This window comes from Gillisella terrae (genome assembly GCF_004801395.1).
Classification (GTDB): domain Bacteria; phylum Pseudomonadota; class Alphaproteobacteria; order Rhizobiales; family Rhizobiaceae; genus Allorhizobium; species Allorhizobium terrae.
On sequence record NZ_SSOA01000002.1, the window covers coordinates 287,832 to 743,888 of the forward strand.

At 54.5% G+C, this 456,057-nt stretch carries 423 protein-coding genes, 12 tRNA genes, 3 pseudogenes and 1 riboswitch (1 of these 439 cut by a window edge); of the genes and pseudogenes, 186 read left to right on the top strand and 252 right to left on the bottom strand.

All coding sequences use genetic code 11. The features are described 5' to 3' along the window. Both E6C51_RS05055 and rpsD read right to left on the bottom strand, forming a co-directional pair. Positions 1 to 334, bottom strand: the 5' end (the start) of a protein-coding gene (locus tag E6C51_RS05055; RefSeq protein WP_190235249.1) for a glutaminase. Its footprint begins 593 nt before the window's first position; only the first 334 of its 927 coding nucleotides appear in the window; its start codon is at positions 332 to 334; its stop codon lies off the left edge, out of view. A 105-nt stretch (positions 335 to 439) separates the two neighbouring features. After that, a complete protein-coding gene (gene rpsD / locus E6C51_RS05060; protein ID WP_146929327.1) occupies positions 440 to 1,057 on the bottom strand; it encodes a 30S ribosomal protein S4 in 618 nt (205 codons plus the stop codon). A 443-nt stretch (positions 1,058 to 1,500) separates the two neighbouring features. On the opposite strand from rpsD, the gene E6C51_RS05065 reads away from it, so the two are divergent. Both E6C51_RS05065 and pepT read left to right on the top strand, forming a co-directional pair. Further along, positions 1,501 to 2,487 carry a TerC family protein gene (locus E6C51_RS05065; protein ID WP_190235250.1) on the top strand — a complete coding sequence of 329 codons (987 nt, stop codon included), beginning with the start codon at positions 1,501 to 1,503 and terminating at the stop codon, positions 2,485 to 2,487. An 87-nt stretch (positions 2,488 to 2,574) separates the two neighbouring features. After that, a complete protein-coding gene (pepT, locus tag E6C51_RS05070; RefSeq protein WP_190235251.1) occupies positions 2,575 to 3,810 on the top strand; it encodes a peptidase T in 1,236 nt (411 codons plus the stop codon). On the opposite strand, the gene E6C51_RS05075 is transcribed toward pepT, so the two are convergent. From E6C51_RS05075 to E6C51_RS05095, 5 genes are all read right to left on the bottom strand, one after another. Continuing rightward, positions 3,807 to 4,727, bottom strand: a complete 921-nt coding sequence (locus tag E6C51_RS05075; protein ID WP_230987069.1) for an alpha/beta hydrolase — start codon at positions 4,725 to 4,727, stop codon at positions 3,807 to 3,809. The genes pepT and E6C51_RS05075 overlap by 4 nt on opposite strands. Positions 4,728 to 4,793: 66 nt before the next feature. Continuing rightward, on the bottom strand, positions 4,794 to 6,314 hold the full coding sequence (locus E6C51_RS05080; RefSeq protein ID WP_186827667.1) for an ATP-binding protein: 1,521 nt from the start codon (positions 6,312 to 6,314) through the stop codon (positions 4,794 to 4,796). Positions 6,315 to 6,445: 131 nt separating this feature from the next. Then, positions 6,446 to 7,738: a hemolysin family protein gene (locus tag E6C51_RS05085; protein WP_190235253.1), complete on the bottom strand. Its 1,293-nt coding sequence runs from the start codon at positions 7,736 to 7,738 to the stop codon at positions 6,446 to 6,448. Positions 7,739 to 7,870: 132 nt separating this feature from the next. After that, complete coding sequence (gene murI / locus E6C51_RS05090; RefSeq protein ID WP_190235254.1) at positions 7,871 to 8,710, bottom strand: glutamate racemase; 840 nt, start codon at positions 8,708 to 8,710, stop codon at positions 7,871 to 7,873. Beyond that, positions 8,691 to 9,527 (bottom strand): RNA methyltransferase, encoded by an 837-nt coding sequence (locus E6C51_RS05095; protein ID WP_190235255.1) that lies wholly within the window; start codon positions 9,525 to 9,527, stop codon positions 8,691 to 8,693. Before E6C51_RS05095 ends, murI begins: the two co-directional genes overlap by 20 nt. Before the next feature lie 273 nt (positions 9,528 to 9,800). On the opposite strand from E6C51_RS05095, the gene E6C51_RS05100 reads away from it, so the two are divergent. After that, complete coding sequence (locus E6C51_RS05100) at positions 9,801 to 11,015, top strand: NADP-dependent isocitrate dehydrogenase (RefSeq protein ID WP_146929302.1); 1,215 nt, start codon at positions 9,801 to 9,803, stop codon at positions 11,013 to 11,015. Positions 11,016 to 11,103: 88 nt separating this feature from the next. After that, entirely contained in the window at positions 11,104 to 11,730 is a 627-nt protein-coding gene (locus E6C51_RS05105) for a glutathione S-transferase family protein (protein ID WP_190235256.1), read from the top strand. Positions 11,731 to 11,856: 126 nt separating this feature from the next. Here E6C51_RS05105 and E6C51_RS05110 read toward each other — a convergent pair whose 3' ends face one another. Beyond that, complete coding sequence (locus tag E6C51_RS05110; protein WP_190235257.1) at positions 11,857 to 13,095, bottom strand: GGDEF domain-containing protein; 1,239 nt, start codon at positions 13,093 to 13,095, stop codon at positions 11,857 to 11,859. A 155-nt stretch (positions 13,096 to 13,250) separates the two neighbouring features. Here E6C51_RS05110 and E6C51_RS05115 point away from each other — a divergent pair, with 155 nt between their 5' ends. From E6C51_RS05115 to E6C51_RS05135, 5 genes are all read left to right on the top strand, one after another. Next, positions 13,251 to 13,799, top strand: coding sequence for an RBBP9/YdeN family alpha/beta hydrolase (locus E6C51_RS05115; protein WP_190235258.1), 549 nt, complete (start codon positions 13,251 to 13,253; stop codon positions 13,797 to 13,799). Positions 13,800 to 14,065: 266 nt separating this feature from the next. Then, entirely contained in the window at positions 14,066 to 14,830 is a 765-nt protein-coding gene (purC, locus tag E6C51_RS05120; RefSeq protein ID WP_190235259.1) for a phosphoribosylaminoimidazolesuccinocarboxamide synthase, read from the top strand. Between the two features lie 17 nt (positions 14,831 to 14,847). Next, positions 14,848 to 15,090: a phosphoribosylformylglycinamidine synthase subunit PurS gene (gene purS, locus E6C51_RS05125; RefSeq protein WP_190235260.1), complete on the top strand. Its 243-nt coding sequence runs from the start codon at positions 14,848 to 14,850 to the stop codon at positions 15,088 to 15,090. A 113-nt stretch (positions 15,091 to 15,203) separates the two neighbouring features. After that, positions 15,204 to 15,878: a phosphoribosylformylglycinamidine synthase subunit PurQ gene (gene purQ / locus E6C51_RS05130; RefSeq protein WP_190235261.1), complete on the top strand. Its 675-nt coding sequence runs from the start codon at positions 15,204 to 15,206 to the stop codon at positions 15,876 to 15,878. Positions 15,879 to 16,063: 185 nt separating this feature from the next. After that, positions 16,064 to 16,378, top strand: a complete 315-nt coding sequence (locus E6C51_RS05135; RefSeq protein WP_407920777.1) for a hypothetical protein — start codon at positions 16,064 to 16,066, stop codon at positions 16,376 to 16,378. A gap of 147 nt (positions 16,379 to 16,525) precedes the next feature. On the opposite strand, the gene E6C51_RS05140 is transcribed toward E6C51_RS05135, so the two are convergent. Next, the gene (locus E6C51_RS05140; RefSeq protein WP_190235262.1) at positions 16,526 to 16,771 is read right to left on the bottom strand and encodes a DUF1127 domain-containing protein; all 246 of its coding nucleotides are present in this window, start codon (positions 16,769 to 16,771) and stop codon (positions 16,526 to 16,528) included. Between the two features lie 103 nt (positions 16,772 to 16,874). On the opposite strand from E6C51_RS05140, the gene E6C51_RS05145 reads away from it, so the two are divergent. After that, entirely contained in the window at positions 16,875 to 18,296 is a 1,422-nt protein-coding gene (locus E6C51_RS05145) for an aminotransferase-like domain-containing protein (protein WP_190235487.1), read from the top strand. Positions 18,297 to 18,319: 23 nt separating this feature from the next. On the opposite strand, the gene E6C51_RS05150 is transcribed toward E6C51_RS05145, so the two are convergent. The 5 genes from E6C51_RS05150 to E6C51_RS05170 all read right to left on the bottom strand — a co-directional run bounded on the left by E6C51_RS05150 (position 18,320) and on the right by E6C51_RS05170 (position 23,357). After that, positions 18,320 to 18,940 carry an ABC-type transport auxiliary lipoprotein family protein gene (locus E6C51_RS05150; RefSeq protein WP_146931130.1) on the bottom strand — a complete coding sequence of 207 codons (621 nt, stop codon included), beginning with the start codon at positions 18,938 to 18,940 and terminating at the stop codon, positions 18,320 to 18,322. A gap of 29 nt (positions 18,941 to 18,969) precedes the next feature. Continuing rightward, the gene (locus tag E6C51_RS05155; protein ID WP_190235263.1) at positions 18,970 to 20,337 is read right to left on the bottom strand and encodes an MlaD family protein; all 1,368 of its coding nucleotides are present in this window, start codon (positions 20,335 to 20,337) and stop codon (positions 18,970 to 18,972) included. A gap of 10 nt (positions 20,338 to 20,347) precedes the next feature. Beyond that, complete coding sequence (locus E6C51_RS05160) at positions 20,348 to 21,169, bottom strand: ABC transporter ATP-binding protein (protein WP_146929268.1); 822 nt, start codon at positions 21,167 to 21,169, stop codon at positions 20,348 to 20,350. 8 nt (positions 21,170 to 21,177) lie between these two features. Beyond that, positions 21,178 to 22,308, bottom strand: a complete 1,131-nt coding sequence (locus E6C51_RS05165; protein WP_190235264.1) for an ABC transporter permease — start codon at positions 22,306 to 22,308, stop codon at positions 21,178 to 21,180. 200 nt (positions 22,309 to 22,508) lie between these two features. Further along, positions 22,509 to 23,357 carry a UDP-2,3-diacylglucosamine diphosphatase gene (locus E6C51_RS05170; protein ID WP_190235265.1) on the bottom strand — a complete coding sequence of 283 codons (849 nt, stop codon included), beginning with the start codon at positions 23,355 to 23,357 and terminating at the stop codon, positions 22,509 to 22,511. Between the two features lie 287 nt (positions 23,358 to 23,644). Here E6C51_RS05170 and E6C51_RS05175 point away from each other — a divergent pair, with 287 nt between their 5' ends. From E6C51_RS05175 to E6C51_RS05190, 4 genes are all read left to right on the top strand, one after another. Next, the gene (locus E6C51_RS05175) at positions 23,645 to 25,948 is read left to right on the top strand and encodes an NADP-dependent malic enzyme (RefSeq protein WP_146931127.1); all 2,304 of its coding nucleotides are present in this window, start codon (positions 23,645 to 23,647) and stop codon (positions 25,946 to 25,948) included. 270 nt (positions 25,949 to 26,218) lie between these two features. Further along, positions 26,219 to 26,959 carry a helix-turn-helix transcriptional regulator gene (locus E6C51_RS05180; RefSeq protein WP_190235266.1) on the top strand — a complete coding sequence of 247 codons (741 nt, stop codon included), beginning with the start codon at positions 26,219 to 26,221 and terminating at the stop codon, positions 26,957 to 26,959. Between the two features lie 211 nt (positions 26,960 to 27,170). After that, positions 27,171 to 27,815, top strand: a complete 645-nt coding sequence (locus E6C51_RS05185) for an acyl-homoserine-lactone synthase (protein WP_146929255.1) — start codon at positions 27,171 to 27,173, stop codon at positions 27,813 to 27,815. Between the two features lie 298 nt (positions 27,816 to 28,113). Further along, positions 28,114 to 29,199 (top strand): DUF2865 domain-containing protein, encoded by a 1,086-nt coding sequence (locus E6C51_RS05190; RefSeq protein ID WP_190235267.1) that lies wholly within the window; start codon positions 28,114 to 28,116, stop codon positions 29,197 to 29,199. 147 nt (positions 29,200 to 29,346) lie between these two features. Here E6C51_RS05190 and E6C51_RS05195 read toward each other — a convergent pair whose 3' ends face one another. Continuing rightward, a complete protein-coding gene (locus E6C51_RS05195; protein WP_190235268.1) occupies positions 29,347 to 32,763 on the bottom strand; it encodes a YhdP family protein in 3,417 nt (1,138 codons plus the stop codon). A 123-nt stretch (positions 32,764 to 32,886) separates the two neighbouring features. Here E6C51_RS05195 and bcp point away from each other — a divergent pair, with 123 nt between their 5' ends. The 8 genes from bcp to sseA all read left to right on the top strand — a co-directional run bounded on the left by bcp (position 32,887) and on the right by sseA (position 40,993). Beyond that, entirely contained in the window at positions 32,887 to 33,357 is a 471-nt protein-coding gene (bcp, locus tag E6C51_RS05200; RefSeq protein ID WP_146929245.1) for a thioredoxin-dependent thiol peroxidase, read from the top strand. Between the two features lie 132 nt (positions 33,358 to 33,489). Continuing rightward, positions 33,490 to 34,329 (top strand): ferritin-like domain-containing protein, encoded by an 840-nt coding sequence (locus tag E6C51_RS05205; protein ID WP_190235269.1) that lies wholly within the window; start codon positions 33,490 to 33,492, stop codon positions 34,327 to 34,329. A gap of 131 nt (positions 34,330 to 34,460) precedes the next feature. Further along, positions 34,461 to 35,720, top strand: coding sequence for a M23 family metallopeptidase (locus E6C51_RS05210; protein WP_146931124.1), 1,260 nt, complete (start codon positions 34,461 to 34,463; stop codon positions 35,718 to 35,720). 100 nt (positions 35,721 to 35,820) lie between these two features. Further along, positions 35,821 to 36,054: a hypothetical protein gene (locus tag E6C51_RS05215; RefSeq protein WP_146929239.1), complete on the top strand. Its 234-nt coding sequence runs from the start codon at positions 35,821 to 35,823 to the stop codon at positions 36,052 to 36,054. Between the two features lie 87 nt (positions 36,055 to 36,141). After that, the gene (locus E6C51_RS05220) at positions 36,142 to 37,596 is read left to right on the top strand and encodes a cryptochrome/photolyase family protein (protein WP_190235270.1); all 1,455 of its coding nucleotides are present in this window, start codon (positions 36,142 to 36,144) and stop codon (positions 37,594 to 37,596) included. 162 nt (positions 37,597 to 37,758) lie between these two features. Beyond that, positions 37,759 to 38,796: a cysteine synthase A gene (locus E6C51_RS05225; RefSeq protein ID WP_146929233.1), complete on the top strand. Its 1,038-nt coding sequence runs from the start codon at positions 37,759 to 37,761 to the stop codon at positions 38,794 to 38,796. A gap of 8 nt (positions 38,797 to 38,804) precedes the next feature. Continuing rightward, positions 38,805 to 39,542, top strand: coding sequence for an alanyl-tRNA editing protein (locus E6C51_RS05230; RefSeq protein ID WP_190235271.1), 738 nt, complete (start codon positions 38,805 to 38,807; stop codon positions 39,540 to 39,542). 17 nt (positions 39,543 to 39,559) lie between these two features. Further along, positions 39,560 to 40,993: a 3-mercaptopyruvate sulfurtransferase gene (gene sseA / locus E6C51_RS20245; protein ID WP_190235272.1), complete on the top strand. Its 1,434-nt coding sequence runs from the start codon at positions 39,560 to 39,562 to the stop codon at positions 40,991 to 40,993. 46 nt (positions 40,994 to 41,039) lie between these two features. Here the strand turns inward: sseA and E6C51_RS05240 are convergent, their stop codons facing one another. The 3 genes from E6C51_RS05240 to E6C51_RS05250 all read right to left on the bottom strand — a co-directional run bounded on the left by E6C51_RS05240 (position 41,040) and on the right by E6C51_RS05250 (position 44,302). Continuing rightward, positions 41,040 to 42,248 carry an MFS transporter gene (locus tag E6C51_RS05240; RefSeq protein WP_190235488.1) on the bottom strand — a complete coding sequence of 403 codons (1,209 nt, stop codon included), beginning with the start codon at positions 42,246 to 42,248 and terminating at the stop codon, positions 41,040 to 41,042. Between the two features lie 258 nt (positions 42,249 to 42,506). Then, complete coding sequence (locus tag E6C51_RS05245; RefSeq protein ID WP_190235273.1) at positions 42,507 to 42,953, bottom strand: ribosomal maturation YjgA family protein; 447 nt, start codon at positions 42,951 to 42,953, stop codon at positions 42,507 to 42,509. 137 nt (positions 42,954 to 43,090) lie between these two features. Continuing rightward, a complete protein-coding gene (locus tag E6C51_RS05250) occupies positions 43,091 to 44,302 on the bottom strand; it encodes a serine hydrolase domain-containing protein (RefSeq protein WP_190235274.1) in 1,212 nt (403 codons plus the stop codon). Between the two features lie 36 nt (positions 44,303 to 44,338). On the opposite strand from E6C51_RS05250, the gene E6C51_RS05255 reads away from it, so the two are divergent. Beyond that, a complete protein-coding gene (locus E6C51_RS05255; RefSeq protein WP_190235275.1) occupies positions 44,339 to 45,301 on the top strand; it encodes a helix-turn-helix domain-containing protein in 963 nt (320 codons plus the stop codon). A gap of 51 nt (positions 45,302 to 45,352) precedes the next feature. Next, a complete protein-coding gene (locus tag E6C51_RS05260; RefSeq protein WP_190235276.1) occupies positions 45,353 to 46,234 on the top strand; it encodes a DUF817 domain-containing protein in 882 nt (293 codons plus the stop codon). 59 nt (positions 46,235 to 46,293) lie between these two features. Here E6C51_RS05260 and rplQ read toward each other — a convergent pair whose 3' ends face one another. From rplQ to rpsL, 31 genes are all read right to left on the bottom strand, one after another. Then, positions 46,294 to 46,719, bottom strand: a complete 426-nt coding sequence (rplQ, locus tag E6C51_RS05265) for a 50S ribosomal protein L17 (RefSeq protein ID WP_146929212.1) — start codon at positions 46,717 to 46,719, stop codon at positions 46,294 to 46,296. A 133-nt stretch (positions 46,720 to 46,852) separates the two neighbouring features. Beyond that, a complete protein-coding gene (locus E6C51_RS05270) occupies positions 46,853 to 47,863 on the bottom strand; it encodes a DNA-directed RNA polymerase subunit alpha (protein WP_146929209.1) in 1,011 nt (336 codons plus the stop codon). A gap of 97 nt (positions 47,864 to 47,960) precedes the next feature. After that, a complete protein-coding gene (rpsK, locus tag E6C51_RS05275) occupies positions 47,961 to 48,350 on the bottom strand; it encodes a 30S ribosomal protein S11 (RefSeq protein ID WP_007598338.1) in 390 nt (129 codons plus the stop codon). 133 nt (positions 48,351 to 48,483) lie between these two features. After that, a complete protein-coding gene (gene rpsM, locus E6C51_RS05280) occupies positions 48,484 to 48,852 on the bottom strand; it encodes a 30S ribosomal protein S13 (protein ID WP_146929206.1) in 369 nt (122 codons plus the stop codon). A gap of 228 nt (positions 48,853 to 49,080) precedes the next feature. Further along, complete coding sequence (locus E6C51_RS05285) at positions 49,081 to 49,731, bottom strand: adenylate kinase (protein ID WP_190235277.1); 651 nt, start codon at positions 49,729 to 49,731, stop codon at positions 49,081 to 49,083. After that, entirely contained in the window at positions 49,728 to 51,068 is a 1,341-nt protein-coding gene (gene secY, locus E6C51_RS05290) for a preprotein translocase subunit SecY (protein WP_146929201.1), read from the bottom strand. The genes E6C51_RS05285 and secY overlap by 4 nt, the downstream gene beginning before the upstream one ends. A gap of 237 nt (positions 51,069 to 51,305) precedes the next feature. Next, positions 51,306 to 51,785, bottom strand: a complete 480-nt coding sequence (gene rplO, locus E6C51_RS05295) for a 50S ribosomal protein L15 (RefSeq protein WP_146929198.1) — start codon at positions 51,783 to 51,785, stop codon at positions 51,306 to 51,308. 16 nt (positions 51,786 to 51,801) lie between these two features. Further along, positions 51,802 to 52,002, bottom strand: coding sequence for a 50S ribosomal protein L30 (rpmD, locus tag E6C51_RS05300; protein ID WP_146929195.1), 201 nt, complete (start codon positions 52,000 to 52,002; stop codon positions 51,802 to 51,804). An 11-nt stretch (positions 52,003 to 52,013) separates the two neighbouring features. Then, positions 52,014 to 52,583: a 30S ribosomal protein S5 gene (rpsE, locus tag E6C51_RS05305; RefSeq protein WP_146929192.1), complete on the bottom strand. Its 570-nt coding sequence runs from the start codon at positions 52,581 to 52,583 to the stop codon at positions 52,014 to 52,016. 139 nt (positions 52,584 to 52,722) lie between these two features. Next, positions 52,723 to 53,085, bottom strand: coding sequence for a 50S ribosomal protein L18 (gene rplR / locus E6C51_RS05310; protein ID WP_146929189.1), 363 nt, complete (start codon positions 53,083 to 53,085; stop codon positions 52,723 to 52,725). Between the two features lie 12 nt (positions 53,086 to 53,097). Further along, positions 53,098 to 53,631, bottom strand: coding sequence for a 50S ribosomal protein L6 (rplF, locus tag E6C51_RS05315; protein ID WP_146929186.1), 534 nt, complete (start codon positions 53,629 to 53,631; stop codon positions 53,098 to 53,100). 42 nt (positions 53,632 to 53,673) lie between these two features. Then, positions 53,674 to 54,072: a 30S ribosomal protein S8 gene (gene rpsH / locus E6C51_RS05320; RefSeq protein WP_146929183.1), complete on the bottom strand. Its 399-nt coding sequence runs from the start codon at positions 54,070 to 54,072 to the stop codon at positions 53,674 to 53,676. Positions 54,073 to 54,084: 12 nt separating this feature from the next. Continuing rightward, the gene (gene rpsN / locus E6C51_RS05325; RefSeq protein WP_146929180.1) at positions 54,085 to 54,390 is read right to left on the bottom strand and encodes a 30S ribosomal protein S14; all 306 of its coding nucleotides are present in this window, start codon (positions 54,388 to 54,390) and stop codon (positions 54,085 to 54,087) included. A 33-nt stretch (positions 54,391 to 54,423) separates the two neighbouring features. Then, positions 54,424 to 54,981 (bottom strand): 50S ribosomal protein L5, encoded by a 558-nt coding sequence (gene rplE / locus E6C51_RS05330; protein ID WP_146929177.1) that lies wholly within the window; start codon positions 54,979 to 54,981, stop codon positions 54,424 to 54,426. Continuing rightward, complete coding sequence (gene rplX / locus E6C51_RS05335; protein WP_146929171.1) at positions 54,974 to 55,282, bottom strand: 50S ribosomal protein L24; 309 nt, start codon at positions 55,280 to 55,282, stop codon at positions 54,974 to 54,976. The genes rplE and rplX overlap by 8 nt, the downstream gene beginning before the upstream one ends. A 13-nt stretch (positions 55,283 to 55,295) precedes the next feature. Further along, complete coding sequence (gene rplN / locus E6C51_RS05340; protein ID WP_015915748.1) at positions 55,296 to 55,664, bottom strand: 50S ribosomal protein L14; 369 nt, start codon at positions 55,662 to 55,664, stop codon at positions 55,296 to 55,298. 232 nt (positions 55,665 to 55,896) lie between these two features. Further along, positions 55,897 to 56,133 carry a 30S ribosomal protein S17 gene (gene rpsQ / locus E6C51_RS05345; RefSeq protein ID WP_075640639.1) on the bottom strand — a complete coding sequence of 79 codons (237 nt, stop codon included), beginning with the start codon at positions 56,131 to 56,133 and terminating at the stop codon, positions 55,897 to 55,899. A 13-nt stretch (positions 56,134 to 56,146) separates the two neighbouring features. Beyond that, the gene (gene rpmC, locus E6C51_RS05350) at positions 56,147 to 56,347 is read right to left on the bottom strand and encodes a 50S ribosomal protein L29 (protein ID WP_146929168.1); all 201 of its coding nucleotides are present in this window, start codon (positions 56,345 to 56,347) and stop codon (positions 56,147 to 56,149) included. Positions 56,348 to 56,358: 11 nt separating this feature from the next. Beyond that, a complete protein-coding gene (gene rplP / locus E6C51_RS05355; RefSeq protein ID WP_015915745.1) occupies positions 56,359 to 56,772 on the bottom strand; it encodes a 50S ribosomal protein L16 in 414 nt (137 codons plus the stop codon). Between the two features lie 36 nt (positions 56,773 to 56,808). Continuing rightward, entirely contained in the window at positions 56,809 to 57,522 is a 714-nt protein-coding gene (gene rpsC, locus E6C51_RS05360; RefSeq protein ID WP_146929165.1) for a 30S ribosomal protein S3, read from the bottom strand. After that, the gene (gene rplV, locus E6C51_RS05365) at positions 57,522 to 57,911 is read right to left on the bottom strand and encodes a 50S ribosomal protein L22 (RefSeq protein WP_075640636.1); all 390 of its coding nucleotides are present in this window, start codon (positions 57,909 to 57,911) and stop codon (positions 57,522 to 57,524) included. The genes rpsC and rplV overlap by 1 nt, the downstream gene beginning before the upstream one ends. 2 nt (positions 57,912 to 57,913) lie before the next feature. Then, a complete protein-coding gene (gene rpsS, locus E6C51_RS05370; protein ID WP_015915742.1) occupies positions 57,914 to 58,192 on the bottom strand; it encodes a 30S ribosomal protein S19 in 279 nt (92 codons plus the stop codon). A 15-nt stretch (positions 58,193 to 58,207) separates the two neighbouring features. Beyond that, on the bottom strand, positions 58,208 to 59,044 hold the full coding sequence (gene rplB / locus E6C51_RS05375; protein WP_146929162.1) for a 50S ribosomal protein L2: 837 nt from the start codon (positions 59,042 to 59,044) through the stop codon (positions 58,208 to 58,210). An 11-nt stretch (positions 59,045 to 59,055) separates the two neighbouring features. Next, positions 59,056 to 59,349 carry a 50S ribosomal protein L23 gene (locus E6C51_RS05380; RefSeq protein ID WP_146929159.1) on the bottom strand — a complete coding sequence of 98 codons (294 nt, stop codon included), beginning with the start codon at positions 59,347 to 59,349 and terminating at the stop codon, positions 59,056 to 59,058. Beyond that, positions 59,346 to 59,966, bottom strand: a complete 621-nt coding sequence (gene rplD / locus E6C51_RS05385) for a 50S ribosomal protein L4 (protein WP_146929156.1) — start codon at positions 59,964 to 59,966, stop codon at positions 59,346 to 59,348. Before rplD ends, E6C51_RS05380 begins: the two co-directional genes overlap by 4 nt. A 12-nt stretch (positions 59,967 to 59,978) precedes the next feature. Further along, complete coding sequence (rplC, locus tag E6C51_RS05390) at positions 59,979 to 60,620, bottom strand: 50S ribosomal protein L3 (RefSeq protein ID WP_146929152.1); 642 nt, start codon at positions 60,618 to 60,620, stop codon at positions 59,979 to 59,981. Between the two features lie 170 nt (positions 60,621 to 60,790). Next, a complete protein-coding gene (gene rpsJ / locus E6C51_RS05395; protein WP_075640631.1) occupies positions 60,791 to 61,099 on the bottom strand; it encodes a 30S ribosomal protein S10 in 309 nt (102 codons plus the stop codon). A 312-nt stretch (positions 61,100 to 61,411) separates the two neighbouring features. Beyond that, positions 61,412 to 62,587 (bottom strand): elongation factor Tu, encoded by a 1,176-nt coding sequence (tuf, locus tag E6C51_RS05400; protein WP_146929110.1) that lies wholly within the window; start codon positions 62,585 to 62,587, stop codon positions 61,412 to 61,414. Positions 62,588 to 62,658: 71 nt separating this feature from the next. Continuing rightward, positions 62,659 to 64,758, bottom strand: a complete 2,100-nt coding sequence (fusA, locus tag E6C51_RS05405; protein ID WP_146929149.1) for an elongation factor G — start codon at positions 64,756 to 64,758, stop codon at positions 62,659 to 62,661. A gap of 36 nt (positions 64,759 to 64,794) precedes the next feature. After that, entirely contained in the window at positions 64,795 to 65,265 is a 471-nt protein-coding gene (rpsG, locus tag E6C51_RS05410; protein WP_146929146.1) for a 30S ribosomal protein S7, read from the bottom strand. Between the two features lie 83 nt (positions 65,266 to 65,348). Then, positions 65,349 to 65,720: a 30S ribosomal protein S12 gene (gene rpsL / locus E6C51_RS05415; RefSeq protein WP_042618537.1), complete on the bottom strand. Its 372-nt coding sequence runs from the start codon at positions 65,718 to 65,720 to the stop codon at positions 65,349 to 65,351. Positions 65,721 to 66,372: 652 nt separating this feature from the next. Between rpsL and E6C51_RS05420 the strand changes: the two genes are divergently transcribed. Together E6C51_RS05420 and E6C51_RS05425 are read left to right on the top strand one after the other, a co-directional pair. Then, a complete protein-coding gene (locus E6C51_RS05420; protein ID WP_146929143.1) occupies positions 66,373 to 66,666 on the top strand; it encodes a transcriptional regulator family protein in 294 nt (97 codons plus the stop codon). Then, positions 66,599 to 67,105, top strand: a complete 507-nt coding sequence (locus tag E6C51_RS05425; protein WP_230987071.1) for an NUDIX hydrolase — start codon at positions 66,599 to 66,601, stop codon at positions 67,103 to 67,105. The genes E6C51_RS05420 and E6C51_RS05425 overlap by 68 nt, the downstream gene beginning before the upstream one ends. Before the next feature lie 127 nt (positions 67,106 to 67,232). Here the strand turns inward: E6C51_RS05425 and rpoC are convergent, their stop codons facing one another. From rpoC to E6C51_RS05495, 14 genes are all read right to left on the bottom strand, one after another. Next, positions 67,233 to 71,444, bottom strand: coding sequence for a DNA-directed RNA polymerase subunit beta' (rpoC, locus tag E6C51_RS05430; RefSeq protein ID WP_146929137.1), 4,212 nt, complete (start codon positions 71,442 to 71,444; stop codon positions 67,233 to 67,235). Between the two features lie 184 nt (positions 71,445 to 71,628). Next, on the bottom strand, positions 71,629 to 75,768 hold the full coding sequence (gene rpoB / locus E6C51_RS05435) for a DNA-directed RNA polymerase subunit beta (protein WP_190235278.1): 4,140 nt from the start codon (positions 75,766 to 75,768) through the stop codon (positions 71,629 to 71,631). Positions 75,769 to 76,023: 255 nt separating this feature from the next. Further along, entirely contained in the window at positions 76,024 to 76,398 is a 375-nt protein-coding gene (rplL, locus tag E6C51_RS05440; RefSeq protein ID WP_146929131.1) for a 50S ribosomal protein L7/L12, read from the bottom strand. A 60-nt stretch (positions 76,399 to 76,458) separates the two neighbouring features. Further along, the gene (gene rplJ, locus E6C51_RS05445) at positions 76,459 to 76,977 is read right to left on the bottom strand and encodes a 50S ribosomal protein L10 (protein WP_146929128.1); all 519 of its coding nucleotides are present in this window, start codon (positions 76,975 to 76,977) and stop codon (positions 76,459 to 76,461) included. 334 nt (positions 76,978 to 77,311) lie between these two features. Then, positions 77,312 to 78,007 (bottom strand): 50S ribosomal protein L1, encoded by a 696-nt coding sequence (gene rplA, locus E6C51_RS05450; protein ID WP_146929125.1) that lies wholly within the window; start codon positions 78,005 to 78,007, stop codon positions 77,312 to 77,314. Positions 78,008 to 78,009: 2 nt separating this feature from the next. Beyond that, the gene (gene rplK, locus E6C51_RS05455; protein ID WP_146929122.1) at positions 78,010 to 78,441 is read right to left on the bottom strand and encodes a 50S ribosomal protein L11; all 432 of its coding nucleotides are present in this window, start codon (positions 78,439 to 78,441) and stop codon (positions 78,010 to 78,012) included. Between the two features lie 142 nt (positions 78,442 to 78,583). Beyond that, a complete protein-coding gene (gene nusG / locus E6C51_RS05460) occupies positions 78,584 to 79,114 on the bottom strand; it encodes a transcription termination/antitermination protein NusG (protein ID WP_146929119.1) in 531 nt (176 codons plus the stop codon). Between the two features lie 17 nt (positions 79,115 to 79,131). Then, positions 79,132 to 79,332 carry a preprotein translocase subunit SecE gene (gene secE / locus E6C51_RS05465; protein ID WP_146929116.1) on the bottom strand — a complete coding sequence of 67 codons (201 nt, stop codon included), beginning with the start codon at positions 79,330 to 79,332 and terminating at the stop codon, positions 79,132 to 79,134. 174 nt (positions 79,333 to 79,506) lie between these two features. Then, a tRNA-Trp gene (locus E6C51_RS05470) sits at positions 79,507 to 79,582 on the bottom strand. A gap of 123 nt (positions 79,583 to 79,705) precedes the next feature. Then, entirely contained in the window at positions 79,706 to 80,362 is a 657-nt protein-coding gene (locus E6C51_RS05475; RefSeq protein ID WP_146929113.1) for a hypothetical protein, read from the bottom strand. 165 nt (positions 80,363 to 80,527) lie between these two features. Next, positions 80,528 to 80,821 carry a hypothetical protein gene (locus E6C51_RS05480; RefSeq protein WP_190235279.1) on the bottom strand — a complete coding sequence of 98 codons (294 nt, stop codon included), beginning with the start codon at positions 80,819 to 80,821 and terminating at the stop codon, positions 80,528 to 80,530. A gap of 225 nt (positions 80,822 to 81,046) precedes the next feature. Next, a complete protein-coding gene (gene tuf, locus E6C51_RS05485; RefSeq protein WP_146929110.1) occupies positions 81,047 to 82,222 on the bottom strand; it encodes an elongation factor Tu in 1,176 nt (391 codons plus the stop codon). Between the two features lie 170 nt (positions 82,223 to 82,392). Beyond that, positions 82,393 to 82,466, bottom strand: a tRNA-Gly gene (locus tag E6C51_RS05490). Between the two features lie 23 nt (positions 82,467 to 82,489). Further along, positions 82,490 to 82,574, bottom strand: a tRNA-Tyr gene (locus E6C51_RS05495). 207 nt (positions 82,575 to 82,781) lie between these two features. Here E6C51_RS05495 and rlmB point away from each other — a divergent pair. The 3 genes from rlmB to E6C51_RS05510 all read left to right on the top strand — a co-directional run bounded on the left by rlmB (position 82,782) and on the right by E6C51_RS05510 (position 84,476). After that, positions 82,782 to 83,663, top strand: coding sequence for a 23S rRNA (guanosine(2251)-2'-O)-methyltransferase RlmB (gene rlmB / locus E6C51_RS05500; protein ID WP_146929107.1), 882 nt, complete (start codon positions 82,782 to 82,784; stop codon positions 83,661 to 83,663). A gap of 159 nt (positions 83,664 to 83,822) precedes the next feature. Continuing rightward, a complete protein-coding gene (locus E6C51_RS05505; RefSeq protein ID WP_190235280.1) occupies positions 83,823 to 84,014 on the top strand; it encodes a hypothetical protein in 192 nt (63 codons plus the stop codon). Between the two features lie 315 nt (positions 84,015 to 84,329). Beyond that, positions 84,330 to 84,476, top strand: a complete 147-nt coding sequence (locus E6C51_RS05510; RefSeq protein WP_186827628.1) for a hypothetical protein — start codon at positions 84,330 to 84,332, stop codon at positions 84,474 to 84,476. 56 nt (positions 84,477 to 84,532) lie between these two features. On the opposite strand, the gene E6C51_RS05515 is transcribed toward E6C51_RS05510, so the two are convergent. Together E6C51_RS05515 and E6C51_RS05520 are read right to left on the bottom strand one after the other, a co-directional pair. Further along, positions 84,533 to 84,608, bottom strand: a tRNA-Thr gene (locus E6C51_RS05515). 138 nt (positions 84,609 to 84,746) lie between these two features. Next, positions 84,747 to 84,822 (bottom strand) — tRNA-Thr (locus E6C51_RS05520). A 168-nt stretch (positions 84,823 to 84,990) separates the two neighbouring features. Here E6C51_RS05520 and E6C51_RS05525 point away from each other — a divergent pair. Further along, entirely contained in the window at positions 84,991 to 85,764 is a 774-nt protein-coding gene (locus E6C51_RS05525; protein ID WP_146929101.1) for an NAD kinase, read from the top strand. A gap of 9 nt (positions 85,765 to 85,773) precedes the next feature. After that, on the top strand, positions 85,774 to 86,292 hold the full coding sequence (locus E6C51_RS05530; protein ID WP_146929098.1) for a hypothetical protein: 519 nt from the start codon (positions 85,774 to 85,776) through the stop codon (positions 86,290 to 86,292). A gap of 145 nt (positions 86,293 to 86,437) precedes the next feature. On the opposite strand, the gene pyrF is transcribed toward E6C51_RS05530, so the two are convergent. The 4 genes from pyrF to E6C51_RS05550 all read right to left on the bottom strand — a co-directional run bounded on the left by pyrF (position 86,438) and on the right by E6C51_RS05550 (position 92,565). Then, a complete protein-coding gene (gene pyrF / locus E6C51_RS05535) occupies positions 86,438 to 87,244 on the bottom strand; it encodes an orotidine-5'-phosphate decarboxylase (RefSeq protein ID WP_230987072.1) in 807 nt (268 codons plus the stop codon). A gap of 154 nt (positions 87,245 to 87,398) precedes the next feature. Beyond that, a protein-coding gene (gene prfB / locus E6C51_RS05540; protein ID WP_186827627.1) for a peptide chain release factor 2 occupies positions 87,399 to 88,527 on the bottom strand; the annotation gives its coding sequence in 2 pieces (ribosomal slippage) (positions 87,399 to 88,457 and positions 88,459 to 88,527; 1,128 coding nt in all). A gap of 99 nt (positions 88,528 to 88,626) precedes the next feature. Continuing rightward, positions 88,627 to 91,086, bottom strand: a complete 2,460-nt coding sequence (locus tag E6C51_RS05545; RefSeq protein ID WP_146929093.1) for a penicillin-binding protein 1A — start codon at positions 91,084 to 91,086, stop codon at positions 88,627 to 88,629. 249 nt (positions 91,087 to 91,335) lie between these two features. Continuing rightward, positions 91,336 to 92,565 (bottom strand): N-acetylmuramoyl-L-alanine amidase, encoded by a 1,230-nt coding sequence (locus E6C51_RS05550; RefSeq protein ID WP_146929090.1) that lies wholly within the window; start codon positions 92,563 to 92,565, stop codon positions 91,336 to 91,338. A 696-nt stretch (positions 92,566 to 93,261) separates the two neighbouring features. On the opposite strand from E6C51_RS05550, the gene E6C51_RS05555 reads away from it, so the two are divergent. Then, positions 93,262 to 96,297: a ribonuclease E/G gene (locus E6C51_RS05555; protein ID WP_190235281.1), complete on the top strand. Its 3,036-nt coding sequence runs from the start codon at positions 93,262 to 93,264 to the stop codon at positions 96,295 to 96,297. Between the two features lie 77 nt (positions 96,298 to 96,374). On the opposite strand, the gene E6C51_RS05560 is transcribed toward E6C51_RS05555, so the two are convergent. Next, complete coding sequence (locus E6C51_RS05560; protein ID WP_190235282.1) at positions 96,375 to 96,923, bottom strand: GNAT family N-acetyltransferase; 549 nt, start codon at positions 96,921 to 96,923, stop codon at positions 96,375 to 96,377. A 116-nt stretch (positions 96,924 to 97,039) separates the two neighbouring features. Beyond that, positions 97,040 to 98,203: a pyridoxal phosphate-dependent aminotransferase gene (locus E6C51_RS05565; RefSeq protein ID WP_190235283.1), complete on the bottom strand. Its 1,164-nt coding sequence runs from the start codon at positions 98,201 to 98,203 to the stop codon at positions 97,040 to 97,042. 315 nt (positions 98,204 to 98,518) lie between these two features. On the opposite strand from E6C51_RS05565, the gene E6C51_RS05570 reads away from it, so the two are divergent. The 5 genes from E6C51_RS05570 (at position 98,519) to aat (ending at position 102,349) form a co-directional block, all read left to right on the top strand. Continuing rightward, complete coding sequence (locus tag E6C51_RS05570; RefSeq protein WP_190235284.1) at positions 98,519 to 99,283, top strand: DsbA family protein; 765 nt, start codon at positions 98,519 to 98,521, stop codon at positions 99,281 to 99,283. 123 nt (positions 99,284 to 99,406) lie between these two features. Then, the gene (gene aroQ, locus E6C51_RS05575) at positions 99,407 to 99,844 is read left to right on the top strand and encodes a type II 3-dehydroquinate dehydratase (RefSeq protein WP_190235285.1); all 438 of its coding nucleotides are present in this window, start codon (positions 99,407 to 99,409) and stop codon (positions 99,842 to 99,844) included. 25 nt (positions 99,845 to 99,869) lie between these two features. Next, positions 99,870 to 100,349: an acetyl-CoA carboxylase biotin carboxyl carrier protein gene (accB, locus tag E6C51_RS05580; protein WP_190235286.1), complete on the top strand. Its 480-nt coding sequence runs from the start codon at positions 99,870 to 99,872 to the stop codon at positions 100,347 to 100,349. Between the two features lie 4 nt (positions 100,350 to 100,353). Then, on the top strand, positions 100,354 to 101,703 hold the full coding sequence (gene accC, locus E6C51_RS05585) for an acetyl-CoA carboxylase biotin carboxylase subunit (RefSeq protein ID WP_146929069.1): 1,350 nt from the start codon (positions 100,354 to 100,356) through the stop codon (positions 101,701 to 101,703). Between the two features lie 10 nt (positions 101,704 to 101,713). After that, positions 101,714 to 102,349: a leucyl/phenylalanyl-tRNA--protein transferase gene (gene aat / locus E6C51_RS05590; protein ID WP_190235287.1), complete on the top strand. Its 636-nt coding sequence runs from the start codon at positions 101,714 to 101,716 to the stop codon at positions 102,347 to 102,349. Positions 102,350 to 102,362: 13 nt separating this feature from the next. Here aat and E6C51_RS05595 read toward each other — a convergent pair whose 3' ends face one another. The 5 genes from E6C51_RS05595 to gatB all read right to left on the bottom strand — a co-directional run bounded on the left by E6C51_RS05595 (position 102,363) and on the right by gatB (position 105,955). Further along, positions 102,363 to 102,785: a DUF2155 domain-containing protein gene (locus tag E6C51_RS05595; protein WP_146929064.1), complete on the bottom strand. Its 423-nt coding sequence runs from the start codon at positions 102,783 to 102,785 to the stop codon at positions 102,363 to 102,365. Between the two features lie 190 nt (positions 102,786 to 102,975). Beyond that, positions 102,976 to 103,374 (bottom strand): NADH:ubiquinone oxidoreductase subunit NDUFA12, encoded by a 399-nt coding sequence (locus E6C51_RS05600; protein WP_146929062.1) that lies wholly within the window; start codon positions 103,372 to 103,374, stop codon positions 102,976 to 102,978. A 102-nt stretch (positions 103,375 to 103,476) separates the two neighbouring features. Beyond that, positions 103,477 to 103,953, bottom strand: coding sequence for a GNAT family N-acetyltransferase (locus E6C51_RS05605; RefSeq protein WP_190235288.1), 477 nt, complete (start codon positions 103,951 to 103,953; stop codon positions 103,477 to 103,479). Further along, on the bottom strand, positions 103,950 to 104,447 hold the full coding sequence (locus E6C51_RS05610) for a GNAT family N-acetyltransferase (RefSeq protein WP_190235289.1): 498 nt from the start codon (positions 104,445 to 104,447) through the stop codon (positions 103,950 to 103,952). Before E6C51_RS05610 ends, E6C51_RS05605 begins: the two co-directional genes overlap by 4 nt. A gap of 5 nt (positions 104,448 to 104,452) precedes the next feature. Then, positions 104,453 to 105,955 carry an Asp-tRNA(Asn)/Glu-tRNA(Gln) amidotransferase subunit GatB gene (gene gatB, locus E6C51_RS05615; RefSeq protein ID WP_146931118.1) on the bottom strand — a complete coding sequence of 501 codons (1,503 nt, stop codon included), beginning with the start codon at positions 105,953 to 105,955 and terminating at the stop codon, positions 104,453 to 104,455. A gap of 357 nt (positions 105,956 to 106,312) precedes the next feature. On the opposite strand from gatB, the gene E6C51_RS05620 reads away from it, so the two are divergent. The 3 genes from E6C51_RS05620 to E6C51_RS05630 are packed head-to-tail and all read left to right on the top strand — an operon-like array spanning position 106,313 to position 108,834. Further along, positions 106,313 to 107,059, top strand: coding sequence for a glycosyltransferase family 2 protein (locus E6C51_RS05620; protein ID WP_146929056.1), 747 nt, complete (start codon positions 106,313 to 106,315; stop codon positions 107,057 to 107,059). Continuing rightward, positions 107,056 to 107,373: a lipid-A-disaccharide synthase N-terminal domain-containing protein gene (locus tag E6C51_RS05625; RefSeq protein WP_075640600.1), complete on the top strand. Its 318-nt coding sequence runs from the start codon at positions 107,056 to 107,058 to the stop codon at positions 107,371 to 107,373. Before E6C51_RS05620 ends, E6C51_RS05625 begins: the two co-directional genes overlap by 4 nt. Before the next feature lie 15 nt (positions 107,374 to 107,388). Continuing rightward, positions 107,389 to 108,834, top strand: coding sequence for an ArnT family glycosyltransferase (locus tag E6C51_RS05630; protein ID WP_230987073.1), 1,446 nt, complete (start codon positions 107,389 to 107,391; stop codon positions 108,832 to 108,834). Positions 108,835 to 108,839: 5 nt separating this feature from the next. Here the strand turns inward: E6C51_RS05630 and E6C51_RS05635 are convergent, their stop codons facing one another. The 5 genes from E6C51_RS05635 to E6C51_RS05655 all read right to left on the bottom strand — a co-directional run bounded on the left by E6C51_RS05635 (position 108,840) and on the right by E6C51_RS05655 (position 112,623). After that, positions 108,840 to 109,358, bottom strand: coding sequence for a GNAT family N-acetyltransferase (locus E6C51_RS05635; protein ID WP_190235290.1), 519 nt, complete (start codon positions 109,356 to 109,358; stop codon positions 108,840 to 108,842). A 107-nt stretch (positions 109,359 to 109,465) separates the two neighbouring features. Next, positions 109,466 to 109,930 (bottom strand): GNAT family N-acetyltransferase, encoded by a 465-nt coding sequence (locus E6C51_RS05640; RefSeq protein ID WP_190235291.1) that lies wholly within the window; start codon positions 109,928 to 109,930, stop codon positions 109,466 to 109,468. A gap of 19 nt (positions 109,931 to 109,949) precedes the next feature. Further along, the gene (gene gatA / locus E6C51_RS05645) at positions 109,950 to 111,431 is read right to left on the bottom strand and encodes an Asp-tRNA(Asn)/Glu-tRNA(Gln) amidotransferase subunit GatA (RefSeq protein ID WP_146929048.1); all 1,482 of its coding nucleotides are present in this window, start codon (positions 111,429 to 111,431) and stop codon (positions 109,950 to 109,952) included. Positions 111,432 to 111,500: 69 nt separating this feature from the next. Next, positions 111,501 to 111,788 carry an Asp-tRNA(Asn)/Glu-tRNA(Gln) amidotransferase subunit GatC gene (gene gatC, locus E6C51_RS05650; protein WP_146929045.1) on the bottom strand — a complete coding sequence of 96 codons (288 nt, stop codon included), beginning with the start codon at positions 111,786 to 111,788 and terminating at the stop codon, positions 111,501 to 111,503. Between the two features lie 130 nt (positions 111,789 to 111,918). Continuing rightward, positions 111,919 to 112,623 carry a metal-dependent hydrolase gene (locus tag E6C51_RS05655; RefSeq protein WP_190235292.1) on the bottom strand — a complete coding sequence of 235 codons (705 nt, stop codon included), beginning with the start codon at positions 112,621 to 112,623 and terminating at the stop codon, positions 111,919 to 111,921. A 103-nt stretch (positions 112,624 to 112,726) separates the two neighbouring features. Between E6C51_RS05655 and ruvX the strand changes: the two genes are divergently transcribed. The 3 genes from ruvX (at position 112,727) to E6C51_RS05670 (ending at position 116,452) form a co-directional block, all read left to right on the top strand. Then, a complete protein-coding gene (ruvX, locus tag E6C51_RS05660) occupies positions 112,727 to 113,203 on the top strand; it encodes a Holliday junction resolvase RuvX (RefSeq protein WP_190235293.1) in 477 nt (158 codons plus the stop codon). A 153-nt stretch (positions 113,204 to 113,356) separates the two neighbouring features. Then, positions 113,357 to 115,564, top strand: a complete 2,208-nt coding sequence (locus E6C51_RS05665) for a methyl-accepting chemotaxis protein (RefSeq protein ID WP_190235294.1) — start codon at positions 113,357 to 113,359, stop codon at positions 115,562 to 115,564. A gap of 429 nt (positions 115,565 to 115,993) precedes the next feature. Next, positions 115,994 to 116,452 carry a hypothetical protein gene (locus E6C51_RS05670; protein WP_190235295.1) on the top strand — a complete coding sequence of 153 codons (459 nt, stop codon included), beginning with the start codon at positions 115,994 to 115,996 and terminating at the stop codon, positions 116,450 to 116,452. A 14-nt stretch (positions 116,453 to 116,466) separates the two neighbouring features. On the opposite strand, the gene E6C51_RS05675 is transcribed toward E6C51_RS05670, so the two are convergent. After that, on the bottom strand, positions 116,467 to 116,916 hold the full coding sequence (locus E6C51_RS05675; RefSeq protein WP_230987074.1) for a GNAT family N-acetyltransferase: 450 nt from the start codon (positions 116,914 to 116,916) through the stop codon (positions 116,467 to 116,469). Then, positions 116,913 to 118,556 carry an acyl-CoA dehydrogenase family protein gene (locus tag E6C51_RS05680; RefSeq protein ID WP_146929033.1) on the bottom strand — a complete coding sequence of 548 codons (1,644 nt, stop codon included), beginning with the start codon at positions 118,554 to 118,556 and terminating at the stop codon, positions 116,913 to 116,915. Before E6C51_RS05680 ends, E6C51_RS05675 begins: the two co-directional genes overlap by 4 nt. A 206-nt stretch (positions 118,557 to 118,762) precedes the next feature. Here E6C51_RS05680 and E6C51_RS05685 point away from each other — a divergent pair, with 206 nt between their 5' ends. From E6C51_RS05685 to E6C51_RS05700, 4 genes are read left to right on the top strand one after another with little or no spacing between them, the layout of a single operon-like run. Continuing rightward, on the top strand, positions 118,763 to 119,719 hold the full coding sequence (locus E6C51_RS05685; RefSeq protein ID WP_146929030.1) for an aspartate carbamoyltransferase catalytic subunit: 957 nt from the start codon (positions 118,763 to 118,765) through the stop codon (positions 119,717 to 119,719). Beyond that, the gene (locus tag E6C51_RS05690) at positions 119,716 to 121,005 is read left to right on the top strand and encodes a dihydroorotase (RefSeq protein WP_190235296.1); all 1,290 of its coding nucleotides are present in this window, start codon (positions 119,716 to 119,718) and stop codon (positions 121,003 to 121,005) included. Before E6C51_RS05685 ends, E6C51_RS05690 begins: the two co-directional genes overlap by 4 nt. Before the next feature lie 26 nt (positions 121,006 to 121,031). Further along, positions 121,032 to 121,661 (top strand): glycerol-3-phosphate 1-O-acyltransferase PlsY, encoded by a 630-nt coding sequence (plsY, locus tag E6C51_RS05695; RefSeq protein WP_190235297.1) that lies wholly within the window; start codon positions 121,032 to 121,034, stop codon positions 121,659 to 121,661. Positions 121,662 to 121,679: 18 nt separating this feature from the next. Further along, positions 121,680 to 122,831: a DNA-processing protein DprA gene (locus E6C51_RS05700; RefSeq protein WP_190235298.1), complete on the top strand. Its 1,152-nt coding sequence runs from the start codon at positions 121,680 to 121,682 to the stop codon at positions 122,829 to 122,831. Here E6C51_RS05700 and E6C51_RS05705 read toward each other — a convergent pair. After that, complete coding sequence (locus E6C51_RS05705; protein ID WP_146929017.1) at positions 122,811 to 123,005, bottom strand: hypothetical protein; 195 nt, start codon at positions 123,003 to 123,005, stop codon at positions 122,811 to 122,813. The two genes, E6C51_RS05700 and E6C51_RS05705, sit on opposite strands and share 21 nt — an antisense overlap. A gap of 247 nt (positions 123,006 to 123,252) precedes the next feature. Here E6C51_RS05705 and topA point away from each other — a divergent pair, with 247 nt between their 5' ends. The 5 genes from topA (at position 123,253) to rpmG (ending at position 130,516) form a co-directional block, all read left to right on the top strand. Beyond that, positions 123,253 to 125,973 (top strand): type I DNA topoisomerase, encoded by a 2,721-nt coding sequence (topA, locus tag E6C51_RS05710; RefSeq protein WP_190235299.1) that lies wholly within the window; start codon positions 123,253 to 123,255, stop codon positions 125,971 to 125,973. 50 nt (positions 125,974 to 126,023) lie between these two features. Next, entirely contained in the window at positions 126,024 to 128,342 is a 2,319-nt protein-coding gene (gene rnr, locus E6C51_RS05715; protein WP_230987093.1) for a ribonuclease R, read from the top strand. Between the two features lie 30 nt (positions 128,343 to 128,372). After that, positions 128,373 to 128,828, top strand: a complete 456-nt coding sequence (locus E6C51_RS05720) for a DUF983 domain-containing protein (protein WP_190235301.1) — start codon at positions 128,373 to 128,375, stop codon at positions 128,826 to 128,828. A gap of 242 nt (positions 128,829 to 129,070) precedes the next feature. After that, positions 129,071 to 130,255 carry an MFS transporter gene (locus E6C51_RS05725; RefSeq protein ID WP_190235302.1) on the top strand — a complete coding sequence of 395 codons (1,185 nt, stop codon included), beginning with the start codon at positions 129,071 to 129,073 and terminating at the stop codon, positions 130,253 to 130,255. 93 nt (positions 130,256 to 130,348) lie between these two features. Then, positions 130,349 to 130,516: a 50S ribosomal protein L33 gene (gene rpmG / locus E6C51_RS05730; protein WP_075640582.1), complete on the top strand. Its 168-nt coding sequence runs from the start codon at positions 130,349 to 130,351 to the stop codon at positions 130,514 to 130,516. A gap of 937 nt (positions 130,517 to 131,453) precedes the next feature. Here rpmG and E6C51_RS05735 read toward each other — a convergent pair. Further along, positions 131,454 to 132,824 carry a PleD family two-component system response regulator gene (locus tag E6C51_RS05735; RefSeq protein WP_190235303.1) on the bottom strand — a complete coding sequence of 457 codons (1,371 nt, stop codon included), beginning with the start codon at positions 132,822 to 132,824 and terminating at the stop codon, positions 131,454 to 131,456. Positions 132,825 to 132,837: 13 nt separating this feature from the next. Next, positions 132,838 to 133,209: a response regulator gene (locus E6C51_RS05740; RefSeq protein ID WP_075640580.1), complete on the bottom strand. Its 372-nt coding sequence runs from the start codon at positions 133,207 to 133,209 to the stop codon at positions 132,838 to 132,840. Positions 133,210 to 133,331: 122 nt separating this feature from the next. Between E6C51_RS05740 and E6C51_RS05745 the strand changes: the two genes are divergently transcribed. From E6C51_RS05745 to E6C51_RS05760, 4 genes are all read left to right on the top strand, one after another. After that, on the top strand, positions 133,332 to 133,640 hold the full coding sequence (locus tag E6C51_RS05745) for a DUF3572 domain-containing protein (protein WP_146928999.1): 309 nt from the start codon (positions 133,332 to 133,334) through the stop codon (positions 133,638 to 133,640). Further along, entirely contained in the window at positions 133,640 to 134,299 is a 660-nt protein-coding gene (locus E6C51_RS05750; RefSeq protein ID WP_190235304.1) for a hypothetical protein, read from the top strand. Before E6C51_RS05745 ends, E6C51_RS05750 begins: the two co-directional genes overlap by 1 nt. Positions 134,300 to 134,495: 196 nt before the next feature. Next, positions 134,496 to 135,803 (top strand): DNA polymerase IV, encoded by a 1,308-nt coding sequence (locus E6C51_RS05755; protein ID WP_190235305.1) that lies wholly within the window; start codon positions 134,496 to 134,498, stop codon positions 135,801 to 135,803. Positions 135,804 to 135,883: 80 nt separating this feature from the next. After that, positions 135,884 to 137,134, top strand: coding sequence for a L,D-transpeptidase family protein (locus tag E6C51_RS05760; RefSeq protein ID WP_190235306.1), 1,251 nt, complete (start codon positions 135,884 to 135,886; stop codon positions 137,132 to 137,134). Positions 137,135 to 137,283: 149 nt separating this feature from the next. Here E6C51_RS05760 and dnaE read toward each other — a convergent pair whose 3' ends face one another. Together dnaE and E6C51_RS05770 are read right to left on the bottom strand one after the other, a co-directional pair. After that, complete coding sequence (gene dnaE, locus E6C51_RS05765; RefSeq protein ID WP_190235307.1) at positions 137,284 to 140,775, bottom strand: DNA polymerase III subunit alpha; 3,492 nt, start codon at positions 140,773 to 140,775, stop codon at positions 137,284 to 137,286. A gap of 951 nt (positions 140,776 to 141,726) precedes the next feature. Beyond that, a complete protein-coding gene (locus tag E6C51_RS05770) occupies positions 141,727 to 143,664 on the bottom strand; it encodes a methyl-accepting chemotaxis protein (RefSeq protein WP_190235308.1) in 1,938 nt (645 codons plus the stop codon). A gap of 884 nt (positions 143,665 to 144,548) precedes the next feature. Between E6C51_RS05770 and E6C51_RS05775 the strand changes: the two genes are divergently transcribed. Continuing rightward, positions 144,549 to 145,040 carry a helix-turn-helix domain-containing protein gene (locus tag E6C51_RS05775; RefSeq protein WP_190235309.1) on the top strand — a complete coding sequence of 164 codons (492 nt, stop codon included), beginning with the start codon at positions 144,549 to 144,551 and terminating at the stop codon, positions 145,038 to 145,040. 250 nt (positions 145,041 to 145,290) lie between these two features. Here the strand turns inward: E6C51_RS05775 and E6C51_RS05780 are convergent, their stop codons facing one another. From E6C51_RS05780 to E6C51_RS05900, 25 genes and pseudogenes are all read right to left on the bottom strand, one after another. Continuing rightward, positions 145,291 to 145,980, bottom strand: a complete 690-nt coding sequence (locus tag E6C51_RS05780) for an ABC transporter ATP-binding protein (RefSeq protein WP_146928934.1) — start codon at positions 145,978 to 145,980, stop codon at positions 145,291 to 145,293. A 14-nt stretch (positions 145,981 to 145,994) separates the two neighbouring features. Beyond that, positions 145,995 to 147,302 carry a lipoprotein-releasing ABC transporter permease subunit gene (locus tag E6C51_RS05785; protein WP_146928931.1) on the bottom strand — a complete coding sequence of 436 codons (1,308 nt, stop codon included), beginning with the start codon at positions 147,300 to 147,302 and terminating at the stop codon, positions 145,995 to 145,997. 19 nt (positions 147,303 to 147,321) lie between these two features. Then, complete coding sequence (gene proS / locus E6C51_RS05790) at positions 147,322 to 148,644, bottom strand: proline--tRNA ligase (protein WP_146931109.1); 1,323 nt, start codon at positions 148,642 to 148,644, stop codon at positions 147,322 to 147,324. A 670-nt stretch (positions 148,645 to 149,314) separates the two neighbouring features. Continuing rightward, positions 149,315 to 149,584, bottom strand: a complete 270-nt coding sequence (locus tag E6C51_RS05795; protein ID WP_190235310.1) for a DUF1467 family protein — start codon at positions 149,582 to 149,584, stop codon at positions 149,315 to 149,317. A 19-nt stretch (positions 149,585 to 149,603) separates the two neighbouring features. Further along, a complete protein-coding gene (mce, locus tag E6C51_RS05800) occupies positions 149,604 to 150,008 on the bottom strand; it encodes a methylmalonyl-CoA epimerase (protein ID WP_146928924.1) in 405 nt (134 codons plus the stop codon). A gap of 119 nt (positions 150,009 to 150,127) precedes the next feature. Next, positions 150,128 to 151,795 (bottom strand): ribonuclease J, encoded by a 1,668-nt coding sequence (locus E6C51_RS05805; RefSeq protein WP_190235311.1) that lies wholly within the window; start codon positions 151,793 to 151,795, stop codon positions 150,128 to 150,130. Next, complete coding sequence (locus E6C51_RS05810) at positions 151,792 to 152,580, bottom strand: biotin--[acetyl-CoA-carboxylase] ligase (protein ID WP_190235312.1); 789 nt, start codon at positions 152,578 to 152,580, stop codon at positions 151,792 to 151,794. The genes E6C51_RS05805 and E6C51_RS05810 overlap by 4 nt, the downstream gene beginning before the upstream one ends. Continuing rightward, positions 152,577 to 154,016: an NADH-quinone oxidoreductase subunit NuoN gene (nuoN, locus tag E6C51_RS05815; RefSeq protein ID WP_190235313.1), complete on the bottom strand. Its 1,440-nt coding sequence runs from the start codon at positions 154,014 to 154,016 to the stop codon at positions 152,577 to 152,579. The genes E6C51_RS05810 and nuoN overlap by 4 nt, the downstream gene beginning before the upstream one ends. Before the next feature lie 17 nt (positions 154,017 to 154,033). Next, a complete protein-coding gene (locus E6C51_RS05820; protein WP_190235314.1) occupies positions 154,034 to 155,545 on the bottom strand; it encodes an NADH-quinone oxidoreductase subunit M in 1,512 nt (503 codons plus the stop codon). Further along, on the bottom strand, positions 155,545 to 157,539 hold the full coding sequence (gene nuoL / locus E6C51_RS05825; protein ID WP_190235315.1) for an NADH-quinone oxidoreductase subunit L: 1,995 nt from the start codon (positions 157,537 to 157,539) through the stop codon (positions 155,545 to 155,547). Before nuoL ends, E6C51_RS05820 begins: the two co-directional genes overlap by 1 nt. Before the next feature lie 7 nt (positions 157,540 to 157,546). Next, complete coding sequence (gene nuoK / locus E6C51_RS05830; RefSeq protein ID WP_075640566.1) at positions 157,547 to 157,855, bottom strand: NADH-quinone oxidoreductase subunit NuoK; 309 nt, start codon at positions 157,853 to 157,855, stop codon at positions 157,547 to 157,549. 32 nt (positions 157,856 to 157,887) lie between these two features. Next, positions 157,888 to 158,502: an NADH-quinone oxidoreductase subunit J gene (locus E6C51_RS05835; RefSeq protein ID WP_146928906.1), complete on the bottom strand. Its 615-nt coding sequence runs from the start codon at positions 158,500 to 158,502 to the stop codon at positions 157,888 to 157,890. 173 nt (positions 158,503 to 158,675) lie between these two features. After that, entirely contained in the window at positions 158,676 to 159,167 is a 492-nt protein-coding gene (nuoI, locus tag E6C51_RS05840; RefSeq protein WP_146928903.1) for an NADH-quinone oxidoreductase subunit NuoI, read from the bottom strand. A 40-nt stretch (positions 159,168 to 159,207) separates the two neighbouring features. Then, positions 159,208 to 160,251: an NADH-quinone oxidoreductase subunit NuoH gene (gene nuoH / locus E6C51_RS05845; RefSeq protein ID WP_190235316.1), complete on the bottom strand. Its 1,044-nt coding sequence runs from the start codon at positions 160,249 to 160,251 to the stop codon at positions 159,208 to 159,210. A gap of 12 nt (positions 160,252 to 160,263) precedes the next feature. Beyond that, positions 160,264 to 162,345, bottom strand: coding sequence for an NADH-quinone oxidoreductase subunit NuoG (gene nuoG / locus E6C51_RS05850; RefSeq protein ID WP_190235317.1), 2,082 nt, complete (start codon positions 162,343 to 162,345; stop codon positions 160,264 to 160,266). Between the two features lie 203 nt (positions 162,346 to 162,548). Next, complete coding sequence (locus tag E6C51_RS05855) at positions 162,549 to 163,184, bottom strand: helix-hairpin-helix domain-containing protein (protein WP_190235318.1); 636 nt, start codon at positions 163,182 to 163,184, stop codon at positions 162,549 to 162,551. Between the two features lie 9 nt (positions 163,185 to 163,193). After that, positions 163,194 to 164,498 carry an NADH-quinone oxidoreductase subunit NuoF gene (gene nuoF, locus E6C51_RS05860; protein WP_146928892.1) on the bottom strand — a complete coding sequence of 435 codons (1,305 nt, stop codon included), beginning with the start codon at positions 164,496 to 164,498 and terminating at the stop codon, positions 163,194 to 163,196. A 30-nt stretch (positions 164,499 to 164,528) separates the two neighbouring features. Next, positions 164,529 to 165,179 (bottom strand): annotated as a pseudogene (gene nuoE, locus E6C51_RS05865) (NADH-quinone oxidoreductase subunit NuoE); the annotation flags it as partial. Between the two features lie 257 nt (positions 165,180 to 165,436). Continuing rightward, a complete protein-coding gene (locus E6C51_RS05870; RefSeq protein WP_190235319.1) occupies positions 165,437 to 166,627 on the bottom strand; it encodes an NADH-quinone oxidoreductase subunit D in 1,191 nt (396 codons plus the stop codon). A 19-nt stretch (positions 166,628 to 166,646) separates the two neighbouring features. After that, positions 166,647 to 167,249: an NADH-quinone oxidoreductase subunit C gene (locus E6C51_RS05875; RefSeq protein WP_146928886.1), complete on the bottom strand. Its 603-nt coding sequence runs from the start codon at positions 167,247 to 167,249 to the stop codon at positions 166,647 to 166,649. 18 nt (positions 167,250 to 167,267) lie between these two features. After that, complete coding sequence (locus E6C51_RS05880; RefSeq protein ID WP_146928883.1) at positions 167,268 to 167,855, bottom strand: NuoB/complex I 20 kDa subunit family protein; 588 nt, start codon at positions 167,853 to 167,855, stop codon at positions 167,268 to 167,270. Continuing rightward, positions 167,846 to 168,211 (bottom strand): NADH-quinone oxidoreductase subunit A, encoded by a 366-nt coding sequence (locus tag E6C51_RS05885; protein WP_146928880.1) that lies wholly within the window; start codon positions 168,209 to 168,211, stop codon positions 167,846 to 167,848. The genes E6C51_RS05880 and E6C51_RS05885 overlap by 10 nt, the downstream gene beginning before the upstream one ends. Positions 168,212 to 168,444: 233 nt before the next feature. After that, positions 168,445 to 168,521 (bottom strand) — tRNA-Asp (locus E6C51_RS05890). 58 nt (positions 168,522 to 168,579) lie between these two features. Beyond that, positions 168,580 to 168,656 (bottom strand) — tRNA-Asp (locus tag E6C51_RS05895). A 51-nt stretch (positions 168,657 to 168,707) separates the two neighbouring features. Then, positions 168,708 to 168,784, bottom strand: a tRNA-Asp gene (locus tag E6C51_RS05900). A gap of 340 nt (positions 168,785 to 169,124) precedes the next feature. On the opposite strand from E6C51_RS05900, the gene E6C51_RS05905 reads away from it, so the two are divergent. After that, positions 169,125 to 169,200: transfer RNA gene (locus tag E6C51_RS05905), tRNA-Val, on the top strand. 237 nt (positions 169,201 to 169,437) lie between these two features. Further along, positions 169,438 to 169,513: transfer RNA gene (locus E6C51_RS05910), tRNA-Val, on the top strand. 275 nt (positions 169,514 to 169,788) lie between these two features. Here E6C51_RS05910 and E6C51_RS05915 read toward each other — a convergent pair. The 4 genes from E6C51_RS05915 to E6C51_RS05930 all read right to left on the bottom strand — a co-directional run bounded on the left by E6C51_RS05915 (position 169,789) and on the right by E6C51_RS05930 (position 174,999). Beyond that, entirely contained in the window at positions 169,789 to 170,889 is a 1,101-nt protein-coding gene (locus E6C51_RS05915; protein ID WP_190235320.1) for an NAD(P)-dependent alcohol dehydrogenase, read from the bottom strand. 78 nt (positions 170,890 to 170,967) lie between these two features. Next, complete coding sequence (locus tag E6C51_RS05920; RefSeq protein ID WP_190235321.1) at positions 170,968 to 172,440, bottom strand: benzaldehyde dehydrogenase; 1,473 nt, start codon at positions 172,438 to 172,440, stop codon at positions 170,968 to 170,970. A gap of 129 nt (positions 172,441 to 172,569) precedes the next feature. Further along, positions 172,570 to 173,403, bottom strand: coding sequence for a p-hydroxycinnamoyl CoA hydratase/lyase (locus E6C51_RS05925; protein ID WP_146928871.1), 834 nt, complete (start codon positions 173,401 to 173,403; stop codon positions 172,570 to 172,572). Between the two features lie 42 nt (positions 173,404 to 173,445). Beyond that, positions 173,446 to 174,999, bottom strand: coding sequence for an AMP-binding protein (locus E6C51_RS05930; protein WP_190235322.1), 1,554 nt, complete (start codon positions 174,997 to 174,999; stop codon positions 173,446 to 173,448). Positions 175,000 to 175,136: 137 nt separating this feature from the next. On the opposite strand from E6C51_RS05930, the gene E6C51_RS05935 reads away from it, so the two are divergent. Then, complete coding sequence (locus tag E6C51_RS05935; protein ID WP_190235323.1) at positions 175,137 to 175,652, top strand: MarR family winged helix-turn-helix transcriptional regulator; 516 nt, start codon at positions 175,137 to 175,139, stop codon at positions 175,650 to 175,652. A 47-nt stretch (positions 175,653 to 175,699) separates the two neighbouring features. On the opposite strand, the gene E6C51_RS05940 is transcribed toward E6C51_RS05935, so the two are convergent. From E6C51_RS05940 to clpP, 5 genes are all read right to left on the bottom strand, one after another. Further along, the gene (locus E6C51_RS05940) at positions 175,700 to 176,605 is read right to left on the bottom strand and encodes a DMT family transporter (protein WP_146928862.1); all 906 of its coding nucleotides are present in this window, start codon (positions 176,603 to 176,605) and stop codon (positions 175,700 to 175,702) included. Positions 176,606 to 176,817: 212 nt separating this feature from the next. Beyond that, positions 176,818 to 176,997, bottom strand: a riboswitch (FMN riboswitch). Positions 176,998 to 177,161: 164 nt separating this feature from the next. Continuing rightward, positions 177,162 to 177,437: a DNA-binding protein HupB gene (gene hupB, locus E6C51_RS05945; RefSeq protein WP_075640551.1), complete on the bottom strand. Its 276-nt coding sequence runs from the start codon at positions 177,435 to 177,437 to the stop codon at positions 177,162 to 177,164. Positions 177,438 to 177,644: 207 nt separating this feature from the next. After that, complete coding sequence (gene lon, locus E6C51_RS05950) at positions 177,645 to 180,065, bottom strand: endopeptidase La (RefSeq protein ID WP_190235324.1); 2,421 nt, start codon at positions 180,063 to 180,065, stop codon at positions 177,645 to 177,647. A gap of 584 nt (positions 180,066 to 180,649) precedes the next feature. Continuing rightward, positions 180,650 to 181,930 (bottom strand): ATP-dependent Clp protease ATP-binding subunit ClpX, encoded by a 1,281-nt coding sequence (clpX, locus tag E6C51_RS05955; protein ID WP_190235325.1) that lies wholly within the window; start codon positions 181,928 to 181,930, stop codon positions 180,650 to 180,652. 308 nt (positions 181,931 to 182,238) lie between these two features. After that, entirely contained in the window at positions 182,239 to 182,871 is a 633-nt protein-coding gene (gene clpP / locus E6C51_RS05960; RefSeq protein ID WP_146928850.1) for an ATP-dependent Clp endopeptidase proteolytic subunit ClpP, read from the bottom strand. Positions 182,872 to 183,464: 593 nt separating this feature from the next. On the opposite strand from clpP, the gene E6C51_RS05965 reads away from it, so the two are divergent. Then, positions 183,465 to 184,778, top strand: a complete 1,314-nt coding sequence (locus tag E6C51_RS05965) for a GGDEF domain-containing protein (RefSeq protein WP_146928847.1) — start codon at positions 183,465 to 183,467, stop codon at positions 184,776 to 184,778. 35 nt (positions 184,779 to 184,813) lie between these two features. Continuing rightward, positions 184,814 to 186,058, top strand: coding sequence for a cytochrome P450 (locus tag E6C51_RS05970; RefSeq protein ID WP_190235326.1), 1,245 nt, complete (start codon positions 184,814 to 184,816; stop codon positions 186,056 to 186,058). A gap of 140 nt (positions 186,059 to 186,198) precedes the next feature. Here the strand turns inward: E6C51_RS05970 and E6C51_RS05975 are convergent, their stop codons facing one another. From E6C51_RS05975 to E6C51_RS05985, 3 genes are all read right to left on the bottom strand, one after another. After that, entirely contained in the window at positions 186,199 to 186,543 is a 345-nt protein-coding gene (locus E6C51_RS05975; protein WP_190235327.1) for a cupin domain-containing protein, read from the bottom strand. Between the two features lie 12 nt (positions 186,544 to 186,555). Further along, on the bottom strand, positions 186,556 to 187,839 hold the full coding sequence (locus E6C51_RS05980; RefSeq protein WP_146928838.1) for an O-acetylhomoserine aminocarboxypropyltransferase: 1,284 nt from the start codon (positions 187,837 to 187,839) through the stop codon (positions 186,556 to 186,558). Between the two features lie 226 nt (positions 187,840 to 188,065). After that, positions 188,066 to 188,503, bottom strand: a complete 438-nt coding sequence (locus tag E6C51_RS05985; RefSeq protein WP_190235492.1) for a CoA-binding protein — start codon at positions 188,501 to 188,503, stop codon at positions 188,066 to 188,068. A 160-nt stretch (positions 188,504 to 188,663) separates the two neighbouring features. Here E6C51_RS05985 and E6C51_RS05990 point away from each other — a divergent pair, with 160 nt between their 5' ends. Continuing rightward, positions 188,664 to 189,008: a hypothetical protein gene (locus tag E6C51_RS05990; protein WP_186827665.1), complete on the top strand. Its 345-nt coding sequence runs from the start codon at positions 188,664 to 188,666 to the stop codon at positions 189,006 to 189,008. A 76-nt stretch (positions 189,009 to 189,084) separates the two neighbouring features. Here E6C51_RS05990 and E6C51_RS05995 read toward each other — a convergent pair whose 3' ends face one another. Further along, positions 189,085 to 189,549, bottom strand: a complete 465-nt coding sequence (locus E6C51_RS05995) for a CoA-binding protein (RefSeq protein WP_146928835.1) — start codon at positions 189,547 to 189,549, stop codon at positions 189,085 to 189,087. Between the two features lie 722 nt (positions 189,550 to 190,271). On the opposite strand from E6C51_RS05995, the gene E6C51_RS06000 reads away from it, so the two are divergent. From E6C51_RS06000 to E6C51_RS06035, 8 genes are all read left to right on the top strand, one after another. Continuing rightward, positions 190,272 to 190,703 (top strand): PaaI family thioesterase, encoded by a 432-nt coding sequence (locus E6C51_RS06000; RefSeq protein ID WP_146928832.1) that lies wholly within the window; start codon positions 190,272 to 190,274, stop codon positions 190,701 to 190,703. A 257-nt stretch (positions 190,704 to 190,960) separates the two neighbouring features. Then, on the top strand, positions 190,961 to 191,425 hold the full coding sequence (gene rplM, locus E6C51_RS06005; protein WP_146928829.1) for a 50S ribosomal protein L13: 465 nt from the start codon (positions 190,961 to 190,963) through the stop codon (positions 191,423 to 191,425). Between the two features lie 2 nt (positions 191,426 to 191,427). Beyond that, the gene (gene rpsI, locus E6C51_RS06010) at positions 191,428 to 191,895 is read left to right on the top strand and encodes a 30S ribosomal protein S9 (protein ID WP_146928826.1); all 468 of its coding nucleotides are present in this window, start codon (positions 191,428 to 191,430) and stop codon (positions 191,893 to 191,895) included. A 175-nt stretch (positions 191,896 to 192,070) separates the two neighbouring features. Next, positions 192,071 to 192,409 (top strand): antibiotic biosynthesis monooxygenase family protein, encoded by a 339-nt coding sequence (locus E6C51_RS06015; protein ID WP_190235328.1) that lies wholly within the window; start codon positions 192,071 to 192,073, stop codon positions 192,407 to 192,409. A 4-nt stretch (positions 192,410 to 192,413) separates the two neighbouring features. Beyond that, on the top strand, positions 192,414 to 193,361 hold the full coding sequence (gene speB / locus E6C51_RS06020) for an agmatinase (RefSeq protein ID WP_190235329.1): 948 nt from the start codon (positions 192,414 to 192,416) through the stop codon (positions 193,359 to 193,361). 75 nt (positions 193,362 to 193,436) lie between these two features. Further along, the gene (gene argC / locus E6C51_RS06025; protein ID WP_190235330.1) at positions 193,437 to 194,369 is read left to right on the top strand and encodes an N-acetyl-gamma-glutamyl-phosphate reductase; all 933 of its coding nucleotides are present in this window, start codon (positions 193,437 to 193,439) and stop codon (positions 194,367 to 194,369) included. A gap of 4 nt (positions 194,370 to 194,373) precedes the next feature. Then, positions 194,374 to 195,252 carry an aminoglycoside phosphotransferase family protein gene (locus E6C51_RS06030; RefSeq protein WP_230987075.1) on the top strand — a complete coding sequence of 293 codons (879 nt, stop codon included), beginning with the start codon at positions 194,374 to 194,376 and terminating at the stop codon, positions 195,250 to 195,252. A 64-nt stretch (positions 195,253 to 195,316) separates the two neighbouring features. Continuing rightward, positions 195,317 to 196,147, top strand: coding sequence for a DODA-type extradiol aromatic ring-opening family dioxygenase (locus E6C51_RS06035; RefSeq protein WP_190235331.1), 831 nt, complete (start codon positions 195,317 to 195,319; stop codon positions 196,145 to 196,147). Here E6C51_RS06035 and E6C51_RS06040 read toward each other — a convergent pair. After that, positions 196,127 to 197,218, bottom strand: coding sequence for a COX15/CtaA family protein (locus E6C51_RS06040; protein WP_190235332.1), 1,092 nt, complete (start codon positions 197,216 to 197,218; stop codon positions 196,127 to 196,129). The two genes, E6C51_RS06035 and E6C51_RS06040, sit on opposite strands and share 21 nt — an antisense overlap. A 106-nt stretch (positions 197,219 to 197,324) precedes the next feature. Here E6C51_RS06040 and E6C51_RS06045 point away from each other — a divergent pair, with 106 nt between their 5' ends. Both E6C51_RS06045 and E6C51_RS06050 read left to right on the top strand, forming a co-directional pair. Next, positions 197,325 to 197,543 (top strand): DUF2842 domain-containing protein, encoded by a 219-nt coding sequence (locus E6C51_RS06045; protein WP_146928809.1) that lies wholly within the window; start codon positions 197,325 to 197,327, stop codon positions 197,541 to 197,543. Positions 197,544 to 197,546: 3 nt separating this feature from the next. Beyond that, positions 197,547 to 198,773 carry a GNAT family N-acetyltransferase gene (locus E6C51_RS06050; protein ID WP_230987076.1) on the top strand — a complete coding sequence of 409 codons (1,227 nt, stop codon included), beginning with the start codon at positions 197,547 to 197,549 and terminating at the stop codon, positions 198,771 to 198,773. Positions 198,774 to 198,785: 12 nt separating this feature from the next. Here the strand turns inward: E6C51_RS06050 and E6C51_RS06055 are convergent, their stop codons facing one another. Beyond that, positions 198,786 to 201,011, bottom strand: a complete 2,226-nt coding sequence (locus E6C51_RS06055) for an exopolysaccharide transport family protein (RefSeq protein ID WP_190235333.1) — start codon at positions 201,009 to 201,011, stop codon at positions 198,786 to 198,788. Between the two features lie 338 nt (positions 201,012 to 201,349). Here E6C51_RS06055 and E6C51_RS06060 point away from each other — a divergent pair, with 338 nt between their 5' ends. The 5 genes from E6C51_RS06060 (at position 201,350) to E6C51_RS06080 (ending at position 206,308) form a co-directional block, all read left to right on the top strand. After that, positions 201,350 to 201,919 (top strand): polysaccharide biosynthesis/export family protein, encoded by a 570-nt coding sequence (locus E6C51_RS06060; protein WP_190235334.1) that lies wholly within the window; start codon positions 201,350 to 201,352, stop codon positions 201,917 to 201,919. After that, positions 201,919 to 203,082 carry a glycosyltransferase family 4 protein gene (locus E6C51_RS06065; protein ID WP_190235335.1) on the top strand — a complete coding sequence of 388 codons (1,164 nt, stop codon included), beginning with the start codon at positions 201,919 to 201,921 and terminating at the stop codon, positions 203,080 to 203,082. The genes E6C51_RS06060 and E6C51_RS06065 overlap by 1 nt, the downstream gene beginning before the upstream one ends. A gap of 117 nt (positions 203,083 to 203,199) precedes the next feature. Beyond that, entirely contained in the window at positions 203,200 to 204,753 is a 1,554-nt protein-coding gene (locus E6C51_RS06070) for an undecaprenyl-phosphate glucose phosphotransferase (RefSeq protein ID WP_190235336.1), read from the top strand. Next, positions 204,750 to 206,000: an O-antigen ligase family protein gene (locus E6C51_RS06075; RefSeq protein WP_230987077.1), complete on the top strand. Its 1,251-nt coding sequence runs from the start codon at positions 204,750 to 204,752 to the stop codon at positions 205,998 to 206,000. Before E6C51_RS06070 ends, E6C51_RS06075 begins: the two co-directional genes overlap by 4 nt. A gap of 158 nt (positions 206,001 to 206,158) precedes the next feature. Further along, a complete protein-coding gene (locus E6C51_RS06080) occupies positions 206,159 to 206,308 on the top strand; it encodes a hypothetical protein (RefSeq protein ID WP_186827621.1) in 150 nt (49 codons plus the stop codon). A 190-nt stretch (positions 206,309 to 206,498) separates the two neighbouring features. Here E6C51_RS06080 and E6C51_RS06085 read toward each other — a convergent pair whose 3' ends face one another. The 3 genes from E6C51_RS06085 to E6C51_RS06095 all read right to left on the bottom strand — a co-directional run bounded on the left by E6C51_RS06085 (position 206,499) and on the right by E6C51_RS06095 (position 208,739). Further along, complete coding sequence (locus E6C51_RS06085) at positions 206,499 to 207,512, bottom strand: extracellular catalytic domain type 1 short-chain-length polyhydroxyalkanoate depolymerase (protein ID WP_190235337.1); 1,014 nt, start codon at positions 207,510 to 207,512, stop codon at positions 206,499 to 206,501. A gap of 291 nt (positions 207,513 to 207,803) precedes the next feature. Continuing rightward, a complete protein-coding gene (locus tag E6C51_RS06090) occupies positions 207,804 to 208,559 on the bottom strand; it encodes a LuxR family transcriptional regulator (RefSeq protein ID WP_190235338.1) in 756 nt (251 codons plus the stop codon). A 103-nt stretch (positions 208,560 to 208,662) separates the two neighbouring features. After that, a tRNA-Pro gene (locus tag E6C51_RS06095) sits at positions 208,663 to 208,739 on the bottom strand. A gap of 435 nt (positions 208,740 to 209,174) precedes the next feature. Here E6C51_RS06095 and E6C51_RS06100 point away from each other — a divergent pair. Further along, a complete protein-coding gene (locus tag E6C51_RS06100) occupies positions 209,175 to 209,420 on the top strand; it encodes a DUF982 domain-containing protein (protein ID WP_146928783.1) in 246 nt (81 codons plus the stop codon). A gap of 56 nt (positions 209,421 to 209,476) precedes the next feature. On the opposite strand, the gene E6C51_RS06105 is transcribed toward E6C51_RS06100, so the two are convergent. The 6 genes from E6C51_RS06105 to E6C51_RS06130 form a co-directional block, all read right to left on the bottom strand. Next, positions 209,477 to 210,013, bottom strand: coding sequence for a MerR family transcriptional regulator (locus tag E6C51_RS06105; RefSeq protein WP_146931094.1), 537 nt, complete (start codon positions 210,011 to 210,013; stop codon positions 209,477 to 209,479). 123 nt (positions 210,014 to 210,136) lie between these two features. Continuing rightward, positions 210,137 to 210,475, bottom strand: coding sequence for an integration host factor subunit alpha (locus tag E6C51_RS06110; RefSeq protein WP_190235339.1), 339 nt, complete (start codon positions 210,473 to 210,475; stop codon positions 210,137 to 210,139). A 96-nt stretch (positions 210,476 to 210,571) separates the two neighbouring features. After that, entirely contained in the window at positions 210,572 to 211,543 is a 972-nt protein-coding gene (locus E6C51_RS06115; RefSeq protein ID WP_190235340.1) for a beta-ketoacyl-ACP synthase III, read from the bottom strand. A 19-nt stretch (positions 211,544 to 211,562) separates the two neighbouring features. Continuing rightward, entirely contained in the window at positions 211,563 to 212,609 is a 1,047-nt protein-coding gene (gene plsX / locus E6C51_RS06120) for a phosphate acyltransferase PlsX (RefSeq protein ID WP_146928774.1), read from the bottom strand. Between the two features lie 208 nt (positions 212,610 to 212,817). Further along, positions 212,818 to 213,381, bottom strand: coding sequence for a YceD family protein (locus tag E6C51_RS06125; RefSeq protein WP_407920771.1), 564 nt, complete (start codon positions 213,379 to 213,381; stop codon positions 212,818 to 212,820). After that, the gene (locus E6C51_RS06130; RefSeq protein WP_146928771.1) at positions 213,378 to 213,926 is read right to left on the bottom strand and encodes a ubiquinol-cytochrome C chaperone family protein; all 549 of its coding nucleotides are present in this window, start codon (positions 213,924 to 213,926) and stop codon (positions 213,378 to 213,380) included. Before E6C51_RS06130 ends, E6C51_RS06125 begins: the two co-directional genes overlap by 4 nt. 341 nt (positions 213,927 to 214,267) lie before the next feature. On the opposite strand from E6C51_RS06130, the gene E6C51_RS06135 reads away from it, so the two are divergent. After that, complete coding sequence (locus tag E6C51_RS06135; protein ID WP_230987095.1) at positions 214,268 to 214,717, top strand: outer membrane protein assembly factor BamE; 450 nt, start codon at positions 214,268 to 214,270, stop codon at positions 214,715 to 214,717. Between the two features lie 175 nt (positions 214,718 to 214,892). Here the strand turns inward: E6C51_RS06135 and E6C51_RS06140 are convergent, their stop codons facing one another. The 4 genes from E6C51_RS06140 to ribH form a co-directional block, all read right to left on the bottom strand. Next, positions 214,893 to 217,031 (bottom strand): sodium-translocating pyrophosphatase, encoded by a 2,139-nt coding sequence (locus E6C51_RS06140; RefSeq protein ID WP_190235341.1) that lies wholly within the window; start codon positions 217,029 to 217,031, stop codon positions 214,893 to 214,895. A gap of 120 nt (positions 217,032 to 217,151) precedes the next feature. Continuing rightward, the gene (locus tag E6C51_RS06145) at positions 217,152 to 218,384 is read right to left on the bottom strand and encodes an MFS transporter (protein ID WP_190235342.1); all 1,233 of its coding nucleotides are present in this window, start codon (positions 218,382 to 218,384) and stop codon (positions 217,152 to 217,154) included. Positions 218,385 to 218,427: 43 nt separating this feature from the next. After that, a complete protein-coding gene (gene nusB, locus E6C51_RS06150; protein ID WP_190235343.1) occupies positions 218,428 to 218,910 on the bottom strand; it encodes a transcription antitermination factor NusB in 483 nt (160 codons plus the stop codon). A 4-nt stretch (positions 218,911 to 218,914) separates the two neighbouring features. Then, positions 218,915 to 219,373, bottom strand: a complete 459-nt coding sequence (gene ribH, locus E6C51_RS06155; protein WP_190235344.1) for a 6,7-dimethyl-8-ribityllumazine synthase — start codon at positions 219,371 to 219,373, stop codon at positions 218,915 to 218,917. 490 nt (positions 219,374 to 219,863) lie between these two features. On the opposite strand from ribH, the gene E6C51_RS06160 reads away from it, so the two are divergent. Further along, entirely contained in the window at positions 219,864 to 220,208 is a 345-nt protein-coding gene (locus E6C51_RS06160; RefSeq protein ID WP_146928754.1) for a hypothetical protein, read from the top strand. A gap of 51 nt (positions 220,209 to 220,259) precedes the next feature. Here the strand turns inward: E6C51_RS06160 and E6C51_RS06165 are convergent, their stop codons facing one another. The 7 genes from E6C51_RS06165 to E6C51_RS06195 all read right to left on the bottom strand — a co-directional run bounded on the left by E6C51_RS06165 (position 220,260) and on the right by E6C51_RS06195 (position 226,719). Next, the gene (locus E6C51_RS06165) at positions 220,260 to 220,880 is read right to left on the bottom strand and encodes a riboflavin synthase (protein ID WP_190235345.1); all 621 of its coding nucleotides are present in this window, start codon (positions 220,878 to 220,880) and stop codon (positions 220,260 to 220,262) included. Further along, on the bottom strand, positions 220,880 to 221,977 hold the full coding sequence (ribD, locus tag E6C51_RS06170) for a bifunctional diaminohydroxyphosphoribosylaminopyrimidine deaminase/5-amino-6-(5-phosphoribosylamino)uracil reductase RibD (RefSeq protein WP_190235346.1): 1,098 nt from the start codon (positions 221,975 to 221,977) through the stop codon (positions 220,880 to 220,882). Before ribD ends, E6C51_RS06165 begins: the two co-directional genes overlap by 1 nt. A 4-nt stretch (positions 221,978 to 221,981) precedes the next feature. Then, entirely contained in the window at positions 221,982 to 222,458 is a 477-nt protein-coding gene (nrdR, locus tag E6C51_RS06175) for a transcriptional regulator NrdR (protein WP_146928745.1), read from the bottom strand. Between the two features lie 12 nt (positions 222,459 to 222,470). Continuing rightward, on the bottom strand, positions 222,471 to 223,760 hold the full coding sequence (gene glyA / locus E6C51_RS06180) for a serine hydroxymethyltransferase (RefSeq protein WP_146928742.1): 1,290 nt from the start codon (positions 223,758 to 223,760) through the stop codon (positions 222,471 to 222,473). Between the two features lie 204 nt (positions 223,761 to 223,964). Then, a complete protein-coding gene (locus E6C51_RS06185; RefSeq protein ID WP_146928739.1) occupies positions 223,965 to 225,293 on the bottom strand; it encodes a L,D-transpeptidase family protein in 1,329 nt (442 codons plus the stop codon). A 344-nt stretch (positions 225,294 to 225,637) separates the two neighbouring features. Continuing rightward, positions 225,638 to 226,150, bottom strand: a complete 513-nt coding sequence (gene ldtR / locus E6C51_RS06190) for a transcriptional regulator LdtR (protein WP_146928735.1) — start codon at positions 226,148 to 226,150, stop codon at positions 225,638 to 225,640. 149 nt (positions 226,151 to 226,299) lie between these two features. After that, positions 226,300 to 226,719, bottom strand: coding sequence for a DUF6163 family protein (locus tag E6C51_RS06195; protein ID WP_146931088.1), 420 nt, complete (start codon positions 226,717 to 226,719; stop codon positions 226,300 to 226,302). A gap of 262 nt (positions 226,720 to 226,981) precedes the next feature. Here E6C51_RS06195 and hemB point away from each other — a divergent pair, with 262 nt between their 5' ends. The 3 genes from hemB (at position 226,982) to E6C51_RS06210 (ending at position 229,603) form a co-directional block, all read left to right on the top strand. Then, the gene (gene hemB / locus E6C51_RS06200) at positions 226,982 to 227,995 is read left to right on the top strand and encodes a porphobilinogen synthase (RefSeq protein WP_190235347.1); all 1,014 of its coding nucleotides are present in this window, start codon (positions 226,982 to 226,984) and stop codon (positions 227,993 to 227,995) included. A gap of 81 nt (positions 227,996 to 228,076) precedes the next feature. Further along, positions 228,077 to 228,538, top strand: coding sequence for an RDD family protein (locus E6C51_RS06205; RefSeq protein ID WP_146928729.1), 462 nt, complete (start codon positions 228,077 to 228,079; stop codon positions 228,536 to 228,538). Between the two features lie 309 nt (positions 228,539 to 228,847). After that, on the top strand, positions 228,848 to 229,603 hold the full coding sequence (locus E6C51_RS06210; RefSeq protein WP_146928726.1) for an arginyltransferase: 756 nt from the start codon (positions 228,848 to 228,850) through the stop codon (positions 229,601 to 229,603). Between the two features lie 60 nt (positions 229,604 to 229,663). Here the strand turns inward: E6C51_RS06210 and E6C51_RS06215 are convergent, their stop codons facing one another. After that, a complete protein-coding gene (locus E6C51_RS06215; protein WP_190235348.1) occupies positions 229,664 to 231,448 on the bottom strand; it encodes a sensor domain-containing phosphodiesterase in 1,785 nt (594 codons plus the stop codon). A gap of 462 nt (positions 231,449 to 231,910) precedes the next feature. After that, entirely contained in the window at positions 231,911 to 232,957 is a 1,047-nt protein-coding gene (locus tag E6C51_RS06220) for a class I SAM-dependent methyltransferase (protein ID WP_190235349.1), read from the bottom strand. Positions 232,958 to 233,301: 344 nt separating this feature from the next. Here E6C51_RS06220 and E6C51_RS06225 point away from each other — a divergent pair, with 344 nt between their 5' ends. From E6C51_RS06225 to E6C51_RS20310, 3 genes and pseudogenes are all read left to right on the top strand, one after another. Then, positions 233,302 to 235,266, top strand: a complete 1,965-nt coding sequence (locus E6C51_RS06225) for a putative bifunctional diguanylate cyclase/phosphodiesterase (RefSeq protein ID WP_190235350.1) — start codon at positions 233,302 to 233,304, stop codon at positions 235,264 to 235,266. A gap of 477 nt (positions 235,267 to 235,743) precedes the next feature. Continuing rightward, a pseudogene (locus E6C51_RS20305) lies at positions 235,744 to 236,451 on the top strand (methyl-accepting chemotaxis protein); the annotation flags it as partial. Between the two features lie 87 nt (positions 236,452 to 236,538). Then, a pseudogene (locus E6C51_RS20310) lies at positions 236,539 to 237,217 on the top strand (methyl-accepting chemotaxis protein); the annotation flags it as partial. Positions 237,218 to 237,614: 397 nt separating this feature from the next. Here the strand turns inward: E6C51_RS20310 and parC are convergent. Beyond that, positions 237,615 to 239,891 carry a DNA topoisomerase IV subunit A gene (parC, locus tag E6C51_RS06235; protein WP_146928714.1) on the bottom strand — a complete coding sequence of 759 codons (2,277 nt, stop codon included), beginning with the start codon at positions 239,889 to 239,891 and terminating at the stop codon, positions 237,615 to 237,617. 200 nt (positions 239,892 to 240,091) lie between these two features. Between parC and E6C51_RS06240 the strand changes: the two genes are divergently transcribed. Continuing rightward, positions 240,092 to 241,303 carry a hypothetical protein gene (locus E6C51_RS06240; RefSeq protein ID WP_190235352.1) on the top strand — a complete coding sequence of 404 codons (1,212 nt, stop codon included), beginning with the start codon at positions 240,092 to 240,094 and terminating at the stop codon, positions 241,301 to 241,303. A gap of 311 nt (positions 241,304 to 241,614) precedes the next feature. Here E6C51_RS06240 and aspS read toward each other — a convergent pair whose 3' ends face one another. Further along, entirely contained in the window at positions 241,615 to 243,420 is a 1,806-nt protein-coding gene (aspS, locus tag E6C51_RS06245) for an aspartate--tRNA ligase (protein WP_190235353.1), read from the bottom strand. 242 nt (positions 243,421 to 243,662) lie between these two features. Between aspS and E6C51_RS06250 the strand changes: the two genes are divergently transcribed. The 6 genes from E6C51_RS06250 (at position 243,663) to E6C51_RS06275 (ending at position 250,299) form a co-directional block, all read left to right on the top strand. Next, a complete protein-coding gene (locus E6C51_RS06250) occupies positions 243,663 to 244,910 on the top strand; it encodes an MFS transporter (protein WP_146928705.1) in 1,248 nt (415 codons plus the stop codon). Between the two features lie 95 nt (positions 244,911 to 245,005). Then, a complete protein-coding gene (locus tag E6C51_RS06255) occupies positions 245,006 to 246,403 on the top strand; it encodes a multicopper oxidase family protein (protein WP_190235354.1) in 1,398 nt (465 codons plus the stop codon). A gap of 214 nt (positions 246,404 to 246,617) precedes the next feature. Continuing rightward, positions 246,618 to 247,772: a ribonuclease D gene (rnd, locus tag E6C51_RS06260; protein WP_190235355.1), complete on the top strand. Its 1,155-nt coding sequence runs from the start codon at positions 246,618 to 246,620 to the stop codon at positions 247,770 to 247,772. Between the two features lie 5 nt (positions 247,773 to 247,777). After that, entirely contained in the window at positions 247,778 to 248,281 is a 504-nt protein-coding gene (locus E6C51_RS06265) for a GNAT family N-acetyltransferase (protein WP_190235356.1), read from the top strand. A 36-nt stretch (positions 248,282 to 248,317) separates the two neighbouring features. Then, complete coding sequence (locus E6C51_RS06270; protein WP_190235357.1) at positions 248,318 to 249,298, top strand: small ribosomal subunit Rsm22 family protein; 981 nt, start codon at positions 248,318 to 248,320, stop codon at positions 249,296 to 249,298. Further along, positions 249,298 to 250,299, top strand: a complete 1,002-nt coding sequence (locus tag E6C51_RS06275) for a DUF2891 domain-containing protein (protein WP_210234988.1) — start codon at positions 249,298 to 249,300, stop codon at positions 250,297 to 250,299. Before E6C51_RS06270 ends, E6C51_RS06275 begins: the two co-directional genes overlap by 1 nt. A 4-nt stretch (positions 250,300 to 250,303) precedes the next feature. Here E6C51_RS06275 and E6C51_RS06280 read toward each other — a convergent pair whose 3' ends face one another. Continuing rightward, positions 250,304 to 250,726, bottom strand: coding sequence for a DUF2000 family protein (locus E6C51_RS06280; protein ID WP_190235358.1), 423 nt, complete (start codon positions 250,724 to 250,726; stop codon positions 250,304 to 250,306). Here E6C51_RS06280 and E6C51_RS06285 point away from each other — a divergent pair. Next, on the top strand, positions 250,725 to 251,621 hold the full coding sequence (locus E6C51_RS06285; RefSeq protein WP_190235359.1) for an AraC family transcriptional regulator: 897 nt from the start codon (positions 250,725 to 250,727) through the stop codon (positions 251,619 to 251,621). The two genes, E6C51_RS06280 and E6C51_RS06285, sit on opposite strands and share 2 nt — an antisense overlap. Before the next feature lie 27 nt (positions 251,622 to 251,648). Here the strand turns inward: E6C51_RS06285 and E6C51_RS06290 are convergent, their stop codons facing one another. Next, positions 251,649 to 253,022 carry an Nramp family divalent metal transporter gene (locus E6C51_RS06290; RefSeq protein ID WP_190235360.1) on the bottom strand — a complete coding sequence of 458 codons (1,374 nt, stop codon included), beginning with the start codon at positions 253,020 to 253,022 and terminating at the stop codon, positions 251,649 to 251,651. A gap of 191 nt (positions 253,023 to 253,213) precedes the next feature. On the opposite strand from E6C51_RS06290, the gene mntR reads away from it, so the two are divergent. Continuing rightward, positions 253,214 to 253,687: a manganese-binding transcriptional regulator MntR gene (gene mntR / locus E6C51_RS06295; protein ID WP_146928681.1), complete on the top strand. Its 474-nt coding sequence runs from the start codon at positions 253,214 to 253,216 to the stop codon at positions 253,685 to 253,687. Here mntR and ppx read toward each other — a convergent pair whose 3' ends face one another. The 4 genes from ppx to E6C51_RS06315 form a co-directional block, all read right to left on the bottom strand. Beyond that, positions 253,688 to 255,211 carry an exopolyphosphatase gene (gene ppx / locus E6C51_RS06300; protein ID WP_190235361.1) on the bottom strand — a complete coding sequence of 508 codons (1,524 nt, stop codon included), beginning with the start codon at positions 255,209 to 255,211 and terminating at the stop codon, positions 253,688 to 253,690. A gap of 11 nt (positions 255,212 to 255,222) precedes the next feature. After that, positions 255,223 to 257,415: an RNA degradosome polyphosphate kinase gene (locus E6C51_RS06305; RefSeq protein WP_190235362.1), complete on the bottom strand. Its 2,193-nt coding sequence runs from the start codon at positions 257,413 to 257,415 to the stop codon at positions 255,223 to 255,225. A 126-nt stretch (positions 257,416 to 257,541) separates the two neighbouring features. Next, positions 257,542 to 258,249 carry a DnaA regulatory inactivator HdaA gene (gene hdaA, locus E6C51_RS06310; RefSeq protein ID WP_190235363.1) on the bottom strand — a complete coding sequence of 236 codons (708 nt, stop codon included), beginning with the start codon at positions 258,247 to 258,249 and terminating at the stop codon, positions 257,542 to 257,544. Beyond that, positions 258,250 to 259,413 (bottom strand): AI-2E family transporter, encoded by a 1,164-nt coding sequence (locus E6C51_RS06315; protein ID WP_190235364.1) that lies wholly within the window; start codon positions 259,411 to 259,413, stop codon positions 258,250 to 258,252. It lies immediately after the preceding gene. Between the two features lie 271 nt (positions 259,414 to 259,684). Here E6C51_RS06315 and purM point away from each other — a divergent pair, with 271 nt between their 5' ends. Both purM and purN read left to right on the top strand, forming a co-directional pair. Further along, positions 259,685 to 260,758, top strand: a complete 1,074-nt coding sequence (gene purM, locus E6C51_RS06320) for a phosphoribosylformylglycinamidine cyclo-ligase (protein WP_190235365.1) — start codon at positions 259,685 to 259,687, stop codon at positions 260,756 to 260,758. Further along, a complete protein-coding gene (gene purN / locus E6C51_RS06325) occupies positions 260,755 to 261,411 on the top strand; it encodes a phosphoribosylglycinamide formyltransferase (RefSeq protein ID WP_190235366.1) in 657 nt (218 codons plus the stop codon). The genes purM and purN overlap by 4 nt, the downstream gene beginning before the upstream one ends. Here purN and E6C51_RS06330 read toward each other — a convergent pair. The 7 genes from E6C51_RS06330 to E6C51_RS06360 form a co-directional block, all read right to left on the bottom strand. Continuing rightward, entirely contained in the window at positions 261,401 to 262,180 is a 780-nt protein-coding gene (locus tag E6C51_RS06330) for a sulfite exporter TauE/SafE family protein (protein ID WP_190235367.1), read from the bottom strand. The two genes, purN and E6C51_RS06330, sit on opposite strands and share 11 nt — an antisense overlap. Beyond that, a complete protein-coding gene (locus E6C51_RS06335; protein ID WP_190235368.1) occupies positions 262,180 to 262,611 on the bottom strand; it encodes a YeeE/YedE family protein in 432 nt (143 codons plus the stop codon). The genes E6C51_RS06330 and E6C51_RS06335 overlap by 1 nt, the downstream gene beginning before the upstream one ends. Then, positions 262,608 to 263,015: a YeeE/YedE family protein gene (locus E6C51_RS06340; protein WP_190235369.1), complete on the bottom strand. Its 408-nt coding sequence runs from the start codon at positions 263,013 to 263,015 to the stop codon at positions 262,608 to 262,610. The genes E6C51_RS06335 and E6C51_RS06340 overlap by 4 nt, the downstream gene beginning before the upstream one ends. Beyond that, entirely contained in the window at positions 263,012 to 263,353 is a 342-nt protein-coding gene (bigR, locus tag E6C51_RS06345) for a sulfite-sensing transcriptional repressor BigR (protein WP_190235370.1), read from the bottom strand. Before bigR ends, E6C51_RS06340 begins: the two co-directional genes overlap by 4 nt. Continuing rightward, positions 263,347 to 264,633 (bottom strand): bifunctional sulfur transferase/dioxygenase Blh, encoded by a 1,287-nt coding sequence (gene blh, locus E6C51_RS06350; protein ID WP_190235371.1) that lies wholly within the window; start codon positions 264,631 to 264,633, stop codon positions 263,347 to 263,349. The genes bigR and blh overlap by 7 nt, the downstream gene beginning before the upstream one ends. Before the next feature lie 154 nt (positions 264,634 to 264,787). After that, a complete protein-coding gene (locus E6C51_RS06355) occupies positions 264,788 to 265,378 on the bottom strand; it encodes an NUDIX domain-containing protein (RefSeq protein WP_190235372.1) in 591 nt (196 codons plus the stop codon). Further along, positions 265,375 to 267,495 carry a molybdopterin-containing oxidoreductase family protein gene (locus E6C51_RS06360; RefSeq protein ID WP_190235373.1) on the bottom strand — a complete coding sequence of 707 codons (2,121 nt, stop codon included), beginning with the start codon at positions 267,493 to 267,495 and terminating at the stop codon, positions 265,375 to 265,377. Before E6C51_RS06360 ends, E6C51_RS06355 begins: the two co-directional genes overlap by 4 nt. A gap of 66 nt (positions 267,496 to 267,561) precedes the next feature. Here E6C51_RS06360 and E6C51_RS06365 point away from each other — a divergent pair, with 66 nt between their 5' ends. Both E6C51_RS06365 and E6C51_RS06370 read left to right on the top strand, forming a co-directional pair. After that, on the top strand, positions 267,562 to 268,413 hold the full coding sequence (locus E6C51_RS06365; RefSeq protein WP_146928641.1) for a 23S rRNA (adenine(2030)-N(6))-methyltransferase RlmJ: 852 nt from the start codon (positions 267,562 to 267,564) through the stop codon (positions 268,411 to 268,413). Between the two features lie 29 nt (positions 268,414 to 268,442). Continuing rightward, positions 268,443 to 269,039: a glutathione S-transferase gene (locus tag E6C51_RS06370; RefSeq protein WP_146928638.1), complete on the top strand. Its 597-nt coding sequence runs from the start codon at positions 268,443 to 268,445 to the stop codon at positions 269,037 to 269,039. A 197-nt stretch (positions 269,040 to 269,236) separates the two neighbouring features. Here the strand turns inward: E6C51_RS06370 and E6C51_RS06375 are convergent, their stop codons facing one another. Further along, positions 269,237 to 269,875: an outer membrane protein gene (locus tag E6C51_RS06375; protein ID WP_146928635.1), complete on the bottom strand. Its 639-nt coding sequence runs from the start codon at positions 269,873 to 269,875 to the stop codon at positions 269,237 to 269,239. 365 nt (positions 269,876 to 270,240) lie between these two features. Between E6C51_RS06375 and E6C51_RS06380 the strand changes: the two genes are divergently transcribed. From E6C51_RS06380 to E6C51_RS06400, 5 genes are all read left to right on the top strand, one after another. After that, complete coding sequence (locus E6C51_RS06380) at positions 270,241 to 271,008, top strand: SDR family oxidoreductase (RefSeq protein ID WP_190235374.1); 768 nt, start codon at positions 270,241 to 270,243, stop codon at positions 271,006 to 271,008. After that, positions 271,005 to 273,032 carry an excinuclease ABC subunit UvrC gene (uvrC, locus tag E6C51_RS06385; protein ID WP_146928630.1) on the top strand — a complete coding sequence of 676 codons (2,028 nt, stop codon included), beginning with the start codon at positions 271,005 to 271,007 and terminating at the stop codon, positions 273,030 to 273,032. The genes E6C51_RS06380 and uvrC overlap by 4 nt, the downstream gene beginning before the upstream one ends. Positions 273,033 to 273,315: 283 nt before the next feature. Further along, positions 273,316 to 273,906: a CDP-diacylglycerol--glycerol-3-phosphate 3-phosphatidyltransferase gene (gene pgsA / locus E6C51_RS06390; protein ID WP_146928627.1), complete on the top strand. Its 591-nt coding sequence runs from the start codon at positions 273,316 to 273,318 to the stop codon at positions 273,904 to 273,906. Between the two features lie 2 nt (positions 273,907 to 273,908). Continuing rightward, positions 273,909 to 274,163: a molybdopterin converting factor subunit 1 gene (gene moaD / locus E6C51_RS06395; RefSeq protein WP_146928624.1), complete on the top strand. Its 255-nt coding sequence runs from the start codon at positions 273,909 to 273,911 to the stop codon at positions 274,161 to 274,163. A 2-nt stretch (positions 274,164 to 274,165) separates the two neighbouring features. After that, positions 274,166 to 274,639, top strand: coding sequence for a molybdenum cofactor biosynthesis protein MoaE (locus E6C51_RS06400; RefSeq protein ID WP_190235375.1), 474 nt, complete (start codon positions 274,166 to 274,168; stop codon positions 274,637 to 274,639). Between the two features lie 76 nt (positions 274,640 to 274,715). Here E6C51_RS06400 and ndk read toward each other — a convergent pair whose 3' ends face one another. Together ndk and E6C51_RS06410 are read right to left on the bottom strand one after the other, a co-directional pair. After that, positions 274,716 to 275,138 carry a nucleoside-diphosphate kinase gene (gene ndk / locus E6C51_RS06405; protein WP_146928617.1) on the bottom strand — a complete coding sequence of 141 codons (423 nt, stop codon included), beginning with the start codon at positions 275,136 to 275,138 and terminating at the stop codon, positions 274,716 to 274,718. 106 nt (positions 275,139 to 275,244) lie between these two features. Continuing rightward, positions 275,245 to 275,928 (bottom strand): glutathione S-transferase family protein, encoded by a 684-nt coding sequence (locus tag E6C51_RS06410; protein WP_190235376.1) that lies wholly within the window; start codon positions 275,926 to 275,928, stop codon positions 275,245 to 275,247. Positions 275,929 to 276,118: 190 nt separating this feature from the next. Between E6C51_RS06410 and E6C51_RS06415 the strand changes: the two genes are divergently transcribed. From E6C51_RS06415 to E6C51_RS06425, 3 genes are all read left to right on the top strand, one after another. Beyond that, the gene (locus tag E6C51_RS06415) at positions 276,119 to 278,002 is read left to right on the top strand and encodes an ABC-F family ATP-binding cassette domain-containing protein (protein WP_190235377.1); all 1,884 of its coding nucleotides are present in this window, start codon (positions 276,119 to 276,121) and stop codon (positions 278,000 to 278,002) included. Between the two features lie 634 nt (positions 278,003 to 278,636). Continuing rightward, positions 278,637 to 280,541 (top strand): HAMP domain-containing methyl-accepting chemotaxis protein, encoded by a 1,905-nt coding sequence (locus tag E6C51_RS06420; RefSeq protein ID WP_190235378.1) that lies wholly within the window; start codon positions 278,637 to 278,639, stop codon positions 280,539 to 280,541. A 153-nt stretch (positions 280,542 to 280,694) separates the two neighbouring features. After that, the gene (locus E6C51_RS06425) at positions 280,695 to 281,528 is read left to right on the top strand and encodes a polysaccharide deacetylase family protein (protein WP_330999749.1); all 834 of its coding nucleotides are present in this window, start codon (positions 280,695 to 280,697) and stop codon (positions 281,526 to 281,528) included. A 61-nt stretch (positions 281,529 to 281,589) separates the two neighbouring features. Here the strand turns inward: E6C51_RS06425 and E6C51_RS06430 are convergent, their stop codons facing one another. Both E6C51_RS06430 and E6C51_RS06435 read right to left on the bottom strand, forming a co-directional pair. Then, a complete protein-coding gene (locus E6C51_RS06430; protein ID WP_190235379.1) occupies positions 281,590 to 282,039 on the bottom strand; it encodes a DNA polymerase III subunit chi in 450 nt (149 codons plus the stop codon). A gap of 15 nt (positions 282,040 to 282,054) precedes the next feature. Further along, positions 282,055 to 283,545, bottom strand: a complete 1,491-nt coding sequence (locus E6C51_RS06435) for a leucyl aminopeptidase (protein WP_190235380.1) — start codon at positions 283,543 to 283,545, stop codon at positions 282,055 to 282,057. 246 nt (positions 283,546 to 283,791) lie between these two features. Here E6C51_RS06435 and E6C51_RS06440 point away from each other — a divergent pair, with 246 nt between their 5' ends. The 7 genes from E6C51_RS06440 (at position 283,792) to rsmA (ending at position 292,360) form a co-directional block, all read left to right on the top strand. Continuing rightward, on the top strand, positions 283,792 to 284,646 hold the full coding sequence (locus tag E6C51_RS06440; RefSeq protein WP_190235381.1) for a phosphatase PAP2 family protein: 855 nt from the start codon (positions 283,792 to 283,794) through the stop codon (positions 284,644 to 284,646). A gap of 66 nt (positions 284,647 to 284,712) precedes the next feature. After that, complete coding sequence (lptF, locus tag E6C51_RS06445; protein WP_146928598.1) at positions 284,713 to 285,897, top strand: LPS export ABC transporter permease LptF; 1,185 nt, start codon at positions 284,713 to 284,715, stop codon at positions 285,895 to 285,897. Then, the gene (gene lptG / locus E6C51_RS06450) at positions 285,894 to 286,976 is read left to right on the top strand and encodes an LPS export ABC transporter permease LptG (RefSeq protein ID WP_146928596.1); all 1,083 of its coding nucleotides are present in this window, start codon (positions 285,894 to 285,896) and stop codon (positions 286,974 to 286,976) included. The genes lptF and lptG overlap by 4 nt, the downstream gene beginning before the upstream one ends. Then, entirely contained in the window at positions 286,976 to 289,315 is a 2,340-nt protein-coding gene (locus E6C51_RS06455) for an LPS-assembly protein LptD (RefSeq protein ID WP_190235382.1), read from the top strand. The genes lptG and E6C51_RS06455 overlap by 1 nt, the downstream gene beginning before the upstream one ends. A gap of 224 nt (positions 289,316 to 289,539) precedes the next feature. Beyond that, on the top strand, positions 289,540 to 290,490 hold the full coding sequence (locus tag E6C51_RS06460; protein WP_146931075.1) for a SurA N-terminal domain-containing protein: 951 nt from the start codon (positions 289,540 to 289,542) through the stop codon (positions 290,488 to 290,490). An 11-nt stretch (positions 290,491 to 290,501) separates the two neighbouring features. Beyond that, entirely contained in the window at positions 290,502 to 291,533 is a 1,032-nt protein-coding gene (gene pdxA, locus E6C51_RS06465) for a 4-hydroxythreonine-4-phosphate dehydrogenase PdxA (RefSeq protein ID WP_190235383.1), read from the top strand. Further along, a complete protein-coding gene (gene rsmA / locus E6C51_RS06470) occupies positions 291,533 to 292,360 on the top strand; it encodes a 16S rRNA (adenine(1518)-N(6)/adenine(1519)-N(6))-dimethyltransferase RsmA (protein ID WP_190235384.1) in 828 nt (275 codons plus the stop codon). Before pdxA ends, rsmA begins: the two co-directional genes overlap by 1 nt. Positions 292,361 to 292,427: 67 nt before the next feature. On the opposite strand, the gene gmk is transcribed toward rsmA, so the two are convergent. From gmk to fabD, 7 genes are all read right to left on the bottom strand, one after another. Continuing rightward, complete coding sequence (gmk, locus tag E6C51_RS06475; RefSeq protein WP_146928584.1) at positions 292,428 to 293,090, bottom strand: guanylate kinase; 663 nt, start codon at positions 293,088 to 293,090, stop codon at positions 292,428 to 292,430. 5 nt (positions 293,091 to 293,095) lie between these two features. Next, positions 293,096 to 293,986, bottom strand: coding sequence for a YicC/YloC family endoribonuclease (locus E6C51_RS06480; RefSeq protein WP_146928581.1), 891 nt, complete (start codon positions 293,984 to 293,986; stop codon positions 293,096 to 293,098). A gap of 31 nt (positions 293,987 to 294,017) precedes the next feature. Beyond that, positions 294,018 to 295,172, bottom strand: coding sequence for an endolytic transglycosylase MltG (gene mltG, locus E6C51_RS06485; protein ID WP_230987097.1), 1,155 nt, complete (start codon positions 295,170 to 295,172; stop codon positions 294,018 to 294,020). Positions 295,173 to 295,368: 196 nt separating this feature from the next. Then, positions 295,369 to 296,631 carry a beta-ketoacyl-ACP synthase II gene (gene fabF / locus E6C51_RS06490; RefSeq protein ID WP_146931072.1) on the bottom strand — a complete coding sequence of 421 codons (1,263 nt, stop codon included), beginning with the start codon at positions 296,629 to 296,631 and terminating at the stop codon, positions 295,369 to 295,371. A 197-nt stretch (positions 296,632 to 296,828) separates the two neighbouring features. Beyond that, entirely contained in the window at positions 296,829 to 297,065 is a 237-nt protein-coding gene (locus E6C51_RS06495) for an acyl carrier protein (RefSeq protein WP_075641075.1), read from the bottom strand. 279 nt (positions 297,066 to 297,344) lie between these two features. Continuing rightward, complete coding sequence (gene fabG / locus E6C51_RS06500) at positions 297,345 to 298,082, bottom strand: 3-oxoacyl-[acyl-carrier-protein] reductase (protein ID WP_190235386.1); 738 nt, start codon at positions 298,080 to 298,082, stop codon at positions 297,345 to 297,347. Positions 298,083 to 298,109: 27 nt separating this feature from the next. Further along, positions 298,110 to 299,054, bottom strand: coding sequence for an ACP S-malonyltransferase (fabD, locus tag E6C51_RS06505; RefSeq protein WP_146928573.1), 945 nt, complete (start codon positions 299,052 to 299,054; stop codon positions 298,110 to 298,112). 209 nt (positions 299,055 to 299,263) lie between these two features. Between fabD and E6C51_RS06510 the strand changes: the two genes are divergently transcribed. From E6C51_RS06510 to rplI, 6 genes are all read left to right on the top strand, one after another. Then, positions 299,264 to 300,307, top strand: a complete 1,044-nt coding sequence (locus E6C51_RS06510; RefSeq protein WP_190235387.1) for an aldo/keto reductase — start codon at positions 299,264 to 299,266, stop codon at positions 300,305 to 300,307. Positions 300,308 to 300,496: 189 nt separating this feature from the next. Next, positions 300,497 to 301,420 carry an RTX toxin gene (locus E6C51_RS06515; protein ID WP_190235388.1) on the top strand — a complete coding sequence of 308 codons (924 nt, stop codon included), beginning with the start codon at positions 300,497 to 300,499 and terminating at the stop codon, positions 301,418 to 301,420. 292 nt (positions 301,421 to 301,712) lie between these two features. Further along, complete coding sequence (rpsF, locus tag E6C51_RS06520; RefSeq protein ID WP_146928565.1) at positions 301,713 to 302,153, top strand: 30S ribosomal protein S6; 441 nt, start codon at positions 301,713 to 301,715, stop codon at positions 302,151 to 302,153. Positions 302,154 to 302,166: 13 nt separating this feature from the next. Continuing rightward, a complete protein-coding gene (gene rpsR, locus E6C51_RS06525) occupies positions 302,167 to 302,418 on the top strand; it encodes a 30S ribosomal protein S18 (RefSeq protein WP_146928562.1) in 252 nt (83 codons plus the stop codon). Positions 302,419 to 302,566: 148 nt separating this feature from the next. Then, the gene (locus tag E6C51_RS06530) at positions 302,567 to 303,550 is read left to right on the top strand and encodes a DUF2232 domain-containing protein (protein WP_146928559.1); all 984 of its coding nucleotides are present in this window, start codon (positions 302,567 to 302,569) and stop codon (positions 303,548 to 303,550) included. Positions 303,551 to 303,567: 17 nt separating this feature from the next. Next, the gene (gene rplI, locus E6C51_RS06535) at positions 303,568 to 304,143 is read left to right on the top strand and encodes a 50S ribosomal protein L9 (protein WP_146928556.1); all 576 of its coding nucleotides are present in this window, start codon (positions 303,568 to 303,570) and stop codon (positions 304,141 to 304,143) included. Between the two features lie 712 nt (positions 304,144 to 304,855). On the opposite strand, the gene E6C51_RS06540 is transcribed toward rplI, so the two are convergent. The 3 genes from E6C51_RS06540 to E6C51_RS06550 all read right to left on the bottom strand — a co-directional run bounded on the left by E6C51_RS06540 (position 304,856) and on the right by E6C51_RS06550 (position 308,062). Further along, the gene (locus tag E6C51_RS06540) at positions 304,856 to 305,647 is read right to left on the bottom strand and encodes an ABC transporter ATP-binding protein (protein ID WP_190235389.1); all 792 of its coding nucleotides are present in this window, start codon (positions 305,645 to 305,647) and stop codon (positions 304,856 to 304,858) included. Next, positions 305,644 to 306,732 (bottom strand): FecCD family ABC transporter permease, encoded by a 1,089-nt coding sequence (locus tag E6C51_RS06545; RefSeq protein WP_190235390.1) that lies wholly within the window; start codon positions 306,730 to 306,732, stop codon positions 305,644 to 305,646. Before E6C51_RS06545 ends, E6C51_RS06540 begins: the two co-directional genes overlap by 4 nt. Before the next feature lie 184 nt (positions 306,733 to 306,916). Then, the gene (locus E6C51_RS06550; protein WP_186827616.1) at positions 306,917 to 308,062 is read right to left on the bottom strand and encodes an ABC transporter substrate-binding protein; all 1,146 of its coding nucleotides are present in this window, start codon (positions 308,060 to 308,062) and stop codon (positions 306,917 to 306,919) included. Positions 308,063 to 308,436: 374 nt separating this feature from the next. On the opposite strand from E6C51_RS06550, the gene E6C51_RS06555 reads away from it, so the two are divergent. From E6C51_RS06555 to E6C51_RS06570, 4 genes are all read left to right on the top strand, one after another. Then, entirely contained in the window at positions 308,437 to 309,936 is a 1,500-nt protein-coding gene (locus E6C51_RS06555) for a replicative DNA helicase (RefSeq protein ID WP_146928545.1), read from the top strand. A 135-nt stretch (positions 309,937 to 310,071) separates the two neighbouring features. Then, positions 310,072 to 310,857 (top strand): transporter substrate-binding domain-containing protein, encoded by a 786-nt coding sequence (locus tag E6C51_RS06560; protein WP_190235391.1) that lies wholly within the window; start codon positions 310,072 to 310,074, stop codon positions 310,855 to 310,857. Positions 310,858 to 311,017: 160 nt separating this feature from the next. Then, the gene (locus E6C51_RS06565; protein WP_190235392.1) at positions 311,018 to 311,689 is read left to right on the top strand and encodes an amino acid ABC transporter permease; all 672 of its coding nucleotides are present in this window, start codon (positions 311,018 to 311,020) and stop codon (positions 311,687 to 311,689) included. Continuing rightward, positions 311,686 to 312,345, top strand: coding sequence for an amino acid ABC transporter permease (locus E6C51_RS06570; protein ID WP_190235393.1), 660 nt, complete (start codon positions 311,686 to 311,688; stop codon positions 312,343 to 312,345). Before E6C51_RS06565 ends, E6C51_RS06570 begins: the two co-directional genes overlap by 4 nt. A 21-nt stretch (positions 312,346 to 312,366) precedes the next feature. On the opposite strand, the gene E6C51_RS06575 is transcribed toward E6C51_RS06570, so the two are convergent. Next, on the bottom strand, positions 312,367 to 313,227 hold the full coding sequence (locus E6C51_RS06575) for an AraC family transcriptional regulator (RefSeq protein ID WP_190235394.1): 861 nt from the start codon (positions 313,225 to 313,227) through the stop codon (positions 312,367 to 312,369). Positions 313,228 to 313,423: 196 nt separating this feature from the next. On the opposite strand from E6C51_RS06575, the gene alr reads away from it, so the two are divergent. Beyond that, positions 313,424 to 314,587, top strand: coding sequence for an alanine racemase (gene alr, locus E6C51_RS06580; RefSeq protein ID WP_190235395.1), 1,164 nt, complete (start codon positions 313,424 to 313,426; stop codon positions 314,585 to 314,587). 23 nt (positions 314,588 to 314,610) lie between these two features. Here alr and E6C51_RS06585 read toward each other — a convergent pair whose 3' ends face one another. The 4 genes from E6C51_RS06585 to radA form a co-directional block, all read right to left on the bottom strand. Next, a complete protein-coding gene (locus tag E6C51_RS06585) occupies positions 314,611 to 315,351 on the bottom strand; it encodes an SDR family NAD(P)-dependent oxidoreductase (RefSeq protein WP_190235396.1) in 741 nt (246 codons plus the stop codon). Between the two features lie 21 nt (positions 315,352 to 315,372). Then, on the bottom strand, positions 315,373 to 316,863 hold the full coding sequence (purF, locus tag E6C51_RS06590; RefSeq protein WP_190235397.1) for an amidophosphoribosyltransferase: 1,491 nt from the start codon (positions 316,861 to 316,863) through the stop codon (positions 315,373 to 315,375). 161 nt (positions 316,864 to 317,024) lie between these two features. Next, entirely contained in the window at positions 317,025 to 317,594 is a 570-nt protein-coding gene (locus E6C51_RS06595; RefSeq protein WP_146928522.1) for a CvpA family protein, read from the bottom strand. A gap of 131 nt (positions 317,595 to 317,725) precedes the next feature. Next, entirely contained in the window at positions 317,726 to 319,126 is a 1,401-nt protein-coding gene (radA, locus tag E6C51_RS06600) for a DNA repair protein RadA (RefSeq protein WP_190235398.1), read from the bottom strand. Positions 319,127 to 319,501: 375 nt separating this feature from the next. Between radA and E6C51_RS06605 the strand changes: the two genes are divergently transcribed. After that, positions 319,502 to 320,809, top strand: a complete 1,308-nt coding sequence (locus E6C51_RS06605) for a UDP-glucose dehydrogenase family protein (protein WP_275893027.1) — start codon at positions 319,502 to 319,504, stop codon at positions 320,807 to 320,809. A 167-nt stretch (positions 320,810 to 320,976) separates the two neighbouring features. Here E6C51_RS06605 and rfbA read toward each other — a convergent pair whose 3' ends face one another. From rfbA to E6C51_RS06630, 5 genes are all read right to left on the bottom strand, one after another. Continuing rightward, positions 320,977 to 321,852: a glucose-1-phosphate thymidylyltransferase RfbA gene (gene rfbA / locus E6C51_RS06610; RefSeq protein ID WP_146928514.1), complete on the bottom strand. Its 876-nt coding sequence runs from the start codon at positions 321,850 to 321,852 to the stop codon at positions 320,977 to 320,979. Between the two features lie 23 nt (positions 321,853 to 321,875). Beyond that, positions 321,876 to 322,778, bottom strand: coding sequence for a dTDP-4-dehydrorhamnose reductase (gene rfbD, locus E6C51_RS06615; RefSeq protein WP_190235399.1), 903 nt, complete (start codon positions 322,776 to 322,778; stop codon positions 321,876 to 321,878). Beyond that, positions 322,775 to 323,836, bottom strand: a complete 1,062-nt coding sequence (gene rfbB / locus E6C51_RS06620; protein WP_190235400.1) for a dTDP-glucose 4,6-dehydratase — start codon at positions 323,834 to 323,836, stop codon at positions 322,775 to 322,777. Before rfbB ends, rfbD begins: the two co-directional genes overlap by 4 nt. 140 nt (positions 323,837 to 323,976) lie before the next feature. Further along, positions 323,977 to 324,540 carry a dTDP-4-dehydrorhamnose 3,5-epimerase gene (rfbC, locus tag E6C51_RS06625; RefSeq protein WP_190235401.1) on the bottom strand — a complete coding sequence of 188 codons (564 nt, stop codon included), beginning with the start codon at positions 324,538 to 324,540 and terminating at the stop codon, positions 323,977 to 323,979. Between the two features lie 133 nt (positions 324,541 to 324,673). Beyond that, positions 324,674 to 326,368: a glycoside hydrolase family 28 protein gene (locus E6C51_RS06630; protein WP_230987079.1), complete on the bottom strand. Its 1,695-nt coding sequence runs from the start codon at positions 326,366 to 326,368 to the stop codon at positions 324,674 to 324,676. Between the two features lie 279 nt (positions 326,369 to 326,647). Here E6C51_RS06630 and cysS point away from each other — a divergent pair, with 279 nt between their 5' ends. From cysS to rarD, 7 genes are all read left to right on the top strand, one after another. Next, on the top strand, positions 326,648 to 328,033 hold the full coding sequence (gene cysS / locus E6C51_RS06635; protein WP_190235402.1) for a cysteine--tRNA ligase: 1,386 nt from the start codon (positions 326,648 to 326,650) through the stop codon (positions 328,031 to 328,033). A 287-nt stretch (positions 328,034 to 328,320) separates the two neighbouring features. Further along, the gene (locus E6C51_RS06640; RefSeq protein ID WP_190235403.1) at positions 328,321 to 328,689 is read left to right on the top strand and encodes an endonuclease domain-containing protein; all 369 of its coding nucleotides are present in this window, start codon (positions 328,321 to 328,323) and stop codon (positions 328,687 to 328,689) included. Continuing rightward, positions 328,686 to 329,174, top strand: a complete 489-nt coding sequence (locus tag E6C51_RS06645) for a GFA family protein (RefSeq protein WP_190235404.1) — start codon at positions 328,686 to 328,688, stop codon at positions 329,172 to 329,174. Before E6C51_RS06640 ends, E6C51_RS06645 begins: the two co-directional genes overlap by 4 nt. After that, a complete protein-coding gene (locus E6C51_RS06650; RefSeq protein ID WP_190235405.1) occupies positions 329,171 to 329,632 on the top strand; it encodes a GFA family protein in 462 nt (153 codons plus the stop codon). The genes E6C51_RS06645 and E6C51_RS06650 overlap by 4 nt, the downstream gene beginning before the upstream one ends. A gap of 2 nt (positions 329,633 to 329,634) precedes the next feature. Further along, positions 329,635 to 330,597, top strand: coding sequence for a prolyl aminopeptidase (gene pip / locus E6C51_RS06655; RefSeq protein ID WP_190235406.1), 963 nt, complete (start codon positions 329,635 to 329,637; stop codon positions 330,595 to 330,597). A 241-nt stretch (positions 330,598 to 330,838) separates the two neighbouring features. After that, positions 330,839 to 332,455, top strand: a complete 1,617-nt coding sequence (gene cimA, locus E6C51_RS06660) for a citramalate synthase (RefSeq protein ID WP_190235407.1) — start codon at positions 330,839 to 330,841, stop codon at positions 332,453 to 332,455. 116 nt (positions 332,456 to 332,571) lie between these two features. Beyond that, complete coding sequence (rarD, locus tag E6C51_RS06665; RefSeq protein WP_190235408.1) at positions 332,572 to 333,468, top strand: EamA family transporter RarD; 897 nt, start codon at positions 332,572 to 332,574, stop codon at positions 333,466 to 333,468. Here the strand turns inward: rarD and E6C51_RS06670 are convergent, their stop codons facing one another. Continuing rightward, positions 333,469 to 334,089 (bottom strand): LOG family protein, encoded by a 621-nt coding sequence (locus tag E6C51_RS06670; protein ID WP_146928483.1) that lies wholly within the window; start codon positions 334,087 to 334,089, stop codon positions 333,469 to 333,471. Positions 334,090 to 334,247: 158 nt separating this feature from the next. On the opposite strand from E6C51_RS06670, the gene E6C51_RS06675 reads away from it, so the two are divergent. The 5 genes from E6C51_RS06675 (at position 334,248) to E6C51_RS06695 (ending at position 340,574) form a co-directional block, all read left to right on the top strand. Further along, a complete protein-coding gene (locus E6C51_RS06675) occupies positions 334,248 to 336,242 on the top strand; it encodes an Ig-like domain-containing protein (RefSeq protein ID WP_190235409.1) in 1,995 nt (664 codons plus the stop codon). A 156-nt stretch (positions 336,243 to 336,398) separates the two neighbouring features. Continuing rightward, positions 336,399 to 338,285, top strand: a complete 1,887-nt coding sequence (locus tag E6C51_RS06680; RefSeq protein WP_190235410.1) for an ABCB family ABC transporter ATP-binding protein/permease — start codon at positions 336,399 to 336,401, stop codon at positions 338,283 to 338,285. A gap of 130 nt (positions 338,286 to 338,415) precedes the next feature. Continuing rightward, entirely contained in the window at positions 338,416 to 339,114 is a 699-nt protein-coding gene (locus tag E6C51_RS06685; protein WP_146928474.1) for a phosphatidylserine decarboxylase, read from the top strand. An 83-nt stretch (positions 339,115 to 339,197) separates the two neighbouring features. Continuing rightward, a complete protein-coding gene (locus E6C51_RS06690) occupies positions 339,198 to 340,070 on the top strand; it encodes a CDP-alcohol phosphatidyltransferase family protein (RefSeq protein WP_146928470.1) in 873 nt (290 codons plus the stop codon). A gap of 363 nt (positions 340,071 to 340,433) precedes the next feature. Continuing rightward, a complete protein-coding gene (locus E6C51_RS06695; RefSeq protein WP_186827615.1) occupies positions 340,434 to 340,574 on the top strand; it encodes a hypothetical protein in 141 nt (46 codons plus the stop codon). Between the two features lie 5 nt (positions 340,575 to 340,579). On the opposite strand, the gene E6C51_RS06700 is transcribed toward E6C51_RS06695, so the two are convergent. After that, entirely contained in the window at positions 340,580 to 341,344 is a 765-nt protein-coding gene (locus tag E6C51_RS06700; protein WP_190235411.1) for an SOS response-associated peptidase, read from the bottom strand. Positions 341,345 to 341,432: 88 nt separating this feature from the next. On the opposite strand from E6C51_RS06700, the gene E6C51_RS06705 reads away from it, so the two are divergent. The 7 genes from E6C51_RS06705 to E6C51_RS06735 all read left to right on the top strand — a co-directional run bounded on the left by E6C51_RS06705 (position 341,433) and on the right by E6C51_RS06735 (position 345,633). Further along, on the top strand, positions 341,433 to 341,858 hold the full coding sequence (locus tag E6C51_RS06705) for an NUDIX hydrolase (RefSeq protein ID WP_190235412.1): 426 nt from the start codon (positions 341,433 to 341,435) through the stop codon (positions 341,856 to 341,858). A gap of 57 nt (positions 341,859 to 341,915) precedes the next feature. Beyond that, entirely contained in the window at positions 341,916 to 342,323 is a 408-nt protein-coding gene (locus E6C51_RS06710) for a TIGR02301 family protein (RefSeq protein ID WP_190235413.1), read from the top strand. Between the two features lie 101 nt (positions 342,324 to 342,424). Further along, entirely contained in the window at positions 342,425 to 342,688 is a 264-nt protein-coding gene (locus tag E6C51_RS06715; protein WP_407920772.1) for a hypothetical protein, read from the top strand. Between the two features lie 68 nt (positions 342,689 to 342,756). Then, complete coding sequence (locus E6C51_RS06720; RefSeq protein WP_230987080.1) at positions 342,757 to 343,506, top strand: hypothetical protein; 750 nt, start codon at positions 342,757 to 342,759, stop codon at positions 343,504 to 343,506. 116 nt (positions 343,507 to 343,622) lie between these two features. Next, the gene (ygfZ, locus tag E6C51_RS06725; RefSeq protein ID WP_190235415.1) at positions 343,623 to 344,462 is read left to right on the top strand and encodes a CAF17-like 4Fe-4S cluster assembly/insertion protein YgfZ; all 840 of its coding nucleotides are present in this window, start codon (positions 343,623 to 343,625) and stop codon (positions 344,460 to 344,462) included. Next, positions 344,459 to 345,085 (top strand): HD domain-containing protein, encoded by a 627-nt coding sequence (locus E6C51_RS06730; RefSeq protein ID WP_190235416.1) that lies wholly within the window; start codon positions 344,459 to 344,461, stop codon positions 345,083 to 345,085. Before ygfZ ends, E6C51_RS06730 begins: the two co-directional genes overlap by 4 nt. Next, the gene (locus tag E6C51_RS06735; protein ID WP_190235417.1) at positions 345,082 to 345,633 is read left to right on the top strand and encodes a tyrosine phosphatase family protein; all 552 of its coding nucleotides are present in this window, start codon (positions 345,082 to 345,084) and stop codon (positions 345,631 to 345,633) included. The genes E6C51_RS06730 and E6C51_RS06735 overlap by 4 nt, the downstream gene beginning before the upstream one ends. 344 nt (positions 345,634 to 345,977) lie before the next feature. On the opposite strand, the gene E6C51_RS06740 is transcribed toward E6C51_RS06735, so the two are convergent. After that, the gene (locus E6C51_RS06740) at positions 345,978 to 346,508 is read right to left on the bottom strand and encodes an EF-hand domain-containing protein (protein ID WP_146928444.1); all 531 of its coding nucleotides are present in this window, start codon (positions 346,506 to 346,508) and stop codon (positions 345,978 to 345,980) included. 400 nt (positions 346,509 to 346,908) lie between these two features. Here E6C51_RS06740 and E6C51_RS06745 point away from each other — a divergent pair, with 400 nt between their 5' ends. From E6C51_RS06745 to E6C51_RS06755, 3 genes are all read left to right on the top strand, one after another. Next, complete coding sequence (locus tag E6C51_RS06745; RefSeq protein WP_190235418.1) at positions 346,909 to 347,550, top strand: HD domain-containing protein; 642 nt, start codon at positions 346,909 to 346,911, stop codon at positions 347,548 to 347,550. An 8-nt stretch (positions 347,551 to 347,558) separates the two neighbouring features. After that, positions 347,559 to 348,404 (top strand): MOSC domain-containing protein, encoded by an 846-nt coding sequence (locus E6C51_RS06750; RefSeq protein WP_190235419.1) that lies wholly within the window; start codon positions 347,559 to 347,561, stop codon positions 348,402 to 348,404. A gap of 558 nt (positions 348,405 to 348,962) precedes the next feature. Then, the gene (locus E6C51_RS06755; protein WP_146928435.1) at positions 348,963 to 349,211 is read left to right on the top strand and encodes a hypothetical protein; all 249 of its coding nucleotides are present in this window, start codon (positions 348,963 to 348,965) and stop codon (positions 349,209 to 349,211) included. Here the strand turns inward: E6C51_RS06755 and recO are convergent. Further along, the gene (gene recO, locus E6C51_RS06760) at positions 349,145 to 349,912 is read right to left on the bottom strand and encodes a DNA repair protein RecO (RefSeq protein WP_190235420.1); all 768 of its coding nucleotides are present in this window, start codon (positions 349,910 to 349,912) and stop codon (positions 349,145 to 349,147) included. The genes E6C51_RS06755 and recO overlap by 67 nt on opposite strands. Before the next feature lie 280 nt (positions 349,913 to 350,192). On the opposite strand from recO, the gene E6C51_RS06765 reads away from it, so the two are divergent. Continuing rightward, positions 350,193 to 351,293 carry an AbrB family transcriptional regulator gene (locus E6C51_RS06765; protein ID WP_146928429.1) on the top strand — a complete coding sequence of 367 codons (1,101 nt, stop codon included), beginning with the start codon at positions 350,193 to 350,195 and terminating at the stop codon, positions 351,291 to 351,293. A gap of 62 nt (positions 351,294 to 351,355) precedes the next feature. On the opposite strand, the gene era is transcribed toward E6C51_RS06765, so the two are convergent. From era to rpoZ, 6 genes are all read right to left on the bottom strand, one after another. Next, complete coding sequence (gene era, locus E6C51_RS06770; RefSeq protein WP_186827613.1) at positions 351,356 to 352,303, bottom strand: GTPase Era; 948 nt, start codon at positions 352,301 to 352,303, stop codon at positions 351,356 to 351,358. A gap of 10 nt (positions 352,304 to 352,313) precedes the next feature. Beyond that, complete coding sequence (gene rnc / locus E6C51_RS06775; protein ID WP_190235421.1) at positions 352,314 to 353,033, bottom strand: ribonuclease III; 720 nt, start codon at positions 353,031 to 353,033, stop codon at positions 352,314 to 352,316. Next, positions 353,030 to 353,773 (bottom strand): signal peptidase I, encoded by a 744-nt coding sequence (gene lepB, locus E6C51_RS06780; RefSeq protein WP_146928423.1) that lies wholly within the window; start codon positions 353,771 to 353,773, stop codon positions 353,030 to 353,032. The genes rnc and lepB overlap by 4 nt, the downstream gene beginning before the upstream one ends. Before the next feature lie 532 nt (positions 353,774 to 354,305). Then, a complete protein-coding gene (locus E6C51_RS06785; protein ID WP_075640412.1) occupies positions 354,306 to 354,458 on the bottom strand; it encodes a DUF3563 family protein in 153 nt (50 codons plus the stop codon). Between the two features lie 240 nt (positions 354,459 to 354,698). Continuing rightward, a complete protein-coding gene (locus E6C51_RS06790) occupies positions 354,699 to 356,939 on the bottom strand; it encodes a RelA/SpoT family protein (protein WP_190235422.1) in 2,241 nt (746 codons plus the stop codon). Between the two features lie 295 nt (positions 356,940 to 357,234). Further along, the gene (rpoZ, locus tag E6C51_RS06795) at positions 357,235 to 357,627 is read right to left on the bottom strand and encodes a DNA-directed RNA polymerase subunit omega (protein ID WP_146928417.1); all 393 of its coding nucleotides are present in this window, start codon (positions 357,625 to 357,627) and stop codon (positions 357,235 to 357,237) included. Positions 357,628 to 357,919: 292 nt separating this feature from the next. Here rpoZ and E6C51_RS06800 point away from each other — a divergent pair, with 292 nt between their 5' ends. The 4 genes from E6C51_RS06800 (at position 357,920) to E6C51_RS06815 (ending at position 362,154) form a co-directional block, all read left to right on the top strand. Beyond that, entirely contained in the window at positions 357,920 to 358,498 is a 579-nt protein-coding gene (locus E6C51_RS06800; protein WP_146928414.1) for a LabA-like NYN domain-containing protein, read from the top strand. Between the two features lie 446 nt (positions 358,499 to 358,944). Then, the gene (locus E6C51_RS06805) at positions 358,945 to 360,459 is read left to right on the top strand and encodes a methyl-accepting chemotaxis protein (protein WP_146928411.1); all 1,515 of its coding nucleotides are present in this window, start codon (positions 358,945 to 358,947) and stop codon (positions 360,457 to 360,459) included. A gap of 79 nt (positions 360,460 to 360,538) precedes the next feature. After that, positions 360,539 to 361,609: a bifunctional transcriptional activator/DNA repair enzyme AdaA gene (locus E6C51_RS06810; protein WP_190235423.1), complete on the top strand. Its 1,071-nt coding sequence runs from the start codon at positions 360,539 to 360,541 to the stop codon at positions 361,607 to 361,609. A 272-nt stretch (positions 361,610 to 361,881) separates the two neighbouring features. Further along, entirely contained in the window at positions 361,882 to 362,154 is a 273-nt protein-coding gene (locus E6C51_RS06815; protein ID WP_190235424.1) for a hypothetical protein, read from the top strand. Between the two features lie 78 nt (positions 362,155 to 362,232). On the opposite strand, the gene E6C51_RS06820 is transcribed toward E6C51_RS06815, so the two are convergent. The 3 genes from E6C51_RS06820 to dapA all read right to left on the bottom strand — a co-directional run bounded on the left by E6C51_RS06820 (position 362,233) and on the right by dapA (position 365,593). Continuing rightward, positions 362,233 to 363,678: a methyl-accepting chemotaxis protein gene (locus E6C51_RS06820; RefSeq protein ID WP_146928403.1), complete on the bottom strand. Its 1,446-nt coding sequence runs from the start codon at positions 363,676 to 363,678 to the stop codon at positions 362,233 to 362,235. A gap of 420 nt (positions 363,679 to 364,098) precedes the next feature. Further along, positions 364,099 to 364,575: an SsrA-binding protein SmpB gene (gene smpB, locus E6C51_RS06825; RefSeq protein ID WP_075640405.1), complete on the bottom strand. Its 477-nt coding sequence runs from the start codon at positions 364,573 to 364,575 to the stop codon at positions 364,099 to 364,101. A gap of 133 nt (positions 364,576 to 364,708) precedes the next feature. Next, complete coding sequence (gene dapA, locus E6C51_RS06830) at positions 364,709 to 365,593, bottom strand: 4-hydroxy-tetrahydrodipicolinate synthase (protein WP_146936851.1); 885 nt, start codon at positions 365,591 to 365,593, stop codon at positions 364,709 to 364,711. 220 nt (positions 365,594 to 365,813) lie between these two features. Here dapA and E6C51_RS06835 point away from each other — a divergent pair, with 220 nt between their 5' ends. Continuing rightward, positions 365,814 to 367,877 (top strand): lytic transglycosylase domain-containing protein, encoded by a 2,064-nt coding sequence (locus tag E6C51_RS06835; protein ID WP_190235425.1) that lies wholly within the window; start codon positions 365,814 to 365,816, stop codon positions 367,875 to 367,877. A gap of 220 nt (positions 367,878 to 368,097) precedes the next feature. After that, complete coding sequence (locus E6C51_RS06840; protein ID WP_190235426.1) at positions 368,098 to 368,982, top strand: alpha/beta fold hydrolase; 885 nt, start codon at positions 368,098 to 368,100, stop codon at positions 368,980 to 368,982. A 477-nt stretch (positions 368,983 to 369,459) separates the two neighbouring features. On the opposite strand, the gene E6C51_RS06845 is transcribed toward E6C51_RS06840, so the two are convergent. The 3 genes from E6C51_RS06845 to E6C51_RS06855 all read right to left on the bottom strand — a co-directional run bounded on the left by E6C51_RS06845 (position 369,460) and on the right by E6C51_RS06855 (position 371,921). Beyond that, positions 369,460 to 370,494, bottom strand: coding sequence for a porin (locus E6C51_RS06845; protein WP_146936858.1), 1,035 nt, complete (start codon positions 370,492 to 370,494; stop codon positions 369,460 to 369,462). Between the two features lie 145 nt (positions 370,495 to 370,639). Next, a complete protein-coding gene (locus E6C51_RS06850) occupies positions 370,640 to 371,710 on the bottom strand; it encodes a porin (RefSeq protein WP_190235427.1) in 1,071 nt (356 codons plus the stop codon). A gap of 55 nt (positions 371,711 to 371,765) precedes the next feature. After that, positions 371,766 to 371,921, bottom strand: a complete 156-nt coding sequence (locus E6C51_RS06855; protein ID WP_186827813.1) for a hypothetical protein — start codon at positions 371,919 to 371,921, stop codon at positions 371,766 to 371,768. A gap of 623 nt (positions 371,922 to 372,544) precedes the next feature. On the opposite strand from E6C51_RS06855, the gene E6C51_RS06860 reads away from it, so the two are divergent. Further along, positions 372,545 to 372,634, top strand: a tRNA-Ser gene (locus tag E6C51_RS06860). A gap of 85 nt (positions 372,635 to 372,719) precedes the next feature. Here E6C51_RS06860 and E6C51_RS06865 read toward each other — a convergent pair. Further along, positions 372,720 to 373,937, bottom strand: coding sequence for an NAD(P)/FAD-dependent oxidoreductase (locus tag E6C51_RS06865; RefSeq protein WP_190235428.1), 1,218 nt, complete (start codon positions 373,935 to 373,937; stop codon positions 372,720 to 372,722). 254 nt (positions 373,938 to 374,191) lie between these two features. Here E6C51_RS06865 and E6C51_RS06870 point away from each other — a divergent pair, with 254 nt between their 5' ends. The 3 genes from E6C51_RS06870 (at position 374,192) to E6C51_RS06880 (ending at position 376,594) form a co-directional block, all read left to right on the top strand. Next, on the top strand, positions 374,192 to 374,545 hold the full coding sequence (locus tag E6C51_RS06870) for a hypothetical protein (protein WP_146936864.1): 354 nt from the start codon (positions 374,192 to 374,194) through the stop codon (positions 374,543 to 374,545). A gap of 225 nt (positions 374,546 to 374,770) precedes the next feature. Continuing rightward, positions 374,771 to 375,178 (top strand): PilZ domain-containing protein, encoded by a 408-nt coding sequence (locus tag E6C51_RS06875; protein ID WP_146936866.1) that lies wholly within the window; start codon positions 374,771 to 374,773, stop codon positions 375,176 to 375,178. 303 nt (positions 375,179 to 375,481) lie between these two features. Then, on the top strand, positions 375,482 to 376,594 hold the full coding sequence (locus E6C51_RS06880) for a pyridoxal phosphate-dependent aminotransferase (protein WP_190235429.1): 1,113 nt from the start codon (positions 375,482 to 375,484) through the stop codon (positions 376,592 to 376,594). 99 nt (positions 376,595 to 376,693) lie between these two features. Here the strand turns inward: E6C51_RS06880 and E6C51_RS06885 are convergent, their stop codons facing one another. Next, positions 376,694 to 376,960 carry an SEL1-like repeat protein gene (locus E6C51_RS06885; RefSeq protein ID WP_075637554.1) on the bottom strand — a complete coding sequence of 89 codons (267 nt, stop codon included), beginning with the start codon at positions 376,958 to 376,960 and terminating at the stop codon, positions 376,694 to 376,696. Positions 376,961 to 377,537: 577 nt separating this feature from the next. Between E6C51_RS06885 and E6C51_RS06890 the strand changes: the two genes are divergently transcribed. From E6C51_RS06890 to E6C51_RS06910, 5 genes are all read left to right on the top strand, one after another. Further along, the gene (locus tag E6C51_RS06890; RefSeq protein ID WP_190235430.1) at positions 377,538 to 377,876 is read left to right on the top strand and encodes a DUF2147 domain-containing protein; all 339 of its coding nucleotides are present in this window, start codon (positions 377,538 to 377,540) and stop codon (positions 377,874 to 377,876) included. Between the two features lie 156 nt (positions 377,877 to 378,032). Further along, positions 378,033 to 378,188 (top strand): hypothetical protein, encoded by a 156-nt coding sequence (locus E6C51_RS06895; protein ID WP_186827814.1) that lies wholly within the window; start codon positions 378,033 to 378,035, stop codon positions 378,186 to 378,188. A 67-nt stretch (positions 378,189 to 378,255) separates the two neighbouring features. Continuing rightward, positions 378,256 to 379,758, top strand: coding sequence for an AMP nucleosidase (locus E6C51_RS06900; RefSeq protein ID WP_190235431.1), 1,503 nt, complete (start codon positions 378,256 to 378,258; stop codon positions 379,756 to 379,758). Between the two features lie 261 nt (positions 379,759 to 380,019). Next, complete coding sequence (locus E6C51_RS06905) at positions 380,020 to 380,628, top strand: PadR family transcriptional regulator (protein WP_075637557.1); 609 nt, start codon at positions 380,020 to 380,022, stop codon at positions 380,626 to 380,628. 1 nt (position 380,629) lies between these two features. After that, the gene (locus E6C51_RS06910; protein ID WP_146936874.1) at positions 380,630 to 380,917 is read left to right on the top strand and encodes a DUF2218 domain-containing protein; all 288 of its coding nucleotides are present in this window, start codon (positions 380,630 to 380,632) and stop codon (positions 380,915 to 380,917) included. On the opposite strand, the gene E6C51_RS06915 is transcribed toward E6C51_RS06910, so the two are convergent. Next, the gene (locus E6C51_RS06915) at positions 380,918 to 382,288 is read right to left on the bottom strand and encodes an aspartate aminotransferase family protein (protein WP_190235432.1); all 1,371 of its coding nucleotides are present in this window, start codon (positions 382,286 to 382,288) and stop codon (positions 380,918 to 380,920) included. A 138-nt stretch (positions 382,289 to 382,426) separates the two neighbouring features. On the opposite strand from E6C51_RS06915, the gene E6C51_RS06920 reads away from it, so the two are divergent. The 5 genes from E6C51_RS06920 to E6C51_RS06940 all read left to right on the top strand — a co-directional run bounded on the left by E6C51_RS06920 (position 382,427) and on the right by E6C51_RS06940 (position 389,431). Further along, positions 382,427 to 383,773, top strand: a complete 1,347-nt coding sequence (locus tag E6C51_RS06920; protein WP_190235433.1) for a glutamine synthetase family protein — start codon at positions 382,427 to 382,429, stop codon at positions 383,771 to 383,773. A 351-nt stretch (positions 383,774 to 384,124) separates the two neighbouring features. Further along, positions 384,125 to 385,723 (top strand): peptide ABC transporter substrate-binding protein, encoded by a 1,599-nt coding sequence (locus E6C51_RS06925; RefSeq protein WP_146936880.1) that lies wholly within the window; start codon positions 384,125 to 384,127, stop codon positions 385,721 to 385,723. A gap of 63 nt (positions 385,724 to 385,786) precedes the next feature. Beyond that, positions 385,787 to 386,710, top strand: coding sequence for an oligopeptide ABC transporter permease OppB (oppB, locus tag E6C51_RS06930; protein WP_146936882.1), 924 nt, complete (start codon positions 385,787 to 385,789; stop codon positions 386,708 to 386,710). Beyond that, positions 386,703 to 387,824 (top strand): ABC transporter permease, encoded by a 1,122-nt coding sequence (locus E6C51_RS06935; RefSeq protein WP_146936884.1) that lies wholly within the window; start codon positions 386,703 to 386,705, stop codon positions 387,822 to 387,824. The genes oppB and E6C51_RS06935 overlap by 8 nt, the downstream gene beginning before the upstream one ends. 2 nt (positions 387,825 to 387,826) lie before the next feature. After that, positions 387,827 to 389,431 carry an ABC transporter ATP-binding protein gene (locus tag E6C51_RS06940; protein WP_146936886.1) on the top strand — a complete coding sequence of 535 codons (1,605 nt, stop codon included), beginning with the start codon at positions 387,827 to 387,829 and terminating at the stop codon, positions 389,429 to 389,431. Positions 389,432 to 389,507: 76 nt separating this feature from the next. Here E6C51_RS06940 and E6C51_RS06945 read toward each other — a convergent pair whose 3' ends face one another. Then, positions 389,508 to 390,407, bottom strand: coding sequence for a diacylglycerol/lipid kinase family protein (locus tag E6C51_RS06945; protein ID WP_146936888.1), 900 nt, complete (start codon positions 390,405 to 390,407; stop codon positions 389,508 to 389,510). Positions 390,408 to 390,715: 308 nt separating this feature from the next. On the opposite strand from E6C51_RS06945, the gene E6C51_RS06950 reads away from it, so the two are divergent. Beyond that, the gene (locus E6C51_RS06950; protein WP_230987081.1) at positions 390,716 to 391,912 is read left to right on the top strand and encodes an MFS transporter; all 1,197 of its coding nucleotides are present in this window, start codon (positions 390,716 to 390,718) and stop codon (positions 391,910 to 391,912) included. Between the two features lie 14 nt (positions 391,913 to 391,926). Here E6C51_RS06950 and E6C51_RS06955 read toward each other — a convergent pair whose 3' ends face one another. Beyond that, complete coding sequence (locus E6C51_RS06955; RefSeq protein WP_190235435.1) at positions 391,927 to 392,544, bottom strand: L,D-transpeptidase; 618 nt, start codon at positions 392,542 to 392,544, stop codon at positions 391,927 to 391,929. A gap of 352 nt (positions 392,545 to 392,896) precedes the next feature. On the opposite strand from E6C51_RS06955, the gene mgtE reads away from it, so the two are divergent. Next, the gene (mgtE, locus tag E6C51_RS06960) at positions 392,897 to 394,273 is read left to right on the top strand and encodes a magnesium transporter (protein WP_146936895.1); all 1,377 of its coding nucleotides are present in this window, start codon (positions 392,897 to 392,899) and stop codon (positions 394,271 to 394,273) included. Positions 394,274 to 394,325: 52 nt separating this feature from the next. Here mgtE and E6C51_RS06965 read toward each other — a convergent pair whose 3' ends face one another. The 3 genes from E6C51_RS06965 to E6C51_RS06975 form a co-directional block, all read right to left on the bottom strand. Further along, positions 394,326 to 396,050: a peptidoglycan D,D-transpeptidase FtsI family protein gene (locus E6C51_RS06965; protein ID WP_146936897.1), complete on the bottom strand. Its 1,725-nt coding sequence runs from the start codon at positions 396,048 to 396,050 to the stop codon at positions 394,326 to 394,328. A gap of 452 nt (positions 396,051 to 396,502) precedes the next feature. After that, a complete protein-coding gene (locus E6C51_RS06970) occupies positions 396,503 to 397,606 on the bottom strand; it encodes a branched-chain amino acid aminotransferase (protein WP_190235436.1) in 1,104 nt (367 codons plus the stop codon). Between the two features lie 401 nt (positions 397,607 to 398,007). Continuing rightward, positions 398,008 to 399,669, bottom strand: a complete 1,662-nt coding sequence (locus E6C51_RS06975) for an electron transfer flavoprotein-ubiquinone oxidoreductase (RefSeq protein ID WP_190235437.1) — start codon at positions 399,667 to 399,669, stop codon at positions 398,008 to 398,010. A 239-nt stretch (positions 399,670 to 399,908) separates the two neighbouring features. Here E6C51_RS06975 and E6C51_RS06980 point away from each other — a divergent pair, with 239 nt between their 5' ends. The 8 genes from E6C51_RS06980 to E6C51_RS07015 all read left to right on the top strand — a co-directional run bounded on the left by E6C51_RS06980 (position 399,909) and on the right by E6C51_RS07015 (position 410,287). After that, entirely contained in the window at positions 399,909 to 401,717 is a 1,809-nt protein-coding gene (locus E6C51_RS06980; protein WP_146936903.1) for an SIR2 family protein, read from the top strand. Positions 401,718 to 401,968: 251 nt separating this feature from the next. Beyond that, entirely contained in the window at positions 401,969 to 402,754 is a 786-nt protein-coding gene (locus E6C51_RS06985; RefSeq protein ID WP_190235498.1) for an SDR family oxidoreductase, read from the top strand. 175 nt (positions 402,755 to 402,929) lie between these two features. After that, positions 402,930 to 404,195, top strand: coding sequence for an efflux RND transporter periplasmic adaptor subunit (locus tag E6C51_RS06990; protein WP_190235438.1), 1,266 nt, complete (start codon positions 402,930 to 402,932; stop codon positions 404,193 to 404,195). Beyond that, the gene (locus E6C51_RS06995; RefSeq protein WP_146936907.1) at positions 404,192 to 407,323 is read left to right on the top strand and encodes an efflux RND transporter permease subunit; all 3,132 of its coding nucleotides are present in this window, start codon (positions 404,192 to 404,194) and stop codon (positions 407,321 to 407,323) included. The genes E6C51_RS06990 and E6C51_RS06995 overlap by 4 nt, the downstream gene beginning before the upstream one ends. Before the next feature lie 19 nt (positions 407,324 to 407,342). Beyond that, positions 407,343 to 407,546 (top strand): hypothetical protein, encoded by a 204-nt coding sequence (locus E6C51_RS07000; protein WP_146936909.1) that lies wholly within the window; start codon positions 407,343 to 407,345, stop codon positions 407,544 to 407,546. 222 nt (positions 407,547 to 407,768) lie between these two features. Then, positions 407,769 to 409,061, top strand: coding sequence for an Hsp70 family protein (locus E6C51_RS07005; RefSeq protein ID WP_190235439.1), 1,293 nt, complete (start codon positions 407,769 to 407,771; stop codon positions 409,059 to 409,061). A 58-nt stretch (positions 409,062 to 409,119) separates the two neighbouring features. Further along, the gene (locus tag E6C51_RS07010) at positions 409,120 to 410,004 is read left to right on the top strand and encodes a uracil-DNA glycosylase (RefSeq protein WP_190235440.1); all 885 of its coding nucleotides are present in this window, start codon (positions 409,120 to 409,122) and stop codon (positions 410,002 to 410,004) included. A gap of 121 nt (positions 410,005 to 410,125) precedes the next feature. Next, positions 410,126 to 410,287 (top strand): hypothetical protein, encoded by a 162-nt coding sequence (locus tag E6C51_RS07015; protein ID WP_186827816.1) that lies wholly within the window; start codon positions 410,126 to 410,128, stop codon positions 410,285 to 410,287. Positions 410,288 to 410,508: 221 nt separating this feature from the next. Here E6C51_RS07015 and E6C51_RS07020 read toward each other — a convergent pair whose 3' ends face one another. Beyond that, a complete protein-coding gene (locus tag E6C51_RS07020; RefSeq protein WP_146936915.1) occupies positions 410,509 to 411,333 on the bottom strand; it encodes a hypothetical protein in 825 nt (274 codons plus the stop codon). 602 nt (positions 411,334 to 411,935) lie between these two features. Here E6C51_RS07020 and E6C51_RS07025 point away from each other — a divergent pair. Beyond that, the gene (locus E6C51_RS07025) at positions 411,936 to 413,177 is read left to right on the top strand and encodes an MFS transporter (RefSeq protein ID WP_190235441.1); all 1,242 of its coding nucleotides are present in this window, start codon (positions 411,936 to 411,938) and stop codon (positions 413,175 to 413,177) included. 10 nt (positions 413,178 to 413,187) lie between these two features. Here E6C51_RS07025 and E6C51_RS07030 read toward each other — a convergent pair whose 3' ends face one another. Further along, a complete protein-coding gene (locus tag E6C51_RS07030) occupies positions 413,188 to 414,132 on the bottom strand; it encodes a DMT family transporter (RefSeq protein ID WP_190235442.1) in 945 nt (314 codons plus the stop codon). Between the two features lie 371 nt (positions 414,133 to 414,503). Here E6C51_RS07030 and pepN point away from each other — a divergent pair, with 371 nt between their 5' ends. The 3 genes from pepN (at position 414,504) to E6C51_RS07045 (ending at position 420,226) form a co-directional block, all read left to right on the top strand. Further along, positions 414,504 to 417,152 carry an aminopeptidase N gene (gene pepN, locus E6C51_RS07035; RefSeq protein ID WP_190235443.1) on the top strand — a complete coding sequence of 883 codons (2,649 nt, stop codon included), beginning with the start codon at positions 414,504 to 414,506 and terminating at the stop codon, positions 417,150 to 417,152. A gap of 253 nt (positions 417,153 to 417,405) precedes the next feature. Beyond that, complete coding sequence (locus E6C51_RS07040) at positions 417,406 to 419,760, top strand: PAS domain-containing sensor histidine kinase (RefSeq protein WP_146936923.1); 2,355 nt, start codon at positions 417,406 to 417,408, stop codon at positions 419,758 to 419,760. A gap of 127 nt (positions 419,761 to 419,887) precedes the next feature. Beyond that, the gene (locus tag E6C51_RS07045; RefSeq protein WP_190235444.1) at positions 419,888 to 420,226 is read left to right on the top strand and encodes a hypothetical protein; all 339 of its coding nucleotides are present in this window, start codon (positions 419,888 to 419,890) and stop codon (positions 420,224 to 420,226) included. 177 nt (positions 420,227 to 420,403) lie between these two features. Here the strand turns inward: E6C51_RS07045 and E6C51_RS07050 are convergent, their stop codons facing one another. From E6C51_RS07050 to E6C51_RS07120, 15 genes are all read right to left on the bottom strand, one after another. Beyond that, positions 420,404 to 423,355: a bifunctional [glutamine synthetase] adenylyltransferase/[glutamine synthetase]-adenylyl-L-tyrosine phosphorylase gene (locus tag E6C51_RS07050; RefSeq protein WP_190235445.1), complete on the bottom strand. Its 2,952-nt coding sequence runs from the start codon at positions 423,353 to 423,355 to the stop codon at positions 420,404 to 420,406. 44 nt (positions 423,356 to 423,399) lie between these two features. Further along, positions 423,400 to 424,803 (bottom strand): sensor histidine kinase, encoded by a 1,404-nt coding sequence (locus E6C51_RS07055; protein WP_146936931.1) that lies wholly within the window; start codon positions 424,801 to 424,803, stop codon positions 423,400 to 423,402. Positions 424,804 to 424,908: 105 nt separating this feature from the next. Further along, entirely contained in the window at positions 424,909 to 425,667 is a 759-nt protein-coding gene (locus E6C51_RS07060) for a response regulator transcription factor (protein WP_330999751.1), read from the bottom strand. A gap of 112 nt (positions 425,668 to 425,779) precedes the next feature. Beyond that, positions 425,780 to 427,327, bottom strand: a complete 1,548-nt coding sequence (locus tag E6C51_RS07065) for a Do family serine endopeptidase (RefSeq protein WP_190235446.1) — start codon at positions 427,325 to 427,327, stop codon at positions 425,780 to 425,782. A gap of 261 nt (positions 427,328 to 427,588) precedes the next feature. Continuing rightward, complete coding sequence (locus E6C51_RS07070) at positions 427,589 to 428,044, bottom strand: cytochrome c-type biogenesis protein (RefSeq protein ID WP_190235499.1); 456 nt, start codon at positions 428,042 to 428,044, stop codon at positions 427,589 to 427,591. Next, a complete protein-coding gene (locus tag E6C51_RS07075; RefSeq protein ID WP_146936937.1) occupies positions 428,044 to 430,035 on the bottom strand; it encodes a heme lyase CcmF/NrfE family subunit in 1,992 nt (663 codons plus the stop codon). The genes E6C51_RS07070 and E6C51_RS07075 overlap by 1 nt, the downstream gene beginning before the upstream one ends. After that, positions 430,032 to 430,481 (bottom strand): cytochrome c maturation protein CcmE, encoded by a 450-nt coding sequence (gene ccmE / locus E6C51_RS07080; protein ID WP_146936939.1) that lies wholly within the window; start codon positions 430,479 to 430,481, stop codon positions 430,032 to 430,034. The genes E6C51_RS07075 and ccmE overlap by 4 nt, the downstream gene beginning before the upstream one ends. Then, a complete protein-coding gene (ccmI, locus tag E6C51_RS07085; protein WP_190235447.1) occupies positions 430,478 to 431,635 on the bottom strand; it encodes a c-type cytochrome biogenesis protein CcmI in 1,158 nt (385 codons plus the stop codon). The genes ccmE and ccmI overlap by 4 nt, the downstream gene beginning before the upstream one ends. 285 nt (positions 431,636 to 431,920) lie before the next feature. Then, positions 431,921 to 432,343 carry a hypothetical protein gene (locus tag E6C51_RS07090; protein WP_190235448.1) on the bottom strand — a complete coding sequence of 141 codons (423 nt, stop codon included), beginning with the start codon at positions 432,341 to 432,343 and terminating at the stop codon, positions 431,921 to 431,923. Between the two features lie 399 nt (positions 432,344 to 432,742). Further along, positions 432,743 to 434,146, bottom strand: a complete 1,404-nt coding sequence (locus tag E6C51_RS07095; protein WP_190235449.1) for a sensor histidine kinase — start codon at positions 434,144 to 434,146, stop codon at positions 432,743 to 432,745. 102 nt (positions 434,147 to 434,248) lie between these two features. Continuing rightward, positions 434,249 to 434,923 (bottom strand): response regulator transcription factor, encoded by a 675-nt coding sequence (locus tag E6C51_RS07100; protein WP_146936945.1) that lies wholly within the window; start codon positions 434,921 to 434,923, stop codon positions 434,249 to 434,251. A gap of 66 nt (positions 434,924 to 434,989) precedes the next feature. Further along, the gene (locus E6C51_RS07105) at positions 434,990 to 435,232 is read right to left on the bottom strand and encodes a hypothetical protein (RefSeq protein ID WP_146936947.1); all 243 of its coding nucleotides are present in this window, start codon (positions 435,230 to 435,232) and stop codon (positions 434,990 to 434,992) included. A gap of 219 nt (positions 435,233 to 435,451) precedes the next feature. Beyond that, positions 435,452 to 435,685, bottom strand: a complete 234-nt coding sequence (locus E6C51_RS07110) for a hypothetical protein (RefSeq protein WP_190235450.1) — start codon at positions 435,683 to 435,685, stop codon at positions 435,452 to 435,454. Positions 435,686 to 436,228: 543 nt separating this feature from the next. Beyond that, the gene (locus E6C51_RS07115; protein WP_190235451.1) at positions 436,229 to 440,071 is read right to left on the bottom strand and encodes a baseplate multidomain protein megatron; all 3,843 of its coding nucleotides are present in this window, start codon (positions 440,069 to 440,071) and stop codon (positions 436,229 to 436,231) included. A 2-nt stretch (positions 440,072 to 440,073) separates the two neighbouring features. After that, complete coding sequence (locus tag E6C51_RS07120; protein ID WP_190235452.1) at positions 440,074 to 440,508, bottom strand: NlpC/P60 family protein; 435 nt, start codon at positions 440,506 to 440,508, stop codon at positions 440,074 to 440,076. 261 nt (positions 440,509 to 440,769) lie between these two features. Between E6C51_RS07120 and E6C51_RS07125 the strand changes: the two genes are divergently transcribed. Beyond that, positions 440,770 to 441,579, top strand: coding sequence for an FkbM family methyltransferase (locus E6C51_RS07125; protein ID WP_146936955.1), 810 nt, complete (start codon positions 440,770 to 440,772; stop codon positions 441,577 to 441,579). A gap of 76 nt (positions 441,580 to 441,655) precedes the next feature. Here the strand turns inward: E6C51_RS07125 and E6C51_RS07130 are convergent, their stop codons facing one another. The 15 genes from E6C51_RS07130 to E6C51_RS07200 all read right to left on the bottom strand — a co-directional run bounded on the left by E6C51_RS07130 (position 441,656) and on the right by E6C51_RS07200 (position 450,979). Next, positions 441,656 to 442,546, bottom strand: a complete 891-nt coding sequence (locus E6C51_RS07130; RefSeq protein WP_190235453.1) for a DUF2163 domain-containing protein — start codon at positions 442,544 to 442,546, stop codon at positions 441,656 to 441,658. After that, entirely contained in the window at positions 442,543 to 443,184 is a 642-nt protein-coding gene (locus E6C51_RS07135; RefSeq protein ID WP_190235454.1) for a DUF2460 domain-containing protein, read from the bottom strand. Before E6C51_RS07135 ends, E6C51_RS07130 begins: the two co-directional genes overlap by 4 nt. 9 nt (positions 443,185 to 443,193) lie before the next feature. Then, positions 443,194 to 443,790 carry a phage tail tape measure protein gene (locus tag E6C51_RS07140; protein WP_190235455.1) on the bottom strand — a complete coding sequence of 199 codons (597 nt, stop codon included), beginning with the start codon at positions 443,788 to 443,790 and terminating at the stop codon, positions 443,194 to 443,196. Beyond that, complete coding sequence (locus E6C51_RS07145) at positions 443,783 to 444,022, bottom strand: rcc01693 family protein (protein WP_190235456.1); 240 nt, start codon at positions 444,020 to 444,022, stop codon at positions 443,783 to 443,785. The genes E6C51_RS07140 and E6C51_RS07145 overlap by 8 nt, the downstream gene beginning before the upstream one ends. Beyond that, positions 444,019 to 444,378, bottom strand: a complete 360-nt coding sequence (locus E6C51_RS07150; protein ID WP_407920773.1) for a gene transfer agent family protein — start codon at positions 444,376 to 444,378, stop codon at positions 444,019 to 444,021. The genes E6C51_RS07145 and E6C51_RS07150 overlap by 4 nt, the downstream gene beginning before the upstream one ends. Before the next feature lie 8 nt (positions 444,379 to 444,386). Continuing rightward, complete coding sequence (locus tag E6C51_RS07155) at positions 444,387 to 444,797, bottom strand: phage major tail protein, TP901-1 family (protein ID WP_146936967.1); 411 nt, start codon at positions 444,795 to 444,797, stop codon at positions 444,387 to 444,389. A 67-nt stretch (positions 444,798 to 444,864) separates the two neighbouring features. Next, complete coding sequence (locus E6C51_RS07160) at positions 444,865 to 445,263, bottom strand: DUF3168 domain-containing protein (protein ID WP_190235457.1); 399 nt, start codon at positions 445,261 to 445,263, stop codon at positions 444,865 to 444,867. Next, complete coding sequence (locus E6C51_RS07165; protein ID WP_190235458.1) at positions 445,244 to 445,387, bottom strand: hypothetical protein; 144 nt, start codon at positions 445,385 to 445,387, stop codon at positions 445,244 to 445,246. Before E6C51_RS07165 ends, E6C51_RS07160 begins: the two co-directional genes overlap by 20 nt. Next, positions 445,384 to 445,722: a phage head closure protein gene (locus E6C51_RS07170; RefSeq protein WP_230987083.1), complete on the bottom strand. Its 339-nt coding sequence runs from the start codon at positions 445,720 to 445,722 to the stop codon at positions 445,384 to 445,386. Before E6C51_RS07170 ends, E6C51_RS07165 begins: the two co-directional genes overlap by 4 nt. Next, the gene (locus E6C51_RS07175; protein ID WP_190235459.1) at positions 445,722 to 446,291 is read right to left on the bottom strand and encodes a head-tail connector protein; all 570 of its coding nucleotides are present in this window, start codon (positions 446,289 to 446,291) and stop codon (positions 445,722 to 445,724) included. The genes E6C51_RS07170 and E6C51_RS07175 overlap by 1 nt, the downstream gene beginning before the upstream one ends. 246 nt (positions 446,292 to 446,537) lie before the next feature. Continuing rightward, positions 446,538 to 447,782, bottom strand: a complete 1,245-nt coding sequence (locus E6C51_RS07180) for a phage major capsid protein (protein ID WP_190235460.1) — start codon at positions 447,780 to 447,782, stop codon at positions 446,538 to 446,540. Between the two features lie 4 nt (positions 447,783 to 447,786). Further along, positions 447,787 to 448,362, bottom strand: coding sequence for an HK97 family phage prohead protease (locus E6C51_RS07185; protein WP_146936975.1), 576 nt, complete (start codon positions 448,360 to 448,362; stop codon positions 447,787 to 447,789). Between the two features lie 26 nt (positions 448,363 to 448,388). Beyond that, positions 448,389 to 448,709, bottom strand: a complete 321-nt coding sequence (locus E6C51_RS07190; RefSeq protein WP_146936977.1) for a DUF6107 family protein — start codon at positions 448,707 to 448,709, stop codon at positions 448,389 to 448,391. Positions 448,710 to 449,100: 391 nt separating this feature from the next. After that, a complete protein-coding gene (locus tag E6C51_RS07195; protein ID WP_190235461.1) occupies positions 449,101 to 450,288 on the bottom strand; it encodes a phage portal protein in 1,188 nt (395 codons plus the stop codon). 76 nt (positions 450,289 to 450,364) lie between these two features. After that, entirely contained in the window at positions 450,365 to 450,979 is a 615-nt protein-coding gene (locus E6C51_RS07200) for a hypothetical protein (RefSeq protein WP_146936981.1), read from the bottom strand. Positions 450,980 to 451,200: 221 nt separating this feature from the next. Here E6C51_RS07200 and E6C51_RS07205 point away from each other — a divergent pair, with 221 nt between their 5' ends. After that, positions 451,201 to 451,344, top strand: coding sequence for a hypothetical protein (locus E6C51_RS07205; RefSeq protein ID WP_186827820.1), 144 nt, complete (start codon positions 451,201 to 451,203; stop codon positions 451,342 to 451,344). Positions 451,345 to 451,401: 57 nt separating this feature from the next. Here the strand turns inward: E6C51_RS07205 and E6C51_RS07210 are convergent, their stop codons facing one another. The 6 genes from E6C51_RS07210 to E6C51_RS07235 all read right to left on the bottom strand — a co-directional run bounded on the left by E6C51_RS07210 (position 451,402) and on the right by E6C51_RS07235 (position 455,679). Next, entirely contained in the window at positions 451,402 to 452,637 is a 1,236-nt protein-coding gene (locus E6C51_RS07210) for a DNA-packaging protein (protein ID WP_230987099.1), read from the bottom strand. Positions 452,638 to 452,906: 269 nt separating this feature from the next. Continuing rightward, on the bottom strand, positions 452,907 to 453,401 hold the full coding sequence (locus tag E6C51_RS07215) for a hypothetical protein (RefSeq protein ID WP_190235462.1): 495 nt from the start codon (positions 453,399 to 453,401) through the stop codon (positions 452,907 to 452,909). A gap of 334 nt (positions 453,402 to 453,735) precedes the next feature. Continuing rightward, positions 453,736 to 454,479 (bottom strand): hypothetical protein, encoded by a 744-nt coding sequence (locus E6C51_RS07220; protein WP_190235463.1) that lies wholly within the window; start codon positions 454,477 to 454,479, stop codon positions 453,736 to 453,738. Positions 454,480 to 454,531: 52 nt separating this feature from the next. Continuing rightward, on the bottom strand, positions 454,532 to 454,816 hold the full coding sequence (locus E6C51_RS07225) for a DUF3892 domain-containing protein (protein WP_190235464.1): 285 nt from the start codon (positions 454,814 to 454,816) through the stop codon (positions 454,532 to 454,534). A gap of 243 nt (positions 454,817 to 455,059) precedes the next feature. Further along, positions 455,060 to 455,236, bottom strand: a complete 177-nt coding sequence (locus tag E6C51_RS20270) for a hypothetical protein (protein WP_407920774.1) — start codon at positions 455,234 to 455,236, stop codon at positions 455,060 to 455,062. 92 nt (positions 455,237 to 455,328) lie between these two features. Next, positions 455,329 to 455,679 (bottom strand): carboxymuconolactone decarboxylase family protein, encoded by a 351-nt coding sequence (locus E6C51_RS07235; RefSeq protein WP_146936985.1) that lies wholly within the window; start codon positions 455,677 to 455,679, stop codon positions 455,329 to 455,331. Positions 455,680 to 456,057 lie beyond the last annotated feature (378 nt).

Genomic DNA, 456,057 nt, shown 5'->3' on the forward strand with positions numbered 1-456,057 from the left:
TGAAGGGATTGCGCGGAATGCCGTGCTCATGCTCGAGCTGAACGATGGAGTTAAAAGACGAACCCGACGGCTCACGCCCAACCCGCTTCCATGCACTTTCACCCATTTTGCCCAGAGCCAGCGTCAGCATGAACACTTTGGAGATACTCTGGATCGAAAAAGGAACCGTGGCATCACCGGCCATATAGGTTTGACCATCGACCGTGGTAATGGCGATGCCAAATTGCTTTGGGTCAACCCGCGCCAGCTCAGGAATGTAATCGGCAACCTTGCCCTCACCCAAACGGGGAGACATTTTCGCGACAATTTCATCAACAACGGCCTGCAGATCCATCTGGTTTCCTCACCATCTTGCCGCATCATATGAGAGCAAATTTTGCTGCACTGCAAACAGAAAAAGCCGCCCACTGGGCGGCTTTTCCAAAATTCAAAAGCACTATTAGCGCGAATAGAATTCGACGACCAGCTGTGGTTCCATAACAACAGCGTATGGAACGTCAGACAAGGTTGGTACGCGAACGTAAGTGGCAACCATCTTGTTGTGGTCAACTTCGATGTAGTCAGGAACGTCACGCTCAGCAAGCTGAGTGGATTCCAGAACGATTGCCAACTGCTTGGACTTCTGACGCACTTCAATCACGTCACCAGCCTTACAACGGTAAGAACCGATGTTGACCTTGACACCGTTAACGGTGACGTGGCCGTGGTTGATGAACTGACGCGAAGCGAAAACAGTTGGTACGAACTTTGCGCGGTAGACGATAGCGTCCAGACGCGATTCCAGCAGACCAATCAGGTTTTCAGAAGTATCGCCCTTGCGACGGTTTGCTTCGTCGTAAGTTGCGCGGAACTGCTTTTCGCGCAGATCGCCGTAGTAGCCCTTCAGCTTCTGCTTGGCGCGCAGCTGAACACCGAAGTCAGACAACTTGCCCTTGCGACGCTGGCCGTGCTGGCCAGGACCGTATTCGCGGCGGTTTACTGGGGACTTAGGACGACCCCAGATATTTTCGCCCATACGGCGGTCAATTTTATACTTGGAAGATGCGCGCTTGCTCATCCGTATTTCCTTTGTTTTTATCGGCTGATTTCTCAACCCATTTTTTTGGAAACACGCCCTCCTTTGGATTGCCTTATCAGCGTTCCTGACAGGTTGCTCACGCTAAGCTAGCGGAACAGCCACGGGACATGTCGTGAAAACACCGGGCGTTACCACCCGGCGTTGGGGCGGTCTCTAAGCGGGATGCGAATAAATGTCAAGCACGACTGCCTCGCACATTTGTCAAACGCACAAAAGAGGCTGTAAAGGCTCAAATCTACGGCATAATTTCCGCTTAAGTCGCCACAGATTTATGGAGGAAATTAAACAGCGACACTTGAACTTTGGCAATACCCTTCACATTTACGTGTTTATTGGCAGTTCCGGGCCCCTCTGACGCGAGTGCCGGATACCCGTGATGTCGGAGCTGCAATCAAAAACCCTTCCGGCAAAGGAATCCCTCCATGGATTTTCTTTGGGTCGATTTTATGGGCAAACCACTTTGGATGTGGTTTTTCTTCATCGCAATCGTTCTGTTTCTTCTCGTTCTCGATCTTGGTGTGCTGCATAAAAACAGCAAAGAGATCGGCATGGCGGAAAGCTTTGCTTTCTCCGCCTTTTATATCACCCTCGGCGTATTGTTTGGCGGCTGGATATGGTGGCAATCCGGCCCGCAGGCGGGTGTGGAATATCTCACCGGATTTGTGATTGAAAAAAGCCTGGCGATGGACAATATCTTCGTCATTGCCATGATTTTCGGCTATTTCGCCATTCCGCGGGCCTATCAGCACCGCGTTTTGCTGTTTGGTATCCTTGGCGTTATCATCCTGCGTGGCATCATGATTGCCATGGGTGCGGCGATTGTCGAGAGCTATCACTGGGTTCTCTATCTCTTCGCGGCCTTCCTGGTGTTTACCGGCATCAAAATGCTGTTCTCGTCCGACTCACAATATGATGTGGCATCCAACCCGATTCTGAAAATCGTGAGACGGTATTTCCCGGTCACCGACAAGCTTGAGGGCGACCATTTTGTCGTGCGCAAGCCTGATGAAAAGACCGGCAAGCTCAAGACCTATATCACCCCGCTTTTGCTGGCGCTGATTATGGTGGAATTTGTCGATCTGGTGTTTGCCGTCGATTCGATCCCGGCGATTTTTGCCATCACCACCGACCCATATATCGTCTACACCTCGAATATCTTCGCGATCCTTGGCCTTCGTGCGCTGTATTTTGCCCTCTCGGCGATGATTGAACGCTTTGTCTATCTGAAATATGCGCTGGCTGTGGTGCTAGTATTCATCGGCTCCAAGATCTTTGTGGCTGACATGCTGGACATTGCGAAAATCCCGCCGATGCTCTCGCTCTCGATCACGCTTGGCATTTTGGCCACGGGTATTTTCGGCTCGCTCTGGGCCACCCGCAACCAGACCAAAAAGGTGGATGCAGAATAATTGATGCCATCTTCCGTCGCGGTGAGCATTCACCGCGACGGAAAACCGGTTTATAGGTATTCCACTTCTTCCAATTGGAATGCACCTATGACCGATACCGTTCTCTCCCGCCTGCTGCGCTATGTGGTAATTGACACCCAATCCGACCCGGAAAGTGCTGCCCAGCCCTCCACCGAAAAGCAGAAAGACCTTAGCCGTTTGCTGGCCAAGGAACTTCAGGAGATGGGCCTGGTTGATGCCCATATGGATGAGCACGGCAATGTCTATGCCACCATACCAGCCAATGTAGATAAGCCCGTTCCCGCCATCTGCTTCTGCTCTCACGTGGATACGGCACCGGATTTCACCGGCACGAATGTCAGGCCGCAGGTGGTGAAGAACTATCAGGGCGGCGATATCGTTTTGCCCGGCGATCCCAACCAGATCATCCGTGTCAGCAACAATCCTGAACTGAACAACCAGATCGGCCATGACATTGTCACCACCGATGGCACAACGCTTTTGGGCGCTGATGACAAGGCGGGCGTTGCCGAAATCATGACGGCGGCAAAGTTCATTATCGACAACCCGCAGATCAAGCATGGTGCGATCAAAATTCTCTTCACCACCGATGAAGAGATTGGCCGGGGTGCTGACAAGGTGGATCTGAAAAAGCTGGGTGCCGAATTTGGCTACACCATGGATGGCAGCACGATTGGCGAAATCGAGAACGAAACCTTCTCGGCTGATGGCGTCGACATCACTATCACAGGCGTTGCCATCCACCCCGGCACCGCCAAGGGCCGGATGGAAAACGCCATCAAGATTGCCAGCGCCATCATTGCCCGCCTGCCCAAAGACCAGACACCGGAAACCACCGAGGGCCGTCAGGGCTTCATTCACCCCACCGACATCAGCGGCTCGATGGATGAAGCACACCTGAAATTCATCATCCGCGATTTTGTTGATGAAGGCCTTGCGCAAAAAGAGGCCCTGCTGGAAGAGATCACCCGCGACGTGATGCGCGACTATCCCGGCTCCAGCTACGCGTTCAAGGTCAAACACCAATATCGCAATATGAAAGTGGTGCTGGATCAACACCCGGCAGTGATGGCCAACCTCGAAGAAGCCGTGCGGCGGGTTGGTCTTACGCCGGTGTTGCACAGCATTCGCGGCGGTACCGACGGCTCACGCCTGTCTTTCATGGGCCTGCCCTGCCCGAATATCTACACCGGCGGCCATGCCTATCACTCACCGCTGGAGTGGATCAGCGTGCAGGATATGGAAATGGCCGTGAAGACCATTGTTGAGCTGATCAAGGTGTGGGAAGAGCGCGCCGCTTAAAGCGACAGCAATCCACGTTTACGCAGCCAGTCTTCAAGACCCGGTGTCCAGACCACCGGGTCTTTTTCTGACATTCCCATTTTCGACAGGCCCATGCCAAAACCATGGCCTCCCTTTTCCAGCGCGATCAGCTCAACAGGCACGCCGGCTTTTTCACAGGCTGCTTGCATGATCAGAGCGTTCGGGAATTTTGCCACGGGATCATCCTTGGCATGCACCAAAAGAAACGGCGGATCGCCCGCCTTGACCTGCGCATCCACCGACCATTCCGCCTCAGCCTCCGCTGTCGGGTGCCTGCCCACCAGCATCATGCGGGTCCATGTGTGATCATAGGGCGGCTTGAGGGTGATCACCGGATAGGCCAAAATGGAAAAATCCGGCCTTGAGGATGCCGTATCAATCGTGTCCAACGGCTGATAGCTGTTTTGCTGGAAGCGGGTTGAAAGCATGCCCATCAAATGGCCACCGGCTGAGAAGCCCATGCAGCCGATTTTCTTCTCATCGAGACCAAGACTTGCGGCTTGAAACCGGATCATGCGCAAAGCGCGCTGGGCATCCTGCAAGGGAGCAAGTGGGCCAGCCATCCAGCCTTCGCCCGGCAGGCGATAGGTGAGAATAAAAGCTGTGATGCCCCGAGCAGCCAACCACTTGGCCGCCGCCTCACCCTCGTGTTTTTCGGAAATGAACCGATAGCCGCCACCCGGCGCAATCAGCACAGCAGTGCCATTGGGCTTTTCAGGACGAACCATCCGCAAGGTTGGTATTGCCACGTTGGTGACAGGCTTATTCGGATTAGCCTGTGCATTTCCGGCAGGTCCCCCACCGCCCGGCGGCTCAGCGGGCCAAAGCGGCACTGCATTAACCGAAGACGGATTGGCAAACGCCTTTACAAACGGACTAACGGCCAAAAGTGTCATAAACAAACGCCGCCCGAACATCATCGTACATCACACTCTCAAACACCAGATGTGTGATCATAGCGCTCATTCGGCAGCACTGCGACCATCTGCAAGGTCATCATCGCCACCGTTTGCATCTCCCGGCTGTGTCTCTGCTTCCAGATCCGGGAAGGCAACAATGCGCTTGCCAGAGAAATCAGTGTGAACCACGACCAATCCCTGCTCTTCAAAATAGCCTAGCAAACGACGGGCGCGGCGGGCCGAGTGCGTGCCATAGGCACGGGCAATCCGCAAATCCGAGGGACATGGTTCGTTGCGAAGGGCAGCTTTCGCCATCAGCAAAAACACGCCTTGCAAATCATCAGAAACCCGCATTGATAAGGAAAGGGCCGTTTGCCAGCCTTCAGACGCTGCGGTTTCTTCATCCACGCCCGCGCGCGTCACCGCCACACGGCGGCGAAATTCACCCATGGGCATCGGCGGTCCACCGACACGGCGCATACGCGCACGCACCAGAAACTCCTGATAAAGAACCGCATCGGTGCGATAGGCTGCCTGTGGATCGTCGAGGATTTCGGCCAGCACCGCGGCCATGCGTTCCTCGCGGTCTTCGGCGGACATCTCCGGTGTTGATGAGCGCGACGGCATGGCTTCTTCGCTCATCACCGGCGTTGCCTTTGACAATTCCGCCAGAATATCGGTGGTCGGCCGGGGCGCAGGTGCCACGCGGCGGGTAATTGGCCGATTGAACTCTTCTGGATCTGGCGTGAAAATCAAGTCTTCCACGTCCTGCGGCGCATTGGGAAGCGGCATCAGCTTGGGGCTGGATGAGCGGGCCGATGTCTCAACATCGCCAATCACAATAGGCAGAGGACGGCGCGACAAAGCCGGTCCAAGGGCGACAAAATTACCGCGCTTCAAATCGCGAAACATTTCTGCCTGTCGACGATCCATGCCGAGAAGATCAGCGGCGCGCGCCATATCAATATCAAGAAATGTGCGGCCCATCAGGAAGTTGGAGGCTTCGGCGGCGACATTCTTGGCAAGTTTTGCCAGACGCTGGGTGGCAATCACACCAGCCAGTCCGCGCTTGCGGCCACGGCACATCAGATTGGTCATGGCACCGAGCGATAGCTTGCGCGCGTCTTCCGACACATCACCGCCAACCGAGGGCGCGAACATCTGCGCTTCATCCACCACCACCAGCACCGGATACCAGAACTCACGGTCGGCATCGAACAAGCCGTTAAGGAAAATGCCAGCCGCGCGCATTTGCTGCTCAACATCCAGCCCTTCCAGCGTCAAGACGCAGGAAACGCGATGCTGGCGAATACGGTTGGCAATGCCGATCAGCTCTGCATCGCTGCGCTCACCATCGACAACCAGATGGCCGTATTTATCGGAAAGGGTAACAAAATCGCCTTCGGGATCAATGATGATTTGCTGCACCCATTGGGCCGATTGCTCCAGCAAACGCCGCAACAGGTGCGATTTGCCCGAGCCGGAATTGCCCTGCACCAGCAGGCGCGTTGCCAGCAATTCCTCGATATCGAGCTTGGCGGGTTGGCCACCCGACACCGTTCCCATATCGATTCCGACCTGCAACGTCATAACCCTCGTGATGTTTGGAAAGCGGCCAAAGGCCGAGCAAGACCTTTCCTTTAACAGAAAACAAACAGATTGCGTGGGTCTTGTTGGCAAAACCCACAGGCAATCTCAAAGCGGGTGTCAGCCAATCAGTCGGGTTCAGAAACCGGCACAGGTGAAACGAGGATTTTATCGATGCGGCGACCATCAAGGTCGACCACTTCAAATTTCCAGCCGTTTTTCACAAAGCTTTCGCCCAAAGCCGGAATCCGCTTCAACTCATCCAACACATAGCCCGCAACGGTGGTGAAATCGGGATCCTCATCCACCGGCACACGAATATGCTCAACGAATTCGTCAATCGGTGTCCAACCGGCAACAAGGTAGGATCCATCCTCGCGCATCAACAGCGCAGGCTCCTCTTCACCATCCTCCTGATAGGCCCCGGTGATCGCTTCGAGAATGTCACCGGAGGTGACAATACCTTCAAAATGGCCGTACTCGTCATACACCAGCACCATATGCTGGCTGGTTTTGCGAATAGACTGGATAATATCTATCGCTCCGGCAAGATCAGACACAATCGGCACTTCATGGGTCAGCGCGCGAATATCAATATCAGTGCCACGCGCAAGCGCATCATAGAAGCTCTTGACCGGCATGACGCCAATGATTTCATCGGAATTACCATTGCGCACCGGCATGCGCGAGTGCTGGCTCTCATTGAGCTTTTCGCGGATTTCGTCCACGGTATCGTCAACACCAATGGTGTCCACGTCGCGGCGCGGTGTCATCAGTCCACGCGCGGTGCGGTCAGCAAGACGCATAACGCCCGAGATCATCTGCGATTCTTCAGACTCGATGACACCGGCGCTTTGCGCTTCGGCCAGCACGGTTTTGATTTCCTCGTCGGTCACCATATCCTTGCCGCTGCCTTTTTGCCCCAAAAGCGCCAGAACGGCGCGGCCAGAGCCATCGAGAAGCCACACCAGCGGCGCACAAACCTTGGACAAGATGACCATTGTTCCCGCCATACGGGCGGCGACAAGCTCAGGATTGCGAAGCGCGATCTGCTTTGGCACCAGCTCTCCAACGATCAGCGAAAGATAGGTGATGGCAACGACCACGGTTCCCACGCCAAGGGCGCTTGCCAGATGCTCGCTCATGCCCTGAAGGATGAGCCATTGCGTAAAGCGCGCACCCAAGGTGGCACCCGAAAACGCACCGGACAAAACGCCGACAAGCGTAATACCAATCTGTACTGTTGAAAGAAAGCGACCTGGATTTTCGCCCAGTTTGATAGCGATTATCGCTCCCCGATGCCCGGCCTCCGCGAGGACTTTAAGGCGGGCAGAGCGAGCGGAGACAACCGCAAGCTCAGACATTGACAATACCCCGTTCAACAAGGTGAGCAAGGCGACAATAACAATTTCGGCGATCAAGCTGTTTAAAATCTCATAGGAGCCACGCAAGAGGTGGCGGGGGCCAAGCTTTAGCACAAATCCGCAGCGCAATCCAAATACAGATATCGGCTTTCGGCTCAAGATTTATGCGAAACGACAGCATTTTTTCATTCAGGGGAATAAGACCCCTTGGTTTTGCTGGGAATACACAGGCTCTCCCATGGACAAGCCAAAGCCTTGCATGAGACGGCGGGTGGCAAAACCCGGATCACCGGAGGTAAACACAGCCAAATCTGCCTGGGTGGAACGCCCCTCAACCATGGGCACCATGCGTCTCGCCTGACGGGCAATGGCTTCCGCAGGGTCAATCCAATCCACCGGCCAAGGCGCAAGGCGGCGGAACACATTGGCCAGGAAGGGATAATGCGTACAGGCTAAAACAACGATGTCCGTTCGTGAACCATAGTCTGAGACGAAGCACGGCGCAATTTCTTCCAAAAATTCAGCATCCGGCTTCACATCACCCCGAATATAGCATTCGGCCAATCGCGCCAGATTTTGCGAACCAACCAGTTTGACATGGCACTGACCAGCAAAAGACTGGATAAGATCATGGGTATAGGCCCGCTTCACCGTTCCGGGCGTTGCGAGCACCGAGATATGACCGGAGCGCGTGCGCTCTGCGGCGGGCTTGATGGCTGGAACCGTGCCAATAAACCGCATGTCCGGGAAGGTTGCCCGCAGATCGGCCCCCGCCAAGGTAAAGGCCGTGCTACAGGCAATAATGACCGCTTCGGGATCATATTCTGCAAAAAGGGTGACGAACAGGTCGATGATCCGGCGCTTGAGCGGCTCTTCATCCCAATCACCATAGGGAAAGCCTGCATCGTCGGCCACATAGATAAAACTGCGCTCCGGCATTAACACACGCGCTTCACGCAGCACGGTGAGGCCGCCAATCCCGGAATCAAACACCAGAACGGGCTTTGGATCAGCTTTCAACGCCGTCATCAACATCACTTCCCTCACCCGCCTCATTTAGAGGTGCGCCAGAACCACGCGGATTTTTGCGCGAGAACCGATCAAGCGAGGATATAACCCCACGCATCACCTTGATCTCCTGCGATGAAAATCCGCGTTTCGACAAAACCGCCCGCAGATTGTCCACCATTCGCGCCTTTTTATGGGCAGGCCGGAAATATCCGCGCGAGTCCAGCGCATCTTCCATATGCTCAAACAGTCCAACCACCTCATCCTTGGTGGCGGGCAATTGATCTATTTCCTGAAATGGCGTGGCGGTCACATCGTCCATGCCCGATTTCATCCATTCATAGGACATCAAAAGCACGGCCTGCGCAATATTGAGCGATGCAAAAGCAGGGTTGACCGGGAAGGTCACAATTTCGTCGGCCAGCGCGACATCCTCGTTTTTCAAGCCGGATTTTTCCCGACCAAACAGAATGCCGGTTTTTTGGCCGGCGGAAAAGCGGCTGCGCAGCGTGGAGGCCGCCGTGACGGGCGATGCGACAGGTTTGAAATTATCCCTCTGGCGCGCTGTTGTCGCATAGACAAAGTGGAGATCGGCAATGGCTTCTTCCAATGTGGCAAACACCACGGCACCGTCAATCACGTGGTCGGCCTTGGAAGCCGCAGCACGTGCCTTGTCCGATGGCCAGCCATCGCGTGGACTGACCAGACGCAGTTCCCCAAGGCCAAAATTGGCCATGGCGCGAGCCACCATGCCAATGTTTTCACCCAATTGCGGCTCGACCAGAATGATCGCCGGGCCTTCGGCAATGAGTTCACGTTCTGAGTTGGTGCCTGCCATTCTTTTAGTCCTGACTTTTCCCGCGCATCGGCATTTTTTTGCCTGAATGGGCATAAATTATTCAAAAGGCAAGAGCAGACACCGCGAGACATTCGACAAAACCCGCGGGATTTACGGGGGGTGCAAAAGATTTTAACCCGGCTTGCGCGAAAATCCCAAACGGAACACCGCTTCCTGTTTGCCTTGCGCTTTGAGAATGCTATAGGCAAATCCGGTTTATACAAACACCGACTGCGATGCGTTTCACCGTCGCACTATTCATGAGGAAAACACATGCAAAAGATCAAGGTTGCAAACCCGGTCGTCGATCTCGACGGCGATGAGATGACCCGCATCATCTGGCAGTTCATCAAGGAAAAGCTGATCCTGCCCTACCTTGATCTGGATATCGAATATTACGACCTCTCGGTTGAAAACCGCGACGCCACCAACGACCAGGTGACCGTTGATGCCGCTCACGCCATCAAGAAGCACGGCGTTGGTATCAAGTGCGCAACGATTACGCCTGACGAAGCCCGCGTGAAGGAATTCAACCTTAAGGAAATGTGGAAGAGCCCGAACGGCACCATCCGCAACATCCTCGGCGGCGTTATCTTCCGCGAGCCCATCATCTGCAAGAACGTTCCGCGCCTCGTTCCCGGCTGGACCCAGCCAATCGTTGTTGGCCGTCACGCTTTCGGCGACCAGTACAAGGCAACCGATTTCAAGTTCCCCGGCAAGGGCAAGCTCTCCATCAAGTTCGTTGGTGAAGACGGTCAGGTGATCGAGAAGGACGTGTTCGACGCGCCTTCTTCTGGTGTGGCTATGGCCATGTACAACCTCGACGAATCGATCCGCGATTTCGCCCGCGCCTCGATGAACTATGGCCTGATGCGTAAGTGGCCAGTTTACCTGTCCACCAAGAACACCATCCTCAAGGCTTACGACGGCCGCTTCAAGGACCTGTTCGAAGAAGTCTATCAGGCTGAATTCAAGGCCAAGTTTGAAGAAATCGGCATCACCTATGAGCACCGCCTGATCGACGACATGGTGGCTTCTGCGCTGAAGTGGTCTGGTGGCTACGTTTGGGCTTGCAAAAACTATGACGGCGACGTGCAGTCCGACACGGTTGCACAGGGCTTTGGCTCGCTCGGCCTGATGACCTCTGTTCTGCTGTCGCCCGATGGCCGCACCGTTGAAGCCGAAGCTGCTCACGGCACCGTGACCCGTCACTATCGCCAGCACCAGAAGGGTCAGGAAACCTCGACCAACTCGATCGCATCGATCTTCGCCTGGACCCGTGGCCTTGCCCACCGCGCCAAGCTGGACGACAACTCTGATTTGGCCAAGTTTGCCCTCACCCTTGAAAAGGTTTGCGTGGACACGGTTGAAGCTGGCTTCATGACCAAGGATCTGGCCCTGCTGATCGGACCTGATCAGCCATGGCTCTCCACCACAGCCTTCCTTGATAAGGTTGACGAGAACCTGAAGAAGGCAATGGCTGCTTAAAGCCTCTGATTTTCAACAAACGAAGCCCGGCCTCAGTGCCGGGCTTTTTGTCTCATTCAGCACATATAATTTAACTCTGGAGATCACCATGTCCGATGATGTTATTCTCTACACCAATCCCATGTCGCGCGGCCGCATTGTCCGCTGGATGCTGGAGGAAATTGGCAAGCCCTATCAAACCGAGTGGCTGACCTATGGACCCCAGATGAAATCGCCGGAATTTCTGGCCATCAATCCGCTTGGAAAAATCCCAGCCATTCGCCATGGCAGCACAGTGGTCACCGAAACGCCGGCTATTTTGGCCTATCTGGCCGACGCCTTTCCAGAGGCGGGTCTCGCACCATCGCCAAGCAAGCGCGGAGCCTATTATCGCTGGCTCTTTTTTGTATCTGGCCCAATGGAATCCTCTGTTGTCAACAGCCTGTGCGGTTTCGCGGTGCCCGACGATAAACGCGGCATGATGGGATATGGTGAAGTGAGCGTGATGCACGACACCATTGAAGGTGCCATCAAGGCGGGCCCTTACATTGCCGGTCAATCGTTTACGGCAGCGGATCTCTATCTTGCATCGCACCTTTCCTTCCAGATGAACATGTGTGGCATGGAAAAGCGCCCTGCGTTTACCGATTATGTTGCACGAATGACCGACCGAGATGCATTCCGCCGCGCAGCAGCCATAGACAATGCTGCGATCGAGGCCGCTACCAAAGCCTGACAAATGCCCGCAGGGCAATGCCAGAGCTCAAAACCGGTTTGAGCACAGAGAGTAGCACCGTGCAGAGGTTTTTCCTTGGCACGGTGCTGAAGCGAAGGGATAAAAACATCAAGAGCGGATGATCAATCAGGCTTGCGGGCTGAACATCCCTGTGAAGCGAAATCCGGCATCGGCACGACCTTCTGCTTCAAGGTTTTTTGCAGCAAACCGCGCTCCCAGATCATCGTACAAAATCACGCAATTGCGGCCACTGTGCTTGGCAGCATAAAGCGCGTGATCCACCGCCATCAAGGCGCTTTCCAGATCGCTACACTGCGGCGGTACGCAATGGGCACCAATGCTCACAGTCGTCTTTATTGTTTTGTCGTGCCACTGAAATGCGGAGGCTTCGACCGTCTTTCGCAAATTTTCGCAAAATTCAAATCCGCTCTGGCTCCAATTTCCCGGCAGAAACAGCGCGAATTCCTCACCACCGAAGCGACCGAAAATCATATCACGCGCCAGCGGCTTCTCCACCACCCGCGCAAAGCCAACAAGCACCGCATCGCCACCGCCATGGCCGAATGTGTCGTTGACGCGCTTGAAATAATCTATGTCCGCAAGAATCAGAAGACCACCCTGGGCGATTGTTCCCTTCAACCTGTCCACAAAAGCACGGCGATTGAGAATGCCAGTCAGCATATCGGTTTCCGACGCATGCTTATATTGCAACAAGAGCCGCTCGCGGCTGAGCGAGAATATTCCAAAGCCGCAGAGCAGTGAAATAATGTTCAGCATGAACGTCATCGGGCCGTACCATAAAGACACCGAGACATCGTTGATCTCCTCGACAGGAAAAACAATCGATGACGGTATGCGGCAAAGCGTTGCCAGACAATAAACAGCCAGCAGAACATACAACACCGGCCGTGTCGGTAGAGGCTCGGTGTCATTTCCCTTTTTGACGGTCAGCGCTACCATGCCGAGTTCAAACGACAAAATCAGCGAACTCAGAATGATCCGTGCATTCACGTCTTTTGCAAAAGGCGGGAAGCCAAAATAAGCGACGAACCACGTTCCTGCCAAAGCAAAAACATGAAAATGATGGACACGCTTGGCATCAAACGCCCGAAATCCCTGCCAAATGTAACCGACGCCAATGAAAACAAGGCCATTGCCAACGCCAAGCGACCATGCATTCGGCAAAATACCGCGAAAGCCAAGCAGCAAAACGCCAAATGCACCGATGCCAAGACCAAGGCTCCACAGGCCCAGCTCGTTTCTCTCTGGCTCACGCCGCCAATTGACAAAGGTGAGCAAGCCAATAATGGCCCAGCCCGCCAAAAGGCAAAGCATTAATGTAGGAATACTGAAAAGTGACGCCAAACCTAAGTGACCCCCGAAATTTAGGGATTTTTACCAGACCAGCATCACACACAGAAATACCGGCGCTGTTAAATACCACTAAACGGCTTATTCAACGCATATGTTTTTAGTGCAAATGGGTTGACGTAAGCTTATTCCGATTACAAATAAGCGTTATGAAGGCATCACAAGCAGAAATTCTTATCGTACCCGGATACACCAACTCAGGTCCGGATCATTGGCAATCGCGTTGGGAAAATAAACTTTCCTCGGCAAGACGCGTGGAACAGGCTGAATGGTCAAAACCTGTCAAAGAAGATTGGGTCGCGCGCCTCATTGAAGAGGTCAACCGCGCTGAAAAGCCGGTGGTTCTGGTCGCGCACTCATTGGGCGTTCCAACAGTTGTTCATGCCGCACCGCATTTTATCAAGCCAGTTGCCGGAGCCTTTCTGGTTGCGCCGCCAGACGTTGCCAACGACACGATACGCCCCAAACACCTGATGACCTTTGGTCCCTACCCGCGCATGCCTTTGCCCTTTCCCACTCTGATGGTTGCCAGCCGCAACGATCCGTTTGGCAGCTTCGAGCACGCAGACGAGGTTGCCAAGGACTGGGGAGCAACCTTGATCGATGCCGGAGAAGCGGGACATATCAATGCAGAGTCAGGCCATGGTCCATGGCCTGAAGGCACAATGGTGTTTGCAAAATTTCTCGGCGCGCTCTGATTTTTCAGGCGCGCTTTTCGCATTGGTCTTCAAAAGTTATCCATGCCTTTCTTCGGGTCATCATTTCGCGCTTTTCATGAGCTGTGATACAAGTCTTAAAAGCAGGTATTGCCGAGAATACATTTAAGCCACCCCTCACGGGCGTGCAGAAAATAACGAAAGGGGAACAAGCCGGATTGTGAAAAGCAGCAATTTCCGCTATGGACCGCCCCAAACACTGACACCGAGCGTCCCTCGTGCGACGCCAACAATAGAGACATGCCGTCATGAACCGTCGCCGCCGTATTTACGAAGGCAAGGCCAAGATCCTGTATGAGGGTCCTGAGCCGGGCACGCTGATCCAGTTTTTTAAAGATGACGCGACTGCCTTCAACAAGAAAAAACATGATGTCATTGACGGAAAAGGCGTTCTGAATAATCGCATTTGCGAATATATTTACACGAACCTCAACAAGATCGGCATCCCCACCCATTTCATTCGCCGCCTCAACATGCGCGAGCAATTGATCAAGGAAGTGGAGATCATTCCGCTCCAGGTCGTTGTTCGCAATGTCGCCGCAGGCACGCTGTCAAAGCGCCTTGGCATCGAGGAAGGCGTGGTGTTGCCGCGCTCGATCATTGAATTTTATTATAAGTCCGATGCGCTGGAAGACCCGATTGTGTCAGAAGAGCATATCACGGCATTTGGTTGGGCCAATCCAGCCGAGCTGGATGACATTATGGCGCTAGCCATTCGCATCAATGACTTCCTGAGCGGACTGTTTTTGGGAATTGGCATCCAACTGGTCGATTTCAAGATTGAATGCGGCCGCCTCTACGATGCAGACACGATGCGTATTGTACTGGCCGACGAAATCTCACCCGACAGCTGCCGCCTTTGGGACATAGAGACCAACGAAAAGCTGGATAAGGACCGCTTCCGCGATGATATGGGCGGATTGCTGGAAGCCTATCAGGAAGTGGCTCGTCGCCTCGGAATCATCAATGAAAACGAACCCGTTCGCGGCACTGGTCCGGTTCTGGTCAAGTAAGTTTTGGAGACACACTCGTGATTAAGGCTCGCGTCACCGTCACTTTGAAGAACGGCGTTCTGGACCCACAGGGAAAAGCTATTGAAGGCGCGCTCGGTGCGCTGGGCTTTGATGGCGTCAATCAGGTTCGCCAGGGCAAGGTTTTTGATCTGGTGCTGGATGGCTCCGATAAGGCACAGGCCGAAGAGCAATTGAAAGCCATGTGCGAAAAGCTGCTGACCAACACCGTGATCGAAAATTACGCCATTTCGATCGACTGATCTTTATGGTCAAATGCCATCACCTCTGAATGTGATGGCATTGGATCTTTTTTCAAACGCCCTCACCTCCCTGAGGACAGGCAGACGCAAACAACAAGGTTCGAGCCGCCACCATGAAATCAGCCGTTGTCCAACTCCCCGGCCTTAACCGCGACCGCGATATGATTGCGGCCCTGACCAAGATTTCCGGCGTCGAGCCCGTCACAGTCTGGCAGACAGAAACCGAGATTCCTGACGTTGATCTGATCGTCATTCCCGGTGGCTTCTCCTATGGTGACTATCTGCGCTGTGGTGCGATTGCCGCCCGCATGCCCGTCATGCAGGCCATCAAGGCCAAGGCCGAACAAGGCGTGAAAGTTCTGGGCGTTTGCAATGGCTTTCAAATTTTGGTCGAAGCAGGCTTGCTGCCCGGCGCTTTGATGCGCAATGCGTCGCTGAAATTCGTCTGCCGCGAAGTCAAGCTCGAAGTTGTCAACGACGAGACCGATTTCTCCCGCGCCTATGCCAAGGGCCAGATCATTCGGTGCCCTGTCGCCCATCACGATGGCAATTATTTTGCCGATACGGAAACATTGAAGCGTATTGAAGACAATGGCCAAGTGGTGTTTCGCTATGCTGATGGCACCAATCCAAACGGCTCGGTCAATGATATTGCCGGCATTGTCAACGCCGGTGGCAATGTGCTGGGCATGATGCCGCATCCAGAAAATCTGATTGAAGCAGCCCATGGCGGCAATGACGGACGCGGCCTGTTTGCCTCCGCGCTGGATGTTATTGCAGCCGCCTGACCCCTGCCCTCATCAAATTCTATCGTGACATCATCAAGCCACGATAGAAGCTCAAGGGTAAGAAAATTTCACGCTGCCGAACGCTCGATAAAAAGTTCGCTACAGGATATGTCATGCGCAAAATTCTGACCTTCGCTTGCCTTGCGGGTTTGGCGGCTCTCGCTTCCTGCGCTCCTAAGCCGCCCATGCGCGCAAGCAATAATAGCGCAGATGATGTTATTCATCGCGTCATGAAGGGCGCATCGAGTTGCTGGTTCAAATCCAATGACCCCGCCTTTAAATCCTATAAAATGGATGCCGAGTTGACGTCTTTCTCAGGTCAGCCGCGTATTTTGCTGGTGCGTAAAGGCTCAAGCGACATACGCCCGCTTCTTGTGGTTATGGCAAGCGGCAATCCTGCAAAACTGGAAGCCTTTGGCCCCATGATGAGCGAGCCGGTTTCGTCGCGCATCTCAACTGATGTCAAGCGGTGGTCGACTGGCAGCACGTCCTGCCAATAATCTGTCTTCATGATGGCCAATGGCTTACGGCATAATTGCTTGAAATCGGAATCGATTGAAGCAACTATGCCGTCGATTAAAAGTGTTACAGCGCCCTTTTTTGTGCACCCCATAGGCTGAGACCCGCTGTAGACGCGGCGCGCAAGATTACAGATTGCGAAATAGATAGATTGATTTTTGCAGCTCTTGACGTGCCTCCGCTCGGGTAACGCCAATGTCTTTCAGCAAGGCGTCATCAAGATCAGCAAGATTCGCGCGGGTGGAACGCTTCATCCACCACATCACGACCGCCCCGAAAATTCCCTTGCGCGCAAACCGGCCATGAACGCGGGTTGGTGTCAGTTTGACATGTTCAGACTCTGAATCACATTCAATTGTATCTATTGTCACCATATTCATCACCTTACCGGATCATTTTACGCCAATATCGCTTGATGTCGGCGTAAAAATAGATACAATCCTCACAGATATAATGACAATAAGGATAATTGTCATGGTGACGCATTGGCTTCCCAACCTCGTGGACCGGCAAGGACCGCTCTATATTCGCATTGCGGACAAAGCCGAGGACGACATCAAAAGCGGTGTTCTGCCAGCGGGAACAAAATTGCCCCCACAGCGGGATCTTGCCTATGATTTAAAGGTGACAATAGGGACAATCAGCCGTGCCTACGCCCTTTTGCGTGAGCGCGGGTTGGTGACCGGCGAAGTGGGCCGTGGAACCTATATTCAATCCGGGCTTGAGACCGGAGAAACGCAGACACATCGCGACCCGGTTACGCTCACCTATGGCGGTACCCGCACTCTATCTCCCCCACCGGGAAAATTGCGCTTTGATACCACGGCAGCCGTTGATGTCGGGCAAGCCGATATTGTCGGGCGCTTGATGGTAGATATCGCCCGCGATAAGCCCGGCGAAATTTCGTCTTACACCAGAACCCTCTCGCCCGACTGGCTGGAGGCGGGGCGCAGGTGGTTGTCCAACGGCGACTGGTCGCCGGAGCCCGTCAATATTGTGCCTCAGATGGGTGTTCACGCAGGTGTCAATGCGGTAATTGCAGCCATCAGCGGCACCGGCGACCGGATCATTTGCGAACACCTGACCTATTCGCAGATTGCGCGCAGCGCCTCACTGATGGGGCGGCAGATTGTGCTGGTTGACTCGGATCGTGATGGCATTTTGCCGGAGGATTTTGAGCGCGTTTGTGTGCGCGAACACCCCAAGGCAGCCTTTATCATGTCCTCCGGGCAAAACCCCACCTTGTCATGCCTGCCACTCTCTCGGCGACAGGACATTGTGGCCATCGCCCGAAAATACAATGTGTGGCTGATTGAAGATTATATTTATGGCGGGCTGGTTGGAGATGGCATACCCATGCTGGCACAACTGGCACCCGACAGAACTTTTCTGCTCAACAGCCTGTCCAAATCGGTTGCGGCCGGAGTGCGTGGCGGCTGGGTGGCTTGCCCTGAACATATGAGCCAGCGTGTACGTGTCACGCAAAAAATGGTCTGTGGTGGCCTGCCGTTTCTGCTGGCCGAACTGTCTGCGCGGCTGGTGCTCTCCGGTGCGGCGGACGAGATCAAAGCAAAAGTCATGACGGAATTCGCGGCACGCGAAGAGATTGTCAGGTCGGTATTTTCAGGTCTTGAGCTGCGCTCTCACCCGAGGCTACCCTATTTCTGGCTCAAGCTGCCAGAGCCCTGGCTATCCGGCACGTTCAAGCAGGCCGCGTTTGATGCAGGTATCCTGATTGACGATGAAGATGAATTCAAACCAGCCCGCTCACCCAAAGTCTTCCACCATATCCGCGCTGGCTTCAGCGAAGGCCCTGACCGCAATATCGTCAAGGCTGGTCTTGTCACACTGCGCCAAGTGCTGGATCAACCACCACTGGGAAACAATGCCACACTATGATGTGGCATTGCCGGGCTTTGGCGTTAAATCGTGGCAAGCGTCCAGGTAACAATATCTGATGTCACCTTGCCGAAGGCCTGAGACAGGGCATTGATCATAGCTTGGTTGACATCCCCTCTCACAGGCACCGTGGCCGAGAACACCTTTTGCGACACCACCGTGCCATTGCGATCATTCAGCAATTTCACTGAAATCGAGACATTGGCGCGGCGGCCACCATCCGTGTCGATTTCAAAGGTTCTGATATCGGAAATCAATTGATAATCAATCGCCAAGCCCTGCCCCGGCTTGCCAACGCCTGCAAGCTTGCCTGTGCTATCAAAGGCTTCGACCAGCTTCGATTGCACCATCAGAGGCAGTTTGTCGCCCCATTGCGATTTCGCCAGATATTGCACCTCGGTGCCAGAAACACGCACAACCACCATGTCGCTATCCAGCATCTTCAGGGCGGTTGGATTGGCAATCAACAACTGACGTTTGGCCGCTGCTGCCTTTGCTGGTGGCGTGATCCTGACGCTTGCAAGGTCATAGGTGTCATTGTTGGTTCCGGCACCACAGCCAGCCAGCATAACCCCCATCAGCGACACAGCGCATGCGGTTCGCAAGGCAGCGAATGGACGTTGAAACACTTTCGAATAACTCATCATGAGTTCCCTTTCCCCCACAAGGCCGTTCAACGTCTTGTCCGTCCGTCATACTGTTTCACGGTATCTCCGCCAAACAACAACCGCTGCGGATTCCTGTCGAAATTGGAAATCGTGTCATCCAGATTTCGCACGGTCTGGCGCGTATCATTCACCAAAGACTGAATATTGTTCAGGCCCGTCGACGAGAACCTTGAAAGGTTATCGGCAATCGGCCCGATTTTGGTATTCAAATTATCAGCAACCGCGCGAATGGATTCAAGCGTGCGCTTTGCTTCCGCTGACAGCGAATTGGTATCGTCAGACCCCAGCAGGGCGTCAACCTTGGCCAAAATGCCATCCACGCGCGTCGAAGCATTGTTCAAACGGTTGGAAAGCTGGGTAAAATCGGTGATCGCCTGATCGATATCCGGCTTTCTGTCCTTCACGCTGGCGCTAACCGATTGGAAATCTGCTGCCGCCTTTCGGGCATCGGCCACAGCCACGGACACATCATCCACAATGCGCCCCACTTTCTGACTGTCCACCGAGGCAATCAAAGCGTTGACCTTATCGATCGAAGCATTGGCCTTAGTGCCAACCTCATTATAGGTCTTGACCGTTTGCGATACGTTATCGATTGCAGGGCCGAACTTGCTGGACGCATCGGCCAGATTGCCGCTCACGGTCTGGGCATTGGCCAAAATCTTGTCGATCTTGTTTTTATCAACCGCCTTCAACAGGTCTTCCGCCGCCGCCAAGGTGGAATCCAGCCTGCCCGACAGGCCCGTTACCGTATCAGAAAGTGCGCTCACACTCTTGAGAAAGGTGTCGATGCCATCGGCATTGTTGGCCAGGGCATCCGAAAACTTCTCTGCGTTGCGCAGCGTATTGGTCAAAGGTCCGCGCGCATCGGCAGCAAAGCCCTGAATATCAGAAATCGCCTTATCGGCTTTTTGCATGATCTTGTCGGCTGTGGCCAACAAATTGGTCACACTGGATTGGTCAGCCACCAGCATGGCCGGTTTGCCGGTTTCTTGCGCTTTTTTAAACAGGCTATCTCCGCCCACGCCTCCAGCAAGCTCAACATAGGCGGCTCCCGTCAGACCCTGAATCTCAAGCACCGCCTTGGTATTGGTGCGGATGGGAGAGTCTTCCTGCACTTCGGTTTCAGCAACAGAAAAGGCCGGATCATCGTGATCAATGCTCAAACTCAGCACAGAGCCGATCTGGATGCCATTGAAGCGCACAGGCGAGCCGACGCTCAAGCCATTGGCGGAACCGGGAATGCGAATCGTCAGAGGTGCCATCGGCCCGCCGCGACCATATTCCGCCATCCAGTAGATGAAGCCAAACGTCGCAATGATCACAAGAACCGTGAAAAAGCCGACAATGGAGTAATTTGCTTTGGTTTCCATGAGATCTCAATCAATCGGCCAGTGAGGCGCGAACCTCCTGCTGTTTAGGAATAGAGCGCGCCCTTTTTCCTCTGAAATAGGACTTAACCCAAGCTTCGTCACAGGTCAGCATATCTGCCAGGGTTCCTTCGACCGCCACACGCTTTTGCCCAAGCACCGCAATTCGGTCGCAAACCGAAAACAGGCTATCAAGGTCATGTGTCACCATATAGACGGTCAACCCCAAAGTATCGCGCAGCCGGGCAATCAGTTCATCAAACTCCGCAGCCCCGATTGGGTCAAGCCCAGAGGTTGGCTCATCCAGAAAGACGAGATCAGGGTCCAGCGCCAGCGCACGCGCAAGGGCCGCTCTTTTGATCATACCGCCGGACAACTCGGACGGATATTTGTCACCCGCGTCGGCAGGCAAACCAACCATCTCGATTTTAAGATAGGCCAGTTCATCCATAAGCCACTTGGGCAGCTTCAAATATTCCCGCATCGGCAGCTGAATATTTTCTTTCACCGTCAGTGAGGAAAACAAAGCGCCTTGCTGAAAAAGCACGCCCAGACGTGTATCGAGATTGGCGCGCTCGGACACACTGCAACTATCATAATCGGTATTGAGAATTTCGATCTTGCCAGCGCGCCGCGGCAACAAGCGCAAAACCGTGCGCATCAACACCGACTTGCCGGCACCGGACGCGCCCACGAAGCCGAGAATCTCGCCACGAAACACGTCGAGATCAAGATTGTCCAGCACCAGCTTGTCACCGAAACCAACCGTGAGGCCGCGTACCGAGAGGACTTTCTCGCGGTCTTGATTGCTGCTTTTTGCGCTCTTCTCTTCCACGCCGCCCCCTAAAAATTGATCGCGGCGTAGAACATGGCAAAAAGCCCGTCCATCAGGATGACAACGAAAATCGATTTCACCACCGATGCCGTAACGTGGTGCCCGAGTGACTCGGCGCTGCCGCCCACCTTCATCCCCTCAACGGCGGCCACAATGCTGATGACAATCGCCATGAAAGGAGCCTTGATCAGACCTGCTGCCAGCGTCGTATAATCCACCGCATCATGCAGGCGCGACAAAAACACCTGAAATGTAATGCCAGAATAGGCCCAGGTGACAACAGCGGCACCGTAAAGTGCAGCAAAATTGGCAATCACGGTCAAAAGCGGCAGCGCAATCACCAAGGCAATAATGCGCGGCAAAACCAGCACGCCGATAGGGTTGAGGCCGATCACCTTGAGCGCATCCACCTCTTCGCGCATTTTCATGGAGCCGATTTCTGCGGTGATGGCGCTGCCAGAGCGACCTGCCACCATGATGGCGGTCAGCAAAACGCCGATTTCGCGCAATTGCAGAATGCCGACGAGATCGACCACAAAAACTTCAGCGCCAAAATAGCGCAACTGAAACGCTCCCTGCTGGGCAATAATCGCGCCGATCAGAAAGGACATCAGCAAAATAATCGGCACGGCGCGCACGCCCATGTGGTCCATCTGGTTGACAACAGAGGCAATTGACGCGCTGCGTCCGCGCTTTTCCTTGGATTGCGCGCCCCGCACCGCCGAGCCCAAAACATAGCTCATCGCCACAACATCATGCCAGATATCGATGACAAATCGTCCAATCGGATCAAGAACAAGCTGTACAGGTGAGCGGTTGGAAAGGTTTGGCGGCGGCACTTCAGGCTGTTCGGGCAATGCTGCGATCAGCTCGCGCATCACTTCGCTGCCGCCGACCACTTTCGCATCGCCATGCTCGGCAGCAGCCAACTGCATACGGCGGATAAGCCAGGCCCCGGACGTGTCGAGCTTGGAAACGCCCGAAATATCAATTTCGACACGTGTATGGGAATCACTTCGCAGATCATTCAACTGACCCAGAACAGCATCTATGGTCGTGTTGCGCCAAACACCAGAAAGGCGGAGCCTTTGCGCGGCACCACCTTCAAACTGCTCGACGTCAATCGCTGCATTGTCCATTGAACCGGAACTCAAAATTTACAACTTTTCAGGGTCTTATCTTCTCGACCAACCCCGACCGCCTATCGGTCGTGTTCCGGCGACTATAGCCTGCCTGCCACACAATGCCAGCCATTAGCATCGTGAAAAGTGTTGTCTGAGAGCTCTCAACACTTCAATTCACAGGCTTTTGTAGTCGAAAGCCACCGAACGCCTGTCTATCAGGCGCTTTGCCGCTCAGCGGCAAGCGCTCCATCTGCGGAAAAGCCGCGAATCGGTTCCATCGGCGCGAGCAAGCGCGGCTCCGTTGCGGCTCCATAGCGCTTGCCCCATTCAATCAGCTCGAAACTGCCATCGAAATTCTCAACAACAGCCGTGCAGCTCTCCACCCAATCGCCGGTGTTAATGTAGTGAATACCATCAACGTTCTCCATCACCGCATGGTGAATATGGCCGCAGATGACGCCATCCACATCATTGCGGCGCGCTTCTTCCGCCACAACTTTCTGAAACTCACCAATGAAATTAACTGCGTGCTTGACCTGCAACTTGGCCCAGGCTGAAAAGGACCAGTAGCGCAACCCCAGACGACGACGCACGGCAGAGAGCACGACGTTGATGGCGATTGCCATATCATAGGCCCAATCGCCCAGATAGGCCAAAAGCCGGGCATTGCGCACCACCACATCAAACTGATCGCCATGCAACACGAGATAGCGCTTGTTATCCGCAGTTTCGAAAATCATCCGGTCCGCCACTTCGATGCCGCCGAAGTGCATGCCGGGAAAATCACGCAGAAATTCATCATGATTGCCGGGAATATAGATGATCCGGGTTCCCTTGCGGGCTTTGCGCAACAGCTTTTGCACAACATCATTGCAGCCCTGCGGCCAATACCAGCTACGCTTAAGACGCCAGCCATCAACAATATCGCCGACCAGAATAATTGTTTCGGCTTCATAATAGCGTAAAAAGTCTAGCAGAAAGTCTGTCTTCGCAGCCTTTGAGCCAAGATGCACATCCGAAATGAAGAGGGTTCTCACATGCCGCGTTTCGGTTTCGATGCTCACGAGGATGATCCTTTTACGGTCGACTTCTCTGCCTTTTCAAAAACAGACTCGTGTATCAGGAAGATGACACGCACTTTGGCGGTGTCGTTTTGCACACATAATAGCAGCGAAGAGCGGCAGGGCCATCATATTTTTTTAACGCTAACCCGCGAAATGCCGGGGGCAATATCGCTCTGCGCGCCAAAGAAGCGCACCATTCTGCCACCGCCAGAGAAATATCTTCTGGTCCGCACGCCGTTTTGTTGTATTTAGGGGGTCTATCAATGAACGATGAACCGGCGAACAATATGACTGACGACAAGACAAAGACATCGCCCACCTCTGGTGATCTGGATGAACAGGCCCTGTTTTACCATCTCCACCCGCGTCCGGGTAAGTTGGAAATTCAGGCAACCAAGCCGCTTGGCAACCAGCGCGACCTGGCGCTTGCCTATTCTCCGGGGGTTGCTGCTCCATGTCTGGCGATCAAGGAAAACCCGCAGGCCGCTGATGATTACACAGCCCGCGCCAATCTCGTCGCTGTCATATCCAACGGCACTGCCGTGCTTGGTCTGGGCAATATCGGCCCTCTCGCCTCCAAGCCGGTGATGGAAGGCAAAGCAGTTCTGTTCAAGAAATTTGCCGACATCGATGTGTTCGACATCGAGGTCGATGCGCTGACTGTCGATGGCATGGTGTCTACCGTGGCGGCCCTTGAGCCAACCTTCGGTGGCATCAACCTCGAAGACATCAAAGCACCGGAATGCTTTGAAATTGAACAGCAATTGCGCGAGCGCATGAATATCCCCGTCTTCCACGACGATCAGCACGGCACCGCCATTATTGTTGCTGCCGCGATTTTGAACGGATTGGAGCTGGCCGGAAAATCCGTCGCTGACGTTAAAGTCGTCACCTCAGGTGCCGGTGCGGCCGCCCTTGCCTGTCTTAACCTTCTGGTGTCGCTTGGCGTCAAGCGCGAAAACATCTGGGTGCATGACATCGAAGGTCTGGTTTACAAGGGCCGCAATGAGTTGATGGATCCCTGGAAAGAGATCTACGCGCAGGACAGCGACAAGCGCGTTCTGGCAGAAAGCATTGGCGGTGCCGATGTGTTCCTCGGCCTGTCTGCCGCTGGCGTGCTGAAGCAGGAACTTCTGGTGCAAATGGCACCAAACCCGCTGATCATGGCTCTGGCCAATCCCAAGCCTGAAATCATGCCGGAGGAAGCGCGCTCTGCCCGCCCCGATGCCATGATTTGCACGGGCCGTTCTGATTATCCCAATCAGGTCAATAACGTTCTGTGCTTCCCCTACATCTTCCGTGGCGCGCTGGATTGCGGCGCAACCACCATCAACGAAGAAATGAAAATGGCCGCCGTCAAGGCCATTGCCGCTCTTGCCCGTGAAGAAGTGTCTGAAGTGGCTGCCAAGGCCTATACCGGTGACACGCCAACCTTTGGCGCGGAATATCTCATTCCATCGCCGTTTGATCCGCGCCTTATTCTGCGTATTGCTCCAGCTGTTGCCAAGGCTGCTGAAGAGACCGGTGTTGCCCGTCGTCCGATTGCCGATTACGACGCTTATCTGGAAAAATTGAGCAGGTTCGTCTTCCGCTCCGGCTTTATCATGAAGCCAATTTTTGCCACCGCCAAGACGGCTGCGAAAAAGCGGGTTATCTTTGCCGAAGGCGAAGACGAGCGCGTGCTGCGCGCAGCCCAGGTGTTGCTGGAAGACGGCATTGGCGAACCCATCCTGATTGGCCGTCCCCATATTGTCGAAGCACGCTTGCAGCGTTTCGGACTTCGTATCCGCCCGAACACGGATTTCGCGATTATCAATCCAGAGGACGATCCGCGCTATCGTGACTATGTTGATGAGTATTTCTCCATCGTTGGCCGCGCTGGCATCAACATGGAGGCAGCCCGCACGATCGTCAGAACCAACACAACGGTGATTGGAGCACTCTCTGTTCGCCGTGGCGAAGCAGATGCCCTGATCTGCGGCGTTGAAGGCCGCTTTGACAAGCACGTGCGCGATGTTGGCCATATCCTCGGCAAAAAGCCAGGCATCCGTGATTTTTCCGGTCTCAGCTTGCTGATTTCGCAGCGTGGCACCATTTTCATGACGGACACGTTCGTGACGGAAAATCCACCGGCTGAAGAAATTGCCGAAATGACAATTCTGGCTGCGGAAACCATCCGGCGTTTTGGTATTGTACCGAAAGCCGCCCTGCTGTCGCACTCCAACTTTGGCTCGCGCAATTCGGAAAGTGCACGCAAAATGCGCGCAGCTCTGGAAATTCTGAAACGCGAGGCACCAGAACTCGAAGTGGATGGCGAAATGCAAGGTGGTTCTGCTCTTTCGGAAACACTGCGCCGCCGCGCCATGCCCAACTCGACCTTGACTGGCGAGGCCAACCTGTTGGTGTTCCCGAACCTCGACTCGGCCAATATTTCGTTGGGGATTGTACGTTCCTTCACCGACGCCTTGCATGTTGGGCCAATCCTGCTTGGCGCAGCCTTGCCCGCCCATGTGCTCTCAACGTCCGTAACATCGCGTGGCGTTGTCAACATGGCAGCACTGGCCGTGGTGGAAGCCAACCAGTTCGACTGACCTGTCACTTGATCTTTGAACATGCCCCGGATCCGAAATGCTCCGGGGCATTTTTTTGATTGGGACACGTCAGATTGAATGTGACAATGTTTCACATTTTTTCACGCGTGAATAAATACGCACAAGTATTTGAAAATTTTGAATAAAACTCAAAAATATCCTTGCAGGAACTTGGTTTTTGCCTTCATAATTGCACAGTACAGCTCTGGTTGAGCCATAGACATTTTGACCGAATGGTAGAAAATAACCCCATAAATGAGTGGGGTTTGAATGCTTAACAATGATGTCTATTTCGATTTACTGGATTGGCTCGACACATCCCAGCCCATCACGCCTGTCAATTTTCTAAATCGGCTGCAAGAGAGCTACGGCCTTTCGGGCTGTCTTTATGTTGATGCCGCTTATTCCACATCCGGGCTTTTTGTTCATCGCCACTACCACAGCTTTGGCTCCTCGGCGGAAAACTCTGTCACACTTCTCGGGCAACCGATATTAAGCAATGTTCTGGCGCAGCTCATCCGGGCTATTGAGCCTGTTGATATGGAAGACCTGCCGCAGCGCGATAAGGACTGCATGGTTCTGCGCAATAAATTGCGCGATCTCAATCTGCCCGCCCGCGCAGTCAGCTATCCCCTGCTGTCACACGATGGAAGGGGAGCCATTTTTGCTATTGCCCATGATTTACCCTTGGAGGAATGGCGGGATTTTCGGCGCAATTTTGACCGCGATATTCATAAGCTGGCTGGAAAATATCATGCAGCACTGATCAAAACCCTCGATCATGACGGGCGTGATCCGGCAAGAAAACTGACGCAGCGTGAACAGGAGACCCTTCGCTGGACAGCCGCCGGCAAGAGCTATTGGGAGACATCGATTATCCTCGGCATATCTGAGCGCACAGTGCGCTACTTCATGGCCAATGCCCGCCTGAAGCTCGATGCGGTTTCAAACACGCAAGCCGTGGCAAAGGCCGTGTGGCAGGGATTGATACCACCGGATCTACGTGAGTGATTGAAAAATTACGCTTTTCCTTTAGAGTTTTACTAAAAGACTGACACCCGTTTGAAGCATACAGACCGCCGCACACAGGTTCAAACACAGTAAAAAGCACAACCCAAAACCATTACCCTATAATTGCATAGAAATAAACTGTCTCTACCGTCAGTTTCATTTAATCTGTATTTTTTGCAAGCTCAACTCGTCCCAAGACAAGGAGTTGAGCATGATAAAGATTTTGAATGGTAAGCATAAACAAACCCAACAAGCGGCGCTGGCCGACATGTTTCGGCTGCGCAAAAAGGTGTTTCATGATCTGCTGAAGTGGGATGTGCTCGTGCAGGGCGATTTTGAGATGGATCATTATGACGATGCAAACCCGATCTATGTCATGTCCTATGATGATGCCACCGGTCGCTTGCGGGGTGCCTTGCGGCTTCTGCCGACCCTTGGCCCGAACATGCTGGATGATACATTTCCTGTTTTGCTCGATAGGCAACCTGAGATTCGCAGTGCATCGATTTGGGAATCCAGCCGGTTTTGTATTGATCCCGAAATTTCGCTCGACCGCTCTTCCAATCAGGTCAGCGTTGCCGCGGCAGAGCTGATGTGTGGCGTTGGCGAGCTTGGCCTTGCATCCAATCTCAGCCATATCGTCACGGTGACCGATGTGTTTTTGGAGCGCATGTTCCGGCGCATGGGTTGCCCCGGCGAGCGCATTGGCGCGCCCCATAAAATCGGCAGCGTCCATGCTGTTGCCATCGCCTGGGAGGTCAACCAGGATCTCCTTGATCGCATGAAGCAGGTTGCCACCATTTCCGGCAATCTGCTGCCAGCCCCAATGTCGCTCGAACAGGCAAGGGCTGCGTGAGCGATTGCCGCTGCTCCAAACTGCCTCAGTGCTGTGGGTTGAAAAACCATGGCACTGTGGCCGCGCCTGCATAGAGGATCGGCTTTTTACATATCTGTTTTTTGATATACTAAAGATCATAGAGGGTTCATGGTTGCATCGCCCTGCCCTATGCGGCAAAACAGCTATTGCAACATTGCCTGAATAGGAATCGTTTGCGACCGACAAGAACGCCGTGCATTTTATAGATCCCACAGCGGTGATGGATATTCACCGTAAAACTGCCATTTGGATGTGTATGCGCACTTGGGCCAAATTGATGATCGCATCGAGCATTGGCTCGATGGCAATGAACCTTGGAGCGCTGGCGCAGGCAAACGAGACCTGCGAGGCGCTGAAGGCGGAGCTTGCGCAAACGCCAATCACCATTGGCAGCATGGCAGATGCCCGGCTTTTTGCCGGTGCAGTAACCCGGCAGAGCTTTGAAATTCGCAAAATCCAGCAAAACATGCAAAGTGCCGGTTGTTCGTCCAGTGTCAGCGTGCTGGATGCGTCTGGCCATGATATTTGTCAGGACATGCAGGCGACCCTTGATGCCATGCAGGCAAACAAGCAGCAACTATCGCGACAAAGAGAGGCTGCCAACAGCAAGGGTGGCATTAATCCGCGCAGAAAAGAATTGCAGGCCGCCCTGCAAGCCAATGCCTGCGCCACGGAAAGATCGCAGCCGCCAGAAAGCACAGCCGACGCCGCAGAGGAGCCAAGGCCGTTTGAGGCTCCGGTCTATCCGGAATATTCAGGCCCGGCCACACCCCCTTCCGGGATGTTACGAGGCGAGTTTGTTCAACCCTATGGTCAAAGCGGTTATCGAACACTGTGCGTTCGGACCTGTGACGGTGCTTTTTTCCCCATATCGCCCAGCACGCCACCGGCGGATTTCGGCCGTGACGCTGCGCAATGCCAACGCATGTGCCCCGGTGCCCAAACGGAGCTTTATTATTCTCAGCTGAATCAGGAAGCCGACGACATGGTTTCGACCATCACCGGCCAGCCCTATCGGGACATGCCCAATGCATTTGCCTATCGCAATCGACCGCCGGGAAAACCGGGCCAGTGTGGCTGCAACGACATGGCAACAACACCCATATCCGCGCCGCGCGCTGAATCATCATCGGTGATCAACATCCGAACCATCCCGGCTGAAAAGCCCAAAGACATTGCCTCGCCACCCTTGCAACAGCCGCAAGCGGACAAAGATAAAGCGGACAAGGATAACGCGCCGCTTCGTGTTTATAATCCCGATAGCGCTCATATACGTCAGGTCGGGCCTACGTTTTTCCCCACCGCCAGTAAAAGCCTGGATCTCAAACATCCCGCTCTGGAAGGCCCACAGCCGCAGCAATAGAGTTTACCCGAGAAAACCGGCTTCCACTTTTCGGCCGATGGTTTTTCTCACGCATCGGTTGCCCGAAAACCGGTTCCCACTTTTCGGCCGATGCTTTTTCTTACGCATCGGTTGCCCGAAAACCGGTTCCCACTTTTCGGCCGATGCTTAGAACTCAAATATCTGTCGGAAAACGCCCGGCGCGATAATTGAAAGTGGATTAACGGCGAGATGGGGTGACTCCGTTGCCCCAGTCAGTTTGAAGGTGATTCCGAGCAGGCCGCGATCACGGCCATTGCCAAGAATGAACCCAATGATTGGCACCTCGGCAAACAGGCGGTTCAAGCCATAGGCAGGCATGAAGGTGCCGGTCATTTCCATATTGCCGCGCGCATCCTTGATCACACCCTGAAAAGAAGCCCCAACCTGCTCACCGCGTACAACACCGTTTTCGGTCGACAACACGCCGTTTTTGTAAATCAGGCGGGCAAAAGCGCGCTGAAATTTTTCGCTGCTCACATCAATATTTTGCTTCACGGCGCTATTGAGGCTTCGTCCATCATTCGGCGTTGGTGTGGTGACGATCTTTTGCAGCTTTTCCTCATTCTCCACTCTGAAGTTGCGCAGATCGAGGCTGCCTGTCCAGTTCTTGGGGATATCGCCACGAATGCGCAAATCCAGCATACCGCCGCGCATATGGTTGTAAAGATCCACCAGACGCGCCAAGTCACCCGCATCACTGGTAATGACGGATATCTGATCAGAGCGTCCATCCTTGCCCGATTGCACCACAATAGCCTGACCACTGCTGGTGACACCGCTCATGTTCAGCAGGATCAACCCGCCGTCCCGTGCGCCGTAACGCAGTTTCACCCCGCCGAGACTTTCATTATTGAAGCCCACGACCTTGTCCAGGCCAACACTGAGGTCAAGGTTGAGCTTGTCCGCGCTCTTGTCTGATGATGAAGAATCGCCACCACTGCCGGACTTCAGCTTCTTGAACAATGAGCGCGCATCCAATGCCGCGCCATCCACCTTGACCGAGGTGACGCCCTTGTTGGTGCGCAAACTGACGCTGAAATCATCCTGACTTGCGAGTTTGACACGATCAAAGTCGGCAGAGACAACGCCGGTCTTGGAGACAAGCATTTTGCCCTGCACACCAAAGCCGTCACCGGAGAAATTGAGTTTATCAAGCGTGTTCAAAGAGCCCTTGGTGGTCAGCTCCAGGGATAGTTTTGCCGAAATGCCTGGCCCCTTGCTCCAGCCGAGCCATGGCACGTTCACAGTGGCTTTGCCCAGGTCTGCCTTGACCATCTGCCTCTGCTCATCAAGACGAGACAGTTCAAGATCAATTGGCCCATCGATCAGCCCTTTCAAATCGGGCACCAGTTTATCGCGCTGCGAGTCGCTCAACGTCCCTTCGACACTCCACGACGGCGGTCGTTTGGAATTGCGCTCAATCGGCTGGGTGAGATTGATCTGCATGGGAATGCCATCAATATCCCCCGTGCCATCCAACACTGCATTTTTATCATCAATCGCCAGACCGCCGGTAAAACCGGTTATTTTTCGCTCCTGATAAGGGCGCGTCAAATCAACGTTCTTCAATTGCAGATCAGCGTGCCAAACCGGCGGTGGCGGATCCTGCTCGTCCAGCAGACCGCCGAAGAACTCCACATGCGCCTTGATATCACCTTTGAAATCATCGGGCACAAAATCGGTCCTCTGCAAACCCTCTATGGGCTTGAAGGTCGAAAGTTCTGCCACGGCATCCGCCGCACCACTGAGCGATAGATCAATTTTGGCCATCAGTGGTTTGAGATAGACATCATCAATCGTGAACGTCCCTCGATCCACACTCACCTTGCGTCCGGAGGCGAAATAGGATGTGCCGCTATCAATCGCCACCTGAAGCTTTGGGCCTTCGAGATCAAAATGGCCGACCATATCGCGGATTGGCGGAATATTGCCCGTCGTGCTCATCCGCGCATTGGCAATATCAAACTTTATCCGCAACTCGTCCGGTCCCAGCAGCAATGGGGTGGGAATAAATGTCATTCGGCCAGCCGGAATAAACACATCAATCGACGCATTGCTGATGGTGCCGCCAAACAAATTGGCCAACACCCACACGCGCGGCTTGGCTGCCATCCAGTAAGGCCATAGTTGCTTGACAAAGCCGGTCCTCATTTCCTCCAGCTTGCCGCTAAAACGGATTTCGGGCGATTTATCGCCAAAGCGCACATTCAATGTGGAATGCATCATTCCATTGGGAGTTGAAACCGTCAACTCACTGAAACTAAGATCACGTGTCGATGGAACAAACCGACCAAAAGCCTTAATCGAAAAAGGAAAACTATCTTCGCCTGCGGCAGGGACCGATGCCGTTCCTTGATCAATCAGCAAATCAATGCCAATTCCGGCTGCCGTATCACCCGGATCACGCTTGAGCCGATCAAGATCCACAAACCCGCCATTGAAGGGTACATGCAAAGGGCCAAAATCGAAAGTTGAGCGACGAATTTCCGCCGTCAGCCGATCAAAATCATAGGCAACATTGATATCGGCCTGCGTCAGATGCTGCTCCTCGCCATCCACGTAGATCGTACCATCGGCTGTTCGCATCCGCATTTCCAGTGCGGGTTTGCTGTCTGGCGCTGCTCGGCGCGCAACGAGATCAACATTAACCTTGGTATCTGCACCTTCACGGCGCGAACCGTCGGGCAAAAACTTCATGGTAAAAGGCGTTGCCACAAGGTTGCTCATGGTGGCGGTCAAAGCGACCGCACGGCCCTTGTCAGACTGGGCTTCGGCTGAAATGTGGCTCACCTTGCCATCAATGGAAACCTGGCCTTGAATAGCCAACGCATCGCCTTTGCGCCGGGTCATGACCAGATCATCGATAGAGACGGCGACTGCACGGTCGATATTGTCTCTGGCGGTGAGGGAGATACCACCGATGCGTAGCCGATCCAAACCACCGCGCGCAATGAAGCCGCGCACGTCATCGACATTGAGAAACAGGTTTTCCAAAAGCTCTGGAAATTGATCAATCCGAAAATTGGCAAGGCTGAAATTACCCTTGCCCACAAAGGGGGACCGATCAAAATGAATATTGTCAGCCTCGATCTCCGAAACGGATATACGCCCAATCAGGATTTGCAGCGGGCTTATCACCAGTTTGACCACGCCCGTTTCCGCCACAAGCTCTCCTGATGCCGGGTCGCGGAGCCGCAAATTCTTGGCTGCCACCGCCAACCGCCATCGTTTGGAAAAGCGGATCGATGTTTTGCCAATTTCGGCGTTAAAGCGATCACCAAGAGACGCTTGAAGCTGGGTACGGGCAAGCGTTGACAACGCCTGATCCAGAGTACCGGTTTCGATCGCTGCACTCACCGCGCCAATCGAGAGGGCAGCAATCACAAAGATCCACAAAATGAACCGGTAAAACTTGCGCGTAAAACCAAAACGAGGTGGGCAGTGCACAACAAGGCTGTCTTCAGCCTGCGCGGATGGCATAGACTCCAGGGACACAATATCGCGTTTACGAAAATGGACCTTCTCGCCCCGGATTTCCCCCATGCCTCGTCCGTATCTCCTGAAAATTCCACAGAATCGCATGGACGTCGCTGGACGCCATTGCCATGCCCTCTATATCTTGAAGCAACCTGTATTTCCAGAAACCGACAAAAGAAAGGTATCGGCATGGCCGATTTGGCGATTGGACAGATTGCTCCAGACTTTATGTTACCCCGCGATGGCGGCGGCACTGTGGCGCTCTCATCTTTTCGAGGTAAACCCGTGGTGGTTTATTTCTACCCAAAAGACAACACGAGCGGCTGCACCGTTGAGGCAACGGCCTTTACCGCGCTTGCCGATGCCTTTGAAAAAGCCAATGCCGTGGTGATTGGCATCTCGCCCGACTCTGTCAAGAGCCATGATAAATTTGTGGCAAAGCACAATCTTTCCATCATCCTTGGCTCCGATGAAGAAAAAACCACCCTTGAGGCCTATCAGGTGTGGAAGGAGAAAAGCATGTATGGCAAAACCTATATGGGTGTCGAGCGCACCACCTACCTGATCGACCGCGATGGTAAAATTGCCGCCATCTGGCCAAAGGTGAAAGTGCCCGGCCACGCCGAAGCCGTGCTGAAAGCTGTCGAGGAACTCGGCTGAACAAAGCTCTCCCAAGCATCGGCTGCATTGAAAAGAAACCCGGTTCCCACTTTTCGGCCGATGCTTTTTCTTTCGCATCGGGTTATCCGAAAACCGGTTCCCACTTTTCGGCCGATGCTGTAGAACCACCCCATGCCTGATATATCTTTGCCTGACACATCTTTTCAAACACTCCGCGCCGGCGCGACAATGGCCATTGTCGCGTCAGACCTCGATGACAAGATCCGCCTTGCACAGGAAACGGCAAGGCGGTGGCATAGTCGCAATCTCTCTTTGCGCTCGCCACTTGATCCGCCCTTGCCAGACAGGCCGGGACGCCCTTCAAAACCTGTTCTCGTGCCGCCAAAAGCCACGGAAAAGCGCTCGCTGCACACCCTGCCCGGCCGCATTGCCATGCTGCATGCACTCGCACATATAGAATTGAATGCTGTCGATCTCGCGCTGGATATTGTCGCACGTTTTGCCAGCGAGCCTGTACCACATTCCTTCTTTGATGGCTGGATGCTGGTGGCCTTTGAGGAGGCCAAGCATTTTGGTTTGGTGCGCGATCGCCTGAGAGCATTGGGTGCCGATTATGGCGATATGAGCGCCCATGACGGCCTGTGGCAGGCCGCCCATTCGACCCGCAACGACCTCACGGCCCGGCTTGCCGTCGTGCCGCTGATTTTGGAAGCACGCGGCCTTGATGTGACGCCGTCACTGCAAGTCAAAATGCGAGAAACCGGCGACCATGAAAGCGCTGATGTCTTAAAGACAATCTATGACGATGAGAAAGGCCATGTTGCCGTTGGCGCAAAGTGGTTTCGCTTTTTGTGCGCCCGTGAAAAGCGCGATCCGGCCAAAACATTTCAGGAACTGGTGCGGGCCAATTTCCGTGGCACGCTGAAAGCTCCGTTCAACGACATCGCCCGCGCGGAAGCAGGCCTGACACCCTCTTTTTATCGCAGCCTGTCCTCCATCAGCCACGCATAATCCCTCTAAATTCAGGGAACTTACCACCTTACCCGCACCACATAAGACTTTGTTAACCATGACAGAGTGTAATGGAAGGAGATCGATTCTGCCGTGATGCGCGGCAGACAAGCCAATATCCGGGGTGCGAGATGGGCAAAAGCGGCTTGAACGGCTTCTGGACACGCGCGCAAAAGCAGCATGTCCTGATCCTGGCATCAGGCGACACGATCCGCCATATGAACATACGTCCATGGATGGCGGGCGCTGCCGTTACACTCGCCGCTGTCGGCTGCATTGGCTATCTTGGCGCAACATCCTATCTTGTCATGCGCGATAGCCTGATTGGTGCCTCCATGGCCCGCCAGGCGCGCATGCAGCACGATTATGAAGACCGGATTTCGGCGCTTCGCGCTCAGGTGGACCGCGTCACCTCCCGCCAATTGCTAGACCAGCAAGTGGTGGAAGAAAAATTGCAAAGTCTGCTCGAGCAGCAAATGGCTCTTTCTGCCCGCAGCGGCAAGCTCGGATCCTTGCTGGATCGCGCCGGTGACGTTGGCATTCTGACCTCACCAGATGCATCACAAGCGTCGTCGGAAAAAGCTGACGTTTCTGAGCCCGCGTTGAACACGAGCGCAAAAAGCAATCGTACAAAGCTGTTTGGTGCTGGCCTGCAAACGAGCTCATCCACCGAAACCGTGGCGGACAATGCTGACCGCGTCTTTCAAAATGTAACATTGTCCCTGAAGCAAATTCAGCAAAGCCAGCAAGCACGCATTCAATCCCTTACCGCCCAGGCAACCGAAAAAGCCAATGCGATACAGGCAATTTTGGACCGCAATAAAATCAAGCTCGACAGTCCGGCTGCGGGCGAAGATGCCATGGGCGGCCCCCTCATGCCAGCGGATCCAAAACTCGGCTTTGCACCCACATTGGCAGGGTTGGATGGCGCGCTGAACCGGCTTGAGACCGCCCGCGATACCGTCAAGGACATGCCCTTCGCCAATCCTGCCCCAACCCATGAAATCACCAGTCCATTTGGCAACCGAACCGATCCGCTTCTTGGCCGGCTGGCGCTGCACCCCGGCATCGATTTTCGCGCAGCCACGGGTGCGCCGATCAAAAGCGCAGGCGCTGGCAAGGTGCTGGTGGCAGGCGAGGTGAATGGCTACGGCAATATGGTTGAGATCGACCACGGCCAGGGTGTTACAACCCGCTACGGCCATATGTCGCGCCTCAACGTCAAAACCGGAGATATGGTCGATGAGGGGCAGGTTATTGGCTTTGCGGGATCCACCGGCCGTTCCACCGGCCCCCACCTGCATTATGAAATCCGCCGAAATGGTGTGCCAATCAACCCGATGAGCTTTCTTGTCTCAGGGTTGAAACTGAAGGAACTGGGCTACCAATAACTGCCTTGGCAGCGTCGGCGGAAAATAGCCTATGGCGCAACCCACTCTTCACATTTGTTTGTTATTACGAGCAAATAGATGAAAAAAAACGGAAAATGATATGTGGCTTGAACTTCATGATGGTGACGGACTCCCGATTTACGTGAACATGAACAATGTGATCGACTTTCGGTGGTTTGAGCGGGAGCGCTACACATTTTTGCTGACAAATGCGCCGGTGGCCGAAAAACTACACCGTCTGTACGTGCGAGAAAGTGCCGTTGAAATTATGAGTATGATCAGGCAGGAACAAGAACGCTTGACGACACTGTCACGCGGCACACCCGCCTCGTGACCTCAGCCGTTCTTTTCAAAAGACAAGACTGATCCATGGAATGTGTGACGGCGTATAGAGACCACATCATCCTATGCGAGTTTGCTTATGCCCTCACCGACATCAACAACACTCGTCTGGCTTCGCAAGGATTTGCGACTGGGCGACAACAGGGCCTTGACGGCTGCCATTCAATCGGCGCAGCCGGTTATCGCCGCCTATATCCGTGAGCCGCAGGATGCAGACACAGGCCCCTTGGGCGCTGCGCAAGGCTGGTGGCTGCATCATTCCCTTAAAAGCCTTGCCAATGATTTGGAAAAGCTCGGAAGCCGATTGATTTTGCGAAGCGGGCCTGCCGCCGATGTGCTGGACACATTGATCAAAGAGACCGGTGCAAATACGGTTCATTGGAACCGTCGTTACGATCCGGCTGGAATGGCCATTGACACCCAAATCAAGACCCGTTTGCGACAGGCAGGCTTGACGGCCCACAGCCATAGCGGCTTTCTTTTGCATGAACCATCGCAGGTCAAGACTGGCACTGGCGGCTCTTATCGGGTCTACACGCCCTTTTGGCGCGCCATTGAACGTGCAGGCGATCCGCCGCCACCGCTTGCCGCCCCCGATACGATCAAAACGCCAGAGATCTGGCCAGACAGCGAGCCTCTTGAAAGCTGGAATCTGCTTCCAACCAAACCCAACTGGGCCAAAACCTTTGCGGAAATTTGGTCGCCGGGCGAAAATGGCGCGCAACAAAGACTGCAACACTTCATCAAACACGGCTTGAAAGGCTATCGCCGCCAGAGGGACTTTCCGGCAGCCGATTCCACCTCACAGCTTTCCGCGCATCTGGCATTGGGTGAAATTTCGCCTGCCCAAATCTGGCATGGCACGATTGATCTGCCAGATGCAATTGAGAGCGAAGACATTGTGCATTTTCGAAAAGAGCTGGTCTGGCGCGATTTCTCCTATCATTTGCTGTTTCACTTTCCGGCGTTGCGGAGCGAAAACTGGAACGCCAAGTTTGATAGCTTCCCTTGGGTCAAGAACCAGACTCGACTACAGGCTTGGCAGCAAGGGCGGACGGGCTATCCGATTGTGGATGCTGGAATGCGCCAGCTCTGGCAGCATGGCACGATGCATAATCGCGTGCGGATGATTGCGGCCTCTTTTCTGATCAAGGATTTGATGATCGACTGGCGCGAAGGCGAAGCGTGGTTTCGCGATACCCTGCTTGATGCCGATCCGGCTTCAAACGCTGCCAGCTGGCAATGGGTTGCAGGCTCCGGCGCTGACGCCTCACCGTTTTTTCGCATTTTCAACCCCATCACCCAGGGCGAGAAATTTGACCCGGACGGAGCCTATATTCGCCAATTTGTGCCGGAACTTGCAAAGCTTCCCAACAGCCTGATCCATAGACCCTTTGAGGCTCCCGCGCCGATCCTCGCCAAAGCCGGTATTGTTCTTGGCTCAACCTATCCTGAGCCGATTGTCGATCACAAGCATGCCCGTGAAGAGGCTCTGGCCGCCTATAAGGCCCTGTCTGTGGATGATGGTGATTGAAGCAAGGTTTTTCGTCTTTACCCCTTGCCGCGCAATGACATTTCTTGTCATTCAAGCCCTATAGGTTGAAAACACGCACTGTTTTTATGCATTTCCGCCCGCAAAACCGCTATACACCTTTGCTGGAAATGCTCTATCTTCCGGGAAACAGAAAGCGTGATCATGGCATTTCACCCCTCCGTACTTGAAGCGATTGGCAACACGCCCCTCATCCGGCTGAAGGCGGCATCACAGGCCACCGGCTGCACCATTCTCGGCAAGGCAGAATTTCTCAATCCCGGCCAGTCGGTCAAGGATCGCGCCGCCCTCTACATCATCAAGGATGCCGAGCGCCGCGGTCTGCTGCGGCCCGGTGGTGTTATTGTTGAAGGCACGGCGGGCAATACCGGCATTGGCCTGACGTTGGTGGCCAAGGCGCTTGGCTATCGCACCGTGATTGTCATTCCGGAAACGCAAAGTCAGGAAAAGAAGGACGCCCTGCGTCTGCTGGGAGCAGAGCTGGTGGAAGTGCCTGCCGTTCCCTATAAAAATCCCAATAATTACGTGAAGCTCTCGGGCAGACTGGCCGCGGAGCTGGCCAAGACCGAGCCAAATGGAGCCATTTGGGCCAACCAGTTTGACAATACCGTCAACCGCAACGCCCATATTGAAACCACTGCCCGCGAGATTTTCGAACAAACCGCAGGCACGGTTGATGGCTTCATTTGCGCCGTTGGCTCCGGCGGCACGCTGGCGGGCACAGGCATGGGGCTTCGCAATCTCAAGCCATCTGTCAAAATCGGTCTGGCCGATCCGGAAGGGGCTGCCCTCTATGAATTCTACACCAATGGTGAACTGAAGTCCTCCGGCTCCTCCATCACCGAAGGCATTGGCCAAGGCCGCATCACCGCCAATCTGGAAGGATTCACGCCGGATTTTGCCTATCAGATCCCGGATGCCGAAGCCCTGCCGATTGTATTTGATCTCGTGGAACACGAAGGCCTGTGCCTTGGCGGCTCCTCAGGCATCAACATTGCCGGTGCCATCCGCTTAGCGCGTGATCTTGGCCCCGGCCATACAATCGTGACGATCCTGTGCGATTACGGTAATCGTTATCAGTCCAAGCTTTTCAACGCCGATTTTCTCAAGCAAAAAGGTCTGCCACAGCCCGAGTGGATCAGCACCAAGCCTGATTTTACCATTCCCTTTGAAACACCGTAAGGATGACCATGCCCACATTGCCTCTGTTTCGTGACGATTTCTATCTTTCGACAGCGGAGGCCAATGTGACGGCCGTGCATGAAGATGGCTCGATTGAGCTGGACCAGACATGCTTTTACGCTACCTCCGGCGGACAGCCGGGGGACACCGGCTTTCTGGAGCGCGCTGACGGCTCTAAAATTCAGCTTGGTATGACCGTGCATGGCGCGGACAAGTCCATCATTCTGCATAAGCCTCTCGCTGATCAGCCCGTTGCAGAGATTGGCGAAAAGCTGGTGCTGCATGTGGACTGGCCGCGCCGCTACAAGCTGATGCGCATGCACACGGCCTGCCACCTTCTTTCTGTTGTCTGCCCCTACCCCATCACCGGTGCATCTGTTGGTGAAGACGAAAGCCGGGTGGATTTTGACATGACCGACACCATTGAGCGCGCGGATGTCACCGAGAAGATGATGCAACTGGTGACGGAAAATCATCCGGTCTTTGTGAACTGGATCACCGATGACGAGTTGCGCGCCAATCCGAATATCGTAAAATCCAAAAATGTTAGGCCGCCACTTGGTTTGGGTCGCGTTAGCCTTGTTTGCATTGGAGAGAACTCCGCCGTTGACAGCCAGCCCTGCGGCGGCACACATGTGTCTGAGACGCAGGAAGTTGGTGCGATTCACATCGCCAAAATCGAGAAAAAGGGCAAGGAGAACCGGCGTTTCCGAATTCGCTTCGGATCAATGGATGCTTTGGCCTGATAGCAACGGAGAGAAGCATGTCCGCGGAGAGAAGCCGGTTTATCGTGTCTGCCGAATGGGTGCGCAAGCAATTGGGGGCACCTCAATTTCGCGTTGTCGACGCTTCATGGTATCTGCCCGCTCATAACCGCAATGCTGCGGTGGAATATTCGGAAGGTCATATTCCGGGCGCTGTCTTTTTCGATCAAGATCAGATCGCGGACAATTCCTCTTCACTGCCCCACACCCTTCCTTCGCCCGAAAGCTTTGCCGATGCCGTTGGTAAGCTGGGCATTGCCGACACAGATACCATTGTTGTTTATGACGGGCCGGGCCTTTTTTCCGCACCCCGCGTCTGGTGGATGTTGCGCGTGATGGGCGCGCCGAATGTGTTTGTGCTTGACGGCGGTTTGGACGGCTGGAAGCAGCAGGGCTTGCCTTTGGAAACCGACCTGCCGGAACCGGCACCCGCGACCTTCAACGCGGTCTTCAATGAGGCGCGCGTCACCTCCTTTGCCGATATGCGCAAAATTGTTGACGAAGCCAGCAGCCAAATTGCCGATGCCCGCCCGGCTGGCCGCTTTACCGGCGAGGTTGCCGAGCCGCGTGCTGGCATGCGCTCTGGCCATATGCCGGGCGCGCGCTCCGTGCCTGTGACCTCTCTCAGTGAGAACGGCCATTTGAAGAATCTGGCAACCCTGCGCTCCATCTTCATGGAAGCAGGCATTGATCTCACCAGGCCGGTTGTCACCAGTTGCGGATCGGGTGTGACGGCAGCGGCAATTACTCTTGCACTTGAATCGATCGGCCATCGCAGCAATACGCTTTACGATGGCTCATGGTCTGAATGGAGCTCGAAAAAGGACACGCCAGTTGTGACCGGCCCGGCAGAGCCGCTTGAAACGGCCCTGCCCGCACCGTTGAGCGCCCATGTCACCAAGCTGGAAATGACATCGGCACCCAAGACCAGTCTGCCAGTGCCAATCAATATTCAGACTGCAATTATTCGGGCAACCGAGATGCCACTGGCTTACTACCGGTTTCTCTATCGGCAGGTTGGTGGCCGCTGGCACTGGTATAAACGCCTTAAAATGAGCGATAGCGCGCTCCAAGCGGTTATTCACCACAAGGATGTGTCGATTTCCGTGCTCTATGTGAATGGCGCGCCAGCTGGCTTTTTTGAGCTATGCGAGCAACCCGACAACGTTGTCGAGCTGTCCTATTTCGGCCTGTTTGAGCATGCGCTTGGCCTGGGTATCGGCAAGTGGTTCCTGCTTCAGGCGCTCTACGCTGCATGGCAAAGCGCGCCGTCAAAAGTGGTGGTGATGACCAACACGCTCGACCACCCCCGCGCGTTGCAGCTCTATCAGCAATTTGGTTTTTCGCCTGTGGAGACATGGGAAGAGCTGGTGGTGCCTGTATCGGACGAAGAGCTGACGGCACAGCTCCGTAAGGATTATCATATCGGCTGAGATGCGTTTTGGTCGCCGATGCAAATCGGCGACCATACACGCTGCATTATGCAGTGGCAGCGACCTGATGGTCATCACCGCGGCGGCCAATCAGCACCATGGAAAGAGCTGCCATCAGGCACAAAATGCCTGCGATTAAAAAAGCTGGAAGGTAGCTGTCATATTCTGTGCGACTGAAGCCACCACCCCAAGCGGCAAACGCCGCACCCAATTGATGACCGGTGAAGACCCAGCCAAAAACCATATTGGAACGCTCGCCAAATCGATCCGCTGCCAATTTTACGGTCGGCGGCACAGTTGCCACCCAGTCCAATCCATAGAAAATGCCAAACAATGACAGTTCGTAAAAACTGAAATTGGTGAAGGGCAGATAGATCAATGACAGGCCGCGAAGCCCGTAATAGCTGAACAGCAAGACGCGACTATCAACCCGATCGGACAGCCAGCCTGAGCCGATTGTGCCGAAAAAGTCAAAAATCCCGATCATCGCCAGAATACCGGCTGCCGTGACGGGCACAATGCCGAAATCGCCGCAGAGCGACACGAAATGCGTCTGCACCAGACCATTCGTGCTGGCACCACACACGAAAAACGTGCCAAACAGCACCCAGAACGTGCGTGTCTGCGCGGCGTCCTTCAAGACGATCAACGGCGAAGCAAGCATTCCCTTAAACGATGTTGTTGCTGCGACTGGCACCGTTGCCCCGCTTGCCCCATAAGGCGCGATGCCGATATCCGAGGGACGATCCCGCATGAACCACAAAACACCGATAGCCGCCAAGAGCAGCATCGAGAGCACAAACATCAGCGCCACGCGCCAGCCATAGGCCTCCGTGAGTGCGGCAAGCAGCGGCAGGAAGACCAATTGGCCGGTGGCTGTGCTTGCGGTCAGCAATCCCATCACCAGACCACGCCGCGCCGAAAACCATCGCGTCACCACCGTTGCGCCCAGCACCATGGCTGTCAGCCCGGTGCCTAAACCAACCACCACGCCCCACAGCAAAAAAAGCTGCCAGACCGAGGTCATGAACAATGACCCCAAAACGCCAGCCGCAATCAGTACAAGTGCGGTTGAGGCCACACGGCGAACACCGAAATGGTTCATGAACGCCGCCGCAAACGGGCCCATAAATCCGTAGAGGACGAGACGAACAGCAAGCGCCGTTGAGATCTCCGCCGTGGACCAGCCGAATTCCTTTTCCAGCGGGCCAATCAAAACGCCCGGTGCGCCCACGGCACCCGCTGTCACCAGCATTGTTAAAAAGGTGACCGCAGCAACAATCCAGCCGTAATGAACGCCGCGTTTGGCAAAAAATTTGGGTAGTCTCGATGTCTTGCCATTCTCGACCGCGTTCACATCCGCCACTGCCTTTATATCCCCAACTGCCTTTGCATCCATTGTCATAAGGCCCATCTCTATGATCTGGCGAACAGGAACCGCCGCGAAATCATCTTGCACAAAACATCGCTTATTCTGCTCATAAGCGCCTGCTTGTTTGCGCACAAATGAAATTCATTGATGTTGTGATGAGCCCGGCTGATCCTCGAGACGGCCCCTGCTAACTTTGCCACCCAGCCAATCCGAGATCAGCGCCGCGAGCGTGATACCAAGCGTGTAGGCCAGAATATTCCACAGGGAAAACACCTTGCCCAGCAACAAGGCTCCTGCCGTGGTTTCGCGAAATGCATCCAGCCATGGCGTATGCACAAGACGTAACAGTTCAACCGCAATGGCGAGAGCGGTTGCAAGAGGCCAAACAATCCCGGTTTTCTGTCGCGGCAAGGTGGCGGCTATCAGAAGATAAACCATAGCGCCCCAAAGCAGCGAGCCACCATATTTCACGATCAGGAACGATAGGCCTAAGCGATAACCAAAAGCCCTGAGCGACAAGCCCAAAATGATCACTAAAATTGCCGCAACAACCAGCCCGATCTGGCGAGACCTTTGGTCAACATGCATATGCTCAGCCCTAAACGATTCAAAAGATAACAGGCGCGTTCTATAACGAACCGCAAATGAGGAGAAGCCGACATCCTCCCGAATGTCGGCTCCCTCACTCAAAGGCTCAAAATAACGCTTTCCCAAAGCCCTCGGTGCTATTTCACGGTGAGATTTTCGGAAATCTTTTTGAAGAATGCCAAGTTATCCTTGTCAAATCCCAAAGGACTTGCTGGCGCATCCAGTTTCACAATCACCGTATGGGTCTCAGGATTCACATAAGTGTACTGATTGAACAGACCTATGGCCGAATAGGCCGGTGAGTTGTGAACTGTCCACCATTGGTAAGCATAGCCAACGCCGACATCCGGATCGACCAGCGACGAATCCTCTGGTGCTCGGGTAGAGAGCGCCACCCAATCTTTCGGCACAACTTGATGGCCATTCGCTTTGCCGCCGTTGAGCATCATCAGACCAAAACGGCCATAATCGCGCAAGGTGGCATTGTAGCCAGCGCCATAAAACTCGCGACCGACATCTTCAGGCCCGTCCAGCAAATAATAGGCGCTGGCCTCCATGCCCGCTGGCTTCCATATCTTTTCGCTCATGTAGTTTGCGCCCTTTTGGCCAACAGCGGCTTCGAGGACACATCCCAAAACAGATGTATCAAGGGTGGAATAATTGAATACCTTGCCGGGGGGATTCAACGTCTTTGCCTTATCGCGGGCGTAATCGCACCAACGATATTTGTAGCCCACCAAGGAGTTGTTGTGCACCTCGGTCAACTGCGTATCGCTGCCAAACTTGTAGACCTCCTGCCAGTCAATCCCCGAGCGCATCCGCAGCAGATCAAGAATGCGCACGCCTGCGTAGGCCGTGCCCTTCCAAGACGGCAAATAGTCTTCAACCTTATCGTTGACGCTCTTGATCTTGCCTTCCGAAACCGCAATCCCGATCATGGTGGCCAGCAGCGATTTGGCCATGGAAAATGACATGAAACGTGTCGTGTCATGGCTGCCGTTGCGATAGACCTCCTGAACAATCTTGCCGTCTTTGATCACCAACAGCGCGTTTGTCGCTGTGCTTTCCAAAAAGCTGTTCAAGCTCTCATCTTTGCCGTCAAAGGTGAATTTATCGCCGATGGGACCAATCGCGCGCGGCAAGGGCGCGGCAGCCTTACCCGCCTCTACCGTCCGGGTTGCAAACATGTGATCCAGATTTTGAAAAGTGAGAAAATTCAGGCTTGGGTCCATCATGGCGGCGCGGGCATTGACCATTGTCGGGGTCAGCCATTTCGATTCTTCCGCGTGCACCACCGAAGTCGAAATTGCCAGTGCCAAAAGCACAGAACCGTGTATCTTAAGTGTCATAAACAACTCCTCCAATTGTTGACTGATCAAGGTTAAATGATGGGATTTGATAGAGCTATCCACCGCGCCACTGAGGTCTCGCCTAAAAATCAGGCAGGGATCATGCCCGTGCGGAACAAGCAGACCTATCTCGATGTCAGCGACTATTCGGTTTCGCAGCAGGACTGGAGTGTGCACACCAACCAATTTGGCTCAGGCCGATTCAAAGCAACCCACGAAATGCTGAGGATTGGCCAAATCACAATTGCGCGTGAACGCATCAACATGGCGGTGACGCAGGATACCAGCAGCCCACGCGATCAACTCTGCCTGCTCTTTCCGCGCCAATCGCACCATGGCTGGCGCGTGAACGCCCATTACGAAAGTGAAGCTGTTGTCGCCATGCGCCGCGGCGGAACCGAGCTTCTCATCCAGCAGAGTGGAGAAAGCGAAATTATCAATGTTGAACTGCCTCTCAAGCTCGCGGGCACGGAGAATAGATCACCAAGCGTGGAATCGCGCCCAATCAGTCCTTACGATGTTCAACTTGTGGATTGGTTGAACTGTCTTCTCGCTCAAGACGAACCTATGACAATTGAGATGGCGGAGGCGCTGGAAGACATTCTGTTTATGCGCCTCATGCATTGCCAGCACCTGTTTCACAGCACTGTGAGAATGAACCTTACCCGCCCAGCCCTTGTCGATCTTCTCAAAAAAATAGAACACCATCTCAAGAACGACGATCAGCAGCCTTCAAATCTTGCAGCGCTGGCACAGGCGCTACAAACAACACCCGCAGAAATTACATCTGCATTGCAAAGAGCCTATGGCTACAAGGCCGATTATTGGTTCCGAATAAGGCGACTGAACGGCGCACGGCAAGCCCTCATTCGTGCGAAACATAAAAATGCTGTCACAGGAACAGCGACACAATGGGGATTTTTCCACCTCGGGCGATTTTCGATGGAGTACAAAGCACTTTTCGGCGAAGGTCCAAACGAAACCCTGCGATCGAGATGACCGTGTATGGAACACGCAGATGAACTGACCTGAAACAACCACAGAGACGACATGCCACCTAATTTAAATCAAGCCTACAAAAGCCAGCATTTTTTAAACACGCTCGACACCTTTCTTCTCCATGGTCGCCCTTTTCGACACATCAGCGGCTTCAAACGCTTCATTATCGAGTTTGTTTATTTCGGCATAAAGGAAGCACGCTCTTGCGTTTTTGTTGGTCTGTTCTTTCTGGCAATCTTTCTCGTGCCACGCGCGGGCCTCATTGGCATACCCCGTTATGACCTGCTGCTGATCATCGCACTTGCAATACAGGCAGCCATGATAATCACCCGTCTGGAAACCTGGGATGAAGCAAAGACGATTGCAATGTTCCATGTCCTCGGATTTGCGTTAGAGGTTTTCAAAACCTCAGGCAGCATCCAATCCTGGTCTTATCCCGATTTCGCCTATACCAAACTCTTTGGCGTGCCGCTCTTTGCAGGCTTCATGTACGCCGCCGTGGGCTCTTACATCATTCAAGCCTGGCGCTTGCTGGATGTGCGCATCCGGCACCATCCACCCTATTGGATGTCGACCGCCATCGCCCTGGCAATCTACACCAATTTTTTCACCCACCATTACATCGGTGATTTCCGCTGGTACATCGCCGCCTGCACACTCGGGCTTTACGCCAGATCCACAGTGATCTACGTCCCCTATGATCGGCCGAGACGGATGCCCCTTCTGCTCTCTTTCATCCTCATTGGATTTTTCATCTGGCTTGCTGAAAACATCAGCACGATTTTCGGCATATGGCGCTATCCCAATCAGCAATTTGGCTGGTCTATGGTGCACTTGGGAAAATGGAGTTCCTGGTCCCTGCTGGTCATCATGTCCTTTGTGGTCGTCGCACAGCTAAAACATATCAAAAAGACCATCTACATCCCGGAATAGCAAAAAAAGCCGGATGGTTTCCCATCCGGCTCTCACAAACCCGAAAGTCTGCGCTTCTATTATGCGGCTTCTGCAGCTTCTGCTTCAGCAGCAACGCGAGCCTTGTCAGCTGCGCCCTTCGCATCAACATCGCGCTCAACGAATTCGATAACAGCCAGAGGCGCATTATCGCCCTGACGGTAACCAGCCTTCATAATACGCAGGTAGCCACCGTTACGGGTAGCGTAACGTGTTGCGATCGCGTCAAACAGCTTGCGAACAGCGTCAACGTCGCGGATCTGCGAGACAGCCTGACGGCGTGCATGCAGGTCGCCACGCTTGCCGAGCGTTACCAGCTTTTCAACGATCGGGCGAATTTCCTTCGCCTTTGGCAGTGTTGTTACGATCTGCTCATGCGTGATGAGCGAAGCAGCCATATTGGCAAACATTGCCTTACGATGGCTTGCAGTTCTATTCAGCTTGCGGCCGGCCTTCTGATGGCGCATTGCTCGTCTCCTTTAGTGCAGGTGCTCACATCTTGTGGCGACACTGCCGTTTCCTGACACATACGGGCACCCGGTTTACCATCGGCCCGCTGTTTGACTGGGAAAGGCAGAGTTGAACCTGCCTTATCTGTTATTAATATTGGTCTTCGTAGCGCTTTGCGAGATCTTCGATGTTCTCTGGCGGCCAGGCTGGAACTTCCATGCCCAGATGCAGACCCATGGAAGCCAAGACTTCCTTGATCTCGTTCAACGACTTGCGACCAAAGTTCGGCGTGCGCAGCATTTCTGCTTCGGTTTTCTGGATCAGATCACCGATGTAAACGATGTTATCGTTCTTCAAGCAGTTTGCAGAGCGCACCGAAAGTTCCAGCTCATCAACCTTCTTCAGCAGGGCTGGGTTGAATGCCAGTTCAGTGACCGACTCTTCTTCTGCTTCACGCTGTGGCTCATCGAAGTTGACGAAGACAGACAGCTGATCCTGCAGAATGCGAGCAGCAAAAGCCACCGCGTCTTCAACAGAAATAGAACCATCGGTTTCGACCGTCATGATCAGCTTATCGTAATCGAGAACCTGACCTTCACGGGTATTTTCAACCTTGTAGGACACCTTCTTGACTGGCGAATAGAGGCTGTCGACTGGGATAAGGCCAATCGGAGCATCTTCGGCACGATTACGATCGGCAGGGACGTAACCCTTACCGTTGTTGACCGTGAACTCCATGCGAATTTCCGCACCTTCGTCCAGCGTGCAGATCACGTGGTTGGGGTTCAGAATTTCGATATCGCCGACCGTCTGGATATCACCGGCAGTCACCACACCTGGGCCCTGCTTGCGAACAACCATGCGCTTTGCATCATCGCCGTCCATCTTGATGGCGATTTCCTTGATGTTCAGAACGATGTCAGTCACATCTTCGCGAACACCAGGGATAGAAGAAAACTCGTGCAGAACGCCGTCAATCTGAACAGCCGTTACCGCAGCACCACGCAACGAAGACAACAGAACCCGCCGCAAGGCGTTGCCGAGTGTCAGACCAAAACCACGCTCGAGCGGCTCAGCAACCAGAGTTGCCTTTGTGCGACCGCTTGACGTGAATTCAACCTTATTCGGCTTGATCAATTCCTGCCAATTCTTCTGAATCATATGTTTACCTTCCGTTCGTCGCCACCATTCAATCGTGACGACCGAGCATGAGAAGAACCGGGCGCGCGCAAACACACACCCGGCCGATTAAGAATGATCAGACGCGGCGCTTCTTGCGAGGGCGGCAGCCGTTGTGTGGAATCGGTGTTACGTCACGGATCGACGTAATCATGAAACCAGCAGCCTGCAGCGCGCGCAGAGCAGATTCGCGACCAGAACCTGGGCCACAAACTTCTACTTCCAGCGACTTCATGCCGTGTTCCTGTGCCTTCTTGGCGCAATCTTCAGCAGCGATCTGAGCTGCAAACGGCGTGGACTTGCGAGAACCCTTGAAGCCCTTGGCACCAGCAGAAGACCAGGCAATAGCATTGCCCTGGGCATCCGTAATGGTGATCATTGTATTGTTAAAAGTCGAGTTTACGTGCGCAACGCCCGACGAGATGTTTTTGCGTTCGCGACGGCGAATACGTGTGGCTTCCTTGGCCATTCAATTCCCTTTCATTGATCTCTTCACCGCCGTAACACCAGCGGCTCCACCGGGGCAAACCCGAAAGCCAACCCCTTAACTGCAACAAGGCCGGCACTGACGCGCCAGCCTTCAATTCGCCTGTAAGCGAAAATTACTTCTTCTTACCAGCAATCGCCTTGGCAGGACCCTTACGCGTACGAGCATTCGTATGCGTACGCTGACCGCGCACTGGCAAGCCGCGACGATGACGAAGGCCGCGGTAGCAACCGAGGTCCATCAGACGCTTGATGTTCATTGAAGTTTCGCGACGAAGATCACCTTCTACGCGATAATCGCGGTCGATAGTTTCGCGAATTGCAAGAACTTCAGCATCGGTGAGCTGATGGACGCGACGGTCAGCAGCCAAGCCGACCTTGTCCATGATTTCTTGCGCGAACTTTGGACCAATCCCGTGAATATAGGTCAGCGCAATGATAACGCGCTTTGCTGTTGGGATGTTGACGCCAGCGATACGTGCCACGCCTATTCTCCTTGCGTTCCAGTTGCCATCCGGCAAGTGGTGTCTCGTTTGACAGCCGATATTAGGGCCGCCGATTTATTTGGGTTCTCAACAAGTCAAAAAGACCGACCCCGTCCCCCAAAAGTGGAAGAACGCGCCGACCCATGAACTTTCGCGAGTTGGCGCGCTGTTTAACGGAATCAGGCGCAAAAAGCAACTGCTCCGCAAAAGAAATTCACCCCGATAGAATTAAAGACCGGAGAGAACGCTTTCTATTTCTGCTGTCACGCTGTCGATGTCGGCCATGCCGTCAACAGAGCGCAGTTTGCCCTTTGCGTAATAATAGCCGATCAAAGGAGAGGTCTCCTTGTAATAGGCCTGCAAACGGGTTTTGACAGTGTCCCGATTATCGTCAGGACGACGCTTGAAATGCGTCGATCCACACTTATCACAAACACCAGGAACCTGAGGCTTCAGGTTGTCATCGTGGTAGCCCGTACCGCAATTGGCGCAGGTATAGCGGCCAGCGATTCGGTCGGCAAGAACATCATCCTCAACGCGGATTTCAACAACAGCCGAAAGCTCAATGCCTTTGGCCTGAAGCATCTTTTCCGTCGCATCCGCTTGAACCAACGTCCGGGGGAAGCCATCGAGAATAAAGCCGTTTTCGCAATCAACCTGATCGATTCGTTCTGCAACAATTGCAATCACAATATCATCAGACACGAGTTTACCCGCGTCCATCACGGCTTTCGCACGCTTGCCAACCTCAGTTTGTGCAGCCACAGCCGCACGCAACATGTCACCAGTGGACAGCTGAGGAATGCCGTATTTTTCGACAATCCTGTGCGCCTGAGTGCCCTTCCCGGCCCCGGGCGGCCCTAACAGTATTAATCTCATCTTCCCCTCTTCCCTCCACGCAATTTTGATTTCTTGATCAGCCCCTCGTATTGCTGCGCAATCAAGTGCCCCTGTATCTGTGCTACCGTATCAAGGGTCACGCTGACAACAATCAAAAGCGATGTACCACCAAGGGATAAGGGAACCCCCGTTTGGGAAACCAAAATTTCGGGAAGAATACAGACGAATACAAGGTAAATCGCACCAACCAAGGTTATACGGGTGAGAACATAGTCAATATATTCCGCCGTACGATCACCGGGCCGAATCCCCGGAATAAACCCGCCGTGCTTTTTAAGGTTATCGGCGGTGTCCTTCGGATTGAAGACGATCGCCGTGTAGAAGAATGCGAAAAAGCCGATCAACAACGCATAGAGCACCATGTAAGCTGGCTGACCGTGGCCAAGAGCACTGATGATGCTGGTTGCCCAGGAAGGCAGCGTCGATGTTCCGGTAAAGCCAGCCGCAGTTGCAGGCAGCAGAAGCAGCGAGCTGGCAAAAATCGCGGGGATAACGCCAGATGTGTTGAGCTTCAGTGGCAAATGCGATGTGTCGCCCTGGAACATGCGATTGCCAACCTGGCGCTTCGGATACTGGATCAGCAGACGACGTTGAGCGCGTTCGAAAAACACGATCAAAGCAATCACCAGAATAGCAACAACAATCACTGTCAGGATCGCAGCCGTTGACAGCGCACCCGTACGGCCGAGTTCAAGAGTCCCGGCCAGCGCCGTTGGCAAACCGGCAGCAATACCCGCAAAGATGATCAGCGAGATACCATTGCCAATACCACGCGACGTGATCTGCTCACCAAGCCACATCAGGAACATCGTGCCGCCCAAAAGGGTTACAACGGTGGAAATACGGAAGAAAATGCCAGGATCATTGACCAGTCCAGCGCCATGCTCGAGGCCAACCGCGATGCCATAAGCTTGCAGTGTGCCGAGCAAAACTGTGCCGTAACGGGTATATTGGTTGATGATTTTACGGCCCTGCTCACCCTCTTTCTTGAGGTTTTCGAGCGATGGCACGACGGAGGTCATCAACTGCACGATGATCGATGCAGAAATATAGGGCATGATGCCGAGCGCAAAAATCGCCATGCGCTGCACTGCACCACCCGAAAACATGTTGAACAGCCCCAGAATGCCGCCGGACTGACCTTTAAAGGCCGCCGCATAGGCTTCCGGGTTCAGTCCCGGCAGCGGAATGTGAGTTCCGAGACGATAGACAAGAAGGGCAGCCAACGTGAACCAAATGCGCTTTTTCAGATCCTCTGCTTTTGCAAAGGTAGAAAAATTCAGGTTCGAGGCCAATTGTTCCGCTGCAGAAGCCATCAAATTCTCCGCTTCACCACATCAAGTGCCCTGCTCTCTTGGGACACCGAAGGTAAAAATTCTTATTTTCTTGACGAAAACGGAGCGATGCAGAGTTTGCAAAACCAACTCAAAGCCTCACCCTCAGTTTTCCGAAATCTCCCGGAAGACGGACTTATTCCATCCATGGGTCGCGAGGCACACATATGGGAGAAAAATCGCCCGGTGTGAAGCACCCCGGGCGATTATATTCATCTATTATTCAGCTGCAGCGGCCTTGACGGCCAGCAACTTGATCGATCCGCCAGCCTTTTCGATCTTTTCGACCGCAGGCTTGGAGGCACCAGCCACTTCCAGAGTGACCTTGGCAGTCAATTCGCCGTCAGCGAGAATGCGAACGCCGTCCTTGATGCGACGAATCACACCAGCTGCCTTCAAAGCAGCTGCATCAACTGTAGCAGTTGCGTCGAGCTTGCCAGCATCGATTGCCTGCTGAAGACGACCAACGGACACGGTGGTGAATTCAGAAGCGAAGATGTTGTTAAAGCCGCGCTTTGGCAGGCGACGATAGATAGGCATCTGACCGCCTTCGAAGCCGTTTACGGCAACGCCGGAACGAGCCTTCTGACCCTTCACGCCGCGACCACCGGTCTTGCCCTTGCCGGAACCAATACCGCGACCAACGCGGATACGGTTCTTTGTGGAGCCTTCGTTGTCTTTGATTTCATTCAGTTTCATGACAAATTCCCCCGTCTCACTTCTCTTCGACAACGCGAACGAGATGCTGGACAGCACGGATCATGCCACGAACCGAAGGAGTATCTTCCAACGTGCGGACCCGGTGCATTTTGTTGAGGCCCAGGCCGATGAGCGTCTGGCGCTGTACAGCCGGGCGGCGGATAGGCGAACCGATCTGTTCGACCGTGATCGTCTTGGCTTCAGTGTTCTTGGCCATTGTTCAGCTCCTTATTCTTCAGAACCGTTGCCGGCAGCAGCGCGGCGGGCCTGCAAGGTTGCATACTTCAGGCCACGCTGAGCAGCGACGTCCTTTGGATGAACCTGATGCTTCAGGGCATCAAATGTTGCACGAACCATGTTGTATGGGTTCGAAGAACCGGTCGACTTTGCAACAACGTCGTGCATGCCAAGGGTTTCAAACACAGCGCGCATTGGACCACCAGCGATGATACCGGTACCAGCCTTTGCAGAACGCAAAAGAACCTTACCAGCGCCATGACGACCATTGACGTCGTGATGAAGTGTACGGCCATCACGCAGCGGAACGAAAATCAATTCGCGCTTGGCAGCTTCAGTTGCCTTGCGGATCGCTTCTGGAACTTCACGAGCCTTGCCGTGACCGAAGCCAACGCGGCCCTTCTGGTCGCCAACAACAACGAGAGCAGCAAATCCGAAACGACGGCCGCCCTTAACAACTTTCGCTACACGATTGATCGCGACCAGCTTGTCAACAAACTCGCTGTCACGCTCTTCACGGTTCTGACGGTCATCCCGCGAACCACGCTTTTCTTGTGCCATTGTCCTTTTCCTTTTTTCTTTTCCGGGTGCAATCGGCAGATTACAATAAATGTCCGCCCTGCCCTTTCAGGGTAAGAGCGGTATCCGGGTGGCCAGCTAAAAAGCCGGAAAGCCGCCCGGCGAACCGGGCGGCAATTCATTAGAACGAAAGACCGCCTTCGCGGGCAGCTTCGGCCAATGCCTTGATGCGGCCGTGATAAATGAAGGCTCCGCGGTCGAAGACCACTTCCTTCACACCAGCTTCAACCGCACGCTCAGCAACCAACTTGCCAACAGCGGCAGCTGCCGCAATGTCAGCACCGGTCTTGAGCGAAGAACGCAGACCTGCGTCCAGCGTCGATGCAGCGGCCAAAGTGCGGCCAGCCACGTCGTCGATAACCTGGACGTAGATGTTCTTCGAAGAGCGATGTACCGACAGACGCGGACGGCCATTGGCCACCGCTTTGATCTGACGCCGTACACGGTTCGCACGACGTACAAGTGCTTCTTTTCTGCTTGCCATTTCGCGCGTTCCTTACTTCTTCTTGCCTTCTTTGCGGATAATCCGCTCTTCGGCATACTTGACGCCCTTGCCCTTGTAAGGCTCAGGACCGCGATATTCGCGGATCTCTGCAGCGACCTGACCGACCTGCTGCTTGTTGATCCCCGTGATCACGATTTCCGTCGGCTTAGGAACGGCAATGGTAACACCAACTGGTGGCTCATACACAACGTCGTGGGAGAAACCGAGAGCCAGCTGCAGGTTCTTGCCCTGAAGCGACGCGCGGTAACCAACGCCGTTGATTTCAAGCTTGCGCTCGAAGCCATCCTTAACACCCTTGAAGATGTTTTCGATCATCGTGCGGGACATGCCCCACTTTGAACGAGCATCCTTGGAGTCGTTCACTGGCTTAACAACAACAGCGTTGTTTTCCAGAACAACCGAGATTTCGTCATTTGCGACGAAGAAAAGTTCACCCTTGGGGCCCTTTGCAGTCACTTTCTGGCCATCAACAGTGGCCGTGATTCCTGCAGGAACCTGAACGGGCTTTTTACCGATACGAGACATGTTTATATCCTGTCTGTTCGCCAGGGAGATCTCCGCACTGCCTTAGAAGACAGAGCAGAGAACCTCGCCACCAACATTCTGTTCACGAGCCTGGTGATCGGCCATTACGCCCTTCGGAGTCGAAAGGATGGTAATGCCGAGGCCGTTCGCGACCTGCGGAATGGACTTGACCGAGACATAAACTCGGCGGCCCGGCTTAGACACGCGGCCGATCTCACGGATCACCGACGCACCTTCATAATACTTCAGTTCGATCGTGATTTCGGACTTGCCGTTACCATGATCAACTTCAGAATAGCCACGGATGTAGCCTTCAGCCTGCAAAACATCCAAAACGCGCGCACGCAGCTTGGAAGCCGGAGTGACCACAGAAGCCTTGCGGCGAGCGGCACCATTCCGGATACGGGTGAGCATATCGCCCAACGGATCAGTCATCGTCATTTGCCCGTCTCCTTACCAGCTCGACTTAACAACGCCCGGCACCTTGCCGGTGTTGCCAAGCTCACGAAGCGCGATACGCGACATCTTGAGTTTACGATAGAAAGCACGCGGACGACCGGTGACTTCGCAACGATTGCGAATGCGGGTCTTGGAGCCATCACGTGGCAATTCTGCCAGCTTGAGGGTTGCCTTGAACCGTTCCTCAATCGAAAGGGACTGGTTCATGATAATTGCCTTCAGCTCGGCCCGCTTTCCGGCCTGCTGGGCAACTGTCTTGCGGCGGCGCTTGTTCTTTTCAACTGCGCTTGTCTTCGCCATATCGAAGTTCCTCTTCTACGCTCGTCGTTACGGTTATTGACGGAACGGGAAGTTGAACTCTTTCAAGAGAGCCCGAGCTTCGTCGTCCGTAGTGGCCGTCGTGCAAACGATGATATCCATGCCCCACATCTGATCAACTTTATCGTAGTTGACCTCTGGGAACACAATGTGCTCCTTGATGCCCATGGCGAAGTTGCCACGGCCGTCAAAGCTTTTCGGGTTCAGACCACGAAAGTCGCGAACGCGCGGAAGCGCGATGTTGGTCAAGCGATCCAGAAACTCGTACATGCGTGCGCCACGAAGAGTAACCTTCGCACCGATTGGCATGCCTTCGCGGACCTTGAAGCCAGCGATAGAGTTGCGAGCCTTGGTAATGACAGGCTTCTGACCGGCAATAGCAGCCAAATCAACTGCTGCAACCGAAGGCTTCTTCGAATCAGCCGTCGCTTCACCCACACCCATGTTGATAACAACCTTGGTGATCTTCGGGATCTGCATTTCGTTCGCGTAGGAGAACTGCTCCTGCATGGCCTTGCGAATACGGGAAACGTACTCGACCTTCAGCCGTGGCTCATACTTGCTCTCAGCCATCGATCACTTCTCCCGAACGCTTGGCAACACGAACCTTCTTGCCATCAACAACTGCGAAACCAACGCGGGTTGGCTTGCCGTCCTTGTCAACGATAGCAAGGTTGGAAAGGTGCAGAGACGCTTCCTTGTTAACGATGCCGGCTTCCTGGGTCTGCGTCTGACGCTGATGGCGCTTGACAACATTAATACCCTTGACGACCGCACGGTCTTCCTTTGGCATCACTTGAATAACTTCACCGGAACGACCCTTGTCCTTACCGGTCAATACGACAACCTTGTCGCCTTTACGAATCTTTTGCATCGTCATCGCTCCCTTAAAGAACTTCCGGAGCCAGCGAGATGATCTTCATGTGGTTCTTGGCGCGGAGTTCGCGCGGAACCGGTCCGAAGATACGGCTGCCGATAGGCTCTTTCTTATTGTCGATAAGAACTGCTGCGTTGTTATCGAAGCGGATGACGCTGCCGTCGGCGCGACGGATGTCTTTAGCGGTACGCACTACAACCGCTTTCATCACGTCACCCTTCTTCACGCGGCCACGCGGAATAGCTTCCTTGATGGAAACGACGATAATGTCGCCCACCGAAGCGTATTTACGCTTGGAGCCGCCCAGCACCTTGATGCACATGACACGACGTGCGCCGGAATTGTCGGCAACGTCGAGGTTAGTCTGCATCTGAATCATGTCAGGTCGCCTTTTCGTTATACCGGAACGGTTGGGCAAGCGCCCCCTATTCCGGCTTATGGATTTTTCTCAATTTTCGAGCGAAGGAGGATCTTGCATAGGTGGTTTCCCCTTGGGACCTTCCCTGCGCTCAAAGCAAAAGAACGCTCTCAGTGGAGCGTTCTTGCGCCGTTGGGGTGCTTCATACAGATTTTTGGGAAAGGCGCAAGGGCCTTTCCCGTTTCTCTGTAAATTAAGCCTGGGCGGAGATAACCGTCCAGCACTTATCCTTGGAAATCGGTGCACATTCCTGAATGGAAACCATGTCACCGGTCTTGTATTGGTTGGTCTCGTCGTGAGCCTTGTACTTCTTGGAACGACGAACAGTCTTCTGGAGCAGTGGGTGAGCGAATCGACGCTCAACCCGGACCACAACAGTCTTGTCGTTCTTGTCGCTGACGACGACGCCCTGCAGAATGCGTTTAGGCATATTTTCTGGTCCTTTAGGCCTTGGCTTCTGCCGCCTTCTGGCGGGCAATGGTTTTCACGCGGGCGATGTCCTTGCGAACTTCGTTAACACGCGAGGACTTTTCAAGCTGGCCAGTGGCCTTCTGAAAGCGCAGGTTAAACTGCTCTTTCTTCAGGCTGGCAAGCTCGTCCTTCAATTGATCAGCGCTCATGGCGCGAACATCTGCGGCTTTCATGGCTTGATCCCTCACTCTGCAATGCGCTGTACGAAGCGCGTCTTGACCGAGAGCTTGGCCGAACCGAGACGAAGCGCCTCGCGGGCGATCTCCTCGGAAACACCGTCGATCTCGAACATCATACGGCCGGGCTTGACCTTGCATGCCCAGTACTCAACAGAGCCCTTACCTTTACCCATACGGACTTCGGTAGGCTTTGCCGTTACTGGAACATCGGGGAATACCCGGATCCACACGCGACCTGCGCGCTTCATATAACGTGTGATCGCACGGCGAGCCGCTTCGATTTCACGTGCATTGACGCGGTTAGGCTCAAGAGCCTTCAGGCCGAATTCACCGAACGCCAGGTCGAAACCGCCCTTGGCAACGCCCTTGATGCGCCCCTTGAACTGCTTGCGATACTTGGTACGCTTTGGTTGCAACATTTTCTATTCTCCAAACTTTCTGCCACGCGGCGCCAATTACGCGTTCTCGCGGCGGCGGTTGTTGGTGCTGCTACCCTGGGCGTCACCTTCCAGAGCACGACGCTCGGAAGCCATTGGATCGTGCTCAAGGATTTCGCCCTTGAAGATCCAAACCTTGATGCCGCAAATACCGTATGCGGTAGAGGCTTCAGCCGTACCGTAGTCGATATCCGCACGCAGCGTGTGAAGCGGAACGCGGCCTTCGCGGTACCATTCTGTACGAGCGATTTCGGCACCACCGAGACGGCCTGCACACGTGATCTTGATGCCTTCGGCACCCAGACGCATGGCGGACTGAACGGAGCGCTTCATGGCGCGACGGAAAGCGATACGGCGCTCGAGCTGCTGGGCGATCGACTGAGCGACCAGCGTTGCGTCGATTTCTGGCTTACGAACTTCAACGATATTGAGGTGCGTTTCCGAGTTGGTCATCTCAGACAGCTTCTTGCGAAGCTTTTCGATGTCCGCACCCTTCTTGCCGATGATCAAGCCTGGACGAGCCGAGTGGATCGTAACGCGGCACTTCTTGTGCGGACGCTCGATAACCACCTTGGCGATACCAGCCTGCTTCAATTCAGCCATGATGTAAGCACGGATCTTCAGATCTTCGTGCAACAACTGACCGTATTCAGCATTGTCGGCGAACCAACGGCTATCCCAGGTGCGATTAATGCCCAGACGGAAACCGATTGGATTAATTTTCTGACCCATTATGCAGCCTCCACTTTGGCTTCGACTTCGCGCACGACGATTGTCAAATGTGCGAACGGCTTTTCAATGCGCGATGCGCGGCCGCGGCCACGAGCGTGGAAACGCTTCATGGTGATCGACTTACCAACATAAGCCTCAGCAACGATCAACTGATCGACGTCGAGGTCGTGGTTGTTCTCAGCATTCGCGATAGCAGACTCGAGGGTCTTCTTCACGGTGCCTGCAATACGCTTGCGGGAGAACTCGAGGTCGGCCAGAGCCCGGTCGACCTTCTTGCCACGAATCATAGCTGCAACCAGGTTGAGCTTCTGAGGGCTGACGCGGAGTGTACGCGCAACTGCTTGCGCCTCATTGTCCTGCAACCGGCGTTCGGCTTTTGCCTTGCCCATCGTTACTTCCTCTTCGCTTTCTTGTCCGCACCATGACCGTAGTAGGTCCGGGTAGGAGCGAATTCACCGAACTTGTGGCCAACCATGTCTTCGTTGACGCTGACCGGGATGTGTTTGCTGCCGTTATAGACGCCGAACGTCAAACCGACAAACTGTGGCAAGATTGTCGACCGACGGGTCCACATCTTGATCACTTCGCTACGACCGCTTTCGCGAACCTTCTCAGCCTTCTTAAGAAGGTAGCCGTCAACGAAGGGGCCTTTCCATACTGAACGAGCCATCTCTGACTACCTCTCTTACTTCTTCTTCTGGTGGCGCGAGCGCATGATGAACTTGTCTGTCGACTTGTTCGAACGTGTGCGCTTGCCCTTGGTGGGCTTGCCCCAAGGCGACACTGGATGACGGCCACCCGAGGTGCGGCCTTCACCACCGCCGTGCGGGTGGTCAACCGGGTTCATAACAACGCCGCGAACATGCGGACGCTTGCCGCGCCAGCGCGAACGACCAGCCTTACCGTCATTGGTGTTGGCATGGTCGGAGTTCGACACCGCACCAATCGTTGCAAGGCAAGTGCCGTGCACCAAACGCTGCTCGCCAGAGCTCAAACGCAGGATCGCCATGCCGCTATCGCGACCAACGAGCTGAACGTAGGCACCAGCAGAACGAGCCACCTGACCGCCCTTGCCTGGCTTCAATTCCACATTGTGGATAATCGAGCCAACAGGGATGTACTGCAGAGGCATGGTGTTGCCTGGCTTTACGTCAACGGCCTTTTCAGAGGCAATAACCTTATCGCCAGCAGCAAGACGCTGAGGAGCAATAATGTAAGCCTGCTCACCATCGGTGTAGGTTACCAGAGCAATGAACGCTGTACGGTTAGGGTCGTACTCGAGACGCTCAACCGTGCCTTCAACTTCAAACTTGCGACGCTTGAAGTCTACCAGACGGTAGGTGCGCTTGTGACCGCCGCCCTGAAAGCGAACTGTGATGCGACCGAGGTTGTTACGACCACCCTTGGAGTGGAGGCCTTCGGTCAACGACTTGACTGGCTTGCCCTTGTAGAGGCCGGACCGGTCAACGATAACCAGCTGACGCTGGCTCGGGGTCGTCGGATTGAAATTTTTCAATGCCATTTTTCTGTTCCTCAGAGACCGGTGGACACGTCGATGGACTGACCCTCAGCGAGCGTAACGATCGCCTTCTTCACGTCCTTCTGCTTCCCAGAAAAACCGCGGAAACGCTTGGTCTTGCCCTTGCGGAGCAGCGTGTTCACGGCAGTCACCTTTACACCGAAGAGAGCTTCAACAGCAGCCTTGATTTGCGGCTTGGAAGCAGTCTTGGCAACATTAAAGACCACCTGGCTGTATTCAGATACCATAGTGGACTTTTCAGTGATCGATGGAGATACGATCACGTCGTAGTGGCGAAGATCAGTCATTTGAACCGCTCCTCCAGAGCTTCAACTGCAGCCTTGGAAAGCACCAGCTTGCCGCGACGCAGAATGTCATAAACGTTGATGCCCTGAACTGGCAAAACATCGATATTCGGGATGTTTGCAGCTGCGAGCTTGAAGTTGTTGTCCAGTTCAACACCGCCGATGAACAAAGCATTGTTCAGGCCGAGAGCTTCGAACGAACCAACAAGGCCCTTTGTCTTTGGATCGGCCGAAACCAACTGATCAACAATGATCAGATCTTCAGACTTGAGCTTGGCAGACAAAGCATGACGCAAAGCAAGAGCGCGAACCTTCTTTGGCAGGTCATGCTCGTGGCTGCGAACAACCGGACCATGAGCCTTACCACCGCCACGGAACTGTGGAGCGCGTGCCGAATGGTGACGAGCGCGACCCGTTCCCTTCTGCTTGTACATCTTGGCACCAGTGCGCGAAACTTCTGCACGGGTCTTGGACTTGTGAGTGCCCTGCTGCTTCTTGGCGAGCTGCCAACGCACCATACGAGCGATAATGTCTTCGCGGGGCTCGAGGCCAAAAATGGCGTCGGACAGAGAAACCTTACCGGCTTCTTTCCCATCAATAGTCTTGACGTTGAGTTCCATGATTTGGCTCCCTTACTTCGATGCCGACTTGACGGCGTCGCGCACGATGATCCAGGAACCCTTGGAACCGGGAACTGCGCCCTTCACCAGGATAAGACCACGATCTTCATCGGTCGAAACAACTTCAAGATTCTGAGTTGTCACACGGGTCTGACCCATATGACCTGCCATCCGCTTGCCCTTCCAGACCTTACCTGGGTCCTGGTTGGAACCGGTCGAACCGTGAGAACGGTGCGAAACCGAAACACCGTGAGTCGCGCGAAGACCACCAAAGTTGTGGCGCTTCATCGCACCAGCAAAACCTTTACCAATGGTCGTGCCAGTCACGTCAACCAACTGACCAGACGCAAAGTGGCTGGCCTTAAGCTCTGCACCAACATCAATCAGATTGTCTTCAGAAACGCGGAACTCAAGCAGCTTTGCTTTAGGCTCAACGTTTGCAGCGGCAAAATTGCCACGCATAGCCTTGGATGTATTCTTGACTTTCGCCTGGCCAGCACCGAGCTGAACAGCCGTGTAGCCATGCTTGTCGGCGGTGCGGTGAGCGACCACCTGGCAGTTATCCAAGCGCAGTACTGTTACCGGAATGTGCTCGCCGGCGTCGTTGTAGACCCGGGTCATTCCTACTTTCTGTGCAATCACACCTGAACGCATAGGTTCATTCCTCTTGAGAGTAAAACAAGCACTTTTCAGCGCTTGCCCGCCTCTTGTTTAAGGATTCCATTCAGGCCCTTCCGAACCTTCAGGTTTCCCGTTTCGAGAAGTCGTTGGCAGGTCTTGCCACGTACCTTCCTTGTTATTACGGCTCTCGCCGGAATTCTTTTTTAAAGCTTGATCTCTACATCAACGCCAGCAGCCAGATCGAGCTTCATCAAAGCATCAACTGTCTGGGGTGTAGGATCAACGATGTCGAGCAAACGCTTGTGCGTGCGCATCTCGAACTGTTCGCGGCTCTTTTTATCAACGTGAGGCGAACGGTTGACTGTGAATTTTTCAATACGGGTTGGGAGCGGTACTGGACCACGCACGCTCGCACCGGTACGCTTGGCAGTCGACACAATTTCGCGTGTCGATGCATCGAGGACCCGGTGATCAAACGCCTTGAGGCGGATGCGGATATTCTGGCCGGTCATTGGACTTGTCCTTGTTTCTTTTCTTGCGCCCCGCATACGCGAAGACAACGAATTACCAATTGCTGGCCGGCCCCGTATTGTCAAAAATCACTGCAACGCCAATGAGCGCTACGGTCACTTATCTGCCTTGGGGGCCCTGCCAACACGATCTCAAACAGATCGACAAACTGAGCAGAGCCAAGGGCGACACAGCGAAACACTATGTGCCTTGTTCGTGGCGCGGACATACAACGTCCCCGCCCCTTCGTCAACTGATTCTCTAACGAAATACGCGCGGCACAAGGCCGCGCGCACAACAATTTATTTTATCGCTTAGGCGACGATCGATGCAACGATACCAGCACCAACGGTACGGCCACCTTCGCGGATCGCGAAGCGAAGCTTTTCTTCCATGGCGATTGGGTTGATCAGCGTAACCTTAACAGTCACGTTGTCGCCCGGCATAACCATTTCAGTGCCTTCTGGCAGCTCAACGATACCCGTCACGTCCGTTGTACGGAAGTAGAACTGTGGGCGGTAGTTGGTGAAGAATGGTGTATGACGGCCGCCTTCTTCCTTCGTCAGGATGTAGGCTTCTGCCATGAACGTGGTGTGTGGCTTGACAGAACCTGGCTTGCAGAGAATCTGACCGCGCTCAACGCCGTCACGGGTGATACCGCGGATCAGCGCACCAACGTTGTCGCCAGCCTGACCCTGATCAAGCAGCTTGCGGAACATTTCAACGCCGGTAACAGTCGTCTTCTGCGTCGCACGGATGCCAACGATTTCAACTTCTTCACCAACCTTGATGATACCACGCTCAACGCGACCAGTCACAACAGTACCACGACCAGAGATCGAGAATACGTCTTCGATTGGCAGCAGGAATGGCTGGTCAACTGGACGCTCTGGAGTTGGGATGTAGGCGTCAACCTGAGCCATCAGCTCGCGGATTGCGTCTTCGCCGATCTTCTTGTTGCTGTCTTCCAGAGCAGCAAGAGCAGAGCCCTTTACAACTGGAATGTCGTCGCCTGGGAAGTCGTAAGAAGAAAGCAGTTCGCGAACTTCGAGTTCAACGAGTTCCAGCAGTTCTTCGTCGTCAACCTGGTCAACCTTGTTGAGGAAAACAACGATGGCAGGAACGCCAACCTGACGAGCAAGCAGGATGTGCTCGCGGGTCTGTGGCATTGGGCCGTCAGCAGCCGAGCAAACCAGGATCGCGCCGTCCATCTGCGCTGCACCGGTGATCATGTTCTTGACGTAGTCGGCGTGGCCGGGGCAGTCAACGTGTGCGTAGTGACGGTTGGCTGTTTCATACTCAACGTGAGCCGTCGAGATGGTGATACCACGAGCCTTTTCTTCTGGAGCGGCATCGATTTGGTCGTATGCCTTGAACTCGCCGAAGAACTTGGTGATTGCTGCCGTCAGAGACGTCTTGCCATGGTCAACGTGGCCGATCGTGCCAATGTTAACGTGTGGCTTATTACGCTCAAATTTACTTTTTGCCATTTTCGGCTCTCCATTATCTCATCCCCGTAATGGGGGAAATTCCTGTTATGGTATCTGGCGGGTTACCCCGATCATTTCTGACCGGAGTATTTTGCCTGAATTTCAGCTGCAACGTTGCTCGGAACCGGTGAATAGTGGTCGAACACCATCGAGTACTGCGCACGGCCCTGAGACATGGAGCGCAGGTTATCAACATACTTGAACATGTTGGCCAATGGGACGTGCGCGTTAATCACAACGGCAACACCACGGCTTTCCTGACCCTGGATCTGACCACGGCGAGAGTTCAAGTCACCAATCACGTCACCGACGTAATCTTCTGGGGTTACAACTTCAACCTTCATCATAGGCTCAAGAAGCTGTGCACCGGCCTTCTTGGCTGCTTCACGGAAGCAGGCGCGAGACGCGATTTCGAACGCCAGAACAGACGAGTCAACATCGTGGTAAGCACCATCGACGAGGGTTGCCTTAACGCCCAGCATCGGGAAGCCAGCCAGCGGACCAGAGCTGAGAACGCTTTCGATACCCTTCTGAACGCCTGGGATGTATTCCTTCGGAACAGCACCACCAACGATCTTGGATTCGAACTTGAAGTCTTCGCCTTCTGGGTTTGGTTCGAACACGAGCTTGACGCGCGCGAACTGACCTGTACCACCAGACTGCTTCTTGTGGGTGTAGTCTTCTTCGTGCATTTTCGTGATGGTTTCACGATAAGCAACCTGAGGAGCACCAACAGTGGCTTCAACCTTGAATTCGCGACGCATACGGTCAACGATGATGTCGAGGTGAAGTTCGCCCATGCCTGCGATGATCGTCTGACCAGATTCGTGGTCAGTCTTGACGCGGAACGAAGGATCTTCAGCAGCCAGACGGTTGAGCGCGAGGCCCATCTTTTCCTGGTCGCCCTTGGTCTTTGGCTCGATAGCGATCTGGATAACCGGCTCAGGGAATTCCATGCGCTCGAGAATAACCTGGTTCAGAGGATCGCAGAGCGTGTCGCCCGTGGTGCTTTCCTTGAGGCCAGCGAGAGCAACGATGTCGCCTGCAAAGGCTTCTTCGATGTCTTCACGCGAGTTGGAGTGCATCTGAAGCATACGGCCAACGCGTTCGCGCTTTTCCTTGACCGTGTTCATCACCGACGCGCCCTTTTCGAGCTTGCCAGAGTAGATACGGCAGAAGGTCAACGAACCAACGAAGGGGTCGTTCATGATCTTGAACGCCAGCATCGACAAAGGCTCAGAATCGTCAGCGTGACGCTCGATCTCACCTTCAGTCTTCACGTCGATACCCTTGATAGCAGGGATGTCGAGCGGAGAAGGCAGGTATTCAACAACAGCGTCGAGCAGAGGCTGAACGCCCTTGTTCTTGAAGGCCGTGCCGCAGAACATTGGGTGGAACTTAACGTCGATCGTGCCACGGCGAACCAGAGCGCGGATCTTGTCATTGTCTGGCATTTCGCCGTTCAGGTAAGCTTCCATCGCTTCTTCGTCGATCTCGACAACAGTCTCGATCAGCTTTTCGCGATATTCGGCAGCCTTTTCCTTGAGGTCGTCCGGGATTTCAACAACATCCCAAGCAGCGCCCAGAGATTCATCGCGCCATACCAGCGCGTTCATCTCGATCAGGTCAACAACGCCCTTGAACTCTGTTTCAGCGCCGATTGGCAGCTGCATGACAACAGCGGTGGCGCCGAGACGGGTCTTGATCATTTCTACCGAGCGGTAGAAATCAGCACCAGTCTTGTCCATCTTGTTGCAGAAGATCATGCGCGGAACGTTGTACTTTTCAGCCTGACGCCAAACAGTTTCCGTCTGCGGCTCAACACCAGCGTTAGCATCGAGCAGCGCGATAGCGCCGTCGAGAACGCGAAGCGAACGTTCTACTTCAATGGTGAAGTCAACGTGGCCGGGGGTGTCGATGATGTTGAAGCGGCGCATCTTGCCATCGCGACCCTTCCAGAAGGTCGTGGTAGCAGCAGAAGTGATGGTGATACCACGCTCCTGCTCCTGCTCCATCCAGTCCATCGTGGCTGCGCCATCATGAACTTCGCCGATCTTGTGAGACTTACCTGTGTAGTACAGGATACGCTCGGTGGTCGTGGTCTTGCCGGCGTCGATATGCGCCATGATCCCGAAGTTGCGGTAGTCTTCGATTTTATATTCGCGAGCCATAGTGGACTGCCTTTCGATATTCGATCGTTTTTAAGATTACCAACGGTAGTGCGAGAAGGCGCGGTTTGCGTCGGCCATCTTATGCGTGTCTTCGCGCTTCTTGACGGCGCTGCCGCGATTGTTGGATGCATCCAGCAATTCGCCAGAAAGACGGTCAACCATTGTTGTCTCGTTGCGCTTGCGAGCTGCGTTGATCAACCAGCGGATGGCGAGCGCCTGGCGGCGCTCCGGACGCACATCGACTGGCACCTGATACGTTGCACCACCAACGCGACGCGAACGAACTTCAACATGAGGCGCTACATTTTCGAGAGCCTGATGGAAGATTGCGATCGGTTCCTGCTTGGACTTGCTCTCAACAACATCAAACGCACCGTAAACGATGCTTTCAGCAACGGACTTCTTGCCGTGCAACATGATGGCGTTCATGAACTTGGTGACGACCAGATCGCCGAACTTTGGGTCCGGGTTGATCTCGCGTTTTTCTGCTTTATGGCGACGTGACATATTTTTCGTCTCTCAACGGTTGGAACGCTTTAAAACGCGGAGAACCTCGCGCAGCGTTGGAAATCTAAATGTGGAATGCCGAATTACTTCGGACGCTTCGCACCATACTTGGAGCGGCGCTGCTTACGGTTCTTGACGCCTTGCGTATCAAGAACACCACGGATCACGTGGTAACGAACACCTGGCAAGTCCTTTACGCGGCCGCCACGAATCATGACAACAGAGTGTTCCTGCAGGTTGTGGCCTTCGCCCGGAATGTAGCCGATGACTTCGAAGCCATTGGTCAAACGGATCTTGGCAACCTTACGAAGAGCCGAGTTAGGCTTCTTAGGTGTCGTTGTGTAAACGCGTGTGCAAACGCCACGCTTCTGTGGATTTTCCTGCAAAGCAGGAACCTTATTGCGCTTTACCTGTGCCTGACGCGGCTTGCGGATCAGCTGATTTACGGTAGGCATAGAACCATCCCTTTTATTCTTGTCACTTGAGCCCCTGTGGCCCGCTTTTGCCGTTACGGCGGTGGCCGCACAATTTTCTACATGCGCGAAACATGGCCATACCCATTTTTCTGGATAGACCACAAAAGGCAGAGGACGCATATAGATACGTCGTGCGTGCAGCATTCATGTCTTCAAAGTGCGTTTTGGATCCTTGTTTGAGGGAAACTCCAGAACATGGCGTTCCGAAAAGCATAACCTCACATTGGCTCCGATGCGGGGCGTACTACTGTTTTCGCCCGGTTCCGTCAAGCCTTGGCAGGAAAATATTAGGCTGTGCAGGGCTTTGCAGCCCACAGCGACGCTCTTATGCACGATTATGAGACGAATATTGATTGCGTGCAAGAATTCTATCGCAATTTTTACAGGGAAAGTCCCAGAATCAGTTTGCAGGGCGCATTGCGATCTTGACCGCAAGGGCATGATCTATAACGTGCCCCTCGCCGATTAAACCTATTCCCCGATGTGCGCCGGAAATCGGGTATCCAGCGCCATAATTTCGAGTGTGACCTTTGCCCAGCGCATTGTTTACATTGATTTCATCCACCGGTCCATGACACCAGACAGGACGTGACATCAGACCGAAAGCCTCGCCGTTCGAAAGGACTCTGACATGATTTCCACACCCGACAACGACAATGCTTCCGAAAATCCGATGGTTTTCATTATCATCGCCAAAGCCTATGAAGAGGCTGGCTCGGAAGGCATCGACCTTCATATTCTTCTGTGCGCGCCGGATGATGATTCAGCGGTGCGCGGTGCGCTGAACGCGCTTTCCGAAGAGGGCTTCCTCGAGGCAGACCTCGACCAGATCGGCATGGTCACAGAAGTGCCGGTCGATGAACCCCATGCATCGGCTTATCAAGGCGCACTTGAAGGCGAAGTGGCCATTATTCGCTTCGATTGAGGCTTGGACGGTGCGTACACCACCGATTGATAAGGTTCTCATTTATGCGACATGGAAAGGTCGGCTCCTTGTTTTTGAAGAGCCGGACTTTCCAGAAATTCTGCCACAAGTCCCCGGCGGCACGGTTGAGCCTGGCGAAACCCACAGCGATGCAGCCCAACGTGAGTTTTGCGAAGAAAGCGGCTTGCGCACCGGCTCTGCCCCGCGCTTTCTGACATCCACCATCTATACTGCTGTTCGAGATGGCAAAGCGATCCTGCATAAACGCCATTTCTTCCATATTGTGCTCGAAGGTGAATTTTCTGGGAGCTGGACGGCTCAGGAAATGTCGCCACATGGTTCAGACATACCTATCCTTTTTCGGTTTTTCTGGGTTCCTATAGCCGACGCCTCCGGCATAGTCGGCTACGAGCAGCAGGCCGCCTTGCCCTTTCTATAAAAGCCTCATAGGCACCGAAGAGACATGTAAGGATAGATCTTGCCACATAGCGCCTGTCTGTTTGACGCAATAAAGCCGCCCGGCTTCCACCGGGCGGCTTTACTATGTGCTTAAAGCGTCACTGCCATCATTCAGCGGCAGGCGCATTATCTCCTGCCATGTCACGCAGCATCGGTGTGGCGATATCCGCACCTGTGCCCTTACGGCGCTCTTCGAGGATCAGTTCGTCACGCGACGAGGCAATCCGGCGAATAGCAGTCATGGTGCCACCTGTACCGGCCGGGATCAGACGACCAACAATGACGTTTTCCTTCAGACCCTGAAGGGTATCCATCTTACCGGCAATTGCAGCTTCCGTGAGAACCTTTGTGGTTTCCTGGAAGGATGCCGCCGAGATGAACGAAGGTGTCTGGAGCGAGGCCTTGGTGATACCCAAAAGAACGGGTTCGCCAACAGCCGGCTTCTTGCCTTCTTCAATCAACGCATCATTGATGTCTTCCATTTCGATGCGATCAACGTTGTCACCCACGATGTACTGGCTATCGCCCGCATCGGTGATTTCAACCTTCTGCAACATCTGGCGAACAATCACTTCGATGTGCTTGTCGTTGATGCCCACGCCCTGAAGACGATAGACTTCCTGGATTTCGTTCACGAGGTAAGAAGCCAAGGCTTCCACGCCCTTGATCGCCAGAATGTCGTGCGGTGCAGGGTTACCGTCGAGGATGTAATCACCCTTTTCGATATAGTCGCCATCCTGAAGGTGGAAGGGCTTGCCCTTCGGAATCAGGTATTCGACTGGCTCTACACCATCTTCAGCAGGCTCGATGATCACGCGACGCTTATTCTTGTAGTCGCGACCCAGGCGGATCGTACCATCAATCTCAGCGATGATGGCGTGATCCTTCGGACGACGCGCTTCGAACAATTCGGCAACGCGTGGCAGACCACCGGTGATGTCCTTGGTCTTGGCGCTTTCCATTGGCGAACGGGCCAAAACTTCACCGGGCGATACCTTCTGACCGGGTTCTACCGATAGAATAGCATCCACGGACAGCTGGAAGCGGGCATCGCTACCACGACCCAACTTGGCAACGTTGCCAGATGCGTCCTTGATCACGATCGCAGGCTTCAGATCCGAACCGCGTGGCGTGGAGCGCCAATCGATAACCTGACGCTTGGTGATACCGGTCGACTCGTCGGTGGCTTCCAGAACGGAGATACCGTCGACCAGATCTTCGAAGTGAACAGTCCCTTCCACTTCCGTCATGATTGGACGTGTGTATGGGTCCCACTCTGCGAGACGCTGGCCGCGACGAACCTTGTCGCCATCATCCACGAAGATTTTCGAGCCGTAAGCAACGCGCTGCGAAGACCGCTCAACGCCACGCTCATCGAGAATGGTGATGGCAATGCTGCGGCCCATGGCGACGAACACGCCGTCAGAGTTGCGCAACATGTTGCGGTTCTTGATCAGGATCGTGCCTTCATACGATGCTTCCAGGAACGATTGGTCAACCACGTTGGCCGTACCGCCCAAGTGGAAGGTACGCATGGTCAGCTGCGTGCCTGGCTCACCGATGGACTGAGCCGCGATAACGCCGACGGCCTCACCCATGTTGACCGGTGTACCACGCGCAAGGTCGCGACCGTAGCAAACCGAGCAAACGCCTGTCTGAACTTCGCAGGTCAGAGCCGAGCGAATGCGGATGGACTGAATGCCAGCCTTTTCGATCTCGATCACGTCAGCTTCGAGGATCATGCGGCCTGCTTCAACAATCCGCTCACCCGTAACTGGATGATCGATATCGTCCAGCGCCGTACGGCCCAGAACACGCACACCAATCGAGGCAACCACCTGACCGGCATCGACAATCGCCGTCATGGTCAGGCCCTTATCGGTACCGCAATCGACCATGTTGACAATGCAATCCTGCGCCACGTCAACCAGACGACGGGTCAGGTAACCGGAGTTCGCGGTCTTCAAGGCGGTATCTGCAAGACCCTTACGGGCACCGTGGGTCGAGTTGAAGTACTCGTTCACGGTCAGGCCTTCTTTGAAGTTCGAGATGATTGGCGTCTCGATGATTTCACCTGATGGCTTGGCCATAAGACCACGCATACCACCCAGCTGACGCATCTGGTTCGGAGAACCACGCGCACCGGAGTGAGACATCATGTAAATCGCATTCATCGGCTTCTGGCGGCCGGTTTCCGGGTCAAACTCAACGGCCTTAATGCGGGCCATCATGTCTTCCGCAACCTTTTCAGTCGCCTTACCCCAAGCGTCAACAACCTTGTTGTACTTTTCGCCCTGAGTGATCAGACCGTCGTTGTACTGCTGTTCGTATTCCTTCACCAAAGACTCGGTGTCGCCGACAATCTTTGCCTTGGTTTCAGGAATGACCATGTCATCCTTACCGAAGGAAATACCAGCCTTACAGGCGTGGCTGAAGCCAAGCTGCATGATCCGGTCGCAGAAAATGACCGTGTCCTTCTGACCGCAATGGCGATAAACCGTGTCGATCATCTTGGAGATGTTCTTCTTGGTCATTTCCTGATTGCAGATATCGAATGGCACATTGACATTCTTTGGCAGCAATTCACCAATGAGCATACGGCCCGGTGTGGTCTCATGGATGTGAGACACAGGGTTGCCCTCGGCATCCACAGTCTTGAAACGACCGCGGATCTTGGAGTGCAGTGTCACAACCTTGTTTTCCAAAGCGTGATGCAACTCACCGATATCGGAGAAGACCATGCCTTCGCCCGGCTCATTCTGGTTCATGATCGACAGGTAGTACAGGCCGAGAACCATGTCCTGTGAAGGAACGATGATCGGCTGACCGTTTGCCGGATGCAGAATGTTGTTGGTCGACATCATCAACACGCGCGCTTCCAGCTGGGCTTCCAGCGAAAGCGGCACGTGAACAGCCATCTGGTCGCCGTCGAAGTCGGCGTTGAAGGCCGTGCAGACGAGCGGATGCAGCTGAATGGCCTTGCCTTCAACCAAGATCGGCTCAAATGCCTGAATGCCAAGACGGTGCAGCGTTGGCGCGCGGTTCAAAAGAACAGGATGCTCGCGGATAACCTCGTCGAGGATATCCCAAACTTCCGGCTTTTCCTTTTCAACCAGCTTCTTGGCCTGCTTGACAGTCGAGGAGTAACCCTTGGCGTCCAGACGGGCGTAGATGAATGGCTTGAACAGTTCGAGCGCCATTTTCTTTGGCAGACCGCACTGGTGCAGCTTCAATTCAGGACCGGTCACGATAACCGAACGACCAGAATAGTCGACGCGCTTACCGAGCAAGTTCTGACGGAAGCGGCCCTGCTTGCCCTTGAGCATGTCGGACAGCGACTTCAGCGGACGCTTGTTCGCGCCGGTGATGACGCGGCCACGACGACCGTTGTCGAACAGCGCATCGACAGATTCCTGCAACATGCGCTTTTCGTTACGGATAATGATGCCTGGCGCACGCAGTTCGATCAAACGCTTCAAGCGGTTGTTACGGTTGATCACGCGGCGATAGAGATCGTTCAAGTCAGAGGTCGCAAAACGGCCACCATCCAGCGGCACCAGCGGACGCAGGTCCGGTGGAATCACGGGAACAACCTTCATGATCATCCACTCAGGACGATTGCCGGATTCCATGAAGTTCTCAACGATCTTGAGACGCTTCATCAGCTTCTTCTGCTTCAGATCCGACGTGGTATCGGCCAAATCCTGACGCAGATCGCCAGCAATGCGCTCCAGATTCATCGAAGCGAGCATTTCAAAGATGGCTTCAGCGCCGATCATCGCTGTGAACTGGTCTTCACCATATTCATCCACAGCCATCATATACTCTTCTTCAGAGAGCAACTGATTCTGTTTCAGAGCGGTGAGGCCCGGCTCAGTGACAATGTAGTTTTCGAAGTAGAGAACGCGCTCAACATCCTTCAGCGTCATATCGAGCAGTGTCGAAATACGCGAAGGAAGCGACTTCAGGAACCAAATGTGAGCGACAGGTGCTGCCAGCTCAATATGGCCCATACGTTCACGACGAACGCGCGACAGCGTAACTTCAACGCCGCACTTTTCGCAGATAATGCCCTTATATTTCATACGCTTGTACTTGCCGCACAAGCATTCGTAATCCTTGATTGGGCCAAAGATACGCGCGCAGAAAAGACCATCGCGTTCAGGCTTGAACGTACGATAGTTGATGGTTTCCGGCTTTTTGATTTCGCCATACGACCACGACAGGATCTTCTCCGGCGAAGCAATCGAAATCCGGATGGAATCGAAGTGCTGCGCAGGGACCTGCGGGTTGAAAAGGTTCATGACCTCTTGGTTCATGCCTATCTCCTTGTGGGGGCTTGCGCCCTCGGCTTGGCATCGGATGCGATTATTTACCGCAATAGCGCACCGAACCTTAAAACGACAATAACCGCTGATTGCGGCAACAATCCCTTCGTCAACTTAAAAAATCAAGCTGCGAGAGATGGGGCGCGCGTCACCACGCGCGCACCCTTTGTCACATTTATTCAGCAGCGTCCGGCAACGGTGCAGCACCTTCGGGCAGTTCAAGCTTGGAATTTTCCAGCTCGACCGACAGACCCAGAGAGCGCATTTCCTTGACGAGAACGTTGAAGGATTCCGGAATACCGGCTTCAAACGTGTCATCGCCACGAACAATGGCTTCATAGACCTTGGTACGACCGGCCACGTCATCCGACTTCACCGTCAGCATTTCCTGCAAGGTGTAAGCCGCGCCGTAAGCTTCCAGCGCCCAGACTTCCATTTCCCCGAAGCGCTGACCGCCGAACTGCGCCTTACCACCCAGCGGCTGCTGTGTGACGAGCGAGTATGGACCGATCGAACGGGCGTGGATCTTGTCGTCAACCAAGTGGTTCAGCTTGATCATGTACATGTAGCCAACCGTGACCTTACGGTCGAAAGGCTCGCCTGTACGGCCATCATACAGAACCGACTGACCGGATGGATTGAGGCCCGCACGCTCCAGCATGGCTGATACGTCCGACTCATGCGCACCGTCAAAAACCGGCGTTGCGATGGAAAGACCACGCTTGGACTGATCAGCTAGACGAAGAAGCGATTCATCGTCAAACTTGGCCACTTCGTCATGGGTCTCGCTGGCATAAAGATCGACCAGCTCGGTCCGCAACTCGGTGATATCGTGATGCTTTTGGTAATCCTCCAGCATCTGACCGATCTTCTTGCCCATACCGGCGCATGCCCAGGCAAGATGCGTTTCGAGAATCTGACCGACGTTCATACGCGATGGCACGCCGAGCGGGTTGAGCACGATGTCAACATGCGTACCATCTTCCAGGAACGGCATATCTTCCACCGGCACGATGCGCGATACAACACCCTTGTTGCCGTGACGGCCAGCCATCTTGTCGCCTGGCTGGATCTTGCGCTTCACAGCAACAAAGACCTTCACCATCTTCATGACGCCCGGAGGCATTTCGTCGCCGCGCTGGACCTTCTCGACCTTGTCCATGAAGCGCTGCTCAAGGCGCGACTTGGATTCGTCGTACTGACCGCGAAGGGCTTCCAACTCGCTCTGAGCCTTTTCGTCTTCGACAGCGAACATCCACCATTGCGAACGGGGATATTCAGACACCACAGCGTTGGTGAGCTCGACGCCCTTCTTGAAGCCCTTTGGACCTGCAATGGCGATATGGCCACGCAGCATGTCCATCAGACGGCCGTAGACGTTGCGGTCCAAAATGGCCTGCTCGTCATCACGGTCCTTGGCCAGACGCTCGATTTCTTCCCGCTCGATCGCCATTGCGCGCTCGTCTTTTTCAACGCCGTGGCGGTTGAAAACACGAACTTCAACAATGGTACCAAACGTGCCCGGAGGCATGCGCATGGATGTATCACGAACGTCAGACGCCTTCTCACCAAAGATGGCGCGCAGAAGCTTTTCTTCTGGTGTCATCGGGCTTTCGCCCTTAGGTGTGATCTTGCCAACGAGAATATCGCCCGGCTGCACTTCCGCACCGATGTAGACGATACCGGCTTCATCGAGATTGCGCAGCGCCTCTTCCGATACGTTCGGAATATCGCGAGTGATTTCTTCAGGACCAAGCTTGGTGTCGCGGGCCATGACTTCGAACTCGTCGATATGGATCGACGTGAACACGTCTTCGCTCACGATGCGCTCAGACATCAGGATCGAGTCTTCGTAGTTGTAGCCGTTCCAGGGCATGAACGCGACAAGCGCGTTACGGCCAAGAGCCAAGTCACCCAGATCGGTCGATGGACCGTCAGCGATGATATCACCCTTGTTCAGAACGTCACCAACCGACACCAGCGGACGCTGGTTAACGCAGGTGTTCTGGTTTGAACGCTGGAACTTCTGCAGACGATAGATATCAACACCAGACTTCGACGGATCGAGGTCTTCTGTGGCGCGGATAACGATACGTGTTGCGTCAACCAGGTCGACCACGCCGCCGCGACGGGCACCGATAGCAGCACCGGAGTCACGGGCAACGATTGGCTCCATGCCGGTACCGACAAACGGTGCTTCTGCGCGCAGCAGAGGCACAGCCTGACGCTGCATGTTGGAGCCCATCAGAGCGCGGTTGGCGTCGTCGTTTTCCAGGAACGGAATGAGCGCTGCCGCAACAGACACGAGCTGCTTTGGCGAAACGTCCATCAGGTTGATGGTGTCGCGTGGCGACAGCATAACTTCGCCAGCATGACGGCAAACGACGAACTCTTCGACGAAACGACCGTCTGCATCCAGCTCGGAATTGGCCTGAGCAACGTAATACTTGGCCTCTTCCATAGCGGAGAGGTAGATCACGTCCTTGGTCACGGCACCATCGACGATCTTGCGGTATGGGCTTTCAATGAAGCCATACTTGTTGACGCGTGCAAAGGTTGCCAGCGAGTTGATCAGACCGATGTTCGGACCTTCTGGCGTTTCAATCGGGCAAATACGACCATAGTGGGTCGGATGCACGTCGCGCACTTCGAAGCCAGCGCGTTCGCGGGTCAGACCACCTGGTCCAAGAGCCGAAAGACGGCGCTTGTGGGTGATTTCCGACAACGGGTTGACCTGGTCCATGAACTGGCTGAGCTGAGACGAACCAAAGAATTCGCGCACAGCAGCAGCAGCAGGCTTGGCGTTGATCAGATCCTGCGGCATCACAGTGTCGATTTCAATCGACGACATGCGTTCCTTGATGGCGCGCTCCATACGCAGCAGACCCAGACGATACTGGTTCTCCATCAACTCACCAACAGAACGAACACGACGGTTGCCGAGGTTGTCGATATCGTCGATCTCGCCCTTGCCGTCACGCAGTTCAACAAGCATCTTGACCACAGCCAAAATGTCGTCCTTGCGCAGCACGCGCACGGTATCTTCGGCCTGAAGATCCAGACGCATGTTCATCTTCACGCGGCCCACCGCAGAGAGATCGTAGCGCTCAGCATCAAAGAACAGCGAGTTGAACATGGCTTCTGCCGAATCCATGGTCGGTGGCTCACCCGGACGCATCACACGGTAGATGTCGAACAGAGCGTCCTGACGGTTCTCGTTCTTGTCAACAGCCAAGGTGTTGCGGATGTAAGCACCGACATTGATATGGTCGATACCAAGAACCGGAATCTCGTCAAAACCAGCTTCGAGGATGATCGGCAGAGTCTTTTCGTCGATCTCGTCACCAGCTTCGAGATAAATCTCACCGGTTTCAAAATTGACAATGTCTTCAGCCAGATAGTTGCCATAGAGATCTTCGTCGCTGGCTTGCAGCGCCTTCAAACCCTTGTCCTGCAACTGACGCAGCAAACGTGGGGTAAGCTTCTTGCCGGCTTCAACAACGACTTCGCCGCTGTCTGCATCGATCAGATCGACAATAGCCTTGGAGCCCTTCAATGTTTCCGGATTGAAGGGAACGCGCCACAGCTTACCATCGCGCTTGTAGTTCGACTTGGAATAGAATGTGGAAAGAATTTCTTCCCCATCCATGCCCAAAGCCATCAACAGCGACGTTACTGGAATCTTGCGGCGGCGGTCGATACGGGCGTGGACAACGTCCTTGGCATCAAACTCGATGTCGAGCCACGAACCACGGTAAGGAATGACGCGCGCAGCAAACAGCAACTTGCCAGACGAATGGCTTTTGCCCTTGTCGTGGTCAAAGAACACGCCTGGAGAGCGGTGCATCTGCGATACGATAACGCGCTCAGTACCATTGACAATAAAGGTACCGTTGTTTGTCATCAAAGGCATGTCGCCCATGTAGACAGACTGTTCCTTGATGTCCTTGATCGAGCGAGCGCCCGTATCTTCATCAATATCAAACACGATAAGACGCAGCGTCACCTTCAGTGGAGCTGCGTAGGTCAGATCGCGTTGACGGCATTCATCAACATCAAACTTTGGTGGTTCGAATTCGTACGACACGAACTCGAGCATCGACGCACCGGAAAAATCGGTGATCGGGAAGACTGATTTGAAAACAGTCTGAAGTCCCTCGTCCGGACGACCACCTTGTGGCTCATCCACCATGAGGAACTGATCATAAGATGCCTTCTGAACCTCAATAAGGTTCGGCATCTCAGCAACTTCTGGAATTTTTCCGAAAAACTTGCGTACGCGCCTGCGACCGTTAAAGGTAAGGGTCTGAGCCATCGTCGCTCCTTGTCAGTTTGCACCCGGGCCTGCAACAGACGGAAGCACCTGGCCAGGGGGCTCCGTCAATCATGGATCATCAATCTCGTTCAAAATAAATGCCGCAGGCCGGATTGCCTGGTGCATCTCTTGAGAACCATCCTCTTGAGAACCCATTACCCAAAAGTCGTTTTACGGACTTTTGGGTAATGACTTCCGCGAACATGACGCAAAGGGAGAGAGTATGAAACTCTCTCCCCCACGTAAAGTCCGTTATTACTTAACGTCAACCTTAGCGCCGGCATCTTCCAGCTTCTTCTTAAGGTCAGCAGCTTCAGCCTTGGAAACGCCTTCCTTAACTGGCTTAGGAGCGCCTTCAACCAGGTCCTTGGCTTCCTTGAGGCCGAGACCGGTGATGCCGCGAACTTCCTTGATCACGTTGATCTTGTTAGCGCCGGCATCGGTAAGGATAACGTCAAATTCAGTCTTTTCTTCTTCAGCAGCAGCAGGAGCAGCGCCGCCAGCAGCAGCAACAGCTACAGGAGCAGCTGCAGAAACGCCCCACTTTTCTTCGAGCATCTTGGAAAGCTCAGCAGCTTCCAGAACGGTCAATGCAGAGAGGTCTTCAACGATCTTAGCGAGATCAGCCATTTTACTAGTCCTTTAGTGTTCAGTTCGAACTGGTTTAAATATGAACAGCGAAAAACCGCCTTACGCGGCTTCGTCCTTCTTGGCATAGGCTCCAAACACGCGGGCGAGCTGAGCTGCCGGTGCCTGAACAACCCCTGCGATGCGCGTTGCAGGCGTCTGGATCATGCCCAGCAGCTTTGCACGCAGCTCATCGAGCGAAGGCAGGGTCGCAAGCGACTTGACTGCTTCAGCATTGAGAGGTGTTGCGCCCATGGTACCACCGAGAACAATGAGCTTGTCATTGGTCTTGGCGAAATCCACGACGACCTTTGGAGCCGTAATCGGATCGGCGCTGTATGCAATCAGCGTCTGTCCGGTGAAGAGATTTGACATCTCTTCCGACTCCGTGCCCTGAAGAGCGATCTTGGCCAGACGGTTCTTCGCGACTTTGACGGTGCCGCCAGCAGCACGCATTTTTGAACGGAAGTCGTTCATCTGCGCAACTGTGACACCAGCATAGTGGGCCACGACAACTGAACCAGAAGCCTTGAAGACTTCATTCAGCTCCGTGACGAATTCGCGTTTTTCCGCTCTTTCCACTGTCTGTCTCCAGTAGACAGGATTGGTAAACTTCAATCCTGTCGGGTTTGCCTTTATCCCTACGATATCCTCAAAAAGGATCGTTAGAGACGTTTGAGTTTCCTGCCCCCTCGCACTGAACAATCAGGCGCAAGGCTCACAAGGCTCGAACCGAACTTCCAAAACCGTCTACAGACGCTTTAAAAAATCGAGTCTCACCCGTCTCATGAGGGTCAATATTAAGGCCCGAAGGCCACCCACAATCTCGGACAGGAGTGTCTGGGGTTAAAACCAGACATTTCCGCTCCCGAAGGAGCGGAAATTCTTTCATTCGGGTCAAATGACCCGAAAATCTTTAAGCTGTTACAGTCGAAAGCTCGACGCGAACACCTGGACCCATGGTCGAGGAAATCGCAACGCGCTTGACGTAGTTGCCCTTGGCACCGGCTGGCTTTGCCTTGACAACAGCGTCAGCGAAAGCCTTGATGTTTTCTTCAAGAGCCTTGGCGTCGAACGAAGCCTTGCCAACGCCTGCATGAATGATACCGGCCTTTTCAACGCGGAATTCAACAGCGCCACCCTTGGAAGCCTTAACGGCACCAGCAACATCCATGGTCACAGTGCCAACCTTGGGGTTAGGCATCATGCCGCGTGGGCCGAGAACCTTACCAAGACGACCAACCAATGGCATCATGTCTGGTGTCGCAATGCAGCGATCGAAATCGATCTTGCCGCCCTGAACGATTTCAACCAGATCTTCTGCGCCAACAACTTCAGCACCTGCTGCGCGGGCTTCATCAGCCTTTGCACCACGGGCGAAAACAGCAACGCGAACGTCACGGCCTGTGCCGTTTGGAAGATTGACAACGCCGCGAACCATCTGGTCAGCATGACGTGGGTCAACACCAAGGTTCATTGCAATTTCGATGGTTTCATCGAACTTGGCAACGGCGCGCTCTTTTACCATGCTGATCGCATCAGCAAGAGCAACGAGCTTTGTAGGATCCACACCTTCGCGGACCTTCTGCATACGCTTTGCAACTTTTGCCATGATCAACCTACCACTTCCAGGCCCATGGAGCGGGCAGAGCCCTCAACCATTGCCATTGCGCCTTCGATGTCGGCTGCGTTCAGGTCCTTCATCTTGGCTTCAGCGATCGTGCGAACCTGAGCCTTGGTGATCGAACCAGCCTTAGCGCCCTTGCCCGGAGTCTTCGAGCCAGAGGTCAGCTTAGCTTCCTTCTTCAGCCAATAGGTCATTGGCGGCTGCTTCATGATGAAGGTGAAGGACTTGTCCTGGTAATAGGTAATGACGACCGGAATCGGCATACCCTTTTCCATTTCCTGCGTAGCGGCATTAAACGCCTTGCAGAATTCCATGATATTTACGCCACGCTGACCAAGCGCAGGACCAATTGGCGGGGATGGGTTAGCAGACCCTGCCTTGACCTGAAGCTTGAGCTGGCCTGCAACTTTCTTAGCCATTCTCTCTGCCTTTCATTCCAAACCGGTTACCCGGCTTAACTATGCCGGAACAATCCGGCGGCTGCGGTTGCGTGGTCCGTCTGCACAGCCCGGCTTAGAGACTGCCATCCTCCCACGCGATAGAGGGAAACCCTCTTTTCGATCAGACCTTTTCGACCTGACCGTATTCGAGTTCGACCGGGGTGGCCCGACCGAAAATAGAAACTTCCACCTTGAGGCGCGAGCGCTCTTCATCGACGTCCTGCACAACACCGTTAAACGATGCAAAAGGACCGTCGGAAACACGAACCTGCTCACCAATCTCGAAGGAGACCGACGACTTCGGACGCTCAACACCTTCCTGAACCTGACCGAGAATGCGCTCAGCCTCGTGATCAGGAATCGGAACAGGCTTATTGTCGGATCCAAGAAAGCCCGTAACCTTAGGCGTATTCTTGATCAAGTGATAAGCTTCATCCGTCAGATTTGCGCGAACCAGCACGTAGCCGGGGAAAAATTTGCGCTCAGCATCAACCTTGCGGCCGCGACGAACTTCAACAACCTTCTCGGTCGGCACCAGAATCTTTTCAAAGAGATGCTCAAGACCCTTCTGCCGAGCCTTCTCTTCAATCGATTCCGCTACTTTCTTCTCAAAATTGGAATAAGCGTGAACGATATACCAACGTGCAGCCATGTTCGTCTCCCGCCCTATTACTTGCCAAGATTAAGGACGAGGCTGAGAACCCAGCCAATGACCTGATCTGAAGCAAAGAAAAACAACGAGGCAAAGATCACCATAGCCAAAACCATCGCCGTAGAGATCAGAGTCTCGCGGCGCGAAGGCCAAGTAACTTTCGACGTCTCCGAGCGAACCTGCTGCAAAAACGTAAATGGATTAATCTTGGATGCCATCTATTGCCCACGCATCTACGGCACGTAAAGCTGAACATTCAGCCCCACGCACCGCGTGTCTGTTGAAGTCATACATAAACGGCAACACCCAACTTCACAAGAAGAAAATTGCCGCTCAAACAAATTAACACACGCCCCGAAAGACACAAAATATCTTTCGAAGGCGTTTGAAACTGGCAGGGGCAGTAAGGCTCGAACTTACGACCTGCGGTTTTGGAGACCGCCGCTCTACCAACTGAGCTATACCCCTTCACTCTAGCATCACAACCGTTTTTGAAACCGCCAACTGTTTGTTTGCTACGGGGCACCGTTTAAGAGACTGAACGGATAATGGCAAGTGTTTTTTTGAATTTTTTCAACGTATTTTACTTTCCTACCAATGATGGCTGTAGCCAGCATGAAATGCCGGCTTTGGAGCACTATAAACGTCGCCCAGCGATGCGGAGAGGTTCACGGATTTGAAAATATCCTTATTCAAACCGACTGATCCGGTTGTTTGGCTATTCACAGAATCAATGACCGTCTCACTATAGAGGGATGTCGACCAATCGGGGACAGAAAGATTGATTCTCTGCGTGGCAGAAAGCCCCCGCCCCTCGCCATGCACCTGAGAGGCGCGCAACACCGACGTGGATGCAAGCTCAACATCAGGCGACACATTCCATGAACGACTCGCTCGCAGCGAAACGCCGCCATTGCCCAGGGTTGGATTCACATCGGCATTGACCATGACGGGCGACCCCGGCCCGACATCAAATCCTTCAAGGCGAATGCGCGCCCATAGCTTGATGGGCATCGTATTGGCATCAACCTCACCTGACTTTCTGGGAATCAGTGAAGTGTCTATGCCCACTTTGGGCTCATAGCTGTTTCTCAACTGCACGCCGGTCCGCAGCATCACACCATTTTGGCCTGAGCGCGACACATTCCATATCAGCGGGCGATCACCATCGCTTGCATGTGCAACAGCGGTGGCGGTAACTTGGGACAACGATAGTGCGATAAAGGCTACGCACGTCCACTTCTTCATCGGACGTCCTCAAAGGTTTGAGCTTGTCTCTATCTCGACGCAAGGGTCGAAACGAACGGCAATTGTCTCCATCTTTGATGGCAACATGAACCTAACCTGAAAATGTGTCCCGCAAGCGGCAGAATTCATCACTTTTTTGCGACTACTAACAAATTCTGCGTCTTTTTATTCGGCATCATGTTCATCGCTGTCGCTCTTGCCAAGCACGCAATCGCGATTTACCCCGGTGCCCTGTGCATTTTCAAACACACAACGCATTTCCGGCGGCGTGCCGCTCAGTTTGGCAAGGTTCTTAAAGCCAACGCATTTGCCATTTGGTGCCCGATACCCCGGACCGCCCTCGCAGCCGCAGCCTTCACAATGGTCACCCTGTTTGCACTCAGCAGCAAGGACGTCGGACGGGCTGGTAACCGTGGCTGCGACGCAGATCAGCAAAGGCCCCTGCCGCTCGTCGCACAACGACTATTGTCCCTTTGCATAAAGATTTTGGCCGGAATCGATACGATACTCTCGTTTTTCGCACCAACGCTATAAAAAGTCCCATTGCGTGCGCCACGGCCTGAAACCCTCTGCCCGATGTTAACGCAAGAAGCTCCATCGTTGCAGGTTTGATCCACGTCAGCCAAGAAACGAAAAAAGCCCCGCCGTTGCCAGCGGGGCTTTCAAATCCATTACGGATTAAACTTAGGCTACGATCGATGCAACGATACCAGCACCAACGGTACGGCCACCTTCGCGGATCGCGAAGCGAAGCTTTTCTTCCATGGCGATTGGGTTGATCAGCGTAACCTTAACAGTCACGTTGTCGCCTGGCATAACCATTTCTGTGCCTTCTGGCAGCTCAACAATACCCGTTACGTCCGTTGTACGGAAGTAGAACTGTGGGCGGTAGTTGGTGAAGAATGGTGTATGACGGCCGCCTTCTTCCTTCGTCAGGATGTAGGCTTCTGCCATGAACGTGGTGTGTGGCTTGACAGAACCTGGCTTGCAGAGAATCTGACCACGCTCAACGCCATCACGGGTAATACCGCGGATCAGCGCACCAACGTTGTCGCCAGCCTGACCCTGATCGAGCAGCTTGCGGAACATTTCAACGCCGGTAACAGTCGTCTTCTGCGTCGCACGGATGCCGACGATTTCAACTTCTTCACCAACCTTGATGATACCACGCTCAACGCGGCCAGTCACAACCGTACCGCGACCAGAGATCGAGAATACGTCTTCGATTGGCAGCAGGAATGGCTGGTCAACTGGACGCTCTGGTGTTGGGATGTAGGCGTCAACCTGAGCCATCAGCTCGCGGATTGCGTCTTCGCCGATCTTCTTGTTGCTGTCTTCCAAAGCAGCAAGAGCAGAGCCCTTTACAACTGGAATGTCGTCGCCTGGGAAGTCGTAAGAAGAAAGCAGTTCGCGAACTTCGAGTTCAACGAGTTCCAGCAGTTCTTCGTCGTCAACCTGGTCAACCTTGTTGAGGAAAACAACGATGGCAGGAACGCCAACCTGACGAGCAAGCAGAATGTGCTCGCGGGTCTGTGGCATTGGGCCGTCAGCAGCGGAGCAAACCAGGATCGCGCCGTCCATCTGCGCTGCACCGGTGATCATGTTCTTGACGTAGTCGGCGTGGCCGGGGCAGTCAACGTGTGCGTAGTGACGGTTGGCTGTTTCATACTCAACGTGTGCGGTCGAGATGGTGATACCACGAGCCTTTTCTTCAGGAGCAGCATCGATTTGGTCGTATGCCTTGAACTCGCCGAAGAACTTGGTGATTGCTGCCGTCAGAGACGTCTTGCCATGGTCAACGTGGCCGATCGTGCCAATGTTAACGTGCGGCTTGTTGCGCTCAAACTTACTCTTTGCCATTTGAATGCTTCCTGATGATCGAAAGATGGTTGACCCGGCGAACCGGTTTAGCGCCGCCGTTTAAGGCTTTCGCGACAATTGCGCAAGCAATAAATGCACAAGCGAGACCGCTTGAGACATTTATAACAAAAAAACTGTATAAAGCGCTGAATTTGTTCTGGAAACTTATCTGGAGCGGGTAGCGGGAATCGAACCCGCGTATTCAGCTTGGAAGGCTGCTGCTCTACCATTGAGCTATACCCGCGGTGGTATTGATCCGAGGTCGAATGGTGGAGGGAGTTGGATTTGAACCAACGTAGGCTGAGCCAACGGATTTACAGTCCGTCCCCTTTAACCACTCGGGCATCCCTCCAGTTATTCGACCGGATCAAGCTACCAAGCTTTCTTCCCGGAGCCGCTTTGCAGTGGTGCGCTGCGTTCCGTTGGCGGCCTTATGACGGCCTGAACGAAAGAAGTCAACACGCTTTTTGCGGATTTTTTCGATAAAATTTTCATCGCCCTTTTACGCCGAAATCACGGGCTCACTATCCCGCGCGCGCGCGGCCAGCTATAAGGATGTATGAGCAAAGATACACCAAACGACAAATCGGGCCGTGATACCCACTATGCAACATTGCGCCGTCAGGTGCGTGATGCAAAGCGCGAACGCGGCGAAATTCCCACGCCTGAGCACCAGAAACGGCGCAAATCCAATGCTGATTGGACCCCGCCGCAATTGGCTGCTGATCAGGTCTACCTTTACGGCCTGCACACTGTGCGTGCCGCGCTTGATAATCCTCAGCGCAAGCTGATCAAGCTTTCGGCCACCCAAAATGCCCTCGCCCGGCTGGAAATTACAAATATCTCGGACCTGTCTTTTCCTGTGGATATCGTCAGCCCGCAGGATATCGACAAGGTGCTGGGGCCGGAAGCCATCCACCAGGGTGTGATGCTGGAAACACGGCCCCTGCCCCTTCGCCGGCTGGAAGCATTGAAAGAAAGCCCGTTGTTGCTGGTTCTGGATCAGGTGACCGATCCCCACAATGTCGGCGCGATTATGCGCACAGCCGTGGCGTTCGGCGCAGGTGCTGTGATTACCACCATGCGCCACAGCCCGACCGAATCAGGCGTGCTGGCCAAATCGGCCTCCGGTGCGCTGGAATTAATCCCTTATATTCAGATCACCAATCTTTCTGACGCATTGGGTGAGTTGCACAAACTGGGCTTCTTCACCATCGGGCTTGATTCGGAAGGCCCACAACCACTGGAAAACAGCTTTAGCGGTGAAAAAATAGCATTGGTGCTCGGATCTGAGGGCAAGGGTCTGCGCCAGAAGACGCGCGAAACCGTCAACGCGCTGGCACGGCTCGATATGCCGGGCGAGATTAAATCGCTCAATGTCTCGAACGCAGCTGCGATTGCGCTCTACGCCTCGCGTCAGCATCTGTTGAAAAAGGCCTGACCCACTTATTGGTACAGCAGTGTGATGCGGCACATGCCGCATCACACCCGATCGACGGCATTGCGGCTTATTTTTGAACAAGGTTAATTCGTGTCCGTTACGGGAACCAAACCCTCCACCTTTCGTTAGGTTAAGACGTAACAAAAAGGAGGACAAAACATGCCGACCCAGATCCCGGAAAAGCCACAGGACGGCCCACGCGGCCCAAACCATACACCCGGCGTGCCCGACCGCACGCAGGACGGAGCCATAAAGCCGCCTGTCACCGATGAGGGTGATACCAAGAACCCCAATGATCCGGTGCCGAATCCTGCGCTCCTGCCAATTGGTGATCCGGCAGGCATGGCGTAAACATTTATTCTGGAAAAGGCTTACTGATGCGGCATCCAGATGATCTTACCCGAAAGGCTGCGAATCGCGTTCGTGGCCTTTTTTGTGAGCAGAACGGATCGGCTTTGGGGTTTATAACCAAGCTGCAAGACTTCCGTGAGATACTGATACTACAGCGCCTCTCACCATATATGGCGCGCAAAGGTCGCTGTAACAGTTTTAATATGCTGCATAATTTTCGCCTTAAATCGATTCTGATTTAAGAAATTATGCAGTAAACGGTGATTGCCCAAACCCGCTTTGGCAATCTACGACAGCATAAAAGCAGGAGGTTCCATGAACGACAATGTTATTAAATTTCGCAAGCCCACTCCGCCGAAACAACCTCGCCCCGGTCTGCGCAAACTTCTTGCCGGGCTTGCTGTCGTTGCTTTTTTCGCGCTTGTCTGGGCCTATTTCGCCTTCCTTGCACCGCCAGCATAAAAGGCGACGCACGCCAAACGCTGGCGCGTTATAAAATACTTTAAAAACGGAAAGAGTGGTGCCCCCGGCAGGATTCGAACCCGCGACCCCCTGATTACAAATCAGGTGCTCTACCAACTGAGCTACAAGGGCAGTGCGGCCTATCTAACAGATTCGAACGCGCTGTAAAGTACAAATATGCATTATCAGAAGCGTTAGAGGATTTTTTCGCAGTGCAAAAACATGCGATTAAAACGCAGATAAAATCCAACAAAAACAACTGAAAGTGAGTGGTGCCCCCGGCAGGATTCGAACCCGCGACCCCCTGATTACAAATCAGGTGCTCTACCAACTGAGCTACAAGGGCAGTGCGGCCTAACTAGCAGATTCGCCTCGGCTGTAAAGGGGCAATTTGCATATTTTCACTATTTTCTAAGGGCAGTATCAGGAAAAACCTTGGCGCGTCAGGCGTTTATCATGTACCAAGACATTCGTTATCAACAGGTCTTCTGGCGTTTTCAACAGGTCTTCTTGCATGGTGCGCTCCCCTCGGTCGCTTTCCTTTGTTGCCGCCAACACGGTAGAGGCGCTTGCTTCCCGTGAGCAGTTGATTCAAATTTACGGCAACACGCGCCCTGAAGATGCTGACGTGCTTGTGGCATTGGGGGGCGATGGCTTCATGCTACAGGTGCTGCACGAAACCATGAATTCCAGCCGGCTGATTTATGGCATGAATCGAGGCAGTATCGGCTTTTTGATGAATGATTTCCGCGTTGATCACTTGCCAGAGCGAATCGCTGCTGCCACGGAAAATGGCTTTCACCCCCTGAAAATGACTGCCATAGGGGCAGATGGCACCGAGACCATCGCACTGGCGATCAATGAAGTCTCTTTGCTGCGGCAATCCTATCAGGCCGCAAAACTGCGCGTGTTGATTGATGGGCAAGAGCGTTTGGATGAATTGATTTGCGATGGCCTGATGGTTGCCACCCCTGTCGGATCGACTGCCTATAATCTCTCGGCCCATGGCCCTATTTTGCCGCTGGATGCACCGTTGCTGGCTTTGACGCCGGTTTGCCCCTTTCGTCCGCGTCGCTGGCGGGGAGCTCTACTGTCGGATCGCGTCAAGGTTTCTGTTGAAATCCTGGAGGCGGAAAAGCGCCCTGTGAACGCCGTTGCCGACAATACCGAGGTAAAATCCGTGGTGAGCGTGCTCATTGAGCAGGCAAATGATAAGACTGCGCGGATTCTTTCCGACCCTGATCATTCGTGGTCCGAAAGGATCCTTGCCGAACAATTTTCCAATTGATGGATACCGATGCAAAAACGTTCACTGATTCCAGCTTTGGTCCTGATTCTTCTGGGCAGCACGCCTCTGGCAGCGCGCGCTGACGCTTTGGATGGCTTGCCCTCTGATGTCACCTTTTTGATCAGCGGTGGCAGTTGGGAAGATCCCGGCGGACTGGATGCAAATGGAATCGTGCCAAGTCCGAAAGTCAGCGGCGGTGCGGCAAAACAAGCGAAAGAAACGCGTTACGGTCACTATCGGCTCATTGCCGTTCAACAGCCGAATCGCCCCGGCAAGGTATTTTTGCAGCAGATGCAGGTGACCGATTCGGGAAGTAAACCGATTGATACAATCGAGTTGCGGGAATTTAGTGATAAACAGGTCTATATTACCGATATTCGCACCGATGACACGTCAGGGCGCAATCGTGAGCTCGGCTTCTTTGCAAGCGTTTACCTGAAAACCAATCTCAAAATGCTCGAATCAGAGAGCTGGAATGTGGTCATTGATGAATTTGGTGAGATTCAGGTTATGCGTGAGAGCCATTAATTCCGCCCGTCACGGTTGTCTTCCTGTGGATAAGTATATGCCAAAGCCGACTTGAATTCAGCAAGCCGGGCGCGAATCAAATCGCGGTGATCACCCGGCGATATGTTTCTGTCTTCAACACGCGTCAATCCACGAGACACGGGCACTAGAGTCTGTCAGGTTCAAATTGAACCAGACAGACTCTAGATTTCCTTGTTTTCGTTTGTCTATTCGGGAAAACCGGATTCCACTTTTCCCTGACAAACTCTAAGAGATCGCCAGGAATTTGCCCGCGCAGCGCATGTATGCTGGCAATATCCCCACCTTGAGCACCAAGTCCGGGTGCCAGAATAATATTTCCCTTTAAAAATTGCCGCAGCCTACGCCCCTCTCGGGGCGCGGTCGCGCCAATCACAGCACCAATATTGCTGAGTACACCCTTTGTTTTTTCTCGATTCGACATGCTGCCAATCAAATCCGCCAGCCGCTCGGAAACCAGACGATTGCCTGCGACTTTGTCTTGTAGCCAGGTTGCCCCCGGATTGGAGGTTCGGCAGAGAACAAACAGACCCTTTTCAAAGGTATTTGCGCAATCCACGAAGGGCTGAAGCGTGTCTGGCCCCATAAGCGGATTAACCGTCAAACAATCCGCTTCAAAATCACCACTTCCACCTGCTGATGCCGGCATAAGATAAGCGCGGGCATAGGCCGCAGCCGTTGCACCAATGTCACCGCGCTTGGCATCGAGAATCACACCGATTCGCGCCGATCTCGCCCGCGCCATGGCTGCTGATAAAGCTTCAAGACCTGCAAGGCCGCAGGCTTCAAAATAGGCCGATTGAAATTTGACAAAACCAGCTTCCCCCTCGACGGCATCCAGCAAGAAATTGACATAAGGCCCGATCCAGTGACCATCGCCGCTTCTCTCAAAGAAAGATGGGATGTCGGATAGCGAGGGATCAATCCCGACCACAAGATCACCAAATTCACGCACATTGCTTGAGACAATATCGGTCCAGGATTTCCTTGCGGCAGTCTCCTTGTTTCAATCAATCAAGTGGACATAAAAAAACCGCCGAAAGCAAAGCTTCCGGCGGTTTTTGTTTAGCAAGGGGGATGATCTCCCATCAGTCGATATCCGCAACAGCATTGGCCTTACCGCTGATGCGGTGCGCCAGTGCGGCCTCCATGAATTCGTTCAGATCACCATTCAACACATCATCGGGTGCTGTGCTTTCCACACCCGTGCGCAAATCCTTGACCAGCTGATATGGCTGCAAGACATAAGACCTGATCTGATGCCCCCAACCGATATCGGTTTTCGATGCGGCTTCGGCATTGGCTGCTTCTTCGCGCTTTTTCAGCTCAACTTCATAGAGACGAGCGCGCAACATATCCCAAGCCTTGGCTTTGTTCTTATGCTGTGAACGCTCCTGCTGACACGCGACGGCAATGCCGGTTGGAATATGGGTGATGCGCACGGCCGAGTCGGTGGTGTTCACGTGCTGCCCACCAGCACCTGACGAGCGGAACGTATCGATACGGCAGTCGCTTTCATTGACGTCGATTTGAATCGAATCATCAACCACCGGATAAACCCAGATCGACGAGAAGGATGTGTGGCGACGCGCATTACTGTCATAGGGCGAAATACGCACAAGACGATGAACCCCTGATTCGGTTTTCATCCAGCCATAGGCATTGTGCCCCTTGATGAGAATCGTCGCCGATTTGATGCCCGCTTCTTCGCCATCATGCACTTCAAGCAATTCGACCTTGAAACCGGAGCGCTCGGCCCAGCGGGTGTACATGCGCAAAAGAATATTGGCCCAGTCCTGACTTTCGGTACCGCCAGCGCCAGAATGAACTTCGACATAAGTGTCGTTGCCATCGGCCTCGCCAGACAGCATGGCCTCGACCTGAAGCCTGCCCGATTCAGCTTTAAGCGCCTTCAAAGCGTCTTCGGCCTCTTTGACAATACTTGCATCGCCCTCTTCTTCGCCCATCTCGATCAGCTCAATGTTATCCAACATTTGCTGTTCGAGACGTTTCACGCCAGCGATGCTATCATCAAGCTGCTGGCGCTCGCGCATCAGCTTTTGTGCTTCGTTAGCGTCATTCCAAAGATTCGGATCTTCCGCCTTGTTGTTCAACCAGTCCAGCCGTCTTATCGCCTGATCCCAGTCAAAGATGCCTCCTCAGCAGGCTTATGGCCTGCTTGATTTCGTCGACTACATTCTCGATTTCGTTACGCATAGGTCCTTAACTCAAGATAATCATTGTTTTGTTTGCCCGTGAATAATCGCGCAAGGCCGGGAAGTAAAGCCGGACATGCGCAATCATAAGGGCGACTGCTTAGAACAGGCCGGGTGTTCCAGATTGAACTGCCTGGTTAACCTGCGGAGATGTCTTCAAAATTTCCTCTGGCGGAACCGTCGCATCATCCATGCCAATAACGTTGATGCTATCTGCAGGGCCCGTGCCCGGCTTGAAGGCTTCAACAATAGTATCCGGGTCGCCTTCTGTAGCAGCCATGCCGGTCTTGCGGTTCACGGCAATCAACTGCATGCCATCTGGAACCTTGAATTTGCTTGGCGGCGTGCCCTTCACGGCCGCCTGCATGAATTCGTTGAACACGGGGGCAGACAAGGAACCGCCTGTGGCCGCACGACCCATCCCGATCGGGTTGTCATAACCGATGTAAACACCCGCCACCAAATTAGGGGTGAAGCCAACAAACCAGGCGTCTTTGGAATCATTGGTCGTGCCGGTTTTACCTGCAACATCACGGTCCAGCTTCACGCGGCCATAAGCCGTACCGCGCTGGATAACGCCCTGCATCATCGAGGTAATCTGATAAGCCGTCATCGGATCCAACACTTGCAGACGATTATCTGCAATTTGCGGTTCATCCTGCCCATGCCATGTGTCGGCATTGCAATCTTCACACACACGCTCTTCGTGCTTGAAGATGGTTTTGCCGTAGCGGTCCTGAATGCGGTCGATCAACGTTGGCTTGATCTGCTTGCCGCCATTGGCGATCACGGAATAGGCAGAAACCATGCGCAGAACAGTTGTTTCACCAGCACCGAGCGCCATGGAGAGAACCGGCTGCATGTGATCGTAAATACCAAACCGTTCGGCATATTCCGCAACAAGGTTCATCCCCATGTCATTGGCAAGACGAACCGTCATCAGATTGCGCGAATGCTCGATACCAAAGCGCAAGGTGGCTGGCCCAACCGAAGAGCCGCCATCATTTTGCGGACGCCAGACCTGACCGCCCGACACAAATTCCACCGGCGCATCCAACACCACGGAAGCAGGCGTGTAGCCACTATCCAAGGCCGCCGAGTAAACAAAGGGCTTGAACGACGAGCCGGGCTGACGCATGGCCTGCGTTGCACGGTTAAACTCTGAAAGCGCATAGGAAAAGCCGCCAACAAGTGCCAGCACGCGCCCCGTATGCGGGTCCATGGCCACAAAGCCACCTTCCACCTTCGGCGGTTGCCGCAAGCGATAGTTTTTCGAGTCTGCCCCGCCGAGCTTCTCGACATAGACAACATCGCCCGGACGCAGCACACCATCGGGAGATTTGGCTGTCTTGCGATCACCTTTGCCCGAACGGTAAGCCCATTCCATATCACTGGCTTTGATAATGCCCGTTTGCCGCTGCGGCACAATTTTGCCAGCGTCGTCGCGGTCGGGCTTCAGCCCGATTTCCACCTCTGTTTTGGAAACAGCGGTTACAACAGCCACGTCCCACTCCGGCACATCCGACATGCCGGGAATATCCGCCAGCGGCGTACCCCAATCGCTGCCAAGATCGATATGCTTGATTGGACCGCGATAGCCGCGGCGCTCGTCAAAGCTGATCAAGCCGTCCTGCAATGCTTTGCGTGCATAGGCCTGCAAGCGTGGATCCAGCGATGTGCGAACCGAAAGACCACCTTCGTACAGCGTTTTTGTGCCGTATTTATCAATAAGCTGACGGCGCACTTCCTCAGAGAAATAATCTGCCGCAAAAACAGTGCCGCCGCTTTGGCGCACATTTACACCCAAGGGTTCCTTCTTGGCGGCTTCGCCGTCGGCTTGGTCAACAAAGCCGTTTTCGACCATGCGATCAATAACCCAGTTGCGCCGCTCGATCGCGGCTTGCGCGTGGCGGAAAGGATTATAGTTCGCAGGCCCCTTTGGCAGAGAAGCGAGATAGGCCGTTTCCGCAATCGTCAACTCTGTCACAGGCTTGTCGAAATAGGTCAAAGCCGCACTTGCAATGCCATAAGAGTTGAGGCCGAAGAAAATCTCATTGAGATAGAGTTCGAGAATCTTGTCTTTGGAATAGGCCTGCTCAATTCTGAAGGAGAGAATGGCTTCTTTGATCTTTCGGTCCATTGTCTGGTCCGAAGACAAAAGGAAGTTCTTTGCCACCTGCTGCGTAATGGTGGACGCACCAACAAAGCGGCGACCCGAACCAAAATTCTGCAAATTCACCAGAATGGCGCGCCCCAGCCCCCAGACATCAATACCAGGATGGGTGTAGAAATTTTTATCTTCGGCAGAAATAAACGCCGCTTTCACGCGATCCGGTATCGCTTGGATGGGCAGAAACAAACGCCGCTCATGGGCATATTCAGCAATCAACGCGCCGTTGCCCGCATGAATGCGGGTCATGACCGGAGGAGCGTAACGACTAAGCACCTCATAATCGGGCAAATCCTTACTGATCATGCCCAGATAAATAGCGGCAGCCGCCGCCGCGCCTAGCGCCGCAACAGATGCGAGCCCGAAAAGATACCCAATCAGTCTTATCATTTTAACGCTACCGGCATTCGCTTTCCGTTATCAATGCAATGGCATGTTCGCCAATGCACATCGTGTGGCGTTTTGCACAGGACGCCCGCAATTACAAGGCGCGGCACTGATTCCACGCCATATCACCCATGTTCAGGTTTCTCATATCATAATGCGCGCAAATTAGGGCTGCCAATCACTTTACTCCCAGGTTTTCGCATCTGCGATCAGAGTAGCCTTTATTCTCCCGGCTTTTTCGCCCCAAAAGCTTCAGCCTTTATTGGCCAGCAGCGGTTGGCGGTATTCCTTCACCGCCTCCACCAGCAAATGCACGAGCTTTTTGCGCCAGGCGGCGTCAGACAGCAAATGCTCATCCTCTTTGTTCGACAAGAATCCCATCTCCAGCAAAATTGACGGCACATCCTGAGCCTGCAACACGCGAAAGCCCGCGTAGCGATGCGGATTGTTGATCAGCTTTATCTGACCGGAGAACTGCTCCACCACGGCCTTGGCCATGGAAATCGAAAAGGCCTGCGTCTCTCGTCTGGTCAGATCTTGCAAAATATCCGACACTTCATGGGGCGCTTGCGGTGTATCCACGCCCCCCACTTCATCGGACTGGTTTTCGCGCGCCGCCGCCGCTTCTGCCAACCGGTCAGAGGACTTGTCCGAGATGGTATAGACCGTGGCACCACGAATATCCGGCTGGCTGAGCATATCGGCATGAAGCGAAATGAATAGATTGGCTCCCTTTTGACGGGCTAGCGTCACCCGTTGCGACAGCGACAGGAACACATCCGAATCGCGCGTCAGAAATGCCTTGATTCCCTTTTGCTTGTTCAGCTCGGCCGCAAATGCCTTGGCAAAGGCCAAAGTGATGGTTTTTTCCGGAATATGGGTGGTTCTGCCAATGGCACCCGTATCAATGCCACCATGACCCGCATCCACAGCGATCAGAAAATCCGTGCTGGATGGCGGCGGGTCTTGCGCAAGGCGCGCCGCCTTGCCCGTGTCATATGCGTCGGCATTCCACGCCTCAGACGCCACCAGTTTCGCAAACGTATCCTGATCGGTCATTTCAGCGTCCAGAATAAGACGATAGCCTTTGCCCCCATCATTTTCCCGGATGTCTGTGAGCGTTAGCTTTGTCGCTTTTTTTGCGCTCAGCACCAGACGCGAATGGCTGGCATCAATTGAGCCAAATCGAATGTCCCGAAACAGGCCAGTGGGTGCCAGATCAGAGGCCGGAAACGTAAAGTTTGTGGCCGGCAAATCGACAACGATGCGGTCCGGATTGCCAATATAGTGCACAGAGGCCTGCGGCTTTTCGCGAAAATCCAGCACAATGCGTGTGCGGGCGTCATCGCCTACGATGCGCGCAGCGTAGGACACAAGCGGGGTCGCGGTCGGTGCTGCGGCCTTGGCGGGAGCCGCCAATACGCAAGACACACCCGTCAGGAACGCCATCACAAACAGTGCCAAAAGCCGTGCAGGCCTCATACTCGCCAACCACATTATCACTGCAATCCTGTTATCAAACCGGTCACCACCCTATGCCATAAACTTGCTTGATCGCACCAGATGACGCCCAGAAAGATTGATTGTAAATCACAATCCCATCACCAAAAATTGCGCGCATGTCGCTGTGAAACGAAGAGAGCACCCCAACACAATCACAAGTTTCTAATGTATCGGACTTATCAATATTATGACTGTACGGGCTTTGCCGCTTGCCAATGTGGCACAGACGACATACAACACAAATAAGGAGTAAAATTGTCGACGGGATAGAAAATCAAGACGGCTGCCAACCGGATTTAAGGACCTGGCGCCATTTGTCTGAATTTTCATCCGCCGCCAAGACAATTTTGTTTCGAGCATGAAATCCGAAAGCCGGAGTGTCCGGCAAAATACAGGGTGGGTAACCACCAAACGCTCTTTTGAGCATTCATTGGGCCTCATAAGGGCCTTTGGCATTGTCGCTTTTGTTTTGGTATTTGATGTCGTTGCAGCAGCCTTTGTTTGATGTCTTCAGCCGCCGGGCCCTCACAGGCCCAAATGCTGATGGACTGCTGCCAGGAAAAATAGACCAGACGAGAGCACCGATATCCGGCGCATCGCTCACGAGATCATACCCGCTTGGCCTCACGCCAGCGGCATTCCTCGCCACCGGTCGCGCCGAGGAGCAGAGCTTACATGGCAGACAAAATGCTTATCGACGCGTCTCACGAAGAAGAGACACGCGTCGTTGTCGTACGCGGTAACAGAATTGAAGAATTCGATTTCGAGTCTCAGCACAAGAAACAAATCCGCGGAAATATTTATCTTGCAAAAGTAACACGGGTAGAACCGTCGCTACAGGCAGCCTTTGTTGATTACGGTGGCAACCGTCACGGTTTTCTCGCCTTTGCAGAAATTCACCCAGATTATTACCAGATCCCCCTCGCCGACCGTCAGGCCCTGCTCAGAGCCGAAGCTGAAGAACACGGTCGCAACAACGATGACGGCGATTTTGAACCACGCCCATCGTCGCGCCAGGGTACTGATCCGGCCGACGCCGAGCAGCCAAATATTTCCGACCCTGCTGAATTCGCCAACGAGGCCGAGGAAGTGGCCGGTCTGGCAGCAAAAGAAGAAAAAAGTGCAGCGCCTGCATCATCCATGTCGGTTGCAGACATTGCGGAGCAGGCAGGCACCAATTCTACAGACGTTCAACCTTCGGAAACCCAATCCTCCGAAGTGAACGCCGCGGACAACGCCACCAGTGCTGATCCTGTTGAAGCAACAGAGGTTGAGGCAGCAACCACTGAAGAAACGCCCAAGCCAAAGGCACGGCGTCCGCGCAAGCCACGCAAGAAGGCAGAGGACGCCACAGCCGCAACGGATGCTCCTGTTGCCGTTGAAAGCGATGAAGGCGGCGACGATAGTGGCACGACGGGCGGCACCATGGCAGCCATGGTCGATACCGACTCCATTTCCGAAGATTCAGCTCGTCGCGATCATGACGACGACGATGATGACGACGGCGAAGAGAAAGAAGTGATCGAATCCGTTGGCGCTGAAGACGCCATGGAAGAAGTACCGGATCGCGTTCGCCGTGCGCCGCGCAAGCAATATCGCATTCAGGAAGTGATCAAGCGTCGGCAGATTTTGCTGGTGCAGGTCGCAAAGGAAGAGCGTGGCAACAAAGGCGCTGCTCTGACAACCTATCTCTCTCTGGCTGGCCGCTATTCCGTCTTGATGCCCAATACTGCACGTGGCGGCGGCATCTCGCGCAAAATCACCAGCCCCGCAGACCGCAAGCGCCTGAAAGAAGTGGCACGTGAGCTGGATGTGCCACAGGGCATGGGCGTTATTTTGCGCACCGCCGGCGCCAATCGCACCAAGGTGGAGGTCAAACGCGATTTTGAATATCTGATGCGTCTTTGGGAGAATGTGCGCACTCTGACGCTCAGCTCCATGGCACCTTGCCTGGTTTACGAAGAAGGCTCGCTGATCAAGCGCTCCATTCGCGACCTTTATAACAAGGACATCAGCGAAATCATCGTTTCTGGCGAAGAAGGCTATCGTGAAGCGAAAGACTTCATGAAAATGCTGATGCCAAGCCATGCCAAGGTTGTTCAGCCTTACCGCGACATTCATCCGATCTTTGCGCGTTCAGGCATTGAGGCCCAGCTGGACCGGATGTTGCAGCCGCAGGTGACGTTGAAATCGGGTGGCTATATCATCATCAACCAGACCGAAGCGCTGGTGGCCATTGATGTGAACTCGGGTCGCTCAACCCGCGAATATTCGATCGAAGACACAGCCTTGCAGACCAATCTGGAAGCAGCAGAAGAAGTTGCTCGTCAGCTGCGTCTGCGCGACCTTGCCGGTCTGATCGTCATCGACTTCATCGACATGGAAGAAAAGCGCAACAATCGCGCGGTCGAGAAGAAGCTGAAAGATTGTCTCAAAGATGATCGCGCCCGTATTCAGGTTGGCCGGATTTCGCATTTCGGCCTTCTGGAAATGTCGCGTCAGCGTATTCGCGCCAGTGTGCTGGAAAGCACCACGCAGGTTTGCCCGCATTGCTCTGGCACCGGCCTGATCCGTTCGCAATCCTCTGTGGCACTGCATGTTTTGCGCGGTATTGAAGAATTCCTGCTCAAGTGCACGACGCATGACATTTCGGTACGTACTCTGCCTGAAACGGCCTTGTATCTGCTGAACCACAAGCGCAGCACCATCATCGATTATGAAAAGCGCTTCGGCGTGACCATCGTGATCGAGGCTGACGCCAGCGTGGGTCATTCACATTTCGCGGTCGACAAGGGCGAGCCTGTTGCCAATCCCGTGCGGATTGAAACGCTGATGCCACTGTTTGCCGAGCCAGAAGAAGAAGATCCGATCATCGAGATCGAGGAAGAAGAAGACGACACCGTTGTTGACGTGGCATCTCAAACGTCACAGCCTGCTGAGGCCAATGGCGAAGAAGGTGCCAATCGCAAGCGCAAGCGCCGTCGTCGTCGTCGTGGCAAGAATGGCAATGGCAGTCACGACGAAGCCGCCAATGCATCCGCTCAGGAAGAGGATGGCGAGCCCGATGGTGAAGGCGACTCGGAAGACACGACCGAAGAGCGTGCAGAGGGCGTCGAAGCCGCTGAGGATAGCGAGAGCCAGCGCCGCAAGCGCCGCCGTCGCGGCAAGCGTGGTGGCCGTCGCGGACGCGATGAAAATGGCGCAACCTCTGAAGCAGGTGCCAGTGAAGAAGGCGACGTCACGGTAAGCGAGGACGCTGAAGACGGCGAAGAACAGTCTGCTGCTTCAGCAGAATCGGCTGTCGACGCTGTGGTGTCCGATGTTGCAGAAATTGAAACACCTGCTTCTGACGAAAAGGCTCCGGCCAAACCGCGCCGGACACGCAAGCCGAAGACCACAGCCAAAACCGCACCCGTGGAAGAGGCTGTTTCTGAAGCCGTCCCTGCTGAGGTCGCTGCACCAGCCCCCGTGGAAACACCGGTGGCAGAAAAAGCGGAAGCCGCACCAGAGCCAGTCGCGCCAGTGGTCGAAGCCGTAGAAGTCCCTTCGGACGTTGCTGCCGCCACTCCCAATGAGGCTGAAAAGCCGGTTCGCGCCAATCGCGAGTCCAATGTGATTGCGTCTGAGCCTGTGGTGACATCTACCTCCAGTTCCGATGATGCGCCGAAGCCCAAGAAGGGCGGTTGGTGGACCAAGCGCGGCTTCCTGTAAGATCGCTTTATCGACATAAAAAAGGGCCATGCATCGCGTGGCCCTTTTTTTGTTTGTGTTGCACGGCGAAAACTCCCTTACGGTGAGCGAAATCGCTGCATGATCAGCGCCTTTGACCCCATATAATCTGCATCTGCCATCCAATTGTAACCGTTCTTTTCCGCCACGCGGATAGACGCAATGTGTTGCGGATCAAAAAGGCAAACGGTTTGCCCCTGCTCAAAATGGTGGTCGGCCCATTTCAGCACTTCAGAGACAGCTTCTGTTGCAATGCCCCGTCCGTGAGCATCCGGCACCAGCACCCAGCCAATCTCAGGAATATCACCAATCGATGGCACGATCTGTCGCTTGAAATTGGCCAAGCCGACCTCGCCAAGAAACGCGCCGGTGTCGCGATCTTCAACCAGCCAATATCCGAAAGACAGAGCATGCCAATGTCCGATATATTGCAAGAGACGCGACCATGATTGCGCAGCCGTTGATGGCTGGCCGCTGATGTAACGCACCACCCTTTCGTCTGCCCACATGGCCGCAGAGGCGGCATAGTCCTCAATCCTGTGGCCGCGCAAACGCAAGCGCTGCGTTTCCAGCACCGGCACGATGTCCCTTTGGCTCAGCATGGACATATCCAGCTCCACGGTTGTAACACACGGTATTCACAAAGTGATTCAAGTGGTTCACACAATGATTCAACCTGATCAGAGTTTGAATCCGAAAATCTCCATAACGTGTTGAGGATATTTTATAATTTTTCCAGCCATTGACCAAGGCGGTCGGTTGCCTCCGTCATCTGCGCCAATGTTCCGGCATAGGAAAACCGCATGGCGCGGTGGCCGTCCAGCGGATCAAAATCCAGACCGGGAGTGGCAGCAACATCGGTCTCAAGCAGCATTTTTTTGGCAAATGCCATACTGTCATTGGTAAATCTGCTGACATCAACATAGGCGTAGAAGGCACCATCCATTGGCGATAGCAAAGGCAGGCCAATCTGAGGCAGTCGCTTTTGCAAAAAGTCACGATTGGCCTTGCAGTCTGCCTTGTAGCCTTCCAGCGCATCGCCAGCGGTCAGCGCAGCCATTGCTGCAATTTGCGATAGTTCGGGTGCGGAAATATAGAGGCTTTGCGCCACGCATTCGACAGCGCGAACCACAGATTTGGGCAGCACCATCCAGCCAATGCGCCAACCGGTCATGCGGTAATATTTCGAAAAAGAATTGATCACGATGGCATTGGGCGCAAACTCCACAGCGCTTGCCTCGTCCGCGCCATAGGAAAGTCCGTGGTAAATCTCATCCGAGATAAAGGTAACCTTGTTGTCATCGCACCAATCGGCAAGCCGTTTGAGTGCCTCGCGCCCGGTAATGGTCCCGGTTGGGTTTGCAGGACTTGCCAGCAACACGCCCTTCAGGCGCACACCGGCCGCACGGGCTTCGCGCTCCAGACTTTCCGGCGTCAGCGTGTACTCGGTCTCCGGGCCGACCGGAACCTCAACAACAACCAGCCCCAAAGCCTTCAAAATATTGCGGTAGGCGGGATAGCCAGGCCGGGCAATGGCCACCGCGTCTCCCGCATCAAACAGTGCCAGAAATGCCAGATTGAACCCGGCAGATGATCCGGTGGTAATCATGATCTGAGCGCTGTCGACCTCAGCACCATGGCGGCTCTTATAGTAATCGCTCAAGCTGCGGCGTAGATCGTCGCGGCCAAGCGCATCTGTGTAGCCGATCTGGCCGGTGCGCAAAGCAATTTCAGCGGCGCGAATGGCAGCCTCTGGCGCACTTGCACCCGGTTGGCCCACGGCAAGCGAAATCACCGGACGGCCAGCCGCCTTCAAACGGTTGGCTTGCGCCAGAATATCCATGGCGTGAAAGGGATCAACAGAACTACGGTTGGAGAGAATGACCAAAACAGAACTCTTTCCTGCACTTGAGGGACTGGTAACACAGCATTTCGTGTCTTGCGCTGCCCGGCGATGTATAAAATGCACGCCGGACACTATCACGGTTTATGGCCAATGCGCCTGCGGGGCCTTAACCGATTCAGCATCAGACCATTGTACAGCCACGCCATATTCACAAGAATGACGCGATAATTTCCTACTCTTTTCCAGCTTTCCTTGGAAAAACCTTTAAATTGGCTGGATTGGCAGCAATCTGACTGGCAAACAGGTGCAGAATGGCATCATGTTCCTGACGATGTCGCGCTTTGAAGAAGGACTGATATGAAGACGATTCTCTCCCGCACAGCACTGTCGATCTTGCTGATTGCCACGACAGCGTTTGGTTCATCGGCCTTTGCGCTAGATGACAAACAGAAAGAAGAATTCGGAGCCTTCATCAAGGAATATCTGATCGCGCATCCGGAAGTGCTTCTCGATGCACAGGCAGCTTTGGAGAAGAAGCAGGAGGCCGCGCGCGCCGCCCAGACAACGGCTGCCGTGGTGGATAACCGCGAGGAAATCTTTCATTCAAAGGACGATATCGCGCTGGGCAATCCACAAGGCGATGTTTCAGTTGTCGAATTCTTCGATTACAACTGTGGATATTGTCGCCATGCCCTGCCTGATATGGAAGCCATGTTGAAAAAAGACAAAAATATTCGATTTGTCCTTAAGGAATTCCCAATTCTGGGGCCGGACTCGCTGGCAGCCCATCGTGTATCGGATGCATTTCGGCAGCTCGCCCCCGAAAAATACGGTGCCTATTTCCGCTCAATTCTTGGCAGCAACAGCCGCGCCACCGAGCAAAGCGCCATTGATGACGCTGCCGCTTTTGGTGTGACAGAGGCCGCCTTGCGCAAGACAATGAAGGCAAATACGGACGATACAAATCTGAAGCAGACCTATGCTTTGGCCCAAAAACTCGCCATCAACGGTACGCCAGCCTATATCATTGGAGACGAGGTCATTTCGGGTGCAATTGGCGCAGAAGCCTTGCAGCAAAAGGTGGCCAATGTGCGCGCTTGCGGCAAAACCACCTGCTCGTAAGCCCCTATAATAGGGCATAAATGCCAATAAATCGGCAAGCTAAGCCGCACATATGGCGGGGGGGCTTTTCCTCAAAGCCGTGGCGGTCTATAGGGAGCGGTCCAAAACACGACGGAACAAGTGATGAGCAGAACCATTTTCGTGCTGAACGGCCCCAATCTCAATGCACTCGGCAAGCGAGAGCCTGGGATCTATGGCGGCAAAACACTGGCCGATATTGAAGCCGATTGCTTAAGCTTCGGCGCGGCCCATGACATTGTGGTGGATTTTCGCCAGACCAATCATGAGGGCCTGTTGGTCGATTGGCTGCATGAAGCCGGTGAGAGCGCTGTTGGCGTCGCACTGAACGCTGGTGCCTACACGCACACCTCTATCGCTCTTCATGATGCCATTCGCGCCATTTCTGTTCCTGTCGTCGAATTGCATATTTCCAACGTGCATGCCCGGGAGGAATTCCGGCATACATCCATGATAGCCCCCGCCGCCAAGGGCGTAATCTGTGGCTTTGGGCCGCATTCTTACATCCTGGCGCTGCAAGCGCTTGATAACCTCACACGATAAAACAAGAAATTCAGGGATAACCTCCATGGCAGACAAGAAAAACGGCATCGATCAGGCGCTCATTCGCGAACTGGCAAATATTCTCAACGAGACTGATCTGACTGAGATCGAAGTGTCGCAGGACGATGTGAAGATCCGTGTGTCGCGCACTGCACCCCAGCAGATGGTGATGCCACAGATGCAGGCCTATGCGCAGGCTCCGGCTCCAGTGGCAGCTGCTCCCGTTGCTGCCGCAGCGGCTGCACCAGCTGCCGCCCCTGCCCGTGACCTGTCCAAGGCCGTTACAGCGCCCATGGTTGGCACCGTTTACATGGCGTCTGCTCCGGGTGCACGTCCGTTCATCGAAGTCGGCACCATGGTCAAGGAAGGCCAGACCCTGCTGATCATCGAAGCCATGAAGACGATGAACCAAATTCCGTCGCCACGCGCAGGTAAAGTTGTCGAAATTCTGATCGGCGATGCAAGCCCTGTTGAATATGGCGAGCCTCTGGTCGTTATCGAGTAAGCCCATGCCAGCCATTTCAAAAATCCTCATCGCCAATCGGGGCGAAATTGCCCTTCGCGTTCTGCGCGCCTGTAAAGAGCTCGGCATCGCTTCTGTTGCCGTGCACTCCACCGCCGATGCCGATGCGATGCATGTTCGTCTGGCTGACGAAAGCGTGTGCATTGGCCCGCCATCCTCGCGTGACAGCTATCTGAACATTCATCAGATCGTTGCGGCCTGTGAAATCACCGGTGCTGATGCGGTTCATCCGGGTTATGGCTTTTTGTCGGAAAACTCCAAGTTTGCCGACATTCTCGAAGCCCATGGCATTACCTTTATCGGACCAACCGCCGATCACATTCGCCTGATGGGCGACAAGATCACCGCCAAGGAAACCGCAAAGTCACTGGGCATTCCCGTGGTTCCCGGTTCGGACGGCGAAGTGAAGCCTGAAAATGCTTTGGAAATCGCCAAGGGAATTGGCTTTCCCGTGCTGATTAAGGCAACGGCGGGCGGCGGTGGCCGCGGCATGAAGCTGGCGATGAATGAGGGTGAAGTCGAAGAAGCTGTTGCGGCTGCCCGTCAGGAAGCCGCCGCTGCCTTTGGCAATGACGCCGTCTATATGGAAAAATACCTCGGCAAGCCACGCCACATCGAAATTCAGGTGTTTGGCGATGGCGAGGGCAATGCTATCCATCTGGGCGAGCGCGATTGTTCACTTCAGCGTCGTCACCAGAAGGTTTGGGAAGAAGCAAACTCCCCGGCTCTCGACAATGAACAGCGCATGAAAATTGGCGAAATCTGCGCCGATGCCATGCGCAAGCTCAAATATCGTGGCGCTGGCACCATTGAGTTCCTTTATGAAAACGGCGAGTTCTACTTCATTGAAATGAACACCCGTTTGCAGGTGGAACATCCGGTCACAGAAGCCATCACCGGCATTGATCTGGTCTATGAACAGATCCGTGTTGCCTCTGGTGCTGGCCTGTCGGTCACGCAGGATGAAGTGGTGTTTCGTGGCCACGCCATAGAATGCCGCATCAATGCCGAAGACCCGCGCACCTTTACCCCCTCGCCGGGTACGATCACCCATTACCATGCGCCAGGCGGCCTTGGTGTGCGCGTCGATTCCGGCGTGTATGCCGGCTATAAAATTCCACCTTACTATGACAGCTTGATTGGTAAGCTGATCGTGCATGGTCGCACCCGCGAAGAATGCATGATGCGCCTGCGTCGCGTTCTGGATGAATTTGTCATCGACGGTGTCAAAACAACGCTTCCCTTGTTTCAAGATCTGGTGGAAAATCCGGACATCAAGAGCGGCGATTACGACATTCATTGGCTGGAACACTATCTCGCCGATGGCGCAAAATAAGGTGATCTGAATGGGCCGAAAACGCAGCAGAAACCCCAGCCTGACGCCGGAGCTTCTGCTGCGGGCCTATTCCATCGGCCTGTTTCCCATGGCCGAATCGGCAGACGACCCGGAGATTTTCTGGGTCGAGCCTGAAGTTCGCGGCATCATCCCGCTCAATGACTTCCACATCTCCAAAAGCCTCGCCAAAACAATCCGGCAAAAGCCGTTTGAGATCCGCTTTGACACTGCATTCGAGCAGGTTCTGGACAAATGCGCAGAGCCAACCCCGGATCGGCCCAGCACGTGGATCAATCAGACAATCCGCGATCTCTATACCACCCTCTTTCATATGGGCCACGCGCATAGTGTGGAAGCTTATGAGGGCGATGAGTTGGTTGGCGGGCTTTACGGCGTGTCACTGGGTGCTGCTTTCTTTGGCGAAAGCATGTTTTCTCGCCGCAGCAACGCCTCAAAAATTGCGCTGGTCTATCTGGTAGAGAGATTGAAAGCCCAAGGCTTCGTCTTGCTGGATACGCAATTCACCACAGATCACCTCAAGACCTTTGGGGCGATTGATATGCCAAAAGACGTCTACGAGACTGTGCTGCAATCGGCGATGACATCAAAGCACCTGCCATTTCTGACAGAAGAAGAGCAGCGTTGATGACTTGCCCGGCTTATTTACCGGGTTTGGGCACCGTGGACGTTTGCTTGCAGTCTTTCAACCACACGTCATAGATCGGGTGCTCAATGGCATTCAACGCCGGGCTATCGGCGAACATCCAGCCAGAGAAAATGCGTTTGATATGACGATCAAGAGTGATTTCGTCGACCTGAACGAAGGCATCCACATGCTGGGCTTCGCTGTCGTCGCGTGAGTAGCACACCCGTGGTGTGACCTGTAGTGCGCCAAACTGCACCGTCTCATTGATATAGACGTCGAATTCAGTAATACGGCCGGTGATCTTGTCGAGGCCGGAAAACACCGCCACGGCATTTTCAATCCGTGCAGCCCTTGCAGGCACCGTTGCCATTAAAGATAGAGCCGCTCCAACAAAGACCGCTCTCAGCAACCATTTACCCTGCATGACAGACTTCATTCCTAACAGTCTCCGGCATTCAAAAAGCCACTGTGTTTCGGTTCCATGCACCTGTTGTCGCATGTTCCGCGTGCTTTACCTTGACGGGATAAGCCATGTGGCAGACGAAATTGCCTACCGTAACATTGTGGCAAAAGCCGGAAGAAAAAACCGCTGGCATAACACCAGCGGCGCACTCAATAAGGTGTGATTACGCACCGGGCGTCCATGCATCGTAATCGCCGGTCACAGCCGGACGTTGGCCCTTGGCAGCAATCGATCCTTGAGGACGATAAGCCGCTGCTGTGCCTGTGAGATTGGCGTGATGAGGCTTTTCCCATGCACGTGGCACATAGGTTTCCTTGGTAGGCGGCGTATCGGTGCGATAATGCATCCAGCCGTGCCAGCCCGGAGGAATAGCGGAAGCCTCCGCATAGCCCTTATACACCACCCAACGGCGCGGCAGACCGAAACTGGTCGTGGTGCCTTCATAGTAAACATTGCCCATTTCGTCTTCACCGACGCGCTTACCATGACGCCAGGTGAAAAAACGGGTGCCCATTGTCTGGCCATTCCACCAGGTGAAAATCTGCAACAGAAGCTGCTTCATGTCTTATCCTCGGCTCCGCCAGCCTACGCGGCGGCTTTCAATTGTCATTTGCTTATGACGCCTTGGGATGCGCTTGTCCAGAGTTTCAAGACAAACCTCCCCTCATTTCAATTTGATCTTGAAGCCGAAATGGCTCTTTTGAAAGCCAAGTCGCTCGTAAAATCGGTGAGCATCCAACCGAGCCGCATTGGACGTTAACTGCGCTTGCGCACAGCCCTGTTCTTTGGCTCGCGCAAGGCAAAAGGCAATCATCTGCGCGCCAATGCCCTGCCCGCGACAATCAGCGCGCGTCTGAACCGCTTCAATGATCATCGACGATGATCCCCGTCCGGTCATGGTGGTGGTGAGCATGGTTTGAAACGTGCCAACCACCGCGCCATTTTGCTCGGCAACATAAAGCGTTTCATTGGTGGAGGCCGTGATGCGATCAAATGCCGCAATGTAATCCGGTAAAGCTGAGGCATCTGTGGTGTCACCATGGCCGCCAATTGCGTCATTGGCAAACAAAGCGACAATGGCCGGAACATCGGCGCGTTGCGCAACCCGGATCACCAGAGGATATGCCTCGACCTTGCTCATCCCAGCGGCTTTTCCATGACAACGGCTTCCAGACCACTGCCTGCTACACCGCAATTCTTGATACGATCAACTTCAACAAAGCCATGGGCCTCGTAAAAGGCGATTGCCGAAGTATTTTGCGGCTCGACCTCAAGCCGCATCACTTCGGCGTCTGGAAAACAGCTTTCCAGCTCGGCAAAAAGATCGCGACCGATTCCCTGACGTTGAAGATCAGGATGAACGTAAAGCTGGCGCAAGAGTGCCGTCTTGGCCATATCCTCAGCCATAGAGGCAAAGCCCATGCCACCAATGCGCTTGCCGTCATCAGCCACCAGAAATTCGCCGCCCTTTTTAGCCAGATTGGCTTTCAGAGCAGATGGCGAATGCCAGCTATCGGTGATTTCCTGCACTTTTTCAGCGCCATAGATGCCGTCATAGGTGGCATGCCAGGTCTCAACCAGAAGCGTGCGCACCTTTTGCAAATCACGCTCGCTGGCGGTGCGCACAAAAAACATCTGGCTTACTCCTCAATGCCAAGCTTGGCTTTTACCAGCGCCTGCACGGCCTGCGGATTGGCCTTGCCGCCGGTGGCCTTCATTACCTGACCGACGAACCAGCCAGCAAGGCTCGGCTTTGCCAGCACCTTAGCCACCTGATCGGGGTTCGCAGCAATGATCTCATCCACAGCTTTTTCAATCGCGCCAGTGTCGGTCACCTGCTTCATGCCGCGGCTCTCGACAATCTCGGCCGGATCACCACCTTCGTTCCAGACAATCTCGAACAGATCCTTGGCGATTTTGCCGGAAATTGTGCCGTCCTTGATCAGGTCGATAATGCCGCCGAGCTGGGCAGGCGAAACCGGAGTCTCTTCAATGCCTTTGCTGGCTTTGTTCAAGGCACCCAACAAGTCGTTGATGACCCAGTTGGCGGCTGTCTTGCCATCACGGCCTTCGGCTACAGCTTCATAATAGTCGGCAATGGCCTTTTCCGACACCAAAATAGAGGCATCATAAACCGACAGACCAAGGTCTGCGACAAAACGGGCCTTCTTGTCGTCTGGCAATTCCGGCAGGCTCTTCTTCAACTCAGCGATATAGGCATCATCGAATTCGAGCGGCAAAAGGTCAGGATCGGGGAAATAGCGATAGTCATGCGCGTCTTCCTTGGAGCGCATGGAGCGGGTTTCGCCCTTGGCGGCATCAAACAGGCGGGTTTCCTGATCAATCACGCCGCCATCTTCGAGGATAGCAATCTGACGCCGCGCTTCATATTCAATGGCCTGACCAATGAAACGAATGGAATTGACGTTCTTGATTTCGCAGCGCGTGCCAAATTCGCCACCGGGCTTGCGCACGGAAACATTCACGTCGGCGCGCATCGAGCCTTCATCCATATTGCCATCGCAGGTGCCAAGGTAGCGCACAATCGAGCGCAGCTTGGTCATATAGGCCTTGGCTTCATCGGATGAGCGCATATCCGGCTTGGAGACGATTTCCATCAGCGCCACGCCGGAGCGGTTCAAATCGACGTAAGACATGGTTGGATGCTGATCGTGCATGGATTTGCCGGCATCCTGCTCAAGATGCAGGCGCTCGATTCCAATTTCGATGTCTTCAAAATTGCCCTGACGGTCTGGCCCAAGCGAGATGATGATCTTGCCTTCGCCAACAATCGGGTCTTTGAACTGCGAAATCTGGTAGCCCTGTGGCAGGTCAGGATAGAAATAATTCTTGCGGTCAAAGATCGAGCGCTTGTTGATCTGGGCTTTCAGACCAAGACCCGTGCGCACGGCCTGCGCCACGCATTCCTCATTGATCACCGGCAACATGCCGGGCATGGCAGCATCGACCAGTGACACGTTGGAGTTTGGCGCATTGCCAAATGTGGTGGATGCGCCGGAAAACAGCTTGGAATTGCTGGTCACTTGCGCATGCACCTCCATGCCGATCACGATTTCCCAGTCGCCAGTGGCGCCGGGGATCAGGCGTTTTGGGTCGGGTGTGCGGGTATCGACAAGGGTCATGACAGGCTCTTCTTCGAGCAATTCCGGCAAAACGCTGAACAGGCGTTCAACGTTTTGCCGGAATTGCGTAAAACAGGGGCTAGAGTGTTGCGGCGATTCGCATCAAAGCGCAAACACTCTGGCGGGTGGATTTTCACTTTTCCGGTTAGAGCAAATGGGCGCATGGCGCAAGACGGAGCGTGCAACCTCGCTCCGTTCAGGCGCTTCAAGCGTTCTGAATCCATCAATATTGATCACAAAATAGCATACTGCCTTAAAAATGGCACCAATGCCCCATTCACAAGCCGTAAAGGCGGATGACGCGCCTCTCAAAACAGGCTATTGGGGCGGCAATTCTCAAAGTCATTGGACATAGAAATGACATCTACGACCACGCCCCGCTTCTCTGTTGTTGTGCCCATGAAAAATGAGGCAGACAATATTGATCTGCTGATTGGAGAAATCGAAGCCGCCTGTCAGGGTGACGATTTCGAAGCGATCTTCATTGACGATGGCTCAACCGACACAACCCTCGCCAGACTTCAGGCTGCCGCAAAGGTGAAGCCCTGGGTGCGCGTTGTGCATCATGCTTCTTCGGGTGGCCAATCGGCCGCCGTGCATTCAGGCGTACAAGCGGCCAGAGCCGCCATTATTTGCACCATGGATGGCGACGGACAAAATCCGCCTGCCGAAATTCCGAGGTTGGTGGCACCTTTGCTGGCCGCCAACGCTGCCTCGACGCTTGGGCTTGTGGCTGGGCAGCGCGAAAAGCGGCAGGATACGTGGTCGAAAAAAATCGCCTCGAAACTGGCCAATGGCATTCGCCAACGCATCTTGAAAGACAATACCCGTGATACCGGCTGCGGATTGAAAGCCTTTCGGCGCGACGCATTTCTGGATTTGCCTTTCTTCAATCACATGCACCGCTATCTTCCGGCGCTGTTTTCGGCCTATGGCTGGCAGGTTGCCCATGTCGATGTCAGCCATCGGCATCGCCATGCCGGTTCATCAAACTATAACAATCTTCAGCGCGGGCTTGTCGGTATCCATGACTTGATTGGCGTCAGCTGGCTGATCAAGCGGCGCAAGCGCGTGCGCCCGCACAACATTGGACCATCCGCATGAATGACATTCTTGCCTACCTTAAAATCAACAGCTTTGCCGATTTCATGTGGCTGGCGCTGGGCCTCGTGGCGCAGTTGATGTTTTCTCTGCGCTTTATCATTCAGTGGCTGGTTTCCGAGAAAGAAAAGCGCTCGGTCATTCCGGCGGCCTTCTGGTGGTTTTCAGTGATTGGCGGCATCATGCTGCTGGCTTACGGCATTCACCGTGGCGAACCAATCATCATTCTGGGCCAGGTGCTCGGCATTGTCGTTTATATCCGCAATCTGATGCTGCTTCATCAAGGTCGCAAGACTGACTTGCCGTCCGAATCGTAAAAAGTGACCTGATCCATGATCCGCATGAACCTTCGTATCAGTCTTATCCTCATTTTCGCCATCACCGCCTTTCGGATTGTGATGTTGCGCTATGACACCACCAATCTGTTTGTGGATGAGGCACAATACTGGATGTGGTCGCAGCATCTGGCGTTCGGCTATTACTCCAAGCCGCCGATGATTGCCTGGGTCATTCACTTTTTCACCTGGTTGGGTGGGTCGCAAGAGATCTTCTGGGTGCGGGTGGGAAGCCCCATCCTTCACATGATCACAGCTTTGATTCTGATTCCGGCTGCCACACGCCTCACGGGATCGCGGCAAGTGGGTGCATGGTCGGGTATAGCTTATGCAACATTGCCGGGCGTGGCACTGTCGTCCATTTTCATGTCCACAGATACGGTGCTGTTTCCGTTTCTGGCGATGACGCTGCTGTGCTACTCCTACCTGATTGAGCGCCGCTCCGTGGGCCTCGCTCTGCTCATGGGCGTGTGCATCGGCTTTGGCACGCTTTCCAAATATGCCATGCTGTATTTTGCAGCAACCGCCATCCTGTCGGCGATTTTTCTTCCCAAAGCCCGCATGGCGCTGCGCGATACAGCGCTGGCAATTTTTGCCACCATTGTGGTGATTGCCCCCAACATCTGGTGGAATATGGCCAATGGCGGTGCCACGCTGAAGCACACCTCAGACAATGCCGATTGGCATGGCCTGAACTTTCATCTCGATGATGCGGCAGCTTTCTTCGGCAGCCAGTTTGGTGTGATTGGCCCGGTGTTGTTTGGTGCCATGGTGATGGTGTTTTACCGCCTGGTGCGCGGCAAAGCCTCCACCACAGAAAAACACCTGTTCATCCTGTCATGGCCGATTGTGCTGGTGATTGTTGTTCAGGCGCTCATCTCCCACGCTTATGCCAATTGGGCAGCAACTGCCTATGCGGCAGGCGTCATTCTTGCCGTCCTTTATCTTCTGCACGCCAAAGAGCGTTTGCTGACAACATCTCTGGTCATCAACGGCATCACCTCGATTATCTTCCCATTTCTCGCAGTTTACGCTCAACAGATAACGCTGCCCAATGGTGTGCCGGTTCTTAACCGCTATCTTGGACGTGCGGATCTCAGCTGGAACATTGCAGCGGCTGCTGGTCGCGCCGGAACAGCAACCATTGTGGCCGACAATCGCGACATTCTGGCAGACCTGTTCTATACGCTGCGCGATGAGCCTTTCACCATTCGCGCTCGTAGCAATGGCGATTTTCCCCATAACTATTATGAGCAGGAGTTTCCGCTGACATCCGCAAGCGGCGATGAACCGGTGATTTTTGTGACCGAGGAAAATGTTAGCTGCCATGGCACCATGATCGACCCGATCGCAGATCTGACACCGACCAGGGGCTATATGGGAGGCCGAAAAATCAAGGCCTATGTGGTGCCGGCCAGTTGCCTGACCAACCGTCTAACCTGAACGCATTAGTCAAACGCGCCGCCGGGACCGTAGGTCAAATTTGCCAACTCGACCAGGCGGCGCGACATACCCACCATTTCCACATCACGGTCCAGCTTGGGGTTATAGACCACCGATAGCCAGTGGACACTGTAGCCGTGATATTGAAAAAAGCTTACGGCCTGTTTGTTGCGGGCGTGGGTTTCCAAATGGGCCTGCTCATAACCGCGATGAAGAATGTCGCGCTCGATAGCTTCCAGCAGCAGCTTGCTGTAACCGCGTTTTTGATGGCCGGGGTCGATCCAGAAATCGGTGATTTTGTCGTCATGATTTTCGCGCGCGCCCCAGCCAACGGCATGTCCGGCGTGCTCAACCACGGTGATCGCGCTCAAACCGGACCGGGTAAAATTTCGAAACGCACTACGGGCATTATCCATCATGGCGGTTGTATCGCCAACCGACAGCATCGCCTGCTCCCAGGCACGCAGGCCAATATCTGCCAAAACACTGGCCTCGTCAGAATGGGCACCACGAATCCTAGCCATTGGCCCCTCGCCGAAATTTGATCGCAGTAAATCACCCGGAGGGTAAATACACCAGACCTACACACTTCGTTACGCACGATAAATTTGGAGAGAGCAGCTTTCGAGCGCTAAAATAAAAGCTTTTTCAACCGGACTTTGGGCAATTCCAAGCCCATGATGGAATCATGCTCCATGCCCTGCCAAACGATGTCAAAACCGCAGCGCTTATAAAGGGCAATTGCCGAATAATTTTTCTGATGGGTGGCAATGCGCGCCTGCCGCAGCCCTTCACTGTGCATCACCGCACAAAAATGCTGAACAAGACCAGCACCGATACCACGGCGCTGAAAATCCGGCGCGATCCATATGTCCGAAATATAGTCGGGCTCATCCTCGCGGGCTCCCCACCCCACCACGCAGCCATCCATATCGGCAACGACAACATGGCCATTGGTGGTTGAAGGAAAGCGCAAGAAGGCGTTTTTAACCCTTTGGCCGACCTTGGGATCGGCAAAACCACGATCCAGCGGTCCTGTCGATCTCCAGGATTCCCAGCCGACACGGCCAACCACATCGTGGTCGGCCGCTGTCATCAAACGCAGCGTAAACGTATTACCACCACTTGGCGGGGGTGAATGTGCCGGCGGCTTGCTCGATAACATGGGCGGTCTTGAACAGGGTTTCTTCCTCAAATGGCTTGCCGATCAGTTGCAGACCAAGCGGCAGACCCTTGGCATCCAGCCCGGCAGGCACCGAGATGCCCGGAAGTCCCGCCATGTTCAGCGTAATCGAGAAAATATCGTTGAGGTACATTTTTACCGGATCAGCAGCCAATTCCTTATCGCCAATGGCAAAGGCTGAAGATGGCGTGATCGGTGTCAGGATGGCATCTACGCCCGCGGCAAACACCTGTTCAAAGTCGCGCTTGATCAGGGTGCGAACCTTCTGGGCGCGCAGGTAATAGGCATCGTAATAGCCCGCCGAGAGCACATAGGTGCCCATCAGGATACGGCGCTGCACTTCCTTGCCAAAGCCTGCGGCCCGGCTCTTTTCATACATATCGGCAATGTCCTTGCCATCAACGCGAAGACCGAAACGCACACCGTCATAACGGGCGAGGTTAGACGAAGCTTCAGCCGAAGCGACGATATAGTATGCAGGCAAGGCGTATTTGGTATGCGGCAGAGAAATATCGATAATCTCGGCACCGGCATCTTTCAGCCACTGCATACCCTGCTTCCACAGCGTCTCAATCTCTTCCGGCATACCATCCATACGGTATTCCTTCGGAATGCCGATCTTCATGCCCTTGATCGACTGGCCAATCGCGGCTTCATAGTTCGGAGCCAGAAGATCAACCGATGTGGTGTCCTTCTCATCAATGCTGGCCATGGATTTCAAAAGAATGGCGGCATCGCGCACGTCGCGCGCAATCGGGCCGGCCTGATCCAGCGAAGACGCATAGGCAACAATGCCCCAGCGCGAGCAACGGCCATAGGTGGGCTTGATACCAACCGTGCCGGTAAACGCCGCAGGCTGGCGAATCGATCCACCGGTGTCGGTTGCCGTGGCACCGGCGCACAAATGCGCAGCAACGGCTGCCGCCGAACCACCGGATGAGCCGCCGGGAACCAGCTTTTCATCCGAGCCCTTGGCCTTCCATGGGTTGACGGCGGGACCGTAGTAGGAATTTTCATTGGACGAGCCCATGGCGAACTCATCCATGTTGAGCTTGCCCAGCATAACGGCACCGTCATTCCACAGATTCTGGGTCACGGTTGATTCGTATTTTGGTTTAAAACCATCCAGCACATGTGAGCAGGCTTGCGTGTGCACACCACGGGTGGCGAACAGATCCTTCACACCAAGCGGAATGCCCTCCAGCGCACCGGCCTCGCCGCGCGCAATGCGCGCATCCGATGCCTTGGCCATATCGCGGGCGATCTCTGGCGTTACCGCAACATAGGTATTGAGGGCTCCATTGGCAGCCTCGATAGCGCCAAGATAGGCATCGGTCAGCTCAACGGCTGTGATGTCCTTGGTAACAAGCTTTTCGCGGGCTTGCGCAATGGTGAGGCTGGTCAGTTCGCTCATGAATTTGTTCGCTTTACGGTTTATGCGTCGAATATTGTGGGATGAAGGGTGGGTTGAAAGCCATAGGGCCTATTCAACAACCTTCGGCACCATAAAGAAGTTGCGGTCTGTTTGCGGCGCATTGGCAACAATGTCTTCAGCCTTGTTGCCGTCGGTGACAACATCTGCACGCTTGCGCATGGCCATTGGCATCACCGATGTCATCGGCTCCACACCATCCACGTTGACTTCCGACAGTTGCTCGACAAAGCCCAGAATACCATTCAGTTCATCCATCACCTTTCCTGCCTCATCATCGGCAAGAGCAATACGGGATAGTTTGGCAACGCGCTTTACGGTAGCGAGATCAACGGACATCGGCATTCTCCAGATCAATTATCAGACCCGCTATAATGGCCGAACAGCGCAGGCGCAACGGGGAGCACTTTTGTTGAGCCAGAAATTCACCCCCGAATCGCAAAATCCGGGGGGCAAGGCGTCATATTTTTTAGATGGACAGCGTTTCGCCGGGCTTTGGAGCCTGCACCTTGGTCTTGGTTCCCTCCATGCCAGCGATGAATTTATCTGGTGTCTGGTCAATAATCGGGAACGTGCCGTAATGGGCGGGAATCGCGGTCTTGAAGTTGAAGAAGCGCTGGCAGGCCAAAGCCGCAACCGCCCCGCCCATGGTAAAGCGGTCGCCAATCGGCACAATGCCGATGTCGGGCTGATGCAGTTCGTTGATCAATGCCATATCCGAGAAAATATCGGTATCGCCCATGTGCAAAAGCGAGGCTTCATCCTGAAAATGCAGCATCAGGCCATTGGCATTGCCAAGCGCATGCGAAACGCCATCTTCGGTAATCTGTGCCGATGAATGCAGGGCATTGGTGAAGGTCGCGGTAAAGCCACCCAGATCAATGGTGCCGCCGGTATTGCCCATTTCGATCTTTTCAACGCCCTTAGAGCCAAGCCAGGCCGCCAGATCAGCATTGGCCAGCACAGTGGCACCCGTATCCTTGGCAATGGCAACCGTGTCGCCGACATGGTCACCATGGCCGTGGGTGAGCAGGATGTGGGTGACCCCCTTGGTGACATCTTTCACGTCCTGACCGGCAAAGCTGGGATTATAGCTAAAAAACGGATCGATCAGAATGGTTGCTTTGGCTGTTTCCAAACGAAAGGCAGCATGTCCAAGCCAGGTGATTTTCATGGGGTATCCTCACAGACTGATAAAAATGGTTCCGATGGCAAAACATATGGCATAAGGCAGGCAAGAAAAGCGATGAACACTGAATTCACAATTGAGAGACAGAATGGCAACACTGACAATTGAAGAACTGGCAGACCTTTTGCAGCCAAATCAGGCCGTTGCCGGATTGGACCTTGGCACCAAGACCATCGGTCTCTCCATGTCAGACCTTGGCAGGCGATTTGCAAGCCCTCGTCCGGTGATCAAGCGCGTTAAATTCACCAAGGACGCCGAGGTGTTGCTGGCCTTTGCCGAGAAGGAAAAGGTTGGTGCCTTCATCATTGGCCTGCCGACCAATATGGATGGCTCTTCTGGTCCGCGTGTTCAGGCAACCCGCGCTTTTGTGCGCGCCATGGCCGAAAAGACCGACATTCCTTTTGTGTTCTGGGATGAGCGTCTCTCAACGGTTGCCGCCACACGCGCCCTTTTGGAAATGGATGTGTCCCGCGCCAAACGGGCCGAACGCATCGATTCGGCAGCCGCCAGTTTTATTCTTCAAGGCGCGCTGGACAGGCTATCCGCTATTGCTGCATCCGGCTGATAAACATCCGCCAAATAACACGAAACGGACCTTTGAGTCTGATGGCGCATGTTAGAGATTCCTTATTGGTTTTATGCGAATTTTCATGTGAATTTGCCCGATCAGCAATGATGTAGCGGCATAGATCGCAACCTAGACAGGAAGCCTCAACCAATGCCCGCGATATTCAAAAAGTCTCTCGCCTTCAAGTTGATATCAGTCAGTGCAATAGCCATTCTTATTGCGCTGACCGTGACCTTTGCGTTTGTCATCGTAAAAGTGCGCGAGACAGCGACCTCCATGACATTGGATCAGGCCGCTACCGATGCGCAATCAACCGCAGCAAGCCTCGGCAGCAAGATTTCCGAATTGGCTGGCGCAACAAAGTCCATGGCGGGCGTCGTGGAAAAAGGTTTGGCCGAGGGCTCTTTGAAGCGGGAAATGGTCAATGCCATGCTGCCACAATTGATCGAGCAGTTTGATCTGGTGTTTGGCTCGTGGGTGCTGGAAGCGAAAAACGGCTTTGACGGCATGCCCGGCGCTGTAAGTGATCAGAAACAAGGCACTAATAAGGATGGGGCATTTACCCCCTATTGGACACGCGGCAGCAACGGCCTTGAACTGTTTGTGCCTGAAAAGATCGACTACACGCTGCCCTATTACAGCCTGCCAGCAAGCACCATGAAGCCCGCCGCCACGGAGCCATATGTGGAGGACAATGCTGGCAATCTGCTGATGATGAGCATTACCGATCCGGTCATCGTTGATGGCAAAGTGCGCGGCGTTGCAGGTGTTGACATTGCCCTTGGTACGCTGGCGGCATCGCTAAAAAATGAACATCCCTTTGGAACAGGCCGCATATTCCTGTTGTCAGCCGCGGGCAAATGGCTCGCAGCACCGCAAGATGCATTGATCATGAAGGATTACGCAGCCGAAGGTGCAGAGCTCATCAAAGCGGCAGCAAAAGATGGCAATACCACCATTATTGACAATGTTGTCGGTGCCGATGGGCAGTTGGTCTACCGTGTCGTTTATCCCTTTGAACTTCCGGGGCTCAATACCCGCTGGCTGATGATCGAAGATGTGCCCGTCAGTGCGGTCAGCGCGGTTGTCAATGAGCAGACGACTATTCTGGTGATTGGTGGCCTGATCATCATGGCAGCGGTTATTCTCTCCCTGTTTCTGGCGGCCCGCTTTTTCATCCAGCGGCCAATGGCATCGCTGCTTTCAGAGGTTGGTGAATTGTCTGCCGGCCGCTATAATTCGCCCGTAACAGGCAAAGATCGCGGCGACGAAATTGGCTCTCTTGCAGTCGCCCTCGACGATTTCCGCCTCAAGCTGGCCGATGGCCGCACATTGGAAGAAAACAGTGTGCGTCTGCGCGAGGCCGCCGAGCTGGAGCGCGGGCAGACAGAAGCAGAGCGTGCAGCCAGTGCCGAAACCCAGCGCAAGGTCGTTGAAGCCTTGGGACGCGGCTTGTCGAAGCTGTCCGACGGCAACCTGACCTATCGAATCGATGAGGCTTTCCCCGGCTCCTATGCCGAACTGCGCGATAACTTCAACTCTGCGGTCGAAAGCCTTGAATCAACCATTGCCCGCCTGAACCTGACCGTTCACACCATCAACGATGGTAGCGGCGAAATCAGCCGCAGTGCGGACCAGCTCTCAAAACGCACGGAACAGCAGGCAGCAAGCCTGGAAGAGACAGCGGCTGCCCTTGGCGAAATTGGTGAAAAGCTCAATGACAGCGCCAAAAATGCTGGCGAGGCTGCGCATAAAGTCGATACGACATGCGCAGACGCAGAACGCTCTGGTCAAGTTGTTCAACGTGCCGTTCAGGCCATGCAAGGCATTGAAGCTTCATCCAGCAAGGTTTCGCAAATCATTGGCGTGATCGACGAGATTGCCTTCCAGACCAATCTGTTGGCGCTGAACGCTGGCGTCGAGGCAGCGCGCGCCGGTGAGGCTGGTAAGGGCTTTGCCGTGGTTGCGCAAGAAGTGCGCGAACTGGCCCAGCGCTCGGCGCAGGCTGCCAAGGAAATCAAGCAATTGATCAGCGAATCCGGTGAGCAGGTAGAGCAAGGCGTTTCGCTGGTGGGGGAAGCTGGCAATGCCCTTCAGCGGATTGCGCAGCAGGTGCAATCCATCAACGGCCTTATCCAGCACATCTCGCGCTCTGCCAACGAACAGGCGTCTGGCCTTCGCGAGATCAACCTCGCCGTAAACCAGATGGACCAGATGACGCAGCAGAATGCAGCCATGGTCGAAGAAACCTCTGCCGCCTCCTCCATTCTCAGCAATGAGGCCATGACGCTGCGCGACATGGTCATGCGCTTTGAAATTGGTGGTCACACCAACCAGCCAACACGGCGCGTGGCCTGAGTAAGGATTTGATCCTTCCACGAGACCTTCAGGGACAAGACTGCCCCTGACAGCAGCGAAATCAGCAATCCCGGCGTTGTGATAATGTCCGGGATTTTTGCTCTCTCCCGTTTGCTTTCGTCCACTTTCTCACCCGTCCGCATGCATTGGCAACGCTCACCTGCGTGCCCTTGCTGTGACCCTCCAAATCGCATTCCCCCAGCATGGACATCGGCACGCTACACAACTCACGGATAAGTTTATCGAAGCTTATGTCTATCGATTGCAGCAATTCATCTTTGTTTGCGGGTACAGTCATTTAAAAAAATCTTCCCTCAAACACCCGCTTTGCAAAGATATTTAAAACATTATTCTACCTTTAGACGCGACGTGATTCTTTTACCGGTTTATTGCCATAGGTAGAGTATCCCGATCAGAAAAGGTTAAACAATGGAGATCAAGGAAACGCCGGATCTTTGGGTTTTGCGCGAAAAGAAACACTTGCGGATACCCGACATCAAACTGGCCGCTGCGGAATGCGCACCAAGAATCGAGGCCAAGATGGTTGCCGCGGGCTTGGAGGCTGATGGCCCGTGGCTTTTCATTGCCCACAACTTGCCAAAGGACGGCAAGACCACGTTCGATTGGGAGATTTGCCGACCAGTGAAAAAACCTGAGCGATACAACGGTCCAATTGAACTGGTCCATTTGGAGCCGATTATGGTGGCCAGCCGGATGCACCAAGGATCACTCAGATCGCTCTTCACTCAGGGCTATGCACCGCTTGCGGCCGAAATGGATATGTCTCGATATATCTATTCAGGCGAAAGCCGCGAGGTGTATCACGGCTGGAACGGACCCGGAGCGCCCTATCACGCAATCGAAATTCAGTTCGGCATATCACGTTAGAGTATTGGATTTCCTTATGGCGTGAAGCGCTTCTTGAGGAAATAGCGGCCATCGGCCCGATTGCCTGCTTCCAATTCGCCAAACACAGTAAAACCGAGCTTCTCGTAAAAAGGCTTTGCCTGAAAATCAAAAGTGTCCAACCATAGTCCTTCGCAGTTGTGGCGACGCGCCAAGGTCTCAACGAGCTCCATCAACTGACGACCAAGACCTAATCTACGATAAGCTTCTGGCACGATCAAAAGCTTTACAAACGCCCATCCGTGATCGAATTGGCCATACAAGCCACCTGTGACATCGTTGCTCTCTGAATCGCGCAGGAGAATAGCAAATTCGTTATATGAAGCGTGTCGAGCAGCTTGGTTGTTATACTCCAGCAATGGGCGCAAAATCGACGCCTCATGCTCTGACGTCACACCGGTTTCGATAATTTCAATGCGAGGAAGAGCCAATTCTTTCTCCGTCAATCCACCGCCGGATAGAGCAAATCAAGCAGATAGCGGCAATCAAACCGCGCATCCAGCACACCATAAGTATTGCGCCAGCCGCCTGTGAGGCGGCTTTCCAGAAAGGCGTCGGCGATTTTGCCAGCGCCCATGCGGTAAAGCTCGGCTGCGGCTGCCGCCAAGGCCATTTGCTCCACCAGCAGGCGGGCTGCCCCTTCGTCACGCTCGCACAGCGCCATGGCGGCGCGCAGAACTTCGATGGTTTTCTTGCCGGATGGACCGAGATCGCGCTCAAGCGTCGCAAAGACCATTTCGAACAAGTCTTTGCCACGTTCCAGCACCCGAACGACGTCAAGCGCCATGACATTGCCGGAGCCTTCCCATATGGCATTGACCGGGGCTTCGCGATAGTGGCGCGCAATGGGGCGCTCTTCTACATAGCCGCTGCCACCAATGCATTCCATCGCTTCATAAATCAGCGATGGTGCCATTTTGCACACCCAATATTTCACCACCGGCGTCATCACACGGGCGTAAGCCGCGTCAGCCGGATTGTCGCGCGCCCGGTCAAACGCTTCGGCGAGACGGAAAGAAAGCGCCGTCGCGGCGGCCACATCCAGCGCCATATCGGCCAGCACACGGGTCATGACGGGTTGATCAATCAACTTGTTGCCAAAAACGGCGCGGCCGCGCACATGGTGCACAGCTTCGGCCATGGAGGCCCGCATCATACCAGCCGAGGCAAGCGCACAATCCAGCCGCGTCAGTGTCACCATTTCGAGAACGGTGCGAATACCGGCACCGGGATCACCCAATAAAAAGCCAAAGGCATCGGTAAATTCAACTTCCGACGAGGCGTTCGAGCGATTGCCGACCTTATCTTTGAGGCGCTGGAATTGCAGACCATTAGCCGAGCCATCTTCCAACAGGCGCGGCACCAGAAAACAGCCCATGCCCTCTGGCATTTGCGCCAGCATGACAAAAGCATCGCTCATCGGCGCAGACATGAACCATTTATGGCCCGACAGCCGATAAATCCCCTCACCCACGCGCGTGGCGGTGCTGGTGTTGGCGCGCACATCGGTGCCGCCCTGCTTTTCGGTCATGCCCATGCCAAGTGTCACGGCAGATTTCTGCATGGCCGGACGGTTGGACGAGTCATATTTGCGCGACAGAATTTTTGGTGCCCACTCATTTTGCACCCGTGGCGATGCCATGAGCGCGGCCACCGAGGCACTGGTCATGGTGAGCGGGCACAGATGGCCGCACTCAAGCTGCGCCGTGAGATAAAACCGCACCGCGCGAGCTTTATGATCCTGCCCACGCGCATCGGGCAGGTTTTCCCAAACGGAAGAATGCAGACCGGCGGCCATGGAGCGGCGCATCAGCGCATGCCATGCGGGGTGATATTCCACCATGTCGAGGCGTTCGCCGCGCGGACCGTGGGTGTGGAGGATCGGCGGGCTTTGGTTGGCCATGCGGGCCAGTTCCTGCGCCTCGTGCGAGGTGACATAGCGGCCAATGACGTCAAAATCGTCACGCAATGTGCGGTTCATCGCGCTTGTCAGATCAACAAGCAGCGGATCGGTCCGAAAGGCGTTTACACCAGACCAGAGCCGAGGCTGATTGAGTTCCAGCAATTTGTCATCCGTTCGGCTCATGCGCTATCCAATATTGTCTTTTGTTGCACCATGGATTGAGAAACCCACGACTTTTTCTGATCTTTAACACGTTTGTCCGGCATTGCGACAGACTGAGATGCGCGATCCATGCAAAACGGGGGACAATTCATTCTGCACGGCTGACAGACTTGCCCCGAATGCCCTCAGTCTTTATAGACCGCGAGACCAATTTCGGAGGACATCGCATGGTCTTCTTTCCTCATCGCCATCTGATTGGCATCAAGGGCCTAACCCAAACCGATATTACATATCTCCTCGATAAAGCTGACGAAGCGGTAAAAATCAGCCGCCAGCGGGAGAAAAAAACATCGACGTTGCGGGGACTAACCCAAATAAACCTGTTTTTTGAAGCCTCTACCCGCACCCAGTCATCTTTTGAGCTGGCGGGAAAGCGGCTTGGCGCAGACGTCATGAACATGTCGGTTGGCAATTCATCCGTCAAAAAAGGCGAAACGCTGATCGACACGGCCATGACGCTGAACGCCATGCGCCCCGATGTGCTGGTGGTGCGTCATGCGTCTGCAGGGGCTGCCGCCCTGCTTTCACAAAAAGTTGCCTGTTCGGTGATCAATGCAGGCGATGGCCAGCATGAACACCCAACCCAGGCGCTTCTGGATGCGCTGACCATTCGGCGCGCCAAGGGCAAGCTGTCGCGAATCATCGTGGCCATTTGTGGTGACGTGCTGCATTCGCGCGTTGCCCGCTCCAATATCTTGCTGCTCAACGCCATGGGCGCACGGGTAAGGGTTGTGGCTCCGGCCACGCTCCTGCCGTCCGGCATTGCCGACATGAGCGTGGAAGTGTTCCACGACATGAAAGAAGGCTTGAAAGACGCCGATGTGGTGATGATGCTGCGCTTGCAGCGTGAGCGCATGTCCGGCTCGTTTGTGCCATCGATCCGCGAATACTTCCATTTCTACGGTCTTGATGCTGAGAAGCTGAAAGCTGCCAAGGAAGATGCGCTGGTGATGCATCCCGGCCCGATGAACCGCGGCGTGGAAATTGCCTCGGACGTGGCCGATGGTCCGCAAAGCGTGATTGAGCAACAGGTGGAAATGGGTGTGGCCGTGCGCATGGCGGTGATGGAATCGCTGTTGATTTCGGAAAATAACGGCCCACGTTCTGAAGGAGTTGGCGCATGAACAAGCCGCTCGTATTCAAAAATGTCCGCATTATCGATCCATCCCGTTCGCTGGATGAAGTTGGCACCATTATCGTAGGTAGCGACGGTCGCATTCTGGCAGCGGGCGCTGACGCCAATAATCAAGGCGCGCCAGACGGTGCCGAAATCCGGGATTGCAACGGGCTTGTTGCGGCACCGGGTCTGGTGGATGCACAGGTGTTTGTTGGTGAACCCGGCGGTGAACACCGCGAAACGCTGGCCTCGGCTGGCAAGGCCGCGGCCGCTGGTGGCGTAACCTCTTTCATCATGATGCCGGATACCGATCCGGTGATTGATGACATCGCGCTGGTGGAATTCATCAAAAATGCCGCGCGAGAAAAATCGCCGGTCAATATCTATCCGGCAGCCGCCCTCACCCGTGGTTTGCGTGGCGAGGAAATGACCGAAATCGGCATGCTGCAACAGGCTGGGGCTGTGGGTTTCACCAATGGTCGCCATGGGCTGCATGACACAATGGTTCTGCGCCGGGTGATGACCTATGCGCGCGAATTTGATGCTGTCGTCTCGCTGGTCGCCAAGGATAAATATCTTGGCAATGGGGTGATGAATGAGGGCCTGTTTGCCAGTTGGCTTGGTCTCTCCGGTGTTCCCAAAGAAGCCGAAATCATTCCGCTGGAACGCGACCTTCGCATAGCAGGCCTAACACGGGCAAAATATCACGCCGCCAAGATTTCGGTGCCGGAATCGGTTGAGGCTATCAAGCTGGCGCGCTCACGCGGTGCCAAGGTCACTTGCGGTATCTCGATCAACCATTTGTCGCTCAACGAAAACGACATTGGTGAATACCGCACCTTCTTCAAGCTCTCACCACCGTTGCGCTCGGAAGGTGATCGCATGGGCATGGTGGAGGCACTGGCCAGCGGCGATATTGATATTATCGTCTCGGCCCATGATCCGCAGGATGTGGACACCAAGCGCCTGCCCTTTGGCGATGCCGCTGATGGTGCCATTGGCCTTGAAACCATGTTGGCCGCAGCCCTTCGTCTGCACCATAGCGGTCACGTGCCTTTGATGCGGTTGATTGATGCCATGTCCACCCGCCCCGCCGAAATTTTTGGCCTTGAGGCTGGCACTTTGAAGCCAGGGGCAAAGGCAGACGTGGTGCTGATTGATTTGGAAGAGCCGTGGATTGTCTCAAAGGAGTTGATTGTGTCACGCTCCAAGAATACGCCATTTGAGGATGCACGCTTCTCTGGTCGCGCGGTTGCAACCTATGTTGCAGGCCGTCAGGTCTTTTCTTTGTAATATTTCTCTGTCCAAGGACATTCGTGATGCCAAGCATTGATTATAGCCAGATTACCGTTGTTGCACTGGTTGCCTCTTTGGCAATCGGCTATTTTCTTGGCTCTATTCCGTTTGGATTAATCCTGACCCGCATGGCTGGCCTTGGCGATGTGCGCAAAATTGGCTCCGGCAATATCGGGGCCACCAATGTGCTGCGCACCGGCAATAAGAAACTGGCAGCAGCCACCCTGTTTCTGGATGCGTTCAAGGCGACTGCTGCCGCCCTGATTGCACAAAAGCTATTTGGCTCAGAGACTGTCCATCTACCCGGCCTGCTCGGCGGATTTGCAGCCTTTATTGGCCATCTCTTTCCCGTCTGGCTTGGCTTTAAGGGCGGCAAGGGTGTGGCCACCTATCTTGGTGTTCTTCTGGCCGTGTTTCCTGTCATGGTTTTGGTGTTTGCCTTTGTGTGGTTGTCGATTGCGAAATTAAGCCGTTACTCGTCGCTATCCGCATTGGTTGCAACTCTTGTCATTCCGGTTGTGTTGTGGCTAATTGGCCAACCTGAGGCGGCCTTGGTGACAGCAGCAATGACAGTGATCACCTGGGCCAAGCATAAAGAAAATATCGAGCGGCTGATCTCCGGCACAGAAGGCAAGATTGGTCAAAAGGGTTAAACCCAAAAGGATAGGGCAATGTCACGTCACAGCGCGGGGAAATCGGGAATTGCGCTGACGGACAAACAACGCATTGCTTGGCTGCGGCTTATCCGCAGCGACAATGTAGGCCCTGCCACCTTTCGGGATCTGATCAATAATTTCGGCACCGCCGAGCGCGCCCTTGAAATGCTGCCAGAGCTTTCGCAACGGGGCGGCGCAACCCGCACCATCCGCATTGCAACCAGAGATGAAGCCGAGCGCGAGTTGGAGTTCTGCACCAAATTTGGTGCGCGGTTTGTTGGCATTGGCGAACCCGATTACCCACCCGCCCTGCGGCAGATTGATGCAGCACCGCCCATTTTGGCCATGAAAGGCAGTGGTGCTACAGCCATCAGACCCTCGATTGGTATTGTTGGCTCCAGAAATGCCTCCATCAGCGGTGTGAAAATGGCCACGCTGCTGGCGCGTGATTGCGGAGCGGCTGGCTATACCATCACCTCAGGGTTGGCGCGCGGCATTGATACGGCCGCCCACAATGCCAGCCTCGAAACTGGCACCATGGCCGCCATGGCCGGTGGGCTGGACCAACCCTATCCACCAGAAAATATCGGACTTCTAAAAGCCATCTGGGACGGCAGAGGTGTTGCCATCAGCGAAATGCCCTTTGGCTGGGAGCCCCGCGCCCGTGATTTTCCAAGGCGCAATCGATTGATTGCTGGCACATCGCTGGGTGTCGCCGTGATTGAAGCGGCCAGCCGCTCCGGCTCCCTGATCACCGCACGGCTTGCTGCCGATTTTGGACGCCTGGTGTTTGCCGTTCCCGGTTCTCCCATGGATCCCCGCTGCCATGGCACCAATACATTGCTGAAAAACGGCTCGATCGTCACCACGGAAGCACTTGATTTGCTGGAGGCACTATCACCTTTGAGCAATATTGATCTTTTTGCCCCGCCGCAGGTTGAAGAACCCGCCTATGAAGAAAGTGAAACCTTTCACCAGCCTCCCGGCGACGTTGAGCGATCCATGGTGATTGATGCTTTGGGGCCAACGCCTGTTGAGATCAATGATATTATCCGTCATACACAGCTTAGCCCGTCGTCGGTCTATCTCGTGATGCTGGAACTGGATATTGCCGGGCGCTTGCAGCGTCATCCCGGTGGCCTGGTGTCACTGAGCTTTGCGGATTGACTGGCTGTTGCGCTGCCGCTGTAAATCGCCCGCTTCCTCAAAGGCCATCTCGATGAGATAGCACAGCATATGGGCACCTTCCTTCTCTGCCACGATGCGCATTTCGCCTAACATTTGACGAATATAGCCGATGCTATCTCGGCTTTGCATCTCAGATCCATTGTTACCACTCATCACTCGTTCCTGTCGCATTTTACAACCATAGTGTGTATTTAAGTATAGCCACAACACAAGATACAGAATTACCTATTGATTGCAATAGAATTTTATACAACTTTTTGGTTGTGGTGGCGTGTGACAGATAAATGCAATTAGGGGCTTGACCGCAAGGCAATCCCTGTCCATGTCGGACTCACGGTTCCGGAACCTCGCCTGAATCGCGATATTTTGAAACGTCGGGGACACTGTTCAGAGAAGCACAATGAAATTAGTCGTTGTCGAATCGCCCGCCAAGGCCAAGACGATCAACAAGTATCTCGGCACCGGATATAAGGTGCTTGCCTCATTTGGTCACGTGAGAGACCTTCCTGCCAAGGATGGCTCTGTGCTGCCCGATCAGGATTTCGAGATGCTATGGGAAGTCGACAGCGCATCCGCCAAGCGGATGAAAGATATCACCGATGCTGTAAAAGCCTCCGATGCCGTGTTTCTCGCAACCGACCCGGATCGCGAGGGTGAAGCCATTTCGTGGCACGTGCTGGATCTGCTAAAGAAAAAGCGTGTGGTGGGCGACAAGCCCGTCAAGCGCGTGGTTTTTAACGCCATTACCAAAAAATCTGTGCTGGATGCCATGGCAGCCCCCCGCGATATTGATGGCGATCTGGTTGACGCATACCTGGCGCGCCGCGCCATGGACTATCTGGTCGGCTTCAATCTCTCACCTGTGTTGTGGCGCAAGCTGCCGGGTGCGCGCTCGGCTGGCCGTGTGCAATCCGTTGCCCTGCGCCTGGTGTGTGATCGTGAAAATGAGATCGAACGGTTTGTCTCGGAAGAATACTGGAACCTGTCAGCGCTGTTGAAAACGCCGCGTGGCGATGAATTTCTCGCCCGTCTGGTGTCTGCTGATGGAAAGAAGCTTGGGCCTCGCGCTATTGCCAATGGCGAGATGGCAAACCGCCTCAAGGATTTGCTGGAAGGCGCAAGCTATGCGGTCGAATCCGTTGAAGCCAAGCCGGTCAAGCGCAACCCGTCACCACCCTTTACAACGTCCACATTGCAACAGGCCGCATCCTCCAAGCTGGGCTTTTCAGCATCGCGCACCATGCAGGTGGCGCAAAAGCTGTATGAAGGCGTGGACATTGGCGGCGAAACGGTCGGTCTGATCACCTATATGCGTACCGATGGTGTGCAGATGGCCCCGGAAGCCATTGATGCCGCCCGTGCTGCCATTGTTGATCAGTTCGGTGCGCGTTACCGCCCGGAAAAGCCGCGTTTCTATTCCACCAAAGCCAAGAATGCGCAGGAAGCGCATGAAGCCGTGCGGCCGACCGATTTCAACCGCACGCCCGACCAGGTGCGCCGCTATCTCGATGGCGACCAGCTGCGCCTTTATGATCTGATCTGGAAGCGCGGCATTGCCAGCCAGATGGCCTCTGCCGAAATTGAGCGCACCACGGCTGAAATCATCGCCTCCAAGGGCGACGAGAAAGCAGGCCTTCGCGCCGTTGGCTCTGTTATCCGCTTTGATGGCTTTATCGCCGCCTACACCGATCAGCGTGAAGAGGGCGAAAAAAGCGACGAGGATGATGAAGATGGCCGCCTGCCGGAAATCAACGCCCGCGAATCGCTTGCCAAAAGCAAGATCAATTCGAGCCAGCATTTCACCGAGCCGCCACCGCGCTATTCGGAAGCAAGCCTGATCAAGAAAATGGAAGAGCTCGGCATTGGCCGTCCTTCCACCTATGCCGCAACGCTGGCCACGCTGCGTGACCGCGAATATGTCACCATCGAAAACCGCAAGCTGACACCTGTGCCCAAGGGCCGGTTGGTTACGGCCTTCCTTGAAAACTTCTTCACCCGCTATGTGGAATATGATTTCACCGCCGACCTTGAAGAAAAACTGGACAAGATCTCGGCCGGTGAATTGAACTGGAAGGATGTGCTGCGCGAATTCTGGACAAATTTCTTTGCCCAGATCGAAGGCACCAAGGAATTGCGCGTGACCAACGTGCTGGACGCACTCAATGAGGCTTTGGCTCCGCTGGTGTTCCCCAAACGCGAAGATGGCAGCGATCCGCGCATCTGTCAGGTGTGCGGCACCGGCAATCTGTCTTTGAAGCTCGGCAAATACGGGGCTTTCGTTGGCTGCTCCAATTATCCAGAGTGCAATTTTACCCGCCAGCTCTCGGCAGAGGGCGGAGCAGAAGCTGAAGCTTTGGCCTCGGAAAACAAGGCGCTTGGCCAAGACCCTGTGACCGGCGAAGAAATCACTCTGCGCTCCGGCCGCTTTGGCCCCTATGTGCAGCGCGGCGAAGGCAAGGAAGCCAAGCGGTCTTCCCTGCCCAAGGGCTGGTCGCCTGCTGATGTGGATTATGAAAAAGCGATGTCGCTGATCAATCTGCCGCGCGAGGTGGGCAACCATCCTGAAACGGGCAAGATGATCACCGCAGGGCTTGGCCGCTATGGACCGTTCATTTTGCACGATGGCACTTATGCCAATCTTGAAAGCATCGAAGATGTGTTCACCATCGGCCTGAACCGTGCCGTCACCGTTTTGGCCGAAAAGCAGACCAAGGGTGGCCGGGGCCGTGCAGCGCCCGCCGCCTTGAAAGAGCTTGGCGAACACCCCGATGGCGGCGCAATGACGGTGCGCGATGGACGCTATGGTCCTTACGTAAATTGGGGTAAAGTGAATGCGACCTTGCCGAAGGGCAAGGATCCGCAGAGTGTGACGGTGGAAGAGGCTTTGCTTTTGATTACCGAGCGCGCCGCAAAAGACGGCGGCTCCAAGGGTAAGACGAAAGCCAAGGCAGCAACCACCAAGAAAGCGCCTGCAAAAAAGGCCGCCACGAAGAAGACCGCCAAAGCCGCCGACGCCGATGAAGCGACGGACACGGTTGAGGCAAAACCGAAAAAAACTGCCGCAAAGCCCAAAGCAACCGCGACAAAGGCAAAAGCGGCTCCGAAAGCAAAGAAGACCTGACCTTGAGCAAATCCCCGCGCCCCAAAAGCCCCACCTCTGGCAACAAACCCTTGAGGACCCGGAAGGAGGCAGGCGTGGCCAACAAACCGCAGACTGAAATTATTCACGGGGCCGTTCCGCCCCGTGACATTCTGCTGCAATTTATCACCGACAATCCCGACCGCGCGTCCAAGCGCGAGATCGCCAAAGCCTTTGGCCTCAAGGGCGAAACCCGTGTCGAGCTGAAAGCTTTGCTCAAAGAGCTGGAGCAGGACGGATTGGTCAACAAAACCCGTAAATCCCTGAGCCGCCCCGGCGCGCTTCCCCCCGTTACCGTCGTGGATATCACCACCCGCGACAAGGATGGCGATCTGATTGGCCGCCCAGCCGAGTGGCCCGATGAAGCGGGCGTGGCTCCGGCCATCTCTATCCGCCAATCCAGTGCTGATCGCGCCAAGGGCAAAGCCCCGGTTGGCGGACTTGGTGATCGGGTCCTGGCAAAAATCTTTCCCAACAAAGACCGCGATGGTCCGGCCTATACCGCGCGCATCATCAAGGTGCTGGACAAGCGCCAAGGTGCGCTTCTTGGCGTTTACCGCGAAATGCCCGGCACCGGCGGTGGTCGCCTGATGCCGATTGAGCGGCGCGGCGAAGAAATGGTGATTGACGCCAGCGACATTGGCGACGCCAAGGACGGCGATCTGGTTGAGGTCGAAGTGGGCCGCAATTCCAGCCGCCTCGGCCTTGCCCGCGCCAAGGTGCTGAATGTGGTTGGCTCCGTGGCGTCAGAGAAGGCAATCTCGATGATTGCCATCCACGCCCATGGCATTCCGTATATTTTCCCGCAATCGGTGCTGGATGAGGCAGACGCCGCCAAGCCCGCCAGCATGAAAAACCGCGAGGACTGGCGGCACCTGCCGCTGATCACCATCGACCCTCATGATGCCAAGGACCATGACGACGCGGTCTATGCCGAGCCAGATACATCACCGGACAACCCCGGCGGCGTGATTGTCACCGTGGCGATTGCCGATGTATCTTATTATATCCGCTCAAAGTCGGCGCTGGACCGTGAAGCGCTCAAGCGCGGCAATTCGGTCTATTTCCCGGACCGGGTTGTGCCGATGTTGCCAGAGCGGATTTCCAATGATCTGTGCTCGCTGCGCGAAGGTGTGGACCGCCCGGCACTGGCCGTGCGTATGGTGTTTTCCAAGGAAGGGCGCAAGGCCAGCCATACCTTCCATCGTATCATGATGAAGAGTGCGGCCAAACTGTCCTATCAGCAGGCGCAGGCGGCGATTGATGGCAAGCCGGACGACAAGAGCGGACCACTGCTGGAGCCGATCCTGAAGCCGCTGTGGGCGGCTTATGAGATATTGAAAGTGGGGCGTGACCGCCGCCAGCCGCTGGAGCTGGATATGCCGGAGCGCAAGATCATCCTGAAAGAAGACGGCACGGTGGATCGGGTCTTTGTGCCTGAGAGGCTGGATGCCCACAAGCTGATTGAAGAAATGATGATTCAGGCCAATGTGGCCGCCGCCGAAACCCTTGAGAAAAAGCGCCAGCCGCTGGTCTATCGTACGCACGATGCGCCATCGCTGGCCAAGCAGGAAGTTCTGCGCGAGTTTTTGACCACCATAGGCTTCTCATTGGTCAAGGGCGGCAATCTGCGCTCCAACTCGTTCAACGGGATCCTGGCGAAAGCACAGGACACGCCACATCAGACCATTGTCAACGAAATGGTGCTGCGCTCGCAAAGTCAGGCCGTCTATAGCCCGGACAACATCGGCCACTTCGGCCTGAACCTGATGAAATATGCGCATTTTACCTCGCCTATTCGCCGTTATGCCGATTTGATCGTGCATCGCGGGCTGGTCGGCGCGCTTGGCCTAGGCGAAGGCGGCATTACGCCGGAGGAAGAAGCAACGCTTGCCGATGTCGCGGTTGAAATTTCCACCTTTGAGCGCCGTGCCATGGCCGCAGAGCGTGACACCATCAACCGCCTGATCGCTCACCACCTCGCCACCCGCATTGGCGACGAGTTTGATGGTCAGGTGTCTGGTGTGACCAAATCCGGCCTGTTTATCTCTCTGCCACAGTTCGGGGCCGATGGCTTTATTCCGGTCTCGACCTTGGGGCGTGATTATTTCATCTATGATGAGGCCCATCAGGCGCTGACCGGCGAAAAAACCGGCCTTGGTTATCAACTTGGTGATGGTGTGCGCGTTAAGCTGGTTGAGGCCGTGCCTTTGGCGGGTGCCTTGCGCTTTGAAATTTTGAGCGAGGGCAAGAAAATGCCGGTCGGCACACGGTCATTCCATAAGGCAACCCGTAAAAGCCGGTCTGGTCCACGAAAGCCCGGAACACGACCGCCGCGCGGTAAGCATTGAACACAGTTGAGGCCATAGGGGAGGAAGCCGATGTCCAGCAATTCACCAACGGAAATCAACCGGTTTGGCGGAGGCGAAAACATTGAGCGCCCCCTTGGCCGGTCTATTTTGCGTGGCCTGGCCTGCACCTGCCCTGCTTGCGGCTCTGGGCGGCTGTTCAAAGCATTTCTCAAGCCGGTTGCCACCTGCTCCGCCTGCGGCGAAGATCTCTCTCACCAGCGCGCTGACGACCTTCCGCCCTATATTGTCATCATGATCGTCGGCCACGTGCTACTGGGTGGCTATATGATGACCGATCTGGTGTTTGTTCTGTCCACCTGGGTGCATCTGGCCATATGGGTGCCCATTGCGGTGATCACCTCCCTGCTGATCATCCAGCCGATCAAAGGCAGCGTCATCGGATTGCAATGGGCCTTGCGTATGCATGGCTTTGGCCAACCATCGGAACCCCCAGAGGATTATGATCAGCGCTATCCGCCTCAATGAGGCCGGAGTGAACTGATCAACGGGGTTCATTGTTCATATTTCGACCAGAAATGGCCTTATAAACACTTGGCCTCTGCCTTGACAGGCGGCGCGCCAGACCCGAATGAACACTATGAAATCCGGATGCACACCGGAAAAGGACACCTGACGAAGCATGATGATTGAATGGCCTTACCCGTGCGCAAGCTCTTTTGTGTTCGCTGCCTTCGACCAGCAATTCAGGGCCATTTGAAGGATGATGAATGTCTGAGACCCGAAAACGTGCCCTCGGTCACCGTGAAGAAATTCATTGGCCATCGCTCGTGGCTGCCGTTGCATCCATTTCCGCCGTTGGCATCGCAATTGGGCTCGGCTTGCCGCTTTTGAGCATCATCATGGAAAAGCGCGGCATTTCCTCAACAATGATCGGTCTCAATTCGGCTATGGCAGGCATTGCCGCCATGGCCGCAGCGCCGCTGACCACCAAGCTCGCCCATCAATGGGGTGTTGCGCAAACCATGATCATTGCTGTCTTTTTGGCAGCGGCCAGTTCGCTTGGCTTTTATTATGCCACGGATTTCTGGATGTGGTTTCCCCTGCGTCTGGTGTTCCATGGTGCCACCACCACGCTGTTTATCCTCTCAGAGTTCTGGATCAATGCTGCCGCCCCGCCTTCGCGCCGTGGGCTTGTTCTGGGCATTTACGCCACGGTTCTCTCCATAGGCTTTGCAGCGGGTCCGTTTTTATTCTCCATTGTGGGAAGCGAAGGGGTTTTGCCGTTTTCCATCGGCGCGTTGGCGATTTTGCTGGCTGCCGTGCCGGTCTATGTGGCGCGCAAGGAAAGCCCTGCCCTGCATGAAAAACCGGAAATGCATTTTTTCCGCTATATCTTTCTGGTTCCCAGTGCCACGGCAGCCGTTTTCGTCTTCGGTGCTGTCGAGGTGGGTGGTCTCTCCCTCCTGCCGATCTTTGCCACACGCTCCGGCTTTTCTGAAGCGCAATCAGCATTGCTGCTAACCGTGATGGGGGTCGGCAATATGGTGTTTCAAATACCGCTGGGATTGCTGTCTGATCGCCTGAAAGACCGGCGGCCTCTGCTTGCCGTTTTGGCAAGCGTAGGCATGGCGGGCGCGCTTTTGCTGCCTGCCATCTCGAGCAACTGGCTGGCGATGGCAACCATTCTGCTGTTTTGGGGCGGCTGCGTCTCTGGCCTTTACACGATCGGCCTGAGCCATCTTGGTTCACGACTCACCGGCTCTGACCTTGCTTGCGCCAATGCAGCCTTCATTTTCTGCTATGCGGTGGGCACGGTTGCAGGCCCGCAAGTTGTGGGAGCGGCCATTGATATGGGCGGAACCTCGGGCTTTGCATGGTCAATTGCGGGCTTCTTTGCACTTTATGTACTACTTTCTGCCGCTCGATTGCTTTTCAAGTCCAACCGGGCTTGACTTTTCAGTGGCGATTTGTAGTTTCCGCCCACATTTGCCGTGGACCCATCCGGTCCTCCACGGCGCGTTTTATTTAGGTAAGGCAGGACGACCATGGCTAAGGCTACAACAATCAAGATCAAGCTGCTGTCGACAGCCGAGACGGGTTTCTTCTACGTCACGACAAAAAACAGCCGTACGATGACGGACAAGATGACGAAGACCAAGTACGACCCGATCGCACGCAAGCACGTCGAATTCAAGGAAACCAAGATCAAGTAATCTTGGCAACCGATATTATTGAAAAAAGCGCGCTGCAAAACAGCGCGCTTTTTTGTTGCCCGCCTGTTCCTAAAGCACTGTTTGCTATCTGCTACAGCACCCTTCGCCATACAGGGCGCACGGCGCTGTAAAGACACGGCAAAGCGAGGCAGATGTCTCCATGCATCAATTACCTGATAAGATCCGTAAGCAAACAAAAAACGCCGCTCCATTCGGAAGCGGCGTTTGTGAAAAGGGGGTCGGCGGGCACATAATAACGGCACGAGGAACCGCAAACAATCATATACCTGCCGACCGACCCCACGACCCAGGAGATGCGGCGGACCTGAGCACCATGGGGTATTGGTAATTTTCAAACACAGTTATCTATAACTTGACCCAATCTTGCGCATCTAAAGAAAAAAATCAACATTTTCTTAACCGTGCAGTTATTTTCAATTAAATTATAGTTAACGCCATTTCTTTTTCTCGAAACACACGTGGTCGGAGAAACATCAAGTTTATCAACGAAAAACCGGCGCACAACCAAATCTAAAGCAAGAGTTACACTTTATATCGGCAAAAACGCTTGATTTTCGATCGATTGCCATTTTCGAAAAACTTTTCAAAAACGGACAATATCAATATACTTTAAGCAGTAAACCCTCCAAAATTCAGGGTTTTTGCATTTTTATTGTATAATATTTTTGATAACTGGCCACTCAACACAAGTGGAGCCGAGCGCAAAGCTTGTTCAGCTGTCAAGCGTTTACGAAAAATTTACCATGTCGACGTCTTGCGTTTTATCAAATGCCCGCAGGGCGCTGTAACACTATTAATCGGCTGCATAATTTTCTCCCTAAATCCCCTTGGATTTCAGGAATTATGCAGCAGTAACCGCATTGCCAATATCCACAGCGAACCTTTGTTCGCTCCTCAAAACCACAGTGCCTTTTGATCAGGCCGCGGCGGACACAACGCGATTGCGGCCATCCCGCTTGGCTTTATAAAGCGCTTTATCTGCTTCACGCAGCAATTGCTCTGGCGTTGCGCAGTCCACCGATGTTTCAGCAATGCCGATTGAGGCCGTCACCGTGATCTTTGGTCCGGATGTCAACTGGAATGGGGTTTGCTCCACCATTTCTCTCAGACGTTCTGCAACCTTTTTGGCGATATCCATGGATGTATTTGGCATCACCACAATGAATTCTTCGCCGCCATAGCGACAAGCCAAATCCGCGCCACGCACCATGGAGCGCACTCTTGCCGAAAACTCACGCAATACGTCGTCGCCAGCCTCATGGCCATAGGTGTCGTTGACCAGTTTGAAACGATCAATATCCACCAGGCAGACGGACATCGGACGCTTGCGCGCAGCCGCACGCTCAAACAGGATTTTCAGATGGGTATCCAGATAACGGCGGTTGCTCAGGCCCGTCAGGCCATCGGTCACCGCCATCTCCATGCTCTGGCGCACGCTGTCGCGCAGCCGGTCATTATACCGCTTGCGGCGGATCTGGGTGAGCGTGCGGGCCACCAGTTCGTTGGGATCAACCGGCCTGACAATGTAATCATTCACGCCAAGATCAAGCGCGCGGGCCGTTAAGCCCCCCTCTCCCTGCTCAGCAATCAGCAACAGCGGAATAAAGCGTGTGCGCTCCAGTGAGCGCAACTGTGCAAACAGCCGCAGAGGATCATAGTCGTCCAGCGCTCCGTTGACGATCACCAGATCAAAGTTTTTTTCCGCCGCCTCAAACAGGGCAGCCTGTGCATCGGAAATCGCCATAACCTCGGCAACGGGCTTCAGCGTCTTGATAATCCGCTCTTGAGAGCTTGCGCGACTGTCAACGAGCAAGACTTGCCCCGCCTCATCCAGCTGGCCATCCGCAAGGGAGAACAGATCTTCAATACCCATGCGTTGGCCAGCTTCTGCCCGCAAGCGCAATTCATCGCTCAAGGTTTTGAGCCGCACGAGGCTTTTGACCCGTGAAATCAGCTGAAGATCATTGACCGGCTTGGTGAGAAAGTCATCCGCTCCGGCCTTCAAGCCCTTCACCCGATCAGACGGCTGATCCAGTGCGGTCACGATCACCACCGGGATGTGAGCTGTGCGTGGATTGGCCTTCAGCCGCTCGCACACTTCAAAGCCATCCATGCCGGGCATCATGACATCGAGAAGAACAACATCAACCTGCGTGTTTTCACAAATATCCAACGCTTCCAAGCCAGAGCCTGCTGTCAAAACCTCAAGATATTCGGCGAGAAGCCGAACCTCCAACAGTTTTACATTGGCGGGTATATCATCAACGATGAGTATTCTGGCTGTCATGCACCTTGCCCCCTCAGGCGTCGCCCAGATAAGTCTTAATTGTTTCCAGAAATTTTGGAACAGAAATTGGTTTGGAGACGTAAGCTTCACAACCGCCCTGGCGAATGCGCTCTTCATCGCCCTTCATTGCAAAAGCTGTTACCGCAATCACGGGGATGACATGCAATTCGCTATCCTGCTTCAGCCATTTTGTGACCTCAAGCCCGGAGACCTCAGGCAATTGAATATCCATTAAAATCAGGTCTGGCTGGTGCTTGCGGGCGAGGTCAAGGGCTTCCATTCCATTGCGCGTTTGGATGGTCTCATAGCCTGACGCCTCAATAAGGTCGCGAAAGAGCTTCATGTTCAGCTCGTTGTCTTCAACTATCATGACCTTTTTCGGCATTTTCCATCCTTGCCTTCCCAGCGTCCATAGTGGAAGAAGGGTATTAACATTCAAAAAGACTCATTCTTTTGCTGGCGGCAGATTAACGCCATTTGGTTTCGAAAAAGGTAATTCGTGACACAATGCGAGACAAGTTATCAGGTAAATCGACCTCAAGTGAACACGCCGAGCAAACCGCCATTGCCGTTTTGAGCTGGCTGGCCGGGGAGCCCGACATGCTAGGCCGGTTTCTCTCCCTCACAGGCGTTGAACCCGGCCAGATGCGACAGGCCATCAACAATCCCGATTTTCTCGCCGGAATGCTGGACTTTATTGTTCAGCACGAGCCAACCTTGCTTGACTTTTGTGCGGCAAGCCAGTCTCAACCAGAAGACGTTATGGCCGCATGGAGACACTATACCAAACCGGGTCTGGATTCGGGAGAATATTGATGGGTGAGATTGTCGATATGAACCACATCCAATTGTCGGATCGCCCGTTGCTGGTCAGCGATGTCGATGATGTGGTGCTTGAGTTTTTGTATCCTTTCGAATCCTACCTCGCCAGTCTGGGTCATCATCTGCTGCCCAAATCCTTCCAGCTCACTGGCAATATTGTCTCGCTTGCCGATCAAAAGGCCCTGGAGGCCGATCAGGTCAAGCAAATCCTGCACGATTTCTTTGATTGCCAAGAGGAATGGCAAAAGCCGTTCGGAGATTCGGTCACCCAGTTGAAGCAAATTGGCACCATGGCTGATATTGTGTTTCTCACCGCCATGCCTCCCGCCTATACGCTTCAGCGTCGACGTTTGCTTGATCGGCTTGGCCTCGATTTTCCGCTTCTGGCAACCGAAAGCCCTAAAGGCCCGGTGGTCAAGGCGCTGCATCGCGCGCGCCCGCTGCCGCTGGCCTTTATGGATGACATGGCCCACAACCTGCATTCGGTAGCCGAGCATGCGCCAGATTGCCTGCTGGTGCATATCGCCCCGCAATCGGAGATCCATCGCTTCGCGCCCGAAACCGCCCCTCAGGTTATTCGTGCCAACGACTGGAGCAGCGCCTGCACCACGATTATTGCGCATTTCAACAGTGCGATGACGCGAGCCTCGTGATGCCGAAATAAGCCTCTCAAGAAGGCTGAAATGCAGCTTGCGTGGCAAAGATGCAGGTATTACAGCGCCGTGCGCCATATATGGCGCACAAAGGTTCGCTGTAGCTCTTTAAATCTACTGCATAATTCCTCAAATCGATTCCGATTTGAGGAATTATGCAGTAGTGTGCAAATGTTCAACTTATGTTCCGTCCATTATGCACAACACCATGCCATCACATTCGGGATTTTGCCGCGACTGTCTGAAGCTTCAGCCTCCAGACAGAAAAAGGTGCTCGGCCTGCGGCAGCCCACGTCTTGTTTACCACAGGGAACTGTTCGAACTCACTTTGGCCCATGTCGATTGTGATGCGTTCTATGCCTCGGTGGAAAAACGCGACAATCCCGATTTGATCGATAAACCATTGATTATTGGCGGCGGCAAACGAGGTGTTGTTTCCACCGCCTGTTACATTGCCCGCATCCACGGTGTGCGCTCCGCCATGCCGATGTTCAAGGCGCTGGAGGCCTGCCCCCAGGCGGTTGTCATTCCGCCCAATATGGAAAAATATGCCAAAGTTGGCCGCGAGGTCCGTGCCATGATGGAGGAGTTGACACCACTCGTGCAGCCCCTCTCTATCGATGAGGCCTTTCTGGAGCTGCGCGGCACAGAAAAGCTGCATCATGCGCCCGCCGCTCTTGTGCTTGCGCGATTTGCCAGACGGGTTGAAGCGGAAATCGGTATTACCATTTCGGTTGGCCTTTCCTATTGCAAGTTTTTGGCAAAAGTGGCCTCTGATTTGCAAAAGCCGCGCGGCTTTTCTGTGCTGGGCAAAGAAGAGGCCATGGCGTTTCTGGCTCCCCGCCCCGTCACCATCATTTGGGGCGTTGGCAAAGCGCTTGCCGCCACACTGGAGCAAGATGGTATTCGCACGGTCGGCCAGCTTCAAACCATGGAAGAAAGTGATCTGATGCGCCGCTATGGCGTGATGGGCCAGCGGCTGGCGCGGCTGGCGCGCGGCAACGATGACCGGGAGGTTCACACCACCGACATTGCCAAAAGCATCTCCGCCGAAACCACATTTTCAAACAACATCTCACGCCCTGACGAGCTGATTGCCCATTTGCGCGCCCTATCTGAAAAAGTAGCGTGGCGACTGAAGAAAGAAGCTACGGCGGGTTACACAATAGTGCTCAAGCTGAAAACCGCAGACTTCAAGCTGCGCACCCGCAACCGCAGGCTCGATGATCCAACAATGCTGGCGGATAAAATTTTCCGCACCGGCTTGCAATTGCTGGAAAAGGAAACCGACGGGACAAAATTTCGCCTGATCGGCATTGGCGTCAGTGATTTTGCTGATCCCGCCCTTGCTGATCCGCCGGATCTGGTGGATGAAAGCGCAACACGCCGGGCCAAGGCCGAGGCGGCTATGGACCTGCTGCGCAATAAATTTGGCAAGGGCATGGTGGAAACCGGCTTCACCTTCCAACCGCGCCCGCCGTCCGGCCCGATCAAGAAGTCTTGATCACCTCTCAGTGCCCTGAAGAAACGGTCCGTTAAATTTAACAGCGTAATTTAAGCTCTCGTTTTGCGTTTGAGGGCACCATGATGGTCCGCACCATATTTCCGTTGATGTTTATCTCTGCAACCATGCTGGCAATGCCCGCTTTGGCGCAAGGTGAAAATCACCTGCAAATCATTGTTTCCAAACAACAACAAACGCTTTCGGTTTATGATGGCAACACCGTTATTGCCACCTCGCGCGTCTCAACCGGCAAAGAGGGTCACACCACTCCGTCGGGCATTTTTTCAATCATTCAGAAAGCCAAATATCACGAATCGAACCTGTATTCGAACGCACCCATGCCCTGGATGCAGCGCATTACATGGTCGGGCGTGGCATTGCACGAATCGAGCAGCGTGCCAAATCGCCCTGCTTCTCATGGCTGTGTGCGGCTTCCTGCCGAATTTGCGCGCAAGCTTTATGGCATGACCACGTTGGGTGCCCAGGTGATTATCACCGATGCGCCAGTGGTGCCGTTTGCTATTCAGCATCCGTTTCTGTTCGCCCCCGCCCATCAGCAGGATCAGCCGCAATTGCTGTCAGACGCCAAATTGCGCGGCGCGGATGTTGCGCCGGGCAAAAAGCCCATTGAAGTGGCAATGATTGATCTGCCTGCCGCCAAGGCGGCACCATCCCCCATTAATCCATCGCCCTTGCGAATCCTTATCACTTACCGTGACGAGCAGCAGACCATACGCGATGCGCAGGCCCTGCTACAGGAGCTTGGATTTGATACAGGCGGTATTGATGGACAAACAGGAACACTGACCCGCGAGGCCATCAAGGGGTTCAAACGCTGGAAGTCGCTCAACCCAAAAGGCCGCCTGATAACACCTGAATTTATGGCCGCGCTCTACCAAAGCGCCAACAAACCCATGCCTCCTCGCGGCCATCTCTATGTGCGGCAGGATTTCAAACCACTGTTTGATGCACCGGTAAAAATTGCCCAACCCGACCAGCCGCTTGGCACGTTCTTTCTGGTTGCCACAGCCATTGACCAAAAAACGGGAAATGCGACATGGCAGGCGCTGACACTGGATGATGCCCGCAGCCAGACCGACGACACAACATCCATCGTCACAATTCATCGCCACGATGACAATAAGCCAGCCAGCGAGCAAAGCAGCATCAATGCAGTTCTTGATCGGATCTCACTTGAGCCGACGACGAGAGCACGAATTGAAACGGCAATGACAGCAGGCACGTCTTTGACCATCACCGATCAAGGCGTCGGCCCAGAGACCAGCGACGGAACGGATTTCATCACCATCATCCCCCCCAAAAATCGCTAGAAATTCTAAACTTTGCGTGTGTCACGCGTTACACCGCCGTGCACTATTCATGTCGCACGGTGCTGTAACGCGTTTAATCTGCTGCATAATTTCCTGCCTAAATCGATCCCGATTTAAGGAATTATGCAGTAGGGACTGTGCAAGAGGGCTTACACAAGTTCCACATCAACCACGCCGGGGGCAGAGCGCATGGCGGCCGCGATTTCCGGTGTAATGCGATAGCGTTGATTAAGCTCAACTTCGATCTCACGGCGGCCATCCTCCTTGATCACCACAAAGGATACCAAACCGTCTCCCTTGGTATTGAGATGGGCTGCCAAAGCCCTGAGCGGTCCTGAATCACGAAGATAGACTCTGAGCGTCTTTTGCATTTGCAAAGACTTCTCTTCCAGCGACTGTGCTGTCTGGATGCGCAGACCAATGCCCTCCGGCCGCTCTTCCGCCGCAACCGTGATGACCAGCGACTTGCCCGATTCCAGCAAATCCCGGTACTGGTTCAACCCTTCAGAAAAGAGAACCGCCTCAAACTGGCCGGTGGCATCGGAAAAGGTCACGATACCCATTTTATTGCCGGTGCGGGTCTTGCGTTCCTGCTTGGAGATCACCGTGCCAGCCAGACGCCCGGCCGTCGCCCCCTGTTTGACCGCTTGCGAGAAGTCGGCAAAATTCTGCACCCGCATTTTTTCAAGCAGCGGCTTATAGGTATCAAGCGGATGGGCCGAGAGGTAAAACCCCAGAACCTGAAACTCGCGCATCAGCTTTTCTGAGGGCAGCCAAGGGGTGTAGGTCGGCAGAGAAATACGCTCTGGTCCCGTTGCCCCGCCCGCACCAAACATGTCGGATTGGCCGCTCACGGCATTTTCCTGGGCGCGTTGGGCAAAGCCGATAATCCGATCCATGCCCGCAATCAATTCAGCACGGTCACGGCCAAAGCAATCGAAGGCTCCAGCAAAAATCAAACCTTCGAAAACGCGGCGATTGATCTGCTTTGGATCAATACGCACACAGAAATCCTCCAGATCAGCAAATGGCACATCGCCGCGCACCGCCACAATATGCTCCACGGCAGCATCACCCACGCCTTTAAGCGCAGCCAGCGAATAATAAATCCGGTTTGGACCCGTCTGAAAATGCCGGAACGATGTTTGAACAGATGGCGGCACCACCTCTATGCCAAGACGGCCGGCATCCTGGCGGAAATCCACCAGCTTTTCGGTGTTGGCCATATCCAGCGTCATGGAGGCCGCGAGAAACTCAACCGGATAATGGGCCTTCATATAGGCCGTCTGGTAGGACACAATCGCGTAGGCCGCTGCGTGCGATTTATTGAAACCGTAATTGGCAAACTTGGCCAGCAGGTCAAAAATATTATCGGCCTGCGGCTTGCCGACACCATTTTTCACGGCCCCATCAACAAAACGGGCCCGCTGCTTATCCATCTCCTCTTTGATCTTCTTACCCATGGCGCGGCGCAAAAGATCGGCTTCGCCGAGCGAATAGCCCGACAAAACCTGCGCCACCTGCATAACCTGCTCCTGATAAACGATAACGCCCTGCGTTTCTTTCAGCAGATAGTCGATGGTCGGATGGATCGATTCAATCTCTTCCTCGCCATGTTTGCGGGCATTATAGACAGGAATATTTTCCATAGGACCAGGACGATAGAGCGCAACCAGCGCAATAATATCCTCAATACAGTCAGGGCGCATACCAATCAGCGCCTTGCGCATCCCGGCACTTTCCACCTGAAACACGCCCACTGTCTCACCACGCGAGAGCATCTGATAGGTCAATTCATCATCCAGCGGGATGGTGGCCAAATCGATCTCAATGTCGCGCAACCGGCAAAAATCCACCGCCGTCTTCAAAACTGTGAGGGTCTTCAAACCCAAAAAGTCGAATTTAACCAGGCCCGCCTGTTCAACCCATTTCATGTTGAATTGGGTCACGGGCATGTCGGATCGCGGATCGCGATACATCGGCACCAGTTTCGACAAGGGGCGGTCACCAATCACGATACCGGCGGCGTGGGTAGAAGCGTGGCGATAAAGACCTTCAATCTTCTGGGCGATATCGAGCAAGCGGCCAACGACCGGCTCTTTATCAATTTCCTCCTGAAATTTCGGCTCTTCTTCGATTGCTTTCGACAAAGGAGTCGGATTGGCGGGATTGTTCGGCACCAGCTTACAAATCCGGTCAACCTGACCATAGGGCATTTCCAGCACACGGCCCACGTCGCGCAATGCCGCGCGCGCCTGCAACGATCCAAAGGTGATGATCTGTGCCACCTGCTCGCGCCCATATTTGCGCTGAACATAGCGGATCACCTCTTCGCGGCGATCCTGACAGAAATCGATATCAAAGTCCGGCATCGACACGCGCTCCGGATTAAGAAAGCGCTCGAACAGCAGCGAGAAACGAAGGGGATCAACGTCAGTAATGGTCAACGCATAGGCGACAAGCGAACCCGCACCAGAACCACGACCTGGCCCAACGGGAATATCCTGTTGCTTCGCCCATTTGATAAAGTCCGCAACGATCAGAAAGTAGCCCGGAAACTTCATGCGCTCGATAACACCAAGCTCGAAGTCAAGGCGTTCGCGGTAGTCCTTCTCCTCATAGCCCGGCGCCATGCCAAGCTTTGCCAGTCGGTCGTCCAATCCCTCAATTGCCTGACGGCGCAATTCTGCCGACTCGGCGCGTTCAGCCTCTTCCGGGTCATCGCTCGCGCCCGTAAACCGCGGGAGAATAGGTCCGCGTGTATCAAGCACGAAGGAGCAGCGGCTGGCGATTTCAACGGAATTATCCAGCGCCTCCGGCAAATCCTTGAAAAGCGCCTGCATCTCCGCGCGGCTTTTCAAATAATGATCCGGTGTTAATCGAAAGCGCCTGTCATCCGACACAATGGCGTTGTGCGCCACAGCCATCAATGCATCATGGGCATCGTAATCATCGCGCGACGGGAAAAATGCCTCATTGGTGGCAACCAATGGAATGTCATGCTCATAGGCCAGTGACACCATGCGGCTCTCATGCAGCCTGTCATAGCCCTGATGGCGCTGCAATTCGATATAAAGGCGATCCCCAAACAGCCGCTTTAACGTCAAAAGCCGTGCCAAAGCCTGAGCCTGATGCTCACTCTTGACCATGAGATCGACAGGTCCGCCAGAAGCGCCCGTCAGGGCAATCAAGCCATCGGTTCCGATTTCATCCAGCCAGGATGCGGTAATATGCACGGCATGGGTGCTATCGCCCTGCAAATAGGCCCGACTGACCAGATCCACCAGCCGCTCATAGCCTGCGGAACTGGCGGCCAGCAAAACAATGGCAGGGTATTTTTCCAGGCCGCCGTTGCCGCGCTTTTCATCCACGGCATCTTCCATATCAATCGAAAGCTGGCAGCCAATGATGGGCTGGAGACCATCACCAAGCGCTTTTTGAGAAAACTCAAGCGCGACAAACAGGTTATTGGTGTCGGTGATGGCAATGGCTGGCTGATTGTCGGCCACAGCCTTGCCCAAAATCTTCTTGAGCGGCAACGCGCCTTCCAACAGGGAATAGGCCGAATGCACCCGAAGATGCACAAATCCCGGACCTGCAACCGGCTCCTTTGCCTGACGATCGGCATTGAGGTCGCTCATTGGCTCAGTCCTACTCTCATCAATCTGGATAGAAACGCAGGCAGACACTGCACTGCTTATGGTGCCAATATTTTAACGGTTGAGACTATCTTGTCCAGCCGACAAACGAGACCTCAAGGCGTCTTCCCAAACTTAAAACCATCTTGAAAACGCCTACCCAGCCCTACCGAAAAAACAAAATCAAACAGAGCGTTTGTCAGGTGAAATCCGACAACAACGATTGCAAGACCATCGCACCGAAAAACAGCGGCCGCGTTGCTCGAAGATGCTCACGGCATAATTCCTCAAATAGGAATCAATTCAGGAATCATGCAGTCGATTGAAAATCGTTCCAGCGTCCTGTGTGCACGACGTGCGGCAAACAGTGCTTTAACGCCTTCAAAACGCAAGGGCCAACAAGGATAGGCTGGCGATGAAAACGGACAGGGAAGCGAATGCGGCGATGTCTTGCAAAATATCAGTCATGGCTCACTCCTAATCTCTTTATGTTTTTATTTTGTTCTCTCTTTGTATCAAAGTCAACCCAAATTCGATTCTGAAATAGTCAGGAAAATTGAAGCTTGTCGTTGCGTGTTCCGATCATGTCGGGCTGGTATGGCAAGGACGTCGATCATGCCATAGTCTGGCAGCGTGCCACGCACACTCTTTGCGAGGCCAAATTTCAGGGCCACATTTCAAGGTCAGATTTCAAACTGAGGCAAATTCACGACTGCATAATTCCTTAAATCGGAATCGATTTAAGGAGAAAATTATGCAGCAGATTTAAAGTGTTACAGCGTCCTTTGTGCGCCATATTTGGCGCACGGCGCTGTAAGGAATTATGCAGCAGATTAAAACTGTTACAGCGCCGTGCGCTCAATTTTGCGCACGGCGCTGTAGTCGCACCGAAAAGGGGCTATCCCCGGCTTTTACTGCACCCTGCGCCAAAATGTGACGCACGATGCAGTCGTGTTAGAACTCTTCCCAGCTATTGTTCGCGGTTGGTGGTGCGAGACCTACCGCCCCTGCTACCTTGGCCAACATTTTTCGTGCCGGAGAGACGGCAGGACGATGCGCGGGTGTCGCTGTTGCGAGCCTGGCAAAGTCTCGCTCCCCTTCTCTCGCCAACTGAAACACCGAAATGCGTTGCCGCAATTGTTCGACTTCTTTCGCGAGTGCGAGGCTGGCTGCGGTCGATTCCTCGACCATGGCTGCATTTTGCTGCGTTACCTGATCCATCTGGTTCACGGCGGTGTTGACTTCAGCCAGACCAACGGATTGTTCCTTGGAAGAGGTGGCAATGGCATCGAGCTGCATATTGATGGTGATAACCTGTTGCTCAATGACCTTCAAAACCTGGCCGGTTTCTTCGACCAGTTGCACACCGGTTGAAACCTCTCCCGCTGAATTGCGAATCAGATCTTTGATTTCCTTGGCAGCCTGCGCCGATCGTTGAGCCAATTCACGCACTTCCTGCGCAACAACCGCAAAACCCTTGCCCGCCTCACCGGCCCGCGCCGCTTCAACACCGGCGTTCAGGGCCAGCAGATTGGTCTGGAATGCAATTTCATCAATCACGCCAATAATGCTGGAGATCTGGTTTGATGACTGCTCGATGCGCTGCATCGCATTGATCGCACTTGAAACCACAGCACCAGACTTCTTGGCCGAGTCATTGGCTTCAGCGGCAATATGGCGGGCCTCTTGCGCCCGCTGCGATGAGTTGGAGACATTGGCCGTAATCTGGTCAAGGGCGGCAGCGGTCTCTTCCAGGGCAGCGGCCTGCTGTTCGGTCCGCTTGGACAAGTCTTCGGCACTTCTGCTAATCTCTCGCGTGCCGCCATCGATCGAGACGGTTGCTTCCGAAACGGCACTGATTGTCTGCGACAGTTGGCTGACCGCTGCGTTGAAATCGGTACGAAGCGCTTCAAAATCGGAGGCGAATGGCTCGCTCAGGCGGAAGCCAAGGTCACCTTCAGACAGGCGTTTCAGGCCAACGGCAAGGCCGGAGGTAGCCTGCGCCATTTCCTCTGCACGTTGCCGATCTGCGGCCGCAATGCGGGCGCGCTCGGCCTCCGATTGCGATCTGTTCGCCTTGGCTTCATTCTCCAACTCGAGCGCCCGCACCCCATTGTCCTTGAACACCTGCACGGCGCGCGCCATGCCACCAATTTCATCGCGCCGGTCAATTCCATCCACTTGAGCTGTGAAATTACCCGAGGCCAGCACCTCCATGGTCGATGCAAGACCACGCACAGGAGTGACCACCCAGGCACGGATGCCGAAAAAGCCGAAAACCAGTACAGCCAGCACGCCGAGGATAATACCGACCATGGTCAGCAATCCGCTGGATGAGGCATCATCGCTCAGACGAACGGTCTCGTCAGCCAAGGTTTTGGTCACATCCTGCACCAAAGCACTGAACCGATCAGTCATAGGTCCAAAGCCCGGCTGACATGCCGTGAGAAACTCTTGCTGCGCGATCATGATCGCAGCCACTTCTATCGTCTTGGCCGCCGCTTCAACGGCGGACTTGCAGGCTTGGTCAACCAGAGAAAGCCCGTCACTCTTCAGTCCATCAATGCGCTTTTCTTCCGGCATAGCTTTGGACGCGGCATCCATATATCTTATGAAATCGCCCCGCCGCTTTTCCAGATCCTTCGCCGCGCTGACATTCAGCGCCTCTGTGCGCGACATCAGGATATCACCGATCGCAGCCCGCGCACCCTGAAGAGCACGGTTGGCACGGGAAAGATTGATAGCAGCTGAACTTTCTTCTGACAGAAGGCCTTTATAGCCGCTGTTCACAGCTTGAATCTGCAGATTGCTGTAAACAGCAACCATGACTGCAAATAGGCCGAAGAGACCCATAATCGTAAAGAATTTGCCGATAATTGGCACGTTTTTCATGTTTTACCCTCGAGACTCGATATTGATTTCAGGTCGAAAGCAAATTCATTCTGCGCCGAGCCTGAAGGAAGGATCACCTCAAATTGCCTTCGCAACAGGGGCAACGGGAGCCTGTCCTACCATGCCAAAACAACTGGAAAAGGAGGCAACCAATAACCACCTCAGATTGCAAACCCAAAGTTCTCGAGCTCGGAGTAAAAGAGAAAAATTAAACATGAGTAAATAAGTAGCGATAAAAACAGCACTTCTAAAAGTAAATTTTCATCGACTCATCCTATTGATTTTAATGACAAAAATCAATATTTGAAATAATCAGAAAACGACAAAACATCGCGCTGAAGCTTATCTCTCCAGCACACTCAAAAGTATAATATACAGATTTCTTCCAAAACAACGGGAGCCAAAATTTTGTCCATAAGGACAAAATTTAAAAGGACAGAACAGCGCCCATATCTTTCTGCTCGAAGGAATTTCCGTGATCACATGCTACGGAAATGGGAATATATTTTTATTATGAAAAATTAATATTCATGCAAAACCCTTTTCTGCCGCGCAATGCGCGCTTTTACGTACTAATTATTTCAGAGGAATAGAGACACTATTTCAAAAAAACGTTTTTTACACTCAATCAACGTTCGGAAACAGTTCACCTTCTATCCCTTTGCGTTTAAGAGATAAAATTCCTTTGAACACACCACCGACACGCTAAGGGTGCGAAGCAGACATCGTAAGCCTTGCCGGTGCGGCATTCAAAAGGCATAAGTAGGTCCTCGATTCAAATTGCGGCTCTGGCAGGCCCATTTGATTATGTTTGATGCGAACAGAGAAAGGCATAATGCTAATATCGTACTTAGTAAACTACGATTTTGCATTTATTGAAAAAAATGGCGAGGAAACCAGTCTATAAGACACCCCTCGGCCGTCGTTTAGCGAAGGTGCGCGAGAAGTTTGGCATGGAGCGGCATGAGTTTGCGGCTCTCTTGGGTGGTATCAGCTCCAGTGCGCTGGCGAACTACGAGCGGGGAGACAATGTGCCTGACGCCTCGGTGCTGGCCGCCTATCATGAAAAATTGGGGATTAATATTGGCTGGCTGGTGACGGAAAAAGGCGACATGTTTGACGATCCTTCCAAAGCACCCGCACCGACAGCCCAAGTGGATCCAGAACTGATGGAGAAGCTCTATATTGCTGTGGCATCGGCCTATGGCGAGCGATACGAGAGGCCTCCACATCATCATATTGCCAGAACGGCCACAGAGCTCTTCAACATGCTGATGGCAAGGGTGGCTGATGTTCGGGACACTGTGATTGTTGATGCCGTCATACCTGCGCTTGCGAAAGAACTGGTGAAAAAAATCTCAAAGCCGGAAACTTAGCAATCGTCGACCGTGTAAGACCAAGGCTCCAAGATGCGAGAGCATCCTCGCCTTGAAGACTTTGCAAATATCTCAAATGCATCAGACGCTTGAGATATTTGCAAAAGGAATACAAAAAGTCATTTTCAATGACTCTTGGTATAAATCAGGAGTGGATGACGCACCCGAAATTAGGGGCGAAAACAGAGATGGCGTTTGCTTCAAAACAAACGCCATTTGGTTGTCATTATCGTGTAGGAAGACCCACTCGTTACAACTCAAAATCCACCACTTTGCCGTCAACCAAGGTAACGCAGCGATCCATGCGATGAGCCAGTTCATGGTTATGGGTCGCAATCAGAGCTGCCAGACCAGATTGGCGCACCAAGGCCTGTAGGGCGGAAAACACATAGGCAGCTGTCTCTGGGTCGAGATTGCCCGTCGGCTCATCGGCCAGAAGCAAAAGAGGTGCGTTGGCCACTGCACGGGCAATGGCAACGCGCTGCTGCTCACCACCGGATAGCTCGGCTGGCCGGTGATCCGCGCGGTGACCGATGCGCATATAATCCAACATCGCCTTTGAGCGCTCGCGGGCCTCTGGGATACTCAGACCCGCAATCATCTGCGGCATCATAATGTTTTCGATTGCCGAGAACTCAGGCAACAGATGGTGAAACTGATAGACGAAACCAATACTACTGCGCCGCACCGCCGTGCGCCCCTCTTCAGACAGGTCATTGCAGTTTCGACCGCCGATCAGCACATCGCCATCGCTCGGCTGCTCCAGCAGGCCCGCAATATGCAACAGCGTTGACTTGCCCGTTCCGGAGGGCGCCACAAGTGCAACCGTCTCGCCTTCGTAAAGCTTCAGCCCTGCCCCTTTGAGAATAGACAGCCGTGCGTCACCCTCGCCGTAGCCCCGAGAAACATTGGATAATTCAAGAACAGTCCGTTTTGCCATAGATGCACTGTTCCTCATTCGTAGCGCAGGGCTTGGACGGGATCAAGACGCGCCGCCCGCCATGCCGGGAAAATGGTTGCGATGAAAGACAGCGTGAGCGACATCAGAATAACCGAGACTGTTTCACCAAAGCTCATGTCCGCCGGCAATTTACTCAGGAAGTACAATTGCGGATCAAACAGAATCGTGCCCGACACCCAGGAGAAAAACTCGCGGATCGACTCGATATTGAGACACACAATGACCCCAAGCACCACGCCTGCAAATGTGCCAGCGATGCCGATTGCGGCACCCGTCATGAAAAAGATACGCAACACCGAATTCGAGGTTGCGCCCATTGTTTTGAGGATGGCGATATCTCGGCTTTTGTCTTTCACCAGCATGATCAGGCCGGAAATGATGTTCAGCGCCGCAACAATCACAATCAGCGTCAAAATCATGAACATCACATTGCGTTCAACCTGAAGCGCGGAAAAGAACGTCTGATTGCGCTGACGCCAATCGCTGATGAACACCTGCCGCCCCGCTGCCTCTTCGATTTTCGGGCGCAGCGCATCAATATCATCAGGATTGCTCACGAAAATCTCGATGGATTGCACCAAGCCTTCCGCATTGAAGTAAAGCTGGGCTTCTTCCAACGGCATATAGATGATCGACGAATCATATTCTGACATGCCGATTTCGAATGTGCCTGAGATCTTGTAGGACTTGACCCGAGGATTAACCCCCATCGGGGTGACATCGCCTTCAGGTGACACCAGTGTGATTGAATCTCCAGCTTTCAAGCCGAGGTCATTGGCCATGCGCGAGCCAATCAACACGCCTTGCCCAGCCGTGAAGGCCACCATGTCACCCGTTTTGATATTGGAGGACACTTCCTTCAATTTCATCAGATCATCAGGACGAATGCCACGCACCAGCGCCCCCGTTCCAGCCCCGGCTTTGCCGGAGGCCAATGTCTGACCTTCCACCAAAGGCAGGGCCATGGTCACACCGGGAACGGCTGCAAACTTCTTTGCCAGTTCGGCATAATCCGTCAAAGGCCGATCCACAGGCTGAACGATCATGTGCCCGTTAATGCCAAGGATACGAGAAATAAGCTCTGTGCGAAACCCGTTCATCACCGCCATGACGATGATCAGAGTTGCAACACCCAACATGATGCCGACAAAGGAAAAGCCGGCGATGACCGAAATCACCGCCTCCTTGCGCCGGGCGCGCAGGTAGCGCCAGGCCACCATACGCTCAAATGCAGAAAAGGGCTTTGCAGTTGGCAACACGTCTGTGCTCACCTCTGCCGAGCTTCCGGTTTCGCTGCTCAATCTAGCCTCCTATCGGCGCTCAACCAGCCAAACGGTTGATAGCGGCGTCGATGGTCATGGTTTCGCGTTCGCCAGTTTTTCGGTTCTTCAACTCGACTTCACCATTGGCAACCGCCCGTGGCCCTGCAATCACCTGCCAAGGCACACCAATCAGGTCGGCCATGGCAAATTTCGCGCCAGCGCGGTCATCGGTATCGTCGAGAAGAACATCCTTCCCTGCCTTGCCAAGTGCTGCGTAGATCTTGTCACACGCAGCATCGCAAGCAGCGTCCCCAGCCTTCATATTGATGATAACGGCATCAAAGGGCGCAACGGATGCTGGCCATATGATACCATTTTCGTCATGGGAAGCTTCGATAATGGCCGGAACAAGGCGAGTCGGACCAATTCCATAGGATCCCATGTGGACAAGATGTTCTTTCCCGTCAGGACCCTGCACTTTCGCGCCCATTGGCTCCGAATATTTGGTGCCGAAATAGAAGATGTGGCCAACCTCGATACCGCGCGCCGAGATGCGATCTGCTTCCGGCATGGCACCGTAAGCTGCTTCGTCGTGCATCTCTGATGTGGCCGCATAATCGGATGTCCAATCATCAAACACGGCCTGCAAACCGGCAACATCATCGAAATCGGTGTCTGCTGCCGGAATCGACCGATCCAAAAAGCTCTTGTGGCAGAAGACTTCAGACTCACCGGTATCAGCAAGAATGATGAATTCGTGGCTATGATTGCCGCCAATCGGACCGGTGTCAGCGCGCATCGGAATGGCGCGCAAACCAAGGCGATCAAATGTCCGTAAGTAAGCCGTGAACATCTTGTTATAGGAATGCAGCGCCGCTTCTTTTGTCCAATCGAACGAATAAGCATCCTTCATCAGGAATTCGCGCGAACGCATCGTGCCGAAGCGCGGACGGATCTCATCGCGGAACTTCAACTGAATATGGTAGAGATTGAGCGGCAGACTCTTATAGGATTTCACCGATGAGCGGAAAATATCCGTGATCATCTCTTCATTGGTCGGGCCATAAAGCATAGGACGGTCCTGCCGATCCTTAATGCGCAGCATTTCTTTGCCGTAATCATCGTAACGCCCGCTTTCCTGCCACAGCTCGGCCGATTGCAAGGTGGGCATCAAAAGCTCGACAGCCCCGGCACGGTTTTGCTCGTCACGGATAATGGCATTCACCTTATCCAGAACGCGCTTGCCTAACGGCAACCAGGAGTAGATACCTTGCGACTGCTGCCGCACCATGCCTGTGCGCAACATAAGCCTGTGAGAGACGATTTCCGCTTCCTTAGGTGTTTCCTTCAGAATGGGCATGAAATAGCGGGAGAGACGCATACCGACTTCCATCAATTGGGCGCTCCGTTCACTCGACGGAATCAGCCATATTTTACCTTTATCTGCCAATCTTCTAGCGGTTTCAGTGACAGATGAAAACCCGCTCTCCACCGTTTTAACACTGCGCATTGCTGCACCCTGCACCTTGGCCGAAAAAACGCCAAAGCCCACAATTAACAGACAAAATTGTTGAACAGTGCGAGCAAAAATCACATTCCCGAGCATGCACTCAGTTACCAAACATGTCAGAAAAGTGGCAAATCGCCAAAATAGGAAAATTTAAACTTTTTTCCCAAACCTGTAACAAAAATGCAAAAAAAATAATGACAAGCTTACGGAGTTGAGCTAGTTTGCGCTCACAAAAGAGGCAGAAAGCTTAAATTTCTGTCGGACTCGCGGAAAAGTCTTGGGAGGATCAGATCTTAGGCGCGCTTTGTCGCAGCCCCTTAATTGGTTAAAGGTCACGCGAAAATTGCAGAACAAGGTCTTCGGACCTTGTTTTTTTTTGCCCTCTTGATGCAATCTTGGCGATAGAGCGTGTCACCTTTTATTGTCCTCCATAAAAGGCTACCGTACACGCGGCAAAATAAAATCTACTGCACACGTCCTTTAATCGGAATCGATTTAAGGACCTATGCAGTAGACCGTGTGCAAAGATCGGCCGCACGATTTAACGAATATCGGGCATGATGTGGGGCAAATCAGCAAAAGTGACGCCGAAATAGCTTGAGCACAAATTCCAGCCACCAACAATCAATGCCGAGACGATTGTGGTGACCACCATAACCCGGAAAAATTGAAATTTCGCAGGCGCGCTGGCCACAGTGCCTGGCACAACTTGACGCTCATCCTCCTGGGTGCGAACGCCGATGGGAAGCACCGCAAAAAGCGTAATCCACCAGACGATAAAATAGATTGCGCCGACTGTGAGCCACGACATGAACTTCCCTCCCCCGCGTTTACACCTGCTCGAGTTCAATCAGCGTCCCAAGAAAGTCCTTAGGATGCAAAAACAGTACCGGTTTGCCGTGGGCCCCGATTTTCGGAGCGCCATCCCCTAGAATCCGTGCGCCACCCGCGAGCAACTTATCCCGCGCCACCAGAATATCGTCAACTTCATAGCAGATATGATGCATACCACCATTTGGGTTTTTATCGAGAAAGCTCTGAATGGGAGAGCCGGCCCCTAGCGGGTACAACAACTCCACTTTTGTATTCGGCAGGGTCACAAAAACAACGGTGACACCATGCTCCGGCAGGTCCTGTCGAGGTGACAGCTTTGCCCCCAAAGTTTCGCCGTAGCTCTTCTCAGCCACGTCAAGATCCGGCACAGCGATTGCGATGTGATTAACCCGCCCAAGCATCATTAGTCTCCCACAAAAAATCGCGCGCCAAACCTGACGCGCGATCCATATTACAGCACAGTTGACCGGATTTGTCTGGTCTAATCCGCACTCTGCGACATCTCTCTCGCAGGCACGTCCTACACCTTGGTGACAAACACCGTCACAACCGGTTTTTTACCCCAGCATTCATTGGCGGTTGAGCGCACAGCGCGGCGAATGCTCTCTTTCAATGCGCCCAGATCTTTACGGCGTGCACGCGGAATACTCTCCACCGCACTGAGCACAGCGTCGTAGAGGACATCCTCCATGTCGTCGCCTTCTCTGTCTTCCTCAGGCAGACCAATGGCCACAACATCGGGATCGTCGCGGAACTCAAAGCGCTCGTCCAGGATGACATTGATGGACACCTGGCCCGCAAAAGACAGCTTACGGCGCTCGCCGATGCCCATCGCCTCGAAATCACCGACAAGCTTGCCGTCCTTGAAGATCCGGCCGTGCGGCGCTTCGCCAATCACCTCGGCAGGCCCAGGTGCCAGACGCAAAATCTCACCATTGCGAAGCTTTGGAACCTGCGGCACACCAGCCTGCAAGGCCAGTTCCTGCTGGGCCATCAAATGGGCAGCTTCACCATGCACCGGCACCAGAATCTCTGGCCGTGTCCACTCATACATCTGCAAAAGCTCATTGCGCCGCGGATGCCCCGACACATGCACCAAGGCCTCACCATCTGTTACGATATGAACGCCCTGTTCGATCAGGCCATTTTTAATGTCATTGATCGCCTTTTCATTGCCTGGAATCGCCCGCGATGAAAACACCACGGTATCGCCTTTTGTCAGGGCGACATTGCGCATTTCATCGCGAGACAATTTTGCCAGTGCCGCACGCGACTCACCCTGGCTGCCGGTGAGAATCACCACCACTTTGTCTCTTGGAATATAGCCGTATTCATCTTCAGCAATGAAAGGTTTGATGCCTTCCATCAAGCCAAGGTCATCTGCAACCGCCACAACGCGCTTCAGTGAGCTGCCAAGCAATAGTACCTCACGGCCAGCCGCATCGGCTGCCTGCGCGATCGAACGAATACGTCCCACATTGGACGAAAATGTTGTGATCGCGACGCGTCCCTCGGCATTGGCAATAATGTTGCGCAAGCCTTCAGACACTTCAACTTCCGACGGCGAAACTCCGTCCCGCATGGAATTGGTGCTATCACACATCACCGCCAACACGCCTTCATCGCCGAGCGCGCGAAATGCGGCCTCATCTGTTAGAGGCCCCAGCGACGGTGCGTGGTCAATCTTCCAGTCACCCGTGTGGATAACGTTGCCAAGCGGGGTGCGAATAACCAGCGACATCGGCTCCGGAATGGAGTGATTGACGCCAACGGCCTCAACCACAAACTTGCCGACATGAACCTTGTCACCGGGTTTGAAGGGCGTCACCGGAATATCAATCCGGCTGCCTTCATAATTACGCTTTGCCTCGAGCATTCCAGCCGTGAAGCCCGAAGCGTAGACCGGAACGTTCAAGCCGGGCCACAACTCATTCAAACCGCCATAATGGTCTTCATGCGCATGGGTGATAAAAATCGCCTTCAAGTTCTTCTTTTGCGAAAGAACATATTGAATATCAGGCAAAACCAGATCAACGCCCGGCAGATCCAGACCCGGGAAGGTAACGCCGCAATCGACCATAATCCATTCGCGGTTCTTTTTCGGCCCAAAACCGTAAAGCGCCAAGTTCATGCCGATTTCGCCAACGCCGCCCAGCGGCAAAAATACCAGTTCGTCTTCTTTTGTCATTCTTTCCTTGGCCCATCCGGCTCGAAAAACACATCACCTGCCGCGATTGGCATGGTGCCGAGAGAGCCCCTATCGAGCAATAATAGTCCCTTATCATCGATTCCCGAAAATATACCTGAAATCGAGCGATCAGGGAGATTTACTGTGATCTTTTCACCGAGACCACAGGCATGTTGACGCCAACGCGCAATAATCTGCGAAATGCCACGTCCCTGATCCCAAAGCGCCAGCCCATCCGCCATCGCGGAAAAGAGGTGAGCAAACAGTTGCAAAGGATCAATCGTGGCACCATGTTGCGATAGGCAAGCTGTCGCATAAGGCGTATCGGAAGGCTTGGCGACAATATTAATGCCTATGCCAATCACAATGGCCTGGCGCCCGTCCGGCGTGCGCTCCGATTCAAGCAAAATGCCGCTGGTTTTTGCGCGACCAATCAACACATCGTTTGGCCATTTGATTTCCAGCGGGGGCCCATCCAGGGGAAGAACTGCACGGATCGCGTCGTGCACCGCCAAGGCAACCGCTAAAGGCAAAGACGCCACGTGTTCAAGCGGCGCCGGGTCAATCAACAGAAGAGATGCATAGAGATTACCGCGCTCTGACGACCAAGGCCGTCCACGACGCCCGCGCCCTCCAGTCTGCCGCTCCGCCGTAATCCAGATCGAGCCTGGATCGCCTGAGCGCGCAAGTTGAAGGCAGGCCTGGTTGGTTGAATCAACCTCATCCAGCGCGTGATGTCGGAAGGCGTCGAGCGCCTTCCGACGATGTGAAGAATAGTCGCTCAATGGAAGAGCGACGCCGCTGCGGCAGACGCTGCAGTGCCCAAGGGGCCGCCGACAAACACGTAAGCGACAACAAACAGGCCCGACAGCGCAAAGACAACGCGCAATGTGGCTGATGTAGCGGCAAACTCGATCTTGGCATCGTCAAACCACATGACCTTGACCAGACGCAGATAGTAGTAAGCGCCGATAACAGAGGCCAAAACGCCGATGATAGACAACGCATAAAGGTGCGCCTCAATCGCCGCCAGGAAGACGAAATACTTCCCGAAGAACCCTGCCAAAGGCGGAATACCAGCAAGCGAGAACATCAGCGCCGTCAACACAAAAGCCATGACGGGACGTGTCTGCGACAGACCTGCCAGATCATCGATGGATTCGAGCGCTTCACCTTCTTTCGTCCGCATCGCCATGATGCAGGCAAAGGTGCCGAGGTTCATCACCAGATAGATCGCCATGTAGAGCAACACGCCCTCGATGCCCTGCTGCGTACCGGCTGCGAGACCAACCAGCGCATAACCCATATGACCGATTGAGGAATAGGCCATCAGACGCTTGATGTTACGCTGACCAATGGCGGCCACCGATCCAAGCACCATGGAAGCAATCGAGATGAACACCACAACCTGCTGCCAATCGGTGGTAATTGGCTGGAAGGCCTCCATAACAACGCGCACCAGAATTGCCATCGCGCCAACCTTAGGTGCTGCGGCCAAAAACGCGGTAACGGGTGTTGGCGCGCCTTCGTAAACGTCTGGTGTCCACATATGGAAGGGAACAGCAGAGATCTTGAACGCAAGACCAGCGAGTACAAACACCAGACCGAAAACCAGCCCAATATTGGCATGACCGGCTGTCAGGACGCCAGCGATCTTGGCAAATTCGACGTTGCCGGTGAAGCCATAGACCAAAGACATTCCGTACAGCAGCATGCCCGAAGACAATGCACCGAGCACGAAATACTTCAAGCCAGCCTCGGTCGAACGCAGGCTGTCGCGGTTCAAAGCAGCAATCACGTACAAGGCAAGCGATTGCAGCTCAAGCGACATATAGAGCGAAATAAGGCTTCCCGCCGAGATCATCAGCAAGATACCAAGTGTTGCCAACACCAACAGAACGGGCAACTCGAACTTGTCGAGATTGTTGGCGCGCGCCTGGCCTGCCGCCATCGCCATAGTGACGATGGAGCCGATCAGAGCGAGAACTTTCATAAAACGACCATAGCTATCGGCGATGTAAGCACCGCCAAAAGCAACACCATCCGCTGGTACCAGCAAGAGCCAGGCACCAACCACGATGAGCAACGCAACCGCCAGTCCATTCACCAGTGACGCCCGGTTCGTGAACACACCGATCATCAGCAATACCAGCGCACCAACCGCGAGCAAAAGCTCCGGCGTGGCGAGATGCAGGCTTGCAAGGAGGGTTTCAGCATTCATGTCCATCGATCCTGTCGTCAGTTCACGAGGAGCGCAACATTGTGCGCAGCCTGCAGAGCAGCGGTGTAATTATGAAGCAACGCGTCCACCGAGGCAGTGGTCACATCAAAGATCGGAGCCGGATACACACCAAAGAATATTGTCAGTGCGATCAGCGGATACAGCGTGAATTTCTCGCGCATGGACAGATCCAGAAGGCCCTTGAGGCTTTCTTTATCCAATGCCCCGAAAATCACCCGGCGATAGAGCCACAGCGCATAGGCCGCAGACAAGATAACGCCGGTCGCCGCAAACAAGGCGACCCAGGTGTTGGCGCGGAAGGCACCAATCAAGGTCAGGAATTCGCCAACAAAGCCAGAGGTCCCTGGCAAGCCCACGTTTGCCATGGTGAATACCATAAACGCCAGCGCATACTTCGGCATGTTGTTGACGAGACCGCCATAGGCAGCGATTTCGCGGGTGTGCATGCGGTCATAAATAACGCCAACGCAGAGGAACAATGCGCCAGACACAAAGCCGTGGCTGATCATCTGGAACAACGCGCCCTGCAAACCTTGCGTATTGGCAGCAAAAATACCCATCGTCACATAACCCATATGTGCAACAGACGAATAGGCAATCAACTTTTTCATGTCGTCCTGCATCAGAGCCACCAAAGAGGTGTAGATGATCGCAATGACAGACAAAGCAAATACGAAGGGTGCGAAGTAATCGGAGGCAAGCGGGAACATCGCAAGCGAAAAGCGAATGAAACCATAGCCACCGAGTTTCAGCATGATACCAGCCAGAATGACCGAACCCGCTGTTGGAGCCTGAACGTGCGCATCAGGAAGCCATGTATGAACCGGCCACATCGGCATTTTCACGGCAAAAGACGCGAAGAAGGCCAGCCAAAGCACGATTTGCAGATGCTGCGGGAATTTGTGCGCAAGCAGCGCAGGAATATCCGTTGTGCCAGCATCCCAATACATCGCCATGATGGCAAGCATCATCAACACAGAGCCAAGCAAGGTGTAGAGGAAAAATTTGTAAGATGCGTATACGCGCTCCTTACCGCCCCAAACACCGATGATGATGAACATCGGAATAAGGCCCGCTTCGAAGAAAACGTAGAAAAGCACGATATCGAGCGACACGAAAACGCCGATCATCATCACTTCCAGAATGAGGAAGGCGATCATGTATTCTTTGATGCGCTTTTGCACCGACGTCCAACTGGCCAGGACGCAGAAAGGCATCAAGAACGCCGTTAGCACTACAAACAGCATCGAAATACCATCGACGCCAAGGTGGTAAGAGATTCCTGTGCCGAGCCAGCTTACCTTCTCGACCATCTGGAAACCGGGGTTGCTGTTGTCAAACCCGATCCACACAAAAAGAGAGACGATAAAGGTGGCGATTGTCGTCAGCAGCGCGATGTTCAGCACATTGCGGCGGCCGGATTCGGTATTGCCGTTTACCAAAAGCAGGAGCGCGACCCCTACCAAGGGTAAAAAGGTGACCGTTGAAAGAATAGGCCAATCGGTCATCAGATCGAACTCCCGAGCATCATCCAGGTAACAAGTGCGGCGATACCAAGCAGCATCGCAAACGCATAGTGATAAAGGTAACCCGACTGCAAGCGAACAACACGCTGGGTCAACCCGGCAATGCCCGCAGCCACACCATTGGGCCCGTAAGCATCAATGGTGGCAATATCGCCCTTTTTCCAAAGGAATTTGCCCAGAGCCTTGGCCGAGCGCACGAAGAGGAAATCGTACAGCTCATCAAAGTACCACTTGTTGAGCAAGAATTGGTAGAGAACCCATTGGCTCTTTGCCAGCTTCGCAGGGGCTTCGGGCGACTTGATATACATGTACCAGGCCGTCACAAGACCGATCAGCATCGCAACGAACGGGCTAAGCTTAACCCAGACCGGCACATGGTGCACCTCATGCAGGACTTCATTATGAGGCCCTGTGAACAGCGCACCCTTCCAGAACTCCGCATAAGCTTCACCAAAGAAATAATCGTGGAAGATGAAGCCTGCAAACAATGCGCCAACGGTCAAAACATAGAGCGGAATAAGCATCACCTGCGGGGATTCGTGAACGTGATGCATAACCTCATGGGAAGCACGCGGCTTACCGAAGAACGTCATGAATGCCAGGCGCCAAGAGTAGAAGCTGGTAAACAAAGCAGCAACCACAAGCATCACGAAGGCGAACGTCGAGACACCAGTACCTGCCGCAAACGACGATTCAATAATCGCATCCTTGGAGAAGAAACCGGCTGTGCCAATCATCGTGAAGGGAATACCAACACCCGTCAGCGCCAGATTGCCAATCGTCATCGCCCAGAAGGTAACCGGGATATGCTTGCGCAACCCACCCATGTGGCGCATGTCCTGCTCACCATCCACGGCGTGAATGACCGAACCGGCTCCAAGGAACAAAAGTGCCTTGAAGAAAGCATGCGTGAACAGATGGAACACTGCCGCGCCATAAGCACCAACGCCCAAAGCAACAAACATATAGCCCAGCTGCGAACAGGTCGAATAAGCAATCACGCGCTTGATGTCGTTTTGAACAAGACCAACCGTTGCCGCAAAGAAAGCAGTAATGGCACCCACGATTGTGACAACCGTCAAAGCATCTGGCGACAGTTCGAACAACGGAGACATACGAGCAACAAGAAACACACCCGCGGTCACCATGGTAGCAGCATGGATCAAAGCCGACACCGGTGTCGGGCCTTCCATGGCGTCCGGCAGCCAGGTGTGGAGCAAAAACTGCGCCGACTTACCCATCGCTCCCATGAACAGCAAAAGACATGCACCAGTGATAGCATGGGCTTTATCAAGATGCATACCGAACAGAGTGATGACCGCATCCCCAGAAGCTGCACCTTCTGCTGGCAAATAGGTCTTGGCGGCTGCGAAGATCGTTTCAAAATTGATCGATCCAAACAGCACAAACACCGTGCCAATACCGAGAATGAAGCCAAAGTCACCAACGCGGTTGACGATAAAGGCTTTCATTGCCGCTGCACTGGCGGAGGGCTTCTTGAACCAGAAACCGATCAGCAGGTATGATGCAAGACCAACACCTTCCCAGCCAAAGAACATCTGCAAAAGATTGTCAGACGTCACCAGCATCAACATCGCGAAGGTAAACAGCGACAGATAGCTGAAGAAACGCGGACGATGCGGATCGTGATGCATATAGCCGATCGAGTAGATGTGCACCAGCGTCGAGACGCTGTTGACCACTACGAGCATGACAGCCGTCAGTGTATCAACGCGCAAAGCCCAATCCACATCAATACCGCCGACCTGCACCCAGCGGAGCACAGGAACCTTGATCAGCTCCGAGTGTTCGCCGAAGCCAACATTGATGAAAACATACCAAGAAAGCACCGCAGCCAGAATCATGAAGCCGCTGGTGATAAATTCCGAAGCCTTGGCACCGATCTGGCGGCCAAACAGGCCTGCGATGATCGCACCAAGCAGCGGAAGGAAGACAATAGCCTTATACAATAGCATAGCCGTATCAGCCCTTCATCATGTTGACGTCTTCAACGGCGATCGATCCGCGGTTGCGGTAGAAGACGACGAGAATAGCAAGGCCAATCGCAGCTTCAGCAGCCGCGACGGTCAAGATGAACAGCGCGAAAACCTGGCCGACAACATCGTTAAGGAACGACGAGAATGCCACCATATTGAGGTTTACAGCGAGAAGAATGAGTTCAACCGACATCAGGATAACAATGACATTCTTCCGATTGAGAAAAATGCCAAAGACGCCCAGCATGAACAGGATCGCGCTGACAGTGAGATAGTGGGAAAGTCCGATTTCCATTGTTCGTTTCCTTGAGATCCCTGACGTTCAGCTCAGATGCCCTGGCCCGGCTTGACCTTGACCACCTTGATGGCTGTGGCTGGGGTCCGCGCAACCTGATGCGAGATATTTTGGCGCTTGATATTCTGACGATGACGCAGTGTCAGCACAATCGCACCGATCATGGCCACCAACAGAACGAGGCCTGCAATCTGGAAGTAATAAACATACGTGGTGTAGAGCACATTGCCCAAAACGGCGGTGTTCTGCGTCTCACTCAATGCCGGCAATGGCATGGTGATAGCTTTCAAAGCTTCGGGCGAAATTGTCGATCCGCCAATCACGAAGATCAGCTCTGCGGCAACAATAGCACCGATCAGCGCTCCCAGCGGCGCATACTTCATCGTTCCGGCCCGCAACTCGGTGAAATCGATGTCGAGCATCATCACGACGAACAGGAAGAGAACCGCAACTGCTCCAACGTAAACCACAAGAAGGATCATCGCCAGAAATTCTGCGCCGGTCAGCATGAACAAGCCAGCCGCATTAACGAAGGTCAAGATCAGGAACAAAACCGAATGTACCGGATTTCTTGACGAGATAACCATAAACGCCGACGCCAAAGCAACGAAGGCGAAAAGGTAGAAAAAGATTGCCTGAAGACCCATGATGGTGCCTATTCATCTTCCCCAGGAGCGCGGATTTCAACCGTGTCCCATAAAATGCGCCAACACTTCCGCTCGACAAAAGAACTTCAGCCCGACAAACATTTCGTTTCAATTTCAAATCGGGGCGCATTCACCAGTTGGCACGCACGCCGCCGATCTGCTCGATCAATCCATTAACGATAGGGCGCATCCAGCGCAATGTTGCGGGCAATTTCCCGCTCCCACCGATCGCCATTGGCGAGGAGTTTCGCCTTGTCAAAGTAAAGCTCTTCGCGAGTCTCCGTTGAAAACTCGAAATTAGGGCCTTCAACAATTGCATCCACGGGACAAGCCTCCTGGCAAAAACCGCAATAGATGCACTTCACCATATCGATATCGTAACGCACCGTGCGACGCGTTCCGTCGTTTCTGCGTGGGCCAGCCTCAATGGTGATGGCCTGAGCGGGACAGATTGCCTCGCACAGCTTGCAGGCAATGCAACGCTCTTCACCATTCGGGTAACGGCGAAGAGCATGCTCTCCACGAAATCGGGGGCTTACAGGCCCCTTCTCAAAGGGGTAGTTTACAGTCGCCTTCTGTTTGACGAAAAAACGCAGGGACAGAAAAACCGCTCCAACGAATTCTTTCAGGAACAGCGAACGGACGGCTTGGGACAGACTTGCCATCTTCAAACTCCAAATCTGCTAGACGTCAGGAACGAGCGCATCATGCCCACCCCATCAATTTCAAAACGAATGCAACAATAACCACCATGGCGAGCGAGATCGGCAGAAACACTTTCCAGCCCAGACGCATCAACTGGTCATAGCGGTAACGCGGAACGATAGCCTTGGTGATCGCAAACATCAAAAACACCAGTGCACTCTTGATGACAAACCAGATGATACCCGGTACCCAATTCAACACCGCGACATCCAGCGGCGGCAACCAGCCCCCCAAGAACAGGATGGTGGTCATGGCACACATCAAAACGATAGCGGCATATTCACTCAGCATGAACATCATGTAAGGGGTTGAGCCATACTCAACCATGAAGCCCGCAACCAGTTCCGACTCAGCTTCTGGCAGATCGAAAGGAGGACGATTGGTTTCAGCAAGTGCCGAGATGAAGAAGACGATGAACATCGGGAACAGCGCCAGCCAATGCCAATCCAGCATCGAAGACGGCAATCCCATCATCGTGCCAAGGCCTGTCTTTTGCGACAACACAATGTCGGTCAGGTTCAACGAGCCAACGCACAACAGAACCGTGACAATGACCAGACCCATGGACACTTCGTAGGAAACCATCTGCGCGGCAGATCGAAGCGCACCCAGGAACGGATACTTCGAGTTTGATGCCCAGCCGCCCATGATAACGCCGTAGACTTCAAGCGATGAAATCGCAAAAACGTAGAGGATACCGACGTTGATATTGGCGATGACCCAACCCTGGTTGAGCGGAATAACAGCCCATGTAGCAAGCGCCAGTGTCACGCCGACCAGAGGTGCCAGCAAAAACACACCCTTATTCGCACCGGCCGGAATAATTGGCTCTTTCAGCACGAATTTCAAAAGGTCGGCAAAAGACTGCAAAAGACCCCATGGACCAACCACGTTGGGTCCACGACGCAGCTGAATGGCAGCCCAGATCTTGCGGTCGGCCAGAAGAATGTAGGCGATGAACAGAAGAAGACAGACCAGCAAAAGCAAGGACTGACCGATCATGATCAACGCCGGCCAAACATAAGTAAAAAAGAACGAGTCCATGATCTCTTGCCCTTACTCTGCCGCAGCCTTGAAATTGTTGCGGGCCAACGCGGAACATTCAGCCATGACGGCCGAGGCGCGCGCTATCGGGTTTGTCAAATAGAAGTCTTTGACCGCAGACGCAAACACAGATTGCGTCATGTTCCCGCCTTTTTTTGCAACCGCAGCAATGTCAGCCGAATGACCGGCCTTAATTTCATCAACCTCAGCGAAATGAGGATGAGCCTGATAAAGTTTCTGGCGCAATTGTGCCAACGAATCAAAGGGAAGCTTCTTGCCCAACACGTCGGAAAGAGCACGCAGCACAGCCCAGTCTTCGCGGGCTTCGCCAGGCGCAAAGCCAGCGCGATTGCCCATTTGAACGCGGCCTTCTGTATTCACCCAGATGCCGGATTTTTCGGTGTAGGCGGCAGCCGGAAGAATGACATCAGCATTTTGCGCGCCGTTGTCACCGTGCGAACCAATGTAAACCGTCAATTTCGCGGTCTTTGCAGACAGATCAATTTCGTCTGCGCCAAGCAGGAACAACACATCCATCGATGTCAGCATGTCAGCTGCGGTTTTACCCCCCTGCCCCGGAACAAATCCGAGATCAAGACCACCAACGCGCGATGCCGCTGTGTGCAGAACAGCAAAACCATTCCACTCATCACTGACAGCACCAACCGATGTCGCAATGGCTGCAGCCTGAGACAAAACTGCTGCGCCATCAGCGCGGGCCAACGCCCCTTGGCCAATGATAATCATCGGCTTCTTGGCACTCTTCAAAACGTCAAGGAAGCTGTGATTGCCAGCGGAGAGATCGGAAAGCGTCTCCGTGCCAGCACCCAAATAGGTGTAATCGTAACGCAGTTCAGACGCTTCACCAATCACGGCAATCGGGAAGCCACCACGCCGCCAACGCTTGCGGATACGTGCATTCAAGACGGAGGCTTCAAAACGCGGGTTCGATCCCACGATCAAAAGCGCGTCTGCCTCTTCAATCCCCTCAATCGTCGGGTTGAAGATATAGCTGGCGCGACCCAGCGATGGATCAAGCGCTGCACCATCCTGGCGACAGTCGTAGTTGGCGGAACCAAGCGAAACCAGAAGTTCCTTGAGAGCGAACATTTCTTCAACAGACGCCAGATCACCGGCAATCGCGCCGATTTTTGACCCGTTTGTTGCCGACACAGCAGCGCCAATGGTTGCAAAAGCGTCCGTCCAGCTTGCTGGCTGCAAGCGGCCATCACGGCGAACATAAGGGCGATCGAGGCGCTGGGTTTTCAAACCATCCCAGATGAAGCGGCTCTTATCCGAAATCCACTCTTCGTTGATGGATTCGTTGACGCGCGGCATGATGCGCATCACTTCACGACCGCGGGTATCAACCCGGATCGCCGACCCCAGCGCATCCATGACATCAATCGATTCGGTCTTGTTCAATTCCCAAGGACGGGCAGTGAACGCGAATGGCTTCGATGTCAGCGCACCAACCGGGCAGAGATCGACAACATTGCCCTGCAATTCAGAGGTCATCGCCTGCTCGAGGTAGGTTGTGATCTCAGCATCTTCACCACGGCCAATCAGACCAAGTTCGGCAATGCCGGCAACTTCTGTCGTGAAACGAACGCAGCGCGTGCAGTGAATGCAGCGGTTCATCACGGTTTTGACCAATGGGCCAATATATTTGTCTTCAACGGAGCGCTTGTCTTCGCCGTAGCGCGACGAATCGATACCGAAAGCCATGGCCTGATCTTGCAGATCACACTCACCGCCCTGATCGCAGATCGGGCAATCCAACGGGTGGTTGATCAGCAGGAATTCCATCACGCCTTCGCGGGCCTTTTTGACCATGGGCGTGTTGGTGAACACTTCTGGCAATTCGCCGTTTGGTCCGCCACGGACGTCCCGAACGCCCATAGCGCAAGATGCGGCAGGTTTTGGCGGTCCGCCCTTCACTTCCACCAGGCACATGCGGCAATTGCCCGCAACCGATAGCCTTTCGTGGAAACAAAACCGCGGAACCTCGGCACCAGCTTCCTCACACGCCTGAAGCAGCGTGAAATGATCCGGAACCTCGATCTCCTTGCCGTCGACTTTCAGCTTTGCCATATTCGCCTTCCTGTCTCACGTCCATAGCCGCCGCTTTCTCAAAAGCTGGCAAGAAGACCCAAATGACCTTCTGCTACGCATGTCTCTGTTTAGACCAGTATGCCCGTTACGCGAAAAACGTATTGACGTTTTCCACTTCGTAACGGCCCTACCCTTCTTATTCTCTCGCCAGAGCAAAGCTCCAGCGTATTGCTAAACCAATCTCAGGGCTTCAACAGCGCCTGAGCTTGCCCAATCCAATCATCTCGAAGAATCCGACCTTCAAGCCCAAGTTCGCGATCTATACGAGCGACTTCATCCGACGTCCATCCGGCAATATCTGCAAAAGTCTTAACACCCGCCTTATGCAGCAATTCTTCAACCTTTGGTCCGACGCCTGAGATCCGCTTCAGATCGTTGGTTTTGGCTTTCACTCTCGTCTTTTTCGGCGCTTCCACCTTCGATCCAGGTGCAGCCTTGGGAACCACGGCTTTTTTAACCGTGGTGCGCTGACTGGCAACGCGTCTTTCAGGCGATTTCGTCGACTTTGGAGCGACATCCCCAATCACCTGATTGTGAACAGTCGTCTCCTGCGCAGCCTCTGCGGCAACGGCAGCAACAGCGGACTTCGTGTTCCCCTTTGCTGCTTTGGCCATCGCGTCCTGCATGCCGCCCAGCATCAGGTTGGTCATTTGAGAGGCGACGCCAAAACCGATCGACGTCATTGCCATAAAAGCGGCGAACTGATTGGCAACAACCGGATGAAGCGACAAAGGATGGGAAGCCCCGGCGAGATAGCCGGAGTCATCCGGCGTAGCCGAAGATCCCTTGCTGCTCTCCTGCGAGGCTTTCACCATCATCTCGTCCCCTTACTCGGCGGCTTCCATCACCGCGCCAACACTGGTCGCATTCTTGGTGTATTGATCAATACGCGCTTCAATTTCCGGACGGAAATTGCGGATCAGACCCTGCACAGGCCAGGCAGCAGCGTCACCCAGCGCACAAATGGTGTGGCCTTCGATCTGCTTTGTCACCTGAAACAGCATATCAATTTCGCGCTTCTGGGCATTGCCGCGCACCATGCGCTCCAACACACGCATCATCCAGCCCGTGCCCTCACGGCATGGTGTGCACTGGCCGCAGCTCTCATGCTTGAAGAAAGCTGCAATACGCCAGATCGCCTTGATGATGTCGGTCGACTTATCCATGACAATCATACCGCCGGTGCCGAAGGATGATTTCACATCCCGCATACCGTCGAAGTCCATGATCGCGTCCGTCATCTCTTCGCCCCTGACAACAGGACAGGAGGCACCGCCGGGAATAACCGCAAGAAGATTATCCCAACCACCGCGAATGCCGCCACAATGACGCTCAATGATTTCGCGGAAGGAAAGACCCATCGCCTCTTCAAAGGTGCAAGGCTTGTTGACATGGCCAGACACCATGAACAGCTTGGTACCAACATTGTTGGGGCGACCAAAGGACGAAAACCAGCTTGCGCCACGACGAAGAATTGTCGGCGCAACCGCGATCGATTCAACATTGTTGACCGTTGTCGGGCAGCCATAAAGACCCATATTGGCTGGGAAAGGTGGCTTCAGACGAGGCTGACCTTTCTTGCCTTCGAGGCTTTCCAGCAAAGCTGTTTCTTCGCCACAAATATAAGCGCCAGCGCCGTGGTGCAGATAGATGTCGAAATCCCAGCCGTTCTTGTTGTTCTTGCCCAACAGGCCAGCTTCGTAGCACTCATCCACCGCAGTCTGAAGCGCTTCACGCTCGCGCATGTATTCGCCGCGCAGGTAGATGTAGGCCGTATGCGCGCCCATCGCAAAACCGGCAATCACGCAACCTTCCAGCAAAGTGAAAGGATCGTGACGCATGATTTCGCGGTCTTTGCAGGTGCCTGGCTCGGATTCGTCAGCGTTGACCACCAGATAGTGCGGGCGACCATCGCTTTCCTTGGGCATGAAAGACCATTTCAAGCCCGTTGGAAAGCCAGCACCACCGCGACCACGCAGGCCAGAGGCCTTCATTTCGTTGATGATCCAGTCGCGGCCTTTTTCAATGATCTGCTTGGTACCATCCCAGTGGCCACGGCTCATGGCACCCTTCAGAGACTTGTCCTTGAGGCCATAGATATTGGTGAAAATGCGGTCCTTATCCTGTAACATCTCTCACCCCTTGGCCTTTTCGGCATCATCAGCCTGCGCCGACTGCCCTTCGCCCCAACGTACGGGCGTAATTTCTTCTGTCAAACTGGTCAAGCCGCCTTCTGGCGCGCTGAAGATACGATCGATCTGTGGGCCAGTCGGCACTTCGCTGCCCTTGCCAGCTTCAAACGCATCAATAATTTCTTCGAGCCGCTCTGGTGTCAAATCCTCGTAGGCATCCTTGAAGATGATCACCATCGGTGCGTTAACACAAGCGCCCTGACACTCGACTTCTTCCCACGACAGGGTACCGGCTTCATTGCGCTCCAAAGGCTCGGCATGAATCTTCTTCTTGCAAACCTTCATCAGTTCTTCTGAACCGCGCAACATGCATGGTGTGGTGCCGCAGACCTGAATATGCGCCTTCGTGCCAACCGGCTTCAGCTGAAACTGGGTGTAGAATGTCGCCACTTCCAACACTCGGATGTAAGGCATGTCGAGCATGTCCGCGACGAACTCGATCGTCGGCTTGGTCACCCAGCCATCCTGCTCCTGCGCGCGCATCAACAGCGGTATGACCGCGGATTGTTGCCGACCCTCAGGGTATTTTCGAATGGTGGCCTCAGCCCAGGCCGCATTTTCCTCGTTAAAGGCAAATGACGCTGGCTGGAATTTATCTTCGGCTAAACGACGAACGGACATACTTCCTCACGCCTTATCTCAATTTATGGAGACAATAGAATGATCCGCCACCGTGGCGAAAACATCAGATTGCCCCAAATTACCCCAATTGGGGAACACGATGAGCTTCGTGACACGCGCATGACCTGACGCCTGAAAAACAGACGTCAAGCAACGACAGTCACTCATGGATTGCGCCCCATGCCACAAAGCCCGTCCCTTCGCAACCAAAGCTACAAGGGCAAAGCTTTCCGACATGGTTGACACACCAAGCTGCATCAGCGGTCCACCTCACCAAACACGATATCCAACGATCCCAACACCGCCGTGACGTCAGCAAGCTGATGACCACGCGACATGAAATCCATCGCCTGCAAGTGCACAAAACCCGGAGCGCGGATCTTGCAGCGATACGGCTTATTTGTGCCATCCGAAACAAGATAAACGCCGAATTCGCCCTTGGGAGCCTCGACGGCGGCATAGACCTCGCCGGCAGGCACGTGAAAGCCTTCGGTGTAAAGTTTGAAGTGGTGAATAAGCGCTTCCATCGACCGCTTCATTTCACCACGCTTTGGCGGAACAACCTTGCCGTCTACCGACGAAACAGGACCCACGCGCTCAGTCGTCAGCAGGCGTTGGACGCACTGCTTCATAATTTTGACCGATTCGCGCATTTCCATCATGCGAATGAGGTAGCGGTCGTAGCAGTCGCCATTCTTGCCAACGGGAACATCAAAATCGAGCTCCGAATAGCATTCATACGGCTGAGCACGGCGCAAATCCCAAGCAGCACCGGAACCACGCACCATAACGCCCGAGAAGCCCCAGCGCCACGCATCTTCAAGGCTGATAACGCCGATATCGACGTTACGCTGTTTGAAAATACGGTTGCCGGTCAACAGGCCTTCGATATTGTCGAGCACGGTGAGGAAAGGATCGCACCACTTGCCAATATCCTCCACCAATTCTGGCGGAATGTCCTGATGAACGCCACCGGGACGGAAATAGGCGGCATGCAAGCGAGCGCCACACGCACGCTCATAGAACACCATGAGCTTCTCGCGCTCTTCAAAGCCCCAAACCGGCGGTGTCATGGCACCCACGTCCATCGCCTGTGTGGTGACGTTCATGATGTGCGACAGGATGCGGCCGATTTCGGAGTAAAGGACGCGAATAAGCTGACCACGGATTGGAACTTCAATCCCCAACAGCTTCTCAATGGCGAGGCAGTAGGAATGCTCCTGATTCATTGGCGCAACGTAATCGAGCCGGTCGAAATAGGGCAAAGCCTGAAGATAGGTCTTGCCTTCAATCAGCTTTTCCGTGCCGCGATGCAGCAGGCCGATATGCGGATCAACGCGCTCAACGATTTCCCCGTCCAGTTCCAGCACCAGACGCAGAACGCCGTGGGCAGAAGGATGCTCAGGACCAAAGTTGATGGTAAAATTACGAACGGAATGTTCAGCCATGTCTTAACGTCCCGCCCTCTTACTTCGCTGACTTCTCATCGCCGGGCAGCACGTAATCAGTACCTTCCCATGGCGACAGAAAATCAAAACTGCGGAATTCTTGCTTCAATTCTACCGGCTCATAAACCACACGCTTGACCGTGTCATCATAACGAACCTCAACAAAGCCGGTCACAGGGAAATCCTTGCGCAACGGATGACCTTCAAAACCGTAATCGGTGAGAATACGGCGCAGGTCCGGATGGCCCGTAAACATGATGCCATAGAGATCCCAGGCCTCGCGCTCGAACCAGTCTGCCCCCGGAAACAAGGGACACAGCGATGGTACAGGCTTGTCTTCGTTCGTCTGCAACTTCAGTCGGATACGCTGGTTCTGCCGTGGGGCAAGAAAATGATAAACGACATCAAACCGGTCAACGCGGCTGGGGTAATCCACACCGCAGACGTCAGTGATGTTGATAAAACCGCAACGCGGGTCATCACGCAGGAACGTTACCAACGCAATCAGACTTTCCGCGGTCGTCGCCAGTGTCAGCTCACCAAAAGCGATATTGCTCGACACGACGAGATTTTCGCATTTTTCAGTGATGTAAGACGCAAGCGCTTGGAGAGCTTCACTCATCTTGTCAGTCCCTCGCCACTACCGTTCGATTGTGCCGGTGCGGCGGATTTTTTTCTGAAGCAAAAGCACGCCATAGAGCAACGCCTCTGCCGTGGGAGGACAGCCCGGGACATAAATGTCGACAGGCACAACCCGATCGCAACCACGGACAACCGAGTAAGAATAGTGATAATAGCCACCACCATTCGCACAGGAACCCATAGAGATAACGTAACGCGGCTCAGGCATCTGATCGTAGACCTTGCGAAGCGCTGGCGCCATCTTGTTGGTCAGCGTTCCGGCAACGATCATCACGTCCGACTGGCGCGGCGACGCGCGAGGCGCAACACCAAAGCGCTCCATGTCGTAACGCGGACCGGAGGCCTGCATCAGCCCCTCAACGGCGCAGCAGGCCAAACCAAACTGCATCCACATCAAGGAACCGGTACGGGCCCAGGTGATCAACGCCTGCGTTGATGTGACAATGAAACCTTTATCGGCGAGTTCATTGTTGATCTCACCAAAAAAAGAACTGTCGTTGCCAACGGGCTTGCCAGTTGCCGGATCAATGATTCCCTTGGGCTGCGGCGCAACCAGAGTCCCACTATTGTTCGGGCTCACTCCCATTCCAGGGCTCCCTTCTTCCACTCATAAATAAAGCCGATGGTCAGCACAGCCAGAAAAACCATCATAGACCAGAAACCGAACCAGCCGATTGCGCTGAACGAAACAGCCCAAGGAAACAGGAAGGCGACTTCAAGATCGAAAATAATGAAGAGAATCGACACCAGATAAAAGCGGATGTCAAACTTGACGCGTGCGTCGTCGAAGGCATTAAAGCCGCACTCGAATGAGGAAAGCTTTTCCGCATCCGGGGCCTTAAATGCCACAGCAAAAGGGGTTACCAAAAGAGCGATCCCGATAACCATCGCAATGGCAATGAATACCACGATCGGGAGGTAGGAACTGAGGAGTTCAGTCATCATATCCATCCTTGCTTATCATCACGCCGTGAGCCGTACACGGCCAGAACCGACAAGCCAAAAAGACTGTTGCAACGACCCGTTGGTTATCGCAGCCAGAGCAGTTGCGCAAGACCGATAACGGCTTTTCGCACATGCACACGAAGACTTTAACACTCGGTATCGATTGATCTACATTTATTTTCGAAATACCCGCTGAGGTGTAAAATAAATGGAAACGGAGGAGAATAAAATGGCGCGAGTGACGGGGCTCGAACCCGCGACCTCCGGCGTGACAGGCCGGCACTCTAACCGACTGAGCTACACCCGCGCATTGCAAACGCCAAAAAGCGTTTAAGTGGTTTCCCACAGGTCACATAAAATTGGTCTGGCGCGAGTGACGGGGCTCGAACCCGCGACCTCCGGCGTGACAGGCCGGCACTCTAACCAACTGAGCTACACCCGCGCACTTTCAACGAACAAACGTTGATACAACCAATTTTCAGAGTTATCAGGATGGCGCGAGTGACGGGGCTCGAACCCGCGACCTCCGGCGTGACAGGCCGGCACTCTAACCAACTGAGCTACACCCGCTTTTCCTGACAGGAAGATGAACTTCCCTCTGCACCGAGCGGCAAGCGCCGTTCGATGAGCGGCTAACTAAGGGGTTCCTTCACAGGTGTCAAGCGAGATTGGAAACAAAAACGAGGCGAATTGATTTTTCTTTTATGACCGCCCAGCCTGTTGATAACTCTTCCTTATTTTCAACATGACCGTAAAAGACGAAAAGTGCTCATTTGCAGAGACTTACCGAAAAACTGCATCGAGAGACCCAAAAAAACACAGAAAAACTCGAAAAAGCTCTTGCGGAATTTTCAATCAGCGACTAGATCACAGCCACCGAACGCGGCGGACCTGATCTGCTACAGCGTAAGGGCGATTAGCTCAGTTGGTAGAGCGCTTCGTTTACACCGAAGATGTCGGGAGTTCGAGTCTCTCATCGCCCACCATTACTGCTTTTATGTTGTTTGTTCGGCATTCCCATTATGTCTTTGTGTGGTTTGCTTTTTTCGTTGCGTTTATGCATCGAATGCTGGGCGATTTTTGTCGTTTTTCCACACCCATACCGCCACTGTGAATTATTTCACTTTCATGACGATTTTTTTGAAAAAGCCTCTTGCGGTTTAGCAATCAACCCGTTAGATCACACTCACCGAACGCGGCGGACTTGATCTGCTACAGCGTAAGGGCGATTAGCTCAGTTGGTAGAGCGCTTCGTTTACACCGAAGATGTCGGGAGTTCGAGTCTCTCATCGCCCACCATTCTCCCCTTTTTATTCGTCTTGTTGATTGCAGTTGTCGGTCGTTTCCGCTTTGCAGGAAAGACATCAATCGGTTTGTTCAAAGCCAACAGACCTACTGCATAATTCCTTAAATCGAAATCGATTTGAGGAGAAAATTATTCAGCAGCTTAAAAGTTTTACAGCGTCCTTTGTGCGCCATATTTGATGAGAGGCGCTGCAATGAGAATCTGTCTGGCTCAATATGAACCTGACAGACTCTCAATCACCCCATGGCAAATGCCTGTGAATGTCCCCTCACCCGATACGAACGATCGGCTTGATCGATTTTCCGCTCTCGGAATCGTGAATGGCCTCGTTGATCTTATCCAGAGGATAAAAGGTCACCAATCGGTCAAACGGGAACAATCCCTTGCTGTAGAGGTCGATCAACAGCGGAATAAACGTATCGGGGTTCGAATCACCCTCGACAATACCCATGAGTCGTCTTCCACCACTCATGAAGTGCACTTCATCAAGGTTGATTTCGGTGCCGGGAGCCGATGCGCCGAGCACACCGCAGGTGCCCATAGGGGCCAGAGCCAGAACAGCGCCTTTGATCACCTTCGACATTCCAGTGGTATCCAGCGCAAATTGAAGGCCATAGCCGGTGATGCGCAGGATCTCTTCGGTCGAATCAACATCGGCAGGATTGATGACATGGGTGGCTCCCAGCTCACGGGCCATCTCCAGGCGTTCCGGCTTCATATCGACCGCGATAATCGTGGTGGCCCCCAGCACTTTGGCAGCCATGATCGCCGATAGGCCGACAGACCCCGCTCCAAAAACAGCAAAGGATGAACCGGCTTGTACCTTCAAGGCGTTCATCACCGCTCCGGCACCCGTTTGAACCCCACAGGCCAAGGGCCCCATCAGCTCCAGTTCAACGCCTTCAGGCACTTTAACCACATTGGCTTCATGACAAATGGCGTGAGACGCAAAGGATGACTGGCCAAAAAAGTTGGCATGAACCTTTTCCCCATTGGCGGACAGGGCGGATGTGCCATCAGCACGGCTGGCCATAAAGTTGCGCGGGAAAAACTCATGGCAATAGCTGATGTGATGGGCCTTGCAGCTTGGGCATTGTCCACAGGAATTAAAGGTCATCACAACCCGATCACCGGGTTTGACCTTGCGGACGGCAGCCCCAACTTTTTCCACAACCCCCGCCCCTTCATGGCCAAGCACCACAGGAAATGGCGTGGGCATCATGCCGGCGATGACCACCATGTCGGTATGACATACGCCGGTGGCCACCAGCTTGACCAGAATTTCGCTATCAAGCGGATCCTCAAGCTCCAGTGTTTCGATGGTCAGTGGGGCATTCTGTTGCCGGGCAACAGCTGCGGTGATCTGCATGATCATTCCTCCTCATTGTAAAAAGCGCGCGATAGAAAACAGGGTGCGCAAATCCGCCCCCTGCTCATGAGTCGCGACTTAGAATGGATAGGCTGTTGCCTGATCCTTGACCGACACCCACTGCCACTGTGTGAATTCTTCAATATCGGCGGGGCCACCCATGCGGCAACCGTTGCCTGATTTTCCTCGACCGCCAAACGGGGCGTAGGGTCCACCATTCACCGTCTGGTCGTTGATATGGAGCTGGCCGACATTCAATTGATTGCCAACGGCCATGGCGCGGGCGAGATTGCCGGAAATCACCCCTGCGGCAAGGCCGTATTCGCTGCGGTTTGCAAGCTCCACCGCCTCATCATCGCTCGCAAATGATGCGATGCAGGCGACAGGGCCAAAAACCTCTTCATCAAAGGCCAACATGCCGGGTTTGACCCCGGATAGCACCGTGGCTTTGTAGAATCGGCCATCATGCGTGCCGCCAGCCAGCAATTTGGCTCCCTTTTGCACGGCGTCATCAACAATTTTCTGAATACCGGCAATCTGCCCATCAGAGATAATCGGACCGAGGGCGACCTGCCGCGAGGATGGATCGCCGACTGGCAGGCGCTTTGCCTTCTCGGCAAGGCGCTGGGCAATATCATCAGTGATTTTTTGATCGACCAGCACCAGCCCGGTGGCCATGCAGATCTGCCCCTGATGCAGATAGCAACCCCATGCCGCATTGGACGCGGCAACATCGAGATCAGCGTCATCAAGAATCACCAGCGCATTCTTGCCGCCGAGCTCAAGCTGCACTTTCTTCAGATGACGTCCTGCCACCTCGCCCACTTTCGAGCCGCCACGGGCAGAGCCTGTGAAAGAGATCATCGCAATATTGGGGTCCTGACATAGGGCTTCGCCGGCCTCAGCCCCACCTGGCACCACATGAAATACGCCTTTTGGCAAGCCAGCCTCTTCGAAAATGCGGGCAATGATAAAGCCGCCGGAAATCGGCGTGCGCGGATCCGGCTTGTGGACAACCGCATTGCCCAGCACCAAAGCGGGCGCGATGGAGCGCAAAGACAGCACCAGCGGAAAATTGAAAGGTGAGATAACCCCAACCACGCCATGCGGCACGCGGCGGGCAGAGTTGCTGCGATCATCCATGGATGGCAGCAAAAGGCCCGTGGGCATTGTCGCCAATGTAGCTGCTTGCCGAATGAAAAGTGCACCATGGTTGATCTCAATGGCGGCCTTTGGCTCGGTCGAGCCTGATTCCCGCATGATCCAGTCAATCAACTCCGGGCCGTTCGCCTCCAGAATATCGGCGGCCTTGTTGAGAATTTTTGCGCGCTCTGCGGCAGGCTGTGCCGCCCATGCCTTTTGCGCTGCGCGTGCCTCGGTTGCTGCACGCACAATATCCTGCGCACTGCCAAAACCAACAGACGCGATAACCTCGCCATTGGCAGGGTTTTGCACATCAATTGCACCTGTTGTGGTGCTGGCCCAATCGGAGAAATACGCTCGACCAGTCCAACGGACTGCATCCATAAAATTTTCGCGCTGTATATTCATGTCATTTCCTCCCAGAAATACAAAAAACCCTTCATTCCCCCAACGCGCCCGGCATCTACCGAGCGAAACCACCCTCCCTGGCCAGAAAAAAAGCCTGCGATCCGTTTGGAGCGCAGGCCATTTGTCATGTTACTTCTTTTTGTAAGCGCCAAGACCAGGGCGATAGGTCTTGTCATCGAGGAATTGCTTCAAGCCCTCATCGCGGCCACGGGTTTTGTCCAAAAGCAGCATTTGCTCCAGCTTGGCGTAGATGTAATCATCCGCCAAATCCCAAGGCATGTTACGAACCCGCTTGAACGTGTCCTTCGCGGCCTTCATGGTCACCGGATTCTTCTCGAGAAGGCTGGCGCAGAGTTTGCGAACACGCTCTTCCAACTGCTCCAAAGGCACCGATTCGTTCACCAGGCCCATGTCGCGGGCCTTTTGGCCACCAAAGGGTTCGCCCGTCATGATGTAATAGAGTGAATCACGGTGATTCATCACTTCGGCCACAGCGCGCGTGACATTGCCGCCCGGCAGAATGCCCCAGTTGATCTCGGAAAGACCAAAGGTTGCTTCATCGGCGGCAATTGCCAGATCGCAGGCGACCAGAGGATTGAAGGCACCGCCAAAGCACCAGCCATTGACCATGGCAATGGTGGGCTTTTCAAAATAAGTCAGGCGCTGCCACCAGCCCCCGGACTGACGACGGCTTTTCAACGTTGCGGACCGTGGCTTATCGTCGTTGTCGCGGAAATATTGTTGAAGATCCATGCCCGCAGACCATGAGGAGCCAGCACCTCGCAACACCAGAACGCCGCAACGCTCATCGCCTTCCAGTTCATCCAGCACTTCCATCATGCGGACATTCAAAGCCGGATTCATTGCATTGCGCTTTTCAGGGCGGTTGAAGGTCACAAAAGCAATGCCGTTGTCGAACTCAACCAGAACCGGATCGGCTGCCGTTGTCTGTTTATCTGTCATAGGTTTCTCCTTATTCTGCAACGATGGATCGCAGCATTGATTTCAAATGGATGACTGATCGTAATTCTTGCGCAAAACATGCTTGAGCACTTTGCCCGATGCTGTTCGCGGCAGACTGTCCACAAAGACAATTTTCTTCGGTCGCTTGAAGCCAGATAGCCGCGCCACACAATGGGCGTGAACCTCTTCCTCCTGAAGCGATTTATCCGAGGCGACAATCAGTGCAATACCAACTTCGCCCCATTCGGGATGCGCAACGCCAATGATGGCCACTTCCGAAATGCCGGGATGCTCGACAAGTGCGGCTTCGACTTCCGCGGGATAAACATTTTCACCACCGCTGATATACATATCCTTCAGCCGGTCAGCGAGGTAAATTACCCCATCTTGAGAGCGTGCCAGATCACCACTGCGATACCAGCCATCCAAAAACGCGGCTTTTGTCATCTCAGGCTTGTTCCAGTAACCGGATGTCACGGTGGGGCCACGCAACAAAATCTCGCCAACCTCGCCCTCCGCCACATCATGGCCGTCGCCATCAACGATGCGCAGATCAATCAAAGGTGCCGGATAGCCTATGCTGCCGGGATGGCGCATCACCTGCTCGCTATCAAGCGGCATATGGCAGGTGGTGCCCGCTTCACTCATGCCATAGCCATTCACCAGTGCAATGCCATCATCCATAAAACGCTCAATCAACACCGGCGGCAAAGGCGCGCCGCCTATGAAAATCGCCTTCAGACGCCGCAGGGCAGACGGATCCCAGTGCGGATTTGCGCGCAAGGCTGAGGCGATTTGCGGCACACCACAATAATGGGTCACGCCAATTTCCGGATCAGCCATGATGCTAAAGGTCCGTTCCGGCAAAAACCGGTCTGAAATCACCAGCCGCCCACCCATCAGTATCGCGGTACGCGCCAGAGCCACCAGACCAATGGTGTGAAAAAACGGCAATTCGCACAAAACCACCGAGTCGGTGGAGACATCGCAGAGAAATGAAAAGTTGAGCGACGAGTAATATAAATTGCGCGCACTCAGCATGACACCCTTCGGCACACCCGTGGTGCCGGACGTATAGAGCAACACGCAGGTGCGGTCTTCAGAACCAAAATCAGGCACAAAGGGGGCATAGGATTGGCAGCGCGCATTGAGGCCATCATCGCCATCCACCGAGAGAAGTCTGGTAGACGCGCTCACCTTGATCTGCGCCTGAAACTCATCTTCAAAGATCACCAAGGCAGGCTGGCAATCATCGATAATCATCGAAATTTCGTGAAGATTGAGGCGCCAGTTAACGGGTACGAAAATTGCGCCGATCCGTTGACAGGCAAAACAAACGGCGAGTTGGGCAATGGAATTGCGCCCAACAAAGGCAATGCGCGGTGATGGGTCTGCACCCTTCGTTGTATCAACCAACAAACTGGCGACACGCCCAACCAGAAGATCAAGCTCGGAATAATTGAGCGATTGCCCTGTCTTGACCTCCAAGACTGCTGGGCGCTTAGGCCCAACCTTGGCGCGAAAACGGACGGGGTCTTCCGACTCCATTCCAACAGACGCGCCGACATCGCGCGATCCTGCGGCAATGCTGTTCATTATCATTTCCTCCCTGACGATCGCTCCTCAATCGCCATTTAGTATGTAATACATATTATCCTTTCTTTTGCTTCACACAAGCGAAATCTGCCATACAAAGAGAAATTACAGAAAATCATCACGAATCGGACAGCGCCATGAACAGTTTTGATGCACCGCAGGACGCTCAGGCGTCTCCATCATCCTCATCAACGGGCGTGAAGTTGGGTGAATTGGAAAATATTCTCGGCTTCCATCTGCGGCTGGCCAATGTGGCGGTGTTTCAGGATTATCAGGTCACCATGGCGGGACTTTCGCTCACGCCAAAACAGTTTGCGGTGCTGGAGCTGATTGAAACCAACCCTGGAGCCAGCCAGATTGATCTGGCCAACTGCCTGCGCATGGACAAGGCTTCGATGATGGCCTTGGTCAACAAACTCGAAGGTCGCAATGCCATTGAGCGCCGACAAAGCGAGAATGACCGCCGTCGGCAAGAACTATTCGTCACCGAAGATGGTCTCGCCTTGGCGAATACCGCCAGAAACCTGCGAGCCGCCCATGAAGCCCGCTTCAAAGACCGCTTTTCTGAAGATGAGGTCGCACAGCTGGTTTCCTATCTCAGGCGCATCTATGCCAGCACAACAACAGCGCTGCTTGATGACGACGGTGAATAGAGCATCGGGCTGATTCCGATGTTCTGCACGATGCTCTCTTCAAAAAATCAGGCTATTGCCTCTTTTCGTTCCTGACGCATTTCATTGGTCATGAGATAAAGAGAGGCGGAGAGGATAAGCAGTGCACCGAACCACAGCATTCCGCTTGGTGCATAGCCAAACACCGCCCAGCCTGCGATGACATTCAACGGCAGCTTCAAATCATCAAAGGGCTGCACATAGGTGGCGTCGGCAGTATCATAGGCCAACGTCAACCAATATTGACCGATCGCGGTCAAAAGCCCGGCAAGAATGAGCAAAATCAGGCTCAGACCATCCGGCACGGCAAAACCTGAAACCCCGGCAAGCCCGGCATTGATGGGTGTCAGCAACACCAGAAGCCAAATAGTGATGGTTTCCGGACGCTCAAAAGCTGTGAGGTTTTTCATCATCAAAGATGATGCGCCCCAAAGAACTGCCGACAGGATCGGCAAAAGAGCGGCAAGCGTAAAACTCTCCGACCATGGCTCCAAAATCAGCATGGCACCACAAAAGCCAACGGCTGTTGCCAACCAACGCCGTGCGCCGACCTTCTCGCGCAAAAACAGCCTTGCACCCAGAATGATAAAGAACGGAGAGGTCATCACCAGCGCAATCGCCTGCCAGATCGGCACACTGGCCAGACCGCTGATCCATGCCTGCACGCCCAACGCTGCCAGCAAGACCCGCAACACGTGCCGCATTGGAAACCGGGTTTTCAGCGCAGCAATGCCCAGCTTGCGCAGCAGCGGAAGCGAAAAAACCAGAGCAAAACCATATTGCCAAAAGGCAGTCGAGGCTGAGGGAAAGGCCAGCTTCATTGCCAGCCACTGCGTTACAACATTGAGAAATGCAAATGAGACGCCTGCAAGCACCATATAGGCGGCCCCCATGACAGCGCGGGAGCGCAGTGGCGTAAAATAACTCTGACTCATGCCTCTTCCTTCATCACAAGGACATCATAAATCAGGGCAAATGCCAACAGGCACTCATTCGATGATCGCCATCTGCTGCATAATTTTCACCTTAAATCGGAATCGGTCCAAGGTGAAAATTATGCAGCAAATTTGAATCATAACAGCGTCCTGCTGTGCCCCATATCTGGCGCACGGCGCTGTCGTGACGATCCGTCGAACAAGCACCCGTCTGTCATTCTCTTCCATCCGGACTATACCGTCGGCTCCGGCATCACACCGGATCTGCTGACCTTCCACCATCCATCAAGCCCAAAACCTTTGAGAATGACGATGAGATGAAAGCGCTCGCGGGCTCCGGGCATGTGCCCGATACCGCCGGTGGGGATTTTCACCCCGCCCTGAGAACAGGATCAGCATATGGCATATTGTCACAAAGAGAACCAGTCATTGTGCGAGACAGAGCGTCAACAAAACAGGGAAGATGGCTTTGAGACAGACTCAGACAAAAAAACCCGGCTAGTCGCCGGGTTTTTTAAATTCGCGTCCAGCACACTGCCAAGGCAGTGAAGAGGAATTAGCTGTTAACAGCGTCTTTCAAACCCTTGCCGGCCGTGAACTTTGGCACGTTACGGGCTGGAATATCAACTTCAGCACCGGTTGAAGGGTTACGGCCCTTCGAAGCTTCACGGTGAGAAACGGTGAAGGCACCAAAGCCTGCAAGGCGAATATCGCCACCGTTCTTCAGTTCAGCCTGAACCGTGTCGAAAACGGCATCAACGGCCGATGCGGCATCAGCCTTGGTCAGGCCAGCCTTTTCAGCGACTGCGGATACGAGTTCGGTCTTATTCATGTTTCCAACCTTTCTGTATGGCATGAAACGAGTCAAAAACTGCAAGTCGGGCGACAATACTAATGCCCATGCCCGTCGCAAGCCAAAAGCACCGCAATCGCCTGAAAAACAAGGGTTCCAGCGATGTTTACACAAAAAAGGCTGGTGTTTTCACCAGCCTTTCTCAAGTTTTGAACAGATTGCGCCAACATCATGGCAAGCGCGGGTTCAGTGCGCCACGGTTACGCCCGATTCGTCCACACCCTCAACCGTGCCAACGGCGGGTGTTTCAACGGTGCCATCCCACTCGATTGGATCCGGCACGCGCAAAAGTGCATGCTTGATCACCTCGCCCATTCTGGACACCGGCACGATCTCAAGACCATTCTTCACGTTGTCTGGAATATCCGCCAGATCCTTGGCGTTTTCTTCCGGGATCAGAACTTTCTTGATACCGCCACGAAGGGCAGCCAGCAGCTTTTCCTTCAAGCCACCAATCGGAAGCACACGGCCACGCAAGGTGATTTCACCTGTCATTGCCACATCCTTATTGACCGGAATACCGGTCATGATCGAGACGATGGCGGTTGCCATGGCCACGCCAGCCGAAGGACCATCCTTTGGTGTTGCACCTTCCGGCACGTGAACGTGGATATCAGACTTATCAAAGCGTGGAGGCTCGATGCCAAAATCCACTGCGCGCGAGCGAACGTAAGACGCCGCTGCCGAAATCGATTCCTTCATCACATCCTTCAGATTGCCGGTCACCGTCATGCGGCCCTTGCCGGGCATCATCACACCTTCGATGGTCAGCAATTCGCCGCCCACTTCGGTCCAGGCAAGACCCGTGACAATACCCACCTGATCTTCGCCTTCTGCTTCGCCATGGCGATAGCGCGGAACGCCAAGATAATCATTGATATTGGCAGCCGTGACCGAAACCGACGCGCTCTTGCCCTTGATGATTTCCGTCACCGCTTTACGGGCAACTTTCATCAACTCACGCTCAAGACTACGCACACCGGCTTCGCGGGTATATTGCTGGATGATCGCAACAATTGCCTCATCGGCGAGAACGAATTCTTCCGGCCGCAAAGCGTGTTCCTTGATTGCCTTTGGCAACAGGTGCCGCTTGGCAATTTCCAGCTTTTCATCTTCCGTGTAGCCAGCGATACGGATGATTTCCATACGGTCCATCAACGGGCCGGGGATGTTCAGCGTATTGGCCGTGGTGATGAACATCACGTTGGAAAGGTCGTATTCGACCTCCAGGTAATGGTCCATGAAGGTTGCGTTCTGTTCCGGATCCAGCACCTCCAGCATGGCCGACGATGGATCGCCACGGAAATCCTGGCCCATCTTGTCGATTTCATCGAGCAGGAAGAGCGGGTTGGACTTCTTGGCCTTCTTCATCGACTGAATGACCTTGCCCGGCATGGAGCCAATGTAGGTACGGCGATGGCCGCGGATTTCCGCTTCATCGCGCACGCCACCCAGTGCCATACGGACGTATTCGCGGCCCGTTGCCTTGGCAATGGAACGGGCAAGTGATGTTTTACCAACGCCTGGAGGGCCAACAAGGCACAGGATAGGCCCTTTGATCTTGGTCGCACGGGCCTGAACCGCCAGATACTCGATGATGCGCTCCTTGACCTTATCGAGGCCAAAGTGGTCTTCATCCAGCAGCTTTTCGGCAGCATTCAAGTCAATCCGAACCTTCGACTTTTTGCCCCATGGCAGAGACAGCAGCCAATCCAGATAGTTGCGCACCACGGTGGCTTCCGCCGACATCGGGCTCATATGCTTGAGCTTTTTCAGCTCGGCATCGGCCTTGTCTTTGGCTTCCTTGGTCAACTTGGTCTTGGAGATGCGGTCTTCCAGCTCGGCCATTTCGTCACGGCCATCTTCGCCGTCACCAAGCTCCTTCTGGATCGCCTTCATCTGCTCATTCAGATAGTATTCGCGCTGGGTCTTTTCCATCTGGCGCTTGACGCGCGAGCGGATGCGCTTTTCCACCTGAAGAACGGAGATTTCGCCTTCCATGAAGCCAAGCGCCTTTTCCAGACGTGTCTTCACGCTCACCGTTTCCAGCATTTCCTGCTTCTCGGTGACCTTGATCGAAAGATGCGATGCCACTGTGTCGGCCAGCTTGGAGTAATCCTCGATCTGGCTCGCAGCGCCCACCACTTCCGGCGAAATTTTCTTGTTGAGTTTGACGTAGTTTTCAAACTCAGACACGACAGAGCGGCTCAAGGCCTCGTTCTCGACCGAATCTTCTTCCGGCTCCACAAGCACGTCGGCGCGGGCTTCATAGAAGTCCTCGCGTTCGGTATAGGCTGCGATTTTTGCGCGCGCCTTGCCTTCGATCAGCACCTTGACGGTGCCATCGGGAAGCTTCAGCAGCTGCAAGACATTGGCAATCGTGCCAACCTGGTAAATCGCATCTGTTGACGGATCATCTTCACTTGCATTGATCTGGGTGGCCAGCATGATCTGCTTGTCGGTACCCATGACTTCTTCAAGAGCACGAATGGACTTCTCGCGCCCTACAAAGAGCGGCACGATCATGTGCGGGAACACCACGATGTCACGCAACGGCAATACCGGATAGGTATCAGCATTGCCCGTGACAGAGGTCACTTTAGTCATTCCATTTCCTTTCATCGTCCCGTTGCCGGGACCCAAATCCGCGCTTACTCGCCGCGGGGGACATGGTTATGTTGTCTCACACACTGAAGTGGAGACCCGAGCCTCAAAATTCAAGTCTGTCGATCTTTTCCGATAGCTCCGGCACCAGATCGGACACCTTGACGCGAAACACACCGCCGATAAACGCCGGCGGAAAAACCTTACATGCCCTGAGACAGGGCAGTGACGATGCGCCTTATTCAACCACGCTTGAACCTCAAACCATGTTTCTGCGCGGTCAATGGACATAAGCTTTGAGATGCCAAACACCCCATCGCGCCGCCAAATCACGCGAAGCATCGCATCAGTCATAAACCATTCAAAATGCGGCTGCAAACAACTGAAACACGGAATGAACTGCAAAGACAAAAAAACCGATGGAACAGTTCAAATCAGATCAAAATCGGCGCATTTTTTGCCAGAACTGGCAAGCGCCGCCCGTCCAACACGCAGGAATCGACGGTTGCAAAACGAGCGTGCAGAATCAATGAAGCCCGCACACGGCGGGCTCCAAAACACGGCAGTCATCAAGGGATGAAAACGGATCACGCCGAAGCGTTGACCTTCTCATCCTGACGGTCTGCGTAAATATAGAGCGGACGGGCCGTGCCACGGACAACCTCATCCGAGATGACCACTTCGCGCACACCTTCCAATTCAGGCAGTTCGAACATGGTGTCGAGCAGGATCTTTTCCATGATGGAGCGCAAACCACGCGCGCCGGTCTTGCGGGTAATGGCCCGGCGGGCAATTTCGCGCAAGGCATCTTCATGGAAGTTCAGCTCAACATCTTCCATTTCGAACAGGCGCTGATACTGCTTGACCAAAGCGTTCTTTGGCTCCGACAGGATTTGAATCAGCGCATCTTCGTCGAGGTCTTCCAGTGTCGCCAGAACAGGCAGACGACCGATGAACTCAGGAATAAGACCGAACTTCACCAGATCTTCCGGCTCCAGCTCGCGCAGCACTTCGCCAACCCGGCGATCTTCTGGCGCGGACACCGAGGCACCAAAACCGATGGAGGTCTTTTCGCCACGCGCCGAAATGATCTTGTCGAGACCTGCAAAGGCACCGCCGCAGATGAACAGGATGTTGGTTGTATCCACTTGCAGGAATTCCTGCTGCGGATGCTTGCGGCCACCCTGAGGCGGAACAGATGCGACTGTTCCTTCCATGATCTTCAGCAGCGCCTGCTGCACGCCCTCACCCGACACATCGCGGGTGATCGACGGATTGTCAGACTTGCGGCTGATCTTGTCCACTTCGTCGATGTAAACGATGCCGCGCTGTGCACGCTCAACGTTGTAATCGGCAGACTGAAGCAGCTTGAGAATGATGTTTTCAACATCCTCACCGACATAGCCCGCTTCTGTCAGCGTGGTGGCGTCTGCCATGGTAAAAGGCACATCGATGATGCGCGCCAACGTCTGGGCAAGGTAGGTCTTGCCGCAACCGGTTGGGCCGCACAACAGAATGTTGGACTTTGCAAGCTCAACCTCGCCGCCGCCCTTGGAGGCATGCGAAAGACGCTTGTAGTGATTGTGCACGGCAACAGAGAGAACCTTTTTCGCCTGCTGCTGACCAATCACATATTCGTCGAGAATCTTGATGATGTCCTGCGGCGTGGGAACGCCTTCGCGGGACTTGACCATCGAGCTTTTATTTTCTTCGCGGATGATATCCATGCAAAGTTCGACGCATTCATCGCAGATGAACACGGTGGGGCCAGCAATCAGCTTGCGGACCTCGTGCTGGCTCTTGCCGCAGAACGAACAATACAGGGTATTCTTGGAGTCACCGCCGTTGCTTCCGCTGACTTTGCTCATAACTTTTTCCTTCCAGCACGCCGCACCAGCACTTGCTGGTTCGCGGTCTACTCACATCGCCCTTTTTCCGCCTCTCGGACGAGCCGTCACCCGGGCGGCCGGGACGAAATCGGTTCGGAGGTACTATTCAGCTCTCAAAAAGTCACATCATTGAGCCGACGGCAACGAAAACCTCCGAGAATTCTCAGACTACGTCATAAAACTTCAACATAGCCTTAATAACTATTATTAGCGCGATCAGTCTAAGATTAAACCCCCTCCATGGATCGTAGCTTACGTTTTCCATGGAAGGAGTGACCAAAACCGGATCAAGATGCCGTTATACCTTCGATCTCGGCGCGCGTTGTCAGAATCTTGTCGACCAGACCCCAATCCTTTGCCTCACCGGCTTCCATGAAATGGTCACGATCGAGCGTCTGTTCAACCTCTTCATAGGTGCGGCCTGTGTGCTTGACATAGACTTCATTCAAGCGGCGCTTCATCTTGATGATATCGCGTGCGTGACGCTCGATATCAGACGCCTGCCCCTGGAAGCCGCCGGATGGCTGGTGCACCATGATCCGTGCATTCGGGGTGGCAAAACGCATGCCCTTTTCGCCAGCGGCCAGAAGCAGCGAGCCCATGGATGCGGCCTGACCAATGCAAAGCGTGGACACGGCGGGACGAATAAACTGCATGGTGTCATAAATCGCCATGCCTGCCGTCACAACACCGCCCGGCGAATTGATATAGATCGCGATTTCCTTTTTCGGATTTTCCGCTTCAAGAAACAGGAGCTGGGCGCATACGAGCGATGCCATGTGATCTTCGACCGGACCGGTCAAGAAAATGATGCGCTCCTTCAACAGACGCGAATAGATGTCATAGGACCGCTCGCCGCGATTGGTCTGCTCGACAACCATAGGCACGAGGGCCATGGCGGTATCAACTGGATTTCTCATGTCCGTCCTTTTCAACCCATTCCCAACATAAAGCTCAAGGCTCATCTATAGAGCCGTAGGCGCAACATAAAAAACCCCTACTGCATAATTCCTTAAATCGGAATCAATTTAAGGCAAAAATTATGCAGCAGATATAAAATGCTACAGCGCACCCTTACACCCTCCATGGTGCACGACGCTGTATGCGGGAATCAATTCCAATGCTGTCAATCCATACATAGAGTGTTAGCCCCCCAGACTTCAAGACACGAGCAAAGGATATCGTTAATCGTCGGCATCCGACAACTGCACCACATCCACATTCTCACAGTATTTGTTTAGCAACAGCGAAAAAAGTACGAGCGATTGGCCGCATCGGCTGTCAGCCATCAATGCAGACACAAGGCCGTGTGTGGAACCATCAAGTATTTGCAACATCGGCAAAAAAGAGATTATTATGGGGTGTGTTACAGGGTTTGTGAGTTTTAAACGCAGATGGACCTCATCCGGGACGAAGGGCGGTTTTGAATTTGGAAATCATCCAGGCAATTTCTGAATTTGAAATATAATCGGCGAACTGGTTCTGGTGCCGGTCGTTCACTCCATTTTTAAAAATGTTGCGGCCGCAATTCAGAGAATTAAGGGCAAAAAACTTGCTTGATGCGAAGACTGCTTTTTTGATGTGGAGTGCACAGGCGCTCACACTGTCTCTTCTTTTGTGTGCCGTTTGGCTCCACGATCGCGCGCAGCGCCATTATTTGTTATTCTGCATCGGATTTGCCCTCAATAGCCTTGGAGGAATCTCCTTCAATCTGCGAGGATATGTCGACGATATTTTCACAGTCTATTTCAGCAATTGCCTGGTTCTCTTGTCACTCTGCCTCTGGGCCAACGGTTTACGGTTGTTCGAAGGTCGTAAATGGGTGTCATGGCCTGCCATACCGGCAGCCCTTTGGCTGGTGGCCAATCTGGTTCCGGCGATCTACGCGAGCTTCGCCAACAGGCTTGTTGTCTACGCACTCGGCTCAGCCATAGGCTATGTATTTCTGGCGTCGACTCTGGTGAGTTCGCGGCTCAGCACGCCTCGCTATCGACATATGCTCGCGGGCTTATGGTTGGTGCAAAGCGCAATGGCGCTCAGCTTCGCGCTTTACGGTATTCTCGGGCACCCCCAAACTTTAGCGGGGATCCCGTTCATGGGCGGCATGATACTCTTGTTTATCGCCTGCATGCTCTCGACATTCGTTCTTTTGTCGAAAATAATCATGGATAGGAATGAGGCGCGCCTGAAACTCTTGTCGGTGACCGACCCGCTGACCGGGGCCTTGAATCGTCGAGGCCTGATTGAGGCCGCAAACACATTGAAGCAAAACGCAGCAAAAGATCGGCTTCTCGCGCTGCTGGTTTTTGATCTCGACCACTTCAAAGCCATCAACGACACGCACGGCCATCAGGTTGGTGATGCAGTATTATCATCCTTCGCCGAAATGACCTCTTCGGTTATCGCAAATGCACGAACCCATCCGAAGGGACTGTTTGGACGCTCTGGCGGTGAAGAATTCTGCACCTTGATACCGGTGGAAAGCCTGCGGCAAGCGGCGGGGCTGGCTGAACAGATACGGACAATGGTTGCCAATACGCCGATTGTTCTGGACGGCGTCACAGTGCGCCTCACTGTGAGCATCGGCATTTCCAGTATAACTGTCACCGAATTTGATTTCGATAAGCTGATGAGCCAGGCTGATCACGGCCTCTACAAAGCAAAAGCCGATGGCCGAAATCGCACGGCAATTGCCAGCGGAGAAAGCGTCTATTGTATCGGTCCGGGCTTGGAACCCGGCAGTCCCGCCGCTATTGACCATGACACAGACCTTCAGGTCGCAGCCCTTCGCCGCCTCACAAAACGTCAGTTGCACCCGGACGCATAAAGACACATTACCCCTCTAAAATTATCAGGCACCTCATGACCCTATCCTCTTTCCTGTCTGTGGACACGACACATCGCTCCGTCAGCCTGGATGCCAGCGATCCACGTTTTTACGAAAATCCCAATGCGGTCTATGCGGCGCTGCATGCACAAGCCCCGACTTTTTACTGGGAGCAGCAAAAACAGTGGTTTTTCAGCGGCTATGATCTGGTCAATTCGCTGTTGCGCGACAAGCGGTTTGGCCGCCAGATTCTGCATATCGCCAGCCGCGAAGAGCTCAACATGCCACCTCCGGCTGCCCATACCCGCCATTTTGACGCAGCGGAATCGTGGTCGCTGCTGGAGCTTGAGCCACCAGAACACACTCGCTTGCGCACCTTGGTCAATCGCGCCTTTGTCTCCCGCCATGTCGAAAAAATGACGCCGGAGATCACCGATCTCGCCAATGGTTTGATTGACGCCTTTGAGGGAGACCACAAGACCGAGCTTCTCACAAGCTTTGCAGACATCATCCCTGTGACCATGATCGCGCGGATGATTGGCATTCCCGATGAGATGGGCCCGCAATTGCTGAAATGGTCCCATGACTATGTGGGCATGTATATGTTCAATCGCACCCGTGCGGATGAAGATGCAGCGGATCGCTCGTCAAAAGAGTTTTCCGATTATGTTCGCAGCATTATTGCCGAGCGCCGCGCGGAGCCGCGCGAAGACCTGCTCAGTCACATGACTCACACCGAGCACAAAGGTCAACTTTTGACCGATGATGAATTGGTGTCCACCACCATTGTGCTTCTCAACGCTGGCCACGAGGCAACCGTGCATCAGATTGGCAATTCGGTGCGGGTTATTCTCGAAAGCGGGCTGGACCCGGCAGAGCTTTTTGCCGATGCCGCCACAACCGAGCGCACGGTGGAAGAATGTCTGCGCATCTGCGCGCCCGTCCATATTTTTCAGCGCTACTGTCTGGAGCCCTGCGAGATTGATGGTGTCAGCCTGAAGCGAGGCGACAAAATCAGCCTGATTTTAGCGGCGGCCAATCTGGATCCGCAGAAATTCCCCGATCCTCTCACCTTCAAGCCGACGCGCAACGAAGGGGCAAACCTGTCGTTTGGCGCAGGCATTCATTTTTGTATTGGTGCGCCCTTAGCGCGGCTGGAGCTGAACCTCGCATTGCCTTTGCTGTTCAAGCGTCTACCGGGGCTGAAGCTTGCCAGCCGCCCCAAGGTGAAAGATGTCTATCATTTTCACGGATTGGAGCGGCTCGATCTGGTCTGGTGAGGACGGCGCTTGCGCCGCATCACCTGCCCTTGAGAGGCTTTAGAGGCTGTCAGGCTCAGATTGAACCAGACAGCCTCTAAAATTCTTTATGTTCGTTTGTCTTTTCGGGAAAACCGGATTCCACTTTTCCCTGACAAACTCTAGAACCGCACGACATAATCCTTGCGGGTGGTTTCCACCACCTGCCAGATGCCATTGAAGCCCGGCTGGATAATCATGCGGTCGCCAGCCCGAAGATGCACCGGTTCACCGCCCTCTTCCGTCAGGATCGAATGCCCCTCGAGAATGGAGAAATACTCCCATTCATCGTAGGAAACCCGCCATGTGCCGGGGGTGGATTGCCACACCCCGGCGTGGAGGCCGTTGCCGGCATCCTCAAGATTCCAGGTCAGAAAACGCGGATCGCCATCCAGCACTTTTTCTGGTGCTGGTGCGCCCTCTTCCGGTTCAACCGTGGAGAGATCGAAGCCAAGTGCCTTGGACATAAGCTTCTCCCATCACGCCTTGGCGAGTGCCTGTTCCAGATCAGCGATAATGTCTTCCGGGTCTTCGATACCAACCGACAGACGCACCACATCCGGCCCGGCACCGGCTGCTATCTGCTGCTCCGGCGACAATTGCGCATGGGTGGTCGATGCCGGGTGAATGACGAGCGAGCGGGTATCGCCAATATTGGCCAGATGCGAAAACAGTTTTAATCCTTCCACCAGCGCCTTGCCAGCGGCATAGCCACCCTTGACCCCGAAGGTGAAGACGGCACCGGCACCTTTTGGTGCATAGCGCTGCTGCAAGGCGTGGTTCGGATCATCCGGCAGGCCAGCATAGGAAACCCAGGCCACTTTTTCGTGGTTTTTCAGCCAATTGGCAACCTTGAAGGCATTGTCACAATGGCGTTGCATGCGCAGCGGCAGAGTTTCGATGCCAGTAATAATCAAAAAAGCATTCATAGGCGCAATGGCGGGTCCAAGATCGCGCAGGCCCAACACGCGGCAGGCAATGGCAAAGGCCATATTGCCAAAGGCTTCATGCAGGATCACGCCACCATATTCCGCACGCGGCTGCGACAGGGTGGTAAACTTGCCAGATGCCGACCAATCAAATGTGCCGCCATCGACAATAATGCCGCCCATGGAATTGCCATGGCCGCCGAGGAATTTCGTGGCAGAATGCACAACAATATCCGCGCCATGTTCCAGCGGCCGCACCAGATAAGGGCTTGCCATGGTGTTATCAACAATCAGCGGCAGGCCATGGCGGCGGGCAACCTCGGCAATGGCGGCAATATCCACAAACTTGCCCGCAGGATTTGCCAGGCTCTCAATGAAAATAGCCCGTGTGCGGTCATCAATTTGCGCGGCAAAGCTCTCCGGTTCATCGGTATCGGCCCAGCGCACCTGCCAGCCGAAATTGCTGAATGCATGACCAAACTGGTTGATGGAGCCGCCATAGAGCTTTCTGGCGGCAACAAAATTATCACCAGACTGCATCAGGGTGTGAAACACCAGCATTTGCGCCGCATGGCCAGAGGCCACAGCCAAGGCCGCCGTGCCGCCTTCCAGCGCGGCCACACGCTCTTCCAGCACCCCTTGCGTCGGGTTCATGATGCGGGTGTAAATATTGCCGAATTGCTTGAGGCCAAACAGGGCTGCGGCATGGTCCGCATCTTCAAACACATAGGCCGTGGTTTGATAAATCGGCGTGGTCCTTGCGCCCGTGCTCGGATCTGGTTGCGCACCGGCGTGAACCGCAAGCGTTGCAAAACCCGGACTATTATTCGACATGGTATTCCTCCCTGAATTATCATTGAGCGATCAGAGCCTTCATTCTCCGACCTTTGAAATAGGCCGCCTTGGCACCGCAGAGCTATCAAACATAGCGAGGGGCTTTAACGACGATCAAGAAAGGATTTTCTTGATCTTCACCGTCAATTGCAAGGCGACAAACAGGTGCAAACACAGGAATAAGATGGGTTTGTTTCAAGCCGTTTCGCATTTGGCGAAAATCATTCTAATCACCCCAGCCGATCAACCTTGGATGTTCAATAGCCGGACAGCGGTTCATCACCATTTTTATGCCCGAGGCTTCCGCCTTCCCGGCAGCGACATCATCGCGCACTCCGAGTTGCGCCCAGATGACCGATGGTTTTGGGCTAAGCGCCAAAGCCTCGTCAACAACACTATCCAGATATTCGCTGGCACGAAACACATCGATCATATCCACCGGTTCCGGAATATCAGCCAAACGCGCATAGACCGTCTGGCCCAAAATCTCTTTGCCCGCTTGTCCCGGATTGACCGGAATAACCTTATAGCCCCGCCCGAGCAGAAACCGCATGACACCATGACTGGGACGTTGCGGATTGGGCGACGCACCCGTCAGCGCAATCACTTTGACCTGTGTTAAAATGTCTTTGAGGTATTGGCGTTCATAGTCATCATGCTGCATTTTCATGGCCTCCACCCGTTCTGATCAAGACATATCATAGCGTCACACATTATTGACTGTGGGCGCATTGAAAGTGGTCTGGTTTCTCCCAGGTTATATAGCCAGAGAGCACGGTGCGCCATATATAGCGTACACAACAGAGACATTGGGAGACATCGTGATGAAGCCGCTTATGGGGACAATCATCTGCCTTGGCATCGCGCTCAGCGCGGGCAATGCATTGGCAATCAACAGATACAATGTGACAACATTGAACTGCGAAGAGGCGAGACAGATTCTGCGTGATCAAGGGGCAGCGATCTTTCGCCACCCCTCAAAGCGCGTCAGCGGGATGACGCTCTATGATCGCTACGTGCGCAACAGCCAGTCTTGCGGCTATGATGAATATGCCGAGCGAGCCGTTGTACCCACCAAGGATAATCTTCGCTGCCCGGTGCTGAATTGCCAGCCCCTCAGCAATCTTGATGGGAACTGGCCAAACTTCATCCCGCATTACTCCCTGTAACGCTTATCCTGATGGCCCATCCGCGTCGCTGAATGATGCGTCAAACATGTTCACGCCGCACTCTCACGCAGCACTCTCACGCAGCACTGGGCGATGTGTGAGAGGGATGGGTTGCCTCGTAGACCAAAGGATATTCGGCCACCAGGGCGCGGTTCATCACCACTTCAATGCCTTCGGCCTCGGCCCTGCTGGCCGCGGCATCATCTCTCACACCCAATTGCCCCCATATTGCCTTTGGCCGCACGGGCAGCGCCAGCGCCTCGTCAACCACTTCGGAAAAGGCATCGCTCTGGCGAAAAACATCGACGAGATCAATCGCTTCAGGAATATCGCTCAGACGGGCATAAACTCGACATCCGAGAATGGTTTGGCCTGCAATATGAGGGTTAACCGGGAAAACCTTGTAGCGCTTCCCCAGCAAAAAGCCGAGCACCCAATGACTTGGCCGATCATCGCGCGGTGATATGCCCACCAGCGCGACAGTGCGCGTTTGCTGCAAAATCTTGCGCAAAAAGACATCGCTATAGCTGTTGTGGTCCATCGTATCCTCCTCCCAGACACATTGTGATCCGTTATTCAGGATGACATTTCGTATGATCACATCTCTTGTTCAGAGACATAGGAAATCATCCTCTCAATAATATAAGAAATCACTAAGATTTACACCCCGAGCGGACCATGTCTTTTTGCGCAGGCCCGCAAAGCCGCAACCCAAATACAACCATTTGGTTTATTGCCATATATCCTCAAAGATTTTTAAGGCTGGTTGACGAATAAATTAAATCGATTGAAATTTTCGCGTATCTTGATAGCGCTAACAAGAATGCGCGAAAAACGCTCCCCCCTAATGGAAAAAGTGACACACGTCACATGTCATTTTCTTATTCCTATTTTGTACGCAAATGTTCACTTTCTGTTCAAGCGTACTTTAGCAACAACAAATTCAGAAAGACAAACAATTCCAATTGGCTCCGACCTCCATTCACGGGGATGTGAACAGGCATTTCTGTTGCGAAATTATACCAAAGTCTTGGAGGTTTCGTCGTTGAATATGCGAAATTTTACGCTGCTTGCGGATGAAAATAGCGCAACACTCCCACCATGGGATGTATTTGAATCCAGACGCGACACTGCTCTAAAATTGAACAGAAAATAACACCTTAAACGTGCAGTCCCGTTTTTGGAAAATAGCTTTGCCGCAGACAGAGTGATGTGATCAGAATGGGGCAGTGATTTACAAGAGTGATTTACAGGGAGGAGCCAATGCCAAACCAACCCGTCATGACAATAGAGACCATCAGCGCTTTTCTTGATACGCATTTTCCGCAGCTTCAGACGGGAGGAAAACACTTTAAGGTGACGAAAATCGGTGCCGGCACCGCCACTCTGCAACTCGATCCTGACACGCATCATTTGCGTCCGGGCGGCACGGTCTCAGGCCCATCCTTATTCACATTGGCCGATGTTGGCTGCTGGATTGCCATTTTGGCGCAAGTCGGGCCGATTCCGATGGTGGTCACCACAAACCTCAACATCAATTTTCTGCGGCTTCCCAAACAGGCTCCTCTCGATTGTGATTGCCGGATTTTAAAGCTGGGAAAGCGCCTGGCGGTGGTTGATGCACTGATCCATCAAGGCTGCTCTGCTGAACCTGTGGCACAAGCAACCGCCACTTATTCCATCCCGCCGCGATAAAAGAAGCATCCAACATGTGGGGTAAAATAATACCTCACATCTAAAGCATTGTAATTTATATGAAATTCAAAATAGCATCAAGACGTGCATATCTTGACCATTTTTGCACACACCACTATAAGGCACCCAGCACACGGGCCTTAGGCACCGTTTGTTTTTTTGTGCAGCGATCTTCACAAAAACAAGCAACAAAAAACGATCCCTATGGCACTTGTCAGCAATGAGAGGCCGGAAGGGACCAAGAGAAAGTGAACCCTATGTCTACCTTCGTTCAGAAGCCCGCCGAGGTGGAGAAGAAGTGGATCATCATCGACGCCGAAGGCCTCGTTGTTGGTCGCCTCGCCACCATCATTGCAACCCGCCTGCGCGGCAAGCACAAAGCAACCTACACCCAGCACGTTGACGATGGTGACAATGTCATCGTTATCAATGCCGAGAAGGTTGTTCTGACCGGCAAGAAATATTCTGACAAGACCTACTACTGGCACACCGGCTATCCGGGTGGCATCAAGGAGCGCACAGCGCGCCAGATCATTGAAGGCCGCTTCCCTGAGCGCGTTCTTGAAAAGGCTGTTGAGCGCATGATCCCACGTGGTCCGCTTGGCCGTCGCCAGATGAAGAACCTGCGCGTATACGCAGGCTCCAACCACCCCCACGAAGCCCAGCAGCCTGTCGTTCTCGACGTGGCATCGCTGAGCAGCAAGAACACAAGGAGCGCCTAAGTATGGCTGACCTCTCTTCCCTGAAGGATCTCGGCACTGCACAGGAAGCTTCTGCTCCAGTTCACGTGCGCAAGGTTGACGCTCAAGGCCGCGCTTATGCGACCGGCAAGCGCAAGAACGCAATCGCTCGCGTATGGGTCAAGCCAGGCACTGGCAAGATCACCGTAAACGGCCGCGATTTCCCTGTTTACTTCGCACGCCCTGTGCTTCAGATGATTCTGAAGCAGCCAATCGTTGCTGCTGCACGCGTTGACCAGTTCGACATCGTTGCAACGGTGACCGGTGGTGGTCTTTCCGGCCAGGCTGGCGCTGTTCGTCACGGCATTTCCAAGGCACTCACCTATTTTGAACCAGGCCTGCGCTCGGTTCTCAAGAAGGGTGGCTTCCTGACCCGCGACAGCCGCGTTGTTGAACGTAAGAAGTACGGCAAGGCCAAGGCCCGTCGTTCGTTCCAGTTCTCCAAGCGCTAATCGCGCTCTGGGGCACAGTTCTCCAAGCGTTAATCGCTTCTGGAATTTGGCATTTGGAAAGCGGGGCCTCGGCTCCGCTTTTTTTGTTCTCAATTCATCACGCAATTGAATTGGTTTATCACTGCTGAACTATGGAATAGAGAACGCTTACGGAACATTTCAAGAAGGCTTTGACATGCCGTCACCGTTTGCCACGCTTCCAGCCCCACCCTATTACGTTGTCTGTTTTTCATCGACGCGCACGGACGGCGATAAAGGCTATGGTGCCATGGCGGATGCCATGGTCAATCTCGCCAGCCAGCAGCCGGGTTTTCTGGGTGTGGAATCGGCGCGGGGAGCCGATGGCTTCGGCATAACCAACTCCTATTGGGCAGACGAGATCTCAATCCGCAACTGGAAAAAAGTGGTTGACCATCTTGCCGCTCAAAGCCAAGGTCGCACGGAATGGTACAATCATTATGAAGTGCGGGTAGCCAAGGTTGAGCGCGCCTACAGCTTCGATAAAACGGAATAATGACATGGCAGAAAAGTCCATTGACCACGCCTTTACCGCTCTGGACCTCACATCGGCAGCAACCGACCCCACCTATGCGGGCGTGCTGTCGTTTATGCGTCGGCGGTACACCAAGGTTCTGGATGGTGTTGATACGGTTGTCTGGGGTATTCCCTTTGATGCGGCCACATCCAACCGCCCCGGCACACGCTTTGGGCCACAAGCTATTCGCCGTGCATCAGCGATCTTTGACAATGATCCGCAATATCCGTTTGAACGCGATCTGTTCACCGCCATGCCCACGATTGATTACGGCGATTGCCGTCTGGACTATGGCAATCATTGGGACACGCCCGCGACCATTGAAAAAGAAGCGACCCATATTCTCTCAAAGGCCAATTTTTTGCTCACACTCGGCGGGGATCACTTCATCACCTGGCCTTTGCTGAAAGCCCATGTGGCCAAGCATGGCCCTCTGGCCATGGTGCAGTTTGACGCCCATCAGGACACATGGTTTGACGATGGCAAGCGCATTGACCACGGCTCTTTCGTAGGCCGCGCTGTGCGCGAAGGCCTGATTGATCCCAACCATTCCATCCAGATCGGCATTCGCACCCATGCGCCGGAAGATTGCGGCATCCGCATCGTTTACGGCCATCAGTTGGAAGAGATGCGGGCAGCCGATATTGCTGCTTTGATTCTGGAGCATACGGCTGGCAAGCCCGCCTATCTGACCTTCGACATCGATTGCCTTGACCCCGCCTTTGCCCCCGGCACAGGAACGCCCGTAGCGGGAGGGCCGTCGAGTGCAAAAATTCTGTCGGTTCTGCAAAACCTTCATCCGCTCGACATCAGAGGAGCGGATGTTGTCGAAGTGGCACCAGCCTATGACCATGCCGATATCACCGCCATTGCAGGGGCAACGGTGGCAATGTATATGCTAGGCTTACGTGCCGAGCGTTTGGCACGGTGAACTTCACAGATTGATTCAACAGGTTACAGGATTGAGTCCGAAAAAGCGGACAAACCCCTGAAAAGAGAGGCTAAAATGACAGCGAAGATCTTCATTGATGGCGAACACGGCACCACCGGCCTGCAAATCCGCAGCCGCACGGCCGATCGCCGCGATGTCGAATGGCTGTCAATTCCCGAAGCCGAGCGTCGCAACGCGGCGATGCGCGAAGACATGCTCAACAGCGCCGACATTGCGATTCTGTGCCTGCCGGACGACGCTTCGAAAGAAGCTGTCGCTATGGTCGCTGGCAACAACAATGTGCGGATTATCGACACATCGACCGCTTTTCGCGTCGCTCCTGATTGGGCTTACGGCTTTGCCGAAATGGACAAGGATCAGGCCAATAAAATCCGGGACGCGCGTTGCGTTGCCAATCCCGGCTGCTATCCCACGGGTGCGGTTTCCTTGATCCGGCCTCTTCGCGCTGCCAGCATTTTGCCAGACGGCTATCCGGTCAGCGTCAATGCGGTTTCGGGCTATACCGGTGGCGGCAAGCAAATGATTGCCCAGATGGAAGATGTGAACCATCCAGAGCATATGACCGCCAACAACTTTCTCTATGGCCTGCCCCTCAAGCACAAACATATGCCTGAGATGAAAATTCACGGCTTGCTGGATCGTGCACCCTTGTTTTCGCCCTCCGTTGGACGTTTCCCGCAAGGCATGATCGTGCAGGTTCCGCTGCATCTGGAAAACCTGAATGAAGGTGCATCGCTGGAAAGCATCCATGCAGCACTGGTTGCCCATTATGCAGGCCAGGAGATTGTTACCGTTGTGCCGCTGGAAGACAGCAGCAAGCTTGCCCGTGTGGATGCCGAAGAACTGGTGGGCAAGGACACCATGAAGCTCTTCGTATTTGGCACGCCCGGTGGTGCGCATGTCAATCTCGTCGCGGTTCTCGACAATCTCGGCAAGGGCGCTTCCGGTGCTGCGGTTCAGAATATGGACCTGATGTTGTCGGCGTGATGCTGTGACAGCCGCTTTGAAAGCCCCTGCTCTTTCATCCACACTGGTTGATCGGTGGGGGCTATCACATATCCGGCTGATCGCCGATACCCATAGCAGCCTCGTTTACCGCGCCATGCGGGACGATGTTCCCGTTATCGTGAAGACATTGAAACCTGAAGGTCGGGGTGAGCGGCCCGGAATGGATTTTCTGCGCTGGCGCGATGGGCTTGGTGCCATCAAGGTAATTGCGCAAGACCATGACACCGCCCTCCTCGAAGATGCGGGCCACCTGACGCTCGGAACCTATCACGGCGAGGTCGGTGATGTGATCGCCACCGAAATCATTGTCGATGTATTGCAGCGCCTTCATGCGCCATCCTCCAGCCCGCCCCCTGCCGCATTGACACCTCTGCATGTTCATTTCGACGCCCTTTTTTCACTTGAGAAGTCAGGCCCCAACGCTGCCATTGCCGACGTGATCCGTTGGAGCGCAGCTCTCGCCCGCGCCTTGCTTGCGGAGCAGGAAATGGTCAAACCGCTCCATGGCGATCTTCATCATGATAATATCATTGGTGGTGAAGGCGGCGACTGGATCGCCATCGACCCACAAGGATTGCTGGGTGATCCGGCCTATGACGTTGCCAATGTGTTTGGCAATCCGCTCGGAGCCACAGACGAGATTCTTGATCCGCAACGGGCGATAAGGTTGGCAAGGCGCTTTGCACCCGTGCTTAACTGCACCGCCTCCAAGATCCTGCGCTTTGCGGCGGCTCATGCCGGGCTGTCTGCTGCCTGGACGCTTCAAAATGACCTCACGCCTTCAGGACAGACTAATCTCGATGAGCGCTTAGGCTTTGCGCGCATGGCAAGGTCCATACTTGCTGAACAGTTCGTCGACTGATCCGCACCTCGTCTCCCATGCATCCGCGCGCTATTGTGTGCGGATTGATTGCAGGAGCGACACCATGACCCAGACAGCCCGCCTTCCGGTTTATTTCATTCCCCACGGTGGCGGACCGTGGCCGTTCATGGAATTTCCGAAAGATGAAACGGGCCACGGCCCATGGGATGAGTTGGCGGACTTTCTGGCCCACTTTCCCGAAAACGTTGGGCGCACACCCAAAGCCATCTTGATGGTGTCCGGCCATTGGGAAAAGGAACCGCTTCCCACCGTCAGCACGGCAAAAGCACCCGGCATGCTGTTTGATTATTATGGCTTTCCGGAACACACCTATCAGCTCTCCTATCCCGCCAAAGGCGATCCGGCCTTGGCGCAACGAGTGCGGGAGGTCCTGTCAGAGGCAGGCATTGCCTCTGCCGAAGATGCGGAACGTGGTCTTGATCACGGCGTGTTCGTTCCCATGATGGTCGCCTATCCAGAGGCAGACGTGCCGGTGGTGATGATGTCGCTGAAAAATACCTTGGATACGGAAAGCCATATCTCGCTCGGCAAAGCCTTGACCAAGCTGCGCGATGAGGATGTGCTGATCATTGCCTCCGGCATGAGCTACCACAACATGCGCATGTTCCGCAGCCGAGACGCCCAGCATGAAATCGTCGCCAAGCGCTTCGATGACTGGCTGACAGCAGCAGTGACGCTGGAAGATCCGGATGCACGGGCGAATGAGCTTGCCAAATGGCACGAAAACCCGGATGCATTGGCCTGCCATGTGCCAGACCATGATCATCTCGTGCCCCTGTTTGTGGCGGCTGGCGCTGCTGGCTCCGATCCGGGCCAGCAGGTTTTCAGCGGCACAATTTGGGGCAAGGCCTATTCAGGCTACCGTTTCGGGTAGCCTGTAAGCCCCATAAAAGCCGCGCAGATGGGCAACCGCAAAGCCCAGCACAATCAACGCCAGCCCCTGATGGGCAAGCCCGGCATGCAAGGGCACATGATGCAGCAGGGTGAAAATGCCAAGCGCGGCTTGCGCGGTGATCAACCAGAACAACACAACGCTGCGCCGCGCATGAGACGATTTCGGCGCAGCAGACAGCGATGTCACCATATGGTAAAGCGCCACCAGAAACACGGTATAGGCACCGATCCGGTGCACGAACTGCACCGTCTTGGCATTTTCAAAAAAATTGACCCAAAGAGGATGCTGGATCAGCAAATCACCGGGCACCAAAGCGCCGTCCATCAGCGGCCATGTGTTATAGCTATAGCCTGCGCGCAGACCCGCGACCAGCGCGCCCAGATAAATCTGAAACAGCACAAGACACAGCAAGGCCGTGGCCCAGCCTTTTGAGCTGGCCTTGGGCGGTGCCTCCACATCGCGCTCTCGCAATCCGCACATGACCCAGACACAGGACGCAAAAATCAGGCAGGCTATCACCAAATGGGTCGCCAGACGGTATTGGCTGACCTCCGTGCGGGCCGTAAGCCCCGATGACACCATCCACCAGCCCACAAAGCCCTGAAAGCCCCCCAAAGCCAGAATTGCCAAAAGCCGGGGCCGCAATGGCTTTTCAATACGGCCAGTCACCCAGAAAAACAGCAGCGGCAGCGCGAAAATCATGCCAATGCTGCGGGCCAGAAAGCGATGCGCCCACTCCCACCAATAGATCTCCTTGAAGCCATCCAGCGTCATGTCTTTGTTCATGCGCTCATATTGCGGAATCTGCTGGTAGAGCTTGAATTCTTCTTGCCACTCATCCACCGACAGCGGCGGGATAACACCATGAATGGGCTTCCACTCGGTAATGGAAAGGCCGGAATTGGTGAGGCGCGTGGCCCCGCCCACAAGCACAAGCGCAAACAGCGCCAGCACCACAAACCCCAGCCAGATGCGAATGGCGCGGCGATTGCGAAGCTGCTGGTTCATAAGCGTCGATGACGAAGGCGATACAGTCGTGGCGATTGTCATTTGTCAATCCTCTTGCAATCCTGTTGATTTGCAACAACAGCCGGTGCAAAACAAGAGTAACAGGTTTGCGGCATGGCGTCGCGGCTAGCATTTCCGGGGTGTTATGATGCCAGTGAGACTAAAAAAGTTCATCGGGATTGTTTTAATCGTCGTGCTGGTGATGCTCTATGCGCTGCTGGCAACCACCATAGCCACGCTGACGCTATCGCAATCACCCTGGTGGGTGCATTTTCTCTATTTCCTGCTGTCTGGTGTGCTTTGGGTGGTACCTGCCATGCTGATCATCAAATGGATGGCCGGTCCGGTGCAGAAAAACAGGCCTTGACCCTTGAGTGTCAACGCCGACCATCGTGAAACCATGACCGCAGCTGCGGGCGCACACCCTTCCAGGGGCGCAATAAGCATCGATGTGTTCTCCGGCATGGAGCCGCTGGAGGATGAATGGCGCGCTTTGGAGCGCGACGATTATTGCTCCTTGCACCAAAGCTATGACTGGTGCCACGCATGGGTTCAAACCCACAAAAATCCGTTGGCAATTGTGCGCTGCCAAAGTGGCGGGCGCACTGTGTGCATTTTGCCCTTGGAAATCACCCGTCGCGCCATGGTGCGTAAAGCAAGCTTTATCGCGGCCCCCTTCAGCAATATCAATACGGGATTGTTTGACGCCGCCTTTCGCCAAACATTAAGCGCTGAAGCGACCAGAGGATTGCGCCAGCAAATCACCTCAGCACTGAAACACCACGCCGACCTGCTGCATCTATCGAACATTCCCTTGTCGTGGCGCAATCAGCGCCATCCTCTGGCTGACCTTCCCTCTATCGAAAATCAGAATCACGCTTTCCAATTGCCCCTGTTTGATGATTTCCAGGCTACAATTGCGCAATTGAATGCCAAAAGGCGGCGCAAAAAATTTCGCAACCAACATCGCAAGCTGGAGGAGCACGGCGGATTTGACCATATCATTGCGAAAAGCGCCGACGAAAAAAAACGCTTGCTTGATCTGTTTTTCGAGCAAAAAGCGGTGCGCTTTGCCGATCTTGGTCTCCCCGACGTGTTTCACGCAAGCGAGACACAAGCCTTTTTCCACCATTTGCAACACGGCCCGCGTGATGGCCATAACGCCGCGCTGGAGCTCCATGCCATTCGTCTCAAGGGCGACTATAGCGGTAAAATCTCTGCCATTGCCGGGTTATCGCGCAAAGGCGATCATGTGATCTGCCAGTTTGGCTCAATTGATGCCAGCTTGATACCGGAGGCCAGCTCTGGCGAATTGCTGTTTTGGCTGATGATTGAACAATGCTGTGCGCAAGGAGCCCGGCTGTTTGATTTTGGAATTGGCGACCAGAGCTATAAACGGGGCTGGTGCCCTGTTGAAACGGTGCACCACGATATTGTACTGCCAATCACCCCAATTGGCCATATTGCCGCCAACGCCCAAAGGCTGCTGACGCGCACCAAAAGCGTGATTAAAAGCAATCCCAGGCTCTATGCCTGCCTGCAAAAAATCCGGGCAAAGGGCATCAAGCCCAGCCATTCCAATGACACGGATGATTGAGCGTTCGAGCCTTCACGCAGCGTCGCGGTCTTCGCCATCCGGTGGTGATGCCGTCTCGCTCATCAGCACAAGGTCGGTGTATCCCACCGCCTCAAAGGTCGCCATGATCTCGGACAATTGCTGGCGATCCGGCTGCGGAGCGGACAGAATGATTTCATGCTCCTGCGCCCGGCAGAGATGCGATACATTTTCAGCGCTTGCCGGTCCGCACTCAATCATCACCAGATCATAAACGTCGGCCAGCGCCTCAATCACCATCGACAAGCGATCCATACCGCGCAGGGCTTGGCGGATATCGGCATTGCCCTTGGGCATAATGTGAGCGTCCGAGCTTTGATCGGCATGGATTGTCTCGCCAAAAGCAACATCGCCACAGACCAGATCCGTCACGCCGGGCAAATCCTTACTTTCAGCCATCAACGCGGTGGGGCAGCCCGAGCCGGTCATATCAATCAAGATCACCGTGCGACCCGCCTTGGCAATAGCGCGCGCCAACATCACAGTGGCGGTAGAGCCATCGTCGCCCGACGGCGAGATAGCAACTGCCTTGGAAATGCCATTGCGCGTCAGATAGCGGGCAACCGATGCAATGGAAAATTCACTGTCAGCAGCAACAGACTCTGGTGTGGCAGCAACGCTCTCATTGACCGGTGAATGCGTGTCTTGCACAGCCTCCGTTGGAAGCTCATGGGCGCTAAACGCTGCACGCGCTTGCGCCACAGACTGCGCCTTTGGCTTTGGCTGTGGATCAATCGGTGCAAATTCCGGCTCGTCGCGATCCATACGCCGCGCCCTCGGTGATGGATCATTGCCACCAAGGGGTTCAACCGGACCAACAGGCTTCAACGCTCTGCCGCTAAACAACTCGGCAAACATGGTGATGATGATGCTCAACACCAGCGTTGCAACACCAGCAACAACCGTGATGGTCAGCACTTTGGGGAAATTCGGCGATCCCGGCTCGGAGGCCTTTGATATAACGCGCGCATCGGCGGGCGTTGCATTGCGGTCCATACGGCTGGTGGCTTCCCGATAACGGGCCAGATAGGTTTCCAGTAATTGGCGTTGGGCTGCGGCTTCGCGCTCAAGCTCGTTGAGACCAACCTGCCGATCTCCGGCTTCGGCGCTCTGAGCCTTGGTGGCATTCATCTGCTTCACCAGATCCGCTTCACGCATCTTGGCCACATTAGCATCCGCTTCGAGGCTGGATACGACTTTGCTGGTTTCCTGCGCAATCTGCGCCCGCAGACTGGCCAATTGTGCCTTGAGCGCCTTGATCCGCGGATGACCATCGAGAAGACTGGTGGACAGATCCGAAATCTGCGCCTGCACACTGGCCTCGCTCTGCTTCAATTGCTGCACGGCGGGCGATGCCATGACAATATCCAGATTGTCGGTGGGCTTGCCAGCCCGCATCGCGGCCCGCGCATTTTGCGCCCGTGCTTCGGCGCTGGCGCGCTCTGCCCTCACCCGCGACAGCTCGGTGGCGATATTGTTCAGCTCGGTGGAGGCAAGGATTGACCCCTCGCCGGTTGGCAAAAGATCGGCCGTGCGGCGATAATCTGCCACTTTCTTTTCAGCTTCGGAGACTTTTTTGCGCAGATTGGCAATCTCCGGCTCCAGCCATTTGGCCGCATCCTGATTGCTATCCAGCTTCGCGCCGCTTTGCAGATCGAGATAAACCTTGACCATTTCATTGGGAATGGCCGCCGCAAGCTTTGGGTCTTTCGAGGAAAACTCGATGCCAATAACCCGCGATTTCTCCACCTGATAGACCTGCAATTTGTTCAAAAACGTCTGGATGACCCGATCTTCCGGGGCCAGATCCATCGGATTCTTTTTCAAATGCAGCATCACCAGTAAATCGGAGAGCGCCGATGGATGCAGATCGGGATCAAACTCCGGCAATTCATAGAGTTTGAGGTCTTTGACCACCTGACGGATCAAATCAGCCGAGCGGAACAGCTGCACCTGACTGACGATATTGAGATCATCCAGCACTGGCTCTGATGAGGCAGATTTCGCATTTTCGGCATCGTAATTGGGTGCGCGCGGCTCGATCAGCACCGAGGTTTCGGCCCGGTACGTGGGCTTGATCATGCTTGCGCCAACAAAGGCCACACCGGCCATCAAGCAGGTGGCAAGCGCAATCCGACCCTTTCGCTGCCAGACGGCGCGAAAGAGCTGCAAGAGATCAATATCCACATCCTGAGGGGATGTGCCCGGCTGACCCGTCATTGCGCCACTCCTTGAATTATCAGTAATCTGTAAATGAACATGGTAACGTAATGGTTAATCCAAACACCTCCCCTGTCTATAACCTTTGCCTCGCAGCAGGTCATCTTGCAGCATATTATCCAAAATCGGATCAGTTTCATGGCGAAGACGATGGGGCAGAGCATCATGGTCAAAGCATCTAACCCATTTGGCACGGCTTAATTCTTGCGCGGTTTACATCATAAACGCACCAACTGTGGTAACAAATGCTGTGAACAGGCCACGGATTTACGCACCGTTAACTATAGTGGCCGATAAGAACTCTATTGTGATATTTCTCGCCGGGAGTGCGATTGCGTATGGTTATCGCCAAAAAAATCTTGCTGGCACTGGCTGTGGTGGCAATGGCAGCCCTCGCAGGCTGCGCATCCTATCAGCCAGCGTCAAAGGTCTTTCATCGCTCCACCATCGAGCCTTACCGGCTGGACAGTGGCGACCGGCTGCGCATTACCGTTTTCGAGCAACCTGGTTTGACCAACACCTATACGGTTGATCAGGCTGGCTATATTGCTTTCCCCTTGATTGGTCAGGTTGCTGCCCGTGGCCTGAGCCTGCCCCAGCTTGAAGGGTCCATCGCCCAGAAATTGCGCAAGGGCTATCTACGCGATCCCGATGTCAGCATCGAGGTGGACCGCTATCGCTCTATTTTCGTCATGGGCGAGGTTGGCCAGCCGGGGCAATATTCCTATGTGCCGGGCATGACCTTGCAAAATGCCATTGCCGTCGCAGGCGGCTTCACCAGTCGCGCCAACCAGCGCGATATGGATGTGACCCGCAAAGTCAACGGTACCATTGCCACTGGCAGAGTGCCTGTTACCGATCCTATCATGGCTGGTGATACCATCTACGTGCGTGAACGGCTGTTTTGATGAATGAACATCGGCCTTTGCGCATCATTCATTGCTTTCGCTCGCCAGTCGGCGGCATCTTCCGCCATGTGCGCGATCTTGTCGAGCAGCATGATCAGGCAGGGCATGAGGTAGGTATTGTCTGCGATAGCTCCACGGGTGGGGCCCATGAGGCAGCACTTTTTGCCGAACTGGAGCCAAAGCTGAAACTCGGGCTGGTGCGTCTGCCTATTCGCCGTGCCATTGGGCCTCAGGATTTTGCGGCCGTCAAGCAATGCTACCTGCACATCAAATCGCTCAAGCCGGATGTGTTGCACGGCCACGGTGCCAAGGGCGGGGCCATTGCCCGCATCATTGGCTCGGTGCTGCGCTCCAAGGGTTTGCCCGTTGCCCGCTTCTATTCCCCCCACGGCGGCAGCCTGCATTATCGCGCCAATACTTTTATGGGCAAAGCCATCTTCACGCTGGAACGAATGCTGGAACGCCAGACAGAGGCCATTGCCTTCGTCTGTGGTTTTGAACAATGGAGCTATCAAACCAAGGTTGGCGAGCCTCGTTGCTCATATCGGCTGATCTATAACGGCATCAGCGATCAGGAGTTTCAGCCCATTGCCACCACCGATAATGCCGTTGATTTCGCTTTCATCGGCATGCTGCGGGAGTTAAAAGGGCCGGATGTCTTCATCAATGCCTTTCAATACGCTGAAAGGAACCTTGGCCGCACACTCAAAGCCGCCGTAATCGGCGACGGTCCAGACCGTGATATTTATGAGAAAATGATCGTGCGTCATGGTCTTGGCCAACGCATCAAGCTTTTGCCAGCCATGCGGGTTGCCGAGGCATTTGCCATGAGCGATATCATTGTCGTGCCCTCACGTGCGGAATCCATGCCTTATATCGTCATGGAAGCGGTGGCGGCGGGAAAATCCGTCGTTGCCAGCCGCGTCGGTGGCATTCCTGAAGCCTTGGGCAAAACCAGCCCTGCCCTTGTCGAGCCTGACAATCCAGACGCTCTCGGTGCCATTATGGTCAATGCGTTGACGGATCCGGATTGGAAGTTGAAAACCATGCCGGAACCACAGCAATTTTACGCGACATTTTCAGCGTCAGCCATGGCAAGACAAATGCTTGCCCTCTATTATCAATACACTGAAACCTCTGCACAATCAGAAATCGACGGATAGTAAACCCTCCTCCTTCTACTGAAAAAGACTATCGAATCTACCAGGCACTTAAAATGGGCTAAACCTTCTTTAGTATATTTCACGTAAGAGCATGATGTCGTATAATGGGACGCTGTCATGAGGACTCCGAACACGTTGGACATTTCAAAGCTCCGTCGAAAATTGCGTGATGAGGTTGGCAATATAACCACCCTGCCATCAGCCAAAGTTCAGGATGAGGCGCAGCTGTCGCCCACGGCCAGTCTCGTTGCAAAACAGTTGCGCGAGGCAAGCCGCTCACCGATCATCATTCTCGGCCAATTGGGCTTTTTTGAATTCAGCTGCATTCTGGCAATCGGCTTTGCGATCTATTGGCTGACCATGGCCAATGCCGCGATAAGCTTCGCACTTGACGCCGGCTTTTCCGCGGTTGGCGTTATCACCTATACGTTGTTTTTGCTTTTGGCCGATGGCTATCAAATCCACGTTCTTCGCACGCCAGCGCAATCCATCAAGCGCGCTCTGATCAGCTGGGCGCTGTCTCTGATCCTCATGGCTTTGGCCTGCTTTGTGTTTCAGGCACCGCAGGCGCTCTATACCTGGCTTGCCGGTTGGGCGGGTGCCGGGTGCGGTTTTATTATCACCGAGCGTTATTTGCTCGCCCTTGGCATTCGTCGCTGGACCCGCAACGGCCTGATTGAGCGCCGGGCCGTGATTGTTGGCGGCGGCGATCCGGCCAAGAACCTGATCCGCAGGCTTGAGAGCCAGGAAGACAACGACATCCGCATCTGTGGCATCTTCGATGATCGCCAAGGGGAGCGTTCGCCCAATATGGTTGCGGGCTACCCCAAATTGGGCACCGTGGCCGAGTTGGTGCAATTTGCCCGTGAGGCGCGCATTGATATGTTGATCATTTCATTGCCGCTCAGTGCCGAAGCCCGCATTCTGCAACTTTTAAAAATGCTATGGGTTTTGCCGGTCGATATTCGGCTTGCCGCCCATTCTGATAGCCTGATGTTTCGCCCCCGCGCCTATTCCCATGTTGGCGATGTGGCCATGCTGGATTTGCTCGACAAACCCATTCGGGATTGGGATTCGGTTGCCAAGCGGGTCTTTGATATCGTTTTCAGCCTGCTGGCTCTGGCACTGGTTTGGCCCATCATGCTGGCAGCCGCCATTGCCGTGCGCGCCACATCAAAGGGGCCTGCGCTGTTTATCCAGAAACGCCACGGCTTCAACAACGAGATCGTGCATGTGCTGAAATTCCGCTCAATGTACACCGAAATGAGCGATCCGACGGCGAAACTCGCCGTGACAAAAAATGATCCGCGCGTCACCCCCGTCGGACGCTGGCTTCGCAAATCGTCCATGGATGAATTGCCTCAGCTTTTTAACGTGTTGAAAGGCGATCTTTCGCTGGTTGGGCCACGCCCTCACGCTGTTTTGGCGCAAACGCGCGATCGTCCCTATGGCGATATTGTTGAAGGCTATTTTGCCCGCCACCGCGTCAAACCCGGCGTTACCGGCTGGGCGCAGATCAATGGCTGGCGGGGCGAGATCGATAGTGATGAGAAAATCAAAGGCAGAACAGCCTGCGATCTCTACTATATCGAAAACTGGTCATTGCTGCTGGACCTGAAAATACTGTTCCTGACCCCATTTTGCCTGTTCAATACGGAAAATGCCTATTGAGCGCGTTCACAACCCACGCCAGCCCTGTTTTTCAGCCGGGAATAGCCACCGCCCGGCTGATTGGTACGGGATTGATTGGCTTCGGCGTGTTCCTGCTCGGCTTCGTTTTTCAGGAGCCAGCCCCCTATGAGCTGTTTATGGCAGCGCAAATCCCGCTCTGGTTTGTGCTGGGTCTGCGTATTTCCCGTCGCATCGCACCTTTACTCGGTCTGATGCTGACCTTTAACATCGGCGGGCTTCTCTCGCTCACGGTTATGCGCGATCTGGACACCGGTCCCATGTATGTGGCGGTATCGACCTTTCTTGCCATCACCTCGGTGTTCTACGCCGCCATTATTGAAGATCGGCCAGAGCGGTTGCAGGTGATTTTCAAGGCCTGGACATTGGCAGCCGTGGCCACGGCCACTCTGGGCATTCTAGGCTATTTCCATGCCTTTCCGGGAGCGGAAATATTCACCCGCTACGACCGCGCCATGGGGGCGTTTCAAGACCCCAATGTTTTTGGCCCGTTCCTGATCGCGCCGTCGCTCTATCTGATACACGGTCTTCTCACCGGTCGGTTGATGGCAGCACCCTTGCGCATTCTGGGCCTTTTGATCATCTCTTTTGGTATATTTCTGTCGTTTTCGCGCGCCGCCTGGGCGCTATTTGTGTTTTCTGCCGTCATTATGGTCATCATTTTGCTGATTCAAAAACGCAGCGGTGCCTTTCGGCTCAAGATCCTGCTTCTGGCGCTGACGGCTGCCGTGTTGATGGTTTTAACGCTGGCAATAGCCTTGCAATCGGAAAAGGTTCGAACCATTTTTTCGGCCCGCACCGAACTTGTGCAGGATTACGATGGCGGTCATCTGGGACGGTTTGAGCGACATCGAATTGGCTTCATGATGTCCATGGAACGCCCACTCGGCATCGGCCCCCTCGCCTTCAACAAAATATTCCCCGAGGACGAGCACAATATCTGGCTGAAGTCACTCACCACCTATGGCTGGATTGGATTCGTCTGCTACCTCACCATGATGATCTGGACACTCTGTTTCGGCTTCAAATATCTGCTGCGCGAGCGGCCATGGCAGCCCTATCTGATGATCACCTGGATTGTGATGGTCGGACATGCAGCGATTGGCGATGTCATCGATCTTGACCACTGGCGCCATGTCTATCTGCTGTTCGGCATTCTCTGGGGATGCCGCGCCCTTGAAATGCGCCATCAAAGCAAACTGGCGCGACAGCCTCACATTGCCATGTAAATCTGCCCCGGTTTCGCAACAGATCCCAGACATTTGTTTTCAAAACAGCAACTTATCTTGCGTGGACAAGGAACAAATTCGCGACTGCTGCGTTGAAGACGTGATTGTTCTTGGGGCTGCAATCAGCCCTTTCAACGTCTTACCATAGGGGGCACATCATGAATCGCACAAACGGTCTTTATCTCATCATCGGCGCACTTGTGGTCGCGGTGGTCGGTCTTGGCGCATACACCTACCATGAACAAACCAAGCCGAAGGGCGTTGAACTCAGCATTGGTCAAGGTGGGGTTTCAGTCCAGGAAAAATAATCGCAGGGCGCTTTATAGCGCCGTGCGCCATTGAGGGCGCGCAGAGGTTCGCTGTAGCACTTTAATCTGCTGCATAATTTTAAAATGGCAAAAGGCCGCACGTTTCATGTAACGTGCGGCCTTTTTGATCAGTTCTTGAGCGTTTATCTGCGATAGATTGATCCCTCGCTTGCCGAAAAGGCAAACGAAATCAGATTCTTTTCGATGCCGAAGAAAGGCCCCAACGTTCCACAAGAACCTGTGGCAAATGCGTGTTTGACGCCAACATAAACGGCATCTCCTGCCCCTGCCCCGGCACAATCGGCACGCCGTGGTCGAGATCATCCAAAACGACATATTCCACTTTGATCTCGCCCTTGTCATCGTGCCAAACCTGACCCCTGGCTTTGCCAAATTTTCCGCTCTTCGCATCCTCTTCCGACAGGCCATGCACTGCCAGCCATTGTGCCCGCAACGCCTCGGCATTCTTGATATTCACAACCTGATCATCACCGCCATGCCAGATGGACACGCGCGGCCAGGCATCCTGCTCGGGCGCTGCCTGCTGAACCAGTGCGGCCCATTCATCAGCTGTCTTCACCACACCATTCGTCATGGCGCTAAAAGCATTCATGGCGTCTCGCGCAGCACCAAAGGGAACACCTGCAACAATTGCACCGGCACGGAAGACCTCGGGATAAGCCGCCAAAAGCGCCGCGGTTAACGCGCCACCGGCGGAAAGTCCCATGATATAGGTGGCCTGCGCATCCAGATCATGTCGCTCAACCATTGAGGCCATCATCTGTCGAACAGAGCCCACTTCGCCCCGGTCACGAGCAATCGCGCTGGGGCGGAACCAGTTGAAACAGCCGTGAGAATTGTTTGAGCTGTTCTGCTCCGGATAAAGCAAGGCGAACCCGTACTTGCGGGCCAAGGCGCTCCAGCCACTACCGCAATCAAACTCCGCAGCACTTTGACCACAGCCATGCAACGCCACAACCAGCGGCGCGCCAGGCTTCAAGCGCGGTGGAATATATTCCAACATGCGCAAGGAACCGGGATTACTACCAAAACCAACCACTTCATTCAAAACAGCACCAAGGGATGCCTCTTCTTGAGGTGACGACGGAGCTTCGAGGTGATCCACAAGATTTCCCAGCACTTTTTGAAAATCTCTTTGTTTTCGGATCAGCGCTGCCACAGACTCCGAGACATTCATTCGCATTTTCATTGCCTTCCTAACGGCGTGCACCTGATTCGCAAGGCCACTTTTGTTTGTCGCGATCGACAATCAGAATTCATATTGCTGCACTGCAGCGAATATAGGGCAAACCTGCCTCATTGGCGAGACTGTTGAACCACGCAAAGACCATTCTTGCACGAGGGGCCTAATATTTGATTGTTTTTGAAGGGAGAAATAAACCTAAAACCGTCCCTTTGAATGGGATTCCCGGCGACAGCCTTTCGCTCATTCCTTCAATCGCTTCCGATTGAAGGAATGATGCAGCAGATGTGCTTAAACGGGGTCGATGATTCTCAACTTTGTTGCTTTTGCAACGGCGTGCACCGTGTTGCGGCATTTCAGCTTCAATCGCGCTGAGGTTAAATGCCCCCGCGCCGTATAATCCGAAATGCTCAAAATCAGCGAAATTTCTTTGTGGCTTTTGCCTTGCGCGGCCAGCGCAAGGCACTCCCTCTCACGATGGGCCAGCGGACGCATATCACCTACGCAAGCATTTTGCTCTGCCTTTGCAAGCTTATGAACTGCAACTGCAATGTCGCACCAGGCGCTAGCGTGAATTGCCACCACAGCCGCCCAAGCGGATGGTGGTGCACACGTATTGAACGAAAACAATGCCCTTCCCTTGCCGTCGTCGGTCAGTGGAATGCTATAGCCAAGTTCACCAACGCCAAATGCTTTGGCATCCCGCAGCATATCGCGCCCGGCACCTGTCCTCTCCAGATCGCTCCAACTAAACGGCTGGTTACTCTCCATGGCCTTCAAAACCACAGGATCGATGCTCACATAGTTTTTCGTCAGGTAATGCCCTACCCAGCCCGCTGGATAGGTGGATCGCACAAAAGGAGAATCGACCATGGACACCGTATTCTGGATCACATGGTAGGTCGCGTACTCAACCTGATAAATCGTACACAGCGCTCTCAGGGCAGAAATGACATCAGAGGCGTTTTTTACCGCCTCCAGCGCTTTTTTTTGAACAGTTGCTTGAGTCCGCTCCATGGCGAGACTTGGTGCAGAAAGCTCATCCATTTTTAACCTGCACATAAAACAGAATGGAAATAAAAATAAACTGCACAACACAATCACGAAATGTGATGCGCGCTATCGTCGAAAATTCTGGAGGATTTTAAAATGGTCGGAACGGCAGGATTTGAACCTGCGACCCCTTGACCCCCAGTCAAGTGCGCTACCGGGCTGCGCTACGCCCCGACCCGCTCCTAAGAGCAAGGTTGACTTAGAGTCTTTGCCCCTCGGGCGCAAGCCTAAAATTGCAGCTTCTTCCAAAAAAATATCGCTTTGAACAGAAGGATGTCGATCAGCCGCACTATGGATAAGCTGTTACCGGAACCGGCTCTGCCATGCTGGCTTTTTGCGCCTATCCACCAGAGTTGGCAATCAAACACACCTACAGCGCCGTGCGCCATTTATGGCGCACAAAGGACGCTGTAACACTTTTAAGCTGCTGCATAATTCCTTAAATCGATTCCGATTTAAGGAATTATGCAGTAGTGGGTAAAGGATTATATTAGAAAGATAATTTGAGATTGGAGCAGGTATCGCGGAACATAAAAATAAACATAAAATCTAACCACCCGCCGGGGAACCAATAGCTGCTGTCCGCGTTCTGAAGAGCGGAGAAAAAACATGACAGTAGACAGAAAATTTGAACGACCAATTTCCCTCGTTATCGAGGGCTCTCACCACGTTATTGGATCGATTCGGGAAGCCGCCTGGATTCTTGCAGATCGATGGCCCGATTTTTCCAGCACCTCTTTTCGTAAAGCATTGGCAGCTTGCGCGGATGCGCTGGAGGGTAAACGTTCGGCCGCCTACGCCAGACGGGCTCTGCTGGTTGCAGCGCGTCGGGACAAGATTGACATCGCGGTGTGATGTCAATCGTATCGGGCGGCAATGCGAGAGAAAAAAGCTTTACTGCGCGGATTGCGTCAGCGGACCTGATCGAGCAAGCGTTTGCATTCAAGAAGATCAAACAGGGTTTCCTGCAACAGAGCCCTGTCTTCTTTATTTATGGAGCCTTTGCCGAGTGAAATCTCCGGCACACCATCATCGCCGCCGCCAAACCCGAAAAACCGGCTTGCCGGGCGAGGCTTGACCTGCCCCACCACCTGATCATCATCCAGCCCCAAGGACGGTTCATCGTTGATGGTCTGGCCTGCGGCCACCAGCGCTTCCATGGTTGCAAGATCACCTGATGCGACAGCGACAACAAACTTGTTACCGTTTGTTTTCAGAAGTTTCTGCACACCCTTGATGGTGTAGCCGTGATCATAAAGCAGATGGCGAATGCCCTTCAGCAATTCCACATCGTCGGGACGATAATAGCGACGACCGCCGCCTCGCTTCAAAGGCTTGATCTGCGGAAAGCGTGTTTCCCAAAAACGAAGCACATGCTGTGGCAGATCAAGATCGTCCGCCACTTCGCTGATTGTGCGGAAGGCGTCAGGGCTCTTATCCAATACAATCGCTCCATCATGTCGAATTGGAATGACTTGCCTGCTCAGGATCAAGCGGCGGGTTCGTCACCCACCAGACTCAACGGCTCTTGAACCCTTGTCAGGCAATATCCATAATGTGTTTTGAAAAATTCAGTGCGCAGGGTTGGCAGGCTTCTGCTTGGCTTTTCTGGCCAGATGCGAACGAAGAATACGCTGCTTCAACACATTGGACGCCTTGAAGGTCATAACCTTGCGTGGGGAAATCGGCACTTCCTCGCCGGTCTTGGGGTTGCGGCCAATACGCTCATTCTTCGCGCGCACCTGAAAGGTGGCAAAAGAGGAGAGTTTGACCATCTCGCCGCGCACAATTGCATTGCAGATCTCATCGATAACCGTTTCGACCAGTTCCGCAGATTCAGTGCGAGAGAGACCAACCTTGCGGAAAACCGACTCAGCCAAATCCGCCCGCGTCACAGTTTTGCCTGTCATAGCATCCCGTCCGTTTATCCATTAATACCGTTGAAGCGAGAGAGTATTGATCCAATCCCGATCGGTCAAGCGCCCTAACAACTTGTTTTTGCGTCATTACCAGCGCAACAGCACTGCACCCCAGGTAAAGCCGCCGCCCATGGCTTCCAAAAGCACGACATCGCCCTTCTTTAAGCGCCCATCGGCAACAGCCACAGACAGCGCCAACGGAATGGAGGCAGCAGATGTATTGCCGTGATTCTGAACGGTCACCACAACTTTTTCCAAAGGAATGCCAAGCTTTTTGGCCGAGCCATCAATGATTCGTCGGTTTGCCTGGTGAGGCACCAGCCAATCAATATCAGCCGCTGTCATGTGAGACGCTTCAAATGATTGTTCGATCACATCGGTAATCATGCCAACTGCGTGCTTGAACACTTCACGGCCTTCCATGCGCAAATGGCCGACTGTGCCGGTGGTGGAAGGGCCACCATCAACATAGAGCTTTTCACGATGTGCGCCATCGGAGCGCAAATGAGCGGTCAACACGCCACGATCTGCGTTTGTCCCCTCACCCTCTGCCGCCTCGAGAATCATAGCACCAGCACCGTCGCCAAACAAAACGCAGGTGGTGCGATCTTTCCAATCGATAATACGCGAGAATGTCTCGGCACCAATCACCAGCACGCGCTTGGCCAGGCCGCCGCGAATATAGGCATCTGCCGTGGTCACCGCATAGACAAAGCCGCTGCACACCGCCTGAACATCAAAGGCAAAGCCATGGCTCATGCCCAAGCGGTTCTGGATGTTCACAGCCGTGGCTGGAAACGTATTATCGGGCGTCGAGGTCGCGCAGATGATCACGTCAATATCAGCGGCCGTCAGACCTGCGGCTTTCAACGCCGCTTCGGCGGCTTCTGCGCCCAGCGACGCGGTGGTTTCGCCTTCGCCAGCAATGTAACGCTGCTCAATGCCGGTGCGCTGAACAATCCATTCGTCGGTTGTATCAACGATGGTTTCCATCTCGCGGTTAGTTAATACTCGCTTGGGCAAAGATGCGCCAACACCGCGAACAACTGAACGAATCATTTTCTGTATATCCTGTTCGTCACGCTGCTTCCGGCCCGACGCTCGTTGGCTCAAAAGCGTGATAAAGTTTCAAGTCATTTTCGATTTTCTGGGTCAGGCCATTTCGGACCATGTCGTATCCAACCTCAATGGCCGCTGCAAACCCCTCTGCATCGGTTCCACCATGACTTTTTATGACAATACCATTTAATCCGAGAAAGACGCCGCCGTTGACCTTGCGGGGGTCCATTTTCTCGCGAAGCGCATCGAAAGCACCTTTGGCAAAAATATAACCAATGCGTGACAAAAGACTGCGCGACATGGCGGCCCGCAGATAAGTGGCAATCTGCTTGGCTGTGCCCTCTGCTGCCTTCAAAGCAATGTTTCCGGTAAAGCCTTCCGTGACCACAACATCCACGGTGCCTTTGCCCAGATCATCGCCCTCGACAAAACCATAATAATTGAGGCTATCAATATTGGCATCGCGCAGCAGCCGACCGGCTTCACGCACCTCTTCCTGACCCTTGATCTCCTCAACCCCGACATTCAAAAGGCCAATGGTCGGGCGCTTGATTTCGAACAGCGCGCGCGCCATGGCACCGCCCATAACGGCAAAATCAATCAATTGCTTGGCATCGGCACCAATCGTGGCACCAATGTCGAGCACAATGCTTTCGCCTTTCAAGGTTGGCCAAATACCCGCAATGGCTGGCCGCTCGATATCGGCCATCATCCGCAGGCAGAATTTTGCCATGGCCATCAGCGCACCAGTATTGCCCGCAGACACAGCCACATCGGCATCGCCGGTTTTAACCGCTGCAATCGAGCGCCACATGCTTGACACGTTACGGCCACGGCGGAGCGCCTGGCTTGGCTTTTCATCCATGCTGATGGCCACATCGCAATCGTGAAAGACCGATTTTTCCTTGAGCTTAGGATATTTTGCCAGCAGAGCTTCACATTTGGCGCGCTGGCCAAACAGCACGAACGTAATGTCCGGATGGCGCTCCAGCGCCTTCGCTGCCCCTGGAATGACAACTTCAGGACCGAAATCGCCCCCCATGACATCGAGAGAAATCTTGACCACGCGTCTTTATCCCTTCTTTTCACCACCGGGTGAAATTTTGGCCAAAATACTGGTTTTGACCCTGCACACAACACATTTGTGCTAAACTTCGCCGGTGTTATTCGCAGGCTGCAATGCCGCGCATGGAGCATCCGGCATTAAAGCTGCTTAGTTTATTGTTTTATTGCGCTTTTCTATTCAGAAAAAACTGCCTCCCCACAGAACAGGTCTAGTCTTTTTTCCAGTCCTTTAAAGCAGCAAAAGGTGACGGGCGAATGATCTCGGCCCCTGTATCTTCGATATGGCCAGAAAACTCGGCATCCGGTTTGCGCGGATAAGGGTCAATCGCCATCGCCGCAAACTCGGTCACCAGAGCACCGGCATCAATTGTGTCACCAACAAATGGTTCTGGCAGGTCCGGGCCTTCAGGATCAACAACCATTTCGCCGTGCCCATCCAGCATCAAGCGCGCAAGCTTGGAGCCTTCCGGCACATAGACCTGCTCAAGCTGCTCGTTGATCTTGCACAGAACAGGCTCCAGTGTGACCACGCAGGCCTGCTCAAGTTCGCCCTCGACGGTGCCCTTGATGCGCACGCCATCTTTTTTCCAGCGTGAAATCTGTAAGTCCGCCTTGAGGAAGCGCACATTCAGCACTTTCCACAGCTTGGCTAGCCCAATGAGCTCGCTCTCATTGGCTTCTAAATGCACCTTCACCGCATTGGCGGAGATGTGTCCGACCTTAACGGCGTAGGAAAAAGGATTTTCCATATCACCCAAACCCTGCAATTTCATTGTTGGCCCTGCTCTTCCGGGGACGGCAGCGCAATGGAGCCGGTAACAACGGCCTCTTCGGGCGTATTTACCAGCTCCGTCTCAGCCAGCATAGCCCATTGAGCCAGCCCGACCATATCCGCTGCATCTGTTTGTTGCGGGTGTATATTGCGTTTCAGCGCGGCTGCAAGCCCTTGGCTGTCTTTTTGATCAAGAGCCTGACCATAAGCCTCAAGACGCCCATAAAACATTCCTGCCAGTTTTTTCATACGCTTGGGCACCGATTGATCCCCGATTCCCAGCTCGCGGATGGAATGATCTATATCCTGAAAAAAGGCATCAATGATTTCCTGGGCTACTTCCTGCCCGCTCGCTTGTGATTTTGTGGTGCGCCGCAAATAGAGAATCATCACCAGAGACAGCATCTCAAACCGCCCCATCACCGTATCTGGCACGTCCAGTCGCAGGTAGAAATGGGGTATGCGCGCGGCCTGCGTCAGAAGAGCATATTGCCGATCGACAATCTGACGGTTGTTCTTTCTGGTCTTGAACAAGTCAAAAATCATGACAATGCCTACTTTACTGGTTTGGCAGGGGCGCAACCGCCTGGCCGATGTTGCATGATGACGCAAGCTGGTTTACCGAAGCAATGGTGAATTGCAATGCCGCTTGCCTGATCCGCCATTGTGCAGACCGGGGTGGTGGCCAATAGACGTGATATTATTTGGACAAAGCATATCATTGCAAGTTGCCTTTGCGGTTTCCCCGGAAAGGACACAATGATATGGGCAACACTCTGCTGCTTTGACACACAAGCGGGCACAAGAGAGAGCGGGCACGAGAGAGCATGATGGGAGACGCATCATTGAAGAGACGGTATTTCCAGCCGCACGTTAAAACCGTGGGCATGGCTGCGATAACCCTGCTGATCGCAACGGCTGGGCTTTCCGGCTGCCAAACGAGCGAAATCTATCACAACGGTTACATTGTTGACCCGCAGGCGCTTGAGCTGGTGCCGGTTGGCTCCAGCCGTGAGCAGGTCTTGCTCAGCCTTGGGACGCCATCGACCACGGCGACCTTTGACGGTGAGGTGTTCTATTACATCTCTCAGACCCGCAAGCGTCCTGTTGCCTTCATGAAGCAGCAGATTGTGTCGCAACAGGTTCTCGCCATCTATTTCAACAAGGATGGTGTCGTCACCCGGCGCGCCAATTACACACTCAAGGATGGCAAGGTCTTTGATATGGTGTCCAGCACCACGCCAACAGGCGGCAGAGACATGACCTTCCTGCAACAGATTCTGTCTGGCGGCGGCGGTGGTGCCAACAGCATGAAGAACATGCTGGGCATGCAATAAGCCTTACAGCGCCGTGCGCCATATATGGCGCACAAAGGACGCTGTAACACTTTTAAGCTACTGCATAATTCCTTAAATCGATTCCGATTTAAGGAATTATGCAGTAGAGCTCGACACAAAGAAACCCGCGGCGATCGACCGCGGGTTTTTTATGCTTTACAGCGCCGTGCCCGGATCAGCCAGCAAGCACGGCCAACAGCAGCAGGGCGACTATATTGGTGATCTTGATGGCGGGGTTGACCGCAGGACCGGCCGTATCCTTGTAAGGATCGCCAACAGTGTCGCCGGTGACCGAGGCCTTGTGAGCTTCCGAGCCCTTCATATGGCGTGTGCCGTCTTTGTCGACAAAGCCATCCTCAAAGCTCTTTTTGGCATTATCCCAAGCACCACCACCTGAGGTCATGGAAATGGCCACAAACAGGCCGTTGACAATCACACCCAGCAAAGACGCACCCAGCGCTGCAAAAGCGGATGCTTTTGAGCCAGACACCAGCAGCACGCCGAAATAGACCACCAGCGGAGCCAGAACCGGCAAAAGCGATGGGATCACCATTTCGCGAATGGCGGCCTTGGTGAGAATATCCACGGCGCGGCCATAATCGGGCTTGTCAGTGCCTGCCATAATGCCGGGCTTTTCCCGAAACTGGCGGCGTACCTCCTCAACAATCGAGCCTGCCGCACGGCCAACCGCTGTCATGGCAATGCCGCCAAACAGGTAAGGAATCAGGCCACCGAAAATCAATCCGGCCACCACATAGGGATTGGACAGGCTAAACGAAATATCGCCAATGCCTGCGAAATAGGGATATTTGTCGCCATTGGCGGCAAAGAATTGCAGGTCGTTGGAATAGGCCGCAAACAACACCAGCGCACCCAGCCCGGCAGAGCCAATGGCATACCCCTTGGTGACAGCCTTGGTGGTGTTGCCAACCGCATCGAGCGCGTCGGTGGATTTACGCACTTCCGGCGGCAGATGAGACATTTCAGCAATGCCACCGGCGTTATCCGTGACCGGGCCGAAAGCATCAAGGGCGACAATCATCCCGGCAAGGCCAAGCATGGTGGTCACGGCAATGGCGGTGCCGAACAGGCCTGCCAATTGATAGGTGCCGATGATGCCGCCAACGATGACAAGCGCAGGCAGCGCGGTTGACTCCAGGGAAACAGCCAGACCCTGGATGACATTGGTGCCGTGACCGGTGACCGATGCCTGTGCGATAGAATTGACCGGGCGCTTGTTGGTGCCGGTGTAATATTCGGTAATCACCACAATCAGCGCCGTGACCACCAGACCAAGAAGACCGCAGATAAACAGGTGCGTGCCTTTGATTGCCATGCCACCCACCGTGCCGATCTCTCCCCAGCCAATGGTGAGCTGGGTTGCGACAGCAAGGCCGATAATCGACAACAGGCCGGTGACAATCAAGCCTTTGTAGAGTGCGCCCATGATCGAGCCATTAGTGCCGAGCTTGACGAAGAATGTGCCAACAATGGATGTGAGAATGCAGGTGCCGCAAATGGCCAGAGGATAGACCATGGCGCTTTCAAGCACAGCGCTCCCGGCAAAGAAAATTGCCGCCAGCACCATGGTGGCAACCACCGACACGGCGTAGGTTTCAAACAGGTCTGCGGCCATGCCAGCGCAATCGCCAACATTATCGCCAACGTTATCGGCAATGGTGGCCGGGTTGCGCGGATCATCCTCTGGGATACCGGCTTCGACCTTGCCGACCAGATCGCCGCCCACATCTGCACCCTTGGTGAAAATGCCGCCGCCAAGCCGGGCGAAAATGGAAATCAGTGATGCACCGAAGCCCAAGGCCACCAACGCATCAATCACCTCGCGCGAGCCGCTGGCGTGACCCAGTCCGACGGTGAGAACAAAATAATAAAGGGAGACACCCAGAAGGGCGAGGCCCGCCACCAGCATGCCGGTGATGGCACCGGATTTGAACGCTATGTCCATGCCAGCCGAAAGGCTTTGGGCGCAGGCCTGTGCTGTGCGTACATTGGCGCGAACCGACACATGCATGCCGATAAAGCCCGCAGCACCCGACAGCACCGCACCAAGGAGAAAGCCGATAGCTGCTTCACCCGACAACAGCCACCAGGTCAAGACAAACACCACCGCACCAACGGCAGCAATGTTAAGATATTGACGCGCCAGATAGGCCTTTGCGCCCTCGCGGATATAGCCCGCAATTTCCTGCATGCGTGGCGTGCCCTGATCGGCCGCCAGCACAGACTGCGTTGCCCAGACCGCATAGGCCACAGACACCAAACCACATAGAATTACGCCCAATAGAACTGCCATTCCAAAGCCTCCCTCTTTGGAGCACTCCTCTTCCAAGGGGCGCTCGGGTTCCAGTGGAGAGAGAGTGCGCTTTCCAAACGGCAGCCGTCAAGGGTGGTCAGAACAATGGATAGACAGATATCAATTAACGGCAAGACGGCGCTTGGCCCGGACGATCTCCAGCACAATCAGCGCAAGACATACGAGGGTTACCGGCCAGATCACCAGATTCATCACCGACCAACCGTAGGCGGTAAAAACCTTACCCGACGAAAAGGATGACAGCGCAACGGTGCTGAACAGGACAATATCGTGAAATCCTTGCACCTTATCAGCCTCTTGCGGACGATAGCTGGAAGCAACGATGGCGGTTGCACCGATAAAGCCGAAATTCCAGCCAATACCCAGCAGCACAAGGGCTGCCCAGAAATTCCAAAGCTCAACGCCTGCATGAGCCACCAGCGAGCAGGCCATCAGCACCAACAGCCCTGCCCCCACCACACGCTCGGCACCAAAGCGACGAATGAGCTTGCCGGTGAAAAAGCTGGGGCCAAACATGGCAATCACATGCCATTGAATGCCAAGCGTTGCCTGCCCCGTGGTAAAGCCACAGCCAATCACCATGGCCAGCGGCGCGCCTGTCATCACGAATGTCATCAGCGCATAGGTGCAGATGCCGCAAAACATGCCAGTGGCAAAACGCGACGTGGTGATGATCTCACCAAGCGGCAGCGCCGCAACGCCATCAATGGCGGCAGCGCCTGAATTTTTGGGAAGGTGAACAAAGGAGAGAATGGCAATTGCCGCCAGCATCAGCGGCACGAGTGCCACAAACGCACCTGCAAAAGGCACAGGCTCGAGCAGGTCTTTCATCCAGATGGCAATTTGCGGGCCAATAATGGCCGAAACAATGCCACCCGCCAGAATCCATGAAATGGCCTCGGCCTTGAAAAAGCTGGGCGAGACATCGGCAGCGGCAAAGCGGATTTTCTGGGTGAACCCACCCGAGAGGCCAATCAGCACCATGCCGACAGCGAACAACCAGAAATTCATCTCGAAAAGCGCAAGCGTGGCCACAAGCCCGCCCGCCAAGCCCAAAGCTGCGCCGACCATAAAGCCGACTTTTTTGCCCAAAAGCCGCGCAAAAATGGCAACCAACACCGCGCCAAAAGCAACGCCGAGATTAAAGCCCGTCACCGGAACCGTCGCCAAGGACTTATCCGCGCCCAAAAGCTGATAGCCAGCCAGGCCACCCAGAGAAATGGCAAGCGGCGCTGCCGCGCCCAGAATGGCCTGCGCGGCTGTTAAAATGCCAACATTGCGCTTGGCCGCGCGCAGTTGACTGTCCATATTTGTGCCCGCGTCCATCGTCATGCCCCACTCATTCTGTCAGCAAGGCATGATTAGCAGCCGGTTGCTATTTTGCAACCGTTGTGCGCACTTGCTTGGCAATCCGATCCAGCACGGCATTGACCAGCTTTGGCTCGTCTTCCTGGAAAAATGCGTGGGCGATCTCGACATATTCCGTCACAATCACCGCGACAGGAACATCCTTGCGCTCCAACAGCTCGAATGCGCCCGCGCGCAAAATGGCCCGCACGGTGCTATCGACACGCGCCAGCGACCAATCGTCCTGCAAGGCTTGACGGATCAGCGGGTCAATCTTGGTTTGATCGCGCACCACGCCGGAGACCAGCGAGCGAAACCACGAGGCATCGGCCTTGAGATAGGTGTCGCCATCCAGTTCCTGACCGAGACGGTGGGTCTCGTATTCGGCCACCACTTCCAGAACGCCGCTACCGGCCATATCCATCTGGTAAAGGGCCTGAACAGCAGCAAGGCGGGCAGCCCCACGCTGATTGGCGGTTTTTACCGGCGGTGTTGTATGTTCACTCGTCATGCTTTCAGCCACCAAATCTCTGCTTCAAGGCAATCATCGTCAAAGCGGCGCGGGCAGCAAAGCCGCCCTTGTCTTTGTCAGACCGCTTAACGCGTGCCCAAGCCTGTTCATCATTTTCAACGGTCAGAATGCCATTGCCAATGGCAAGCGATTCCGACACGGACAAATCCATCAATGCGCGCGAGGATTCATTGGCGACAATATCAAAATGATAGGTCTCTCCGCGAATAACCATGCCGAGCGCCACATAACCATCATAGACCACGCCGCCATTGTCGGCACCATCCAGCGCCATGGAAATCGCAGCCGGAATTTCCAGCGCGCCCATAACGGTGACGATATCGTAGCTAGCGCCCGCTTCATCCAGCGCCGCCTTGGCACCGTCCAGCAGCGCATCTGCCATATCGTCATAAAAACGCGCCTCAACAATAAGCAGGTGCGGTGCAGAAGAAAGATCAGACATGAGCGGTCACTCCGGGAACGGGCGGATGAAATGGCAATGATTGGATGCGCGGTCAAACCACGCTCACACCGCAATGGCAAGTGTTTTTCGCAAGAACCGGCATAAATGCGTCATAATGACGGGGCAGCGAGCCAATCCGCACATTTTTGTGATGGCGCTCTCTCGTCATCATTTTCACAGCCGCTGAGCTGCAAATGGCGCTGAAATGCGAAATCCACGCCAGCATAACCGCATGGGCCATCGATTGCGTTTACCCTTTAAGTCTTTGCTGTTCATCATCAATTTCAAAGCACCGGCAGCAGCAGACGCAAACCTGCCTCTCTCCACTGCGCTGTCACCCCAAAACGGGCTTTTTGATGAACAGCAAGATGACATATTTGTAATTGCTTTCAACCGCTTGAGGGGTGGAAAATCCCAAAATGCGGGCGCACATCTATCAGCATCGGCCCATGATCGGGCTTGATCGTTGTTGTGAAGCAGGAGACGACCGATGAGCAATGTCGGACATGTATTTAGTGCATCCACCATTGGAGCTGTTGTGTTTGGCGGTGTGCAAGGCGCAGAATTTGCAAACAGCCCCGAAGACAGCGTACAACCTTTTATCAATAGCCAATTCAATATCGTTCCCATCAGCACATTGAATCCGGGCGATCCAGCCTATCTCACCTTTGCCTCGCAAAGCCCGCACGCTTTGCAGGCCAGAAAGCTGCAAGCCGCGATTTTCGCCACCCCCAAAGCCATGAAACAGCTCTTGGCCCGCCACGTTGAGGTCACATCCGTTGTTGGCCTGATGCAAACAACCGATGGCACAACAACGCTTTATGTGGCTGATTAACAGACCCTGTATTGGTGAGCTTGCGTCAAGGCGTGACGCAAGCGTCGCTTATCAAAGGCCCGTGGATGCAGGAAACTCGGCCAATCGCGCCGCATAACGCGCCATGGTATCCACTTCGAAATTCACAAAATCGCCCACCTTGCGCTCACCCCATGTGGTGACATCCAGCGTGTGGCGGATCAGCAAAATATCGAAATCGCAGTGGTTGACGGCATTGACCGTGAGGGATGTGCCATCCAGCGCCACTGACCCCTTGGGGGCCACAAAGCGCGCCAAATGCTCTGGCACCCGCAGCGTATAGCGCGTGGCATCGCCCTCACTTTTTACTGCGATAATTTCAGCCTTGCCATCAACATGGCCAGACACAATGTGGCCGCCCAGCTCATCGCCAATTTTAAGCGAGCGCTCCAGATTGATGCGTGTGCCTTTTTTCCACGCGCCAATGGTGGTCAGCCGAAGGGCTTCTTCCCAGGCCTCCACTTCAAACCAGCGTTCATTGCTGCCTTCACCGGGCAGGCCCGTGACCGTCAGGCATGTGCCGGAATGGGCAATGGAAGCGCCCATATCAATGGTGGCGGGGTCATAGCTGGTGGCAATGCGCAGCCGAATGCCTTCTTTCAGAGGCGTGATATCTTCAACCGTGCCAACGTCTGTCACAATGCCTGTAAACATCAACGATCTCTTTCATATTCATCAAACTGATCAGCACCGAAGCGCGCATGGCGCACATGCCGGAATGTGGATGGTATATTGGCGCGGCCAAGCGGTGATGCAAGGCCATCACGGCCGATTTCAACGGCACCTTGATAGAGATGAAGCCGATCCACCAGATCAGCCTCCAGAAACGCCTTGGCTACAGTTGCTCCGCCTTCAACCAACACAGACGAAACCCCAAGCGTTGCGAGACGCGCAAGCAGATCGCTGAGATCAGCAACCTTTATCACCTCGACAGCTTGATCCTTCAGCGCCATTTCCCGCGCGGAAAATGCCGCATCGCAGCGAAAATCGGTTGGATTGCAACAGGCACAGGCGGTTCGTACGCGGTCTGCTGTGGACGCAAGCGTGGATGAAAGAGGCAATTCCAGACGACGATCCAGCACAATACGCAAGGGGGAGCGATGCTCCATACCCTTCAAGCGCACGGTAAGTTCGGGATTATCTGCCGTCGCGGTGCCGATCCCCACCAGAATAGCGTCGGTTTCAGCCCGCAAAAGCTGCACCTGCGTGCGGGCAATGGGGCCAGTGATGGCGACCTGCCCCTCGCCTTTTTTGCCAATCATGCCATCAGCAGAAATGGCAAGTTTCAAAATCACCTGCGCACGCTTGCAGACGTGCCGGGTGAGATAGGCTGAAAGCCCCCTCGCCGCGTCCGTGTGCAAAACGCCCGTGACCACCTCGATCCCAGCATCTGCCAAAATGGCCAGACCGCGACCCGAAACACGCGGGTCTGGGTCTGTCACCGCCACAACAACCCGCGCAACACCAGCTGCCACCAGCGCATTGGCGCAAGGCGGCGTTTTGCCATAATGCGAGCAAGGCTCCAATGTCACATAAACGGTAGCACCCTTGGCCCGCGCACCGGCCATGGCCAGCGCTTGCGGCTCCGCATGGGGCCGTCCGCCAATAGCGGTGACGCCCTCACCAATAATTTCGCCGTCTTTGACAACGACACAGCCAACCGAGGGGTTTGTTGCGGTTTGACCGAGATGAGAACGACCCAACCGAATGGCAGCCGCCATGAAACGGCGATCGTCAGCCTCAACGCGCATCCGCTTATTCCGGATCTATATCTCGAGATATTTTTGCGGTGATCTCCGAAATCACCTGCTCAAAATCCTCGGCGTGTGAGAAATCGCGATAGACCGAGGCATAGCGCACAAAGGCCACATCATCGAGGCTCTTGAGCGCCTCAAGCACCTGCAAGCCGATGCGTTCCGACGAAATTTCTACCTCGCCCGAGCTTTCCAGCCGACGTACGATGCCAGAGACGGCGCGCTCGATCCGGTCACGCTCGACCGGGCGTTTGCGCAGTGCGATCTCGAAAGACCGCACCAGCTTTTCACGATCAAAGGGAGCCTTGCGGCCCGTTTTTTTCAACACGGTCAGCTCGCGCAATTGCACGCGCTCAAACGTGGTGAAGCGGCCACCACAATCCGGGCAAATTCTGCGCCGACGGATGGCAGTATTATCCTCCGCCGGACGCGAATCCTTCACCTGGGTGTCATCTGAACCGCAAAACGGGCACCGCATGCAATGTTTCCCTTACAGATAAGGGTACATGGGGAAGCGGCCTGTCAGCGCCACGACCTTGTCGCGCACCGATGCTTCAACCGCCGCATTGCCTTCATCCGAATTGGCAACCTTCAGTCCGTCGAGCACTTCGACAATCAGGTTACCGATTTCGATGAACTCGGCTTCCTTGAAACCACGGGTCGTGCCAGCCGGGGTGCCGAGGCGGATACCGGAGGTTACAAATGGCTTTTCAGGGTCGAACGGAATGCCGTTCTTGTTGCAGGTGACGTAAGCGCGGCCAAGGGCAGCTTCTGCGCGCTTGCCGGTGGCGTTTTTCTTGCGCAGGTCCACCAGCATCAGGTGGTTGTCGGTGCCGCCAGAGACAATGTCCAGACCGCCCTTGACGAGCGTTTCCGACAGAGCCTTGGCGTTCTTGACGATCTGAGCTGCATAATCCTTGAACTCAGGCTGCAAAGCTTCACCGAAGGCGACGGCCTTTGCGGCAATGACATGCATCAGCGGACCGCCCTGAAGGCCGGGGAACACAGCCGAGTTGAACTTCTTGGCCAGATCCTCATCATTGGTCAGGATCATACCGCCGCGTGGGCCGCGCAGCGACTTATGAGTCGTGGTTGTGGCAACATGGCAGTGCGGGAATGGCGATGGATGCTGACCACCCGCCACCAGACCGGCGATATGGGCCATATCAACCATCAGGTAAGCGCCGACTTCATCAGCGATTTCACGGAAACGCTTCCAGTCCCAGATGCGGGAATAGGCTGTGCCGCCAGCAATGATCAGCTTTGGCTTGTGCTTGCGGGCTGATTCGGCAACGGCGTCCATATCCAGCAGGTTGTCGCCTTCGCGCACGCCGTAAGATACAACATTGAACCACTTGCCAGACATGTTGACCGGCGAGCCGTGGGTCAAATGCCCCCCGGAGTTGAGGTCGAGGCCCATGAACGTATCACCGGGCTGCAACAGCGCCAGAAACACGGCCTGGTTCATCTGCGAACCGGAGTTGGGCTGCACATTGGCAAAATTGACGCCAAACAGCTTCTTGGCGCGCTCGATCGCCAGTTCTTCGGCAATATCAACAAACTGACAGCCGCCGTAATAGCGCTTGCCTGGATAGCCTTCGGCATATTTGTTAGTCATGATCGAGCCTTGCGCTTCCAGCACGGCGCGCGAGACGATGTTTTCCGAAGCGATCAATTCAATCTCATGGCGTTGGCGACCGAGCTCCTTCTCAATCGCGCCAAAGATTTCCGGATCCGAGTCGGCAAGTGAGCGAGAAAAGAAAGCATCGGTATTTGTCATGATCGCAGTCTCCTGAAAGCGTGGATGCCCCGGCGTATTAACGCCCCCGAGAGGTAATCGCAAGACAACAGAGCGACATTTGCAAGCCAAAGAGCGAGAGACAGCGCTTGTTCTTCGCTTGTGGCGGCCCGTCGGCGGAAAAACAGAAAAAAAGGGCCGCACAGGATTTGCGCGGCCCTTTTTAAAAACATGAAAAACGAAAGCTTATTGCCGTGGCAAATTATCGTCTTCGATATTGCCGGGGTTTTGCTCCACGCCAATGTTGGTTTGCAATGCAAGCTGTGCGTCACCATCGCGCTGATAGATATCGTCGCGGAACTGCACAACATTGTCCTTGGCAGACCATGCCGTGATGTAAACGATGTACACCGGCACTTCCTGTGCCAGCTTGATCACTGTGTTCTGACGAGTCGAAATTACCCGTTCAATCTGCTGGCGCGGCCAGCCGGGTGTATCTTTCAGCAGCCATGTGGTGAGATCGCGCACGTTCTGAACGCGCATGCAGCCGGATGATTCAAAGCGCATCAGCTTGTTGAACAGGCCTTGCTGCGGCGTATCATGCAGATATTCATTGTTCGGATTATGGAAGTTGATTTTGGTCGAAGCCATGGCGTTGATTTTGCCGGGATCCTGACGGAACATCAGGTTTGGCGCCTTGGGCGCATTCCAGTCCACGGTTTCCGGTGCAACTTCCTGTCCCTTGTTGTCGAACAGGCGGATGTTGTTGCGGGCCAGATAGGTCGGATCCTTGCGCATCAGCGGCACAATGTCCTTTTCGACAATCGAACGCGGCGCGGTCCAGTAAGGATTGAGAATGACTTCATAAATCTTGGAATTGATCGGATGTGTCGGACGCGAGATACGGCCAACAATCGCATTGGTGTGCAGCGCCACACGGTCGCCTTCAACCGCCTCGATATTCATGGCGGGAATATTGACCATCACGTAGCGCGGACCCAGATCGCCTGACATCGACTGCAAGCGCACAAGATTGGTGTTCAACTGGTTGAGGCGAACAGCAGCAGAGATATTCATGGCCTTCAGGGTATATTCGCCAAGAGCGCCGTCTGGCGGCAAGCCATGACGCGCCTGAAACCGCTTTACGGCACCGTCCACATAGGTATCGAAGGAATCAGACAGGCCAGCTTCACGGGCAAGGTCACCAGAGATCATCAGGCGCTGGCGCAACACCTGCACGCTCGGATCAATCACACCCAGCTTCAACTTGACGGTTGGATTGACCATGGGCCAACCGCCTTGCGAAACAATTTGCTGATATTGGGCAATGACGTTTTGCAAAATTGGCAGATTGGTCGCACTCAACAAAGGCGTATTGGATGTCACCATCGCCGTTGCGCGCGAGGTCTGGGCATCAAACTGGTCATCCCAATTGCCACGGCTGCGCGCATTGATCACTTCATCAACAGCAGACTGAGCCGCAGCTTGACCGGCAATCGCCGATGCGCCAACGAGCGCTGCGCCCATAAGGAGTCCGCGACGTGAGACCGCAACCAGATTTGTCTTGTCTGCCATATTCACAATTTCCCTAACGATCCGCCGATCATAACACACCCAGCCTGTGCCAACCCAATATTGGCAGCATAAGCAAAACGAATTTCCCGACCCGAGAAATGCGCCAGGAACCCCTTTGTTCCATCTGCTTCTTAGCCTTTCTGGCTGACATATCAATATGGCTAAAGCTTGTCAGATCAAAAAGCATGCCAACAGCTATTCGCCGTTTGAGTGTGCTTTTATTGTCGCAGCGAGCGCGTGCCTCCCCACGGCCGTCGGGCAAAAATCATGCGCCCGTCAGCCCAATGGTGCAAGCCGCGTATCGACAGGGAATGAATGCCTGTTTCAAAAAAGCAGACACCCTATTACATGCGATAGGCGATCGTATCATTCCAGAAGCGATCAAGACGCTGAAGCAGCGTGTTCATCTGGTTGAATTCATTGGTGCCAATGCCGCCCACCTTCTGGATCGAGCCAACGTGACGCTCATAGAGCTTTGCAACGGTTTCTGCGATGTCCTGACCTTCTTCTGTCAGCGAAATGCGAACCGAGCGGCGGTCAACCCGCGAACGGGAGTGATTGATGAAGCCAAGGTCCACCAGCTTCTTGACGTTGTAGGACACGTTGGAGCCGAGATAGTAACCGCGCGAGCGCAGCTCACCGGCGGTCAATTCTGAGTTACCGATGTTGAACAGCAACAAAGCCTGCACTGCATTGACGTCATTGCGACCCTGACGGTCGAACTCGTCCTTGATCACATCGAGCAGACGACGGTGCAGACGCTCTACCAAATGCAACGAGTCGAGGTAGAGAGAACGGATGGCCTGCTCTTCCTGATCAACGGCGGAAACCTGTGGTTTGATATTGGTGTTGGTCATTTTTTCTGCCTCACTGTTTTGGGTGGCGGTTATGTTTGTTTTCTCCCGCCTTGAGACAGACAATATCGAATACCCATAAAATTCTATTTAAAACGCAAGCTTAACAGAGACTTACCATTCACAGGCTTTGTATCAGGGTAAACCAAATCTTATTGGGAGCGAGAAGCCCGCTTTTCCAGCATGATCGCCACACGAAACGCCACATAGACGACAGCCACAATGATGTGAAAGGTGATCAGCAATGGATTTTCACCAAAAATCTTTGGCCAGAAACCATACATTAAGATTTGCGCCAGCGCCCCGATTGCCCAGATCACCGGCCCCCAGGACACCGTCATCCACAGACCCAGACTGGACACGGGAAAAATAACCGCCAGCGAACAGGTGGTGATGCGCCATGGCACGGTCAAAAGATCGAAGCGCGCGAGACCATTGTGGGAATAGCCAACCAGCATGGCCCAAAACTCGAGGCCAAACCAAAGAGCAATAAAAGCAACAATACGGAGGAAGACCACAAACAGGACATCCGTGATGCTGAACTTCGGAGTATGAACGCTATCATCAATCATGGTGCCACGATAACCGCAATGCCGCGCCGCCGCCAGAGCCTTGGCGCGCACATGCACCGAATTGGCTCACGCAAAATCCTGCCCCTCTCCTTTCCTCAGCAACGAGACTGATAAAGTCGATTTGTCGCAAGCGCGTGATCTTGATGGGCAAAAGGCGGGTTTCGTGTTAGGCCGTGGCACAAACAAAGATCTTGAGCGCCCGTTCCATAAACATCCGCATGGATGCGCTCAGATACGATCAAACAGAGACTGGAGGCCAGCCATGCACGACAAAACCCATCTGGTGGATCAGATCACCGGCCACCGACGCATGCGCCGCAATCGCAAGGCCGACTGGACCCGCCGACTGGTGCAAGAAAACCATCTCACAGTCAATGATCTGATATGGCCAATCTTTCTGGTGCCCGGAAAGGGTATTATCGACCCCATTCCAGCCATGCCCGGCGTCAACCGTATGAGCGTTGACAAAGCGGTGGAAGCGGTCAAGCAGGCCGCCGATCTTGGCATTCCGGCCATTGCCACTTTCCCCAATATTGAAATGGAAAAGCGTGACCAAACCGGCTCTGCGATTCTGGATGCCAATAATCTTCTCAATGAAGCAACGGCAGCCTTCAAAAAACATGTCCCCAATATTGGGGTGATCACCGACGTGGCACTGGATCCTTTCACCAGCCACGGCCACGATGGCATTTTGCGTGGCGATATTATTGTCAATGACGAAACAGTCGATCAGGTGGTTCGCGCCGCCGTGATGCAGGCCGATGCCGGTTCCGACATCATCGCCCCGTCCGAAATGATGGATGGCCGCATTGGTGCCATTCGTCGTGGGTTGGATGCGGCAGGCCATCAGGATGTTGGCATCATGTCCTATGCCACCAAATTCTCGTCGGGCTATTATGGTCCCTACCGTGAAGCCATTTCGACCTCCGGCCTTTTGAAGGGCGACAAGAACAGCTATTACATCAACCCCGCCAATGGCACAGAGGCGCTGCGCGATGCGACCCTTGATGTTGAAGAGGGTGCGGACATGCTGATGGTCAAACCCGGCCTGCCCTATATTGATATTTGCTGGCGCATGAAGGAAGCCTTTGGCCTTCCGGTTTTTGCCTATCAGGTATCAGGCGAATATTCGCAGATCAAAGCAGCAGGCATGAATGGCTGGATTGACGAGCAAAGGGTGATGATGGAAACCCTGTTGTGCTTCAAGCGGGCCGGTTGCGATGGCATTTTGACCTATTTCGCGATCGAGGTCGCCAAAAAGCTGGCCAAAGGCTGACTTTGGGTTGATTTTTCAGGGGCGAAATTGAAACTCGGGTCGAAACTTCCCATATCATGGTCAATCACCAAGGAGATGATGATGAGCTTCGACCCGAACATGACCGCCAATACAGTGCCCACCGACTGGCGCGCCTACAGTGGCGTTCTGTCGCGTCGGGTTTTCGCTTTTGCCATTGATTATGTGCTGGTGGCGGTGCTGTGCTTTCCGGCGGCAATTGCGGTCTTTTTCATCGGCGTTTTCACGCTGGGCCTTGGCTGGCTGCTCTATCCCATTCTGTTTTTTGTCGTGGCTGGCCTTTATTTTGGCCTGTCGCTTGCCGGACGCTCGCAGGCCACCCCCGGCATGAGGGCCATGGGTATTGCCATGATCCGGCTGGATGGCGGCAAAATCGACTTTGTTACCGCCATCGCCCATCTGGCGCTGTTCTGGATTCTCAACTCAGTCCTGACACCGCTGATCCTGCTGGCCGGTCTTTTTATCGAGCGCTCAAGACTGGTGCATGATCTGTTGCTGGGCACAGCCACCATACGCACCAGTTAAGTGGCAGACCCAGCTTAACCAGAATCTTTTCATGACAGCGCCGTGCGCCCTTGCTGGCCTCGGCGCTGTCGCATGTCATATGTTCTGCAAAATATAAGGCGCATGACGCTGCCAACCGGCGCTCAACGTCCAACTGCACTCTTGACGTTCCACAATCATCCTTCATTCTCATGGGAATGAAGAATCGGCCTCCCCAGCAAAGCAATCGTCACCGTTGCGAGGTGCTGTAAATCGTCAGATATTCGTGCATAATACCGTCTTCGAAACTATCCTATGTTGAACTGCTCAACGAGGGCTTTTGGAAAACCGATGAACACACAGGCAACAAGCTCTCCACAGTTTTACCTGACAGCGCCGGCACCCTGCCCTTACCTGCCCGGAGAAATGGAAAGAAAAGTCTTCACCCATCTGGTCGGTGCACGGGCAACGGAAATGAATGATCTGCTGACACAAGGCGGATTTCGTCGCTCGCAGAACATTGCCTACCGCCCCGCCTGTGAAAACTGCCGCGCCTGTCTGTCGGTTCGCATCATTGCCAAGGAATTTCGACCGAACCGCACGATGCGCAAAGTGCTGGCCGCAAACGCCGATCTGAAAAGCACGGTGTTCCCGGCCCAACCCTCCACCGAGCAGTTTTCCCTTTTTCGGCGCTATCTGGATGATCGCCATCAAGCGGGTGGCATGTCAGATATGTCGGCGCTGGATTTTGCCATTATGGTGGAAGACAGCCATGTGAAAACCCGTGTTATTGAATACCGCCTGCCGCCTGAAGAGGATTCAGAGCGTCCGGGCGAGTTGGTGGCCGTGGCTCTCACCGACATTCTCAGTGACGGCCTCTCCATGGTCTACTCATTTTTCAACACAGACCTCCACAAGCGTTCGCTGGGCACCTTCATGGTGCTGGACCATATCCGTCGCGCCAATGAGATGGGCCTGCCCCATGTCTACCTCGGTTATTGGGTCAATGGCTCACAAAAAATGGGCTATAAAACCCGCTTCCTGCCGCAGGAACATCTTATGAGCCAGGGCTGGACGCGCTATCAGCCCGATACCGATCCATCTTGATCGGCAAGGCTGAAGCATCTCCTTCTCTATGATTGTCGAGCGGCCGATGGCGGCGATAACTCATGCGACGGCTGAGTGAACAGGGTCTGCCGCGCGCTTTTCAAGCACCCATGCGCAAAGCGTCTCCTCAGACATCGGACGTGACAACCAGAAGCCTTGAATTTCGCTGCACCCCATAATCTGCAAAAGATCAGCAGCCTCTCGCGTTTCGACGCCCTCCGCCACCACGTCATAGCCCAGACTATGGGAAAGTTTGATCATCGATTCGACCAGCACGCGCTCGCGATGGCCCTGCAGCATGTCGGCCACGAAAGTACGATCGATTTTCACCACATTGGCGGGCAATTTTTGCATGTAGGAGAGATTACTATAGCCGGTACCAAAATCATCAATGGCAATGCGCACTCCAAGATCGGAAATTCGCTGCATCACCTCACACGACTTCTCTTTTTCCGCCATAACAGCAGTTTCGGTCAGCTCAAACTCAATCTGTTTTGGCGAAACGCCATGGTAGGCGAGCTTTTCAACCAGCAGATCAAAGAAATCGGGCTCATTGAGATTAACGGCGGAGATATTGATCGAGAGACGCAAATCAAAGCCCTTTTGATGCCATCGGGCCAGTTGGAGCAGAGATTGATCAATCACCCAGGCGCTCAACTGACGTATAAGGCCGGATGCCTCAATCACGGGTACAAATTCTGCCGGAGAAATACTGCCGAATTCGGGATGAATCCAGCGCAGCAGCGCTTCTGCACTCTCGACCCGTCCCGTGATGCAAGATAATCTCGGCTGAAACACCAGATGCAATTGATTGTCCTCAGCCAATGCTTTTGGAAAATCACTCAGAATACGGAAATTTCGTTGATGCCATAAATCATGCGTGGCGGAATAGAACGCAATCCCGGTTTCACTGTTGCGGGCGTCCTGCACAGCACTTTGGAGTGCGCGCAATGCATCTTCCGGCGACGTTTCGCCGGGATCGAAAGACATAACGCCAATGGAAGGCGTCATTGTCATGCGCAGGTCGGACACCTCTCCAACCTCACGCAAAAGTCGCTCCAGCACCGGAATGCAGCTTTCAGGCGTGGCATTTTCGGGCGCAAAAACAGCGAATTGCATCGGACCGATTTGATAGGCAGTCCGCTCATCACCAATCCGATCACGCAAAAAAGCCGCCACAGCGGCCACAATCCCATCAACATGGCTTGGCCCCAGCACCCGCGACAAGCGGTCGAACTGCATGGTCTGGGCCAGATCCAGACAACTAAGCAACCGAGGCGTTCCCGCCGCGTGGATTTGCATATCCCGAAGATCACTGAAAAGCTGATAGCGGTTTGGCAAACCGCTCATGGCTTCAATGCGCCCCACGGCATGTTGCATTTCAACCTGATCCATGACCATCGCCGCAAGATCCGTCAGCACAGCCATTTGCTGCGCCTCAATCACATGCGGCTGGGTATCCAGCACACAAAGCGCCCCAAGACCGTAACCGTCCGGCGTGATCAGCGGCACGCCCGCATAAAAGCGAATACCCGCCTGCCCCAAAGGACTGTCTACGTAGTAAGGGTGCTTTTGAAAATCGCCAACCACAAGAGGTTTGCAGGTTTCTGCCACTTCGGCGCAAGGCGCTTTGAAACGCGGGATCTCTCTATGATCCAAGCCGACGCTGGATTTGAACCATTGCCGATCAACATCGGTGAGCGATACCGCCGCAATCGGCAAGCCGAAATACTTTGCGACAATACGGGTGATACGATCAAAACACTCACTGGACAGCGTATCCAGTATTTTCAGATTGCGCAGACTTGCCAGTCTCGAAGATTCACGTGCTTCTGCGATCCTCATTGTTTACACCACCCTCAAAATCCAAGAACGTCAATAGATCGCTATGGCACTCTGCGGCCAGCACAATGCTGGTCCGTTCAAATTTGAGAAGGATATGGAGCATTACCCCTTAAATAATAGGGGTTATCTCGCCTAATACGGCTGCTTTTCGGATATTACGGAGATATTAGTGAACAACTATATAATTTCGATGATCCAAATCGATCAAAGATGAAAGTTTTGCAGACTACAAAAGCGTTGAAACGCCGCATTTATCCGACATGCAGCGCCTCAATGCCATAACACTCTACAGCGCCTCTCACCATATGTGGCGCACAAAGGACGCTGTAGCACTTTTAAGCTGCTGCATAATTTTCTCCTTAAATCCACTCCGATTTAAGGAATTATGCAGTAACAATGACGAGCCAGTTGAGCCGCGAAACAATCAGTATTTCGCCCAAAACAGCAGGCCTTCTTTGGTGCTCAGCCAATCTTGCGCATGAAGCCATACACAATATTGCGGTTTTCGCCAAAGCGCACAAAGCAATCAAACACGCCGTCATCCGTGCTTGCACGCATGATGCGCCACATGTCTTCCTCTGTGCGCAGCAACAGAGCCCAATTCATGAATGTTTCCATATAGCCATCGGCGATAATGTCTTCAGAAAAATTCGCAAACATGAACACGCCATTGGGCTTGAGCATTTGCAGGCATTTGCGGGTCAGCTTGATGGAGACCTTGTCGTTCAAATAATCATACAGGCCAGCGGCATAGACAAAATCGAAGGTGCCGAGATCATGCGCGTTGGTGAGCAGGCTGCGCACAGAACCGTCGACTGCTTCAATACAGGTATCCGCGAAATCACGCCGGATAGAACCAATGCTCATCGGATCTTGATCCAGCGCCACCCAACGTTTGATCCTTTGTTGATGAAGGGCGACAGAGTTGTTTGCTTCGCGCAAGTGACCTGCGGCAATTGTCAGAATTTCGGCATCGCCGCCGCGAGAACCGGCAATTTCATCAATATGCTGCGTCAGAAGATCACGACGTTCACGCACCGCCCTGGATGCCGACGAATTCCGATTGACTTCATAGAGCGCAAGACCAGTGGGGGTGGATTTGGCAATTTCATCGTTGAGGCTCGGATGCCCATAGATGAAGTCAATCAATTGTGCATCGCCAGAATAGCCACGTGGCTTCACAAAAGACCAACGTGTGAAAGGATCCTGTAGAAAATAGCTGGCAATGGGATGGCTTTGCGCAAGTGCTATCAGATGTTGCCAAATGGCCGGCGACGACTTTGCGCGCAAAGCATGAAGGCCCGCACCAAGCATGCCATGGATTTGATCAGGCTCCATCTGTTTTTCAATTTGCTGACCTGCTAAATTGAGGATGATCGCAAGTTCTGACTCAGCCGCGAGCTTATCACGCTCATTCACGGGATTACTTTTGATGGATAAAATTTCTGCGGCAATCGAACGTGGCGTGACAAGACTTTGCCCATCCAATAACACGTCAACAGACTTCATATTTAACACACCTTTAATATAGATGATCAGATGTTAATAACATTGCTATAGAATTATTAATTCTTTGTTAACCATAGAAACTGATTCGTCATAACACGTCTAGTGCCACCAGGTCTGCGACAATAGAATTAATTGAGAAATATCCGAGATATCAGCACGTACAACACTATGTTTTCCACCCAAGGTACATAGATTTATCTCGACGCTGTTTTATTAAGAACGAATATTAAAATCTCTAAATTTTTAAATGAAAAACTTTCAATGCACCGAGTATTCGAGTGACACGTTTGAGAGAATGAGCTTTATTACTTCTATTCAATCAGCGAGAATCGATGGAAACCAGCATGATTGATGGACGACGCGGCCCAGGCCTTACGGATCGGCGTGAAATTCTAGACAAAGAGCGGAATGCCGAAATCGTGAAGCTTTATAAAGATCAGACACAATCCGACCGCATCGGTTCAGCCCGCAAAGGCCTGTGGGAGGGTGCATTTATCTATCTGGCATTTTCGATCACAGATATTTTGCTGCTTCCTGATGTCGCTAAAACGGTTATCATCAGCCGCATCACGATTTGCGTTATTGGCCTTTTGATTATGGAGCTGCTGTTCTTCATCAAGGTCAAATCAAACACCATGGATATCACCTGCGCCATGGCACTGGTGATCAGCTACGTGGCATGGCTTTACCCTGCCGCAATGACCCAGCAGGCCGATCACTTCCGCTATTACATGGTTTTTGGCAGCCTGTTCATGATGAGCGCCAACCTGTTTTTCGGCTTTGATATTGTCTTGTCGATCATCACATCGACATGCGTACTTGGGCTGTTTTTCCTCGCGCTGTTTTATCTGGCACCCGTTGATAGCGGATATGTGCTGGCGTTTGGCACGTTCTACGTCGCCTGTTTTGCATTCACCAGCTATATCAACCTCCGGCTCAACAGAGAGCGCTTTCATGTCTATCTGAACGCATTGGAAGCGAAAAAGCAAAACAGCGAAGCGACAGAACGCGGCAAGGCGCTGCTGCGCCTGTCCAACACCGATTATTTGACCGGCGTGGATAACCGCCGCGCGATTGATCAACGCCTGCGCGACAGCTGGAATGATTGGCAAAACGACGCGATTGGTTTCGGAGTCATTCTGGTCGATGTGGATTTTTTCAAGAAATATAACGATTTCTACGGCCATCAGGCCGGGGACCATTGCCTTGTGTTGATCGCCAACACCTTGAAGAATGCTTTGGTGCCCTTCAACGCCTCGCTCGGCCGCTATGGCGGAGAGGAATTTATTGTTATTGCGCCAACCGCAAACCGTGAAGACATGATGCAATTGGCCGAAATGATCCGCCAGACTGTCGAAAATATGGTGCTGTCCCACGACCAGCGCAAAGATGGTCTCACCATCGTCACAGTCAGTGTCGGTGCCTCATTCACGCGTGAACAACGCGATTCAAGGCTTGAAAAACTCATCACCGAAGCCGACCGCGCACTGTACTCCGCCAAAGCCAATGGCCGTAACTGTGTGCGCCTGTTCGATCCGACCGATCCTCTGACCAGCGATGACAACGAACATATTGCAGCGCTTTTGCGCGTCGCCATCACTAACAATCTGGTGTCGCTGGTCTATCAGCCCATTCTGAACGTCAAGACCGGCCAGCTTGAAGCCGCCGAAGCATTGATGCGGTTGAAATTGCTGGACGGAACGCCAGTATCGCCTGTTACTTTCATCCCCATCGCAGAGCGCACTGGCTCTATTCTCGATCTTGGTCTGTGGAGCATTCGGCAAGCCTGCACCGATATTCTTGTTCCGTCTGCAGCCCCAATGGTGAGCGTCAATGTATCTCCCATCCAGCTCAAGTCCAAAGGTTTCGCCGCAAAAGTGAGCGCGATTCTGGCTGAAACCGGGGTGGATGGCCATCGCCTTGCTTTTGAGATTACTGAGGGCATCAATATGGATCATCAGTCCGTCATTTTGCGCTGTATCAAGGATCTGGAAGCGCAAGGCATAAAGATATGGCTTGATGATTTTGGCACCGGCTTTGCTGGCTTGTCGTGGCTGCGGCTGTTCAATTTCGACACCGTGAAAATTGACCGTTCCTTCCTGCAAGACTGCCACACGGACCACGGCCGCTCGTTGCTGCGCGACATCATCAGCCTGCTGCGCCACCGTGGTCATAAAATTCTGATGGAAGGCATTGAAACAGAAGAGCAGCTGAAGCTGATGCAGCAGCTCAAGATCGATTATGTCCAAGGCTACCATCTCGGCCGCCCTACCCCCTTGGCAGCCTTCCGGTCGCGATTGGCGGCCTGAAGCCTGTCGCATTTAACTGTCCTCAATCGAACGCGACATGCTTTAGAATTTGTTAACCATGACATTTAGCGCATCATAAACAACAAATGTAATGACTTTATAATATTCATTTTTCCTTCAATATTCCTCTCAATAACTGGGTCACTGAAACACGCGATTGATGCGAGAACCTTCGTGCAAGGAAGCGATCTCTGCCCGCAATCGATAAGACCAAACCCTTTGGACACTTTAGAGGAATTCAACATGTCTTTATACACCAGTCTCAAGCCCTCCTCTAAAGCTCGTTTCGCGATTGCAGAAATCAATAGCCTGACGCGCACAATGGCCAATGGAGATATTTCGTCCCGTTTGAGGACAGAATTGGCCACAGGCGACGCGAAAGAGTTGCTGGAGGCTGTCAACACGCTTCTCGACATGGCGACGGCCCCAACCCATACACTCAGCGGTGCCGTAAACCGCATGGCGGCCGAGCATGATATGGGCGACATTGATGCGATTATCCCCGTTTCAGCATTCAAGGGTGAAATTGCTGAAATGGCGCATAATATCAACGAGTTGGTACGCAGCCATATCGCCGTCAAAAAGAAAGCAATGGCCTGCATCAGGGAGTTCGGAGAGGGTAATTTTGAGGCCGAGCTGGAGCGTTTTCCTGGGAAAAAGGCCTTTATTAACGACACAGTCGAGACTCTGCGCGGCAATCTCAAGGGCTTTATTGCCGAGATGAATCATATGTCTGCCGAACATGACAAGGGTGATATCGACGTCTTTGTGCCAGTCGAGCGTTTCAAAGGTGACTTTGCCGTGATGGCCAAAGGCGTGAACACCATGGTCACCGGCCACATCGCGGTGAAAAAGAAAGCGATGGCCTGTATCAAGCAATTTAGTGAAGGCAATTTCGAGGCAACGCTTGAGCAATTCCCCGGTAAAAAAGCATTTATCAATGAAACCGTTGAAACGCTGAGAAGCAACCTCAAAGACATTGTGACCGAAATTCATCGCCTGATCGTTGCCTCCACTGCGGGGCGGTTGAGCGAAAGAGGGGATGCAGAGCGCTTTGTTGGCGATTTTGGCAAAATGGTTACGGGTATCAATGGGATGCTGGATGCCATTTTACTGCCTATTGGCGAGGGCAATCGCGTTCTTAACCTCGTCGCAGCAGGAAATTTGACAGAGCATGTGACCATCACCTGCGAAGGCGACCATCAGAGGATGAAAGACGCCGTCAATTCGTTGGTTGATAATTTGACGCGCTTCGCGGTCAGCGTCTCCAACGCAGCAGATCAGGTCACCAGCGGCAGTCAGGAGCTTTCCTCCTCGTCGGAACAACTCTCGCAAGGTGCCACAGAGCAAGCCGCAGCCACCGAAGAGGCCTCGGCCTCCATGGAACAAATGGCTGGCAATATCAAACAGAACGCTGACAACGCCTCTCAGACCGAAAAAATTGCACGCCAATCCGCAAAAGACGCTGAAATCTCAGGCGAGGCCGTGGAGAAGGCTGTTACGGCCATGCGCACGATTGCCGAGAAAATCTCTATTGTGCAGGAAATTGCCCGGCAGACCGATCTTCTGGCCCTCAATGCAGCCGTGGAAGCGGCGCGCGCTGGAGAGCATGGCAAGGGCTTTGCCGTTGTTGCCTCGGAAGTGCGCAAGCTTGCCGAGCGCTCGCAGGCAGCCGCTGGCGAAATCAGTGGCCTGTCCGCAGATACAGTCAAGGCAGCGACCTCGGCTGGGGAGATGCTGCACCGCCTGGTGCCCGATATTCGCAAAACAGCAGAACTCGTCTCCGAAATTTCGGCAGCCTGCCGGGAACAGGATCTGGGTGCCTCGCAAATCAATGAGGCGATCCAACAACTGGACAAGGTGACGCAGCAAACCGCCAGCGCCTCCGAACAGATGTCGGCCACCTCAGAAGAATTGACGGCTCAAGCCGAGGAACTGCAATCGGCCCTCACCTTTTTCCAGACAGCAAACGCCAGTCACGGCCGCACCAACCCGTCGCAACCCAGTGCCGCCCAACTGCGCACCGCTGTTTCCACCAAGCCAACGCGAAAGCCTGCCCCGGCACAGACAGTCCCTGCGCAACAGGCACGCGCCAAAGGCTTTGCCCTCGACATGGCCATGGGCGGCCCCGACTCGGAAGATCGGTACTTTAATCAGGGCAATTCCTGAGACGGCCACGCAGAGAAAACAGCTTTTTGTATCCTCTGCGGTTTTCAACTCACACAAAAGGGCGCGCCATATGCTGGCGCGCCCTTTTGTGCTTAAAAATCAAATAAGTCTTCGTTTTAACAGTTTGACAGCATCCCGCTGGCCATCGGTGATGCAATTTCCTGCATTCGCCCGTTGATTTAACCGCTGAACTTACCGCTGCGCGGAAAACCCTTTGGCACAGGCCGCCCAGCCGCTGCGCGGTCACCCAGCCATTCGAGCAGTTCGTCCTTATTCTTGCTAAAGACCCGCCCTGCACTGTCTTCCCACGTCAAGCCAGCGCTGAGTGCAAAGAACTTGATGTCCGATATGCCGCCATCCTTGTAGCGTTGCAGACGAACACCCTTGCCACGGCTCATTTCAGGAATTTGTGCCAGCGGGAAGACAACCAGCTTACGGTTCTCACCCACCACCGCGACATGATCGCCCGACACCGGCACCACCAGCTTGGCTTCGTCTGGCATCACCACATTCATCACCTGCTTGCCCTTGCGGGTATTGGCGACGATATCGCTCTCGGCCACAATGAACCCATTGCCGGATGTGGAAACAAACATCAGCTTGCGCGATGCATCATGCACAAAAGCGGTCAGCACATCCTGATCATTTTCCATATCAATGATGATGCGCAAAGGCTCGCCATGGCCACGGCCACCCGGCAGCTTGTCGCCGCCTAGCGTGTAAACCTTGCCGCCCGTCGTCACCAGCACGATCTTATCGGTGGTTTGCGCCGGGAATGCCACACGTAGCCCATCCCCTTCCTTAAAGGTCAGAGTGGACGTGTCTGAGCTATGGCCCTTGAGAGCCCTGATCCAGCCTTTTTCCGAGATCACCACGGTGATCGGCTCTTTCTCGATCATCGCCTGCTGGATGGCTTCCACATCTGCCGTTGGCGCGCTGGCAAATTGCGTACGCCTGCGGCCAAGCTCGGTGACTTTGGCATATTTCTTTTTCACTTCGGTGATCTCGCCAGCAATGGTTTTCCATTGCAGATCATCCGATCCCAAAAGCTTTTCCAACTCGGCCTTTTCTGCCGAGAGCGCATCATGCTCCTTGCGGATTTCAAACTCTTCCAGCTTGCGCAAATTGCGAAGCCGCATATTGAGAATGGCTTCCGCCTGATTGTCGGTCAGCGCAAAGCGCGCAATCAGCGCATCCTTGGCCTCATCTTCTTCCCGGATGATGCGAATGACCTCATCCAGATTGAGGTAGGCAATCAGCAAGCCGCCGAGAATTTCCAACCGACGCTCAATGGCCGCCAGCCGGAAGCTGGAGCGGCGCACCAGCACATCCTTGCGATGCGCCAGCCACTCGCTCAAGACTTCATTGAGCGCCATCACCCGCGGCACTTTACCCTGGGAGAGGACGTTCATGTTCATGGGGATGCGGTTCTCAAGCTCAGTGAGCTTGAACAGCGATTCCATCAAAATCGTCGGGTCAACCGTGCGGCTCTTGGGCACCAGCACCAGGCGCACATCTTCGGCTGACTCATCGCGAACATCTTCCAGTAACGGCAGACGCTTTGCGATCAGCAATTCAGCGATTTTTTCGATCAGCCGGGATTTTTGCACCTGAAACGGGATTTCGGTGACGATAATCTGATAGCCGCCGCGTCCCAGATCTTCCGTTTCCCACTTGGCCCGCACACGAAAGCCACCGCGACCTGTGCGGTAGGTTTCAATCATGCTTTCACGGCTTTCGACAATAATGCCGCCTGTGGGCAAATCCGGCCCTTCAATGCCACCGCGTTGCGGATTGGCGGGATCGGCAAACAGCTCTTCCACTGTTGCTGCCGGATTCTTGATCAAAAGCAGGGCGGCATCGCACAGCTCATGGGCGTTGTGCGGTGGAATGGAGGTTGCCATACCAACCGCAATACCCGACGAGCCATTGGCGAGAAGATTGGGAAATGCGCCGGGCAGAACCACCGGCTCATCATCTTCTTCATTGTAGGTCGGGCGATAATCGACCGCGTCCTGCTCAATGCCTTCCAAAAGCAGAGCAGCAACCTCGGTCATCCGCGCTTCGGTGTAACGATAGGCAGCGGCTGAGTCGCCATCGATATTGCCGAAATTGCCCTGACCATCGACAATCGGATAACGCTGGGAGAAATCCTGCGCCAAACGCACCAGCGCATCATAGACCGACTGGTCGCCATGCGGGTGAAATTTACCGATGACGTCTCCAACGATACGGGCGCATTTTTTGAAGGCGGAATTGGGACGAATGCCCATTTCGCTCATGGCATGAATGATGCGCCGATGCACCGGCTTTAAGCCATCGCGCACGTCGGGCAAGGCCCGATGCATGATTGTGGAGAGCGCATAGGCAAGGTAGCGCTCTTCAAGAGCGGATTTCAAATCAATCGGCGTGATGTGATCGCCACCATCACCCGGCGGTGTAAGACTTTTTCCCATAGCCCTTGCCTAGCGGAGAAAGGCTTGAACAGCAAGGATTCCGGGGGATGCAGCTGTGGATTACCGAGGCAATAGGGAGGCGGACAAACAAGAATAATACACAAGCCCCGATAAAAGGCCTTTGTGGTTTAGCGTCCTCCATTATAAAGAAATACCGACCTATGCGATGCGCTACCCGTTTGTTTTTAAGGGAAACTATTATGACGATGCATAAATCCGCTAAACGCCTCATGAGCAGCCTTCTCTTCACCAGCGCGGCCATCGCCATCCTGCCTCATGCGGCTTTCGCGCTGGACGGTCAGGACCTTCTCAAGAAAATCAACGCTGCCTATGCACCAAGCGGTGTGGTCATCAACGCCAGCGGCGTGGATGTCAACGGCGACACCGTCGTGCTGAAAGACGCGAATTTCACGCCCGAAGACAGCAAGGACAAAACCCCTGTGCCGGTTGGCAATGTCACCCTGACCGGCGTTGCCGCCATGGATGACGGTTCCTACGAAATTGACCGGGTTGATTTTCAGCCGATCAATATCACCAGCGAAAAATCCGCCATCACCGCGACTGATCTTTATCTTTCCGGCGTAACCGTGCCCGGAAAAACCGGCACCAACGACCTCTCCTCAATGCTGTTTTACGAAAAGGCCCATAGCGGCCCGATCGCCATCAAGGAAGGCGGCAAAGAACTCGTATCGATCAGCGAAATCGAAGCCACATCGGCAATTGAGGATGATGGTGCCAGCCTTTCCTTTGATGCCGCGGTCAATGGCCTCAAGCTTGATCTGTCCTCGGTGGAAGATCCCAACAGCAAAGAGACCATTGACGCGCTTGGCCTGTCAAACCTTGATGGCAAAATGACCATGAAGGGCAGTTGGGAGCTGCAATCCGGCACGATCGACGTGGAAGAATATGCGCTGGACTTCAAGAATGTCGGCAAGCTCGACATTTCTTTCAGCCTGTCCGGCTATACGATGGACCTGATGAAACAGCTTCAGGAAGCCGCCGCTGCATCCAAAGTCAATTCGGCAGACCCGCAGGCGCAGCAAGCCGCTGGCATTGCCACACTGGGCCTTTTGCAGCAAATGTCATTCCTGAGTGCTGACATTCGCTTTGAGGATGCAGGACTGACCGCTCGTGCGCTCGAGTATGCCGGCAAGAAGCAAAGCGTTTCAGCCAAGGACATGGGCCAGATGGTCAAGGCTATGACACCGCTGATGCTGGCGCAAGCCAAGCTGGGTGCCCTGCAAAACAGCGTCTCAGCCGCGGTCAATGCCTATATCGACAACCCGAAGAGCTTCACCATCACGGCTGAACCAGAAAACCCGGTTCCCTTCCCGATGATCATCGGTGCGGCCATGGGCGCGCCTGAGACCCTGCCCAAGGTGCTGGGTGTGACGGTGACGTCGAACGATTGAGAGAAAATCATTTCTCATTTGCAATTGATCAAGCCGCCTTCGGGCGGCTCAGCTTGTCGAAAAGCCTCTCGCTCAACGTTTCGTCATCCTCGGGCCTGTCCCGAGGATCTGCCTCGGCCAACTAAGCCATTGGCTTTTATGGCGAAATGAACGTGGTTAGATGCTCGGCACAAGGCCGAGCATGACGTCGAGGATAAATTCAAGGTTTGGGAGCAGTCTGAGCCGCCTTCGGGCGGCTTTTTTATAGCTGCGAACAAAAAAATGCCGTGGCGAACCACGGCATTTCATTCACAGCGATGCTGAATTTAGCATCAGTCTTTCTTCGGCGTTGGCACAACCCGCAGCGCCAGTTCGCGCAGCTGCGTTGGTGTTGCCGGAGCAGGAGCATTCATCAACAAGTCCTGCGCCTGCTGGTTCATCGGGAACAGCGAGATTTCGCGCAGGTTCTTGGCACCCACCAGCAGCATGACCACGCGGTCGATACCGAATGCACAGCCGCCGTGCGGAGGTGCGCCATACTGGAAGGCGCGGTAGAGGCCGCCGAAGCGCTCTTCCACGTCAGTCTGGCTCAGGCCAACCTTTTCAAACGCCTTGACCATCAGTTCCGGTGACTGGTTACGGATCGAGCCAGAGGCGATTTCAAAGCCGTTGCACACGGCGTCATACTGGTAGGCCTTGAGTGTCAGCGGGTCTTGCGTATCAAAGGCCGCCTCTCCGCCCTGTGGCATGGAGAACGGGTTGTGGGCGAAATCGATCTTCTTTTCTTCCTCGCTCCATTCATAGAACGGGAAGTCGACAATCCAGCACATCTCGAACCGGTCGCGGTCGATCAGGTTTAGCTCTTCACCTGCACGGGTGCGGGCTTCGCCAGCGAACTTGTAGAACTTGGCCGGATCACCCGCCACGAAGAAGCAAGCGTCACCTGCATCAAGGCCGAGTTGGGCGGCGATGGCCGCTGTGCGTTCTTCGCCAATGTTCTTGGCCAGTGGGCCGGAGCCGCCAACCTTGCCGTCTTCGTCCTTCCAGAAGATATAGCCAAGGCCCGGCTGGCCAGTGGACTGCGCCCAAGCGTTCATGCGGTCGCAGACGGCGCGGCCAATCGGGCCAGTTGCGTCGGTATGCTTGACCGGAATGGCCCAAACTTCAACCTTGGGGTTGGATTCGATCATGCTCGCGAAAATCTTGAAGCCGGAGCCGCGGAAATGCTCGGTCACAGCCTGCATGACAATCGGGTTGCGCAGGTCTGGCTTGTCGGAGCCGTATTTGCGAATGGCTTCATCATATGGAATGCGTGGCCATTGCTTCGTCACAGGCTTGCCATCGGCAAACTGCTCGAACACCTTGGTCATCATTGGTTCCATGGTGGTCCAGACATCTTCCTGAGTCACGAAGCTCATTTCCACGTCGAGCTGGTAGAACTCGCCGGGCAGACGGTCAGCGCGCGGGTCTTCATCGCGGAAGCAAGGGGCAATCTGGAAGTAGCGGTCAAAACCGGCCACCATCAAAAGCTGCTTATACTGCTGCGGAGCCTGCGGCAGGGCGAAGAACTGGCCTTCGTGGATGCGGCTTGGAACCAAAAAGTCGCGCGCACCTTCTGGCGAAGAGGCCGTCAGGATTGGCGTGGTATATTCGGCAAAGCCAAGCTCTGCCATGCCGGAGCGCATGGCCGAAATGATCTGGGTGCGCTTGACGATGTTCTTGTGCAGGGTTTCGCGGCGCAGGTCGATGAAGCGATACTTCAGGCGCACATCTTCCGGATATTCCGGCTCACCAAACACCGGCAGCGGCAATTCCTTGGCCACGGCCAGAACTTCAATTTCCTGCGCATAGAGCTCGATTTCACCGGTAGGCATGGCCTTGTTGACGGTCTCATCGGTGCGGGCCTTGACCACGCCGTCGATGCGGATCACCCATTCGCCGCGCACAGTCTCGGCCAGCTTGAAGGCCGGGCTATCGGGGTCGGCTACCACCTGGGTAATGCCATAATGGTCGCGGAGGTCGATGAACAAAACGCCGCCGTGGTCGCGTACGCGATGGACCCAGCCGGACAGGCGCACGGTGGCACCAACATCGGACTTGCGGAGAGCGGCACAGGTGTGGCTGCGGTAACGATGCATTTTAATGTATCCTGGACGTATCTATCGCCAAGCAAACACGCGAAACGTGCCATATGCTGGCGGAGGAAAATCGGGCGGAAAAGCGCATGGCCTGCCTGATTTGTCAAGGCTGAACGCATCTTCCCGCGATATTCCCGCTATATCAGCAGCCCGTGCGGGTCTACAAGACTTATCCTGCACCTGCGCGACTCAATTCCTGACACCTTGCTTTATCAAGCCGCGCTTTTTGAGATCACATCGCCATGAGAGACATTCGCCCACTCATCCCTTTGCTCGTCACGGCTGGTATTCTGATTGGCGGTAACGGCTTGCAAGGCACATTCATTTCCTTGCGCGCGCTACAGGAGGGCTTTTCCACCACCATGATCGGTGTGGTTGGCGCAGGCTATAATATTGGCTTTGCCATCGGCTGCATTTATGTCACGCGCCTGATCCGTCAGGTGGGCCACATTCGCGCCTTTGCCGGTCTGGCAGCCATTGCATCCGTTGCTTCGCTTGCCATGTTGCTGGTGATTCATCCGGCGGCATGGTTTTGTTTGCGGCTGGCCCAAGGCCTTTGCTTTGCGGGCCTGTTTGCCACAGTCGAAAGCTGGCTGAATGCCCGCGTCACCAATGAAAACCGCGCGCGCACCCTATCGATCTACCGCTTTGTTGATCTTGGTGCTGGCACCATCGCGCAATATACCATTCCGCTGGTGGGGCTGGGCGGCTTTGATCTCTTCGCCATCATTGCCATGGCGCTCTCACTCTCGCTGGTGCCGATCTCCTTTGCCGATCGCACCAGCCCGGAGCCGCCCAAACATGTGCAGTTTAATGTGAAGGCGCTGTGGCACATCTCGCCGCTGGCCACCATTGGCTGCATTGTGGTGGGCTTGACCAATTCCACCTTTCGCTCTCTGGGGCCGATTTATGCGGAAGGCATTGGCATGTCGGTCACGGCGATTGCCACCTTTATGAGCATTGGCATTTTTGCAGGCGTGGTGTTGCAATATCCACTCGGCCATTATTCCGACAAGCTGGACCGGCGCACCATCATTCTCATTGCCGCCATTGGTGCCGCTATCAGCGGGTTGTTTCTCTCTTTTGTGGCAGGCTCCAGCGAGTTGCTCAATTTCATCGGCATTTTCTTCTTCGGGGCCTTTGCCATGCCGCTCTATTCGCTGTGCTCGGCGCATGCCAATGACCACGCGGCACCGGGCCAGCATGCGCTGGTGTCGGCTGGAACGCTGTTTTTCTGGTCCTGCGGTGCTGTGGTCGGACCGATGTTTGCCTCAGTCCTTCTGGATCACCTCGGTCCACGGGCGCTGTTTACCTATACGGTGGCCGTGCTTGGCCTGTTCATCATCTACACCACGTTACGCATGCGGGTGCGTGAAGCCGTGCCAACCGAAGAGAGGCGCTATCGCTTTCGCTCGCTGCTGCGCACATCCACCTATTTCACCAAGCTGGCCGCCCCGCCGACACCGGAAAAGCCAAAGGATAAAAAGTGATCGGTGCAACGAGCCTGTCACGCCAGAACGCTATTGCTGACGAAAGAAATCAACTTTAAAAGCGACCTGTCTTTCTTCCGATACCGGAGCATCCCATGGTCGCCCTTTCCCGCCGCACACTGCTGAAAACCTCTGCTGTTGCGGGGCTCTATGGGATTGGCCTGGGCGCATCGAAATTGCTGCATGCGGCCCAGCCTGACCCTCTATCCATTGAGGCAAAGTTTACCTCGGCGATGATTGATGGTGCGCATGAAACAAAGAAGATGGCGACCTACGCTATTGCCGGTTCCAAAGGCCCCATGCCGCCTGCTATCCGCATGAAGCGCGATACGCCTTTTGCCGCCAAGCTGATCAATCATCTCGATGACGCCACCACCATCCATTGGCATGGTTTGCGCATTCCCAACAAAATGGATGGGGTGCCGTTTCTCACCCAGCCCTATGTCTATCAGGGCGACAGCTTCGATTATGCCTTTACGCCGCCCGATGCGGGCACGTTCTGGTATCATCCCCATTGCAACACCATGGATCAGATTTCCACCGGCATGACGGGAATGCTGATTGTCGAAGATCCGAATGATCCGGTGTTTGACGCCGAGATCGACCTGAACCTGCGCGATTTTCGGCTTGGAAGTGACGGCCAGTTCATTGCCCTGTTCAAGCCGCGTGATGCGGCCCGCGCTGGCACCTATGGTACCGTGCGCACCGCCAATTGGCAGCTAGAGCCGCGCTATGATGCGCCAAGCGGCGGGCTGGTGCGCATCCGCATGGCCGATACCGATGTCACGCGCATTTACAACATGCGGCTGGAGGGGGCAGAAGCTGTGATCATTGCGCTTGATGGCCAGCCCCTGCCCGATATTCGCAAGCTTGATATGGCCGTTGTTGCCCCCGGCCAGCGTATTGATCTGATCTTGAAAATGCCGGAAGGCGAAGGACAGGAAGCAAGGCTGATTGACGTGCGGCCCAGCACCCCGAAGGTGATCGCCAGTTTCCGCGCCACCGGCCCATCGCTCAAGCGCTCGCTGGCCGATGTTGCGCCGCTTGCGCCCAATCCTTTCCAGATGCCGGATTTGAAAAATGCCGAGCGGATTCCGCTGGTGTTGAGTGCCACAGCCGAAGACGCCGCACGTCCCTCAATCTGCGGCTCGCTGGGCTATTCGTTCTGGGCCATCAATAAAAAGCCATGGACGGGCGACAACCCCGACCCAACCGCACCGTTGGCAGAGATGAAGCTGGGCAAGAGCTATATTATCGAGCTGGAAAACAGCACACCGCAGGCCCACCCCATTCACCTGCACGGTATGAATTTCAAAGCTATTGCCTCATCGAGCCGCACAGTCGATCCGCTGATCTCCGACACCTATCTGGTCTTGCCGGATGAAAAAGTGCAGCTGGCTCTGGTGGCCGACAACCCGGGCGACTGGCTGATCCACTGCCACATTATCGAGCATCAGAAAACCGGCATGACCGCCTATGTCCGCGTAAGCTGACCTGTGCATCTTCCCCCCACGGAACATCGGATGGCGTGGAATGCATCTGCAACGATGCAGGATGAATCTTGATTTTCTTTCGGCGAAAATGCCACATTCACGTATTTTTAGGGGAGTTTTTGCTGGCAGGCCTTTCAAATGCAGTGATCAACTTGACAAGCAAGGCGCAAGCGGGGAGGAAAGATAGAATTATGACGAAAAATTCCGGTGCGAAATGATTGTTACAACGCAAGATTTGGAAGCTGCCTGCAAGACACTGGCGAAATCTGAATTTATTACCATAGATACCGAGTTTCTGCGTGAGACGACATTTTGGCCAGAACTGTGCCTTGTGCAGATGGCAAGCCCGGACCTTGAGGTGATTGTCGACCCGCTGGCCGAGGGCATTGACCTGGCTCCGCTGTTTGAGCTGATGGCAAACACCGCTGTAACCAAGGTGTTTCATGCCGCCCGGCAGGATATTGAAATCATCTTCCACCTTGGCAACCTCATTCCGCAACCGATTTTTGATACGCAAGTCGCAGCCATGGTCTGTGGCTTCGGCGATAGCGTTTCCTATGACCAATTGGTGCAGAAGGTCAAAAATATCCACATCGACAAAAGCTCGCGCTTTACCGACTGGAGCCGCCGCCCGCTGACCGAAAAGCAACTCGATTACGCCTTGGCCGATGTCACCCATCTGCGCGATGTCTATCTCAAGCTGAAGTCTGAGCTGGAGCGCGAGGGCCGCGCCACATGGCTTGCCGAAGAAATGGCCGTGCTGGAATCCCGCAGCACCTATGATCTCCACCCGGATGATGCCTGGCAGCGCCTGAAAATGCGCTTGAAAAAGCCGCAGGAACTGATGGTGATGAAGAATGTGGCAGCGTGGCGCGAGCGTGAAGCGCGCTCTCGCAATGTGCCACGCTCACGGGTGCTGAAGGATGATGCGATTTTTGAAATCGCCCAGCAACAGCCCAAGGACAGCGAAGCGCTTGGCCGCTTACGCACCATTCCCAAGGGTTGGGAGCGCTCCAGCGCTGGCACCGCCATTATTGACGCCGTCAACGCGGCGCTGGCCATTCCAAAAGCCGATTGGCCGCAGCTGCAACGCCAGAATCACATGCCGGAAGGCTCGGCCTCTGCCGTGGAGCTTTTGAAAGTCCTGCTGCGTCTGACCTGCGAAAAGCACGGCGTTGCCGCCAAGATGATTGCCAATACCGATGATCTGGAAAAAATCGCGGTCGACGGTGAAAATGCGGATGTTCAGGCTCTGCAGGGCTGGCGCCGCGACCTGTTTGGCAATGCAGCGCTCAAGCTTATCAATGGTGGCATGGCGCTGCGCTTTGTAGGCAAGAAAATCGAAGCCTTTGATTTTTCAGCCGAGTAAGGGCAATGCGGCTTCGCCAAGCCAGCATTGCTGACATCCCCTTTCTGATGTCAACGGAGCGCCAGCCGGGCTATGACCGGCTGGTGGGACGCTTTACCGAGCAGGAGCATATTGCCAATCTTGCAGATAACACCGCCGCCTATCAGATTGCCGTGAATGATGATGGAATCGGGCTGGGATTCGTTTTCTTTCGAACGCTCGATGATGTGCACAACAACATCTATATCAAACGGGTTATTGTGGCCTCGCCCGATCAGGGTGTCGGAACTGCGATGTTGCGGCTGGCGCTGAACTGGGCTTTTTCAGAGACCGGGGCGCAGCGCATCTGGCTCACCCATCTGCCGGAAAACCTGCGGGCGCGCGCCCTTTATACCAAACTCGGCTTTCAACACGAAGGCGTTTTGCGCCACGCCTATAGAAAGCTAGACGGCACGCGCGGCGATCTGATGCAGATGTCCTTGCTGAAACCGGAGTGGGACGCACTCGTCAAAGCACAAGAACATCTGTAACGCTGCCACTCTCTCGACCCAACCGGATTTTTGCCCGTGGAATTGCCAGCCCTTCTGAGAACTGCCGTTGATCGTATGCTGGAAAACCAGCCGCTTGCCCCGTTGATGAAAGCGCAAGAGCGGCTTTCCAAGCGCTACAGGGGCGAAGTGCGCGATGGCACCTTGCATTTGAGCGATGATCTGGCGGCCAAGGCTTACCTGGCCGCACGCCTGCCAGCCACCTTTGCCGCCGTGCGTTCCGCCATGGAAAGTGTTGCCGAAATCGCATCCGATTTCACACCAAACAGCCTGATTGATCTGGGTGCTGGCCCCGGCACCGCGCTTTGGGCGGCAAGCGACTGCTGGCCGGATTTGGAAAAGGCCACCTTGGTAGAGGCAAGCCCTGCCATTCGCAGTGTTGGGCAAGAGCTGGCAAAAGCGCTCTCAATCGACTGTCAGTGGCAGGCGGGCGATATTGTCAAGCAAATGCCAGACTTTGCGCCTGCCGATCTTGTGACACTGGCCTATGTGCTGGATGAATTGCCCATTGATGCCGTGGCCAACATCACCCAAAAGCTCTGGGCCATGACGGCAGGCACCATCATCATCATCGAGCCGGGCACGCCTGCGGGTTGGCAGCGGATTGTAACCGCAAGGCAGGCGTTGCTTGCGGCTGGTGCCCATCTGATTGCGCCCTGCCCCCACCAACAGGACTGTCCGATTGTCAGCCCGGATTGGTGTCATTTTTCCCGCCGGGTGGCACGTTCAAAAGTGCACAAACAGGTCAAGCATGGCGATGTGCCATGGGAAGATGAAAAATACATCTTTATCGCGGCCTCGCGCCAGCCGGTTGAGCTTTCCGGTGCGCGGGTTCTTTCGCCGCCCCGCCTTGCCAGCGGCATGGCACGCCTAAAACTCTGTCGCACCGATGGTCGTGTGGAAGAAACCACCATCAGCCGCCGCGATGGTGATCTGTTCAAGGCTGCCCGCCGTGCCGATTGGGGCGATCACATTGATTGGGACGCAAGGAGCCGATAATGCCGATGCTTGATCAGGATACCGCCCAGCGCTTTGCGAACATCGCTCTTGGGCATGTGCGCCAAGAATTTCCCAACCACATCATGCATGTGTTTGAGGGGGTGGAAGACGGTGTTCGTCCCTCGTCGCTGCATCCGGTGTTTTACGGCAGTTTTGACTGGCATTCCTGCGTGCATGGCTATTGGATGCTGGCGCGTCTGCTGCGGCTCCATCCCGATATGCCTGCCGCCGCCTCCATTCGCCAATTGTTTGATGATATGCTGGTGCCGGATAAAATCGCGAGCGAATGCGCTTACTTCGACAGGCCAAGCGCGCGCGGCTATGAGCGCCCTTACGGCTGGGGATGGCTGTTGAAACTGGCGGCCGAATTGATCGATCATGAAACACCAGCCTGGAGCGAGGCGCTGGCACCGCTAACCGAGCGTATTAAAGCGCGCTTTCAGGCCTTCTTGCCGCTTGCGACCTATCCGGTGCGGGTGGGCACCCACTATAACACCGCTTTTGCCCTTCGCCTTGCCGCAGATTATGCTTCAAGCAGCGACGATGCAGATCTCCTCACCTTGCTGCAAACCACAGCCAGCCGCTGGTATGGGGCAGACCGCGATTGCACAGCCTGGGGCGAACCGTCCGGCGATGAATTTCTATCCTCCAGCCTGATGGAAGCAGAATGCATGCGCAGGCTCATGCCATCCGATGCATTTGAGCCATGGTTTTCAAACTTCATGCCTTCCCTTGGCATAGCCGAACTCGACCATTTGATGCAGCCTGCCAGCGTATCAGACCGCAGCGACGGCAAGATTGCCCATCTGGATGGCTTGAACCTCAGCCGCGCCTGGTGCTTTGCGGCCCTCGCAAACGCCTTGCCGGAACCAGACCTGCGCCGCCGCCTCATGCAGCAGGCCGCCAGCACCCATCTGGAGGCTGGCCTTACCCATGTGGCAGGCGATTATATGGGTGAGCATTGGCTGGCAAGTTTTGCGGTGCTGGCGTTGACGACCTGACCGCTCAAGGGTGCATTTTCGCTCCCTTGGTGATCTTGTCGGCAATTTTCTTATCGGTGCGCAAGGCAATGCCGACAATATTGGCGGTGTCTGGATCATACTGGGCAAAGACTGCGCGATTGGCGGCATCATGCCCGGTGGCAAACATCTCTTCGATATAGAGAGAGGCGCTCACCTCACGTTGCAAGGCGCGTTTGAGAATGGTTCTCAACGTTTCAAGATCGGCCGACAACACCACAATCGGCTGCACACAAAGCGGAAGATAGCTGTTTTCGGCCGCATCGCGATAGGTCTCGCCGATCAGATTGGGGGTTGCGCCAACGATGCCGCTGGTCAAAAAAGCGGTGACGTTCAATTTTTGCCAAAATAGAATATCATCGCGCAGAACAATCACGAACTTACTGTCAAAAACAACGGCATCATGCATGGGCAACTCCAATCAAGGTCTTAATCATGCCAAGGTCTTAGCGACTGCCGCGCAGCCCGGTCTTGAACGTTTGTGCAAGCCACCCGAAAACCGGTTTCAAACCGGAACCAGCGTTCGCGGCATCGAGCGCATAGAAGCTCGATTTACTGGCACGATGTTTGCGCCTCACCGCCATGATACCTATGCGCTTGGGCTCACCCTGTCGGGTATCCAGACATTTCATTATCGTGGAGAACAGCGCTTTAGCGCCGCTGGCAATATCATTATCCTGCACCCTGATGAGCTGCATGACGGGGCGGCTGGCACCGAGGCGGGCCTGATCTATCGCATGCTCTATCTGCCGCCGCAGCTGATTCATGAGGCGGCAGAACGTCACGGACAGGCCCTGCCCTTCGTGCGCGCACCGGTCATTCGTGATCAGGCTTTGGCGGCAGCGCTCTATGAGGCGCTTCACGATCTCTCGGCCTCGCCCGAAGACCTTGAAATGGACGATCTGCAAATGCGCCTCGCAGCGGGACTTTATCGCAACAGCGGAGCCAAAACGCAATCGAACAGCTTGATTGATGCCGCAGCCGTGCGCCGCGTTGCTGAATTCCTCCACGACAATATCAGCGAGAGCGTTTCCTCAAGCCAGCTGGAGGCCATCAGCGGGATGGATCGCTTCGCATTGTCGCGGCATTTTCGCCGCTATATGGGCACAAGCCCGCATCGCTTTCAAATCATGCGCAGGCTTCAGCATGCCCGCAGCCTGCTTATGCAAGGCAATATCAGCCTGGCAGAGGTCGCTTTTTCGTCGGGCTTTGCCGATCAGCCGCATTTTACGCGACACTTCAAGTCAACCTATGGGCTGGCACCGGGCCAATGGCTGTCGCTCTTTCAACAGCATCGGGCATGAAAACGCACACCCGATGCCGATCAACCGTCATGCAAAGCCTTGAAACGTATCCCACAGCAGCTTGAAGTTCAGCACCAGAATGATTGTGGCGATCAGCCAGGCCAGAACCTTGACCCATGGTGCGATAACAAAAGCGCCCATCTTGCGCTTGTCACTGACGAATTGCACCAACGGGATGACGGCGAAGGGTAGCTGCATGGAAAGCACCACCTGACTAAGCACCAGCAGTTCGGCCGTACCCTTATTGCCGTAAATCCACGTAACAACAACAACAGGCACAATGGCGATGCAGCGGGTGATCAGTCGCCGTACCCAATTGGGAATCCGAAGACGCAAGAATCCTTCCATGACGATCTGGCCTGCCAATGTGGCGGTAACCGTCGAGTTGATGCCCGATGCCAAAAGCGCCACGGCAAACAAAGTGGAGGCAAAGCCAAAGCCCAAAAGCGGGGCCAACAATTCATGAGCTTGCTCGATCTCGGCGACATCGGTGCGGCCAGAGGCATGAAACACCGAGGCAGCCAGAATGAGAATGGCGGCATTGACGAACAGAGCCAGCATCAGGGCAATCGTGCTATCCACCGTGGCCCATTTGATGGCGTCGCGCTTGCCGACTTCATTGCGCTCATAGGCGCGGGTCTGCACAATGGACGAGTGCAGATAGAGATTATGCGGCATGACAGTGGCACCGATAATGCCAATGGCGACATAGAGCATGGCCGGATTGGTCACCACCTCGGTTGTGGGGATAAATCCGCCCAAGACGGCGGCGATGGGCGGCTGCGCCACAGCAATCTCGACCAGAAAACACAGAGAAATAATGGTGAGCATGGAGATGACGAAGGCTTCAAGAAACCGGAAACCCTTGTTCATCAACAACAGCAAAAGCACGGTATCAAGGGCCGTAATCAGCGCACCACCAATCAAAGGGATGCCAAACAACAGCTGAAGCGCAATGGCCGTGCCAATCACTTCGGCAAGGTCACAGGCAATGATGGCCAATTCACAGGCCAGCCAAAGCGCAATGCGCACCGGTGGCGAATAATGATCGCGGCAGGCCTGCGCCAGATCGCGCCCCGTGGCAATACCAAGCCGGGCTGACAGCGCTTGCAACAGAATGGCCATCAGATTGGAAATCATGATGACGCAGAGCAGCGTGTAGCCAAATTGCGAACCACCCGCGATGTCGGTTGCCCAGTTGCCGGGGTCCATATAGCCGACAGAAATCATATAACCGGGGCCTGCGAAGGCCATCAGTTTGCGAAACCATGAGCCAGCCTTGGGCACAAAAACAGAGGCATGGACTTCGGACAGGCTGGGGCTATCCGCCTCACCTTTTGAGAATTTCCACTCAGGGCTTTGCGTCGTTGCAGCCACAAGCTCTCGCTCAATCTTTGACATTCTCACCACGCTCAGATTTTTTATTGCGATTAATTCGCAACAATCTGCGCCGGTTTTCAACAATATGCAATAGGCTATATTCCATTGCCTTGGCTTTATATGGCGGTGCAATAACGCAGGGACAGTGTGAAATCGGCCTGTTCATCCTGAAAAGGGCTTGATAAACTTCGAAAAAAGCAAGGGAACCCCATTTGACTCGCACACCTCAGCATAAGCGCCGTACAGCACCACTGCCCGATGCCGATGATCATTCAGAAGGCTTCAAGCAGGTGCGCGAAGCCCGCCGCACGGCGCTGGTGGAAGACTATGTGGAGCTTATCTCCGATCTGATTGCCGAAGGGCATGAGGCGCGGCAGGTGGATATTGCCCAACGACTCGGTGTTGCCCAGCCCACGGTTGCCAAAATGCTGGCGCGGCTGACAGAGAGCGGGCTGATCTCGCGCAAGCCCTATCGCGGGGTTTTTCTCACCGACGCCGGACACAAGCTGGCGGCGGAAAGCCGCGAGCGCCATGAAACCGTTGAGGATTTTTTGAAAATGCTTGGTGTGTGCGAAAAGACCGCGCGCATTGATGCCGAAGGTATTGAGCACTATGTCAGCGTCGAAACGCTGGATGCTTTCCGCCGTGCTCTTGCCGACGGAAAGCTTAACCCGCAAAAACCGTGACTATTCTTCAAACCGGAAGGCAAGGCGCTTGCCGGTCAGCTTTGACAATTGCTGCAAACGCCCATCCAGTCGCTCACCGATAAAATCGTGAAATTGTTTTGGCACCACAAATTCCAGATCAAGATCGGTGCGGTTTGAACGCTCAAAACCCAGGTGATCGACAACACCGGGCATGGACGCCGAAAACAGATAGACGACCCGCAAAAGACCACCCAGAAGCTTGGCCCGATCCAGCAATCTTTGCGTGGCAATGGCCGCCAGCGGTCCGGTCTGGCCATCATCATGCAGACCTTCAAAGCGGTAGTAATTGCTGAGCGCAATGAAGGCGCGGCCGGGATGGGTAATGCCAACAAAAGACGAATGGGCAATCAGGTTCAGCGCCTGTGGTCCACGATAATCGGGATGGGCGCGCCAGCTGATATCGGCCAGCAAGCAGGCCGCCTGACGATAACGCGCTTCTTCTTCCGTCTCAACCACATCAAAAAACGGCATCATCTTGCCGGTCCAGCGTGCCAGCTCGCGGGCATGTTCAGGAGAGCGGGCGCGCAAAATGGCCAGCTCGTCTGCCGCTTCCACCAGTGGATCAAGATTTTGATCCTCCTTGGAGAGCATGGAATAGAGATAGCCTTCGCGCACCCCTTGGGCCGAGAAGCAAATGCGGCTGGGGCGCATGACCTCCAACACTTCGCGCAGCGCTACTGCCCCATAAGGAATAAGCGCGCGACGGTTTTTAGACACCCTTTGCCAGGCTGGCAATTTTGCGCAATTGCCGGAGATGATCTCATCCAGAAACTGCATCATCTCGGTGGTTTCCACCTCATAACCCTGCATCATATGCAAGGGATAATCGCGGATTTCCATATGCAGTTTGGCAATATTGCGCCAGGTGCCACCAACGGCGTAAAATGTGCGCCCCTGCCCTTTTTTCAAAAGGGCTGCTGATTTAATCTGCTTGCGGGTAAAAGCACGAGCTTTTTCCAGCGAGCCTTCCGACAATTCAGAAAGACGCAATCCGCCGAGCGGCAAGGTCATGCCGGTGCCGACGTCTTTGCCCTTGATGTCCACCAGCTCCAGCGAACCACCGCCAAGATCACCGGCAATACCATCAGGATCGTGAAAACCGCTGACAATGCCAAGCGCCGAATAGAGCGCTTCCTGCTCGCCCGACAACACCTCGATCTTGTGATCGAGAATGCGTTCAGCTTCAGCGATAAATGCGGGTCCGTTGGCGGCTTCACGGGCGGCAGCCGTTGCCAAAACATGCATGGATACGGCCCGCGCCTGAAGGGACAATGCATGAAAACGCCGAAGGGCAGCAAGCGCGCGCTCAACCCCTTCGTGATCCATACTGCCGGTCATGGCCAGACCTTTGCCAAGCCCGCAAAGCACTTTCTCATTGAAGAGAATGGCTGGCGCGCGCGACAGACCTTCGTAGATCACCAGACGGATTGAATTTGAGCCAATATCAACGACGGAAACAGGGGCAATACCGGGCAACCGCCCCTGAGCTTCTGATTGAGTCATGCAGATCCAGTTTAGCTTTTGCGGCCGGAAACAACCCCAGCAATCAATTTTGGCGCACTTGACTTCAAGGACTCACCACGCCCGGATAGGCTTGGATTGGTCATGAAATAGTGCTGTGCGTTGAAAGGCTCTTCCCCTTCACGCACATCAATACGCCGTGACGTTCCATCGGGCAATATCTCGTAGCTCTGCTGGTTGTCAATCAGATTGCCCAGCATAATCTGCGATAGAACCTGCTCATGCACAGTGGGGTTGACCAAAGGCACCAGCGTTTCGACGCGGCGATCAAGATTGCGCGGCATCATGTCGGCAGAACCAATATAGACCAGCGCATGTTCTGATGGCAGGCGATGGCCATTGCCAAAGCAGAAAATGCGACTGTGCTCCAGAAAACGGCCAATGATGGACTTCACCCGGATATTATCGGAGAGACCCGGCACTTGCGGACGCAGGCAGCAAATGCCGCGAATAACCAGATCCACTTCCACGCCCGCGCTACTTGCCCGGTAAAGCGCATCAATGATTTCCGGGTCCACCAGCGAGTTCATCTTCATCCAAATACCCGCAGGCTTGCCCGCCTTGGCCGCCGCCGTTTCTTCTTCGATATGCTTGAGAATGCGCGAACGCATGGTGTAGGGCGACACCGCCAGTTTCATGTTTTCTTCCGGCTCACCATAGCCGGTGATGAAGTTGAACACATTTGCCATGTCATGGGCAATCTTCGGATTGCAGGTAAAGAACGACAGGTCGGTGTAAATCTTGGCGGTGATGGGGTGATAATTGCCGGTGCCGAGGTGGCAGTAGGTGCGAAGCTTGCCGTCTTCACGGCGCACCACCATCGACATTTTCGCGTGCGTCTTCAGCTCGATAAAGCCAAACACCACCTGTACACCGGCGCGCTCCAAGTCGCGCGCCCAACGAATATTGGCTTCTTCATCAAAGCGGGCTTTCAGCTCCACCAGCGCCGTCACCGATTTGCCAGCATCCGCCGCGTCAATCAGCGCCCGAACAATCGGGCTATTGTTCGAGGTACGATAGAGCGTCTGCTTGATGGCAAGCACGTCAGGGTCGCGGGCCGCCTGAATAAGGAACTGCACCACCACGTCAAAGCTTTCATAGGGATGGTGAACCACCATATCCTTTTCGCGGATGGCGGCGAGGCAATCACCGGCATGCTCGCGCACGCGCTCGGGAAATCGGGCATTATAAGGCTCAAACCGCAGATCATCGCGCGGGGCCTTGGTGATTTCCGACATGGTGTTGAGCGCCAGAAGACCCGGCAAAACCGCCACACGGTTATCCGGCACACCAAGCTGCTCGACCACGAACTGGCGCAACGCCACCGGCATCTCCGAGTCGGTCTCAATACGGATCACCGAGCCGCGACGGCGGCGTTTCAAGGCTGTCTCGAAGAACCGTACCAGATCTTCGGCCTCTTCTTCCACTTCCAGATCGCTATCGCGAATGATGCGGAATGTGCCGTAGCCTTTCACTTCATAGCCGGGATAGAGCCTGTGAATGAACAGGCCCACCACGTCTTCAAGGGTGATGTAGCGAATGGTGGTGTTGTCATCGGGCAGGCGCACAAAGCGATCCAGCGCAGGCGGCAAGCGCAAAAGCGCCGTCATTGGCTCATTTCCGCGCAGGCTTTTCAGCTGCAAGCCCATGGAAAAGCCGAGATTGGGAATGAACGGAAACGGATGGGCCGGATCAATCGACAGCGGCGTCAGAACCGGGAAAATCGACTGTTCGAACTCACTCTCAAGCCATTTGCGATCTTCGTCTGAAAGAGCGGCGGCGCGCACAATCAAAATCTCTTCCTTGGCGAGATATTGCTGCAACACGGCCAAGGATGCCTGCTGCTCCATCTGCAAATTGTCGATTTCTTTGAGAATATCTTCCAATTGCTCGGCGGGGGTACGGCCATCGGGGCTTTTGATCATGATGCCCTGACGCACCTGACCTTCGAGGCCCGCCACGCGCACCATGAAAAACTCATCCAGATTGGCCGCCGAAATCGACAGAAAGCGAACACGCTCCAACAGCGGATGGGCGGTATTGAGCGTTTCCTCCAAAACACGGCGATTAAATTGAAGCCAGGAGAATTCACGGTTGATGAAACGGTGCGGGCTGGTCATCAGATCTTCACGGGCGATTTCCTCTCCCGCCAAGGTTACGTTCTCATCCAATGTCACCGATTCCATAATTTCCCGCCTTTATTTTCAACGCCTTCCGGCGATTTATAACAATATGACGACGCGACTGTGACAGTGGCTAAAATTGGCATTGCTCAATTGAGCAAACACCGACGCAACCGTCTTTTCAAAGCGCTAACCTCTTGCACTTGCCAACGCATCCAGCACTTCTGCCGCCAAGGTGCGCGAGATCTTTGATCGGCGCGCAAGCGCCAACTGATCCAACTGCTCCACCACCTCCTGCGCGGTGGCCAAAGATCGCTCCATCCGCTGTACAATATAATCGACAATCCGCTCATCAATGGCCAATTGCCGATCTGCGAACAGTTTGACGATAACCTGTGACAGCAATATCTCATCCGGCTCGCCAATTTCCACAAGGGTTGCGGCTTTCAGGCGTGAACGCAGATCGGGCAGCTGCACATTCCAAGACAGCGGCCAGCTGCGCGAGGTCATCAACAGGCTTTGGCCATTCTGTTTGACGCTGTTGATGACGTGGAAAAGCTCCACCTCATCAAAACCCGCCCGGTCGGCATCTTCAAACAACACAGGGCCAAGACCTGCCACCACAGAGGCATCGCTGCCGGTTGTGGGCAGAATATCCCTGGCTCCGCTTTGCTGACGCCAGATTTCGGCCAGATGCGATTTTCCAGAGCCTTGCGGCCCGGTCAAAATCACCACAGGGGCTGGCCAATGGGGCCATGCGTCCACAATGGCAACAGCCGCCGCCAAGCGGTCGGACACCAGAAGATCATCCCGGCTGGAGGCCGAATGATGGTTGAAGACGAGTGGCAGCTGCTCGCCGGATTTGCGACGCCCTGCCACCTTGATACTATCCGTCATTTACATCTCTGAAATTGCAGGAGAGGAAGCCTCTGGAATAGATGGTGGGCTTTGATCATCTATCACGCTTGCCGGTTCTCCATAGTACAGGTCGCTGTTAAGATACCGCCGGACAGCGAAACGAACAAGCACACCAACGGCTGCTGCACAGGGAACTGCCACCAGTACCCCCAGAAAACCGAAGAGCACACCAAAAGCAAACAGTGCAAACATCAGCCAGACGGGATGCAGGCCAACACTTTGCCCCACCAGCTTCGGCTGAAGCACATTGCCTTCAAGGAACTGCCCGGTGAAGAAAATCACGGCGGTGATAATCACCCATATATAATCGGGCCAAAATTGCACCAGCGCCATGCCGATTGCCAGGATCAGCCCAACTGTTGAGCCGACATAGGGGATAAAGCTGATCATGCCGGTGAAAAAGCCGATCAACAGGCCAAAATTCAGCCCGATCAACGACAGACCCACCGCATAATAAATGCCAAGGATCAGGCAAAGCGAACCTTGGCCGCGCACAAAACCGGCAATGGTGCGGTTCATCTCGGTGGCAATTTCCCGCACAGCCCCCACTTGATTGCGCGGAACAAGGCTGTCCAACCGCGCAATCATCCGGTCCCAATCGAGCAGCAGATAAAAAGCAACAACCGGCGTCACCACCAAAAGCGAGAGAATGTCCAACAGCGCCTTGCCGGAATTCCACAGCTGAGACAACAGCGTGCCAATAAAGCCCGCCCCTTCGGCGAGATATTTGGAAAAATTATCCTTGATCGTCGCCATCTGGCTGCTGATCTGGCTTTCCAGCCAATTGGGAATCCATGATGCATTGGATCTGGCAATCGCCTGCTGCAATTGCGTGACATAATCGGGCAGTTTGTTGATGAAGTCATTGAGCTGGTTGACCAGAATGGGAATGACGATCACCAGCGCCACGGCAAAGACCACCACAAAGGAGATCAGGATCAGGCTTGTTGCCATCAAGCGTGACAGGCCAAAACGCTCCAGACGATCCGCCACAGGATCGAGAAAATAGGCCAGCGCCATGCCCGCCACAAAGGGCAGCAGGATGGAGCTGAAGGTCAGCAGAAAAATGACAACAACGGCCAGAGTTCCCAGACCAAAAAGCACCTGACGCCACAAAACAGAGCCACTGACACGTGTATTCATCGTGTTATCCTTCATCCCTGCTTCTGAGGCTGACTTCAAATGATTGATTGTGAAAATGAGATAGGGTGGAGATCTGCCAGGGGTCAAGATGCAAGGCCTCGCAAATGTCAGCCAAATCAATTTATAGCGGGAATACGACGAAAAAGCGGGGGTTTCCTGCGCTAACGCTTGCATCGCGACCGCGCTCATGCCATGGCGGGCAAAATGAACCCCAAAAGCCCTCAATAAACGGCCCCACTTGCGTAGGCCCCAGTTCAGTGGAGAATGACGGATGAGCCAGTCTGGGAAAAATGGTCTGACCTATAGCGATGCAGGCGTTGATATTGATGCTGGCAACCTGATGGTGGAGAAGATCAAGCCTGCCGTAAAGTCCACCCGCCGCCCCGGTGCCGATGGCGAAATTGGCGGCTTTGGCGGTTTGTTTGATTTGAAAGCCGCGGGCTTTAGCGATCCTATTCTGGTGGCCGCCAATGATGGTGTTGGCACCAAGCTGAAAATCGCCATTGATGCGGGCCTGCATGACACGGTGGGCATTGACCTCGTGGCCATGTGCGTCAACGATCTGGTGGTTCAAGGTGCAGAACCTCTGCTGTTTCTGGATTACTATGCCACCGGCAAGCTGGACCCCGATCAGGGTGCTGCCATTGTTGGCGGCATCGCCGCTGGCTGCCTTGAGGCTGGCTGCGCGCTGATTGGCGGTGAAACCGCTGAAATGCCCGGCATGTATTCTGGTGGCGATTATGATCTGGCCGGTTTTGCCGTGGGGGCTGCCGAGCGCGGCCAATTGTTGCCCGCTGGCGACATTGCCGAGGGCGATGTTATTTTGGGCTTGGCCTCGTCTGGCGTTCACTCCAACGGCTTTTCGCTGGTGCGCAAGATTGTTGAACTGTCCGGCCTTGGCTGGGATGCGCCAGCCCCCTTTGCAGACGGCAAGACATTGGGCGCGGCTCTTTTGACCCCGACCCGCATTTACGTGAAGCCGCTGTTAAAGGCAATCCGCGAAACCAAGGCTTTGAAGGCGCTGGCCCATATAACCGGCGGTGGTTTCCCCGAAAATATTCCGCGCGTACTGCCCAAGCACTTGGCGGCTGAAATTGATCTCGCCTCCATCTCGGTGCCAGCCGTATTCTCCTGGCTTGCCAAGACAGGTGGTGTTGCTCAAAACGAAATGCTGCGCACCTTTAACTGTGGCGTTGGCATGATTGTGGTGGTTTCTGCCGAAAACGCTGATAAGGTCACAACCGTGCTTGAGGCTGAAGGCGAAAAAGTTGCGCGTCTGGGCCGCATGATTGCCCGCAGCGAGGGTGCACCGGGCACGGTTTACAAGGGAACGCTCGGTCTATGAGCCAGCCTCGCAAGCGCGTTGCCGTTTTGATTTCTGGCGGTGGCTCCAACATGGTGGCCCTTGCCAAAGCCTGTGAGGCGGCTGATTTTCCGGCCGAAATCGTGGCGGTGTTTTCTGATAAGCCTGACGCGGCTGGATTGCAGAAAGCCCAGGCCATGGGCATTGCAACGGCTGCTTTTGCCCGCAAGGATTATGCCAGCAAGGATGCGCATGAGGCTGCGATTTTAGCAGCGCTTGATGCCGTGAAGCCTGATCTTGTGTGTCTCGCGGGTTATATGCGGCTGCTGTCGGGCGATTTTATTCGCCCCTATCAGGGTCGTATTCTCAATATTCATCCGTCGCTTTTGCCGCTGTTTCCCGGTCTTCACACCCACCAGCGGGCGCTGGATGCGGGTATGAAGATTGCTGGATGCACCGTGCATTTTGTCACGGAAGGCATGGATGAAGGCCCGGTGATTGCGCAGGCCGTGGTGCCGATTTTGCCCTTTGATAGCGCCGATGATCTTGCCGCCCGCACACTCACAGTCGAGCACCGCACCTATCCGCTGGCGCTCAAGCTGGTGGCTGAAGGACAGGTGGCGATGGGAGCCGATGGGCGCGTTAAACAAACCGGCTCAGCCACCGATGCCAATGATAGATTGATCAGCGCGTAAGAAGTACGCCCAAACTGCGGTAGATCACATAGGCGGCAACCACAAAAATCATGACTGCGAAAATGCGGTTCAGCGTGTTTTTGTGAGCCGCCAAGCGTGTCGAGACCAAGGTTCCGACAATGCCGCCCAGCACACCGCCCGTAATAAACTCAGCCGCCAGCGTCCAATCCACCAGACCGGAGAGCGAATAATTGATCGCGGTTGCTAAGCCAAAGGCGGCCACGGCCAAAAGCGATGTACCCACCGCATTGATCATCGGCATGCCGGTTGCCAAGATCAGCCCCGGCACAATCAAAAATCCGCCGCCAATGCCAAAAAAGCCCGATGCAGCACCAGCCAAAAGCGCGACAACGGCGGTCTTAACACACATTTTCAGATCAACTGGCAGAGGGCCATTGGCTTGCACCGCGCGCGGACGCAGCATCAAAACCCCGACCACCACCATCAACAGACCAAACAGCAAGACCAGCTTGGAACCATCCATGGCTTTGCCCAGCGATGAACCCGCCAGCGCCCCCAGAACACCAAGGCCCGCGAACACGATTCCGCAGCGCCAGCGCACATTGCCCTTATAGGCATGATTGGCAAAGTTGATGATAGCATTGGCAGACACCGCCAATGCGCCGGTGCCAATGGCAATATGCGGCTGCGCCACGCCAACCACATAGAGCAGCAGGGGTGTGGCCAAAATAGAGCCGCCGCCGCCAAGCAAGCCCAGCGTAAAGCCCACCAGACTGCCAGAGCCAAGGGCTGAGATCAGCGTATTCATCAGACTTTTCCCGCTTTAAGCCGGTCATGCACCAGCATACCCACCACCATGGCCACAATGAACAGCAACACCGTGCCGTAGCCCATGGGCGCGGCTGCAATGGCCGGGCCAGGACAGAAGCCGCCAAGCCCCCAGCCAATGCCGAAAATGGCAGAGCCAAGCACCAACGGCGTATCAATCCGGGTTTTGGTTGGCATGTTGAAGTCTTCCGCCAGCACCGGCTTTGCCATTTTCCGCACCCCGACCATTCCGGCAAAGGCAACCACCACGGCACCACCGAGCACAAACATCAAGCTTGGGTCCCAAGCGCCAAACACATCCAGAAAGCCCTGCACACGGGCGGGGTCCAACATGCCGGAGAGCGACAGGCCAAGCCCGAAGAGTGCGCCGCAGCCGAGCGCTGCCAAAACCTGTGACACTATCGTTTTCATAGGCTGCCTCTTAACAGTGTGACGGTGATGATACCGGTGGTGAGAAAGGTGATGACCGCAACAAAAGAGCGGGGCGACAGCCGGGCAAGACCCATGACACCGTGACCGCTGGTGCAGCCAGAGCCCATGCGAGAGCCAAACCCCACCAAAAGCCCGGCAAGCATAGCGATGGGCAGCGTGGCGGTGATGGTAACGGCGGGCCAATGGCCAAAGATTGCGAGATAAAGGAATGTTCCCAGCACCAAGCCAAGGGCAAAGGCACCGTTGATCCAGGGTGCACGCCCTGCGGCCAACTGCCCCACAATGCCGCTGATACCGGCAATGCGGCCTGTGAGAACGAGAAACAGAATGCAGGACAGGCCGATCAGCATGCCGCCAACGAGTGATGGAAGATAGTGCATCATGATGGCATATCCTGCGCGCAAAAAATGGTGAAAAGGGCCGCAATCAAGTGCTTGGTTTTGGCCTCGGTCAGGGCGTAGAAAATCTGCTTGCCCTCGCGCCGGGTTTGCACAATGCCAGCGTCGCGCAGCACGGTGAGCTGCTGTGATAGATTGGGCTGGTGAATATCCAGCCTTTCTTCAAGCTCGCCGACCGAATATTCGCGCTCCACCAGGGTACACACCAGCATCAGCCGCATGGGATGGGCCAGAACCTTCAGATGCCCGGCCACCTCGGTGGCGCGGACTTCCATGGCCTCGGGCGTCATGCTGGATTTCATCTGCTCAAAGGCATCTACCATGCTGCGCCCTCCAGTGCGTTCAACGGGATTTTGAGATAGCGGCGGCCATTGGCTTCCGGCTCTGGCAGACGCCCTCCCCGGATATTGACCTGAAGCGCATGAAGGATAAGCTTTGGCATTGGCAAAGTCCGATCACGTGCTTCACGCACAGACACAAAGCTTTGTTCTGTCATGCCAGCAATATGGGCATTGGCCGATTTTTGTTCAGCAACCGTGCTTTCCCAGCGCGGCGCGCGGCCACCGGGCTGATAATCATGGCCGGTGAAAATGCGGGTGTCATCGGGCAAAGCCATCAACGCTTCGATCGACTTCCACAAGATGCGGGCGCTGCCGCCGGGAAAATCCGCTCTTGCCGAACCGCTATCGGGCATGAAAATTGTGTCATGCACAAACGCGGCATCGCCAATCACGTAAGTGATGGAAGCCAATGTGTGGCCGGGAGAGAACATCACCTTGGCATCAATGGAGCCCAGTTTGAAGGTATCACCCGGTTTGAACAGACGGTTCCACTGCGAACCATCGGCTTGAAGCTCAGGCCAATTATACAACCCTTTCCAAAGGGTCTGCACATCCACCACATGATCGCCAATGGCGGTCGGTGCCCCGGTTTTGCCGTGCAGATAATGGGCGGCGGAAAAATGATCGGCATGGGGATGGGTGTCGAGAATCCACTCAATGGTCAGATTTTTTGCGGCAACATAGGCAAGGATGCGATCCGCATTTTCGGTTGAGGTCTGGCCGGATTTTTCATCATAGTCCAGCACGGCATCGATAATCGCGCATTTGCCGGTATCGGGATCAGACACGACATATTGCACGCTCCATGTGCGCGGATCGAAAAAGCCCTTCACCTGCGGCCTTTGGGCGGCGCGCTTTTGCAGCCAGGCAACAGCGGCGGAGAGATCAGCGCCGTGCTGCTCGCCAAACGCCAGAACCTCACCGACCTGCATATTGCCCTCAAGCACTTCACCCAGAACATGAAGCGTCAAGGCGCGCGTGCCGGTGCGGCAATGGGCAAAGACTGGCTCAGGGCCGGATGTCGCGGTGCGGAACGCCTCAACATCGGCCTCGGTGATGCTGCTCATGGTCACCGGAATGAAATGATAGGCCAAACCGGCATCACTTGCCGCATTGCGCTCGGCATGATTGCCGGGTGCGCCCTCTTCTCCATCCGGGCGCAGATTGATCAACGCCTTGAAGCCCAAGGATGGAAGCTTTGAAATGTCATCGACACTTGGTTGACTGGAAATCGTCAAACGTTCCGTGATGCTGTTGGACATGGTCGCATTCCTCATAAGCAATATACATTCTTATATATCGTATATTGTTTATGTTTTCAAGCGCGCAAATCCTCTGCGTCGCAATGTCGCGACGCAAAGCAAATTCAGAGGATCGTGCGTGGAGAAGAGCGTGCAGCTTATCGGCTACGTAAAATCAGTCAGCCATGCCGTTCAGTGCGGCCCATTGCAGCAGCATAATGGTTTTGGCATCAACGATTTCACCCGTTGCAATCATCGCCAAGGCAGAGCCAAGCGGCAATTCCAGCACTTCCAGATCTTCGTGCTCGTCTTCCAACCCGCCACCGTCAGCCAGTTTTTGCGCATCGCTGATCTCGGCAACGAAAAAGTGGATCTTTTCGCTCACAGCCCCTGGCGACATATAGGCGGCAAACAAAAAGCGTGGCGATGTGATGGTGTAGCCGGTTTCTTCCAGCACTTCGCGGCAGGCCGTATCTTCTGCCTCGCCACTGTCAATCAGGCCCGCAGGCGCTTCCAGCAAAAACGGTGCATCACCCATGAGATGGGCCGGTGCACGAAACTGGCGCACCAGCACCGTGGTTTTCTTTTGTCGATCATAAAGCAAAACCGCAACCGCAGGCTTACGCTCCAGCACTTCGCGCTTGAACGTGGAACGCTTGCCACTGCTATCGGTATAGTCATATTCCAGCCCATGCAGATGGCTCCAGCCTTTCCACAGCGGCTTGTCCTCAATCAGCTTCACAACCGTTTTGTCAAACTTGCTCATATTGTGGCTTTCCTCAGCCAGACTTTATTATCGTGGAAGGCAGCACCACCATGGGGGGCTGGCGCATCGGCACCGGTCAGCACGTTAATGCCCTCGCCATCCAGATGGGCCTTGTTGGGCCACAGCCCTTCTGCCACCAGCACACCGGGCTTGACGGCATCGGTCACCCGCGCATGAATGCGCAAACGCCCGCGCCCATTGCCGATCTGCACCACATCGCCCTGCGCAATCATCAAGCGCTCGGCATCGGCCGGATTGATCATCACCTCAGGCCGACCTTCCTTATCGCGAGAGGTTTTGGTCTCGGCAAAGGTTGAGTTGAGGAAATTGCGGGCTGGTGATGTTGCCAAACGGAACGGATGCTCCGCATCCGCCACTTCAATCACATCAACCTGATCGGGAAACACCGGCAATTGCGCCACCGGACCAAAAGAGCCCAGCACGGCTGGCGGCTTGTTGGGCGCAGGCGTGCCGGTCCAATCGGGCTTGAAGCGGAATTTGCCATCGGGATGGGCAAAGCCATTGAGATAATGGGCCTCTTCAAACGGCGGCTGGCAATCGAGCCATTTCTCCGTTTCAAAAAAGGCAAAATCCGGCTTGCCGCTGGCCGCCATCATCCGATCAATATGCTCGCGCTCACTCAGGCCAAAGCCCGGATAATCGGCAACGCCCAGCCGCTTGGCCAGTTCTTCAATGACAAACAGGTTGGTGCGCACGGTTTCTGGTGGCTCCACCAGCTTTGGCCCCAGCAGAATATGGCTCTGGCCGCCGCCGCGATAAATATCATCATGCTCAACAAACATGGTGGCGGGCAGCACAACATCCGCAAGCTCTGCCGTCTCGGTCATGAAATGCTCATGCACCGCCACAAACAGATCATCGCGCAAAAAGCCCTGTTTCACCAGCCGCTGCTCTGGTGCCACATTGACCGGATTGGTGTTTTGAATGAGCATGGCCGTCACCGGACCACGGTGGCGCAGTGCTTCCGCATCGCCCGTCAACACCCGACCAATTTGTGATTGGTCCAGCATGCGAATATCGGGATCAGCGTAAGCCGTACCCATCAATTCGCTTTTGTTGAACTTGAAAATATCGCTGTTGGAGTGAAAAGCGCCGCCGCCCTCATATTGCCATGACCCCAGCACCGTTGCCAGTGACAGCGCCGCATGCATGGAGACCGCGCCGTTGCGGCTGCGGGTAAAACCATAACCAAGGCGGAAGTAGCTCTTCTTTGTCTCGCCCACCAGCTTGGCAAAGGCCTCGATCTCATCCACCGACAGGCCGGTGATGGAGGCTGCCCATTCCGGCGTCTTATTCTTCAGATGCGCTTCCAGCCCGGCCGGATCATCGGCAAATTTTGCCATATAGGCGCGGTCCGCCGTGCCATCGCGAAAGGCGATATGCATGGCAGCGCAGGCCAAGGCGGCATCGGTACCGGGGCGCAAAATCAGCGCCATATCGGCCTGTTTCATCGTCGGGTTATCGTAGACGTCGATCACCACGATTTTTGCACCGCGGTTCTTCTTGGCCGCCACCGCATGGGTCATGACATTGACCTGCGTTGCCACCGCATTGGTGCCCCAGATCACCACGCAATCGGACAGGGCCATTTCGCGTGGGTCTGGACCGCGCAAGGTGCCGGTGCCCATGACATAGCCAGTCCAGGCCAGATTGGTGCAGATGGAGCCAAAGAAGCCGGAATATTTTTTGGCGTGGCGCAGACGCTCAATCGAATCACGCTGCACCTGCCCCATGGTGCCCGCGTAAAAATAGGGCCAGATTGCCTCGCTGCCGTGGGCCTGCTCGGCCTTGATGAAAGCGTTGGCGATCTCATCAAGAGCGTCGTCCCAAGCAATTTCCTGCCACTGCCCTGCCCCTTTTGCGCCTGCGCGCCGCTTGGGCGTCAAAAGGCGATCCGGGTGGTAAAGCCGCTCGCTATAGCGGGCAACCTTGGCACAGATGACGCCAGCTGTGTAGCTATTGTCTTTTGCGCCGCGCACCCGGCCAATTCGACCATCCTCGGTCAAATCAACCTCAAGTGCGCATGTGGATGGACAGTCATGCGGACAAGCCGTATGACCAAGGCTACGTTTTTGGATGGGGCTCGCTATGTTCATGCTGCTGTTATAGGCCAAGGATGAAACCTCCAAAAGGCCCATCAAAAGAAATCATCGGAATCATCAATGAATTACCGCCACATCTATCATGCAGGCAATTTCGCGGACGTGCTGAAACACGCCGTTCTGGCTCGGCTGATTGTCTATCTGCAACAGAAGGACAAAGCCTTTCGGGTGCTGGACACCCATGCGGGCATTGGCCTTTATGACCTTTCCTCCGTTGAAGCCCAAAAAACCGGCGAATGGCTGAACGGCATTGGCAAGCTTTTGGATGCGGACCTGCCAGCCAAAGTGGTAGAGATTCTCAAACCCTATCTTGATGTGGTCCGCGCGCTGAACCCGGATGGGCCGATCACCCGCTATCCCGGCTCACCAAAGCTTGCCCGCGACCTGTTTCGCCCGCAAGATCGGCTCTCGGCCATGGAGCTGCACCCGGATGATTACCGCGCGCTGGCAAGACTGTTTGAGGGCGATTATCAGGCGCGCATCACCGAGCTGGATGGCTGGCTGTCTTTAGGTGCCCACATGCCACCCAAGGAAAAGCGCGGCATTGTGCTGGTAGACCCGCCGTTTGAGCTGGAAGGCGAATATCAACGGCTGGTGGATGGTCTTGAGCGCGCCTATCGCCGCTTTGCCACCGGGGTCTATTGCCTGTGGTATCCGATCAAAAAGGGTGCGCCGATTGCGGCTTTTCATGAGGCCCTGAAAGAAACCGGCATACCGAAAATGCTATGTGCAGAACTGCATGTGAAAAGCGATCGCGACACAACGGGCCTTTCGGGCACCGGCCTGATCATCGTCAACCCACCCTTTACACTGAAAGATGAGTTGCATGCGCTGCTGCCGGAGTTAAAGCGGATATTGGCAGAAGACCGTTATGCCTCGCAACGCTGTTTTTGGCTGCGTGGTGAGGAATGATCCCATTATAATCTGTTAGGACCATGATCATGAAACTGCTTTATTCCCCAGCCTCCCCCTATTCCGCCAAGGTTCGCATGGCCGCCAACCACCTCGGCATCAAGCTTGAGGAAATCAAGGTGGATACCAGCGCCAACCCGCCTGAGCTTGTCAACAACAACCCGCTTGGCAAAATCCCGACCTTGATCACCGATGAGGGCCAGGCGATTTATGACAGCCGCGCCATCATGCAATATCTCAACCGCATCTCAGACGGCGCTCTCTATCCCAACAAGGACGAGAAGCGCACCGAGGTGGAGGTGCTGGAAGCGCTGTGCGACGGCATTACCGATTGCCTGCTCGCGATTGTTTATGAGAAGCGCTTTCATCCACCGGAAAAAGTCCATCAGCCGATCATTGATCGCCAGTGGGAAAAGGTGACCCGTGGCTTGGCCCATCTGGAGGCCAATATGCCCAAAACCGGCAAAAAGCTGAATGGCGGACATTTCGCACTGGCCGGAATGCTGGGCTATCTGATGCTGCGCTTTCCCGGCGAATGGGAAAATGGCCATGTACAGCTCGCGGCCTGGCCTGCCGTGTTTGCAGAGAAATTCAAGAACTACGCGGTTCTTCGACCACAGGCTTAAAATCACTGATAAAAAAAGCCCGGCGAAACCGGGCTTTTTCATAAAAACGCTACAGTCCGTTCAAGAATTGTCTTTGGTGTGGCGAAAATGGTGATTTCGAGAACCGGAGCGGAGCGTACTTAACGTACGTGAGCACCGGAAGCGCAGAAATTGCCATTTGCAGCCGACCAACGGCGATTTTGGGATGGACTGTCAGATTAAAACTTCATACCCAGACCCACCTTGACGCTCTGGTCGTCAAAGCCGCGGCGAACAGTGGTGTTGCCAACGTTATAGTTCTTGTTCTGGTAATCGGTGTAGCGATATTCGATGCGGGTGGTGATGTTGTTGGTCACCATGGCTTCAACGCCAGCACCGACTGTCATGCCGTAAGCCGCCTTGCTGTCGGAACCGTTCGGGCCAGCCATCTTGGTGTTTGCAGCAGCAACACCGGCTGTGCCGTAAAGCAGAACAGGGTTCAGGTCATAGCCAACCCGGCCACGGATCGATCCATTGATGCCCTGACGACCCTTGAGGTTATCGCCGGCATTGCCGTCATAACCGCTGTAGTTGATATCAGCTTCCGGGCCATAAACGATCTTGTCGTTCTGCATGTTGTAGCCGCCATAAAGACCGCCACCGAATGCACGGGCGTTGAAGTCATTGCCCTGGAAACGACCCATGTTGTAATCGCCTGTGCCGCCGATATAGGCACCCGACCAGTTGCTTGGTGCAGCCACCGGATCCATTGCTGCTGGCGCTTCTGGAATTTGCATCACGGCATCTGCGGCATTGGCTGCGGAAATCATCGAGAAACCAGCAGCAGAAGCCAGCAAAATCAAAGTGAGGTTACGCATAAAAATTCTCCTATTGACATTGAACTGTTGGCGACTGTGTCGTCTCACGCAGTTCAAATAACTTGCACGGATGTCCCTGCCCGTCTCGAAGCTTAAAATGCTCTCGAATTGCGGAAATGGAAGAGCCGAATTGTGAAATATTTGAGGCAAATACGAGTCAAATTTTAGATGTTGCCTATTTGCAATAGGCAATTCATTAACCTTACTAAATGGTAAATGCCAATTTGGGAATTTATATTTCAATATTACTTAAATCTCCCTCAAGTCATCGAATGTTGATCCTGTGGAAAATTAAAGTTCCGCGACCTTTTATAGCCGCGCTATTGCCATATATGAAGCAAGACGAACAACAGTTGGAGCAATACATGCCCGCATACCATGGAAAAGCAGCCCTGATTACCGGATCGGCCAAACGCCTGGGCCGTGCCATTGCCGAGGATCTGGCCGCTCATGGTTTTGCCGTGGCTATTCATGCCAATTCATCTTTATCAGAGGCAGAAGCGCTGGCTTCGACAATCCGGGCCGCAGGCGGCAAGGCTGTTGCCCTGCAAGCAGACCTGCGCAACAGTGATGAAACAAAAGAGCTGGTGGCAAGGGCCGCCGCCGAACTTGGACCACTTGATCTTCTGGTCAACAATGCCTCTATCTTTCTGGATGATGAGGCAAACCAATTTGATGAAGAGCGCTTTGACGCGCATTTTGATATTCACGTGCGTGCGCCAGCCATTTTAAGTGCTGCCTTTTACCATCAGGCACCGGCCAATAATGCTGGCCTGATTGTCAATATCATTGATCAACGGGTTCTGGCGCTGAAACCGACCTTCTTTTCCTATACGCTGTCCAAATCCACCCTGTGGACTGCCACGCAAACCATGGCACAGGCATTTGCGCCGCGAATCAGGGTCAATGCCATTGGCCCCGGCCCGACGCTGAAGAGTGAGCGACAGGATATGCGTGATTTTCAGGCGCAGATTGCCACCCTGCCCCTGAAACGCGGACCACAGACCACAGAATTCGGCCAGACCATTCGCTTTCTTTTTGACACCCCGTCCATCACCGGCCAAATGTTTGCGCTTGATGGCGGCCAGCACCTGATTTGGCCCGGAGCCGATGGCACGGAGATTGCGGAATGAACAGAGGAAAGCGGTCGGAAGGCGGCATTCTCTACGACGAACCCGATATGGATGACGATGACAGCGCCTTGGAAGGCGATGTCTCGGTGCCTGTGCCTGCAATAGAATGGAATGAGACCGAGTTGCACGGCAGCGGGTTGACGGGTGCCGAATTGATTGGCGAATTTGTCAAAAAACTGCCCAACACCCCCGGTGTTTACCGCATGATGAATGCGGATGGTGATGTGCTGTACGTCGGCAAGGCAAGAAGCCTGAAAAAGCGCGTAAGCGCTTACGCCCAGGGGCGGGTGCATTCCAATCGGCTGTTTCGCATGGTGCGCGAGACAGCCCATATGGAATTCGTCAACACCCGCACCGAGGTGGAAGCTCTGCTGCTGGAAGCCAACCTGATCAAGCGCATGCGCCCGCGCTACAATGTGCTTTTGCGCGACGACAAGAGCTTCCCCTATATCCTGATTACCAATGATGGCCTGGCCCCGGCGCTGTACAAACATCGCGGTGCGCGGGTGGGCAAGGGCGATTATTTCGGCCCCTTCGCCTCTGGCACGGCGGTCAACCGCACCATCAATTCGCTCCAGCGCGCCTTTTTGCTGCGCACCTGCACCGATAGCGTGTTTGAAAGCCGCACGCGCCCCTGTCTGCTCTATCAAATCAAGCGCTGTTCGGGGCCTTGCACCCATGAAATCAGCGAGCAAGGCTATGCCGGGCTGGTGAAGGAAGCCAAGGATTTTCTCTCTGGCAAGAGCCAGAACGTCAAGGCATCCATGGCGCAGGCCATGAACGAGGCCGCGGAAGAGCTGGATTTCGAGCGCGCCGCCGTGCTGCGGGATCGCCTCACCGGGCTTTCTTATGTGCAAAGCCATCAGGGCCTCAACACTGCCGGTGTGGAAGAAGCGGATATTTTTGCCATCCACCATGAGGGTGGCCTGACCTGTATTCAGGTGTTCTTTTTCCGCACAGGGCAGAACTGGGGCAACCGCGCCTACTTCCCCAAGGCCGATCCGCAAATGAGCGAAGCGGAAGTGTTCACGGCATTTTTGGCACAGTTTTACGACAACAAGCCCAGCCCTCGGCAAATCCTGCTCTCAGAGGCTATCGACGAGATGGATTTGCTGGCCCAGGCCCTCTCGGAAAAAGCCGGATACAAGGTTTCGATTCTTGTGCCACAGCGAGGCGACAAGAAGGATCTGGTCACTCACGTGCATGACAATGCGCGCGAGGCCCATGGCCGCAAGCTGGCCGAAACCTCTTCGCAGATGAAACTGCTGAAGGGCATGGCCGAGACCTTCTCCCTGCCCTATGTGCCGCGCCGGATCGAGATCTACGACAACTCGCATATCATGGGCACCAATGCCGTGGGTTGTATGGTGGTGGCTGGCGCGGACGGCTTTATCAAATCGCAATATCGCAAGTTCAACATCAAATCACCCGACATCACCCCCGGTGATGACTTTGGCATGATGCGTGAGGTGATGACCCGGCGCTTTACCAAGCTGCTGAAAGATGTGGGCAAGCCCGACCGCAGCACGCCGCCCGATGATCTGGAAGACGCAAGCTTTCCGGCATGGCCAGATGTTTTGCTGATCGATGGTGGGCAAGGCCAGATGACGGCGGTGCGCGCCATTCTCGACGAGTTGGATATTGCCGATAGCGTGATTGCCATTGGTGTTGCCAAAGGCGTGGACCGTGACGCGGGCCGCGAGCGCTTTTTTGTAGAAGGCAAGCCGGACTTTGCCCTGCCCCCACGCGATCCGGTGCTCTATTTTGTTCAGCGTCTGCGCGACGAAGCCCACCGCTTTGCGATTGGCACCCACCGCGCCAAACGCAGCAAGTCTTTCTTGAAAAATCCGCTGGATGAAATCGCCGGTATTGGCCCAACCCGCAAACGCGCACTGCTTCAGCATTTTGGCACCGCCAAGGCGGTGTCCAAGGCGGCCATGAGCGAATTGATGAGCGTGGAGGGTATTTCCGAGGCAACAGCCAAGCTGATTTACAATCATTTTAACGAGAGTGGGTCGGAATAATGTTTTTTAATCCTGCTTCGTCCAAGAATGGCCTTTTCCATCATGGTATTCTAGCCTATCGGCTTAAGTATGTTGATGACGCAATCGCGATACGCAATTGAAGCAATCACATGCTACTGCATAATTCCTTACATCGGAATCGATGTAAGGTAAAAATTATGCAGCAGATAAAAAGTGCTACAGCGTCCTTTGTGCGCCATATTTGGCGCACGGCGCTGTAGAAAAATGTGACACGAGACTCATCTGCTGCCACTCTACGGCACCGACATAAAGACAGGGCATCATGGCTTCGCGCACTTACAGCATACCCAACCTGTTGACCTATGGCCGCATTCTGGCCATTCCACTGATTGTGTTTTGCTTCTTTCTGGAAGGCACTCTGCAGAGCACAGACTTTGCACGCTGGACGGCGCTGGGGCTGTTCGTTCTGGCCTCCATCACAGATTTTTTCGATGGCTATCTCGCCCGCATCTGGAATCAGACATCCAACATCGGCCGTATGCTGGACCCGATTGCCGACAAGCTGCTGGTGGCCACCTGCCTGTTGCTGATGGCGGCGGACACCGAAAAAACCATTGCCGGTTGGTCGCTCTGGGCTGCCATCATCATCCTGTGCCGCGAAATTCTGGTATCGGGCCTGCGCGAATATTTGGCCGCGCTGAAAGTCAGCGTGCCGGTCACCCGCATTGCCAAATGGAAAACCACCGTACAAATGCTGGCACTGGGCTTTTTGCTGGCCGGTCCGGCTGGCGATAAGGTTTTGCCCCACACCACCCAGATCGGCATTGCCCTTTTGTGGATTGCGGCCATTTTGACCATGTACACCGGCTATGACTATTTCCGCGCTGGCCTCAAACATATTTCGGATGATTGAGCATGGTGAAACTGGTCTATTTTGCCTGGGTGCGCGAAAAAATCGGTAAGGATGAAGAAGAGCTGGAGCTGCCAGCCACGGTAAAAACCGGAGCAGACCTGATTGCCCATCTGGCAAGCCTTGGCGAGGAATACGCAGAGGCTTTGCAATTTCCCAACGCCATTCGCATTGCCATCAATATGGAACATGCCGAGCATGATGAGCCGATTGCGGGTGCCCGCGAGATTGGCCTGTTTCCACCCATGACCGGAGGCTGACCATGGTTGCGCCTCTCATCCGGGTTCAGCGCGAGGATTTTGATGGCGCGATTGAGAGCGCCGCTATTACCGCTGATCGCAAGGATATTGGCGCGCTGGTGTCTTTCATTGGCCTTTGCCGCGATGAGCAAGGCCAGCTCGATGCCTTGGAGCTGGAACATTATCCCGGCATGGCCGAGGCAGAGCTTAAGCGCATTGGTACCATGGCGATTGAGCGTTTCAATCTTCTGGCACTGACAATCATTCACCGCTTTGGCAAGATTGCCGCCGGTGAGCAGATCGTGCTGGTCATCGCAGCTTCCAGCCATCGGCAGGCGGCCTTTGACGGCGCGAATTTCGTGATGGATTTTCTCAAAACCGCAGCCCCCTTCTGGAAAAAGGAACATGGGGTTGATGGTACCTGCGGCCATTGGGTTGCGGCCCGTGATGCCGATGACGCGGCACGGGATCGCTGGACACCTTCATCTTTTACATAAACAAAAACCGGAGCCTTTCAGCCCCGGTTTTATGCAGTCTCTTGAATCGCTTGAGGCGAAAGCCTCAAACTTTGATTCAGCCAACGATTTCGGTGGCCGAGAACCAGTAAGCGATTTCTTCAGCAGCAGTTTCTGGAGCATCAGAGCCGTGAACGGAGTTTTCGCCGATCGACAGCGCGAACTGCTTGCGGATGGTGCCTTCAGCAGCCTGGGCTGGGTTGGTTGCACCCATGATTTCGCGGTTCTTGAGGATAGCGCCTTCGCCTTCCAGAACCTGAACAACGGTTGGGCCAGAGGTCATGCCTTCAACCAGTTCGCCGAAGAAAGGACGATCCTTGTGAACAGCGTAGAAGCCTTCAGCTTCGCGCTTGCTCATCCAAACGCGCTTGGAAGCAACAACGCGCAGGCCGTTGTCTTCAAAAACCTTGGTGATTGCGCCCGTCAGGTTACGCTTGGTGGCATCTGGCTTGATCATCGAAAATGTGCGTTCAATCGCCATGGTCTTGTCCTTTATTGAATGAGAAAGTGGGCGGTTTCTACCCGTCCCGATTCGCGAAGACAAGAGGGGGGCGTGAATTTCACTCAACCGTCATAGTCTATGCCGCTCACCCGACTGAGCGGCCCACACCATGGAAAAGATCAAGGCAGCGCTCAAACCAATCCAGCGCCGGATCATCGGCGGGCAAATGCACCGAACCCGTCGCCACGCGCAGCCACTGAAGCGCACCAAAGACGATATAATCGGCAAACAGTGGCGAAGCCCCGCCAATAAACGGCTGAGAGCGCAGCATATGGCGCAAAGGCCGTAATTTATCCGTAAAAGCGGCAATGGAGGCATCGCGATCCGGAAAGGCCTCTTCAAGTGGTTTACCTAACAACGCTTCGCGGCTTTTGCGAAAATAGACCTGATCGACAGGGTCCAGCATGTTGTGAATATCCATCAAGGCAATGGCGGTCACAGCCGGATGGATGGTGGTTTGCGAATAGCCTTCCACAAACCGCGCCATGGCCTTGCCACCCTCACCACCAAACAGGCTGGGCGCAAAGGGGTATGTCTCTTCCAGATAAAGCGCGATCTGGAAACTGTCAGAAACCAGTGTATCCTCATCCCGCAGCAGCGGCACAATCTTGGTAACCCCACCCTCGACCGTTGGAATCTCGGTAAAAGGCAACAGCTTTTCTTCAAATTCCAGCCCTTTGTGATGCAGCGCCATCACGGCCTTCCAGCAGTGGGGAGAAAACGGACGGCTCTCGTCCTCGCCGGTCAAGGAATACAGAATTCTGCTCATGCACTGGTTCTCCCGAATTATTGCCCGAAAGCGTGATTGTGATTTGTGATCACTGGATAGCAATCAAGCGGATTCTTCCAATCAAAACTACTGAAGAAACACATCAAACCCATGAATGATCCCACCTTCCCCACCACTGTGACTTATCTGCATATTGCCTTTGGCCGCCACATCGGCCAAAACGCCGAACATGATCTCAATTAACGACGTCTCCGCCCGTATTGCAGGCCGCCTGCTTATTGACCACGCCACGATTTCGCTGCCCTCTGGCACGAAAGCGGGCCTTGTTGGCCGCAATGGCGCTGGGAAATCCACGCTGTTTCGCGTCATTACCGGCGATCTCGCCTCCGAATCCGGCTCGGTTTCCATTCCGAAGGCGGCGAAGATCGGACAGGTGGCGCAGGAGGCCCCCGGCACCGAGGATAGTCTGATTTCCATCGTGCTGGCGGCCGACAAAGAGCGCACGGCCCTGCTGGCAGAGGCCGAGACGGCAACGGATCCCAACCGAATCGCTGAGATTCAAATGCGGCTGGTGGATATTGATGCCCATTCGGCAGAAGCGCGCGCCTCCAGCATTCTTGCCGGTCTCGGCTTTGATCAGGCAGCCCAGCTTCGCCCGGCTTCCGCCTTCTCTGGTGGCTGGCGTATGCGTGTGGCGCTGGCAGCTGTGTTGTTTGCCGAGCCGGACCTGTTGCTGCTGGACGAGCCAACCAACTATCTCGACCTTGAAGGCACGCTGTGGCTGGAAGATTACATTCGGCGTTATCCGCACACCGTCATCATCATCAGCCATGATCGTGATCTTTTGAACAATGCCGTCAATGCCATTGTCCACCTTGATCAGAAAAAGCTGACCTTCTATCGCGGTGGCTATGACCAGTTCGAGCGCCAGAAGGCCGAGAACGACGAATTGCAGATGAAGGCCAAGGCCAAAAATGACGCTGCGCGCAAGCATTTGCAAAGCTTTATCGATCGTTTCAAAGCCAAGGCCACCAAGGCCAAGCAGGCCCAGAGCCGCGTAAAAGCGCTGGAGCGCATGGGCACGGTGGCAGCCGTGATTGAAGATCACGTGCAGCCCATCACCTTTCCTGAGCCAGAAAAGCAACCCGCCTCGCCCATCATCGCCATCAATGGCGGTGCGGTTGGCTATGAGCCGGGCAAGCCGATTTTGAAAAACCTGAACTTGCGCATCGATGCCGATGACCGCATTGCGCTGCTGGGCTCGAACGGCAATGGTAAATCCACCTTTGCCAAATTCGTCTCCGGCCGTCTGCCGCCGGAAAGCGGTGATTTGCGCCTGGCTCCGAGCCTGTCGATTGGTTTTTTCGCGCAGCACCAGCTGGATGATCTGGTGCCTGCCGACACGCCTGTGGAGCATGTGCGCCGTTTGATGCCCACTGCACCGGAGGCCAAAGTGCGCGCCCGCGTGGCGCAAATGGGCCTGACCACGGAAAAGATGAACACCGCCGCCAAGGATCTTTCCGGCGGTGAAAAAGCCCGCCTGCTGATGGGCCTTGCCGCCTTCCATGCACCCAATCTGCTGATCCTCGACGAGCCCACCAACCATCTCGACATCGACAGCCGCCGCGCGCTTATCGAGGCGCTGAACGATTATGAGGGCGCGGTTATTCTGATCTCGCACGACCGCCATCTGATTGAAGCAACGGTTGATCGGCTCTGGCTGGTCAACAACGGCACCGTCACCACCTTTGAAGGTGACATGGATGAATACCGCGATCTGATCGTGGCATCGGGCAAAAAAAAAGACGAAAAAATTGAAGCGCCGGTAGAGGCCGCCAATAAGGCGGATCAACGCAAAGCCAATGCCGAAAAGCGCGCAGCCCTCGCCCCCTTGAAGAAAAAGATCAACGAAATCGAATCCTTGACCAAGAAACTCGAGACTTTGATTCAAAGCCTTGATGCAGAACTTGCAGATCCGGTTTTGTATGAAAAGAACCCGGCCAAGGCAGCCGAAAAGGTCAAGCAACGCGGCGAAGCAGCTGCCAGGCTGAATGCCGCCGAAGAGCAATGGCTTGAGCTTTCGACCGAGTATGAAGAAGCGATGGCGGGCTGAATAGACTTGTTCCGCCATAAACTATGTTTACATGTTAAGATTGTCGAAAACATCAGATGCGGACTTGTGTCTTTTTACAACATAGGACCGCGATAAACAGGATGTAATATTCCTGAATAGATCAGCTTGAGCGATATTTCTCCAAGCTTATTTGAAAATAATCTCAAAAAAATAGATGTTCTGTTCTTGGGCCGCGCCGCACAGAGGCTTTGCGCTTTAGAATAACCATTTGATTATTCAAGACAAAGCAAAACAACCCCTCGATTTAAAGGGTTAAATTTATATTAGAGATATTTTAATTAATCCAAAACATCATCCGCTTGCAATGCAACATGATACTGAATGCCTCCATACTGACTGTCTCTTTTGACTCTCTGATCCAAACCGTGCGCACGGTTTCTATGAGAAAGCCACGTGTGGCGGTCATCGGTGCCGGCTGCAACCAACCACAGAGCGTCGGTGCGAAACTGCGCGTTCGGCACGAAGTTGCGACATCTCTTTATGATGAGGGCTTTTGGGCCTTCTGAATCCAAAACACATGTCAGTCGCTGCGCAATGAATTGCGTTGCAGGGTAAGCATATCTGATGGGGCTGCCATGACGGCATCTCATCCAGCGTGATTGGAAACGATGTAATGCTTCCACATTTTTCTTTAAAAACGTCACTCGCTGGCGCTTTATCGGGCTTGATGTTGCTTCTTCTCATTCAGGGTGGGTTTGGCCTCTATTCCATGTCGGGTACTTTCCGGCATGTTCAGGAATTGGCCGAACGCGCCGTTCCGCGTGTCGATATTACCAATCGGCTGAACATTTCGTTGGCCAATCTGCGCGGTCTGGAAACGCGCCACATTCTGAGCACGACGCCTGAGGCGATTGCGCAAACGGATGCCGCCTTGGAAAACGAGCGGGCAAAACTGCGCAGCCGCATGGCAACATACGAAAAGCTGATTTCACTTCCAGCCGAGCGTCAGGCATACGAGGTGTTCAAGCGAGAGCTTGCCACCTATCTTGAGCTGGATGCCAAAATGGTGGCACTCTCGAAAAGCGGGGAGAAAGACAAGGCGTCCGCTCTTCTGGTGGGGGAGATGGTCAAGGTCTATGCTGCCATGGATGATCAGGCCGATATTTTCCGCGACGCCAATGTCGATGCCGCAAAGGAGATGTATCAAAGCGCATCCAGTGCTTTTAACCTTTCGGTCTTTCTCAATGGGCTTGTGCTGGCGCTGGGCGCAATTGCAGGCGTGGGTGCGATGATCTTCGTATCAAAGGGCGTTTCAAGCCCCATCCAGCGACTGACAGCCAATATGAGCACGCTTGCCTCCGGTGATTTCAGCCAACACATCCCCTACCTTGAGCGGCAAAACGAAATTGGCTCCATGGCCCGCGCCCTGGAAGTGTTCAAGCAAAATGGACTGAACGTCTTGAGCATGAACGCCCAAGAGCTGCACATGCGGCAAAAATGCGATGAATTGCGCGACAGCATCGGCGAAGTGGTTGCCGCCGCTGTGACCGGCGATTTCAGCCAGCGCATCACCCGCGATTTCGACTTTCCCGACCTCAATGCTTTCGCAGCCTCGATGAATGAACTGGTGCAATCCATCGACTGCGGCTTGAGCGAAACACGGCGCATTGTGGCCGCCCTCAATCAGGGTGACTTGACCGATGCCATGCGCGGACAGTTTCAAGGAGCCTTTGGTGAGCTTCAGCAGAACGTCAACAACACCATGGGTGTGCTCCGCGCCATTGTCGGCGAGGTTCGCGCTTCCATCGATATGATCAATTCAGGCTCTGGCGAGCTTCGCTTTGCCTCCGATGATCTGGCCAAACGCACAGAGCAGCAGGCCGCCGCCCTGGAAGAAACCTCATCGGCGCTGGAAGAAATCACCAACACCGTCAACACATCAACCCGCCGCGCCCTGGAAACCAGCAGGATGGTGGATGTTGCCCGCCAAAGCACGGAGGATTCTGCCTCTGTGGTTTACGATGCCGTCTCGGCCATGGGCCGCATTGAGCAGGCATCGGGCGAGATCGGCAAGATTTTGAATGTGATTGATGAGATTGCCTTTCAGACCAATCTTCTGGCGCTCAATGCTGGCGTGGAAGCCGCCCGCGCCGGAGAGGCTGGCAAGGGCTTTGCCGTTGTCGCCCAGGAGGTTCGTGAACTGGCCCAACGCTCTGCCGGGGCCGCCAAGGACATCAAGAGCCTGATTACCAAATCCGGTGATGAAGTGGCCGCAGGGGTGCGGCTGGTGACCGCAACCGGAGAGGCGCTCAACCGGATTCGTGATCACGTTGTCGATATCAACACCCAGGTGCATGAAATTGCCAATGCCGCGAAAGAACAGTCCCACAAGCTCCAGGAGGTCAATTCCGCCGTTGGCCAGATGGATCAGGTCACGCAGCGAAATGCCGCCATGGTGGAAGAAACCACAGCCAGCACAAACCGGCTGGCCGATGACGCCGCAAACCTGGCGCGACTGATCGGTCACTTCAAACTGGAGCCAGCGTCCAACAAAGCCGGCCACTGGAAAGCAGCCTGAAGACACTTTTACAGCACCGTGCGTTTTATCAAGCGTACGGTGCTGTCGCATTTTCAATTGTGTCGAATATTGGGCGAAAGCAGGGTGTCGTCAATAACTCATTAACCATAATTCGATTATCTGATTCTATCGTCTTTCACGAAGAATCACATCATGATGTCTCGCCTGTTCGCCAGCGCCACCCTTGCTCTATGCCTTGCTGGCTGCGCCAGCCAAAGCCCCTCCAATATGACCATGCGCAGCGCCTTTGCGCCAGTGACTGAGCGTCCCAAGCCGCTTTTGGCCAGCGATCCTGTGCCCATGGAGCCACAAAACTGGATGGGGCGCGGCAAGGGAACGCAATTGGCCGGGCGCACACTCACGGTCTCCAGCATTCACGACATCAAGCTGGGTCCAAAAGAAGTCATCCTGACCTTTGACGACGGGCCATCGGTGAAAAAAACGGAAACCGTTCTGCGCGATCTGGACCAGTATAACGTCAAGGCCACCTTCATGCTGGTTGGCGAAATGGCCAAGAGCCATCCGGAAATCGTGCAGGACACTTTGCGGCGCGGCCATTCCATTGGCAGCCACACCTATCGCCACCCCAATTTGAAAGCCATGGCCTTCGATCAGGCGATGAATGAAATCATGCGTGGCGAAAATGCTGTGCGCGATGCAGCGGGCGTCAAAACTGTTGGTTTCTTCCGTTTCCCCTATCTTGCCGATACGCCAAAATTGCGTCAGGCGCTGGCGGACCGCGGAACGGTGGTGATGGATGTCGATATTGATACCAAGGACTATTACAAGGCCACGGCTGCCCAAGTGCTGGACCGCACCATGGCTGAGCTTGCCAAACGCCACGGCGGCATCATCTTGATGCATGACATTCACACCAGAACGGTTGCCATGCTGCCGATGCTGTTGAAGCGTCTGGATGCGGAAGGCTATAAAGTTGTCACCTTGCGCTATGGCAAGGCTCCAAACCAGATGATGGCATCGCGCTGAAAAAAGGCCTATCCTTCGAAAAAAGGATAGGCTTTATTTTTCGATCTTTTACGCCAAAGGCTTAGGCCTTCTTTTCCCAACGGCCCTGATTGTTTTGCTGCCAATAGGTCAGGGAATGGCCCTCGCCTTTCAAGCGCTTCCATTCGCCGCGTGCGATTTCCAGTTCACGCTGATCATGGCCGTCAAACACGAACACCACCCGCTCGTAGAGCAAGGGAAGTTCCGGCACGGCACCGTCGATATAGAATCGCACCGTTGCCTGATTGCCATTGTGTGACGAGAGACTGAGCAATACCGGTTGACTGTCCGCCATTTCCGCATCGTCTGTACCATGGGGCAGAAAACTATCTTCGCGGTAGGTCCACAAATGCTGATCGAGCTTTTCGCGCCGATCAGCATCGCGCATTTCCACGCCCACCTTCCAGCCGCGCTCAAGGCACTTTTCCAGCAAGGCCGGAAGAGCATCCTCAAGCCTGGTTTCTGTGAGATGGTAGAAGAGAACGTCGGTCACGCTTTGGCGTCCCGCTTAGGCTTCATAAGCATCACGCACCAGTTGATCCAGCAGCCGTACACCAAAGCCGGATGCCCAGGACTGGCTGATTTCATCCTTTGGCGAATCCATCGCCGTTCCGGCAACATCCAGATGCGCCCAAGGCGTGTCGCCGACAAAGCGTTGCAGGAATTGCGCCGCGGTGATCGATCCACCCAGCCGTCCGCCGGAGTTTTTCATATCAGCAAAGCGGCTGTCGATCATTTTATCATAATCCTTGCCCAGCGGCATCCGCCACAGCCGTTCATTGGTGGCCAAACCTGCTTTCAGCAATTGCTCTGCCAAAGCATCATCGTTGGAAAACAGGCCAGCATGCAGATTGGCGAGCGCCACCAGAATAGCCCCGGTCAAGGTGGCCAGATTGATCATGAAGGCAGGCTTGAAACGGTCGTTGCAATACCAGAGCGCATCGCACAGCACCAAACGGCCTTCGGCATCGGTATTGATAATCTCAATGGTCTGGCCAGACATGGAGGTGACAATATCGCCCGGACGCTGGGCGTTGCCATCCGGCATATTCTCGACAAGGCCAAGAATGCCGACAACATTGACCTTGGCTTTGCGCGCCGCCAGCGTATGCATCAGTCCAATCACGGCGGCAGCGCCACCCATATCGCCCTTCATGTCTTCCATGCCAGCCGCAGGCTTGATGGAAATGCCGCCGGTATCAAACACCACACCCTTGCCAATGAAGGCAAGCGGCTGGCTATCGGCCTTGCCGCCTTTCCACTGCATCACCGCCAAGCGCGGTGGCCGCACGGATCCTTGGGCGACCCCCAAAAGCGCGCCCATGCCCAGCGCCTTCATCTCCACTTCGGTGAGAATCTCAACCTCAACGCCCAGCTTTTCCAACGCCTTGGCGTGATCGGCAAACTCCACCGGGCCAAGCACGTTGGGCGGCAGATTGACCATGGTGCGGGCCAGCAACACGCCATCGGTCACCGCTTTGCCGTCCGCCTCAAACAGGGCCTTTGCCGCATCCGCTTGGGCGGTCACAATGGTCACCTTGATGACGGCGGCACCTTCTTCATCGTCCTTCTTCTTGGTCTTGTAATCATCAAAGGTGTAATTGCGCAGCATCATGCCGGTGGCAAAGTCGCACACAGTCTTTGGCGTTACATCAAGCCCTTCGGCATCGACAAATACGGTGGCAGCCTCAGCTTTCTTGAGGTTGGCAGCCACGGTTCCGCCAAGCCGCAACCAGTCATGGGCGCTCAGATCAGCCGCCTTGCCTGCGCCAACCACAATCAGACGATCCAGCGTTGATCCGGCAGGAGCCAGCATATCCAGCACCGTCATGGACTTGGCCTTGAACTGCGCAACTTTGGCCGCCTTTGCATAGGTACCGGCAGGATCTAGCTCTGCGGCGGCTGCTGGAAGCGCCCCTTCAGCCTCTTTCAGCGTGAGCGCAAGTCCGCCTTGCAGCGAGGCAGATGTTGCAAAGGAAATTTCTAGCTTGGCAGCCATGGTAAACTCCGGCATTTCATTTTGAAGGTTGGCCGATCATGTCGGTTTTGAACCCGATTGCAACAGATAGACCGACAAAGCCGAAATTTGATGTGCAAAAGGCAGCCGACGGCAAAACAAAGGGGCGCGCAAAGGTGATACAGGCAGCACCGATACATCTGGCTCTTTTCCATGCCTCAGGGTAAGAAGCCAGCGCCATTGCCCTTGCAAGCCAGCCCGGTGAAGCCAAAAGATCAAGAGTAAACCATGAGCCAAATTGCGCGCACCTCTGTGCACACGATCAAAACACTCTGGGAAGGACTGGCCCGCGTGCCGGACCTGTCAAAGGCATCGATTGGCACAGCAACCGCCTTGTCTGCCTTGTGGTTTGCTCTGCTGCTGATATTTTACACCGTGCCCGAGATTGATTTGGCGGTCGCTGGCTTTTTCTTTCGCGCTACAGACTGTGGCAATGCCGCAAATCACCTTGTCTGCGGCGGCTTTCCCGTCAGTCAGAATGGTGTGGTGCAGGTGATTCGAAAAATCCTGTTCTACGTGCCACATGTCACCGGCCTGTGCATTTTGGTGGCACTCATCACGGCAATCGTCGAATCAAAGCATAAACGCATCAGCGAATTTCCAGCCTTGAAGATGCAAAACCGGGAGTGGATCGCAAAACTCGCCTTGTCGCTGCTGGCAGCCTTGATCGGCCCGTTTCTCGTCGTCAACGTCATTCTGAAAGAGTGGTCGGGGCGGCCACGTCCGATTGAAACCGATTTTTTCGGTGGTACCATGCATTTCATGCCCGCTGGCAGTTTCGCCGGGGCCTGTGATAGCAATTGCTCGTTCATCTCGGGCGAAGCCGCAGGCGCTGGCATCATGATCTGCATTGTGCCCTTTATTCCCCTCGCCTGGCGATCTCGCCTCGGCCCGCCTTTGGTCATTGCGTCAATCGCGACAGCCCTTCTGCGGGTGGCCTTTGGTGGCCATTATCTGTCGGATGCGGTTCTGGGTTGGCTGTCGTCTCCGGTCATTTTTGCCTGGGTCTTTGTGGTTTACCACCTGCTTTGCGGGCCGCAAAAGCGCTCAAATTCCAAGCCAACGTCAATCCTGCACAAGTGATTGTAGAACGGCCTCTTGTCTTTTGCCGGAACCAAGGGCAAATAGAGGCCACAAGCAGGGTCGGGCATGAAGCTTTTAGAAAAATATATACTGCGGCGTGTCGCGCAAATGTTCCTGACAGCGTTGCTGCCGGTGCTTGCGATTATCTGGACAACGCAGGTTCTGGCGCGCATTAATCTTGTCACCGATACGGGGCAATCCATCGGTGCCTTTGCCCAGCTGGCAACGCTCATTCTGCCGACAATCATTCCCGTCGTCATGCCCTTTGCGCTGGTGATCGGCATCACCCAAAGCCTCACTGCGATGAACAATGATTCGGAGCTGCCGGTCATTGATGCCGCAGGCGCTTCGCGCTCCGTCATCCTTCGGCCGATTCTGTTGTTTGCGCTGGCCATCAGCCTGGTGACGCTCTACATCACCAATGATGTGCAGCCCAAGGTCAAGGCCGCAGCGCGCGACATGATCGCCAATGCCTACGCCGATCTGCTCTCTACCGTGATTGAAGAGAAAACCTTCCGCAAAGTTGAAGACGGTCTTTATGTGCAGATTTCACAGCGTCTGGCTGGGCGGGTTCTCAAAGGCCTGTTCGTTGCCGATTATCGTGACCCGAACTACACGCTGATTTACTATGCCCGCGAAGGAGCCGTGGATAAAACCGGCACGGCCCTCATCATGCATGACGGCGAAGTGCAGCGCAAAGCGCCCGGCGAAAACGTCTCTATCGTCCATTTCGATTCTTACGCCTTTGACCTCTCTGATCTGACAGAAGCGCGCGGCAAGGCATCCATGCGCCCGAGCGACCGCAGCCTCAGCTTTCTGCTCAACCCGGACAAAAACGACCCCGATTATCAGGCGCGTCCCGGAGCCTATACGGCGGAGCTGCACAAGCGCATGACGGAATGGCTTTTGCCGTTTACCTTTGCGCTGATTTCTCTGGTGATTGCTGGCGATGCGAAATCACACCGCGAAGCGCGGCTGCATCCAATGGTCTCGGCGCTGGTGATCGCCCTTCTGTTGAGATGGCTTGCCTTCTATGCCGCCAACAAGGTGGAGAACAACAGCGCCTACGTGTACCTGATGTATGCAACGCCGCTGCTCAGCGGGGCGATTGCGGCGGTGATGCTGTTTCGCCAAAAACAGGCGCGCAGACGCTCAAAGCTACAGCACGCCCTTGATACTGTCCTTGCATCGATCCAGGCGCGTATTGCGGATCTGCGCGGCAAAGGTTCCGGACATGGGGGCGGCGCATGATACTTGGTACACTCAGCCGCTATTTCCTCAAGCGCTACGCCATCACGGTCTTCTGGTTCCTCATCGGTGTGGCTGCCATCATCTTTCTGATCGACTTCAGTGAGGTCAGCGGCCGCTATTCCGATGCCAAAGGCTCATCTCTGCTCGGCGTAATGCTGCTCACCTTGATGCGTTTGCCATTGATCTTGCAGCAGACAATTCCGTTTATTGCGCTGTTTGCCGGCATGACGGCGCTGATTGCGCTCAATCGCCGCTCAGAGCTGGTGATTGCGCGCGCGGCTGGCATTTCTGTCTGGCAATTCATGTTCCCGTTTTTGCTCGGCGCTTTTTTGCTGGGCGTCGGCAGTTCCGTGATTCTCAACCCCCTTGCTGCCATTGGCCAGCAACTGGCTCTGTCGCAGGAAGCCAAGTGGGGCGATTCGGGCAGCATGAGCAATAATGAGGTTCCATGGATCCGCCAGATCACCGGCAAGGACGACACAATCATTGGTGCATCCTCCGTTCTCGAAAAAGGGACACTTCTTACCCAACCGGTGTTTATCCACTTTGACAGCGACGGTCGGATCGCCTATCGACAGGATGCTTCCACAGCGAAGTTGCAAGATGGTTACTGGGTGCTTAATGATGTTATTGAGACTCGCCCGGGTCAAAAGCCTCTGGATCTCGCATCGGTGAAAGTTCGTACCAATTTGAAGCAGGAGTTTTTACAAGAGCGTCTCGCACAGCCTGATACTGTTGCTTTTTATGATCTTTCTAACAAAATAGCAGTGGCGCATTCCTTTGGCATATCGACGAAAAGGTTGGAAACCCAGTTCCATTCACTGATTTCCATGCCCTTCCTTCTCGTTGCAATGACATTGATTGCCGCAACTGTTTCTCTCAAATTCAGTCGTTTCAACCAGTCACGAACCGTGATTCTGGGTGGAATCATTTCAGGCTTCGTGCTTTATGTGACAACAGTGCTTGTAAAGGCGTTCGGAAGCAGTGGTGTGGTTCCGCCATTCGTCGCAACCTGGTCTCCAGTGATTGTGGCAATGGCATTGGGTGCGACAATTCTGCTTCATCAGGAGGATGGTTAGTGGCGGCAAGTGACCGCGGAAGCGTTAATAGGCTTTTAGCAGCCCTTTTGGCAGGCGTCGCTCTGAGTGCCTATGTTGCTCCTGTTGGAGATGCATACGCGCAGGAAAAGACCAGCCGGGGCGCTTTGACGCCGAAGGTTCCCGACGATGCGAAGCTGATGCTCGCAGCGAACGAACTCGTGTACAATAAGGACGCCCAAAAGGTCACCGCCGTTGGCGGCGTCCAGATAAACTATGCTGGTTACCAGATGGTTGCCCGCCGCATTGTCTATGATCAAAAGTCCGGCCGCCTGATGGCCTATGACAATATTGAATTGATCGAGCCAGGCGGAAACCGGATCTATGCTGACAAGCTGGATGTGACCGATGACTTCGGCAGTGGTTTTGTCGATAGTCTTCGCATTGAGACACCAGACAATACCCGTATGGCCGCCGTTTCGGGTGAGCGTGTCAACAGCGATGAGATGATCCTGAACAAGGGTGTCTACACCGCCTGTCTGCCCTGCGCCGAAAAAAACCGTGCGCCGATTTGGCAAATCAAGGCCGAGCGCGTTATCCAGAACGGCAAGACTCATACAATCCGTCTGGAAAAGGCCCGCTTCCAACTGTTTGGCCATTCCATCGCGATGATTCCGGCAATGACCGTGCCAGACAACACGGTGAAGCGGAAGTCAGGCTTCCTGTTCCCACAGTTTAGCACAACGCAAAACCTCGGAGTTGGGGTTATTGTTCCCTATTATTGGGCAATTTCTCCCCAAACTGACGCAACGGTCAAGCTGGGTGGCTATTCCAATCAGGGCGTGCTGCTGGACACCGAAGTGCGGCATCAGTTCGAAGACGGGCTTGCCACTGTGCGCTTTGCCGGCATCGATCAGATGAACAAGGAAGCCTTCAATGCGGGAAGCTCCGATTCCAAGAAGAGCTTTCGTGGCATGGTCGGCTCAACCGGCGCGTTCACGATCAATCCCCGCTGGGCATTCGGTTGGAATGTCATGGCACAGACCGACAATAATTTCTCGCGGACCTACAATTTGCAAGGTTTCAACGAGAGCACCCATACCAATCAGGTCTATCTGAGCGGTCGGGGCGATCGTAATTCCTTCGACATGCGCGCCTACTATTTTGATGTTCAGGATGCTGACAACAACAATGTGGCAGAGCGCAAGCAGCCGATCGTCACGCCCACCATTGACTACAGCTATTATGCGCCAGAGCCCTTCATGGGCGGTGAGCTTTCGGCGGTTGTCAATTTCACGGCATTGTCGCGCTATAACAACGACTTCTTCAACGTCACCTCCACCTCCCCCATCAAGTATCAGGGGCTGAAGGGCAACGTTAGCCGCTTGACCACGGAAGTTGAGTGGAAGCGGACATTTGACACGTCGCAAGGCCTGTTGCTTACACCGATCCTCGCGGCTCGCGGCGACGTGTTTGGCAACAACATGAACAGCCCTGCCGGTTATACGGGCAATTACGACGACAGCACCGGTATTGCCCGCTCCATGGTCACAGCAGGGTTGGAAGTGCGTTATCCCTGGCTGCTGACCACACCGAACAGCAACAGCGTGCTTGAACCTATTGCGCAAATTTTTGTTCGCCCTGACGAGCAGGACGCTGGCAGACTGCCAAATGAAGATGCGCAAAGCTTTGTGTTCAACGCGACAAATCTGTTCTCGCGTGACAAATTCTCCGGCTTTGACCGGGTTGAAGGCGGCACGCGCGCCAACATCGGCTTGCGTTACACCGGCTCACTCGACAGCGGCTACACGCTTCGCAGCATCTTTGGTCAGTCCTATCAGCTTGCAGGTCAGAACTCGTTTGCCTCAAGCGATCTGGTCTATGCTGGCAATGAATCAGGCCTCGAAAACACCGTGTCCGACTATGTCGGTATGGTCGGTGTTGATATGCCCTTCGGCTTAACCACCGCCATCAATGCACGAATCGACCGCAGCTCATTTGAACTCAAGAGAACGGATACGTCTGTCGGTTACCAAAACGATCGATTGCAAACAAATTTCGTGTATAGCCAGATCGCGGCTCAGCCAAACTATGGTTATAACTACGAGCGGCAAGAGATCCAGAACACGACGCAGGTCAAGGTTGACGATTACTGGTCGGTGTTTGGTGCCAGCTATTGGGATTTGAAGAAGGATCGACTTGATCGCTACGGCGTTGGTGTTTCCTATACGGACGAATGCACCGTCTTCTCTATCGTGTACAAACGCAAGAGCAACGAAACATCAACCGCTGCTAACGATTGGTCGATCGGCGCACGCCTGACATTCCGCACACTTGGCGACATCGGCGTGGGCAATCTTGATCCAACCAGCACCGACTGATCGATGCGCGATGATCAATGACCACCCTGCGCCTGCGCGGGGTGGTGGATTTCATGCAAGACAGCGCTTCAGCAGTCTACTGCAGCTTTCCTTAAGTTGATTTCGATTTAAGGAATTATACAGTAGCCATTGTTTTGCCGCACCGTTTGTGCAAACGATCCTGCTTAAATGCAGGTATAGGACGGCACCACAGGAATGATGTGGTGCGGGAAAGGGACATGTTAATGACCTTCGGCAGCAAGATTTTGCGAGTGGCTCTGGTGAGCACAGTCGCCCTGGTGAGCGTGGCAAGCCTCACGCCGAATATGTTTATAAGCACAGCTCATGCCGCAACCGATGTGGCCATTGTGGTGAACAGGGTCGCGATCACCAATACGGACATTGCACGCCGTGTCGCTTTCTTGAAGCTTCGCCATGAAAAGGGCGATCTGAACAAGATGGCAAAAGAAGAGATGATCGACGAGCAGCTCAAACGCCAGGAAGTGGCACGAGTTGGCATGTCGGTGAGCGTCGCCGAAGTTGATGCTGCCTTTGCCCGTTTCTCGGCGTCCAACAAGCTGACACCAGCCCAAATGACCCAGATTCTCGATAAGGCAGGCGTCGGCGCTGAGCATTTTAAATCCTACATCGCCGTGCAAATGAGCTGGCCGCGTCTGGTCAATGCCCGCTACTCCTCCAGAGACAAGCTCACCAATCAGGAAATGGTCACGCGCCTGCTGGAGAACAAGCAAAAACCGCAGACAACCGAATACGCATTGAAGCAGGTGATCTTCGTTGTTCCGGCGAATAAGCGAAATGCTATTTTGGCCAAGCGCAAAGCCGAAGCTGAGGCCTCGCGGTCGAAATTCCCCGGTTGCGATCAGGCGATGGACTTTGCCCGCAATTATCTTGATGTGTCGATTCGCGATCTTGGTCGGGTGTTGCAGCCAGAATTGCCAACCGAATGGAAGCCTTTGATTGAAGGCGCCAAGGGCAATACCACCGGCACGCTGGTGACAGAGCGCGGCGTCGAATATGTCGCCATTTGCAGCCGCAAGCAGGTATCAGACGATCTGGCCGCCCAGGCTGTGTTCCGCGCTGAAGATCTCGGCAAGCAGGACAAGACCAAGGAAGATCCGAACTCTGCGAAATATCTTGCGGATCTTCGCTCCAAGGCCCAGATTATTTATCCGTGAGTGCAAAATACATGTTAGCTCTTTCCGAGAACACACCCATTGCGCTCACTCAAGGTGACCCGGCTGGTATCGGTCCAGACATCAGCCTCGTCTCATGGGCAAAACGCAAAGAGGCTGGTATTCCCGCTTTTGTGTTTCTCGGAGATCCTGCCGTGTTGCGCTCACGCGCGCTCAGTCTTGGGTTGAATATTCCTTTCAAGGAATGCACACCCGATGAGGCGGTCGAGGTGTTTCCCGATGCTTTTCCCGTTTTCCCGATCCATGCTGGCATAGACGTTGTGGCAGGCCAACCGCATATGGCCACCGCGCGTGGAACAATCAGTGCGATTGATACTGCTGTGTCTCTTTGCTTTGACGGCAAAGTTCGAGCAATTGTTACCAACCCCATTGCCAAATCCGTGCTTTACGAAGCTGGCTTTGGCTTTCCCGGCCACACAGAGTTTCTGGCAGCTTTGTCTGAGAAGGCAACGGGACAGGCTGTGCTGCCTGTGATGATGCTGGCTGGGCCAAAGCTGCGGGCTGTGCCAGTAACCATTCATATTCCGCTCCGAACTGTCGCAGATGCGCTAACGGAAGACCTCATTCTCAAGACATGCCGTATTGTTCATGCCGATATGCGCGATAAATTCGGACTGGACGCGCCTCGGCTGGCCATTGCCGGGCTTAATCCCCATGCTGGCGAAAACGGCGCGCTTGGCCATGAAGACGATGCGATCATCGCTCCTGCGATCTCGAAGCTGCGGGCCGAGGGCATTGATGCATTTGGTCCGCTGTCCGCCGACACGATGTTCCATGAAGAAGCGCGCCGCCGCTATGATGTGGCCATCTGCATGTATCATGATCAGGCCTTGATTCCGCTCAAAGCCCTCGATTTTGACGAAGCCGTCAACGTTACACTTGGCCTGCCCTTTATTCGCACCTCTCCCGATCACGGAACGGCGTTTGGCATTGCGGGCCACGGTATTGCCAGAGAGACAAGCCTTGTGGCCGCCTTGAAGCTCGCCGATACAATCAGCCTCGCGCGCGCGCAGGTTATCTGCTGATGGCTGCATTGGATGGCCTACCGCCCCTGAGGGATGTTATTCAGCGCCACGGGCTGGATGCTAAAAAGGCATTGGGGCAGAATTTCCTGCTCGATCTCAACATCACCCAAAAGGTGGCACGCACCGCAGGTGACCTCACCAACGCCACTGTGTTTGAAGTTGGACCGGGCCCGGGCGGCTTAACCCGTGCGCTTTTGGCGCTTGGCGCAAAAAAAGTGATTGCTGTTGAGCGTGACAGTCGGTGCTTGCCAGCGCTGGCAGAGGTCGCTGATCACTATCCCGGCCGGCTAGAGGTGATCGAGGGTGACGCCCTCAAGGTGGATTTTGAAGCGATTGCCCCTGAAGGCCCGATCAAAATCGTCGCCAACCTGCCCTATAACGTCGGAACGCAATTGCTGGTCAATTGGCTGACGCCACGGCAATGGCCGCCCTTTTGGCAGTCCATGACGTTGATGTTTCAAAAGGAAGTCGGTGAGCGCATTGTTGCGCAAGCGGATGACGACCACTATGGCCGTCTGGGCGTGCTCTGTGGCTGGCTGACGCAGGCGCATATGGCCTTCGATTTATCACCGCAAGCCTTCACGCCACCGCCCAAGGTGACCTCAACCGTGGTGCATCTCACCCCACGGCCAGAGCCCCTGCCCTGTGATCTCGCTAAATTGGAAAAAGTAACGCAAACGGCCTTCGGCCAACGCCGGAAAATGCTGCGCGCCAGCTTGAAGCCGATTGGCGGCGAAGCGCTTCTCAATCGCGCTGACATTGATCCAGCCCGCCGCGCAGAAACGCTTTCAGTCGAAGAATTTTGCCGAATTGCCAATCTGATCTGATAGAGGCACAACGGTTCTTCACCACCACAGACTTTATAAGTTTGTGGTGGTGTTCAATTTTTGACTTTTAGAGGTTTGGAACCTCTGTCACCAATTCCTGCACAAAATCAAACATGCCGTGGCGGCGATCGCGCCGAAGGCGTTCGGCCTTGACGATGGATTGAACGGCATCGAAGGCGGCGTTCAGGTCGTCATTGACAATCACATAGTCATATTCGCGCCAATGCTCAATTTCCGCGCGGGAATTGTTCAGGCGGGTCTGGATCACCTCTTCCGAATCTTCCGCGCGGCGATGCAGACGCGATTGCAGCTCGGTCATGGTCGGCGGCAAAATGAAGATGGAGACCACGTCTGCGGCCATCTTCTCCTGAAGCTGCTGTGCGCCCTGCCAATCGATATCAAACAGCATATCGCGGCCTTCGGACATCGCCACTTCAACCGGCTCGCGCGGCGTGCCATAGAAATTGCCGTGTACCTCGGCCCATTCCAGCAATGCATCGGAGGCGCGAAGCCGCTCAAATTCGCGCTGCGAAATGAAATGATAATGCACACCCTCGATTTCGCTGGGGCGACGGGCGCGGGTGGTGACGCTGACGGACATGCCGATTTGCTTGTCAATATCCATCAGCGTACGCGCGATGGTAGACTTACCAGCCCCCGAAGGTGAGGAAATCACCAGCATAAGGCCACGCCTTGCAATGGAAACGCGCTGAGACGTTATGGTGGACATGGGCCCTACTCCAAATTCTGGACTTGCTCACGAAACTGATCAATGACCACTTTCAATTCTATGCCTGCGGCCGTCACGGCGGCCGCATTGGATTTAGAACAAATTGTATTCGATTCGCGATTAAATTCCTGAGCCAGAAAATCGAGCTTGCGTCCAACCGGCACATGGCCCGCCAAAAGCTGCCGTGCGGCACTGACATGTGCTTTCAACCGATCAATTTCTTCACGCAAATCGGCCTTGGTCGCCAACAGCGCTGCCTCGGCATACAGACGATCTTTATCCAGAGTTGGCGCAGAGGCCATCAAAGCGGCCACCTGGCTCGTGAGCTTCTTGAGGATCTCGTCGGTGCCCCGTGACGGATCTTGTTCGACGGTCAGTGTGAGCTGTTCAATTTTGCTCACCTGATCAAGAAGCACGGCCTTCAGCGCCGCTCCTTCGCGCTGGCGCATCTCCGTCAGTTGGGCAGTGGTTTCTTCAAGACCGGCCATAATGGCCTGCTGGCGCGCTTTGATCGCGTCTGCGTCATCTTCAACTTCGCGAAAATCAACCAGACCCCGGATGGAGAGCAATCCATCCAAAGACAAGGGACTGTTATCAACCACGTCGGTGCCTAAGCGCTTGCGAAGCGCAAGGACAGCATTGAGCGCATCTTCATTGACCACGGCCTCCATGCGATTATCACTGGTGGACAAAGACAATGCGACCTGAAGATTACCACGGGAGATATGCCGCCCAATCACGCCTTTGACGTCGCTTTCCAGACCTTCCAGGCCCTGCGGCAGCCGCAATCGGATATCAAGGCCCTTGCCATTGACGGAGCGTATCTCCCACGTCCAACGATAGCGGCCACAAGAGCCTTCGTTACGAGCAAAACCTGTCATGGATTGCAACGTCATAAGATACCTTCCATTTTCGCAGGCTGCGAAATTACTTCTTTTTCACCGGCTTGGGAACCGTTGTTGGATCGACCTCCGGTTGCCCATCCACACTTTCTGCTGGATCAGCGCCCCGCTCGGCCTCAAGTTTGCGCCAATTTCTGACATTGGCATTATGCTCATCCAGTGTCGCGGCAAAAGCATGCCCGCCGGTACCATCGGCTACAAAATAGAGATCCTTGGTGCGCCAGGGATTGGCAACAGCCTCCAGCGCCGCCCTGCCGGGATTGGCAATCGGGCCTTGAGGCAATCCTTTGATAATATAGGTGTTGTAGGGCGTCTCTTTTTTAAGGTCCGATTGATAGATCGGGCGATCCGACGGCTTGCCCTCGCCACCAAACAGGCCATAAACAATGGTCGGATCCGATTGCAACCGCATACCCTTTTGCAGGCGGTTCAAAAACACCGAAGCTACATGGGCGCGCTCGTCATCCTTGCCGGTTTCTTTTTCGACAATAGACGCCAGTGTCACAAATTGCTCTTTGGTCTTGATAAACAGATCCGGTGAGCGCTTTTCCCAAATCTGGTCCACCAGCTTTTTCTGCGCGTCCAGCATCTGGTCAACAATTTCCTGACGCTTGGTGCCGCGTGAAAATTTGTACGTGTCAGGGCGCAAGCTCCCCTCGGCGGGCAATGTCTTCGGCAAATCACCTTCCAGCACCGGATCGGCAGCAAGCCGGTCAAACACTTGTTTGACGGTCAGGCCTTCGGGCATGGTGAACGAGTAGAGAATAGATTTCCCTGAGCGCAAGAGCTCGAGAATATCGCTCATCGAGGCTCCCGCCTTGATTTCATATTCACCCGCCTTCAGCGTATCACCGTCGTTGAGATAGGTCTTGCTCATCAGGCGAAAAATGCGCGCGTCAGAAATCAAACCGTTGCGCTCAAGATTGGTGGCGATTTCAGATGAGCCAGCACCATTGCGCACCATGAAATTGGCGTTGGTCGTCGAAGGCCCGGGTTCGTGGAAGACGGAAAAAGCGTAGTAAAATCCGGCAATCGCAAGAACGCAGGTGAAAACGGCCAAGCTCATCAAAAAGTTCAGAAAAATCACGAACTGACTACGAGCACGACGGGAACGCTGCGGAAATTGCGGTACGCGCTCAGGTCTGGGGGGCTCCGAGGGTGTTCTCGCAACCTGTGTCACAGTTCGGGATGGCTCTTCACCGCTCTTGCCGGTGGTTTCTTCATCGACGCGTTCGCTCACCGTCACTCCTCTTCGATTCAGTTCCGCCGCTTGTGGGCAAACATTGCGGCAAAAAACGGGTCCGCTGCGAGTGTGGCGGGGTGATCAACAGGATCAAAGGCACATTTGAACACATCAAATGCGCCCTCTTGTCCTTTTATCCTTCAAAGCGCCGCAGAACCAGCGAAGCATTGGTACCGCCAAATCCAAAGGAATTGGACAGGGCAACACGAACATCACGCTTGCGGGCTTTATGCGGCACAAGATCAATCGCGGTTTCCACGTCAGGATTATCAAGGTTCAGCGTCGGCGGCACAATGCCATCACGAATGGCAAGAGCCGAGAAAATGGCCTCCACGGCCCCGGCCGCACCCAGCAAATGGCCAATGGCCGATTTGGTGGACGACATCGAGACATTGGGAGCATGATCGCCCAACAGGCGCTCGACTGCACCAAGCTCAATGGTGTCGGCCATGGTCGAAGTGCCATGGGAATTGATGTAATCAATATCAGATGCCGCAAGGCCAGCACGCTTCAAGGCCATCGTCATGCAGCGATAGGCACCATCACCATCCTCGGAAGGTGCGGTGATGTGGAATGCATCACCAGACATGCCGTAGCCAACCACTTCGGCATAAATCTTGGCTCCACGCGCAAGCGCATGATCCAGCTCTTCCAGAACCACGATGCCAGCGCCCTCGCCCATCACGAAACCATCACGGTCGCGGTCATAAGGGCGCGATGCCTTCTGCGGCTCATCGTTGCGATCGGTGGACAAAGCCTTGCACGCCGCAAAACCAGCCAGAGAAATCCGGCTGATCGGCGATTCTGCGCCACCAGCCACCATAACATCGGCATCGCCAAGCGCGATCATGCGGGCAGCATCGCCAATCGCATGCGCACCGGTTGAGCAGGCTGTGACCACCGAGTGATTGGGGCCGCGCAATTTATGGCGAATAGACACATGGCCCGAGGCCAGATTGATCAAACGTCCGGGAATAAAAAAGGGTGAAATACGGCGAGGCCCCTTGTCGCGCAGCGTGTAGCCAGCTTCGACAATGCCTTCAATGCCACCAATGCCGGAACCGATCAGCACGCCTGTGGTGTCTTGATCTTCTCTGCTTTCCGGCTTCCAGCCAGAATCAGCCATGGCCATATCAGCGGCAGCAAGAGCATAGACAATGAAGGGATCAACTTTGCGCTGCTCTTTCGGCTCCACCCAGTCGTCCGCATTGAACGTACCATTGGTGCCGTCACCAAACGGGATTCTGCATGCAATCTTTGCTGGAAGATCTTCAACGTCAAATTCGGTTACGCGCTTTGCGGCATTTTCGCCTGCCAAAAGCCGCGACCACGTCACTTCTGTACCACAGCCAAGAGGAGATACCATGCCGGTACCGGTGATAACGACACGTCTTATTTGCACGTTCACCCCACTCATAAAGTCAGATGCGGCTGCACGAGAAAAGCCCAGCGACAGCAACGTCGGGAGCCATGCAGCAGATTAATATTCTACAACATCGACACCGCAGCCTCGAAGACTGCGTACTGCAAACATAAGAAAGACAAGGCGTCTGGAGCAGGTTTGAACCCGCTCCAGACCGGCCGATCAAAAGATCAGGCCTGAGCCTTTTCGATAAACTTCACAGCATCACCAACGGTGAGGATGGAGTCAGCAGCGTCGTCAGGAATTTCAACGCCGAATTCTTCTTCGAATGCCATGACGAGTTCGACGGTGTCGAGCGAATCTGCGCCCAGATCATCGATAAAGCTTGCGCCTTCAACAACCTTTTCGGCTTCAACGCCCAGATGATCAATAACAATTTTCTTTACGCGTTCTGCGATATCGCTCATGTCGGTTTCCTCGACCTCTATCATAACAAGAAAGCCAGTGTGACTTTCCTACCCTGTGTTATACCAGTGAGCACCAAACCCGCTGGCAATTCCGTCGAACCTGTTTTGCACAAGTTCTGCCCATATCAACGGCTTGGCATGGCCATCCGTTGCCTATCTAACTGCTCACAGTCCCCGCCCGATTAACACGGTTTAAAGCCGCCGGAAAGCCTGAAAATTCAAGACTTCCTTTTGTTCCTCAACCAATTGCACTGGCAAACGCGCGGGCAGGAACGATCCTTAGATCATGGCCATGCCGCCATTGACGTGCAATGTCTGCCCCGTGACATACGAGCTTTCCGAAGAGGCAAGATAGAGCACTGACGAGGCAATTTCAGCCCCTGTTCCCATCCGCTTCATGGGAATTGCGCCCATGATGCCTTCTTTTTGCTTTTCGTTCAGCTTATCCGTCATTGCGCTTTCAATAAAGCCCGGGGCAACGCAGTTCACTGTTACGTTGCGTGGCGCAATTTCCTGGGCCAATGCCTTGGTAAAGCCGATCATACCGGCCTTGGACGCGCAATAGTTCACCTGACCCGCATTGCCCGTGACACCAACTACCGAAGTAATGTTGATGATGCGGCCATAGCGGCGGCGCATCATCGGATGGGTCAGTTCCTTGGTCAAAGCGAAAACGGCGCTGAGGTTAACCTCCAGAACGCTATCCCAATCGGCATCCGACATGCGAACAAACAGGCCGTCCTTGGTGATACCGGCATTGTTGACCAGAATGTCCACACCTTCAAGCTCGGCTTCGGCCTTTGCACCCAAAGCCTTGACAGCTTCACGGTCCGACAGGTTGGCCGGGAAAATCTTCACCCGCTCACCAAGATCAGCGGCCAGCGCTTCCAGCTTTTCAACGCGGGTACCATGCAGACCAACGATTGCGCCCTGCGCGTGAAGAAGGCGCGCAATTTCCTCGCCGATTCCGCCGGTGGCACCTGTGATCAATGCCTTGCGGCCGGTCAAATCAAACATCGTTTTAATCCTTGTGCAAAGTGCCGATCAGGCCAAAAGCGCCGTCAGGGCTGCCTCGATATCAGCGGGAGAGTTCACCGCCGTACCCGTGATATTTTTATCAATCCGCCGCACCAGCCCGGTCAAAACCTTGCCTGCGCCGACCTCATAAAGCACGGAAACAGCATTGGTGCCAAACCATTCCACCGTTTCGCGCCAGCGCACCTGGCCGGTGACCTGTTCCACCAGAAGGCTGCGAATTTCATCGGCATCACTGACGGGGGCTGCGCGCACATTGGCAATCAAAGGCACGATCGGGTTTTTCATCGCCACCGATGCCAGCGCATTGCGCATTTCTTCGGCAGCCGGTGCCATCAATGTGGAGTGGAAGGGAGCCGATACCGGCAGCAGGATCGCGCGCTTTGCGCCTTTTTCGGTGGCCAGTGCCGCCGCCTTTTCAACCGGAGCCTTTGCACCCGAAACCACCAGCTGGCCGCCGCCATTGTCATTGGCAATCTGCACCGGACCTTCGGCAGACGCGATCTGGCAGATGGCTTCCACGGCATCGTGCTCAAGGCCGATAATGGCCGCCATAGCGCCCACACCAACCGGAACAGCCGCCTGCATGGCATTGCCACGAATGCGCAACAGCTTTGCTGTATCGGCCAGCGAGAAGGTACCGGCGGCACAGAGCGCCGAATATTCGCCCAGCGAATGACCGGCAACATAGGAAACCTTATTGGTCAGCACAAAGCCGCGCTGTTCCATAACCCGCAAAACCGCCATCGACACAGCCATCAAGGCAGGCTGAGCATTTGCAGTCAGCGTCAATTCCTCGATAGACCCATCCCACATAATGGTGGAGAGTTTCTGATCAAGCGCTTCATCAACTTCCTCGAAAACAGCGCGCGCTTCCGGAAAGGCATCCGCGAGATCCTTGCCCATTCCAATGGTCTGACTGCCCTGGCCGGGAAAGGTAAATGCAACACCCATGAGGTACTCCGTTCAATTTTTTCTTCTCCAATTCACAAACTCGCCTTGAGAGTCAAGTCTTGGACGGCACATCGGCTGTTGCTAAAGGGGGCAGATACAAGCCGAAATATCGCGAAATTGCTCTTGCCCATGGTCAAATTCGGGCTACATTCCCGTTCATCCTCCCCACGCTCTTGTTTGAGCACACACAACACTTGAGATCTCCACCCATGAAATACAATACACTTGGCCGCACGGATATTTCCGTTTCCGACATATGCCTTGGCACCATGACCTGGGGCAGCCAGAACACCGAAGCAGAAGCCTTTGCGCAAATGGACTATGCCCTTGAAAAAGGTGTGAATTTCTTCGATACCGCCGAACTTTACCCCACCACGCCGCTCTCGGCTGAAACCTATACCGACACCGAGAAAATGATTGGCAACTGGTTTGAAAAAACCGGCAAGCGCAAAGATGTTGTGCTGGCCACCAAGGTGGCGGGTGCCGGGCGTCCCTATATCCGCGGCGGCGCTCCCATCAACGCCGACACCATTCGCGCGGCGGTGGATGCAAGCCTGCAAAGATTAAAAACCGATTATATTGATCTCTACCAGATTCATTGGCCCAATCGCGGCCATTACCACTTTCGTGGCGCATGGAATTATGATCCATCCCACCAGGATCGTGCTCTGGTCGTTGCTGAAATCACCGAAAAGCTGGAAGCGCTTCAGGATTGTGTGGCGGCTGGCAAAATCCGCGCCATTGGCCTCTCAAACGAAACCACGTGGGGCATTCAAAAATATCTGACCATTGCAGAGCAGAAGAATCTGCCACGCGTTGCCACCGTGCAAAACGAGTACAACCTTCTGTATCGCACCCACGATCTTGATATGGCCGAACTCTCGCACCACGAACAAGTGGGTCTGTTGGCCTATTCCCCGCTGGCGGGCGGCTTGCTGAGCGGCAAATATCTCGGCGGCGTCAAGCCGGAAGGTTCGCGCGGCGCAATCAACGGCAACATCGGTGGCCGCCTGACCCCCCATCAGGAGCCAGCAACCAAAGCCTATGTTGAGCTTGCCAAACAGCATGGACTGGATCCATCGCAACTCGCACTGGCGTTTTGCCGCACGCGTCCCTTCATGGCATCCGTTATCATTGGTGCCACATCAATGGATCAGCTGAAAACAGACATTGGTGCTGCCGATATCACCCTGTCCGATGAAGTTATGGCAGGCATTGCCGCCATTCACCGCCAATATCCAATGGCGATTTGAACCGACCAAACGTTGCCGGTGAGCCGTTTGAAACGACTCACCGGTTCGAATTGAAACAATCCTGCACACTGCATTTATTAAGTAATAACTGTGCTTTCAGGCGCGACTGAATTTTAAGAGCTCCTTATAGAGTATTGTGGCATGACGTTCGCAGAGGCGTCATGTGCGCGATTGTGATGTGAGGATGCGATGACATCAATCAACAGTTTTTACCGCGACCCGAATGCAGCCGCAAATGCCACCCGGCTGTTTTCGAATATCACAACACAAGCATCTCAGGCCAACCAAACCTTTCAAAGTCCTCTAACCGTCCAGAGTCCAAAGACTTCAGATGAGGACATGGGCTTCACGTCACGCCAAAGGGCCTTGGCGCGAATCATCGAAATTCTCTCTCTTGGCGACAGTGCCACAAAAGATCAGGCCAGTGTCAGCGAAAGCAATGGCTATATTACCAGCGCCAGCGGCACGCAGGGTGATGACACGCTGACCTTTACCGGTCGCGGTCTATATAATGTCGATACCGGAAACGGCGATGACAATGTGATTGCCAAAAGCGCCCTCATCGCCGGTGTCTCGCTGGGCGATGGCAAGGACAGCCTCAAAGCAAGCGGCGGCTTGATTGCCGATGTTGATGGCGGAGCGGGCAATGACGACATTCAACTGACCGGCTCGCTGATCATGAATGTCAGCGGCGGCGACGGCGATGACACCATCAAGGCCTCTGGCAAAGCGCTGATCGGCATTGATGGCGGCGATGGCAACGACACCATGTATCTCGAAGGTGCCCGCATTTTTGCCTCTGGTGGCAAAGGCAATGACACCGTGACCATTCATCAGACAGACAAAGCCAATGGCATTGCGGAATACGCCTTTGCGGCTGGCGATGGACAAGACACCATCGCCACAGACGGCCCGCTGTCGCTTCGCTTCAAAGGCTATAATGCCAGCGATCTGACTGTCAGCCGTGAGAAGGACAATCTCGTCATCACCATGAAAGGCTCTGATGACAAGATCACCGTGAGCCTGCGTGATGCGAATAACGCGGCCAATAACGCCCCTGCGCAGTATCAATTTGTCTCCGACAACGGGCAGACCGTTCTCAAGATTTCCTGAAACCGCGACGTCAGCAAGGCATTTTGAATATCTCTAGCCGCGCCCCTTGCTTTTCCTGGAGATCTGCGTATAAGCGCGCTGTTCACAACACCCGGTCTTTCGGCTGGTGGCTGAACGGAGGGCCGGCAAACTTGTTTTGCCGTCAGAAACGAAAAGCGTTTCGGCCTCCCGTGTCTCCGCTCTCGACCGTCTCGTACAAACGCTTTTCTTGCCGTGGTTCACCACTCAGGAGCAGTCGTTGGGGCTTAGCGCCGTACCGGGTGATGACAACCGCAAGAAAGGCAAAGCTATCATGGCTCTTTACGAACATGTATTCCTTGCCCGGCAGGATATGTCCGCACAGCAGGTTGATGCCCTCGTCGAACAGTACAAGGGTGTTATCGAAGCTCATGGCGGCAAAGTCGGGCGCGTAGAAAACTGGGGCCTCAAGTCCCTGACCTACCGCATCAACAAGAACCGTAAGGCGCATTATGCGCTGATGGACATCGAAGCAACAGGCGAAGCGATCCACGAAATGGAACGCCAGATGCGCATCAACGAAGACGTTCTTCGTTACATGACTGTTGCTGTTGAAGCCCACGAAGAAGGCCCATCTGCCATGATGCAGAAGCGCGACCGTGACGACCGTCCACGTCGCGATGGTGACCGTCCTGATCGTGGCGACCGCGGTGATCGCGCACCTCGCGAAGGCTTCGGTGATCGTCCGCGCCGTCCGCGCGAAGACCGTGCGTAAGGAGATTTGAACAATGGCTGATACATCTTCCTCTTCACAGGTTCGCCGTCCTTTCCATCGCCGTCGCAAGACGTGCCCTTTCTCCGGCGCAAATGCTCCGAAGATTGATTACAAGGACGTACGTCTTCTGCAGCGCTACATTTCTGAGCGCGGCAAGATCGTTCCTTCGCGTATCACAGCGGTTTCCCAGAAGAAGCAGCGCGAACTGGCCAAGGCCATCAAGCGCGCCCGCTTCCTCGGCCTGCTGCCATACGTTGTTGCATAATTTTGCAATCTGATGTTTCGGCTCCCGTTTGTTCGGGGGCCGTCTCCTTTTCACGATGGGCGTGAATCGGAACCCTGAAAAACCCATGTTGAGGTTTTCGTGCTAGATGGCGCAAACCTCTAACTGCACGATGCGCAGGACAGCGACCTTGAAAAAACTTGATGGAAAATTGCTGCTGACCGGTTTTCTTGCCGGTGTGACCGCCATATTTCTGGTTCTGGCGGCCAATGCGCAACCGTCTTTTTCTTCCGTCTTTTATGCAGCATCAGCGCTTCCTGTGATGATTGTTGGCATGCGCTGGGGCAATATGGCCGCAATTGTTGCCATTATCACGGCGGCCATTGCCGGAGCCCTGGCTGTTTCCCCGCTTTTTGCGGCGGCCATGGCCGTGTTCACGCTGCTTCCCGCTGGCTGGATCAGCCATCTTGCCAATCTGGCGCGCCCCGCATCGGAAATTGGCGGACCGAAACATCTCATGGCGTGGTTTCCGCTGTCGGACATCGTGATGCATCTGTGCGCTCTGGTCTGCATGGGCGTGATCTTTCTGGGCATGTTGATTGGCTATAATGCTGATTTCGTTGGCAATATGATTGATGCCTTGATGCAGGCACTGGCGGAGCGCGATCCAACGGTTGTTGCCAGCCTGACCAACACGTCCAGCATAAAATCGACAATGCTGTTGACCTTGCCCATCGTACAGGCGGGCATGTGGGTCATCATGTTGTTCACGGCTTACTATGTTGCCAGCCGCATTGTTGCTGCCTCCGGTGCGTCCACCCGCCCGCGTGAAGATATTCCATCGGCCCTGCGGATGAACCGCAACGCGCCCTTTATCTTTTTGGCGGGCATAGTTGCCTGTTTCATCGGCGGCGTTCCGGCCCTCATTGGTGCCACGGTTTGCGGTGCCTTCGGCGCAGGCTTTCTGCTTGGCGGCTTTGGCTCCATCCATCTGCGCACCCGCGGCAAGGAATGGCGGCTGCCAGCGCTCATTCTGTCTTACATGGCAACACTTATGGTGTTTCCAGCAATCTTCATCATCATTCTCGGCCTCATCGATACACGGCGCACGGTTGCCCTCACGCCACCGAGGACGGGCGGCAATTCCAATGATGGCAACACACCAAACACTTGAACTGAAAGGATAATACCATGCAAGTGATTCTTCTTGAGCGCATCGCCAAGCTTGGCCAGATGGGCGAAACTGTTAAGGTTCGTGACGGCTTTGCCCGTAACTACCTTTTGCCAACCGGCAAGGCTCTGCGTGCCAATGCTGCCAACAAGGCACGTTTTGAAGCTGAGCGTGCAACGCTTGAAGCCCGTAACCTTGAGCGCAAGTCTGAAGCGCAGGCTGTTGCTGACGTGCTGAACGGCAAGTCCTTCGTGGTTGTTCGCTCTGCTGGCGAAACCGGTCAGCTCTACGGTTCAGTTGCTGCGCGCGACATCGTGGAAGTTCTGGCTGCTGAAGGCTTCAACATTGGCCGCAACCAGGTTGAGCTGAACAACCCAATCAAGACCATTGGTCTCCACACTGTTGTTATGCACCTGCATTCTGAAGTGGAAATCTCGGTTGAGATCAACGTTGCTCGCTCCGCTGAAGAAGCCGAGCGCCAGTCCAAGGGCGAAAGCCTCACATCTGCTGACGCCATCTACGGCGTTGACGAAGATGCTCTGCGTCCAGAAGACTTCTTCGATCCAGACGCTGACCGTGACGGCGACGACGAATAAGCCTATCCATCTTTGGATATGCCAACGCCCGGATCGCAAGATCCGGGCGTTTTGCATTCCCCTACTGCATAATTCCTTAAATCGGAATCGATTTAAGGTGAAAATTATGCAGCAGGCTTAAAGTGTTACAGCGTCCTTTGTGCGCCATATTTGGCGCACGGCGCTGTAGAGTTTGTCAGGGAAAAGCGGAATCCAATTTTCCCGAATAGACAAACGAAAACAAGGAAATCGAGAATCTGTTCGGTTCAGTTTCATAGTACACGACACAAACGCCTTTATGTGCCGTTTACCCCCCTCTGGCTTGCCAGCCATCTCCCACACAAGGAGGGAGATCGGATAGGCGCTCCCGCTCGTTTCTCATAATGAACTCGTGATTTCCGACACATAGGACGTATGCTGTTGAGCAATAGGGTTGCTTTTTGTCGATCTCCCTCCTTGTGGGGGAGATGCCCGGCAGGGCAGAGGGGGGTGAGCTATACGGTAAAACCTATGCGTCGTGTACTGTGGTTCAATTTGAACCTGACAAACTCTACTGCATAATTTTCACCTTAAATCGGAATCGATTTAAGGTGAAAATTATGCAGCAGGCTTAAAGTGTTACAGCGTCCTTTGTGCGCCATATTTGGCGCACGGCGCTGTAAGCATCAGCTGAAAAGTCGGAACCGTTGGCTGCTCTCCCGAAGAGATGCGCCACAATGGCAGTGCCGCCCCGTTACCACAGAAGCGATGTACGCCGCCGCAAAGGATAGATTGCCGAAAATCGCCCATCATCCACATCAATCACCTGACAATACACCCCATAAATCTCGGCGATCATATCCGGCGTCAGCACCTCCCGACAGGGACCGACCGGCAGAGCTTTGCCCCGGTCCAGCACCAACGCCTTGCTGGCGTAGCGTGTGGCCAGGTTCATATCATGCAGGATCACCAGTGTGATGATGTTATATTGACGGGTATAGGCTTGGACCACGTCCAGCATGTGCAACTGATTGGCCAGATCCAGTGCGGATGTCGGCTCATCCAGCAAAAGCAGCTTTGGCCTTCGCACCAGCGCCAGCGCCAGCGCAATCATTTGGCGCTCACCGCCCGACAGGGTTGATGGCTTCAGATTTGCAAACCGGGTCAGGCCCAAAATCCCAAGCGTTTCTTCCGCCTTGGTGAAATTGTCCTTCGCTACCTTCCAGGTGTGACGCCCGCCGCTCTGGGCCAGTAGCATCAATTCAAACACGCTCATTTGTACGCTTAAGTGCGCGAGATCCTGCGCGACATAGCCAACCAATTGCGCGCGGGCAAAAGGTGCGGCATGCAGCAGATCGACATCATCAATCATCGCCTGTCCTTGCGCTGGGCGCAGACCACACAGACCTTTCATGAATGTCGATTTGCCGGCACCATTTGGCCCCAGAACCGCCAGCACTTCACCGGGATGCACGGTCAGCGCCATGGGCTTGATAATCTGCCGCCCACCAATGGCGACCTGATAATCTTGCAAAGTGAGGCTCACAGGGCATCTCCCTTGGTATGTCTCATCACCAGAACGATGAAAAATGGCAGGCCCGCAAGGGCTGTTACCATGCCAAAGGGCAGCACGGCGCCGGGCACAATCACCTTGGTGGCCAAGGAAGCCACAGTTGCAAAAACAGCCCCGACCGCCACGGTGGCCGCTATGGTAAATCGGTGGTCCTCACCCGTCAGCATCCGCGCAACATGTGGCCCAACCAGCCCGATGAAACCTACAATGCCAACAACGGCTGTGACCGAGCCTGCAAGCAGTGCCGAAATGACCAGCATGATGATGCGCATGCGCCGCACCGGCACGCCAAACACCACGGCCTGTTCGCCAAAGCTGCGCAAGGCCGTCAGCAACCACGCATGAAAAAGAACGATGGGAATCATTGCGAGGCTTAAGCCTCCCGCGATGCCAACCTTGAGCCATGTGGCGCGCAGCAGCGACCCCATCAGCCAAAAGACGATGCTCTGCAACTGATCGACGCTCGCCATATATTGGATCAACGACAGCAGCGAACTGAACACAAAATGCAGGGCAATGCCCAAAAGCGTGATGGATTGAACGCTCTTGCCGCCTTTGGAGAGCAACAAAACCAACCCCGCAGCCAGCAAGGCAAAGACAAAGGCATTGACCGCCGTGACCAGTTCCAGAGGGATGAAGGGCATGATCGAGGTCAGCGACACGCTGAATCCAAGCGCCAAAGCAGCACCAAAACCAGCCGCAGACGAAACTCCAAGCGTGAAAGGTTCGGCCAGCGGGTTGTCCAAAATCGTCTGCATGAGCAGGCCGGACAGCGAAAGGCTGACGCCGGTTACCAGTGCCATCATCGTCATGGGCATGCGCAAATCCCAGACGATAAAACGGGTGCCGGGATCAACTGTGGTCGGCGAAAACAGAGCATTCAGCACCTGCGTCATCGTCAAGGTGCCCGAGCCCACGGCAATATCGACGATGCAGGTAAAGGCCGCGATTAGAAAAAGCGTCAGGACAAGGGCAATCCTGAGCACCACTGATCGGTCGTAGTGACGGCTTGCCCCTGTGTCCATGACAGATCGATCCATCGGAGAATAGGCGCTCATGATGTCTCACGCAGGTTGTTTAGAGCTTGTCAGGGAAAAGTGGAATCCGGTTTTTCTGATCAGACAAACGAAGACGGGGAGGTTTAGAGACTGTCAGGTTCAATCTGAACCTGACAGTCTCTAAAATATGACAGAAACACACCGCCGGGAGCGATGTGTTTCAAAATTTCTATTTTCAGTCTGATTAATGAACTTTTGGAGCCTGAACGCCAAAGGTGAGCGGCGTATCCTTGGGCAGGTCCGTGAGGGTCGCGACCAGCGTGTGCAGCGTTGCGTTTGGATCGAGATCCTTCAGGCGATCAGGATAAAAGGCTTTTGCCATATATTCGATGGCAAAAATATTCCATGGGCTGGCGTAGAGCTGGTGATAGAGACCAATGACACGGCCATCGGTAATCGCTTTGATGTGATCAAAGCCCTGACGACGCTCCAGCGCACCAAGATCAGATTCGATCTTGGCCTTGTCATTGGTAAAGCCCAACGGTGGAGAGACCGAGCCTGCATTGGTAAACGGTGAGCCGCTCATGACAAAAACATCCGGAGCCGCCGAGATCACGCTCTCCATCGTCACATCGCCGGTGCGGGTTTTCAGCAAGGTGCTGCCAAGGTTGATACCGCCTGCGGCCTGCGCCAGCTTGCCAAAAAAGACATCGCCATGGGTGAAGCAGCAGGTATCCAACCCCTTCTGCCCTGCCTTGGCTTCGACAAACACTTTTGGCTTGGGCGCACCGTCAATGGCCTTTTCAACGGCCTTCAAATGGCTTTCATAGAAATCCGCGAATTCCTTGGCTTCCTTTTCCCGGTTCAGCACCTTGCCAAGAAGGCTGACCGTTTTCGGTGCGTCCACCGCCGGGTCCACCTGCGTATCAATCATCACCACAGGAATGCCCAGCTCTTTCAGCCGTGCCGTGACATTGGCATCATCCAGAGCCGGCTTGACGCGGGCCTGCACAATGACCAGATCGGGTTTGGCAGCCACGATTTGCTCGAGGTTCACCTGCCCCTCATCGCCAAACTGCATATCCACGGCCCGATTGGCACTTTGAGGCCATTTGCTCTCAAACACTTTCCACGCCTGTTTGTCGGAGCGTGCCAGCAAATTGTTCCACACCACGATGCGCTTGAAAGGATCAGCCCGATCAAGCAGGGCCAGAGAAAACAGATCGCGGCCGTCCTGCACAACAATGCGCTGCGGCTCGTGGGCAATTTCAACCGATCGGCCAGCGAGGTCGGTGACAGTTACCGGGTAATCCGTGGCACCGGCCATGGACGCTGGCAAAACCAGCGCCAGGCCCAAGCAAAACAGCCGAGAAACGCTAAAATTTTTCATTGTCAAAATATCCTTCTCTGCAACGCAATTGTGGTGCATCAAGAGCGGCACGTGTTGCACACGCGCTCTTCTTTCATCTTGAACGCGTACTCCTCCATAAACTTGATTTGGTCAATCATGTTAGGCGCACATTTTTGTGAACGCTCCGTATTGTGTTTATGGCCCGGACTTGAGTCCTTTGGCTTGGCAAGGAAAATCACAGTCCCATGCAGGCAAAATGTGCCGTCTGTGGATAAATGGGAGAACGCATGTTTCCGTTCCACCATGGGGGTCAGGCGCGGTATGATGCGCGCAAGACGGTTGACTATCCAAACCGCAGGCGACAAACCCCACCCTTGATATAGAGACTCCAGAGAAGAAAGCGGTCGTCCACAATGAACGATGCTTCAAGAAAGCTGAACAGTATGCCAGCAGGCGATGCCATGTACCGAGAAGCCCCGAGCAATATCGAGGCCGAACAGGCGTTGTTGGGTGCCATTCTGGTCAACAACGATGCCTATTACCGCGTCTCGGACTTTCTGAAGGGGCCGCATTTTCAAGAAGCCCTGCACCGCAAGATTTTTGAGGTCGCAGGTGACATCATCCGTATGGGCAAGACGGCCAATCCCGTCACCATCAAAACCTTTCTGCCGTCTGATCAGAAAGTGGGCGAGATGACGGTTGCCCAATATCTGGCGCGTCTGGCGTCGGAAGCCGTGTCGATCATCAATGCGGAAGACTATGGCCGTGCGATTTACGATCTGGCGCTGCGTCGCGCCCTGATCCAGATCGGCGAAGACATGGTCAACATTGCCTATGACGCGCCTTTGGATATGCCGCCGCAGGCGCAGATTGAGGACACCGAGCGCCGCCTGTTTGATCTTGCCGAAAACGGTCGCTACGATGGCGGTTTCCAATCCTTCAACGATGCCGTAGCACTCGCCGTGGATATGGCAGGGGCTGCCTTTGAGCGTGATGGCCATCTCTCCGGTATTTCCACCGGTATTCACTCGCTCGATAGCAAGATGGGCGGTTTGCAACGCTCCGACTTGATCGTGCTGGCCGGTCGTCCCGGTATGGGTAAAACCTCGCTGGCCACCAATATTGCCTGGAACATTGCCGCAGCTTACGAGCCGGAAGTGATGCCGGATGGCTCATTCAAGGCCAAGAACGGTGGTGTGGTCGGCTTCTACTCGCTCGAAATGTCGTCCGAGCAGCTCGCCACCCGTATCATGTCCGAACAGACCGAAGTGTCATCTTCGAAAATCCGCCGTGGTGACATCACCGAGCATGAGTTTGAAAAGCTGGTTGGCTTTTCGCAGACCATGCAAAAAGTGCCGCTGTTTATTGACCAGACCGGTGGTATTTCCATTGCCCAGCTCTCGGCCCGCGCCCGTCGTTTGAAGCGTCAGCGCGGCCTTGATTGTCTCGTGGTGGACTATATTCAGCTGATGACGGGCTCCGGCGGCAAAGGCGGCGAAAACCGCGTGCAGGAAATCACCCAGATCACCACCGGTCTGAAAGCCTTGGGCAAAGAGTTGAACGTTCCAATCATCGCGCTCTCGCAGCTATCGCGTCAGGTGGAAAGCCGCGACGACAAGCGCCCGCAGCTCTCCGACCTTCGTGAATCGGGTTCGATCGAGCAGGACGCCGACGTGGTGATGTTCGTGTTCCGTGAGGAATATTACGTGCAAAATCTTGAGCCACGCGATCAGGCCGATCCGAAATATCCCGAATGGGAAGCGCAAATGGAAAAGGTGCGCGGCACGGCAGACGTGATCATTGCCAAGCAGCGTCACGGACCCACCGGCACGGTCAAACTGGCCTTCCAGGCACAGTTCACCCGGTTTGCTGATCTGGCCGATCCAAGCTTCACGCCTTACGAGGAAGCCTAAACCTGATTTGCACAAAAATGCGCCAGCTTGGCTGGCAATTATACACATGATGAAAAAGGTCGCATTGTTTTGCGGCCTTTTTTTTCATTGGCACGGCACTTGCATTTTAAGGGGCAAATCTAACTGGAGTTTGAAATGCACCGTAGAACCTTGCTGGCCGCCATTGGCCTTTCTGTCGCCTCGCTTGTGGCTTCTGTTCCTGCTCACGCCGATGCTTTGAGCGATATTACCGCGCGCGGCACGCTACGCGTTGCTGTTCCTCAGGATTTTCCGCCCTTTGGCAGCGTTGGCACCGATATGCAGCCTCTGGGCTATGACATCGACACCGCCAAGCTGATTGCCGACAAATTGAAGGTGAAGGTAGAGCTGGTGCCCGTGGCCAGTGCCAACCGCATTCCTTATCTGCAAACCAATAAGGTTGATCTGGTCATTTCCAGCCTTGGCAAAAATCCGGACCGCGAACAAGTCATCGACTTTTCCGATGCCTATGCTCCATTCTACAATGGCGTTTTTGCCCCGGCTGACATTGCCATCAAAACCGCAGCAGACCTGGCTGGCAAGACTGTAGGCGTTACCCGCGGTGCCATTGAGGATCTTGAACTCACCAAGATCGCCCCGGCAGACGCCACCATCAAGCGCTATGAAGATAACAACGGCACGATTTCGGCCTTTCTCTCCGGTCAGGTCGAAGCCGTGGCAACCGGCAATGTTGTGGCAGCAGCCATTCTTGCCAAAAACCCGCCAAAGCGGCCTGAGCCAAAGTTCCTGATTAAGAACTCGCCTTGCTACATCGGCCTCAACAAGAATGAGCCTGCTCTTCTGGCAAAGGTCAACGCCATCATTGCAGAAGCCCGCAAGGATGGCTCCTTGAATAAAATCTCCGAGAAATGGCTGGGCGCGCCTGTGCCTGCGGATCTCTGAACAAACAGGGTTTCAGATCGGTAAGATCCTGAGCCAACCACCTTTCCCGGCAGACATCGCTCTCCAAGCCGCCTGCCTGCCGGGGCTTTTATGCTGCCGGTTTCCCATCAAAATCGCAGCATGTTCACGGGTGAAAACCCAGCCCGATGCGGGATAGGTCATGCATTACATATTCAACTTCAGCTGGATTGCTGAATATTACCCCATCATCCTCAAAGGCATTGGTGTCACGATCGAACTCACGTTGATTGGCGGCATTGTCGGCATTGCACTTGGCATCGTCTGTGCGTGGGCGCGCGCCCTTGGGCCAAAGTGGATCAAGCCGCCGGTTGCCATCTATGTGGAGCTGATCCGCAATACGCCGTTCATTATCCAGTTGTTCTTCATCTTTTTCGGCCTGCCCGCCACCGGATTGAAGCTGACGGAAATGGAAGCCGCCAATCTGGCGATGATCATCAACCTTGGCGCTTATTCGTGCGAAATCATCCGCGCTGGCATAGAGGCAACCCCCAAAGGTCAGTTTGAAGCGGGCAAAGCGCTGGCGCTTCGCCCCTTGCAAACCTTTCGCCTGATCATTCTCATTCCGGCCTTGCAGCGCATATGGCCAGCATTGTCGTCGCAGGTGGTCATTGTCATGCTTGGCTCGGCTGTGGTGTCGCAAATTGCCGCGCAAGATTTGACCTTTGCCGCCAATTTCATTCAATCGCGCACCTTCCGCGCCTTTGAAGCCTATATGGTATCCACTGCCGTCTATCTTCTCCTCGCCATTTTGCTTCGGCAAATTCTGGCGATGATTGGTCGCCACATCTTTCCACAAGGGGCAACACGATGATCCAGTTCACCCTTTGGGATATTTTGCGCAATCTGCTGCTTGCCACCCGCTGGACTCTGGTGCTCTCCGTGGTGTCCTTTGTTGGTGGCGGTGTGGTGGGCTTGCTATTGCTGTTTCTTCGCATCTCAGTGGCTCGCACCGCCCGCATTTTCGCGCGCGGTTTTATTGAGTTTTTTCAAGGCACGCCGTTGCTGATGCAATTGTTCATTGCCTTTTTCGGCCTTGGCCTGTTTGGCATTGATGTGCCAGCATGGCTCGCGGCTGGCGTTGCCCTCACCTGCTGGACGGCGGCCTTTCTGGCCGAGATCTGGCGCGGTTGCGTTGAGGCTGTGCCGAAAGGCCAGTGGGAAGCGGGCAAAAGCCTGGCGCTGAGCTATATGCAGCAAATGCGGCTGATTATCCTGCCGCAGGCTCTGCGCATTGCGATTGCCCCCACGGCGGGCTTTTCGGTGCAGGTGGTCAAGGGCACGGCGCTGACCTCTATTATCGGCTTTGTCGAGCTGTCCAAAGCTGGCGGCATTGTCACCAACGCCACCTTCCAGCCGTTCACGGTCTATGGTCTGGTGGCCCTGATCTATTTTGTCATCTGCTTTCCGCTGTCGCGCTATTCCAAATATCTGGAGCGGAAGTTTTCTGCGGCCCCCGTTGGCCACTGACCATTGGCCATTGAACAGGCCCTATCCGCGCCGAAACTGCGCGGGCGTCATGCCCGTGCGGGCTTTGAAATTGCGGGTGAAATGGGCCTGATCGGCAAAGCCACAGGCAAAAGCAACGTCGATGGGCGACATCCCCTCACTCAATTGCTTTTGCGCCGCTCTGATCCGCAACGATGTCAGATAGGCGTGCGGCGTGATATGGAAGGCTGCGCGAAAACTGCGGATGAGATGGGCGCGGCTGGTGCCGACCTCAGCGGCCAGCTGCGCAAGCCCCACATCATCAGCAAAATGAGCGTGGAGGTAATCCCGCGCCCGCGTCACCGCCGCATCCTGAGCGATTTTGGTCACCAAAGGTCGCAACTGGCTATGGCGGGCAAAAATTGCCGCGAGAACGCCCATCATGCCCTCCTCTTCCTCCAAGGCACCCGCCCTGTTTTCCATCAGGCGATGGGCATGGTTGAAAGCATGGGCCAAGGCGGGATCGTGCACAATCTGTTCGGGAAAAAAGGGCATGCCGCACTGGGAGCGATCTGAAAATTCTTCCAGCAACTCCTGCACCATGGCGACAGATGGATAAATCATCCGGTAGCGATAGACACCACCCACCGGGCTGCCATCATGAACCTCATCCGGGTTGATCAAATAAAGATCACCCGGCCCGCACACACGCTTGGCACCGCGAATAGTGGCCAATTTTAGCCCGGTTTCCATCGCGCCAAGGCCGAAATGCTCGTGAGCATGGGGGGAAAACCGATGGGTGATAAAGGTGGCGCTCATGCATTCCATGCCACCAAAGCGCGGGTCGCGCCAAAACTCTGTCGCCTCCTGTGGGGGAGGTAAAACGGCAAGCAGCGGGGTACGATCCAGACAAACAGTGTGCATGGCAAAGACAATAGCAGCCTCTGCCCGTTTCAGTCTTGAAGAAAAGTGCTACAGCGTCCTTTGTGCGCCAAATATGGCTCACAAAGGACGCTGTAACACTTTTAAGCTGCTGCATAATTTTCTCCTCAAATCGATTCCGATTTAAGGAATTATGCAGTAGGCTGATCTCAAAGTTTTCCAGCCATAAAGCGTTTCCATGCCCAAATCTCCATTTGAAATTCCGCCCTCTGATTCGTTTTTGAATGCGCCGCTCAGGGCAACCATTGATCTTCAGGCTTTGGCTGATAACTGGCGCTTCATGAGCCGCCAATCGGGCAAGGCGCGCGCAGGTGCTGTCGTGAAGGCTGATGCTTATGGTCTTGGTATCGAAGACGCAGGCCAGACGCTTTACAATGCCGGTGCGCGTGATTTTTTCGTCGCCGTGCCCCCAGAAGGAGAAACACTGCGCATTTATGCGCCGGATGCGCGGATTTTTGTGCTCTCGGGTCTTTGGGAAGGCATGGAAGACATTTTCTTCGACAATGATCTGGTGCCGGTGATCGCTTCCGAGGAGCAACTGGCCTTCTGGATGCGCACCGTAGCCGAACATGGCGATCACCCTTGCGCGATGCATGTGGATACTGGCTTTAATCGGCTGGGTCTTTCCATGGAAGACGCGCTTTATCTGGCATCCGATGTCTCGCGTCCGGCCAGCTTTTCGCCTGTGCTGCTTCTCAGCCATCTGGCTTGCGCCGATGATCCGGCATCGCCAATGAACCAGAAACAGCTTGAGGCCTTTCGCACCATTCGCGCAGCCTTTGAGGGCATTGAGGCCAGCTTGTCGGCCTCGGCTGGAACCTTCTTAGACTCCGATTATCACTTTGACCTCACCCGGCCGGGTATTAGCCTCTACGGCGCAGAGGCCGTCAATGGTGTTGCCAATCCCATGAAGCCCGTCGTCAAGGCAGAAGCCCGAATCATTCAGGTCCGCAATGCCAAAGCGGGCGAAACCGTGAGCTATGGTGCGGCATGTACACTCAACCGCGATAGCCGCCTTGCCATAGCGTCTGTGGGGTATGCCGATGGTTATTTGCGCAATCTCTCCGGCCATGGCGTGGCCTTGCGCAACACCGGGCTTTCGGGTGCATCCGGCTTTATCGCAGGACATAAAGTGCCAGTGGTGGGCCGCGTGACAATGGATATGACGATTTTTGATGTGACAGACGTGCCGGAAAAAGCCGTGTCGGCAGGTGATTATATCGAGGTTTTCGGACCAAATATGCCGATTGACGATGTGGCACGCAATGCTGGCACCATTGGCTATGAGATGCTCACAAGCCTCGGACTGCGCTATGAGCGCCACTATCTGGAAGCAGAATGAGGGGGGAGAAATCTCTCCCCTTTTTATGCCGGATTCACATAATCTTTGATGCGGTTTTCGCGGACCACAAACAGCTTGCCTGTCTCGGTCTGATCGGGGCCAAGCAATGGCATGAGCAACTGCGCAACAGTGGACGGATGCGGTAATGTGTCGGGATCTTCTCCCGGCATGGCTTGGGCGCGCATGGCGGTGCGAGTCGCTCCCGGATCAACCGAGAGAATGCGCAGCGGCAGCCGTGCAGATTCTGCCGCCCATGTGCGCGCCAAAGCCTCAACCGCGGCCTTGGAGGCTGAATACGGCCCCCAGAAGGGTTTGCACTTATGGGCAGCGCCCGATGACAGAATCAACGCCCTGCCCTGATCGGATTTGGTAATCAGCGGATCAATCGAGCGGATCAGCCGCCACGTTGCCGTGACATTGATGGTCATGACCTTGTCAAACACCTTGGCTTCCACATGACCCACCGGCGAGATTGTGCCCAGCACGCCAGCATTGGCCACCAGAATATCCAGCTTGCCCCAGCGCTCAAAAATAGAGCCACCCAGCGCATCGATGGCTGCCATGTCCGCGAGATCAAACGGCACCAGCGTGGCGCTGCCACCTATGGATTTGATGGCATCGTCGAGGTCTTCAAGACCGCCCACCGTGCGGGCGCAGGCAATGACATGCGCCCCGGCTTTGGCGAGTTCCAAAGCCGTAAAATAGCCAATCCCGCGCGACGCGCCTGTGACCAGCGCAATGCGGCCCTTAAGATCTACTGTCATGCCTGCTCCCCCCCGATCTATTCAGCCGTGGCTGGCCAAAACCGAGACTTTCCGTCCGGCTTTTTCGCCTTCCTTGTCCAACAACCGGGTGGGATAATCGCCGGTGAAGTAATGGTCGGTAAATTGTGGGTTTTCAGGATTGCGTGGCTCGCCACCCACGGCACGATAGAGACCATCAATGGAGAGAAAAGCGAGGGAGTCAGCGCCAATATATTTCGCCATGGCCTCGGCACCGGCATATTGATTGGCCAACAGCTTTTCAGCATCCGGCGTATCAATGCCGTAGAAATCAGGATGATAAATCATCGGGCTGGCCACACGGATATGCACTTCCTTGGCCCCAGCATCACGGATCATCTGCACGATTTTCAACGATGTTGTGCCGCGCACAATCGAATCATCCACCAGAATGACGCGCTTGCCCTCAATCATCGCCCGGTTGGCGGAATGCTTGAGCTTGACGCCGAAAGCGCGGATCTGCTGGGTTGGCTCAATAAAGGTGCGGCCAACATAATGGTTGCGGATAATGCCATATTCAAACGGAATGCCGCTGGCCTGCGCATAGCCCAGAGCAGCAGGTGTTCCGCCATCGGGCACCGGCACCACCACATCACCTTCACAAGGGGCTTCAAGCGCCAGATTGGCACCCATGTTCTTGCGGGTCTGATAGACGTTGCGGCCGCTGACCACCGAGTCAGGGCGGGCAAAATAGACATATTCAAACAGGCAGGGACGCTCTGGCTGCGGACGCGCGGGACGGCGAGAATCCACCGTGATCGAGCCATCGGGCTGGATTTCGCAGATGATTACTTCGCCATTTTCCACGTCGCGGATATATTTCGCGCCAATGATATCCAGCGCACAGGTCTCCGAGCAGAAAATCGGCTTGCCATCCAGCTCACCCATCACCAGCGGACGAATACCAATTGGGTCTCGCGCCGCAATCAGCTTGGTGCGGGTCATGGCCAGCATGGAATAGCCGCCTTCCATCTGCCGGATGGCATCGATGAAACGATCTGCTGTCGAGCTATGGCGCGAACGGGCAATCAGATGCAGCACCACTTCGGTATCCGAGGTGGACTGACAGATCGCGCCGGTGGCAATGATCTGGCGGCGAAGCGTCAAGCCATTGGTGAAATTGCCGTTATGGGCAATGGCAATGCCGCCCTCTTCCAACTCGGCAAACAGTGGCTGCACATTGCGTAGCGCCACTTCGCCGGTGGTGGAATAGCGGGTATGGCCAATCGAGGCCGAGCCTGGCAATTTCGCCAGCGTCACCGGGTTGGTGTAGTGGTCGCCCACCAGCCCCATATGCTTTTCGGTGTGGAACTGTTTGCCGTCAAAGGAGACAATGCCTGCTGCCTCCTGACCGCGATGCTGAAGCGCATGCAGCCCGAGAGCTGTGAGCGTTGCTGCATCGGGATGACCCAAAATGCCAAACACACCGCATTCTTCATGCAGCGTGTCGCCATCCAGATCTTCAAGGAAGGTTGAGGAATTGGTCTGTGTCATTGCAACAAGCCTTTGCTCGATACAGGGCGGGGAAGAACAAATTCTGAATTATCACAGTCTTCGCCCCATATAAGAAGGCCTGCGATAAACTTCCATACAGTGTTTATGAATGCCTAACATTCTTTCTTGCACAAGCGATCAGCACCCAAGCAGGGGGACCATCAATTGCCAGTCGCATCTTCTGCAGGGGCCTGACCATCGGCAGGGGCTGGCTGCTCCTTGCCCAGAATGCGCGCCCGCAACTGCGGCTCAATATCCTTTGGCAAGGCAGCTTCAAGCTTGACCACCAGCGCATCCAAAAACGGCTTGGACTTGGCGTTATTGACCCATTCCGGCCGCTGATTGGCATCAAACAACCAGTTCCAAAACGCCACGGCCACCACGAGCAAAAGAATACCGCGCGCTGCGCCAAACAAAAAGCCAAGCGTGCGATCCAAAGCGCCAACCCGGCTATCAATAATGAAATCGGCGATGCGCGACGTAATCACCGAAATCACAATCAAGGCGATGAGGAAGATACCACCGGCCGAGGCGGCAATGGCAATGCGCTGATCGCCGGTGTGGCTTTGCGCATAGGGAAGAACGAAGGGATAAAGATAGTAGGCTGCGGCAAGCGCACCCACCCAACTGGCAATCGACAGAATTTCGCGTGAAAAACCGCGGATCATCGCAAGCACCGCCGAGAAAAGCGTAACACCGATGACAATACCGTCGAAAATCGTAATGGGCATTCAGTTCAACTCCAGAACCTAAACCTGCAAAGCGGCTTTGCCGAGCAGGCACCAGTCAAGTTTTGCGCCATCTCTGGCCTTGTTCTCTCACATGGCCTCTCCTTACACCACGATTTCACGAAGCGAAAGGATCAATCATCATCCTGTTGTTGACGAGACTTCAGCTTTGCCCCCGCAATCCGGGCTACCAGATCGGTCAGGCTGTCAATTTCGCTCCATCGGCCACCCTTTTTGGGCAAATCGACAGACGAAGCTGGCAGAACGGCTGAAGAAAAGCCCAGCTTTTCGGCCTCTTTAAGGCGCTGTCCCGTGTGCGACACCGGACGCACGGCACCAGAGAGGCTGATTTCGCCAAAATAGACACAATCGGCAGGCAAGGCGACACCCGCCAGCGACGATACCAGCGCCGACGCAATGGCCATATCTGCCGCAGGTTCATTGATCTTATAGCCACCGGCGACATTGAGATAAACATCATGCTGGCCAAGCCGCACGCCGCAATGGGCCTCCAGCACCGCAAGAATCATGGCAAGACGGCTGGAATCCCAACCGACCACGGCGCGGCGCGGCGTGCCAAGCGCGGTGGCAGCCACCAGCGCCTGCACTTCGACAAGCACGGGGCGTGTGCCCTCCATGCCCGCAAACACGGCGGCACCCGGCGCTTTCTCGTTGCGCTCGCCCAAAAACAACTCGGAAGGGTTGGCCACTTCACGCAAACCGCGATCCGACATCTCGAACACACCGATTTCGTCTGTGGGGCCAAAACGGTTTTTTACCGTGCGCAGGATACGATAATGATGGCCGCGATCACCTTCAAAATACAGCACAGCGTCTACCATATGCTCGACCACGCGCGGACCGGCAATTTGCCCTTCCTTGGTCACATGGCCAACCAGCACCATGGTGGCACCGGTCTGTTTGGCAAAGCGGATCATGGCCTGCACACCAGTGCGCACCTGCGTCACGGTACCGGGTGCCGAATCGGCGGTATCGCTCCACAGCGTCTGAATCGAATCAATAATCACCAGATCGGGGCGCTTGCCCTCGGAAATCGTTGCCAGAATATCTTCCACATTGGTTTCTGCCGCCAAAAGCACATCGGTGTCGGCTGCATCAAGCCTTTGAGCGCGAAGACGCACCTGCGCCACCGCCTCTTCACCCGATACATAGACAATTCGGTGTCCTTTGCGCGCCAAGGCTGCCGCCGCCTGCATCAGCAAGGTCGATTTACCGATACCCGGATCGCCACCAATCAACACAGCCGAGCCACGCACAAAACCACCGCCGGTGGCGCGATCCAGCTCCGATAAGCCAGTCGGAATGCGCGGCGCTTCTTCGATTTCGCCAGACAGAGATGTCAGCGTTACCGGGCGGCCCTTTTTGGGTGTCTTTCCGGGGCCTGCGCCAATGCCACCCATCGGGTCTTCTTCAACAATGGTGTTCCACTCGCCACAGCCATCGCATTTGCCAACCCAGCGGGTGTGGACCGTGCCGCAATTCTGGCAGATAAACTGGGTTTTGGCCTTGGCCATGGGCGCTACAATCCTCCAGAATCGTGAACCGGCAAAAACGGAACAAAAAGTGAATACGCTCTCTCAGTTAGAAGAAACAGCCACCAGATGCAAGCCCCGCCGCGCAGTCTTGTGCGCGCGGAAAGCGCTCACCCACGTCTTGATCCTCGATTTCTTGGATTTCCCCCAGATTTTTACAGGCCCTGTGATCTTGGCGTTGAAAAGAGCTGCAATAGGTGACTTAGGATACCCCTTACGTTAAGAGCACAGAAATCTGAAGGCAGTCTGACGATGCATGGCAATCGTTTAGCGTGTTGAAGCGCTTTACCCGGTTCGAAATGCACTTCGTCTCATGAAACTAAGAAAGCGGCGTAAGCAATGAGAGTTCGCGTGACAATGGTAGGGACCGGCTATGTTGGCCTGGTCAGCGGTGCATGCTTTGCTGAATTGGGTCATGAGGTGATTTGCGTCGACAAGGACGAAAGCAAGATTGCCATGCTGCGCCAGGGCAAAATGCCGATCTATGAACCCGGCCTTGACGAGCTGGTGCAACGCAATGTGCAAGCCGGACGCATTTCATTCAGTACGGATGTGACCGCAAGCGTCAAAGATCGTGACGCGATTTTTATCGCCGTCGGCACCCCCACGGAAAACGGCACCGGCCGCGCCGATTTGAAATATGTTTATGCGGCAGCGGCCGAAATTGCCCAGGCAACCACTGGCTTCACCGTGATTGTCACCAAGTCGACCGTGCCGGTTGGCACCAACAGCCGGGTGTTTGACATCGCCCAGCAAAATGTGTCGCCCGATGCGCGGATCGCGGTTGCCTCCAATCCGGAATTTTTGCGCGAAGGTGCGGCCATCAAGGATTTTCTGGAGCCAGACCGCGTGGTGGTCGGCGTGGAAGATGCCGACGCCGCCGAAATGATGGAGCGGATCTACGCTCCCCTTTTGATGCATGGAAAAGTGCCACTGTTCAAAACCGGCATTCAAACCGCAGAACTGATCAAATATGCCGCCAATGCTTTTCTGGCGGTCAAAATCAGCTTTATCGATGAGATTGCCAATCTCTGCGAAGCCGTGGGCGCCAATGTTGACGATGTTGCGCGCGGCCTCGGCTTTGACAAGCGCATTGGCCAGGGCTTTCTCAACACCGGTCCGGGCTGGGGCGGCTCATGCTTTCCAAAAGACACCCGCGCTCTGATTGCCACCGCATCAGATGCAGGCGTTCGCTCGCTGGTCGTGTCGTCCGCTGTGGAAGCCAACAACACGCGCAAAATGGATATGGTCAGCAAGATTGTCGGTGCTGCTGGCGGTGACGTGAAGAACAAAAAGATCGCGGTTCTGGGTGTCACCTTCAAAGGCCAGACCGATGACATGCGCGAGGGCACAAGCCTCGTTGTGCTGCCCGCCCTTCAGGCCATGGGTGCGCAAGTTGTGGCTTATGATCCGTCTCACCCCCATGAAGCCGCATCGCTCCTGCCGGGCGTGACCATGGTGACATCGCCAAAAGATGCAGCGCAGGACGCCGATATTCTGGTGATCTTGACCGATTGGATGATTTTCAAGGCCTATGATTTCAAGGCAATCGCATCTGTCATGGCCTCACCTGTTCTGGTGGATTTGCGCAACATGCTCAACGCCAATGAAGCCAAACGCAGCGGCTTCACGCACTATGTCTCTTTGGGCCGCGAACAACGCTGATACAAAATGGCCCGCCTTCAAGGCGGGCCAAATTCTTAAACTTATACCAAGAGTCATTGAAAATGACTCTTGGTATTCCTTTTGCAAATATCTCAAGCGTCTGATGCATTTGAGATATTTTCAATATCTTCAAGGTGAGGATGCTCTCGCATCTTCGAGCCTTGGTATTACTGTCCAATCTCTGCCAATTGCCTCAGCAGATATTTGCCGTAATCGCTTTTTCCATAGCGACGGCCCAGCACTTCCAGTTGATTGGCATCGATGAAGCCAAGCCGGAACGCGATTTCCTCAGGACAGGAAATCTTGAAGCCCTGGCGACGCTCAAGCGTTGCCACAAACTCACCCGCTTCCAAAAGACTATCGGGGGTTCCGGTGTCGAGCCAGGCATAACCGCGGCCCATTTTTTCGACATGCAACTGGCCGCGCTCAAGATAGACCTTGTTCACGTCGGTGATTTCCAGCTCGCCACGGGCCGAGGGCTTCATATTGGCAGCAATATCAACCACCTGATGATCGTAGAAATACAGACCGGTCACGGCCCAGTTGGATTTTGGATTTTCCGGCTTTTCCTCAATGGAGGTCGCTTTGCTGTTTTCGTCGAAAGCTACAACGCCATACCGCTGCGGATCATTGACATGGTATGCGAACACCGTCGCACCTTGTTGGCGCGCTATCGCTCCCTTAAAGAGGTCATTGATGCCATGACCATAAAAGATGTTGTCGCCAAGGATCAGACAGGATGGGCTGGAGCCAATGAAGTCGGCACCGATAATATAGGCTTGAGCCAAACCGTCCGGTGACGGCTGCTCGGCATAGCTCAACGAAATGCCCCAGTTCGAGCCATCTCCCAGAAGCCTCTGGAAATTCGGCAGATCATTGGGGGTGGAAATGATCAGAATATCCCGGATCCCGGCCAGCATCAGCGTCGACAGCGGATAATAAATCATCGGCTTATCGTAAACTGGCATCAGCTGCTTGGAGGTGACCAGCGTCATGGGATGCAACCGCGTGCCGCTGCCCCCTGCCAGAATAATGCCCTTCATTGACAGACTCCTCGTTATTTAAATCACTGGCTCTCGGCCAAAAGTTGTTTCACAACATGCTTGGTGGACAACCGCCAATCAGGAAGCGTGACACCATGAATCTTTGCCAATTTGCTGCAATCCAATCTGGAATTTGCCGGGCGGCGCGCAGGCGTGGGATAGGCGCTTGAGGGAATGCGGCCAACCAAAGCATGAACGCCGCCTTGCAACTTTGAAAGACGGAAAATTTCCGTGGCAAAATCTGCCCAGCTCCCCTCACCGGTGCCACTGAGATGAAACACACCGCGCAGGGCTGCATCGTTTGACGCCAACAAATTGCGACCAACCGCGAGAACAGCATCGGCAATATCCAGCGCGGAGGTCGGATTGCCAATCTGATCATCGACAACATTCAGCTCATCGCGGGTTTCGGCCAGACGCAGCATGGTGCGCAAAAAATTCTTGCCATAGGGGCTATAGACCCAAGCAGTGCGCAAAATGGCATAATCGCTGGTGTTTGCCGCCACCTGCTGCTCACCGGCAAGCTTGCTGCGGCCATAGACTCCAAGCGGCGCAACCGGATCGCTCTCGTTATACGGGCCCGTTTTGCTGCCATCGAACACGTAATCGGTGGAAATGTGGATGAGTGGCACACCGAGCGCCTTCGCAACCCGCGCAAGTTCGGCGGGTCCATCAGCGTTGACGGCAAAAGCCGCCGCTTCATCGCTCTCGGCCTGATCCACCGCTGTATAGGCAGCGGCAGAAACAATCAGATCTGGCTTTGCGGCACGAAGAGCGCTCTCAATGGTTTGCGGTTGGCCCAGATCCAGCGCGGGGCGACCAAGCGGGATGATCTCAACAGCGGCGTCAGCCTTTGCCTGCTCAACCAGAGACTGAACAACCTGCCCGGCAACGCCGGTGACCACGTAGCGCTTCACATCGCTCATTTGCTGGCACCTGCCTTCAAAAGGCCAAGCCGCGTGCCGTCATAGCCTTTGCGCAACGGTGCCCACCACCATTCGTTTTCGAGATACCACTTGACGGTCTTCTCAATGCCGGTGTCAAAATTTTCCAAAGCCTTCCAGCCAAGCTCCGTTTCCAGCTTGGTGGCATCGATGGCGTAACGCGCATCATGACCCGGACGGTCGGTCACATATTGGATCAGGTTTTCATGCGGGCGGCCAGCGGGGTGCAATTCATCCATCAACTGGCAAACGCGCTTGACCACATCAATGTTGCGGCGCTCGTTGCGTCCGCCGACATTATAGGTTTCGCCAATCCGGCCACGCTCGGCAATAATGTCCAGTGCACGGGCGTGGTCTTCCACATAAAGCCAGTCGCGAATATTGACGCCATTGCCATAGACCGGCAAAGGCTTGCCTTCCAGCGCATTGATAATCATCAATGGAATCAGCTTTTCAGGGAAATGGAACGGGCCGTAATTGTTCGAACAGTTGGAAACAACAATCGGCATGCCGTAGGTGCGCTCCCACGCCTTGGCCAAATGGTCGGACGCCGCCTTGGAGGCTGAATAAGGCGAGCTTGGATCGTAAGGTGTGGTCTCGGTGAACAGGCCGTCGTCGCCCAGCGATCCATAAACTTCATCGGTCGACACATGCAAAAACCGAAAGCGCGCCTTGGCCTCGCCGTCCAGCGCCTGCCAATAGGCACGGGCACATTCCAGCATGGTGAACGAGCCAAGCACGTTGGTCTCAACAAAATCCTTTGCGCCGGTGATGGAGCGGTCAACATGGCTTTCTGCGGCCAGATGCATGACGCGATCGGGCTTGAAGTTCGAAAAGGCTTCAGAAATCGCCTGCCCGTCGCAAATATCGGCCTTCAAAAACCGATAGAGCGGATTGCCTTCGAGCATATTCACAGAGGTCAAGGTGCCGGCATAAGTCAGCTTATCGACATTGAGAACATCGTAACCCTTATCGACAACCAGATGGCGCACAACGGCCGATCCAATAAACCCTGCGCCACCGGTAACAAGAACCCGCATTTTCACTCACCCTCTAAAACCATGTTGCCCGGCATCTACTCTCTCATTCCTGAAACAGGAATGAATGAGAAGTAGAGGCAGCAAATTCCACGTATGACGAAGCCGTGTCTCTCAAAAGAGTCACGGCGCTTTTACAATCCTCAGGCCTGATAGACAAAATTGGCGTCAAGATCACTGAGTTTTGGCTGTTTTTGGTCTTTATCCGACAAAATAGCCTGCCCCTCCACCACAGGCCAATCAATGCCAATAGCAGGATCGTTCCACAGCAATCCACGATCATTTTCGGGGCTATAATAGTCCGTGACCTTGTAGCTGATCACCGTATTGGGCTTCAACGTGCAAAAACCATGGGCAAAACCCGGCGGCACCCAGAGTTGGCAACCATTTTCCTGCGATAGCTCAGCCGTGACAAATTGGCCGTAAGTGGGCGAACCCTTGCGGATATCAACAGCGACATCCAGCAAGGCACCGGCAGCACAAGAGACCAATTTGCCTTGCGCCTTGGGATTCAGCTGAAAATGCAAGCCTCGCACCGTACCCACTTCAGCCGAGAAAGACTGATTGTCCTGAACAAAGTGGAAATCACCCACCTCGCGCTGAAACAGGTTTTCCCGAAATGTCTCAACAAAATAGCCACGCGCATCACCAAATCGTTTTGGCGTGATCAGAAATACGCCCGAAATTTTTGTTGTCTCAAACTGCATCGGTCTTCCTTTGGCATTCTTATTTTTTGAGGCATTAGCGTTTTTGAACGTAACAAGCACAACAGCCGCAAACACACAAGATGCAAACAGCCCAAAACACTGAGGTCACGACGCCCCACTGATCAACAAGCCATTAGATCGGCGCTCCCTCCAGCACCGTTGAAAACGGTACGAAAGCGGCAGAGCAATCCATGTCATCGGCGGGCATGCCATCCATCAGATTTGTGACTTTAAAGCGAGTCGCACTATCCGGTTTCAGCGCATCGGCAAAGCTGACCGGCCCGAGTCCAAGAGTGATATTGGCATAGCTTGGCTTGTCATTGGCCGAAATTTGCGGTGAGCCAAGAATGACAGGCTGCTTGCCTTCAAATTGAACCGTATCGAGCGTTAACCCAAGCGGCAGATATTGGCCATCCTGTTGAAGGCCGCGAAACACGAGATAGCCGCCGCCGTAGGCTTTGCTGCCCATATATTTGAAGTTTCGCACCGTAACCCCCGAAAAGTCGGGCAGCAGATTTCCCTGTTTGTCGGAATAGTGCGTATCGAAGATCATCGGATAGCGCGTGTTGCGCATACAGACGTCACCATAGATAACGTTGGAGACTTTGCCGCCTCTGGAGGAATCGGATTTGATGCGCAGGCCATTGCCGTTGGGGCTGTCAAAACCATCCATCACCAAATCGTAGATGGAGATGTCCTCAACCCCGGAATTGGTTTCCGATCCGATAGAGAGACCGTGCCCATAATAAAAATGGTTATGAGCAAAGGTCATCTGGGTCGATGGTTTTTTGCCACCGGCCTTGATGGCAACATGGTCGTCGCCTGTACTGATATAGCTGTAGGCCAATAGCACGCGTGAGGATTGTCCGGGATCGAAACCATCGGTGTTTTTAACCGTGTCAGGCGTAAAGCACGTCGCGGGCGTCAGCTTGTCGGGCGTTGAGCCCTCCGGGCAAGCATAGCCCGGCTCGGTATAGACGGCGCTGGGCGTCAGAATCTTGATGCCCCAGGCCAAAAGGCCATCCAAACCATCACTGACGACATGAAAATTCGGGCTGTTCATCAAGGTGATGTCATGCAGCGTAAAATCTGCCCCGCCGTTGATTTGCAACAGCCGAAACGCATGTTGTTTCAAGCCCTGTTTGGATTGCCATGCCACATCCCACCACGAGCGCTTGCCAGCGTTATCGCCCGACAACAGCAGCGAGCCGCCGCGGCCATCAATCCGCCCCTCCCCGACAATGCCAGAGTTTTTGGTCTCCGTGGCCTCAATCAAAGGCTTGCAGGTTTTTTTGCTGGAATCATTGGCGGTGCCACAATCGCTCGCAGTTCCAACGTCGACAATTGCGTAATCTTTCGGATCGCGAGAGGCAAACAGCGTCACACCCTTGTCGATCCATAGCGTAACACCGCTTTTTAAGGTCAATGGCCCAGTGAGAAATGCATCCTTCGTCCCTTCGCCGATAACCAATTTGACGGCACCGGAGGTGCAGGCATTGATTGCGGCCTGCAATCGCTCCTGATCGGGATGGGTCAATTTGCCGTCAGCATCAACAGCGTCCAGCGACCCTTGGGTGGATTGAAGCTCAGCCGTCAGCGTGGTGCAGATCGTGCCGGGATATTGCGGCTCGTTGACAACACCCCATTGAGTGGACACAGGCGGGTCAGCCGCCCAACTGACGACCGGAAAAGCAACAGGCGAAACAGCGAAGAGACCGAGAGCAAAATAAATGGAGCGTTGCTTGGACCATGAGACAATGCGCAGCATGAAATATTCCTTGAAAACCCTTAGACGTCCCTTGGGCGTTTTATCAATTGCCCACTGCATAAGCCAATCCGCAATCGTGTTCAAATGAGGATGGGTTATTGTCATTGCTAAGGCACAGAGAAAAATATTCTTGTAATCTTGCTCTGATCAGCAGGGTTGAACCTCTTGACCAAATCCATCCCCCGCGCCATAAAGCGTGCATGAAAACGAGCACCTGCACCATTTGCTGGATTATTATTCGCTAGCGTATGCGCTGGCCCGGCCGTTTTCGTCTCTTGTAAAAGTCCCAGATGACAAACGCTCGGTCCAGCCGGGTAAAAACACGTCTGGGAGACTGACATGACTGAGGGCCTCAAGCTCTACAACACACTGACGCGCAACAAGGTCGATTTTACCCCCATCGACCCTTCCAACGTGCGCATGTATGTGTGCGGTCCAACGGTGTATGATTTTGCCCATATCGGCAATGCGCGTCCGGTGATTGTGTTTGACGTGCTCTATCGCCTGCTGCGCCACGTCTATGGCGAAAACCATGTGACCTATGCCCGCAACATCACCGATGTGGATGACAAGATCAATGCTCGCGCCTTGCGCGATTTTCCTGATCTTGCGCTCAACGATGCCATTGCCAAGGTGACGCAAAAGACGGCGGACCAATATCACGCCGACGTTGCCCGGCTTGGTTGCTTGCCACCCAATGTGGAGCCACGCGCCACCGACAATATCCCGCAGATGATTGATATCATTGAGGTGCTGATTGCCAAGGGCCATGCCTATGTGGCGGAAGGCGAAGTGCTGTTTGATACCAAGTCGATGGCGGCTTACGGCCAGCTTTCCAAGCGTAACCTGGATGAGCAGCAGGCCGGAGCCCGCATTGCCGTGGACGCCCACAAGAAAAGCCCCGGCGATTTCGTTTTGTGGAAGCTTTCCAGCGATAATGAGCCCGGCTGGGAAAGCCCTTGGGGCCGTGGCCGTCCCGGCTGGCATATCGAATGCTCGGCCATGTCCAAGCGCTATCTCGGTGAAGTGTTCGACATTCACGGCGGCGGCCTGGATCTGATCTTCCCACACCACGAAAACGAAATTGCCCAATCCTGCTGCGCCAACGACACCCACGTGATGGCCAATGTGTGGATGCACAATGGCTTCGTGCAGGTGGAAGGCAAGAAGATGTCCAAATCGGACGGCAATTTTGTCACCATCAACGAGTTGCTGGACACCGACACCTTTGGCGGTCGCAAATGGCCGGGCGAAGTGCTGCGCCTTGCGATGTTGATGACCCATTATCGTGAGCCGATTGATTTCTCTATCAAGCGGCTGGAGGAAGCGGAGCGGTTGCTTGCCAAATGGCCAAGCGCCGAGGCCGGTGATGCGACACCGGATCAAAGCGTGTTGGACGCGCTGGCCGATGATCTGAATACGGTTGCAGCGGTACAGGCTCTTCATGCGCTGGCCGGTGCTGCCAATGCGGATGCATCCATGCTGCCATCATTTGCAGCCAGTGCGGCGCTGCTCGGCGTTCTGCCCCAAAAGGCCGACGTGAGCGACGATCTCTCTGCCGCTATCGACGCCCTTGTGCAAATGCGCCTTGAAATGCTCAAGAGCAAAAATTTTGCTGAGGCCGACAAAATCCGCGATGATCTGCTGACCAAAGGCATTCAACTCAAGGACGGTAAGGATAAAGACACCGGCGAGCGCGTGACCACGTGGGAGGTCAAACGGTAACAATGTTGGCGTTGGCGCAAGGTTATACCCCCCTCTGCCCTGCCGGGCATCTCCCCCACAAGGGGGGAGATTGGGATGCTGCGCCGCCGTCAATTCTATTGGAACTTTGTCTTTGTGGTGAACGGCCTATTTTAGAGACTGCGGTAACGTCTTGGTCGATCTCCCCCCTTGTGGGGGAGATGTCCGGCAGGACAGAGGGGGGTATCTCCACACGCAAAAGCACCCTTGAGTTGAGCAACTATAAAGGTCATTCTCCCGAACAGTGTCACCTGACCTGGACCATACGCTTGCCACATACACCAATTCCCCCGCAACGCCGAGCCAACGCAAAACGTATGCGCCATGCAATGACGGAAGCCGAATTAAAACTCTGGAACGCCATTCGCGCTCATCGCCTCATGGGCCTCAGCTTTCGCCGTCAATTTCCAATTGCCAATTATATCGTTGATTTCGCTTGTCCATCACACCGACTGATTATCGAAATTGATGGAGCGCAACACGCAAGTGATGAGAACCAAAACTATGATCAAACTCGAACAGAGAGACTAGAAGCAGACGGTTGGACAGTTATCCGTTTCTGGAACGATGATGTTCTGAAGGACATCGATAACACCTGCCTTCACATTCTCACGCTTTTAGGGAGAGCACTGGCATGACCACACCCACCTATTCCGGCGGCTGCCAATGTGGAGCCATTCGTTTCCGCGCCAAAGGCGTGCTGAATGACAGCTCCATCTGCCATTGCCGCATGTGTCAGAAGGCATTTGGCGGCTATTATGCGCCGCTGGTGTCTGTGCGCGGTGTTGATTTTGAGTGGACCCGCGGCGAGCGGAAGATGTTTCGCTCCAGCAATGTCGTGTCGCGCGGTTTTTGTGGCGATTGCGGCACACCGCTAACCTATGAAGCCCCGGATGGCATGGCCGTTGCTGCCGGTGCCTTTGACGACCCTGCCGCCCTGCACCCGATCAAACAATTCGGTACCGAGGGAAAAATCGGCTTTGTCGATCATCTGCATGAATTGCCGGGCCACCCAACCAAAGATGATCTGGAGGACGCGCCTTTCCTGAACGGCCTAACCTCTTATCAGCACCCTGACCATGATACCGATACATGGCCGGCACCAAACGGAGCAAAATCATGAGCGAGATTTTTTCGGGCGGCTGCCAATGTGGCGCAGTGCGGTTCCAGGCGGCAAAGCTGGGGCGGCCTTCGATCTGCCACTGTCGCATGTGCCAAAAGCAGTTTGGCGGCTTTTTCGGTGCGCTTGTGACCGCAGATCAGGCCCATCTGACATGGACGCGCGGCCAGCCAAAACTGTTTCGCTCATCCGCCAAGGTCAAGCGCGGCTTTTGTGAAAAATGCGGCACACCGCTGACCTATCAACACGCGGAAGGTGTCGAGCTTGCGATTGGTGCCTTTGATAATCCGGCGGCCTTTGAGCCTGCCATTCAGGTGAAGCATGAAAAGCGCCTGCCATGGATCGATACGCTGTTTGAAAAGCCAGTTTTCACAAGTCCTGAGCAGGAAGCCAAATGGGATGCGGTTGAGAGCTGGCAGCACCCGGATTTTGACACCACCGTTTGGCCCGTGGAAGAATGACCATGACATCAGATTTACGCAGCTTCTACCCCGAAATTGAACCCTTTGAGAGCGGTTTTCTCGATGTTGGCGATGGGCATGTGATCTATTGGGAGCGGGTTGGCACCAAAGGGGCCAAGCCTGCGGTGTTTTTGCATGGTGGCCCCGGCGGCGGCGTCACGCCCGCGCAGCGGCGGGTGTTTGATCCGGCCCTCTATGATGTAATCCTGTTTGATCAGCGCGGCTGCGGAAAATCCACGCCCCATGCGCATTTGGAGGCCAACACCACATGGCATCTGGTGGCCGATATCGAGCGCTTGCGTGCCATGATGGGTGTGGAGCAATGGCTGGTGTTTGGCGGCTCATGGGGTTCAACGCTGGCCTTGGCCTATGCCGAAACCCATCCAGAGCGGGTGAGTGAATTGGTGTTGCGCGGTATTTATACCTGCACCAAGGCCGAGCTGGACTGGTATTACCAGTTTGGTGTTTCGCAGATGTATCCCGACCGCTGGGAAAAATTCATTGCGCCCATCCCAGAAGATGAGCGTCATGACATGATGGCGGCCTACCACCGGCGTTTGACGGGTGATGATGCGGCTGTGCAGTTGGAATGTGCCCGCGCCTGGAGCCAATGGGAAGGGGCGACCATTTCGCTCATTCCCGATCTTCAGCAGATCGAAAATTTCGGCGAGGATCATTACGCCATTGCCTTTGCGCGGCTGGAAAATCATTTCTTCACCAACAAGGTCTGGATGGAAGATGGGCAATTGCTGCAAAATGCCCATAAGCTGTCCGGCATTCCCGGCGTCATCGTGCATGGCCGCTACGATATGCCCTGCCCGCTGCATTACGCATGGACCCTCGCTAAGGCTTGGCCCGATGCCGATTTGCACATCGTTGAGGCCGCAGGCCATGCCATGAGTGAGCCGGGCATACTCGACCAGTTGATCCGCGCCACCGACCGCTTTGCCGGGAAAAATCAATAATGTTCATTGCGGATGCTACCCCCCTCTGCCTTGCCAGGCATCTCCCCCTCAAGGGGGGAGATCAGCCAGACCAAAACGCCCACGATACAGGGGCTTCATCTTTCCGATTCCTCTATCCAAGCGCAGGGGTCAAAAGAGAATGGCGCAGGTTCGGCATATCAATCTCCCCCCTTGAGGGGGAGATGTCCGGCAGGACAGAGGGGGGTATAACTGCAAAATTCAAGGCCTTTGGGAGGCACCCATGACACGCGAAAAAATCACCCTGTTTGACACCACCCTGCGTGACGGTCAGCAGACACCCGGCATTGATTTTTCCGTAGAAGATAAAATCTCGATTGCCGCCATGCTGGATGATTTCGGGCTGGATTATATCGAGGGTGGCTATCCCGGTGCCAACCCAACGGATACGGCATTTTTTACAAAGAAACGCACCCATCGCGCCCGTTTCACCGCCTTTGGCATGACCAAACGCGCGGGCATTTCCGCCTCCAACGATCCGGGTTTGAATGCACTTATTCAATCCAACAGCGATGCCATCTGTCTTGTGGCAAAAAGCTGGGATTACCATGTGAAAGTGGCGCTCGGCTGCACCAATGAAGAAAACCTCGATGCCATCCACGACAGCGTGAAAGCCGTGGTGGAGGCAGGCAAGGAAGCGCTGGTCGATTGCGAGCATTTCTTTGATGGCTATAAGGCCAATGCCGCTTATGCCGTGGCCTGCGCCAAGACCGCCTATGAAGCCGGTGCCCGCTGGGTGGTGCTGTGCGACACCAATGGCGGCACGCAGCCGCCGGAAATCCGCGCCATTGTCTCGGCCTTGATTGAGGCCGGTGTTCCCGGCTCAGCACTTGGCATCCACGCTCATAACGATACCGGACAAGCGGTTGCCAATTCGCTGGCAGCAGTTGAAGCCGGTGTGCGCCAGATTCAGGGCACGCTCAACGGCATTGGCGAGCGCTGTGGCAATGCCGATCTGACCACCATCATTCCCACGCTGGTGCTCAAAGATACCTATGCGGACCGGTTTGAGACCACCATTGATCGCGAAAAGCTGGTGGAGCTGACCCGGCTATCCCACGCCTTTGATGAGCTTTTAAACCGCTCGCCCAACCATCAGGCTCCCTATGTCGGAGCCTCCGCTTTTGCGACCAAAGCCGGTATCCATGCCTCGGCGCTTTTGAAAGACCCCAAGACCTATGAGCATGTGGAGCCGGGCAGCGTTGGTAATTTCCGAAAAGTCATGGTGTCGGATCAGGGCGGCAAGGCCAATTTCATCAATGAGCTGAAGCGACGCGGCATCTCCGTTGCCAAGGATGATCCCAAGCTGGATCGGTTGATCGAAATCGTCAAGGAGCGCGAAGCCACCGGCTATGCCTATGAAGGCGCCGATGGTAGTTTTGAGCTTTTGGCCCATCGCACACTCGGCACCGTGCCGGAGTTTTTTGCCGTCGAGAGCTTTCGAGTGATGGTGGAGCGCCGCTTTGACAGCAATGGCAATCTGAAAACCGTCTCTGAAGCCGTGGTCAAAATGGTGATTGACGGCCAGACTGTGATGTCGGTCGCCGAAGGCGACGGCCCGGTCAATGCGCTTGACATTGCGCTTCGCAAGGATCTTGGCAAATTCCAGAGCGAAATTGACGATCTGGAACTGGCGGATTTCAAGGTGCGGATCCTCAACGGCGGCACATCGGCCATCACCCGCGTGCTGATTGAATCCACAGATGCCACGGGTGCGCGCTGGTGGACGGTGGGTGTGTCCGAAAATATCATCGATGCGTCATTTCAGGCGCTGATGGATGCCATCGTCTATAAACTGATGAAAAATCGGCAGCTTGCTGGCCAGATCGCCGCTGAATAACACCGATTTCGCTCTTCCATCTCACAGATTGGTGGATGGTTCAAAGAAATGAATTTGTCTTATCCGGTCCCGGCGCTTACCCGATAAGCCATAAAAAAATAGGGATCGGAAACACCATGGCAACCGTTACACCTCCAGCCGCGGACAATCGCGACGCTCTTCGCGGTTTTCTGTTTGCGCTCACGGCCTATATCATGTGGGGCTTTCTGCCCTTTTACATGAAAGCCGTTGCCCATATTCCACCCAGCGAGGTCATTTCCCATCGCATTCTGTGGTCCGTGCCGGTGGCGGGTGGGCTGCTTTTGGTCCTGCGCCGCACCGCAGATTTGAAACGCGCGTTGCGCAACCCTAAAATGATTGGCATGGCGGCCATCACGGCCTGCCTGATCAGCATCAACTGGGGCATTTATGTCTGGGCAATTGGCGCGGGCCATGCGCTGGATACCGCTCTTGGCTATTTCATCAATCCGCTGTTTTCGATTCTTCTTGGCGCTGTTTTGCTCAAGGAAAAATTGAAGCCCGCACAGATGGCCGCTCTCGCTCTTGTTATACTGGCTGTGGTGATTTTGACGGTCGAAAATGGCCGCCTGCCAATTGTTGCCCTGAGCCTTACCCTGTCCTGGGGCCTCTATGCACTGTTTCGCAAAACTCTGCCGATTGGCCCCAATCAGGGCTTTTTGCTGGAAGTGCTGCTGCTGGCTCCCTTTGCACTGGCCTATCTGGTGTATCTGATTGTCACCGGGCAATCGCATTTTGGCGGCACTGCTGGCGATACCGCGCTGTTGGCAGGCAGCGGCCTGATTACCGCCGTTCCGCTTATTCTCTACGCCAATGGCGCGAAATTGCTGAAACTGTCCACCATTGGCATCATGCAATATATTGCGCCCAGTATGATTTTCCTGATCGCCGTTTTTGTGTTTGGCGAACCTATGGGCACAGCGAGAGGCATTGCTTTTCCGCTGATCTGGACAGCGCTGGTGATCTACACGCTGCCCATGCTCAAGCGCAGATGATTACATCTTGGACACCACAGATGCATCCCCCTCGGGTGCGTCTGTCTCTGCCCATCGATCCATGATCATCGGAATGATATGCTCGATATCATCGATCACCATGGGCTGAACCCGGTGCGCGGTGTGCACAAAGCCCTCATCGGTCATGTGCCCCAGAAGATCCAGCATCGGCTTCCAGAAATCGTTGATGTTGGCGAAAACCATCGGCTTTTCGTGGCGGCCAAGCTGGCCCCAGGTCATGATTTCCACGATTTCTTCCAGCGTGCCAATGCCGCCCGGAAGCGTCACAAAGGCGTCGGCGCGCTCAAACATCTTGTGTTTGCGCTGGTGCATATCCTGCGTGATAATCAACTCGCTCAAATCGCCGAGGGAATCATGGGTGGCTTCCATATCCATCAAAAATTCCGGAATAATGCCGGTGACATGGCCGCCGCTGTCCAGCACACCTTTTGCCACGGCCCCCATGATGCCTTTGGTGCCACCACCATAAACAAGCGAAAGACCATGGGCCGCAATGGATTGGCCAAGGGCGCGGCCCGCCGCCATGTAAGCCGGATCACGCCCCGGCCTTGAGCCGCAATAAACACAAATGGATCGAATCGTAGAGATATTTTTCGTCATGGCTGTAAATGACAACGACAATCCGTTCCGGTCAACAAAATTGACGAATAGTCTTGGATGGTGATGGGCAAAGGCCTTACACTGCTTGTTAAAAGCGCTGGGAAACGCTAGCAATTCCAATGGATATGGCGGAATTTTCCGCGTGGAGATTTTTGATTATGAAAAACCGTGCCGGTTGGCTGGCTTTGGGCGTGCTTGCCATTGCGACAATATTGATGGTGTTTTTCGTGCTTCCGCAGCTTCGCGGAACTAATCAAACGGCAGAAAAGCCGCAAGCTCAAGCACCTGCGCAAGTGCCACAGACAACGGCTGCCAAACCTGAAGCCGCGGTCGCAGACGATCAGGTCGCGAGCGGCAAGATGAAGCGGCTTTCCACTGAAGCCGAAAAATCGGTGGCAGCGCTTGAAGCTCTTTTTGCCGACCAGAAGATCCCAGAAGCCAGTGTCTATGCTTCCAGCCGCCTGGCTGCCATGACCGCACTCAAGGCATTGGCCGAGATCGACATTCCAACCAGTCTCGAAGCCAATTTGGCCGATAGTATGACCAAGGCCAAGGCAATGGCCTCCAAGGCGCTGCAACTTCTCATTAAGCTACCCTCCGCGCCCGAGGATGCAGCAGGCATGATTGTCAATATTGGTCGCGCCCTGCATGGTGAACCTGAACTGGCAGCAAAAGATGACGGCAAACCGAAATTTGGCGTGTTGCGTGTTGAAAAAGACGGCTCGACCGTGATCGCTGGCAATGCCGCACCGGGCACCAAGCTGGATGTTCTCGATGGCGACAAAACCATCGCCACCACAACGGTTTCGCCCAATGGTGATTTCGCCATTGTGCTCGACAAGCCTTTGACACCCGGTGACCATGTTCTGGATCTGCAATCGACCAGCCAGGACGGCAAGGTCGTGAGATCACAGGAACAGGCGACCATTTCGGTTCCTGATCGCCAAAATGGCGATGTCTTGGCCATGGTCAGCAAACCCGGCGAAGCCAGCCGCCTGATGACAGTGCCAAAAGGCACCGCAGAGGGAGCAGAAGAAAAGGTTAATGCCGATAAACAGGGGCGCGTTCCGGCTGAAACAAAAGATACGACACCACCTGTGCCATCCACGGCACCTCCTGCGCCAACGCCACCGGTAGCCCCCGCCGATGCTGCCGCAGCACCAAATGCCGCAGCACAAAACGAGCAGCTGCAAATCACAGCCGTGGAACTTGAGGGCGACAAGATATTTGTAGCTGGCACTGCGCCTAAAAACAGCAGTGTGACGGCCTATGCCGACGGCAAACAAATTGGCTCTTCCGACGTTGATGGCAAGGGTCACTTCGTGGTCGAGGGCGAAATGGCGATTTCCGTCGGTCAGCACATTATCAGTGTCGATCTGAAAGATGCCAACGGCAAGGTAACATTGCGGGCTTCGGTTCCATTCAATCGCCCGGCAGGTGATCAGGTGTCAGTTGTTGCGCCTGAAAAACAGCCGGAATCCGCGGGCAGTCCTGTCAGTGCCGCATCCGTCGACAGCAATCTGTTTGATCGCCAGCGCGACACATTGGCAAAGTCCTTTGCACTTCTGAGCAATCTTTTTGCCGACGGGAAAACCCCATCGCTTGAAAGTCTGGCAGCGTCGCGCTCGGCGTTGGAATTTGCTCTGAAAGCCGTTGCAGATTTCAGGCCCACGCCCAGCACCAATGCTGCGGACACAAGCTTCATGATGCGCATGGCCGAAAATGCCGGCAAGGCGCAGGCTGCTTTGAAAAAGGTGGAGCCAGCATCGGTGAAAAGCATGGCGGCTGCCCTGCCAGAGCTTGGCAAACTGGTCCAGGCTGCGCTGGAACCCATGCCAAATGCCGCACAGGTGGCAGCGGCGCAGACCGCGACACCCACAGACGGCTCTGCACCACCGACGATTTCGCAAGAGCCGCTTGAGCCAAGCAGCAACACGGTTATCATCCGTCGCGGTGATACATTGTGGCAGATCTCACGGCGCGTCTATGGTCAGGGTGTGCGCTACACCACGATTTACATGGCCAATGCAGAGCAAATCACCAATCCAGACCTGATTGAGCCCGGCCAGACCTTTACCGTGCCTGACAAGGCACTGCCGGAAAGCGAAGCTGAAGCTATCCATCGCAAATGGATGGAGCGGCATAAGCACTGACACGTGCTTCAAAAGCGTTGATTGAAAACCAGCGCTTTGCTCCTTATATTATGCAAATACCATTGAGGCGGCCTTTCAGGCCGCTTCTTCTTTTCGGCCCCCTCAGGGTCTGCCGGCCAGTTTCTTTGTGTCGGCATGTCAGCAGGAACAAGCAGCATGCATCAGAAGGTCAAAACGGTCTCTCCGGACTCCGGCAATCCGTGGCATACGATCCGCAATCTCTGGCCTTATATGTGGCCAGCCGAGCGCACTGATCTGAAATTACGGGTGGTGTGGGCCAGTATTTTTCTGGTGCTGGCCAAGGCTGTATTGATGTTCGTTCCCTATTTTTTCAAATGGGCAACCGATGCCTTGAACGGCAAAATGGATGCAAGCGGGCTGTTGCCAGCCTTCATGCTCTCGGCTGTGATGCTTGTTCTGGCCTATAATCTGGCCCGTATTCTGCAATGGGGCCTCAATCAGCTGCGCGATGCGCTGTTTGCCAGTGTTGGTCAATATGCGGTGCGCAGGCTGGCCTACAAGACTTTTGTGCACATGCATCAGCTGTCTTTGCGCTTTCATCTTGAGCGCAAAACCGGCGGTCTATCGCGCATTATTGAGCGCGGCACCAAGGGCATTGAAACCATTGTCCGCTATACCATCCTCAACTCCATTCCAACTGTGCTCGAATTTGCACTGACGGCTGGAATCTTCTGGTGGGGCTATGGTTTTTCCTATCTCGCCGTGACCGCTATCACCGTGGTTGTCTACTGTTGGTATACGGTCAAAGCCTCCGATTGGCGCATTGGCATTCGCCGCGCCATGAACACCAGCGACACCGATGCCAATGTTAAAGCGATCGATTCGCTTTTGAATTTCGAAACCGTCAAATATTTCGGCAATGAACAAATGGAAGCGCGGCGCTTTGACGCCTCCATGGCGCGCTATGAAAAAGCCGCAACTCAGGTCTGGACATCCTTAGGCTGGCTCAACTTCGGCCAAGGGCTTATTTTTGGCATCGGCATGACGGTGATGCTGGCCATGTCGGCCATGGCGGTGCAGCGTGGCGAGCAGACCATTGGCGATTTCGTGTTTGTCAACGCTCTGCTGTTGCAGCTCTCTGTGCCTTTGAATTTCATTGGCATGCTTTATCGCGAAATTCGCCAAGGATTGACCGATATTGAGCAAATGTTTGACCTTCTCGCAGTTGAGCCGGAGGTGCGCGATGCGGCTGATGCCGTGCCGCTGACGATCGACAAGGGCGCGATCGTGTTTGACAATGTTCACTTCGCCTATGATCCCGCCCGCCCGATCCTCAAAGGCGTGTCCTTCACCGTGCCGGCTGGCAAGACGGTGGCGGTGGTGGGGCCTTCCGGCGCTGGCAAATCGACGATTTCGCGTCTGCTCTATCGGTTTTACGACGTGCAAAGCGGCTCTATCAGCGTTGATGGGCAGGATGTGCGCGCAATCACGCAAACCTCCTTGCGCAGCGCCATCGGCATGGTGCCCCAAGATACGGTGCTGTTTAACGATACCATCGCCTATAATATTCGCTATGGGCGGCCCGATGCCACACAAGAGCAGATCGAGGCGGCGGCCGATATTGCGCAAATCAGCCGCTCGATCAAAGATCTGCCACAGGGCTATGACACAATGGTGGGTGAGCGTGGCCTGAAACTGTCTGGCGGTGAAAAGCAGCGCGTGGCCATTGCCCGCACGGTTTTGAAAGCACCACCGATTCTCATTCTGGATGAAGCAACATCGGCGCTGGACACCACCACCGAGCAGGAAATTCAGGCAGCGCTTGATGTGGTATCGCAAAACAGAACCACGTTGGTCATTGCCCATCGCCTGTCCACGGTGATTGGTGCTGACGAAATCATTGTGCTGAAAGCCGGAGAGATTGCCGAGCGTGGCACGCACGCGCAGCTTCTGGAGCAAAACGGTCTTTACGCCTCGATGTGGAACCGCCAGCGCGAGGCTATTCAGGCCGAAGAACAGTTGCGTCTGGTGCGCGAGAGCGATGAATTAGGCGTGGTCACCCGGCTTCCGCCCGCAGTATGATACCAAGGCTCGAAGACCAAGTATCATTTTCAATGAATCCTGGTCTGAGGCCAAAAACGGCATCGCCATTGCCCCGAGCGCCGTTTCGGGGTAGTCAGCTTAGCTTAGTTTGTCAGGAGAAGTCCCACCGATGTCCTTGTTTAATACCATCAGAAACACCATTGTTCCTGTGCACAAGGAGGGCTACCCCTTTGTTGCCGCCTTTTTTGCAGGCTCGCTGGTGCTGGGCTGGCTCTGGGAACCCCTCTTTTGGGTCGGTATGGTTTTGACCCTCTGGTGCGCTTATTTCTTCCGGGATCCAGAGCGTGTGACACCGCAAGATGATGATCTGGTGATCAGCCCGGCAGATGGTCGCGTTTCTTCCATTCAAATGGTCGTGCCACCGGCAGAGCTTAATCTGTCAACCGAGCCGATGCTGCGCATCACCATTTTCATGAACGTGTTTGATTGCCACATCAATCGCGCACCGGTGCGTGGCAAGGTCAACCATGTGGTTTATCGCGAAGGCCAGTTTCTCAATGCGGAACTGGATAAGGCCAGCATCGACAATGAGCGCAACAGTCTGGTGATTGAAAGCCCGCGTGGCAATATTGGCGTGGTGCAGATTGCCGGGCTGGTGGCGCGTCGCATTCTTTGCTGGACAGCGCCTTTCCAGACATTGGAGCCGGGTGAGCGCTTCGGCCTCATTCGTTTCGGCTCCCGTCTGGATGTTTTCCTGCCCGCAGGGGCAGAGCCGCGTGTTTCGCTTGGTCAACGCTCCGTTGGCGGCGAAACGGTGATTGCAGAATATGGCTCCGCCAAGGGCCCGGTCATCAGCCGCCGCAGCTAAGAGGTCTGGCACTGTCCGGTTCAGGTTGAACCGGACAGATTTCTTATTTTCGTTTGTCTTTTCGAGAAAAGCAGAAATTTTGCATGAGCAATGACACAGAACAGCCGCAAGACCTTCATGCGAAAGAGGTGCACGCGCAGGACGTGAACGACGCCTCCCGCGGTCCGCGCCTGCGCGAGATTCCGCTGCGGCTGATGGTGCCAAACCTGATCACGGTTCTGGCCATTTGTGCGGGCCTGACCGGGGTTCGTCTTGCCTTTGAGGCCAAGTTTGAACTGGCCGTCAGCATGGTGCTGGTTGCCGCTTTTCTGGATGGCATTGATGGCCGCGTCGCACGTCTGATGAAGGCCACCTCCAAATTTGGTGCCCAGATGGATTCGCTGGCCGACATCGTCAATTTCGGCGTGGCACCCGGTCTGGTGCTCTATGTGTTTATTCTCGACAAAGCCCATTCGTTTGGCTGGATTGCCGCTTTGGTCTTTGCCATTTCCGCAGGCCTCCGGCTGGCCCGTTTCAATGTCATGGAAGAAAGTGCGGCAAAAGCACCGTGGCAGAAGGAATATTTCGTCGGTGTGCCGGCCCCCGCTGGCGCACTTTTGGTGATGCTGCCGATTTACTTGAGCTTTCTGGGTGTGGACGCCACGCCGGGGTTTGCTTTTGCCTCGGCGGGCTACACTATGTTGATCGCATTTTTGCTGATCAGCCGCCTCCCCGTCTGGTCTGGTAAATCAGAAAAAAAGGTGCGCCGCGATCTCGTCCTGCCCCTGACAATTGGTGTTGTTCTCTATGTTGCACTGTTGATGAGCTATACGTGGGAGGTGTTGTCCGCCACCGTTATCATCTATCTGATGACACTGCCGTTTGGAGCGCGCGCCTGGAGACGCAAATACGGCACCTTGACGATCAATGAAGAGGCGGACAACCACAATGCGTCGGGTATGGACCGGGGCCTTTAGAGTTTGTCAGGGAAAAGTGGAATCCGGTTTTCCCGAATAGACAAACGAAAACACGGGAATCGAGAGTCTGTCTGGTTCAATTTGAACCTGACAGATTCTACTGCATAAGTCCTTAAATCGGAATCGATTTAAGGTGAAAATTATGCAGCAGATTTAAAGTGTTACAGCGTCCTTTGTTCGCCATATTTGGCGCACGGCGCTGTAGGGCGGTGGCATGGCGCAATCCGTTCACAAAAGTCGCAATCCGTTCACAAAATATGCCAGACTTTGATTTAAATTAAGTTGCCATGGTCATGGATTTGTCATGTTCTTCCCAGAGTGAGCAGCCAACAAGAGACTGCCAAACGAGGAGGCACCATCACCATGACCGCAAACACCAACACGATAGCTCGGCCAACAGTCGTACAGACAAAACTGTCTGACAATTACCGCCCGATTGGTCTGAAAGCCGTTATTGCCGCAGCCTTGATGACACCGAAGACTGCAAAGAAAAAATCGGCTTAACACGCTCAAAACAAGGACAATTGCGCCGAGGGTGGCTTTGGTTGTTTCTTGTTGTCAGGCTTTGCAGTGACGGAAACGGCAGCCTGAATTTCAGGTCCGACATTTGCAACCTTGTTGACGAGGTTGGAAACAGGCACGGCCTCAAAAAAATCATCCTGAACGGGTCGCATCAGATCTGCGACCTTGCGAGGCTCCTGGGTTTTACAATCCAGCCAGCGGGAGAAATCTTGCGGATCGATCACCACGGGCATGCGATCGTGAATGGGGCGAATTGCGCCATTGGCCGCTGTGGTCAGGATTGCGCCTGTGTCCATCTCTGAGCCGTCCGCAGAAGCCCAGGTCTCAACCAAACCTCCAAAGGCAACAATGCCGCCATGCCTGGGCTTGATCCAATAGGCTTGGGACGTCTCTCCACTGTCTTTGGACGGGCGGTACCACTCATAAAACCCCGTCGCTGGAATGAGAATGCGCCGATGGCGCATGGCACTGCGAAACGATGCCTTATCGATTGCGGTTTCCGAGCGGGCGTTGATCAACAAGGGAAAATCACACGGGTCTTTAACCCAGGACGGCACAAAGCCCCACCGCACCAGAAAAGCGCGGCGACTTGGCAGATTGCTGCCTTTGTCCGGCACATCCCCCTCGCCCACGATCAGGATCGGCTGGGTCGGCGCAATATTGAACCTCTGCGGGAACGCTTCCAGCTCGTGCAAGCCAAAGGCGTCCATCACATCTTCCGGGGTCGTGGTCAGGGCAAAACGTCCACACATGTGCTTGTTTTCGCGCTAGAACGCGCTATCGTCAAGTGTGTCGCCAATCTCCGATCCATGGGATCCTTCACGCATTGGAACCACGCGCATGACATCTTCGCATCGGCCTGCATCCTCGGCAATCGTGCACCATGATGGACGCCTTTTGCTGGTCAAGCGCTCCAAACCGCCTGCCGAAAACCTCTATGCCTTTCCGGGAGGTCGCGGCGAAGAGGGTGAAACGGCCGAAGAAACAGCGTTGCGTGAATTGTTTGAAGAAACCGGGCTGACCGGCACCAACCCTCGGCTGTTTGCCACTTACGTGCTTTATCCAGACCCCGGCGGGCCGGATGAGCACCATTTTAGCCTCTCCGTTTTTATGGTTGATGTGAAGGACAATCCAATGGCTGCCGAAGCAAGGAGCGATGCATCGGAGCTTGGCTGGTATACGCTCCACGACATTTTGACGCTTCCCGCACCGCCAAGCGTGATCGATTGCGTTGAAAGACTGGTTAAGTCCAGTGAAGAGGCTTAAAATGGCCACAAGAATCAAGTCAGAGTAACAGTGTTAGTCTTTTGTGTGCGGAAGTGTATGACCCGTTTTTTTCTGCTTGGTCTTGTTGTCGTCAGTCCGCTGTTTGTCGCATCCTCATTGCAGGCCCAAAGCCAGAAGCCTCCAGAGCCGACTGTGAGCGCAACACCCTATGACCGGCAGCTCAATAGACTGTCTGAAATCATTGGTACCATTACCTATTTGCGCAATCGCTGTTCAGAAAAGCCTGAACCACAGTGGCGCGCCGCCATGGAAAAACTGTTAACCCTTGATGCAGGAAATGAGCCCGCGCGAAAAGAACAGCTGACAGCCGCTTATAACCGCGGCTATAGAGCATTTGGTGCGCTGCATGATACATGCACCAAAGCCGCTCAGGCCACAGAGCAGGAATATCGTGCCGAAGGCGCAACACTCATCAAAGAAATGATAAATCGCTTTGGAAATTAACCAATAATTCATCGGATAATGCATTGAGCCGTGTCGCCGTTGCAAAAGGCTGATAGAGTTGCACGACGTATAGCTGATTCAGGGACTGCTTCGAGGTGAATATGATTATAGAACCACGCCGCAACGAGATTGACGACATGATCGTTCATGAAAAGATGCAGGCTGCCCTCGAATATCAGAACGAGGCTTGGGCGGATGGCATGGCCGACGGCATTGAGCCTGAAATTATTGCGGATGCGGCGATTGCGCTGGCTATGCGCGAAACAATTCGTATTCACGGCGAAGACGGTGCCGAAGCCATGCTTGAGTCTCTGCGCGCCCGCATGCTGGCTGGCGAATTTTCTCCGGCACGTATTGTTCAGTGATTCGCAGAGGCAAGACCATGGTGAATGGATTGAGGACTGATCGGATGAAGCTTGTCCGGAAGATGGTTATGTCTGGGGTTGTGTCTGGCCTGATGGCCAGTGCGAGTGTTTTGTGTTTTCCTTCCGCCAGCATGGCGCTTTCGGAATTGCAAGGCAGTGAGAAAGTGGCAGAACAGCCTGCGGCCTCTTCTGCAACCCCCAAAGAACCGGCAGCCAAGGAGCCAGCAACCAAGGAACCTGCTGCAAAAGAACCCGCGGCAGCACCGCAGGCCACCTCCCCGGCTGCCCAGCCCAATCTGAGCAATCCGAAAGAAACCAATAAGATCACCGCCACCGACACCAAACATGCGGCGATTGAGGTGATGTATGACATGAACAAGGCTCCTGAGGCCGTTCGCAAAATGCGCGAGAAGCTCATGGAAGCGGCTTCATCCGGTGAGCCTGAAAAATTGCGGGCTTTGTTGTCGGAAGGCGCAGAGCCGACGGCACTTGCCTTGGGTTCTGACAATGGCGATCCAATCGCCACAATCAAAAGCGTGTCCGGCGATCCAGATGGCATAGAAGTTCTGGCCATTATGATGGACGTGCTGAATGCCGGTTTTGTCCATGTCAATGCAGGCACGCCGGATGACGCCTATGTATGGCCGTATTTTGCTGAAAAACCGCTCAACACGCTGACGCTTCGTGAAAAGGTCGAGCTTTTGCGCATTGTCACAGCAGGCGATTACGAGAATATGCTGGACGCTGGCAATTACAATTTCTTTCGCATCGGCATCTCGCCCGACGGAAAATGGAAATTCTTCACGGCTGGCGATTGATTTTTGTGCGTAAGCACAGTCAGATTGAGCGGTGAGGTCGGCTCCTGTCCGATCTTGCCGCTCTTTTCGGTTTGACGCACGGTGATGTCACAATTTGAAATATTGGATCGGGTGCTATGCCTGCTGTTTTTCTCGCTGATCGCTCTTTTCTTCGACTGAGCGGGCCTGATAGTCGCAATTTTCTCAACAACCTGATCACGGCCGATCTGGAATTGATGTCCGATGATTGCGCGGGCGTGGCTGCATTGCTGACACCGCAGGGTAAGATCCTGTTTGAATTTATCGTCTATCCGCAAGACGCAGATCTTCTGCTGGAGATTGCTGCCAGCGAGGCAGAGGCTCTGATACGACGACTGACGATGTATAAATTACGCGCCGCAGTGACCATCACTTTAGAGCCACAACAGGGTGTCACCGTTTTTTGGGATGATGGCGCGATTGAAGGTGCCTTTCAGGATCTGCGCTTTAAAGCGGCTGGGCTGATGGTGTGGCGCAAACCTGGCCAGCATGGCAGCGACGCCGAAAGCCTTTATACCGATCTTCGCATTGCCAATGGCATTGCGGAAGCAGGGCAGGATTACGCCTTGCAGGACGCATTCCCCCATGATGTGCTCTATGATTTCAACGGGGGCGTCTCCTTCAAAAAAGGATGTTATGTCGGACAGGAAGTCGTTTCGCGCATGCAGCATCGCAAGACTGCGCGTCGGCGTATTGCTATCGTCAGCGCAGAAACCGTGCTTGAAGCCAACAATGCCGAGCTTCGTGCCCATGACCGTCCTGTGGGCACGCTTGGCAGCGTCCATGGTCAACACGGGCTTGCCATCGTGCGGATTGACAGGGTTGGCGACGCGCAGACATCCGGCAATCCCATCACTATCAATGGCAGCCCGGTGACCGTGCGCCTCCCGGCATGGACCGGCCTTGAATTTCCCACCACCAGCGAAGACGTGGAATGACTGAGCGCCTCCCTTCTGCACGCGCCTGGCAACGTATGCTTTCAGGCCGGCGGCTTGATTTGCTGGATCCGTCGCCGCTGGACGTGGAGCTTTCCGATATTGCCCATGGCCTGGCGCGTGTGGCCCGCTGGAACGGCCAGACAATTGGCGATCACGCTTTTTCAGTGGCGCAGCACTCTCTGGTGGTGGAAGAAATCTTCCGGCACATTGCGCCCAGATTTTGTGCTGCCGATTTGCAAATGGCACTGCTGCATGACGCGCCAGAATATGTGATTGGCGATATGATCTCGCCCTTCAAAGCGGTGGTCGGTGGTGGCTACAAGGTGGTGGAAAAGCGATTGGAAGCGGCCATCCACCTGCGGTTTGGCCTGCCGCCGCACCCCACCACGCGGCTGAAAGCGCAAATTAAAAAAGCCGATTCAATTGCAGCCTATTTTGAGGCAACCGAACTGGCAGGCTTTACCCGCACGGAAGCAGTCAAGATTTTCGGACAACCCCGCAATCTGACGGTCGATATGCTGCCCATGGAACCCATGCCCGCGATTGAGGCGCAACGCAGATTTTCTGAGCGGTTTGCACAGATCGAGAGCCTGCGGCTGAATGAAAGCCCGAGCAAACCATGACCGCCATTCTTGTTTCACCGCTGTCGCATATTGCGGAAATGGCTGTGCGCCACAAGGCTAAGGAAATGATCAGCCTTTTGGCTGAAAATCAGAATTTCCATCGCCCCGCCGTCATCTCGGCAGATCGCCACCTCACGCTTGGCATGAATGATATTACATTTGCCGGAACCGGCAAACTGATTGCGCCGCAGGAAAGCCATGTGCACCAGATCATCGACTTTGCACAGCAATGGAACACGGCTGCACCATTGCTGATTCATTGCTGGATGGGCGTTTCACGCTCACCAGCGGCTGCCATGATTGCCAGCCTGACCATCTTCCCGGACGATGATGATGAGGCACTGGCGGCGCGTCTGCGCAAGGCATCCCCGTTTGCCACACCCAATATCCGTCTTGTCCAGATTGCCGATGATGTGCTGGGGCGAAAGGGCCGCTTTGCCGATGCCGTCAAAATGCTGGGTCGTGGTCAAGATGCCGATGGCAGCACACCATTCATCTTGCCTTTGCCGCCGATGTTCTTAGGGGCAGAAGACCCTGCTGGATCGTAAACAGGGCCTTCCACCTGCCATCGGCTCTCGGCCTATGGCAACTATGCACAAGCATTTCGAGGTCACATAATCGTTATGGCAAAATACGATATGGCAGGCAATTCACAGGTGCGTGTAGGATGGAAAGACAGAACGACTGCATAATTCCTTAGATCCGAATGGGCTTAAGGAATTATGCCGCAAATTTAGGGTGTTACAGCGCCGTGCGCCAAATATGGCGCACAAAGGACGCTGTAACACTTTAAGCCTGCTGCATAATTTTCACCTTAAATCGATTCCGATTTAAGGAATTATGCAGTAGAGCGAACCCTTGTGCGCCACGTATGGTGAGAGGCGCTGTCATCTCAAACAATAATCGTCCGTTGAGGCGTTGTGGAGATTTGAGCAAGCGTGGCCTTCGCCATACCCTTTTCATCCGTAGTGCCAGTCACAGCGCGATAAGCTGCAATCACAGACGTCATCTGGTAGAGGACATCGTTGACATCCAGCGCGTCACCTTCATCGCCTTTATCGAATTCATCAATTTGCTTACTGGCGTCAGCTTGCGAGGCATTGTCTGGTCTGGCTTGCGAAAAATCCTTTTCGCTCACCTTGCCCTTGCCATCCGCGTCTATCGCCTGAGCATTGCGCTTTTGTTCTTCACCGCCAGCAAAATGCGCCTCGCCTTTGGTCATGATCATGGCCATCACGTTATTGGACAACTGAGAGACGGCACTTGCGGCGGCGTTATCGCTGGAAACTGTCGGATTTTGCCTGCGAGTTGAAGCAGGACGCTCTGCGGCAGACACAACGCCATCACCATTTGTATCCAGTGCAGAGGCGCGAGAGGAACGTTCCGCCAGTTTCGAGCCAACCGCTGATGAAACACTTGTCATGCGACACTCCCATCCAGTTAAATCAATAACGCGCGTAAGGAGAACGCAAGACAAATACACCCACACAAATATGATGCCGGGTTTGCCCGAATCCGTCAAAAAAAATCTTACGCCGTAAAATTTGCGACAGGATTGTCATTGCGCGCTATGCTTGCGTGAAACGTGCGCCGTGGACATCGAAATAATGCAGTCGACAGGCTTGCTGCCCTACAGCGCCTTTCACCCTATAGGACGCACAAAAAACACTGTAACACTATAAGTTTTCTGCATGATTTAAAGTGTTACAGCCTCCTGTGAGCCTCTTATTGGCTTCAGCAGTGCCGCGCTTTATGCTTGTTTTGCCAATCGACCTTATCGTCCAACTGATTCCAGTTGAGTGCGACATGCTACAGGATATTTCATGCTCTCTTCCGCATTTGCACCGTGCCAGGATCTTGCAAAGTGGCTTTTGCCCTACGCCACATCAGGCGATGATGGCTCTCACGATGCCGCCCATATTCTTCGCGTTTTCAAAAACGCCATGCGCATTCATGCCACAGAGGGCGGCGAGCAGGACGTGCTAGTCAGCGCGGTGCTGCTTCATGATTGTGTGTCCGTCGAGAAAAACGCGCCGCAACGCGACCAAGCCTCCCGCCTTGCGGCGGAAAAAGCTGCAACCATTTTAAGCGAAGCAGGCTGGCCCGCTGCAAAAATTGACGCCGTTGCTCATGCCATCCTCACCCATAGTTTTTCGGCCAATATCGAGCCGCAGACCCTTGAGGCCAAAATCCTGCAAGATGCCGACCGGCTGGATGCCATCGGCATGGTGGGGGCTGCGCGCTGCTTCTATATTGGTGGCCGCATGGGATCGTCTCTCTATGATCCTGCCGATCCAAGCGCAAAAAACCGGCCGTTGGATGACAAGCGCTATGCCATTGATCATTTTGAAACCAAGCTGTTCCGGCTTGCAGACGGCTTTAAAACCGAAACAGGACAAGCCCTGGCCCGTGAACGCCACCAACGCCTGCAACATTTCCTGACCCTCTTTCTGGATGAGATTTGAGACGCCCGATGAGAATCTCCGCAATCACCATGTACCCTTTAAAGAGCGGCCGAGGCATTGATCTTGCCAAAGCGCAGATCACCGCCCATGGGCTGAACGGCGATCGTCAATTGATGCTTGTTTCACCGTCAGGGAATTTCGTGACTCAGCGGGAGCTTCCGGCCCTTGCTGGTGTGAGCGCGCTATACGACGGTACCTCCTATCACCTCAGCTTCCATGATGGCAGACGCGCGCCGGTGCCGCGTTTCAGTGCCCGCAAACAGGTGACAGTATGGCGCGACACGATCAATGCCGCCATTGCTGATGATGCCACCAATCACGCGCTCAGTGAATGGCTTGGTCAGCCGCTCGAACTCGCCTTATTTGACGATCAAGCCCGGCGCATGGCCAATGAAGAATGGGCTGGACCAGACACGCCGGTGACCTTCACCGATGGCTATCAGGTGCTGATCACCAACACGGCCTCCCTTGCGGCGCTGAATGTCGATATGGCAGCGAAGAGTGAAGGCAGCGTCGGAATGGAGCGCTTTCGCGCCAACATCGTGATTGATTCGGATCAGCCTTGGGCGGAAGATCATTGGGCAAGCCTCACCATTGGCGACATTGCCTTTGACCTCGTCAAACCGTGCACCCGCTGCATCATGACCACGCAAGAGCAATCGCTTGGTTCGCGCTCGGTGCCATCCCCCATGGCAGCCATGGGGCGGCTGCGCATGTCTGCCGATTCGCGCGTGCGGGGTGTGTTGTTTGGCTGGAATGCTGTTCCCCGCACCACAGGCGAGATCAGCGTTGGCGATAGTGTTCAGGTGACAAAAACCCGTCCGGAAGGCTTTCCACTCAAGCGCCGCACTTGAGTGGAAAAAATTACTTTTTGCGCCCACCCCTGCTTTTTCAATGGATCGCTTTGCCCCATTTGATGGCGCAAAGCACCTCATTGCTCGCGTTTGCCCCATCAATATTTATTGAATCTCTCGCCATAATTTCACAAAAATCTGTTTTTTACTGCGGTGCAAAACCTGTCTTATCAAATGCGGCAATTCGGATTCATTTTGCCATGAAACCTTCACAATCCATCCTTCACAAAAAATTATTTTGTTTTTCATCGAACGCCTATTGACGAAATCGCCAGGCACACCTACCTTCGTGATCATCGGGAAAAGCCCGATACAGGTTAAACCTAGAGCCAGATCAAGGATCGGCTCCAATGCAAGGAGGAAAAGCATATGCGACTATTCGCGCAAACAGCAAAATACTCCTGGCATCTATGCCCGCTCAGCATCAACCAGGTGACATCCAAATGCACGTCACTTGGCTTCGACAACTGTCGAATGTGATTCTCTCGTAAGAGCATAAATCATCACAATCGAATTGAATGTTGGCCCGCAAGTCGCAACGCGGGCGGGGAAAGTATTATGGAAAAGCAAGTCATTGAATATGCAGGCGTTCCTGTTGGAATCAGCGTTCCCGAAGGCAATCGGGTAAAATTCATCGCCGTCAAATTTCCAGTGATTGATCTGGATGGCGGCATTTACAGCAGCGTTGCAGATTTGCAGCGCGCCATTCGCACCCACATGAAAAACAACCAGAGCAGCGCTCAGGATGGCATTGGCGGATTGTCCTGGACGCCGTCCAATGCCCGCAACGCCTTTAGCGCGGCCTGACAAAATCCATCACGCGCGGCAGCAACAGTAATGCCGCGCGGCTCATACACATGGCGCTCCAGGAAATATCCGGTCAGACGAAACGCCTGTGTAAGAGACGTAAAATCAGCCGCTTGCGTCCGCTCCTTGCGCAAAAAAGACGGCATCGCCAACATTTTATCAGCATAGGGCTGACCCGCCGCACGGCAGACGGCGCGGCCACTCTTGGGCGAAACAAAAGCCAGATCCTCTTGCTCACCAGTGGCAACGCAGCGGGTTAAATCCAGCCCAAAGCCCAGATGGTTGAGAACAGCAAGCTCGAAACGAATGAAAAGCTCGCCTGCGGCCCGAGGCTCATGCAGGTTTTCGAGAATGATATCCATGGACTCATATAGGTGTGGATGCGGCTCGCGCTCGGGCAAAAGCCGCAGCAGAGCCGCCAGCGCCTGAACGCCATAGACCGAGGTTGCAGTTTCCATCAAATGTCCGGCGCGAAGGCGCAAAGGCTCCATGCGAAAATCGCCCAGATGTTCTTCGAGACGCGCACGCCAGGTAACATCAACCACATTGCCGGGTTGCAACACGGGTTGCATGGCGCGAGAGCGCCCACCGCGCACCAGACCAAGGTGACGGCCACGGCTGCGCGTTATCACTTCGGCCACCACGCTGGTTTCACCGTGACGCCGCACACCCAAAATAATCGCGTTATCATTCCATTCCATGATCGTGCTTTATAGCAAACAAAGTTAGCGGGCTCATAGAAAAATAAAGTGCAGCTCCAGCCACCTTACAGCACCGTGCGCCATATATGGCGCACGGTGCTGTAACACTCTAAATCTGCTGCATAATTTCTGCCTCAAATCGATTCCGATTTAAGGAATTATGCCGTGGCTTTAGGACGTTACGCAGAAAATTTCACACCATAAGCGATTCCGGTTTGAGCAATGCTGCAATAAAGGCTATGCACCAGTTGATTGAAGACAAGAGACCGGAAAGCCCAAAATGGCAGCCAATCCTCAGCCTGCGGGCGAGCCTGAGCAACCACCCACTTTTTTGAGGACACTGCCCACACCCCTGAAGTGGACGCTGCTGGTCGCTCTTTCCGCTGTGCTGGTCGCGTGCATGGAATATGTCCGCATGCCCGCCGCTCTCCTGCTTGGCCCAATGATCGCCGGATTGATCTTTGCCACCAACGGCGCACAGCTCACCCTTCCCCGCCTTCCCTATACGGCAGCGCAGGCATTGATTGGCTGTGTCATCGCAAGCTCACTCGACAAAGACATCATGATGCGTTTTCTTGCCGAATGGCCGCTGTTCATGGCGGCTGTTCTGTCCATTGTCGCCATGAGCTCCCTGCTGGGTTACATCATGGCGCGGCGGCAAATATTCCCCGGCACCACAGCGGTATGGGGCACATCGGCGGGCGGTGCATCGGCCATGATTCTGATGGCGGAAGCCCATGGAGCCGATGTTCGCCTCGTCGCCTTCATGCAGTATTTTCGGGTGGTGTGTGTGGCGTCAGCGGCTGCGGGCGTTGCAGCCTTCATGTTTAACATCACCGGTGCACCGCATCCGCCGCTGGTGTTCTTTCCGCCCTTTGACTGGGCAGATCTGATCAAGACACTGTTGCTCACGGCTATTGCATCTTACATCGGCAGGCTTTTGAAAATACCCGCAGGCAATATGATTGTTCCCATGCTCAGCCTCGCGGTGTTGCACGGCTTTGATCTGGTCAACATCGTGCTGCCGCTGTGGCTGCTGGCCGTGGCTTATGCCATGATTGGCTGGCGTATTGGCCTTGCCTTTACCCGCAGACTGTTGCGACATGTGGCAAAGGCGGCACCGCAAGTGGCCCTGTCGATTTTCATCCTGATAGCCTTTGGTGGCTGCCTTGCCTATTTGCTTGCCACCGTCATGGATATTGATCCCCTCACCGCCTATCTGGCCACCAGCCCCGGCGGATTGGATTCCGTCGCCATCATTGCCGCCACCACCCATGTCGACATGCCCTTTGTCATGGCGCTGCAAACCGTGCGGTTTCTGGTGATTTTGGCGCTCGGCCCTCACATCTCCCGCTTCATTGCCAAAAAGATCAAGGCTTGAATCGCAAACGCCCCACGCTTTGAGAGCATGGGGCGTCCAAGAAGACAAAACTTTAGGAACGATCAATCGCGCGGGAATTCCAGACCCATCTCGCGGAATCGCTCGGGGTCATCGCCCCAATTTTCACGCACTTTCACGAACAGGAACAGATGCACGGTCTGCTCGAGAATTTCGGACAGCTCTTTGCGTGAGCCGGTCGAAATTGCCTTGATCGCATCGCCGTTTTTGCCCAGCACAATCTTTTTCTGACTGTCACGCTCAACGTAAATAACCTGCTCGATGCGGACGGATCCGTCTTTGCGCTCTTCCCATTTTTCCGTCTCGACGTGAGAGGAATAAGGAAGCTCCTGATGGAGGCGCAAGAAAAGCTTTTCGCGGGTAATTTCGGCAGCCAGCTGGCGCAGCGGCAGATCCGAAATCTGATCTTCAGGATAATACCAAGGGCCTTCCGGCAAGGTCTTTGCCAGATAATCCATCACATCGTCACAGCCGGAGCCGTTGGTTGCCGAAATCATGAAGGTGCGCTCAAACTTCACCGCTTCATTGGCGGCGGATGCCAACTTCAGCAAATCCTCGTGGCGCACCTGATCGATCTTGTTCAGCACCAGAATTTTCGGCTGGTGCACATCTTTCAGTGCTTCCAGAATGGCCTCGCCATCGCCGCGAAGCCCGCGCTCACTGTCAATCAGCAGCAGGATCATATCGGCGTCTTTGGCCCCACCCCAAGCGGATGTGACCATGGCGCGGTCCAGCCTGCGGCGCGGCTTGAAAATACCGGGTGTGTCCATAAACACAATTTGCGCATTGTCATGAATGGCAATGCCGCGCATCACGGCGCGGGTGGTCTGCACCTTATGGCTTACGATGGAAACCTTGGCACCGACAAACCGGTTGACCAAAGTGGACTTGCCAGCATTGGTCGGCCCGATCAGCGCCACAAAGCCCGAATGGGTTGGGCGCATATCACTGGCCTCGGCATCGTCAGTGGGTTGGTCTTCAAACTCAGTCATCTTTTTCCAATCAATGTGAGGTGCCGGATTTGACCCAGACACCTTCGCGTTCAAGCAATCGCGTTGCGGCAACCTGTTCTGCCGCCCGTTTTGAGCGATCAACACCCGTTTCGGGCGCAAGCTTGCCGACTTCAACTGTCACCGTAAAGCGCGGATCATGATCCGGTCCGGAGCGATCTGCAATGCGATAAACCGGAGTGGCCGCGAATTTTGCATGCGCCCATTCCTGCAATTCGGTTTTTGCGTCGCGCCGTCCGGCATCTTCACCGGCTGCGCGCTCTGCCCAAAAGCGCAAAACAAAGGTCCGCGCCGCTTCCAACCCAGCATCGAGATAGATCGCCGCAATCAGACTTTCGACCACATCGGCCCGAACATTGAGCATATTCTTGCCGGTCAGCTTTTTAACATCAGCGCCAGTGCGAATAAAGCGGTGCAGTTCAATTTCATCCGCCACGGCAGCACAGGTTTCGGCACTCACCAGCTGATTGAGCCGCACCGAAAGCTCGCCCTCGGTTGCCGAGCGAAACTCTTTAAACAGATGCTCCGCCACGCACAGACCCAAAACCCGATCACCCAGAAATTCAAGGCGCTCGTAATCACCGCCCTTGGCCGGGCGGGCGCTGGAATGGGTCAGGGCCCTGTCCAGCCTGTCTGGATCAACAAAGACATAGCCAATGGTCGTTTGTACTTTATCACGCTCGTCTGCGCTCAGGGCCTTTGGTGGTTTCATTGGACAGCCTTGAAAAAGCGATCAAGACGGATGTTGGCGGGCCATTTCCAGATCTGGCTGAAGGGCGTGTCATTGCCTAGCGAGAAGAAAATGATGGAAGCACGACCAACCAGATTTTCAGCTGGCACAAAGCCAACATCAAAGCGGCTGTCAGCCGAATTATCGCGATTGTCACCCATCATGAAATAATGGCCGGGGGGAACAATAAATTCGCGCGTGTTGTCGCCGGGCGAAAATTGCGTCTCATCCAGCGTGTCATAGGTGCGCCCATCATCCAGCGTTTCACGGAAGACCGGTATCGCATGGCCTGGGTCATTGCGGTAATCGGAATTGAATGTGCCATCCGGCACTTTCGGCACTGGCTTGCCGTTGATGAACAGCACGCCATCCGTCACCTGAATATGATCGCCCGGCAGGCCGACAAGACGCTTGATGTAATCTATGCTTGGATTGGGCGGAAAGCGGAAAACCACCACATCGCCGCGCTTTGGCTCGCTTTGGAAAATACGGCCCTCGAACAGATCGAGCGAAAAGGGCAAAGAGTATTTCGAAAAGCCATAGGCGAATTTATTGACAAAGATATAGTCGCCCACCAGAAGCGTCGGCATCATTGAGCCTGACGGAATGGTGAAGGGCTGGAACAATACCGTGCGGATCACCGTTGCCAGGATCAACGCTTGAATAATGACCTTGATATTTTCCCAAAGGCCACCTTGCTTCTTTTCGACTTTATCCGTCACGCCGGTCTCTTTCATAATACGTCAATTGGAAGCTTATCTAGTCGGTTCCAACAGCGGCGGCAACGGCAAAACCACGAGATCACGCGCTTGCGACCAATAACGGCCCGCAAATTTGCACTTACACCACTGCGCAACAGTCGCGCCAGCAGTGCCGATCTTTCAAGACGGGAAAATAAAGCCTATTCGCTCCACAAAAGCGAGCACCAAGCGCCCGCATTGATCATCGCAATCGGTGATCATCATAACGCGACACACTGCTTGTCACTGCCTCATACGATCCAAAGAACGGCCGAAGTCAGGAGGCAGCCTGTTCAGTGCTTATTTTCAGCGCTTGCGCTCAATGCTTATTGAGCGCATCTCCTTCGGCATCATCAAAAGCCTCAAAGGTTTTCCTTTGCGACCCGTCGCCAAGGATGGACGATCCATCCATCCTGCATTCTCTCAACCAGCCTCGGCAAAACCGAGACCTCATCCTTACACCGTCCAGACATAGCGATTTTCGCAAATCAGCCATGCGTGAGACGTATAACAGTTAGCGTGTGCGACGGAACAGGCCACTGTCGATTTCGCGCTGGCGATATTCCAGATCAACGCGGTCATGCGCGCCGTTCAAATAAGCCATTTCACGATCCTGAATGCTAGGAACGCTGAGAGCGCGGGCAAATCTGCGAATTGGTCCAAACATTGTCTTACCTCGTTTGTTTCAAGTTCATGAGCACAACATAATGCTGCTGCGCACAAACGACCAGACACAAGGTCAAACACCAGCCATGCATAAAACGCATATCAAACTAAAAATTGCGAGATAAAATGGCAAGGCAGCCTGAAATTTAATCATTCGCGCACAAGACAGCGCAGGCATACCTCTCCTCCCATGCTGGAAAAGCATAGGCAAAGGGGCACAGCCGCCCCGCCCCGGTGGAAATCAGTCGTAAATCCGCTTGACGGTTGCCACGCAATCCAGCTCTTTCAGCTGTGCCAGCAACTGATTGAGCTGACGCAGATCCCACACATCCAGATCAAACGCCATTTCGCTGAAATCTGCGGCGACACGCACCATGGTCAACAGGCGAATATTAATGTCCAAACCTGCGATAAGCTGGGCCACCTTGGCCAGTGTGCCCGGTTCATTGATAGCATTGACCATGATACGCGCATTAAAGCGCGACTTATTGGCCAAATCCAGATCCCAGCGCACGTCGATCCAGCGCTCTGGCTCGTCATCAAACTTCTGCAATGCCGAAGCCTGAATTGGGTAAATGGTAATGCCCTGTCCTTCGTGCATGATACCGACAATGCGGTCACCCGGCACAGCACCGGCGGGCGAGAAATGCACATCGGGATTGCCGACAAAACCCCGTATCGGCAGCGGCGCGACATTTTCAGGGCTTTCGGCCAAAGCCCCTGCGCCACCCTCAGCCGGCTTTTTAGCCTCCGGCAATTTGAACATCACCCCGTTGGCGGAGCGCATGTTAAACCAGCCATCGTCCATGGATGGCTTCACGGTCACGCGCTCGTCCTGATAATCCGGGAAAACAGCCTTGACCACATCCAGCGACGAGAGTTCGCCACGCCCAACGGCTGCCACGGCATCCTCGACATCCTTATGACCCAGGCGATGCAAGACAGGCTTCAAAACCTCTTTCGAAAAGATCTTACCCGCCCGCTCAAAGGTGCGTTCCAGAATGCGATGGCCAAGGCCGGAATATTGTTTGCGAATGGCCATGCGGGTGGCACGTCGGATAGCGGCACGGGCCTTGCCCGTCACCACAATTTCCTCCCAGGCTGCCGGCGGCACTTGTACGCCTGAGCGAATGATTTCCACCTCATCGCCATTAGCAAGGCGCGTGACCAGCGGCATGATTCGGCCATTGATTTTCGCCCCAACCGTCGTGTCACCAATATTGGTGTGCACGGCATAGGCAAAGTCAATTGGTGTTGCGCCGCGCGGCAGCGCAATCAATTTGCCCTTGGGCGTGAAGCAGAAGACCTGATCCTGAAACAGCTCAAGCTTGGTGTGCTCCAGAAATTCTTCCGGATTGTTGGCCTCAGAGAGCGCTTCAATCGTGTGGCGCAGCCAGCTATAGGCATTGCTCTCGCGCGACAGCAGCTCCCCTTCCGCGCCACCCTCGCCATCCTTGTAAAGCGCGTGTGCCGCAATGCCGTATTCGGCAATTTCATGCATGCGCAAGGTGCGAATTTGCAGCTCAATACGCTGGCGCGACGGACCCACGATTGTGGTATGCAGCGAACGATAATCATTCTGTTTTGGCGTGGAAATATAATCCTTGAACCGGCCGGGAACCACACGCCACCGTGTATGAACAATCCCCAGGGCGCGATAGCAGGAAGCCACATCCCCCACCAGAACACGAAAGCCATAGACATCGGAAAGCTGCTCGAAGGAGAGCGACTTCGATTGCATTTTGCGAAACACCGAATAGGGCTTCTTTTGGCGGCCTTTGACCTTGGCCTGCATCAGCCCGTTGGCCACAAGCAGCTCGCTCAACTCGGCTTCAATCTTGATGATAAGACCTTCATTGCGCTGAGAGAGATCTTCCAGCCGCTTTGTTACCGTCTCATAGGCCTCAGGATTAATGTAGCGGAAGGAAAGATCTTCCAGCTCATCACGCATGTCCTGCATGCCCATGCGCCCAGCCAGCGGCGCATAGATTTCCATGGTTTCTTCAGAGATGCGCGCCCGTTTGTCAGGGCGCATATGCTCAAGTGTGCGCATATTGTGCAGACGGTCGGCCAGCTTCACCAGCAGCACCCGCACGTCATCAGAAATCGCCAACAGCAGCTTGCGCAGATTTTCGGCCTGCTTGGCCTTTTTGGTCACCAGATCCAGCTTTTTCAGCTTGGTCAGACCCTCAACCAGACGGCCAATGTCTTCGCCGAACAATTCATCAATCTCGGCGCGGGTGGCTGTGGTATCTTCAATGGTGTCATGCAGCAGTGCAACCGCTATTGTCGATTCATCGAGATGCATCTCGGTGAGAATGGCCGCCACTTCCAACGGATGGGAGATATAGGGATCGCCGCTTGCGCGCTTTTGTTGACCATGCTTTTGCATGGCATAGACATAGGCCTTGTTGAGCAATGCCTCGTTTGCATCGGGCTTATACTGCTGCACCCGCTCCACGAGCTCATATTGCCGCATCATTCCAAGGCCACTCCTTCAAAGCGTCACACCGAAACGTGAAAACCGATTTTCGGAAGATACGCTGCACAAATAAAAATCAAAAGCATTTCACTGGCTACTGAAACACTGAAATGCTCTGCTGCATATTCCTTAAATCGGAACCGATTAAGGAATATGCAGCAGATTAAAAGTCTTACAGCGTCCTTTGTGCGCCATATATGGCGCACGGCGCTGTAAAAAGAAAAGCGCGCCAGCCTGAATGGCTGACGCACACAATGATGTTTGAACAGCCAATAGGCCAAAACCGTGACGACGATTAATAGTCGTCGCTTTTTTCCGGTGGAACGAGGCCCTCGATCCCAGACAACAACTCCTCTTCCGACATTTGGTCGAAAGCAATTGTTTCCGGCATATCGTCATCCTCGTCGGAGCGCGCAGCAAGCTGACCTTCGCTGGCACCATCATGCTCAGGCTCATCCACTTCAACATGCTTTTGCAAAGAGTGGATCAAGTCTTCCTTCAAATCGTCAGGCGACAGAGTTTCGTCCGCAATTTCCCGAAGCGCAACAACCGGATTCTTATCGTTGTCACGATCGATGGTAATGGAGCCACCCTGAGAAATCTGGCGGGCGCGATGGCTTGCCAACAGCACCAGCTCAAAGCGGTTGTCGACCTTGTCGATGCAATCTTCCACGGTAACGCGTGCCATGGTGAATCCTTCTTTCAATATTTCGTACCCAAGGGATTGACAGACCGGATACATGTATTGTGGCCAGAGTTCAAGTTTTTCCTCGCGAACGACTTTTTTTGCATAGTTCAACCTTAGTGCAGCAAAAAAGCCTAGAATTTTAAATATTCAATCAAGAGGCGCTTGGAATTTACGCAAGCCCAAGATAGATGTATCTTATATGATTAAATCATAATACACTCGTTGGGCAAATTGCTGGCCAAAACGACCTAGCTTTAAGCCTCAGTGTAAAAAACAAAAGGATGTTGCAAATATGTTTGACCCTCGGGAAAAAATTGCGCTGTTTATTGATGGCGCAAATTTATACGCCGCCTCCAAAAGTCTCGGTTTTGACATTGATTACCGCAAACTGCTCAAGGCATTTCAAAAGCGTGGTTACCTGCTGCGGGCTTACTATTACACAGCTCTGATTGAAGATCAGGAATACTCATCTATTCGTCCGCTGATCGATTGGCTGGATTACAATGGCTATAAGGTCATTACCAAGCCAGCCAAAGAATTTACAGACTCCATGGGCCGCCGCAAAGTCAAAGGCAACATGGATATCGAACTGGCGATCGATGCCATGGAGCAATCCGAAACCGTCGATCATCTGGTGATTTTCTCAGGCGATGGCGATTTCACCACCTTGGTTGAAGCATTGCAGCGCAAGGGACGTAAAGTCTCTGTCGTGTCCACCATGGCAACGCAGCCGCCAATGATTGCCGATGATCTGCGCCGTCAGGCCGATCATTTTATTGATCTGATGTCTTTGAAAACCGAAGTTGGTCGCGATCCAAGTGAACGGCCGCTGCGCGTGACAGATCCAATGATGGTTGAACCAACCGTATAATTGGACTTGTCCAATCCGGTATTCACCATGACAGGGCCGCATTCCTTGACTGCGGAAGCGGCAATCTCTTAAAAGTTGCAGTCCCGACGACATATTTTGTGGTCGGGATTTTTCTGGTTGATATGACATTTTAGCGTTTTTTATCATAGAGATAGGGCTCAACCATGCCCGCGGCCCGACTGCAACCAGCCTGTATCTTTCTTGATTGTTATCAGATTGTTAAACGTGGAGTCGTAATCCGGTCTTGGGAGATGATACCTTCGGCGATCGTGTGCATGCGTGACAGTCTGTTAGGACTGCGCTTCCTTGCACCGTAAGACCCCTTGTTGCGGTATTCGATACGCAGTCCGTACGCTGTGCAGAAAGTACCGAAACACCTCGGTCTCGACGAGATGGCGCATGATGTGCCGCATATTTCAGTCAACTTTTGACCCAGGGTGCTTTCGATGAGTAAGACAATCAATGAGCAAGATGAACTGAACAAGCGGCTTAACTTTTTAAACATCAGCCAGAATGACCTTCAGATCGTTGCCAAGCTTCGACCCGTAATTGTAGACGCGATTGGGCCAACGCTTGACGTCTTCTATCGCACCGCCAAACAATATCCGGAAGCCGCGCGCTTTTTCTCGAGCGATGCCCATATTGATCATGCCAAACAAAAGCAGATCAAGCATTGGAGCCACCTTCTTTCCGGCAAGATTGACAGTAACTACGTCGCATCGGCCACAACCATTGGCCAAACCCATGCGCGCCTTGGGCTGGACCCGCGCTGGTATATCGACGGATATGGCGTCATCCTGGCAGGCCTGACAACCGCCGTGCTGGAAGATGAAATGCGCGGTACCGTGTTTGGAAAACGCTTTCAGGGCGCGATTGCCAAGATTTCCGCATTGGTCAGAACCACCATGCTGGATATGGATTATGCCATTTCCACCTACGGCGATGCCTTGGCCGAAGAGCGCGCAAAACTTGCCGCCGAGCGTGCGCAAATCGCGCAAGAGCAGCAGGAGGCCCTCGCCGCCATCGACAATGCCTTGCAAGCCTTGAGCAAGGGAGATTTGACGGCCACCATCGATCAGCCCCTGTCAGAGCATTACGAAGGCTTGAGACAAAATTACAACAAGGCCATTGCCGCGTTGGCCAACGCCTTCCAGGAAATCACCCATGAAGCGGGACAAGTGACCGCCAATACCCGTGAGTTGACCCGCGCCACAGATGATATGGCCAAGCGCACCGAGCAGCAGGCCGCAGCCCTGGAAGAAACCTCGGCAGCGCTGGAGCAGATCAGCGTCATTTCCAAGCAATCTGCGCAGCGCAGCGGTGAGGCACAATCGGTTGCATCGCATGCCGCCGATTCCGCCAGCAAGTCTAGCCTGATCGTCAACGACGCTGTCAACGCCATGGGGGCGATTGAGGAAAGCTCGAAGAAGATCTCCTCGATCATCAGCGTGATTGATGAAATTTCCTTCCAGACCAACCTTCTCGCCCTCAACGCGGGCGTTGAAGCGGCGCGCGCGGGTGAAGCCGGCAAGGGATTTGCGGTTGTTGCACAGGAAGTGCGCGAGCTTGCGCAGCGCTCTGCCTCGGCCGCCAAGGAAATCAAAGGCCTGATTGACCGCTCATCGCAGGATGTGGCCAACGGCGTCTCTCTTGTCAATCAGACAGGCGATGTCTTGCGCACCATCAGCGAGCAAGTGCGCGAAGTGAATGGCCATATTGTCTCCATTGCGCAATCCGCCCAGGAGCAGGCGGCCGGTATTTTGGAAATCAATGCCGCCATCAGCAGTATGGATCAGTTGACCCAGCAGAACGCCGCCATGGTGGAGGAGACCAATGCGTCAACCCACACATTGCAGGGCGTTTCCGACCACCTGTCATCCCTGCTGGCCCGCTTCCAGACCCAAAGCGCAGGCGCTTATGCCTCTCGCTCCACTGCCTATCACCAGACTTACGCCGCCTGATCCCTGCTATTTTGAAAACGGGCATATCCATGCCCGTTTTTCAGCGGCATAGAGTGCGCAAAAGGCGTAAAAAAGGGTCATGCTGTTCAAACGCCCTACCCATGACCACCTTTATTCCGCTCTGGTTGCCAAAGATGCTTCCTTTGACGGTTTTACTTACGTCTGTGTCACCTCGACCCGGATTTTTTGCCGCTTTTCCTGCACGGCGCGCAAGCCAAAGCAGGAAAATTGCCGCTTTGAAGATACGATAGCCGCCTGCCTTGAAGGTGGCTTTCGGCCCTGCAAACGGTGTCGTCCGCTGCTGTCTTATGGCGCACAAGAGCCGGTGGCCAAGGCCTTGCTGGAGCAATTGGAGGCCGACCCCTTCCGCCGATGGAGTGAGCGCGACATTGTCCGTCTTGGTCATGATCCATCCACCGTGCGCCGTGTGTTCAAACGCCGCTTTGGCATGAGCTTTCTGGAAATCGCCCGCTTACGACGCGCCAGCATCGGCGCGGATACCTTGATGTCAGGTGATAGCGTCATTGATGCCCAGTTGGATGCGGGATATGAATCCGGCAGCGGCTTTCGTGCCGCCATCAACCAGCTTTTTGGCGCGCCTCCTGCAAAATTGAAAGATGCCAGCCTTCTCAAAGCCGATTGGCTGGAAACGCCGATCGGTCCCATGTTGGCTGTGGTTGACGACCATGCATTGCACCTGCTGGAATTTGCGGATCGCCCGGCTTTGCCCAACGAATTGAACCGCCTGAAGACAAAAAACCGTGCGGGCATTGCGCTTGGCAGCAATCCGGTGACGGAGCAGATTGCCAAAGAACTGGACGGTTACTTCAAGGATGCCACCACCCCTTTCAAAACACGTCTGGCCAATCATGGAACCGCATTCGAGCGCGAGGTCTGGTACGCGTTACGGCTCATTCCGCCGGGTGAAACCCACAGCTATTCACAGGTGGCCGCCACCTTGAATCGGGGCTCTGCCGTGCGTGCGGTGGCGCGCGCCAATGGAGCCAACCAGATTGCCATTGTCATTCCTTGCCACCGCGTGATTGGAGCAGACGGCACCCTGACAGGCTATGGCGGCGGACTGTGGCGCAAACAATGGCTTTTGAAACACGAAAGAAGACAATCAAAGATTGATCATCTTTTTGAATGAAACTCATTCGAAACATTCGTTAGACGAATACAGCACCGTGCGCCATATATGGCGCACAAAGGATGCTGTAACACTTTAAATCTGCTGCATAATTTTCACCTTAAATCGATTCCGATTTAAGGAATTATGCAGTCGTGACGATTGCGGCATTTTGCCGCCAACAGTCGCGCAATCCCATTTCGCGTTTTCTTTCAACCCAAAACTTTTTCTCCGACAGCGCGCTGTTCAACAGCGTGCGGTCTCTTTTCGTGCCCAATTGAGAGGATATAGCCATGAGCACGGCAGATAAAACGACAAACAACAATGCCAACGTGGTCGGGAATTCCCTGCACACACGCCTTGTTACTGGTTATCGCTGGGCTTTTTCGGTGTTTTCACGTCGCCATTTCTCCAACGTCAGCAATGACCTGAAAGAATTGAATGCTCATCAATTGCGTGATCTGGGTATGGATGCCCATCTGAATGACGTGCCATCACGCCACGACACGCTTGAGCAGGCAAAGTTGAAGGCGCTGCTGTTGCTCATGGGCGTTAATGGACGCTAAAGCATGTCGCAACGAATGAGATTCACCGCGACATGCTTTAAATCTGCTGCATAAGTTTCGGCCTAATTTGGCCGCAGCTTATGCCGCATAGCGTGCAAAGGACGGGGCTGCATGGCCCTGACCTGCAATGGAAAAGCGCTGAATGAGCTTTGCCAGTTCCTGTGAACGGGCATTCATGTCATTCACCGCTGCGGTTGATTCCTCGACCATAGCAGCATTCTGCTGCGTCACCTGATCCATATGATTTACGGCGGTGTTGATCTCATGCAGACCTGTGGCCTGCTCGCGGGCGGAAGCGGCGATGTCGGTAATCAACCGATCCATTTCCGAGACTTTGCCGAAGATGGCGTTCAATGTCTGGCCAGTCGACTCCACAAGCGTTACACCACGCTCCACCTGCTGGGTGCTGGTAGCAATCAGGCTGCGAATTTCCTTGGCAGCATCCGCAGAGCGTTGTGCAAGCGCGCGCACTTCCTGCGCAACAACCGCAAACCCCTTGCCCGCCTCGCCCGCACGCGCAGCCTCAACCCCCGCATTCAGCGCCAGAAGATTGGTCTGGAAGGCAATTTCATCGATCACCGAAACAATCTGGGTAATCTGGCTCGAGCTGGCTGCAATCTCACTCATTGCAACCTCGGCCTCCTTCATGATCTGGCTGGATTTCCCGGCCTCTTCTCTGGCGCTTGCAGCCGCAACGGTGGCCTGAGATGCACCTTCCGACGTCCGGCGCACCGTCGCCGTAATCTGATCGAGAGCCGCTGCCGTTTCTTCCAGCGAGCTTGCCTGCTGCTCTGTACGACGTGACAGATCACTGGTGGCGGAGGAAATTTCCTGCATACCGCGACAAATGTCTTCTGACGTATGCGAGATCCCGAGCATCGCCTGACGCAGTGCCTCGGCGGCATTGTTGAAGTCCCGGCGTGAGCCTTCGTGCTTTGCGGGCAAAGGTTCTGTCACCTGAACAGAAAGATTGCCGGAAGCCAGGGCGCTCAGCGCTTGCCCAAGGATTGCCATGGCACGGCTGTCAGCCTCCGCATCTTCCGCGCGTTGGCGATCAAACTCAATCCTCTGCTGCTCAGCCTCGGTGTTCATATCCTCAATCAGGCTATGAACGGCCACCGCCACATCCGTGTAAAGACCTTTCATCAAGGTGCGAATGAAGGCCTCACGCTTGCTGGTGCTCCAGCGCGTTTCCTTCAGCACAGCCAGCGTCCATTCGACGGCGTAAATTGAACATGCATCGACAATGAAGCGGGTGAACCCGATTTTATTGCTGATTTCGCGAATAACTTTGCCCTGCGTGTCGAAATATTCACGCTTGAACTCGCCCTCGCACAGGCGCCGGAATTTGACGGCCTCGAGCTTCAGCAATTCTTCAGGCACAACCACCATTGTGGGATCGAAAGATTGAAAACATTTAACAGCGACATCGCGAATATGTTTTTCCAAATGGCCAAAAAGCTCTTCGCCGCGTCGCCGCTCCTCGCCAACCCAAGGTTTAATTTCGTCCTCAATCTTGCGCATTATCAAAACTTCCTCTGCAAAAATGGATTAACTCCGTTTCTTAGAAGACAATGATTGCGACTTCCTAAATCGAAACGACGCCTCCTTTAAAAAAATCCATGTTTTTAAAGGCTTAAAGTATGACATAGCGACAACCTTTAAAGGCGCATTAACGGAAAACGACCAGCAAAAAGAGCGTTTCTTAAAAAAACAGATCTGCCCAAGCAGTCACAATGCAGGCCCGTTTGATGGGGTGAACCGATGGCGTTCGAAACCAATCACTGCATAATTTCAGATGTGGAGTGAAACTCGGGAATTATACGGCAGGTTACGGCGTCTTTTCTGCGCATTTTACATAAACAAAAATGCCGCCTGCTTATGCGGGCGACATTTCATCAGTAGAACAACAGGAACATTGCGAGAGAGCGCTAAGACGTCGCTTTAGCCGGTTTTCAGCAGACGGCTCTTTTGCCGGTTCCAGTCGCGTTCCTTCTCGCTCTCACGCTTGTCGTGCAGCTTTTTGCCCTTGGCCAAAGCCAGTTCCAGCTTTGCACGGCCCTTTTGATTAAAATACACCTTCAAAGGCACCAGCGTCATGCCATCACGGTTGATGGCAGAGCGCAGGCGGTTGATTTCGCGCTCGGTCAACAACAGCTTGCGCCGACGCCGTGGCTCGTGATTGAAGCGATTTGCCTGCAAATATTCCGGCAGATGCGAATTGATCAACCAGATTTCGCCGCCCTCGTCCGATGCATAGGATTCGGCAATATTGGCTTTTCCCTCGCGCAAGGATTTGACCTCGGTGCCAGTCAACACCAGCCCGGCTTCATAGGTGTCCACAATCTCGTAGTTAAAGCGGGCTTTTCGATTTTCCGCGACGATCTTGTTTATGCTGCTCTGGCTGCCTCTGGGTGCCATGGGTCAAAGTCCAATCCGCCCGGTACTTTTCATTGTTTCCGAACGGCGGGCTCCCGATCCGGCTTGCTTCATTTATGTAGTACACCCAGACCTGAAAGGGAAGAAGTCGGGAGAGAACCTCTCCCGATAAACATCAATTCAACAGGCCAGCGTGTTGCAAGGCGGCATCAATGGCAGCCGCTGTTGATGCTTCAATCTCATCAACCAAAGGCAAACGGACGGCATTGCCCATGCGGCCAAGCTTTGACAAGGCATATTTTGCCCCACACACACCCGGCTCGATAAAGATGGCCTTATGCAGCGGCATCAAGCGATCCTGATATTCCAGCGCTTTGGCGAAATCGCCAGCAAGCGTCGCGGCCTGAAACTCAGCGCACAAGCGCGGCGCGACATTTGCCGTCACCGAAATACAGCCAACCCCACCATGGGCGTTGAAGCCAAGCGCCGTGCCATCCTCGCCCGAGAGCTGGATGAAATCTTTGCCGCAGGTGATCCGCTGTTCTGAAACGCGCTCGAGCTTGCCGGTTGCATCTTTTACACCCACGATATTTTTATGGGCGTGGGCGAGCTTGCCCATGGTTTCCGGGCTCATGTCGATCACAGAGCGCGGCGGAATATTGTAAATAATAATCGGCAGCGATACGGCCTCGGCAATGGCCGAAAAATGCGCAATCAAACCTTTTTGCGTCGGCTTGTTATAATAGGGCGTCACCACCAGCAGGCCGTCGGCACCCGCTTTTTCGGCAAACTGTGCCAGATCAATAGCTTCGCGCGTGTTGTTCGAGCCTGCGCCAGCAATGACAGGAACCCGTTTTGCAGCGGTTTCAATGCAAAGCGCAACCACCCGTTTGTGCTCATCATGGCTCAGGGTTGGCGATTCGCCGGTTGTGCCAACAGGCACGAGACCTGTGCTACCCTCGGCGATCTGCCACTCAACGTGGGCGGCAAAGGCTGCTTCATCCACCTTACCGTCGTCGGTAAATGGGGTGACAAGTGCGGGCATGGAACCCTGAAACATGCATAGACTCCCAACAGCCGCATTCATTCTTCGGCCGTAATTTTGCATTAAACGGCGGCACAATACTGCGCACAACGCGCAGGTACAAGCGCGCTTCCATCGGTTTTATGACAGATTTTCAAAGCTTGAAAAGAGCGCGAAGCACGAGACTTCGTTAAGCTATCGTTAAGCTCATTTATCGTTAATAGGAGACATGCGCATTTTCATGACGAGCTCGCCGATGAAACGGACACTCCTGCTTGGTTTAGCTCTGTCCATAGGCACGACAGCGATGGGGCCTTTCACCCTGTCTTATGCAGACCCGTTGACACCGACGCCCACCGCCCGCCCACCTTTGCTGGCCAGCCCGTCGCCTGCCCCACTTGCCGAGGCCATACCTTTTATGCCTCCAACGCCCTCGCCGGTGGCCCGCTCACCACTCAAAGCTGGGCTTGATGCGCTGTCCAATCGCGATGGCGCTGAGGCTATCGCCGTTCGCGATTCCATGCCGCAGGGGTTGGACCGCCATATGCTCACCTGGTCGATTGCACGATCTGGCCTGCCGGATGTCTCCTCGTCCGAAATTACCAATGCTTTGAAAGAGTTGAAAGGCTGGCCGGGGCTTTCGGTGTTTCGCTCCAACGCCGAGCGCGCGCTCTATCGCGAAAACCCGCCCGCCTCTGCCGTGTTGGCTGCCTTTGGCAAGGCAAAACCCGAGACACCGGAAGGCACAATCATTTTAGCCCGGGCGTTGATTGCGCAAGGTGAACAGGCCAAGGCCGCTCATCTTTTGAAACCTTTCTGGTTTGAGTCAGTTCTGGACACCAGCCTTGAAGACCGCATTCTCAATGAGTTTGGCGCGCTTTTCAGCGCAACGGATCACAAACGTCGCATGGACTTTTTGATGTATCGCGGCAATCGCACGCAAGCTAAACGGTTTGCGACATTGGCGGGGGCACAATCGCTTTTTGCAGCCTGGGATGCTGTTGCAACACGCTCTCCGAAAGCAGCAGGTCTGATTAAAGCGGTGGATCGCCAATGGAGCGCGGATCCGGCCTTGTTATTCATAAAGATTGAATTTGAACGTCATCAGGATAATTATGAGGCAGCAGCGAGGCTTTTGGCGCAAGCGCCCAAAGACCCAGCCCGTCTGGTGGCCCCTTCTGAGTGGTGGAGCGAGCAGCGCATTGTGGGCCGTGGCCTTGCCGATGACGGTAAGTTTCGCCTCGCCTATCACGTTGTGTCAAACAACAGCGCCACAGCACCTGTGGACGTGCTGGATGCGGAGTTTCACGCGGGTTGGTTTGCACTGCGCGGATTGAACGATCCCAAGACCGCGGCTGTGCATTTTCGCCGTATCCTTGCCACATCAAGCCGGCCCTTGTCCGCCTCAAGAGGCTATTACTGGTTAGCGCGGGCCGATGAAGCGGAACACAATGCAGCGGCCGCACGCGAGAATTTCACCAAGGCCGCCAACTACCCCGGCACGTTTTACGGTCAGCTGGCTGCCGCCCGCCTGAATCGCAACCGGCTGGATATTATCTATCCCACCCCAACCACTGACGACCGACAGACCTTCGCCAACCGCGAGGCCGTGGAAGCCATTGACCGTTATGAAACGGCAGGCCACGGTTGGCGGGCAACAGCTCTCTATCACGCTTTGGCGGAACAATTGCAGAGCCCCGGTGAATTGGCGCTTCTGGCCGCCAAAGCCGAGCGGGCCGGCAACAACCAATTGTCACTTCAGATTGGCAAAACAGCCTATGGCCGAGGCATCAACGTGCCAGCCCTTGCCTTTCCCATTGGCGTTATACCCGCATCGGCCAATATAGCCGGATCTGGAAAAGCATTAGCCTATGCCATTGCACGGCAGGAAAGCTCGTTTAATCCCGCCGCTGTTTCAGCCGCCAATGCGAAGGGCTTGCTGCAATTGATGCCCGCCACGGCAAAAGCCGTCGCTCGGCGCCATGGCATGTCCTATTTCCCGGAAAAGCTCACGCAGGATGCAGGCTATAACGCAACGCTCGGAGCCCATTATCTGGGCGAACAGATCGACAAATTCGGTGGCTCCTATATCCTGACCTTCATCGCCTACAACGCCGGTCCAAACCGGGTGCCCGACTGGATTGCCAGGTATGGCGATCCGCGTGGTAAGCCGCTGGACGATGTAGTGGACTGGATTGAGCGCATCCCCTTCCCCGAAACCCGTGGCTATGTACAGCGGGTGATGGAGAATTACGAAATCTATAAAACGCGCCTCGGTCAGAAACCAGATATTGAGCACGACCTGCGGTTTGGGCGATAACGACACCATTGGCAGATCGCCAAAGCCGTGTTTCTTCCTAGGCTGCGGGGATCTCGCCTGCGCCGCCGCCTTGCAGCAGCTTGCGCTATATGTGTGCACAAAGGATGCTGTAATGCTTTTGATCTGCGGCACCATTCTTTCAATCGCCTCCGATTTAAGGAATGATGCAGTAAGCCTTATGTCTAAGGCGATCCTATTCGGGGACAAGGAGCAACACGGGATGCCAGAACGTGCAAAAATGGAATACCGCGACCACCGCATACCGGCAAAGGATGGCATCAAGATTTTTGCGCGTGACTTTGCTTCGCATCTTGGCGGCATCCCAATTGTCTGCCTGCCGGGCCTGACGCGCAACCATCGCGACTTTACCCAATTGGCTGAAATGATCACCCAGAGCGATGCGCCAAGGCGCGTTATCTGCATCGATTTGCGTGGGAGGGGTGGCTCTGACCGTGATCCCGACCCGAGCCATTATAATCTCATGACCGAAATGGAAGATGTGGTCACAGTTCTTGCTGCGCTTGGTGTCGCCAAAGCCGATTTCATTGGCACATCACGCGGCGGGCTTCTTCTCCATTTTCTCGCGTGTTTGCATCCCGATCTGATTGGCAAAGTGGTGCTGAACGATGTTGGACCCGTGCTGGAAAAGCAGGGCCTGATGCGCATAAAAGATTACTTGAGTGGAAACACCAGCCCCGAATGCTGGGAGGACGTACCGACGCATCTCAAAGCCGTGCATGGTGCGAGTTTTCCAAATCTATCCCCGCAAGAGTGGGAAGCCATGGCTGTTGCACTTTACCGCGACGACAACGGAAAGCCAGTCGCCGATTTTGATCCCGCAATTGCGGCGCAGATCGCAGGCATCGATTTCGACAAGCCGATCCCCGACCTATGGTCCCAATTTGACGCGCTTTGCCAGTTCCCCCTTCTCATTGTGAAAGGTGAGCTTTCAGAGCTTCTGTCACAGCAATGTTGTGACATGATGATGGCCAAGAACCCTTTGGCAAGGCAAGTGACAGCACCGCAGCAAGGTCACGCCCCCCTGCTCCACATTGCGCCCCTCGCACAAGCCATCATGGATTTCTTGAACCAAGATCCGGTGTGAATAGGAAAATGACCGCTGCATCTTGCGACGGTTACAGTCAAAATTCACGCCTCATCTGACGCGTGACGGTGCTGGCACTGACCAATCCTCAACTGCGCATTCATCAAGGATCGCTGCGGGCGGAGCAATTGTTGCATCAACAGGGCAATAAGGGCAAAGAGCGCTGAGGCAAATATTAGCACCAGCGATGCGTTGAGCAAACGGTATTCAAAGCACCATATTTCGTTCTGGCACTGGCTGCATAATTCCTTAAATCGGAACGACCCAAGGAATTATGCTGCCGATTAAAAGCGTTACAGCATCCTTTATGCGCCATATATGGCACATAAAGGATGCTGTAACGTCGACATTGCACAGTTGCGCTCAACAGTGTGATCAGACGGGGCACGATACATGCGCATCCCCTCTATTATCTCCAAACAAAAAAGCCCCCGGAATAAACCGGAGGCTAATTTTATAAATTAAGAGAATAATCTCTTAGAACGTGCGCTGAAGACGAACGAAGCCAGTCCATACGTCCTTGTTGCCGCTCCAGTCCTTGTCCTGATACTGTGCAGAAACCTTGGCAGCAAGACCAGAAGCGATCTTGTAGTCAACAGTCACGCCACCGCGGGTGATGTCGCCATTCTTGAGGTTTGCATCTGTACCAGACCAGTACTGAATACCAGGTGTCAGGCTCAACTTATCGGTAACCTTCACTGCATACTGACCAGCAACAGTCCACTTAGCCAAGTCGTAGTAAGCGTTTACGCCGCTTGTGTAGATACCGGCGATACCGAATTCGCCTGGACCAACTTCAGCTGTTGCGAGCAAACGAACAGAACCTTCCTGTGCAGCAGCGTCATAAGAGCCGAGCAGGTTAGCGTTGATAACGCCGAAGGTACCGCCAACCTGAGCTTCAAAGCCCACATTGTTGTCACGGTTGTAGCTCAGGGCGGTTGTACGCGAATACAAGCCGCTCAGCTCGTCAACCGAAGCGTAAGCGAAGAAATTGTCAGTCTTGTACTTGTAAGCAATCGAGTTCAGACGGTTAGAACCGATATCGTCGGTTTCACCAGACAGGTCGCTATCCCATGGATTGTAGAACGAACCGATCATGAAGCCACCAGCTGTGATGAAAGCTTCGTCGAGTTCGAGCGAGTTGGTGTCAGACGCTGTGGTGTGGAGATCTGTGGTGTTGCCACCCTGCCATGCACGGACAGTGATGGTCGAACCAATCGTGCCGATTTCAGAATCGTTCTTGGCGTCGAATGTTACAAGACCACGTGTCTTTGCGTTCCAGTTACGACCACCGTCAACCGAGCTGTAGTCTACTTCGGCACGAACATAACCGCTGATCTTCAAGCAGGTTTCAGTGCCGGGAATGTAAAAATAGCCTGTGCCGAAAGCGTCGCAAACGCGAACATATTCAGCTGGTTCAGGAGCAGCCGCGACGATTGCGTCAGCAGCTTGAGCACCGGAAACAGCTGCGAGAGCCGCTGCGGAGCCGAGGAGGATGCCCTTAATGTTCATAGAAATCTCCAGTTTTATTTTTTTGATAGACGAGACTGCACTTCCCTACTTCATGCGAGACGTCCCCCCCGGTACAAATGCATGAAGCGTATTAACAGTTAAAAGCCCCGCGATTAAATCGCGAGGCTCTTATTAGGCATAAGGATTAGAACGAACGCTGCAAGCGAACGAAACCAGTCCAAACGTCAGAAGCGCCAGTAGCTGTCTTGTCCTGGTACTGAGCAGAAACCTTCGTGGTCAAGCCAGAAGCGATCTTGTAGTCAACAGTCAAGCCAGCGCGAGTGATGTCACGGCCACCGAAGTTGCCACGAGCGTCAACCTGCGTGTCAGCGAAGTACTGAATGCCAGGAGTCAAAGTCAGCTTGTCGGTGATCTTTGCTGCGTATTCAGCTGCAACGCTCCACTTGCTTGCGTCGTAGTAAGCGTTTACGCCGCTTGCATATACACCAGCGATAGAGAATGTGCCTGGGCCAGCAACAACAGAAGCGATACCGCGAACAGCACCTTCCTGAGCTACGAAGTCATAACCGCCGAGCAAGGTAACAGTTGCAGGACCGAAGCTTGCGCCAACCTGGCCTTCGATACCAACGCTGTTGTCACGGTTGTAGCTCTTCACGAATGCACTTGTGTTAGAAACGCTGGAGTCTGTGCCGCTGAAGCCGTTCAGTTCGTCAACAGCGATACCTGCGAAGAAGGTGTCAGACTTGTAGTTGTAAGCGATCGAGTTCAGACGGTTCGAACCGAGAGCATCGGTTTCGCCAGACAGACCGGTATCCCAGTAGTTGTAGAACGAACCAACCATGAAGCCGCCGGCAGTGATGAAGGCTTCGTCGAGTTCAACAGAGTTGGTGTCGTTTGCAGCGTTGTTCAGGCCAGTGGTAGAACCACCCTGCCAAGCGCGAACTGTGATTGTGGAACCGATCGTGCCGATTTCAGAATCGTTCTTTGCATTGAAGGTTACCAGACCGCGTGTCTTGGCGTTCCAGTTACGGCCACCGTCGCGCGAGCTGTAGTCTACCTGTGCACGAACGTAACCGCTGATCTTCAAGCAGGTTTCGGTACCAGGAATGTAGAAGTAACCGGTGCCGAAAGCGTCGCAAACGCGAACGTATTCAGCTGGCTCAGGAGCAGCTGCAACGATAGCGTCGGCAGCCTGTGCGCCCGATACTGCTGCAAGAGCTGCAGCGGAGCCAAGAAGAATGGCCTTGATGTTCATAATGACCTCCAGTCAAGTTTCATAAGGGTCTGGGTTATATTGGCTGAAGGACAGCTTACACCGCCCCATCCCCGTTAAGTCTGAAGACGGACGATCCACCGCCGTGCTTCTGATGCTCAAAATACAAAACGCTGCCGCCCATGCAATCACCAAACAGCATTGCGGGGCATTTACGATCCACCTTCACAGTGCGCTGTGGCTGAAAAGTCACAAACCCCTCCTCCACCATGGTCTTTTATTTACTTTTCATTAAGGAAATCTTTGAAAAACAAGCAGGAATAAGGATCTGGCCGTTTTCCACACCCGGCGACTGAAGGGGGAAATGTATCAAAGCAGGGCGATTCTGGAGCGCTCAAACCCGCAGCTTGCCCCTTTGCCCCACCAGATTCGCCATTATGTTGACGACCAGCAGGTCAGCCTTTGAACAAATGAAGCGGGTCACGATACGCTTTTACACAAGCGCAGCCCGATTCTGCGGACTCTGATTCTGTGAGAATCGGCGCATATTCGACTCATATCAGAGGGGATCGATTCCCTATCAACGAATTCCGCTTGATGAGAGTCACGCCGCGGACTCACACATATGCAAGTTCGTTCAATGATGGCGCGAATAGCGCCAATCCATTTCAGAAGATTCATCACTCTATATATAGATGCGTATGGCGGATGGCATTCGACTAGGAGAAACGCCTGCGCGACAGGCCCACTCCGCGCATTTTTGCAGCCAAATCCAGAAGACCAAAGACGACGAAAAGTGGAAATCCACTTTTTATGACAGGAAATTATATAAAAGCGCTTGCAATCGAATCGATGAACACATAATCAGACCGCACCGGAGAGGTGGCCGAGTGGTCGAAGGCGCTCCCCTGCTAAGGGAGTATACCAGAGATGGTATCGAGGGTTCGAATCCCTTCTTCTCCGCCATTGTTTCTCAGTTTTCCTGCAACAATTGGCGTTATAAGCGCACCGCATTCATCGCTGCGCTCGTAAGAAAAAGTTTAACCTCACCTTATGATATAAGCTGTTTAAGATCGCTCTGGGCGTCTCGCACCATGGCCTTTTCGGGCGTCCTGCCCAATTCCAAAAGCTTTTTGCCGGTGACATAGGCCCGCGCATCATTGATGGCATCGACGGCGATGAATGTTTCATTCCGATAATACCAGATGGAAAGGCTTCCCTCGCGCAGGCCGGGGCGCAGCACGGTGTCATCGTAACCAAGGTTCAGACCGGCGATTTGCAGCTTCAAATCATATTGATCTGACCAGAACCAGGGCTTGGGCTGGTAGGGTTGATTGCCGCCGGCGAGAATTGCCGCCACCGCCTCGGCCTGATCAACCGCATTTTGCACTGATTCGAGCCTGATCTCCGCATCTTGCCACGGCTGCAACGCACAATCACCAACTGCAAATATATCGGGATCGGAGGTTCTGGCGAACTGATCCACCAAAATGCCATTGCGCACAGCAAGGCCCGCGCGCGCTGCCAGTCCATCATTGGGCGACACACCAATGCCGACAATCACCATATCTACATCAAAACGGCTGCCATCCGACAATTCAGCGGCAACAACCCGACCGTTATCACCCATCAACCGCGACAATCCCATGCCTTCGCGAATCACCACGCCATAACCGGTGTGAACGGCACGAATAAAGTCTGCTGTTTCTTTTGCAGCGACTCGCGCCAGAATGCGGTCAGCCATTTCGATCAAGGTCACCTCGAGGCCAAGGTGGCGGGCAACAGCTGCGGCCTCAAGTCCGACATATCCACCGCCGACGATCAAAAGGCGGCGACCGGGCTTCATTTCAGCGCTCAGGCGGTCCGCGTCATCCTTGTTGCGTACCGTGAAAACACCGGCGAGATTCCCACCAATATCCTGTGGTAAATGGCGCGGTGTTGCGCCGGTTGCCAAAACCAGCTGATCATAGGCCAGCGTCGATCCATTTTGCAAAACAAGCTGTTTTGCTTCACGGTCGATTTCTTCCACCCAGGTCGATAAGCGCAACTGGACGTTATTGTCATGATACCATTGCTCCGGACGCAGGAGCAGTCGGTCAAAACTCATCTCGCCCAGCAGATATTTTTTGGATAATGGCGGACGTTGGTAAGGGACGTGTGGTTCCAGCCCGACAATGGTAATCGGGCGGCTGTCTTTAAGACTGCGCAGCTTTGACGCTGTTGAGAAGGCGGCCTGCCCCGCACCCACGATCACCAAACCCTGCACCAAACCTGCCTCCAACATGACCAAACACTTCGCCGTCTTGATTATCCCATAACCTGCAAGAACCCAACTCTTTTGAAAAGCTATGGCACTTTCTTAAGAACCGACAAAAGACAAGAGATGTTTCGCCCAATGGTACGGGAAGCAGTACCGCCGGTGGTCGTGTATGAAGACAGCGCAATTTTACGTCACAATGGAACAATCCATTAGGAAAAATACGCTAAAATGCATCCATTAAAGACAAAGAGAGGACGGGTGTCATGCCAGTGCAGAACATTCCCGACACACGAAAAGGCCTGCCAGAAGAGAAAGTTTATCGAAAGTTCACGATAGACCGTCCTGGCAAAATTATATTTGTGGGCCACCATCTCAGCACCAAAACCACGGTGCGTTGTCTTGTGCGTAAAATTTCGTTGCATGGTGCCGAGTTGGAAGTCAGCCGCTATCTTCCTGTTCCCAAGAATTTTTTTCTTGAGATTCTGGGGATTCGTGATGAAATCGGTTGCACGCTGATCAGACGTGAACAGGAAACTGCCGTGGTTGGATTTAACATGCTGATCGACCCGGAATTTTTACACCATGTTGTGAAGTTGTCCTTCGAATTTGGTCATTGAGAATCCGACTCTGAATATGCAATAGCTACGCCGCTGGCAGACGATTGAATGCCGCCATCAAAAGCCTCAATCATGTCGATTGTTATGAATAAATACTACTTTAAATTTTAAAATCTGGCGCAGAAAAACAGATTCTTTACAACTTTAGCCGATATATTGAGCAACAGGAAAGTTATCAGCAGCAAAGTCGCAAAGCGTGAACGCGCCTGAGCACGAGGAGTTGTAATGGAGTCTGGAAATCATCTACGTGGCGTTACATCGGAGATGTACGAACGCCGTTGGGATCGCTTTCAGGTCAAGCGTCCAGCGCGCATTATGGCCGTGCGTTCGGGCTTGAGTGGAACCGTGTCACGGAGTGCAACGGTGCTGGATATTTCACGGGGCGGTGCCGGGATAGAAATTGACGGCACCATGGGCCTTGGCTCCCATTACTATCTTGAAATTTTAGGTCTAGGCACGCGCATTGGCTGTGCAGAGGCATTTCGCAAGGGCAATCGGGCGGGCGTCAAATTCATTTTGCCCATCTCGGAAACGCTGTTGCAGCGTGTGGTGCGTGCCGATTTCATGATGGGCAACAATCTCGATGATGTTGGCAAATCCGTGCTGCCGGGAATGGGTCGCCTGGCCCGTTGAGGTGCGCTTTATTTATGATAGCACAGTCCATGACGGCAAGCGCTCTTCATTGATATAAGGATGCCAATCTCCAGCGCATGACAGCGCCGGACATGACCATGCTATCCAGACTCTATTTATCCAAATGTTGCCATCACGTTTTCAAACTTGCCGCACAATGCTGTAGGTGTGTTGATCACGACACTTTTGACAGTTGTTTTTGCGCCGAATCGCATCCAAAAAGCAATTGCTGGCCCGATTGATTGCCGGAGCCACACACTGCATTTGTTCTCTATCCGAAAATTCGGCTCAGGAAGTGTTTGAATGTCTATGTTTTCACGGTTCACGCCGCTCATCAGCCGCCTGCCATCCACTGTACCTTTCGTTGGCCCTGAAGCGATTGAGCGTGGCCGTGGTGCCGTTGTGGCTGCTCGCATTGGTGCCAACGAAAGCGGATTTGGCCCTTCCCCGCGCGCGCTGCAAGCGCTGAGAGACGCGGCAACAGACATTTGGAAATATGCCGATCCGGAAAATTTTGATCTCAAAGCAGCACTTGCCACCCATTATCATCTCAAAGCCGAGAATTTCGCCATCGGCGAAGGGGTCGACGATCTCTTGGGACTGGTGGTAAGAATGGTTGTTGAGCAGGATACGCCAGTCGTGACTTCGCTTGGCGGCTATCCGACCTTCAATTTCCATGTCACTGGTTTTGGCGGAAAGCTGATCACGACGCCCTATGTCGATGATCATGAGGATCTGGACGGTTTGCTGGCCTGCGTGATGCGTGAAAACGCACCCTTGGTATATTTGGCAAATCCAGATAACCCCATGGGCAGTTGGCACGACGCCGATGCCGTTGTGGCTTTTGCCAAGGCCTTGCCGCCCACATGCCTGCTGGTGCTGGACGAAGCCTATAGTGAAACGGCACCGAAAAGCGCTATTTCGGCCATCGACGCTTTGATTGATCTGCCAAACGTTTTGCGCATGCGCACATTCTCCAAAGCCTACGGGCTAGCGGGTGCGCGGATTGGCTACGCCATTGGTGCGCCTGCGAACACGGCCACTTTTGATCGCATCCGCAATCATTTTGGCATGGTGCGCACCTCGGTGGCCGCAGCCTGTGCCGCGCTTGCCGATCAGGCTTATCTTCAGGATGTGCTTGAACAAATTGCCGGTGCCAAAGCACGGATTGCCCAGATTGCCCATGAAAATGGCTTGAAGCCCCTGCCATCAGCCACCAATTTCGTCGCCATCGATTGCGGACGCGATGCGCTGTATGCCCGCGCCATTGTCGATGGGTTGATGGAGCACGGTGTATTTATTCGCATGCCAGGCGTGGCACCTCTGAACCGATGCATCCGCGTCAGTGCTGGCGTGAAAGCCGATCTCGACCTGCTTGAAAAGGCGCTCCCTGTGGTCCTCCAGAACATCGAATAAAAGAAAACCGCGCCAGCCTTGTTTCTGCTGGTCGCGGTTTTAATCTTTTTGATATGCTGTTTTTTGGGAAATGGTCGTCTTATGGATGATCGCGGTGGATCAGTGACAGGTCATCCATTCACGCGCATCTCTCAGCGCTTCAGCAAGCTGCGATTTTGACATGGTCGCGGCCAGATTGGCGCGCAGGCCCACAGACCGGTCACATCCCTTGATCGCCGCAATGTTGAGCCACTTGTGGGCGGCAACAATGTTCTGATCACATCCGCGCCCTGTGGCATACATCAAGCCGAGAATGCGAAAGACATCCGTCTGTTTCTCGCCACTCATTGCGGCCATATCTGCTTCGTGCGCGTCAAAATGTGCCATTGGTCTGTCCTGTTTCTACGTTTTCGTTTTTGACCTTTGACACCTGGCGCAACAATCCGCGCCTGAAGCTCAAAGGCAGTCTTTTTGTCATCTCATCATCTCAGGAGCAGCGTGGCTCGCAGCGTATGAGACAATGTTTAAGTCCCTGTTTTCATGTCTGAAACCTAAAACCCTTTTGCGCATTTCCTGCTTGTTTTCGGGCTTTCGGTCCGGCCGGTTTTCCCGGCTCGTTTGATGTCCCCACTATGCCAAAGGGATTTCAAAATCGCCTTAAAAGGCGTGCTTAACGACCGGCAAACGCCTCGAAAACCCTTTGTAAACTTGTCTTTCTGTTAAGCATCACAGGGGCTGATTTCCCGGCCATTCCGGGTTAATTTTACAAGATATTTACGGATGGCTTTTAACCGATTGTTGACCACGATACGGAAAGACAAAAAACAATCCCTTCTTTCTCGTGACAGCCAGCAGCAAACCGTGGCCGCAAAAAGCCTATTTACCTTTACGTGCGCGTCACTTATTTTAGCTTTTGAAGTCGGTGAATTTCACCGCACTTTCGGGGAGCGATCAGGAGGAAAGAATGAAGCGAATTTTGTTGGTGGCGGGGGCCATGGTTTTGTGTGCATCAGCGGTGCTTGCAGCAGAGCCGATTGAAGGCAAATGGAAAACAGAAAGCGGCGAAACGGCCGACATCAGCAATTGCGGTTCAAATTTCTGCATCAACCTTAAAACCGGAAAATACGCTGGCAAGCAGATTGGCAAGCTCAGCGGGGCGGCTGACATGTACACGGGCGAAGTGACCGATCCTGCCTCCGACAAGACCTATTCCGGCTCGGCCAAAATCAGCGGCAATACGCTCAAGCTCAAGGGCTGCGTTCTATCGGTGTTCTGTAAAAGCCAGACATGGCGGCGCATGTAGCGCTGAGAGGGCAGCGCCTTGCAGGAAGAAAGCCCAAGGCGCTGTCATGCTGATTGCAAGCATCTGAGACCAAAACCTCACTTCATGGGATGCCATTCAGTCTGGGTTCAGGCAAATGTGCCATATTAAGGCATTAACTTTGCTCGGGAGATGGTTATGGTCGATATCGCAAAACGCCTCACTGCAATCAGTGTCATTATGACCCTTTTTGCCCTGCTGTTTCTTGCCATGATCAATGACCATAATCCTGCCGCGCGCATGCGCCAGCAAAGTCAGATTTCGGCCACCTATGGCCTCATTCCATCGGCATAAAATACAAACAAGACGGCTTTATTGCATCTGTCGTTTGCTTGTTAAAAAGAGCGCTCTATAATGTCTCATGAGCAATCGAATCGTTAGTCCAATCCCTATGAATTGCATCAGCCCGCCTGCTTACGAGGCTCGGTATTTTACGGACGCCGCCGAGGCCGTTGATGCCATCACAGACATTTATGAACGCAACACCCGCTTTCTGATTGATGCGTTCACAGCCCTCAGCAAGGGGGCAGAGATAGAAGGCCGCTACCGCGCTTTCTATCCGCAAGTCACCCTTGAAACCAGCAGCTTTGGCCATCTGGATACCCGTCTTTCCTATGGGCATGTGACCTCTCCGGGCGTTTACACCACCACACTGACACGGCCGCAACTGTTCCGCCATTATCTCAAGGAACAATTGAGCCTGCTGATGCGCAATCATCAGGTACCGGTGCGGGTGAGCGAATCCACCACGCCCATTCCCTTGCACTTCGCCTTTGGTGAAGGTGCCCATGTGGAAGCGGCAGCCAGCGGGCTTTCCGATATCCCGCTGCGGGATCTGTTTGATACGCCCGATCTTTCGACCACCGATGATGAAATTGCCAATGGCGAGTATGAGCCACCGGCTGGCGAGCCTTTTCCTCTGGCCCCGTTTACGGCCCAGCGGATTGATTATTCGCTGGCACGGCTTTCCCATTACACGGCAACGGGTGCCAATCACTTCCAGAATTTTGTGATTTTCACCAACTATCAGTTCTATGTCGATGAGTTCTGCGCCTATGCCCGCGCGCTGATGGCAAAGGGTGGCGAAGAGTATTCCGCCTTTGTTGAACCGGGCAATGTTGTCACCCTCGCGGGGGAAACAGCCCCATCCTCCGGCACGCCAGTGGGTCGTCTGCCGCAAATGCCTGCCTATCACCTGAAAAAGAAGGGGCACGCCGGGATTACCATGGTCAATATTGGCGTTGGCCCATCGAATGCCAAAACCATTACAGACCACATCGCCGTGCTGCGACCCCATGCATGGTTGATGCTGGGCCATTGTGCTGGCCTTCGCAACAGCCAGCGACTGGGCGATTATGTGCTGGCCCATGCCTATATGCGCGAAGACCATGTGCTGGATGATGATTTGCCGGTTTGGGTGCCCATTCCGGCTCTGGCAGAAGTGCAGCTGGCGTTGGAAGATGCCGTAGAAGAAGTGACCGGCTATGAAGGCTTTGAGCTGAAGCGCATCATGCGCACCGGCACCGTGGCCACCATTGACAACCGAAACTGGGAATTGCGCGACCAGCGCGGCCCGGTAAAGCGGCTCTCACAGGCCCGCGCCATTGCGCTCGATATGGAATCAGCCACCATCGCCGCCAATGGTTTCCGCTTTCGTGTGCCCTATGGCACGCTTTTGTGTGTTTCCGACAAGCCCTTGCATGGCGAGTTGAAGCTGCCGGGCATGGCGACAAACTTCTATAAAACGCAAGTGAGCCAACATTTGCAGATTGGCATTTGCGCCATGCAAAAGCTGGCAGCCATGCCGCAGGAAAAGCTGCATTCGCGCAAACTCAGAAGCTTCTTTGAGACGGCGTTTCAATAGACAGCGGCGCATCGCTTTTACAGCGCCGTGCGTTTTATAAAACGCACGGCGCTGTAACACTTTTAATCTGCTGCATAATTTTCACCTTAAATCGATTCCGATTTAAGGAATTATGCAGTAAAGCGACGTTCCTTTTCAGATCATGCCCGGCCTTGTGTCGGGCATTTTGTTTTCAGGCATCTGCAAAAATATCTCTGCCCCTCTTGATTCAATAGTTCTAAGATATATCTTAGACACATCAAGAAACATTGGAGATAATCAATGAGACATTTTCACAAAGAGCATGGCGATGACCATCACGGCCGAGGACGTCACCACATTCTTCACAGTATGATGCATGCCATGCGCGGCGGTGCCTTTGGCCCCGGCGGACCAGATGGCCGACGCGGGCGTGGTCGCGACGGCGAACGCCGTCGCATGTTTGAATCGGGCGAGTTGCGGCTTGTGCTGCTCAAGCTGATTTCAGAACAGCCACGCCATGGCTATGACCTGATCCGGGAAATTGAGAGCCTTTCTGGCGGTGCCTACGCTCCAAGCCCCGGCGTGGTCTATCCCACCATGACCCTTTTGATCGATATGGGTCTGGCCGAAGAACAGCAGAGTGAAGGTGCGCGCAAGCTGTTAGGCATCACACCCGATGGCGTCATTCATCTGCAAGACAATGCACAGGCGCTCGACGTTGCCATGGCCCGGCTGACGGCTCTTGCCAAAGTGTCTGAGCGCACGGATTCAGGCCCGGTTCGCCGTGCCATTCACAACATGCGTGCGGTCATCCACGACCGGCTCTCCCAAGAGGGTGTTTCGCGCGAAACCCAGCTTGAAGTCGCGCGCATTCTCGATGAAGCTGCCAGCAAGATTGAAAGGTTGTAACATGAGCAAAACCACGGCCGTCGTGCCCACAGAACATGCCTGGAAATATATTCAACAACTGTGCAAACACTGGAGCCATAAGCTGACTGTTGAGCTTGCGGACAACAAAGGCATCGTGTCCTTTGACAATGCCACGGCGGTTATGACCTCCGATGAGAAAGCGCTGACGGTAACTATTGAAGCACCGTCGGACGAGGTGCTGGAGCGGCTCAAAGGCGTCGTCTCCAGCCATCTCGACCGTTTTGCTTTTCGCGAAGCGCCCCTGCCCTTTGCATGGCAGGATGCCTGATTACGCGTGATAATGATCCTTGAGCCAATCCAGAGCCTTGCCAAGGGTCTCCACCGCATGATCAACCTCGGACCGTGAAATGATCAAGGGCGGCGAAAACAACATGCGATCACCAGTGGCGCGAACAATCACGCCATTGGCAACGCAATGATTTCGCACAAAAGCACCCGCATCATCGGGTTTGGCAAAACGGCGGCGGCTGGCCTTGTCGTCTGTCAGCTGAACGGCACCAATCAGGCCCACGCTCACCACCTCACCCACTCTGTCATGATCCCTCAGCGTACCCAACGCTTGCGCCATATAGGGGCCGATGTCATCGCGCACGCGCTCAACCAACCCTTCGTCTTCCAGAATACGGATATTTTCCAACGCTGCTGCGGCACAGACCGGATGGCCGGAATAGGTGTAGCCGTGATTAAAATCACCAACCTCGTTGATCAGCACCTCGGCCACACGATCCGACACCAGCACTCCGCCAATCGGCAGATAGCCCGATGACAGGCCCTTGGCGATCGGTGCCATATCCGGCTCAAAGCCAAAGTGTTGATAGCCAAACCAGCTCCCCAGACGGCCAAATCCGCAAATCACCTCATCCGATACCAACAGAACATTATGCTGCTTGCAGATGCGGACAATCTCGGGCCAATAAGTCTCCGGTGGAACAATCACCCCACCGGCTCCCTGGATAGGCTCAGCCACAAAGGCCGCAACATGATCGGCACCGAGTTCGAGGATTTTTGCCTCCAGCTCCTGCGCAATCTTGAGGCCAAACGCCGCCGGGCAAAGATCACCGCCGTCACCAAACCAATAGGGCTGGTTGATGTGATGGATGCCCTCAATCGGCAGATTGCCCTGCTCGTGCATATATTTCATGCCACCCAGTGAGGCCCCGGCCACTGTGGAGCCGTGATAGCCATTTTTGCGGGCAATGATCTGGGTTTTGGTCGCGTGCCCCAGCGCCTTCCAATAAACCCGCGCCAGCCGAAACCATGTATCCGTCGCTTCCGATCCGGAATTGGTGAAGAACACGTGGTTCATATGGGGGCCGGCTTTGCTGGTCACTTTTTGCGCCAGCAGAGTGGCTGGCGGCGTGGTGGTGCCAAAAAACGTGTTGTAATAGGGCAGCTCCTGCATTTGCTCAAAGGCAGCCTTGGCAATCGAGCTGCGGCCATAGCCAACATTGACGCACCAAAGACCTGCAAAGGCATCCAGATATTTCTTGCCGGTCGAATCCCAAATATACACGCCCTCGGCTTTTTGCATCACCCGCACGCCGTTTTCATTCAGCTTTTTCATGTCGTTAAAAGGGTGCAGATGATGGGCGGCATTGATGGCGGCGAGATTCGAAAGGGAGCTGGAAATATCTGACATAAAGATCGATCCTATCACGGTTCCACCGCATTGAACGGCGGTAACTAATCCGCTACGAACATGACTTGAGCAATCTCATTTGGCAAGAATGGCTGAATGCCAACAACCCTGAGCCAACAATATTGGAAAGCCGCTTTCATGACAGACACGCAGGATGCCACGCTTGATCCACAGGCACGCATTGAAGTGCTACTGGTGGGTATGAATGGCGATCTGCGTGGCAAAATGATTCCCCTCAGCGCCGAAGCCAAGGTTTGGAAAAACAGCGTCCGTCTGCCAGCTTCAACCCAGTCACTGGATATCTGGGGTGATGACAATGACGACCTGACCGGCATTTCGCTCACCCTGGGCGACCCTGATGGCATGTGCGTACCGGACAAGCGCTCGCTCACGCCCATGCCTTGGGCACCCAAGGGTTCAAAGCAGGTTTTGGCCACCATGCATACGCTGGATGGCGAGCCGCATTTTATCTGTCCTCGCGCCATTCTCGCCCGTGTGCTCAAGCGGTTTGATGCGCTTGGCCTGACACCCGTGGTCGCGACCGAGCTGGAATTTTACGTGATGGAGGGTGATTGGCGCGAGAGGGATCGCCCTATGCCGCCAAAGTCGCTGACCTATCGGGGCGAACCCAATGGCTACCAGCTCTATGACATGCGGGCAACGGCAGCCATGGAGGATTACCTCACCACGTTAAGAGAATATGCCGACGCCATGGGCCTGCCCGCCGACGCCACCACAGCCGAGTTTGGTGCCGGCCAGTTTGAAGTCAATCTGCTGCACTGTCCTGATGCAATGGCCGCCGCCGACGACTGTATCTATCTCAAGCGGGTGGCCGAATTTGCAGCCCAAAAGCACGGGCTGAAATCCACCTGCATGGCCAAGCCTTATAGTGATCAGGCCGGTTCCGGCCTGCATGTGCACATCAGCATTATCGATCGTGACGGCAACAATATCCTGGATGCCAAGGGCGGTGAGCCAACCAGGCTGAAATCCGTGACAGCAGGCATGTTGCAAACCATGCAAGAGGCACAACTGATCTTTGCGCCCTTTGCCAATTCCTACCGTCGATTCCAGCCCGGCTCGTTTGCGCCAGACAAGATCGATTGGGGTTTTGGCCATCGTGGCACAGCCGTGCGTATTCCGGATAAAGATGGCCCGGCGGCGCGCGTGGAACATCGCGTCGCGGGCGCAGACGCCAACCCTTATCTCTTGCTCGCAGCCATTCTCGGCGGCATGCTGTTGGGCCTGGAACGAGATCTCGATCCCGGTGCGCCAGCCTCGCCAAATGCTCCAAGCACAACTGCCAATATTTTGACCCATGATTTTCTGACTGCGGTCGATCGGTTTGGCGCATCGCCCTTCATCGCCGATGTGTTCGGGGCGCAATATGCAAAGATCTATGGTGACACCAAGCGCAAGGAAGCCATAACCTATTTGCGCACCGTGTCGGATTTCGACTATCGGACCTATCTGCCACGCTTGTGATGTGAACAATCATCCTAAGATTGCGATGTTTATTGAAAAATAAACCTTCATTTCAATCGGTTTTCAGAAACTTGAAATAGGCAGAGACCGCTCAGGCCGCTGATTTGCGCGGAAAAATGTCGCCATTTTTAGTATGCTCAGCATACCAGAATCTGTGGAAAACCGGGGAAAACAGCCCATTCGACGTTTTTGCCGCAGGCGCGAAAACGGCCGAAAAACCTTTTATTGTCGCAGGATAGGGCTTGATTACTCAAATGCGACAATGTTTTTTTTGAGGCAGGGGTTGTTTTTTGAGCAGCTTTGCAATTTGGTCGGCAATCGAACAAATCTCAACTCGGTGTGGAGACCATAATGACCCTGATGAAAACCCGTTTTGTAGCGACCTTGCTGGCTGGCAGCCTGCTGCTGGGCGCAAGCGGTGCACTCGCTGAAGCTGTACTCAACCGCGGCAACAGCGGCGAACCAAAGTCGCTCGATCCGGCCCATATCTCCATTGATATTGAAGGCTTTGTCATCCGTGATATGTTCGAAGGCCTGACGATTGCTGACGCAAGCGGCAAGATTGTACCGGGTACAGCCGAAAGCTGGAAAGTGTCGGATGACGGCACCGTTTACACCTTCAAAATCCGTGATAACGCCAAATGGTCGGATGGCTCGCCGGTGACGGCTGAAGACTTCCAGTTTGCCATGCGTCGCCTGGAAAATCCAAAGACCGCGGCTGAATATGCCAACCTGCTCTACCCCATCAAGAACGCCGAAAAGGTCAACACCGGCAAGCTGCCTGTTGAAGAGCTGGGCGTGAAGGTAATTGATGCCAAGACGCTGGAAATCACGCTTGAGCGTTTCACCCCTTACTTCCTGCAGCTGATGTCGCATTACACAGCGCTGCCAATCAGCAAGGCAAACTATGAAAAGTTTGGCGATGCTTTTGTTAAGCCCGGCAACATGGTCAACAATGGCGCGTTCAAGCTGGAATCCCACGTGCCAAACGACAAGCTGGTCGAAGTGAAGAACGACCAGTATTGGGATGCCAAAAACGTCAAGCTCGACAAGGTCGTGTTCTACCCAATCGAAGATGATGCCGCCGCTGTTCGTCGTTTTGAAGCCAAGGAGCTGGACGTTGTATACAACTTCTCAGCTGACCAGATCAAACGCTTGCGCGCTGCCTACAGCAGCCAGGTTCATGTGTCTCCGGCGCTGTCGACCTATTACTATGCGTTCGATACCCGTGAAGCTCCAATGAACGACGTAAAGGTCCGTCGCGCGCTGTCCATGGCTATCGACCGCGACTTCCTCTCCAGCGAAATCTTCTCCGGTGCACAGCTGCCGCTTTACTCCATGGTGCCTCCGGGCATGGAAGGCTATGAAAAGCCAGCCGTTCCGGACTTTGCCTCCATGTCGCAGATCGACCGTGAAGACAAGGCTGTGGAGCTGATGAAGGAAGCCGGTTACGGCGCAGGCGGCAAGCCGCTGAACCTCGACATCCGCTACAACACCAACAGCAACCATGAGCGTGTTGCCACCGCGATTGCCGATATGTGGAAGACCACATTCGGTGCCAAGGTGACATTGACCAACCTCGACGTTGCCTCGCACTATTCCTACCTCAAGGAAGGCGGCAAATTCTCGGTTGCGCGCGCTGGCTGGGGTGCGGACTATGCCGACCCTGAAAACTTCCTGGCTCTGACCCTGGGTGACAACACCACCTTCAACTATGCCCACTGGAAAAACCCGGAATTCGACGCCTTGATGAAGAAGTCGTACAACGAGAAAGACCAGAAGCTCCGCATGGAAGAAATGCACAAGGCGGAGCAGATCCTGGTGGATGAGCAGCCTGTTGCACCGTTGATGAACACTGCCAATCTCTGGCTGGTGTCTGACAAGGTGTCCGGTTGGGCTGACAATGCTGTCAACGAGCATCTGTCCAAGTATCTCAGCGTTTCCAAGTAACGTCGAACGGAGAATGATGCGCGATAGGCCAGACATGGTCTGTCGCGCGTCTGTTATTTGACCATGATCAATTTTGTCCTTCGCCGACTGATGAGCGCCATCCCCACGGTGTTTCTCGTCATCACCATATCCTTCTTCCTGATGCGCTTTGCGCCGGGCGGACCGTTTGACGTTGAACGCCCGTTCCCGCCAGACATCATGGCCAATCTGATGAAGACCTATCATCTGGATCAGCCACTCTGGCTCCAATATCTGAATTACCTCGCCAATGCGGTGCGTGGTGATTTTGGCCCATCCTTCATCTACAAGGATAGTACGGTTGCGCAATTGATTGCGCAGGCCCTGCCCTATTCCATTCAGCTTGGTGGCACTGCTTTGCTGATCGCGCTGGTTGGCGGCGTTATTCTTGGCACCATTGCCGCCCTTCGGCAGAATGGCATTATTGATTTTGCCCTGATGTCGGTCTCGACCATCGGCATTACGGTACCGAACTTCGTGATGGGCCCGGTGCTGACACTGGTTTTTGCGCTGATGCTATCGTGGCTGCCTGCTGGTGGCTGGGGTGATGGCTCTGCCTATTATCTGGCTCTGCCCATTACCGTGCTGGCCTTGCCGCAGGTTGCCGTCATTGCCCGCCTCACCCGTGGCTCGATGATTGAAGCACTGCACACCGACCATATCCGCACAGCCCGCGCCTATGGTCTGCCCTCGCGCACCGTGGTGATTACCCACGCGCTTCGTGGCGCGATGTTGCCGGTCGTGTCCTATCTTGCACCAGCCGCCGCTGCTCTTTTGACCGGTTCTGCCGTGGTTGAGAGCATTTTCACCATTCCGGGCGTTGGCCGATTTTTTGTTATCGGTGCATTGAACCGCGATTATCCTCTGGTCATGGCAACCGTTGTTCTCGTTGCGGTTTTCGTGATCGTCTTCAACCTGCTGGTCGACGTCGCCTATGGCCTGCTCGATCCGAGGGTCCGTCATGACTGATACCACCATTACCTCTCCTACCATTGCAGGCCGAAGCCTGGCCCAATTGGCGGCCTTGCGGTTTCGGCGCAACAAAGCCGCTATGGGCGGCAGCATCATGCTTTTGCTGATTGCGCTGTTTTCCTTCGTTGGCCCGCTATTTTCATCGCACAGCTATGATGAGGTTTTCTCGTCCTATGTTTCGGTGCCTCCAAGCTTGCAGCCGTTTCCCCATCCGGATACCTTGCAGGAAGTGGCAGCCGGTGCGGCACAGCGCGCGCGCTTGAAGCTGGAAAGCTTCAGCGTTGAAAAAGGCGTTTTCACCGCCAAGATCATCTCGGACAAGCCGATTGATCCGCGCTCGATCCGCTATTTCGACCGGGTGAACGAATTCAAGAACACGCGCATTACCGACACCACCGCAGATCGCCTGTCGATGACGATGAGTGGCAATGTTGCGCAGGAATATTTCCCCTTCGGCACCGATAGCAACGGCCGTGACCTGCTGGTTCGCGTCATGCTCGGTGGGCAAATCTCCATTGCCGTCGGCATTGCCGCAAGCCTTGTCTCGCTGGGGATTGGCGTCATCTATGGGGCGACCTCGGGCTATCTGGGCGGACGCATTGACAATGTCATGATGCGCGTCGTTGAAATTCTCTATTCGCTTCCCTTCGTGTTCCTCGTTGTCGTCATGGTGGTGTTTTTCGGACGCTCCATCGTGTTGATCTTCGTGGTGATTGGGGCCGTGCAATGGCTGGAAATGGCCCGCATTGTGCGTGGGCAAACCCTGTCACTCAAACGGCGTGAATTTGTGGGTGCCGCCCAGGCGCTTGGCCTGACCGACTGGCAGATCATTCGCCGTCACATCATTCCCAACACCATTGGGCCGGTGATTGTGTTTGTCACCGTGGTTGTGCCGCATGTGATCCTGACGGAGAGCTTCCTGTCCTTCCTGGGTCTGGGTGTTCAGGCACCGCTGGCCAGCTGGGGCACGTTGATTTCGGAAGGCGCGAAGAACATGCAAAATGCACCGTGGCTGCTGATTTTCCCAGCTATCTTCTTCGTGCTCACCCTGTTTTCACTGAACTTCGTGGGCGATGGCCTGCGTGATGCACTTGATCCCAAGGACCGATGAGCATGGACAAGACCAAGAACGCAACCGTGCTGACCGTCAAAAATCTGAAAGTTGATTTCACCACGCCGGATGGCGAGGTGAATGCGGTCAAGGGCATTTCCTTTGATGTGAAAAAGGGCGAAACGCTGGCCATCGTTGGCGAATCGGGCTCTGGCAAAAGCCAGACCATGATGGCGCTGATGGGCCTTCTGGCCGCCAATGGCAAAGTCTCCGGCTCAGCCCGCTACGGCGAGACCGAAATGGTGGGAGCCAGCCTTTCCACCCTCAACAGCGTGCGCGGCTCCAAGATCACCATGATCTTTCAGGAACCGATGACCTCGCTGGACCCGCTTTACAAGGTGGGCAAGCAGATTGCCGAGGCCTTGATTCATCACCGCAAGATGAGCAAGGCCCAAGCCCGTGAACGGGTGCTTGAACTGCTCAATCTGGTTGGCATTCCCGACCCCAACCGGCGCATTGACAGCTATCCGCACGAACTCTCTGGCGGCCAGCGCCAGCGCATCATGATTGCCATGGCTTTGGCCAATGAGCCTGACATGCTGATTGCCGATGAGCCAACAACCGCGCTTGACGTGACCATTCAGGCGCAGATTCTGGATCTTCTGGCCGATCTGCAAAAGCGCTTTGGCATGGCCATCGTGCTGATCACCCATGATCTGGGTGTGGTCAAACATGTGGCTGATCGCGTGGTGGTGATGCGGCGCGGCGAAGTGGTGGAGCATGGCAGCCGCGACGATATTTTTGAGCGTGCAACACAAGACTACACCAAAATGCTTTTGGCCTCCGAGCCAACCGGCACCAAAGCCGCACCGGCTGCCGATGCGCCCGTGATCTTGGAAGGTCGCAATGTTGTGGTCGATTTCAACATCAGCTCGGGCATGTTGTTCAAGGGTACGCGCAAATTCCGCGCCGTGGACCACGTCAATGTGCGGCTTCATCAGGGGCAAACCATTGGCATCGTCGGCGAATCCGGCTCTGGCAAGTCCACCCTTGGCCGGGCGCTGTTGAAACTGCTGGAGGCGGACGGTCGTTTCAGTTTTGAAACCACCGACATCTCAGCGCTGGACCGTACCGGCATGCGCCCGTTTCGCAAGAGCATGCAGCTGGTGTTTCAAGACCCTTACGGCTCGCTTTCGCCTCGCCAGACGGTGGGTGAAATCATCACCGAAGGCCTTTATGTGCATGAGCCTACGCTGACCAAAGCGCAGCGTGACGCCCGCGCCGTGGCCGCTCTGAAAGAAGTGGGGCTGGACCCTGCCTCACGCAATCGCTATCCGCATGAGTTCTCCGGCGGCCAGCGCCAGCGTATCGCCATTGCCCGCTCGATGATTCTGAAGCCCAAAGTGGTTATTCTGGATGAGCCAACCTCTGCGCTCGACCGCACAGTCCAGCGGCAGGTGATCGAGCTGTTGCGCGACCTGCAAGAGAAGCACAATCTGTCCTACGTGTTCATCAGCCATGACCTGTCCGTGATCAGAGCGATTGCCGATCATGTTGTGGTGATGAAAGACGGCAAGATCGTCGAAGAAGGTCCAACGCAGGAGATTTTTGACAACCCTGCACAGGATTACACCAAGACATTGATTGCAGCGGCTTTCACGCATTAATCACGCCGACATATCACCAGCAACGCCCGGCCCGTCCGGGCGTTGTTGTTTTCAAAGCCCCCAACCGTGCAACAAACTATTGTGGTGCCAATACCTTCAACTCGCCGGGGTGAATTTTAATTTCCACATCACGCGGCATATGCAGCAACTCCCCATCGACAACGCAGACCACGCCTTTTTTATGCTTGGGAAAATGCAGTCGAACACTCTTTGTTTCGGCTGCCATCACCGATTGGTTTTCGGTTAGACGACCACGCACGATGTCAATTGCCAGCCCGGCCACACCAACCGTGTCCAATGGTGCTGCCAGATAGACGCCCAATTGGCCGGTCGTCAGGTCATCGGCGAAAAACAGCGGATTGCTGCCAATGGGATTGTTGCACACGGAGATCGCCGATACTTCGCGCTTTTCAGAACGGCCATCACCCTTCATGTCAAAATCGACCTCAAAATGGGGTGGTTTGAACATCACGCTGAGGGCGGCGCTGGCACTGGCGCGAATTTTTCCAAGGCGTGATGCAAAATTCATTCGATTGCGCAGCCGCACCATGCGCGCATGCATGCCCGCAGAGAACTGATGGACATAAGGCTGACCATTGACGCTCGCGATATCAACTGACTGAACCTCTGCCGTCGCCAGCACCTCCAACACCTGCCAGATATCCAGGGGCAGCTTTAAAGAGCGGGCAAACAGGTTCATCGTGCCAGCAGGAACCACGCCGAGCGGCAGCCCGGCACGCCAGGCAATACCCGCAGCCGTCGAGATGGTGCCATCGCCACCGCCCGCCACCAGCGCATCATAGCCTTCATCTGCGGCAGACTGCATGGCGTCAACAATCTCGCGGCCTGGCACGGCGACACAGGTCACATCATGGCCCGCAGATCGAAAAACCTGCATTGCCCGTTGGCAATAGGCGTCCATGTCCGTGGTGCGAAATGTGCCGCCATCTTTATTAAAGACTGCCTTGATCTTCATTTCTGTTCCTTCAGCTCACGAACGAGTCCCACAAAACCGGGCAACCCAAGACAATGCATGGGAGCGCAGAAGGTTTCATCCCCCTTGCAGATCGCAATTGCGATGGACAAGTTCAAGAGGCGCACAAATTCCGCTACCGCATCGCACAATCATGATATAATTGTTTTTCACGCGAAAGCGGCTGCATTGCAGCGACACGCTGTAAAATTATTTATCTGAAAACATCCTATTGAGCGCTGTTACGCCCGGCTAAAGGTAAAACCATGAACGACACCACCCGTTTTGCAAACGCTGGGGGCCATGAGAGTATGGCGAGGACACATACCAGCCTGCCCGCAAGAACGGTCCTGCTGATTGAGATTGCACTGGCAGTGGGCGGCTTTGGTATCGGCACCGGTGAATTCGCCATCATGGGCCTGCTGCCCAATGTGGCGCAGAGTTTTGGTGTCACTGTGCCAGAGGCCGGGCGCGTCATCAGCGCTTATGCTTTGGGTGTGGTGGTGGGTGCCCCGATTATCGCAGTGCTTGCCGCAAAATTGCCGCGCAAAACCCTGTTGCTTTTGCTGATGGGGCTGTTTTCTGCGGGAAATCTCGCCAGCGCATTCGCTCCCGACTTTCTCAGCTTCACCGCTCTTCGTTTCATCACCGGCCTGCCGCACGGGGCCTATTTTGGTGTCGCAGCCCTTGTCGCAGCCTCTATGGTGCCACCCCATAAACGGGCGCGGGCCGTTGGCCGGGTTATGCTGGGGCTTACCATTGCAACCCTGCTTGGCACACCAATTGCTACCTTTCTTGGGCAAATGATGAGCTGGCGGGCGGCATTCTTGATGGTGGGCGGTGTTGCGGCCCTGACAGTGGCGCTGATTGCCCTTTATCTGCACAAGGATAAGGTGAGTGAAGGAGCCAGCATCAAGCGCGAATTGGGTGCTTTTGCCCGATTGCAAGTGTGGCTGGCCTTGGCTGTAGCCGCTGTTGGCTTTGGCGGCATGTTTGCCATTTTCAGCTATATTGCCAAAACCACCACGGATACCGCTGGCCTGCCTGCGTCAATGGTTGCCGTGATTCTCGCGCTGTTTGGCGTCGGCATGAATGTTGGCAATGTACTTGGCTCGCGTCTGGCCGATTACTCGCTCAACGGCACGATTGGCGGCATGTTGGCCTTTAACGTCGTGTTGATGGCGGTGTTTTCGCTCACGGCCGCAAATCCTGTGATGCTGTGTATCTGCGTGTTTCTCACCGGCTGCGGTTTTGCCGCCTGCCCTGCCGTTCAGACCCGGTTGATGGACGTGGCAGCCGATGCCCAAACGCTGGCTGCTGCCTCCAACCACTCGGCGTTCAACATTGCCAACGCGCTGGGCGCGTGGCTGGGCGGCATGGTGATCAGCATGGGCTACGGCTATGGCGCAACCGGCTATGTGGGATCAGTCCTGTCTCTGTTTGGGCTGATCATATTTCTGGTATCGGTTGCGCTGGAGAGGCGCAACCGCGACACACACAAACCATAAAGGGCGGCGTTCATTTACGCCTGAAGCACCACAACGCGATCGCCGACTTTGACGCGATCGTAGAGATCAATGACATCATGGTTCATCATACGCACACAGCCCGATGACATGGCCTGCCCAATCGACCACGGCTGATTGGTGCCGTGCAGGCGAAACATGGTGTCATTGCCAGCCCGATAAAGATACATCGCCCGTGCGCCCAGCGGATTGTTAGGACCACCCGGCAAACCACCGGCATATTTCATGTTCTTTTCGGGGTCACGACGCAGCATATTGGGCGTCGGCGTCCAGGTGGGCCACTCAGCTTTGCGGCCGACATAGGCGTTGCCTGCCAACGCATAACCATTACGCCCCACACCCACGCCGTAGCGGATGGCGCGGCCATTGCCCAACACGTAGTAGAGCCTGCGGGCGGGCGTATCGACCACCACGGTGCCCGGCGCTTCCTGGGTTTGATAGGCAACTTCCTGACGACGCAGTTCTGGCGGAATCTTGTCCAGCGCCACGCGGGGCAGCGGATGCCGCTCATCCAGCTTATCGCCATAGAGTGCTTGCTGATCGACCTGATTGGTCTTGCAGCCGGCAAGAAACAAGGGCATGCCAAAGATCAAACCGCGCCGAGATAATGTCATGACCTTGCCTTTTTCGAGTCGTTTTCGTGGCAAGAAAATATTGAGTTTATGGTTAATAGACCGTTAAACGTGTTTTCTTTTTTCGAATGCTCACATGTTCACGCTTTTGTGTTTTGCGCCAAGCTTTCGCGTTGCACCATCAGTCTGGCTCTGACTTGACATTTCAGAAAAACAGGAGCAGCTATCAACCACGCGCACGACGTTTCGTGGCGCGGATATCAACGGAGTCATCGTCAAGATGCCAAGCGACAGTACCAGTCGATTGTGTTTGCCGTACGCGGCCGCCTTGCTCTGACGCCGTCAGCTTGCCAGGTCGGTTGCGCTACGGCGGATCGACGGAAAGGCGAGCATTATGAATATCCAACGCTTTCCCATGAATGCGGGCAATAAAGCTCGCCACCTTCTCAATGACAGCCTCAACGTTGTCAGCGTCTCTGAGCGCATCGAGCAAATGAACCGGCTGGATGTGGAAGAAGCCGCACGCCTGCTCGACAGCCTGCCACAGCAAAAGGCCCTGCGCGTCATTGCTCGGCCTGAACTCAATGACGCGGCAGATATTATTGCCGCTTTGCCATCCGAGCACGCTGTGCGTCTCTTGAAAGCCACCGCCCACGACCGCGTGGCCGATATTTTTCAAGATATGAATGAGCGCTGCCGCGTGGCCATTTTTGCGCGCCTCGACCCCGCAACCGCCCATGCCGTTGAACATTTGATGGCCTATCCGCAGCGCACGGCTGGCTCGATCATGACCACCGAATTTGTCAGCGTTACCGATAATTTCACGGTTGGCGAAACGCTGGCCCATGTGCGCAAGGTCGAAAATGCCAGTGAAACTGTTTACGCCATCTATGTGCTGGACCAGATCAGCAAGCGGTTAATTGGCGTCGTTTCGCTGCGCCGCCTGATCACCGTGCCATCGGAAGCCTCGATCCTGTCGGTTGCCCAGCGCGATGGCGTGGTTACAGCAACCGGCCTCACACCGCAGGAAGAAGTTGCCCGGATGATCCGCCGCAACAACCTGCTGGCGCTGCCCATTGTCGATGAAAATTTCATGATGCTGGGCATTGTTACGGTTGATGACGTGATCGACACCATGATTGCCGACACCACCGAAGATGCGCAGAAATTTGGCGGCATGGAAGCACTCGGCAAGCCTTATATGCAGATCAGTTTCGCAGGCATGATCAAGAAACGCGCAGGCTGGCTGGCTGCGCTGTTTCTGGGCGAAATGCTCACGGCCAGCGCCATGCAATATTTTGAAGGTGAGCTGGAAAAGGCGGTGGTGCTGACCCTGTTTATTCCGCTGATCATGAGCTCTGGCGGCAATTCAGGCTCCCAGGCCACATCTCTGATCATTCGGGCCTTGGCGGTTGGCGAGTTGAAACTCTCCGACTGGTGGCGGGTGGCGCTGCGCGAATTGCCAACCGGCATAACGCTGGGGGCCATTCTCGGTTTGGTCGGTTTTGTACGCATTGCGATGTGGCAACATCTGGGCCTCTATAACTATGGTGACCACTGGCTGCTGGTTGGCTTCACCGTGTTTGCGGCCCTGATTGGCATTGTTACCTTCGGCTCCATGGCAGGCTCCATGCTGCCATTTTTGCTGCAACGCCTGCGCCTTGACCCTGCCAGCGCCTCGGCACCGGCTGTGGCAACCTTGGTGGATGTCAGCGGATTGGTGATTTATTTCACCGTAGCGCTGGTGATTTTGAGCGGAACTTTGTTGTAAAACGCTACCTGTTCCGATCAAAAGCCGCCCGGTCGATAACCGGGCGGTCGAATCAGTAGCCCACCAGCGTATTTTTTCCGACATCCTCCTGAACACCCAAAAGGGGTGCTGCGCGGGCGATAATATCGTGGACCATGGGCGCCGCAGTCTCGGTGGCGAGATTCAAGTTGTGCAGGCCGGTCAGCGGCTGGTCGATAATGGCCAGCACCACGTATTTCGGATTATTTATAGGGAAAGCGGCCAGGAACGAATTGAAGCTGAGCTTGTGCGAATAGACGCCATGGATAACCTTATTGGCGGTGCCCGTTTTACCGCCAACGTGAAAACCCATGACATCGGCAGTTCTGCCTGTGCCTTGTTCTCCGTTTAATTTAAAGAGATAGCGAATCGTGTCACTGGTGCTCGTCTTGACGACGGTCTTTGCGGTTTTCTCTGCTTCTTCTTCAGTGCGTGGCAGAAAAGTCGGCTCGATCAGCTTACCACCGTCCATCAGTGCCGCACCGGCAACTGCGACTTGCAGAGGGGTGGTTGCCACTCCATGACCAAATGAAACGGTGATAGACGTCAACTTGCTCCAAACCCGTGGCTGGCTCGGCGTTTTCACCTCGGGCAATTCGGTTTGAAGACGGGTCAGCAGACCCAAACGATTAAGGTATTCCTTCTGCGCATCCATCCCGACAACCTCAATGATTTTTGCCGTGCCGATATTGGAGGAATAGCGAAACACTTCTGGTACGCTCAGGAAACGTCGCGGCACATCGCGGTCATCATGGATGGTGAAACGGCCAATGTGGAGCGGGCTCGTTGCATCAAATGTGTCGGTCAGCTTCACAGAATTGGTGTCAAAGGCCATCGCCATGGAAAAGGTCTTGAAGGTCGACCCCATCTCAAACGTGCCGTTTGACATGCGATTCAGCCACCCCTGCCCGCCCGTTCCTTGCGGATCATTCGGATCAAAATCCGGCACAGATGCCATGGCCAGCACCTCTCCCGTGTGAATGTCGAGAACCACAGCCCCCGCAGCCTGCGCCTTATAGGTGGTCAAGGCATCACTGATCACATCATGAACAATGTTCTGCACGCGCAAATCAATCGACAACTTGACTGGCTCAAGCGCGCTTGGTGTCGCAAGGCCCGTGGCTGCCAGATCGGACAGGCCTTGAGAGTCGATATATTTCTCCATACCGGCAACGCCGTGATTGTCGATATCGACATAACCCAAAACATGAGCCGCCGTGCGCCCGCCCGGATAAAAGCGCTTCACCTCCGGTCGAAAGCCAATGGCAGGAAGCCCTAGTTTCATCACCTGATTTTGCTGTTCTGGCGTTAACTGGCGTTCCAGCCAGGCAAAATGGGACTTTCGATCAGACAGCTTCTTATAAAGAGCCTTTCTATCCAGATCGGGAAACAGCCCGGAGATTTTCTCCACCGCTTCATCGACATCGACAATGCGGTGTGGGTCGGCGAACATCGAAACCGTTCGGATATCGGTGGCCATGATCTGGCCGTTTCGATCCAGAATATCCGGCCGCCAGGCAATCTGGAGAGGCGGTAGAATTTTTGATATATCGGGCAATGTCTCTGAGCCCATATATCCCAATTTGGCAAAGAGAGCGGCATAAAACAGCAGGACCCCGCCCGAAATGACCATGATTCGGGATTTGGCCTGCCGATGGCGCTTTCGCTCCTCTACAAATTGACGCTTGCTCGAGCGCACACTGAACTTAAGTTCCCGGAGGCGGCCAGCTTTGGAGCTGAAATGTTGAACAATCGACATTGGCAAGCGCTTCTTCAGAAAAACTTAATGCAACGTTAAAATTATAGAGATCGACTTAATGAAGCGTTAAGATTTGACACTGAGGCGCGGCCAATCCTTTGGATTGCGTCAACTTTGCGTGAAGGACACTCGCGGGAAATTGTAGTGAGATTGTGTTCGGGTCAGCTGCGGTGTGAAAGCCGAGAATTACGACCCGAACCCAAAGTGAAGGCTCATCGGCTTCACCAAAAAGGCCGGGATTGCTCCCGGCCCCAGACTGCTGACAAACCCTAAATTTATCCTCGACGTCATGCTCGGCCCTGTGCCGAGCATCTAACCACGCTAATTTCATAAGCAAAGTCAATTGCTTATCCAGCCACGGCAGACCCTCGGGACAGGCCCGAGGGTGACGAAACGTCGAGCGAGAGGTTTGTCAATAAGCTGAGGGCCACATCTGCTGTGGCCCTCTTCATTCAAATTCCGTCAATCGTTCTGACCCAACCATGGGGATCATTACTTTTGCCGCGTTGGATGCTGACAAGCTGTTCGCGGATTTTGGTGGTCACTGGGCCGGTTTCACCGGTGCCAATCTGGAAGCTGCCTTGCGTGAATTTAACCTCACCAATGCCCGCCACCACAGCGGCGGTACCGCAGGCGAAGGCTTCCTTGAGTTTGCCGCTCTTGGCATCGGCCTGCCATTCCTCAAAGGAATAAGGCCGCTCGTTGACTGTCATGCCCTGATCGCGCATTAGCGACAGCAGGGAATTGCGGGTGATGCCGGGCAGGATTGTGCCGCCAAGTGGTGGCGTGACCAGCGAGCCATCGTCCATGACGAAAAACACATTCATGCCGCCCAGTTCTTCCACCCATTTGTGTTCGGCAGCATCCAGAAACGCTACCTGATCACAGCCGTGCTCAACAGCTTCCTGCTGGGCAATCAGGCTGGCTGCGTAATTGCCACCGCATTTGGCAGCACCCGTGCCGCCGGGAGCAGCACGGGTATAGTTTTCCGAGACCCAGATTTTTACGGCCTTGGCTCCACCCTTGAAATAAGGACCAACCGGCGAAGCAATTACGCAGAAAATATAATCGCGCGCTGGCCGCACGCCCAAGAAAGCTTCCGTGGCAAACATGAACGGACGCAGGTAAAGGCTGCCCTCACCTTCTGGAATCCACTTCGCGTCGGTTTTGACCAGCTGATCAATGGCTTGCAAAAACAGCTCTTGTGGAATTTCCGGCATCGCCATGCGCTTGGCCGATTCATTGAAGCGGCGGGCGTTTTCATCGGGACGAAACAGCACGACTTTGCCATCGCCGGTGCGATAGGCCTTCATGCCCTCGAAGATTTCCTGCGCGTAGTGCAACACAGCCGCCGCCGGATCAATGGCAAAAGGGCCACGTGCGGTAATTTCGGCAGAATGCCAGCCCTTCACCACATTCCAGTGAATGACCGCCATATGGTCAGAAAACAGCGTGCCAAAGCCCAGGCTTTGAAACGCTTGCAACCGCTCATCCTCTGGCATCGGATTGGCGTTGAGCTTGATGGTGAATTCGGATGGCGAAGCTTCGGCAGACATGACGGATGACCTCTTGAAAACAATCGATAGGTCAGTATTGCTGACCTATCGAACTTTGCTTACAGAGCAACATCACCTTTCACAAGCCATTTCAAGGCCAAACCATGTATTTTTGGCAAATATTACATGTTTGGATAAACCGGCCCCTCTCCGCCTGCATTTTAGGAACGGAGGTCCGTGCGGACCACTTCACCCAAACTCTTTCCCCATGAAACCTGTCCCGGCATCTCACGATGCCGGGGGTCATGGGCTTACATGTTTGGATAAACTGGTCCTTCGCCTGCATTCTAAGAACGGAGGTCCGTGCGGACCACTTCACCCAAACATTACATGTTTGGATAAACTGGTCCTTCGCCTGCATTCTAAGAACGGAGGTCTGTGCGGACCACTTCACCCAAATATTACATATTTGGATAAACTGGTCCTTCGCCTCCTTGGGGCGGCACCCAGGTGATGTTCTGGTTCGGGTCCTTGATGTCGCAGGTTTTGCAATGAACGCAGTTCTGCGCGTTGATCACAAAGCTTTCCTCGCCGTCTTTCTCCACCCATTCATACACGCCGGCAGGACAGTAGCGGTTTGACGGACCAGCATAAACACCAAGCTCGGACGATTTCTGCAAGGCCAGATCCTTGACCTTCAGGTGCACAGGCTGGTCTTCTTCGTGGTTGGTGTTCGACAAGAACACCGAGGACAGGCGATCAAAGGTCAGCACGCCATCGGGCTTGGGATAGTCGATCTTCTTGTGCTTTGCTGCGGGCTCAAGGCATTGCGCGTCGGTCTTGCCATGTTTGAGCGTGCCGAAGAAGGAGAAGCCAAACAGCTGGTTGGTCCACATATCCAACCCGCCAAGACCAACGCCAATGGCGGTACCAAATTTCGACCACAGTGGCTTAACATTGCGCACCCGCTTCAAGTCCTTGCCGATGTCGCCCTCACGCCAGCTGTTTTCGATCTCAATCGGCTCATCATTGGCACGACCAGCCGCAATCGCCTCGGCAATCTTCTCCGCCGCCATCATGCCGGACAACACGGCATTATGGCTGCCCTTGATGCGCGGCACGTTGACCATGCCCGCCGAACAGCCCAGCAGCGCGCCGCCGGGGAAGGACAGCTTCGGCACCGATTGATAGCCACCCTCGGTAATGGCGCGCGCGCCATAAGAAATGCGCTTTGCGCCCTCAAACGTATCACGAATGGCCGGATGCGTCTTGAAGCGCTGGAACTCTTCAAACGGGAAAAGATACGGATTCTTGTAATTCAGGTGGGTTACAAAACCAACCGCCACCTGATTATCCTCAAGATGATAGAGGAAGGAGCCGCCGCCGGTTTTCATATCCAGCGGCCAGCCAAACGAGTGCTGCACCAGCCCCGGTTTGTGATGCTCCGGCTTCACCTGCCAAAGCTCCTTGATGCCAAGGCCAAACTTTTGCACATCGCTGTCGCGCGACAGATCAAATTTGGCAATCAGCTGCTTGGCCAGCGAGCCGCGCACGCCTTCGCCAATCAGCACATATTTACCCAAAAGCTCCATGCCGCGCGTATAATTGGGGCCGGGTTCGCCGTTTTTCTCAATGCCCATATCGCCGGTCGCCACACCAATCACCGCACCGGCGTCGTTATAAAGCACTTCGGTGGCGGCAAAGCCGGGGTAGATGTCCACGCCGAGAGCTTCCGCGTGGCCCGCCAGCCAGCGACAGACATTGCCCAGCGAAACGATGTAATTGCCATGGTTGTTCATCAACGGCGGCATCAGCGCGTTGGGCAGACGAATCGAACCTGCTGGCCCAAGGAACAAGAAATGATCGGCCTTCACTTCCGTCTTAAACGGATGGTCAGCCTCGCTGCGCCAATCGGGCAGCAATCGGTCAATGCCAATTGGATCAACCACCGCGCCGGAGAGGATATGCGCACCAACTTCGGCCCCCTTTTCCAGCACGACCACGGAAAGCTCAGGATTGACCTGTTTCAGGCGAATGGCCGCAGAAAGCCCAGCAGGCCCCGCACCCACAATCACCACATCAAATTCCATGCTCTCGCGCTCTGGCAGCTCTTGTTCGTTCATTTTCTCTCTCCGCTCAGCGTGGTCCCAGTGTTGCATTCTTACTTGTCAAATCGCAGGCAACTTGTCGAGCCACGACATGGACGACAGTTTCGCGAAATTTTCGCGCGCTACTATGACGTAAGAGAATACCTATCTCTTACGTGCACGTAAACTATCTGATCAAAATCCCGCGTAATTGCCAAAATTGACACCTTTGTCCATTCCATGCAAATCGAGGCGAGCGGATCTTGGGGGCCAAAATGACGAAATACACGAGTGAAGACGTAGCAGAGCTGGCAAATACCATTCAGCAGGCTGAAGGTCGTTTCATTTTCCTGACGGGTGCCGGGATGTCTGTTTCGGCAGGAATTCCAACGGCAAACGGGATTATTCAGGAGATCCACCAGAAATTTCCGCAGCGTTTTGATCGCATGGATGCCAAGTCCAAATGGGATTATTACCTCTGCATGCAAAAGCTGCCGCCGAGCGAGCGAAAGCGCCTGCTCAGTGCCCATCTTGCGGCCTCTAAAATCAATTGGGCGCATATTGCTTTGGCCGGCATGATCAAGGCCGATCTGGTGAAGCGGGTCGTCACCTTCAATTTCGACAATATCCTCGCCCGCGCCTGCGGCCTCTTGGGGCAATATCTGTCCACCTATGATTATGGTGTGGCACCCAATGAGCGCACCGATTTCATTGCTGACCCATCCATCGTTCATCTGCACGGTCAGGGCGCAGCCCAGGTGATGAAAAACACGGTGGCTGAGGCAGAGGCGCATGCACGAAAAGTCGAACCGCTGATTGCGGATCTGTTTGCCGATAACCATTTGATTGTTTTGGGTTATAGCGGCCGCACCGACCATATTTTCCCGCTTTTGGAAAAATATTACACCGGCGAAACGCATATCTACTGGATCGGCCACAAGGAAGAGCCGGACGACCATCTGGCATCGCTTCTTGCACAAAATTACTGCCATTATCTCGGCGGGGCAGATGCAGACCGCTTCATGATTGATCTGGCCCGCGAGCTTTATTGCTTCCCGCCGGAGGTAATTGCCGATCCGGCTGGCCATCTGATTGCAGGCTTAAGCGAAATCACAGCCTTTCCGCTGGAAAAAATTGATGCCGCCAAGGACATTCTGGCCAGCACAATCGAGCGCTTGCAGGACAATCAGGCCGCCTTGCAGCTCAATTTTGTGCAAACTGCTGTGCTTCAAGGGCGTCCGGAAGACATCATCACGCAGAATGAAGACTCTCTCGATTCGGGCGACCGTCGGCTGTTTGAATCGAAAAAAGATAGCGACATCCACGCCTGGGCGCATTTTTCCAAGGGGTATCGCCTGAGCAAGAGCTTTGAGAAAGCCGATGATCTGGAAGTGCTGATCAATGCCACAGCCGAATACAGCAAAGCCGTAAGCCTGAAGCCCGATTTTGCCGAAGCGCTGAACAATTGGGGTATTGTGCTGGCAAAACAGGCCTGGCTGCAACAGGATACCAGCCTGTTTATGCAGGCTCTCGAAAAATTCCAGCGCGCGAACCAGATCAAGCAGGACGATCCCGGCACCCTCAACAATTGGGGTAACACGCTCTCGGATCTGGCAAAAATCAAGCAGGACGAAAACCTGTTCAAGCAGGCCTGTGAAAAATACCAGCGCGCCAACGAATTGCGGCCTGACTCGGCTGGCACCTTTAACAACTGGGGCAATTCACTGGCCAATCTGGCCGCGTTGCAGCAGGATGAAGGCTTGTTCATTCAGTCCATCGAGAAATACGAGCGCGCCAATCAGCGTCGGGAAAATCATCCCGGCACCTTCAACAACTGGGGTAATGCGCTGACAAATCTTGCAAAGCTGATGCAGGACGAGGACCTGTTCCGCCAAGCCATTGAAAAGTTTGAACGCGCCAACGACTTGAGCCCGGAAGACCCAGACACGTTCCAAAACTGGGGCAATGCGCTGACCAACCTTGCCAAGCTTAAACAGGATGAAGACCTGTTCAAACAGGCCATTGAGAAGTTCGAGCACGCGAATCAATTAACGCTCAACCGTAACAGCGCACTCGCAGCTTAAAGGCGCGTTGCGCTCGGCTTGAGTTTTGTGTTGCAATTTGGCACGATAGTATAACAACCATAGAGGCCTTCGTTCATCATGAGCGGAGGCCTCGGTTTATAACCTCTGTTTTTGACTCACAAATTTTAAGCTAAATTGCGCATTTTGCGGATGCGGCCTGTGGGCGAGATAGAGCAATTTTGCATAGCTCGGACGGTGATGGCCTCTTTTCTTTCCATCCCATGACGGCCACAGACAAAGGACATATGACGATGGATCTTGGCATTTCCGGTAAACGCGCTCTGGTTCTTGCGGCCTCTCGGGGCTTGGGCTTTGGTATTGCCAAAGCATTGGCGGCCGAGGGCGCGCATGTGTTGATCTGCGGTCGCACGGAAGAAAAGCTCAAGGCCAATTGCGTCGAGATCAAAACGGCTGGCGGCAAGGCTGATTATGTCGTCGCCGATCTTGCTGACGCCCATTTTGTCGACACCATGGTTCAGGCGGTCTCCGACACGCTGGGCGGCATTGATATTCTGGTCAACAATACCGGCGGCCCAACGCCCGGCACGGCAGAAGAGATGAATGCCGAGAAGCTCTATAATTTCTTCCAGTCCATGGTCGTTCGGGTGATCACGCTCACCAACGCACTGCTGCCGCAGATGAAAAGCCAAGGCTTCGGTCGCATTCTCACGGTTGCATCATCCGGCGTTATTGAGCCGATTGGCAATCTTGCCCTGTCCAACACGTTGCGCGGAGCCTTGGTGGGGTGGAACAAAACCCTGTCAACGGAGATCGCAGGTTTTGGCATTACAGCCAATCTGCTTTTGCCCGGACGTATCCACACAGACCGCATTGATGAGTTGGATGGTGCCAATGCAACACGTCTTGGCAAGTCGTTGGAAGAGGTGCGCGCAGCCTCGGTCAAGACAATCCCCGCAGGGCGGCTTGGCAGCGTCGAGGAGTTTGCCGCAGCCGGAGCATTCCTTTGCTCAGCACCTGCAAGCTACATAACTGGCACCATGCTGCGGGTTGACGGCGGCGCTGCAAAGTCACTTTAAGCGTTGCAAAATGGTGACGAATTGAAAAATTCATCACTAAATCACTTACATTACTATATTGTAAGGAAAAATCACCGCTTCTTGATGGAAAAGCGGCCCCCTTGTTATTTTTGTATTGCACAATTTGATTGATGATGACGCGTTGAATACTCACTCGCGTCATCAGGCTTACAAAATGAAAAAATTCTGGACTGCTTCAAGCATCATAGCAATCCTTGCCGTTGGCGGCTGGCTTTACCGCGACCAGATTCCCTTCCTTGCAAAACTGGACTCCCACCAGGATCAAGCCAAGGCAGATTCCGGGCAAAAGCCAGATTCAGGCCAAGGCAGCAACCGCGGCGGCGGCAAACGCAACGGCGGCCCGACATCTGTAAAAACCGTTGCCGCTGTCATGGGTGACTTGCCAATGGACGCAACGGCGACAGGCTGGGCAGAGGCAGAAGACACAACCACCATTGCAGCACTGCAAGCAGGCCTGATTGATAATGTTGTCGCTCAGGACGGACAGGACGTTAAGGCGGGAGATTTGATTGCCCGTATGGATGATCGTGTCGCACGGGCCACCGTTGACAAAGATCGCGCCAATCTCGTAAGCGATCAGGCAAGCCTGGTTGAAGCCGAAACAGCGCTTCAACGTGCCGAGAGTCTGGTCAAGCAAAATGCGCAATCTCAGCAAACCTATGATCAGGCAAAAGCGGCGCGCGATTCTGCCGTGGGTAAGGTGGATGCCGACAAGGCAACCCTCGCCTCGGATCTGGTGACGCTGGACCATATGAAAATCCGCGCGCCTTATGATGGCCGTCTTGGCAGTATACAGTTGAGCAATGGTGCCTATGTCAGCGCCGGCACGGCCATTGTCACCATCACGCGCTATAACCCGATTTATATCAAATTCCCAATGCCACAGCGCTATCTGCCGCAGCTTCATCAGGCATTTTCATCCGGCGATCAGGTCGCGGTGGATGTTGACCCCGCAGCAACCGGGGGCGTGGCCGTGCGTGGCAAGCTGTCCTTCTTTGACAATAGCGTCGACAGCTCCTCCGGCACGATCACAGTCAAGGCCGAGTTCGAAAACGACAAGGGCGTTCTCTGGCCGGGCCAGAGCGCCAATGTGACCGTGCATTTTGCCAGCAAGGAAAAGAACATCATTGTGCCGACCGTGGCCGTGCGCCCCGGCGCTGATGGCTATTTTGTTTACACCGTTGATGACAAAAGCAAAGTGCATGCAACAAAGGTTGAAGTTGCCCGCACCAACGGCGATAGCACGGCAATTGCCTCCGGCCTGAAAGAAGGCCAACATGTGATTGTTGAAGGTCAGGTGCAATTGGCGGATGGGCAAACCGTGCTGGAACAGTTTGGTGGTCAGACAGCCAGCACCGGCAAGGCTGGCGGTAAACATCAACAGACCGCGGAAAACATGCAGAAGGAAGCGTCGCAATGATCCCTACATTCTGCATTAATCGCCCTGTTGCGACAATCCTTCTGGCGATTGGCATTGTTCTGGCCGGGCTTGCGGGCTATCGGCTTTTGCCGGTTGCAGCGCTGCCTAAGGTCGACTTTCCTACCATCAACGTCACGGCTTCGCTCTCTGGTGCCTCGCCAGAAACCATGGCAACATCGGTTGCAACACCGCTGATCAAGCAGTTTGAAACCATCCCCGGCATCAGCGAAATCAGCGCCAGCAACTCGCTGGGCAACAGTTCCATCGTCATTCAATTTGACCTGAACCGCGATATTGATGCCGCAGCCGCCGATGTGCAGGCGGCAATTTCGCGCTCCACCCGTCAATTGCCCAGCAATATGACCACGGCGCCAAGCTACCGCAAAAGCAATCCTGCCGATGCGCCTGTGCTGCTTTTGGCGGTCAACAGCGATGAAATGCCGCGCAGCCAAGTGGATTCGATTGCGGAAAACATTATTTCGCCGCTGCTATCGACACTCAATGGTGTGGCACAGGTCAGCATTTATGGCTCCCAAACCTATGCCGTGCGCATTGGCGTAGACCCCTCGAAGCTGCAAGCCCGCGGTCTTGGCGTCGATACGCTGACAACCGCCATCGCAAACGCCAACAATCAGGTTCCCGTTGGCGCACTTGCCAGCGATCAACAACAAATCACCATTGATGCCAATACCCAGCGCACCAATGCAGCCGAGTTTAAAACACTGGTGGTCGCCAACAACAACGGCGCACCGATCCACTTGTCCGATGTTGCCAATGTCACCGATAGTGTTGCCAATCTCGACGCTGGCAGTTGGTTCGACGGCAAGCAGGCGATTATTCTGGCAGTTCAGCGCCAGCCCGATGCCAATACCGTTGATGTGGTGGATTCAATTCTGGCAAAGCTGCCGGCGTTGAAACAGCAATTGCCACCATCACTGAAGATCAATGTCATGAACGACACATCAAAATCGATCCGCGAATCGATCCATGATGTGCAGTTCACCCTGTTCCTCACCATTGGACTGGTAATTCTGGTGATCTATCTGTTCACCGGCCATCTCACGGCAACACTCATTCCCGGTCTAGCCGTTCCATTGTCGCTGATTGCCACGTTTGGCGGCATGTATGTGCTTGGATATAGTATCGACAATATCTCACTTCTCGGCCTTACCCTCTCCGTCGGCCTGGTGGTGGATGACGCCATTGTTATGCTGGAAAATATTCTGCGCTACCGAGAACAGGGGATGCCAGCGCGTGAGGCCGCTCTTAAAGGAGCCGCTGAAGTCAGTTACACGATTATCTCCATGTCGATTTCACTGGTGGCGGTATTCATTCCCATCTTGCTGATGGGCGGTGTTGTCGGACGCCTGTTCAATGAATTTGGCATGGTGGTCACATTGGCGATTATGGCCTCTGTTCTGGTGTCGCTCACGGTCACACCGATGCTGGCGGCCCGCCTTTCAGGCCATTCCAGCAACCCGCCATTTTTGGTGCGTTGGTTTGATATCGGCTTTGCCAAAACCTTATCGGGCTATGATGCTGCCGTTATCTGGTGCCTGAAGCATCGCTTTACAGTGCTGATGGCGTTTCTGGCATCCGTGGCCAGCTCGCTCTTTTTGTTCGAGACCTTGCCATCCAGCTTCTTTCCGCAGGAAGACACAGGCCGCCTGTCGATTTCCACTCGTGCACGTGAAGACATTTCCTATGGGGCCATGCGCGCCTTGCAAGATCAGGTGGCTGCCGTGGTCAAGGCTGATCCAGCCGTTGACCATGTGACGTCCATTGTTGGCGGTAGCAGCCGCAGCCCTCTCAACAATGGTACGATTTTTGTTCAGCTCAAAGATAAGGACCAAAGGCCGCCCCTGAACGACACAGTCAACAGTCTGCGTCAGAAGCTTTCCAAAATTGCCGGTATCAAGAGCTACATCTCTCCCCAGCAAAACCTGCGCTTCGGTGGACGCAGCACAGCCAGCCAGTATCAGTTGGTGATACAGGCGTTGAATGCAGCCACCACCAATGAGTGGTCTTCCAAGATTCAGACCGCCATGCGTCGGGATCCGGATTTCACCGATGTCACCAGCGATGCGCAAAATAATGCCATTGCTGCAACCATCAACATTGACAACAGCAAGGCCGCCGCCTTTGGCATTACCAACGACCAATTGCGCAAGACACTGGAAATGGCGTTCAGCGGTTACACTGCCGCCCAGATTCAATCGACTGGCGACAGCTATAACGTGATTGTCGAATTTGACCGTGCAAGACAATGGGACGATCAGTTCCTGCGCGATATCCGGGTCAGATCATCCTCCACGGGCACGCTGGTGCCGATGTCAAACTTCGCAACTGTTGTGCGCAAATCAGCACCCGTGACAATCAACCAAACTGGCCAGCTGGTTTCCACAACGGTCTCGTTCAACCTTCCCGACGGTGTATCGCTCAGCGATGCAACCGCAAAAATTGACGCGATCAAACAGGAACTCGGTGTTCCCAATGACGTTTTCACCTCCTACGGCGGCACCGCAGCCATTTTCAAACAATCACAGGGCAATACCGGCCTGCTGATTTTGGCCGCTGTGATTACCATCTACGTGGTGCTGGGTGTTTTGTATGAAAGCTTCATTCATCCACTCACCATTCTGTCCGGTCTTCCAGCCGCCGCCCTCGGTGCACTGCTGGCGTTGAAGGTGATGAATTTCGATATGTCGGTCATTGCCCTGATCGGCCTGTTGATGCTGATCGGTATCGTCAAGAAAAACGCGATCATGATGATCGACGTCGCGGTCGAACTGATCCGCGACCATGGGGAAACACCGGCAAAGGCCATTCACGAGGCCTGTGTGCGACGTTTCCGCCCGATCATGATGACAACATTCTGTGCACTGCTTGGCGCGTTGCCGATTGCCCTTGGCCAAGGCGCAAGCTCTGAATTGCGCCAACCTCTGGGCATTGCCGTCGTCGGCGGTTTGCTGGTGTCGCAGCTTCTGACGTTGTTCATCACACCTGTCATCTTTGTAGAAATGGATCGTATGGGGAAATTCCTCTCACGCCTGTTCTCTCGCAAAGATGACCACCATCCGGCCAATACCGAAGATGGGCCATCCAAGCCCGCCATGGCTGCTGAATAACCGAACCGGAGAAAAAAACATGGTTGCCTTGCGCCGTATATTGACAGTGGTTGGTGTTGTTGCCGTCGCCATAGGATTGTTGTGGATGGCGCAAGGTGCTGGTCTTTTCCCCTATCCGTCGTCTAGCTTCATGATCAACCAGACGCCCTGGATTCTTTGGGGCGGCATACTTGCCGTATTTGGCCTTGCCTTGACATGGGGATCGGGTCGGCTCATTCGCTGAGCTGCCCTTTCCCAACGCTCAATAACAGCGCCGTGCGTTTTATATAACGCGCGGCGCTGTAGACGGCTTCAAAATGCTTGCATCCTCTATTGCGCCATGTCATCACGCCGCTCTTGCTGCGTAACCGGGCAACTGCTCTACCGCGCCATCCACATTCAAACGCCGTGCGTCAACGAGACGCTCATGGGGCGTTCAAGACCAGATATATGAGGAGCGATAACCATGGCCAAAGCGCTAGGGCTTGATTTCGGCACAACAAACACGGTTCTTGCCCTGACAAATGATGGAATCACCAGCAATTCCGTGAGTTTCACATCGGCTGCTGGCACAGCAGACAGTATGCGCACAGCGCTTTCTTTCATGAAGGATGCCAAGCTGGGTGCGGGTGCCTTGAAAGTTGAAGCGGGTCACGCCGCCATCCGCCAATTTATCGACAATCCTGGCGAAGCGCGGTTTTTGCAATCCATCAAGACCTTTGCCGCTTCAGCCCTGTTTCAAGGCACGTTGGTTCATGCCCGCCGCTTTCAATTTGAAGACCTGATGGAGGTTTTCCTGAAACGCCTGGAGGCTTACGCTGGCGACGGTTGGCCAACGCAAGCCGAGCGCATTGTTGCAGGGCGCCCGGTGCATTTTGCCGGTGCCTCTCCCAATCCAGATCTGGCGATAGAGCGCTATAACACTGCGTTGACACGGCTGGGTTTTCCGGAAATCCATTATGTCTACGAGCCGGTGGCGGCAGCCTTCTATTTCGCTCAGCACCTCACGCAGGATGCCACAGTGTTGGTGGCCGACTTTGGCGGCGGCACCACCGACTATTCAATCATTCGATTTGAGAAAAAGGCTGGCAAGCTGTCTGCCGTGCCGGTTGGCCATTCGGGTGTTGGTATCGCTGGTGATCAGTTCGATGCGCGCATCGTTGATCATCTTGTTGCGCCAGAAATCGGCAAGGGCAGCAAATTCAAAAGCTTCGACAAAATCCTTGATGTTCCCAGCAATTACTACACGAGCTTCTCGCGCTGGAACCAGCTCTCCGTTTTCAAGTCTTCAAAGGAATTCGCCGATCTGAAACAGCTGGTACGCCAGAGTTTGGAACCTGAAAAGCTGGAACTGTTTATTGATCTCGTCGACCATGATGAAGGCTATCCGCTCTATCAGGCTGTGTCTGCCACCAAGATGGCGCTGTCGTCACAGGAGGAGGCTGAATTCTCTTTCTCACCCCTTGGTGCCGCAGGTCGGGCAAGCGTCAAGCGTGACGATTTTGAAAGCTGGATTGCCGCTGATCTGGCGAAAATCGAAGAGGCTCTGGATGATGTCTTGACAAAAACCAATACGCCTGCCGATCAGGTCGACAAAGTGTTTCTCACCGGCGGCACATCCTTTGTGCCCGCTGTCAGACGTATTTTCACGGAACGCTTTGCCACGGATCGCATCGAGTCCGGCGGTGAAATGGTATCGATCGCCCACGGCCTGGCGCTGATTGGCGAGCGCGACGATATCGCAATGTGGACCGCGTAACCGGGGACGGAGTGGATTCCAGTTTGCGCTGCGGGTTCGGCTTCGATAAGAAAAGGTCATGATCTCCGTCCGCGACATGTCCGCTGCCGAACTCTGCGCCCTTCTGGCATTTCATGCCGATGCTGGTGTGGACTGGCTTGTGGAAGATCAGCCGGTAGACCGGATCGCGCAATTCGCATCAGAACGGGCGGCAAAGGCGGCACCCGCAAAAAGCCAAGCCGCACCAAGCCAAATAGCAAGTGGCAGCTTGCAGGCAGGATCAAACACCGCAACACGTGAGAGGGCGGCACCAACCGCAGCGCGGCCCGCCTCCTCCGCTCCGGTGGTCATTCCCGACGAAACAGCGATCGCCGACGCGCGCCTGGCAGCAGCGGGTGCAAGCTCGCTGGCTGAACTGAGAGACGCGCTTGCGAATTTTACCAGTTGCAACCTGAAAACCAGTGCCCGTTCAACCATTTTCACGGAAGGTTCCGGCGAGAGTGGCATCATGATTATCGGTCCCAACCCGTCAGCCGACGACGATCGGGAAGGCCTCGCATTTTCAGGTCGAGCAGGAGGATTGCTCGACCGTATGCTGGGAGCAATTGATTTATCACGTGAGGCGCTGTTCCTGACCACAGCCATGCCTTGGCGGGCTCCAGGAGACCGCATGCCAACAAAAACTGAGGCCGAGATTTGCCGTCCCTTTATCGAGAGGCAAATCGCCTTGGCCCAACCCCGCGCTGTTTTGCTGCTTGGCAATTTCACGGCGCGTTTCTTCTTTGGTGGACAGGGAACAATTCATTCCATGCGGGGCGATTGGCGCAAAATAGCCGCCGGTGAGCAAAGCGTCCCCGCTTTGGCTACGTTCCACCCGCAAGAACTGCTGTTGGCACCCGCAACAAAAGCAATTGCCTGGCGTGACATGCTCACGTTCAAAGCGGCAGTGGGCGCTCCAATCTGACGATAACAGTCGACTATGCAAAAAATGCAGGTCAGACAGGATTTAAAATCCATTGAAACAAAAATGCTGCAATGCAATATGTAAAGCCAGTCTTGGGAGGATTGCAGCAGGAATCAGAACCATGACCCGCGACAAGCGCAGCATTCACAGCAATTTCGAGACCTTGCGCTCAGCGATTCGCAGCGCAGCAAGCCAGCACAGCTATTTTCGTTTTGGCTACGGCGCATTCGAGCAAATGGCAACACGGCCCTGGCAACAGCACGAGACACGCGCGCGATGCTGAATAACGTCTTACAGTGCCGTGCGCCATATCTGGCGCACGAAGGACGCTGTAACACTTTTAATCTGCTGCATAATTTTCACCTTAAATCGATTCCGATTTAAGGAATTATGCAGTAGAGCATCGTGAAGAGAATTGGAATCAGCCGGATGCTCTAAGCTTTTGTTTCCGCACCGGATCAAAAGTACCACAGCATCACTTGTGCGCCGTCTATAATCCCTCAATCATGCTGATGTTTTAATGCGCTCACGAGCATGATCGCAAACGTCAGTTTTTTCCGACGCAACCACACTTTCAAAAACCGCATCCAGAACAGCGGATTTCACCGCAAGCCAGGCACAATATTCTTGCAAGAACTCGGCGGACAGCAAAGTGCTGCTCCCTCGACCAGGGCCACTCCGGGCCATACAGCCCTTTTGCTCGGCCTTTTTAAGGGTTCGCTGCAAATGTGTGCGTGACATGAGAAAACGTTCCGCCATAGCCGGTACACTCAAGACGCCAAGATCGTAAAACCCGTCTTTCAAAGGGGCCCGGACCGCCAGTTCCATAAAATGGTCCATCACCAACGCACCACACTCTGTCCATTGCAGCAGGCCAATGCGCTCCGATGGTTCGCGCCAGACGGTATCGGCAATACAACGGCGGGCGAACTCCGGCTGCACGCGCAAAAGCAAATCAGGCTGCAAAAGGTGACGCTCAGCACGATTGCCGCCATCGACATAATCCAGAACAGCAAGATTTGCGCCAAACCACATGTGCATCCCCGCCAGCGTCTGATCACCAATATCATACCGCAAAGGACGCCGGGGGCTGGCCGCATCAATATGGATGAAGTGATAAGCCCGCAGACTCTCAACAAAATGATGGGCCGTATTCCGACTGGCGATGCCCGCCGTGACCACCCAATCACTCAAGCTGGTTGCCGTTAGACCTGTGCCAATCCCTTCAAGAGCATAATCGGCATAGAGAGCGAAGGAAGCCTGCGTCAGAAGCCAACGCTGATGACACACAAGAGCGCGCGACAAACGAGGATTAGACTGAAACTGCATCGCAAATCGACCAGCCATCGCAGCCATGGCTTCAACAAAACGTGGAGAAGATGCTAAAGAATTGACTGAGAGCGACATGGAATACCTGAATTCAGCATATACTCAAAATTCAACAACAGCGCAGAAACAAACAACGCAATATTTTGCGGCACAGATAAAACATCAATATACAGAAAACAATTGATATTTACAAATTATATAAAATTATTTTCAAATTGATTTTTACCAAAAGAACAAAATATATTCAAAATCAGATAAATATATTTTTCATCAAACATATTCACGCGCAAAAATCTAAAAAATTTAATTGAATGCCCTTAATAGGCCAAGCAGATTGCATTACAAATACAACCTTACACATTTCTTTGTATAAAATCTTGTAGCACACATGAAACTTCGCCTCAAGCGCATGCCTCATTCACGACAAATGAAGGCGCGAGGAGATGTCGCAGTCGACACTGGAAGCGTATATCTATAGTGCCTGTTATGCAGCAGATCAAAACTGTCACCGCTTGCTTTGTGCGCCATATAAGGTGAGAGGCGCTGTAAAACGGTAATGACACATTCGACCAATTGGTCGCCTCCCGTATTGAAAGGCTGACATGTTTGGCAATCTCGCATCTGTAGCAACCTTAATGCTATCAACCCTGCTGATGATGGCAGGCTACGGCTTGATGAACTATATGCTGCCCATTCGCGGGATTGCCGAGGGATGGTCGACCTTCACCATCTCCATCATTGCAACGGGCTACACCTTTGGCTTCACCAGTTCCTGTGTGATCACGCCAACGCTGGTACAACGTGTGGGGCATGTACGGGTATTTTCTGCCTTGATCACGCTTCTGACTGTCTCAATCTTGTTATGCGCATTGGTGCTCGACTGGCGCGCCTGGATTTTGTTTCGTGCGATAGCAGGCTTTGCCATTGCTGGCTGTTATTTGATCATTGAAAGCTGGCTTAATGAGCGCAGCAATAATGAAAACAGAGGCGCTTTCTTCTCGGTCTATATGATCACGACACTGGCTGGCTCGATTGGTGGACAATTTATCGTTCCTCTGGGCGACAGCCATAATCAGACATTGTTCATTGTCTGCGCCCTTATTTTCTCTGTCGCCCTGCTTCCAACAGCGCTTTCAACCGCCCAATCCCCTGCGCCGCTGCAACAGGCTCGTTTCGATCTCAAGAAACTCTACCGCCGCTCGCCGGTGGCTTTCATCGGCTCGCTGTTGTCTGGTGCATTGTCCGGCACATGGAGCAGCCTTGGTGGCGTGTATAGCCAACGTATTGGTCTTTCCACCGCAGAAGGAGCGATACTTCTGGCGTGTGTGCTCGCCGGAGGGGCCTTGGCGCAATTGCCGATTGGTCGCCTTTCTGACCGGATGGACCGACGCAAAGTGATGGTCGGGGCGGGTCTTTTCGGCACGATCTGCTGCATCGCCATGATTGCGCTGAGCGGCGTATCACCGCTGGCACTGTATATTTGCAGCTTTTTCGTTGGTACCGTGCTCTATCCGGTCTACTCGCTCAACGTTGCCCATGCCAATGACCTTGCCGAACCCGACGAATATGTGACGATTTCCAGTGGCATCATGATCTTGTACGGATTGGGAACGGTAACAGGCCCGGTGATGACGGGTGCCATCATGGAGCAGATTGGACCATCTGGCCTGCTCTGGAGTCTGGCTCTCAGTTTTCTTATTTACGCGGGCTACGCCGCCTGGCGCATGAAGCAACGCACCGCGCCGGATGGCGATCAGGGCAAAACCGAGTTTCAGGCTTTGCCGCTGCCACTGAGGGGAACCGACGTAGCAACCGGTGCACGAAACGATACACCAACTCCATAAGCCAGCGCCGTCATCCAGAAATTGGCGATGACGCTTTTCTCGCCGCTTTGCGCTCTAAACCCAGTTGGTGTTCGCGAAAAATGATGAATATACCCGCTCCAGCCACTATAACTGTGCCAATCAGGGTGTGGATACTCGGCAAATCATCAAACAAAACATAGCCTATGGCTGAACCAAACAGAATTGAGCTGTATTCAAAGGGAGCTATGGTCGAAATGTCGGCGTAGCGATAGCTTTCCGTCAATAAAATCTGCGCGGCACCACCGCACACGCCCGCAAAGGCCAAAAGGCAAAGTTGGCTTGCGGAAAGGTCGCTCCACCCAAAGGGAAAAGACGCAAGAGATATCAGCGTCGCAATAATGGAAAAATAGAGCACGATTGTTGGGGTCTTTTCCGTCCGCACCAATTGGCGCACCTGCAACATGGCCGCAGCCCCCAAAGCCGCAGAGGCCAGCACCGCCAGAGCCCCCAATCCCGCCTCTGATGCCAACCCACCATCCCGGAGCAGGGTCAATTTAGGCCATGAAATGATAACAACGCCAAAAAGTCCAACTGCGACGGCCGACCAACGATAGAGGCGCACGGTTTCTCCCATGAAAACCGCCGCAAACACAACGGCGATCAAAGGCATGGCATAACCAATGGCAATTGCATCCGGCATAGGCAGGTGCACAAGCCCATAGAAGCCGCTGGCCATGGCGCAAATTCCAATGAGGCCGCGCTTTACGTGGCCAAAAACATTGCCTGTCTTGAAGGCCGTCTCAAGCTGACGAATAGCAATCAGGTAGGCGAAAATAGGAATGAGCGCAAAAGCAGAGCGATAAAAGGTGATCTGCCCGGCAGGGATGGTGTCGCCAGCAAGCTTGATCGCTGTCTGCATCACCACAAACACCGTGACAGACGCGATCTTGAACACAATACCCCTGAGCGGGTTTACCGATGTCTCACTATCCATGGACGAAACTCATAAAATAACAAACCATCTCAAGAATCGCTCTATCGAGTCTCGTTTTGGGGAGCTCCTATCCTCTCTCTCATCCTGCCTGGAGATGCAAGCAATAAGCTGCCACGGAAACAATCATTACTATTGAGGTAAAACAATCTCATCAGATCAAAAAACACCCCTTTAAATTAAAGGAATTGAACGTTGAAAGCATAAACATCCTCAAGATCCAATTGAGTTGCTTTTTTGAAAAAAAATCACAAAAAAAAATTGATTTTAGCAATCGTTCAGAAATTGCTGCCATATTCCTCGCAGTTGCGCTCGCAAACAGGTTGCGATGCTTGCATCTACTGGGTTTGTAATAGGACGATCGGGATAAATTTATGCGCACAGAAACAGGCCAGGTCATCAACTTGGCAGACTATCGCCCTACAGATTTCGTTCTGGAGAGAGTAGACCTCACCTTCGAGCTCGATCCCACAGAAACAAAAGTTGAAACCCGCCTGATTTTCCATCGACGCGAAAACACCAACCCAAACGCACCTCTGGTGCTTGATGGGGATGAACTCGTTCTATCAAGCGTGCTGTTCGATCAGATTGAGATTGACAGCGAGCGCTACACTGCAACGCCAGATTCACTGATAATCCGTGATCTTCCCGCTTCTGAGCCTTTCGAGATCACCATCACAACCCTGATCAACCCGGAAGCCAACACCCAGTTGATGGGACTTTATCGCTCCAATGGGATCTATTGCACCCAATGTGAAGCCGAAGGCTTTCGCCGCATCACCTATTTTCCCGATCGGCCTGACGTTCTGGCCGTCTACACCGTAAACATTATCGCCGACAAAGCCGCCAATCCGCTGCTTCTCTCCAATGGCAATTTTCTCGGTGGCGCTGGCTACGGCGAAGGCAAGCATTTTGCCGCATGGTTCGATCCTCATCCAAAACCAAGCTATCTTTTTGCTTTGGTGGCTGGCGATCTCGGCCTGGTTGAAGACACATTCACTACCATGTCAGGCCGCGAGGTTGCTCTTAAAATCTATGTGGAGCACGGCAAAGAACCACGGGCCGCCTATGCCATGGATGCCTTGAAGCGCTCCATGACATGGGATGAAGAGACATTTGGTCGCGAATACGACCTCGACATCTTCATGATTGTCGCCGTATCGGACTTCAATATGGGGGCCATGGAGAACAAGGGCCTCAACATCTTTAACGATAAATACGTGCTTGCCGATCCCGAAACCGCAACCGATGCCGATTATGCCAATATCGAGGCAATCATTGCCCACGAATATTTTCACAACTGGACAGGCAATCGCATCACCTGCCGCGACTGGTTCCAGCTTTGCCTCAAGGAAGGCCTGACAGTCTACCGTGATCACGAATTTTCAGCAGACCAGCGTTCTCGCGCCGTGAAACGCATAGGCGAAGTTCGCCACTTGCGCAGCGAACAGTTTGTGGAGGATTCCGGTCCGCTGGCCCATCCGGTTCGGCCATCGCAGTATAAAGAAATCAACAATTTCTACACGACGACCGTCTATGAAAAAGGCTCGGAAGTCACACGGATGATTGCCACGATTCTCGGCAAAGATCTGTTCAAACAGGGTATGGACCTCTATTTCGAGCGTCATGACGGCGATGCTGCAACGGTTGAAGATTTCGTGCAGTGCTTTGCCGATGTTTCCAAACGTGATCTGTCACAATTCTCTCTTTGGTATCATCAGGCTGGCACACCCCATGTCACGGTGTCCTGCGACTATGATGCCACAGCAAAGACCTTCACAGTAAAGCTTGCCCAAACCGTTGCACCAACGCCGGGCCAGCCTGATAAAAAGCCAATGCATATCCCGCTGTCATTTGCTCTTCTGGCAAACAATGGCGCGATGATCACACCAGCCTCCACAAGCGGCGGGGAAGTGGGTGAAAATCTCTTGCATCTAACGGAAGCTGAGCAGAGTTTTGTGTTCCATGGCGTTTCAGAGCGACCCGTTCTTTCGCTCAATCGCAGCTTTTCTGCACCCGTTATTCTGAACTTTGCCCAGTCCAGCGATGATCTGGCTCTGATTGCGCGCTGCGAAAGCGATTTGTTCAGCCGTTGGCAGGCATTGACCGATCTCGCCCTCCCCGTGTTGTGCGAGGGTGTAAAGCAGGTACGGGCAGGACAGCCCGTTCTCTTCAACGATGCGCTGAAACGAAGCCTTCTTGCCATCATTGCCGATGAGACATTGGAGCCAGCCTTTCGTGCTCAAGCCCTCGCCCTGCCAAGCGAGGCCGATATAGCACGCGAACTCGGCGGCGATATTGATCCGGACGCCATCCATGCGGCGCGAAAAGCAATCATCGCCGACATCGCCATCGCGGGACTTGATATTTTCAAGGGCCTTCTTGAGCAGATGGCAACGGATGCCGCCTACACACCTGACGCCAAGGCGGCTGGGCAACGCGCATTGAAAAACGCAGCCCTCACCTATGTCGTACAAGCCGAGAATAATCCACTCAAGGCTGCTGAGGCCTATGCCAAGGCAGATAATATGACCGATCTGTCGCACAGCCTGTCCGTTCTCGCCCATCATTTTCCGGGTATGACTGAGACCAAAGCAGCACTGACTGATTTTGAAAGCAGATTTGCCAACAACGCTTTGGTTCTGGATAAGTGGTTCTCCATTCAGGCCACGATCCCCGGTGAAGATGGCTTGGGGCGGATTAAAACGCTGATGCAAAGTCCAAAATTCAATGCTGCCAACCCCAATAGGGTGCGCGCATTGATCGGCAGCTTCGCCTTCTCCAATCCGACAGGCTTCCATCGCGCAGATGGTGCCTCCTACAGTGTCGTCACCGAGGAAATCCTGGCGATCGACAAGCGGAACCCACAGTTGGCAGCACGATTGCTGACGTCGATGCGCACATGGAAGCTTTTGGAGCCGCAGCGCGCAAACAAGGCCCGTGCGGCATTGACAACCATCGCCAATGCCAACGACCTGTCGAATGACGTCCGAGACATTATCGACCGTATTCTGACAGCGTGAAACAGCGAAAAACGATCAAAGGCGGCAGAGCAAAACTCTTCCGCCTTTTTATTTGGCTTGCCGTCGGCGAATCATGCACAGTTTTGTGGTGTCGCGGGCTGTCAAACAGGATCTGATCGTTAAAAACACGATTCTTCGCAATGGGTTAACGATCTCTTAATTTTGCACTGGACAGGAAGAATCGCAAATGATTCATTAGGTTAGATTCGGGCGAGCGGCGCGTTGAATCACACGATGGATCAAGGCGGGGAATATGGTGAACGTGCAGCGGGCAACCGCAGCCGATGATCGGTTGCGACTCAAATTATATGGATTTGCGTCTCTTCTGAAATCTGTCACGCAACGAAAAATCCCAACCGCCGGAACCACCAGTCTGGCTGCGACCAACACGGACGCAGCCCTGAGACAAATCATTCCTGTGCTGGTCGTTGCTTTTCTCATTGTCGTTGCTCTGGCGCGTGGATTGGGGCTTGTTTCGGAATATGGCCGAATGGAAAGTGCCATTCGCCACTCAACCGCAATGATGGCATCAACCGCCGCTGCGGCCCTCTCTTCCGGGCCAACCAATCCGGCTTCCATGGATCGGAAAAGTGCCGAGGCTTTGATTGCGCGCTTTCTTCCGGCTGACCTGATTGACGATGAGAGTTTTGTCTTGCTGCTCAATCCGAACGGGGTGGTGGTTGCTGGCTCGAGCAGAGGGGCAGCGTTCGTTGGGCTGCATATGATGGACCTGTTTCCGGAAGTTGCCACGCTGAGGCGGTTTGGCGACAAGACGGGTGCGATTGAAACCAATATTGATGGCTCACGCCATATCGCTGTTTTGACGCCCACCGGCGCAGACGGTGCCTTGGTGTTGGCCGCCCATTCGCTCAAATCCGCAGCCGATTATTGGCAGGCAGAGATTGCTCTTAATGTTACGCTCTTTTCGGCTATTTCGCTCATTCTCATGGGCGTGCTCTATGCCTATTTTTCCCAAGCCAAACGTGCGCGCGAGACCTCCGATGTGTTTGTTGAATCCAACCATCGGGTAGAGACCGCACTTTCGCGCGGCCGTTGCGGTTTGTGGGATTTCGATCTCGCCACCCGCAAGCTTGTGTGGTCGCAGTCGATGTTTGAAATCCTTGGGCAAGAACCGTCCAGCGAGCCTTTTGCCTTCACGGATGCCGCCAAGATGATGCATCCAGACGATGGCAATCTCTATGCTCTGGCGCGCACTATTGGCCGCAATGCCGACCGTCATATCGATCAGGTCTTTCGCATGCGTCATGCCAACGGTCACTATGTTTGGCTGCGCGCCCGCGCGCAAGTTATCCGCACCCATTCCGGTCGGCCGCATGTGATTGGTATTGCCATGGATGTGACCGAACAGCATCGCCTCGCGCAGCGCTATGCTGAAGCGGATCAGAGACTGGCTGATGCGATTGAGAGCACATCTGAAGCCTTCGTGCTCTGGGACAAGAACGACCGCCTGGTCATGTGGAATGCCCATTTTCAAAAAGTCTACGGCCTGCCCGATAATATTCTGGTTCCCGGCGTTGAGCGCTCCAAAGTGGACGCAGCGGCCGCAAGACCGATTATTCAACGGCGCATTGCCGACCCAAATGCCACTGGTAGCTCCCGCACAACAGAATTGCAGCTGGCCGACGAGCGTTGGCTGCAAATCAACGAGCGCCGCACCCGCGATGGTGGTCTGGTTTCGGTTGGCACCGACATTACCTTGCTCAAACGCCATCAAGAGCGTCTGCGCGAGCAGGAACGTCGCCTGATGGCAACGATTGGCGACCTTTCTGCCTCTCAGAAAAAACTGGAGCGCCAGAAATCCGAATTGTCCGAAGCAAATGAAAAATATCTGGCGGAAAAGCAGCGCGCCGAAGCTGCCAACAAAGCAAAATCAGAATTCCTGGCCAACATGTCGCACGAGCTCCGCACACCCCTGAACGCCATTCTGGGCTTCTCGGAAATCTTGTGCACCAATATGTTTGGCCCGATCGGTTCGCCCAAATATGATGAATATGCAAGGGACATTCACGATAGCGGTCGCCATTTGCTGAATGTTATCAATGATATTCTGGATATGTCCAAGATTGAAGCAGGACATATGATCCTGAAATGCGAAACCATTGATTTTGCTTCCCTGATTGATGAGACCCTGCGTCTCACCACCATATCGGCAATGGGGAAAAATATTACGGTTGAGAGGCGCATTGCATCCGGCCTGACGCTCACCGCCGACCGGCGTGCAATGAAGCAAATCATGCTGAACATTCTGTCGAACTCGGTGAAGTTCACCAATGAAGGCGGAAACATCTCGGTGCGCTCCTATAAAGTCGCAGGTGCCGTGAGACTGTTGATTGCCGATACGGGCATTGGCATTCCCAAAAAAGCGATCGGCAAAATCGGCCAACCATTCGAGCAGGTGCAAAGCCAATATGCCAAGAGCAAAGGCGGTTCCGGTCTTGGTCTGGCCATTTCGCGATCACTGACAATGCTGCACGGCGGCACCTTGACTGTGCGATCTCGCGAGGGTGTGGGCACCGTTGTCGTCATCACCGTGCCCGACGCTGCCGATGCGAAGGAAAAGGCAACAGCAACAGCCCGCGCGTCTTGATGCGCCACATGACAAAGAATTAATCAACATCACTTGCTGTTGTGTTGGATGTGAACAGGCAAAGCGCGACAATATCCTTGACCGGCGAACGATTGTTCATGTCGGTTTATTCGAGGAGGAGCGAATTATGTCTTACATGATCAAAGTCTCTGTTGCTGCCGTTCTCGCCACCGCCGCCATGACCGGCATCAGCCATGCAGCCATGTCTGCCGCTGACAAAGCCTTGGCGACCGACCACAGCCCCCGCTTCGTCATCAGCTCGCCGGATGCGATCGAAAAGCATGACACATTTCAGGATTTTCTAGGATCTCTGTCGCCCTCCAGCCCACAGGCACGGGCGATCCAGGCAGCCATTCGTGAAAACCCGGTTCTACGCAAACAAATTCTGGCGCAGAATATCGAAATCAAGAATGTGATTTATGCAGATGAAGCCTCAGACGGCAGCTTCGTGCTGTATGTCCGCTAACATCTCTGCAAAGAGAGGGGCCGGACATGTCTGCCCGGCCCGAAAGGTGATACACGCGCGCTACTGCATAATTCCTTAAATCGGAATCGATTTAAGGAATTATGCAGCAGATTTAAAGTGTTACAGCATCCTTTGTGCGCCATATATGGCGCACGGTGCTGTATATGGTGTTGCCGCTTATCCCTTCACCACAGCTTGAAAAATTCGGCGCACCGCCCGTGACACCCGTTTCAGCTCCACCTCAAGGGATTTGACATCGGGGCAATCCGTGATCCGCAAGAGAACATCAAGCAACCCGGCTGGCGCTTCAGCAGGATTGAAATGACCATCAACACAGGTGCGGGTCACTTGTGCAATGTTGCCGTAGAGCTTTAACGCAGCAAGGCTTGTCTCCAGATCGTCCTTGGAGATCATAACGGTCCCCAGAGCCTTCAAGCTTTCTGCCGTGGTGAGGCCGCGCTGGAAAGCAATGCCCTCACCCGGCGCAATCAGCGCCAGATACTGCGCGATGAATTCAAGATCAATCAGACCACCGGGAATAAGCTTGACGTCAAATGCATCCTGCGGCGGTTTTTCCGCATCAATCAGGCTTCGCATCTCGGTCACGGCAATTGCAACCTCGCCTTTGTCCCGGCGCATTTGCAAAATCCCGGCAACGCAGGCCTCAGCCTGTTTCATTAACTCGGCATCGCCCGTCACCAAGCGCGCCCGTGTCAGCGCCATATGCTCCCAGGTCCATGCCTCTTGTGCCTGATAGCGCTCGAACGCCTTGAGCCGTGTCGCCACAGGCCCTTTGTTGCCCGAGGGGCGAAGCCGCATATCCACCTCATACAACACCCCTTCCGCCGTGGGGGCAGAAAGCGCTGCAATCAACCGCTGAGTAAAGCGGGTGTAATAACGCACTGGGTCCAATGGCTTCTCACCATCACTATCGCCTGCATCATCCGGATATTCGTAGAGCACGATCAGATCAACGTCAGAACCTGCGGTCAACTCGTAAGAGCCAAGTTTTCCCATCCCGACAAGCGCGGCTTGAGCGCCGTCAATGCGGCCATGGCTGGCTTCCATTTCCCGCTGCACCGCTTGAAATGCCTGATCGATCACCAGATCGGCCAAATCGGTAAAGGCGCGCCCTGCCGTATCCGCCGAGATCGAGGCGGTCAGCAGCCGAATGCCAATGAGAAACCGGTGCTCGGCTGCAAAAATGCGAAGGCGATCCAGCATGTCTTCATAGTGGCCAACCCCCATCAAAAAAGCATCCAACCGCTTGGAAAGATAGCTTCGAGTTGGCAATTCCTCCAAAATTGCGGGGTCCAACATGCCATCAAACACATGGGGTCGGCTGGCAATAATATTGGCAAGGCGCGGTGCCGCCGCCATGATGGTCACCAGAAGATCAAGCAGAGCCGCATTATTTGCCAGCAAGGAGAACAGTTGAATGCCAGCGGGCAACCCGGCCAGAAAAGCATCAAACCGCAAGAGTGCTTCATCTGCACGGCTGCTTTCGCCAAAAGCCTTGAGCAAACGCGGCGTCAGCTCCGTCAGTCTCTCGCGCGCTTCCACCGATTGCGTGGCGCGATAGCGACCATAGTGCCAGGTGCGGATAACCCGCGATATATCCTCTGGCCGTTTGAAGCCCAGCTTTTGCAAGGTCGCCAGCGTATCGGGATCATCCTTCTGGCCCGTAAAGACCAAATTGCCATCAATCGACAATTCGCCTTCCTGCTCAAACAGTTGCGCATAGCGGCGCTCAACCGTCTTCAACCGCTTTTGCAAGGCCTCTGAAAAAGTCGCAACACTTGAGAAACCCATCATGAAGGCAATGCGCTTGAGCTCAGCCTCGGTTGTCGGCAGCGTGTGGGTTTGCTCATCATGCACCATCTGGATGCGGTGTTCGACATCGCGCAAAAACCAGTAGGCTTCGGTCAGCTCATCGCGGGTGTCCGTGTCAATCCAGCGGGCTTGCGCCAGCGCTGCCAGCGCTGCCTCGGTGGCTTTTGCCCGCAGTTCCAACATACGCCCGCCCGCGATCAATTGCTGCGTCTGGGCAAAAAATTCGATTTCCCGAATGCCACCACGCCCAAGTTTGACGTTATGGCCCTTCACAGCAATGGTGCTATGGCCCTTGTGACTATGGATCTGGCGTTTGATGGAGTGAATATCGGCAATGGCCGCATAGTCGAGATATTTGCGAAAGACAAAAGGCGAAAGCTCTTTCAGAAAAGCCTCACCCGCCGCAACATCGCCCGCAACCGGCCGCGCCTTGATAAAGGCCGCCCGCTCCCAGTTTTGCCCGCGACCTTCATAATAGTTGAGGGCCGCCTCCACTGGCACAGCAAGCGGTGTCGCTCCCGGATCTGGCCGCAAGCGCAGGTCGGTGCGAAACACATAACCATCTGCCGTGCGCTCTTGCAGAATGCGGATCAAGCGGCGCATCATCCGGCCATAGGTTTCCGTGCCATCTTCAGGCTGTATCAAAATGCCTGTTTCAGCATCGAAAAACACCACGAGGTCGATGTCAGACGAGTAATTCAGCTCGAAAGCACCCAGCTTGCCCATGCCAAGAACAATCAGGCCGCTGCCTTTGGCGGGCGCACTCGCATCTTGTAAATGCAACTTGCCAGCCTCAGAACCCGCTAGCAGCAGATGATCAATGGCGGTCGCAATCGCCGCATCCGCCATACGGCTAAGCCAAAGTGTGACCTGTCTTGCATCCAACACCCGGCCAAGATCAGCCAACGCCAGTAAAAATGACAGGCCGCGTTTGGCCTGGCGCAACCGTGTCATCACCACGGCTTCCGACGGCGCTGGTGAATCGGGTTGTGGCTGCCACGCCGATCGTGCTTGCTCAACCAGACCCTCAAGGCTTTCATTCAATGGAGTGCTGATGGCCAGCGTGACGAGATCGGGCTGGCGAGCGACCATCTCGCGCAAATGGGGCGACAAAGTCAGTGCTGCGATGAGAAAGTCTTTGATCGCGCTCTCACCGGCCAGCAAATCCGCAATGGCTGGCTGCTGGCGGCCCAGCTCTTTCAATTGCGACAGCACCACCCGCGTGTCAGTTTTGTTGAGCGGTTTTATCACGTCAGCTGCAACATCCACCAAGCGCATCGTCTCTTTGTCTGGCATATTTCCTCCGGTCCCGTCTTTTCTGATGACAGGTTGCAAAGAGTTTATGCCGTTGCGCGCGGAAAGACCATGGTGACCGTCAAGCCTGGTGGCTGTCCATCCACATCGCTGGTATTGCTCAGCTCCATCCGCCCGCCATGCAGCGCCATCACGGCCGCCACCAGCGAAAGCCCAAGGCCGGTGCCCGGCTTGCTGCGGCTTTCATCGAGCCGAACAAACCGCTTCACGGCATCGTCACGCCTTTCTGCTGGAATACCCGGTCCATGATCGGCAACGCTCAAGCGAACGTCATGCTCACCGGCTTTGAGACTGACGCGGATTTCGCTGCCATCATCACCGGCATATTTGATGGCATTGTCCAGCAGATTGAAAATGGCCTGACCAATGAGCTCTCGGTTGCCGCGGACCCGCCCTTCTTGCGTAACATCGCTAACCAGCACATAGCCCGCTTCCTCGGCCACCGGCTCGTAAAGCTCTGCCGTATCGGTGGCAATGGCCGAGAGATCAAGATCAGACAGCTCGGCGGCAATATTGCCGGCCTCCACCCGCGATATCATCAAAAGCGCGTTGAACGTGCGGATCAATTGATCCGATTCGCCAATGATGCCCTCAAGGGCGGCTCGGCGTCTGTCCTCATCGCCATCATCCAAGGCATCCGAGGCCTTGTTGCGCAAGCGCGTCAGCGGCGTTTTCAAATCATGAGCGATGTTATCGGACACCTGCCGCAGGCCTTCGTTCAGCTTTTCAATGCGTTCCAGCATCTGGTTCAACGACACAGACAGCCGGTCAAACTCATCACCAGAGCCAGACACCGGCAAGCGCTGGGCCAGATCTCCCGCCATGATTTTTTTGCCAGCTTCCGACATGCGGTCAATCCGCTTCAGGGCATTGCGACCAATGGCAAACCAGATCAGCAAAGCCCCCGCCCCCATAATGGCCAAAGCCACCATCAGCGCCTTGCGCACCAAAATCCGAAACTTTGTCGGCTCACCCAGATCGCGCCCCACCAGAATGCGCAAACCATTGTCGAGGAAAAACACTTTGGCCAAGGCTAGATGCTGGCGGTCATTGCTGGTTTCGAGATAGCGGTTGTAGCCGAAGGGAAAATCGGTCCAGCCCTCGCGGTCCAGAATGCCGGGCTGCACCGAGCTGACATTGCCTGCCAGAAACTGACCATTCGGGCCAGCGATAACATAGAGATTGGCTCCCGGCTGGCGCATGCGCCGTTCCATCAGCTTCAGCAGGCTGTTGACGCCACCGCGATCATAAACCCGTTGAATTTCCGTGACTTCCTGCTGCAAGCTGTCGCGGGTTTGCTGATCCAGCAGCCGCTCAGAAAGGGCTGTGACATAGATCACCAAAAATGCCGCGCACAAGGCAAACAGCAGAATATAGAGCGCCGAAAGCCGCACGGCGGTTGACCGGAGCAGTAAACCAAGGCGATTCATAAGGTCAGACCATCCGTGTCATTGTTGCAAACTGCGCCCCTTTTTAAAAGCATGAACGAGGGTGTGTAGACATTCGGCTTTGGGGAGGGAAAATGTCTGCCCACCCTAGCCTTCGTCCTTGATCATATAGCCAGCCCCGCGCACGGTTTTTAAAAGCGGCTTATCAAAATCGCGCTCGATCTTGGAGCGAAGGCGCGACACATGCACGTCGATCACATTGGTCTGGGGATCGAAATGGTAGTCCCACACATGCTCCAGCAGCATGGTGCGTGTCACCACCTGGCCCGCATTTTTCATCAAATATTCCAGCAAGCGAAATTCGCGCGGCTGGAGCAGGATTTCCTTGCCCTCGCGGCGCACTTCATGGGACAGCCGGTCCAGCTCCAGATTACCAACCCGGTAGATCATATCCTGTTCCGGCGCGCCTTTGCGTCTGCCCAGAACCTCCACCCGCGCCAGCAATTCCGAAAAAGCATAGGGTTTTGGCAAATAATCGTCGCCACCAGCACGCAGACCCGTCACCCGGTCATCCACCTGCCCCAGTGCCGAGAGAATGAGCACAGGCGTGTTGATGGCGCGTTTGCGCAGTTCTGAAATCACCGACAGGCCATCACGGCGCGGTAACATCCGATCGATGATCATCACGTCATAGGTGTTTTCGGTACCCATAAACAGGCCCGCTTCGCCATCGCTGGCGTGATCGGCCAAAATCCCGGCCTCGCGAAATGCCTTGGTCATATAGGCCGCAGCTTCGAGATCATCTTCAATAACAAGTATTTTCATGTGCATGACATTACTGCCAGCCGCGCTTTGCGCAAAACCCGAATTGCCGCTTTCCACGCTTTGTCCCGTTTCAATTGTCATGATCCGCCTCTTCAAGCATTTCCTGAAGCAAAAACGCTCTCGTGTTTAAGAAAACACGGCGGTTGGCAGACATGCCAACCGCCGCATCAGCAATCAGAGTTTAAGGCTTAGATCAGCCCTGGCTGATGGGCAGAGCAACGAAGCGACTGCCGTTATCGGTCTGGATCTGGAAGAGCGCCCTGGTACGACCGCTTTTCTTGGCCTGATCGATGATCTTGGTAACATCATCGGCCTTGGCAACATCCTGATTGTTCACAGAGGTAATCGTCTGACCCACCTTCAGGCCCTTGTCGGCAGCATCGGAATTCTGATCGACATTGGTGATCTCCAGACCCTTGCCATCTTCCGAAGGCTTGACCGTGATGCCCAGATTGGCCAGAGCTTTCTCGGTTGCCGGGCCTGCGTTATCAGACTGGCTCTGATCGCTGTCATTGCTTGCCATATCCTTGGCCGCTGGCAGGTTTCCAAGGTCAACCTTGACAGACTTCGAGGCACCATCGCGCCACAAGGACACATCAACCTGTGTTCCCGGAGCAAAGCCCGCAATGCGCTTGGCCAAATCGCGCGGATCCTTCACCGGATCGCCATTGACGGCAGTGATCACATCGCCCTGCTTGATGCCAGCCTTTTCGCCCGGTGATCCAGCCTGTGGCTCGGCCACAAGCGCGCCCTTGGCATCGGCCAGACCCAACGATTCGGCGATATCCTTGCTCACCGGCTGGATCTGCACACCAAGCCAGCCGCGTTTGACCTCTCCATGTTTGATCAACTCATTCACCACCGACTTGGCCGTGGACGCGGGGATAGCAAAGGCAATGCCGACGCTGCCACCCGATGGTGAGAAGATTGCCGTGTTGATACCAACAACCTGACCATTGAGATTGAAGTCAGGACCACCCGAGTTACCACGGTTCACCGGTGCATCGATCTGTATGTAATCGTCGTAAGGACCAGAGCCGATATCACGACCAAAGGCCGACACGATACCGGAGGTCACAGTGCCACCAAGACCGAAGGGGTTACCAACGGCAACAACCCAATCACCAACGCGCACCTTGCTGTCATCAGCCCAGTTCACATAGGTGAATTTCTTCTTTGGTGCATCGACCTTCAAAACAGCCAGATCGGTGCGCTGATCCTTGCCAACCAGTTTTGCATCATATTCGGTGCCATCGTTCATCACGACCGTATAGGCCTGACCATCGGAGACAACGTGATTGTTGGTAACCAGATAGCCATCTTCAGAGATGAAGAAGCCAGAGCCTTGTGCAACCGGGCGCAGCTTGCCGTGACGTTCTGCATGGGGATGTCTGTCTGGGCCACCACGGCCACCCTGTCCGGGCATGCCCCATTCCTTGAAGAAGCGCTTCAGCGGATCAGGAAGCTGGTCGAGATCGCGGCCATTGAAGGAAAAGCTGCTGCCGTCGTCGCTGGCCTGTTGCACATCCGACTTCACCCGGATCGACACAACGGCTGGAGAGACCGCGCTCACCAGATCAGCAAAGCTCGGCACCTGTGGAGCCTGCACATTCACGGCTTCTGCATGAGCCGGAGTCAGCATCGCAGGCACCGTACCTGCCATCAAAAGCGCCGCCAGACCCGCAATTGTGCCGGTCCGCAGGATGGTCTTTGTGGTGTTTGGCTTCTTGGTGTCAGACATGGGATTTATACCTTTATCTTCGTTGGGCATCTGAATTCTTGACGTCGTCTTCAAAACTTGACTGTCAGGCGGTGGATGACAAAGATATAGGCGCTATCACCTTACAAAGAACTGTCCGCAAGATGAAACTTTGGTAATGCAAATTTTCATGCAATGGACATGTTACAGCTCGTTGCGTCATATGTGGCGCACGGCGCTGTAAGACTTTAAATCTTCTGCATAATTCTCCGAAAACCGAAGTCCGGTTTTCGGTCTGATCCTTTATTCGCCAAGGATTCGTTTCAGCCTGGCCTCTTCCTCGGCATTCAACGTGAGAGCTGCATTTTGCGACGCCTTGCGACGACTGTATGCGAAGGCAACGCCACCGCCCAACAGCAATAACAGGCCGGGTGCCGTCCAAAGCAGAATGGTTTCCTTGGTCAGCCTTGGCTTCAAAAGCACAAACTCACCATAGCGCGACACCAGATAGCGAAGCACATCTTCATCACTATCACCCTTGACGATACGCTCGCGCACCAGCACGCGCAGATCATGGGCAAGCTCTGCGTTGCTGTCATCGATCGACTGGTTTTGGCACACCATGCAGCGCAGTTGCGAAGACAGATGGCGGGCGCGCGCCTCTAGCGCCGGGTCTTTCAGCACCTCATCCGGGTTGACGGCAAAAGCCGGTGACACGGAGAGAAAAAACAGCACAACGCCTGTAAAAAAACGACCCATCATTCTGCTGCCGCCACGTGTTTTGCCTGCACGGGTGCTGCTTTGCGCCGTGGCGCGCCAACCCGCAAGCGCCGGTCACTCAATGAAACAAAGCCACCCAGCATCATCACCAGCGCACCACCCCATATGCAGAGAATATACGGTTTCCACCAGATACGCACCACCATGCCGCCGCCATCCATCGGATCACCCAGCGACACATAAAGCTGGCTGAGACCAAAGGTGAGAATACCGGCCTCCGTGGTTGGCATTCGCCGCGCGGTATAGAGGCGCTTGGATGACCACACATCGGCAATCTCAACCCCACCGCGACGAACCGTAAAATGTCCGCGATCTTCGGTAAAATTCGGCCCTTTGCCAGAGCGCAGACCATCAAAGGTCAGCGAATAACCACCCGCTTCGGTGGTCTTGCCGGGGGTCATTTCCACCACTTTTTCGGTCTGGAATGTGGTGACCGCAACGATGCCCAGCACGGTCACGCCAAAGCCGAAATGCGAAAGCGCCGTGCCAAAGGCCGAACGCGGCAGGCCGATCAAACGGCGGATGGCGATGGAGAGTGTTTGCTTGCCAAAGGCTGCGCGATACCACAGATCGGCAATCGCCCCCAGCATGATGAAAAAGCCTGCTGCGAGGCCGAGCACGGCCATCACCGGCCCGCCATTTTTGGCATAAAACAGCGCAAGACCGGCAAGAAATGCAACGCCAGCCACCAGATAAAGCCTTTGCAAAGCCCCCAGCAGATCGCCCCGCTTCCACGCCATCAGGGGACCAAAGGGGATTGCCACGATCAGCGGGATCATCAACAGGCCAAAGGTGAGATTGAAAAAGGGTGGCCCAACCGAAATCTTGTCCCCCGTCAAGGTTTCCAGCAACAAGGGATAGAGCGTGCCGATCAGCACGGTTGCGGTGGAAACGGTGAGAATCAGATTGTTCAGCACCAGCGCGCCTTCACGCGAAATCGGCTGAAACAACCCGCCGGTTTTCAGCATGGGCGCGCGCAGCATGAACAAAAACAGCGCCCCACCGATGAAGAAGATCAAGATGCATAGAATGAAAATACCGCGCGTTGGATCGGTGGCAAAAGCATGAACCGAGGTCAACACACCTGAGCGCACAAGGAAAGTGCCCAGCAGGGAGAGCGAAAAGGTGAGAATGGCCAGCAACACTGTCCAGATTTTCAACGCATCGCGCTTTTCCATCACCAAGGCGGAATGTAAAAGCGCTGTTCCGGCAAGCCATGGCATGAATGATGCATTTTCAACCGGATCCCAAAACCACCAGCCGCCCCAGCCCAGCTCATAATAGGCCCAATAAGAACCCATGGCGATGCCGGCGGTGAGGAAGGTCCAGGCTGCCAATGTCCATGGCCGCACCCAGCGCGCCCATGCGGCATCGATGCGACCATCCATCAGGGCGGCAATGGCGAAGGAAAAACAGACCGAAAATCCAACATAGCCCAGATAGAGCAGCGGCGGATGAATGGCGAGGCCCGGATCCTGCAACACCGGATTCAGATCCTGCCCTTCCGCAGGAGCGGGAACCAGACGGATGAAGGGATTGGAGGTGAGCAAAATAAACAGCAGGAAGGCCGTGGTGATCCACGCCTGCACCGCCAGCACATTGGCCCGCAGGCGATCTGGCAAATTGCGCCCAAACAGGGCCACCATGGCGCTGAACAGTGTCAAAATCAGCAACCACAGCATCATCGAGCCTTCGTGGTTGCCCCACACGGCAGCGAACCGATAGACCGTGGGCATCAACGAATGGGAGTTCTGATAGACATTCAGCAGCGAAAAATCCGACACAAGATAGGCGTGGGTGAGAACACCAAAGGCCAGCAGCACAAGGCCAAACAGGGCAAACGTGCCGTTCACAGCCGTTTGCATCAGGGCGGTATCACCGCGCCGCGCTCCGATAACCGGCAAAACGGAAACGACAAGGGCGGCAGTCAGTGCCAGAACCAAAGCGTAATGGCCAATCTCGATGATCATTTCGCTGGCTCCTCTTCTTTCCACACACCATCTTTTTTCAAACGGTCAGCCACTTCCTTCGGCATGTATTTTTCATCATGCTTGGCCAGCACCGTATCGGCATTGAATGGCCCGTTGCCTTGACCAAACACTCCTTCGGTGACCACGCCCTGCCCCTCGCGAAACAGATCAGGCAGAATGCCCGTATAGGTCACCGGCACCGTTGCCTTGCCATCGGTCACTGCAAAAAGCACGGTCGAGCCGTTGCCGCGCTTGACCGATCCCTCCGCCACCAGACCGCCAAGACGAATACGGGTTCCCGGCCCAACAGGGCTTTTGGCCAGATCAGACGGCATGTAAAAATAAGCAACAGACTGACCAAAGGCGAAGAGGATCAATAGCACGGCCACCATGATGAACCCGACCCCACCAGCAATCACGGCAAGGCGTTTTTGTTTGCGGGTCATTTCAGCACCTCGTCCACCGGAAGACCGAGCGCCTTGGCCGCATCGATCAATTGTTTGCCCTCGTTGCTCTCTGCCGGGAAGGTTTTGACAGCGGTTTTCAGCGCAGCCATCGCCTTGGTTTGATCTTTCAACATCGCGTAAGAGCGCACCAGCCGCATCCAGCCTTCAAAATTCTGCGGATCGGCTTGCAACTTGGCATCAAGGCTGGCCACCATGCCCGCAATCATCTTTTGGCGGTCGGCGTCCGACATGGATTGTGCCGCCTCAACAGCGGCAGCATCAGGATTGCCAAGCGGTGCGGGCACGGATTTTCTGCTGGCGTCCGGATTAACGGGAGCACCGCCATTTTGGGCGATATGACGGGCAACAAGCGGTTGCCACGGTGCATCTTTCGGCGACTCTGCTGCAATTTTCTTGAACGCAGCCAGAGCCTCTTCCCGCTTGCCGGATTGCTCCAAGGCCAGCGCGAGATAATATTGAGCGCGGGGGTTATTGGCTTGCAACACCACCGAGCGCTGAAACAGATCACGCGCATCGTCGGTGATGACGCCATCATTTTGCAACACAAAGGCTTCTGCCAGCCCGTTCAACCGCTCCGGAGTCTCCCCGCTCAAACGAATGGCGTTTTGATAGGCCAGTTGCGCATCGCCAATCCGGTTTTGGCGCATATAAATCGGAGCCAGGACATCCCAGCCCGGACCATCATTCGGGTTCTCCATCAAGTGACGTTCGGCCTTGGTAATCAACAGGTTGAGGTCATTGCCGGGCGCGGCCAATCTGGCCGCCAGCGGCTGCGACGGAAGACCGGGACTGCCGAGCGCGAGATAAAGCCCAAGCCCCAACACGGGCACCAGCAACACAACAAAGCCTTGCGCCAAAATATGGCGCGATGCTTGTTTTGGATTGGCAACCGCAGCCCCACTCTCTGTTGCAAGCAAACGCCGCGCAATTTCGGTGCGGGCGTATTCTGCCTCCTGCACGGTAATCAAGGCGGCTGCCTTGTCGCGTTCCAGCTCTTGCAACTGGTCGCGATAGACGGCGATGGCCCCTTCGCGGGCCTGCACCTCAGCACGGCCACCGCTGCGAATGAGCGGCAGCAAAAAGCTTGCGGCCACAGCAAAGGTTAAAAAGGCAATCACAATCCAAAACAGCATAGGGTCCAATGACTTTATCGAGAGACGCACTTCACACGGCAGGAATAGCAGTATCCATGCCGCGCTCTTTGACATAGGGCAATTCACAATCGATCCGAGGCTACTGCATAATTCCTTAAATCGGAATCGATTTAAGGAGAAAATTATGCAGCAGATTAAAAATGCTACAGCGTCCTTTGTGCGCCATATATGGCGCACGGCGCTGTAGTCTTTACACGGATTCAATTGGGAAGATACATGATAATTTCTATCTGAAATTGTATTCAGAGAAAAATTCACCCAAAATCAATTCAGCGGTGTCCAGGTGCCGTCATCATTGCGGCAGGCGGCCCCGCGCCCCTGATAGCTTTTGCCATCCATCGTCACCGTGTGTTTATACTGGCGACAGTTCTGATTGCCGACCTGATAAGGGGCCGCCGCCACCACTTCACCGGCGGCATCATCATCACGCCAGGTCACTTTCTGGCCGGATGGAGAGGTTTCCAAGGCTTTATATTCCGCCTCAAGCGCACGCTGCTTTTGTCCATTGGAGAGATCAGCACCCGAGTGAGACACCACACCGCCTTGCAAAGCGCGGATATAAACGGACGCACTCGCTGATGAGCCAAACAATCCTTTTTTCAGACCACCCGGCTGCGTCGTCTGGCAGGATGCAAGGGCGAAGGTGCAGACGAAAAGGGCAACGAGACCTGTATTGGAGATCATCATGACGTGCGACTTACCCTTTCATTTTCATCGATTCTGACTGCATACGTACACTGCGACATCGCCCTGAAGGAGGTCACCGTGACAAGATCCACGGCGACCCGTTCTACCGTTTTGTCTGTCCTATCGCGTTCCACTGAAGACAATGAAGCGCGACATGGCACAGGCGCGTTAGACAAAACGTTGGGCGCTGTCCGGCATAACAATCCGCCTTGCTGTGCCTCCGCATCACCAAAGCAGACTGTAATCCTCTCTATATATTGCATAATTTTCCCCGCCCGTCGCGCTGGATATGAGGAATTGTGCAATAAAGTCTACCGTTATGTTAAGCCTGAGCCATTGCTGTTTTGCAAGCCACGTTTTCGAAACGGCAATGTCTTTCTCAAGGGCCGCCCATCAGCGTCAGGCAATATCTCGCGACACGGCAGGCAGCACAAGCCGCGCCAGCAGACCGCCGCTCATCCCGCGCGACAATCCCAGCTTGCCCTGATATTCCGAGGTGATTTCTTTCACGATCGACAAGCCCAGCCCCGTTCCGGGCTTGCTTTCATCCAGTCTGCGGCCGCGCTTCAGGGCCTCGCCAATCTGATCGGGGTCAAGGCCCGGCCCGTCATCTTCAACGATGATTTCCAGCCACGCCTTGCGGCCAGGATCAACACCAGCCTCACCAGCGGGGGCCAATCGTGCCGTCACAGTCACCAGTTGCTCACTATAGCGCGCAGCGTTTTCCAGCAGATTGCCAAGAGTTTCTTCGAAATCCTGACTTTCCATGGCCAGCGTAAGTCCCGCGCCTTCTATATGCAGCTCAAACTGCTTGTCCGGGTTCAGCTTGCGCATCACGCGCACCAGTCGCTCCATCACCGGCTCAACCTCGGTGCGCGACAAAATGGAATCGCGCTGGGCGGCAATGCGCGCGCGGTTGAGATAGGAACTGACCTGGCTCTGCATGGCGCTGGCCTGCACCTTGATCACCTCGTCATGCGGGGCGTGCACCGCCCGCGCCTCGTTCAACAAAACGGCAATGGGCGTTTTGAGCGAATGGGCCAGATTGCCCACCTGCATACGGGCGCGTTCGACAATGCGCCGGTTACTCTCAATCAAAGCATTGATTTCATTGGCCAGAGGCTCAATTTCGCGGGGAAATTCGCCCTCGATTTTTTCGGCCTCAGCACCGCGAATACGCTCCAGCGCCCGCCTTGCCCGATCCAGCGGCTTCAAGCCCAGCACAACAGTCACAGCATTGACCAGAAGACCACCAAAGCCAAAAGCCACAAGAACGGCATAGAGCCTGTGCGAAAAGGCGGAGATTTCATCCTCCACCACTTTGAGGTTGCCCGACACACGAAAACGCGCCGCCCGGCCCGATTCATCCAGAATAACTTCGGTCTCCGCAACCCGCAGCCGATTGCCGAAACTATCGGTCATTCCGTAAAACCGCTCATAATTCTGATCGAACGGACTTTCTTCAAAACTCGGCACCGGCAAATTGGTCAAACCCAGCGAGGTGGACGCTAAGGGAGCGGCATTAAAACTGCCGAGCGGTTCCACCAGCCAGTACCAGCCGGTTCCCGGCTGCGAAAAGCGCAAGTCCCCCAGCGCCGGGCTGCCCACCAGGCTCTCACCATCGCCAACCGAGACGGAATTGACCACATTATAGAGCTGGGCACGCAAAAGATCGTTGAAAGATCGCTCTGCGCCTGCCCGATAGAGAGCTGAAATGACCAAAGCCATGGTCACCAACGCAATCACATACCAAAGAGTGGCAAACAGCAATACGCGTAAGGTGAGCGATTTGACCTTGAACACCTAAGCAGACTTTCTTTGGCAGGCCCACGCTGCGCCCGCTTCGTTTCCTGTTTGACCGCATATCTTCATCGGAAAACCGTGGCGCATGTTGTTCGCAATCAATCAGCCAGCAACACTATCAGGCGCTTTGATGCGATAGCCAAGCCCGCGCACAGTCTCGATCATATCCAGCCCGATTTTCTTGCGAAGCCGCCCGACAAAAACTTCAATCGTGTTGGAATCACGGTCGAAATCCTGATCGTACATATGCTCGACCAGCTCGGTGCGTGAGACCACCTCGCCCATGTGATGCATGAGATAAGACAGCAGGCGAAACTCATGCGAGGTCAGCTTCAGTGCCTTGCCATCCACCGTGACCTTGGAGCTTTTGGTATCCAGCCGCACCGGACCACAGCCGATTTCAGACGAGGCATGACCAGCGGCACGGCGGATCAAGGCGCGAATACGCGCGAGAACCTCTTCAACATGAAAGGGTTTGGTGACGTAATCATCAGCGCCCGCATCAATGCCGGAGACCTTGTCGCTCCAGCGGTCGCGGGCGGTCAAAATCAGCACCGGCATCACCCGGCCAGCCGAGCGCCAGCGCTCAAGAACTGTAATGCCATCCATGGAAGGCAGGCCGATATCCAGAATCACCGCATCATAGGGTTCGGTATCACCCAGAAAATGACCTTCTTCACCGTCCTGCGCCTGATCAACGACATAGCCAGCTTCCTGAAGCGCCTCAACCAGTTGCCGGTTTAGGTTTATATCGTCCTCGACGACAAGAATTCGCATTCTCAAGCTCTCCGTTTCGATCCGTCCTGACGAGACAGTCCTGTTTGCAAGACCGTCTTACAATGCTCAGCGCGAAATCTGAACGGTCTTTTTGCGTGGGCGCGCATTATCACCATTTCCAGGCACAAGAATAGTCACAACGCACTGATCGCCCGATGTGCGCACCGACAAAAGCTGCCCGCCAGACTGATCAACGGCGCGCAAAGCCGCATTGCGGCAATCCACGCGGCCTGTTGGCGGGCTGTCATTGTTGCCGTTCTGCTCATTTTGCGCTTGCGCACCAACAGGGGATAACGCAACAACGAGCACGGATGCAGCCGAAATCAACAAGCATGAAAGCTTGTTTGATATGCCGCCTATGGTCCACTGTACTGCCATTATCTTCCACTCTGCCGCAATCAGATTCGATAGTCAATTTGTAGCGGAGAGCGGCTGAATGGCAAATGAATGCTCTTTGAAACGTTGTCGCACGCGCAATCACCTGCAACAACGCGCAATCTCAGCCCCTGCACCAAGGATATCGTCCGCTCACATGTCCGGCGTCTGGCCTTTGGGCGATCGCAGTGCATGGCTTGCGACAATCCGGCCGTAGAGCGCCACAAGCGCGCCAAGCGAGCCTGCCATACCAACCAGACCGTCGACCAATTGGCCCTGCTCCATTATGCCCAGTTCATAGCCGCCCATATGTAAAATCGAGGCCAGAATGGCAATCACCGCGCCCCAAACCGCCTTGGATTCATACCACGCCTTGCTATCTGTCATGCTCTTGTCCTTTCGTTGAGTTGAACACATCGTCGTGAACGCTGCACAAAAAAATGGCGACTATTTTTCCCAGTCTTGAGAGCCTGTCTGGTTCAATTTCAGAGTACACGACACAAACGCCTTTATGTGCCGTTTACCCCCCTCTGGCTTGCCAGCCATCTCCCCCACAAGGAGGGAGATCGGATAGGCGCTCCCGCTCGTTTTTAACAATGAACCTGTGATTTCCGACACATACAGCGTCCTTTGTGCGTTTTATAAAACGCACAAAGGACGCTGTAACACTTTAAATATGCTGCATAATTTTCACCTTAAATCGATTAGGATTTAAGGAATTATGCAGTAGGACGTATGCTGTTGAGCAATAGGGCTGCTTTTGTCGATCTCCCTCCTTGTGGGGGAGATGCCCGGCAGGGCAGAGGGGGGTGAGCTATCCGGTAAAACCTATGCGTCGTGTACTGTGAAACCAAACCAGACAGGCTCTCGATTCCCCTGTTTTCGTTTGTCTGATCAGTAAAACCGGATTCCACTTTTCCATGACAAACTCTAGAGGTGAAATTCCACGATCTTTGGAATGCCCATGGCAACACGCCCGATCTGCCGCAGGCTCACCATCAGGTTTTGGGTCATTGCGCCAAAATCGGCGGCCTGCTGGGCTGCGGTGTAGAGATAGGCGGGCTCGGATAGGCGAACACTGCGCAGTGTGGTGACACCTTGCGCGTCCAATATCTCCAGCTGATAGGCCTCGGATTCTTCATCCAGCGGAACATCGGCAAGCGCCCAGTTATCGGCATTGATGCGCCCGCGCCGCACCCATGTCAGGGCAATATCACCGCTCACTGTCCGTTTCGCGCGCAGATGCACCGGCGATAGCGGCGTTTCGGCCCGCACCCCACCGGCAAAGGTGAGAGGCCCGCTGGGCGCAAGGCCGGTGCCTGCCGCTTCCGCCAGCCAGTTGAACGTCAGGCCGATTTCAGAGCTGCCAAGATCCAGTGGCGTCACCGCAGTGTTGAGCGCCACAATCTCGGCACCTGCACTGGCACCCGCCATCATCGCATCCTCTGTGCCAAACAGCCCGCGCAACAGGCCAGACAGAAGCCATCGGCCTGATGACACTTCGTCTGCACGCTCAAAGCCAATCACTTCCCAAACACCATTACTGGCCTTGAGGGCCAAACGGTTGTCACCGTTCAAAACCGCAAGCTTTGAGGCTGAGGAAAAGCTGCCACTCGCCAGCGTCACATCCAGCCGATTGCTGCGGTCAAACCGGCCGGAAACACCCGCCGCAAGCGGGCTGTTAAGGTGGCCCACGGTGGCAGGTCCCTGCACCACCGCACGGGTGGCATAGTTTTCGCGCTCGGCCGATGACGACAGCACAATCTTGCGCCATGGCTTGGCAAAGGCCGCCACGCGCGCAAAAGTGCCCACGTCACCGTCGCCATAGCGCGGCAAATCCATCAACTGTATCAAGGGTGCGAACACCTCCGCCCCGCGGTTGGACTGAATGTTGGCGGGAACTGCCACCGACGTCTGGACCGACACAGGAGCCGCGATTTCGCGCAATTCCAGCGATCGCCGGTCACTGTCGTCGATTCTGGTGATCAAGAAACGCCCCGGCGGTCCATTGGGCACATGCATGACATCGCCGGGCTGAAGCTGGAGATGGTTGGGGCTGAGGGCCAATGTCACACTGCGGCGCGACAGGCGATGATCGCGCAGACGGCTTTCCACCAGCGCCAGACCTTGCGCCTCTTCCATCACCGCCGGCAGACTGGTGGACAACAGCTTGGCGGATGCGCCCGGCACATGGCGCGAGCGGGCGCTGACCTCCTGATAATGATTGCCGGGATCAAAAAACGTCAGCACCGCCTGCCCGGCATAATCCGTGCGATCGCCCCTGCTTTCCACCCACAATGGTTCGCCATCCTGATCGATCAGCACGTCCACAGGCATGGCGACAAGGCTGGCCGCATGGCGTGAGCGAAACCTGATCCGCCCGCCATCTTCGATCACATCGATCAGATAGGTCTCAATCAGCGGCTCAATCAATTGCCGCGCGGACGATATATCGCCCTGCACATAACCCGAGAGATCGCCGGTCACGGCCGAGACATCATAATCGCGAAAGCCGCAATCGTCCAAAATGGCGGCAATCACCTCGGCAACGGTGCCAGCCCCCAGCCTGCCGTTCAGCCAGTGGCCGGTGCGCCAGTTACTGCCATCGGCAAACAGTTTGGTGTTATAGGGAAAGGCCGGAAAAGGCCTGCTATCCCAGGTCCAGACAAAGATATGATTGGCATCCACCATGCCAGCGGGTGCATTGCCGCTTTGCCAATAGCCGAGATGAGCGCTCAAAAACCGCCGCTGCATGGCATCCGAGCGCATGCCGGACGAGAAATAGGGCAAGGCATTTTCCGAGGATTTCGGATCGGGAAACACATTGGGCTGGTTTGCGGCCCGCTCAACGGCGGCACAGCCCAGTTCGGTAAACCAGATGGGCTTGGCGCGCGGCTGCCATGCCGTGGGTGTGGAAAGTTCTGCGCCATTCACCCGGTTATAATGGGCGTTTTCCCACCAGCCCTGAATATCCTTGTAGCGAAACACCCATGGCTTGCCCGCCAGCCCGTCTGAAATGACCGAGCGCCTGCGCAGCTTTCGATCAGCAAGGCTGGCATAATACCAATCATAGCCCTCGCCCGCCGTGATCTGGCGGCGCATACCGTCCAGATCATCGGCAATGGCAAAGCCATCGGGATTGGTGGCGGTAAAATCCGCATCATTCCAGTCGGAGAGTGGCATGTAATTGTCGATCCCCACCGCATCAATGGCACTGGAGGCCCACAGCGGATCGAGGTGAAAGAATACATCGCCCGAACCATCGTTCGGGTGGTGGCCAAAATATTCGCTCCAGTCAGCTCCATAGGTCAGCTTGGTGGCTGGGCCTAAGATGGCGCGTACATCAGCAGCCAGTTGCACCAGTGCCTCAACAAAGGGAAAACGGTTTCCCGCTGCGCGCAACGTGGTCAGCCCCACCAGTTCGGAGCCAATGATAAAACCATCCACTCCGCCTGCTGCTTTGGCCAACAGGGCATAATGCAACACTAGGCGGCGATAGCCGGTATCATTGCCATGATAGGTGACGCTGCCGGACACTGTAAAATCACTGGCCTGCGCATTGCCCATGAAAGACGCGACAATCGCGCTCATCTGCGCTGTTTTATCGGGCGTTCCAGGCCTGCCGGGTGCCGGAAAACAGGTGATGCGCCCCCGCCACGGATAGGCCGCCTGCTGGCTTGCGCCATAGGGATCCGGCAGGCCGTTGTTGGCTGCAACATCCATCATCAAAAACGGATAAAGACAGGTTTTGATGCCGCGTTTTTTCAGATCAACAATGGCTTCGACCACGCTTGCATCGTCCGGTGTGCCGCCATAGGCCGGGCCACCTTGATTTCGGCTGACCAGCCGCGCCGCATTTCTCGCTATGCCCGACACAGTCCAGCTTCGGCTTTCGCCATCGCGATAGCCAACTTCCACCCCCGGCACCACCGCGCAATGGTCGGCGCGCAGGTCTGTGCCAAACCAGCTGACCACCAGCGCCGCTGATGACAGATTGGGGCACAGCGCCTGCAATTCATTCAGCGAGGCTTCCCAATCGGTAGCGGCTATCAGCGTGTTGCGATTGATGGCGCGGGCCGCCCCGGCACTGGTGCTTTCTGTAATCGCTGTTGTCGCATAGCCATGCTCGGTGGCCCCCGGAATGATGGTGATGGCGCGGATCTGGCTTTCAAGATAGCCGCGCGGGCGCATCACCTCAAATTGCAGCACCGGAATACGATTGCCGTACGTGTCGAGCGGCAGCCGCTCAAACACCACATAGGCCACCCCGCGATAGGCCGGGGCATTGCTGCCCCCTTGCTTGGCGGCAATCAGCGGATCAATGCCCTGATTTTCCGTGCCGGGATAGAAGCGCATTTCCAACGCGCGAAGATCGATTTCCTCGCCATCGGCCCACACCCGGCGAAGGCCCGCCACCGGCCCCTCGCACAGCGCCAATGCAATATTGGCATAGTAATGATAGGTCTTGCTCTGGCTGCCGCTGGATTTGCTGCCCGAGCGCTCAGACGTCAGCGCTTCCTCAAAGCGCGTTGCCCAGATCAGGGATCCGCCAATGCGAGCGGTGCCATAGAGCCGGTTGAGGGCCGCACCTTCGCTGGCTCCACCAATGCGGGCAGTGGCAAGACGAGACCCCGTGACCGTCTTGCCACCCAGCAGCATGGTGTCCACCGCATTGCCAGCAAGCGCGCCAACCGCGCGGCCCAGCATGGTGCCAACCGGGCCGAAAAGACTGCCAACGGCAGCGCCTGCCGCCTGAAATACCACTGTGGCCATGTTTATCTCTCCGGAAAACGAAAACAGCCCGCAATGCGCCGCCGCCAGGCGGGCACCAGCGCGGAGCGGATCACCGCCGCCTGCTCATAGGCATGAATAAAATGCTGATCAGGGGCCAAAATACCCAGATGCTTGGCAGCAAAATGCGGCTGGAACCGAAACACCAGCAGATCGCCGGGCAAGGCTTCATTGACACTTTCAAGCGGAATAAAATGCCGCTGTGCCGCCTCCAGCAGCCGCTCCTGCCTCGACCGCTCGGCCCAATCGGGCGCATAAGCTGGCAGTTCCTCCGGCTCCTCGCCATACAATGCGCGCCATATGCCGCGCACCAGGCCCAGACAATCGCAACCCACCCCTTGCCTGGAGGCCTGATGCCGATAGGGCGTGCCAATCCAGCCTTCCGCGATGAGAAGGACGCGTGTGTTGATAGGGGCCATGAAACCTCGAAGATGGATGATTGTGGGAAATTTTGCGATGCGGGCAAAAGGTTAGCCTGCCATGATCCGAAGCGGAAAATTGTCGAATTAACCTTACATGTTAAATAGAAAATCGATATTCACCCGATGTACACAAGTGTTACTTGACCAGACATTTGAATTGATGGACAAACAATCTCACAACACAGAGCTGTGTTGCTATCAATTCAAGAACGCAGACATTCGCTGTCATCATATCCAAACAAGAAACAGGAGACGGTCGTGCTCAAAACGGCAATTCGGGCGATCCTCCCCGAACAGGTCTATGATACACTGCGGCGCGCAAAGCAGAATTTTATGACGCGCCGCTTTTCCAGCTATGTCAGCGAACACAATTACGGCGGCCACCGGCTGAAGGTGCTGATCGCCGATCCCATCGGGGCCGAATGGTACGACCATGATGAAAGTGCCATGCCCGAGATTGACGAGCTGAAGCGCTTTGAGCTGACGGGCAAGACCATTTTTGACCTCGGCGCGCATCAATGCGTCATCGCCATGCTTCTGGCCGAACTGACGGGAAAAACCGGCCAGGTGATTGCCGTGGAAGCAAACGCCCATAACCATAAAGTCTCCTTGCAAAACCTCGCCACCAACCAGTTTGACAATGTCACCTGTGTGCATGGTCTTGTGTCATCGGGTAAACTCGACATCGCCATTGATGGCGGCCTGAATGGCCGTGCGCGGCGTGCCGATAGCACAACACCAAAGCTGAAAGTGCTGACCATTGACGAAATGACACGACGCTACGGCGCGCCCGCTCTTGTGCTGCTCGACATTGAAGGTCATGAAATCGAGGCCCTGAGCGCCGCGACAGAAACACTGAAAGACCCGCATTGCCATTGGCTGGTAGAACTGCATGGCGATGCCGATCTGGCAGATTACGGCCACAAGAACAGCGATATTTTCAAATTCTTCCCCACCACGCTCTTCAAGCCGGTTATTCTCGATACCAAGGCGGGCCGTTTTGTGCCGTTCATGCCTGAGGATCTGCCGCATGAGCGCTGCCACATCGTTTTTGAACGCATCGCATGATGTGACAGACTGTCATTTTATGCGTGTTCATTTGCCTGAATCAGGAAAACCAGCTTCCACTTTTCCCTGACAAACTTTACTCAAACAAAACCGACCCATCATGCGTTACCTGCCCGCTGACATAGGAATAGGCAAAATCTGATCCCGGCATATGGGGAAAGCCGCGAAAATTGGCGGCGTTTGCGAACGTGTCGCGGCAGGTCGCAAAGCTTTTGTCGCAACCGATGCTGAGGGTCAGCCTGTCGCCCGCGGCCAGGCTGACATCCAGCGGTAGCCAAAGGCTCAAGATGGTGGTGCCAGCACTTGTGCGGCTGGTTTCGATGTCGGCGACAACGCCGTTTGCGGCACCGCTGACGACGTTAAGCCTGCCATAGCGAAAATAATCGTCGCGATAGCCCTCTATGCCTGAAACGGTGATGCGGTCGCCACTCTCCATCGCCACAACGGTTGCACTGGCGCGTCGGCCCGGCACATCCATGTTCACCCTGCAACGGGCATCGCCCAGACTGGCATCACAGCGGCGGCCAAAGGTGCGGCCCTGCTCCTGATTGAGCCGGGCGGTAAAACTGCGCAATTCCGCGGTAAACTGGCCCGTCTGGCGTTTGACCTCGCCGATTTCCTGCACTTTCAGCAGCAGATATTGGCTGGGGTCTTGCCAGTTGACCCGGTAAACTTCGACGCGCGCGCCATCATAGCGCCCCGCAATCAAATCCACTTCCGTGATCACATCAGAAGAAAAGGCCCCCGCCACCTCGGAGGATGGGGCGGCGAGGCCAGTTTCGGCTTCCGCATCACTGGCCGAAAAGCCGCTGGCGGCATGAAATTGCGTGCCCAGCAGGGTCAAATCCCGATCATGATCGGTAAAGCCCAACACCACCTGATCGGTGCGGATCACCCGCCAGCAGGTGCACAGGGTTGTGGCATCGGCGGCAAGGTGCTCCGCCAAAGGTGCCGGGATCGGTCTCATGATAAAATCTCCAACAGCGGAATGGAGGGAATGCGCCCGGCGTTAAAGGCTTCCAGATTGATCTCGATCCGGTCGGTGTCAAACCGCACCGGCACATCAAACTCAAAGCCCGCCCGGATCGTCGCACCGGATGCAGGAATATTTTCCTGATTGAATGTTACCACGCCGGTCGTCACATCACAGGCGAAGGCAGCGCTTGGCACGGCAACACCATTCACCGACAGTTTCACCGTGCCTGCCACGGGCTTGGTGATGGTGCGGCTCCAGCCAGCGGCCTCATCGCCGTAGGTTTTGCACAGTTGAAACTGCGCATTCACACCATTGCCGATGCCAAGGGCCTGATCAACAGCGGTGATGGCCCGGCTAGGCCGCGAGGAGGTAAAATCCAGCGGATCGCGAAAGCGAAATCCCTTAAGCTGACCACTGCGGGCTTCAAAAAACTCCAGCACCGTATAGAGGTCGCTCAGAGATTTGATACCAGAGCCCGCATCATAGCTGCGGCGCGAATTGGCCCAACGCTGGTTGCGCGCCTCGCGGCCATTGGACAGGTTGACAATATCGGTGCGCCGCACCGGCCCGCCGCTGGTGGACAGCGACACGCGCAGCGGAAAGCGCACCTCGTGAAAGGCTGCGGTCATGACACCTCCTTATAGGTTCCGTTGCCCGCTTCTAACCGTGCGGGCCAGCATGGCCGAAATCTGGCCCTGGCTTTTCTTGAAACTCGCGGCGTCCTGCGCCGTGACATTGAAATTCACCTGCGTCGCACCCCCGCCGCCTTGGGTGGCCACGCCCAGTGATCCGTCGGCTCCGCGCTTTAACGGTAAAATCGCCTCGCTGCCCGCCTCACCCATCAGCCCGGTCTTGCCGCCATTCATGCCAAAATAGGTGGGGCTGGACACAATGCCGCCATTGGCAAAAGGCGTCACCGACCCCGGCACACCGCCCTTTTCAAAGGCAAACAGCGAGCTGATGCCAGAGGACAGACTGGCGGTGGCGCTTGACGCCAGCGATGACAGCGCCGATTGCAAGGGCTGCAAGCCCGATGACAGCGAGATATTGGCAAGCTGCGTGCCGAGTGATTTCAGCGTGCTCTCCAGCCCATCACCACCCGTTGTGGCACTTTTCAGGGCGCTGGTCAGGGCCGAGCCAAAGCTTTTTGAGCGGCTTTCCAGATCATCCAGCACTTTGGTGGCGCTGGAAGCATCAAGATTGAGCGAAAGAGACAGGTTTTCATCATCAGCCATCGAGGCCTCCTGATTGATCGGGATAAAGCGCCATCAAGGCGTTCAAATCATCGCGCCCAATTTGTACGGCGGTGGGGCGAAACGCGCCGCTCATGGCGGCAAATTCACGCGGCGTCAGCGCCCAGAAGTGTTTGGGGTCCAGCCGCAGCACACAAAGGCCCACATGCATCACCATCTCCCACGGAAAGGCAGAGGGTTCCGACAGAGTGGCTTTGCCTGCTGCGGCGTTCAAGAGTTTACCGGGGCGGCCTCCTGTGCAGACCCGAATGTGACCAGCAGCAGCGAGCGCACCACATCAATGCTGGCCGCAAGACCGCCTTCCAGACACATGTCGCCGACATCCTCATCGGAGCATTGATTGCCACCGCCACGAAGGGCTGCGGCCAGAATGCGGATCAGGTCGCGGCTGGAAAGCTTGCCCCTTGAAAACCGATTGGCCAGATCGGCCAGACTGTCAGCCGCAAAGGCCGTTTCCAGTTCCGCCAAAGCCCCAAGCGTGAGGCATAGAATGCGGCGCTCGCCGTCAATCACCGCTTCCACTTCGCCACGGCGGCGGTTGGCGCGGGCAACGGACGTTCCGGTCATCATGCGCCCCCTCATGCCAAAACCTCAAAGCTGATTTCACCGGCCGATTCCAGCGCGATGTCGAATTTCAACTCGCCGTCATGCTCGCCGGAATAATCCAGCGCCGTGACCTGAAACAGCCCAGACACCACCCCAAACCCCGGAATCACCACTTGCCAGCTCAAAATCGAACCGGAAAAAAACGCGGCCCGTACCAGTTCATCCGACGCCTGATCCTTGAACAGTCCAGCCCCCGATAAAGACGCCCGCTTGGCTCCAGCCCCTGCCAGCAACTCGCGCCAACGCCCGGCGCTCTCCGTGTCGGTGACATCCACCGTCTGGGTGTTGAACGCCAGCTTGCGCGAGCGCAATCCCGCGACGGTTTGATAACTCGCGCCATTTGCAATCTTCAACAGAAGATCCTTACCCCTTTGGGCAACCATGATGATGCTCCTTTTGATCGATGATGTTTGAAACTGCCCTGTGGGCAAACAGGATGTGGGCGCGCATTCAGCCAAGCACAGCGCGAAACTGCACCTCTGCCAGATAAAGTGCGGTCTTGGCCTCGCGGCGGCTGACCGTTTTGACATGCAGGATCGACACCAGCGTGGCACCATCCAAGGTCAAAGCCGCATCGTGCAAAAGATCGCGCAGCAGATCGGCCAGGGTTTCCACCTCGCGGCGACTGGTGGATGACCACACTTGGAGTGTGACAAAACATTCCAGCAAGCCATCGCCATCGGTGGACAGATCCTTGCTCTCCATATCACCCACCATCACATAGGGCTCTGCCGAGAACAGCAGGCGACGATCCTTGATACCGTCACGCCCGACCATGCCGAGCACCGTGGCATTGGCCAGCAAAGTGCTGGTCATGGCGCGCAGCAGGCTATTGATCGGGCTGGTCATGCCGACGCTCCTCATTTTGGTTTTCCTGCGCGCGCTTGCTCAAGGCGCGCTTGGCCGCATCTTCAGCCAGACGCCGCAAGGTGGCGGCCAGATCGGCACCGGTGAGAGAAAAACCCATGCTCATGCCAAATCCTCCGTGCAATCCAGCAGCAAAAACCGCCCGCTTTCATCCGGATCATGCCAGCCTTGCAGGGTGAAAATCCGTGTGCCACTCAAAAGCCGCCAACCTCTCGCCAGATCTGCGCGATAGCCAATGGTGATCGCATGGGTGACCGTGGCAACCTCGGCCACGCCCTGATCCTTTCGATTGACGGATTGCGGCTCGACTTTCGCCCAGACCTTGGCCACGTCCTGCCAGTTGCGCGCAACACCGCCCTGACCGTCGCTGACATCGAGCGGCTTTTGCAAGCTGAGGCGCGCGCGCATCTGGCCCGGATCGAGCATGGTAAACGCGGCCATTACAAGCTCCTGCGGCAGAAGGGAGCAATCAGCCGCTCATAGCCAAGCGGCAGTGCGGCGGGCTGATCGGCAGGAGCCACAACACCGCGATAGGCGTACATGGCCGCCACATGCAGGCTTAATGCCCGGCGCAAGGTATCGGGAACATTGGTGGCCGCATCGCCAAAGCCCGCGGTAAAATCAATCTCGATACCGTTGATCGGCCGTCCGGGCAGTGGCGGATTGCGCAGCCAAAGTCGCGCAGGCCGCGCCTGCCCGTCCAGCAGATGATCTTGAAGCGATGCCTGAACAGGCGCGCCGTTTTCATCATAAACTGTCACCGCATCAATGGTTTGCACCGGACCCTTGGCGATTTGAATCACCTCGCTATTGGGCCAGTCATCAAGGTAAAGCCGCAATTTCTGCGTCATCAGGCAAAGCCCTGTTTCGGCTTCCAGATGCAGGCGCGCGGTGGTGATGAGAGCGGTGAGAAGGTCGTCTTCGTCATTGGTGTCTATTTTGAGCTGGGCTTTGATATCGGCAAGCGTCAGCGGCTCAACTGTGGGCGGCGTGAGGATAGTGGTGGTCATGGTTTTGGTTTCCTGGAGGGCGTTGAATCAAGATCACCCCCTCTGCCCTGCCGGGCATCTCCCCCACAGGTGGGGAGATCAGATGGACGCACCCGCTCGCTCTCTTAAGAAGCGCATCGTGCATCGTGAAATAGGAGGTCGGATTTGAGGGCCAGCCTCGAGTCAATCTCCCCCCATGTGGGGGAGATGTCCGGCAGGACAGAGGGGGGGATTCCACGGCAGTCCGTTAGCGACTACCGAACAAAATTAATTGGCCGCAAACTTGATCAGCTTGATCGCCTCAAAATTCTGCACGCCGCCGCCCACGCGTTTGGTGGTGTAAAACAGCACATAAGGCTTGGCGGAGTAAGGGTCGCGCAGCACCCGCACGCCTGTGCGATCCACCACCAGATAGCCCGCCTTGAAATCGCCAAAGGCGATGGAAAAGGCATTAGTGGCAATGTCTGGCATGTCCTCGGCTTCAGCAATGGGAAAGCCCATCAGCGATGCCTGAAGGCCGGGGCCGGCTGGCGGCAGCCAGAGATAATTGCCATCCGCATCCTTGAATTTGCGGATTTCGCCTTGGGTTTTGCGGTTCATCACAAAGGTGCCATTCTGGCGATGCCCGGCCTTGAGTGCATAGACCGTATCGAGCAACACATCAGATGGACCGGCGCTGGCAAAGGCACCCGCCGCACCCGTGGCCTTATAGCCAAGGCTGCCCCAGGCCCAGGCGTTATCGGCAACCGTGTTATAGGCCAAAAAGCCCTTCGGCTTGTTGGTGCCATCGCCCAGCACAAAGGCGGTGCCCTCCTGCTCGGCAAAGGCAATGTCCACCTCACCGGCAATCCACGCTTCCACATCCACCGCCGCATCATCCAGCAGCGATTGCGTGGCGGCGGGCATGGCGTAAAGCTCCATGGTGGGGAAGGACAGCTCGGTCAGCTGCGGCGTATCGGTCTGCGGGCGGGCTGCCGTGTCTGCCACCCAGCCAGACGCCATGCCAGCAGGCGCAAACGGCTTTTTCAGCACCGCTCCCGACACCTGCCGCACAGTGGCAAGGCCGCGAATGGGCGAGATGGAGGCAAGGCGGCGGCCAATCTCGCCGTCGATTTCATCCGGCACCAGATAGCCACCATCGCTGGAGGTGGCCATAGCCTTGGCCTCCAAATCGCGAAGCGCCGCCTCATCACCACGGCGGATATAGGCATCAAAGGCCGCCTTGCGCTCGGATGTTTCAAGGCTGATTGCGCCACCTCGTCCCAGAGATGGGCGCAGCTTTTTCAGCGCCAGTTGATCAATGACGCGAGCCTGTTCATCCATGGCCTTGTTGATGCGCTCCACCTTGTCACGGGTGATGACATCGGCGGTCAGTTTTTGCTCAATCTCGCCCAGACGCTGATCATTGGCCTGTTTGAATTCGCTGAACGCCTCCATGAACTCGTCAAAGGCGGCGGTCATGGTTTCCGGGATTGCCTTGATCTCAGGGGCAGAATTTTCATGTGTGGTCATAGACTTATCCTCTGTTGAAGCTGGAAATTGCCATTGCCTTCGCTGCCCGGCGCATCGCCCGCAGCAGCTCAGTTTCCTTGTCGCGGTAAAACCGCTGGTTTTTAACGTTGGACACTCGCGCTGACGGGGCCATGGGAAAGGTGACCACCGAGATTTCCCAGAGGTCAGCTTCCAGAATGCGGCGAATGCCGGTCTTGCCCTCTTGTCGTGATTTCACGGTTTGAAAGCCGATGGACAGGCCATCGAGTGCGCCGCTTTTCATCAACGCCCGCACCTCTTCGGCGCGCTTGACGCCGGGCGACAGGCGGCCCTCGACGTAGAGGCCGCGGGCGTCTTCTTTCAACGTGGTCCACACGCCAATCGGCTGGCTGGGATCGTGCTGATAGAGCATACGAATGCCCGCCGCCCCCCGTGTTGTCAGCGAATTGTGAAAGGCCCCCGGCTCGATCATGTCGCGGCCCAGATCAACCTCGCCAAACACGCTGGCATAGCCGCTGAATGTGCCGTCACCGCCCATGTCGGCCAGTGTCAGATCTGCAAATTTGCGCACAAGCCGTCCCGGCCCGCGGTAAGCGTGCATGACATTCTCCTTAAGATGTAAAATGATTAGAGGCTCGTTTTGGAGCCGTATTTGCCCGCAAGCCGTGCCAGCGCACCCAGCACCCACCAGGCCATCAGGCTGGCCATGGTGGCCCCGGCCAAAATGATCTCCGCACCAGACAGGCGCTCGACAACATCCAGCTGGCGGGCCAGCCATTGGCCCGTCGGCGCTGCAAAAATCAGCCCGAAGGCAAGGCCGGTGAAAAACCGGCTGGCCGCCTCGCGGCGCGAGTGCGGCAAAAGATAAATCAGCGAGATGGCAGCCCCCGCCACCGCCCCGCAAAGACGCGCCCCCCACAAGGGCGCGTCGGGGGTGAAGTCACTCATTTTATTAACCTTTTCTCGTTATGATTGATAAATATGCAACTTGCAATTCCTCTGAAATGCCCGGAATGTGAATCAAATGAATCCCTTGAAAGCGAATGCTCACAGGGTGATTCAACAGGTTGATGTTTTGGGTGAAGGACTTGAGAGATTGAGTCAGGTGATGCTGGGATGTGTTTGGCATTTATAGATGCCGCTTACCCCCTCTGGCTGCCGCCATCTCCCCCACAGGTGGGGAGAGCCTATCTCGACACGTTTTCACTTTTTTCATGACCCTCTGCGGAGATCACACGTTTGATATGCAGGAAGCATCCGCGGCATATCTTCTCCCCCCTTGTGGGGGAGATGGCGGCAGCCAGAGGGGGTATTTTGCGCTCCGTCCTCAATAACAGCCCTACCCCACCCCATAACCCACAGCCTGCCGCTTCTCGTCATCGCTGAGAAAGCCCGCCGCCCCAACTCGCGCCCACAGCGCATCGCGCTCAGAGGCCAACCCCTCGACCTGATCGAGATCGGGTTTCAGTTCCAGGACATCGCCAAACGCCTCCGACAAAAAGCCCGACAGACTGGCCGCCGTGCGGCGCAAAAGCGGCAAAACCGTCAACCGGTAAAAGGCCCGATTGGCCTCCTGATAATTGGCAAAGGTATTATCACCGGGAATGCCCAGCAGCATCGGCGGCACGCCAAGCGAGAGGGCAATATCCCGCGCCGCCCCGTTTCTCGCATCGACAAAATCCATATCGCGCGGCGTCAGGCTCATGGCTTTCCAATCCAGCCCGCCCTCCAGCAACATCGGGCGGCCCGCTTGCATGGGACCAGAATAGCCCTGCTCCAGCTCTTCTTTCAGCCGCTCATATTGCTCTGGCGGCAGGTTGCCACCTTCTTTGGGCTGATAGACCAGAGCACCGGAAGGACGAGCCGAATTGTCCAAAAGCGCCTTGTTCCAGCTGGCCGCTGCATTGTGCAAATCCAGCGCCGCGTGCGCCGAGGCCAGCGGCGCATAGCCGATATTGTCGTCGAGCGGGTGAAACAGCCGAAAATGCAACAGCGGCAATGGCTCACCGTCAGCGGGGATGCGCTGCGCGGCACCGTTTGTGCGATAATCATAGGCAACAGGCCAGCCATCTGGTCCTTCCACCACGCTCACCCGGTCTGGCCGCAGCAGATGCAGTTCCATCAACCGCCCACCCAGCCAAAGGGGCCGCAGGTAAGCATTGCCCGACAGCAAAAGATGGCCATAGAGCGTTTCCAGAAAATCCACCCCGGTTGCGCGGGCATTGGGCTTGGCCAATAGGGAAAGCGCCGGATGGGTGCTCAACTCCCGTTCGCCATCATAGGCCAGAAGCGGCACGGCGGCCGCCGCTTCCGACACCAGCCGCACCGCCCGATGCGCCACCGGATTGCCCATAAACCCACCCCGCGACAGCGCCGCATAAGACCGCCCCATGCCGGAGCCAGCAACGCCCGACATAAGCATGGCCAGGCTGCCGCGCGACGGCTTGATGCTTTTGCTCTGCGGACGCGAAGCATCGGCCCGCCTGATGCCTGAAAAAGCACGAGGCAGACGAAAAGAAGACAGCATGATGTTCTCCTGAGAATGATAGGTCTTTAGGCCGTTCGAACAGGCCAATGGCTTACAGTCTGTCCAAGAATTGCTGTTACGCTTGCAAGGCCGCCAAAATCACCTCGGCATGGCCAGCCACCACGTCAGCGCGGTCCAGCCCGTTAACGATGCGGCGGGCATTGCGCCAATCGGCGCGCTCGCCTTGAAAATAATCGCCAAGCTTGCGACCCGAAAACAGGCCATCGCGCATGCCCACCACCAGAATATCGGCGGATATCTCAAGCTCCATGGCCCGCGCCGGATCTGTAATGAGGTCCACCCCCAGCGCATCGCTCATGACCTGATAATTGCGCTTGAACGTCAGTTGCACGAAGCCACGCCCAAGCCAGCTACGCCCGTCTGCGTCTTTGCGCCAATAGGGCACCTTCACCTGCGGCAAACGTCCGGCCTCAAAGGCACGGTCCAGCCGCGCAATGGCCTGATCATCGCTTGCCGCCAAGGTTTCGCGCACCGGCGTTAATCGCCCCGCCGTTTCATGAAAAGCCGTAGCCAGCCCATAGGCCAATTGTCGTTTGTCATCGGTTTTGCCCAGCCTGTTCCAGCTGGCAACAATGGCGTTGATGCCATCAACCTGCACCTGAGTGAGCCTGCCGCCAAAAAGCTGTTGGCGAAGGTGGTTAAAAAATTCCTGTTTTAATGGCACATTCATAAACACATCTTTCCACATCAAGACGACGGCCCGACCGTCATAAAAGTGAGATAGACCCGAAAAAAACTTTTAATTTAAATCGGTTAAACAAAATTCAATCGTTTAAGGAAGCTGAAGCCGATATTTACAAAAGTTTAAGCCTGTGGAACTTATCGGCCCGACGCCAGTTATAGGCAGCACAGCAACCTTGCCATGATGGCAATGATGACAGGAGACGTGAGATGGACGCCAAGAGCAGCACCCAGATCAACAATGTGATCGCCAATGCCAACAAGACCATTCCGACCCATATCGTTGAGCGCCTCGAATCCGAATGGCGGCAGATGCGCCAGACGGCCTCTCAGCCGGTGCAGGCGTCTAAGTAAGCCGGAGCATGTCCAGCAAAAGCGTATCGCGGTTTTGCGTTCGGACATGCGTCATCATTAAAGTGTGCGAATGCGCGGCTCGCCGGTGCCCTCCAAAAGCAAGGCCGTCAGTGCCCACACCAAGGCATCCAGCCGGTCAGGTGAGCGGCCACTGGAAAGGCCTTCAGGGCCAAAATCGCACATTTGATCTTCCAACTCGCTCATGCGGGCCGCGTGTAAAACGCGGCCCTGCTCATACAAAGCCGCCACCGGCTCGGCGCGCAAAAACTTGCCGCGTGTGGCCCGCACCATGCGAATGGGCAGGTTGGCATCGACGCTTTTCAACAGCGCCCCCACCATTTCGCCGCCCTGATTGACCTCGGCCACAATGCGATCGGCTTCAAACCGTCGATAGGCACGAACCACGGCTTGCGCCCAACCCGCCGGGCTTTCACCCGTCACCGAGCAATCGGCCAGCACCACCGCACGCCCCACCCGGTCCAACCCAGCCACCACAATGCCGCAAACCGAGTGCGCGCCTGCACCGGACGGCGGATCAACCCCGACGACAATCCGCCCCAATGGTTCTTTTTGCCGCACGGTCAGCGCCTCCAGTTGATCGCGCCGCCAAAGCGCATCTTCGCGATCCTCAATCAGCTCACCATCCAGCTCTTGCCGCCCCAACCGCGTGCCGCCATAGCGCGCCTGCAAGGCCTCGATAAAACCGGGGGCCAGATTACCGGCATTGCCAAAGGTGGACAGCTTCGACAATCGCGTGCCGGGATCATTCAAAAGCCGCTTTAAAATCGGCACCGGCCGCGGCGTGGTGGTGATCACCTGCCGGATATCATCGCCCAATCGGAGCGCAAATTGCAGCATGTCATAGGTTTCTTCGGCATGTTTCCATTTGGCAATCTCATCGCACCAGGCATAGTGAAATTGCGGCCCGCGCAGGCTTTCCGGGTCTTCCGAGGAAAACATCTGGGCAATGGCCCCATTAGGCCACACCAGCCTGCGTCGGGAAATCTCCACCTCTGGCCGCCTGAAGCGGGCAATGCGGGCAATGCCGGAAAGCCCATCCACCATCACCTCACGGGCATCGCCAAGGGTTTCCGCCACCAGCGCAATGCGCAGATCAGATTTCTCACCGCGGGAGGCAATGGCATGAATCCACTCCGCCCCGGCCCGCGTTTTGCCAGAGCCGCGCCCGCCCATCAGCAGCCAATTGCGCCACGCCCCTTCAGGTGGGGCCTGTAACGGATGGCGCAGCAGCGCCCAGCTTTGCGCTAACCGCCGCAGCGTAGCCAGCTCCATGGCATTAAAAACATCCATAACCGCCGCCGGGGCATGAGCTGCATTCTCGATCGCCTCGGGCCGCACACCGATGTGCTGCGCAAGATCGGCCCCGACATCACGTATCGCCAGCACCGTCTGCCGCAGATTTTCAATCTCGCTGCGCAAGCCCTGCAAGCTTGCGCCACCCTCTCGCAGATTTGCCAAAAGGGCCGAGGGAGCTGTGCCCGCCTTCAGTTTTTTTCGTTTTCCGCTCACACCATCCCCCTTCGCTCATCATGCAATGCCGATCACGAGGGAGGCGGATCGCAGCCCACTGTTAAGGGGGTGCGCTTCCACTCTGCCAACAACATTTGCGCTTTGGCCTCTGCCTGCTGATCCACCAGTGCCAGCAAACGGGCCTGCGCATGTTCCAATGTTTCCTGGTCGCCCTCTGCCCGCTCCTCCTCAGCGTCGCGGTCACGCATCAACTGGCGCTGAAGCACATCAACTTTCTCCAAGGTGCGCACAATCACCGACATGGCATCGGACGCCGCCTTCAAATCGGCCCGCGCCAGCTTGGCGGCGGCATCATCATCGCCGCGCATCAAGGCTTCCGCCCCCTCGCGCAGCAGCCGAAACTGCTCAAACTGCGCGCGCATCTCCTGTGTGAGGTCGTTCAAAAGCGCTGCAAATTGAGTGTTCAAGCGGGCCAGATCAGCAGATTTGATTTCCAGCCCATTAAGCGCACCGCGCAAAGCCGGTGTCGGCCAAAGGCCAAACAGCGAAAGATCCACCGGGTTCATGCCCAAATCTCCTGAAGGAAGACATAAAAAAAGGCCCACAGAGTGGACCTTTCAGAACTGTCATTGTGTTGGCCATCTGCTGCAAACTTGCCGTTTGCCGCAGTTTTCCGACTGTATAGAAACCCTATCAAACCACCGTCACGCCGTCAAGGACTTTTTTCCTAATTATATACTTGACGTACCGAAAAAGAAAATGGATGAGTCGAACCGGCAGGCCGGCAATGAAAAGACTGAGGAACTTGAGGTCACGCCTGAGATGATTGAGGCTGGATTGGATGAACTTGTCCCTAAAATTTACAGCCTTCAATCGATCACTGTTGGTGAGCCTGAAGACTTAGTACGCGGTATCTATCTTCGCGTGAGGGAAGTGTTTGATCGCGAGCGCCTTTATCTTGGAGGCTAGGCTTTCAAAGTCGTCGGCTAGCTTTTTTAGGCGCTCTTCTGTGAACTCATATTTTGGGTTGTTAAGGCGACCTTTGATTTTCGCGGTCACATCAACAATGCTGTTTGAATAAAAGGTGGAGAAAGAACCATCGCTTTCAAACCGCATAAGAATTATAGAATGAACGATAGCGTTCCGGATGAGGGAGAATTCTTTCAGGTCCTTGTAAATCGGCTTCCATTCATTTTTAAGAGTGTCATCTTCAAACGCGATGGCGGCGCATCGGTCCAAAAGCATGATTTTTGCGTCGAAACTTTGTATGTTGTGCCAACTGGCAGATATCATAGCCTTTTGAGCGCCATACATGAACCCGAGATAAAGCTGGAAGCTGAACAGTTCTACGCTGGTCCATTCAGTGAGCGCCAACCCGAAGGCTTCATGAATTGAGCGGAAATGCTCTTTGGTGGGGTCATCCATGCCAGATACCGATAAAAAGCCAGACCAAGAAAAGGGCGATGAGGTCTTGAGGCGCATGCTTAAGATGCCGCCAGAACCTAAAACCCCTCCCAAGCAGAAGCCTGGGAAGGAAAAGAACGAGGGCAAGAGTTGAGCTTCATTCAACGCGAGATCGACCGTATCAATTCCGCCATAGTCGCCAACCCGCCAGAGCGTGAAGTGCTTTATGCCGCTCAGCAAGCGCTTGCATGGGCGCTGGAGCCGAGCGGCATAAACTCGCCTTACGAGATGATTATGGGCACTCAGGAAGACTCAAGAGATTGTTTGGTTCGTCCCCATCCGCTTCCGTCTTCAAATACTTATTCCCATACTTGCTGATTGCGACTTTGATCCACGCACGGTCGCCTGTTGACCTTTCGACATAGAAGCTCCATTCGCCGCGTTCGATCTTATTGATAGCGTCCTCTAATGTGATCTTCCATTGAGAAGTCACATACCCCCCGACATGAGTGATGGCGTGGTACGGATCAACTCTGGGGTTTTTATTGATGCACTTTATTTGGGCTGTATTAGCCATCTATACGTTCCTTGTATGTACCCAAGGAACGGCTTGACGAGTCTTCCGGGAGGAATCAAAGTCTGAGATGTCTTCATGCCTAGCCGTCCCGTGGTTAGGTTTGAGTTGGGGTGCAGGTTGTAGTGGGCCTGCACCCTGCAATCTCAGCGTATATTCTGATTCGTTCAAGAACCGCGAAGGCGTTCACCACACTTATCCCGTGGTGATTTGCGTCGTTTTGAAAGAATTTTTCGCGCCTTCTGCTTAGGCGTGACCGGCTTCACCAATCCACCGATAGGTCAAACGCTTGTGGCGAGCCTGACGAAGCAAGTCTTCGGCGCGTTCAGCATCTGGGATTTTCAGTGCGGAGCGGCGGTTACCCTCAAGGTGTTCGCGGGCCTTTTCCGCGTCCTGATAGATTTCGTGGGTGAGGTCGAACATTGACGTAATCCTTTGTTGATTTCGTTATATGAAATCGAATTTGGTACGCCAAGTATATAATTCGGACTTTTTTCCTATAAAGGAATATTTCCTCATTCAGCCGCGCCGCCAAACTGTTCCCACGCTCCCATGGCGTCGGCCGCATACATGGCAGAAGGCCCGCCCCCCATGTAAATCGCCGTTCCCAAAGTCTCGACAAATTCCGCCCGCGTGGCTCCCAGCTTGATCAGGGCTTCGGTGTGAAAGCCAATGCAGCCATCGCAACGGGTGGCAATGGCAATGCCGAGCGCCACCAACTCCTTGGTCTTTTTATCCAGCGCACCCGGCTTGGATGCTCCTTGCGCCAAAGCCGAAAAGCCCTGCATCACATCAGGAATATCTTTGCGTAATGTGCGCAAATGGCCGCTGATGCGGCGGGTGGTATCGGGATAGGATTTGCTCATGTTTCAGGCCTCCACAGACAGGTTCGTGTGCACACTGAAATATATAAGAAACGCTATGAAATCGAATGCAAGCGAAACAACCGCCTTGCGACAAAATGGATCAGGCGGATTTGATAAGCGTCAAGAGTAGAGCCAGATCAACGGCTTACGGCGTCTACCCGCGCCTCGAACCAGAGCGCTCGACGCAAAAAGAAAGGCCCCTCCCCACCCTCCCCACCCTCCCCACAAGGGCAGGCGAATCGCATATGGAACTGCATGTTTGGCGCGATATTGTTGTTGCCAGCAGCCCACTTTTGGATTCTTGAGATGATCCACCCGTTATGGAGAGGATCACGGATTGGAACGGTTTATCGAGTGTTTTGGGGATATAGAGGATCC

Coding starts and splice junctions, on each gene's coding strand:
- rpsD (WP_146929327.1), bottom strand. CDS start 1,057: ATGAGCAAGCGCGCATCTTCCAAGTATAAAATTGACCGCCGTATGGGC.
- E6C51_RS05065 (WP_190235250.1), top strand. CDS start 1,501: ATGGATTTTCTTTGGGTCGATTTTATGGGCAAACCACTTTGGATGTGG.
- pepT (WP_190235251.1), top strand. CDS start 2,575: ATGACCGATACCGTTCTCTCCCGCCTGCTGCGCTATGTGGTAATTGAC.
- E6C51_RS05075 (WP_230987069.1), bottom strand. CDS start 4,727: ATGACACTTTTGGCCGTTAGTCCGTTTGTAAAGGCGTTTGCCAATCCG.
- murI (WP_190235254.1), bottom strand. CDS start 8,710: ATGACGGCGTTGAAAGCTGATCCAAAGCCCGTTCTGGTGTTTGATTCC.
- E6C51_RS05095 (WP_190235255.1), bottom strand. CDS start 9,527: ATGGCAGGCACCAACTCAGAACGTGAACTCATTGCCGAAGGCCCGGCG.
- E6C51_RS05100 (WP_146929302.1), top strand. CDS start 9,801: ATGCAAAAGATCAAGGTTGCAAACCCGGTCGTCGATCTCGACGGCGAT.
- E6C51_RS05105 (WP_190235256.1), top strand. CDS start 11,104: ATGTCCGATGATGTTATTCTCTACACCAATCCCATGTCGCGCGGCCGC.
- E6C51_RS05115 (WP_190235258.1), top strand. CDS start 13,251: ATGAAGGCATCACAAGCAGAAATTCTTATCGTACCCGGATACACCAAC.
- purC (WP_190235259.1), top strand. CDS start 14,066: ATGAACCGTCGCCGCCGTATTTACGAAGGCAAGGCCAAGATCCTGTAT.
- purQ (WP_190235261.1), top strand. CDS start 15,204: ATGAAATCAGCCGTTGTCCAACTCCCCGGCCTTAACCGCGACCGCGAT.
- E6C51_RS05135 (WP_407920777.1), top strand. CDS start 16,064: ATGCGCGCAAGCAATAATAGCGCAGATGATGTTATTCATCGCGTCATG.
- E6C51_RS05140 (WP_190235262.1), bottom strand. CDS start 16,771: ATGGTGACAATAGATACAATTGAATGTGATTCAGAGTCTGAACATGTC.
- E6C51_RS05150 (WP_146931130.1), bottom strand. CDS start 18,940: ATGAGTTATTCGAAAGTGTTTCAACGTCCATTCGCTGCCTTGCGAACC.
- E6C51_RS05155 (WP_190235263.1), bottom strand. CDS start 20,337: ATGGAAACCAAAGCAAATTACTCCATTGTCGGCTTTTTCACGGTTCTT.
- E6C51_RS05165 (WP_190235264.1), bottom strand. CDS start 22,308: ATGGACAATGCAGCGATTGACGTCGAGCAGTTTGAAGGTGGTGCCGCG.
- E6C51_RS05175 (WP_146931127.1), top strand. CDS start 23,645: ATGACTGACGACAAGACAAAGACATCGCCCACCTCTGGTGATCTGGAT.
- E6C51_RS05180 (WP_190235266.1), top strand. CDS start 26,219: ATGCTTAACAATGATGTCTATTTCGATTTACTGGATTGGCTCGACACA.
- E6C51_RS05185 (WP_146929255.1), top strand. CDS start 27,171: ATGATAAAGATTTTGAATGGTAAGCATAAACAAACCCAACAAGCGGCG.
- E6C51_RS05190 (WP_190235267.1), top strand. CDS start 28,114: ATGATCGCATCGAGCATTGGCTCGATGGCAATGAACCTTGGAGCGCTG.
- E6C51_RS05195 (WP_190235268.1), bottom strand. CDS start 32,763: ATGGGGGAAATCCGGGGCGAGAAGGTCCATTTTCGTAAACGCGATATT.
- bcp (WP_146929245.1), top strand. CDS start 32,887: ATGGCCGATTTGGCGATTGGACAGATTGCTCCAGACTTTATGTTACCC.
- E6C51_RS05205 (WP_190235269.1), top strand. CDS start 33,490: ATGCCTGATATATCTTTGCCTGACACATCTTTTCAAACACTCCGCGCC.
- E6C51_RS05210 (WP_146931124.1), top strand. CDS start 34,461: ATGGGCAAAAGCGGCTTGAACGGCTTCTGGACACGCGCGCAAAAGCAG.
- E6C51_RS05215 (WP_146929239.1), top strand. CDS start 35,821: ATGTGGCTTGAACTTCATGATGGTGACGGACTCCCGATTTACGTGAAC.
- E6C51_RS05220 (WP_190235270.1), top strand. CDS start 36,142: ATGCCCTCACCGACATCAACAACACTCGTCTGGCTTCGCAAGGATTTG.
- E6C51_RS05225 (WP_146929233.1), top strand. CDS start 37,759: ATGGCATTTCACCCCTCCGTACTTGAAGCGATTGGCAACACGCCCCTC.
- E6C51_RS05230 (WP_190235271.1), top strand. CDS start 38,805: ATGCCCACATTGCCTCTGTTTCGTGACGATTTCTATCTTTCGACAGCG.
- sseA (WP_190235272.1), top strand. CDS start 39,560: ATGTCCGCGGAGAGAAGCCGGTTTATCGTGTCTGCCGAATGGGTGCGC.
- E6C51_RS05240 (WP_190235488.1), bottom strand. CDS start 42,248: ATGCTGGTGACAGCGGGTGCCGTGGGCGCACCGGGCGTTTTGATTGGC.
- E6C51_RS05245 (WP_190235273.1), bottom strand. CDS start 42,953: ATGCATGTTGACCAAAGGTCTCGCCAGATCGGGCTGGTTGTTGCGGCA.
- E6C51_RS05250 (WP_190235274.1), bottom strand. CDS start 44,302: ATGACACTTAAGATACACGGTTCTGTGCTTTTGGCACTGGCAATTTCG.
- E6C51_RS05255 (WP_190235275.1), top strand. CDS start 44,339: ATGATGGGATTTGATAGAGCTATCCACCGCGCCACTGAGGTCTCGCCT.
- E6C51_RS05260 (WP_190235276.1), top strand. CDS start 45,353: ATGCCACCTAATTTAAATCAAGCCTACAAAAGCCAGCATTTTTTAAAC.
- rplQ (WP_146929212.1), bottom strand. CDS start 46,719: ATGCGCCATCAGAAGGCCGGCCGCAAGCTGAATAGAACTGCAAGCCAT.
- E6C51_RS05270 (WP_146929209.1), bottom strand. CDS start 47,863: ATGATTCAGAAGAATTGGCAGGAATTGATCAAGCCGAATAAGGTTGAA.
- rpsK (WP_007598338.1), bottom strand. CDS start 48,350: ATGGCCAAGGAAGCCACACGTATTCGCCGTCGCGAACGCAAAAACATC.
- E6C51_RS05285 (WP_190235277.1), bottom strand. CDS start 49,731: ATGAGATTAATACTGTTAGGGCCGCCCGGGGCCGGGAAGGGCACTCAG.
- secY (WP_146929201.1), bottom strand. CDS start 51,068: ATGGCTTCTGCAGCGGAACAATTGGCCTCGAACCTGAATTTTTCTACC.
- rplO (WP_146929198.1), bottom strand. CDS start 51,785: ATGAAACTGAATGAAATCAAAGACAACGAAGGCTCCACAAAGAACCGT.
- rpmD (WP_146929195.1), bottom strand. CDS start 52,002: ATGGCCAAGAACACTGAAGCCAAGACGATCACGGTCGAACAGATCGGT.
- rpsE (WP_146929192.1), bottom strand. CDS start 52,583: ATGGCACAAGAAAAGCGTGGTTCGCGGGATGACCGTCAGAACCGTGAA.
- rplR (WP_146929189.1), bottom strand. CDS start 53,085: ATGGCAAGCAGAAAAGAAGCACTTGTACGTCGTGCGAACCGTGTACGG.
- rplF (WP_146929186.1), bottom strand. CDS start 53,631: ATGTCTCGTATCGGTAAAAAGCCCGTTCAGGTTCCTGCAGGAATCACG.
- rpsH (WP_146929183.1), bottom strand. CDS start 54,072: ATGACGATGACTGATCCGTTGGGCGATATGCTCACCCGTATCCGGAAT.
- rpsN (WP_146929180.1), bottom strand. CDS start 54,390: ATGGCGAAGACAAGCGCAGTTGAAAAGAACAAGCGCCGCCGCAAGACA.
- rplE (WP_146929177.1), bottom strand. CDS start 54,981: ATGGCTGAGAGCAAGTATGAGCCACGGCTGAAGGTCGAGTACGTTTCC.
- rplX (WP_146929171.1), bottom strand. CDS start 55,282: ATGCAAAAGATTCGTAAAGGCGACAAGGTTGTCGTATTGACCGGTAAG.
- rplN (WP_015915748.1), bottom strand. CDS start 55,664: ATGATTCAGATGCAGACTAACCTCGACGTTGCCGACAATTCCGGCGCA.
- rpsQ (WP_075640639.1), bottom strand. CDS start 56,133: ATGCCTAAACGCATTCTGCAGGGCGTCGTCGTCAGCGACAAGAACGAC.
- rpmC (WP_146929168.1), bottom strand. CDS start 56,347: ATGAAAGCCGCAGATGTTCGCGCCATGAGCGCTGATCAATTGAAGGAC.
- rplP (WP_015915745.1), bottom strand. CDS start 56,772: ATGTTGCAACCAAAGCGTACCAAGTATCGCAAGCAGTTCAAGGGGCGC.
- rpsC (WP_146929165.1), bottom strand. CDS start 57,522: ATGGGTCAGAAAATTAATCCAATCGGTTTCCGTCTGGGCATTAATCGC.
- rplV (WP_075640636.1), bottom strand. CDS start 57,911: ATGGGCAAGGCAAAAGCCGAACGCCGGTTGCAGGACAATGAGGCGCAA.
- rpsS (WP_015915742.1), bottom strand. CDS start 58,192: ATGGCTCGTTCAGTATGGAAAGGCCCCTTCGTTGACGGCTACCTTCTT.
- rplB (WP_146929162.1), bottom strand. CDS start 59,044: ATGGCATTGAAAAATTTCAATCCGACGACCCCGAGCCAGCGTCAGCTG.
- E6C51_RS05380 (WP_146929159.1), bottom strand. CDS start 59,349: ATGACTGATCTTCGCCACTACGACGTGATCGTATCTCCATCGATCACT.
- rplD (WP_146929156.1), bottom strand. CDS start 59,966: ATGGAACTCAACGTCAAGACTATTGATGGGAAAGAAGCCGGTAAGGTT.
- rplC (WP_146929152.1), bottom strand. CDS start 60,620: ATGCGTTCAGGTGTGATTGCACAGAAAGTAGGAATGACCCGGGTCTAC.
- rpsJ (WP_075640631.1), bottom strand. CDS start 61,099: ATGACCGGCCAGAATATCCGCATCCGCCTCAAGGCGTTTGATCACCGG.
- tuf (WP_146929110.1), bottom strand. CDS start 62,587: ATGGCAAAAAGTAAATTTGAGCGTAATAAGCCACACGTTAACATTGGC.
- fusA (WP_146929149.1), bottom strand. CDS start 64,758: ATGGCTCGCGAATATAAAATCGAAGACTACCGCAACTTCGGGATCATG.
- rpsG (WP_146929146.1), bottom strand. CDS start 65,265: ATGTCACGTCGCCATAAAGCAGAAAAACGCGAGATCAACCCGGACCCA.
- rpsL (WP_042618537.1), bottom strand. CDS start 65,720: ATGCCTACCGTAAATCAGCTGATCCGCAAGCCGCGTCAGGCACAGGTA.
- E6C51_RS05420 (WP_146929143.1), top strand. CDS start 66,373: ATGATTTCCACACCCGACAACGACAATGCTTCCGAAAATCCGATGGTT.
- E6C51_RS05425 (WP_230987071.1), top strand. CDS start 66,599: ATGAACCCCATGCATCGGCTTATCAAGGCGCACTTGAAGGCGAAGTGG.
- rpoC (WP_146929137.1), bottom strand. CDS start 71,444: ATGAACCAAGAGGTCATGAACCTTTTCAACCCGCAGGTCCCTGCGCAG.
- rpoB (WP_190235278.1), bottom strand. CDS start 75,768: ATGGCTCAGACCCTTACCTTTAACGGTCGCAGGCGCGTACGCAAGTTT.
- rplL (WP_146929131.1), bottom strand. CDS start 76,398: ATGGCTGATCTCGCTAAGATCGTTGAAGACCTCTCTGCATTGACCGTT.
- rplA (WP_146929125.1), bottom strand. CDS start 78,007: ATGGCAAAAGTTGCAAAGCGTATGCAGAAGGTCCGCGAAGGTGTGGAT.
- rplK (WP_146929122.1), bottom strand. CDS start 78,441: ATGGCTAAGAAAGTTGCAGGCCAGCTCAAGCTTCAGGTCAAGGCAGGG.
- nusG (WP_146929119.1), bottom strand. CDS start 79,114: ATGGCTGCACGTTGGTATATCGTTCACGCTTATTCCAATTTTGAGAAG.
- secE (WP_146929116.1), bottom strand. CDS start 79,332: ATGGCATCCAAGATTAATCCATTTACGTTTTTGCAGCAGGTTCGCTCG.
- E6C51_RS05475 (WP_146929113.1), bottom strand. CDS start 80,362: ATGAAGAAGTGGACGTGCGTAGCCTTTATCGCACTATCGTTGTCCCAA.
- tuf (WP_146929110.1), bottom strand. CDS start 82,222: ATGGCAAAGAGTAAGTTTGAGCGCAACAAGCCGCACGTTAACATTGGC.
- rlmB (WP_146929107.1), top strand. CDS start 82,782: ATGAGCAAAGATACACCAAACGACAAATCGGGCCGTGATACCCACTAT.
- E6C51_RS05505 (WP_190235280.1), top strand. CDS start 83,823: ATGCCGACCCAGATCCCGGAAAAGCCACAGGACGGCCCACGCGGCCCA.
- E6C51_RS05510 (WP_186827628.1), top strand. CDS start 84,330: ATGAACGACAATGTTATTAAATTTCGCAAGCCCACTCCGCCGAAACAA.
- E6C51_RS05525 (WP_146929101.1), top strand. CDS start 84,991: ATGGTGCGCTCCCCTCGGTCGCTTTCCTTTGTTGCCGCCAACACGGTA.
- E6C51_RS05530 (WP_146929098.1), top strand. CDS start 85,774: ATGCAAAAACGTTCACTGATTCCAGCTTTGGTCCTGATTCTTCTGGGC.
- E6C51_RS05545 (WP_146929093.1), bottom strand. CDS start 91,086: ATGATAAGACTGATTGGGTATCTTTTCGGGCTCGCATCTGTTGCGGCG.
- E6C51_RS05550 (WP_146929090.1), bottom strand. CDS start 92,565: ATGAGGCCTGCACGGCTTTTGGCACTGTTTGTGATGGCGTTCCTGACG.
- E6C51_RS05555 (WP_190235281.1), top strand. CDS start 93,262: ATGGCAGACAAAATGCTTATCGACGCGTCTCACGAAGAAGAGACACGC.
- E6C51_RS05560 (WP_190235282.1), bottom strand. CDS start 96,923: ATGTCCATGCTGAGCCAAAGGGACATCGTGCCGGTGCTGGAAACGCAG.
- E6C51_RS05570 (WP_190235284.1), top strand. CDS start 98,519: ATGAAGACGATTCTCTCCCGCACAGCACTGTCGATCTTGCTGATTGCC.
- aroQ (WP_190235285.1), top strand. CDS start 99,407: ATGAGCAGAACCATTTTCGTGCTGAACGGCCCCAATCTCAATGCACTC.
- accB (WP_190235286.1), top strand. CDS start 99,870: ATGGCAGACAAGAAAAACGGCATCGATCAGGCGCTCATTCGCGAACTG.
- accC (WP_146929069.1), top strand. CDS start 100,354: ATGCCAGCCATTTCAAAAATCCTCATCGCCAATCGGGGCGAAATTGCC.
- aat (WP_190235287.1), top strand. CDS start 101,714: ATGGGCCGAAAACGCAGCAGAAACCCCAGCCTGACGCCGGAGCTTCTG.
- E6C51_RS05595 (WP_146929064.1), bottom strand. CDS start 102,785: ATGAAGTCTGTCATGCAGGGTAAATGGTTGCTGAGAGCGGTCTTTGTT.
- E6C51_RS05600 (WP_146929062.1), bottom strand. CDS start 103,374: ATGAAGCAGCTTCTGTTGCAGATTTTCACCTGGTGGAATGGCCAGACA.
- E6C51_RS05605 (WP_190235288.1), bottom strand. CDS start 103,953: ATGAGCAAGGTCGAGGCATATCCTCTGGTGATCCGGGTTGCGCAACGC.
- E6C51_RS05610 (WP_190235289.1), bottom strand. CDS start 104,447: ATGTTTTTTGTGCGCACCGCCAGCGAGCGTGATTTGCAAAAGGTGCGC.
- gatB (WP_146931118.1), bottom strand. CDS start 105,955: ATGACCCTTGTCGATACCCGCACACCCGACCCAAAACGCCTGATCCCC.
- E6C51_RS05620 (WP_146929056.1), top strand. CDS start 106,313: ATGACATCTACGACCACGCCCCGCTTCTCTGTTGTTGTGCCCATGAAA.
- E6C51_RS05625 (WP_075640600.1), top strand. CDS start 107,056: ATGAATGACATTCTTGCCTACCTTAAAATCAACAGCTTTGCCGATTTC.
- E6C51_RS05630 (WP_230987073.1), top strand. CDS start 107,389: ATGATCCGCATGAACCTTCGTATCAGTCTTATCCTCATTTTCGCCATC.
- E6C51_RS05635 (WP_190235290.1), bottom strand. CDS start 109,358: ATGGCTAGGATTCGTGGTGCCCATTCTGACGAGGCCAGTGTTTTGGCA.
- E6C51_RS05640 (WP_190235291.1), bottom strand. CDS start 109,930: ATGACAGCGGCCGACCACGATGTGGTTGGCCGTGTCGGCTGGGAATCC.
- gatA (WP_146929048.1), bottom strand. CDS start 111,431: ATGAGCGAACTGACCAGCCTCACCATTGCGCAAGCCCGCGAAAAGCTT.
- gatC (WP_146929045.1), bottom strand. CDS start 111,788: ATGTCCGTTGATCTCGCTACCGTAAAGCGCGTTGCCAAACTATCCCGT.
- E6C51_RS05655 (WP_190235292.1), bottom strand. CDS start 112,623: ATGAAAATCACCTGGCTTGGACATGCTGCCTTTCGTTTGGAAACAGCC.
- ruvX (WP_190235293.1), top strand. CDS start 112,727: ATGGCAACACTGACAATTGAAGAACTGGCAGACCTTTTGCAGCCAAAT.
- E6C51_RS05665 (WP_190235294.1), top strand. CDS start 113,357: ATGCCCGCGATATTCAAAAAGTCTCTCGCCTTCAAGTTGATATCAGTC.
- E6C51_RS05670 (WP_190235295.1), top strand. CDS start 115,994: ATGGAGATCAAGGAAACGCCGGATCTTTGGGTTTTGCGCGAAAAGAAA.
- E6C51_RS05680 (WP_146929033.1), bottom strand. CDS start 118,556: ATGAGCCGAACGGATGACAAATTGCTGGAACTCAATCAGCCTCGGCTC.
- E6C51_RS05685 (WP_146929030.1), top strand. CDS start 118,763: ATGGTCTTCTTTCCTCATCGCCATCTGATTGGCATCAAGGGCCTAACC.
- E6C51_RS05690 (WP_190235296.1), top strand. CDS start 119,716: ATGAACAAGCCGCTCGTATTCAAAAATGTCCGCATTATCGATCCATCC.
- plsY (WP_190235297.1), top strand. CDS start 121,032: ATGCCAAGCATTGATTATAGCCAGATTACCGTTGTTGCACTGGTTGCC.
- E6C51_RS05700 (WP_190235298.1), top strand. CDS start 121,680: ATGTCACGTCACAGCGCGGGGAAATCGGGAATTGCGCTGACGGACAAA.
- E6C51_RS05705 (WP_146929017.1), bottom strand. CDS start 123,005: ATGAGTGGTAACAATGGATCTGAGATGCAAAGCCGAGATAGCATCGGC.
- topA (WP_190235299.1), top strand. CDS start 123,253: ATGAAATTAGTCGTTGTCGAATCGCCCGCCAAGGCCAAGACGATCAAC.
- E6C51_RS05720 (WP_190235301.1), top strand. CDS start 128,373: ATGTCCAGCAATTCACCAACGGAAATCAACCGGTTTGGCGGAGGCGAA.
- E6C51_RS05725 (WP_190235302.1), top strand. CDS start 129,071: ATGTCTGAGACCCGAAAACGTGCCCTCGGTCACCGTGAAGAAATTCAT.
- rpmG (WP_075640582.1), top strand. CDS start 130,349: ATGGCTAAGGCTACAACAATCAAGATCAAGCTGCTGTCGACAGCCGAG.
- E6C51_RS05735 (WP_190235303.1), bottom strand. CDS start 132,824: ATGACAGCCAGAATACTCATCGTTGATGATATACCCGCCAATGTAAAA.
- E6C51_RS05740 (WP_075640580.1), bottom strand. CDS start 133,209: ATGCCGAAAAAGGTCATGATAGTTGAAGACAACGAGCTGAACATGAAG.
- E6C51_RS05745 (WP_146928999.1), top strand. CDS start 133,332: ATGCGAGACAAGTTATCAGGTAAATCGACCTCAAGTGAACACGCCGAG.
- E6C51_RS05750 (WP_190235304.1), top strand. CDS start 133,640: ATGGGTGAGATTGTCGATATGAACCACATCCAATTGTCGGATCGCCCG.
- E6C51_RS05755 (WP_190235305.1), top strand. CDS start 134,496: ATGCACAACACCATGCCATCACATTCGGGATTTTGCCGCGACTGTCTG.
- E6C51_RS05760 (WP_190235306.1), top strand. CDS start 135,884: ATGATGGTCCGCACCATATTTCCGTTGATGTTTATCTCTGCAACCATG.
- dnaE (WP_190235307.1), bottom strand. CDS start 140,775: ATGAGCGACCTCAATGCCGATCGTCAGGCAAAGGAGCCGGTTGCAGGT.
- E6C51_RS05770 (WP_190235308.1), bottom strand. CDS start 143,664: ATGAAAAACGTGCCAATTATCGGCAAATTCTTTACGATTATGGGTCTC.
- E6C51_RS05775 (WP_190235309.1), top strand. CDS start 144,549: ATGGCGAGGAAACCAGTCTATAAGACACCCCTCGGCCGTCGTTTAGCG.
- E6C51_RS05780 (WP_146928934.1), bottom strand. CDS start 145,980: ATGGCAAAACGGACTGTTCTTGAATTATCCAATGTTTCTCGGGGCTAC.
- proS (WP_146931109.1), bottom strand. CDS start 148,644: ATGCGTCTCTCCCGCTATTTCATGCCCATTCTGAAGGAAACACCTAAG.
- E6C51_RS05795 (WP_190235310.1), bottom strand. CDS start 149,584: ATGTCGTGGCTCACAGTCGGCGCAATCTATTTTATCGTCTGGTGGATT.
- mce (WP_146928924.1), bottom strand. CDS start 150,008: ATGCTTGGGCGGGTTAATCACATCGCAATCGCTGTGCCGGATCTTGAC.
- E6C51_RS05805 (WP_190235311.1), bottom strand. CDS start 151,795: ATGACAAAAGAAGACGAACTGGTATTTTTGCCGCTGGGCGGCGTTGGC.
- nuoN (WP_190235313.1), bottom strand. CDS start 154,016: ATGAATGCTGAAACCCTCCTTGCAAGCCTGCATCTCGCCACGCCGGAG.
- E6C51_RS05820 (WP_190235314.1), bottom strand. CDS start 155,545: ATGACCGATTGGCCTATTCTTTCAACGGTCACCTTTTTACCCTTGGTA.
- nuoL (WP_190235315.1), bottom strand. CDS start 157,539: ATGCTATTGTATAAGGCTATTGTCTTCCTTCCGCTGCTTGGTGCGATC.
- nuoK (WP_075640566.1), bottom strand. CDS start 157,855: ATGGAAATCGGACTTTCCCACTATCTCACTGTCAGCGCGATCCTGTTC.
- E6C51_RS05835 (WP_146928906.1), bottom strand. CDS start 158,502: ATGGGTCTTCAGGCAATCTTTTTCTACCTTTTCGCCTTCGTTGCTTTG.
- nuoI (WP_146928903.1), bottom strand. CDS start 159,167: ATGGCAAGTCTGTCCCAAGCCGTCCGTTCGCTGTTCCTGAAAGAATTC.
- nuoH (WP_190235316.1), bottom strand. CDS start 160,251: ATGGACTCGTTCTTTTTTACTTATGTTTGGCCGGCGTTGATCATGATC.
- nuoG (WP_190235317.1), bottom strand. CDS start 162,345: ATGGCAAAGCTGAAAGTCGACGGCAAGGAGATCGAGGTTCCGGATCAT.
- E6C51_RS05855 (WP_190235318.1), bottom strand. CDS start 163,184: ATGATGGTGAAAGCCTCGCAGGAGAGCAGCAAGGGATCTTCGGCTACG.
- nuoF (WP_146928892.1), bottom strand. CDS start 164,498: ATGTTACAGGATAAGGACCGCATTTTCACCAATATCTATGGCCTCAAG.
- E6C51_RS05870 (WP_190235319.1), bottom strand. CDS start 166,627: ATGGCTGAACATTCCGTTCGTAATTTTACCATCAACTTTGGTCCTGAG.
- E6C51_RS05875 (WP_146928886.1), bottom strand. CDS start 167,249: ATGAGTGAAGCTCTCCAAGCGCTTGCGTCTTACATCACTGAAAAATGC.
- E6C51_RS05880 (WP_146928883.1), bottom strand. CDS start 167,855: ATGGGAGTGAGCCCGAACAATAGTGGGACTCTGGTTGCGCCGCAGCCC.
- E6C51_RS05885 (WP_146928880.1), bottom strand. CDS start 168,211: ATGACTGAACTCCTCAGTTCCTACCTCCCGATCGTGGTATTCATTGCC.
- E6C51_RS05915 (WP_190235320.1), bottom strand. CDS start 170,889: ATGCAGATCACCGCAGCTGTTGCCCGGCAACAGAATGCCCCACTGACC.
- E6C51_RS05920 (WP_190235321.1), bottom strand. CDS start 172,440: ATGAATATACAGCGCGAAAATTTTATGGATGCAGTCCGTTGGACTGGT.
- E6C51_RS05925 (WP_146928871.1), bottom strand. CDS start 173,403: ATGACAGATAAACAGACAACGGCAGCCGATCCGGTTCTGGTTGAGTTC.
- E6C51_RS05930 (WP_190235322.1), bottom strand. CDS start 174,999: ATGAACAGCATTGCCGCAGGATCGCGCGATGTCGGCGCGTCTGTTGGA.
- E6C51_RS05935 (WP_190235323.1), top strand. CDS start 175,137: ATGAACAGTTTTGATGCACCGCAGGACGCTCAGGCGTCTCCATCATCC.
- E6C51_RS05940 (WP_146928862.1), bottom strand. CDS start 176,605: ATGAGTCAGAGTTATTTTACGCCACTGCGCTCCCGCGCTGTCATGGGG.
- hupB (WP_075640551.1), bottom strand. CDS start 177,437: ATGAATAAGACCGAACTCGTATCCGCAGTCGCTGAAAAGGCTGGCCTG.
- lon (WP_190235324.1), bottom strand. CDS start 180,065: ATGACTAAAGTGACCTCTGTCACGGGCAATGCTGATACCTATCCGGTA.
- clpX (WP_190235325.1), bottom strand. CDS start 181,930: ATGAGCAAAGTCAGCGGAAGCAACGGCGGTGACTCCAAGAATACCCTG.
- clpP (WP_146928850.1), bottom strand. CDS start 182,871: ATGAGAAATCCAGTTGATACCGCCATGGCCCTCGTGCCTATGGTTGTC.
- E6C51_RS05965 (WP_146928847.1), top strand. CDS start 183,465: ATGTTGCGGCCGCAATTCAGAGAATTAAGGGCAAAAAACTTGCTTGAT.
- E6C51_RS05970 (WP_190235326.1), top strand. CDS start 184,814: ATGACCCTATCCTCTTTCCTGTCTGTGGACACGACACATCGCTCCGTC.
- E6C51_RS05975 (WP_190235327.1), bottom strand. CDS start 186,543: ATGTCCAAGGCACTTGGCTTCGATCTCTCCACGGTTGAACCGGAAGAG.
- E6C51_RS05980 (WP_146928838.1), bottom strand. CDS start 187,839: ATGTCGAATAATAGTCCGGGTTTTGCAACGCTTGCGGTTCACGCCGGT.
- E6C51_RS05985 (WP_190235492.1), bottom strand. CDS start 188,503: ATGCAGCATGATGACTATGAACGCCAATACCTCAAAGACATTTTAACA.
- E6C51_RS05990 (WP_186827665.1), top strand. CDS start 188,664: ATGAAGCCGCTTATGGGGACAATCATCTGCCTTGGCATCGCGCTCAGC.
- E6C51_RS05995 (WP_146928835.1), bottom strand. CDS start 189,549: ATGGACCACAACAGCTATAGCGATGTCTTTTTGCGCAAGATTTTGCAG.
- E6C51_RS06000 (WP_146928832.1), top strand. CDS start 190,272: ATGCCAAACCAACCCGTCATGACAATAGAGACCATCAGCGCTTTTCTT.
- rplM (WP_146928829.1), top strand. CDS start 190,961: ATGTCTACCTTCGTTCAGAAGCCCGCCGAGGTGGAGAAGAAGTGGATC.
- rpsI (WP_146928826.1), top strand. CDS start 191,428: ATGGCTGACCTCTCTTCCCTGAAGGATCTCGGCACTGCACAGGAAGCT.
- E6C51_RS06015 (WP_190235328.1), top strand. CDS start 192,071: ATGCCGTCACCGTTTGCCACGCTTCCAGCCCCACCCTATTACGTTGTC.
- speB (WP_190235329.1), top strand. CDS start 192,414: ATGGCAGAAAAGTCCATTGACCACGCCTTTACCGCTCTGGACCTCACA.
- argC (WP_190235330.1), top strand. CDS start 193,437: ATGACAGCGAAGATCTTCATTGATGGCGAACACGGCACCACCGGCCTG.
- E6C51_RS06035 (WP_190235331.1), top strand. CDS start 195,317: ATGACCCAGACAGCCCGCCTTCCGGTTTATTTCATTCCCCACGGTGGC.
- E6C51_RS06040 (WP_190235332.1), bottom strand. CDS start 197,218: ATGACAATCGCCACGACTGTATCGCCTTCGTCATCGACGCTTATGAAC.
- E6C51_RS06045 (WP_146928809.1), top strand. CDS start 197,325: ATGCCAGTGAGACTAAAAAAGTTCATCGGGATTGTTTTAATCGTCGTG.
- E6C51_RS06055 (WP_190235333.1), bottom strand. CDS start 201,011: ATGACGGGTCAGCCGGGCACATCCCCTCAGGATGTGGATATTGATCTC.
- E6C51_RS06060 (WP_190235334.1), top strand. CDS start 201,350: ATGGTTATCGCCAAAAAAATCTTGCTGGCACTGGCTGTGGTGGCAATG.
- E6C51_RS06065 (WP_190235335.1), top strand. CDS start 201,919: ATGAATGAACATCGGCCTTTGCGCATCATTCATTGCTTTCGCTCGCCA.
- E6C51_RS06070 (WP_190235336.1), top strand. CDS start 203,200: ATGAGGACTCCGAACACGTTGGACATTTCAAAGCTCCGTCGAAAATTG.
- E6C51_RS06080 (WP_186827621.1), top strand. CDS start 206,159: ATGAATCGCACAAACGGTCTTTATCTCATCATCGGCGCACTTGTGGTC.
- E6C51_RS06085 (WP_190235337.1), bottom strand. CDS start 207,512: ATGCGAATGAATGTCTCGGAGTCTGTGGCAGCGCTGATCCGAAAACAA.
- E6C51_RS06090 (WP_190235338.1), bottom strand. CDS start 208,559: ATGGATGAGCTTTCTGCACCAAGTCTCGCCATGGAGCGGACTCAAGCA.
- E6C51_RS06100 (WP_146928783.1), top strand. CDS start 209,175: ATGACAGTAGACAGAAAATTTGAACGACCAATTTCCCTCGTTATCGAG.
- E6C51_RS06110 (WP_190235339.1), bottom strand. CDS start 210,475: ATGACAGGCAAAACTGTGACGCGGGCGGATTTGGCTGAGTCGGTTTTC.
- E6C51_RS06115 (WP_190235340.1), bottom strand. CDS start 211,543: ATGATTCGTTCAGTTGTTCGCGGTGTTGGCGCATCTTTGCCCAAGCGA.
- E6C51_RS06125 (WP_407920771.1), bottom strand. CDS start 213,381: ATGAAATTGCAGGGTTTGGGTGATATGGAAAATCCTTTTTCCTACGCC.
- E6C51_RS06130 (WP_146928771.1), bottom strand. CDS start 213,926: ATGATTTTTGACTTGTTCAAGACCAGAAAGAACAACCGTCAGATTGTC.
- E6C51_RS06135 (WP_230987095.1), top strand. CDS start 214,268: ATGGCTGCGATAACCCTGCTGATCGCAACGGCTGGGCTTTCCGGCTGC.
- E6C51_RS06140 (WP_190235341.1), bottom strand. CDS start 217,031: ATGGCAGTTCTATTGGGCGTAATTCTATGTGGTTTGGTGTCTGTGGCC.
- E6C51_RS06145 (WP_190235342.1), bottom strand. CDS start 218,384: ATGACGATGGACGCGGGCACAAATATGGACAGTCAACTGCGCGCGGCC.
- nusB (WP_190235343.1), bottom strand. CDS start 218,910: ATGACGAGTGAACATACAACACCGCCGGTAAAAACCGCCAATCAGCGT.
- ribH (WP_190235344.1), bottom strand. CDS start 219,373: ATGTCTGATCTTTCTTCTGCACCGCACCTGCTTATTGTTGAGGCGCGT.
- E6C51_RS06160 (WP_146928754.1), top strand. CDS start 219,864: ATGAGCAATGTCGGACATGTATTTAGTGCATCCACCATTGGAGCTGTT.
- E6C51_RS06165 (WP_190235345.1), bottom strand. CDS start 220,880: ATGTTTACAGGCATTGTGACAGACGTTGGCACGGTTGAAGATATCACG.
- ribD (WP_190235346.1), bottom strand. CDS start 221,977: ATGCGCGTTGAGGCTGACGATCGCCGTTTCATGGCGGCTGCCATTCGG.
- nrdR (WP_146928745.1), bottom strand. CDS start 222,458: ATGCGGTGCCCGTTTTGCGGTTCAGATGACACCCAGGTGAAGGATTCG.
- glyA (WP_146928742.1), bottom strand. CDS start 223,760: ATGACAAATACCGATGCTTTCTTTTCTCGCTCACTTGCCGACTCGGAT.
- E6C51_RS06185 (WP_146928739.1), bottom strand. CDS start 225,293: ATGGCAGACAAGACAAATCTGGTTGCGGTCTCACGTCGCGGACTCCTT.
- ldtR (WP_146928735.1), bottom strand. CDS start 226,150: ATGACCAACACCAATATCAAACCACAGGTTTCCGCCGTTGATCAGGAA.
- E6C51_RS06195 (WP_146931088.1), bottom strand. CDS start 226,719: ATGATTGATGATAGCGTTCATACTCCGAAGTTCAGCATCACGGATGTC.
- hemB (WP_190235347.1), top strand. CDS start 226,982: ATGCACGACAAAACCCATCTGGTGGATCAGATCACCGGCCACCGACGC.
- E6C51_RS06205 (WP_146928729.1), top strand. CDS start 228,077: ATGAGCTTCGACCCGAACATGACCGCCAATACAGTGCCCACCGACTGG.
- E6C51_RS06210 (WP_146928726.1), top strand. CDS start 228,848: ATGAACACACAGGCAACAAGCTCTCCACAGTTTTACCTGACAGCGCCG.
- E6C51_RS06215 (WP_190235348.1), bottom strand. CDS start 231,448: ATGAGGATCGCAGAAGCACGTGAATCTTCGAGACTGGCAAGTCTGCGC.
- E6C51_RS06220 (WP_190235349.1), bottom strand. CDS start 232,957: ATGAAGTCTGTTGACGTGTTATTGGATGGGCAAAGTCTTGTCACGCCA.
- E6C51_RS06225 (WP_190235350.1), top strand. CDS start 233,302: ATGATTGATGGACGACGCGGCCCAGGCCTTACGGATCGGCGTGAAATT.
- parC (WP_146928714.1), bottom strand. CDS start 239,891: ATGGGAAAAAGTCTTACACCGCCGGGTGATGGTGGCGATCACATCACG.
- E6C51_RS06240 (WP_190235352.1), top strand. CDS start 240,092: ATGACGATGCATAAATCCGCTAAACGCCTCATGAGCAGCCTTCTCTTC.
- aspS (WP_190235353.1), bottom strand. CDS start 243,420: ATGCATCGTTACCGCAGCCACACCTGTGCCGCTCTCCGCAAGTCCGAT.
- E6C51_RS06250 (WP_146928705.1), top strand. CDS start 243,663: ATGAGAGACATTCGCCCACTCATCCCTTTGCTCGTCACGGCTGGTATT.
- E6C51_RS06255 (WP_190235354.1), top strand. CDS start 245,006: ATGGTCGCCCTTTCCCGCCGCACACTGCTGAAAACCTCTGCTGTTGCG.
- rnd (WP_190235355.1), top strand. CDS start 246,618: ATGATTGTTACAACGCAAGATTTGGAAGCTGCCTGCAAGACACTGGCG.
- E6C51_RS06265 (WP_190235356.1), top strand. CDS start 247,778: ATGCGGCTTCGCCAAGCCAGCATTGCTGACATCCCCTTTCTGATGTCA.
- E6C51_RS06275 (WP_210234988.1), top strand. CDS start 249,298: ATGCCGATGCTTGATCAGGATACCGCCCAGCGCTTTGCGAACATCGCT.
- E6C51_RS06285 (WP_190235359.1), top strand. CDS start 250,725: ATGGGCAACTCCAATCAAGGTCTTAATCATGCCAAGGTCTTAGCGACT.
- E6C51_RS06280 (WP_190235358.1), bottom strand. CDS start 250,726: ATGCATGATGCCGTTGTTTTTGACAGTAAGTTCGTGATTGTTCTGCGC.
- E6C51_RS06290 (WP_190235360.1), bottom strand. CDS start 253,022: ATGTCAAAGATTGAGCGAGAGCTTGTGGCTGCAACGACGCAAAGCCCT.
- ppx (WP_190235361.1), bottom strand. CDS start 255,211: ATGACTCAATCAGAAGCTCAGGGGCGGTTGCCCGGTATTGCCCCTGTT.
- E6C51_RS06305 (WP_190235362.1), bottom strand. CDS start 257,415: ATGGAATCGGTGACATTGGATGAGAACGTAACCTTGGCGGGAGAGGAA.
- hdaA (WP_190235363.1), bottom strand. CDS start 258,249: ATGACGGATAGTATCAAGGTGGCAGGGCGTCGCAAATCCGGCGAGCAG.
- E6C51_RS06315 (WP_190235364.1), bottom strand. CDS start 259,413: ATGAATACACGTGTCAGTGGCTCTGTTTTGTGGCGTCAGGTGCTTTTT.
- purM (WP_190235365.1), top strand. CDS start 259,685: ATGAGCCAGTCTGGGAAAAATGGTCTGACCTATAGCGATGCAGGCGTT.
- purN (WP_190235366.1), top strand. CDS start 260,755: ATGAGCCAGCCTCGCAAGCGCGTTGCCGTTTTGATTTCTGGCGGTGGC.
- E6C51_RS06330 (WP_190235367.1), bottom strand. CDS start 262,180: ATGAATACGCTGATCTCAGCCCTTGGCTCTGGCAGTCTGGTGGGCTTT.
- E6C51_RS06335 (WP_190235368.1), bottom strand. CDS start 262,611: ATGAAAACGATAGTGTCACAGGTTTTGGCAGCGCTCGGCTGCGGCGCA.
- E6C51_RS06340 (WP_190235369.1), bottom strand. CDS start 263,015: ATGATGCACTATCTTCCATCACTCGTTGGCGGCATGCTGATCGGCCTG.
- bigR (WP_190235370.1), bottom strand. CDS start 263,353: ATGGTAGATGCCTTTGAGCAGATGAAATCCAGCATGACGCCCGAGGCC.
- blh (WP_190235371.1), bottom strand. CDS start 264,633: ATGTCCAACAGCATCACGGAACGTTTGACGATTTCCAGTCAACCAAGT.
- E6C51_RS06355 (WP_190235372.1), bottom strand. CDS start 265,378: ATGAGCAAGTTTGACAAAACGGTTGTGAAGCTGATTGAGGACAAGCCG.
- E6C51_RS06360 (WP_190235373.1), bottom strand. CDS start 267,495: ATGAACATAGCGAGCCCCATCCAAAAACGTAGCCTTGGTCATACGGCT.
- E6C51_RS06365 (WP_146928641.1), top strand. CDS start 267,562: ATGAATTACCGCCACATCTATCATGCAGGCAATTTCGCGGACGTGCTG.
- E6C51_RS06370 (WP_146928638.1), top strand. CDS start 268,443: ATGAAACTGCTTTATTCCCCAGCCTCCCCCTATTCCGCCAAGGTTCGC.
- E6C51_RS06375 (WP_146928635.1), bottom strand. CDS start 269,875: ATGCGTAACCTCACTTTGATTTTGCTGGCTTCTGCTGCTGGTTTCTCG.
- E6C51_RS06380 (WP_190235374.1), top strand. CDS start 270,241: ATGCCCGCATACCATGGAAAAGCAGCCCTGATTACCGGATCGGCCAAA.
- uvrC (WP_146928630.1), top strand. CDS start 271,005: ATGAACAGAGGAAAGCGGTCGGAAGGCGGCATTCTCTACGACGAACCC.
- pgsA (WP_146928627.1), top strand. CDS start 273,316: ATGGCTTCGCGCACTTACAGCATACCCAACCTGTTGACCTATGGCCGC.
- moaD (WP_146928624.1), top strand. CDS start 273,909: ATGGTGAAACTGGTCTATTTTGCCTGGGTGCGCGAAAAAATCGGTAAG.
- E6C51_RS06400 (WP_190235375.1), top strand. CDS start 274,166: ATGGTTGCGCCTCTCATCCGGGTTCAGCGCGAGGATTTTGATGGCGCG.
- ndk (WP_146928617.1), bottom strand. CDS start 275,138: ATGGCGATTGAACGCACATTTTCGATGATCAAGCCAGATGCCACCAAG.
- E6C51_RS06410 (WP_190235376.1), bottom strand. CDS start 275,928: ATGAGCAGAATTCTGTATTCCTTGACCGGCGAGGACGAGAGCCGTCCG.
- E6C51_RS06415 (WP_190235377.1), top strand. CDS start 276,119: ATGATCTCAATTAACGACGTCTCCGCCCGTATTGCAGGCCGCCTGCTT.
- E6C51_RS06420 (WP_190235378.1), top strand. CDS start 278,637: ATGCTTCCACATTTTTCTTTAAAAACGTCACTCGCTGGCGCTTTATCG.
- E6C51_RS06425 (WP_330999749.1), top strand. CDS start 280,695: ATGATGTCTCGCCTGTTCGCCAGCGCCACCCTTGCTCTATGCCTTGCT.
- E6C51_RS06435 (WP_190235380.1), bottom strand. CDS start 283,545: ATGGCTGCCAAGCTAGAAATTTCCTTTGCAACATCTGCCTCGCTGCAA.
- E6C51_RS06440 (WP_190235381.1), top strand. CDS start 283,792: ATGAGCCAAATTGCGCGCACCTCTGTGCACACGATCAAAACACTCTGG.
- lptF (WP_146928598.1), top strand. CDS start 284,713: ATGAAGCTTTTAGAAAAATATATACTGCGGCGTGTCGCGCAAATGTTC.
- lptG (WP_146928596.1), top strand. CDS start 285,894: ATGATACTTGGTACACTCAGCCGCTATTTCCTCAAGCGCTACGCCATC.
- E6C51_RS06460 (WP_146931075.1), top strand. CDS start 289,540: ATGACCTTCGGCAGCAAGATTTTGCGAGTGGCTCTGGTGAGCACAGTC.
- pdxA (WP_190235383.1), top strand. CDS start 290,502: ATGTTAGCTCTTTCCGAGAACACACCCATTGCGCTCACTCAAGGTGAC.
- rsmA (WP_190235384.1), top strand. CDS start 291,533: ATGGCTGCATTGGATGGCCTACCGCCCCTGAGGGATGTTATTCAGCGC.
- gmk (WP_146928584.1), bottom strand. CDS start 293,090: ATGTCCACCATAACGTCTCAGCGCGTTTCCATTGCAAGGCGTGGCCTT.
- E6C51_RS06480 (WP_146928581.1), bottom strand. CDS start 293,986: ATGACGTTGCAATCCATGACAGGTTTTGCTCGTAACGAAGGCTCTTGT.
- E6C51_RS06495 (WP_075641075.1), bottom strand. CDS start 297,065: ATGAGCGATATCGCAGAACGCGTAAAGAAAATTGTTATTGATCATCTG.
- fabG (WP_190235386.1), bottom strand. CDS start 298,082: ATGTTTGATTTGACCGGCCGCAAGGCATTGATCACAGGTGCCACCGGC.
- fabD (WP_146928573.1), bottom strand. CDS start 299,054: ATGGGTGTTGCATTTACCTTTCCCGGCCAGGGCAGTCAGACCATTGGA.
- E6C51_RS06510 (WP_190235387.1), top strand. CDS start 299,264: ATGAAATACAATACACTTGGCCGCACGGATATTTCCGTTTCCGACATA.
- E6C51_RS06515 (WP_190235388.1), top strand. CDS start 300,497: ATGACATCAATCAACAGTTTTTACCGCGACCCGAATGCAGCCGCAAAT.
- rpsF (WP_146928565.1), top strand. CDS start 301,713: ATGGCTCTTTACGAACATGTATTCCTTGCCCGGCAGGATATGTCCGCA.
- rpsR (WP_146928562.1), top strand. CDS start 302,167: ATGGCTGATACATCTTCCTCTTCACAGGTTCGCCGTCCTTTCCATCGC.
- rplI (WP_146928556.1), top strand. CDS start 303,568: ATGCAAGTGATTCTTCTTGAGCGCATCGCCAAGCTTGGCCAGATGGGC.
- E6C51_RS06545 (WP_190235390.1), bottom strand. CDS start 306,732: ATGAGCGCCTATTCTCCGATGGATCGATCTGTCATGGACACAGGGGCA.
- E6C51_RS06550 (WP_186827616.1), bottom strand. CDS start 308,062: ATGAAAAATTTTAGCGTTTCTCGGCTGTTTTGCTTGGGCCTGGCGCTG.
- E6C51_RS06555 (WP_146928545.1), top strand. CDS start 308,437: ATGAACGATGCTTCAAGAAAGCTGAACAGTATGCCAGCAGGCGATGCC.
- E6C51_RS06560 (WP_190235391.1), top strand. CDS start 310,072: ATGCACCGTAGAACCTTGCTGGCCGCCATTGGCCTTTCTGTCGCCTCG.
- E6C51_RS06565 (WP_190235392.1), top strand. CDS start 311,018: ATGCATTACATATTCAACTTCAGCTGGATTGCTGAATATTACCCCATC.
- E6C51_RS06570 (WP_190235393.1), top strand. CDS start 311,686: ATGATCCAGTTCACCCTTTGGGATATTTTGCGCAATCTGCTGCTTGCC.
- E6C51_RS06575 (WP_190235394.1), bottom strand. CDS start 313,227: ATGCACACTGTTTGTCTGGATCGTACCCCGCTGCTTGCCGTTTTACCT.
- alr (WP_190235395.1), top strand. CDS start 313,424: ATGCCCAAATCTCCATTTGAAATTCCGCCCTCTGATTCGTTTTTGAAT.
- E6C51_RS06585 (WP_190235396.1), bottom strand. CDS start 315,351: ATGACAGTAGATCTTAAGGGCCGCATTGCGCTGGTCACAGGCGCGTCG.
- purF (WP_190235397.1), bottom strand. CDS start 316,863: ATGACACAGACCAATTCCTCAACCTTCCTTGAAGATCTGGATGGCGAC.
- E6C51_RS06595 (WP_146928522.1), bottom strand. CDS start 317,594: ATGCCCATTACGATTTTCGACGGTATTGTCATCGGTGTTACGCTTTTC.
- radA (WP_190235398.1), bottom strand. CDS start 319,126: ATGGCCAAGGCCAAAACCCAGTTTATCTGCCAGAATTGCGGCACGGTC.
- E6C51_RS06605 (WP_275893027.1), top strand. CDS start 319,502: ATGGTAGGGACCGGCTATGTTGGCCTGGTCAGCGGTGCATGCTTTGCT.
- rfbA (WP_146928514.1), bottom strand. CDS start 321,852: ATGAAGGGCATTATTCTGGCAGGGGGCAGCGGCACGCGGTTGCATCCC.
- rfbD (WP_190235399.1), bottom strand. CDS start 322,778: ATGAGCGATGTGAAGCGCTACGTGGTCACCGGCGTTGCCGGGCAGGTT.
- rfbB (WP_190235400.1), bottom strand. CDS start 323,836: ATGCGGGTTCTTGTTACCGGTGGCGCAGGGTTTATTGGATCGGCCGTT.
- rfbC (WP_190235401.1), bottom strand. CDS start 324,540: ATGCAGTTTGAGACAACAAAAATTTCGGGCGTATTTCTGATCACGCCA.
- E6C51_RS06630 (WP_230987079.1), bottom strand. CDS start 326,368: ATGCAGTGGGCAATTGATAAAACGCCCAAGGGACGTCTAAGGGTTTTC.
- cysS (WP_190235402.1), top strand. CDS start 326,648: ATGACTGAGGGCCTCAAGCTCTACAACACACTGACGCGCAACAAGGTC.
- E6C51_RS06645 (WP_190235404.1), top strand. CDS start 328,686: ATGACCACACCCACCTATTCCGGCGGCTGCCAATGTGGAGCCATTCGT.
- E6C51_RS06650 (WP_190235405.1), top strand. CDS start 329,171: ATGAGCGAGATTTTTTCGGGCGGCTGCCAATGTGGCGCAGTGCGGTTC.
- pip (WP_190235406.1), top strand. CDS start 329,635: ATGACATCAGATTTACGCAGCTTCTACCCCGAAATTGAACCCTTTGAG.
- cimA (WP_190235407.1), top strand. CDS start 330,839: ATGACACGCGAAAAAATCACCCTGTTTGACACCACCCTGCGTGACGGT.
- rarD (WP_190235408.1), top strand. CDS start 332,572: ATGGCAACCGTTACACCTCCAGCCGCGGACAATCGCGACGCTCTTCGC.
- E6C51_RS06670 (WP_146928483.1), bottom strand. CDS start 334,089: ATGACGAAAAATATCTCTACGATTCGATCCATTTGTGTTTATTGCGGC.
- E6C51_RS06675 (WP_190235409.1), top strand. CDS start 334,248: ATGAAAAACCGTGCCGGTTGGCTGGCTTTGGGCGTGCTTGCCATTGCG.
- E6C51_RS06680 (WP_190235410.1), top strand. CDS start 336,399: ATGCATCAGAAGGTCAAAACGGTCTCTCCGGACTCCGGCAATCCGTGG.
- E6C51_RS06685 (WP_146928474.1), top strand. CDS start 338,416: ATGTCCTTGTTTAATACCATCAGAAACACCATTGTTCCTGTGCACAAG.
- E6C51_RS06690 (WP_146928470.1), top strand. CDS start 339,198: ATGAGCAATGACACAGAACAGCCGCAAGACCTTCATGCGAAAGAGGTG.
- E6C51_RS06695 (WP_186827615.1), top strand. CDS start 340,434: ATGACCGCAAACACCAACACGATAGCTCGGCCAACAGTCGTACAGACA.
- E6C51_RS06700 (WP_190235411.1), bottom strand. CDS start 341,344: ATGTGTGGACGTTTTGCCCTGACCACGACCCCGGAAGATGTGATGGAC.
- E6C51_RS06705 (WP_190235412.1), top strand. CDS start 341,433: ATGACATCTTCGCATCGGCCTGCATCCTCGGCAATCGTGCACCATGAT.
- E6C51_RS06710 (WP_190235413.1), top strand. CDS start 341,916: ATGACCCGTTTTTTTCTGCTTGGTCTTGTTGTCGTCAGTCCGCTGTTT.
- E6C51_RS06715 (WP_407920772.1), top strand. CDS start 342,425: ATGATTATAGAACCACGCCGCAACGAGATTGACGACATGATCGTTCAT.
- E6C51_RS06720 (WP_230987080.1), top strand. CDS start 342,757: ATGTCTGGGGTTGTGTCTGGCCTGATGGCCAGTGCGAGTGTTTTGTGT.
- ygfZ (WP_190235415.1), top strand. CDS start 343,623: ATGCCTGCTGTTTTTCTCGCTGATCGCTCTTTTCTTCGACTGAGCGGG.
- E6C51_RS06730 (WP_190235416.1), top strand. CDS start 344,459: ATGACTGAGCGCCTCCCTTCTGCACGCGCCTGGCAACGTATGCTTTCA.
- E6C51_RS06735 (WP_190235417.1), top strand. CDS start 345,082: ATGACCGCCATTCTTGTTTCACCGCTGTCGCATATTGCGGAAATGGCT.
- E6C51_RS06740 (WP_146928444.1), bottom strand. CDS start 346,508: ATGACAAGTGTTTCATCAGCGGTTGGCTCGAAACTGGCGGAACGTTCC.
- E6C51_RS06745 (WP_190235418.1), top strand. CDS start 346,909: ATGCTCTCTTCCGCATTTGCACCGTGCCAGGATCTTGCAAAGTGGCTT.
- E6C51_RS06750 (WP_190235419.1), top strand. CDS start 347,559: ATGAGAATCTCCGCAATCACCATGTACCCTTTAAAGAGCGGCCGAGGC.
- E6C51_RS06755 (WP_146928435.1), top strand. CDS start 348,963: ATGGAAAAGCAAGTCATTGAATATGCAGGCGTTCCTGTTGGAATCAGC.
- recO (WP_190235420.1), bottom strand. CDS start 349,912: ATGGAATGGAATGATAACGCGATTATTTTGGGTGTGCGGCGTCACGGT.
- E6C51_RS06765 (WP_146928429.1), top strand. CDS start 350,193: ATGGCAGCCAATCCTCAGCCTGCGGGCGAGCCTGAGCAACCACCCACT.
- era (WP_186827613.1), bottom strand. CDS start 352,303: ATGACTGAGTTTGAAGACCAACCCACTGACGATGCCGAGGCCAGTGAT.
- rnc (WP_190235421.1), bottom strand. CDS start 353,033: ATGAAACCACCAAAGGCCCTGAGCGCAGACGAGCGTGATAAAGTACAA.
- E6C51_RS06785 (WP_075640412.1), bottom strand. CDS start 354,458: ATGTTTGGACCAATTCGCAGATTTGCCCGCGCTCTCAGCGTTCCTAGC.
- E6C51_RS06790 (WP_190235422.1), bottom strand. CDS start 356,939: ATGATGCGGCAATATGAGCTCGTGGAGCGGGTGCAGCAGTATAAGCCC.
- rpoZ (WP_146928417.1), bottom strand. CDS start 357,627: ATGGCACGCGTTACCGTGGAAGATTGCATCGACAAGGTCGACAACCGC.
- E6C51_RS06800 (WP_146928414.1), top strand. CDS start 357,920: ATGTTTGACCCTCGGGAAAAAATTGCGCTGTTTATTGATGGCGCAAAT.
- E6C51_RS06805 (WP_146928411.1), top strand. CDS start 358,945: ATGAGTAAGACAATCAATGAGCAAGATGAACTGAACAAGCGGCTTAAC.
- E6C51_RS06810 (WP_190235423.1), top strand. CDS start 360,539: ATGCTGTTCAAACGCCCTACCCATGACCACCTTTATTCCGCTCTGGTT.
- E6C51_RS06815 (WP_190235424.1), top strand. CDS start 361,882: ATGAGCACGGCAGATAAAACGACAAACAACAATGCCAACGTGGTCGGG.
- E6C51_RS06820 (WP_146928403.1), bottom strand. CDS start 363,678: ATGCGCAAGATTGAGGACGAAATTAAACCTTGGGTTGGCGAGGAGCGG.
- smpB (WP_075640405.1), bottom strand. CDS start 364,575: ATGGCACCCAGAGGCAGCCAGAGCAGCATAAACAAGATCGTCGCGGAA.
- dapA (WP_146936851.1), bottom strand. CDS start 365,593: ATGTTTCAGGGTTCCATGCCCGCACTTGTCACCCCATTTACCGACGAC.
- E6C51_RS06835 (WP_190235425.1), top strand. CDS start 365,814: ATGAAACGGACACTCCTGCTTGGTTTAGCTCTGTCCATAGGCACGACA.
- E6C51_RS06840 (WP_190235426.1), top strand. CDS start 368,098: ATGCCAGAACGTGCAAAAATGGAATACCGCGACCACCGCATACCGGCA.
- E6C51_RS06845 (WP_146936858.1), bottom strand. CDS start 370,494: ATGAACATTAAGGGCATCCTCCTCGGCTCCGCAGCGGCTCTCGCAGCT.
- E6C51_RS06850 (WP_190235427.1), bottom strand. CDS start 371,710: ATGAACATCAAGGCCATTCTTCTTGGCTCCGCTGCAGCTCTTGCAGCA.
- E6C51_RS06870 (WP_146936864.1), top strand. CDS start 374,192: ATGCCAGTGCAGAACATTCCCGACACACGAAAAGGCCTGCCAGAAGAG.
- E6C51_RS06875 (WP_146936866.1), top strand. CDS start 374,771: ATGGAGTCTGGAAATCATCTACGTGGCGTTACATCGGAGATGTACGAA.
- E6C51_RS06880 (WP_190235429.1), top strand. CDS start 375,482: ATGTCTATGTTTTCACGGTTCACGCCGCTCATCAGCCGCCTGCCATCC.
- E6C51_RS06885 (WP_075637554.1), bottom strand. CDS start 376,960: ATGGCACATTTTGACGCGCACGAAGCAGATATGGCCGCAATGAGTGGC.
- E6C51_RS06890 (WP_190235430.1), top strand. CDS start 377,538: ATGAAGCGAATTTTGTTGGTGGCGGGGGCCATGGTTTTGTGTGCATCA.
- E6C51_RS06895 (WP_186827814.1), top strand. CDS start 378,033: ATGGTCGATATCGCAAAACGCCTCACTGCAATCAGTGTCATTATGACC.
- E6C51_RS06900 (WP_190235431.1), top strand. CDS start 378,256: ATGAGCAATCGAATCGTTAGTCCAATCCCTATGAATTGCATCAGCCCG.
- E6C51_RS06905 (WP_075637557.1), top strand. CDS start 380,020: ATGAGACATTTTCACAAAGAGCATGGCGATGACCATCACGGCCGAGGA.
- E6C51_RS06910 (WP_146936874.1), top strand. CDS start 380,630: ATGAGCAAAACCACGGCCGTCGTGCCCACAGAACATGCCTGGAAATAT.
- E6C51_RS06915 (WP_190235432.1), bottom strand. CDS start 382,288: ATGTCAGATATTTCCAGCTCCCTTTCGAATCTCGCCGCCATCAATGCC.
- E6C51_RS06920 (WP_190235433.1), top strand. CDS start 382,427: ATGACAGACACGCAGGATGCCACGCTTGATCCACAGGCACGCATTGAA.
- E6C51_RS06925 (WP_146936880.1), top strand. CDS start 384,125: ATGACCCTGATGAAAACCCGTTTTGTAGCGACCTTGCTGGCTGGCAGC.
- oppB (WP_146936882.1), top strand. CDS start 385,787: ATGATCAATTTTGTCCTTCGCCGACTGATGAGCGCCATCCCCACGGTG.
- E6C51_RS06935 (WP_146936884.1), top strand. CDS start 386,703: ATGACTGATACCACCATTACCTCTCCTACCATTGCAGGCCGAAGCCTG.
- E6C51_RS06940 (WP_146936886.1), top strand. CDS start 387,827: ATGGACAAGACCAAGAACGCAACCGTGCTGACCGTCAAAAATCTGAAA.
- E6C51_RS06945 (WP_146936888.1), bottom strand. CDS start 390,407: ATGAAGATCAAGGCAGTCTTTAATAAAGATGGCGGCACATTTCGCACC.
- E6C51_RS06950 (WP_230987081.1), top strand. CDS start 390,716: ATGGCGAGGACACATACCAGCCTGCCCGCAAGAACGGTCCTGCTGATT.
- E6C51_RS06955 (WP_190235435.1), bottom strand. CDS start 392,544: ATGACATTATCTCGGCGCGGTTTGATCTTTGGCATGCCCTTGTTTCTT.
- mgtE (WP_146936895.1), top strand. CDS start 392,897: ATGAATATCCAACGCTTTCCCATGAATGCGGGCAATAAAGCTCGCCAC.
- E6C51_RS06965 (WP_146936897.1), bottom strand. CDS start 396,050: ATGTCGATTGTTCAACATTTCAGCTCCAAAGCTGGCCGCCTCCGGGAA.
- E6C51_RS06970 (WP_190235436.1), bottom strand. CDS start 397,606: ATGTCTGCCGAAGCTTCGCCATCCGAATTCACCATCAAGCTCAACGCC.
- E6C51_RS06975 (WP_190235437.1), bottom strand. CDS start 399,669: ATGAACGAACAAGAGCTGCCAGAGCGCGAGAGCATGGAATTTGATGTG.
- E6C51_RS06980 (WP_146936903.1), top strand. CDS start 399,909: ATGACGAAATACACGAGTGAAGACGTAGCAGAGCTGGCAAATACCATT.
- E6C51_RS06985 (WP_190235498.1), top strand. CDS start 401,969: ATGGATCTTGGCATTTCCGGTAAACGCGCTCTGGTTCTTGCGGCCTCT.
- E6C51_RS06990 (WP_190235438.1), top strand. CDS start 402,930: ATGAAAAAATTCTGGACTGCTTCAAGCATCATAGCAATCCTTGCCGTT.
- E6C51_RS06995 (WP_146936907.1), top strand. CDS start 404,192: ATGATCCCTACATTCTGCATTAATCGCCCTGTTGCGACAATCCTTCTG.
- E6C51_RS07000 (WP_146936909.1), top strand. CDS start 407,343: ATGGTTGCCTTGCGCCGTATATTGACAGTGGTTGGTGTTGTTGCCGTC.
- E6C51_RS07005 (WP_190235439.1), top strand. CDS start 407,769: ATGGCCAAAGCGCTAGGGCTTGATTTCGGCACAACAAACACGGTTCTT.
- E6C51_RS07010 (WP_190235440.1), top strand. CDS start 409,120: ATGATCTCCGTCCGCGACATGTCCGCTGCCGAACTCTGCGCCCTTCTG.
- E6C51_RS07015 (WP_186827816.1), top strand. CDS start 410,126: ATGACCCGCGACAAGCGCAGCATTCACAGCAATTTCGAGACCTTGCGC.
- E6C51_RS07020 (WP_146936915.1), bottom strand. CDS start 411,333: ATGCAGTTTCAGTCTAATCCTCGTTTGTCGCGCGCTCTTGTGTGTCAT.
- E6C51_RS07025 (WP_190235441.1), top strand. CDS start 411,936: ATGTTTGGCAATCTCGCATCTGTAGCAACCTTAATGCTATCAACCCTG.
- E6C51_RS07030 (WP_190235442.1), bottom strand. CDS start 414,132: ATGGATAGTGAGACATCGGTAAACCCGCTCAGGGGTATTGTGTTCAAG.
- pepN (WP_190235443.1), top strand. CDS start 414,504: ATGCGCACAGAAACAGGCCAGGTCATCAACTTGGCAGACTATCGCCCT.
- E6C51_RS07040 (WP_146936923.1), top strand. CDS start 417,406: ATGGTGAACGTGCAGCGGGCAACCGCAGCCGATGATCGGTTGCGACTC.
- E6C51_RS07045 (WP_190235444.1), top strand. CDS start 419,888: ATGTCTTACATGATCAAAGTCTCTGTTGCTGCCGTTCTCGCCACCGCC.
- E6C51_RS07050 (WP_190235445.1), bottom strand. CDS start 423,355: ATGCCAGACAAAGAGACGATGCGCTTGGTGGATGTTGCAGCTGACGTG.
- E6C51_RS07055 (WP_146936931.1), bottom strand. CDS start 424,803: ATGAATCGCCTTGGTTTACTGCTCCGGTCAACCGCCGTGCGGCTTTCG.
- E6C51_RS07060 (WP_330999751.1), bottom strand. CDS start 425,667: ATGACAATTGAAACGGGACAAAGCGTGGAAAGCGGCAATTCGGGTTTT.
- E6C51_RS07065 (WP_190235446.1), bottom strand. CDS start 427,327: ATGTCTGACACCAAGAAGCCAAACACCACAAAGACCATCCTGCGGACC.
- E6C51_RS07070 (WP_190235499.1), bottom strand. CDS start 428,044: ATGGGTCGTTTTTTTACAGGCGTTGTGCTGTTTTTTCTCTCCGTGTCA.
- E6C51_RS07075 (WP_146936937.1), bottom strand. CDS start 430,035: ATGATCATCGAGATTGGCCATTACGCTTTGGTTCTGGCACTGACTGCC.
- ccmE (WP_146936939.1), bottom strand. CDS start 430,481: ATGACCCGCAAACAAAAACGCCTTGCCGTGATTGCTGGTGGGGTCGGG.
- ccmI (WP_190235447.1), bottom strand. CDS start 431,635: ATGCTGTTTTGGATTGTGATTGCCTTTTTAACCTTTGCTGTGGCCGCA.
- E6C51_RS07090 (WP_190235448.1), bottom strand. CDS start 432,343: ATGATGATCTCCAATACAGGTCTCGTTGCCCTTTTCGTCTGCACCTTC.
- E6C51_RS07100 (WP_146936945.1), bottom strand. CDS start 434,923: ATGCGAATTCTTGTCGTCGAGGACGATATAAACCTAAACCGGCAACTG.
- E6C51_RS07110 (WP_190235450.1), bottom strand. CDS start 435,685: ATGACAGATAGCAAGGCGTGGTATGAATCCAAGGCGGTTTGGGGCGCG.
- E6C51_RS07115 (WP_190235451.1), bottom strand. CDS start 440,071: ATGGCCACAGTGGTATTTCAGGCGGCAGGCGCTGCCGTTGGCAGTCTT.
- E6C51_RS07120 (WP_190235452.1), bottom strand. CDS start 440,508: ATGGCCCCTATCAACACACGCGTCCTTCTCATCGCGGAAGGCTGGATT.
- E6C51_RS07130 (WP_190235453.1), bottom strand. CDS start 442,546: ATGAGACCGATCCCGGCACCTTTGGCGGAGCACCTTGCCGCCGATGCC.
- E6C51_RS07135 (WP_190235454.1), bottom strand. CDS start 443,184: ATGACCGCAGCCTTTCACGAGGTGCGCTTTCCGCTGCGCGTGTCGCTG.
- E6C51_RS07140 (WP_190235455.1), bottom strand. CDS start 443,790: ATGGCTGATGATGAAAACCTGTCTCTTTCGCTCAATCTTGATGCTTCC.
- E6C51_RS07150 (WP_407920773.1), bottom strand. CDS start 444,378: ATGATGACCGGAACGTCCGTTGCCCGCGCCAACCGCCGCCGTGGCGAA.
- E6C51_RS07155 (WP_146936967.1), bottom strand. CDS start 444,797: ATGGTTGCCCAAAGGGGTAAGGATCTTCTGTTGAAGATTGCAAATGGC.
- E6C51_RS07160 (WP_190235457.1), bottom strand. CDS start 445,263: ATGACCAGCCCGATCAATAGCCTGCTGCGCGCCATGACCAGCACTTTG.
- E6C51_RS07165 (WP_190235458.1), bottom strand. CDS start 445,387: ATGAGCATGGGTTTTTCTCTCACCGGTGCCGATCTGGCCGCCACCTTG.
- E6C51_RS07170 (WP_230987083.1), bottom strand. CDS start 445,722: ATGGCCGCGTTTACCATGCTCGATCCGGGCCAGATGCGCGCGCGCCTC.
- E6C51_RS07175 (WP_190235459.1), bottom strand. CDS start 446,291: ATGACCACCACTATCCTCACGCCGCCCACAGTTGAGCCGCTGACGCTT.
- E6C51_RS07180 (WP_190235460.1), bottom strand. CDS start 447,782: ATGACCACACATGAAAATTCTGCCCCTGAGATCAAGGCAATCCCGGAA.
- E6C51_RS07185 (WP_146936975.1), bottom strand. CDS start 448,362: ATGCACGCTTACCGCGGGCCGGGACGGCTTGTGCGCAAATTTGCAGAT.
- E6C51_RS07190 (WP_146936977.1), bottom strand. CDS start 448,709: ATGAGTGACTTCACCCCCGACGCGCCCTTGTGGGGGGCGCGTCTTTGC.
- E6C51_RS07195 (WP_190235461.1), bottom strand. CDS start 450,288: ATGCTGTCTTCTTTTCGTCTGCCTCGTGCTTTTTCAGGCATCAGGCGG.
- E6C51_RS07200 (WP_146936981.1), bottom strand. CDS start 450,979: ATGAATGTGCCATTAAAACAGGAATTTTTTAACCACCTTCGCCAACAG.
- E6C51_RS07205 (WP_186827820.1), top strand. CDS start 451,201: ATGGACGCCAAGAGCAGCACCCAGATCAACAATGTGATCGCCAATGCC.
- E6C51_RS07210 (WP_230987099.1), bottom strand. CDS start 452,637: ATGGAGCTGGCTACGCTGCGGCGGTTAGCGCAAAGCTGGGCGCTGCTG.
- E6C51_RS07215 (WP_190235462.1), bottom strand. CDS start 453,401: ATGAACCCGGTGGATCTTTCGCTGTTTGGCCTTTGGCCGACACCGGCT.
- E6C51_RS07225 (WP_190235464.1), bottom strand. CDS start 454,816: ATGGCTAATACAGCCCAAATAAAGTGCATCAATAAAAACCCCAGAGTT.
- E6C51_RS20270 (WP_407920774.1), bottom strand. CDS start 455,236: ATGTTCGACCTCACCCACGAAATCTATCAGGACGCGGAAAAGGCCCGC.
- E6C51_RS07235 (WP_146936985.1), bottom strand. CDS start 455,679: ATGAGCAAATCCTATCCCGATACCACCCGCCGCATCAGCGGCCATTTG.